Annotated in this window: 403 protein-coding genes, 18 tRNA genes, 2 other RNA genes, 4 pseudogenes and 1 riboswitch (1 of these 428 running past the window's edge); of the genes and pseudogenes, 112 read left to right on the forward strand and 315 right to left on the reverse strand. The window is 73.3% G+C overall.

The genetic code is table 11. The features are described 5' to 3' along the window. Positions 1-11: 11 nt before the first annotated feature. The 3 genes from hisG to AC0VX4_RS05675 form a co-directional block, all read right to left on the reverse strand. Positions 12-860, reverse strand: coding sequence for an ATP phosphoribosyltransferase (gene hisG, locus AC0VX4_RS05665; RefSeq protein WP_002855750.1), 849 nt, complete (start codon positions 858-860; stop codon positions 12-14). Between the two features lie 54 nt (positions 861-914). Then, complete coding sequence (locus AC0VX4_RS05670) at positions 915-1178, reverse strand: phosphoribosyl-ATP diphosphatase (RefSeq protein ID WP_002855752.1); 264 nt, start codon at positions 1176-1178, stop codon at positions 915-917. Between the two features lie 854 nt (positions 1179-2032). Further along, complete coding sequence (locus AC0VX4_RS05675) at positions 2033-2407, reverse strand: MPN domain-containing protein (RefSeq protein ID WP_036334528.1); 375 nt, start codon at positions 2405-2407, stop codon at positions 2033-2035. Positions 2408-3184: 777 nt separating this feature from the next. Between AC0VX4_RS05675 and AC0VX4_RS05680 the strand changes: the two genes are divergently transcribed. The 3 genes from AC0VX4_RS05680 (at position 3185) to AC0VX4_RS05690 (ending at position 6346) form a co-directional block, all read left to right on the forward strand. Next, positions 3185-3679, forward strand: coding sequence for a GNAT family N-acetyltransferase (locus AC0VX4_RS05680; protein ID WP_036334532.1), 495 nt, complete (start codon positions 3185-3187; stop codon positions 3677-3679). A 232-nt stretch (positions 3680-3911) separates the two neighbouring features. Then, on the forward strand, positions 3912-5333 hold the full coding sequence (locus AC0VX4_RS05685) for a hemolysin family protein (RefSeq protein WP_002855757.1): 1422 nt from the start codon (positions 3912-3914) through the stop codon (positions 5331-5333). Then, positions 5333-6346: a CNNM domain-containing protein gene (locus AC0VX4_RS05690; protein WP_475464675.1), complete on the forward strand. Its 1014-nt coding sequence runs from the start codon at positions 5333-5335 to the stop codon at positions 6344-6346. Before AC0VX4_RS05685 ends, AC0VX4_RS05690 begins: the two co-directional genes overlap by 1 nt. Before the next feature lie 24 nt (positions 6347-6370). Here AC0VX4_RS05690 and AC0VX4_RS05695 read toward each other — a convergent pair. After that, a pseudogene (locus AC0VX4_RS05695) lies at positions 6371-6700 on the reverse strand (transposase); the annotation flags it as partial. Positions 6701-6844: 144 nt separating this feature from the next. After that, complete coding sequence (locus AC0VX4_RS05700) at positions 6845-7234, reverse strand: IS5 family transposase (protein WP_002855760.1); 390 nt, start codon at positions 7232-7234, stop codon at positions 6845-6847. Positions 7235-7404: 170 nt separating this feature from the next. On the opposite strand from AC0VX4_RS05700, the gene AC0VX4_RS05705 reads away from it, so the two are divergent. Then, positions 7405-8403: an IS481 family transposase gene (locus tag AC0VX4_RS05705; RefSeq protein WP_248118222.1), complete on the forward strand. Its 999-nt coding sequence runs from the start codon at positions 7405-7407 to the stop codon at positions 8401-8403. Here the strand turns inward: AC0VX4_RS05705 and AC0VX4_RS05710 are convergent. Both AC0VX4_RS05710 and AC0VX4_RS05715 read right to left on the reverse strand, forming a co-directional pair. After that, positions 8400-8743 (reverse strand): annotated as a pseudogene (locus AC0VX4_RS05710) (arsenate reductase/protein-tyrosine-phosphatase family protein). The gene AC0VX4_RS05705 and the pseudogene AC0VX4_RS05710 sit on opposite strands and share 4 nt — an antisense overlap. A gap of 85 nt (positions 8744-8828) precedes the next feature. Beyond that, a complete protein-coding gene (locus AC0VX4_RS05715) occupies positions 8829-9194 on the reverse strand; it encodes an ArsR/SmtB family transcription factor (RefSeq protein ID WP_036334534.1) in 366 nt (121 codons plus the stop codon). A gap of 82 nt (positions 9195-9276) precedes the next feature. On the opposite strand from AC0VX4_RS05715, the gene arsB reads away from it, so the two are divergent. From arsB to AC0VX4_RS05740, 5 genes are all read left to right on the forward strand, one after another. Then, on the forward strand, positions 9277-10368 hold the full coding sequence (gene arsB / locus AC0VX4_RS05720; protein WP_002855763.1) for an ACR3 family arsenite efflux transporter: 1092 nt from the start codon (positions 9277-9279) through the stop codon (positions 10366-10368). Positions 10369-10391: 23 nt separating this feature from the next. Beyond that, positions 10392-10820 (forward strand): arsenate-mycothiol transferase ArsC, encoded by a 429-nt coding sequence (locus tag AC0VX4_RS05725; protein WP_002855764.1) that lies wholly within the window; start codon positions 10392-10394, stop codon positions 10818-10820. 28 nt (positions 10821-10848) lie between these two features. Next, the gene (locus AC0VX4_RS05730; protein ID WP_002855765.1) at positions 10849-12186 is read left to right on the forward strand and encodes an FAD-dependent oxidoreductase; all 1338 of its coding nucleotides are present in this window, start codon (positions 10849-10851) and stop codon (positions 12184-12186) included. A 98-nt stretch (positions 12187-12284) separates the two neighbouring features. Then, positions 12285-12644: a Cd(II)/Pb(II)-sensing metalloregulatory transcriptional regulator CmtR gene (gene cmtR, locus AC0VX4_RS05735; RefSeq protein ID WP_002855766.1), complete on the forward strand. Its 360-nt coding sequence runs from the start codon at positions 12285-12287 to the stop codon at positions 12642-12644. Further along, on the forward strand, positions 12641-13237 hold the full coding sequence (locus tag AC0VX4_RS05740) for a cadmium resistance transporter (RefSeq protein WP_002855767.1): 597 nt from the start codon (positions 12641-12643) through the stop codon (positions 13235-13237). The genes cmtR and AC0VX4_RS05740 overlap by 4 nt, the downstream gene beginning before the upstream one ends. A 378-nt stretch (positions 13238-13615) precedes the next feature. On the opposite strand, the gene AC0VX4_RS05745 is transcribed toward AC0VX4_RS05740, so the two are convergent. From AC0VX4_RS05745 to AC0VX4_RS05795, 11 genes are all read right to left on the reverse strand, one after another. Next, positions 13616-13744, reverse strand: a complete 129-nt coding sequence (locus tag AC0VX4_RS05745; protein ID WP_002855768.1) for a hypothetical protein — start codon at positions 13742-13744, stop codon at positions 13616-13618. Between the two features lie 465 nt (positions 13745-14209). Continuing rightward, positions 14210-14692 (reverse strand): 6,7-dimethyl-8-ribityllumazine synthase, encoded by a 483-nt coding sequence (ribH, locus tag AC0VX4_RS05750; RefSeq protein WP_002855769.1) that lies wholly within the window; start codon positions 14690-14692, stop codon positions 14210-14212. After that, positions 14689-16002 carry a bifunctional 3,4-dihydroxy-2-butanone-4-phosphate synthase/GTP cyclohydrolase II gene (locus tag AC0VX4_RS05755; RefSeq protein ID WP_002855771.1) on the reverse strand — a complete coding sequence of 438 codons (1314 nt, stop codon included), beginning with the start codon at positions 16000-16002 and terminating at the stop codon, positions 14689-14691. The genes ribH and AC0VX4_RS05755 overlap by 4 nt, the downstream gene beginning before the upstream one ends. Next, entirely contained in the window at positions 15999-16655 is a 657-nt protein-coding gene (locus AC0VX4_RS05760; RefSeq protein WP_004167567.1) for a riboflavin synthase, read from the reverse strand. Before AC0VX4_RS05760 ends, AC0VX4_RS05755 begins: the two co-directional genes overlap by 4 nt. Then, positions 16656-17789: a bifunctional diaminohydroxyphosphoribosylaminopyrimidine deaminase/5-amino-6-(5-phosphoribosylamino)uracil reductase RibD gene (gene ribD / locus AC0VX4_RS05765; RefSeq protein WP_004167569.1), complete on the reverse strand. Its 1134-nt coding sequence runs from the start codon at positions 17787-17789 to the stop codon at positions 16656-16658. Next, entirely contained in the window at positions 17786-18490 is a 705-nt protein-coding gene (pnuC, locus tag AC0VX4_RS05770; RefSeq protein ID WP_004167571.1) for a nicotinamide riboside transporter PnuC, read from the reverse strand. The genes ribD and pnuC overlap by 4 nt, the downstream gene beginning before the upstream one ends. Positions 18491-18572: 82 nt before the next feature. Beyond that, positions 18573-18717: riboswitch (FMN riboswitch) on the reverse strand. 94 nt (positions 18718-18811) lie between these two features. After that, positions 18812-19483: a ribulose-phosphate 3-epimerase gene (gene rpe, locus AC0VX4_RS05775; protein ID WP_004167572.1), complete on the reverse strand. Its 672-nt coding sequence runs from the start codon at positions 19481-19483 to the stop codon at positions 18812-18814. A gap of 16 nt (positions 19484-19499) precedes the next feature. Further along, entirely contained in the window at positions 19500-21131 is a 1632-nt protein-coding gene (locus AC0VX4_RS05780) for an RsmB/NOP family class I SAM-dependent RNA methyltransferase (RefSeq protein WP_475464117.1), read from the reverse strand. Continuing rightward, complete coding sequence (locus AC0VX4_RS05785; protein ID WP_004167574.1) at positions 21128-22228, reverse strand: methionyl-tRNA formyltransferase; 1101 nt, start codon at positions 22226-22228, stop codon at positions 21128-21130. Before AC0VX4_RS05785 ends, AC0VX4_RS05780 begins: the two co-directional genes overlap by 4 nt. Beyond that, a complete protein-coding gene (gene def, locus AC0VX4_RS05790) occupies positions 22225-22800 on the reverse strand; it encodes a peptide deformylase (RefSeq protein WP_004167575.1) in 576 nt (191 codons plus the stop codon). The genes AC0VX4_RS05785 and def (AC0VX4_RS05790) overlap by 4 nt, the downstream gene beginning before the upstream one ends. Beyond that, complete coding sequence (locus tag AC0VX4_RS05795) at positions 22797-23786, reverse strand: PD-(D/E)XK nuclease family protein (RefSeq protein ID WP_004167576.1); 990 nt, start codon at positions 23784-23786, stop codon at positions 22797-22799. Before AC0VX4_RS05795 ends, def (AC0VX4_RS05790) begins: the two co-directional genes overlap by 4 nt. Before the next feature lie 158 nt (positions 23787-23944). Here AC0VX4_RS05795 and AC0VX4_RS05800 point away from each other — a divergent pair. From AC0VX4_RS05800 to AC0VX4_RS05815, 4 genes are all read left to right on the forward strand, one after another. After that, positions 23945-24018 (forward strand) — tRNA-Gly (locus AC0VX4_RS05800). Between the two features lie 18 nt (positions 24019-24036). Then, positions 24037-24107: transfer RNA gene (locus tag AC0VX4_RS05805), tRNA-Cys, on the forward strand. 58 nt (positions 24108-24165) lie between these two features. Further along, a tRNA-Val gene (locus AC0VX4_RS05810) sits at positions 24166-24237 on the forward strand. Positions 24238-24265: 28 nt separating this feature from the next. Continuing rightward, positions 24266-24342, forward strand: a tRNA-Gly gene (locus AC0VX4_RS05815). A gap of 97 nt (positions 24343-24439) precedes the next feature. On the opposite strand, the gene AC0VX4_RS05820 is transcribed toward AC0VX4_RS05815, so the two are convergent. After that, positions 24440-25330, reverse strand: coding sequence for a siderophore-interacting protein (locus tag AC0VX4_RS05820; RefSeq protein WP_049147987.1), 891 nt, complete (start codon positions 25328-25330; stop codon positions 24440-24442). Between the two features lie 161 nt (positions 25331-25491). On the opposite strand from AC0VX4_RS05820, the gene AC0VX4_RS05825 reads away from it, so the two are divergent. Genes AC0VX4_RS05825 through AC0VX4_RS05840 form a run of 4 tightly spaced genes read left to right on the forward strand, consistent with a single transcriptional unit; the run spans position 25492 to position 30891 of the window. Further along, on the forward strand, positions 25492-27087 hold the full coding sequence (locus tag AC0VX4_RS05825) for a pyridoxal phosphate-dependent decarboxylase family protein (protein WP_004167578.1): 1596 nt from the start codon (positions 25492-25494) through the stop codon (positions 27085-27087). Continuing rightward, positions 27084-28409 (forward strand): lysine N(6)-hydroxylase/L-ornithine N(5)-oxygenase family protein, encoded by a 1326-nt coding sequence (locus AC0VX4_RS05830; protein ID WP_036334558.1) that lies wholly within the window; start codon positions 27084-27086, stop codon positions 28407-28409. The genes AC0VX4_RS05825 and AC0VX4_RS05830 overlap by 4 nt, the downstream gene beginning before the upstream one ends. Positions 28410-28414: 5 nt before the next feature. Continuing rightward, positions 28415-29059: a GNAT family N-acetyltransferase gene (locus AC0VX4_RS05835; protein WP_196488451.1), complete on the forward strand. Its 645-nt coding sequence runs from the start codon at positions 28415-28417 to the stop codon at positions 29057-29059. Then, positions 29056-30891, forward strand: a complete 1836-nt coding sequence (locus AC0VX4_RS05840; protein WP_004167581.1) for an IucA/IucC family protein — start codon at positions 29056-29058, stop codon at positions 30889-30891. The genes AC0VX4_RS05835 and AC0VX4_RS05840 overlap by 4 nt, the downstream gene beginning before the upstream one ends. 68 nt (positions 30892-30959) lie before the next feature. Here AC0VX4_RS05840 and zapE read toward each other — a convergent pair whose 3' ends face one another. Further along, complete coding sequence (gene zapE / locus AC0VX4_RS05845) at positions 30960-32015, reverse strand: cell division protein ZapE (RefSeq protein ID WP_004167583.1); 1056 nt, start codon at positions 32013-32015, stop codon at positions 30960-30962. 223 nt (positions 32016-32238) lie between these two features. On the opposite strand from zapE, the gene AC0VX4_RS05850 reads away from it, so the two are divergent. Genes AC0VX4_RS05850 through ybaK form a run of 3 tightly spaced genes read left to right on the forward strand, consistent with a single transcriptional unit; the run spans position 32239 to position 34153 of the window. Then, a complete protein-coding gene (locus AC0VX4_RS05850) occupies positions 32239-33132 on the forward strand; it encodes a sulfurtransferase (RefSeq protein WP_004167584.1) in 894 nt (297 codons plus the stop codon). A gap of 36 nt (positions 33133-33168) precedes the next feature. Then, positions 33169-33627, forward strand: coding sequence for a SufE family protein (locus AC0VX4_RS05855; protein ID WP_004167585.1), 459 nt, complete (start codon positions 33169-33171; stop codon positions 33625-33627). A 7-nt stretch (positions 33628-33634) separates the two neighbouring features. Then, positions 33635-34153, forward strand: coding sequence for a Cys-tRNA(Pro) deacylase (gene ybaK, locus AC0VX4_RS05860; RefSeq protein WP_004167586.1), 519 nt, complete (start codon positions 33635-33637; stop codon positions 34151-34153). A 24-nt stretch (positions 34154-34177) separates the two neighbouring features. Here ybaK and pgsA read toward each other — a convergent pair whose 3' ends face one another. The 5 genes from pgsA to AC0VX4_RS05885 all read right to left on the reverse strand — a co-directional run bounded on the left by pgsA (position 34178) and on the right by AC0VX4_RS05885 (position 41615). Further along, positions 34178-34789, reverse strand: coding sequence for a phosphatidylinositol phosphate synthase (gene pgsA, locus AC0VX4_RS05865; protein ID WP_004167587.1), 612 nt, complete (start codon positions 34787-34789; stop codon positions 34178-34180). Continuing rightward, positions 34789-35469: an HIT family protein gene (locus AC0VX4_RS05870; protein ID WP_004167588.1), complete on the reverse strand. Its 681-nt coding sequence runs from the start codon at positions 35467-35469 to the stop codon at positions 34789-34791. Before AC0VX4_RS05870 ends, pgsA begins: the two co-directional genes overlap by 1 nt. Further along, a complete protein-coding gene (thrS, locus tag AC0VX4_RS05875; RefSeq protein WP_004167591.1) occupies positions 35466-37484 on the reverse strand; it encodes a threonine--tRNA ligase in 2019 nt (672 codons plus the stop codon). The genes AC0VX4_RS05870 and thrS overlap by 4 nt, the downstream gene beginning before the upstream one ends. Before the next feature lie 109 nt (positions 37485-37593). Next, positions 37594-41292: a DNA polymerase III subunit alpha gene (locus tag AC0VX4_RS05880; protein ID WP_004167592.1), complete on the reverse strand. Its 3699-nt coding sequence runs from the start codon at positions 41290-41292 to the stop codon at positions 37594-37596. Further along, complete coding sequence (locus tag AC0VX4_RS05885) at positions 41289-41615, reverse strand: DUF6504 family protein (RefSeq protein WP_004167593.1); 327 nt, start codon at positions 41613-41615, stop codon at positions 41289-41291. The genes AC0VX4_RS05880 and AC0VX4_RS05885 overlap by 4 nt, the downstream gene beginning before the upstream one ends. A gap of 475 nt (positions 41616-42090) precedes the next feature. Between AC0VX4_RS05885 and AC0VX4_RS05890 the strand changes: the two genes are divergently transcribed. Continuing rightward, positions 42091-42816, forward strand: a complete 726-nt coding sequence (locus AC0VX4_RS05890; protein ID WP_004167594.1) for a DUF6318 family protein — start codon at positions 42091-42093, stop codon at positions 42814-42816. A gap of 479 nt (positions 42817-43295) precedes the next feature. Then, a complete protein-coding gene (locus tag AC0VX4_RS05895) occupies positions 43296-43766 on the forward strand; it encodes a PKD domain-containing protein (RefSeq protein WP_004167595.1) in 471 nt (156 codons plus the stop codon). A gap of 68 nt (positions 43767-43834) precedes the next feature. Here AC0VX4_RS05895 and AC0VX4_RS05900 read toward each other — a convergent pair whose 3' ends face one another. From AC0VX4_RS05900 to AC0VX4_RS05910, 3 genes are all read right to left on the reverse strand, one after another. Then, positions 43835-44551 carry a hypothetical protein gene (locus AC0VX4_RS05900; protein ID WP_232502387.1) on the reverse strand — a complete coding sequence of 239 codons (717 nt, stop codon included), beginning with the start codon at positions 44549-44551 and terminating at the stop codon, positions 43835-43837. A 92-nt stretch (positions 44552-44643) separates the two neighbouring features. Next, positions 44644-45501 (reverse strand): SOS response-associated peptidase, encoded by an 858-nt coding sequence (locus AC0VX4_RS05905; protein ID WP_004167597.1) that lies wholly within the window; start codon positions 45499-45501, stop codon positions 44644-44646. Position 45502: 1 nt separating this feature from the next. Further along, a complete protein-coding gene (locus tag AC0VX4_RS05910; RefSeq protein ID WP_004167598.1) occupies positions 45503-45739 on the reverse strand; it encodes a hypothetical protein in 237 nt (78 codons plus the stop codon). Between the two features lie 203 nt (positions 45740-45942). On the opposite strand from AC0VX4_RS05910, the gene AC0VX4_RS05915 reads away from it, so the two are divergent. The 3 genes from AC0VX4_RS05915 to AC0VX4_RS05925 are packed head-to-tail and all read left to right on the forward strand — an operon-like array spanning position 45943 to position 48346. Then, the gene (locus AC0VX4_RS05915; protein WP_004167599.1) at positions 45943-47037 is read left to right on the forward strand and encodes an S-(hydroxymethyl)mycothiol dehydrogenase; all 1095 of its coding nucleotides are present in this window, start codon (positions 45943-45945) and stop codon (positions 47035-47037) included. Further along, positions 47037-47693, forward strand: a complete 657-nt coding sequence (locus tag AC0VX4_RS05920) for an MBL fold metallo-hydrolase (RefSeq protein WP_004167600.1) — start codon at positions 47037-47039, stop codon at positions 47691-47693. The genes AC0VX4_RS05915 and AC0VX4_RS05920 overlap by 1 nt, the downstream gene beginning before the upstream one ends. A 32-nt stretch (positions 47694-47725) precedes the next feature. Beyond that, positions 47726-48346: a uridine kinase family protein gene (locus tag AC0VX4_RS05925; RefSeq protein ID WP_004167601.1), complete on the forward strand. Its 621-nt coding sequence runs from the start codon at positions 47726-47728 to the stop codon at positions 48344-48346. 27 nt (positions 48347-48373) lie between these two features. Here AC0VX4_RS05925 and AC0VX4_RS05930 read toward each other — a convergent pair whose 3' ends face one another. The 9 genes from AC0VX4_RS05930 to nrdH form a co-directional block, all read right to left on the reverse strand. Further along, entirely contained in the window at positions 48374-49144 is a 771-nt protein-coding gene (locus AC0VX4_RS05930; RefSeq protein ID WP_004167602.1) for a lipoate--protein ligase family protein, read from the reverse strand. Then, complete coding sequence (locus AC0VX4_RS05935) at positions 49141-50007, reverse strand: thioesterase family protein (RefSeq protein WP_004167604.1); 867 nt, start codon at positions 50005-50007, stop codon at positions 49141-49143. Before AC0VX4_RS05935 ends, AC0VX4_RS05930 begins: the two co-directional genes overlap by 4 nt. 88 nt (positions 50008-50095) lie before the next feature. Next, entirely contained in the window at positions 50096-50773 is a 678-nt protein-coding gene (locus tag AC0VX4_RS05940; RefSeq protein WP_004167605.1) for a methionine ABC transporter permease, read from the reverse strand. Further along, a complete protein-coding gene (locus AC0VX4_RS05945) occupies positions 50770-51864 on the reverse strand; it encodes a methionine ABC transporter ATP-binding protein (RefSeq protein WP_004167606.1) in 1095 nt (364 codons plus the stop codon). Before AC0VX4_RS05945 ends, AC0VX4_RS05940 begins: the two co-directional genes overlap by 4 nt. Before the next feature lie 3 nt (positions 51865-51867). Beyond that, entirely contained in the window at positions 51868-52773 is a 906-nt protein-coding gene (locus tag AC0VX4_RS05950) for a MetQ/NlpA family ABC transporter substrate-binding protein (RefSeq protein ID WP_080556403.1), read from the reverse strand. A gap of 510 nt (positions 52774-53283) precedes the next feature. Continuing rightward, the gene (gene nrdF / locus AC0VX4_RS05955) at positions 53284-54267 is read right to left on the reverse strand and encodes a class 1b ribonucleoside-diphosphate reductase subunit beta (protein ID WP_241179122.1); all 984 of its coding nucleotides are present in this window, start codon (positions 54265-54267) and stop codon (positions 53284-53286) included. A gap of 246 nt (positions 54268-54513) precedes the next feature. After that, positions 54514-56640, reverse strand: a complete 2127-nt coding sequence (gene nrdE / locus AC0VX4_RS05960) for a class 1b ribonucleoside-diphosphate reductase subunit alpha (protein WP_376741554.1) — start codon at positions 56638-56640, stop codon at positions 54514-54516. Between the two features lie 47 nt (positions 56641-56687). Then, complete coding sequence (gene nrdI, locus AC0VX4_RS05965) at positions 56688-57155, reverse strand: class Ib ribonucleoside-diphosphate reductase assembly flavoprotein NrdI (RefSeq protein WP_004167610.1); 468 nt, start codon at positions 57153-57155, stop codon at positions 56688-56690. Positions 57156-57166: 11 nt separating this feature from the next. After that, complete coding sequence (gene nrdH / locus AC0VX4_RS05970; protein ID WP_020625683.1) at positions 57167-57412, reverse strand: glutaredoxin-like protein NrdH; 246 nt, start codon at positions 57410-57412, stop codon at positions 57167-57169. Between the two features lie 412 nt (positions 57413-57824). On the opposite strand from nrdH, the gene AC0VX4_RS05975 reads away from it, so the two are divergent. Continuing rightward, entirely contained in the window at positions 57825-58130 is a 306-nt protein-coding gene (locus AC0VX4_RS05975; protein WP_036334543.1) for a GNAT family N-acetyltransferase, read from the forward strand. 9 nt (positions 58131-58139) lie between these two features. Here the strand turns inward: AC0VX4_RS05975 and AC0VX4_RS05980 are convergent, their stop codons facing one another. The 5 genes from AC0VX4_RS05980 to AC0VX4_RS06000 all read right to left on the reverse strand — a co-directional run bounded on the left by AC0VX4_RS05980 (position 58140) and on the right by AC0VX4_RS06000 (position 63767). Then, positions 58140-59189, reverse strand: coding sequence for a hypothetical protein (locus AC0VX4_RS05980; RefSeq protein ID WP_475464118.1), 1050 nt, complete (start codon positions 59187-59189; stop codon positions 58140-58142). A gap of 197 nt (positions 59190-59386) precedes the next feature. Further along, positions 59387-60457 carry a DUF305 domain-containing protein gene (locus AC0VX4_RS05985; RefSeq protein ID WP_004167614.1) on the reverse strand — a complete coding sequence of 357 codons (1071 nt, stop codon included), beginning with the start codon at positions 60455-60457 and terminating at the stop codon, positions 59387-59389. Between the two features lie 122 nt (positions 60458-60579). Next, entirely contained in the window at positions 60580-61476 is an 897-nt protein-coding gene (locus tag AC0VX4_RS05990) for a class F sortase (protein ID WP_004167615.1), read from the reverse strand. A 148-nt stretch (positions 61477-61624) separates the two neighbouring features. Then, positions 61625-62764 carry an Ig-like domain-containing protein gene (locus tag AC0VX4_RS05995; RefSeq protein ID WP_036334545.1) on the reverse strand — a complete coding sequence of 380 codons (1140 nt, stop codon included), beginning with the start codon at positions 62762-62764 and terminating at the stop codon, positions 61625-61627. 94 nt (positions 62765-62858) lie between these two features. Then, positions 62859-63767: a LysR family transcriptional regulator gene (locus AC0VX4_RS06000; protein ID WP_004167617.1), complete on the reverse strand. Its 909-nt coding sequence runs from the start codon at positions 63765-63767 to the stop codon at positions 62859-62861. A gap of 145 nt (positions 63768-63912) precedes the next feature. On the opposite strand from AC0VX4_RS06000, the gene gabT reads away from it, so the two are divergent. Beyond that, positions 63913-65235, forward strand: a complete 1323-nt coding sequence (gene gabT / locus AC0VX4_RS06005) for a 4-aminobutyrate--2-oxoglutarate transaminase (RefSeq protein WP_004167618.1) — start codon at positions 63913-63915, stop codon at positions 65233-65235. A gap of 81 nt (positions 65236-65316) precedes the next feature. Here gabT and AC0VX4_RS06010 read toward each other — a convergent pair whose 3' ends face one another. The 4 genes from AC0VX4_RS06010 to AC0VX4_RS06025 form a co-directional block, all read right to left on the reverse strand. Next, the gene (locus AC0VX4_RS06010; RefSeq protein WP_002853887.1) at positions 65317-65628 is read right to left on the reverse strand and encodes a hypothetical protein; all 312 of its coding nucleotides are present in this window, start codon (positions 65626-65628) and stop codon (positions 65317-65319) included. 195 nt (positions 65629-65823) lie between these two features. Beyond that, entirely contained in the window at positions 65824-67209 is a 1386-nt protein-coding gene (locus tag AC0VX4_RS06015) for an NAD-dependent succinate-semialdehyde dehydrogenase (protein ID WP_002853888.1), read from the reverse strand. Then, positions 67206-68867 (reverse strand): APC family permease, encoded by a 1662-nt coding sequence (locus AC0VX4_RS06020; protein WP_002853889.1) that lies wholly within the window; start codon positions 68865-68867, stop codon positions 67206-67208. Before AC0VX4_RS06020 ends, AC0VX4_RS06015 begins: the two co-directional genes overlap by 4 nt. Before the next feature lie 26 nt (positions 68868-68893). Next, complete coding sequence (locus tag AC0VX4_RS06025; protein WP_002853890.1) at positions 68894-70426, reverse strand: flavin monoamine oxidase family protein; 1533 nt, start codon at positions 70424-70426, stop codon at positions 68894-68896. Between the two features lie 163 nt (positions 70427-70589). On the opposite strand from AC0VX4_RS06025, the gene AC0VX4_RS06030 reads away from it, so the two are divergent. Next, on the forward strand, positions 70590-71282 hold the full coding sequence (locus tag AC0VX4_RS06030; protein WP_036334098.1) for a TetR/AcrR family transcriptional regulator: 693 nt from the start codon (positions 70590-70592) through the stop codon (positions 71280-71282). Positions 71283-71378: 96 nt separating this feature from the next. On the opposite strand, the gene AC0VX4_RS06035 is transcribed toward AC0VX4_RS06030, so the two are convergent. After that, a complete protein-coding gene (locus AC0VX4_RS06035) occupies positions 71379-72458 on the reverse strand; it encodes a hypothetical protein (protein ID WP_002853895.1) in 1080 nt (359 codons plus the stop codon). Between the two features lie 269 nt (positions 72459-72727). Then, positions 72728-72803 (reverse strand) — tRNA-Ala (locus AC0VX4_RS06040). Between the two features lie 169 nt (positions 72804-72972). Between AC0VX4_RS06040 and AC0VX4_RS06045 the strand changes: the two genes are divergently transcribed. After that, complete coding sequence (locus tag AC0VX4_RS06045; protein ID WP_002853897.1) at positions 72973-74103, forward strand: oxidoreductase; 1131 nt, start codon at positions 72973-72975, stop codon at positions 74101-74103. A gap of 86 nt (positions 74104-74189) precedes the next feature. Here AC0VX4_RS06045 and AC0VX4_RS06050 read toward each other — a convergent pair. The 11 genes from AC0VX4_RS06050 to AC0VX4_RS06100 all read right to left on the reverse strand — a co-directional run bounded on the left by AC0VX4_RS06050 (position 74190) and on the right by AC0VX4_RS06100 (position 84993). Further along, positions 74190-74265 (reverse strand) — tRNA-Ala (locus AC0VX4_RS06050). A 121-nt stretch (positions 74266-74386) separates the two neighbouring features. Then, complete coding sequence (locus tag AC0VX4_RS06055) at positions 74387-75052, reverse strand: histidine phosphatase family protein (protein WP_002853899.1); 666 nt, start codon at positions 75050-75052, stop codon at positions 74387-74389. A 13-nt stretch (positions 75053-75065) separates the two neighbouring features. Further along, the gene (gene rsfS / locus AC0VX4_RS06060; protein WP_002853902.1) at positions 75066-75491 is read right to left on the reverse strand and encodes a ribosome silencing factor; all 426 of its coding nucleotides are present in this window, start codon (positions 75489-75491) and stop codon (positions 75066-75068) included. Beyond that, entirely contained in the window at positions 75488-76135 is a 648-nt protein-coding gene (nadD, locus tag AC0VX4_RS06065) for a nicotinate-nucleotide adenylyltransferase (protein ID WP_002853904.1), read from the reverse strand. Before nadD ends, rsfS begins: the two co-directional genes overlap by 4 nt. 74 nt (positions 76136-76209) lie before the next feature. Then, a complete protein-coding gene (locus AC0VX4_RS06070) occupies positions 76210-76431 on the reverse strand; it encodes a hypothetical protein (protein ID WP_002853906.1) in 222 nt (73 codons plus the stop codon). A gap of 79 nt (positions 76432-76510) precedes the next feature. Next, a complete protein-coding gene (locus AC0VX4_RS06075; protein WP_002853908.1) occupies positions 76511-77860 on the reverse strand; it encodes a glutamate-5-semialdehyde dehydrogenase in 1350 nt (449 codons plus the stop codon). 72 nt (positions 77861-77932) lie between these two features. Next, the gene (gene proB, locus AC0VX4_RS06080; RefSeq protein ID WP_098471620.1) at positions 77933-79138 is read right to left on the reverse strand and encodes a glutamate 5-kinase; all 1206 of its coding nucleotides are present in this window, start codon (positions 79136-79138) and stop codon (positions 77933-77935) included. 3 nt (positions 79139-79141) lie between these two features. Then, the gene (gene obgE / locus AC0VX4_RS06085; protein ID WP_049160356.1) at positions 79142-80689 is read right to left on the reverse strand and encodes a GTPase ObgE; all 1548 of its coding nucleotides are present in this window, start codon (positions 80687-80689) and stop codon (positions 79142-79144) included. A gap of 169 nt (positions 80690-80858) precedes the next feature. Next, positions 80859-81116 carry a 50S ribosomal protein L27 gene (gene rpmA, locus AC0VX4_RS06090; RefSeq protein ID WP_002853915.1) on the reverse strand — a complete coding sequence of 86 codons (258 nt, stop codon included), beginning with the start codon at positions 81114-81116 and terminating at the stop codon, positions 80859-80861. A gap of 51 nt (positions 81117-81167) precedes the next feature. Continuing rightward, positions 81168-81473 carry a 50S ribosomal protein L21 gene (gene rplU / locus AC0VX4_RS06095; RefSeq protein ID WP_002853919.1) on the reverse strand — a complete coding sequence of 102 codons (306 nt, stop codon included), beginning with the start codon at positions 81471-81473 and terminating at the stop codon, positions 81168-81170. Positions 81474-81705: 232 nt separating this feature from the next. Beyond that, the gene (locus tag AC0VX4_RS06100) at positions 81706-84993 is read right to left on the reverse strand and encodes an Rne/Rng family ribonuclease (protein WP_239668489.1); all 3288 of its coding nucleotides are present in this window, start codon (positions 84991-84993) and stop codon (positions 81706-81708) included. A 397-nt stretch (positions 84994-85390) separates the two neighbouring features. On the opposite strand from AC0VX4_RS06100, the gene AC0VX4_RS06105 reads away from it, so the two are divergent. Further along, entirely contained in the window at positions 85391-86050 is a 660-nt protein-coding gene (locus AC0VX4_RS06105; RefSeq protein WP_002853923.1) for a vitamin K epoxide reductase family protein, read from the forward strand. An 86-nt stretch (positions 86051-86136) separates the two neighbouring features. Here AC0VX4_RS06105 and ndk read toward each other — a convergent pair whose 3' ends face one another. From ndk to AC0VX4_RS06180, 15 genes are all read right to left on the reverse strand, one after another. Continuing rightward, positions 86137-86559 carry a nucleoside-diphosphate kinase gene (gene ndk / locus AC0VX4_RS06110; protein WP_002853924.1) on the reverse strand — a complete coding sequence of 141 codons (423 nt, stop codon included), beginning with the start codon at positions 86557-86559 and terminating at the stop codon, positions 86137-86139. A gap of 75 nt (positions 86560-86634) precedes the next feature. Next, on the reverse strand, positions 86635-87135 hold the full coding sequence (locus tag AC0VX4_RS06115) for a DUF4233 domain-containing protein (protein WP_049161078.1): 501 nt from the start codon (positions 87133-87135) through the stop codon (positions 86635-86637). Further along, positions 87132-88685, reverse strand: a complete 1554-nt coding sequence (locus tag AC0VX4_RS06120) for a bifunctional folylpolyglutamate synthase/dihydrofolate synthase (protein ID WP_475464119.1) — start codon at positions 88683-88685, stop codon at positions 87132-87134. Before AC0VX4_RS06120 ends, AC0VX4_RS06115 begins: the two co-directional genes overlap by 4 nt. After that, positions 88685-92101, reverse strand: a complete 3417-nt coding sequence (gene ileS / locus AC0VX4_RS06125; RefSeq protein ID WP_136940653.1) for an isoleucine--tRNA ligase — start codon at positions 92099-92101, stop codon at positions 88685-88687. Before ileS ends, AC0VX4_RS06120 begins: the two co-directional genes overlap by 1 nt. A 278-nt stretch (positions 92102-92379) precedes the next feature. Then, positions 92380-93015 (reverse strand): TIGR03085 family metal-binding protein, encoded by a 636-nt coding sequence (locus AC0VX4_RS06130; protein WP_136940654.1) that lies wholly within the window; start codon positions 93013-93015, stop codon positions 92380-92382. Between the two features lie 81 nt (positions 93016-93096). After that, positions 93097-94533, reverse strand: a complete 1437-nt coding sequence (locus AC0VX4_RS06135) for an FAD-dependent oxidoreductase (protein ID WP_136940655.1) — start codon at positions 94531-94533, stop codon at positions 93097-93099. After that, complete coding sequence (gene cobA / locus AC0VX4_RS06140) at positions 94530-95798, reverse strand: uroporphyrinogen-III C-methyltransferase (protein ID WP_145031792.1); 1269 nt, start codon at positions 95796-95798, stop codon at positions 94530-94532. The genes AC0VX4_RS06135 and cobA overlap by 4 nt, the downstream gene beginning before the upstream one ends. Further along, positions 95795-96718 carry an ABC transporter permease gene (locus AC0VX4_RS06145; RefSeq protein WP_098471613.1) on the reverse strand — a complete coding sequence of 308 codons (924 nt, stop codon included), beginning with the start codon at positions 96716-96718 and terminating at the stop codon, positions 95795-95797. Before AC0VX4_RS06145 ends, cobA begins: the two co-directional genes overlap by 4 nt. Continuing rightward, the gene (locus AC0VX4_RS06150) at positions 96708-97433 is read right to left on the reverse strand and encodes an ABC transporter ATP-binding protein (protein ID WP_036334603.1); all 726 of its coding nucleotides are present in this window, start codon (positions 97431-97433) and stop codon (positions 96708-96710) included. Before AC0VX4_RS06150 ends, AC0VX4_RS06145 begins: the two co-directional genes overlap by 11 nt. A gap of 31 nt (positions 97434-97464) precedes the next feature. Then, a complete protein-coding gene (locus AC0VX4_RS06155; RefSeq protein ID WP_002855960.1) occupies positions 97465-98805 on the reverse strand; it encodes a sulfate adenylyltransferase subunit 1 in 1341 nt (446 codons plus the stop codon). Next, the gene (gene cysD / locus AC0VX4_RS06160) at positions 98805-99740 is read right to left on the reverse strand and encodes a sulfate adenylyltransferase subunit CysD (RefSeq protein ID WP_002855962.1); all 936 of its coding nucleotides are present in this window, start codon (positions 99738-99740) and stop codon (positions 98805-98807) included. The genes AC0VX4_RS06155 and cysD overlap by 1 nt, the downstream gene beginning before the upstream one ends. Before the next feature lie 32 nt (positions 99741-99772). After that, positions 99773-100498 (reverse strand): phosphoadenylyl-sulfate reductase, encoded by a 726-nt coding sequence (locus tag AC0VX4_RS06165; protein WP_002855963.1) that lies wholly within the window; start codon positions 100496-100498, stop codon positions 99773-99775. Then, positions 100495-102210, reverse strand: a complete 1716-nt coding sequence (locus AC0VX4_RS06170) for a nitrite/sulfite reductase (RefSeq protein WP_396831535.1) — start codon at positions 102208-102210, stop codon at positions 100495-100497. Before AC0VX4_RS06170 ends, AC0VX4_RS06165 begins: the two co-directional genes overlap by 4 nt. Before the next feature lie 116 nt (positions 102211-102326). Further along, the gene (locus AC0VX4_RS06175) at positions 102327-103076 is read right to left on the reverse strand and encodes a sirohydrochlorin chelatase (RefSeq protein WP_206399731.1); all 750 of its coding nucleotides are present in this window, start codon (positions 103074-103076) and stop codon (positions 102327-102329) included. A gap of 43 nt (positions 103077-103119) precedes the next feature. Further along, on the reverse strand, positions 103120-103914 hold the full coding sequence (locus AC0VX4_RS06180; protein ID WP_060775626.1) for an SDR family oxidoreductase: 795 nt from the start codon (positions 103912-103914) through the stop codon (positions 103120-103122). A gap of 139 nt (positions 103915-104053) precedes the next feature. Here AC0VX4_RS06180 and valS point away from each other — a divergent pair, with 139 nt between their 5' ends. The 3 genes from valS (at position 104054) to AC0VX4_RS06195 (ending at position 107509) form a co-directional block, all read left to right on the forward strand. Beyond that, positions 104054-106726 carry a valine--tRNA ligase gene (valS, locus tag AC0VX4_RS06185; RefSeq protein ID WP_216879375.1) on the forward strand — a complete coding sequence of 891 codons (2673 nt, stop codon included), beginning with the start codon at positions 104054-104056 and terminating at the stop codon, positions 106724-106726. A gap of 65 nt (positions 106727-106791) precedes the next feature. Beyond that, on the forward strand, positions 106792-107127 hold the full coding sequence (locus AC0VX4_RS06190) for a DoxX family protein (RefSeq protein ID WP_017488708.1): 336 nt from the start codon (positions 106792-106794) through the stop codon (positions 107125-107127). A 97-nt stretch (positions 107128-107224) separates the two neighbouring features. Then, on the forward strand, positions 107225-107509 hold the full coding sequence (locus AC0VX4_RS06195) for a hypothetical protein (protein WP_002855982.1): 285 nt from the start codon (positions 107225-107227) through the stop codon (positions 107507-107509). Between the two features lie 135 nt (positions 107510-107644). On the opposite strand, the gene AC0VX4_RS06200 is transcribed toward AC0VX4_RS06195, so the two are convergent. The 7 genes from AC0VX4_RS06200 to AC0VX4_RS06230 all read right to left on the reverse strand — a co-directional run bounded on the left by AC0VX4_RS06200 (position 107645) and on the right by AC0VX4_RS06230 (position 113828). Beyond that, complete coding sequence (locus tag AC0VX4_RS06200) at positions 107645-108259, reverse strand: mycothiol-dependent nitroreductase Rv2466c family protein (RefSeq protein WP_475464120.1); 615 nt, start codon at positions 108257-108259, stop codon at positions 107645-107647. Positions 108260-108308: 49 nt separating this feature from the next. Further along, positions 108309-109607 (reverse strand): ATP-dependent Clp protease ATP-binding subunit ClpX, encoded by a 1299-nt coding sequence (clpX, locus tag AC0VX4_RS06205; protein WP_387101028.1) that lies wholly within the window; start codon positions 109605-109607, stop codon positions 108309-108311. Between the two features lie 174 nt (positions 109608-109781). Beyond that, positions 109782-110447, reverse strand: coding sequence for an ATP-dependent Clp protease proteolytic subunit (locus AC0VX4_RS06210; RefSeq protein WP_002855988.1), 666 nt, complete (start codon positions 110445-110447; stop codon positions 109782-109784). Positions 110448-110488: 41 nt separating this feature from the next. After that, on the reverse strand, positions 110489-111103 hold the full coding sequence (locus AC0VX4_RS06215; protein ID WP_155137731.1) for a ClpP family protease: 615 nt from the start codon (positions 111101-111103) through the stop codon (positions 110489-110491). 267 nt (positions 111104-111370) lie between these two features. Beyond that, positions 111371-112735: a trigger factor gene (tig, locus tag AC0VX4_RS06220; RefSeq protein WP_475464121.1), complete on the reverse strand. Its 1365-nt coding sequence runs from the start codon at positions 112733-112735 to the stop codon at positions 111371-111373. Positions 112736-112777: 42 nt separating this feature from the next. Beyond that, positions 112778-112851, reverse strand: a tRNA-Pro gene (locus AC0VX4_RS06225). A gap of 83 nt (positions 112852-112934) precedes the next feature. Beyond that, positions 112935-113828, reverse strand: coding sequence for an SDR family oxidoreductase (locus AC0VX4_RS06230; RefSeq protein WP_475464122.1), 894 nt, complete (start codon positions 113826-113828; stop codon positions 112935-112937). Between the two features lie 76 nt (positions 113829-113904). Between AC0VX4_RS06230 and AC0VX4_RS06235 the strand changes: the two genes are divergently transcribed. Next, positions 113905-113978 (forward strand) — tRNA-Gly (locus AC0VX4_RS06235). Positions 113979-114095: 117 nt separating this feature from the next. Then, complete coding sequence (locus AC0VX4_RS06240) at positions 114096-114923, forward strand: DUF1345 domain-containing protein (RefSeq protein WP_227448530.1); 828 nt, start codon at positions 114096-114098, stop codon at positions 114921-114923. Between the two features lie 21 nt (positions 114924-114944). On the opposite strand, the gene AC0VX4_RS06245 is transcribed toward AC0VX4_RS06240, so the two are convergent. From AC0VX4_RS06245 to AC0VX4_RS06260, 4 genes are all read right to left on the reverse strand, one after another. Continuing rightward, positions 114945-115856, reverse strand: a complete 912-nt coding sequence (locus tag AC0VX4_RS06245) for an Fpg/Nei family DNA glycosylase (protein WP_475464123.1) — start codon at positions 115854-115856, stop codon at positions 114945-114947. Further along, entirely contained in the window at positions 115857-116330 is a 474-nt protein-coding gene (locus AC0VX4_RS06250) for a ribose-5-phosphate isomerase (protein ID WP_206397046.1), read from the reverse strand. It abuts the gene before it with no gap. Positions 116331-116416: 86 nt separating this feature from the next. Beyond that, entirely contained in the window at positions 116417-117979 is a 1563-nt protein-coding gene (locus AC0VX4_RS06255; protein WP_475464124.1) for a flavin-containing monooxygenase, read from the reverse strand. Between the two features lie 14 nt (positions 117980-117993). Then, positions 117994-118848, reverse strand: a complete 855-nt coding sequence (locus AC0VX4_RS06260; protein ID WP_475464125.1) for an alpha/beta fold hydrolase — start codon at positions 118846-118848, stop codon at positions 117994-117996. Positions 118849-119030: 182 nt separating this feature from the next. Here AC0VX4_RS06260 and AC0VX4_RS06265 point away from each other — a divergent pair, with 182 nt between their 5' ends. The 4 genes and pseudogenes from AC0VX4_RS06265 to AC0VX4_RS06280 all read left to right on the forward strand — a co-directional run bounded on the left by AC0VX4_RS06265 (position 119031) and on the right by AC0VX4_RS06280 (position 123788). Then, the gene (locus AC0VX4_RS06265; protein ID WP_387101916.1) at positions 119031-119801 is read left to right on the forward strand and encodes an IclR family transcriptional regulator; all 771 of its coding nucleotides are present in this window, start codon (positions 119031-119033) and stop codon (positions 119799-119801) included. A 156-nt stretch (positions 119802-119957) separates the two neighbouring features. Beyond that, positions 119958-122579 carry an aminopeptidase N gene (pepN, locus tag AC0VX4_RS06270; protein ID WP_241252935.1) on the forward strand — a complete coding sequence of 874 codons (2622 nt, stop codon included), beginning with the start codon at positions 119958-119960 and terminating at the stop codon, positions 122577-122579. 135 nt (positions 122580-122714) lie between these two features. Continuing rightward, a pseudogene (locus AC0VX4_RS06275) lies at positions 122715-123146 on the forward strand (OsmC family protein); the annotation flags it as partial. Between the two features lie 318 nt (positions 123147-123464). Continuing rightward, on the forward strand, positions 123465-123788 hold the full coding sequence (locus AC0VX4_RS06280) for a globin domain-containing protein (protein ID WP_044659113.1): 324 nt from the start codon (positions 123465-123467) through the stop codon (positions 123786-123788). 37 nt (positions 123789-123825) lie between these two features. On the opposite strand, the gene AC0VX4_RS06285 is transcribed toward AC0VX4_RS06280, so the two are convergent. Beyond that, positions 123826-124533, reverse strand: coding sequence for a DUF8185 domain-containing protein (locus tag AC0VX4_RS06285; protein WP_036316853.1), 708 nt, complete (start codon positions 124531-124533; stop codon positions 123826-123828). 77 nt (positions 124534-124610) lie between these two features. Here AC0VX4_RS06285 and AC0VX4_RS06290 point away from each other — a divergent pair, with 77 nt between their 5' ends. Further along, a complete protein-coding gene (locus tag AC0VX4_RS06290; protein WP_475464126.1) occupies positions 124611-125630 on the forward strand; it encodes an acyl-CoA thioesterase in 1020 nt (339 codons plus the stop codon). A gap of 188 nt (positions 125631-125818) precedes the next feature. On the opposite strand, the gene ettA is transcribed toward AC0VX4_RS06290, so the two are convergent. Together ettA and AC0VX4_RS06300 are read right to left on the reverse strand one after the other, a co-directional pair. Next, on the reverse strand, positions 125819-127501 hold the full coding sequence (gene ettA, locus AC0VX4_RS06295; protein WP_020624404.1) for an energy-dependent translational throttle protein EttA: 1683 nt from the start codon (positions 127499-127501) through the stop codon (positions 125819-125821). Between the two features lie 98 nt (positions 127502-127599). Continuing rightward, positions 127600-128151, reverse strand: a complete 552-nt coding sequence (locus AC0VX4_RS06300) for a single-stranded DNA-binding protein (RefSeq protein WP_060775615.1) — start codon at positions 128149-128151, stop codon at positions 127600-127602. A 199-nt stretch (positions 128152-128350) separates the two neighbouring features. Here AC0VX4_RS06300 and AC0VX4_RS06305 point away from each other — a divergent pair. Further along, positions 128351-128424, forward strand: a tRNA-Arg gene (locus AC0VX4_RS06305). Positions 128425-128539: 115 nt separating this feature from the next. After that, on the forward strand, positions 128540-129985 hold the full coding sequence (locus AC0VX4_RS06310; protein ID WP_049159255.1) for a DUF2079 domain-containing protein: 1446 nt from the start codon (positions 128540-128542) through the stop codon (positions 129983-129985). A gap of 36 nt (positions 129986-130021) precedes the next feature. On the opposite strand, the gene AC0VX4_RS06315 is transcribed toward AC0VX4_RS06310, so the two are convergent. The 3 genes from AC0VX4_RS06315 to mptB (AC0VX4_RS06325) are packed head-to-tail and all read right to left on the reverse strand — an operon-like array spanning position 130022 to position 134783. Further along, a complete protein-coding gene (locus tag AC0VX4_RS06315) occupies positions 130022-131407 on the reverse strand; it encodes a glycosyltransferase family 87 protein (protein ID WP_475464127.1) in 1386 nt (461 codons plus the stop codon). After that, positions 131404-133077, reverse strand: a complete 1674-nt coding sequence (gene mptB, locus AC0VX4_RS06320; protein WP_475464128.1) for a polyprenol phosphomannose-dependent alpha 1,6 mannosyltransferase MptB — start codon at positions 133075-133077, stop codon at positions 131404-131406. Before mptB (AC0VX4_RS06320) ends, AC0VX4_RS06315 begins: the two co-directional genes overlap by 4 nt. Before the next feature lie 50 nt (positions 133078-133127). Beyond that, positions 133128-134783 (reverse strand): polyprenol phosphomannose-dependent alpha 1,6 mannosyltransferase MptB, encoded by a 1656-nt coding sequence (mptB, locus tag AC0VX4_RS06325; protein WP_475464129.1) that lies wholly within the window; start codon positions 134781-134783, stop codon positions 133128-133130. Between the two features lie 90 nt (positions 134784-134873). On the opposite strand from mptB (AC0VX4_RS06325), the gene orn reads away from it, so the two are divergent. Both orn and AC0VX4_RS06335 read left to right on the forward strand, forming a co-directional pair. Next, the gene (gene orn / locus AC0VX4_RS06330) at positions 134874-135500 is read left to right on the forward strand and encodes an oligoribonuclease (RefSeq protein WP_002857127.1); all 627 of its coding nucleotides are present in this window, start codon (positions 134874-134876) and stop codon (positions 135498-135500) included. Between the two features lie 112 nt (positions 135501-135612). Beyond that, positions 135613-135688: transfer RNA gene (locus AC0VX4_RS06335), tRNA-His, on the forward strand. A gap of 47 nt (positions 135689-135735) precedes the next feature. Here the strand turns inward: AC0VX4_RS06335 and AC0VX4_RS06340 are convergent. Continuing rightward, positions 135736-137162: pseudogene (locus AC0VX4_RS06340) on the reverse strand (MFS transporter); the annotation flags it as partial. Positions 137163-137325: 163 nt separating this feature from the next. On the opposite strand from AC0VX4_RS06340, the gene AC0VX4_RS06345 reads away from it, so the two are divergent. Next, positions 137326-137631: an antibiotic biosynthesis monooxygenase family protein gene (locus AC0VX4_RS06345; RefSeq protein ID WP_002856818.1), complete on the forward strand. Its 306-nt coding sequence runs from the start codon at positions 137326-137328 to the stop codon at positions 137629-137631. 94 nt (positions 137632-137725) lie between these two features. Then, on the forward strand, positions 137726-138358 hold the full coding sequence (gene def, locus AC0VX4_RS06350) for a peptide deformylase (protein WP_002856819.1): 633 nt from the start codon (positions 137726-137728) through the stop codon (positions 138356-138358). An 82-nt stretch (positions 138359-138440) separates the two neighbouring features. Here the strand turns inward: def (AC0VX4_RS06350) and AC0VX4_RS06355 are convergent, their stop codons facing one another. Then, positions 138441-139886 (reverse strand): glyceraldehyde-3-phosphate dehydrogenase, encoded by a 1446-nt coding sequence (locus tag AC0VX4_RS06355; protein WP_002856821.1) that lies wholly within the window; start codon positions 139884-139886, stop codon positions 138441-138443. 144 nt (positions 139887-140030) lie between these two features. Here AC0VX4_RS06355 and rnpB point away from each other — a divergent pair. Further along, positions 140031-140409, forward strand: an RNA gene (gene rnpB / locus AC0VX4_RS06360) — RNase P RNA component class A. Positions 140410-140430: 21 nt separating this feature from the next. Here the strand turns inward: rnpB and AC0VX4_RS06365 are convergent. Then, entirely contained in the window at positions 140431-140745 is a 315-nt protein-coding gene (locus AC0VX4_RS06365; RefSeq protein WP_002856827.1) for a hypothetical protein, read from the reverse strand. A gap of 98 nt (positions 140746-140843) precedes the next feature. Between AC0VX4_RS06365 and AC0VX4_RS06370 the strand changes: the two genes are divergently transcribed. Then, positions 140844-141641 (forward strand): YaaA family protein, encoded by a 798-nt coding sequence (locus AC0VX4_RS06370; RefSeq protein ID WP_475464130.1) that lies wholly within the window; start codon positions 140844-140846, stop codon positions 141639-141641. Between the two features lie 34 nt (positions 141642-141675). Here the strand turns inward: AC0VX4_RS06370 and AC0VX4_RS06375 are convergent, their stop codons facing one another. The 3 genes from AC0VX4_RS06375 to AC0VX4_RS06385 all read right to left on the reverse strand — a co-directional run bounded on the left by AC0VX4_RS06375 (position 141676) and on the right by AC0VX4_RS06385 (position 144407). After that, the gene (locus tag AC0VX4_RS06375; RefSeq protein ID WP_475464131.1) at positions 141676-142665 is read right to left on the reverse strand and encodes a reverse transcriptase-like protein; all 990 of its coding nucleotides are present in this window, start codon (positions 142663-142665) and stop codon (positions 141676-141678) included. Between the two features lie 81 nt (positions 142666-142746). Next, complete coding sequence (locus tag AC0VX4_RS06380) at positions 142747-143481, reverse strand: zinc ribbon domain-containing protein (protein WP_475464132.1); 735 nt, start codon at positions 143479-143481, stop codon at positions 142747-142749. Beyond that, on the reverse strand, positions 143478-144407 hold the full coding sequence (locus AC0VX4_RS06385; protein WP_475464133.1) for a Nif3-like dinuclear metal center hexameric protein: 930 nt from the start codon (positions 144405-144407) through the stop codon (positions 143478-143480). Before AC0VX4_RS06385 ends, AC0VX4_RS06380 begins: the two co-directional genes overlap by 4 nt. Positions 144408-144520: 113 nt before the next feature. Between AC0VX4_RS06385 and msrA the strand changes: the two genes are divergently transcribed. The 3 genes from msrA (at position 144521) to epsC (ending at position 146754) form a co-directional block, all read left to right on the forward strand. Further along, complete coding sequence (gene msrA / locus AC0VX4_RS06390) at positions 144521-145102, forward strand: peptide-methionine (S)-S-oxide reductase MsrA (RefSeq protein WP_002856836.1); 582 nt, start codon at positions 144521-144523, stop codon at positions 145100-145102. A gap of 85 nt (positions 145103-145187) precedes the next feature. Then, positions 145188-146123, forward strand: a complete 936-nt coding sequence (cysK, locus tag AC0VX4_RS06395; RefSeq protein WP_475464134.1) for a cysteine synthase A — start codon at positions 145188-145190, stop codon at positions 146121-146123. Between the two features lie 43 nt (positions 146124-146166). Beyond that, the gene (epsC, locus tag AC0VX4_RS06400; RefSeq protein ID WP_002856840.1) at positions 146167-146754 is read left to right on the forward strand and encodes a serine O-acetyltransferase EpsC; all 588 of its coding nucleotides are present in this window, start codon (positions 146167-146169) and stop codon (positions 146752-146754) included. Between the two features lie 46 nt (positions 146755-146800). Here the strand turns inward: epsC and AC0VX4_RS06405 are convergent, their stop codons facing one another. The 4 genes from AC0VX4_RS06405 to AC0VX4_RS06420 form a co-directional block, all read right to left on the reverse strand. Then, positions 146801-147970, reverse strand: coding sequence for a M14 family zinc carboxypeptidase (locus AC0VX4_RS06405; RefSeq protein WP_136940792.1), 1170 nt, complete (start codon positions 147968-147970; stop codon positions 146801-146803). A gap of 138 nt (positions 147971-148108) precedes the next feature. Continuing rightward, a complete protein-coding gene (gndA, locus tag AC0VX4_RS06410; RefSeq protein ID WP_049159225.1) occupies positions 148109-149671 on the reverse strand; it encodes an NADP-dependent phosphogluconate dehydrogenase in 1563 nt (520 codons plus the stop codon). A 79-nt stretch (positions 149672-149750) separates the two neighbouring features. After that, the gene (gene ppk2 / locus AC0VX4_RS06415) at positions 149751-150665 is read right to left on the reverse strand and encodes a polyphosphate kinase 2 (protein ID WP_002856845.1); all 915 of its coding nucleotides are present in this window, start codon (positions 150663-150665) and stop codon (positions 149751-149753) included. Positions 150666-150869: 204 nt separating this feature from the next. Continuing rightward, positions 150870-151370, reverse strand: coding sequence for a hypothetical protein (locus tag AC0VX4_RS06420; protein WP_002856848.1), 501 nt, complete (start codon positions 151368-151370; stop codon positions 150870-150872). A 138-nt stretch (positions 151371-151508) separates the two neighbouring features. Here AC0VX4_RS06420 and AC0VX4_RS06425 point away from each other — a divergent pair, with 138 nt between their 5' ends. Beyond that, positions 151509-152093 (forward strand): hypothetical protein, encoded by a 585-nt coding sequence (locus tag AC0VX4_RS06425; RefSeq protein ID WP_475464135.1) that lies wholly within the window; start codon positions 151509-151511, stop codon positions 152091-152093. Here AC0VX4_RS06425 and AC0VX4_RS06430 read toward each other — a convergent pair. The 5 genes from AC0VX4_RS06430 to AC0VX4_RS06450 all read right to left on the reverse strand — a co-directional run bounded on the left by AC0VX4_RS06430 (position 152080) and on the right by AC0VX4_RS06450 (position 154354). Continuing rightward, the gene (locus tag AC0VX4_RS06430; protein WP_475464136.1) at positions 152080-152424 is read right to left on the reverse strand and encodes an AzlD domain-containing protein; all 345 of its coding nucleotides are present in this window, start codon (positions 152422-152424) and stop codon (positions 152080-152082) included. The genes AC0VX4_RS06425 and AC0VX4_RS06430 overlap by 14 nt on opposite strands. Continuing rightward, entirely contained in the window at positions 152421-153248 is an 828-nt protein-coding gene (locus AC0VX4_RS06435) for an AzlC family ABC transporter permease (RefSeq protein WP_232502359.1), read from the reverse strand. The genes AC0VX4_RS06430 and AC0VX4_RS06435 overlap by 4 nt, the downstream gene beginning before the upstream one ends. An 86-nt stretch (positions 153249-153334) precedes the next feature. Further along, positions 153335-153408: transfer RNA gene (locus AC0VX4_RS06440), tRNA-Val, on the reverse strand. Between the two features lie 15 nt (positions 153409-153423). Continuing rightward, on the reverse strand, positions 153424-153930 hold the full coding sequence (locus tag AC0VX4_RS06445; protein WP_475464137.1) for a redoxin domain-containing protein: 507 nt from the start codon (positions 153928-153930) through the stop codon (positions 153424-153426). Continuing rightward, on the reverse strand, positions 153923-154354 hold the full coding sequence (locus AC0VX4_RS06450) for a DUF3052 domain-containing protein (protein WP_409480652.1): 432 nt from the start codon (positions 154352-154354) through the stop codon (positions 153923-153925). The genes AC0VX4_RS06445 and AC0VX4_RS06450 overlap by 8 nt, the downstream gene beginning before the upstream one ends. Before the next feature lie 254 nt (positions 154355-154608). Here AC0VX4_RS06450 and aceE point away from each other — a divergent pair, with 254 nt between their 5' ends. The 6 genes from aceE (at position 154609) to fabF (ending at position 162530) form a co-directional block, all read left to right on the forward strand. Further along, positions 154609-157359, forward strand: coding sequence for a pyruvate dehydrogenase (acetyl-transferring), homodimeric type (gene aceE, locus AC0VX4_RS06455; protein WP_475464138.1), 2751 nt, complete (start codon positions 154609-154611; stop codon positions 157357-157359). A gap of 124 nt (positions 157360-157483) precedes the next feature. Beyond that, the gene (locus tag AC0VX4_RS06460; protein ID WP_145031810.1) at positions 157484-158686 is read left to right on the forward strand and encodes a PucR family transcriptional regulator; all 1203 of its coding nucleotides are present in this window, start codon (positions 157484-157486) and stop codon (positions 158684-158686) included. Between the two features lie 107 nt (positions 158687-158793). Next, the gene (locus AC0VX4_RS06465; protein ID WP_145031813.1) at positions 158794-159717 is read left to right on the forward strand and encodes an ACP S-malonyltransferase; all 924 of its coding nucleotides are present in this window, start codon (positions 158794-158796) and stop codon (positions 159715-159717) included. A 32-nt stretch (positions 159718-159749) separates the two neighbouring features. After that, a complete protein-coding gene (locus AC0VX4_RS06470; RefSeq protein WP_145031816.1) occupies positions 159750-160802 on the forward strand; it encodes a beta-ketoacyl-ACP synthase III in 1053 nt (350 codons plus the stop codon). 61 nt (positions 160803-160863) lie between these two features. Next, positions 160864-161109: an acyl carrier protein gene (locus tag AC0VX4_RS06475; protein ID WP_002858017.1), complete on the forward strand. Its 246-nt coding sequence runs from the start codon at positions 160864-160866 to the stop codon at positions 161107-161109. 176 nt (positions 161110-161285) lie between these two features. Beyond that, complete coding sequence (fabF, locus tag AC0VX4_RS06480; protein ID WP_036340148.1) at positions 161286-162530, forward strand: beta-ketoacyl-ACP synthase II; 1245 nt, start codon at positions 161286-161288, stop codon at positions 162528-162530. 28 nt (positions 162531-162558) lie between these two features. Here the strand turns inward: fabF and AC0VX4_RS06485 are convergent, their stop codons facing one another. The 18 genes from AC0VX4_RS06485 to AC0VX4_RS06570 form a co-directional block, all read right to left on the reverse strand. Continuing rightward, positions 162559-163062 carry a DUF3145 domain-containing protein gene (locus AC0VX4_RS06485; protein ID WP_145031819.1) on the reverse strand — a complete coding sequence of 168 codons (504 nt, stop codon included), beginning with the start codon at positions 163060-163062 and terminating at the stop codon, positions 162559-162561. A 158-nt stretch (positions 163063-163220) separates the two neighbouring features. Then, complete coding sequence (locus AC0VX4_RS06490) at positions 163221-164261, reverse strand: tyrosine recombinase XerC (RefSeq protein ID WP_145031822.1); 1041 nt, start codon at positions 164259-164261, stop codon at positions 163221-163223. A gap of 66 nt (positions 164262-164327) precedes the next feature. Further along, positions 164328-165602, reverse strand: a complete 1275-nt coding sequence (locus AC0VX4_RS06495; RefSeq protein WP_145031824.1) for a DNA-processing protein DprA — start codon at positions 165600-165602, stop codon at positions 164328-164330. Further along, positions 165599-167203, reverse strand: coding sequence for a YifB family Mg chelatase-like AAA ATPase (locus AC0VX4_RS06500; protein WP_145031827.1), 1605 nt, complete (start codon positions 167201-167203; stop codon positions 165599-165601). Before AC0VX4_RS06500 ends, AC0VX4_RS06495 begins: the two co-directional genes overlap by 4 nt. Further along, positions 167200-167619: a YraN family protein gene (locus tag AC0VX4_RS06505; protein ID WP_002853815.1), complete on the reverse strand. Its 420-nt coding sequence runs from the start codon at positions 167617-167619 to the stop codon at positions 167200-167202. Before AC0VX4_RS06505 ends, AC0VX4_RS06500 begins: the two co-directional genes overlap by 4 nt. A 134-nt stretch (positions 167620-167753) precedes the next feature. Further along, a complete protein-coding gene (locus tag AC0VX4_RS06510; RefSeq protein ID WP_002853817.1) occupies positions 167754-168077 on the reverse strand; it encodes a DUF2469 domain-containing protein in 324 nt (107 codons plus the stop codon). Positions 168078-168193: 116 nt separating this feature from the next. Continuing rightward, positions 168194-168946 (reverse strand): ribonuclease HII, encoded by a 753-nt coding sequence (locus tag AC0VX4_RS06515; RefSeq protein ID WP_222959155.1) that lies wholly within the window; start codon positions 168944-168946, stop codon positions 168194-168196. Continuing rightward, positions 168943-169542 carry a signal peptidase I gene (gene lepB / locus AC0VX4_RS06520; protein ID WP_036381251.1) on the reverse strand — a complete coding sequence of 200 codons (600 nt, stop codon included), beginning with the start codon at positions 169540-169542 and terminating at the stop codon, positions 168943-168945. Before lepB (AC0VX4_RS06520) ends, AC0VX4_RS06515 begins: the two co-directional genes overlap by 4 nt. Then, entirely contained in the window at positions 169539-170282 is a 744-nt protein-coding gene (lepB, locus tag AC0VX4_RS06525) for a signal peptidase I (protein ID WP_144824307.1), read from the reverse strand. The genes lepB (AC0VX4_RS06520) and lepB (AC0VX4_RS06525) overlap by 4 nt, the downstream gene beginning before the upstream one ends. Before the next feature lie 36 nt (positions 170283-170318). Beyond that, positions 170319-170672: a 50S ribosomal protein L19 gene (gene rplS, locus AC0VX4_RS06530; RefSeq protein ID WP_002853821.1), complete on the reverse strand. Its 354-nt coding sequence runs from the start codon at positions 170670-170672 to the stop codon at positions 170319-170321. A gap of 248 nt (positions 170673-170920) precedes the next feature. Then, positions 170921-171667 carry a tRNA (guanosine(37)-N1)-methyltransferase TrmD gene (trmD, locus tag AC0VX4_RS06535; protein WP_144824306.1) on the reverse strand — a complete coding sequence of 249 codons (747 nt, stop codon included), beginning with the start codon at positions 171665-171667 and terminating at the stop codon, positions 170921-170923. A gap of 3 nt (positions 171668-171670) precedes the next feature. After that, positions 171671-172258, reverse strand: coding sequence for a ribosome maturation factor RimM (gene rimM, locus AC0VX4_RS06540; protein WP_144824305.1), 588 nt, complete (start codon positions 172256-172258; stop codon positions 171671-171673). Positions 172259-172362: 104 nt separating this feature from the next. After that, positions 172363-172602: an RNA-binding protein gene (locus AC0VX4_RS06545; RefSeq protein ID WP_144824352.1), complete on the reverse strand. Its 240-nt coding sequence runs from the start codon at positions 172600-172602 to the stop codon at positions 172363-172365. A 2-nt stretch (positions 172603-172604) separates the two neighbouring features. After that, on the reverse strand, positions 172605-173075 hold the full coding sequence (gene rpsP / locus AC0VX4_RS06550) for a 30S ribosomal protein S16 (protein WP_144824304.1): 471 nt from the start codon (positions 173073-173075) through the stop codon (positions 172605-172607). Between the two features lie 200 nt (positions 173076-173275). After that, positions 173276-174862 carry a signal recognition particle protein gene (gene ffh, locus AC0VX4_RS06555; protein ID WP_036381237.1) on the reverse strand — a complete coding sequence of 529 codons (1587 nt, stop codon included), beginning with the start codon at positions 174860-174862 and terminating at the stop codon, positions 173276-173278. Between the two features lie 123 nt (positions 174863-174985). Continuing rightward, positions 174986-176248 carry an ammonium transporter gene (locus AC0VX4_RS06560; protein ID WP_475464139.1) on the reverse strand — a complete coding sequence of 421 codons (1263 nt, stop codon included), beginning with the start codon at positions 176246-176248 and terminating at the stop codon, positions 174986-174988. A 195-nt stretch (positions 176249-176443) separates the two neighbouring features. Continuing rightward, complete coding sequence (gene ftsY, locus AC0VX4_RS06565; RefSeq protein WP_475464140.1) at positions 176444-177652, reverse strand: signal recognition particle-docking protein FtsY; 1209 nt, start codon at positions 177650-177652, stop codon at positions 176444-176446. 47 nt (positions 177653-177699) lie between these two features. Continuing rightward, entirely contained in the window at positions 177700-179505 is a 1806-nt protein-coding gene (locus AC0VX4_RS06570; protein ID WP_475464141.1) for an alginate lyase family protein, read from the reverse strand. Positions 179506-179735: 230 nt separating this feature from the next. On the opposite strand from AC0VX4_RS06570, the gene AC0VX4_RS06575 reads away from it, so the two are divergent. Further along, a complete protein-coding gene (locus tag AC0VX4_RS06575; RefSeq protein ID WP_431794165.1) occupies positions 179736-181040 on the forward strand; it encodes an MFS transporter in 1305 nt (434 codons plus the stop codon). Positions 181041-181128: 88 nt separating this feature from the next. On the opposite strand, the gene wecB is transcribed toward AC0VX4_RS06575, so the two are convergent. Then, a complete protein-coding gene (wecB, locus tag AC0VX4_RS06580) occupies positions 181129-182274 on the reverse strand; it encodes a non-hydrolyzing UDP-N-acetylglucosamine 2-epimerase (protein ID WP_115165102.1) in 1146 nt (381 codons plus the stop codon). A 177-nt stretch (positions 182275-182451) separates the two neighbouring features. Between wecB and AC0VX4_RS06585 the strand changes: the two genes are divergently transcribed. Genes AC0VX4_RS06585 through AC0VX4_RS06600 form a run of 4 tightly spaced genes read left to right on the forward strand, consistent with a single transcriptional unit; the run spans position 182452 to position 188610 of the window. After that, entirely contained in the window at positions 182452-183339 is an 888-nt protein-coding gene (locus AC0VX4_RS06585) for an ABC transporter permease (protein WP_002856362.1), read from the forward strand. After that, positions 183336-184211 (forward strand): ABC transporter ATP-binding protein, encoded by an 876-nt coding sequence (locus tag AC0VX4_RS06590; protein WP_002856367.1) that lies wholly within the window; start codon positions 183336-183338, stop codon positions 184209-184211. The genes AC0VX4_RS06585 and AC0VX4_RS06590 overlap by 4 nt, the downstream gene beginning before the upstream one ends. Next, positions 184169-186004 carry a glycosyltransferase family protein gene (locus AC0VX4_RS06595; RefSeq protein WP_475464142.1) on the forward strand — a complete coding sequence of 612 codons (1836 nt, stop codon included), beginning with the start codon at positions 184169-184171 and terminating at the stop codon, positions 186002-186004. Before AC0VX4_RS06590 ends, AC0VX4_RS06595 begins: the two co-directional genes overlap by 43 nt. Before the next feature lie 20 nt (positions 186005-186024). Further along, positions 186025-188610, forward strand: a complete 2586-nt coding sequence (locus tag AC0VX4_RS06600; RefSeq protein ID WP_475464143.1) for a glycosyltransferase — start codon at positions 186025-186027, stop codon at positions 188608-188610. 55 nt (positions 188611-188665) lie between these two features. Here AC0VX4_RS06600 and AC0VX4_RS06605 read toward each other — a convergent pair whose 3' ends face one another. The 18 genes from AC0VX4_RS06605 to coaD form a co-directional block, all read right to left on the reverse strand. After that, the gene (locus AC0VX4_RS06605) at positions 188666-190714 is read right to left on the reverse strand and encodes a hypothetical protein (protein ID WP_241179506.1); all 2049 of its coding nucleotides are present in this window, start codon (positions 190712-190714) and stop codon (positions 188666-188668) included. 77 nt (positions 190715-190791) lie between these two features. Next, positions 190792-192267, reverse strand: a complete 1476-nt coding sequence (locus tag AC0VX4_RS06610) for a glycosyltransferase family 4 protein (RefSeq protein ID WP_475464144.1) — start codon at positions 192265-192267, stop codon at positions 190792-190794. Between the two features lie 152 nt (positions 192268-192419). Beyond that, the gene (locus AC0VX4_RS06615) at positions 192420-193406 is read right to left on the reverse strand and encodes a Gfo/Idh/MocA family protein (protein ID WP_144824296.1); all 987 of its coding nucleotides are present in this window, start codon (positions 193404-193406) and stop codon (positions 192420-192422) included. Further along, positions 193403-194506: a DegT/DnrJ/EryC1/StrS family aminotransferase gene (locus tag AC0VX4_RS06620; protein WP_144819476.1), complete on the reverse strand. Its 1104-nt coding sequence runs from the start codon at positions 194504-194506 to the stop codon at positions 193403-193405. Before AC0VX4_RS06620 ends, AC0VX4_RS06615 begins: the two co-directional genes overlap by 4 nt. Beyond that, positions 194499-195122, reverse strand: a complete 624-nt coding sequence (locus AC0VX4_RS06625) for an acyltransferase (RefSeq protein WP_144819475.1) — start codon at positions 195120-195122, stop codon at positions 194499-194501. Before AC0VX4_RS06625 ends, AC0VX4_RS06620 begins: the two co-directional genes overlap by 8 nt. Then, positions 195119-196429, reverse strand: coding sequence for a nucleotide sugar dehydrogenase (locus AC0VX4_RS06630; RefSeq protein ID WP_475464145.1), 1311 nt, complete (start codon positions 196427-196429; stop codon positions 195119-195121). The genes AC0VX4_RS06625 and AC0VX4_RS06630 overlap by 4 nt, the downstream gene beginning before the upstream one ends. Before the next feature lie 111 nt (positions 196430-196540). Continuing rightward, positions 196541-198346 (reverse strand): glycosyltransferase family 4 protein, encoded by a 1806-nt coding sequence (locus tag AC0VX4_RS06635; protein ID WP_363738007.1) that lies wholly within the window; start codon positions 198344-198346, stop codon positions 196541-196543. A gap of 87 nt (positions 198347-198433) precedes the next feature. Next, complete coding sequence (wecC, locus tag AC0VX4_RS06640; RefSeq protein WP_363738009.1) at positions 198434-199690, reverse strand: UDP-N-acetyl-D-mannosamine dehydrogenase; 1257 nt, start codon at positions 199688-199690, stop codon at positions 198434-198436. A 97-nt stretch (positions 199691-199787) separates the two neighbouring features. Next, a complete protein-coding gene (locus AC0VX4_RS06645) occupies positions 199788-201983 on the reverse strand; it encodes a glycosyltransferase (protein WP_475464146.1) in 2196 nt (731 codons plus the stop codon). Beyond that, a complete protein-coding gene (locus AC0VX4_RS06650; RefSeq protein WP_216879415.1) occupies positions 201980-202750 on the reverse strand; it encodes a hypothetical protein in 771 nt (256 codons plus the stop codon). The genes AC0VX4_RS06645 and AC0VX4_RS06650 overlap by 4 nt, the downstream gene beginning before the upstream one ends. Positions 202751-202832: 82 nt before the next feature. Beyond that, positions 202833-204005 (reverse strand): glycosyltransferase family 4 protein, encoded by a 1173-nt coding sequence (locus AC0VX4_RS06655; protein WP_363738013.1) that lies wholly within the window; start codon positions 204003-204005, stop codon positions 202833-202835. Then, entirely contained in the window at positions 203995-205140 is a 1146-nt protein-coding gene (locus AC0VX4_RS06660; RefSeq protein ID WP_065573644.1) for an LCP family protein, read from the reverse strand. The genes AC0VX4_RS06655 and AC0VX4_RS06660 overlap by 11 nt, the downstream gene beginning before the upstream one ends. 50 nt (positions 205141-205190) lie before the next feature. After that, positions 205191-206108 carry a bifunctional DNA-formamidopyrimidine glycosylase/DNA-(apurinic or apyrimidinic site) lyase gene (mutM, locus tag AC0VX4_RS06665; protein WP_363738015.1) on the reverse strand — a complete coding sequence of 306 codons (918 nt, stop codon included), beginning with the start codon at positions 206106-206108 and terminating at the stop codon, positions 205191-205193. A gap of 4 nt (positions 206109-206112) precedes the next feature. After that, complete coding sequence (gene rnc / locus AC0VX4_RS06670; protein WP_020621711.1) at positions 206113-206775, reverse strand: ribonuclease III; 663 nt, start codon at positions 206773-206775, stop codon at positions 206113-206115. Between the two features lie 73 nt (positions 206776-206848). After that, positions 206849-207052, reverse strand: coding sequence for a 50S ribosomal protein L32 (rpmF, locus tag AC0VX4_RS06675; RefSeq protein ID WP_017489305.1), 204 nt, complete (start codon positions 207050-207052; stop codon positions 206849-206851). A 2-nt stretch (positions 207053-207054) separates the two neighbouring features. Continuing rightward, a complete protein-coding gene (locus AC0VX4_RS06680; RefSeq protein WP_060775663.1) occupies positions 207055-207627 on the reverse strand; it encodes a YceD family protein in 573 nt (190 codons plus the stop codon). 173 nt (positions 207628-207800) lie between these two features. Beyond that, positions 207801-208715 (reverse strand): UTP--glucose-1-phosphate uridylyltransferase GalU, encoded by a 915-nt coding sequence (gene galU, locus AC0VX4_RS06685; RefSeq protein WP_049160607.1) that lies wholly within the window; start codon positions 208713-208715, stop codon positions 207801-207803. A 68-nt stretch (positions 208716-208783) separates the two neighbouring features. After that, positions 208784-209257 carry a pantetheine-phosphate adenylyltransferase gene (gene coaD, locus AC0VX4_RS06690; RefSeq protein WP_336264907.1) on the reverse strand — a complete coding sequence of 158 codons (474 nt, stop codon included), beginning with the start codon at positions 209255-209257 and terminating at the stop codon, positions 208784-208786. A 133-nt stretch (positions 209258-209390) separates the two neighbouring features. On the opposite strand from coaD, the gene AC0VX4_RS06695 reads away from it, so the two are divergent. After that, complete coding sequence (locus tag AC0VX4_RS06695; RefSeq protein ID WP_475464147.1) at positions 209391-210644, forward strand: aminotransferase class I/II-fold pyridoxal phosphate-dependent enzyme; 1254 nt, start codon at positions 209391-209393, stop codon at positions 210642-210644. A 237-nt stretch (positions 210645-210881) separates the two neighbouring features. Here AC0VX4_RS06695 and rsmD read toward each other — a convergent pair whose 3' ends face one another. Genes rsmD through AC0VX4_RS06715 form a run of 4 tightly spaced genes read right to left on the reverse strand, consistent with a single transcriptional unit; the run spans position 210882 to position 215789 of the window. Then, positions 210882-211445 carry a 16S rRNA (guanine(966)-N(2))-methyltransferase RsmD gene (gene rsmD, locus AC0VX4_RS06700; protein WP_144824289.1) on the reverse strand — a complete coding sequence of 188 codons (564 nt, stop codon included), beginning with the start codon at positions 211443-211445 and terminating at the stop codon, positions 210882-210884. Positions 211446-211448: 3 nt separating this feature from the next. Next, positions 211449-213641: an ATP-dependent DNA helicase RecG gene (locus AC0VX4_RS06705; protein ID WP_475464148.1), complete on the reverse strand. Its 2193-nt coding sequence runs from the start codon at positions 213639-213641 to the stop codon at positions 211449-211451. Next, on the reverse strand, positions 213631-214668 hold the full coding sequence (locus tag AC0VX4_RS06710) for a DAK2 domain-containing protein (RefSeq protein WP_475464149.1): 1038 nt from the start codon (positions 214666-214668) through the stop codon (positions 213631-213633). Before AC0VX4_RS06710 ends, AC0VX4_RS06705 begins: the two co-directional genes overlap by 11 nt. Then, positions 214665-215789 carry an LCP family protein gene (locus AC0VX4_RS06715; RefSeq protein ID WP_475464150.1) on the reverse strand — a complete coding sequence of 375 codons (1125 nt, stop codon included), beginning with the start codon at positions 215787-215789 and terminating at the stop codon, positions 214665-214667. The genes AC0VX4_RS06710 and AC0VX4_RS06715 overlap by 4 nt, the downstream gene beginning before the upstream one ends. An 89-nt stretch (positions 215790-215878) precedes the next feature. On the opposite strand from AC0VX4_RS06715, the gene AC0VX4_RS06720 reads away from it, so the two are divergent. Continuing rightward, on the forward strand, positions 215879-216358 hold the full coding sequence (locus tag AC0VX4_RS06720) for a DUF3515 family protein (protein WP_002856405.1): 480 nt from the start codon (positions 215879-215881) through the stop codon (positions 216356-216358). Between the two features lie 28 nt (positions 216359-216386). Here AC0VX4_RS06720 and AC0VX4_RS06725 read toward each other — a convergent pair whose 3' ends face one another. The 6 genes from AC0VX4_RS06725 to leuC form a co-directional block, all read right to left on the reverse strand. Next, positions 216387-217526 carry a D-alanine--D-alanine ligase family protein gene (locus tag AC0VX4_RS06725; RefSeq protein WP_002856407.1) on the reverse strand — a complete coding sequence of 380 codons (1140 nt, stop codon included), beginning with the start codon at positions 217524-217526 and terminating at the stop codon, positions 216387-216389. Continuing rightward, entirely contained in the window at positions 217523-218560 is a 1038-nt protein-coding gene (locus AC0VX4_RS06730) for an NAD(P)H-dependent glycerol-3-phosphate dehydrogenase (protein WP_002856409.1), read from the reverse strand. Before AC0VX4_RS06730 ends, AC0VX4_RS06725 begins: the two co-directional genes overlap by 4 nt. Beyond that, a complete protein-coding gene (locus AC0VX4_RS06735) occupies positions 218557-219231 on the reverse strand; it encodes a lysophospholipid acyltransferase family protein (RefSeq protein ID WP_036334718.1) in 675 nt (224 codons plus the stop codon). The genes AC0VX4_RS06730 and AC0VX4_RS06735 overlap by 4 nt, the downstream gene beginning before the upstream one ends. 80 nt (positions 219232-219311) lie before the next feature. Continuing rightward, a complete protein-coding gene (gene murA / locus AC0VX4_RS06740) occupies positions 219312-220640 on the reverse strand; it encodes a UDP-N-acetylglucosamine 1-carboxyvinyltransferase (RefSeq protein ID WP_002856412.1) in 1329 nt (442 codons plus the stop codon). 172 nt (positions 220641-220812) lie between these two features. Further along, positions 220813-221418 (reverse strand): 3-isopropylmalate dehydratase small subunit, encoded by a 606-nt coding sequence (gene leuD, locus AC0VX4_RS06745; RefSeq protein ID WP_002856414.1) that lies wholly within the window; start codon positions 221416-221418, stop codon positions 220813-220815. A 3-nt stretch (positions 221419-221421) separates the two neighbouring features. Beyond that, positions 221422-222876, reverse strand: a complete 1455-nt coding sequence (gene leuC, locus AC0VX4_RS06750; protein ID WP_060973445.1) for a 3-isopropylmalate dehydratase large subunit — start codon at positions 222874-222876, stop codon at positions 221422-221424. A gap of 228 nt (positions 222877-223104) precedes the next feature. On the opposite strand from leuC, the gene AC0VX4_RS06755 reads away from it, so the two are divergent. Both AC0VX4_RS06755 and AC0VX4_RS06760 read left to right on the forward strand, forming a co-directional pair. Beyond that, complete coding sequence (locus AC0VX4_RS06755) at positions 223105-223881, forward strand: IclR family transcriptional regulator (protein WP_002856418.1); 777 nt, start codon at positions 223105-223107, stop codon at positions 223879-223881. Positions 223882-224004: 123 nt separating this feature from the next. Beyond that, positions 224005-225471, forward strand: a complete 1467-nt coding sequence (locus AC0VX4_RS06760; RefSeq protein WP_144824285.1) for a UDP-glucose dehydrogenase family protein — start codon at positions 224005-224007, stop codon at positions 225469-225471. A 27-nt stretch (positions 225472-225498) separates the two neighbouring features. Here AC0VX4_RS06760 and AC0VX4_RS06765 read toward each other — a convergent pair whose 3' ends face one another. From AC0VX4_RS06765 to ilvD, 22 genes are all read right to left on the reverse strand, one after another. Then, the gene (locus AC0VX4_RS06765) at positions 225499-226647 is read right to left on the reverse strand and encodes a thiamine-phosphate kinase (protein ID WP_475464151.1); all 1149 of its coding nucleotides are present in this window, start codon (positions 226645-226647) and stop codon (positions 225499-225501) included. Further along, entirely contained in the window at positions 226644-228404 is a 1761-nt protein-coding gene (locus tag AC0VX4_RS06770; protein WP_475464152.1) for a GTPase, read from the reverse strand. The genes AC0VX4_RS06765 and AC0VX4_RS06770 overlap by 4 nt, the downstream gene beginning before the upstream one ends. Continuing rightward, positions 228401-230209: a dynamin family protein gene (locus AC0VX4_RS06775; protein ID WP_002854181.1), complete on the reverse strand. Its 1809-nt coding sequence runs from the start codon at positions 230207-230209 to the stop codon at positions 228401-228403. The genes AC0VX4_RS06770 and AC0VX4_RS06775 overlap by 4 nt, the downstream gene beginning before the upstream one ends. Positions 230210-230322: 113 nt before the next feature. Continuing rightward, positions 230323-230395 (reverse strand) — tRNA-Glu (locus tag AC0VX4_RS06780). A gap of 129 nt (positions 230396-230524) precedes the next feature. Further along, positions 230525-230597: transfer RNA gene (locus tag AC0VX4_RS06785), tRNA-Glu, on the reverse strand. Positions 230598-230652: 55 nt separating this feature from the next. After that, positions 230653-230724, reverse strand: a tRNA-Gln gene (locus tag AC0VX4_RS06790). Positions 230725-230843: 119 nt separating this feature from the next. After that, positions 230844-231608 (reverse strand): HAD family hydrolase, encoded by a 765-nt coding sequence (locus AC0VX4_RS06795; RefSeq protein ID WP_002854182.1) that lies wholly within the window; start codon positions 231606-231608, stop codon positions 230844-230846. Further along, positions 231605-233182, reverse strand: coding sequence for a glutamate--tRNA ligase (gltX, locus tag AC0VX4_RS06800; RefSeq protein ID WP_002854184.1), 1578 nt, complete (start codon positions 233180-233182; stop codon positions 231605-231607). The genes AC0VX4_RS06795 and gltX overlap by 4 nt, the downstream gene beginning before the upstream one ends. Positions 233183-233231: 49 nt before the next feature. Beyond that, positions 233232-234026: a fumarylacetoacetate hydrolase family protein gene (locus AC0VX4_RS06805; protein WP_002854185.1), complete on the reverse strand. Its 795-nt coding sequence runs from the start codon at positions 234024-234026 to the stop codon at positions 233232-233234. A gap of 195 nt (positions 234027-234221) precedes the next feature. Beyond that, positions 234222-234467: a YbdD/YjiX family protein gene (locus tag AC0VX4_RS06810; protein WP_036334192.1), complete on the reverse strand. Its 246-nt coding sequence runs from the start codon at positions 234465-234467 to the stop codon at positions 234222-234224. Between the two features lies 1 nt (position 234468). Then, positions 234469-236730 (reverse strand): carbon starvation CstA family protein, encoded by a 2262-nt coding sequence (locus AC0VX4_RS06815; RefSeq protein ID WP_036334194.1) that lies wholly within the window; start codon positions 236728-236730, stop codon positions 234469-234471. Positions 236731-236755: 25 nt separating this feature from the next. Beyond that, complete coding sequence (locus tag AC0VX4_RS06820) at positions 236756-237847, reverse strand: branched-chain amino acid aminotransferase (protein ID WP_002854191.1); 1092 nt, start codon at positions 237845-237847, stop codon at positions 236756-236758. A gap of 145 nt (positions 237848-237992) precedes the next feature. Next, the gene (locus AC0VX4_RS06825; RefSeq protein WP_036334196.1) at positions 237993-239069 is read right to left on the reverse strand and encodes a 3-isopropylmalate dehydrogenase; all 1077 of its coding nucleotides are present in this window, start codon (positions 239067-239069) and stop codon (positions 237993-237995) included. Between the two features lie 71 nt (positions 239070-239140). Continuing rightward, positions 239141-240766, reverse strand: a complete 1626-nt coding sequence (metG, locus tag AC0VX4_RS06830; protein WP_002854196.1) for a methionine--tRNA ligase — start codon at positions 240764-240766, stop codon at positions 239141-239143. After that, a complete protein-coding gene (locus AC0VX4_RS06835; protein ID WP_232502366.1) occupies positions 240759-241616 on the reverse strand; it encodes a hypothetical protein in 858 nt (285 codons plus the stop codon). Before AC0VX4_RS06835 ends, metG begins: the two co-directional genes overlap by 8 nt. Before the next feature lie 64 nt (positions 241617-241680). After that, positions 241681-243276 (reverse strand): phosphoglycerate dehydrogenase, encoded by a 1596-nt coding sequence (serA, locus tag AC0VX4_RS06840; RefSeq protein ID WP_002854199.1) that lies wholly within the window; start codon positions 243274-243276, stop codon positions 241681-241683. A 148-nt stretch (positions 243277-243424) separates the two neighbouring features. Next, the gene (gene ilvC, locus AC0VX4_RS06845) at positions 243425-244456 is read right to left on the reverse strand and encodes a ketol-acid reductoisomerase (protein WP_475464153.1); all 1032 of its coding nucleotides are present in this window, start codon (positions 244454-244456) and stop codon (positions 243425-243427) included. A gap of 35 nt (positions 244457-244491) precedes the next feature. Then, complete coding sequence (gene ilvN / locus AC0VX4_RS06850) at positions 244492-245001, reverse strand: acetolactate synthase small subunit (protein WP_002854209.1); 510 nt, start codon at positions 244999-245001, stop codon at positions 244492-244494. Between the two features lie 12 nt (positions 245002-245013). Beyond that, on the reverse strand, positions 245014-246915 hold the full coding sequence (locus AC0VX4_RS06855) for an acetolactate synthase large subunit (RefSeq protein ID WP_002854211.1): 1902 nt from the start codon (positions 246913-246915) through the stop codon (positions 245014-245016). 291 nt (positions 246916-247206) lie between these two features. Further along, positions 247207-248427, reverse strand: coding sequence for an N-acetylglucosamine-6-phosphate deacetylase (locus AC0VX4_RS06860; RefSeq protein ID WP_002854213.1), 1221 nt, complete (start codon positions 248425-248427; stop codon positions 247207-247209). Positions 248428-248470: 43 nt separating this feature from the next. Then, on the reverse strand, positions 248471-248656 hold the full coding sequence (locus AC0VX4_RS06865; protein ID WP_002854215.1) for a hypothetical protein: 186 nt from the start codon (positions 248654-248656) through the stop codon (positions 248471-248473). A 103-nt stretch (positions 248657-248759) separates the two neighbouring features. Next, positions 248760-250487 (reverse strand): dihydroxy-acid dehydratase, encoded by a 1728-nt coding sequence (ilvD, locus tag AC0VX4_RS06870; protein ID WP_002854217.1) that lies wholly within the window; start codon positions 250485-250487, stop codon positions 248760-248762. 104 nt (positions 250488-250591) lie between these two features. On the opposite strand from ilvD, the gene AC0VX4_RS06875 reads away from it, so the two are divergent. The 7 genes from AC0VX4_RS06875 (at position 250592) to AC0VX4_RS06905 (ending at position 258563) form a co-directional block, all read left to right on the forward strand. Next, the gene (locus tag AC0VX4_RS06875) at positions 250592-251140 is read left to right on the forward strand and encodes a hypothetical protein (RefSeq protein ID WP_002854218.1); all 549 of its coding nucleotides are present in this window, start codon (positions 250592-250594) and stop codon (positions 251138-251140) included. 67 nt (positions 251141-251207) lie between these two features. Next, positions 251208-251283 (forward strand) — tRNA-Lys (locus tag AC0VX4_RS06880). Positions 251284-251366: 83 nt separating this feature from the next. Then, on the forward strand, positions 251367-251855 hold the full coding sequence (gene bcp, locus AC0VX4_RS06885) for a thioredoxin-dependent thiol peroxidase (RefSeq protein WP_002854221.1): 489 nt from the start codon (positions 251367-251369) through the stop codon (positions 251853-251855). A gap of 65 nt (positions 251856-251920) precedes the next feature. After that, a tRNA-Leu gene (locus AC0VX4_RS06890) sits at positions 251921-252001 on the forward strand. Positions 252002-252049: 48 nt separating this feature from the next. Then, positions 252050-253714 (forward strand): ABC transporter substrate-binding protein, encoded by a 1665-nt coding sequence (locus AC0VX4_RS06895; RefSeq protein ID WP_475464154.1) that lies wholly within the window; start codon positions 252050-252052, stop codon positions 253712-253714. A gap of 99 nt (positions 253715-253813) precedes the next feature. Further along, complete coding sequence (locus AC0VX4_RS06900) at positions 253814-255304, forward strand: malate:quinone oxidoreductase (RefSeq protein ID WP_269139467.1); 1491 nt, start codon at positions 253814-253816, stop codon at positions 255302-255304. 7 nt (positions 255305-255311) lie between these two features. Further along, a complete protein-coding gene (locus AC0VX4_RS06905; RefSeq protein WP_002854226.1) occupies positions 255312-258563 on the forward strand; it encodes an efflux RND transporter permease subunit in 3252 nt (1083 codons plus the stop codon). A 46-nt stretch (positions 258564-258609) separates the two neighbouring features. On the opposite strand, the gene AC0VX4_RS06910 is transcribed toward AC0VX4_RS06905, so the two are convergent. Next, complete coding sequence (locus AC0VX4_RS06910) at positions 258610-261639, reverse strand: AAA family ATPase (RefSeq protein ID WP_216879437.1); 3030 nt, start codon at positions 261637-261639, stop codon at positions 258610-258612. A gap of 11 nt (positions 261640-261650) precedes the next feature. Continuing rightward, complete coding sequence (locus AC0VX4_RS06915; protein WP_002857222.1) at positions 261651-262874, reverse strand: exonuclease SbcCD subunit D; 1224 nt, start codon at positions 262872-262874, stop codon at positions 261651-261653. Between the two features lie 66 nt (positions 262875-262940). On the opposite strand from AC0VX4_RS06915, the gene AC0VX4_RS06920 reads away from it, so the two are divergent. Continuing rightward, positions 262941-264095 carry an ADP-ribosylglycohydrolase family protein gene (locus tag AC0VX4_RS06920; RefSeq protein ID WP_144824274.1) on the forward strand — a complete coding sequence of 385 codons (1155 nt, stop codon included), beginning with the start codon at positions 262941-262943 and terminating at the stop codon, positions 264093-264095. A gap of 5 nt (positions 264096-264100) precedes the next feature. Here the strand turns inward: AC0VX4_RS06920 and AC0VX4_RS06925 are convergent, their stop codons facing one another. Genes AC0VX4_RS06925 through clpS form a run of 7 tightly spaced genes read right to left on the reverse strand, consistent with a single transcriptional unit; the run spans position 264101 to position 269594 of the window. Continuing rightward, a complete protein-coding gene (locus AC0VX4_RS06925) occupies positions 264101-265237 on the reverse strand; it encodes a 3'-5' exonuclease (protein ID WP_049158366.1) in 1137 nt (378 codons plus the stop codon). Then, entirely contained in the window at positions 265234-265926 is a 693-nt protein-coding gene (locus tag AC0VX4_RS06930; RefSeq protein ID WP_145031898.1) for a non-canonical purine NTP pyrophosphatase, read from the reverse strand. Before AC0VX4_RS06930 ends, AC0VX4_RS06925 begins: the two co-directional genes overlap by 4 nt. Beyond that, positions 265923-266687: a ribonuclease PH gene (gene rph / locus AC0VX4_RS06935; protein WP_002857227.1), complete on the reverse strand. Its 765-nt coding sequence runs from the start codon at positions 266685-266687 to the stop codon at positions 265923-265925. The genes AC0VX4_RS06930 and rph overlap by 4 nt, the downstream gene beginning before the upstream one ends. Before the next feature lie 22 nt (positions 266688-266709). Continuing rightward, positions 266710-267525 carry an MBL fold metallo-hydrolase gene (locus AC0VX4_RS06940; RefSeq protein WP_060774583.1) on the reverse strand — a complete coding sequence of 272 codons (816 nt, stop codon included), beginning with the start codon at positions 267523-267525 and terminating at the stop codon, positions 266710-266712. Position 267526: 1 nt separating this feature from the next. Next, positions 267527-268459 carry a glutamate racemase gene (murI, locus tag AC0VX4_RS06945; RefSeq protein WP_227448593.1) on the reverse strand — a complete coding sequence of 311 codons (933 nt, stop codon included), beginning with the start codon at positions 268457-268459 and terminating at the stop codon, positions 267527-267529. Further along, positions 268456-269223, reverse strand: coding sequence for a DUF2017 family protein (locus AC0VX4_RS06950; RefSeq protein WP_216879439.1), 768 nt, complete (start codon positions 269221-269223; stop codon positions 268456-268458). The genes murI and AC0VX4_RS06950 overlap by 4 nt, the downstream gene beginning before the upstream one ends. An 8-nt stretch (positions 269224-269231) precedes the next feature. After that, positions 269232-269594, reverse strand: a complete 363-nt coding sequence (gene clpS, locus AC0VX4_RS06955; RefSeq protein WP_002857236.1) for an ATP-dependent Clp protease adapter ClpS — start codon at positions 269592-269594, stop codon at positions 269232-269234. 64 nt (positions 269595-269658) lie between these two features. On the opposite strand from clpS, the gene AC0VX4_RS06960 reads away from it, so the two are divergent. The 4 genes from AC0VX4_RS06960 to AC0VX4_RS06975 all read left to right on the forward strand — a co-directional run bounded on the left by AC0VX4_RS06960 (position 269659) and on the right by AC0VX4_RS06975 (position 273074). After that, positions 269659-271011, forward strand: coding sequence for a nicotinate phosphoribosyltransferase (locus AC0VX4_RS06960; RefSeq protein ID WP_098471464.1), 1353 nt, complete (start codon positions 269659-269661; stop codon positions 271009-271011). A gap of 3 nt (positions 271012-271014) precedes the next feature. After that, a complete protein-coding gene (locus AC0VX4_RS06965; RefSeq protein ID WP_002857239.1) occupies positions 271015-271698 on the forward strand; it encodes an isochorismatase family protein in 684 nt (227 codons plus the stop codon). A gap of 5 nt (positions 271699-271703) precedes the next feature. Then, on the forward strand, positions 271704-272483 hold the full coding sequence (locus AC0VX4_RS06970; protein ID WP_367998949.1) for an AAA family ATPase: 780 nt from the start codon (positions 271704-271706) through the stop codon (positions 272481-272483). 129 nt (positions 272484-272612) lie between these two features. Continuing rightward, the gene (locus AC0VX4_RS06975) at positions 272613-273074 is read left to right on the forward strand and encodes a GNAT family N-acetyltransferase (protein ID WP_065573686.1); all 462 of its coding nucleotides are present in this window, start codon (positions 272613-272615) and stop codon (positions 273072-273074) included. Positions 273075-273128: 54 nt separating this feature from the next. Here the strand turns inward: AC0VX4_RS06975 and AC0VX4_RS06980 are convergent, their stop codons facing one another. From AC0VX4_RS06980 to AC0VX4_RS07000, 5 genes are all read right to left on the reverse strand, one after another. Further along, positions 273129-274949, reverse strand: a complete 1821-nt coding sequence (locus AC0VX4_RS06980) for a DEAD/DEAH box helicase (protein ID WP_081097748.1) — start codon at positions 274947-274949, stop codon at positions 273129-273131. Then, positions 274942-275286: a DUF3039 domain-containing protein gene (locus AC0VX4_RS06985; protein ID WP_010079007.1), complete on the reverse strand. Its 345-nt coding sequence runs from the start codon at positions 275284-275286 to the stop codon at positions 274942-274944. The genes AC0VX4_RS06980 and AC0VX4_RS06985 overlap by 8 nt, the downstream gene beginning before the upstream one ends. A gap of 23 nt (positions 275287-275309) precedes the next feature. After that, positions 275310-276911, reverse strand: coding sequence for a Tat (twin-arginine translocation) pathway signal sequence (locus AC0VX4_RS06990; protein WP_216879441.1), 1602 nt, complete (start codon positions 276909-276911; stop codon positions 275310-275312). After that, the gene (locus tag AC0VX4_RS06995; RefSeq protein WP_475464155.1) at positions 276902-277726 is read right to left on the reverse strand and encodes an ABC transporter ATP-binding protein; all 825 of its coding nucleotides are present in this window, start codon (positions 277724-277726) and stop codon (positions 276902-276904) included. Before AC0VX4_RS06995 ends, AC0VX4_RS06990 begins: the two co-directional genes overlap by 10 nt. Positions 277727-277790: 64 nt before the next feature. After that, positions 277791-278741 carry a co-chaperone YbbN gene (locus AC0VX4_RS07000; RefSeq protein WP_260979587.1) on the reverse strand — a complete coding sequence of 317 codons (951 nt, stop codon included), beginning with the start codon at positions 278739-278741 and terminating at the stop codon, positions 277791-277793. 125 nt (positions 278742-278866) lie between these two features. Here AC0VX4_RS07000 and AC0VX4_RS07005 point away from each other — a divergent pair, with 125 nt between their 5' ends. Beyond that, positions 278867-280189: an AI-2E family transporter gene (locus tag AC0VX4_RS07005; RefSeq protein WP_145031919.1), complete on the forward strand. Its 1323-nt coding sequence runs from the start codon at positions 278867-278869 to the stop codon at positions 280187-280189. A gap of 34 nt (positions 280190-280223) precedes the next feature. On the opposite strand, the gene AC0VX4_RS07010 is transcribed toward AC0VX4_RS07005, so the two are convergent. Further along, entirely contained in the window at positions 280224-280583 is a 360-nt protein-coding gene (locus AC0VX4_RS07010) for a hypothetical protein (protein ID WP_049161478.1), read from the reverse strand. A gap of 52 nt (positions 280584-280635) precedes the next feature. Between AC0VX4_RS07010 and nucS the strand changes: the two genes are divergently transcribed. After that, positions 280636-281331 (forward strand): endonuclease NucS, encoded by a 696-nt coding sequence (gene nucS, locus AC0VX4_RS07015; protein ID WP_002857250.1) that lies wholly within the window; start codon positions 280636-280638, stop codon positions 281329-281331. A 14-nt stretch (positions 281332-281345) separates the two neighbouring features. On the opposite strand, the gene AC0VX4_RS07020 is transcribed toward nucS, so the two are convergent. The 24 genes from AC0VX4_RS07020 to thiO all read right to left on the reverse strand — a co-directional run bounded on the left by AC0VX4_RS07020 (position 281346) and on the right by thiO (position 306190). Next, on the reverse strand, positions 281346-281735 hold the full coding sequence (locus AC0VX4_RS07020; protein WP_475464156.1) for a DUF2550 domain-containing protein: 390 nt from the start codon (positions 281733-281735) through the stop codon (positions 281346-281348). A gap of 34 nt (positions 281736-281769) precedes the next feature. Beyond that, positions 281770-282045, reverse strand: coding sequence for a F0F1 ATP synthase subunit epsilon (locus AC0VX4_RS07025; protein WP_002857254.1), 276 nt, complete (start codon positions 282043-282045; stop codon positions 281770-281772). Between the two features lie 6 nt (positions 282046-282051). Beyond that, positions 282052-283509, reverse strand: coding sequence for a F0F1 ATP synthase subunit beta (atpD, locus tag AC0VX4_RS07030; RefSeq protein ID WP_002857256.1), 1458 nt, complete (start codon positions 283507-283509; stop codon positions 282052-282054). Positions 283510-283562: 53 nt separating this feature from the next. Next, positions 283563-284456, reverse strand: coding sequence for a F0F1 ATP synthase subunit gamma (locus tag AC0VX4_RS07035; RefSeq protein WP_049161482.1), 894 nt, complete (start codon positions 284454-284456; stop codon positions 283563-283565). 83 nt (positions 284457-284539) lie between these two features. Then, positions 284540-286174, reverse strand: coding sequence for a F0F1 ATP synthase subunit alpha (gene atpA, locus AC0VX4_RS07040; RefSeq protein WP_036334989.1), 1635 nt, complete (start codon positions 286172-286174; stop codon positions 284540-284542). Positions 286175-286264: 90 nt separating this feature from the next. Further along, the gene (locus AC0VX4_RS07045; protein WP_002857261.1) at positions 286265-287080 is read right to left on the reverse strand and encodes a F0F1 ATP synthase subunit delta; all 816 of its coding nucleotides are present in this window, start codon (positions 287078-287080) and stop codon (positions 286265-286267) included. Next, positions 287077-287631: a F0F1 ATP synthase subunit B gene (locus AC0VX4_RS07050; RefSeq protein ID WP_002857262.1), complete on the reverse strand. Its 555-nt coding sequence runs from the start codon at positions 287629-287631 to the stop codon at positions 287077-287079. The genes AC0VX4_RS07045 and AC0VX4_RS07050 overlap by 4 nt, the downstream gene beginning before the upstream one ends. Before the next feature lie 84 nt (positions 287632-287715). Then, a complete protein-coding gene (locus AC0VX4_RS07055; RefSeq protein WP_002857264.1) occupies positions 287716-287931 on the reverse strand; it encodes an ATP synthase subunit C in 216 nt (71 codons plus the stop codon). 150 nt (positions 287932-288081) lie between these two features. Next, positions 288082-288882, reverse strand: a complete 801-nt coding sequence (gene atpB / locus AC0VX4_RS07060; RefSeq protein ID WP_002857266.1) for a F0F1 ATP synthase subunit A — start codon at positions 288880-288882, stop codon at positions 288082-288084. A gap of 231 nt (positions 288883-289113) precedes the next feature. Beyond that, on the reverse strand, positions 289114-289548 hold the full coding sequence (locus AC0VX4_RS07065) for a hypothetical protein (RefSeq protein WP_145031927.1): 435 nt from the start codon (positions 289546-289548) through the stop codon (positions 289114-289116). Then, a complete protein-coding gene (locus AC0VX4_RS07070) occupies positions 289545-290684 on the reverse strand; it encodes an MraY family glycosyltransferase (protein WP_145031930.1) in 1140 nt (379 codons plus the stop codon). The genes AC0VX4_RS07065 and AC0VX4_RS07070 overlap by 4 nt, the downstream gene beginning before the upstream one ends. A 9-nt stretch (positions 290685-290693) precedes the next feature. Then, positions 290694-291425 carry an L-threonylcarbamoyladenylate synthase gene (locus AC0VX4_RS07075; protein WP_145031932.1) on the reverse strand — a complete coding sequence of 244 codons (732 nt, stop codon included), beginning with the start codon at positions 291423-291425 and terminating at the stop codon, positions 290694-290696. Further along, positions 291422-292324 carry a peptide chain release factor N(5)-glutamine methyltransferase gene (gene prmC, locus AC0VX4_RS07080; RefSeq protein ID WP_410992990.1) on the reverse strand — a complete coding sequence of 301 codons (903 nt, stop codon included), beginning with the start codon at positions 292322-292324 and terminating at the stop codon, positions 291422-291424. Before prmC ends, AC0VX4_RS07075 begins: the two co-directional genes overlap by 4 nt. Then, positions 292321-293430: a peptide chain release factor 1 gene (prfA, locus tag AC0VX4_RS07085; RefSeq protein ID WP_410992992.1), complete on the reverse strand. Its 1110-nt coding sequence runs from the start codon at positions 293428-293430 to the stop codon at positions 292321-292323. The genes prmC and prfA overlap by 4 nt, the downstream gene beginning before the upstream one ends. 115 nt (positions 293431-293545) lie before the next feature. Beyond that, complete coding sequence (gene rho / locus AC0VX4_RS07090) at positions 293546-295612, reverse strand: transcription termination factor Rho (RefSeq protein ID WP_464476015.1); 2067 nt, start codon at positions 295610-295612, stop codon at positions 293546-293548. 320 nt (positions 295613-295932) lie between these two features. Then, positions 295933-296886, reverse strand: a complete 954-nt coding sequence (thrB, locus tag AC0VX4_RS07095; protein ID WP_464476014.1) for a homoserine kinase — start codon at positions 296884-296886, stop codon at positions 295933-295935. A 3-nt stretch (positions 296887-296889) separates the two neighbouring features. After that, a complete protein-coding gene (gene thrC, locus AC0VX4_RS07100; RefSeq protein WP_145031942.1) occupies positions 296890-298002 on the reverse strand; it encodes a threonine synthase in 1113 nt (370 codons plus the stop codon). A gap of 3 nt (positions 298003-298005) precedes the next feature. Then, positions 298006-299328 carry a homoserine dehydrogenase gene (locus AC0VX4_RS07105; RefSeq protein WP_206396174.1) on the reverse strand — a complete coding sequence of 441 codons (1323 nt, stop codon included), beginning with the start codon at positions 299326-299328 and terminating at the stop codon, positions 298006-298008. A gap of 172 nt (positions 299329-299500) precedes the next feature. Continuing rightward, the gene (lysA, locus tag AC0VX4_RS07110; protein ID WP_145031948.1) at positions 299501-300973 is read right to left on the reverse strand and encodes a diaminopimelate decarboxylase; all 1473 of its coding nucleotides are present in this window, start codon (positions 300971-300973) and stop codon (positions 299501-299503) included. 8 nt (positions 300974-300981) lie between these two features. Beyond that, positions 300982-302652, reverse strand: coding sequence for an arginine--tRNA ligase (argS, locus tag AC0VX4_RS07115; protein WP_475464157.1), 1671 nt, complete (start codon positions 302650-302652; stop codon positions 300982-300984). Between the two features lie 114 nt (positions 302653-302766). Further along, complete coding sequence (moeB, locus tag AC0VX4_RS07120; protein ID WP_475464158.1) at positions 302767-303963, reverse strand: molybdopterin-synthase adenylyltransferase MoeB; 1197 nt, start codon at positions 303961-303963, stop codon at positions 302767-302769. Beyond that, positions 303960-304778 (reverse strand): thiazole synthase, encoded by an 819-nt coding sequence (locus tag AC0VX4_RS07125; RefSeq protein ID WP_087114105.1) that lies wholly within the window; start codon positions 304776-304778, stop codon positions 303960-303962. Before AC0VX4_RS07125 ends, moeB begins: the two co-directional genes overlap by 4 nt. A 3-nt stretch (positions 304779-304781) precedes the next feature. Further along, on the reverse strand, positions 304782-305024 hold the full coding sequence (thiS, locus tag AC0VX4_RS07130) for a sulfur carrier protein ThiS (RefSeq protein WP_475464159.1): 243 nt from the start codon (positions 305022-305024) through the stop codon (positions 304782-304784). Continuing rightward, a complete protein-coding gene (gene thiO, locus AC0VX4_RS07135) occupies positions 305021-306190 on the reverse strand; it encodes a glycine oxidase ThiO (RefSeq protein ID WP_098471844.1) in 1170 nt (389 codons plus the stop codon). The genes thiS and thiO overlap by 4 nt, the downstream gene beginning before the upstream one ends. 145 nt (positions 306191-306335) lie before the next feature. Between thiO and thiE the strand changes: the two genes are divergently transcribed. Together thiE and AC0VX4_RS07145 are read left to right on the forward strand one after the other, a co-directional pair. Further along, the gene (thiE, locus tag AC0VX4_RS07140; protein ID WP_222959115.1) at positions 306336-307073 is read left to right on the forward strand and encodes a thiamine phosphate synthase; all 738 of its coding nucleotides are present in this window, start codon (positions 306336-306338) and stop codon (positions 307071-307073) included. Between the two features lie 87 nt (positions 307074-307160). Then, positions 307161-307233: transfer RNA gene (locus AC0VX4_RS07145), tRNA-Arg, on the forward strand. A 199-nt stretch (positions 307234-307432) separates the two neighbouring features. On the opposite strand, the gene thiD is transcribed toward AC0VX4_RS07145, so the two are convergent. Further along, positions 307433-308272 carry a bifunctional hydroxymethylpyrimidine kinase/phosphomethylpyrimidine kinase gene (gene thiD / locus AC0VX4_RS07150; RefSeq protein WP_222959114.1) on the reverse strand — a complete coding sequence of 280 codons (840 nt, stop codon included), beginning with the start codon at positions 308270-308272 and terminating at the stop codon, positions 307433-307435. A gap of 72 nt (positions 308273-308344) precedes the next feature. On the opposite strand from thiD, the gene AC0VX4_RS07155 reads away from it, so the two are divergent. From AC0VX4_RS07155 to AC0VX4_RS07170, 4 genes are all read left to right on the forward strand, one after another. Beyond that, positions 308345-309502: a YkvI family membrane protein gene (locus tag AC0VX4_RS07155; RefSeq protein WP_206480796.1), complete on the forward strand. Its 1158-nt coding sequence runs from the start codon at positions 308345-308347 to the stop codon at positions 309500-309502. Positions 309503-309675: 173 nt separating this feature from the next. Beyond that, positions 309676-311499 (forward strand): phosphomethylpyrimidine synthase ThiC, encoded by a 1824-nt coding sequence (gene thiC / locus AC0VX4_RS07160; RefSeq protein ID WP_475464160.1) that lies wholly within the window; start codon positions 309676-309678, stop codon positions 311497-311499. A 202-nt stretch (positions 311500-311701) separates the two neighbouring features. Further along, positions 311702-312451: a DNA-3-methyladenine glycosylase I gene (locus tag AC0VX4_RS07165; protein WP_144824247.1), complete on the forward strand. Its 750-nt coding sequence runs from the start codon at positions 311702-311704 to the stop codon at positions 312449-312451. A 63-nt stretch (positions 312452-312514) separates the two neighbouring features. Continuing rightward, a complete protein-coding gene (locus AC0VX4_RS07170; protein WP_004167643.1) occupies positions 312515-313930 on the forward strand; it encodes an NAD-dependent succinate-semialdehyde dehydrogenase in 1416 nt (471 codons plus the stop codon). Between the two features lie 149 nt (positions 313931-314079). Here the strand turns inward: AC0VX4_RS07170 and AC0VX4_RS07175 are convergent, their stop codons facing one another. Beyond that, entirely contained in the window at positions 314080-314670 is a 591-nt protein-coding gene (locus AC0VX4_RS07175) for a 2'-5' RNA ligase family protein (protein WP_475464161.1), read from the reverse strand. Next, entirely contained in the window at positions 314670-316304 is a 1635-nt protein-coding gene (putP, locus tag AC0VX4_RS07180) for a sodium/proline symporter PutP (RefSeq protein ID WP_136940890.1), read from the reverse strand. The genes AC0VX4_RS07175 and putP overlap by 1 nt, the downstream gene beginning before the upstream one ends. Before the next feature lie 97 nt (positions 316305-316401). Between putP and hrpA the strand changes: the two genes are divergently transcribed. Beyond that, positions 316402-320505 (forward strand): ATP-dependent RNA helicase HrpA, encoded by a 4104-nt coding sequence (gene hrpA, locus AC0VX4_RS07185; RefSeq protein ID WP_145031974.1) that lies wholly within the window; start codon positions 316402-316404, stop codon positions 320503-320505. 24 nt (positions 320506-320529) lie between these two features. Here the strand turns inward: hrpA and AC0VX4_RS07190 are convergent, their stop codons facing one another. Next, entirely contained in the window at positions 320530-320958 is a 429-nt protein-coding gene (locus AC0VX4_RS07190) for an HIT family protein (RefSeq protein WP_049160060.1), read from the reverse strand. Between the two features lie 44 nt (positions 320959-321002). Continuing rightward, complete coding sequence (locus tag AC0VX4_RS07195) at positions 321003-322130, reverse strand: sulfurtransferase (protein ID WP_060774643.1); 1128 nt, start codon at positions 322128-322130, stop codon at positions 321003-321005. 110 nt (positions 322131-322240) lie between these two features. Here AC0VX4_RS07195 and AC0VX4_RS07200 point away from each other — a divergent pair, with 110 nt between their 5' ends. Next, entirely contained in the window at positions 322241-322687 is a 447-nt protein-coding gene (locus AC0VX4_RS07200; RefSeq protein ID WP_049160055.1) for a Fur family transcriptional regulator, read from the forward strand. 19 nt (positions 322688-322706) lie between these two features. On the opposite strand, the gene AC0VX4_RS07205 is transcribed toward AC0VX4_RS07200, so the two are convergent. The 6 genes from AC0VX4_RS07205 to guaB1 all read right to left on the reverse strand — a co-directional run bounded on the left by AC0VX4_RS07205 (position 322707) and on the right by guaB1 (position 329545). Then, entirely contained in the window at positions 322707-323525 is an 819-nt protein-coding gene (locus AC0VX4_RS07205; RefSeq protein WP_004167651.1) for a metal ABC transporter ATP-binding protein, read from the reverse strand. After that, entirely contained in the window at positions 323522-324421 is a 900-nt protein-coding gene (locus AC0VX4_RS07210; RefSeq protein WP_004167653.1) for a metal ABC transporter permease, read from the reverse strand. Before AC0VX4_RS07210 ends, AC0VX4_RS07205 begins: the two co-directional genes overlap by 4 nt. A gap of 2 nt (positions 324422-324423) precedes the next feature. Then, the gene (locus tag AC0VX4_RS07215; protein WP_049160051.1) at positions 324424-325431 is read right to left on the reverse strand and encodes a metal ABC transporter substrate-binding protein; all 1008 of its coding nucleotides are present in this window, start codon (positions 325429-325431) and stop codon (positions 324424-324426) included. Positions 325432-325507: 76 nt separating this feature from the next. Further along, entirely contained in the window at positions 325508-326566 is a 1059-nt protein-coding gene (locus tag AC0VX4_RS07220; RefSeq protein ID WP_004167655.1) for a hemolysin family protein, read from the reverse strand. Continuing rightward, positions 326563-327879 (reverse strand): hemolysin family protein, encoded by a 1317-nt coding sequence (locus AC0VX4_RS07225; RefSeq protein WP_004167656.1) that lies wholly within the window; start codon positions 327877-327879, stop codon positions 326563-326565. Before AC0VX4_RS07225 ends, AC0VX4_RS07220 begins: the two co-directional genes overlap by 4 nt. 184 nt (positions 327880-328063) lie before the next feature. Next, the gene (guaB1, locus tag AC0VX4_RS07230; RefSeq protein ID WP_004167657.1) at positions 328064-329545 is read right to left on the reverse strand and encodes a GMP reductase; all 1482 of its coding nucleotides are present in this window, start codon (positions 329543-329545) and stop codon (positions 328064-328066) included. A 200-nt stretch (positions 329546-329745) separates the two neighbouring features. On the opposite strand from guaB1, the gene AC0VX4_RS07235 reads away from it, so the two are divergent. From AC0VX4_RS07235 to AC0VX4_RS07245, 3 genes are all read left to right on the forward strand, one after another. After that, positions 329746-333504, forward strand: a complete 3759-nt coding sequence (locus tag AC0VX4_RS07235) for a multifunctional oxoglutarate decarboxylase/oxoglutarate dehydrogenase thiamine pyrophosphate-binding subunit/dihydrolipoyllysine-residue succinyltransferase subunit (protein ID WP_004167658.1) — start codon at positions 329746-329748, stop codon at positions 333502-333504. 76 nt (positions 333505-333580) lie between these two features. Next, positions 333581-334186, forward strand: a complete 606-nt coding sequence (locus tag AC0VX4_RS07240; RefSeq protein WP_004167659.1) for a GDSL-type esterase/lipase family protein — start codon at positions 333581-333583, stop codon at positions 334184-334186. A 44-nt stretch (positions 334187-334230) separates the two neighbouring features. Further along, positions 334231-334305 (forward strand): 50S ribosomal protein bL37, encoded by a 75-nt coding sequence (locus AC0VX4_RS07245; protein WP_100069119.1) that lies wholly within the window; start codon positions 334231-334233, stop codon positions 334303-334305. 136 nt (positions 334306-334441) lie between these two features. On the opposite strand, the gene rsrA is transcribed toward AC0VX4_RS07245, so the two are convergent. Then, on the reverse strand, positions 334442-334720 hold the full coding sequence (rsrA, locus tag AC0VX4_RS07250; protein ID WP_049160037.1) for a mycothiol system anti-sigma-R factor: 279 nt from the start codon (positions 334718-334720) through the stop codon (positions 334442-334444). Beyond that, positions 334717-335433 (reverse strand): sigma-70 family RNA polymerase sigma factor, encoded by a 717-nt coding sequence (locus tag AC0VX4_RS07255; RefSeq protein WP_036314006.1) that lies wholly within the window; start codon positions 335431-335433, stop codon positions 334717-334719. The genes rsrA and AC0VX4_RS07255 overlap by 4 nt, the downstream gene beginning before the upstream one ends. Before the next feature lie 206 nt (positions 335434-335639). Here AC0VX4_RS07255 and aroA point away from each other — a divergent pair, with 206 nt between their 5' ends. The 5 genes from aroA to AC0VX4_RS07280 are packed head-to-tail and all read left to right on the forward strand — an operon-like array spanning position 335640 to position 340045. Continuing rightward, positions 335640-337070, forward strand: coding sequence for a 3-phosphoshikimate 1-carboxyvinyltransferase (aroA, locus tag AC0VX4_RS07260; protein WP_145031977.1), 1431 nt, complete (start codon positions 335640-335642; stop codon positions 337068-337070). Further along, on the forward strand, positions 337070-338170 hold the full coding sequence (gene rsgA, locus AC0VX4_RS07265) for a ribosome small subunit-dependent GTPase A (protein WP_098471437.1): 1101 nt from the start codon (positions 337070-337072) through the stop codon (positions 338168-338170). Before aroA ends, rsgA begins: the two co-directional genes overlap by 1 nt. Positions 338171-338199: 29 nt before the next feature. After that, entirely contained in the window at positions 338200-339039 is an 840-nt protein-coding gene (gene hisN / locus AC0VX4_RS07270) for a histidinol-phosphatase (RefSeq protein ID WP_036334996.1), read from the forward strand. Further along, complete coding sequence (locus AC0VX4_RS07275) at positions 339039-339602, forward strand: FluC/FEX family fluoride channel (protein WP_227448619.1); 564 nt, start codon at positions 339039-339041, stop codon at positions 339600-339602. The genes hisN and AC0VX4_RS07275 overlap by 1 nt, the downstream gene beginning before the upstream one ends. Then, entirely contained in the window at positions 339599-340045 is a 447-nt protein-coding gene (locus AC0VX4_RS07280; protein WP_145031980.1) for a CrcB family protein, read from the forward strand. The genes AC0VX4_RS07275 and AC0VX4_RS07280 overlap by 4 nt, the downstream gene beginning before the upstream one ends. Before the next feature lie 80 nt (positions 340046-340125). Here AC0VX4_RS07280 and ssrA read toward each other — a convergent pair. The 15 genes from ssrA to AC0VX4_RS07355 all read right to left on the reverse strand — a co-directional run bounded on the left by ssrA (position 340126) and on the right by AC0VX4_RS07355 (position 351948). Beyond that, positions 340126-340497: a transfer-messenger RNA gene (gene ssrA, locus AC0VX4_RS07285) on the reverse strand. A 136-nt stretch (positions 340498-340633) separates the two neighbouring features. Then, the gene (gene smpB, locus AC0VX4_RS07290; protein WP_004167668.1) at positions 340634-341149 is read right to left on the reverse strand and encodes an SsrA-binding protein SmpB; all 516 of its coding nucleotides are present in this window, start codon (positions 341147-341149) and stop codon (positions 340634-340636) included. 129 nt (positions 341150-341278) lie between these two features. Continuing rightward, complete coding sequence (locus AC0VX4_RS07295) at positions 341279-341944, reverse strand: CoA transferase subunit B (protein ID WP_004167670.1); 666 nt, start codon at positions 341942-341944, stop codon at positions 341279-341281. Next, complete coding sequence (locus tag AC0VX4_RS07300) at positions 341941-342750, reverse strand: CoA transferase subunit A (protein ID WP_400268516.1); 810 nt, start codon at positions 342748-342750, stop codon at positions 341941-341943. The genes AC0VX4_RS07295 and AC0VX4_RS07300 overlap by 4 nt, the downstream gene beginning before the upstream one ends. A gap of 31 nt (positions 342751-342781) precedes the next feature. Next, the gene (locus tag AC0VX4_RS07305; RefSeq protein WP_004167672.1) at positions 342782-343990 is read right to left on the reverse strand and encodes an acetyl-CoA C-acetyltransferase; all 1209 of its coding nucleotides are present in this window, start codon (positions 343988-343990) and stop codon (positions 342782-342784) included. Positions 343991-344179: 189 nt separating this feature from the next. Further along, the gene (locus tag AC0VX4_RS07310) at positions 344180-345247 is read right to left on the reverse strand and encodes a 2,3-butanediol dehydrogenase (protein WP_475464676.1); all 1068 of its coding nucleotides are present in this window, start codon (positions 345245-345247) and stop codon (positions 344180-344182) included. A gap of 218 nt (positions 345248-345465) precedes the next feature. Then, positions 345466-346587, reverse strand: a complete 1122-nt coding sequence (prfB, locus tag AC0VX4_RS07315; RefSeq protein ID WP_004167676.1) for a peptide chain release factor 2 — start codon at positions 346585-346587, stop codon at positions 345466-345468. 12 nt (positions 346588-346599) lie between these two features. After that, a complete protein-coding gene (locus AC0VX4_RS07320) occupies positions 346600-347334 on the reverse strand; it encodes an alpha/beta hydrolase (RefSeq protein WP_400268515.1) in 735 nt (244 codons plus the stop codon). After that, positions 347331-347789, reverse strand: coding sequence for a pilus assembly protein TadG-related protein (locus AC0VX4_RS07325; protein ID WP_004167678.1), 459 nt, complete (start codon positions 347787-347789; stop codon positions 347331-347333). The genes AC0VX4_RS07320 and AC0VX4_RS07325 overlap by 4 nt, the downstream gene beginning before the upstream one ends. Continuing rightward, the gene (locus tag AC0VX4_RS07330; RefSeq protein ID WP_250161920.1) at positions 347789-348217 is read right to left on the reverse strand and encodes a hypothetical protein; all 429 of its coding nucleotides are present in this window, start codon (positions 348215-348217) and stop codon (positions 347789-347791) included. Before AC0VX4_RS07330 ends, AC0VX4_RS07325 begins: the two co-directional genes overlap by 1 nt. Next, complete coding sequence (locus tag AC0VX4_RS07335; RefSeq protein WP_049160008.1) at positions 348201-348629, reverse strand: TadE/TadG family type IV pilus assembly protein; 429 nt, start codon at positions 348627-348629, stop codon at positions 348201-348203. The genes AC0VX4_RS07330 and AC0VX4_RS07335 overlap by 17 nt, the downstream gene beginning before the upstream one ends. A 2-nt stretch (positions 348630-348631) precedes the next feature. Further along, positions 348632-348838: a hypothetical protein gene (locus tag AC0VX4_RS07340; RefSeq protein ID WP_004167681.1), complete on the reverse strand. Its 207-nt coding sequence runs from the start codon at positions 348836-348838 to the stop codon at positions 348632-348634. A gap of 88 nt (positions 348839-348926) precedes the next feature. Then, positions 348927-349868 carry a type II secretion system F family protein gene (locus AC0VX4_RS07345; protein WP_004167682.1) on the reverse strand — a complete coding sequence of 314 codons (942 nt, stop codon included), beginning with the start codon at positions 349866-349868 and terminating at the stop codon, positions 348927-348929. Then, positions 349865-350722, reverse strand: a complete 858-nt coding sequence (locus AC0VX4_RS07350) for a type II secretion system F family protein (protein ID WP_400268514.1) — start codon at positions 350720-350722, stop codon at positions 349865-349867. Before AC0VX4_RS07350 ends, AC0VX4_RS07345 begins: the two co-directional genes overlap by 4 nt. Next, positions 350722-351948 (reverse strand): TadA family conjugal transfer-associated ATPase, encoded by a 1227-nt coding sequence (locus AC0VX4_RS07355; RefSeq protein ID WP_004167684.1) that lies wholly within the window; start codon positions 351946-351948, stop codon positions 350722-350724. Before AC0VX4_RS07355 ends, AC0VX4_RS07350 begins: the two co-directional genes overlap by 1 nt. Before the next feature lie 237 nt (positions 351949-352185). Here AC0VX4_RS07355 and AC0VX4_RS07360 point away from each other — a divergent pair, with 237 nt between their 5' ends. After that, positions 352186-355185 (forward strand): FtsK/SpoIIIE domain-containing protein, encoded by a 3000-nt coding sequence (locus AC0VX4_RS07360; protein ID WP_222959106.1) that lies wholly within the window; start codon positions 352186-352188, stop codon positions 355183-355185. Between the two features lie 636 nt (positions 355186-355821). Continuing rightward, positions 355822-356400 carry a dienelactone hydrolase family protein gene (locus tag AC0VX4_RS07365; protein ID WP_222959105.1) on the forward strand — a complete coding sequence of 193 codons (579 nt, stop codon included), beginning with the start codon at positions 355822-355824 and terminating at the stop codon, positions 356398-356400. Between the two features lie 1156 nt (positions 356401-357556). Here AC0VX4_RS07365 and AC0VX4_RS07370 read toward each other — a convergent pair. Next, positions 357557-358957 (reverse strand): MFS transporter, encoded by a 1401-nt coding sequence (locus AC0VX4_RS07370; RefSeq protein ID WP_400268512.1) that lies wholly within the window; start codon positions 358955-358957, stop codon positions 357557-357559. A gap of 71 nt (positions 358958-359028) precedes the next feature. Beyond that, entirely contained in the window at positions 359029-359610 is a 582-nt protein-coding gene (locus AC0VX4_RS07375; RefSeq protein WP_144824218.1) for an LURP-one-related/scramblase family protein, read from the reverse strand. Between the two features lie 141 nt (positions 359611-359751). On the opposite strand from AC0VX4_RS07375, the gene AC0VX4_RS07380 reads away from it, so the two are divergent. Genes AC0VX4_RS07380 through AC0VX4_RS07390 form a run of 3 tightly spaced genes read left to right on the forward strand, consistent with a single transcriptional unit; the run spans position 359752 to position 362148 of the window. Continuing rightward, the gene (locus AC0VX4_RS07380) at positions 359752-360942 is read left to right on the forward strand and encodes an LLM class flavin-dependent oxidoreductase (RefSeq protein WP_400268511.1); all 1191 of its coding nucleotides are present in this window, start codon (positions 359752-359754) and stop codon (positions 360940-360942) included. After that, a complete protein-coding gene (locus tag AC0VX4_RS07385; protein ID WP_206396035.1) occupies positions 360939-361628 on the forward strand; it encodes an FMN reductase in 690 nt (229 codons plus the stop codon). Before AC0VX4_RS07380 ends, AC0VX4_RS07385 begins: the two co-directional genes overlap by 4 nt. Further along, on the forward strand, positions 361600-362148 hold the full coding sequence (locus tag AC0VX4_RS07390; RefSeq protein WP_260845934.1) for a MarR family winged helix-turn-helix transcriptional regulator: 549 nt from the start codon (positions 361600-361602) through the stop codon (positions 362146-362148). Before AC0VX4_RS07385 ends, AC0VX4_RS07390 begins: the two co-directional genes overlap by 29 nt. A gap of 105 nt (positions 362149-362253) precedes the next feature. Here AC0VX4_RS07390 and AC0VX4_RS07395 read toward each other — a convergent pair whose 3' ends face one another. From AC0VX4_RS07395 to AC0VX4_RS07430, 8 genes are all read right to left on the reverse strand, one after another. Further along, entirely contained in the window at positions 362254-363453 is a 1200-nt protein-coding gene (locus AC0VX4_RS07395; RefSeq protein ID WP_400268510.1) for a trypsin-like serine protease, read from the reverse strand. A gap of 123 nt (positions 363454-363576) precedes the next feature. Continuing rightward, complete coding sequence (locus AC0VX4_RS07400) at positions 363577-364578, reverse strand: SseB family protein (RefSeq protein ID WP_166437368.1); 1002 nt, start codon at positions 364576-364578, stop codon at positions 363577-363579. Next, positions 364575-365360, reverse strand: a complete 786-nt coding sequence (priA, locus tag AC0VX4_RS07405; protein WP_475464162.1) for a bifunctional 1-(5-phosphoribosyl)-5-((5-phosphoribosylamino)methylideneamino)imidazole-4-carboxamide isomerase/phosphoribosylanthranilate isomerase PriA — start codon at positions 365358-365360, stop codon at positions 364575-364577. Before priA ends, AC0VX4_RS07400 begins: the two co-directional genes overlap by 4 nt. Positions 365361-365392: 32 nt before the next feature. Continuing rightward, complete coding sequence (locus AC0VX4_RS07410; protein ID WP_004167696.1) at positions 365393-365551, reverse strand: hypothetical protein; 159 nt, start codon at positions 365549-365551, stop codon at positions 365393-365395. Next, the gene (gene hisH / locus AC0VX4_RS07415) at positions 365551-366210 is read right to left on the reverse strand and encodes an imidazole glycerol phosphate synthase subunit HisH (protein ID WP_004167703.1); all 660 of its coding nucleotides are present in this window, start codon (positions 366208-366210) and stop codon (positions 365551-365553) included. The genes AC0VX4_RS07410 and hisH overlap by 1 nt, the downstream gene beginning before the upstream one ends. After that, positions 366210-366791 carry an imidazoleglycerol-phosphate dehydratase HisB gene (gene hisB / locus AC0VX4_RS07420; RefSeq protein ID WP_169577989.1) on the reverse strand — a complete coding sequence of 194 codons (582 nt, stop codon included), beginning with the start codon at positions 366789-366791 and terminating at the stop codon, positions 366210-366212. Before hisB ends, hisH begins: the two co-directional genes overlap by 1 nt. Positions 366792-366971: 180 nt before the next feature. Continuing rightward, positions 366972-368093 (reverse strand): histidinol-phosphate transaminase, encoded by a 1122-nt coding sequence (locus tag AC0VX4_RS07425; protein ID WP_049158380.1) that lies wholly within the window; start codon positions 368091-368093, stop codon positions 366972-366974. A 43-nt stretch (positions 368094-368136) separates the two neighbouring features. Then, positions 368137-368511: a LysM peptidoglycan-binding domain-containing protein gene (locus AC0VX4_RS07430; protein WP_004167706.1), complete on the reverse strand. Its 375-nt coding sequence runs from the start codon at positions 368509-368511 to the stop codon at positions 368137-368139. 294 nt (positions 368512-368805) lie between these two features. On the opposite strand from AC0VX4_RS07430, the gene lexA reads away from it, so the two are divergent. Next, positions 368806-369522 (forward strand): transcriptional repressor LexA, encoded by a 717-nt coding sequence (lexA, locus tag AC0VX4_RS07435; protein ID WP_060774624.1) that lies wholly within the window; start codon positions 368806-368808, stop codon positions 369520-369522. Between the two features lie 48 nt (positions 369523-369570). Here lexA and AC0VX4_RS07440 read toward each other — a convergent pair whose 3' ends face one another. Together AC0VX4_RS07440 and hflX are read right to left on the reverse strand one after the other, a co-directional pair. Further along, entirely contained in the window at positions 369571-371670 is a 2100-nt protein-coding gene (locus AC0VX4_RS07440) for an ATP-dependent DNA helicase (RefSeq protein ID WP_060774623.1), read from the reverse strand. Further along, positions 371667-373307, reverse strand: a complete 1641-nt coding sequence (hflX, locus tag AC0VX4_RS07445; RefSeq protein ID WP_475464163.1) for a GTPase HflX — start codon at positions 373305-373307, stop codon at positions 371667-371669. Before hflX ends, AC0VX4_RS07440 begins: the two co-directional genes overlap by 4 nt. Before the next feature lie 443 nt (positions 373308-373750). Here hflX and AC0VX4_RS07450 point away from each other — a divergent pair, with 443 nt between their 5' ends. Then, complete coding sequence (locus tag AC0VX4_RS07450; RefSeq protein WP_336265170.1) at positions 373751-374914, forward strand: NAD(P)-binding domain-containing protein; 1164 nt, start codon at positions 373751-373753, stop codon at positions 374912-374914. 25 nt (positions 374915-374939) lie between these two features. Further along, positions 374940-375575, forward strand: coding sequence for a class I SAM-dependent methyltransferase (locus tag AC0VX4_RS07455; protein ID WP_010079101.1), 636 nt, complete (start codon positions 374940-374942; stop codon positions 375573-375575). A 57-nt stretch (positions 375576-375632) separates the two neighbouring features. Here AC0VX4_RS07455 and dapF read toward each other — a convergent pair whose 3' ends face one another. The 16 genes from dapF to dapA form a co-directional block, all read right to left on the reverse strand. After that, positions 375633-376586, reverse strand: a complete 954-nt coding sequence (gene dapF, locus AC0VX4_RS07460) for a diaminopimelate epimerase (protein ID WP_336265171.1) — start codon at positions 376584-376586, stop codon at positions 375633-375635. A gap of 9 nt (positions 376587-376595) precedes the next feature. Further along, a complete protein-coding gene (gene miaA, locus AC0VX4_RS07465) occupies positions 376596-377534 on the reverse strand; it encodes a tRNA (adenosine(37)-N6)-dimethylallyltransferase MiaA (protein ID WP_065573742.1) in 939 nt (312 codons plus the stop codon). Further along, positions 377534-379081 carry a tRNA (N6-isopentenyl adenosine(37)-C2)-methylthiotransferase MiaB gene (gene miaB, locus AC0VX4_RS07470; protein ID WP_336265172.1) on the reverse strand — a complete coding sequence of 516 codons (1548 nt, stop codon included), beginning with the start codon at positions 379079-379081 and terminating at the stop codon, positions 377534-377536. Before miaB ends, miaA begins: the two co-directional genes overlap by 1 nt. 39 nt (positions 379082-379120) lie before the next feature. After that, entirely contained in the window at positions 379121-380137 is a 1017-nt protein-coding gene (locus AC0VX4_RS07475; RefSeq protein WP_098471418.1) for a regulatory protein RecX, read from the reverse strand. Next, a complete protein-coding gene (gene recA, locus AC0VX4_RS07480; RefSeq protein WP_036315035.1) occupies positions 380134-381198 on the reverse strand; it encodes a recombinase RecA in 1065 nt (354 codons plus the stop codon). The genes AC0VX4_RS07475 and recA overlap by 4 nt, the downstream gene beginning before the upstream one ends. A 256-nt stretch (positions 381199-381454) precedes the next feature. Next, complete coding sequence (locus tag AC0VX4_RS07485) at positions 381455-383569, reverse strand: DUF6270 domain-containing protein (protein ID WP_475464164.1); 2115 nt, start codon at positions 383567-383569, stop codon at positions 381455-381457. Next, positions 383566-386892: a glycosyltransferase family protein gene (locus tag AC0VX4_RS07490; RefSeq protein ID WP_098471416.1), complete on the reverse strand. Its 3327-nt coding sequence runs from the start codon at positions 386890-386892 to the stop codon at positions 383566-383568. Before AC0VX4_RS07490 ends, AC0VX4_RS07485 begins: the two co-directional genes overlap by 4 nt. Continuing rightward, positions 386889-387989, reverse strand: a complete 1101-nt coding sequence (locus tag AC0VX4_RS07495; RefSeq protein ID WP_143741612.1) for a class I SAM-dependent methyltransferase — start codon at positions 387987-387989, stop codon at positions 386889-386891. The genes AC0VX4_RS07490 and AC0VX4_RS07495 overlap by 4 nt, the downstream gene beginning before the upstream one ends. Positions 387990-388111: 122 nt before the next feature. Continuing rightward, on the reverse strand, positions 388112-388330 hold the full coding sequence (locus AC0VX4_RS07500) for a DUF3046 domain-containing protein (RefSeq protein ID WP_002856506.1): 219 nt from the start codon (positions 388328-388330) through the stop codon (positions 388112-388114). Between the two features lie 98 nt (positions 388331-388428). Continuing rightward, a complete protein-coding gene (locus AC0VX4_RS07505; RefSeq protein WP_036334756.1) occupies positions 388429-388830 on the reverse strand; it encodes a helix-turn-helix domain-containing protein in 402 nt (133 codons plus the stop codon). 107 nt (positions 388831-388937) lie between these two features. Continuing rightward, the gene (locus tag AC0VX4_RS07510; RefSeq protein ID WP_475464165.1) at positions 388938-390215 is read right to left on the reverse strand and encodes a hypothetical protein; all 1278 of its coding nucleotides are present in this window, start codon (positions 390213-390215) and stop codon (positions 388938-388940) included. Between the two features lie 80 nt (positions 390216-390295). Further along, positions 390296-390817, reverse strand: coding sequence for a CinA family protein (locus AC0VX4_RS07515; protein WP_162838059.1), 522 nt, complete (start codon positions 390815-390817; stop codon positions 390296-390298). Between the two features lie 10 nt (positions 390818-390827). Next, positions 390828-391442, reverse strand: a complete 615-nt coding sequence (locus AC0VX4_RS07520; protein ID WP_049161745.1) for a CDP-alcohol phosphatidyltransferase family protein — start codon at positions 391440-391442, stop codon at positions 390828-390830. Then, positions 391439-394564: an FtsK/SpoIIIE family DNA translocase gene (locus AC0VX4_RS07525; RefSeq protein ID WP_475464166.1), complete on the reverse strand. Its 3126-nt coding sequence runs from the start codon at positions 394562-394564 to the stop codon at positions 391439-391441. The genes AC0VX4_RS07520 and AC0VX4_RS07525 overlap by 4 nt, the downstream gene beginning before the upstream one ends. Positions 394565-394618: 54 nt before the next feature. Next, positions 394619-396304 carry a ribonuclease J gene (locus AC0VX4_RS07530; protein ID WP_049161741.1) on the reverse strand — a complete coding sequence of 562 codons (1686 nt, stop codon included), beginning with the start codon at positions 396302-396304 and terminating at the stop codon, positions 394619-394621. A gap of 14 nt (positions 396305-396318) precedes the next feature. Further along, positions 396319-397236: a 4-hydroxy-tetrahydrodipicolinate synthase gene (gene dapA / locus AC0VX4_RS07535; RefSeq protein WP_269601220.1), complete on the reverse strand. Its 918-nt coding sequence runs from the start codon at positions 397234-397236 to the stop codon at positions 396319-396321. Between the two features lie 41 nt (positions 397237-397277). Here dapA and AC0VX4_RS07540 point away from each other — a divergent pair, with 41 nt between their 5' ends. After that, a complete protein-coding gene (locus AC0VX4_RS07540; RefSeq protein ID WP_475464167.1) occupies positions 397278-398549 on the forward strand; it encodes a heparan-alpha-glucosaminide N-acetyltransferase domain-containing protein in 1272 nt (423 codons plus the stop codon). Between the two features lie 17 nt (positions 398550-398566). Here AC0VX4_RS07540 and AC0VX4_RS07545 read toward each other — a convergent pair whose 3' ends face one another. The 5 genes from AC0VX4_RS07545 to rpsO all read right to left on the reverse strand — a co-directional run bounded on the left by AC0VX4_RS07545 (position 398567) and on the right by rpsO (position 404161). Then, the gene (locus AC0VX4_RS07545) at positions 398567-399085 is read right to left on the reverse strand and encodes a hypothetical protein (protein ID WP_041104248.1); all 519 of its coding nucleotides are present in this window, start codon (positions 399083-399085) and stop codon (positions 398567-398569) included. Then, the gene (gene dapB / locus AC0VX4_RS07550; protein WP_069941349.1) at positions 399078-399869 is read right to left on the reverse strand and encodes a 4-hydroxy-tetrahydrodipicolinate reductase; all 792 of its coding nucleotides are present in this window, start codon (positions 399867-399869) and stop codon (positions 399078-399080) included. The genes AC0VX4_RS07545 and dapB overlap by 8 nt, the downstream gene beginning before the upstream one ends. A gap of 43 nt (positions 399870-399912) precedes the next feature. Then, positions 399913-401241, reverse strand: a complete 1329-nt coding sequence (locus AC0VX4_RS07555) for a M16 family metallopeptidase (RefSeq protein ID WP_475464168.1) — start codon at positions 401239-401241, stop codon at positions 399913-399915. A gap of 93 nt (positions 401242-401334) precedes the next feature. Next, entirely contained in the window at positions 401335-403596 is a 2262-nt protein-coding gene (locus tag AC0VX4_RS07560; protein ID WP_098471411.1) for a polyribonucleotide nucleotidyltransferase, read from the reverse strand. A gap of 295 nt (positions 403597-403891) precedes the next feature. Beyond that, the gene (gene rpsO, locus AC0VX4_RS07565; protein WP_010079122.1) at positions 403892-404161 is read right to left on the reverse strand and encodes a 30S ribosomal protein S15; all 270 of its coding nucleotides are present in this window, start codon (positions 404159-404161) and stop codon (positions 403892-403894) included. 131 nt (positions 404162-404292) lie between these two features. Here rpsO and AC0VX4_RS07570 point away from each other — a divergent pair, with 131 nt between their 5' ends. Beyond that, positions 404293-405297, forward strand: coding sequence for a CPBP family glutamic-type intramembrane protease (locus AC0VX4_RS07570; protein WP_098471410.1), 1005 nt, complete (start codon positions 404293-404295; stop codon positions 405295-405297). Here AC0VX4_RS07570 and AC0VX4_RS07575 read toward each other — a convergent pair. The 23 genes from AC0VX4_RS07575 to AC0VX4_RS07685 all read right to left on the reverse strand — a co-directional run bounded on the left by AC0VX4_RS07575 (position 405275) and on the right by AC0VX4_RS07685 (position 430752). After that, positions 405275-406117, reverse strand: a complete 843-nt coding sequence (locus tag AC0VX4_RS07575) for a class I SAM-dependent methyltransferase (RefSeq protein WP_475464169.1) — start codon at positions 406115-406117, stop codon at positions 405275-405277. The two genes, AC0VX4_RS07570 and AC0VX4_RS07575, sit on opposite strands and share 23 nt — an antisense overlap. Further along, positions 406114-407091, reverse strand: coding sequence for a bifunctional riboflavin kinase/FAD synthetase (locus tag AC0VX4_RS07580; RefSeq protein ID WP_065573756.1), 978 nt, complete (start codon positions 407089-407091; stop codon positions 406114-406116). Before AC0VX4_RS07580 ends, AC0VX4_RS07575 begins: the two co-directional genes overlap by 4 nt. Then, entirely contained in the window at positions 407091-407522 is a 432-nt protein-coding gene (locus AC0VX4_RS07585; RefSeq protein ID WP_206396262.1) for a hypothetical protein, read from the reverse strand. The genes AC0VX4_RS07580 and AC0VX4_RS07585 overlap by 1 nt, the downstream gene beginning before the upstream one ends. An 11-nt stretch (positions 407523-407533) precedes the next feature. Further along, complete coding sequence (locus AC0VX4_RS07590) at positions 407534-407902, reverse strand: hypothetical protein (RefSeq protein ID WP_206396263.1); 369 nt, start codon at positions 407900-407902, stop codon at positions 407534-407536. Next, positions 407899-408864 (reverse strand): tRNA pseudouridine(55) synthase TruB, encoded by a 966-nt coding sequence (gene truB / locus AC0VX4_RS07595; protein WP_475464170.1) that lies wholly within the window; start codon positions 408862-408864, stop codon positions 407899-407901. Before truB ends, AC0VX4_RS07590 begins: the two co-directional genes overlap by 4 nt. A 13-nt stretch (positions 408865-408877) precedes the next feature. Continuing rightward, positions 408878-409330, reverse strand: coding sequence for a 30S ribosome-binding factor RbfA (gene rbfA / locus AC0VX4_RS07600; protein WP_049158269.1), 453 nt, complete (start codon positions 409328-409330; stop codon positions 408878-408880). A gap of 80 nt (positions 409331-409410) precedes the next feature. Continuing rightward, complete coding sequence (infB, locus tag AC0VX4_RS07605) at positions 409411-412233, reverse strand: translation initiation factor IF-2 (protein WP_475464171.1); 2823 nt, start codon at positions 412231-412233, stop codon at positions 409411-409413. A gap of 191 nt (positions 412234-412424) precedes the next feature. Next, the gene (locus tag AC0VX4_RS07610) at positions 412425-412766 is read right to left on the reverse strand and encodes a YlxR family protein (RefSeq protein WP_036334361.1); all 342 of its coding nucleotides are present in this window, start codon (positions 412764-412766) and stop codon (positions 412425-412427) included. Positions 412767-412808: 42 nt separating this feature from the next. Beyond that, positions 412809-413795: a transcription termination factor NusA gene (gene nusA, locus AC0VX4_RS07615; RefSeq protein ID WP_206396080.1), complete on the reverse strand. Its 987-nt coding sequence runs from the start codon at positions 413793-413795 to the stop codon at positions 412809-412811. 1 nt (position 413796) lies between these two features. Then, positions 413797-414384, reverse strand: coding sequence for a ribosome assembly cofactor RimP (locus AC0VX4_RS07620; RefSeq protein ID WP_475464172.1), 588 nt, complete (start codon positions 414382-414384; stop codon positions 413797-413799). Positions 414385-414514: 130 nt separating this feature from the next. Then, a complete protein-coding gene (locus AC0VX4_RS07625) occupies positions 414515-415264 on the reverse strand; it encodes a sulfite exporter TauE/SafE family protein (protein WP_475464173.1) in 750 nt (249 codons plus the stop codon). 43 nt (positions 415265-415307) lie between these two features. After that, complete coding sequence (locus AC0VX4_RS07630; RefSeq protein WP_475464174.1) at positions 415308-417134, reverse strand: proline--tRNA ligase; 1827 nt, start codon at positions 417132-417134, stop codon at positions 415308-415310. A 120-nt stretch (positions 417135-417254) separates the two neighbouring features. Further along, the gene (locus AC0VX4_RS07635) at positions 417255-418187 is read right to left on the reverse strand and encodes a GNAT family N-acetyltransferase (protein WP_049158152.1); all 933 of its coding nucleotides are present in this window, start codon (positions 418185-418187) and stop codon (positions 417255-417257) included. Continuing rightward, complete coding sequence (ispG, locus tag AC0VX4_RS07640) at positions 418162-419313, reverse strand: flavodoxin-dependent (E)-4-hydroxy-3-methylbut-2-enyl-diphosphate synthase (protein WP_036338390.1); 1152 nt, start codon at positions 419311-419313, stop codon at positions 418162-418164. Before ispG ends, AC0VX4_RS07635 begins: the two co-directional genes overlap by 26 nt. A gap of 138 nt (positions 419314-419451) precedes the next feature. Beyond that, positions 419452-420819, reverse strand: coding sequence for a M50 family metallopeptidase (locus AC0VX4_RS07645; RefSeq protein WP_206396201.1), 1368 nt, complete (start codon positions 420817-420819; stop codon positions 419452-419454). Further along, positions 420816-422075 carry a 1-deoxy-D-xylulose-5-phosphate reductoisomerase gene (dxr, locus tag AC0VX4_RS07650; protein WP_002855012.1) on the reverse strand — a complete coding sequence of 420 codons (1260 nt, stop codon included), beginning with the start codon at positions 422073-422075 and terminating at the stop codon, positions 420816-420818. Before dxr ends, AC0VX4_RS07645 begins: the two co-directional genes overlap by 4 nt. A gap of 109 nt (positions 422076-422184) precedes the next feature. Continuing rightward, on the reverse strand, positions 422185-423807 hold the full coding sequence (locus AC0VX4_RS07655) for a solute symporter family protein (RefSeq protein WP_049158150.1): 1623 nt from the start codon (positions 423805-423807) through the stop codon (positions 422185-422187). Beyond that, positions 423804-424178 carry a DUF485 domain-containing protein gene (locus AC0VX4_RS07660; RefSeq protein ID WP_049158151.1) on the reverse strand — a complete coding sequence of 125 codons (375 nt, stop codon included), beginning with the start codon at positions 424176-424178 and terminating at the stop codon, positions 423804-423806. The genes AC0VX4_RS07655 and AC0VX4_RS07660 overlap by 4 nt, the downstream gene beginning before the upstream one ends. Positions 424179-424379: 201 nt before the next feature. Next, on the reverse strand, positions 424380-425258 hold the full coding sequence (locus AC0VX4_RS07665; protein ID WP_049159276.1) for an HpcH/HpaI aldolase/citrate lyase family protein: 879 nt from the start codon (positions 425256-425258) through the stop codon (positions 424380-424382). Then, positions 425255-425785, reverse strand: a complete 531-nt coding sequence (locus AC0VX4_RS07670) for a MaoC family dehydratase (RefSeq protein ID WP_049159280.1) — start codon at positions 425783-425785, stop codon at positions 425255-425257. Before AC0VX4_RS07670 ends, AC0VX4_RS07665 begins: the two co-directional genes overlap by 4 nt. A 1-nt stretch (position 425786) precedes the next feature. Beyond that, positions 425787-426974: an acyl-CoA dehydrogenase family protein gene (locus tag AC0VX4_RS07675; RefSeq protein WP_049159283.1), complete on the reverse strand. Its 1188-nt coding sequence runs from the start codon at positions 426972-426974 to the stop codon at positions 425787-425789. Between the two features lie 15 nt (positions 426975-426989). Further along, positions 426990-429128 carry an acetyl/propionyl/methylcrotonyl-CoA carboxylase subunit alpha gene (locus tag AC0VX4_RS07680; protein WP_049159287.1) on the reverse strand — a complete coding sequence of 713 codons (2139 nt, stop codon included), beginning with the start codon at positions 429126-429128 and terminating at the stop codon, positions 426990-426992. A gap of 7 nt (positions 429129-429135) precedes the next feature. Further along, positions 429136-430752: a carboxyl transferase domain-containing protein gene (locus tag AC0VX4_RS07685; protein WP_475464175.1), complete on the reverse strand. Its 1617-nt coding sequence runs from the start codon at positions 430750-430752 to the stop codon at positions 429136-429138. Positions 430753-430865: 113 nt separating this feature from the next. On the opposite strand from AC0VX4_RS07685, the gene AC0VX4_RS07690 reads away from it, so the two are divergent. Together AC0VX4_RS07690 and AC0VX4_RS07695 are read left to right on the forward strand one after the other, a co-directional pair. Further along, positions 430866-431513 (forward strand): TetR/AcrR family transcriptional regulator, encoded by a 648-nt coding sequence (locus tag AC0VX4_RS07690; protein WP_049159290.1) that lies wholly within the window; start codon positions 430866-430868, stop codon positions 431511-431513. 103 nt (positions 431514-431616) lie between these two features. Next, positions 431617-432090, forward strand: a complete 474-nt coding sequence (locus tag AC0VX4_RS07695; RefSeq protein WP_475464176.1) for a GNAT family N-acetyltransferase — start codon at positions 431617-431619, stop codon at positions 432088-432090. Between the two features lie 93 nt (positions 432091-432183). On the opposite strand, the gene AC0VX4_RS07700 is transcribed toward AC0VX4_RS07695, so the two are convergent. The 9 genes from AC0VX4_RS07700 to rpsB all read right to left on the reverse strand — a co-directional run bounded on the left by AC0VX4_RS07700 (position 432184) and on the right by rpsB (position 440876). Continuing rightward, the gene (locus AC0VX4_RS07700) at positions 432184-433611 is read right to left on the reverse strand and encodes a dihydrolipoamide acetyltransferase family protein (protein WP_216879741.1); all 1428 of its coding nucleotides are present in this window, start codon (positions 433609-433611) and stop codon (positions 432184-432186) included. After that, on the reverse strand, positions 433608-434663 hold the full coding sequence (locus tag AC0VX4_RS07705; RefSeq protein ID WP_044659478.1) for an alpha-ketoacid dehydrogenase subunit beta: 1056 nt from the start codon (positions 434661-434663) through the stop codon (positions 433608-433610). The genes AC0VX4_RS07700 and AC0VX4_RS07705 overlap by 4 nt, the downstream gene beginning before the upstream one ends. An 8-nt stretch (positions 434664-434671) precedes the next feature. Then, the gene (gene pdhA / locus AC0VX4_RS07710; protein ID WP_227448638.1) at positions 434672-435826 is read right to left on the reverse strand and encodes a pyruvate dehydrogenase (acetyl-transferring) E1 component subunit alpha; all 1155 of its coding nucleotides are present in this window, start codon (positions 435824-435826) and stop codon (positions 434672-434674) included. Positions 435827-435982: 156 nt separating this feature from the next. Next, on the reverse strand, positions 435983-436582 hold the full coding sequence (locus tag AC0VX4_RS07715) for a DivIVA domain-containing protein (RefSeq protein ID WP_002857700.1): 600 nt from the start codon (positions 436580-436582) through the stop codon (positions 435983-435985). Positions 436583-436631: 49 nt separating this feature from the next. Next, positions 436632-437468 carry a phosphatidate cytidylyltransferase gene (locus AC0VX4_RS07720; protein ID WP_049159409.1) on the reverse strand — a complete coding sequence of 279 codons (837 nt, stop codon included), beginning with the start codon at positions 437466-437468 and terminating at the stop codon, positions 436632-436634. A gap of 25 nt (positions 437469-437493) precedes the next feature. After that, the gene (gene frr / locus AC0VX4_RS07725; RefSeq protein WP_002857704.1) at positions 437494-438051 is read right to left on the reverse strand and encodes a ribosome recycling factor; all 558 of its coding nucleotides are present in this window, start codon (positions 438049-438051) and stop codon (positions 437494-437496) included. A 53-nt stretch (positions 438052-438104) separates the two neighbouring features. Continuing rightward, positions 438105-438872, reverse strand: a complete 768-nt coding sequence (pyrH, locus tag AC0VX4_RS07730) for a UMP kinase (protein WP_002857706.1) — start codon at positions 438870-438872, stop codon at positions 438105-438107. A gap of 206 nt (positions 438873-439078) precedes the next feature. After that, positions 439079-439915 carry a translation elongation factor Ts gene (gene tsf, locus AC0VX4_RS07735; protein ID WP_002857708.1) on the reverse strand — a complete coding sequence of 279 codons (837 nt, stop codon included), beginning with the start codon at positions 439913-439915 and terminating at the stop codon, positions 439079-439081. Positions 439916-440018: 103 nt separating this feature from the next. Next, positions 440019-440876 carry a 30S ribosomal protein S2 gene (rpsB, locus tag AC0VX4_RS07740; protein ID WP_065573772.1) on the reverse strand — a complete coding sequence of 286 codons (858 nt, stop codon included), beginning with the start codon at positions 440874-440876 and terminating at the stop codon, positions 440019-440021. Positions 440877-441280: 404 nt separating this feature from the next. On the opposite strand from rpsB, the gene AC0VX4_RS07745 reads away from it, so the two are divergent. Continuing rightward, a complete protein-coding gene (locus tag AC0VX4_RS07745; protein ID WP_475464177.1) occupies positions 441281-441955 on the forward strand; it encodes a peptidoglycan DD-metalloendopeptidase family protein in 675 nt (224 codons plus the stop codon). Here AC0VX4_RS07745 and AC0VX4_RS07750 read toward each other — a convergent pair. After that, positions 441891-443093, reverse strand: coding sequence for a glycosyltransferase family 4 protein (locus AC0VX4_RS07750; protein ID WP_002857712.1), 1203 nt, complete (start codon positions 443091-443093; stop codon positions 441891-441893). The genes AC0VX4_RS07745 and AC0VX4_RS07750 overlap by 65 nt on opposite strands. 311 nt (positions 443094-443404) lie before the next feature. On the opposite strand from AC0VX4_RS07750, the gene AC0VX4_RS07755 reads away from it, so the two are divergent. Continuing rightward, the gene (locus tag AC0VX4_RS07755; RefSeq protein ID WP_002857714.1) at positions 443405-444283 is read left to right on the forward strand and encodes a C40 family peptidase; all 879 of its coding nucleotides are present in this window, start codon (positions 443405-443407) and stop codon (positions 444281-444283) included. A gap of 61 nt (positions 444284-444344) precedes the next feature. On the opposite strand, the gene AC0VX4_RS07760 is transcribed toward AC0VX4_RS07755, so the two are convergent. The 7 genes from AC0VX4_RS07760 to AC0VX4_RS07790 all read right to left on the reverse strand — a co-directional run bounded on the left by AC0VX4_RS07760 (position 444345) and on the right by AC0VX4_RS07790 (position 450650). Beyond that, positions 444345-444418, reverse strand: a tRNA-Ile gene (locus AC0VX4_RS07760). Positions 444419-444464: 46 nt separating this feature from the next. Beyond that, positions 444465-445685 (reverse strand): glycosyltransferase, encoded by a 1221-nt coding sequence (locus tag AC0VX4_RS07765; RefSeq protein ID WP_002857715.1) that lies wholly within the window; start codon positions 445683-445685, stop codon positions 444465-444467. Between the two features lie 124 nt (positions 445686-445809). Then, positions 445810-446451 carry a CDP-alcohol phosphatidyltransferase family protein gene (locus AC0VX4_RS07770; protein ID WP_049159423.1) on the reverse strand — a complete coding sequence of 214 codons (642 nt, stop codon included), beginning with the start codon at positions 446449-446451 and terminating at the stop codon, positions 445810-445812. 151 nt (positions 446452-446602) lie between these two features. Next, the gene (locus tag AC0VX4_RS07775; RefSeq protein ID WP_002857719.1) at positions 446603-447526 is read right to left on the reverse strand and encodes a phage holin family protein; all 924 of its coding nucleotides are present in this window, start codon (positions 447524-447526) and stop codon (positions 446603-446605) included. A 131-nt stretch (positions 447527-447657) separates the two neighbouring features. Next, positions 447658-448491, reverse strand: a complete 834-nt coding sequence (locus AC0VX4_RS07780; protein ID WP_002857721.1) for an aldo/keto reductase — start codon at positions 448489-448491, stop codon at positions 447658-447660. A gap of 80 nt (positions 448492-448571) precedes the next feature. Further along, on the reverse strand, positions 448572-449642 hold the full coding sequence (locus AC0VX4_RS07785; protein ID WP_475464178.1) for a nucleoside hydrolase: 1071 nt from the start codon (positions 449640-449642) through the stop codon (positions 448572-448574). 75 nt (positions 449643-449717) lie between these two features. After that, complete coding sequence (locus tag AC0VX4_RS07790) at positions 449718-450650, reverse strand: SDR family oxidoreductase (protein ID WP_475464179.1); 933 nt, start codon at positions 450648-450650, stop codon at positions 449718-449720. Between the two features lie 80 nt (positions 450651-450730). On the opposite strand from AC0VX4_RS07790, the gene AC0VX4_RS07795 reads away from it, so the two are divergent. Beyond that, positions 450731-450884: the beginning of a DUF72 domain-containing protein gene (locus AC0VX4_RS07795; RefSeq protein WP_081091253.1), read on the forward strand. 608 nt of this gene lie beyond the right edge of the window; 154 of the gene's 762 nt are visible here — the first part of the coding sequence; its start codon is at positions 450731-450733; its stop codon lies beyond the right edge, outside the window.

The raw sequence follows: 450884 nt of genomic DNA on the forward strand, positions 1-450884 counted from the left end.
GGCGCGGGCCGTCAGAGGCGGATCGCGTGGATCGCGGAGATGAGGATGCCGCGGGCGCCCAGGGCGTACAGCTCGTCCATGACGCGGTTGGCGTCCGGCTTGCGGACCATGGAGCGCACGGCGACCATCGTCTCGTCCCGCAGCGGGGAGACCGTCGGTGACTCCAGCCCCGGGGTGACCGCGGTGGCCGCCTCCAGCAGGTCACGACGGATGTCGTAGTCGATCATGACCCAGCGGCGGGCCACGAGCACGCCCTTGAGGCGCCGCAGCAGCACGTCGAGACCCGCGGGGCGCTCCCCCGCACGGCCGATCAGCACGGCCTCCGAGTCGAGGATGGGCTCGCCGAAGACCTCCATGCCGGCGGCGCGGAGGGTGCTGCCGGTTTCCACGACGTCGGCGATCGCGTCTGCCACGCCGAGCTTGACGGAGGACTCCACGGCGCCGTCGAGGTGGACCACCTCCGCGTCGAGGCCGGTGCGCTCCAGGTAGGCGTGCAGCAGCCCGTCGTAGCTGGTGGCGATGCGCCTGCCGGCCAGCTCGGACTCGGAGGCGAACGTGCCCACGGGCGCGGCCAGTCGGAACACGGACCGGCCGAAGCCCAGCGCCATAATCTCCTCCGCTGTGCCCTCGACCTGGGCGTCGCGGAACAGGTCCCGCCCGGTGAGGCCGACGTCGAGGGTGCCCTTGCCCACGTACACCGCGATGTCCCGGGGACGCAGGTAGAAGAACTCCACCTGGTTCTCGGGGTCCACGAGCACCAGCTCGCGGGAGTCGCGGCGCTGGCGGTAGCCGGCCTCCTGCAGGATCTCACGGGCGGCCTCGGCGAGGGCGCCCTTGTTCGGAACGGCGATGCGCAGCACGCGTCGGTCTCCTCGGGGATGCGGTGGGGCGGGCGGGGAACGGGGCCGGCGGCCTCAGAGGTGGCGGTAGACGTCCTCGAGGTTGATGCCGCGGGCGATCATCATGGTCTGCACGTGGTACAGCAGCTGAGAGATCTCCTCGGCGGCGGCCTCATCCGACTCGTACTCGGCGGCCATCCAGACCTCGGCCGCCTCCTCGACGACCTTCTTGCCGATCGCATGGACGCCGGCGTCGATCTGGGCCACGGTGCCGGAGCCCTCGGGGCGCTCCTGCACCTTGCGCGTCAGTTCCGCGTACAGCTCGTCGAAGGTCTTCACGGGACCACCCTAGCGACCCGGCCCCTCCAGCCCGGACCGCAGTCGGTCATTGTGACGGACGGGACGGCGGGGTCTTCGCCCCGCGCTGCACCTGTGAGCCCACGCGGTACGTCCAGGCCGCCCAGCATCCTCCCCCTCCCCGGCCTGCATGCTCTTCCATCCCATCGGGACACGAGCGCGAGGCATCGCGGCTCCAGGACGAATCCACGAGACTCGGTCGTCCTTCGGGCGGCCATCCGATCCACCTCCCAGCGGGCCACGCGGCAGGGGGTGAGGGGGGACGGGCTGAACGCGCCCGTGCGGTCCGAACAGACGGCCCGGGCGAGCTCCGACAGGTGGGCACGACACGCTCATTTCTGACCCCAGCGACGACACCGCTCCTTGCACACCTGTGACACCGCCCGGTGGATCACTGCCCCGAACTCCGCCCGGGCCCACCGCACTGATCTGTTGGGCGGCGCGGCCGCGCCTACGTCGCCGACGGGGAACCGGCATGATGCGGCGAGCGGTCCTGCGGAGGAATCGCCGGCGTGGCCCTCCTCCCCCTCCTAGATGAAAGCAGAGCGCCGTGCTCGGACCCTCGGATTGGACCATGACCCACCACGATGAAGGCGACCCATTCCGTCCCGCGCGCCGGCGCACCACCGTGCGAGGCGTCGGCCGACTCCCACCGGGGCTGGCCTGCAGGTCCCCGACGGTCTGTCCCACCACGGCATGGACCCTCCTCCACTTCTGTCCAACAGCCCGGGCCGGGGCTGTGACTGACGTGATGGCCTTGTGGGTGGGCGGGGTGGGTGAAGGGGTATACCCGCCTGGACGCCGCCCCCACGCCTCTATGCGTCGCTCCGACCCCGTCACCCGTACCAGGTGGCCTCGGGATACCGCTCCAGCGGCCATGCCAGCTCAGCCCCGGACGCCGCCCAGCCCGGCGCGCTCGGCTCGAACACCTGGAACTGCAATGCATCCAGGAGCACCGCGTCCAGATCCCCCTCGCACTCGGCCAGACGCACCCCCAGGTCCGTGCGGTGCCCGATCACCCCTCCCGGGTCCGCTGGGGACGGGCCGGCCTGCCAGGCCACCACCGTCAGCACACCCCCGCTCACGTCGGCGTCGAGGAGACGCGCGTGAGTCTCACGGCTGAAGTACCTCTGGACCAGCGCGGACATCACCCAGCGCACCTCAGCCGTGGACGGCAGCTCTAAGGGCGGCAGGGCATCCGGCGCAGTCATCTCCCCAGGGTAGGAACGAGTCCTCGTACCCGGATGGCCCCTCTGGGGACAGCTGCGCCCTGGCGCCGGCCCCTTGCGGTTGCAGGCTCACTCACACCAGAACGGGGCCGGGCGGACCTCACACGCCTCTCGCTCCACCAGGCCGATCCCTCCCACCAGGACAGGCCAGGCAGCCAGCACCAACAGAGCAAGCACCGCGGCCGTCCAGGCCCACCGAGAGCGAGGGGATCTGGATCGAGCGAACCGGACGCCGCAGACGGCCGAGCATGCGACGGCGAGGAGCTGCCCCACGCTGACGAGCAAGGAAGGCGCCCCCACGGGAGCGTGGCTGCCCTGGGCGAACTCCGCGACGGCGTAGGCGGCCATGAAGACGGCTATGGCCACGGGAACGATGAGCACCAGCAGCACGAGCGCCAGGACCACTTGCGGTGCGGACCGCCCCGAGGCCCGGCCAGCTGGGGTGGATTCGATCATCGGGTGATCTCCGAAGCTCAAGGGCGGATGGGTTGGGCCCGAGAGCCCAGCTACGAGGGCTCTACGAGTACGCCGAAAGAAACCTAGACCACGACCGATCCACCGGCGACCCCTGCCCATGAAGACTCAAGCAGCACCCACACCCAGCGCCCCGGCACAATCGGCCGTTTGTGGCCATCCTGGCTCGCGCCATATGCATGGACACAAGTTCGAGGCTGTCCGAGGTAGGGACCAGGTACTTCACTTCGACCGGCGCCGACGAACTGGTTGACATCTCCGGCCCGCCGGGCTCTGCTTGCCCTCATGACTGAACAGGTTCGCCTGCGGCCACTTTCCCCGGGGGATGCACCCGAGATGACCAGGGTTCTAGCCGACCCGGCCCTCTACCAGTACACCGGGGGTGAACCGCCGACCGTTGAGGGGCTCACCCGCCAGTACACCCTTCAGAGCCGGGGCCACTCGGCTGATGAGACCGAGACCTGGCTCAATCACGTGGTGGTATTCGAGACCTCCGGGGAAGCACTCGGCTACGTTCAAGCCACTATCCCGGTCTCTGGCCAGCCCGCCGAAATCGCCTGGGTCATCGGAGCACCGTGGCAACGCCAGGGCTACGCCTCAGCAGCAGCTGCTCTCCTGCTGGCCGAACTCGCGGACATGGGCGTGAAACAGGTCATCGCCCATATCCACCCCGATCATGAGGCGTCAGCCGCCGTGGCCCGTCGAATCGGAATGAGCCCGACCGGCGAGGTCGTGGACGGCGAAGTCCGATGGGAGGGCCCGGTGACCCCCAGGGGATGACCGGCCCCTCCCCCACGTCCCCCGCCTTGGGGCGTCGAGGCCACACCCCACCTTGCCCTGCGATCGGTTACCGGTGGTAATGTGCCGCCATTATTCATTCGACCCCTTATGGAGCCCCTGAATACATGAGCGACGGCCCAGCCGCCTGCCCTGGTGACAGTCCGAGCGTCACCCCCACCCCCACCCCGCAGCTGGCGGGGTCGCCTGCACCTCGTGGGGAGGTGACTCAGGCATGGATCCAGTCCTGACACTGATCCTCGGATCCCTCATCATCCTGGCGATCATCGCCGCCAACGGCTTCTTCGTGGCCCAGGAATTCGCGTACATGTCTGTAGACCGCGTCCGCCTGCAGACCGCCGCCAAGGCCGGCGACCGCGCCGCCGCCCGCGCACTGCAGGTCACTCGCCGCACCTCCTTCATGCTCTCCGGCGCGCAGCTGGGGATCACGGTCACAGGCCTCATGGTGGGCTACGTGGCAGAGCCGATGGTGGGTGCTGCCCTGACCGAGTTGCTCGGCGGCACCGCACTGCCTTCTGAAGTGGTCATCGCCATCTCCACGCTGGGCGTACTGGTGGTGGCCACCCTGGTGCAGATGATCATCGGCGAGCTGTACCCCAAGAATTTGGCCATCGCCAACCCCGAGCCCCTGGCCCGCGCTCTGGCCCGGCCCACGCAGATCTACCTCGGCCTGTTCGGCAGTCTCATCTGGGTCTTCGACAAGGCGGCCGAGGTGCTGCTCAAGTTCCTGCGCATCGAGCCAGTGCACGACGTCGACAGCACCGCCACCGCCGAGGACCTGGACCGCATTGCCCTGGACTCCAGAGCTTCCGGATCCTTGCCCGCGGAGGTCTCCGTCCTGATCGACCGGGTGCTGGACTTCCCAGACCAGGACGTGCAGCACGCGATGGTGCCCCGCTCGCGTGTGGACGAGGTTCAGCCCCAGACCTCCCTGGCTCAGGTGCGCGACCTGATGGCCACCGGCCACACTCGCTACCCGGTGATCTCGAACGAACACGAACCGCTCGGGGTAGTCCACCTCACCGACGTGCTCGGTGGGACCCGGATGGCCCCGGACACCCCCGTGTCCGCCCTGATGCGCCCTGCACTGGTGCTGCCCACGATGATGTCCCTGCCCGACGCAGCCCGGGAGCTCGACGGCTCAGGGCAGCAGATGGCGTGCATCGTGGACGAGTTCGGCGGCTTCGTCGGCGTGCTCACAGTGGAAGACCTCGCGGAGGAGCTCGTGGGCGAGCTCACGGACGAGCACGACCTGCACCCCCAGGAGGAGATCACCGCCACAGGCCTGCACTCCTGGGTCCTGAGCGCAGAGGCCCACCTGGACGAGCTCGAGCGCCTCGTCGGGCACCCCCTGCCCGTGACCGAGGCCGAGTCCGCCGCCGGTCTGACCATCGACGCTCTGGGCCGTCTGCCCCGGGAAGGCGAGGTCATCACGATCGACCTGCCCGAGGACCCACGAGACTTCGGGGCTGAGGAGGTCTACGACCGCCACCTGCAGGTCGAGGTGCTCTCCATCCGACGCAGGGTCCCGGCTCGACTGCGGATCCACCTCATCGAGGTGCCCCGCTCTGACACCGCCGGCAGCCATGCCGCCCACGAGGCCCAGCCCGACGCCACCACGGACGAGGAGCGATGATGCACGGTCCACTGATCGTCATGCTCGTGACCACAGGGCTGATCGTGCTCAGCGCGATCTTCGTCATCATGGAGTTCTCCCTGCTGGGCGCCCGCCGGCACCGACTGGAGGCCGAGGCAGGACGCAGCCGCGCCGCACGGGCCGCTCTCAAGGGAGTCGACGAGCTGACCCTCATGCTCGCCGCAGCCCAGTTGGGCATCACCTTGTGCACCTTCGCCCTGGGGGCGATCACCAAGCCGGCCGTCGACGCATGGCTCGGCCCCGTCCTGGAGGACTGGGGCATCCCCGCAGCGGCAGCCGGAACCGCCTCCTTCGTCCTGTCCTTGCTGGTCGTGACCTTCCTTCACCTGGTCATCGGGGAGATGGCCCCCAAGTCTTGGGCCATTGCCCACCCCGAGGCCGCAGCCAAAGCCGTGGCCGTGCCCGCACGCGCCTTCGTCTGGAGCGTTCGCCCCCTGCTGCTGGCCAACCGGCTGGCCAACCGCCTGGTGACCCTCAGCGGCGTCACCCCCGTGGACCAGGCCGCCGTGGGCGGCTACGACGCAGCGGCCATTCGTCAGCTGGTTGAGCACTCCGCCGCCGCCGGCACCCTGGACCGGCAGAAGCATGAAACCTTGGCCGGTGCCCTGGACCTTCAGACCCTCACTCTCGGGGACCTCCTCCCCCAGGGTCAGCACCCGGTCAAGGTCGCCCCCGACGCCGACGTCGAGGCGGTCCAGAATGCCGCTGCGCGCTCAGGGCACCTGCGTATCCTGGTCCAGCCGGACCATACCCCTGAGAGCGTTCCGGGCGTCGTCCACGTGCGGGACACCCTCACGATGGAGCCTTCTGCGCCAATCCAGCCGCTCATCCAGGAGGCTCTGACGCTGCCCTCCACCACACCGTTGCACGAAGCACTTGCCTCCATGCGCCGCAACAGCCGTCAGCTGGCCGCAGTGACCCAGGACGACCGGTTCACTGGGGTCGTCACCCTCACCGACGTCTTGCGCGGAGTGTTGCCCCGCGCGGCTTAGGGCGTGTTGCCAAAGGGTAGTAGTCAGCCAATGCAGTGTCGCGGCGAGGCAGGGCCCGGCGTGATAGCTCCGGGCGTACTTGTCCGAGCGCATCGCGATTCCTCGCCACTGTTTGAGCCGGTTGAAGCATCGCTCCACGACATTGCGGCCCCGATAGCGCTGGCGCTGGTCTCCACCGAAGTCGATCGGTCTTCCTGGGCGGCGGCGCCGGTGCGCGATCTGATCGGCCCGCTCGGGGATCGTGGCCGCGATGCTATGCCGGCGCAGCCAAGCCCGCTTCGCCTTCGAGGGGTAGCCCGTGTCCGCAATCAGGCGGTCAGGCCGCGCCCTGGGCCGCCCACGGGCGCCGGCCACGCTGATCAGCTCCAGCGGGTGGCCAACATCGAGGTGTCCGCCACCTGCCCGCCGGTCACCACGAACGCCAGCACCCTGCCCTTGCCATCACAGACCAGATGATTCTTCGTCGTCAGACCGCCACGGGAGCGTCCGATGGCATGATCAGCCGGCTCGTCCCCGGATTTCTTGTAGTTCGTCAGGGCCCCCTGTGGGGCGGGGCAGGGTCGCCCCGTGCGGATGGACGCGCACGATCGTGGAATCGATCGAGGCCACCCAATCCAGCTCGCCAGCCTGCTGTGCCATCGACTGAGTGCGCGCGAGCACGCGCTCCCACACACCCTGGGCGGCCCACCGGTTGAAGTTCTTGTAGATCGCGTTCCAGTTCCCGAACCGCTCGGGCAGATCCCGCCACGGCGCCCCCGTGCGGAAGCGCCACGCGGTGGCCTCGACCACCGCGCGCCGATCCACCGGGGGCCGACCCGTGGACTTCGGGGCAGGGAACAGCGGGCCGATCACGGCCCAGACCTCGTCCGAGATGACATCACGCGACACCCCTCAAGACTGGCGCACCCAAAGCTTGAAACCCTTTAGCAACACGCTCTAGGTGTGATGTCCAGGGACGTTGTTTCGGCGACACGGCCGTGAGGAGCTGAGAGGCGAGGGCCTCTGGTTGTGAAGTGGAGCTGTTGAGTTCAACCGCTTCACAAGACCTGGAGGCCCTCGTGTCCCACGCTAACGCTGCCCTGACCCCACGCGCACGACTCCGCCTGGCGCGCCTGATCGTCGAGGATCACTGGCCGCCATCAGTCGCGGCGAAGATGTTCATGGTCTCGCCTGTCACCGCCCGGAAATGGGCGGCGAGGTTCCGTGCCGAGGGCTCGGCAGGGATGGTCGATCGTTCGAGTCGGCCGCGGTCGATGCCGACGAAGACGCCGCTGCCGGTGGTCAAGCGGATCGTGAAGCGGCGGTGGCGGAGTCGCCTGGGACCGGTCCAGATCGCTGGCGAACTCGGCCTGCCCGCCTCGACCGTCCACGCGGTGCTGGTTCGATGCCGGATCAGCAGACTCAGCCATATCGACCGGGTCGACGGTGAGCCGATCCGCCGGTACGAACATAACTATCCCGGCTCGCTGATCCACGTCGATGTCACGAAGTTCGGCAACATCCCCGACGGCGGTGGTTGGCGCTTCGTCGGCCGCGTCCAGGGCGAACGTAACCGGGAGGCCACTGCCACCCGCCTGCGGAGCCGGAACAACCGCTACGAGCCTCGCCTGGGCACCGCGTTCGTCCACACCGTCATCGATGATCACTCCCGCGTCGCTTACGCCGAGATCTGCTCGGACGAGAAAGCCGCAACAGCGATCGAGGTCCTGCGCCGCGCCGTGACCTGGTTCGCAGCCCGCGGTGTCAGCGTCGAACGCGTCCTCTCAGACAACGGCTCGGCCTACAAGTCATACGCCTGGCGCGACGCCTGCGCAGAACTTGGGATCACGGCGAAGAAGACCCGCCCCTACCGACCACAAACGAACGGGAAGATTGAGCGCTTCCACCGCACGCTCGCCGACGGCTGGGCATACGCCCGCTTCTACGGATCCGAATCCGAACGCCGATCCGCGTTACCCGGCTGGCTCCACTTCTACAATCATCACAGGCACCACTCCGCGATCGGAGCCCCACCCATCAGCAGAATCGACAACAACCTGCCTGGACATCACATCTAGGGGCGGAGGCTGGCGATGAGCTCCTCGGCCCTGGCGCGGATCTCGTCGCGAACCGGGCGGACCTCGTCGATTCCCTTGCCGGCCGGATCGTCGAGCTGCCAATCCTCGTAAGGCTTTCCGGGGTAGAACGGGCAGGCGTCACCGCAGCCCATAGTGATCACGACGTCGGAGGCCTGGACGGATTCCGGGGTGAGAATCTTGGGCGTCTGGTGGGAGAGGTCGATCCCGACATCTCCATCGCGGCCACGGCTGCGGGGTTGATCGTGTCGGCGGGTGCGGAACCGGCGGAGCGGACCTTGATGCGGTTGCCGGCGAGTTCACGAAGCCAGCCGGCTGCCATCTGCGAACGACCGGCGTTGTGGACGCAGACGAACAGGACACTGGGCCGTGCGGTCGGGAGGATCTCCAAAGTCGGCGGCGGGGGTTCAGGCGATGTCGAGGAAGGAACGGAGCTCGGCGAAGGCCGACGGCACAACGGAGTAGTGCGCCCAGCGGCCCTTCTGCTCGCGCGTGAGCAGGCCAGCGTCGACGAGCTTCTTCATGTGGTGACTCACGGTCGGCTGGCTGATGCCCAGCGGCTCGGTGAGATCACAGGCGCAGACCGAATTGCAACCCTGAGCAGCGACATGGGATAGAAGCCGGAGACGGGTCGGATCGGAAAGCGCCTTGAGCAAGAACGCGATCCTCTCGGCCTCGACGCTGTCGACGGGCCCCGCTGAGAGCCTGCAGCACTCCTCAGGGCCGTTCATCGTCTCGAGCCCGGCAGCTGTGATCGCGGTCGTCGTGGACATGTCCCCACCTTACATTGACAGTCATCGATGTGAAGCATAGCGTTCGCATTGATATCCGTCGATGGAAGGTTCGGCCCCCCTCATGAGTACGACCACCAAGGATGTGGAGCAGCCCCGCGTGATGAAGGAGATGTCCTTCCTCGATCGCTGGCTCCCGGTGTGGATCCTGGCCGCCATGGCAGTGGGTCTCCTGCTGGGACGGTTCATCCCCGGCCTGAACACCGCGCTGGAGGCGGTGAAGATCGGATCCGTGTCCCTGCCCATTGCGATCGGACTGTTGGTGATGATGTACCCGGTCCTGGCGAAGGTCCGCTACGACGAGACCCGGCGCATCGGCGCGGACCGACGCCTGCTGGTGACCTCGCTGGTGCTGAACTGGATCGTCGGCCCGGCACTCATGTTCGCCCTGGCCTGGATCTTCCTGGCCGACCTTCCGGAGTACCGCACCGGCCTGATCATCGTCGGGCTCGCACGCTGCATCGCGATGGTCCTCATCTGGAACGACCTCGCCTGCGGTGACCGAGAAGCAGCTGCGGTGCTGGTCGCGATCAACTCCGTCTTCCAGGTGATCGCCTTCGGTGCCCTGGGCTGGTTCTACCTCCAGGCGCTGCCGTCCTGGCTGGGGCTGCCGACCACGTCGGCCGAGTTCTCGATCGGCGCGATCGTCCTCAGCGTGCTGATCTTCCTCGGGATCCCGCTGGTCGCAGGGTTCCTGACCCGCATCCTCGGTGAGCGAGCCAAGGGTCGGACCTGGTACGAGGAGCGGTTTCTCCCGAAGATCAGTCCCTGGGCGCTGTACGGGCTGCTGTTCACCATCGTGCTGCTGTTCGCCCTCCAGGGCGACGCGATCATCTCCGCACCGGGAGACGTGGCCCGCATCGCCCTGCCGCTGCTGGTCTACTTCGTCGTCATGTTCCTGGGGTCCTTCCTGCTCGGCCGCGCGATCGGCCTCGACTACGCGAAGTCCACGACCGTCGCGTTCACGGCCTCGGGTAACAACTTCGAGCTCGCCATCGCCGTCGCCATCGGCACCTTCGGAGTCACCTCCGGCCAGGCCCTCGCCGGCGTCGTCGGCCCGCTGATCGAAGTCCCCGTCCTCGTCGCCCTCGTCTACGTCGCCCTCGCTATGGGGCGGCGCCTGTTCCCCGGCGACACCACCGCCCCCACCCGATGACCCCACAGAAGGATCCCCTCGCCATGACCACGAAGCGCCCTTCAGTCCTGTTCGTCTGCGTGAAGAACGGCGGCAAGTCCCAGATGGCCGCCGCCCTCATGCGCCATCACGCCGGGGATGAGGTCGACGTGCATTCCGCCGGCACCCGCCCGGGCACCGCCATCAACGCCCAGTCCGCGGAGGCGATCGCCGAGGTCGGCGCGGACATGTCCTCCGCCGTCCCGCAGCCGGTCACCCCCGAGCTGCTGCGAAGCGTCGACCACGTGATCGTCATCGGCGACGAAGCCGTCATCAAACCCGTCGAGGGCATGACCGCGCCGGTCACGACCTGGCACACCGATGAGCCCTCTCAGCGCGGCATCGAAGGGATGGAGCGGATGCGCTTGGTCCGCGACGACATCGACACCCACGTCCGCAAGCTCCTGACCGACCTCACCGGCACCGCGAACTGACCGCCCCGCAGCAAGGAGACTCATCATCTTGACCACCGCAACGAACTCACATCCCGTGGCCATCATCGGCGCCGGCCCCATCGGATTGGCCGCCGCCGCCCACCTCTCTGAGCGCGGCCTGCCGTTCCTGATCCTCGAGGCCGGGACCGCGGCAGGAGCCGCGATCGCCGAGTGGGGGCACACGCGGCTCTTCTCGCCGTGGCAGTACAACCTCGACGCCGCCGCACAGCGTCTCCTCGAAGCTGCCGGCTGGACCGCACCCGACGCCGACGTTCTCCCGACCGGTCACGAACTGCGCGAGCATTACCTCGAACCGCTCGCGCAGCTTCCCCAGCTCGCCGAGTCGATCCGCTACGGGGCGCGGGTCAGCGCCGTCTCCCGCGCCGGCATCGACAAGACCCGCACCGCACGCCGCGAGGAGACCCCCTTCCTCGTCCGAATCGAGACCGCTGACGGGCACATCGACGATGTCCTCGCCTCGGCCGTCATCGACGCCTCCGGCACCTGGTCCACGCCCAACCCGCTCGGACAGGCCGGGCTCCTTGCTCCCGGCGAGCAGCAGGCCCGCGCCGCGGGCCACATCACCGCGCCGCTGCCTGACGTGCAGGGCCGCGACCGTGACCGCTTCGCCGGCAAGCGAGTCATGGTGACCGGTGCCGGCCACTCAGCCGCCAACACCCTGCTGGACCTCGCGGACCTGGAGGCCGACACCACCATCATGTGGGCCGCTCGCACCGCAGACCTCACCCGCGTCTACGGGGGCGGCGACCAGGACGAACTCGCAGCCCGAGGAGCGCTCGGCTCGCGACTGCGCCAGCTGGTCGACTCCGGACGCATCGCGGTCCTCACCTCCTTCACCATCACTCGCTTCAGAGCCGACGACACGCTGACCGTCCACGCTGTGACCCCGGACGGGGAGCGAGAAGTGAGCGTCGATGTGCTGGTGCCCGCCACCGGGTTCCGCCCTGATCTCGGAATGCTCTCCGAACTCCGCCTGGCCCTGGACCCGGCCGTCGAAGCACCGTCCCAGCTGGGGCCGCTGATCGATCCCGAGTTCCACGCCTGCGGATCCGTCGAGCCTCACGGTGAGCGAGTCCTCGCCCACCCGGAGACGAACTTCTACATCGTGGGGATGAAGAGCTACGGCCGCGCCCCCACCTTCCTCATGGCCACCGGCTACGAACAGGTCCGCTCCATCGCGGCAGCCCTGGCCGGCGACCGCAAAGCAGCCGACGCAGTCCACCTCGAACTACCCGAGACCGGCGTATGCACCACCGACCTCGGCGGCAGCTGCGACGCCCCAGCCCCAGCCGGCGACGCCTGCTGCAGCAGCCCGCAACTGACCGAGCTGTCCGTCGGCCGATGAGCAAACAGCGGGACGGCACGACGTTCTGTGCCGCCCCGCTGGGGCATAGCTTTACGAGGCGACACTGTAAGTTCAGCTCATACTGTATAGTTCAGTGAATGCTGACTATTGCCTCTCGTGTTGACGTGATGAACCGGTTGGGCCGGGCGATGGCCGACCCCACCCGGTCGCGGATCCTGATGACCTTGCTGGAACGGCCGGCATACCCGGCCGAACTGGCGCGGGACTTGGGGCTGACCCGGTCGAACGTGTCGAACCACCTGGCGTGCTTGCGAGACTGCGGGATCGCGGTCGCCGTTGCCGAGGGCCGCCAGACCCGGTACGAGATCGCCAATGCACACCTGGCGCGGGCGCTGACTGCTCTGGTCGAGGTCACCCTCGCGGTGGATGAGAGTGCCCCGTGCCTGGACCCGGCCTGCTCCGTGCCCGGCTGCTGCGAGAAGGGGGTGGGCGCGTGATCCTGTCCTCAGCCCTCCAGGCGATCGGTCTGTTCCTGGTTACCAACATCGACGACCTCATCGTGCTATCCCTGTTCTTCGGCCGTGGTGCGGGCCAGCGTGGGACCACCGTCCGAATCCTGGTCGGCCAGTACCTCGGCTTCGCCGGCATCCTGGGTGCGGCAGTGCTCGTGTCCTTGGGCGCGGGCGCGTTCTTGCCTCCGGGGGTCATCCCCTACTTCGGGCTCATCCCGCTGGGCCTGGGAGTGTGGGCGGCCTGGCAGGGGTGGCGCAGAGGCGAAGACGATGATGACGCCAAGATCGAGGGCAAGAATGTCGCCGTCTGGACCGTGGCCGGGGTGACCTTCGCCAACGGCGGGGACAACATCGGCGTCTACGCCCCGGTCTTCCTCAGCGTCGGCCCGGGGGCTGTGGCTGCCTACTGCATCGTGTTCCTGGCCCTGGTCGCGGTGCTGGTGGGCCTGGCCAAGTTCGTCGCCACCCGCAGACCGATCGCTGAGGTCCTGGAGCGCTGGGAACACATCCTGTTCCCCATCGTGCTGATCGGCCTGGGTTTCTTCATCCTGGTCAGCGGCGGGGCCTTCGGTTTCTAACCACGCTTCCTGATCGGCGGCCACCACCACAAAGAGATCTCCGGGCATTGTCGATGCCGACGTCCTGGCGATCGTTGCTGGCCCCAGCTTGCGAACAGTGTCGTTCCTGGATGGACGGTCCTTGCCGCCACGTATCTCAGCAAGAATGCCGCCACATACCTGCAACAGTCACAGCCAGACGGCCGAAGACTGACGTCAATCAGTGCGCCACAACACCGGCCCCAGCAGGGTTTGTAGCAGACGCCTTTCAGCCTGCCCACGTTGCGCAGGGAACACGGGGCCAGCACCCAGGACGCACAGGGGTCCTCAGCCCTGGAAGGGATAGGCGTCGCCGATGGCCTGGAGGATCAGCTCAGACCCCTCGACCTGTCGCACCGGTCAGTGCATCAGGTGCGGGCGGACCAAGGCCTCGATGACTGCTGCTTGGCCGGGCGTTGCCGGGTTCGTTGCGGCCTTTCGACGCACCACGTCGCGGATCGCTTCGGGCACCCGCACGTTCAGCGCCACGGTCGGCGCCCCACGCCGGGCCAGGGGCGCGTACCCGCTGGTCGGGTCCGAGGCTGTTGCCGGTTCTGCGGGGATCACCGCTCCGGGGGCCGGGACTTGGGGGCTCGCCCTTCTCGTAGCGGCCTAGCCAGTCGCAGGCCAGACGCGCCTTGGGGACGATGGAGCGGGCCGGCACCAGGGGGGTGAGCAACAGCCCGGTCTCGCGCCGCTCCTCGACTGCGACGGTCTGATCCTTGGGAGCGATGTGATCTCGATAGTCCGAGCCGATGGGCGGGGGCTTCGCTCTCCGCCTCGACCGTCGGGTCCCCCGGCTGGGAGGCCCTGATGAGCCCATCCATGACGGCGAGCGGCTGCCGGCGTTCCGGACGGGCACGGCTGACCGGCCTGCGCTCACCCCCACCGGCCCCTGGGACAGGGTCCCCGTCAAGAGCAGCCGGCTCACCAGGCAGCCCCGCCCGGCCACCCTCAGTCCCGCGGCGTGACCGAGCGCAGGGCGAGCTCGGTGAGCACCGCCGCCTCGAGGGCCTCGCGGCCCTTGTCTTCGCGGGATCCGGGCAGGCCCGCCCGGTCGCGGGCCTGCTGCTCGGTGTCCACGGTGAGCACGCCGAAGCCCACGGGAACGCCTGTGCGCACCGAGACCTCCGTCACGCCCTGGGTCACGGACTGGCACACGTAGTCGAAGTGCGGGGTGTCCCCGCGCACCACGACGCCGAGGACCACGACGACGTCGAAGCGCTCCGCCAGCCGCGCCGCAGCGACGGTGAGCTCGACGGTGCCGGACACGCGCACGAGCGCGGGGTTCAGGCCCAGGTCGGCCGCGGCGGCCTGCGCCCCGGCGATCAGCCCGTCCATGATCTCCGTGTGCCACTGGGCGGCGACGATCGCCACGTCCAGGCCGCTCGCAGCGGCGGGGTCGGGGGTGAAGGTCGGGGCTCCGGCGCCGCTCATGGGGTGTCCTCCTGGTGGGTGGGGTGGGTCGGGTCGGTGGTCGGGTCATCGACCGGCGTGGCGGGGCCACCGGTGGCCGTCGGCGGTGCGAGCACGCGATCCGCCAGGGCGTGGGCCATCCGGTCCCGCTTGGTGCGCAGGTAGACGACGTTGTGCTCGGTGACGGGCGTGGGGGCCGGGACACGCTCGACGACGTCGATGCCGGCCGCCCGCAGCCCCGCGACCTTCGCGGGGTTGTTGGTGACGAGGCGGATGCGCCGATGGCCGGCGGCCGTGAGGACGGCGGCGGCCCCGGCCCAGTCGCGCGCCTCGGCGGGCAGACCGAGGGCGAGGTTGGCCTCGACGGTGTCCATCCCCTCCTCCTGGAGCCGGTAGGCACGGATCTTGTTGGCCAGGCCGATGCCGCGTCCTTCGTGGCCCCGAAGGTAGAGGACGGCGCCGCCCTCGGTCGCCGCGCGGGCCAGGGCGTCCTCGAGCTGGGGGCCGCAGTCACAGCGCAGGGAGCCGAGGACGTCGCCGGTGAGGCACTCCGAGTGCACGCGGACGGTGAGGGGACGCTCCGGGTCGGTCTCGCCCGCCACGAGCAGCAGGTGCTCGGCCCCGGTCTCGGCGTCCACGTGCACGCTCACGCGGAACAGGCCGTGCCGGGTCGGCAGGGTGGCCTCGGCGGGGACGGCGGTCAGGGCCGGCGTCGTCTCCTCCAGGTGGGCCACGAGGTCCTCGATGGAGATCAGCGCGAGGCCGTGCTCGTCGGAGAACTCCCGCAGGGCGGGCAGGCGCATCATGGTGCCGTCGTCGTGGACGAGCTCGGCGATGGCGGCCACGGGCGCGACGCCGGCCAGGCGGCACAGCTCGACGCCGGCCTCGGTGTGGCCGCGGCGGGCCCGGACGCCGCCGGGGACGGCGCGCAGGGGGAACACGTGACCGGGCCGGGTCAGGTCACCGGGGGTCGACTCCTCCCCCGCAAGCACGCGCAGGGTCTGCGTGCGGTCGGCGGCGGAGATGCCGGTGGTGACGCCGGCGGCGGCATCCACGGACACGGTGTAGGCGGTGCCCTTGGGGTCCTCGTTGACGGTGGTCATGGGCGGCAGCTCCAGCCGGTCCGCCCACGGCGCGGGCATGGGGGCGCAGATGACGCCGGAGGTGTGGCGCACCGTGAAGGCGGTGACCTCGTCGGCGGCCAGGGCGGCCGCGTAGATCAGGTCTCCCTCGTTCTCGCGGTCGGCGTCGTCCACGACGACGACGGGCCGGCCGGCGGCGATCGCGGCGATCGCCGCGGGGACGGGGTCCAGGCGGATGTGCTCACTCACGGGCGGGCCTCCTCGGTGGGTGCGGCGGGGGCGGAGGGGATGAGCGCGAGACGCTCGGCGTACCGGGCGAGCACGTCGGTCTCGAGGTTGACGCGGTCGCCCGGCCGCAGGACGCCCAAGGTGGTGGCCTCGAGCGTGGCCGGGATGATGCCGACCTCGAACCAGTGCGCGGCCGCGCCCGGGTCGGAGACGGCGGTGACGGTGAGGGAGACGCCCTGCAGGGCGATGGCCCCCTGCGCGGGGACGTAGCGGGCCAGGCGGGCGGGCAGGCCGATGCGCAGGGTGGTCCAGGCCCCGTGCGGGGTGACCGCGAGGACCTCGCCGGTACCGTCCACGTGGCCCTGGACCACGTGCCCGTCCAGGTGGTCGGTGGGGCGCAGGCAGCGCTCGAGGTTGACCCGGTCCCCCGGGGCGCGGTCGCCGAGGCTGGTCATCCGCAGCGTCTGGCCCATGAGGTCGGCGCGGAACACGCCGGGGCGCTCCGCAGGCCCGTCGAGGGCCGTGAGGCACACGCCGTCGACGGCGAGCGAGCCGCCGGCGGGCAGCCCGTCGAGGGCGCCGCCGGCGTCGAGGGTCAGCAGGGCGGTGTCGGCGGCCGCGTCGTGCTCGAGGGAGACGACGGTGCCGAGGTGGGTGACGATGCCGGTGAACACTCAGTCCTCCTGGAAACGGGTGGGGGCGGGGGCGGTGGGCAGGTGAGGGGCCGGCACCGGGCTCAGGTGGGTCCAGACGTCGTCCCCGAGGACACGGACGGGGCCGCCCTCCGCGGGGTCGGAGTGCCAGCGCAGTCCCTCGGACAGCGTGGCGACCCCCAGGCCGGCGACGGCGGCGCGGCCCGGGCCGAGCAGCAGGGGCGCGGTGTAGACCATGAGCTCGTCCACGAGGCCGGCGCGCAGCCACGCGCCGAGCACGCGGGGCCCGCCCTCGATGAGCACGTGCTCGGCGCGGCGGCCGTGGGGCCAGGGCCCGGGATGGGCGGCGAGCGCGGCGAGGACGGCGTGCGGATCGTGGTCGGGGACCTCCAGCACCACCGGGTGGCGGCGAAGCGCGACGCCGTCGGGCACGGGCCGGTGACCCTGGACGACGGGCACGGGCTGGTGTGCGAGTTCGGCGCCGGCGGCGTCACGGGCGGTGAGGCGGGGGTCGTCGGCCAGAACGGTCCCCGTGCCGACGACGATGGCGTCGACGCGGGAGCGCACCTCGTGGGCGTGGAGGCGGGAGTCCGGGCCGGTGATCCACCGGCTCGTGCCGTCGGCGGCCGCGGCGTGGCCGTCGAGGGACTGGGCGAGGTGCCCGGTCACCCACGGGCGGCCCGCGTCGCGGACCTCGCGCCAGCGGGCGGAGAGCGCGAGGGCGGCCGCCTCGCCGGTGGGGCCGGTCACGCGCACCCCGTGCGCGGCGAGGCGGGCCGCGCCGCCGCCGTCGTGACCGGTGGGGTCCGCGACGGCGTAGCGCAGTGCGCCGATCCCCGCGTCCAGGACGGCCTGCGAGCAGGGGCCGGTGCTGCCGGTGTGGTCGCAGGGCTCGAGGGTGACGTGCAGCGTCAGGCCGGCGGGGTCGAGGGCGGCCAGGGCCGGATCCGCGGCACGGGCGGCCCGCCAGCGGGTCAGGGCGTCGACCTCGGCGTGGGCGGTCCCCCGTCCGCGGTGGTGGCCGACGGCCAGGACGCGGCCGGCCTCGTCGGTCAGGACGGCCCCGACGAGGGGGTTGGCGCCGCGCACGCCGCGCAGCGCGGCGCGGACGGCGAGGTCCATGGGGTCGGCGGACGGGGTCTCGGCGGTGCTCATCGGGCGACGTCCCCCTCGGGGCCGTCGGGCAGCAGCGTCTCCACGGCGGGCTTGTCCCGGTCCGTGGCGCGCAGCCACACGAAGAAGCCGATCAGGGTGAAGGCGCCGTAGAAGGCGTACATCACGGCCGAGGCGTAGTAGCCGGTGCTCCACAGCAGGGGCACGCCGACGACGTCCACGGCCACCCAGATCAGCCAGAACTCCACCCAGCCGCGCGCCATGCCATAGGTCGCCAGCAGCGATCCCACGAACGTCCAGGCGTCCGCCCACACCGGCTCCCACGAACCCAGCGCGCGAAACACGGGGGTGAGGGCGACGGTGCCGACCGCCATGGCCGTCACGAGGAACACGCGCCCGCGCCAGCCGGCCCACTCCGGGGTGATGGCGGGGGCGTCCTCGGCGTGGCCCCGGCGGGCCTGACGCCAGCGCGCCCAGCCGTAGACGGAGACGGCGATGAACATGACCTGTCGGCCGGCCTGGCCGAGCAGGGTGGCGTGGTCGGCCCCCGTGAACAGGGAGGCGAGGAAGACCGTCAGCAGGATGAGGTTGCCGAGGATGCCCACGGGCCAGGCCCAGACCCTGCGCGCCATGCCGCCCAGGGCGGAGGCGAGGCCGAAGACGTTGCCCAGCACCTCGCGCATGAGCAGGCCGCCGCCGGCGACCGGGATGGTCCAGTTGAACGCGTCCACCAGCCAGTCCATGACCGTGACGCCACCTCCTCGGATCGGGACTCCGAGGGGTGCGCTCCGCAGCCCTCCCGCGCAGGGCGCGGAACGGCTCCGCCGCGTGCCTCTCCCATCCCGACTGTACGGTCGGCACCGGAATTCCACCGGTCAGGCCGCTCGGCACCGCCTCGGATGAGGACGGGCCGCGCGGTTAGCGGGCTGTCACCGCCGGTGCGGACTTCCACCGCATCTCGGAGCACGTTGCTGTCCAGCAGTATCGCACGCCCGGCCGGCCGGGGACGACGGACGACGCCGGGCGACGTCCGGCGCGGCGGCCGGGCGACCGCGTCTCCGGGCTCAGTGGCAGGCGCGGGCGGCGGCGGTGCGCAGGCCGACGAGGGCGGCGTCGGGGTCCTCGGCGCCGAACACCGCGGAGCCGGCCACGAACACGTCGGCCCCGGCCTCGGCCGCGCGTTCGATGGTCTCCCGGTTCACGCCGCCGTCGACCTGGAGGGCCAGCGGGACGGGCCCGCCGTCGAGGGCGCGGCGGGCCCGGCGGATCTTCGGCAGCACGACGTCGAGGAACGCCTGCCCCCCGAAGCCGGGCTCCACGGTCATCAGCAGGAGCATGTCCAGCTCCGGGAGCATGTCCAGGTAGGGCTCGACCGCGGTCGCCGGCCGCAGCGCCATGCCGGCCTTCGCTCCGGCCGCGCGCAGCTCGCGGGCCAGCCGGACGGGCGCCGCCGAGGCCTCGGCGTGGAAGGTGACGGACTCGGCCCCCGCCTCCGCGTAGCCCGGCGCCCAGCGGTCGGCATCCTCGATCATCAGGTGGAGGTCCAGCGGCAGGTCCGTGGCGCGTCGGATCGCCTCGACCACGGGCAGGCCGAGGGTGAGGTTCGGGACGAAGTGGTTGTCCATGACGTCCACGTGCACCGCGTCCGCGCTGGGGATGCGGGCCAGCTCGTCGGCGAGGCGGGCGAAGTCCGCGGACAGGATCGAGGGGTGCAGGCGCGGGGCGTGGGCGGTCATGGTCGGGTCCTCTCGGTCAGGCGCCGGGGGCGCGCAGCAGGGCCAGGAACATGGCGTCGGTGCCGTGCCGGTGCGGCCAGAGCTGGGCCGTGTGGGCGACCACGTCGCCCGGCTCCGGCCCGCCGGCGGGTTCGGCCTCGTCCAGGCGCAGATCGTCGAGCGCGACGGCGTCGAGGGCGGTGCCGGCGTCGAGCAGCTCCAGCTCGGGGTGGCGGCGCACGAGGTCCTGGACCTGGACGACGGTCTCCGCGACGTGCGGGGAGCAGGTCACGTAGGCGAGCACCCCGCCGGGGGCCAGGACGGTGACCGCCGCGTCGAGCAGCTCGGCCTGCAGGCCGGTGAGCTCGGCGAGGTCGGCCGGGGTGCGGCGCCAGCGCGACTCGGGGCGACGGCGCAGCGCACCGAGGCCGGTGCAGGGGGCGTCCACGAGGACGCGGTCGAACGCCGAGGCCGCCTCGGGGGCGTCGGCGATCGTGCGGCCGTCCCCGACCCGGACGGTCCAGGCGTCGGCGGGCACGGCGGCAAGTGCCTGCCGGACGAGGTCGGCGCGGTGCGGGGCGACCTCGTTGGCCACGAGCGTCGCACCCCGCTCGGCGGCGAGGGCGGCCAGCAGGGCCGCCTTGCCGCCGGGGCCGGCGCATAGGTCGAGCCAGCGCTCGGCCCGCCCCGCGGCCGCGGGGACGGGTGCCTGGGCCAGCGCCCGGGCGGTGAGCTGGGAGCCGGCGTCCTGGACGCGGAGCACGCCCTCGCGCACCCCAGCCAGGCGGCCGGCGTCGCCGCCGGAGTGCAGGGCGGAGTCCGGGGCCAGCCGCCCGGGTTCGGCACCGTCGTCGAGGGCCGCGGCGAGCGCCTCGGCCCCACCGGCCACGGGCAGGGCGACGAGGTTGACCACGGGCGGGGCGTTGTCCGCCTCGAGCAGGGCGGCCAGCTCGGCGTCGCGGTCGGCGATGTGGCGAGTGCCGCGGTGGGCAGCCAAGGCCTGGCGCAGCGCGCGGGCGATCCACACCGGGTGCGAGGCGCGGACGGCCAGGGCGGCGTCGCCGCCGTCGGCGGGGGCGACGTCGGCCAGCCACTCCTCGAGGGGCCGTTCGGCGACCCGACGCAGCACCGCGTTCACGAACCCGGAGGCGCCGGCCCCGATCTCGGCCCGCACGAGGGAGACGGTGGCGTCGAGGGCGGCGTGGGCGGGCACGCGCATGCCCAGCAGCTGGTGGGCGCCGAGCCGCAGGGCATCGAGCACGGGTGGGTCGATCTTCTCGAGCGGGCGGTCCACGCAGCGGGTCAGGATCGCGTCGTACAGGCCGAGGCCGCGCAGGGTGCCGTAGGCGAGTTCGGTGGCGAAGCCGGCGTCGCGCCGGTCGAGGCGGGCCTGGCGGATGCGCGCCGGGAGGACCAGGTTCGCGTACGCGTCCTCGGCGTGGACGGCGCGGACCACCCCGAACGCGACGCGGCGCGCCGGGTCGGAGGTGCGGGAGCGCTGCGACGGCGCCTGCGCCGAGTACTTCCGCCCGGCGCCGGAGCGACCCCGGTTGCGGGTGCGCCCCTGCGCGTCGCGGCGGTCCTGGGCGTCCGACCGGGGTGCGCGGCCGCGTTCCCCGCGGGCGCCTCGCTCGCCCCGGCCCCGTCCTGGCTGTCCTTCGCGGCTCATGCGCGTGCCTCCTCGTCCTGTGCCGCGGTGTTCCGCGCGGCCTCGCGTGCCGCCGCCCGGGCGGCGGCCTCCTGACGGACCTGCGCCTCGTGGTCGGCGAGCTCCTCCCCGGCCAGCAGCGCGGCCCCGGCGGCGGCGCCGCGCGCCCAGTCGGCGGCCGGCATCAGCTTCCTGCCCGCCGGCTGGACGCGGGAGAGCCGGACGGCCCCCCCGGCGGTGCGCAGCCAGGCGGCCTTCGCGGCCACCAGGATCTGCCCGGGAACCGCGGCGTCGAGGGCGGGGGGCCAGCCGTCGTCGCCGGCGCGGACCGGGGCGACGCCGTCGAGCTTGAAGCGGGCCGGGGCGGCGCCGTCGCCCGCGGTCAGCCAGCCCCAGGCGCCGGGCTCGGGGGTGACGCCGTTGATCCGGGCGGCCACCTCGGCCGCCGGGCGGGCGGGGTCCACCAGGCCGTCTGCGGCCGTGAGCTTCGGCGCGTGGGTGGGTGCGCCGCGCTGGGGCGTGGCCGTCGCGGTGCCGTCCGCCAGGCGGTCGAGCACGTCGATCACGAGCGGGCCGCCGCGCTCGGCGAGGTCGGTGAGCACGGCCCCGGCGGTCTCGTCGGCCGCGACGGGGCGGGTGAGGCGGGCGAAGACGGGTCCGGTGTCCAGGCCCTCTTCGAGCTGGAACACGTCGGCGGCGATCTCGGTCTCCCCGGCCATCACGGCGCGCTGGACGGGGGCGGCACCGCGGTAGGCCGGCAGCGCGGAGAAGTGCAGGTTGAGCCAGCCGTGGCGCGGGATCTGCAGGGCCTCGGCGGGCACGAGGGCCCCGTAGGCGACGACGACGGCCACGTCCGCCTCCAGCGCGCGCATCGCCTGGAGGGCATCGGCGCCCTCGGGTCCGCGGAGTCGGTCGGCCTTGAGCACGGGCAGGCCCGCCTCCTCGGCCACGACCGCGACCGGCGACGGGGTCAGCACCCGCCGGCGCCCGACCGGGGCGTCCGGCCGGGTGAGCACGCCGACGACCTCGTGGGGTGAGTCGAGCAGGGCGCGAAGCACGGGCACGGCGGTCTCGGGCGTGCCGGCGTAGAGCACGCGCAGGGGTGTCGGGGCGGTCATCGGGCGGCTCCTGTTCCGGCGGCGGGGGCGCCGAAGGCCGAGCTGACGGCGGCCGCGCGCGCGGCCCCGATGCGGCGAGCGGCGCGGTCCACCTCGCCGGCGCGCATGCGGCGGCGGGCCTCACGGCGTTCCTCGCCGTCGAGACGGTCGACGTAGAGGATCCCGTCGAGGTGGTCGGTCTCGTGCTGGAGGCAGCGGGCGAGCAGGCCGGTCCCCCGGTGCTCCACCGGGTTCCCGTCCACGTCGGTGCCGCGGACGACGGCCTCGGCGGCGCGCGCCGGGTGGTAGCGCAGCCCCGGCACGGACAGACACCCCTCGCCCGGCTCCCGCAGCGCCTGCCCGGCGGTCTCGAGCACGGGATTGACCACATGCCCGGCGACGCCGGCGACGTCGAACACGAAGACGCGCAGACCCACGCCCACCTGGGGCGCGGCCAGGCCCACGCCCCCGACGGCGTGCATCGTCGCGATCATGTCCGTCACGAGGGCGCGCACGTCCGCCCCCGCGGGGACGGGCGACGCGGCGGTGCGCAGGACGGGGTCGGGGACGGTGCGGACGGGCAGGACGGTCACGCCGTCACCCTATCGCCGCCCTCGGCGGCGGACGCCGGGCGCGACGACGACCCGTCGGGCGCCACGTCCGGGGCGGCGTGGGAGCCGCCGCCGAACGCCGCGGCGCGCACGGCCTGCAGGCCGGTGGCCGCCGACGCCGGGACCGACGGCGGAGGCGGGCCGATGACGCGGAGCGCAGGTCCGGCGTCGTCCACGGCCTGCGCGTGCCTCCAGACCTGGCGCAGGGCCCAGAACTTGTGCCAGTGGCGGGGCAGCACGCCCGGGTTCGCCTGATGCACGGCGACCTCGGTCTCCCCCAGGGCGACGCCGAGCAGCATCTCGGCCTGACCGTGCCGCCACTCCTCCCAGGTGCCGGCCTCGGGGTCCACCAGGGACTCCTCCGCCTTCAGGCCGGCAGTCAGCTGCATGACCACCTTGGGGTCGAGCGCCTTGACCCGTCCGTCCCGCCCCGTGCCCTTCGTCTTGTAGTCGATCAGGCACAGCCGGCCACCGATCCGGGCGACGAGGTCCAGCGTGCCCGCGTAGCCCACCGTGTGGTTCCAGACGGTGATCTCGGCCGCGATCGGCCGGACGTCGTAGAGGTCCCACCACTCGTCGAAGCGGTCCGCGTAGGCGCCCTCGCCATGCTCGATCAGTCGGGCCCGGGCCTCCGCCATGGTGTGGGGGCGGCCGAGGGCACGCTGGGCGACCTGCTCGGCGTAGTCGTGCACGCGGTCCCCGCGCTCGGCCGCGGCGTCCCGGTAGCGAGCGGCGGCGTCGGCGGACTGCCGGGCCACCTGCTTCAGGCGCGCCGCGGAGCCCACGGATTCCGCCAGGCGCGGATCCTGGGTCACGGACTGGGCCGCCATCCACCCGACCCAGCCGTCCAGGTCCGTCTTCTCCATGCCGATCACGGTGGTGATGGACGGGACCTCGGGCAGGCCCGAGAGGGAGCGCGCGTACATGCGTCCGTGGGGGGTCTGATGCGCGAGGCGTGGCTGGGTCATGGTCAGCCATTCTGGCAGGGTCCACGGACCCCCGACGGAGTGGCCCGACACGCCTGCCGACGCCGATTTTGCATCCGGGCGGAGATGGCCTAGAGTTCTTTCTCGTTGGAAAACGCAGGTGAGCGGCTCGGACGAGCCGATCCCGGCGGCACCGACACGCGGATGTAGCTCAGTTGGCTAGAGCGCCACCTTGCCAAGGTGGAGGTCGCGAGTTCGAATCTCGTCATCCGCTCGCTCAACCTTCACCCCTGGTCGGGTGGCCGAGAGGCGAGGCAGCGGCCTGCAAAGCCGTATACGCGGGTTCGAATCCCGTCCCGACCTCGCAGGCTTCTCCGACCGGGAGTGGCGGCATGTTCATCACCTCCTCGGAGGTGGACGAGCGCGATTGGCGCAGCGGTAGCGCGCTTCCCTGACACGGAAGAGGTCACTGGTTCGAACCCAGTATCGCGCACGGAGACGATCCGTGAGGATCGACTCAGGCGGATGTAGCTCAGTTGGCTAGAGCGCCACCTTGCCAAGGTGGAGGTCGCGAGTTCGAATCTCGTCATCCGCTCCACACACGAAGGGCCCCTCCTGACGGAGGGGCCCTTCGTCGTTCCGGGGCGTGCGGTCGGCCTCGTGCTCGGAGCACGGACGCCGACCGTCGGACGGGATCAGAGCCGCGGGCCGTCCACCCGCCAGTAGCCGCTGAACATGATCGCGCGCTTCGGTGCGATGCCGCGGCGGACGATCACCCGCCGCGCCGCCGTCGCGAGCGACTGCTCGCCGCACGCCCACACGTGGTCGCGGGGCGCGGCGGGGAGGTCCTCGAGGTGCGGCGTGAGCAGGGCGCCCGGCACGGCGTCTCCGCGGTGCAGGACCGTGAGCGTGGCGCCCTCCGGGACCTCGAGGGCGGGGACGTGGTCACGGCCGGGCACCTCCAGGACGACGTCCATCCGGCCCCCGCGCGGCGTGCGACGCTGCGCGGCGAGGGCGGCGGCGATGCTCGGGACTGCGGTCTCGTCCCCCACCACGAGGTGCGACTCCCCCGCCGCCGGCAGACGATAGGCGCCCGTCCCGGTGCGGAAGCCGGCGACGTCGCCCGGACGTGCGGTGCGCGCCCACGTGCCGGCGGGGCCCGCATGGTCGTGCACGACGACGTCGACGTCGATCTCACCGACGGAGGGCCGGTGCTCGGCGACCGTGTACCACCGCAGATCCGGCCGCACGTCCTCGGGGATCCGCCCGACCGCTCGCCGCGCATTGAGCGCCGCGGGATCGGGCATCACGAGCGCCCGCCCCGGGGGCGGGGTGAGCAGCCCGAAGTACTCGTCGCAGCCCTGCGGGGTGAACGTGCGGAACTCCTCCGCGGCGAACGTGAGACGACGCAGCCGGGGGGCGAGCAGCCACGTGGCGCGGACCGTCATGGTCCACTGCGGATACTCGTCGCGGTCAACGGGCATCGCCTGGCCGAGGGCCGCGAGCCCGCGGTAGGCCTTCATCTGCAGGGCCTCGACACGCGAGGGACGGGCGGCAGGCGGGGGGAGGACGGAGGAGCTCGTCATCCGGTCAGCATAGGTGAGCCTCACCTTTGCTGGAGTCCTCCCTTTGAATACGTCACGTCATTGTTGCGTATTTGCTTTCTTAGGTAAGGCTTCCCTACTGTGCGGGACGTCCGTGGCGCACGCCGCCCGGAGCCGACGACCCCCTCACGGAAGGCCCTCCCATGCTCCCTCGCCTGTTCGGACTCGGCGATCCCGCCGCCTACCTCGACGCCACCGGCAGGGCGGCCCGGGTGGCCGTCGACACCGCCTACGACCGCGCGGGGGTCCACCCGGACACCCCGTCGACGCACCTGGCCGACGCCGTCGGCGCCGTCAACTTCTCGCAGCCGACGGGCAGCCTCGACGACGCCCTCGCCGAGGTCGCGGAGCTCTACGCCCACCAGACCACCGCCTACCACCACCCGCGCTATGCCGCTCACCTCAACTGCCCGGTCCTGCTCTCCAGCACCGCAGCGGACACCGTGCTCGGGGCGCTCAACACGGCGGTCGAGTCCTGGGACCAGGCCCGCTCCGCGGCGCTCATGGAGCAGCGGCTCCTGGCCGAGGTCGGACGCTGGTGCGGGTTCGCCGCGGGCGACGGCGTCTTCACCTCCGGAGGGTCGGCCTCCAACCTGCAGGCCATGACGCTGGCCCGCGGCCGCGCCGTGCAGCGCCTCACCGGCCACGCCGGGCTCGCCGACCTGCCCGCCGAGGTGCTCGGCTCGCTGCGCGTCTTCGTCAGCGCCGCCACGCACTACAGCATCGCCAAGGCAGCCGGCCTGCTCGGGCTGGGTCGCCACGCCGTGGTCGTCGTCCCCACCGACGCCGCCGGGCGTCTGGACCCCGGGGCCCTGGCCGAGGCGGTCGAACGTGAGGTGGCCGCCGGTGCCGTGCCGATGGCCGTCGTCGCGACGCTGGGGACCACCGACCGCGGCGCCATCGACCCGCTGCCGGCCATCGCCGACGTCGCCGAACGCCACGGGATGTGGGTCCATGCGGACGCGGCCGTGGGCGGGATCCTCGCCGCGAGCGCGGCGACGCGCCACGAGCTGCCGGGGCTGCACCGTGCGGACTCGGTGACGATGGACTTCCACAAGACGTTCTACGTGGGGCTGGCCTGCAGCGCGCTGGTGGTGCGGGACGCCGAGAGCCTGCGCCATGTGACGGTGCATGCGGACTACCTGAACCCGGAGGACAGCGTCCATCCGAACCTGGCGGATCGGTCCTTGCAGACGAGCCGCCGGTTCGACTCGCTCAAGCTGTGGCTGACGCTGCGTGAGCATGGGGCCGAGGCGGTGGTGTCCCTGTTCGCGGGGGCGCGCGAACGCACGCGGCAGGCGTGCGGGATCCTGCGGGCCCGGCCGACGTTCGCGGTGCTGGAGGATCCGACGCTGGTGACAGTGCTGTTCCGGGTGCGGGCCGAGGGACTGTCGGAGGAGGAGTGCACGGCGGTGCAGGCGGCGACGCACCGGGAGCTCGTGGCCGGCGGGCGCGCGCTGATCGCGACGACGGTGGTGGACGGGGTGCCCCATCTGAAGTTCACGATCCTGAACCCCGCGGTCACCTCGGGCGAGCTGGAGGAGCTGGTCGACGTCGTGGAGGAGGCGGCGCTGCGGCACGTCGACGCGGTGCGGGCGAGCCGTCATCGGTGGCGCGGGGTGGCGCGGACCCGTCCGCATGGCCCGTCGGTCGCCGTGTCCTGCACGCTCCCCGCTTCGGCGGGGCCACGTCCGTCCGCGGCGCGCGTGGACGAGCACGGAGAGCGGGTGTGCGCATGAGCCCGGCGTCCACGTCCCCCCGCCGCGTGCTCGCGATCGGGCTGGGCCCGTTCAACCTGAGCCTGGCCGCGCTGGCCCACCCGCTGCCCGACGTCGAGGTGGAGGTGGTGGAGAGCCGCGACGCGTTCGTGTGGCACCCGGGCATGATGCTGCCGGGCGCGCAGATCCAGGTGCCGTTCCTCGCGGACCTGGTGACGTTCGCGGACCCGACCTCCCCGTACTCGTTCCTGGCGTATCTCAAGGCGATGGGCCGGCTGCACCGCTTCTACATCCGGGGTTCCTGGTACCCGCTGCGGCGGGAGTTCTCAGACTACTGCGCGTGGGTGGCAGCCCAGCTGCCCGGCATCGCCTACGCGACCACGGTGACGGCGGTGCGGTGGGACGATCAGGCGGACGAGTTCGTGGTGGAGGCGGCCTCCGCGGCCGGGACCAGCACGCACCGGGCCGACCACGTGGTGGTGGGCACGGGCACGGTGCCGTCCCTGCCCGCGCCGCTCGCGCGCGTCGCGGAGGAGTCGGCCCGGGTCGGCGCGTCCCCCGTGGTGCACACGGGTGAGTACATGGGCCGTCGCGAGGACATCGCCGGGGCCGGGTCGGTCCTGGTGGTGGGCAGCGGCCAGTCGGCGGCGGAGTGCGCCCTGGACCTGCTGAACGCGGGCCACCCGGACCTCACGTGGGTCACGCGCTCACCCCGGTTCTTCGGCATGGAGGTCGGCCAGCTCACGCTCGAGCTGACCTCGCTGGACTATGAGCGGCACTTCGCCACTCTGCCCCGGGCGCGGCGGGATGAGATCAACGCGTCCCACCGGTCCCTGTACAAGGGGATCAGCGAGTACACGATCGAGGACGTCTACCACGCGCTGTACGAGCGCCAGGTGGGTCCGCTGGACCCGGCCCGGCTGTGGCCGGGCACGTCGGTGACGGACGCCCGCCTGGTCGCGGGCCCGGGTGCGCCCCGGGTGGAGGTCACCCTGCGCGACGAGGAGACCGGGGTGACCGGGCGGCACGTGGTGGACCGTGTCGTCGCGGGCACGGGCTACCGCCACCCGGACCATCCGTTCCTGGAGCCGGTGCGGCACCTGCTGCGCGCGGAGGACGGTCGGACGACGGCGAACGCGGACCACGCGATCGACGTGAGCGGCCGCCGGATCTTCGTGCACAACACCGCCGAACAGCCCCTGGGGCTCACCGGCCCGGACCTGGGCATGGCGGCGGAGCACAGCGGCCGCATCCTCAGCACGATCGCCGGCCGCGAGGTCTACGCGCAGGCCGAGTCGATCGCGTTCCAGGACTTCGGCGCCGTCGCGGCGGGCGTCCGGTGAGCGCCGTGACGCCGCCGCAGACCACCGTGGACGGTGCGGCCGCGAGCGCGGCCCGTCGTGTGGAGCTCCGTCCCGTGGGCGCGCAGGACCATCCGCTGCTGCACCGGTGGGTGACGTCCCCGCACGCCGTGTACTGGGAGATGACGGAGGCGGGCCTGGCCGACGTCGTGGCCGAGTACGAGGCGATCGCCGCGCACCCGCACCACCACGCGCACGTGGGGCTCGTGGACGGGACCGCGACCTTCCTGGTGGAGGTCTACGACCCGGCCCACTCGGAGCTGGCCGGACGGTATGCGGGCGCGCCCGGCGACGTCGGCCTGCACGTGCTCGTCGCCCCGACGGACACCCCGGTGCCCGGGACCACGGACCTGGTGATGGCCGCGGTGGTGCGCTGGTGCCTGGCCCAGCCGGGGGCGCGGCGTGTCGTCGTCGAGCCGGACGAGCGCAACGCCGCCATCCGGGCGAAGAACCTGGCCGCCGGGTTCACCGAGCTCGGGCCCGTGGCGCTGGGATCCAAGACGGCGATGCTCTCGATCGCCACGCCCGAGTCCTTCGCCGTCAGCCGGATCGGCGTCCTCGCCGCCGGGCTGGACCTCACCCTCCCCGAGCCCCCGCTCCTCCTCACCCCCGACAGGCATGTGTCCGCATGACCACCGTCCCTCCGTCCTCCCCGTCCCGCCTGGACGCGCTGACGGCGCCGACCGCCCGGCGCGCCCACCGGCTGCTCGTCGCCAAGGCGATCCGCGAGTTCACCCATGAGCGGCTGTTCGCGCCGGTGCGCGGCGCGCGGGTCGACGACGCCGGCCGCCACGCCTACACGCTCACCCTGGGCGGGGTGCGGTGGACGTTCACCGCGCGTGCCCTCCCGCTCGAGCACCTCGGCGTGGATCCGGACTCGGTGTGCCGTGCCGGGGATCCGGACGCGGTGGCCGTCGACCGCTTCGTCCTCGACGCGGCCGAGGTGCTCGGGCTGGCCGGCGAGGCGCTGGACGTCTATCTCGAGGAGCTCGCCTCCACCTTCGCCGCCCGGTGCCACACCCTGGCCGGCGAGCGCCCGTCCGCCGCCGACCTGGTGGACGCGGACTACACGACGGTGGAGGCCGCCATGAGCGAGGGGCACCCGGGCTTCGTGGCCACCAACGGGCGCATCGGCTGGGGGGCCGCGGAATACGCGATGTTCGCTCCCGAGGGCGGGCAGGCGCTGCACCCGGTGTGGCTCGCGTTCCCCTCCGAGCTCGGGGGACGGTGGACCTGGCCCGAGACCGCGAGCGCGGGCGCCGCCGTGCCGGCGCTGCCCGCGCCGATCACCGAGGCGGTGGCGGGTCTGTGGGCGAAGCGGGCGGCGGCGCTCGACGTCGATCCGGAGGCGTACACGCTGATCCCGGTGCACCCGTGGCAGTGGGAGCACCGGATCCAGGTGGCGTTCGCCCCCGACCTCGCCGCGGGGCGGCTGGTGCATGTGGGCGAGGACCCGGACGCGTTCACGGCCATGCAGGCGGTGCGCACCCTGTTCAACGCGAGCGACCCGCACGCCCCGCAGCTGAAGACGGCGTTGTCCGTGCAGAACATGGGGTTCGTGCGCGGCCTCTCCCCCGCCTACATGTCCGTCACCCCGGCGATCAACGCGGTGGTGGCCGACCTCGTGGACTCCGACCCCCTGCTCGCGGGGTGGGGCTTCGGGGTGCTGCGGGAGTACGCCTCGGCCGGGTACACCGGGGATGCCTTCCATGCCGTGGGCTCGAAGGGTCCTCGCACGAAGATGCTCGCCGCCCTGTGGCGGGAGAGTCCGCTGCCGCGCCTGGCGGAGGGCGAGCGGGTCATGACCATGGCGGCGCTGCTGCACCGGGACGGCGAGGGCCGCTCCGTGGCGGGGGCGCTCGTCGAGCGCTCGGGGCTGACAGCGGCGCAGTGGCTGCACGGGGTGCTCACGGCCTACGTGACCCCGCTGGTGCATCTGGCCGCCGCCCACTCGACCGTGTTCATGCCCCACGGGGAGAACATCGTGCTCCGCCTGCGTGAGGGACGGGTCACCGGCGCCTTCCTCAAGGACATCGGGGAGGAGGTGGTGGTCGGCGCGGACGGCGTCCCGCTCACGGAGCAGACCCGGCGCATCCGCATCGACCTGACCGACGAGGACCTCTCCCTCTCCTTCTTCACGGACATGCTGGACGGCGTGCTGCGCCATCTGGCCGACGTGATGGACGCGGACGCCCTGCTGCCGGCGGAGGAGTTCTACGCCGTGGTGGGGCGGGTCCTCGCCGAGTACACGGCCCTGGGGGTCGCGGATGTGGGGCGCCTCGGCCTGGACGCGGAGGACTTCGCGCACTCGTGCCTGAACCGGCTGCAGCTGCGGAACGCCACGCAGATGGTGGACCTGACGGACCCGTCGGGCTCGCTGCTCTACGCCGGTCGCCTGGCCAACCCGGTGGCCGCACCGCTGCGCCGCGCGCTGGCGGAGCTTCGGCAGGACGCCGCGGCATGAGCGTAGGCCGGCGACGGCGCGCACCCGCCTCGGTGCGCGCCGTCGTCGTGCCGGTCAGGGGCGGTGGCTCACTTGTGCTCGGCCACGCCCGTCTGGCCCTCCCGGACCAGGGCGGTCATGCGGGAGACCGTGCGGAAGTACTTCTTCATGTACCCGCCGTGCATCATCTCCTGCGTGAACAGGGCGTCGAAGGGCACGCCGGAGGCGAGGACGGGCACGTCCTTGTCGTACAGGCGGTCCGCGAACACCACGAAGCGCAGGGCCGTGGCCTGCTCCGTGATGGTGTGCACGTCGTGGAGGGCGAGCACGTCCACGTCCTTGACGAGCTCGCGGTAGCGGGAGGGGTGCACGCGGGAGAGCATCGCGGTGAGGTCCGCGAAGTCGTCCACGGCGAGCACGCCCGCGTCGGGGAAGTTCTCCTGGGCGGTGGCCTCGACGGCGGCGTCGTCCAGCGGCGACGGAGCGGCAGAGAGGCCGCGGTGGCGATAGTCCTCGCCGTCCACGCGGATGACCTCGAACTGGTCGGCCAGGACCTGGATCTCGCGCTTGAAGTCCTGCGCCGCGAAGCGCCCCTCGCCGAGCGAGCCCGGCAGGGTGTTGGATGTCGCCACCAGGCGCACGCCGGCGTCGGCCAGCTCGCGCATGAGCCGGGACATCAGCACGGTGTCCCCCGGGTCGTCGAGCTCGAACTCGTCGATGCACACGAGGGTGTACTCCTTGAGCTGGTCCACCGCCTTGCGGAAGGACAGGGCGCCCACGAGGTTGGTGTACTCCACGAACGTGCCGAACGCCTTGGGCCCGGGGGCCGCGTGCCACGTCGAGGCCAGCAGGTGGGTCTTGCCGACGCCGAAGCCGCCGTCGAGGTAGATGCCGGCCGGCCCCGCCGCCCGCTTCTTCCCGCCGAACAGGCCGCCGAGGAACCCGCCGCCCGAGCCGCCCCGGCCGAGGTCTGCCGCGAACCGGCGCAGCCGCTCCACGGCCTGTGCCTGCGAGGGGTGCGCGGGGTCCGGGATGTAGGTGTCGAAGGACACCGTCCCGAAGCGGTACGACGGGTGGAAGCCGGCCAGCAGCTGGTCCGGGGTGACCTGCGGCGAACGGTCGGCGAGGTGGACGATCTGAGCCACGGGACACTCCCAGGGTCGACGACGGGGATTCCGGGCCATGCTATCGGGCCGTGGACCCGACCCATGTGACCTCGCGTGTCCCGGACTGAGGGGCCCCTACCCTCTTACGTGACACCGACGTGCCGTAATCTGGCGCGCAGGGCACGGACACGGAACCCGCCGTCGTCGTGCCGCCCGCCCCGGGCCCGTGCGGGCCCGCCCCGACGCGAAGGAAGGCAGTGCCATGACCGATACCGCCGCGAAGTTCTCCGAGTACGCCCACCCCGAGAAGCTGGTGTCCACGCAGTGGGTCGCCGACCATGTCGGCGACGAGGACGTCGTGGTCCTCGAGTCCAACGAGGACGCTCTCCTCTACTCCACCGGCCACATCCCCGGCGCCCAGCGCGTCGACTGGCACACCGAGCTCAACGACCCCGTCAGCCGCGACTTCGTCGGCCCCGAGGCCTTCGCCGAGCTCGCCGCCTCCAAGGGGATCTCCCGGGACACCACGGTGGTGTTCTACGGCGACAAGTCCAACTGGTGGGCCGCCTACGCCCTGTGGGTGTTCACCCTCTACGGCCATGAGGACCTGCGCCTGATGGACGGCGGCCGTGACAAGTGGATCGCGGAGGGACGCGAGACCACCCGCGAGGTCCCGACCGTGGCCCGGGCCGAGTACCCGGTGATCGAGCGTGACGACCACACCGAGCGCGCCGCCCGCGAGGACGTCCTCAAGGCCATCGGGACCACCCCGCTGATCGACGTCCGCTCCCGTCCCGAGTACACGGGCGAGACCACGCACATGGCCGGCTACCCGCAGGAGGGCACCCTGCGCGGCGGCCACATCCCCACGGCGGCGTCCGTGCCGTGGGCGTCCGCGGCCAACGAGGACGGCACCTTCAAGTCCCGCGCCGAGCTGGAGCAGGTCTACCGCACCGGTGCCGGGCTGCAGGAGGGCGACGACGTGATCGCCTACTGCCGCATCGGCGAGCGGTCCTCCCACACCTGGTTCGTGCTCAAGTACCTGCTCGGCCACGAGGACGTCCGCAACTACGACGGCTCCTGGACCGAGTGGGGCAACGCCGTGCGCCTGCCGATCGCCGTCGGCGAAGAGCCGGGCGAGGCCCCCGCGCGCTGAGCCCCGGCACGGCGTGGATCACTAGACTGGGACACCATGACCGAGAACCACGCCGTGCCCGCCGCCCTGGCCGAGATCATCGACGACTTCGCCGGGGTGCCCGATCCCGAGAAGCTCGAGCTGCTGCTGGAGTTCTCGGACGAGCTGCCGGCGCTGCCGGAGCGCTACGACGGCCACGAGGCCGAGATGGAGCAGGTCGTGGAGTGTCAGACCCCGCTGTTCCTGGCTGTCGAGCTCGAGGGGGAGCCCGGCCCGCAGGCCCCGGTCCGCCTCTTCATCACCGCTCCCCCGGAGGCGCCCACCACGCGCGGCTTCGCCTCCGTGCTCACCCAGGGCCTGGACGGGCTGAGCGCCCTCGAGGTCCTCGACGTGCCCGAGGACATCCCCACCCGCCTCGGTCTGGCCAAGGCCCTCACCCCCCTGCGGCTGCGCGGCATGTCCGCCATGCTCGGCCGCATCAAGCGCAACGTGCGCGAGCAGGCCGGGATCGCCTGAGTCCGCCGTGGGCCAGCGCAAGAAGGATCGCGGCGCCCGGCACGGGGCGGCCACGCCGGCCGTCGCCGCCCTCGAGGCCGCCGGGGTCCCGTACCGGCTGCACACCTTCGACGTGGCCCTCGACGCCGGCGGCGAGCGGTTCGGCGTCCAGGTCGCCCGGGCCTTGAGCGTGCCCGCCGAGCGCCTGTTCAAGACGCTGATGGTGGCGGACCCCGACGGCGCGCTCGCCGCATGCGTGGTGCCCGTGTCCGGCCAACTGGACCTGCGGGCCGCCGCCGCGGTGCTGGGCGTCAAGCGGCTCGCCCTGGCCGATCTGGCCGTCGTCGAACGCCGGACCGGCTACGTGCGGGGCGGCGTCTCGCCCCTGGGCCAGCGCCGGCCCCACCCCGTCGTCCTGGACTCCTCCGCTCTCGACGCGGAGCTCATGTACGTCTCCGGCGGGCAACGCGGCCTGGATGTGGAGATCGCGCCCGCCGACCTCGTGCAGGTGACGGGCGCCGTCGTCGCGGAGATCGCGGCGGGCTGACGGGCGGGTTCGGCGGCGGGCCGGTCAGGAGTCGTCGCGTGCCTGGCGGCGTACCACGGCCATGCGCTGGCCGACGGTGACCAAGGAGGCGGCGGCGAGCAGCCCCAAGGTGACGGCCAGGACGACCGGGGGCAGACCGAGGCCGGTGAGACCGGCGACCACGAGGGTGGCCACGAGCCGTTCGGCGCGCTCGGCGATGCCCACGTGCGCGTTCCAGCCGAGGGCCTCCGCCTTGGCACGCACGTAGGAGACGAGCATGCCCAGGGCGAGGCAGGCGCCGGAGAGCGCGCCGACCGCGGGTGCGGCGCCGACGCCGAAGCCCCACAGGCACAGCCCGAGGAACACGGCCGCGTCCTGCACGCGGTCCAGGGTGGAGTCGAGGAACGCGCCCCAGCGGCCGGTGGACCCGGCCTCACGCGCCATGATCCCGTCCACCAGGTCCGAGAACACGAACGCGGTGATGAAGAGCGTGCCCCAGAACAGGTGCCCCAGGGGGAAGAGCACGAGCGCGCCCAGGCTCACGCCGAGCGTGCCCACGACCGTCACGGTGTCCGGACTGACCCCGGCCCGCAGGAGCGTACGGGCCACCGGGGTGAACAGGCGGGTGGTGAGGTCGCGCGCGTGACGGTCCAGCATCAGGCGGGGTCTCCGGCCCCTGGGCGAGGATGCTCGGCCGCGGCACGGGCGTTGGCCGCCTGGCGCGCGGCGTGGTCCTGGGCGGCCCGGTCCCAGACGTCCGCGAGGATCTGCCGGGTCTCCCCCAGGGTCTGCGACATGTTCTTGGTCCGGGCGATGATCGGCAGGAAGTTGCCGTCGCCGGTCCACCGCGGCACCACGTGCTGGTGCAGATGGGCCGCGATCCCGGCGCCGGCCACCGCCCCCTGGTTCATGCCGAGGTTGTAGCCGGACGCGTCGGCGGCCTGGCCGAGGGCGAGCATCGCCGTCTGGGTCAGCTCCGCCATCTCGGCGGCCTCCTCCGTGGTGGTGTCCGTGTACAGGGGCACGTGGCGGTAGGGGCAGACGAGCAGGTGACCGGGGTTGTACGGGTACAGGTTCAGCACCACGTAGGCGGTGCGGCCGCGGTGGACGATGAGGGAGTCCTCATCGTCGCGCTGCGGGGCCGCGCAGAACGGGCAGGTGTGCTCGTCCTTGACCTGGCCCGTCCCCTTGGAGACGTACGCCATGCGGTGGGCGTTCCAGAACCGCTCGAAGGCGTCCGGGGCGCCGGGCAGCTCGAAGCCGTCCATGGCGGCGGCGTCCGCCGACGCGCGGGCCTGCGCCCGCGCGTCGGATCCGCCGGTGCCGGGGCTGGTCATGGGGTGACCTCGCGCTCGCGCACCGCCTTCACGATGCGTTCGATCGCCTCCTCCACCGGCACGCCGTTGTCCTGGGTGCCGTCGCGGAAGCGGAAGGACACGGCGTTCGCCTCCCTGTCCTCGCCGCCGGCGATCAGCACGAACGGCGCCTTCTCCTTGGCCGCCGTGCGGATCTTCTTCGGGAAGCGGTCCGAGGAGTCGTCCAGGCGCGCCCGGATCCCCTCGGCGCGCAGCTTCGCGACGACGTCGTCCAGGTAGTCGTTGAATGCCTCGGCCACGGGGATGGCCACGACCTGCTCCGGGGCGAGCCAGGCCGGGAACGCGCCGGCGTAGTGCTCGGTGAGGACGCCCAGGAAGCGCTCGATGGAGCCGAAGAGGGCGCGGTGGATCATCACGGGGCGCTGACGGGTCCCGTCGGCGGCCTGGTACTCGAGGTCGAAGCGCTCGGGCAGGTTGAAGTCCAGCTGGATGGTGGACATCTGCCACGTGCGGCCGATGGCGTCCCGGGCCTGGACCGAGATCTTCGGGCCGTAGAACGCGGCGCCGCCCGGGTCCGGGACGAGCTGCAGACCGGAGGCCTCCGCGACCTCGGCGAGGGTGCGGGTGGCCTCCTCCCAGATCTCGTCGGAGCCGACGAACTTCTCCGGGTCCTTGGTGGAGAGCTCGAGGTAGAAGTCGTTGAGGCCGTAGTCCTTGAGCAGGTCGAGGACGAAGTTGAGCGTGGTGGTCAGCTCCTCCTTCATCTGCTCGCGGGTGCAGTAGATGTGGGCATCGTCCTGGGTCATGCCGCGCACGCGCGTGAGCCCGTGGACCACGCCGGACTTCTCGTACCGGTACACGGAGCCGAACTCGAACAGCCGCAGCGGCAGCTCACGGTAGGACCGGCCCCGGGAGCGGTAGATCAGGTTGTGCATGGGGCAGTTCATCGGCTTGAGGTAGTAGTTCTGCCCCTGGCGCGTGATCTCGCCGGTCTCGGGATCACGGACCTCGTCGATGTGCATGGGCGGGAACATGCCGTCCGCGTACCAGTCGAGGTGGCCGGACACCTCGTAGAGGTGCTGCTTGGTGATGTGCGGGGTGTAGACGAACTCGTAGCCGGCCTCGGTGTGGCGCCGACGGGAGTAGTCCTCCATCTCCTTGCGGATGATGCCGCCGCGCGGGTGGAACACGGGCAGGCCGGAGCCGAGCTCGTCCGGGAAGGAGAAGAGATCCAGCTCGGCGCCGAGCTTGCGGTGGTCGCGGCGCTCGGCCTCGGCGAGGCGCTCCTGGTAGGCCTTGAGGTCGTCCTTGCTGGCCCAGGCGGTGCCGTAGATGCGCTGCAGCTGCTTGTTCTTCTCGTTGCCGAGCCAGTAGGCGGCGGCGGAGCGGGTGAGCGCGAAGCCGTTGCCGATGAGCTTGGTGGAGGGCAGGTGCGGGCCGCGGCAGAGGTCGCACCACACGGCGTCGCCGGTCTTGCGGTCCACGTTGTCGTAGACGGTGATCTCCCCGGCCCCGACCTCCACGGAGGCGCCCTCGCCGGCGGTGTCCGCGGCGTCCTTCTTGCCGAGCAGCTCGAGCTTGTAGGGCTCGTCCGCCATCTCGGCGCGGGCGGTCTCCTCGTCCACGACGCGGCGGCGGAAGGTCTGGCCGGACTTCACGATCTTCTGCATGAGCGAGGAGATCTGCTTGAGGTCCTCGGGGGTGAAGGGCTCGTCGACGTCGAAGTCAAAGTAGAAGCCGTCCGTGATGTACGGGCCGACGCCGAGCTTGGCGCCCGGGCGCAGCTGCTGCACGGCCTGGGCCATCACGTGGGCGGTGGAGTGCCGCAGCACCTCGAGGCCCTCGGGCTCCGTGATGTCCACCGACTCGACGGACGCGCCGGCGGGGATCTCGCGGGCCAGGTCCCAGAGCAGGCCGTCCACCCGCATGACGGCGGTGGTCGGCTTCTCGCGGAAGAGGTCGAGGCCGGTGGTGCCGTGCGTCACCTCCCGCAGCTCTCCGTCCACGGTCAGCAGGATGTTCTTCGGCTCCGACACGGTGCTCCTTCGAGGTCTGGCTTCGGGATCGGTGGCGTACGGGGGCCACCGTCGGCCGCGTCCCATTCTAGGGGCGCGGTCGGACGGCGGGGCACGGAGGCGGACGGTCTCATCTGTCCGGGGTGGGCAGCAGCTCCCACGTCTCCGGGTGGGGCACCGGGATCGGGGTGTGCTCCGGCGCGGGCCGATCGGGTGCCGTGCGGCCGGGGCGGGCCCCGCCGGCCGGCCCGACGTCGGTGCGCACCTTCACGGGCCAGCCGCCCGTGCCGTGGTGCGGGATGTCCGGCAGGGACTGCGCCCCGGTGCCCGCCCGGCCGCTGCGGCGCGCGGCGGCGGCACGGCGGTCTGCCGCGAGCCAGTCCCGCCACTGCTGCCGAGTGGCGTCCAGGTAGTCGGGGTCCGGGAGCGTCTCGGGTCGGTGCAGGTCCCAGGCGCGCACGGCCTGGACGGACACGGCCCGGTCGCCGGTGCGCCGGACGGTGCCCTCGATCAGCAGGAGGCGGGCGGAGAAGAGCATCTCCCCGGAGGCGTGCTGGGCCTCGGTGAAGAAGGAGGCGTCCACGCAGCCGGTGCCGTCGTCCACGGAGAGGAACACCACCCGCTTGCCGCTGCGCATGGGCGGGGTCTGGGTGGCCACGCGCACCCCGGCCACGAGCACCCGGGACTGCGTGCGCAGCCCGAGCAGGTCCTTCGCCCGGGTGACGCCGAGCGCGTCCAGGTACGGGGCGTGGGAGTCCATGAGGTGGGCGGTGACGTCCAGGGCGGTGAGCTCCAGCTCGGTGCGGACCCGGGCGGCCGGGCCCGGTTCCGGGAAGAGCGGGGCGAGGGCGGTGAGCTCGGTGTCCGGCAGGTCCAGGGCCAGCTGGCCCTCCACCTGCCGCGGACGGGCGGACCGCGAGCGCGGGGCGGTGCGGCCGGGGGCGGTGCCGCGGGTGGTGGAGTGCTGGAGTTCGAGGTGGTGGACGAGGTCGGTGCGGGAGGCGCCGCCGGGTGGGAGGAGGCAGTCGAGGGCGCCGAGCTGGGCGAGGCGTTCGAGGTTGCGGGCGGTGGGGCGGGCGCGGTCGCGGACGTCGGCGAGGGAGCGATAGGGGCGGCCGGCGTCGAGGCGGTCGGTCTCGGCTTCGCTGAGTCCGGAGAGGCTGGTGAGGGGCAGGCGGATGCCCCAGCGGCCGGGGGCGCCGTCGTCGACCTCGGGGTGGGCGGGGACCCATTCGACGTGGACGTGGCGGGAGGAGGCGTTGACGTCCACGGGGAGGACGGGGATGCCCATGCGGCGGGCCTCGGCGACCATGAGGCGGGCGGGGTACATGCCGGGGTCGTGTTCGAGGATGGCGGCCATGAAGGCGGCGGGGTGGTGGGTCTTGAGCCAGGCGGAGTGGTAGGTGGGGACGGCGAAGGCGGCGCCGTGGGCCTTGCAGAAGCCGAAGGAGCCGAAGGCGGAGAGGGTGGCCCAGACCTCGTCGATGACGTCGAGGGAGTAGCCGCGGGCGAGGGCGCCGGTGCGGAAGGCCTCTTCGACGAGGTGTTCCTGCGGGCCGCCGAGGAGGCGGCGGTGCTCGTCGGCGCGGGCCAGTCCGCAGCCGGTCATGACGTCCATGGTGCGCAGGACCTGTTCGTGGAAGACGGTGACCCCGTGGGTCTCGGCGAGGACGGGCCGCAGGTCGGGGTGCGGGTAGTGGGCGGGTGCCCAGCCGTGCCGCTGTTCGAGGAAGGGTCGGACCATGTCGGACTGCATGGGGCCGGGGCGGAAGAGGGAGATGTCCACGGTGAGGTCGTTGAACTCGCGGGGGGCGAGCTTGCCGACGAGTTCGCGCTGGCCCGGGGACTCGATCTGGAAGCAGCCGAGGGTGTGGGTGGTGCGGATCATCGCGTAGGTGGCGGGGTCGTCGAGGGGCACCTGTTCGAGGTCGATGCGCTCGCCCGTGGTGCGTTCGACCTCGGCGATCGTGTAGGCGATGGCGGACTGCATGCGCACGCCGAGGATGTCGAGTTTGAGGAAGCCCATGGGGTCCATGTCGTGCTTGTCGAACTGGCTCATGGGCAGGCCCATGCCGGAGGGCTGGACGGGGGTGCGGTGCAGCAAGGTGGCGTCGCCGAGGATGACGCCGCAGGGGTGCATGGAGATGTGGCGGGGCAGGCGGTCGAGGCGTTCGGTGAGGTCGACGAGCAGGTCCAGCTGGCGGTCGCCCTCGGCGCGGCCGGACTCGATGCGGCGGGAGAGGCCGCCGAGTTCGGGCATGCGCTGGAGGGCTTCGCGGAAGTTCGAGGCGGAGAAGCGCCAGAGCTGCTTGGCGATGGCGTCCACCTCGGGTTCGGGCATGCCGAGGGCGAGGCCGGCGTCGCGGACGGCGCCGCGGGCCCGGTAGGCGTTCTGCATGCTCATGAGGGTGGTGCGCTCGGCGCCGAAGCGTTCGACGACGGCGTGGTAGATCTCATGGCGGCGGGCGGACTCCACGTCGATGTCGATGTCCGGGAGGGTGGAGCGGTCGGTGGAGAGGAAGCGCTCCATGATCAGGCCGTTGGCCATGGGGTCGACATGGGAGATGCGCAGGGCGTGGTTGACGAGGGAGGAGGCGCCGGAGCCGCGGGCGGCCACGCGGATGCCCATGCCCTCGATGAGGTCGACGACGGCGGCCACGGTGAGGAAGTAGGAGGAGAAGCCGAGTCGGGTGATGATGCCGAGCTCGTGCTCGGCGCGGTCCTGCAGGTCCCGGGCCGCCTGGCTGGTGCCGGGGAGGCCTCCCCCGGTGTGGAGGTGGGGGTAGCGGGCGAGGAGGCCGGTGCGGGTGCGCTCGCGCAGCACGTGCTCCGGGGGGCCGTCGATGCCGATGACGGCGGCCTCCGGGACGCGGGGCACGCCCCAGCCGAGGTCGGTCTCGGGGTCGAGCGCGCAGGCCTCGGCGAGGCGGCGGGTGGCCTCGAGCAGGGGGGCGGGGCGGTCGTCGGCGGCGAAGGCGATCTCGTGGGCGATGCGGTGCATGGCGGCGGTGGACTTGAGCCAGCCCTGCCCGTTGGGCTGCAGGTCGTGGAGGGCGTCGAGGGAGCTGAGGGCACGGACGGCGTCGAGGACGTCCGCGGTGGCGGCACCGTCCGGGGCCGCGTAGCGCACGGCGTTGGTCAGGACGGCGGGGATGCGGGCCTGGCGGGCGGCGCGGAGGGTCTTCACGGCGTGCCCGGTGTCGAGGCGTCGGCCGGGGGCGGAGAGGTGGGTGACGACATCGGCGTGGGGGCTGCCTGCGGGCAGGGCCGCCTTCCAGCGGCGCAGGGCGGTGAGGCCGGCCGCGTACCGGCGGCGGGCCAGGTGGCGGCCGACGTCCGAATCCGGACCGAGGAGGACGAACAGCTCGGGGGTGGGCGGGTTGTCCCGGTTGGCGGCGGTGGGGACACGGCCGGCCGCCGCGGCGGCGAGCTCGGCGACGCTGGCCCAGGGGCTGCCGCCCGCCGCTCCCCCGGTGGTGCGGGCGTGGGCGGCGGAGACGAGCTCGCACAGGGAGCGGTAGCCCGAGCCATGACAGCCTCCTCGGGCGAGCACGACCACGCGGCCGGCCTCCTCGTCCTCGCTCCACCGGACGGCCAGGTCCACGCCCACGATCGGGGTGATGCCGTGGCGCAGGCAGGCGCCCACGTGCTTGGCCATGCCGTAGAGCCCGTCGCGGTCGGTGCAGGCCAGCAGGTCCATGTCCGCGGCCGCGGCGGCGGCCACGAGGTCCTCGGGCCAGCTGACTCCGTAGTGGGCGCTGAACGCGGAGGCGACGTGCAGGTGGGCGAAGGGGGCGGCGTCGCGTCCGGCCGCAGCGGCCCGGCTCATGCCGACCGCCTCAGGTCCTGGGCGTGCTCGTGGACGCGCACGAGCCGCCACCGGCCGGAGTCCAGGTGGTGGGCGACGTCGAGGGTCTGCAGGGGCGCGGCGCCGACCCGGGCCAGGCGGACCTGCAGCCGCCACATCTCGTGGTCCACGAGACCGGCGCCGCGGCCCTTCTCCGCGCGGACCTCCTCCGCCCACCAGCGGCGCCGCTCGAACCAGCGCACGGGGCGCTCTGCGAGGACGTAGTCCCGCCCGTTCCAGCGCAGCCCCTGCGGGGTGCCGTCTGCCCCGCACTCCACCGCCACCGACTGTGTGAGGACTCCCATTCTGCTTCTCTCCCTGTGCACTGCTGACCGGATCGACGACGGGGTGCCGTCGGGCGATGGGAGCGCGGCCCGTCCGGCGGACCGGACGCGGGGAAGAAGTGGGAAGGTGGGGCCGCACCCCCGATCGTACTCGAACATGTGTTCGAATGCGATGGGTGCGAACGTAGGGTAGCCGCCGGACACGTTAAGGACGCATGGCCCCGAGACGGGCGAGGCCGGGAACGCCCCTTTCGTGAGGCCGGCTGGCCGAGTCCTGGCCGTGGGCCTCGAACCCGACCCTGGGGCGCACATGCACGAGAAAATCGTCTCTTGGGCCGGAAGAAGTGCGCCGGCACGGTCCTGTGGACAATGCGAGCAGGACCACAATCCGTCTGCGTATACTCCGAACCAACCGGGCCTCGCATGCCACGAGCACCGCGCTGCGGGATCAGCGCGGGAGGCACGGACACACGACGGACGTCCAGTTGGAGGGGAAATGTCTCTCACCGCACCCGGGCGCGCCCTGCGCCGCCACCGATTCGCCCAGGCCGGCACGCTCAGCGTGGCCTTGGCGCTCGCACTGACCGCCTGCGGCGGGCAGTCCGAGCCCGCCGAGTCGTCGACGACGTCGCCCTCGTCCGCCAAGCCCGCCGTCGAGACGTCCGCGCCAGCGAGCACGAGCGAGACCGCGGGCGTCAGCTCATCCCCCACGGCCACGACGAGCGAGTCCGGCGAATACGTTCCCGCGTCTGCTGACGGTCCCGCGCGGAACGTGCCCAAGCCGGAGATGCCCGCCGCCATGAAGGAAGAGACCAAGGAGGGCGCCGAGGCGGCGATTCGCTATTTCTGGGACGCGCACTACTACGCCGAGCAGACCGGAGACACGGAACTCCTCGACTCTCTCTACAGCGAGTATTGCGAGTTCTGCCAGTTCAGCTCGCACGACCTGCAAATGATCTACAAAGACGGGGGGTGGTATACCGGTACTGAGGTACAGATCGATTCGATTCTGACTCATCGATCCGAAACCGGGTATGTTTCGACACTCCTTGTCACCACGGGCACAGGAACGGGGTACGCCAAGGGCGGGGTTGTTCCCGAGAACGGGGATGTGGAAGCGGCCTCCGAGCAGCCTTGGATCGCGGAGGTCTCGTTCAACCCCGAATCTTCACACTGGATTGTTGACGAGATGTCATATGAAGGTTCGATCGGATCTAACTGATGGGGCGCATCTGGATTGCATTAGTGGCATTATCAATCAGCCTCATGTTCGTGCCTGCCACTGCCGCCGCCACACCTTCACACGCACAAGACATCGAGTCGTGCACTTCTTCGAAGAGCCACTACTCAATAAATAAAAAGGGCATTGCGGCGAATAAGAGATGCTCAGATAGACACTCATCAATCTCGAGTTCAGTTGTTGCAACTGATGGCTCAGCGACCGCCGACCGCCCGGACCCACGCCTAGAGCACAAGACGGTCAGTGCATGCTTCTCAGGGCAGCTGGGCAATCCGGATTTCGAGAGCTGCCGAGAGCAAGAGGCGAACTTCTGCCCCGAAGGCTCATGGATCCGCGCACAGACGACAGACACTCGTCAACCTGATGCGAATCCCGTCTATGGCGCCCCCAAATGTTGGACGGCCAAGGCCTCCAGCAACGGCGCCCCGCCCGTCTCCATCGACGAGGTCCGCACGCTCCTCGTGCTGGAACCTGAGATCCGGTCGGACAACGGCGGACGCGGGATCCGCAATGCGGAGACGAACTTCTACGCAGATGCCGAGACGCGCACGCTCGTCACCACCCTCAACGGGGTCGAGGTCGAACTCCGCGCCACGCCGGTGAGCTTCCACTGGGATTACGGGGACGGCTCCCCCACCAAGACCACCTCAGTCGCAGGCCAGAGCCAGCCGGAGTTCAACGTCCCCACCCCCACGAGCCACGTGTACGAGGACACCGGGCAGTACACGGTCCGCCTCACCACCGTCTACATCGGCGAATACCGGGAGGCCGGGGGCGAGTGGGTGCTCATCCCGGGCACTATCAGCCTCGACTCGGCCCCCGTCACCGCGAACATCTGGCGCACCATCACCCGCAATGTCGCCGATGACTGCAGCGTCGACTCCTCAGCCTGGGGCTGCACCGGCCCCATCGAATCCGCTCCGGCCGGCTGAGCACAGACCGCGGGGCGGCCGACGGTCTCCCGTCCACCGCCCCGCGGCCCCCTCGTCGGGCGGGTGCGTCAGACCCGGCGCGCCCGCCCCCGGGTCAGGAGCACGAGTCCCGCGCCGAGGGCCGCGAGCGCTCCGAGCGCGCCCGCCGGAACGTCACGCCCGGTCTCGACCGTGTCCGGGGTCGTGTGGGTCTCCTCCCCGCCCGTTCCCTCACCCGGCTCCTCCCCGGCCACGGGGGCCGGAGTGTCGACGGGCTCCTGCTCGGCGGGCGGCACCGGGTCCGCCTCGCCGGGAGACGGGGCGTCCTCCCCCGCCGGCATGTTCAGGGCCCGGGGCTTCTGTCCGTCCGCGAGCGACTCAACGCGTGCATAGAGGTCGGACCGCTCCGCGTCCTGGGTGATGATGACGTCCTCACTCTTGGTCACACCGTCCAGCGACCAGTCGAGGACGAGGCGGTCGTCGGTCGGGTATGTCGCGTCGGCGAGGTAGTGAAACCCGGTGAAGAAGTCCAACGTGGTGTCGCGCCAGAGGGCACCCCAGCGCGGACCCCACGAGAGTTCCGCGACCGCCGCGTCGTCGCCCAGGCCTTCGGACCGGAACGGCAGCAGCACGCCCGGCTCGGCGTGCTCCAGCGTGGGGAACCGCTCGGGGTAGTCCCCGAACACGGGGTCGGCCAGGCTGTGCTCGCCCCACGCGTAGACGAGCCCGGCAGAGGGGCCTATGTCGCCCTCCGGAGTGCCGGCGGCCTCGTCGTAGAGGGCGGCGGCCACCGGGGTGCCGTCCACGGACAGGGTGAACAGGAGATGACCGTCTCCAGCCTCACCGCGGCACCGCGTTCCCGCGCGTCACGGGAAGGTCATCCTCGTCGCCCCGTCCCTCAGAGCAGCGTGCCCTGCTGCTCTCCCATCTCCTGGGTGAGCTCCGGCCCATTGTTCCGGACATTCCCCACGGCGCTCCCCACGGGCCGCAGCGACCAGCCCGCCGCGACGTCGTACGCGCCGGCGCACACCTGGCCCACGAGGGCGTCGGCTTCTTCGGCGGACCCGAGCGTGTCCGGGGTGAGCCACCGGTCCATCGTCTCGGCGTCCATGGGCACGGGCATCCGGTCGTGCAGCTGGCCGAGTGCGGCGAGCACCGGATCGTCGTCGTCCGCGTCGGGTGCGGCCATGGTGAGGATCGTCGTCGAGAGGACCCAGGCGTCCTCCCCCGCGGCCTGAGCCTCGGGGTCCTGCCACCACTCGTACAGGCCGGCGAACCAGATGACCGGCCCCTCGCCGTCCCCGGCCCCGGCCGGGTGCACGTAGTAGGGCTGCTTCTTCGCGGCCCGCCCGTCGGGACCCTTGGCGCCAGGCTCCGGCGTCTTCCACTCGTAGTAACCCTCCACCGGCACGGCGCAGCGGCGGGCGCGGACGGCGGCCCGGAACGTCGGCTTGGAGGCCACGGTCTCGGAGCGTGCGTTGAACGCACGGGACCCCACGGACAGCTCCTTCGCCCACGGCGGAACCAGGCCCCATCGGGCCACGTGGATCCGCCGGGTCACCCCGGCACCGGCACCGCGGTCGCCCCCACGGGAGCCTCCTGCGCCGACGTCGTCCACGTGCGCCACGAGGATCGGCACCTCGGCTGTCGGCGCCACGTTCCAGCTCTGGCGCAGCACCAGATCCTCATTCGTCTCGGCGTCACCCAGGGCCACCAGATCGCTCGTAGCGCGGGCCATCACGTAGCGGCCGCACATGTCAGCGGTCCCTCCCGTCCCGGCCGCGCTCGACATACATCCACGCGATGCCGAGGGCGAAGCCCATCGACGCCCAGCCGGTCACGCTGCCCCAGGGCCTCTCGGTGCCCAGTCCGAACACCACGCCCAGGCCGACGCCGATCAGCAGCCCCACCAGCGGGATGCGCCACTGCGTGAGCGTGTCGGCACCGGCCGGAGCCGCGTTCGCCTCGTCCTCGTCTATGCCATCTCGTGCCACGGTTCGCCCCTCCGTTCGCATCGGTGTTGCGGGTCAGGTTGCAGTCTCCCCTGGCCGCCGCGGTGACGCCACACATCAGGACCCCGGCTGCTCACCGATGCGTCGCACAGGGTCCTGTGATGGGATGGGCAGAACGAGCCCGCACGCCGCGCCGCCCCACGCATGCGCGGCATCGGGCAGACCCCACCACCAGGAGGAACAGCGTGTCCCAGAAGGTCCGCGGCGTCGTCGCCATGGCGAAGGACGCCCCCGTCACCATCGAGACCATCGTCATCCCCGATCCGGGACCCGGCGAGGCCGTCGTCGACATCAAGACCTGCGGCGTCTGCCACACGGATCTGCACTACCAGCAGGGCGGGATCGGGGACGAGTACCCGTATCTGCTCGGCCACGAGGCCGCGGGTGTGGTCTCCGCGATCGGCGAGGGCGTCGACCACGTCAAGGTCGGCGACACCGTGATCCTCAACTGGCGCGCCGTGTGCGGCGAGTGCCGCGCGTGCCGGAAGGGTGAGCCGAAGTACTGCTTCAACACCCACAACGCGACCCAGAAGATGACCCTCGAGGACGGCACGGAGCTGTCCCCGGCCCTGGGCATCGGGGCGTTCGCGGACAAGACGCTCGTCCACGCCAAGCAGTGCACCCAGGTCGACGGCGTCGACACGCCCGAGGAACAGGCCGCGGTCGGCCTGCTCGGCTGCGGGATCATGGCCGGCATCGGCGCGGCCATCAACACCGGCGAGGTCAAGCGCGGCGAGTCCGTGGCCGTGATCGGCTGCGGCGGCGTCGGCGTGGCCGCGATCGCCGGGGCGAAGCTCGCCGGCGCCACCACGATCATCGCGGTGGACATCGACGCCAAGAAGCTCGCCAAGGCTGAGGAACTCGGCGCCACCCACACCGTGAACTCGAAGGACGAGGACCCCGTGGAGGCCATCCGCGCGGCGACCGGCGGCTTCGGCGCCGACGTGGTCATCGAGGCGGTCGGCCGCCCGGAGACCTACGAGCAGGCGTTCTACGCCCGGGACCTGGCCGGCCGCGTCGTCCTGGTGGGCGTGCCCACCCCCGGCATGGAGCTGAAGCTGCCCCTGCCGGAGGTGTTCGGCCGCGGCGGCGCACTGAAGTCCTCGTGGTACGGCGACTGCCTGCCGGAGCGCGACTTCCCGATGCTCGTGGACCAGTACCGCCTGGGCCGCCTGCCGCTGGACGAGTTCGTCACGGAGACCATCGCCCTGGATGAGGTGAACGAGGCCTTCGAGACGATGAAGTCCGGCGACGTCCTGCGCTCGGTGGTGGTGCTCTGATGGCACGCATCGATCACCTGGTCACCTCCGGCACGTTCTCCCTGGACGGGGAGACGTTCGACGTGGACAACAACGTGTGGATCGTCGGCGGCGCGGAGCAGTGCGTCGTCATCGACCCGGCCCACGACGCCTCGGCCGTCTGGAAGAAGGTGAACGGCCGCCAGGTGCTGGCCATCGTCCTCACCCACGGCCACGATGACCACATCCGCCAGGTCCAGGAGTTCCGCCAGATGGTGGACGCCCCCGTGCTGCTCCACCCCGCGGACCGCATGCTCTGGGACGACGTCTTCCCCGACGAGGAGCCCGACGGCGCGCTCGCCGAGGGCGACGTCCTGCGCGTGGCCGGCGTCGAGCTGCGGGTGCTGCACACCCCCGGTCACTCCCCCGGCTCGGTCTGCCTGTACGCACCCGCCCTGGGCGAGGCCGGCGACGACGGCGCCCCGACCGGCGTCGTGTTCTCCGGCGACACCCTGTTCCAGGGCGGGCCCGGCGCCACCGGCCGCTCGTACTCGGACTTCGACACGATCATCGAGTCCATCCGCGAGCGTCTGTTCCCGCTGCCGGAGGCCACCGTGGTCCACACCGGCCACGGCGACTCCACCACGATCGGCACGGAGAAGCCGCACCTGCAGGAGTGGATCGACCGCGGCCACTGAGGACGCCCCGAGGTGGGGGAGAATGGTCCCCCGTGACCATCCTCCCCGCCTCGCCCCCTCCCTCTGTGATCCTGCTCGGCGGCGCGTCGGGCTCCGGCAAGTCCTACCTGGCCCGGCGGCACGGCCGGCCCCACCTCTCGCTCGATGCGTTCTACCGTCCGCAGTCGGACGACGGCGCCGCGGGCGGGCCCGGCCCCGTGTTCCCGCGCACCCCGTACGGCGAGATCGACTGGGACCACCCCGGAACGTGGGATGAGCAGGCGGCCGTGGACGCCGTCGTCGAGCTGCTCGAGGAGGGTGCCACGCGCGTGCCCGACTACGACATCTCCACGTCTTCCGTCCGCGGGCACAGCACCGTCGCGCTCGAGCCGGGCGGGGTGATCGTGGCGGAGGGCATCTTCGCCGAGCGCATGCCCGCCGCCCTGGACCGGGCCGGGGTCCACTACGCGGCCTGGTACATCGACCAGGCGCGGACCACGACGGCGGCCCGCCGGTTCGTGCGCGATGTCGCCGAACGCCGCAAGCCGGTGCCGTTCCTCGTGCAGCGGGGCTGGTCCCTGTATCGGACGGACGCGGCCCGCCGGGCGGCGGCCGTGGCGGCCCGCTTCACCCCGCGGCGCAAGCGGGAGATCATCGCGGATCTCACGGCCTGACGGCCCGCCCGCAGCCAGTCCGTGCCCTCAGCCGGAGGTGCCCGCGGCGAGGACGGCGAGCTGCTCGTCCACGACCTCGAGACCGGCGGCGGCTGCCCACGCCGTGTACTCCTCCCGCAGGGCGGCGGCGAACGCGGGAACGCTCACCCCGGGGCGCACGTCCTCGGCCGCGCCCGCCGTGCGCGGGTCCATGTCCAGGCCGAGCTCCCGGTAGACGTCGACGAGCACGGCCCGCAGCGGGGCGGGGTCGGACACCACCACGTGGGTGGAGAACAGGAACGCCCCCTTCACCACGCGCTGCGCGGAGCCGGCCAGCTTCACCGGGTATGTCGGCGCAGGCCCCTGCACGGAGAACTCGCCCGGGCAGTACTCCCCCGGGATCTCGCCCACGGAGGCGGGCACGTCCATGCGCGCGAACGCCCGCACGAACAGGTCGGCGAACTCGGCGAACCGAGCCTGCTGCGTGAGCGCCGCGTCCTCCTGCTGGCTCAGGTGGTCCACCACCAGGCAGCCGTGGTGGTAGGCCGCCGCCCGCCCGCCGGCCCGGCGCACCACCGGCTCGAAGCCGTGAGCGCGGGCCGCCGCGGCCGCGGCCGCGAAGCCGGGCAGCCGCGCGTCGCGCTGGCCGAACGCGACCGTCGGTTCGGGCACGTAGACGCGGATCAGGTCGTCGAGGGCCCTTCCCTCTGCCGCGGCGGCGCGGAAGACGGCCAGCTCGTCCATGGCCCAGTCGAGGTCTTCGACAGCCCCGAGGGTCCGCTCCTGCACGGCCCAGCGCAGCCGGGGGGCTGCGCTCACAGGCCGCCCTCGACCGGCCAGGAGCGCAGGGTGAGGGTCTGCTCGACGTGGGCGAAGGGGCCGTCGTCGTCGTGGAGGACGGTGCTGGTCAGGCCCACGCCGTCCGGGCCCACCGTGACCTGCCCCGCGAGGCCGAGCCAGGGGCCGGTGGGCTCGCGGTACAGGTGGATCTGCAGGTCCACGTTGGGGAAGAACCACCCGCCCGGCTTCGCCGGCAGGGCCGGGGCGATCCCGTTGGCCGCATCGGTGAGGCTGATCAGGCGCACCAGGTCGCTCGTGCTCTCCCCCGCCACCATCTCGCGGTCCGTGGTGAGCCACACCCGGCCGTGGCCCGGCCCGTGGCCGGGCAGGATGACGCCGTCGAGGGAGGCGATGTACCCGCCTCCCCATCCGTGGAGCGCGTTGTGCGCCTGCGCCTGCGAGCGCGGCGGGAGGGGCTCGTCCGGCAGCTGGGCGACGGCGGCGGTGTCCGAGGTGGACAGCAGCCAGGCGCGCAGGGTCAGCACGGTGCGGCCCCGGGCGTGGAGCACGGACTCCACGAGCTCGATGGTCCGGCCCGGACGCAGGGTGCGCGTGACCACCTCGAGCTCGCCCGACCAGAGCGTGCCCAGGATGTCGTAGGAGAGCCGTCCCACCCGCAGCCCGGGGGTGGTCTCGTGCGCCGCCACCTCGTGCAGCAGCAGGCCCGAGACGGCGGCCATGTGCATCTCCTCTTCCCGCCATGCGCCCTGGGCGTGCACGGTGGAGCGCACGCGGGAGGTGCGGACGCCGTCGGCGTCCACGGCGGGCTCGCCGAGACGGACGTAGAAGGCCAGGGGATCGTCGGCGACGGAGGTCGCGGAGGTGGAGGTGATGTCGGTCATGGGCCGAAGTCTGCCAGAACGACGACGACGGCCGGTGACGTCCCCGCGGGGATGTCACCGGCCGTCGTGGCGTGGGCCGCGCCGGGGTTCAGCGGCGCATGACCTTGCGGGCGACGCCGTTGCCGATCAGCTGCAGCGCCTGGACGAACACGATCACCACGATCACGGCCAGCCAGGTGACCTCCGGACGGAACCGGTTGTAGCCCTCCACGATGGCGAAGTTGCCGACGCCGCCGCCGCCGATGATGCCCGCCATCGCGGACATGTCCACGAGCGAGATGATCACGAACGTGAAGCCGAGGATCAGCGGGCCGAGGGCCTCGGGCAGCACCACGGTGCGCACGATCCGCATGCGGGAGGCGCCCATCGCGCGGGCGGCCTCGATCACGCCGGGGTCCAGCGAGACGAGGTTCTGCTCCACGATGCGGGCGATCCCGAACGTCGACGCCCAGATCATGCAGAACACCACGGCGGTGTTGCCGATGCCGATGCCGAGCACCGCGATGGTCAGCGGCTGCAGGGCGGCGATGAGGATGACGAACGGGATGGGCCGGATCAGGTTCACCACGAAGTTCGTGACCACGTAGACGGCACGGTTGGCGAAGATGCCGCCCGGGCGCGTGGTGTAGAGGACGAGCCCGATCAGCAGGCCGAGGATGCCGCCGAGGACGAAGGCCCAGCCGACCATGTAGAGGGTGTCCCCCACGGCGGTCAGCAGCTCGGGGCCGTAGTACCCCCAGTCGAGGTTCTGGAATCGTTCGATCACTGGTGCACCTCCTGCACGTCCCCGGCGCCGGCCAGCTCCGCGACGAACGCGTCCACCGCGGCGGCCTCGCCCGTGAGCGCCACGGTGAGCAGGCCGTACGCGGAGTCTTTGGTGGCGGACATGCCGCCGTGGACGATCTCGAAGCCCACGCCGCGCGTCGATGCGGTGCCGAGCACGGCCGAGACCGCGGCGGAGTCCTTGAGCGAGACCATGATCAGCCGACCCTCGGTGCGCGCCCGGATGCGGGCCACCTCGTCGGCATTCGGCCGGTCCTTGAGCGCCGTGGCCACGAAGGACGCGGCGTCGGCGGAGTGGGCGGGCCGGGAGAAGAGGTCGTAGACCTTGCCGGTCTCCACCACACGGCCGGTGTCCATCACGGCGACACGGTCGGCGATCGAGCGGATGACCTCCATCTCGTGGGTGATGGCCACGATCGTGACCCCGAGCTCCTCGTTGACGCGGCGCAGCACAGAGAGCACCTCGTGCGTCGTCGAGGGATCCAGGGCGCTGGTGGCCTCGTCCGCGAGCAGGATCTCCGGCTCGGCGGCCAGGGCGCGGGCGATGCCGACGCGCTGCTTCTGGCCGCCCGAGAGCTGCTCCGGGTAGTGCTTGGCCTTGTCCGCCAGGCCGACGAACTCGAGCAGCTCCGCCACGCGAGCGCGGCGCGTGGAGCGCGGCCAGCCGGCCGTGTCCAGGGCGAACTCGATGTTCCCGGCCACCGTGCGAGAGGTCAGCAGGTTGAACTGCTGGAACACCATGCCGATGCGGGTGCGCAGCGGACGCAGCTTGGCCTCGGAGAGGTGGGACACCTGCTGGCCCAGCACCGTGACGGTGCCCGAGGTCGGCTTCTCCAGCCCGTTGATCATGCGGATCAGGGTGGACTTGCCGGCGCCGGAGAAGCCGATGACGCCGAAGACCTCGCCGCGGTTCACGGTGAGCGAGACGTCGTCCACGGCCTTCACCCCGGCACCCTTCTTGGCCCCGAAGACGCGGCTGACGTGGTCGAAGACGATGACCGGCTCCCCCGGGGCGCCCTCAGCAGGGCGCCCCGGGGTGACCGCGTCACGGTCGGACGTATGGGAACCTGCCATGGATCAGGCGCCCTGCTTCGCGATCGCGTCCTGGTACTGCTTCAGGGTCTCGTCGATCTGGGCGGCGTCGAGCTGCACCGGCACGCTGGTGCCGGAGGAGAGCTTCGCGGACTCGTCCAGCACGGCCTGCTCGTGGTACAGGGCCGCGATCTTCTTGTAGGTCTCGTTGTCGCGGTCCTCGCGACGCACGGCGAAGCCGTTGACGAACGGCTTGGCGGAGTCGGCCTTGGGGTCGTCCTTGAACAGGGCGGTGTTCGTGTCGATGCCGGCGTCGGCCGAGAACGTGTTGTTGATGACCGAGCCCTGGACGGACTCGAGCGCGTTCACGGTCTGCTGGGCGGCCACGGTCTGGACCTTCACGGTGGAGGCGGCCTCGTCGATGTCCTTGGGCTCCGGGCGGATGGTCTCGTTGGACAGCTTCAGCAGGCCGGCGGCGACGAGCACGTTGATGGCGCGGGCCTGGTTCACGGTGTCGTTCGGGATGGCGACGGTGTCGCCCTTCTTGAACTCGGAGACGTCCTTGTACTTCTTGGAGTACAGGGGCAGCGGGATGATCTCGGTGGTCCCGATCAGCGTCAGGTCCTTGCCGGAGGCCTGGTTGTAGTCGGCCAGGTAGGCGATGTGCTGGAACCAGTTCATGTCGATGTCGCCGTTGTCCAGCGCCGGGTTCGGCTGCGTGTACTCGGTGAAGTTGCGGATCTCGACGTCGATGCCGTGCTTCTCCTTGGCGAGCTTCACCAGGGCGCGGTGCGTCTCGTTCTCGGACACGACGCCGATGCGCACGGTCTGGGCGCCGTCGTCGCCCTTCTTCTCGGCCTGCGAGTTGCAGGCGGTCAGGGCGAGCGCGCCGACGGCGGCCAGGGACAGGCCGGCGAAGGAGCGGCGGGAGATGTTCGAGGGGGTCGTCATGGGGTTCTCCTTGGAGGACGGTGCGACGTCGCCGACGCGGGTGGGCACGGCGGGTGCGGAACGGTGCGGGGTAGGCCGTGCGGTGGGTGGTTCCCCGCGGGGCACAGCACGGCGGGCGGGGGGGCGGGAGACGCCCCGAGCCGGAGGCCGGGATCCTTTCGAACGCTGCTCTTGCCCGTCCCCCAGTCACCGCGGGCTCCCCTCGAGGGGTCTGCACGCAGCGGAGGCGGGCCGCTTCTCGGTCCGTTGCCACCCGTGAACATGGGGTTGGCGAGCGGCTCGTCGTGGGACCACGTGGACCCGCCGAGGCGGGATCCACAGCCGCTTCTCCTGAAGCTGGGCCCAAGCCTATCGCAGCGTGTGCGCTCCAGCCGGCGTGATGGTGACGCGCAGCGTCATACTGCGGGGACCGGGCACCGGAGTGTGGTGCATCTCGCGAGACGACGACGGCCGGTCGCCTCCGTGGGGAGGCGACCGGCCGTCGTCGGGACGGGGCTCAGGCGAGCGGGATCAGAAGTCCCAGTCCTCGTCCTCGGTGTTCTCGGCCTTGCCGATCACGTAGGAGGAGCCGGAGCCGGAGAAGAAGTCGTGGTTCTCGTCCGAGTTCGGGGAGAGCGCGGAGAGGATGGCGGGGTTCACGTTCGTGGTCTCGGCCGGGAACATGGGCTCGTAGCCCAGGTTCATCAGCGCCTTGTTCGCGTTGTAGTGCAGGAACTTCTTCACGTCCTCGGCCAGGCCGACGGCGTCGTAGAGGTCATGGGTGTACTCGACTTCGTTCTCGTACAGCTCGAATAGCAGCTCGAAGGTGAAGGCCTTGAGCTCCTCCCGCTTCTCCTCCGGCAGGGTCTCGATGCTCCGCTGGTACTTGTAGCCGATGTAGTACCCGTGCACGGCCTCGTCGCGGATGATCAGGCGGATCAGGTCGGCGGTGTTGGTGAGGCGGGCGTGCGCGGAGAGGTACATGGGCCAGTAGAAGCCCGAGTAGAAGAGGAAGGACTCGAGCAGGGTGGAGGCGATCTTCTTCTTGTACGGGTCCTGGCCGTCATAGCGCTCCACGATCAGGCCGGCCTTGGCCTGCAGGTTCCGGTTCTCACGGGACCAGCGGAACGCCTCGTCGATCTCCGGGGTGGAGGCCAGCGTGGAGAAGATCGAGGAGTACGACTTCGCGTGCACCGACTCCATGAACGCGATGTTCGTGAGGACGGCCTCCTCGTGCGGGGTCATGGCGTCCGGGATGAGGGAGACGGCGCCCACGGTGCCCTGGATCGTGTCCAGCAGCGTCAGGCCCGTGAACACGCGCATGGAGAGCAGCCGCTCCTCATCCGTGAGGTGGGACCAGGACTGGACGTCGTTGGACAGCGGCACCTTCTCCGGCAGCCAGAAGTTGTTGACGAGGCGGTTCCACACCTCCACGTCCTTCTCGTCCTGAATGCGGTTCCAGTTGACCGCCTCGACGAGGTGGGACTGCTGGGTCTCGGTCACGGCAGGGCACATCCTTCAGAAGAATTCGTTGGGAATCCGCGGATTCCGGGGGCTCTCGAGAGCACGGTCATCGGGGCGCGGGTCCGGGACAGTCTAGGCCCGCAGGGGCAGCGGCAGCCACTCGGACGGGTCCGGGCTCACGACCTCGTCGGCCCTCCCCGTCCGGGTGCGCCGGCTCCACTTCGAGGCGGGAAATCGAGCGCACCCGCGCTCGGAAGCGCGGAATACGCCGGATTTCCCGCCTCGAAGGGCCGGCTGTCAGAGCATGCAGCTCACGCAGCCCTCGACCTCGGTGCCCTCCAGCGCGAGCTGGCGCAGGCGGATGTAGTAGATCGTCTTGATGCCCTTCGTCCACGCGTAGATCTGCGCGCGGTTCAGGTCACGGGTGGTGGCCGTGTCCTTGAAGAACAGCGTCAGGGACAGGCCCTGGTCCACGTGCTGCGTCGCCGCGGCGTACGTGTCGATGATCTTCTCGTAGCCGATCTCGTACGCGTCCTCGTAGTACTCGAGGTTCTCGTTGGTGAGGTACGGCGCCGGGTAGTACACGCGGCCGAGCTTGCCCTCCTTGCGGATCTCGATCTTCGAGGCCACCGGGTGGATCGAGGAGGTCGAGTTGTTGATGTAGGAGATCGAGCCCGTCGGCGGGACGGCCTGCAGGTTGCGGTTGAAGATGCCGTGCTCCATGACGGAGGCCTTCAGCTCACGCCAGTCGTCCTGCGTGGGCAGGGCGATGCCGGCCCCGGCGAACAGCCCGGCGACGCGCTCGGTGGCGGGCGCCCACTCCTGGTCCGTGTACTTGTCGAAGAACTCCCCCGAGGCGTACTTCGAGTCCTCGAACCCGCCGAACCGCTGGCCGGTCTCGATGGCGATCCGGTTCGAGGCCCGCAGCGCGTGGAACAGCACCGCGTAGAAGTACATGTTCGTGAAGTCGATGCCCTCCTCCGAGCCGTAGTGGACGCGCTCGCGCGCCAGGTACCCGTGGAGGTTCATCTGCCCCAGGCCGATGGCGTGGGAGGCCGCGTTGCCCTTGGCGATGGACGGCACCGACTGGATGTCGGACATGACCGACACGGCCGTCAGCGCACGGATCGCGGTCTCCACGGACCGGCCGAAGTCCGGCGAGTCCATGGTCTTGGCGATGTTCATCGAGCCGAGGTTGCAGGAGATGTCCTGGCCCACGTGGGCGTAGCTCAGATCCTCGTTGTACTCGGAGGCCTCGGAGACCTGCAGGATCTCGGAGCACAGGTTGGACATGGTGATGCGGCCCTTGATGGGGTTCGCGGCGTTCACGGTGTCCTCGAACACGACGTACGGGTAGCCGGACTCGAACTGGATCTCGGCGATGGTCTGGAAGAACTCGCGCGCGTTGATCTTGGTCTTCTTGATCCGCGCGTCGTCGACCATCTCGTAGTACTTCTCAGTCACGGAGATCTCGGAGAACGGCACCCCGTAGACGCGCTCGACGTCGTACGGCGAGAACAGGTACATGTCCTCGTTCTTCTTCGCCAGCTGGAACGTGATGTCCGGGATCACGACGCCGAGGGAGAGGGTCTTGATGCGGATCTTCTCGTCCGCGTTCTCGCGCTTGGTGTCGAGGAAGCGGTGGATGTCCGGGTGGTGCGCGTTGAGGTACACCGCGCCGGCGCCCTGGCGCGCGCCGAGCTGGTTGGCATAGGAGAAGGAGTCCTCGAGGAGCTTCATCACGGGGATGACGCCGGAGGACTGGTTCTCGATCTGCTTGATGGGCGCGCCGTGCTCGCGGATGTTGGTCAGCGAGAGGGCCACCCCGCCGCCGCGCTTGGACAGCTGCAGGGCGGAGTTGATGCCGCGGGCGATCGACTCCATGTTGTCCTCGATGCGCAGCAGGAAGCAGGAGACGAGCTCGCCGCGCTGCTTCTTGCCCGAGTTGAGGAACGTGGGAGTGGCCGGCTGGAAGCGGCCGGCGATCATCTCGTCCACCAGATGGGTGGCCAGCTCCTGGTCGCCCCGGGCCAGGTGGAGGGCGACGACGGCGACGCGGTCCTCGTAGCGCTCGAGGTAGCGCTTGCCGTCGAAGGTCTTCAGGGCGTACGAGGTGTAGAACTTGAACGCGCCGAGGAAGGTCGGGAAGCGGAACTTGGCCTTGTAGGCACGGTCGAACAGGCCTCGGATGAACTCGAACGGGTACTGCTCGAACGTCTCGGTCTCGTAGTAGTCGTTCTTCTGCAGGTAGTCGAGCTTCTCCTCCAGGTCGTGGAAGAACACCGTGTTGGTGTTGACATGCTGCAGGAAGTACTGGCGCGCGGCCGCGTGGTCGGCCTCGAACTGGATGCGACCGTCGGCGCCGTAGAGGTTCAGCATGGCGTTGAGCTCGTGGTAGCCGAGGTTCTGCCACTCGGCGGGCATGTTCTTCGCCTGGCGGATGAGGTCCGCCTCGGTGGGTGCGGTGATGGTCATGTCCACAGTCCTTCCAGGCCGCCGCGGACGCGTTCGACGTCGTCGGGCGTGCCCATCAGCTCGAATTTGTACATGAGGGGGACCTGGCACTTGCGGGAGATGATGTAGCCGGCCAGGCAGTAGCCCTCATGGAAGTTGGTGTTCCCGGACGCGATCACGCCCCGAATCCAGTGACGGTTCTCCGGGACGTTGAGGAACTTGATCACCTGCTTCGGGACCGCGCCCGGCCCGCTGCCCCCGCCATAGGTGGGGGTCATCAGGACGTACGGGGCGGTGGCCCCGAGGGTGGGCTCCCGGGTGATCAACGGCAGTCGAGCCACCCGGTCCTCGGGCAACTCGAGCTTCTCGACGAAGCGGTGCGTGTAGTTGGAGGCGGAGGAGAAGTAGATCAGTCCCGCGTCGGTGGGGACGAGCCCCTGCGCCTCGGCCGAGCGGATGTGGCTCGGGTCCGCGGCGACTGTCATGTCGACCCCGGTCAGGCCACCGATGCCGCAACGGACTCGGCGAGCTCGGCGATCTTGTCCGGGCGGAAGCCGGACCAGGAGTCGGTCTCGGTGACGACGACGGGGGCCTGCATGAAGCCGAGGGCACGGACGCGCTCGAGGGCGGCGGGGTCCTGGGACATGTCCACGACCTCGTAGGCGATGCCCTTCTTGTCCAGTGCACGGTAGGTGGCGTTGCACTGCACGCAGGCCGGCTTGGTGTACACGGTGACGGTCATGGCGATCCCTGTTCCTTCGTGGTCTCTGGTGGTCTGCGGGTGTCGGCGCGGCTCCCACGAGAGTGAATCGCGGGGCGTGCCGAACATCTGCGTCGATACTACATCTAGTGATCTCGGCCGGGAACCATCCCTACATGTAGTAGTCACACCACTGTAGTTACGTATCCCCACCCTCTGCCCATCCTGTCCACACCCTGCTGTGCGAGACGATCCGCGCGGACATGCGGGACACGCCGGGACCGAGGTCGACTGTCCACAGCCGGTGGAGATCTCGGGGCCGGGTTCCCACAGCCGGAAAGTCGAGTTCGCCACGTCCGCGGGCGGCGTGTCCGACCCCCGCGGACCACTACATGTAGAAGCCCGCCACCGTCCGGCGTCGGAATACCCCGTCACCACCGGGGGTTGCCCCGGCATGAGCACCTCCCCCACGGTCACCCGCAATGACGCCGAGTCCCGGTACGAGCTCCACGACGGCGGCACCCTGCTCGCCGTCCTCGACTTCCGGGACAACGGCGCGGCCGTCTCCCTGAACCGGGCGTTCACCATCCCCGTGCACCGCGGCCAGGGCCACGCCGCCACGCTGACCGCCGGCGCAGTCGAGGACATCGAGACGAACGGCGGCCCTGCAGGGGGCCGCCGCATCGTGCCGATGTGCTGGTACGTCGCCCAGTGGTTCGACGAGCACCCGGAGAAGAGCGCGCTGCTCGCCCCCCGCTGACCGGAGCGGTCAGGCCGCGACGCGGTGCCGGCGCACCACGGCCAGGACGCCCGCGGCCAGCACCGCGACGGCGACGGGCCACGCCGCCGGACCGCGCCCGGTCTCGACCGCGTCCGGCACCGTGTGCTCGCCCTCGGCCGGCGCCGCGGGGGTCTCGGGCTCTGCCGGCGTGGTGGGGGTGTCGGGATCGGTCGGCTGGCCCGGAGCCGAAGCGTCGTCGAACAGGCCGGCCACGGGGAAGTTCACGAACCCCGGGATCCGCCCGTTCTCCCAGTCGTAGAGGTCCACGCGGGGGTCGCCGAACCGCACGGTCACCGTGCGCGTCGTCGTGACGCCGTCCCTCGTGGCCCGCAGGGTGACGGTGTCGGATCCGGTGAAGCCCTCGGGCGCCTGGTAGACGTAGCCGCGCGGCCCGCCGGTCTCCTCCTCCGTCACCTCGACGACCCGGCCCTCGGCCGGGCCCGCGACGAGCGTCAGCGGCGCCGCCTCATCGCCCGTGTACGAGGAGATGAACACGTCTCGCTCCCCCGGCGCCGCGAGCAGGGTGGTGTCCCAGACGGTGGGGGGCATGTGGAAGCCGAGCTCATGACGCTGGTCGGCGCGCAGCGGCTCGCCCGGGTCAGCGTCGGTGAGGTCGGCGTCCGGACCGTAGGTGAGGGCGGCCACCTCGCCGCCCAGGACAGAGAGGGTGTAGACGACGGGACCGGTCCCCGACTCGCCCAGGCTCCGCCGGGCCGCGGCGACGTCGAAGTCACCGCGCTCCAACTCGTCGTCGTACGTGAATGGGACCTCGGTCTCGGCGCCGCGGGCATCCCCCTCCAGCACCGGAGCCACCGTCAGGCGGACGTCGGACTCGTCCACCTCGAACTCGGTGCCGAAGGAGGCACCGGCCTCACCCTCCGCGCTGGCCACGAGGAAGGATCCGCCGGGCAGGCCGTGCTCGGCGGTCCATCCAGCGGGGTGGGCGGGTGCGGCGAGGGCAGGGGTCGCCCCCACGCCGGTGAGAAGGACGCCGGCCCCCAGGGCGGCGGCAAGGCGGGTCGGTCGGGCGGTGCGCATCGTGCTCCTCCAGGGGTGCGGTGCTGCGACGGGCCGAGGGGTTCTCCGGCTCGGACGCCCGAGGTCGACCGGATGCCGCACTCGCTGCGTCGGCACGAATCTACGCCGCACGGACGTGATACGGGTCACTGTCCGGTGACGAAGCGCTATCGACTCGGTCACGGCGACGCCCGATGCGGATCGGGACGGCCGGCGCGTCAGCGGGATGCGCTGGGCGAGGGGCTTGCCCCGGAAGAGGGGCGCGGGGTGGCCTGCGCCGTGTCGGCCGGGCTGGGCGACGGGCTCGCCGATGCGGCGTCCCGCCCCCGCTGGTCCTCGGCGTCCCGGCCCGACGCGCTGGAGGAGCCCGACGCGCTGGAGGAACTGGGCGAGCTCGACGACGGCAGCACCGGCTTCTGGGTGGCGCGGAAGCTGTGCACCCGCTGCACCGGCTCCGGGACGAAGTCCGAGGGGACGGAGCCGCCGTTCGCGCCGGTGCCCTCGATCTTGATGGGGCCGGTGAACCCGGACGGGTCCGCCGTGCGCGCCCCGCTCGACCCGATCACGCCCATCTCCGCGAGCGTCTCGGCCAAGCTCTCCAGCTCCTTGCGGTGGCCCTCGACCACGCTGGAGGCCAGCTCCTTGGCCGCGTCGTCCGAGCCGTCCTCCGCCTCCGTGGCGGAGATCGTCAGCGCGCCCTGATAGAGGCGGTGCATCTGGAGCAGGTAGATCCGTCCCGCCTCCTCCGGCTCGGCGGCGGCCAGCACGTTCTTCTCCCGGTCGGACAGGAGCCCGGCGCGCAGCTCGTCGCCCACGATCTGGGTCGGCTCCGCGTCCTCCGTGGACTCGGGCTGCGCAGACGGAGTCGACTCGGCACCCGCACCGCGCACGTCATCCGAGGGGACGCCCCAGCCCTCGAGCATCGACTCGAGCCGGCCCGCCCGCTCCTCGTGCTCGGACTTCATCCGTTCGGCGGTGGCCCGGATCTCCCGGTCCACGCCGTCCTTGCCCAGCACCTCGTCGGACTGCTGGATCGCGTCGCGGTGATTGCGCAGCAGCAGACCCGCGAACTGGATGTCCGCGGCGAGCGGGTCGGCGGACGTCTGGCTGGGGCTGGCCAGCACGCCCTCCAGGTAGGTGTTCCCCGCCTCCGTGCCACCGGTCTGTCCGGGCTCCTCGGCGACGCTGCAGCCGCCGGTGGCCAGGGTGACGCTCAGGAGCGCCCCTCCGACGGCCACGCTCCAGCGGCGGGGGCGCACGCGGGCGGGGGCGATGTCGGCTCGGCTCATGGGCGCAGGTCCTCTCGGCGGTCGTCACCCGGTCACGGGGTCAAGGGCGGTCCGACGCGGTCGGCCGCCCCGGCCTCCCCAGGGTACCCCTCCGACCACCCGGCCCCGGGGTCGCCGCGGCCTCAGGCGACGCGGGTGGCCTGCACCACCCAGTTGTTGAAGGCGTTCCCGGCCATCCCCGTGCCCGGCACGAGGTCGCACGTGATCAGCGTGACCTTCGCATCGTCGCCCCCCGGCTCCCACGCCCAGCGGTGCACCGGATCCTGGGTGAGCGCCTCCTTCTCCACCGAGACCGCGTCCGCATCCGCCTCGAAGGCGGCCTGCGTGCCGTCGTCGTACGTCACCACGACGACGGCGCCCGCCCGCACGTCGCCCAGGTTCCAGAACACGTCCCGCACGCCGTAGTAGACGACGTGCCCGGCCAGGACCCCCGCGTACGGGGAGCGCTCCCCCGGCGTGGTGCCCCACTGCGGCGGACCGTACCAGCCGACCGTCTGCGGCTCCGGGTCCAGGTCGCCGCCCTCGTCCAACTGCGTCAGGTCGATCCCCGCTCCGACGATCTGCTCGCCGTCCTGGTGGACGTCCACGTGCACGGGCGTCGCCGTGATCTCGTCCCACGGGGCGGCGGGGCCGGAGAGGTGGGCGGCCGCGGCGGGGGCCGGCTCCTCGGTGGGGGTCGGCTCCTCGGTGGGGGTCGGCTCCTCGGTGGGGGTCGGCTCCTCGGACGGCGTGGGTGTGCCGGCGGGCTCCTGGGTCTCGACGGGAACCGCCGCCTCCCGCGTGGGTGCCGCCGAGGACGGGCTCGGCGTCGGGGTCGGTGTGGCCGTCGGTGCGGGGCTGGGCGTGAAGCGTGCAGAGGACGACGACGACGGGATCGCGGACGCCGTGGCGCCGAGGGTGGGGGCAGCGCTGATCGGCACGGCGCCGACCGCCAGCACCCCGCGCACCGCGAGGAACACGAGTCCCAGGCACAGCAGCACCAGGACCACCCACAGGGCGCGTCGGACGGTGGTGTTCATCCAGGTTCTCCCCTCGTGTGCATCGGCCCGGCCCGCCCGGGGCCGCGTCCGACGACGGCATGGTCTCACGCGCTCCGGCCTCAGCCCGGCGCGTCGTCCGTTCGGGACGGCCGGGACGCAGGTGCGCCCCGGCCGCCTCGGCGCGGGCTCAGGCCAGGCCGAAGGTACGGCGCAGGCGCACCAGAACGCCGGCGGCCAGGGCGCCGATGGCGGCCAGGCCCCACGCGGAGCCGTTGCCGGTCTCGACCGTGTCCGGGACGGTGTGGCCGTCCTCGTCCGGCTGCTCGGGGGCCGGGGCGGCGGGCTCGTCCTCGTCGACCACCGGCTCGGCCGGCTCGGCGGGCTCCTCAGGTGCCGGGGTGGGCTCCTCGGGGGCCGGGGTGGGCTCCTCGGGGGCGGGGGCCGGATCGACCGGCTCCTCCGGGGCGGGCTCCTCGGGGGCGGGGGCGGGATCGACCGGCTCCTCCGGGGCGGGCTCGGGTTCCGGCGCCGGCTCGGGCTCGGGCTGCGGATCGGGGGCGGGCGCCGGGTCGATCGGGGTGGGCGTGGAGTCGCCCGGCAGGTCGAGCACCTCCACGGTGAACTCGACCGTGCGGGTGACGCCGTTCGCGGTCATCACCACGGTGAAGGTGTCGGTCCCGAGGAAGTCCTTCTCCGGGGTGTAGCCGAAGGAGGTCCCGCCGATCTCGACCGTGCCGTGCTTCGGCGCCACGGTGAGCTCGGCGTCGATCGGGCTCGGCACGCCGCCGTCCTCGGTCACGAGGGACTCGACGACGGTCGCGTTCTGGTCCGTGTAGACGCGCCACGTGGCGACCTCGGCCCAGTCCTCGAACGGGATGAACTCCTCGGCCTCGACCGGGGTCATGGTGCCGTCGGCGGCGAAGGCCGCGCCGAAGGCGAGCTGGCCGGCGCCGTAGACGTGCACCTCGTAGGGCTGCGCCAGGTCGCCGCCGAGGGCCTGCTCGATGTCGTGCATGAACACGGCGCCCATGTCGTCCTCGGTGATGAAGTCGACCTGGATCTCGGTCTCCTCCCCGGACGCGGTGACGACGACGGCGCGGATGTCCTCGGTCGCGAAGTTGTCGTAGAGGACGAACTCCATCAGGTTGTCGTCCGAGCTGACGAACGTGCCGGACGGGGTGCCGTGCTCGGGCGTCCAGGTGGCGGCGTGGGCCGGGGCGGCGGCGACGCCGACGAGGACGGCGGCACCGAGGGCGGCGGCGGACAGGCGGGCGGGGAACTGCAGGGACATGGGGTCCTCCGGTTCGGCGGTGCGGGCGTGGGTCACCTGGAGTGGGTGCAGGTGATGTGGGTCACGGACACCTCGACCCTATCTGCCACATGTGCATCTGTTGAGCGCTGCCTGGCCACAGCCGCCGAATTCACGCACTCTTCCTGTGAGACGCCACATCCCCGGGCTCGGCATAGCGGTCCCAGACGAAGGCCTGCAGCCGACGGGCGATCGCCTCCAGCGTCTCGGCGGCGAAGTGGTCCTCCCGCCATGCCGCATGCAGTCGCACCGTGAGCGTCCGCCCCTGCGCGATGACCCGCACCGGCATCAACCCGAAGGCCGGGTCCTCGGTGACGACGGCGACGCCCGCCCCCGTCGCGACCAGGGCCTGGGCCACCCGCCCGGAGTTCGCCTCGACGAGGGCCGGCGGCGTGAGGCCCGCCACGGCCACGGCGCCGTCGAGGACGCGTCGCGCCATGAAGGTGCGCGCGGGCGCGACGACGGGCTGGGCGACGAGGTCGTCGAGGGACACCCGCGTCCGGCCCGCCCAGGGGTGGCCCGGGGCGACGTACGCCCAGACGGGCAGGTCCATCAGCGGCAGCGACGCGACGGAGGGCGGCGGCACCGTCGGCATCACCACCAGGTCGTGCCGCGCGACGGCGTCGAGCAGCGAGTCGTCCAGCTGGGTCTCCGCGACGCGCGGGCGCGGGTCCTCCTCGCCGAAGGTGGCCACAAACGGCAGCACGACGTCGATGAGGGTGGTGCCGGGCGCGGCCACGGCCACGTCCGTGAGCCGACCGGAGGCGAGCGCGCGGGCCGCCTGCTCCGCCCGTCGATGGGCGACGAGGACCTCGCGCGCCACCGGGAGGAACGCCTCGCCGGCCGTCGTCAGCTCGAGCCGGCCGGCGACCCGGGCGAACAGGGGGAGGCGCAGCTCACGCTGAAGCCGCTGCAGCTGCCGACTGAGCGCGGACTGCACGAGATCCAGGCGGATCGCGGCCCCCGAGACCGTGCCGACCTCGGCCACCGTGACGAAGGCCCTGAGCAGTTTCTCCTCCATGCCGGATGAGCATAGCCTCCATGCCAGATCATCACTGGACGGCATGGACTCGACGCCCCACCATGGGAGGACGCGGCCCGACGCGTCGTCGTCGTGCCCACCCGTCGTCCCCGCTCCCCGTGAGCCGTCCCCAGGAGGCATCTCCATGACCGCCACCCCCGACCTCGAGCAGACCCGCCACCTGGCCACCGAGCTGCCCGGCCCCCGCTCCCGTGAGCTCGCCGAGCGCCAGCAGCGCGCCGTCCCGGCCGGCGTGGCCACCACCATGCCGGTGTACGCGGCCCGCGCCGCGGGCGGCATCCTCGAGGACGTGGACGGCAACCGCCTGATCGACCTGGCCTCCGGCATCGCCGTCACCTCCGTGGGCGCCTCCCACCCGCGCGTCGTGGCCGCCGTCCAGGAGCAGGTCGCGCAGTTCACCCACACCTCGTTCATGATCACGCCCTACGAGGGCTACGTGGCCGTGGCCGAGCAGCTGGACCGCACCAGCCCGATCCCCGGCGAGACCCGCACCGCCCTGTTCAACTCCGGCGCCGAGGCCGTGGAGAACGCCGTCAAGGTGGCCCGCGCCTTCACCGGCAAGCAGGCCGTGGCCGCGTTCGACCACGCCTATCACGGCCGCACCACCCTGACGATGGCGCTGACCGCCAAGTCCATGCCCTACAAGCACGGCTTCGGACCGTTCGCCCCCGAGATCTACCGCGTGCCCGGCTCCTACCCGCTGCGGGACGGCCTGTCCGGCGCCGAGGCCGCGCAGCGCGCCATCTCCGCGCTGGAGAAGCAGATCGGTGCCGACAACCTGGCCGCCGTGATCATGGAGCCGATCCAGGGCGAGGGCGGCTTCATCGTCCCGGCCGAGGGCTTCCTGCCGGCCGTGGTCGAGTGGTGCAAGGCCAACGACGTCCTGTTCATCGCGGACGAGGTCCAGTCCGGCATCGCCCGCACCGGCGCCTGGTTCGCCTCCGAGACCGAGGGCATCGAGCCGGACCTGATGGCGACCGCCAAGGGCATCGCCGGCGGCATGCCTCTCTCCGGCGTCACCGGCCGCGCCGAGGTGATGGACTCCGTGCACCCGGGCGGCCTCGGGGGCACCTACGGCGGCAACCCCGTCGCCACGGCGGCGGCGCTCGCCGTGTTCGAGGCCGTCGAGGAGGACGGCCTCCTCGAGAAGGCCCGCCGGATCGAGCAGGTCATCCGCGAGCACTTCGAGCAGAACACCGACGACCGCATCGCCGAGGTCCGCGGTCGCGGCGCGATGATGGCGATCGAGTTCGTGGACCCCGCCACCGGCGAGCCGGACGCGACGCTGACCGCCACCGTGGCCGCGGCCGTGCGCGCCACCGGCGTCATCCTGCTCACGTGCGGCACCTACGGCAACGTCGTCCGCTTCCTGCCGCCGCTGACCATCGGTGAGGACCTCCTCAAGGAGGGCCTGAGCGAGGTCACGAAGGCGCTGCAGTCCGCCTGAGACGCCGCCCCCGGCGGACCGACGACGACGGCCCCGCATCCCTGCCCGGGATGCGGGGCCGGCCGCCTGTCGGCACAGGACTCAGATGTCGTCCTCGTATGCCGGGCCGCCTTCGTTCTCCATGGCCTTGATGCGCCGGGACTTCTCGGCGGAGAAGATCCGGCGGACCCCCGTGCCGCCGAACTCGTCCTCCGGGACCAGCCCGACGCCGTACTTCAGCAGGGCCTTCTCCAGACGCAGACGCTCGTCCACCCGCAGGTCGGCCAGCCCCTTCTCGAAGCGGCGCAGCTGCTCCTTCTCGAGGCCGGCCGCGGTGGCCAGGGTGCGGACACCGACCTGGGCGAGAGCGCGACCGGCGCGCGCCACGTCGAAGGTCATCGGGGTGGGGTACATCAGACATCTCGATTCTGCAGTTCTCGACGGGGATCCGATCCATGATGGCCACGCCCCGGATGAGGGGACAAGGGCGCGCCAGCCTAGAACCCGCTGTGCGGCAGGCGCGTCACTGACCCATGACGCCCGCCACGCCGGTGGGACGCGGACGGGCCCGCCTCCGGTCACCGGAGGCGGGCCCGTCGTCGTGGGGTGTCAGTCCTGGACGAAGTACATCTGCTTGTTGACGAACTCGTCCATGCCGAGCGGGCCGAGCTCGCGGCCGAAGCCGGAGCGCTTGACGCCGCCGAACGGGATCTCCGCCCCCTCGCCCGCCGGTGTGTTGACGTTGGCCATGCCGACCTCGAGCTGCCGGGCGACCCGCTCGGCCTGGGCCTCGTCCTGGGAGAACACGGCGCCGCCCAGGCCGTACTGGGAGTCGTTGGCGAGGGCGAGAGCCTCGTCCGCGGACTCCACCTTGTAGACGACGGCGACGGGGCCGAAGAGCTCCTCGCGGTAGGCGTCCATCTCGGAGGTGACGCCCGTGATCACGGCCGGGGCGAAGCGGGCGCCCGCCTCGTCCGTGACGGTCCCGCCGACGTGGACGGTCGCGCCCTGCTGACGGGCCCGCTCCACCTGCTCGGCCAGGCCCTCGGCGGCACCGCGCGAGGACAGCGGGGTGAAGACCGTCGGGTCCTCGTCGGCGGCCTCCCCGGGCTTCATGGCCTCGGCCAGGGACACCAGCTCGGCCACGAAGGCGTCGTGGATGTCCGCCGAGACGATCATGCGCTTGTTGGAGTTGCAGGCCTGGCCCATGTTGTACATGCGGGTCGCCCACGCGGTGCGGGCGGCCTCGGCCGGATCCTCGGCGTCGAGCACGATGTACGGGTCCGAGCCGCCGAGCTCGAGGACGGCCTTCTTGAGGTGCTGGCCCGCGAGCGCGCCGATCACGGAGCCGGCCCGCTCGGAGCCGGTCAGGGAGACGCCGGCCACGCGCGGGTCGGCGATGAACTCGGCGATCTGGTCGTGCGTGGCGAACACGTTGGTGTACACGCCGGCCGGCACGCCGGCGTCGTCCATGATCTGCTGCACGGCCAGGGCCGAGCGCGGGCAGATCTCGGCGTGCTTGAGCACGATCGCGTTGCCGAGCATCAGGTTCGGCGCGGCGAAACGGGCGATCTGGTAGTACGGGAAGTTCCACGGCATGACGCCCAGCAGCACACCCAGGGGCAGGTGGCGGATCATGGCGCGGCCGCCCTCGAAGGTCTCGATGGGGCGGTCCGCGGCGAGAGTGGGGCCCTTGTCCGCGAAGTAGCCGAAGATGGCCGAGCTGAACTCCGCCTCCTCGACGCCCTCGGTCACGCGCTTGCCCATCTCGGTGGCGATGATCTGCGCGAGCTCGTCCTTGCGCTCCTCGAAGAGGTCCGCGACCTTCTGCACGATGGTGGCGCGCTCCTCGATGGGGCGGGCGGCCCACGCACGCTGGGCGGTCTCGGCGGCGGCCAGCACCTGGTCGACCTCACCGTCGGCGAGAGCGGGGAAGGTCTCCACGACCTGGTCGGTGCTGGGGTCCTGGACGCGATAGCCGGTCGGGGTGCTCATGAGTGGGTCCTCTCGTTGGGGTCCCGGACCACGGCAGTGCCGTCGTCGTCCGGACGGATGATCGGGATGGGTCGGGTCGAGTCCGTCTGCGGCAGGGTCTCGCCACGGAAGTAGGCCGGGTGGCGCAGCCGCGTCCACATCATCAGTACCACGCCGATGGCCAGCACGCCCATGCCCAGGATGAACACCGTGCCCACGCCGAACACGGACGAGCCGGAGCCGTAGTCGGGGTCGGTGGAGTCCAGCGCGGTCACGCAGAACATCACCAGCAGCACGAGGCCGCCGATCAGCGGGAACAGGAAGGTGGTGAGGGCGTTGCCCACCGAGGCGAACCACTCGCGGCGGAAGTACCAGACGCAGGCCAGGGCGGTGATGCCGTAGTAGAAGCAGATCATCAGGCCCAGGGCGGTGATGGTGTCCCACAGGGCGTTCTCGGAGAGCAGCCGCGTGACGACGTAGAAGAGGCCGGCGAAGCCCGCGCACACCCAGGTCGCGAAGGCCGGGCTGTTGAACCGGGGGCTCAGCTCGGCGAAGCGCGCGGGCACGGCCCGGTAGAAGCCCATCGCCAGCAGGGTGCGGGCCGGGGAGACCATGGTGGACTGCAGGGAGGCCAGGGAGCTGACGAGGATCGCGCTGGACATGATCACGGCGAAGGGGCCCAGGATCGGGCCGGCGAGGACCGCGAAGATCGACTCCTGGTTGTCCGGATTGCCCGCGCCCAGGCCCTCGGAGCCGATGCCCGCCCAGGAGATCACGGCCAGGGCGGACAGGATGTAGACGGCGATGATGACGAACACGGTGACGGCGGCGGCCCGGCCGGGGGTGCGCTCGGGGTCCTTGGTCTCCTCGTTCATCGTGAGGGTCACGTCCCAGCCCCAGAACAGGAAGATGGACAGGGAGACGCCGGCCGCGACCACACTGAAGTCGCCGGCGGTGAACGGGTTGAACCAGTCCAGCTGCACCGGGGTGGGGTCGAAGCCCGCGCCACGGGAGGACTGCGTCAGGGCGGCGACCGCGAACGCGCCGAGGGCCAGGATCTGGAAGGCCACCAGGATGTACTGCAGGTGCTTGGTGGTCTCCATGCCGCGGTGCGAGATCCATCCGGCCAGGGCCAGGTACACCAGGGTCAGGGGGATGTTGACCCACAGGTTGCCGGCCATATCCGCGATGGCCTGGCTCCCGGTGATCTGGGCGAGCAGCAGGAACGTGAAGTCGACGGCGACGGCCGCCAGGTTGGACAGCACGATCACGGAGGCGGCGATGAGACCCCAGCCGCCCATCCACCCGACATACGGCCCGAAGGCGTGCGTGGCCCAGGTGAACGACGTGCCGGAGTCCGGCACCCGCGTGTTCAGCGCCCGGTAGCCGAGAGCCACCAGGAGCATCGGGATGAAGCCGAGCAGCAGGATCGCGGGCACGTGGGTGCCGACGGTGCTGATGGTCGGCCCGAGGCCCGAGGTCAACGTGTAGGCGGGGGCGACGACGGAGACGCCGATCACCACGGCCCCGAGCAGGCCGACCTTGCCGGCCTGGAGCCCCTTGTTGCTCACCGCGCCCGGGTTGAGCAGGTTGACCTGCTCGATGGCGGAGGTGGTCGGGTACACGTGCTCGTGTCCCTCATCGTCGACGACGCGGCGTCGTGGGGTGGATGCGCTCATGAGGATGTCCTTGTCCGTCGGGCCGGTCAGCCGGTGGGCTGCCCCGCGTCGGTGGCTTCCCGCTCGGCGATGGCCAGGGCGGCGGCCTCGCCCATACGGATCGCGCCGTCCACGTGCTGGTAGCCCTCGGCGGCGATGTCCGAGCACGCGTAGTGGATGGGGCCGGTCGGGCGGTTCTGGAGGTGGCCCCAGCGGGAGAGCCCGCCGAGGTCGTAGCTGGTGGCGTAGGCGCCTCGGGTCCACTCCTCGGCGGCCATGTCCGAGAGGAAGAACGCGATCGGCTCGAGGGTCCGGGGGCCGAGGTACTCGGCCATGGCGCCGAGGATCGCGGCCTTGCGCTCCTCCTCCGGCAGGGCCCACATCTGCTCCGCGTACACGTCGGACACGAAGCCGACGAGGGTGCCGTGCGGGTCCTCCTCGCCCGGGGCGCCACCGGCCAGGTTCTCGCCGCGGTTGGTGTTGTCGTAGATCTCCTGGACGAGACGGCCCCCGCCGAAGCACGTGCCGGACAGGCCCTCCTCGCGCCAGAACGGGGTCTCGTACACGGCGTGCACCTTGATGACCAGGCCCATGGAGATGTGCTGGTGCGCGATCTGCTGCTCGCGCGGCATCGGCGGCTCGAAGGAGATGCGGCTGTAGAGGTTCGGCGGGATGGCCAGGACCGCGTAGCGGGCGTGCACCTCGTAGTCGTCGGTGAGCGCCACGACGTCGCCGGCGGCGCCGTCGTGCGCCACGCCGTTGCGCACGTCCGCAGCCACACCGTTCTTCTCGTCCGCGGTGGACGGGTCCGGCTCGGCCCAGCGCAGGGTGCGCACCGGCTGGCCGAGGACGACGTCGTCGCCCAGCTCGGCGGCCATGGCCAGGGACACGCACTGCATGCCGCCCTCGACGCGCTGGTCCAGGATGAAGTCCTCGTCCACCAGGTTGCGGAACGACCCGGCCGAGGCGGCCATGAGCAGCGCCTGGAGCAGGGAGAAGGTATGGGAGGGCTTGGTCAGCATGCCGGAGGCGATGTAGATGGAGACGTTGTCGATGGCCTCCGGGTCGTCGGACTGCTGCTCCAGCCAGTGGCGGAAGGAGATCTTGTCCAGCTCCGCGGCCCGCGGGTGCTCCCACGGGGCGGCGGCGTCGATCTCGGCGGTCAGTTCGTCGATCTTGGCGATCAGGCGATCCATCTCCCGGTCCGTCTTCTCGGCCACCGGGAAGTCGAGGCCGTCGTAGACGTGGCGTTCTCCGCGCGGGTCCACGTAGACGTTGCGACCGTCGCGGAAGCGGGAGAACGTCGGCAGGCCGAGCTCCTCCACCAGGGAGATGAGGCGGGTCTGGTCCGGGGAGATCCACTGGCCGCCGATCTCGATGAAGTGGTCCTTGCCGTCGGCGCCCTCGACCAGGCCGTTCCAGGTGCGGCCGCCGACGCGCCGGCGCGCCTCCAGGACGGTGACGGTCAGGCCCTGGGCCTTCGCGGTGCGGGCGGCCATGAGGCCGGCCGGGCCGGCGCCGATCACGACGACGTCGCTCGTCCGGCGCTCGCGGCCGACGGTGGCGGGGGCGGTGGTCATGGGGGTGCTCCTCTGGCGGGGACGGGGGCATCGGGCAGAGCCCAGGTGAATGCCGTTCATTTAGAGTGTCGGCGCTCACTGTACGGGCCGCGCGCCGGGAAGGGAAGGCCGGTCCGTGGCCGACATGACACCTTCCGCCCGTCCGACGGGTCAGAATGGCCGGATGGACGAGACCCCTGAACCGCCCCGGACGCGTCGCCGCCGCGGACGACCTCTCTCCCCCGCTCTGAGCCGCGCAGCGATCGCGGACGCGGCGCTCGCGGTCGCCCGCACCGAGGGATACGAAGGGCTCACCATGGCGGCGGTCGGCCGTCGCCTGGGCGTGGCGCCGAGCGCGCTCTACAACCACATCAGCGGCAAGCATGAGCTGCTCGTCCTGCTGCAGGACGCCGTGATGGGCGAGGTCTCGCTCGTCGAGCTGGAGGCCGCGATCCGGGGCGAGGCGCCCGTCGTCGCCGCCCTGCGGGCGTGGGCACGCTCCTACCGGGACGTCTTCGCGGCCCATCCGCCGCTGATCCCGCTCATCGCCACCATGCCGATCGAGGGAGCCCCGTCGACGCAGCGGGTCTACGAGACGGTGTGCGCGGTGCTGGCCCGGACCGGCCTGGCGCCGGAGCAGGTGCTGGCCCGGGTGATCGCGCTCGAGTCGTTCATCTACGGTTCCGCGTACGACGTCGACGCTCCGGCCGACATCTTCGAGGTGGCGGGGGCGAAGGAGCGGCTGCCCGCGCTTGGCGCGGCCGCCGAGGCCTTCCGGGCGGGCGGGAGCACGCGCGCGACGGGGGCGCGGAACCCCTACGCGGACGCACCCTTCGAGGAGGGACTGGACCTGCTGCTGGCGGGCCTCGGCGACTGACCCGCGGACTGCCGGCCACGTGTCAGGCCGGCACGGACGCGCCGCCCCTCTGTGCGAGAGGGGCGGCGCGTCGAAGGATCTGTGCGCGGCGGGCTGTCAGTCGGTCAGGCCCAGACGACGGCGGGCCGCGACCAGCACCCCCGCGACGGCGGCGCCGAGGCCGGCCAGCCACCAGCCGGTGGACTGCCCCGTCTCAACCGTGTCCGGGGTCGTGTGCTGCTCGTCGGCGTCGCCCTCGACCGGAGCGGTCTGCTCCTCCTCATCCTCCGGAGCCGGGGCGGCCTCGTCGCCCCGGAACGCGGCGAGCGCCGCAGCGGTGTCCGGGTCGGTCAGGTCGAGCGGCTTCCCATTGAGGACGCCGTCCTCGGCATCGAGGAAGCCGTCGTACGCGGCGGGGATCTCCTCGCCGACATGCACGGTGACGGTCTGGACGTGGGCGACGTGGTCGCTGTGGAAGTCGACGGTGAAGGTGTCCGTGCCGACGAACCCCTCCTCCGGGATGTACCAGGCACGGAGCTCGGAGTGCTCCGAGTCACGGAACGCGAAGACCTCACCGTGGGCCGGCTCGGTCACGACCTCCGCGTAGGTGCCCTCCATCGTCGGCGCCGCGACCAGGTGGACGATCTCGGCGCCCACCACCCCGGGTGCCAGCTGCATGGCCGAGTCCCAGACCAGGGGCCGGTCCCCGAGGTGGCCCGTCTGCGGGCCGTCGACGGAGTGCACGGCCGCCCCCTGATCGTCGGCGAGGTCGGCGTCCGCCTGGAGGGTGATGCCCATGTTCAGCATCCGCCCGTCGGCCACGACGTCGTACCGCACGAGGCCTTCCCCGGCCGCGCCGAGCGCGCGGCGGGTCTCCAGGACGTCCACCGCGCCGCCGTCGATGACGTCCAGGGCGGTGAACTCGACCTCCTGGCCGCCCTCCAGGCGGGTGCCGTCCTCGGCCACCGGCGTGATCATGAGCGTGAGGTCCCCCGGATCGTAGCCGTCGTAGGTCTGGAAGAAGGCCGCGGTGACGTTCTCGTGGTCGACGGCCTGGAAGTAGCCGGCCTGGGGGCCATGGGCGTCGTCCCAGGCGGCGGCGGGGCCGGCGAGCGCGACGGTGGTCATGAGGCCGGCGGCGGCGAGGGCGGCGGGCAGGTGACGGAGAGAGGGACGACGGGTACGGATAACGGACATGGCAGCTCCTCACTGAGTCGGCCGAACAGGGCCGGCGGCCCCCGCCTCTGCAGCACCGGTGTTCCGGGCTCGATGGGCGGGGTCGCCTCGAGTCTGTCCGCCCAGAGCCTGCCGTGAAAGGGCTGTGCGACGTCGATGCGTGATCGACGCGGGACCGCAACCCGGCCGTGACCGGCGGGGGTGCTGTGCGGGGGCGCGGAGCACAGAGTGGTCACGACGGGGCCGGTACGACGACGAAGGCCCGGTCCGCATGGACCGGGCCTTCTGACTGGTGGAGGTAAGGGGATTCGAACCCCTGACCTTCTGCATGCCATGCAGACGCGCTACCAACTGCGCCATACCCCCAGGTGGGTGGTGACTCCGTTCCCGGCGGACCGGCTGGAGCACCTGGATAGGATACCCAGCCCGTGGCAACCGCGCAAACTGGCTGGGCGGCGTCGATGGACCGCCGCGGCCCCACGGCCTAGCGTGCAGGAGACGCACCCGTGCCCGCCGCCAGCCCAGGAGGTCCCGCATGTCCCCCACCGACGCACCGATCCGCACCGCGCTCATCGGCTACGGCTTCGCCGGGACGACGTTCCACGTCCCGCTCCTCCGCGCCACGGCGGGAGTCGCGCTCACCCATGTCGTCTCGAGCCGCCCGGAGGCGGTGCACGCGGACCTGCCGGACGTCGTCGTGGTGCCCGACATGGACGCGCTCCTGGCGCGCCATGACGTGGACCTCGTGGTGATCGCCGCCCCGAACGACCAGCACGCCCCGCTGGCGCGCGCCGCCCTGAGGGCGGGCAGGCACGTGGTGGTGGACAAGCCCTTCACGCTGAGTCTCGCGGAGGCGCGGGAGCTGCGCGACCTCGCGGCCGCGACGGGGCGGGTGCTGCGGGTGTTCCAGAACCGTCGCTTCGACAGCGACTTCCTGGGCATCGCCGAGCTGGTCCGCTCCGGCCTGCTCGGGGACGTCGTCCACCTCGAGTCCCGGATCGACCGCTTCCGCCCGACCGTCCGGAACCGCTGGCGGGAAGCCGCGGTGCCCGGGGGCGGCATCTGGTTCGACCTCGGCCCGCACCTGGTCGACCAGGCGCTCCTGCTCTTCGGCGTCCCCGATCTCGTGGACGCCGACCTCGCGGCCCTGCGCCGGGGCGCCCCGGTGGAGGACTGGGCGCACTGCGTGCTGCACTACCCGGGCCGGCGCGTGGTCCTGCAGGCGTCGATGCTCGTGGCCGGCGGCAGCCCGCGCTTCGCGGTCCACGGCACGCGCGGCTCCGCGGTGAAGGAACTGCCGGATCAGCAGGAGGCGCAGCTGCGCGCGGGCCTGTTCCCCGGCGCCGAGGGCTGGGGCGTCGACCCCGACCCGATCCTCCTGCACGACGGGGAGGGGAACACCGAGCGCGTCCCCGCGCCGATCGGAGCCCAGCAGCGGTCCTACGCGGGCGTGCGCGACGCGATCCTCGGCCGCTCGAACGACGACGCGGCCACCCCCGACCAGGCCCTCGCCGTGATGGCGGTGTTGGAGGCCGCCGTCGCCTCCGCACGGGAGGGTCGTGCGGTGGAACCCGCACTCACGGCGGTGGAGCGCGCCGCGTTCCCGGGGGTGTCCCCGGCACCGACCGCGGCGGAGCGACATCACCGCGGTTCTGCACTGCGGTGATGTCGCAGGGCGGCGGTCGAGTCCCGAGCCCGCGCAGGAGCCCGACGACGACGAAGGCCCGGTCCGTATGGACCGGGCCTTCTGACTGGTGGAGGTAAGGGGATTCGAACCCCTGACCTTCTGCATGCCATGCAGACGCGCTACCAACTGCGCCATACCCCCAGATGTGGGCGTCACCCGCGATGTTCACGCGCCGTTTCCGGCCCGTTTGCCTCGCTGGCAACTCGACCAGCGTACATGGTCCCCGCGCGGGCGCCAAATCGGCGTCCGGGCCGGGGTGCCCTCAGATGCCGTAGCCCTCGAGGGCCCAGTCGCCCCAGCCCTCGGCCCCGGTGTCCGGAGTGAACGCGCCCTGCAGCACGGCGGCGCGGGCGTTGCCGATCCGCTCCATCGCCGCGAAGGCCTCGCCCTCGTGACGCAGGAGCAGCCCCGCGGCCGCGCGGATCAGCGCACCGTGGGCCACGGCGAGCAGGGTCTGGGCGCCCCCGTCGCGCGGGGTGTCGCCCCAGTGCGGGGGCACGTGGCCGCGCAGCGCGCGCAGGGCCCGCTCGCCGCCCCCGCGCAGGGTCTCCCCGCCGACGGGGCCGGCGTCGAGCGCCGGCACGGCCCGCCAGAGGCGGTGCTCGTCCGGCCAGCGTTCCGCGATGGCACTGAGCTCGAGGCCTTCCCACTCTCCCCCGGCCAGCTCCATCAGCTCCGGGTCGACGGCCACGGACGCCGCGCCCACCCGGGCCTGGAGGACGATCTCGGCCGTGCGCCGCGCCCGGGCCAGCGGGGAGCACACGGCCACGAGCTCCTCCGCGTCCTCGAGCAGATCGCCCACGGGCCCGCCGGCGGCGCGGCGCGCCTGCCGCTCCCCCTCGGCGTTCAGCTCGATGTCCGTGTGCCCCTGGTACCGGTCCAGGGCGTTCCAGTCGGTCTCGCCGTGACGCAGCAGGATCAGGCGCATCTCGCGGACGCGCTCAGGAGGCGTGCGAGGCGGAGGCGCCGTCGTCCTGGGCGGCCGCGTCCGGGCGGGTGCTCTCCTCCGGCAGGCCGAGGTCGATCGCCGGGGTGTCCTTCCACAGGCGGTCCAGCGCATAGAACTCGCGGTCCTCGCGATGCTGGACGTGCACCACGAAGTGCCCGTAGTCGAGCAGCACCCAGTGGCCGTCGGACCGGCCCTCGCGACGCAGCGGCTTGAGCTGCTCGTCCTTCAGCAGCGCCTCCTCGACGCCGTCGACGATCGCGTTGACCTGACGCTCCGAGGCGCCGGAGGCGATCAGGAAGGCGTCGGTCAGGCCGAGCCGCTCGGCCACGTCGAACGCGACGATGTGCGTGCCGAGCTTGTCCGCGGCGGCGGCTGCGGCGGTGGTGAGGGCGTCCAGGGTGGTCTGGGGAACGGTCACGAGGTCTCCTCTTCCGAGACGTAGAGGTGGTGCTTGGCGATGTATTGGACGACGCCGTCCGGGACGAGATACCAGACGGGCCGGCCCCGGCGGACGCGCTCCCGGCAGTCCGTGGAGGAGATCGCCATGGCGGGGATCTCCATCAGGGACACGTCATCGCCCAGACCCATGTCCGAGAGGTCGTGGCCGGGACGGGTGACACCGACGAAGTGCGCCAGGTCCCAGAGCTCGTCCACGTCCTTCCACGTGAGGATCTGGCCCATGGCGTCCGCGCCGGTGATGAAGAACAGCTCGGCGTCCGGGTGCAGGCGGCGCAGGTCCCGCAGCGTGTCCACGGTGTAGGTCACGCCGGGACGGTCGATGTCCACGCGGGAGACGGTGAACCGGGGGTTGGAGGCGGTGGCCACCACGGTCATGAGGTAGCGGTCCTCGGCCGGGGAGACCTGCCGGTCCGACTTCTGCCACGGCTGACCCGTGGGGACGAAGACGACCTCGTCCAGCTCGAACTCGGCGGCCACCTCGGAGGCGGCCACGAGGTGCCCGTGGTGGATCGGGTCGAAGGTGCCGCCCATGATGCCGAGGCGACGACGGCGCACGCCCCCGGCAGTGGGCTCGGGGACGGGGGTGCGGGAGGCGACGGTCATGCGCTCAGGAGACGAACGGACGGCCCGCCGCGTCGCCCCCGGCGGAGGCGGCGACGCGGCGGGCCGGTGAGACGTCAGTGACCGGAGGTGTGCGAGCCGCGGCCGGTGCCGTGGTGCTGGACCGCGGTGGTGGGCTCGGGCAGGCGCAGCGCGCGGGAGCGCATGGACATGGTGGCGGCCAGGGCGGCCATCAGCAGCGCGAAGACGAGCACGCCGTACCAGATGGGGTCCATCGGCAGCTCGTTGACGACGTGGTGGCCCTCGGCGGCGGCCAGGATCAGGGAGGTGTTCAGCATGGATGCTCCTCAGTGCAGCGGGTCAGACGGCCTGGCCGGGGCCGGGCCGAAGGGGTCCTGGTGTCCATCGTAGCCCGGCTCAGCGGCGGATCTGCCCGTCGCCGCGCAGGATCCACTTGGTGGTCGTGAGCTCCTCCAGGCCCATGGGCCCGCGTGCGTGCATCTTCTGGGTGGAGATGCCCACTTCGGCACCGAGGCCGAGCTCGCCGCCGTCGGTGAAGCGCGTGGACGCGTTCACGATGACGGCCGCGGCGTCCACCTCGGTGATGAACCGCTCGGCCGCGGCCAGGTCGTTCGTGACGATGGCCTCGGTGTGGCCCGTGGACCACCGGCCGATGTGCTCCATCGCCTGGTCGAGGGAGTCCACGACGCGCACGGCCATCTCCATGTCCAGGTACTCGGTGCCCCAGTCCTCCTCCGTGGCGTCCACGGCGTCCCGGGCGTGGTCGCCGCGGTCGGCCAGCGTGGGCAGCCAGGCCCGCGCGGCCTCGTCCACGTGCAGCAGCACGCCGGCGCGGGTGAGGGCGCGCAGCACTTCGCGGCCCGTCTCCTCCGCGTCCCGGTGGAGCAGCAGGGTCTCGGCCGCATTGCACACGGAGGTGCGGTGGGTCTTCGAGTTGAGTGCGATGTCCACCGCCATCTGCTTGGGTGCGGCGGCGTCCACGTACAGATGCACGTTGCCCTCACCCGTCTCGATCACGGGCACCCGGGCCTCGCGGACCACGCGCTGGATCAGCTCACGGCCGCCGCGCGGGACGAGGACGTCCACCGCGCCACGAGCGGCCATCAGCGCGGCGACGCCGGGACGTCCGAGATCGTCGATGCCCTGGATGATGTTGGGGTCGAAGCCCTGATCCACGAGCGCCTCCCGCAACACCTGGATCAGGACCGCGTTGGTGGACTCCGCGGCCGAGCCGCCGCGCAGGATCACGCCGTTGCCCGACTTCAGGGCGATGCCGGCGATGTCCACCGTGACGTTCGGACGGGCCTCGTACACGGCGCCCACGACGCCCAGGGGCACCCGCACCTGGCTCATCCGCACGCCGTTGGGCAGCGGACCGCCGCGGACCACGGTGCCCACGGGGTCCGGCAGGCCGGCCAGGGTCTCCAGGGCGAGGGCCAGCGCCTCGACGCGCGCCTCGTCCAGCTTGAGCCGGTCCAGCATGGCCGCCGAGGTGCCGGCCTCGCGGCCGCGGTTGCGGTCCTCGCGGTTGGCCGTGATGATCGCGGCCGCGTTGGCTCGCAGGGCCTCAGCCATGTGGCGCAGGACGGCGTCCTTGCGGACGCGGCCGGCGGTGGCCAGCTCGGGCACGGCCTGACGCGCCCACTCGGCCCGTTGGCGGATGGCCTCCTCGACCTCGGGCGTCGGCGCCTCGGCGTCCTGGCGGCCGGACTGATCCTGGGGTGCGGTGCTCTCGGTGGTCTGCATGCCTCCAGCCTATCGAGCGCCCCGGACGAGGCACGAGGCCCGGTCCGTCGACTCGGCCGGAGCCCGTGCTGGTCAGCGCTGCGGCGGAGCCAGGCGCACCCAGTCGTCCGCGTGCACGACGACGCCGTCGTAACCCGCGCCGAGGTCCTCGCGGAGGTCGGCGGTCGTCCGTCCGAGCATGGCGGGCAGCTGCGACGAGGAGTACTGCACGAGGCCGCGCGCCCGCACCCGGCCGTGTGCGTCCACGATCTCGACGACGTCGCCCGGCGTGAAGTCACCCGTGCAGCCGGTGATGCCCGCGGCCAGCAGGGAGCGGCCGCGGTCGATCGCCCCGGCCACCGCGCCGTCGTCGATGACGAGCCGGCCCCGGACCTCCGCCGTGAGGCCGAGCCACGCCGCGCGTGCGGACCGGCGGCGGCCGGTGGCGGAGAACCACGTGCCCACGTCCTGCCCCGCGAACGCGGCGCCCGCGTTCGCGGCCGAGGTGAGCAGGGTCGGGATGCCGGTGGTGGCCGCGATGCCGGCCGCGTCCACCTTGGTCACCATGCCGCCCGTGCCCACGCCCGCGGAACCGGGCACGCGCACGTCGACGCCGGCCAGGTCGTCGTCCGAGGTGACCTCCGGGATGCGCCGCGCGTCCGGGTGCGAGGGGTGGCCCGTGTAGAGGGCGTCCACGTCCGAGAGCAGGACCAGCAGGTCCGCCTTGCAGAGGTTGGCGGTGAGGGCCGCGAGGCGGTCGTTGTCGCCGAAGCGGATCTCGCGCGTGGCCACGGCGTCGTTCTCGTTCACGATCGGCATCACGTCGAGCGTGAGCAGCCGCGACAGGGCGCGGTGCGCGTTCGTGTACTGGGTGCGCCGCATGAGCTCCTCGGCGGTCAGGAGCACCTGGGCCACCTCGGTGTCGTGCCGGCCGAAGCTCGTGGTGTAGTGCGCCATGAGCTTGCTCTGGCCGACCGCCGCCGAGGCCTGCTGGGTGGCGGTGTCCTTGGGGCGTCGGCCCAGCCCGAGGTGGGGGAAGCCGGCCGCGACGGCGCCGGAGGACACGAGCACCACCTGGGTGCCCTTCTGCCGCTCGGCGGCGAGGACGTCCACGAGCCGATCGATGGCCTCCACGTCCAGGCCGTCCGGGGTGGTCAACGAGGACGAGCCGATCTTCACGACCACTCGGCGCGCGGCCTGCATCGTCTCCCGCGAGGTCACGGGGTTGGCCCGCGGGTCATCGGAGCCGCGCGTGGCGGGGGTCGGATAGCGGGTGACGACGGTGCGCCGCACGGACATGGATCATCCCTCTCGATCGTCGGTGTCGTTCCACAGGCCGGAGCGTCGCTCGGCCTCCATCTCGGCCCGGGTCGCCGCACGGGCGGCCCGGCGGGCATCCTGCTCGGCGCGCTTCTCCGCACGGGTCGCGCGGGTGCGCTCGTCGAGCCGCAGGTCGGTGCCACGCGGCCCGGCGAGCAGCTCGGCTCCCGCGGACAGCGTGGGCTCCCAGTCGAAGACCACGCCCGTGACGTCGTCGCCGATCACCACGGCGTCGCCCGGCCTCGCACCGGCCTTGAACAGGCCGTCCTCGACGCCGGCCCGCTGAAGCCGGTCCGCAAGGTAGCCGATCGCCTCGTCGTTCTGGAAGTCCGTCTGGGCCACCCACCGCTCGGGCTTCTCGCCGCGCACGCGGAACAGCGGCTCGAGGTTGCGCTCCTCGCGGCGGATCGTGAACTCGGCCCGCTCGCCACGGCGGCAATGCCGGCGCGGCACCTCGACAGGCGCGGCCGGCACGGGCTCGACCACCCGGGAACGGGCCTCCGCCACGAGCTCGGCCATGGCGTACTTGAGGGCGTCCAGGCCCTCGCGGGCCAGCGCCGAGATGTCGAAGACCCGCAGGCCACGGCCCTCGAGCTCGTCGCGGACCATGTCCGCCATCGCGGCGCCGTCGGGCAGGTCGGTCTTGTTCAGGGCGATAAGGCGGGGCCGCTCATTCAGCGGCACGACGCCCTCCCCTCCCTGGGAGAAGACGGGCTCCACCGCGTAGGCCTCGAGCTCGGCCTCGATGGCCTCGAAGTCGGCGATCGGGTCGCGGTCGGACTCGAGGCTGCCGCAGTCGAGGACGTGCACGAGCGCGGCGCAGCGCTCGACGTGGCGCAGGAACTCCAGGCCGAGGCCGCGGCCCTCCGAGGCACCGGGTATCAGGCCCGGGACGTCGGCCACGGTGAAGCGCACGTCGCCGGCCTGCACGACCCCGAGGTTGGGCACGAGCGTGGTGAACGGGTAGTCCGCGATCTTGGGGCGGGCCGCAGACAGGGCCGCGATGAGGGAGGACTTGCCGGCCGAGGGGAAGCCCACGAGCGCGACGTCCGCCACGGTCTTGATCTCGAGCGTCAGGTCCCGGCTCTCCCCCGGCAGGCCGAGCAGCGCGAAGCCGGGCGCCTTGCGCTTCACCGAGGCCAGCGCCGCGTTGCCGAGGCCGCCCTGACCGCCGGCGGCGGCGACGTAGGTCGCACCCTCCCCCACGAGATCGGCCACGATGTTGCCCTGCTCGTCCTTGACCACCGTGCCGTCCGGCACGGGGAGCACGAGCGACTGGCCGTTCTTGCCCTCGCGGTGGTCGCCCATGCCCGGCTGGCCGTTCTCGGCGGACCGATGCGGGGCGTGGTGGTAGTCCAGCAGCGTGGTGGTCTGCGAGTCCACCACGAGGGTGATGTCGCCGCCGTCGCCGCCGTCGCCGCCGTCGGGGCCACCCAGGGGCTTGAACTTCTCGCGATGCACGGAGACGCACCCGTGCCCGCCGTTGCCGGCGGTGAGGTGGAGGACCACGCGGTCCACGAAGGCTGCCATGGGAGTGCTCCTAGGGGCTGGAGGGATCGGACTCAGACGGCCCAGGGGCCGGAGACGCCGACGGCGGGGGCGGGTCCGGTGGATGCCGGGCCCGCCCCCGCCGGGGCGTCAGGGGGTGCGGGTGTCCTCGCCGGGCGAGGGTCCGCACGCAGACCGCACGAGTGTCAGATCACTCCGCGGCGGGGACGATGTCCACGACCTTGCGGCCGCGGCGCTGGCCGAAGGCCACGGAGCCCGCGGACAGCGCGAAGAGGGTGTCGTCCTTGCCGCGGCCGACGTTGCGGCCCGGGTGGAACTTGGTGCCACGCTGGCGGACGATGATCTCGCCGGCGTTGACGTCCTCGCCGCCGTAGCGCTTGACGCCGAGGTACTGCGGGTTCGAATCGCGGCCGTTCTTCGAGGAACTGCCGGCCTTCTTATGTGCCATTGCTGTTGCCTAACCTCTCGGATGCTCGGTTTCGCCGGTGCCGGTGACGGCTCAGGCGATCCCGGTGATCTTGACCGTGGACAGCTCAGAGCGGTGGCCCTGGCGCTTCTTGTAGCCGGTCTTGTTCTTGTACTTCATGATGACGACCTTCTTGCCACGGGAGTGGGAGACGACCTCGGCGGTCACCTTCACACCGGCGGCATCGGCGCCAGCCTTGACCTCGTCCCCGTCCACCAGCATCAGAGCGGGCAGCTCGACGGAGCCACCGGTCTCAGCGGGAACGCGGTCGAGGGTAACGAGGTCTCCGACAGAAACCTTCTCCTGGCGGCCGCCAGCGCGGACAATCGCGTACACCACTTGGGACTCACTTCTCTCGACGTTTCAATGGATCAGATCGGGTTCTGCTCGCCCGCACCTCGACCGCGGCTGCGTCCGGGTCCGGCGGTCCCTCACCGGGACATGCGGGAGCGTGCGGGCGGTGAACACCGATGGTCCAGCATACTCGCTGCCGGGCGTCCGGACCAAACAGAGGCGTGTCGGCGCGTCGCCGCCGCCCGGGGCGGGCCCGGGGCGGCGGCACCGACGACGGTCAGCGGCCGCGGCGGGCCAGGTCGGCGGCCTTCACCCCGACACCGAGCATCACCGGGGCGGCACCCTGCGGCTCGGCGGGGGTGGACGCCTCGGCCACGGCCGCGGTGAAACGGCCGCCCCGGGCGCCGCCGGGCGCGGCCTGGACCTGGACGTGGACGCCGTCGGAGGACACGGCGCGACGCGAGCGCCGGCGCGGCGATCCGGGCGCCGGGGCCACCTGGGCCTCGGCCGGGGCGTCCGCGGCGGGCGTCTGCTCCACGTCCGCCGCGGGCTCCGCCGTCGGCTCGGTCGCCGCAGGCTCCACCATCACGGCCTCCTCGACGGCGGCCGGGGCGGCGGGCTGCTCGTGGACCTCGGTGGCGTCCGTGGACTCCTCGGGCGAGGGCTCGGTGGCCTCCACCGGAGCCGCGTCCGGGCGGTCGGCCGCCCGCTCGGTGGACGCGTCCGCACCGGCGGCCGGACGGACGATGCCGTCGCTCGAGGCCCGGCGGGACCGGCGGCGCCGGGGCGCCGGGGCATCCTCGGCAGGCACAGGCTCCGATGCGACCTCGGAGGTCGCGGCCGCCGAGGACTCGGCGTCCGCGGCGTCGTGCCGCGACGGCGTCGCGCGCTCCGCACCCTGGTCCTCGGCGTCGGCCTCGGTCGAGGCCGCCTCGCCACCTCGGCGGGACCGCCCACGGCCACCCCGGCGACGCCGGGACCGGCGCGGGCGGTCGCCCTGCTCGGCCGCGTCCTCCGTGGGCTCGGCCTCGGCGTCGGCCTCCGCCTCCGCGACGGCGGCCACGGCCTCCTCGGCCTGCACGACCGGGTCCTGGTGCTCGGGGGCCCCAGGGGCCTCGGAGGCCGCCTCCTCCTCGGTCTGACGGGTCTGATCGGCGGACTCGGCGGGGCCGTCGTCGTGCGACCGCGCGGCATCCTCGGCGGCGGTGTCCCCCGACTCCTCGGCGCGGCCCCGGCTGCGGCGGCGGCCCCGACGGCGCCGGCGACGCGGCGTCTCCTCCTCGTCCGCCCCGGCCGGCTGCCCGGCCTCCGCGGGCCCGGCCGACGCGGCCTCGACGGCCCCGGCCGCGGAGTCCTCGGCGGCGTCCGCCGCCTGCTCGGCGGGGGCGGACTCCTGGGCGGCGGTCTCCTCCTCGGCCACCTTGCCGGAGGCCTTCGCGATCGAGTGCAGGGCGACACGGGCGGCCTCGGCCCGCTCACGGCGCTGCCGCTCGTCCTCGGAGTCGGTGGGCTCGTCGCTCGTCGTCGTGGCCGCGGCGGCGTGGGCGTGCTCGCCCTCGCCGTCGCCCCGACGCCGGCGACGACGGCGGCCCTCCGCCTCGCCGCGCTGCTCACCGCCGGAGCGGCCCCGCTCGACGGGCGTGTCCTGGATGAGGATGCCGCGGCCGCCGCAGTGCTCGCAGGTCTCCGAGAACACCTCCACGAGCCCGGTCCCCATGCGCTTGCGCGTCATCTGGACCAGGCCGAGCGAGGTCACCTCGGCGACCTGGTGCTTCGTGCGGTCCCGGCCCAGGCACTCCACGAGACGGCGCAGCACGAGGTCACGGTTGGCCTCGAGCACCATGTCGATGAAGTCGATGACGATGATGCCGCCGATGTCCCGCAGGCGCAGCTGCCGGACGATTTCCTCGGCGGCCTCGAGGTTGTTCTTGGTGACGGTCTCCTCGAGGTTGCCGCCGGAGCCCGTGAACTTGCCGGTGTTCACGTCCACCACGGTCATGGCCTCGGTGCGGTCGATCACGAGGGAGCCGCCGGAGGGCAGGTACACCTTGCGCTCGAGCGCCTTGTGGAGCTGCTCGTCCACGCGGTGGGTGGCATACAGGTCCTCGCCGTCGTGGTCCTCCGGCACCCAGTGGTGCAGACGGCCCAGCAGGTGCGGGGCCACGTAGGTCACGTAGGCCTCGATGTTGTCCCACGTGGCCTCGCCCTGGACGAGCATGGCGGAGAAGTCCTCGTTGAAGACGTCGCGGACCGTCTTGATGGTCAGGTCCGGCTCGGCGTAGAGCAGCTCGGGGGCGAGCACCTTGGTGCCGGACGCCTTCTCCTGGATGCCTTCCCACTGGGCGCGCAGACGGTTGATGTCGTTCTGCAGCTCCTGCTCGGAGGTGCCCTCGGCCGCGGTGCGCACGATCACGCCGGCGTCCTGCGGCAGGTGGTCCTTGAGGATCTTCTTCAGACGCGAGCGCTCCACGTCCGGCAGCTTGCGGGAGATGCCGGTCATCGAGCCTCCGGGCACGTACACGAGGTAGCGGCCGGGCAGGGAGACCTGGCTGGTCAGGCGGGCGCCCTTGTGGCCCACCGGGTCCTTGGTGACCTGGACGAGCACGGTGTCGCCGGACTTGAGCGCGTTCTCGATCTTCCTGGGCTTGCCGTCCAGCTGGGCGGCGTCCCAGTTGACCTCGCCCGCGTAGAGCACGGCGTTGCGTCCGCGGCCGATGTCCACGAACGCGGCCTCCATGGACGGCAGCACGTTCTGGACCTTGCCCAGGTACACGTTGCCGATCATCGAGTCCTGCGTGGTGTGTGAGACGAAGTGCTCGGCCAGCACGCCGTCCTCGAGCACGGCGATCTGGATGCGCTGGTCGCGCTGGCGCACGAGCATCTTGCGGTCCACGGCCTCGCGGCGGGCCAGGAACTCGGCCTCGGTGATCACGGTGCGGCGACGCCCGCCCGAGCGGGAGTCGCGGCGGCGCTGGCGCTTCGCCTCGAGCCGGGTGGAGCCCTTGACGCTCTGGACGGTGTCCGGGGCGGTGCCGACGGCCTGGCGCGGTGCGCGCACGCGGGTGACGGTGTGCTCGGGATCGCCGGCCTCGCCGCCGTCGAGCTCCATGTCCACCTCGCCGCGGCGGCGCCGGCGACGCCGACGGGAGACCACGGCGCCCTCGGCACGGTCCTCGGACTCTCCGGCGTCCTCCCGGTCCTCGGCGTCCGCCGACGCGTCTGCGGCACTCTCCTCCGCGTGGCCGCCCTCGCGGGAGGGGCGACGACGGCGCGAACGCCCGGAGGTCGCCGGGTCGCCCTCGTCCTCGGAGCGCTGCCGCGAGGTGGTCTCGGTGCGCAGGACCTCGATCAGGTTCGCCGGCACGGCGAACGGGTCGGTCGGGTCGAACTGCAGCGTCGGCGCGCTCGGCTCGTCGGGCGCGTCCGCGGCGTCATCGGACGCGGGGGTCCGCTCCGGCTGAACCGCCCCGGCGGCGGTGTCCGCCGCGGTCTGCGTCACGGCCTGTGCGGCCGTCTCCTCCGCACGTTCGTCTGCGCGGGTCGTGTCCTCGTTGTTGGCCGCCATGGCAGCACCTCCCGCCGACCGACGACGCCACACTCGCCGCCGCCCGGCGTGTCCGCGTCCGCCGCCGGCCGCGTTGCCCCGGGCGCCGTGCGCCACGGGTGCGCCGGGAGGCGGACTCCGAGAAGTCATCGGGTGGACCGCGCCGACCGTCAGGGCCCGGCGCGGAACCGCTGCGCCCTCGAGATCGGGGCCTGGGCGTCACGTGCCGTCCGCCGGCCGGCGCACGGACGCACACGGGCGGGGCCCGGCGTCCACCTCCCGCACGATGCTCGACGCGGGGGCGCCTCGGCGGCGGCCCGACGTCGGGCGCGCAGCGGGCTGCCCCGCGGTGTGGCCACGGGACGGCCAGGGCCGATTCTCTCACATCCGCCCCGGGCACGCCCCTAGAATCGTGTCCATGCCTGCGACACCGCTGACGGACGACGTCCGCCTCTCCCCTGCCGACGACGTCCCCGCCGAGGAGGCCCGGCTCACCTGGTACGCCCGGCCCGCGGGCACCGCGGCGCTGCTCCTGATCACCTCGCTCGTGGCGCTGACGGCGACGATCATCATCATCGTCGAGCGCGCCCTCCTCACCGCGGACCCGACACACCGCACGTCCTGCGACCTCAACCCGTGGGTGTCCTGCGGCCAGGTGATGCAGTCGTGGCAGGCCCACACCTTCGGCTTCCCGAACACGTACATCGGCGTGGTCGCGTTCTCCGTGCTCATCACCGTGGCGGTGTCCCTGCTCGCCGGCGCCCGCTTCGCCCGCTGGTACTGGCTGCTGATGAACGCGGGGATCCTGGCGGGCTTCGCGTTCTGCGTGTGGCTCTGGTACTCCGCCGTCTACAGCATCGGCACGCTGTGCCTCTACTGCATGATCGTGTGGGCCATGGTCATCGCCCAGCTCGTGCTCGTGACGTCCCGGAACCTGCAGACCGGCACGCTGCCGGCCCCGGCCGGCCTCGTCCGACTCGCCCGGGAGCTGGCCTGGCCCGTGATCGTGCTCCTCTACGTCCTGGTGTTCGCCTCGATCCTGCTGGAACTGGGCCTCGGGGTCATCGGGATCGACTGAGCCCGCGCTCCCCCACCGGACACGACGACGGCGGCCGGTCACCCCACCCGGGTGACCGGCCGCCGTCGTGCGGGCCCGAACCGGGCTCAGCCGAACCAGATCGCGAGCTCGCGCTCGGCCGAGAGGGTCGAGTCCGAACCGTGGACGAGGTTCTTCTGGACGGCCTCGCCCCAGTCCCGGCCCAGGTCGCCGCGGATGGTGCCCGGGGCGGCCACGGTGGGATCGGTCTTGCCGGCCAGCGAGCGGAAGCCCTCGATCACCGAATCGCCCGTGACGCGCGCGGCCACCACGGGGCCGGAGGCCATGAACGCGACCAGCGGCTCGAAGAACGGCTTGCCCTGGTGCTCCTCGTAGTGGCGCTCCAGCATGGCGCGGGTGGGCGTGAGCATCTTCAGATCGGCGATCACATAGCCCTTGCGCTCGATGCGCGCGAGGATCTCGCCGACCAGGTTGCGGGCCACCCCGTCCGGCTTGACGAGGACGAGGGTCTCTTCGATGTGGTGCGTCATGGGGTGTGCTCCTAGCGTCGTCGGACGGCCGCGAGCGCGGTCCGGTTCCCGCCCCACCCTAGTGGGGCCCGGGTCTCAGCGTCCGTGCTCGGCCTCCCAGGCGGCCTCAAGGCGGTCGCGCTGGGCGTTCTCGACGTCCATGGCACCCCCCTTGATCACGGCGTACGCCCACGTCAGCGCGAAGAGGGCCCCCACCACGAACATCGAGTACTCCCAGAAGCCGGAGGCCAGCAGGACGGCCTGGATCGCCCAGCCGATCGCGATGCCGACGGGCTTGCGCACCAGGGCGCAGGTCAGCACCGCGACGACGGCCAGCGCGGAGTAGCCCGCCACGAACCACCAGGCGCCCGGCTCGTCCCGGTGCATGCCGAACAGCATGAGCCCGAGGAAGAAGATGAGCACCGCCTCGAGCATGAGGACCGTGGAGGTGAACAGGGCGCGCACGGAGCGGCGACGCCGACGAGTGCCGGGGCGCCACTGCCGCTGGGACCGCGTCTCACGCGCGGGGCGCCAGGACTCGTCGCCGAAGCGCCCCTGCTCCGTGGCGTCTCCGGTCTGCGGCTGGTCGGGGGTCATCGGTCCTCCTCCGGCCGGCGGCGGGCGCCGGCGTCGTCGCGGTCCTCGAGCAGCTCGAGGATCTCCGGGTCCAGGTCGTCCTCGTCGGCGTCCGCCAGCCCGACGGCGTCGAGCAGGTCGGCGGGGTCGAGGCCGCGGGCGGCCACGGTGACGGGGCCGGCATGGCGGGGCTCGCCCACGAGGGTGCGGACCTCGGCGGCCAGGGTGATCGAGCCGAGCACGAGCACCCCGCCGCCGGTGCCGGAGGCCAGTTCGTCCGCGCTCGTCTCCAGGGCCTCCGCGCGGCCGACCGCCCGCTCGAGGGCGTCCGGCACGGACTCGGTGGCGTACACGTCGTCCTCGGGCCAGCCGGCGTCGACGGCCATGCGGGCCAGCTCCCCGGCCGGGATGGCACGGGCCGAGGAGGACTGCGTCACCGCGAGGTCCTCCACGTCGTCGCCGAACGCCCGGTAGAGCGCCGCGAGCATGCCCGGCGCGTCCTTCTCCTGGAGGATCCCGACGACCAGCGAGAGGCGGGTGAAGCCGAACGCCTCCTGCACCGCGCGGGCCGTGGCCCGCACGCCGTCCGGGTTGTGGGCGGCGTCCACGATGAGCGTGGGGGCGGTGCGCAGCACCTCGAGCCGGCCGGGCGAGGTGACCTGGGACAGCCCCTCGCGCAGCAGCTCCTCGTCCAGCGGTCGCTCGCCGCCGCCCAGGAACATCTCCAGGGCCGCCACGGCCACCGCGAGGTTCTGCGCCTGGTGCTCCCCGAGCAGCGGCAGGAACAGGTCCCGGTACTCGGCCGCGAGGCCACGCACGGACACCTGCTGGCCGCCCACGGCCAGGGAGCGCTCGAGCACGCCGAACTCGACGCCCTCGAAGCGGAACGGCACGTCGGCCGCCCGGGCCGCCTCGAGCAGCACCTGGGCGGCGTCGCGCTCCTGGGCGGCGGAGACGAGGGCGCCGCCGGGCTTGATGATGCCGGCCTTCTCCTCGGCGATCTCGGCCTCGGTCTCCCCCAGCAGGTCCGTGTGGTCCAGGGAGATGGGGGTGACCACGGAGACGACGGCGTCCGCGACGTTGGTCGCGTCCGTCACGCCCCCGAGGCCCACCTCGAGGACGACGACCTCCACGGGCTCGTCCGCGAACACCGCGAAGCCCAGCGTGGTGACCGCCTCGAAGTACGTCAGCGGGACCTCGCCCGCGGCCTCGAGCTCCGCGTCCACGGTCTGCACGATCGGGAGGATCTCCCCCCACACGCGCACGAAGGTCTCGTCGGCCACCGGGGCGCCGTCGATGCTGATCCGCTCCGTGACGCGCTGCAGATGCGGCGAGGTGTAGCGCCCGGTCCGCAGCCCGTAGGCGCGCAGGACGGCCTCGACCATCCGCGCCGTGGAGGTCTTGCCGTTGGTGCCGGTCAGGTGGATCACCGGGGCCGCGTGCTGCGGGTCGCCGAGCAGCGCGAGCACGCGCCGCATCGGCTCGAGCCGCGGCTGCATCGTGTTCTCCGGGGCGCGGGCGAGCAGGTCCCGGTAGACCTCCTCGACCGTGCCCGGGACGTCCCCGCGCATCACGCGTCCGCCTTCGCGACGGTGACGGCCACGGTCTTCATGGCGTCGTCGGCCGGGTCCTTGCGCGGGTCGGCCGCGCCGGAGTCCACGAGCTCCAGGTCCACCGTGAGGGTCTCCTCCGCGACGAGGCCGCGGTGGGCCTCGAGCGCCGCCACGACGGCGGTGGGGCCCTCGATCCGCGTGCGCACACGGTCGGAGACGTCCAGGCCGGCGTCCTTGCGGGCCGCCTGGACGGCGCGGACCACGTCCCGGGCGGTGCCCTCGGCGGCCAGCTCCGCGGAGACCTCGGTGTCCAGCACGAGGAAGCCGGCGGTGCCGGGCAGCACGCCCACCGCGGTCCCCTCGGGGGCACCGGTGGAGACGGTGCGCAGCTCGTAGAGCGCGGGGGCCAGGGTCACGGTCTCGCCGTCGGCGAGCGTGACCGCCAGGCCCTCGGCCGTCTCCTCGTACGCGCCGGCGTCGACCGCCTGCTTCACGAGCGGCACCTGCCTGCCGAACGCCTTGCCGAGCTCGCGGAAGTTCAGCTTCAGCTCCGTGCCGATGCCGTAGCGGGCGATCGCCTCCTCCGAGAGCTCGGTGAGCTCGACGTCCTTGAGGTTCAGCTCGTCCGCCACGATGCGGGCGTAGGTGCCCTCGAGGCCCGCCGCGTCCGGGACGACGACGGACAGGCGGGGCAGTGGCAGGCGCACCCGGCGCCCGGCCCCCTTGCGCAGGGCCGAGCCGGCCGAGCTGATGCGGCGCACGGCATCCATGCGGGCCACGAGGGAGTCCGCCTCGGGCCCGTGGGGGAACAGGTCGGCGTCCGGGTAGTCGGTCAGGTGGACCGAGCGGCCGCCGGTGAGGCCGCGCCAGATCTCCTCGGCGATCAGCGGCATCAGCGGTGCGGCGGCCCGGGTGAAGGCCTCCAGGACGGTGTAGAGGACGTCGAAGGCGACGGTGTCCTCGTCGAAGAACCGCTCACGGGACCGGCGGATGTACCAGTTGGTCAGGGTGTCCATGAAGCCGCGCAGCGCGTCCGTGGCGTCCGAGACCTCGTAGGCGTCCAGGCCGGTCTTGACCTCCCGCAGCATGCGGCCCGTGGCGGCCAGGATGTACTGGTCCAGGGGGTCCTCGGCGGTGTGCCGCTCCTGCGCGCGGTACCCCTCGGGGCGGGCGCCGCCGTCGTGCGCGGTGTTCGCGTACAGGGTGAAGAAGTGGTAGGCGTTCCACGCCGGCAGCAGCACCTGGCGGACGCCCTCGCGGATGCCCTCCTCCGTGACGATCAGGTTGCCGCCGCGCAGGATGGGGCTGGCCATGAGGAACCAGCGCATGGCGTCCGCGCCGTCGCGGTCCAGGACCTCCGTGACGTCCGGGTAGTTGCGCAGCGACTTGGACATCTTCTGCCCGTCCGAGCCGAGCACGATGCCGTGCGCGATCACGTGGGAGAACGCCGGCCGGTCGAACAGGGCGGTCGCCAGGATGTGCATGGTGTAGAACCAGCCGCGCGTCTGGCCGATGTACTCCACGATGAAGTCCGCCGGGTTGTGCGTGGGGAACCAGTCCGCGCGCTCGAACGGGTAGTGCACCTGGGCGTACGGCATGGAGCCGGAGTCGAACCAGACGTCCAGCACGTCCTCGACCCGGCGCATGACCGCGCCGGCCGCGGCGGCCTCGGGGTCCGGGTGGGGGCGGGTGAGGTCGTCCACCCACGGGCGGTGCAGGTCCACCTCGCCCTGGGCGTTGCGCGGCAGGCGGCCGAAGGCCTCCTCGATCTCCGCGAGCGAGCCGTAGACCTCCTGGCGGGGGAAGTCCGGGTGGTCGGACTCCCACACCGGGATGGGCGAGCCCCAGTACCGGTTGCGGGAGATGGACCAGTCGCGCGCGTTGGCGACCCACGTGCCGAACTGCCCGTGCTTCACGTTGCCGGGGATCCAGGTGATCTCCTCGTTCAGCTCGAGCATGCGCTCCTTGATCTGGGTGACCTTGACGTACCAGGACGTCACCGCGCGGTAGATCAGCGGCGTGCGGCAGCGCCAGCAGTGCGGGTAGGAGTGCTCGTAGGAGGCCTCCCGCGCGAGCCGGCCCAGCGAGCGCAGGGCGCGGATGATCGTGCGGTTGGCCTCGAAGACCTGGACGCCGGCGATCTCGCGCAGGTCGCCGCGCCCGACGTCCTCGCGGGCGAACAGCGGCAGGAACCGGGCACCGGAGTCCACGGAGAGCAGCACGGGGATGCCGTTGGCCTCGCACACGCGCTGATCGTCCTCACCGTAGGCCGGCGCCTGGTGGACCACGCCGGTGCCGTCCTCGGTGGAGACGTAGTCGTCCACGAGGATGCGGTGGGCGCCCTCGACGCCGAGGTCACGGCCGTTGACGGTGAAGGTCTCCCCGCGGTGGGCGTCGAACACGTCCGTGAACAGCGGCGCGTAGGCCAGGCCGCCGAGGCGGGCGCCGGGGATCGTCTCGGTGACCGCGGCGCGGGCGGCGTCGGCATCGGCGTAGCCGAGCTCCTTGGCGTGGGCGCCCACGAGGTCCACGGCCAGGAGGAAGCGGTCCCCGTCCGCGGTCGCGCCCTCGGGGCCGGCCGGCACCACGGCGTACTGGATCTGGGGGCCGACGGCGAGGGCCGCGTTGGTCGGCAGCGTCCAGGGCGTGGTGGTCCAGGCCAGGACGTGGACGCCGGCCAGGTGCGCGGCGAGCGCCGCGTCGGCGCCGCCGTCGGGCACGAGGGCGGGGTCCGCCGGGAGGCCGGTGATCGGGAACGTGACGGTGACCGAGGGGTCCTGGCGCATCTTGTAGACGTCGTCGTCCATGCGCAGCTCGTGGTTGGACAGCGGGGTCTCGTCGTTCCAGCAGTAGGGCAGGACGCGGAAGCCGCGGTAGGTCAGGCCCTTGCGGTGCAGCTCGGAGAAGGCCCAGATCACGGACTCCATGAAGTCCGGGGTGAGGGTCTTGTAGTCGTTCTCGAAGTCGACCCAGCGGGCCTGGCGGGTCACGTAGTCCTGCCACTGGTCCGTGTACTTCAGGACCGAGGAGCGGCAGGCCTCGTTGAACGTGTCGATGCCCATGGCCTCGATCTCGGACTTGTCCGTCATGCCCAGCTGCTTCATCGCCTCGAGCTCGGCGGGCAGGCCGTGGGTGTCCCAGCCGAAGCGGCGCTCCACGCGGCGGCCCTGCTGCGTCTGGTAGCGGGCCACGAGGTCCTTGACGTACCCGGTGAGCAGGTGGCCGTAGTGCGGCAGGCCGTTGGCGAAGGGCGGGCCGTCGTAGAAGACGAACTCGTTCTGCGAGCCGTCCTCGTTGAAGGCGGGACGCTGGTCGATCGAGGCCTGGAAGGTGCCGTCCTCGTCCCAGTACGCCAGGATGCGGCGCTCGATCTCCGGGAAGCGCGGGGAGGCGGGGGTGCGGCCGTCAGGGGCGGAGGAGGCGAGGGGGTACACGGGGGTCCTTTGCGTCCGGGGCGTCGGTTCCGTGCAAGGACGCCCGAGGGCCCGACCCTCCGGCCGGCCGCGGACGCGGTACCACCTTGCTTGCCGGCGTCGGGAGGTCCCCGGGGTGCTGGCCGCTTGATGACTGCTGTGACGGGCTTACCCGTCCGGTTCTACTGGGGCCGTGCGGCCCGTTCTTCCGGAGGCTCGCCGGTGATGGCCGGGTCGACGCCTGTGCCCGCCAGTGTAGTGGACGCTGCGCCGGCCCGTGGCCGCGGGGCCGGAGCGCGTCAGAGGGCGGTGCGCACGGCCGCCGACGCGTCGCCGTCGATCTCCACGTGCACGGCGTCCCGGCCCGAGGCCCAGAGGAGGAGCTCCCCGACCTCGCCGGTCACCGTGACGGGTGCCCGCAGCGCCACGGCCCCACGGGTGACGGTGACCGGGGCGCGACCCGGGCCCTGGAGGACCACCGGCGCCGCGGACTTACACAGGAACAGCGGGGCCATGCGGCGCAGCGAGCGGTAGAGGGCGTCCTCCTCGTCCGGGGAGAACGAGCGCGGGGCGGGCAGCGAGCCGCCGGCCGACGACTCGCCGCGCCGGACGTCCTCGAGGTGGATGAAGTGCTCGGCCGCGTTCACGTGCCTATCCGCCGCCCGCATGGGGTTCAGCGCCGACGGGCCCGCGGCCCACTCCCGCACGACCTCGGCGTAGTCGCGGCGCGTGGTCTCCGCGGTCAGGCGGTCGAGGTGGCGGGACAGCGGCGGGATGAACAGGGCGGCGAAGGCGTCGGGCCGGCGCTCCCGCAGCCAGAGGTGGGCGGCGAGGTCGCGGGTGCTCCAGCCGCCGCACAGGGTGGGCGCGTCGGGGCCCTTCTCGAGCAGGAGGTCAGCGAGGCGGGCACGTTCGGCTGCGGCGAAGGTGGTCATGGGCACCACGGTAGGGAGCGGGCCGCGGCGCGGGCGAGGGGTGGGCCGCGCCGCGGCCGCGAATCCACCCGACGGGAGGGCTCAGCCTTCGGCGCCGAGGAGGACGCTCTCCCGGGAGATGCGGGTCATCTCCTCCCGGTCCACGACCTTCACCCGCTCCCGCGCCACCGGCCCGGCCTCCGTGGCCTGCGCACCCAAGGACTTCTCATGCTCATCCAGAGCATGCCAACCAGCCCACGTCGTGTACGGCACCTCACGGGACTCCAGCAGCTCGATCACCGACTCCTCCGACGGCTCCTGAGCCCTCCACAGCCCCGGCTCGTCCTCGATCAGATGCGTGATCGTCTCCAGAGAGTCACCCTTGGTGTGACCGATCAACCCCACCGGACCCCGCTTGATCCACCCCGAGGCATACAGCCCCGGCACCGGGGCGCCGTCCGCGTCCAGCACCCGGCCCTGCGCATTCGGGATCACCCCGCGCACCTCATCGAACTCCACCCCCTCCACCGGGGACCCGAAGTACCCCACCGCCCGGTACACCGCCTGCACCGGATAGTCCACCGTCTCCCCCGTCGGGCGGACCCCACCGGAGCCGTCCAGCTCCATCCGCCGCATCCGCAGACCGTCCACCCGGCCGTCGCCGTCCTCGTCCAGGAACTCCTCCGGAGCCTGCAGGAAATGCAGATGCAGCCGACGCGAGGCGCTCTGCTGACGGTCCTCCTGCTCCATCAGCCAGTTCGTCAGCGTGCCCACCATGGTGCGGACCTGGTTGTTCTCCTCGATCGCCTGCTCCGAGGCCGCATCGAAGTCGAAATCCTCCTCGTACAACACGATGTCCACATCCCGGGAATGCGCCAGCTCCCGCAGCTCCAACGGGGTGAACTTCACCTGCGCCGGCCCGCGCCGACCGAACACGTGCACGTCCGTGACCGGGGAGGCGGCCAGGTCCCGGTACACGTTGTCCGGGATCTCCGTGGGCAGCAGGTCCTCGGCATGCTTGGACAGGATCCGGGCCACATCCAGGGCCACGTTCCCGTTGCCGATCACCGCGACCTGCGTGGCCTCCAACGGCCAGTGCCGCGGCACATCCGGGTGCCCGTCGTACCAGGCGGCGAAGTCCGCGCCACCGAACGAGCCGGCCAACTCCACCCCGGGCACATCCAGGGCCGCGTCCCGCACGGCACCGGTGGAGAACACGATCGCGTCATAGTGCCGACGCAGATCCGCCAGGCTCAGGTCCGTGCCGTAGTCCACATTCCCCAGGAAACGGATGTCCCCGCGGTCCATGACCTTGTGCAGGGCGTTCACGATGCCCTTGATACGCGGATGGTCCGGGGCCACCCCGTAGCGGATCAGGCCGAACGGGGCCGGGTACCGGTCGAACAGGTCGATGCTGACGCGGAAGTCCCGCTCCTCCTTGGTCAGGATGTCCGCCGTGTACACCCCGGCGGGTCCGGCACCGATGATGGCGATGCGCAACGGGCGGTCAGGCCTCGAGGACGAGGGGGTCGGGGTCATGCTCGTGCTCCTTCGGAGGTCGGGTTCAGGGTCAAGATCGGGGCAGGGATGCCGGCCGCAGGCGCGCCGGTGGCGTAGGGGCTCAGGCGCACGACGTCGCCTACGACGATCACGGCGGGGTTCTCCACACCGACGGCGGCCGCCTGCGCGGCGATGGTCTCCACCGTGCCCACGGTGACCCGCTGGTCCGGCATCCAGCCGCGCTCGATGATCGCCACGGGCGTCGCGCCGTCGAGGCCGCGCTCCGTCAGTCGGCGCGCGGTGTCCGCGAGCCGGCGCACGCCCATCAGCAGGACGAGCGTGTGGTCGGCCCGGGTGGGCACTTCGGACAGCTCTTCGTGGCCGGTCACCAGCGTGAAGCCGGTGGCGACGCCGCGATGGGTGACCGGGATCCCCGCGGCGGCGGGCACCGAGACGGCGCTCGTGACACCGGGGACCACCTCGACGTCGACGCCGTGGGCGCGGCAGTGCGCGGCCTCCTCGCCGCCGCGGCCGAGCACGTACGGGTCGCCGCCCTTGAGCCGGACGACGAGGCGGCCGGCCCGGGCCTCCCGTACCAGGACGGCGTTGATCTCGTCCTGCGTGGCCAGGTGGTTCCCGGGGGCCTTGCCGACCTCGATCACGGGCACCGCCGGGTCCAGCTCGGCCAGGAGGGCGCGCGGGCCCAGCCGGTCGGCGACCACCACGTCGGCCTCCGCGAGCAGCTGTCGGCCGCGCACGGTGATGAGCCCGGAGTCGCCGGGGCCGCCGCCGACGAGGGCCACGCGGCCGGGCTCGGCGGACGCGCGCCGCCGACGCAGGGGCAGCCGCCCCGTGGACAGGGCGAGGGTGATCGCGTTTTTCAGGGCGCGGGCGCGGCGAGGGTCTCCCCCGGCGTTGACGGCCACGGTCACGTCCCCGGCCCGGACGACGGCGGGCGTCCAGGCGGCGGAGGACTCGGCGTCGGAGGCGTCGACGCACCAGACGCGGCGGGCCTCGGCGTCGGAGGCCACGGCCCCGTCCACGGCCCGGTCGCCGGTGGCGGTCTGGGCGAACCAGACCCCGTCGAGGTCGGACGGGCGGTAGGGGCGGCGGTGCAGAGTGAGCAGGCCGGCCGCCGCGAGCCGCTCCACCTCCTCCCCCGGCTCCGGGGCCACCACGGTGACGAGCGCGCCGGCGTCGAGGAGGGCGCCCATGCGGCGGCCGGCCACGCGCCCGCCGCCCACCATCAGGACGGGCCGGCCGAGCAGACGCAGGGAGGTGGGGTACAGATCGGACGCGGTCATCGCGTGCTCCCTTCCAGCAGCCCCCGGCGGCGCAGCATGCGCCGCTCGACGGGGCCGAATACGGTCAGTTCGACGAGGACGCCGACAGCCAGGATGGCCAGGACGGCGCAGAGGACGACGGCAAGGTCGGACTCGGCCCGTCCCTGGTGGAGCAGGGTCCCGAGTCCGACGCCCATGGGCCCGCCGACGGCGATGATCTCGGCGGCCATGAGGCCTCGCCACGCGAAGGCCCAGCCCTGGCGCAGGCCGGAGACGAAGGCGGGCAGCGCGGCCGGGAGGACCACCAGCAGGGCGGTCTCGAGGCGCGAGGCGCCCAGCACGCGGGCCGCACGACGCAGCTGCGGCGGCACCTGGTCCGTGCCGGTGGTGAGGCCGGCGACCACGGCGGGGACGGCGCCGGTGAGCATCACGAAGTACGCGGTGGCGTCGCTGAGGCCGAACCACAGCACCGCGAGCGGCACCCAGGCCACGTTGGGCAGCACCATCAGGGCCGTGAGCAGCGGGCCGAACGCCCGTCGCAGGACGCCGACCTGTCCGAGCAGCAGGCCCAGCCCGACGCCGACGACCACGGCGAGTGCGAAGCCCACGACGGCGCGGCCCACCGACGTCGCCACTGCCTGCTGGACGAGGCCCTGGGCCCACAGCGTCCCGAAGGCCCCGAGGACGTCGCCGGGACCGGTGATCGGCTCGCCGCGCGCACCGGCCAGCCACGCGGCGACCTGCCAGATCGCCACGAGCAGGACGACGGCGGCCACCGGGAGCAGGACCCGGCTCCAGTCCCACCCGGCCAGACCCGTCCGACGGGTCGAGTCGACGGCCTGGAGCGCGTCGAGGCCGCTGTCGAGCTCGCGCAGCTCGTCGTCGGCGGCGGCCCCCGGCGCGCGGCCGGGGGCGTCGAGGGTGGGGGTGTCAGTGCGCATGGCGACGGATCTCCTGACCGAGTCGGGCGGTGATGGCGGCCGTGAGGGCGGCCGCGGCGGGCGGGTCCTGGCGGGCGGCTGCGGGCACGTCCCATTCGGCGACGACGCGACCCGGCCGTGAGGACAGCAGCAGCACCCGCTGGCCGAGGCGGACGGCCTCGGCCACGTTGTGGGTGACGAACACGACCGTCCGACCGGTCTGCCGCCACACGCGCTCGAGCTCCACATGCAGCAGGTCGCGGGTGATCGCGTCCAGGGCCGCGAACGGTTCGTCCATGAGCAGCAGGGGGCGGTCCTGGGCGAGGGCCCGGGCCAGGGCGACGCGCTGGCGCATGCCGCCGGAGAGCTGGTGGGGTCGCAGGTCGGCGGCGTCGCCCAGGTGGACGAGGCGCAGCAGCTCCCCGGCACGCTCCCGACGCTCCCCCGCGGGCACACCGGCGAACCGGAGGGCGAGCTCGATGTTGCCGCGGGCGGTGAGCCACGGGAAGAGGGCGGCGTCCTGGAACATGAACGCGGCCCCCTCCCGGGGGGTCTTGACGACGCCCGCGGTGGGCGCCTCAAGCCGGGCGATGAGGTTCAGCAGGGTGGACTTGCCGCATCCGGACGCGCCGAGCAGGCAGACGAACTCGCCCGGCTCGATCCGCACGGAGACGTCCTCCAGCACGGGCGTGGGCCCGCCGAAGCTCTTGCCCACGTCCTCCATCACCACTGTCATGACCGCTCCCGTCGCCCCGTCGTCATCCGGATCAGGCCTCGTCGCCGCCGCGCACCATGCCGGCGGCGAGCGTGGCCCCGTCGTGGGGGTCGATCACGAGGAACGCCCCGGTGCGCCGATGCACGGCGTAGGGCTCCACGGGCAGCGGCGCGGCCAGGTGCAGGCGCACCTGTCCGATGTCGTTGAGCCCGAGGGTCTCGGCCGGGTCGAGCCGCAGGGTGTCGAGGTCGAGTCGGCCGGCCACCTCCTGGACGAGCGCCCGGACGACGGCGGTGCCGTGCTTGACGAGGACCTGCTGCCCGACGCGCAGCGGCGCGGCGGAGAGCCAGCACAGGGCGGCGGACACCTCCGCGGTGGGGCGCGGGGCGGTGTCCGCGGCGGCGATCGTGTCCCCGCGGGCCACGTCCACCTCGTCGGCCAGGCGCAGGACGACCGACTGCGGGGCGGAGGCCTCCTCGAGGGACTCGCCGGCGGCGTCGACGCCCACCACGGTGGTGGTGCGCGCCGGCTGCCCCGGGGTGAGGACGGCGACCGCGTCCCCGGGCCGGACGGTGCCCGCCACGACCTGCCCGGCATAGCCGCGGTAGTCGCGGAAGACCTCGGGGTCGAGACCGGGGGCCAGGGCGCCCTGGGGGCGCACCACGAGCTGCACCGGGAAGCGGAAGGAGGCCGCGGCGTCGTCCTCGGCGTCCGCCCCGGGCAGCGACTCGAGCAGCTCCATGAGCGTGGGGCCGGTGTACCAGTCCGTCCGCGCGGAGCGGGTGACCACGTTGTCGCCCTGGAGGGCGGACACCGGGACGCTCACCGCGTCGGAGAGGCCGAGCTCCCGGGCCACGCGCCGGACATCCTCGGCGATCGCGGTGAAGACCTCCTCCGAGTAGTCCACGAGATCGATCTTGTTGACGGCGACGATCACGTGCGGCACCCGCAGCAGGGCCACCACGCTGAGGTGGCGCCGGGTCTGCTCCACCACGCCCTTGCGGGCGTCCACGAGCAGCACGACGGCGTCGGCCGTCGAGGCGCCCGTGACGGTGTTCCGGGTGTACTGCACGTGCCCGGGGCAGTCGGCCAGCACGAAGGTGCGCCGGTCCGTGGCGAAGTACCGGTACGCGACGTCGATCGTGATCCCCTGCTCCCGCTCGGCGCGCAGGCCGTCGGTCAGCAGCGCCAGGTCCAGCCCGCCCTCGGCGCCGCCGAAGCCGCGCTCGGCGGAGGTGCGGGCCACGGCCTCGAGCTGGTCGGCCAGGACGGCCTTGGAGTCGTGCAGGAGGCGGCCCACGAGGGTGGACTTGCCGTCGTCGACCGAGCCGGCCGTGGCCAGGCGGAACAGGGTCCCGGCGGGGGCGCGCCGGTCCAGCAGTGCGGTGCTCATCAGAAGTACCCGTCCTTCTTGCGATCTTCCATGGCCGCCTCGGAGATGCGGTCGTCGGCGCGGGTGGCCCCGCGTTCGGTCAGGGTGGAGGCGGCGACCTCGAGCACGACGTCCTCGACGGTCGCGGCCTCCGAGAGGACGGCGCCGGTGCAGGACATGTCGCCCACCGTGCGGTAGCGCACGGTCCGCGTGGTGACCTCCTCGCCCTCGGCCGGGCGGGAGTGCTCCCCCACGGCGCGCCACATGCCGTCGCGGCGGAAGACCTCCCGCTCGTGCGCGTAGTAGATGGAGGGCAGCTCGATGCCCTCGCGGGCGATGTACCGCCACACGTCCAGTTCGGTCCAGTTGCTGATGGGGAACGCGCGGACGTGCTGGCCGGGGGTGTGACGGCCGTTGTAGAGGTTCCACAGCTCGGGGCGCTGGTTGCGCGGGTCCCACTGGCCGAACGCGTCCCGCAGGCTGATGATCCGCTCCTTGGCCCGCGCCTTGTCCTCGTCACGGCGGCCTCCCCCGAAGACGGCGTCGAACCGGTTGGTCCGGATCGTGTCCAGCAGGGGGGTGGTCTGCAGGGTGTTGCGGGTGCCGTCGGCGCGCTCACGCAGCTCGCCGCGGTCGATGTACTCCTGCACGGAGCCCACCACGAGCCGCAGGCCGAGCCGCTCCACCGTGCGGTCGCGGAACTCGAGGACCTCGGGGAAGTTGTGGCCGGTGTCCACGTGGACCACCGGGAAGGGGATCCTCCCCGGCCAGAAGGCCTTCGCGGCCAGGTGGAGCATCACCACGGAGTCCTTGCCGCCCGAGAAGAGCATGGCGGGGCGCTCGAACTCGGCCACCACCTCGCGGATGATGTGGATCGCCTCGGCCTCCAGGGCGTCCTGGACGTCGGGCCCGGCGGGGCTCACGGTCCCCGGGTCGGGGGCATGGGTGAGGGTCATCGTGTCTCCTTGGTCTGTCTCGGGAGCGGCGCTCAGACGTGGATGCCGCACTCGGTCTTCGCGGTCCCGGCCCAGCGCCCGGCACGGGGGTCCTCCCCGGGGGCGACGGGGCGGGTGCAGGGGCGGCAGCCGATCGAGGGGTAGCCGTTCTGCAGGAGCAGGTTCACGGGCACGTCGTGGTCCGTGGCGTAGCCGACCAGGTCGTCGAAGCTCCACGGGGCGACGGGGTTGACCTTGACCATGCCGTGGGCCTCGTCCCAGCCCACCAGCGGGGTGTTCGTGCGCGTCGGCGCCTCGTCCCGGCGGACGCCGGTGAACCACAGGTCGTATCCGGCCAGCGCCCGGTTGAGGGGCTCGACCTTGCGCATCGCGCAGCACAGCCCCGGGTCGCGGGCGAACAGGTCCTTGCCGTGGCGCTCGTCCTGATCGGCCACGGTCAGCTCCGGCAGCACGTCCACCACGGTGACGTCGAGGCGGCGGGCCACCTCGTCGCGCGTCGCGAGGGTCTCGGTGAAGTGATAGCCGGTCTCCAGGAAGAGGACGTCCACGCCGGGCATCCGCTGCGCCACCAGGTGCGGCAGGACGGCGTCGGCCATGGAGCAGGCCACGGCGGCCCGGCGGAGGTCCACATGGCGGGCGGCCCAGTCGACCACCGCCTCGGCGGGGGCGTCCCAGCCGAGCTCGGCGGCGCCGGACTCCGCGAGCGCCTGCAGGCGCTCGAGGTCCTCGGTCGGACGGGTGGGGGGAACGGTGCTCATCGGAGGGCCTCCTCGTCGACTCGGTGCGCCCACCGGGCGAAGGTCTCGCCCGGCTCGCGCTGCTCGTCGTACCGGCGGACGAGGCGCTCGACGTAGTCGACCAGCCCGTCCGCGCGGACCTTCAGGCCGCGGACGCTGCGTCCGAGGCCGGCCTCGGCGCGGTCCACGGAGGCCAGCCCACCGCCCAGGTGCACCTGGAAGCCGGGCGTCTGGCCGCCGTCGTCGTCCGGGAGCAGCTGGCCCTTCAGGCCGATGTCCGCAGTCTGAATGCGGGCGCAGGAGTTGGGGCAGCCGTTCACATGCAGGCTCAGCCGCTCGGGGAGGCGGTCGGCGAGGTCGGCCAGGCGCTCCTCGAGCTGGGCGATCGCGGCGGTGGCGGTGTCCTTCGTGTCCACGATGGCGAGCTTGCAGAACTCCAGGCCCGTGCAGGCGATGGTGGAGCGGCGGAACACCGACGGCTCCGGGTCCAGCCCCAGCTCCTTCAAGCCGGCCACGACGGCGTCCACCCGGTCCCGCTCCACGTCCAGCACCACGATCTTCTGGTGGGGGGTGGTGCGCAGCCGCGTGGAGCCGTGGGCCTCGAGCAGGTCCGCGAGGGCGGTGAGGGTGGTGCCGCTGGAGCGGCCGACGACGGGGGCGGCGCCGATGTAGAAGCGGCCGTCCTTCTGCTCGTGGACCCCCACGTGGTCGCCGGGGCGCGTGGGCGGGGCCGGGGCGGGCCCGTCGGGCAGGGCGTAACCGAGGTACTCCTCCTCCAGCACGGTGCGGAACCTCTCCGGCCCCCAGTCCTCGAGCAGGTACTTCATGCGGGCCTTGTTGCGCAGGCGTCGGTAGCCGTAGTCACGGAAGATGCTCACGACGGCGTGCCACACCTCGGGGGCGCGCTCGGCCGAGACGAAGGCGCCGATCCGGTCGGCCAGGCGGGCCTTCGTGGACAGGCCGCCGCCGACCCACAGGTCGTAGCCGGGGCCCAGCTCGGGGTGCACCACGCCGATCAGGGAGACGTCGTTGATCTCGTGGACCACGTCCTGGGAGGGGTGACCGGTGATGGCGGTCTTGAACTTGCGGGGCAGGTTGGAGATCTCGAGGTCGCCGATCCAGCGGTCCGCGATCTCCCGGATCACGGGCGTGGGGTCGATGATCTCGTCCGCGGCGATCCCGGCCACCGGTGAGCCGAGGATCACGCGCGGCACGTCGCCGCAGGCCTCGGTGGTGGACAGGCCCACGGACTCCAGGCGCCGCCAGATCTCGGGGACGTCCTCGACGCGGATCCAGTGCAGCTGGACGTTCTGCCGGTCGGTGATGTCCGCGGTGTCACGGCCGAAGTCGGTGGAGATCCCGCCGATCACGCGCAGCTGCTCGGTGGTGAGGTCGCCGCCGTCGATGCGCACGCGCAGCATGAAGTAGCGGTCCTCGAGTTCGTGGGGCTCCAGGGTGGCGGTCTTGCCGCCGTCGATCCCCTGCCGGCGCTGGGTGTACAGGCCCCACCAGCGGAAGCGGCCGTGCAGGTCGTCCGAGGGGATCGAGTCGAAGCCCTCGTGGGCGTAGACCTGCTCGATGCGCTCGCGGACGTTCAGGCCGTCGTCCTGCTGCTTGAACTCCTCGTTGTGGTTCAGAGGGGTGGTCCCGTCCACCTTCCACTGGCCGTGCGGCTTGGCGGAGGGACGGCGCGGGGTGCGCGCCGGCCTCGACGTCTCGTTCACCTGGGTCATGGCCGCCACGCTAGGAACCCGGCAGGCCGGCCCCAAGATCGTCGACGCGGTTCGTCACGTTCCCGGGGCCGGGCCGCGGCCGGGGCCCGGCCCGGCCCGGCCGTGTGACGAGCGGCTCAGCGGCCTCCGGCGGCTCCCCTCGGGGCCTCGGCGAGGGCGGACCGCAGCCGGTCCAGGGCGATCCGCGCCACCAGCGGATGCGGCAGCAGGGGGTCGGTGACCGCGTCCGCGCCGCTCTCGCCGAGTCGGTCGTGGAAGTACCCGGGGGCCAGCAGGTGGGCGGCCACCACGGCGCGACGGCCTGCGGCGCGCACCCGGGAGACGGCGTCGGGCACACGGGGGGTGGCCGCCGCCCCGAACGCCGCGGTCACGGGCAGTCCCGTGGCCCGGGCCAGGGCCCCGGCCAGGGCGTGCACCTGGGCCTGGCCGTCCGCGGCGCGGGTGCCGGCCGCCGCCAGGATGATGTCCGATGTCGCGGCCTCACCGGCCGGCACCGCCCGGGCCACCCGCTCGGCCAGAACGGTCACCAGGCGCGGCTCGACGTCGTCCCCGGCCCCGGCCAGCGGTGCGGCGGCGATCGTGTCGGGCCGGGCGGCCGCGGCGTGGTGGATGTCGTGGTGGACGTGATGGCCCAGGGACAGCAGCAGCGGCACGATCACGGCCGGCTCCCCCGGGGGCAGGGCCGCCACGACCTCGTCGAGGGAGGGGCTCTGCACGTCCACGTAGGCCTCGTGGACCTGGGCGCCCGGCCCCTCGGCGTCCAGGAGGGCCGCCAGGTCGGCACGGAGGCCGTCGATCACCACGCGGCCGGCCGCGTCGTGCGTACCGTGGGCGCAGGCGATCACGTGCAGCACGGGCGCGCTCATGCCGAGCCCACCGCGTCGGCCCACACGTTCTGCGGCCCGCCGCTCACCGGCGGATCACCTTGTGCTGGGCGGCCTGGGCGACCGGCCGCATCACGATCTGATCCAGGTTCACGTGGTGGTGCAGCTCGACGGCATGGACGCACACCTCGGCGACGTCCTCGGCGGTGAGCGGCTTCTCCACGCCCGCATACACGGCGTCCGCGGCGGACTGGTCGCCGCCCAGGCGGTTGCGGGAGAACTCCTCGGTGTGGACCATGCCCGGGAGCACCTCGATCACCCGCACGTTGTGCTCGGCCTCCTCCAGGCGCAGCGCGCCGGTGAGCCCGTGCTGGCCCATCTTCGCCGCGTTGTAGCCGGCGCCGCCCTCGTAGGCGGTGACGGCGGCGGTCGAGGTCAGGTTGAGCACGGTGCCCTCGCCGTGGGCGCGGAGCATGGGCAGGAACGCCTGGCACATCGTCAGGGTGCCGAGCACGTTGACGCGGTACATCCACTCCCAGTCGGCGCGGTCGCCCACGCCCACCGCGTCCGTGCCGAGCGCGCCGCCGGCGATGTTGACGAGGGTGTCAGCGCCGCCGTCGGCCTCGACGCGCGAGGCCAGCGCGGCGACGGCGGCCTCGTCCGTGACGTCCAGGGCGGCGGGGACGACGTCGCCGCTCACGCCCTCGGCCCGGGCGTCGGCAGCGAGGGTCTCGAGGCGCTCGGCCCGGCGGCCGACGGCGTACACGCGCCAGCCGCGGCGGGCGAGCTCGAGGGCCGTGGCGCGGCCGATGCCGCTCGTGGCCCCCGTCACGACGGCGGCGCGGGCGGGGTTCTTCGCAGGTTCATGGGTGTGGCTCACGCCTCCGACCGTAGCCGAGCCGTGCCGTTCGGAGCACCGCCCGGGTCGCCTCCGCCAGGCCGACCGACTGAAAGGGCGGGATGTCCCGGGCGTCGTCGCGGGCCCAGCCCGCCGCCCCGGTCATGGGAGGATGGCGGGCATGGCTGAGAACACGCAGGGCACAGACACGCCCATCGACGCATCGACCCCGTCCACCCCCGCCGCCGGCGCCGTGGCCGTGCCGGACAAGCCGGCCCTCGAGGGCCTCGAGGAGAAGCTGACCGCCCGCTGGGCCGACGAGCGCACGTACGCGTTCGACACGCAGACCACCCGCGAGCAGGTCTACTCGATCGACACTCCCCCGCCGACCGCCTCCGGCTCCCTGCACGTGGGCCACGTCTTCTCCTACACGCAGACCGACGTGCTCGCCCGGTACCAGCGCATGAACGGCAAGAACGTGTTCTACCCGATGGGCTGGGACGACAACGGCCTGCCCACCGAGCGCCGTGTGCAGAACTACTACGGCGTCCGCTGCGACCCCGCCACGCCGTACGTGGAGGGCTACCGCCCGCCGGAGAAGCCGGCGAAGAACCAGCGCGACTGGGACGTGATCTCCCGCAAGAACTTCATCGAGCTCTGCGAGGAGCTCGCCGTCGAGGACGAGAAGGTCTTCGAGGACCTCTTCACCCGTCTCGGCCTGTCCGTCGACTGGGACATGACCTACCGGACCATCGACGACGTCTCCCGCGCCGTCTCCCAGCGCGCCTTCCTGACCGGCATCGCCTCGGGTGACGCCTACCTGGCCGAGGCCCCCACCATGTGGGACGTGACCTTCCGCACCGCCGTGGCCCAGGCCGAGCTCGAGGACCGCGAGGTCCCCGGCGCCTACCACCGCTACGCCTTCACCGCTGCGGACGGCGAGCAGGTCTTCATCGAGACCACCCGCCCCGAGCTGCTGGCCTCCTGCTCCGGCCTGGTCGCCCACCCGGACGACGAGCGCTACCAGCACCTGTTCGGCACGACCGTCACCTCCCCGCTGTACGGCGTGGAGGTCGAGGTCTTCCCGCACCCGCTGGCCAAGCCGGACAAGGGCTCCGGCATCGCCATGGTCTGCACCTTCGGCGATCTCAACGACGTCACCTGGTGGCGCGAGCTGCAGCTGCCGACCCGCACCCTGATCGGCCGTGACGGCCGCTTCGCCGCCGACACCCCCGAGTGGATCACCACGGACGCCGGCCGACAGGCCTATGCGGACACCGTGGCCGGCAAGACCGTGTTCTCCGCCAAGCAGGGTGTGGTGGACGCCCTCACCGCGGCCGGCCTGCTGGACGGAGAGCCGAAGAAGATCATGCACGCCGTGAACTTCTACGAGAAGGGCGACAAGCCGCTCGAGGTCGTCACCTCCCGCCAGTGGTACATCCGCAACGGCGGCCGCGACGCCGACCGCCGCGCGGAGCTGATCGAGCGCGGCCGCGAGCTCTCCTGGCACCCGGAGCACATGCGCCACCGCTACGAGAACTGGGTCGAGGGCCTCAACGGTGACTGGCTCGTCTCCCGCCAGCGCTTCTTCGGGGTGCCGATCCCGGTCTGGTACCCGCTGGACGCGGAGGGTGAGCCCGACTATGAGAACCCGATCCTCCCGGCCGACGAGCAGCTCCCCGTGGACCCGGCCGCCGAGGCCGCCCCGGGCTACTCCGAGGACCAGCGCGACGTCCCCGGCGGCTTCACCGGCGACCCGGACGTCCTGGACACCTGGGCCACCTCCTCGCTGACCCCGCAGATCGTGGGCCGCTGGTCCCGTGACGAGGCGTTCTTCAACAACGTCTTCCCGTTCGATCTGCGCCCGCAGGGCCACGACATCATCCGCACCTGGCTGTTCTCCACCGTGGTGCGCGCCCACGCCCTCAACGGCTCCGTGCCGTGGACGGACACCGCGCTCTCCGGCTGGATCCTCGACCCGGACCGCAAGAAGATGTCCAAGTCCAAGGGCAACGTGGTGGTCCCGACCGACATCCTGGACCAGTTCGGCTCGGACGCCGTCCGCTACTGGGCCGCCTCGGCCCGCCTCGGCGCGGACACCGCCTACGAGGTGGCGCAGATGAAGATCGGCCGCCGCCTGGCCATCAAGCTGCTCAACGCCGCCAAGTTCGTGCTGAACCTGGGCGCCACGCAGGACGCCGTCATCCGCACGGCCGACGACGCCGCGGCCGTCACCAACCCGCTGGACGCCTCCCTGCTGGCGCGCCTCGCGGCCACCGTGGAGCAGGCGACCCGCGCGTTCGAGGCCTACGACTACGCGCGTGCCCTCAACGTGACCGAGCAGTTCTTCTGGGCCTTCACGGACGACTACGTGGAGCTCATCAAGGACCGCGCCTACGGCGGCCACGGCGAGGCCGAGCAGGCCTCCGTGGTGGCCGCCCTGGCCACCACCCTCGACTCGCTGCTGCGGCTGCTGGCCCCGTTCCAGCCCTTCGCCACGGAGGAGGTGTGGAGCTGGTGGCGCACCGGCTCCGTGCACCGCGCGCCGTGGCCGGGCCTGGAGTCCGAGGCCGCCGGCCTGCGCGCCGCCGCCGAGGGCGGGGACCCGCAGGTGCTGGCCGTCGTCGCGCAGGTGCTGGGCCGGGTCCGCAAGGCCAAGTCCGAGGCCAAGGTCAAGCAGCGCACGCAGGTGCGCACCGCCACCGTCCGCGCCGCCGCGGCGCAGCTCGACGCGCTGCGCGGCGGCCTGGCGGACCTCAAGGGCGCCGGCAACGTCGCGGACGTGACGCTGACCGAGGCCGACGGCGAGCTCGAGGTCACGGACATCGAGCTGGCCCCCGCCGAGGAGGCCTGAGCGTGCGGCGCGCGTCGGCTCCCCGGACCGGCACGGCCGGGGCCACGGGGACCGGTGCACGCCGCATGGCCGCGGCGCTGGCCGGGATGGGCGTGCTGCACTTCGCCCGTCCGAAGCCCTTCGACGGGCTCATCCCGCCGGCGCTGCCCGGCCCCGCCCGCGCCTGGACAGTGGGGTCCGGGGTGGCCGAGCTGGCCGTCGCCGGCATGCTGGCGGCGCCCCGAACCCGCCGGGCCGGCGGCCGAGCGGCCCAGGCGCTGTTCCTGGGCGTGTGGCCGGGCAACGCGTGGATGGCCTGGCGCTGGCGTGGCCGCTCCTGGCCGTGGCGCGCCCTCGCGCTCGGCCGGCTCCCCCTGCAGGTGCCGATGATCCGCGCCGCTGGTCGCATCGCGCGGGGCTGAGGAGCAGACGTTCCGCTGACTCCGTGGACGGCAGGTGTGGCCACCTTCAACCGACGGTGCTTGTATGACACGCATCACCGAGGGGAAGGAAAGCACCATGACCACCACACCGACGGCACACCGCCCTCTTCGAGCCCGCATGGGCGCCGTCTTCGCCGCTGCGATGCTCGCCGTGGGCGGAACGGCTCTCGCGACACCTCCGCCTGCCGAGGCCGTCACCACGGTCGTCATCACGAACGGCAACTTCCACAACTGCACCAGCAGGATGAATTCCGAGATGAAGCTCTACCGCATGGAGGGCTACACCGTGCGAATCGCCTACAAGTGCAAGTGGTTCGCCGACGCTCGCCGCTGGGAGGGCACGTTCTACGCCTCTCGGTGAGCCGATGGACCACGACCGGTGCTGACGGGACGCCGAGGACCGGACCCCGGCAGGCCCGGACACGACGACGGCCGCGCACCCCACGGGGGGTGTGCGGCCGTCGTCGTGTGCGGGCCCCGCGAGCGGGGCGGAGGCTCAGTCGAACTGCGGGCCCGTGGTGCGGGCGCGCTTGATCTCGTAGAAGTACGGGTACTCGGCCAGGGCCACGGCGCCGTCGAAGATGCGCCCGGCCTCCTCGCCGCGCGGGATGCGGGTGAGCACCGGGCCGAAGAACGCGGTGCCGTTGAAGGACACCACCGGGGTGCCGACGTCGTTGCCCACGAGCTCCTCGGCGGCCCGCTGCTTCTCGCGCAGGCGCTCGTCCTCGGCGTCCGTCTCGGTGGCCGCGAGGATGGGGGCCGGGTCCAGGCCGAGGTCCACGGCGGCGCCGGTGAGGGCCGCCTCGTAGTCCTTCTGGCCCTCGTTGTGGATGCGGGTGCCCAGGGCGGTGTACCACTCGGCCAGGCGCTCGGGGTGCTCGGCGCCCACGTGCTGGGTGCCGCGGCCGGGGATCAGGCCGCGGTCGGTGGAGCGGCGGTAGTCCTCGGGCAGGTCACGGCCCTCGTTGAGCATGTACAGGGACATCTGGTGGAACTTCACCTGGATGTCCCGGACCTTCTCCACCTCCAGGATCCACCGGGAGGTGATCCAGGCGAAGGGGCAGGTGGGGTCGAAGTAGAAGTCGACGACGGGCTGGGTGTTCTCGCTCATGCCTGGGCCAACCGGGCCGGCGGCCCGGGCATTCCCGGCGGGCGGCCCGTCAGGCGCTGCGGCCGCGGCGGCGGCGCTCGACCTCGGCGGGGATCAGCACGGGCTCGGCCTCGCCACGCACCGCCTCGCCGGAGATGACGACCGTGCCCACGTCCGAACGGGAGGGCAGCTCGAACATCACGGGCTTGAGGACGTTCTCCATGATGGAGCGCAGCCCGCGGGCGCCGGTGCCGCGGGCCTCGGCCTGGGCGACGACGGCGTCCAGGGCGTCCTGCTCGAACTCGAGCTCCACGCCGTCCATGAGGAACATCTTCTGGTACTGCTTGAGCAGGGCGTTCTTCGGTTCGGTCAGCACCCGCACGAGCTGTTCGTGCGTGAGGTCCTCGACGGTGGTGATCACGGGCAGGCGGCCGATGAACTCGGGGATGAGGCCGAACTTCAGCAGGTCCTCCGGCCGCACGTCCGCGTAGGTGACGTCCCCCGCACCCAGGTGGTTCAGGGGCGCGCCGAACCCGATGCCCTTGCGTCCGGCGCGGGAACCGATGATCTCGTCCAGGCCCGCGAACGCGCCCGCCACGATGAACAGCACGTTGGACGTGTCGATCTGCAGGAACTCCTGGTGGGGGTGCTTGCGCCCACCCTGCGGCGGCACCGACGCCACCGTGCCTTCGAGGATCTTCAGCAGGGCCTGCTGCACGCCCTCGCCGGAGACGTCCCGGGTGATGGAGGGGTTCTCGGACTTCCGCGAGATCTTGTCGATCTCGTCGATGTAGATGATGCCCTGCTCGGCCTTCTTCACGTCGTAGTCCGCGGCCTGGATGAGCTTGAGGAGGATGTTCTCCACGTCCTCGCCCACATAGCCGGCCTCGGTGAGGCTGGTGGCGTCCGCGACCGCGAACGGGACGTTGAGCCGCCGGGCGAGGGTCTGTGCGAGATACGTCTTGCCGGAGCCGGTGGGGCCGACCATGAGGATGTTCGACTTGCCGACCTCGACGTCCGCGAGGTCGTCCCGCTCGGTGAGGCGGTCGGCCAGGTCACCGCTCCGCGCCTGCGGCCCACGCACGCGCTTGTAGTGGTTGTACACGGCGACGGCGAGGGAACGCTTGGCCGCCTCCTGACCGATCACGAAGCTCTCGAGGTGGTCGAAGATCTCCTGCGGGGTGGGCAGGACGGTCTCGTCCGCCTCCGCCGCCTCGCCGAGCTCCTCCTCGATGATCTCGTTGCACAGCTCGATGCACTCGTCGCAGATGTAGACACCCGGGCCGGCGATGAGCTTGCGCACCTGCTTCTGGCTCTTCCCGCAGAACGAGCATTTCAGCAGGTCAGCGCTCTCTCCGATACGCGCCATGGTGGTACTCCTCGAGGGCCGGGCGGAGACGTCCGCCCCGCGCGGGCGGCGTCGCTGTCAGATTCCGTCCAGCATACGACCGCGGACGGACACGTTAAGGGACCGGGTCCCTGGTCGGCGCCGAGGGGCCCGGCCGCGCGGCGCGCGGCCGGGCCCCAAGACGGGCGCCGTCGGTCAGGCGGACGGGCGGGTGATCTTGCGGGAGGCGAGGACCTCGTCCACGAGGCCGTACTCGAGGGCCTGCTCGGCCGAGAGGAACTTGTCCCGGTCGATGTCCTGCGAGACCTCCTCGGGCGTGCGGTTGGTGAGGGAGGCCAGCGTCTCCTCCATCCACACGCGCATCCGGTTGATCTCCTGGGCGTGGATCTCCAGGTCGGTGGCGGTGCCGCGGTCGCCCTGCATCGCCGGCTGGTGGATCAGCACGCGCGCATTGGGCAGCGCCAGGCGCTTGCCGGGGGCGCCCGCGGCCAGCAGCACGGCCGCGGCGGAGGCGGCCTGGCCCAGGCACACGGTCTGCACCTCGGGGCGGATGAACTGCATGGTGTCGTAGATCGCCGTCATGGCCGTGAACGAGCCGCCCGGCGAGTTGATGTACAGGGTGATGTCACGCTCGGAGTCCATCGCCTCGAGCACGAGCAGCTGGGCCATCACGTCGTCGGCCGACGCGTCGTCCACCTGCGCGCCGAGGAAGACGATGCGGTCCTCGAAGAGCTTGGCGTAGGGGTCCTGGCGCTTGAAGCCGTAGGGCGTGCGCTCCTCGAACTGCGGGAGGATGTAGCGCGCGTCCGGCGTGGGCAGGGAGGGCATCCCGGTGGGGAGCCCGGCGGGGAACTGGGTCATTCTTGGTCTCCTGGAGAGGGTCGGGACGGTCCGGGCCGGGCTCAGCCCCGGACGCCGCCGCCGCCGGTCACGGACGCGGCACGGTCGGCGATGTGGTCGATGAAGCCGTACTCGAGGGCCTCCTGCGCGGTGAACCACTTGTCACGCGCGTTGTCTTCGAGGATGGTCTCCACGGACTGGCCGGTCTGCTCGGCGGTCAGCTCCGCCATCACCTGCTTCATGTGCAGGATCAGCTGGGCCTGGATGCGGATGTCCGACTCGGTGCCGCCGATGCCACCGGAGGGCTGGTGCATCAGCACGCGGGCGTGGGGGGTGGCGTAGCGCTTGCCCTTGGCGCCGGAGGCGAGCAGGAACTGGCCCATGGACGCGGCGAGGCCGGTGGCCACCGTCACGACGTCGTTGGGGATGTACTGCATGGTGTCGTAGATCGCCATGCCCGCGGTGACGGAGCCGCCCGGGGAGTTGATGTACAGGTAGATGTCCTTCTCCGGGTCCTCGGCCGAGAGCAGGAGCAGCTGGGAGCAGATCGCGTTGGCGTTGTCGTCACGGACGTCCTCGCCCAGCCAGACGATGCGCGACTTCAGCAGCTGGGTGTAGAGGAAATCCTCGCGCTGCGCCGGGTCCACCGAACGCATGCTGGGGGTGATGTCGGTCATCACTTCCGCCTTCCTGTCGAGATGTCCACGGGCCTCCCGAACGGCGGCCGCTCGCGCGGACGGACGGGTCCCTGATCGAGTCCGACACTAGCCGGGCGTCCGGGCCGGCGCGCGGGACGCCGTCGGCGTTTCGCTGTTGGCGCAGGTTGTCGCGGGCCCTGCCCGGGGCCGCCCACCGTGACCTCGGGACGACGACGGCGCCCCCGCCGGCGTGGGCGGGGGCGCCGTCGTCGTGGCCCGGCGGGGGTGTGCCCCCACCGGCCGGGATCAGGCCTGCTCGGCCGCCTCGGCGTCGTCGGCCTCGGTCGCCTCGGCCTCAGCGTCAAGGGCCTCCTGGCCGCCCGGGGTCACGAACGCCGTGAGGTCCACGGCGTTGCCGTCGGTGTCGGTGACCTCGGCGTACTCGAGGACCTTGGCCAGGGCCTTGCGGCGGCGGACCTCGCCCATGATCATCGGGATCTGACCGCCCTGGTCGAGCATCATGGCGAACTGGTTCGGGTCCATGCCGTACTCGGAGGAGGTGGCGATGATGTACTCGATCAGCTCGCCCTGGTCGACCGTGACCTCCTCGGCCTCGGCGACCTCGTCCAGGATGACCTCGTTGGCGAACGCCTCGCGGGTGTTCTGCTCGAGCTCGGCACGGTGCTCGGCGGTGTCGTGGTCGTCGCCCGCGGTGTGGCCGCCGGCCGAGAAGTGCTGCTCGACCTGCTCGGCGATGACGCCGTCCGGCACCGGGACCTCGACGAGCTTGGCCAGCTCCTCGAGGACCTTGTCGCGGGCCTCGACGCCCTGGCGGTTCACGGCCTCCTCGGCGGCCTGCTTCTTCAGGTCCTCCTTGAGCTCGGCGATGGTGTCGAACTCGGAGGCCAGCTGGGCGAACTCGTCGTCGGCCTCGGGCAGCTCGCGCTCCTTGACGGCCGTCAGCTCCAGCTTGACCACGGCGGTCTCGCCGTCGTGCTCGCCGCCGTTGAGCGTGGTCTCGAAGGTGGCGTCCTCGCCGGCGGACAGGCCGTCGAGGGCCTCATCGATGCCCTCGAGCATGGTGCCGGCGCCCACCTGGTAGGACAGGCCCTCGGCCTGGTCGACCTGCTCGCCGTCGACCGTGGCGGTCAGGTTCATCGTGACGAAGTCGTCCTGGGCGGCCGGGCGGTCCACGTCCTTGAGGGAGCCGAAGCGCGAGCGCAGGGAGTCGAGGGCCTTCTGCTCGTCCTCCTCGGTGGCCTGGGCGGGCTCCACCGTCACCTTGAGGCCCTTGTAGTCGGGCAGCTCGATGGTCGGGCGCACGTCGAACTCGGCGGTGAAGGCCACCGGGCCCTCGGCGTTCTCCGCGTCCGGGGTGGCGGTCACGTCGACCTCGGGGCGGGAGATCGGGGTGAGCTCGGCCTCGGCGATGGCGGCGGAGAACCAGGTGTTCAGGCCCTCGTTGACGGCCTGGTCCACGACGATCTCGCGGCCGAAGCGCTGCTCGATCAGACGCGCCGGGATCTTGCCCTTGCGGAAGCCCGGGATCTGCACCTGGTTGGCGATGTCCTTGAACGCCTTGTCCAGGGCGGGCTTCACCTCCTCGAACGGCACCTCGACGGTCAGCTTGACGCGGGTCGGGCTGAGGTTCTCTGCGGTGGACTTGACCACGGATGACTCCTGTTGGTGGTGGTGGATGGTCTTGACGTCGAGTCGGGGTGACAGGATTTGAACCTGCGGCCTCACGCTCCCAAAGCGCGCGCTCTACCAAGCTGAGCTACACCCCGCCGTCGTCCCCGACGCCGGCGGGCTCACGCGGTGGAGGCTCGCCGGGCACCCGAGGGACTGCCCGAGGGCAGACTGTGGAATCCTAGCGCGCCGTCTCGCGACCCGCGAAAAGCCGCGACCGCCGGCCCGTGAAGCCGTCCATCGTGGCGTTGACCCCGAGGAGGTCCATCGCGCGGTCGAAGACGGGCGCCGGCAGGGCGCGCAGGGGCGCGATCAGGCCGACGGCGCGCGGCAGCAGCAGGCGGGTGCGGCCGGCCTCGACGGCGTCCAGCACCTCCTGCGCCACGTGGTGCGGATCCAGCACGGGCAGCAGCCAGGGCACCCGGCTGCGCACGCCCGCGAACATCCCGGTGTCGATGTAGAAGGGGCAGACGGCCAGGGAGGTGACGCGGCTGCCGTCCTTGCGCAGCTCCGCGGCGAGGGACTCGGCGAAGCCGACCGCGGCGTGCTTGGTGGCGGAATAGTCCGTCTGGCGTGCGACGCCGACCAACCCCGCGGCCGAGGCCACCGTGACCACGGCCCCGCGGTCCCGAGCCCGCATTCCGGGCAGGACCGCCCGGGTCAGCCAGTACGGTGCGAGCGCGTTCACCTCGAAGGTGCGGCGGATGCCCTCCTCCGTGGCGTCCTCGAGGCGCGCGCCCGTCACCACGCCCGCATTGTTCACGGCGACGTCCACCTCTCCGGCGCGGGCGGCGGCGGCCTCGATGGCGGCCGCGTCCGTCACGTCCACGCGCTCGGCCCGGGCGTCCGTGCCCTGAGACCGGATCTCGGCGGCGACGGCGTCAGCCCCCTGCAGGTCGAGGTCCCAGACGTCGACGCGGCCCGCGCCGCGGCGCGCGGCCCCCAGGGCGATCAGTCGTCCGATGCCGGACGCGCCGCCTGTCACGAGGACGGTCGCGCCCCGCAGGGACAGGGGATGACGGCCGGCGAGGGCGGCCGCGGTTCTGCGGAGGGCGGGACGGGAGCCGTGCATCATGCCTCTTCCCCCACGGCCGACGCGGGCCCGCCGTGATACGGTGTCAGCCGCTGGTCCGCGCCGAGCGCGGCCCCGCGGGGATGTAGCTCAATGGTAGAGCCCCAGTCTTCCAAACTGGCTACGCGGGTTCGATTCCCGTCATCCCCTCCAGATTCCCTGAGCCGGGTCGTCGTGTGCGCACGATGGCCCGGCTCATGACTTTCTCGGGTGCGTCGTCGTCCGCACCGGTTCCTTTACCGCTGTGCCGGCCATCTGCAGGATGGACCCATGCAGAACACCGCGCAGACGCATCGAGGGGCGTCCACCGAGGTCCGTGGGAGGCCCTGGCGGCACCGCATCGTCGAGAACGACACACTGCGCATGACCGTCCTGTCCATGCTGGCGGCCGCCGTCGCAATCGGCTTGAGCACCCTGGTGATCACCACTCCCCTCGGCGACGCGCTGGGCGTCGGCACAGCCCGACGCGCCTCCTGGATGACCGCACTGATGACGCTGTGCCTGATGTGGTCGATCTACTCCGCCCTGGACACGGTGGTGCTGCACCGGTGGCTCGGCCGCCACGACTCAACAGACCTGCACGCGCTGCTGCGCACGCGCTCCCGCGGCCCGAAGGAGTCCGTCAATCCGGTCGGCTGGAGGGCCCTGATGCTGGGAGCGTCGAGCACGCTGGGCAACACCGTCACCTTCTCGGTGATGGCGATGCTCGTGGTGGTCATCGCGATGTGGATGCCCGAGGCCCGGTCCGCGCCCACCCTGCGCTTGCTGGCCGTGGCCACGGTCCTCGCGTCCTGGGCGAGCATCGTCCTGGCCCAGGCGTTGCGCTACGCCCGGCTGGCGGCACAGCACGATCCGGAGAGGTCTCGGTCGGAGGGCGAGTCCCCCGCTCCCCCGATCTGCTTCCGCGGCTCCAACGCTCCGATCTTCTCGGACTACGTGGCGCTGTCCCTGACGCTGTCCACCATGATGGGCGCCCAGGACGTCGAGTTCTCCGGTCGCGCCGCCCGCACGGCGGTCCGTGAGCACGCGCTGGTCGGATTCCTGTTCAACTCGATGATCATCGCGGCCCTGGCCTCGCTGCTGCTCACCGTCGCCTGATCGGGGCCTGCCACAGGCCCCTCAGCTCTGACAGGTGAGGCATCGGTAGAGCTTCCGGGCCGCCATCTCCTCCACCACGATCGTCTCGCGCCCGCACACGAGGCAGACCAGGCCCTGCCGCTGGTACACGTAGTTCGCGTGCTCGGGCCAGGCCGCTTCAGCAGGGATCCCCGGCCGGTGCTCGGGCCGCGTGGTGACGATCCGCCCGAGCCGCACGCCCTCCCGCATGAGCGCGGCGTTGTCCGCCCAGAGGAATGCCAGGTCCGGTGCAGCGACCTCCCGGGCCGGCCGCCACGGGTCGATGCCGGCGCGGAACAGCGCCTCGGCCCGGAAGATGTTGCCGATCCCGCTGACGGCCGCCTGGTCCATCAGCACGACGCCGATCGGCCGCCGTGTCCGCCGGGCGAGGTCGTAGAACGGCGCGGGATCGTCGTCGTTGAGCGGATCCGGGCCGAGACCGGCGACGACGTCGGCGGCCTCGGCCGGGGTGAGTGTGCGGCACCGGCTCGCGCCGATCAGGTCGGCCCAGCCGTGCTCGGCGCGCAGTCGCAGCCGGACCGTGCCGGCCGGCGGCGGGGGTTGGACCCAGCCGTCGGCGTCGCGGGCGGGCTCGGCGGCCGGGGCGCCGTCGTCGTGGACCTCCCGCTCGCCGATCCGGCGCGGTGCGCCGATCGCCGACGCGGCCGCGAAGTCCTGATCCCCGCCGAAGGTCCACGCCCCGTACATGCCCAGGTGGACGTGGAGCACGTGGCCGCCGGAGACGTCGGCGAAGAAGTGCTTGCCGTGGGCCCGGGCGCGCGCGAGGACCTGGCCGTCGAGCAGGGCGGCACCCTCAGCGAAGCGGCCCTGTGGACTCGTGGCGCGGATCCGGCGGCCGCCGAAGACGTCGGTGAACTGGCGCGCGAGACGGTGGACGGAGTGGCCCTCAGGCACTCACATCAGCACCTCTCCGGTGGTCTCGTAGTGCGTGATCTTCCCGATGCGGCGCACGTGGCGCTCGTCCTGGGAGAACGGTTCGGCCAGGAACGCCTCGATGAGCTCGGTGGCCTCCTCGAGCGAGTGCTGCCGACCGCCGACGGCCACGACGTTCGCGTCGTTGTGCTGGCGGGCCAGCCGCGCCGTGTCCAGGTTCCAGGCCAGGGCGGCGCGGACGCCGGCCACCTTGTTGGCGGCGATCTGCTCGCCGTTGCCGGAGCCGCCCAGCACGATGCCCAGCGAGTCCAGCCCCTGCTCCCGGTCGGCGACGACGGCGCGGGCGGCGTTGATGCAGAAGCCCGGGTAGTCGTCCTGCGCGTCGTACTCGGCGGGTCCGTGGTCCACCATCTCGTAGCCGGCGGCGGTGAGGTGCTCCACCAGGTGGGCGGACAGCTCCATGCCGGCGTGGTCGGTGGCGATGTGGACGCGCATGCGCAGACTCCTCCAGAAGGACGACGGTCGGGTGGGGTCAGTCTACTGACGGCCCCACCCGACCCCCTGCCCCGGGGCGGGCCGGCTCAGATCAGCGCGACCGATCGCTCGGGCTCGCGCACCGACATGGGCTCGGGCACCCCGCTCACCGAGGAGAGGAAGCCCTCCCCGGTGAAGTGGCCGTTGCGGGCGCGGAAGTCGTAGGCGTAATCGGGCCAGATCAGCGTCAACTTGCCCGAGCGGGGGTCGACGTACCAGGAGTGGCAGCCGCCGTCCACGAGCCACACCGAGGTGGCGGCCCGCTCCTGGAGACGGTCCACGTACTCCTCCTGGGCGAGTGTCTCGGGGACCATCGTCCGGATTCCCTCGTGTTCCGCCCGGTCCAGGGCCTCCAGGATGTACGCGATCTGCGACTCGATGATGTAGACGATCGAGTTGTGCCCCAGCGAGGTGTTCGGCCCGTTGATGGCGAACAGATTCGGGAATCCCGCCACGGCCGTGGAGTCGAACGCCGCCATGCCGCTGCTCCAGTGATCGGCCAGGGAGCGGCCCTCACCGTCGTGGACGCGGTCGGCGAACGGCGGCTGGGCCGCCTCGAAGCCGGTGCAGAGGACGACGGCGTCGACCTCGTACCCGTGACCGCTCACGCCGAACAGCCGGCTCCCCTCGACGCGGTCCAGCGCGCTGTCCTCCAGGGTGACGTTGTCCCGGGCCATGGCCGGGTAGTAGTCGTTGGAGACGAGCACCCGCTTGCAGCCCGGCAGGTACTGCGGCGTGAGGCGCTCGCGGAGCTCGGGGTCCGAGACCGCGGCGGCCAGGTGCCCGAGGGCCTGCGCCCGGACCTGGTCCAGCGCGGCCGGCACACCGCGGCGCTGGGCATAGCTCGACTCGGCGAACCAGAAGATGTCGTCGCGCTCGCGCTGCATGGTGTGCGGGGCGCGCTCGAACATGCGCCGCACGGCCGCGGAGTACGGCTTGACCACGCGCGGGGTGACCCACGCGGGGGTGCGCTGGAAGACGACGAGCTCGGCCGCCGTCGCCGCCAGCTCGGGGATGACCTGGATCGCGGAGGCGCCGGTGCCGACGACGGCCACACGCTTGCCCTTCAGGTCCACCGTGTGGTCCCAGCGGGCGGAATGGATGACCTCGCCCTCGAAGGCGTCGAGACCCGGGACGTCCGGCAGGCGAGGGTCGGCGAGGTGCCCGGTGCCCGTGATCAGCCAGCGTCCCGTGTAGGCCCCGCGCGGAGTCCGCACCGTCCACCGCTCGGTCTCGGGGTCCCAGTGCGCTTCGAGCATGTCCGCCCCGAGACGCAGGTGCGGGGTGAGGCCCTCGTCCTCGGAGAAGCGCACGAGGTAGTCCTGGATCTCCGGGCCCGGTGTGTAGAAGCCCGACCACTGCGGGTTCGGCGCGAACGAGAAGCTGTAGAGGTGGCTCGGGACGTCGCACGCGGCGCCCGGGTAGGTGTTGTCCCTCCAGGTCCCGCCGACCTGCTGGGCACGGTCCAGGATGAGGAAGTCCTCGCGGCCGTGACGCCGCAGCTGGGCGCCCATGCCTAGGCCGGCGAATCCGGAGCCGATGATGAGGATCTCGGCGGACTCGTCGCGCAGTGCGGGGCGCACGTCGGTGGTGGTCGTGGTGGTGGTCATGGCTGGCCCCTCTCTCAGGCGTGGGTCTCGGGGATGATCGCGCCAGCCGGGTGGCGGTCGGGCTCGCGCAGGTACAGGTCGACGATCTGCATGAGTTCGGCCGGGCGCTCGAGGAAGAAGGCGTGGCCGCTCGTCATGGTCGTCAGCCGCGCGTCGTCGATGATGCCGAGCAGCTCGTACTGGTGATGGGGCGGGACCATGACGTCCTCGGCACAGGAGACGAGCAGTGTCCGCGCGGTGACGGCGGAGAGGCGGTCGGCGACGTCCACGCGGGCATTCAGGTCCATCTGCCGGGCGGTGAACTCGTCCGCGGTCAGGGAGGCGAGCGCTCCGTCGAGCATGGCCGGGGTCAGGGAGCGCAGGGCCAGCGGGGACAGGCCGCAGAAGGCCGTGTAACGCGCCAGGGCATCAGGACTCGTGGCGTACAGGTGCCGCCAGACCTCGTTGCGCAGGCGCTGGTGGACATCCGTCGTCGCCCAGCCGGCCACGAGCACGAGGTTCTCCACGCGGCGACCGAGATCGGCGGCCAGCTGCCCGGCGACGACGGCGCCGAGCGAGTAGCCCAGCAGGTCGAAGGCGGCGTCGGGGCCGAGGAGCTCGTCGACGGCGGCCCGCACCTGGCCGACCAGCAGGTCGACGGTCAGGTCTGCGGCGGGGTCGGCCGTCGGCGCCCAGTCGACGGCGATGACGCGCGTCCGCGTGGCCATCATCGGGAACAGGTGGCCGAAGTGCGAGGCGGTCGTCCCGCCCGTGCCGTGGACCAGCACGAGAGGCCGGTCGAGCTCCCCGGGCGTCACCGAGTCGTGGCAGGTGACGGAAGCACCGTCCACGCCGACGGTGCGCGTGACGGTCGATGCGGTCAGTGGCATGGGGCTCCTCCTGGAAACCGATATGCGGACTATGGGCTCGACGCCCGCGATGTGACGCGCCCTACATTTCCCAGCATGGCGCGTTCATTTCTCAAAATGCAAGCAGGGGCGGCAGTCATTGAGTCCATCAGATGGAAAGGGCTCCGATGCCGGAGCTGCGGCACGATGGACCGGTGACCCCTATGACCCCGCCCACCGGCGTCCTGCCCCGCGCCGCCCTCGTGATGCGCCTGCTGCACGAGGTCGGACCCGCCGGCCTGCGGCTGAGCCAGCTCGTCCAGCGGACGGGCCTGCCCCAGCCCACCGCCCATCGACTGCTTGCCGACCTGGCGGAGGAGGGTGCCGTGACCCGGCGCGGGGCCGCCTATGCACTCGGTGATCGGTGGGGCCCGGTCGGATTCGAACCGGTGACGCCGCGGTGCCTGATCGAACGCGAGGCCAGCCGGGCCGTGGTCCAGGCCGCCGCGGACGAGCTGGGGGACACGGTCTACCTGGCGGCACGGGCTGCGGGCGGAGTGGCCTACCTCCTGCGATGCGACGGCGACTCCCCCGTGCGCGTCTTCACCGTGGAGGTCGGCGAGGTCAAACGGCTTGCCGCCGGGTACGCCGGCATCGCGCTCCTGGCCTCCCTGCCGCCGGAGCGCCGACGAGCGGAGGTGGACGCGGTCGTCGCCCGGCCTCCCCGCCGCTGGAACCTGACGGATGACGGGGCCCTGCACGACCTGCTGGACACCCTGCTGCGTCAGATGGACGAGCAGGGGTGGTGCGGGGGTGTGCCGGTCGTGCCCGGGGTGGCCGGAGTCGCCTGTGGCGTCCCGGCGCGGACGGGAAGCATCCCCCAGGTGTCCCTCACGGCCTCGGCGGCCGAGCAGCGGATGCCACCGGCACGCGTGCCCGAGGTGGCTGAGGTGCTGCGTGCGGCGGCGACCCGACTGGCCGAGATCGGGGGCTGAGCAGGTCGACCGGCCCGCCCCGAGGCGCGCCGCTCACGACGCCCGGGCCAGGTGGCACACTGGGGAGCACCGTGCCGTGGCCCCCATCACAGGCGCCCGGCCGTGCCGCATCCGCCCGACCCCAGGAGGAGTCCGACCGTGACCACCGCCGCCGCCATGAACATCACCCGCGAAGAGGCCGCCGCGCGGGCGGCCGCCCTCACCGTGGACGCATACGAGGTGAGCCTGGACCTCACCCGTGGAGCGGAGCACTTCCGCACGACCACCACCGTCACGTTCGCGGCCGCGGAGGACGCGGTGGGCACCCACACGTGGATCGACTACGTGGCCGGGCAGGCTCCCGCGGTGACCCTCAACGGCGAGGCGCTGGACGTGGCGGACTTCGACGGCGCCCGACTGCGGATCGGCCCGCTGGCGGCGCAGAACACCCTCGTGGTCGACGGTCTCGGGGACTACAGCAACACCGGCGAGGGCCTGCACCGGTTCGTGGACCCCGTGGACCAGGAGGTCTACCTCTACACCCAGTTCGAGGTGCCCGATTCCCGCCGCATGTTCGCGGTGTTCGAGCAGCCCGACCTCAAGGCCGCGTTCCGGTTCACGGTGACCGCGCCGGCACACTGGGCCGTGGTGTCCAACCAGCCGGAGGACTCCCGCCGCACCCTCGGCGTCGTGGCGAACGAGGACAACCCGCAGGGCGTGGACACCGCAGTCTGGGAGTTCACCCCCACCCCGCGCATCTCCTCCTACATCACCGCGCTCGTCGCCGGCCCGTACGCCTCCGTGCACTCGGAGCTGACCAGCGCCGACGGCCGCACGATCCCCCTCGGCGTCTACTGCCGCGCGTCGCTGGTGGAGCACCTGGACGCGGAGAACGTCTTCGAGCTCACCCGCCAGGGCTTCGAGTTCTTCGAGGCCCAGTACGGCCACGCCTACCCGTTCGAGAAGTACGACCAGCTGTTCGTGCCCGAGTTCAACGCCGGCGCGATGGAGAACGCCGGCTGTGTGACCTTCCTCGAGTCGTACGTCTTCCGCGGGACCGTGCCGGAGGCGCTGATCGAGCGCCGCGCCATCACGATCCTCCACGAGCTCGCCCACATGTGGTTCGGCGACCTGGTGACGATGCGCTGGTGGAACGACCTGTGGCTCAACGAGTCCTTCGCCGAGTTCATGTCCACGCTCGCCGCCGCCGAGAACACGCAGTACACCGGCGCCTGGACCACCTTCTCCTCCATGGAGAAGAACTGGGCCTACCGCCAGGACCAGCTCTCCTCCACGCACCCCATCAAGGCCCGGATCCGCGACCTCGACGACGTGCTCGTCAACTTCGACGGCATCACCTACGCCAAGGGCGCCTCCGTGCTCCGCCAGCTCGTGGCCTGGGTTGGCCAGGAGAACTTCATGGCCGGCGTCCGCGCGTACATCGCCCAGCACGCGTGGGGCAACACCGAGCTGCCGGACCTCATGTCCGAGCTCGAGGCCGCGTCCGGCCGTGACCTGTCCGAGTGGACCCGCGTGTGGCTCGAGACCTCGGGCGTGAACACGCTGCGCACCGAGGTGGAGACGGATGAGGCCGGCACCATCACCGCGCTGCGCCTGCGCCAGAGCGCCCCGGACGGCTCGCCGTCGGCGCCCGGCGACGACGTGCTCCGCCCCCACCGCCTGGCCGTGGGCTTCTACGACGTGGACGGGGCCACCGGCCGCCTGACCCGCACCGAGCGCTTCGAGCTCGACGTGGCCGGTGAGGTGACCGAGGTCGCCGAGGCCGCCGGCCGCCGTCGTCCCGCCGTGATCCTGCCCAACGACGACGACCTGGCCTACGCCAAGCTGCGCCTCGACGACGCCTCGTGGGAGGCCGCGTCCACCCGTCTGAAGGATGTGGACGGCTCGCTGGCGCGCACGCTGCTGTGGGGGGCGGCCTGGGACACCGTGCGCGACGGCGAGGCCTCCGCCGCCTGGTTCGTCGACCTCGTCCTGGCCAACGTCGGCCACGAGCGGGACTCGTCCGTGGTGCAGACGCTGCTGCGCCAGCTCGCGACGGCGATCGGCCTGTACCTGCCCGAGGACCAGGCCGAGGCCGTGCGGGTCGCGGCGGCCGACCGGCTGTGGGGCCTCATCACGGAGGCCGAGGACGGCTCGGACAACCAGCTGCAGTTCGTCAAGGCGTTCGCCCTGCACGCGCGCACCACGGCGCAGCTGGACCGCCTGGCCGCCCTCGTGGACGGCACCCGCACCGTGCCCGGGCTGGACCTCACCACGGACCTGCGCTGGGAGCTGCTCACCGCGCTGGTGGCGGCCGGCCGCGCCGGGGAGGCCGAGATCGCCGAGGCCGAGCGCTCCGACGCGACCGCCACGGGCGCGCTCGCCGCGATCCAGGCCCGGGCCGCCGTGCCGACGGCCGAGGCCAAGCGCGCGGTCTGGGACCGGGTGATGGCCGGCGAGCTGTCCAACACGGAGCAGCGCCAGGCCCTGATCGGGTTCGCCCGGGTCCACGACGCCGCGCTGATCGCGCCCTTCGCGGACGCCTACTTCGAGGGCGTCGAGGCGATGTGGGACTCCCGTTCTCACGAGATGGCCGAGACCGCCGCGACGCTGGGCTACCCGACCGCCCAGGTCACCCCGGAGATCGCCGACCGCGCCACCGCCCTGTCCGAGCGGCTGGCCGGCACCCGCGCGGGGCTGTCCCGCGTCCTCGCCGAGGGCCGGGACGAGACGGTCCGCGCCCTGGCCGCGCGCGGGCACGCGACGGCGCACGTGCATCAGGTCCACGCCGGGGCCTGAGCCGGGCGGCGGCGGCAGCCGCGGCCGACGCCTCTGCCGGCGCCTGCGGGGCGGTGCTGGTGGGCATTCCACGGAAGATGCCCTCCAGCATCGCCCCGGCCGCTGTCGAGGCGCGGGCTGGCTAGGCTGGAACCCATGAAGCACACCTTCTCCCTGCGCACCGAGTGGACGGGCGACCGCGGCTCGGGCACCTCCGGCGTCCGCGACTACGACCGCTCCGTGGTGATCCAGGACGCCTCCGTCGGCGAGATCCAGGCCTCGGCCGCCCGCCCCTTCCGCGGCGACGACTCGAAGTGGAACCCGGAGACCCTCCTGCTCGGCGCGCTCGCCGAGTGCCACGTGCTCTCCTACCTGCACGTCGCGGCGACCTCCGGGGTCGTGGTCACGGGGATGACGTGCGGGGTCGAGGGCGAGCTCGAGGTGGACAGCGACGGCGCCGGGCGGTTCACCGCGATCACGCTGCGGCCCGAGGTCACGCTGCAGGACGAGGCCGACCGGGAGCGGGCCGAGGCCCTCCACGCCGAGGCGCACCGGCTGTGCTTCATCGCGAACTCGCTCTCGGCCCCGGTCGCCGTCGAGCCGGTCCGCCCCGAGGCCTCGACCACCGGGACGACGACGCTCCCGGACCACTCCGCGCGCCTGGGCGCCCCCCTGGCGGTGCTGCGGCCGCGCGTCGCCAAGGGCCCGTCCCGGGTGACGGGCCTGGCGGAGCGGCCCACCGAGGTCGAGCCGGTGACGCAGGAGGGCACCCCCGCCCCGGTGGACCAGGTGCGCGCCCGCGACGCCGCGGCGGGCCCCGCCGGTGCGACCCCGGGGACCCCGGCCGCGCCCGGTCAGGCCACCAGCTTCTACGACGCCGTCGGCGGCCGCCCGACCTTCGACCGGCTGACCGCCGAGTTCTACGCCCGCGTGCGCGAAGACGAGATCCTCGCCCCGATGTATCCGCAGGACGACTTCGAGGGCGCCCAGCGCCGGCTGCTGATGTTCCTGGAGCAGTACTGGGGCGGACCGCGGACGTACTCCGAGGAGCGCGGCCACCCCCGCCTGCGCATGCGCCACGCCTCGTATCGGATCGACCCGGCCGCGCGCGACGCGTGGCTGCGCCACATGCGCGCCGCCGTGGACACGCTGGAGCTGTCACCGCTGCACGAGGCCGAACTCTGGGACTACCTGGAGCGGGCCGCCCACTCCCTGCAGAACTCGGCCTGACCGGCCCGCGGTCCGCGCCCCGACATGGGGCGCGGGCTCACACCGCCATGGCGGGGCGGCCCAGTACGAAGCCGCCGGGGGCGTCCAGGCGCGTCCATGGCCCCGCCGTGCTGAGCCGGGCGCGGCCGCCGGGCCGCAGGAAGCCCAGCGCGTGCGCGCCGAAGGCCATGCCGGCCGGGAACTGGAGCGCCTCGCCCCCGAGCAGGGGTCCCCACATCTGCGCCCGGACCCTGCGGACCAGCGCCTCCCCCGGGTTCTCGGGCAAGGCGTCCCGCACGGCGTCGGCGCCGCGTGTGGCCACCTCGGTCAACTCCTCGTCGGCGACCTCGGCCACGGGCGTCCAGCCGCCGCGGGGCGGGGTCAGCGCGGTCCAGGTGACGTGCTCGCGGCCCGGCGGCACGGCGAAAGCCAGGTCGACGGGGTCCTGGCCGCGCATCCGGGCGGTGCGCTCGGTGACGGAGCCCAGGGCGACGACGGCGTCCAGGTCCGCCACGCCGTCGGCGGTCGCCAGGGGCACGGTGCGCAGCCCCAGGACGACAGGCACCCCGTCTCCCAGCCCGGCCGGCTGCAGCACGGAGACCCACTGGGCGAGCATCGGGGTGCGAGAGCGCCCCGCCTCGGGCACGACGTGCAGGCGCATCCCCGTATCGGCGACGCGACGCGCGCGGGTGGCCAGCTGCTCGAGATCCCGCACAGCGCGGTCGTCGACGAAGCGGAGGACGGGGGCGGCGGAGTGCTCGGTCATGCAAGCATTGTCCCAGGTCCGCCGCGTCCCGGGCCGCCCCGCCGTCGCGGGGTCCATCCACGTCGAAGGAGCCGTTCGTGCCGCAACGCCATCCCCGTCCCCGCCCCAGTCGCGCACCGGGCCGTCCGGCCTCGGCCCCGAAGGACCCCACCGACGTGCTGCGCGGGATCCTGGAGCTGACGCCGGCCGCGCCGGACCCGGTGACGGGTCAGGTCCGCTTCACGGGCACGACTCCCCGGCAGACGCGCGGCCGGGTGTTCGGCGGCCAGGTGCTCGCCCAGTCGCTGGCGGCCGCCTCCCGCACGGTGCCGGCCGCCCGCCCCGCCCACTCGCTCCACGGCTACTTCATCCGCCCCGGGGACGCGCTGCAGCCCATCACGTTCACCGTCGAGACGCTGCGGGACGGCCGCTCCTTCTCCGTCCGCCGGGTGCTGGCCTCCCAGAACGAGAAGGCCATCCTCGCCCTGACCTGCTCCTTCCAGGAGCCCGCCGGCAGCGCGCTGGACCACCAGGTGGCCATGCCGGAGGGAGTGCCCCGGCCCGAGGACCTGCCCACGACGGCGGACGTGCTGGGCGGCATCAACCACCCCGTGGCCCAGGAGTGGGCCTGGTCCCGGCCGTTCGACATCCGCCACGTCACCCCGGCCATCTATGTGGACCCGGCCGCGGAGACCGAGAACCGCAACATGGTGTGGATGAAGACCTTCACGCCCCTGGCGGACGACCCCGCGCTGCACCTGGCGGCGCTCACCTACGCCTCGGACTACACGCTCCTCGAGCCGATCCTGCGGCAGCACGGCGTGGCCTGGATCCAGCCCGGCATGTCCGCGGCCTCCCTCGACCACGCGATGTGGTTCCACCGGCCCGCCCGCGTCGACCAGTGGCTGCTCTACGTCCAAGACTCCCCCAGCGCCCAGGGCGCGCGCGGCCTCGGCACGGGCGCCGTGTTCACCGAGGACGGGACGCTCGTGGCCACGGTCGCCCAGGAGGGCATGGTCCGCCTGCCCGAGGGGGCCGCCGCCCGGCGGGCGCGGGTTCGTGGCGCGGCCCAGCGCATGGCCATGCGGACGGTGCTGCGCCGCAGCTGGCGGCGCTGACCCGGCGGTTCCACGGGGGGTGAGGCTGCCGATCGGGCCCTGCCACGGGTGAGGCGGCTCGACGTCCGCGCCGCGCTCGGACCGTTCATCGTGGTCGACGTGGACCCCGCCCCGGCACGACGACGGCCCGTCGCGATCGCGTGATCGCGGCGGGCCGTCGTCGGCGCGGCGCCCGGGGGCGCGTCGGTTCAGTCGCGCGTGAGCTTGCGATGCGTCACGCGGTGCGGGCGGGCGGCCTCGGGGCCGAGCCGATCGACCTTGTTGGCCTCGTAGGACTCGAAGTTGCCCTCGTACCAGTACCAGTTGGCCGGGTCCTCCGCGGTGCCCTCGTAGGCCAGCATGTGGGTGGCCACGCGGTCCAGGAACCAGCGGTCGTGGGAGACGACCACCGCGCAGCCCGGGAACTCGAGCAGCGCGTTCTCGAGGGAGGTCAGGGTCTCCACGTCGAGGTCGTTGGTGGGCTCGTCGAGGAGCAGCAGGTTGCCGCCCTCCTTGAGGGTCAGGGCCAGGTTCAGGCGGTTGCGCTCACCGCCGGAGAGCACGCCGGCCTTCTTCTGCTGGTCCGGGCCCTTGAATCCGAACGCGGACACGTAGGCGCGCGAGGGCATCTCGACGTTGCCGACCTTGATGTAGTCCAGGCCGTCCGAGACGACCTCCCACAGCGACTTCTCGGGGTCGATGTTGGAGCGGGACTGGTCCACGTACGAGATCTTCACGGTCTCGCCGATCTTCAGCTCGCCGCCGTCCAGGGGCTCGAGGCCGACGATGGTCTTGAACAGGGTGGTCTTGCCGACGCCGTTCGGGCCGATCACGCCGACGATGCCGTTGCGGGGCAGGGAGAAGGACAGGCCGTCGATGAGGACGCGGTCCCCGAAGCCCTTCTTCAGATCCTTGGCCTCGATCACGACGGTGCCCAGGCGCGGGCCCGGCGGGATCTGGATCTCCTCGAAGTCCAGCTTGCGGGTCTTCTCGGCCTCGGCCGCCATCTCCTCGTAGCGGGCCAGGCGGGCCTTGGACTTCGCCTGACGGCCCTTCGTGTTGGAGCGGACCCAGTCGAGCTCCTCGGCCAGGCGCTTGGCGAGCTTGGCGTCCTTCTTGCCCTGCACCTCGAGGCGGGCGCGCTTGGTCTCCAGGTAGGTGGAGTAGTTGCCCTCGTACGGGTAGAGGCGGCCGCGGTCGACCTCCGCGATCCACTCCGCGACGTGGTCGAGGAAGTACCGGTCGTGGGTGACAGCGATGACGGCGCCCGGGTAGGAGGCCAGGTGCTGCTCGAGCCACAGCACGGACTCGGCGTCCAGGTGGTTGGTGGGCTCGTCGAGCAGGAGCAGGTCGGGCTTCTCCAGCAGCAGCTTGCACAGCGCGACGCGGCGCTTCTCGCCACCGGAGAGGTTCGTGACCGGCTCGTCGGCCGGGGGCGTGCGCAGGGCGTCCATCGCCTGCTCGAGCTGGGAGTCGATGTCCCACGCGTCCGCGGCGTCGATGGCGGACTGCAGCTCGCCCATCTCCTCCATGAGGGCGTCGAAGTCCGCGTCCGGGTTCGCCATCTCCTCGGAGATCTGGTTGTAGCGCTGGATCTTGCCGTAGATCTCGCCGACGCCCTCCTGGACGTTCTCCAGCACGGTCTTGGACTCGTCCAGCTTGGGCTCCTGCATCAGGATGCCCACCGAGTAGCCGGGAGAGAGCCGCGCCTCGCCGTTCGAGGGCTCGTCCAGCCCGGCCATGATCTTCAGGATCGTCGATTTGCCGGCGCCGTTGGGGCCGACCATGCCGATCTTCGCCCCGGGGTAGAACGACATGGTGACGTCGTCCAGGATCAGTTTGTCGCCCACCTTCTTGCGGGCCTTGACCATCGTGTAGATGAATTCCGCCATGCGGCCCAGGCTAGTCGGTGGCCGCGGGATTCCACTCATCGTGCCGATCCCGCGACCACCGAGCCCGCTCCCCCTCCGTGCTCCGTGCCAGCCCGTGGTCAGGCGACGCCGGCCGCCGCCGGCTCGCGCTCGGGGGCGCCCGCGTCCGACTCGTCCAGGCCGGGCGAGGCCGGGGCGTCGCCACCCTGGAACCCGTCCGGCAGGCCCGCGCTGAACCCGTCGCCGACCGCGCCGGCCCGCCCACCCGACGCGTCCTCGTCGCGCGGGGCCGACTCGGGTCGCGGCACGCCCGCGCGCTGGCTGCGCTGGAATGCCGCCGAGCCGAAGCCCAAATCCAGCCCGACGGCGTCCGCCACCACGTCCACGGACGTGCCGGAGCGCTCGCCCGTGGACCAGTCGCGGACCCGGAGTCGACCGGTGACGATCACGGGGTTGCCCTTCTTCACGGACTGGGCGGTGTTCGAGCCGAGCTGGCCGAACGCCGAGATGCTGTACCAGTTGGTGTGCGCGTCCACCCACTCGGCGGTCTCGCGGTCGAAGCGCCGCTCGGTGGTGGCCAGGCGGAAGCCGGTCACGGCGGCCCCCGATGCGGTGTGGCGGGTGGCGGGGTCCGTGGCCACGAAGCCGCGCACGGTGATGAGGTCCTGCATGGTGTGCCTCCTGGGCTGGGCCCCGGTGGGCGCCGGGGCGGGTCGTCGGCGCATCGGCTGATCCGCCACCGCCAGACAACCCCGCCGCGGGGCACCCCGGCAGGATCGGGGGCCGACCTGGGGACACGTGGAGGTCCCCGGGCGACTGTGCAGGAGCCGACGGCGCCCCAGCCGGGGGCCGTTAGACTGACACGGCCCAGCCCCAGTAGCTCAGCTGGACAGAGCAGCGGCCTTCTAATCCGCCGGTCGGGGGTTCGAATCCCTCCTGGGGCACCCAGACCAGGGGCGGAGCCGTCCGAGCACGCCCGACGCCCGCCCGAAGGAGACCGTCCTGGACCGTCTGCGCTCCTGGCTCCGTGCCCCGCGACCCGTCGTCCCCGCGGTCCGTGTGACCCGTCGCGAGGGCGTCCAGCTGGCCGCCCTGCTCGTCGCAGCCGCGGTCCTGTACGTGACGCACTCCTTCCTGCGGTATGCCACCTACGAGGCCAAGGGCTACGACCTGGGCATCTTCGACCAGGTGGTGCGGCAGTACGCGCTGTTCAACGCCCCCCTCAGCTCCGTCAAGGGCGTGGACTTCCACATCCTCGGCGACCACTTCCACCCGATCCTCGCGCTGCTGGCCCCCTTCTACTGGGTGTGGCCGGACCCCCGCATGCTCGGCGTGGTCATGGCGCTGGCCCTCACCGCGTCCGCCGTGCCGGTGTACCTGTTCGCCCGTCGTCGCGTCGGCCATGGGGTGGCCCTGGCCGCCGTCGCCGCCCTGCTGCTCTCCTGGCCCTTCCAGGCGATGGTGAACTGGGACTTCCACGAGGTCACCCTCGGCGTGCCGATCCTCGCCTGGCTCGTGTGGGCCCTGGACGGGCAGCGGGCGTGGCTCGCCACCGGCCTGGCGGCGCTGCTGCTCACGGTCCGAGAGGACATGGGCGTGACCCTGCTGGCCGTGGCCCTGGTGATGGCGATCCGGCGCTTCTGGCCGCAGGCCGCGGTCACCGCCGTGCTGGGTGTGCTCGGCTACTGGTTCGCCACGTCCGTGGTGATCCCCCACTACTCCCCCACCGGCGCGTTCGGCTACTGGCAGTTCACGGCCCTGGGCCCGGACATGCGCAGTTCGGTCCTGTTCCTGCTGACCCAGCCGTGGAACGCCGTCGCGGTGCTGTTCGACCACCCGCTGAAGGTGGCCCTCTGGCTCCTGCACTTCGTCCCGCTGCTGTTCCTGCCGGTCCTGAGCCCGCTCACGCTGATGGCCCTGCCGATCCTGCTCTCGCGGCTGTTCAACGACCGGCTCAACGTGTGGGCCCCCGTCTACCAGTACGACGCGATCCTCGCCCCGCTGCTGCTCATGGCCGCGCTCGAGGCGGCCCATCGGCTGGCCGGACGCCGGAACGCGCTGCGCCGGCTGCCCGCCCTCCTCGTCTCAGCGGCACTGGCCGCCGGCCTGATCGGCACCGCGTTCTTCCCGCAGGTGTACCCGCTGCACCGCACGATCGCCGGCGACATGACGACGACGCAGCATGCCCGCGACCTCGACTACGCGGTCGCGCTCATCCCGGACGGGGTCTGCGTGGAGGCCGCCGACAACGCCGTACCGCACCTGACGGCCCGCACCCACGTCGGGCTGCACGGGGACATCGGCGACGACCTGGCCACGTGGATGATCGTGGACACCTCGGTGCCCGAGCTCGGCGGCTGGGACCCCCTCACCCCGGAGCAGGCGCTGGCCCGCGCCGAGCGGCTCGGCTTCGAGCGGGTCTGGTCCGCGCGCGACGTCGTCGTCCTGCACCACCCGGACCGCGCGGTCTCGCCCACCTGCACGACGTACCTCGAGCACCGCTGAGCGGCGCCCCACGGCGCCGGCGGACCCGCTCCGCCGTCAGCGGCCGGCGGACTCGCCGAGTGGCTGCAGGCCGCGTCCGGCCGGGGGAAGGAGCAGTCGGTCACGCGCACCGGTGAAGACGCCGGCGTGCGGGTCCTCCGCCACCCCCGGGGCGATCTCGGGGGCCCCCTGGTCGAGGGCGGTGCGGCGCACCGGGTCGCGGACGGGGTCCAGGATGTCCTTGACCACCGTGGTCATGAGCCACACGAGGGCGACGATGTGCGCCACGATGCCCGAGGCGTACCACGCGGTGATCCACCAGGCGCCGCCGGCGAACGCCCCGTCCGAGGTGATGCGGGCCGACTCCATCCACACCCCGCCCCAGTGGTAGACCTCCACGGCCTGCCAGATCCAGAACGCCCGCCACCGCGGGGTCGCGAGGACCACGAGCGGGATCAGCCACATCACGAACTGCGGCGAGTACACCTTCCCCCACAGGATGAAGGACGCCACGATCAGGAAGCACAGCTGGGCCATGCGCGGACGGTGCCGCGCCGCGAGGGCGAGGTAGGCGATCCCCGCGCAGCACACCAGGAACAGGCCGTTCTGGAGCGTCGTGAACGTCTCCCCGGACCATCCTGTCCAGGCCAGCGCCAGCCAGGTCGAGGAGAAGGAGACCGCGCGGTCCCCCGAGAACGTGTAGAAGCGGGACCACTGGTCGAACGCCGTCAGCATGAACGGGAGGTTCACGGCGAGCCAGGCCGCCGCCCCGGCCACGGCCGCCTTCACGAACCCGGCCCAGCGGCCCGTGCGCAGCGCCAGCACGAAGATCGCGCCGAAGAAGAACAGCGGGTACAGCTTCGTGGCGGTGCCGAGTCCGATGAGCAGGCCGGCGAGGGTCGGACGGCCCGCCGTCCACGCCCACAGGGCCAGGGCGGCCAGCATCACGGCCCACAGGTCCCAGTTGAGCATCGAGGTGAGGATGATCCCCGGGGCCAGCGCCACGAGGAGGGCGTCCCGGGAGCGACCGCGGGCGGTGTACGCGGTCGCGACGACCAGCACGATCCAGCAGAGCACCACGCCGGTCGCGTTCACGTCGAAGTAGGTCACGGTGCGCTCGTGCAGGTCGCCGGAGGCGGGCACGAGCCACATGGTCACTCCCGCGACCACGGCCAGCAATGCCGGGTACTCCATCCACTGCTCGGGCGGCAGCGGCGTGTAGAAGGGGAAGTGGCCGTCCGAGAGGCCGCGCGTGGGGAACAGCTGGGCGAAGTCCGAATAGCACATGTGCGCGTGCACGCCGGGGGCCGCCCAGCCGTTCACGCGGCACCACTGCTTGGTCAGCACGCCGACGGCGGCAGCCACCACGGTCAGGCCGACGAGCAGGCCGACCCAGCGGGCGCTCGGGCGGGTCGGGGCAGGACTGCGGGGGTGGGAGGTCACGGTCTCTCCTGGGGGATGCGGGTGGACGAGGAGGCGGGGTGCGCGGCGGTCGACGGCGGCCCGTCGGGCGGTGCGTCCGGCGGCACGCCCGCCTCCGGAGGCGTCGGCGACGCCGCCGCGGGCCGCGGCTCGACCACCTCCAGGGGAGGACGCCGCCGCCCGGGGAACAGGGGCGCGGTGACGGGATCGCGGTGGATGATCCATCCGATCCCCGCGAGCATCAGGACGAGGGTGAACACGCGGACGGCCAGGACCGGCAACCACTGCGCCACGGAGAGCTGGTCCACCACGCCGACGCCGGTGAGCAGCAGCACCGCGAGCGCGGTGACCCACCCGAGCCAGCGGGGATGGTCGGCGCCCCACGGCAGCGGGCGGAGGGCGCACGCCAGCAGCGGCAGGACCCAGAGCAGGTACCACGGCTGGATGATCGGGGCGGTGGCGACGGCCACCACGAGCACGGCCGCCGCGCTGAACACCGGGTCCAGGGGGCGGCGGCGCAGGGCCAGCCACGCCGTGAAGCCGAGGGCCGCCACCGTCATCACGGTGTAGAAGGCCGCGGCCACGTCGCGCGCCCCCAGGGGCGTCACGGCCTCGACGAACGCGCCGAGCAGCAGGCCGAGCAGGCCCACGGGGGCATACGGGAACGCCGCGTCCCCGCTCGTGAGCATGGCCGGCACCCAGCCGAACCAGAGGCCGGAGCCGGCGCCGAGGATCGTGAGGACGGCCAGGGAGATCACCACCGTCGTGAACCACGGGCCGAGCCGGTCCCGCCGGCGCAGGCGCGGATCGGCCGCGCGGAACCGGGCCCAGCCGGTGGGCAGGAGCAGGGCCACGAAGGGCAGCACCAGGGCCGTCAGAGGCTTGATCGCGACGGACAGGGCGATCAGCACGATCCCCCACAGCGCATGCACGCGGCGGCGGGGCGGGCGGACCATGAGCAGGATGCCCGCGAGCATCAGCCCCGACATCAGCGCGTCATTGTGCGCGCCGGCGATCATGTAGAGCAGGAACAACGGGTTCGCCACGGCCACCCACGTGGCCCACGGCCCGCAGCGGCCCGCGACGGCGGCCAGCCGCGGCACCGCCCACAGGCACAGTGCCAGGCCCGCCAGGGCGAGGAGGCGGAACGCCGTGACGGACAGTTCGATGGTGCCGCCCGTGGCCCGCCACGTCGTCTCGGCGAACAGCAGGAACAGCGGCCCGTAGGGGGACGGGGACTCGGCCCAGATGGAGTCCGCTCCCTGCATGAACCAGCCGGGCAGTGCGGACACGCCCTGGGAGTACGGGTCGAGACCCGACGCAAGGAGCCGGCCCTGCTGGAGGTAGGAGAACACATCGCGGGAGAAGATCGGCAGCGCGAGCATCAGCGGGGCGGACCACCACCAGGCGGCCCGGGCCACCAGCCGGCCGTGCTCCTCCCAGCGGCCCCGCAGCGCGCGGCCCAGCTCGAGCCAGGATCGGACGAGGAGCAGCGAGCCGGCGGCCAGCAGCACAGTGCTGAGCAGCACGCCGGGCAGGTAGACCCGCAGCGGGTTGAGCAGGGTGGTGCCGGAGAACACCGAGTCGGGCGTCATCGGCAGCCATCCCACGCCCCAGGAGCCCGCCGTGATGAGCACGGACGCCCAGGTGCCCCGGCGGACGGCCGCCTCCGGCTCGGGCGGCGCCGCCACGCGGCTCGGACGGGGCCGTCGGGCGCCGGTCGTCGCGGGGGCGGCGGGCCTCACTCCCCCGGCTCCACGGGTCGAGGGGCTCCCCGGAGCCGGGCCAGGCCGGCGCGCACGGCGGGGCGCACGTGCCAGTGGTCCTTCACGAACCGGCTGGTGCGGCGGTCCACGACGAGGATCCACAGCAGACACACGGCCGAGACGATCAGGGACACGGCCTTGACCTGGTCCGCGATGTCCAGGAACTGCCAGGTGAAGAGCTGGTCCGACGCGCCGAACGCCAGGAAGTAGCCGACCGTGAACACGACCCACTTGATCTGCCAGTTGTCCCGGATGCCGAGCACGGCGAAGAACGGCAGCAGCCACAGCAGGTACCAGGGCTGGATGATGGGCGAGAGGATCACCAGCGCGGTGAACGCCCAGGTCATGCGCGCCATCACGCGGTCCTGGCGGCCGAGGAACATCAGGGCCAGCACGATGAGCACCGAGAGCGCGCGTCCGGCGGTCTTGTACACGCCCTCGACGGCCTGCACGTCCGCCCCCTGTCCGAGGAGCTCGCTCGCCCCCACCGTGATGAGGGACAACATGCCGATCGGCCCCCACGGCACGGTGCCCGTGCCCGTGCCGACCATGACGGCCACCCAGCCGAAGCCGAAGCCGTTGAGCACGCCCACCAGGGCCATGAGGCCGAAGGAGATCCCGGCGGTGAGGGCCCAGAAGGCGAACCGGCGCAGCCATCGGGCCGTCGGGCCGGCCCACAGCAGGCCGATGAACGGGAGCAGCACGAGGGTGATGGGCTTGATGCCCAGGGAGAGGGTGACCAGCACGACGCCGGCCACCCCCCACACGACGGACTGCCCCGGCCGCTGGGGGCGGAGCGGATGCCCGGCGCGCAGCGCGCACCACGTGCCGGCCAGGGCGAGGCCGACCATGAGGGCGTCGTTGTGCCCGGACGCAACGAAGCTGATGGTGAAGAGCGGGTTGGCGGCGCTGATCCACTGCGCCCACGCTTCGTTGACGCCCAGCCGGCGGGCGAGCAGCGGCACGAAGACCATGATCAGCGCGACGCCGGCCAGCGCCACCAGGCGGAACAGGAAGATCGCCAGGTCCGGGTTCATGTCCCCCGAGATCGCGACGACGGCCTGCTCGATCCAGAGGAAGATCGGACCGTACGGGGTCTCGGAGTCCGCCCAGGTGGCGTCCGCTCCGAGCTGGAACCAGTTGGACAGCGAGGAGATCGTGTCCACGTAGGGGTCCTGCCCCGCCTCCATGAGACGGCCCTGTCCCACGTAGGCGAAGATGTCTCGGCTGAAGATCGGCAGGGCGACGACCTGGGGCAGGCACCACAGGACGGTGGCGAGGTTGACCGTGCGCAGGGCGCCGCGGCCGAAGGGGCGGATCGTCTGGCCCAGGCGCAGCCAGGCCCAGAACATCACCCAGCAGCCGAGGGTGAGGAGCGCCGTGCCGGCGAGCACGCCGGTCTCCTGGGTGCGCCACGGGATCAGCCACTGCCAGCGGTTGATCGGGGAGGACGAGGCCAGCCAGCCGACGGAGTAGGAGCCCACCACGAGGAGCAGGGAGCCGAGGGTCCCCACCAGGATGGGCCACCAGTCCGCGCCGGCGACCTGGGGGTCCGCGCGGAGGCCGCCGACTCCGACGTACTCCGGCCGGTGGGCCGTGGACCCGGACGGACGCGGGGTCGACACGCTCATGCGACGGGTCCTTCCGTGCGGTCCTGCGAGGGCGCGCGAGGGCGCGGCTCGCTCGAATCTACCATCGAGACACGCGAGTAGCCTGGGGGCATGAGCGAGACGAGCACCCCCGCGCCGGAGAGCGCCCCCCTGGTCTGGATCGACTGCGAGATGACCGGCCTGCACCCCCAGGTCGACGAGCTCGTCGAGGTGGCGGTGCTCATCACGGACGCCGAGCTGAACATCCTGGACGAAGGCATCGACCTGGTGATCCGTCCCTCCGCGGCGGCCCTCGAGCAGATGGACCCGTTCGTCCGGGACATGCACACCACCTCCGGCCTGCTGCCGGAGCTGGCGGAGGGCCTCGAGCTCGACGACGCCGCCGCGCGCGTCCTCGAGTACATCGCCGCCCGCGTGCCCGCCGGCAAGGGCCTGCTGGCCGGCAACACGGTGGGCCAGGACAAGCTGTTCCTCGCCCGCTACATGCCCGCCGTCGTCGACCACCTGCACTACCGGATCGTGGACGTGTCCACCGTGAAGGAGCTGGCCCGGCGCTGGTACCCGCGCGCCTACTACCAGGCCCCCGCCAAGACCGGCGGCCATCGCGCCCTCGGGGACATCAAGGACTCCATCACCGAGCTGCGCTACTACCGGGCGGCCGTCATGGCCCCCGCCCCCGGCCCCACCACGGAGGAGGCCCGCGCCATCGCGGAGGTGGTGTCCGGGGCGCAGGCCTGAGCCTGCGGGCCGGTCCCCCGTCACCCCCGCTCCCCGATTCGGCGCTGCGCGGGATCTGGTGTACTGTAGAGCCCGCTGCGCCGCGCGGATCCGTCCGTGTGAGGCAGGCATGGTGGGCGTAGCTCAGTCGGCAGAGCGTCTGGTTGTGGTCCAGAAGGTCGCGGGTTCAATCCCCGTCGCTCACCCCACCCGAAGCCCCCGGAATCCTGCGGATTCCGGGGGCTTCTTCGTGTGCTCAGCGACGCCCGGACGCCCGGCGCGCCGCGTCGGCGAAGCCCGCCGTCAGCGCATCCACGACGGCCCCCGTGTGCTCCGCGAGCGGGCCGAGCTCCCCCTGCGCCCGCAGCTGCGGGATCGTGGTGCCGGCCGAGTCCCGCGTGGCCGAGGCGAGCGAGTCGACCGCCGGGCCGGTGAGGCCGGCGCCGTCCAGGGCCGCGGGCAGCGTGGCGGCCAGGGCGATGGACAGGGTGGCCCCGGCGACCGCGGTGTCCAGGGCCGAGCCGATCTGCCGGACCGTGCTCTGCGTCGCGAAGCCCTGACCCGAGATCTCCACGGGGATGTCCTGGAGGACGGTGCCCGTCAGCTGCGCCGAGGCCAGCCCGAGCCCGAGGCCGTACACGACGAGGGGCACGGCGACGAGCCAGCCCGAGGTGTCCGGGCCCAGGAGCAGGGCGTGCACCACGACGCCGGCCACCTCCAGTCCCAGTCCGATCAGCACGGTGCCCGGGGCGCCGAACCGGGCCGCCAGGTGACGGGCCGCGGCGCCCGAGAGGAACGCGCCCGCGGCCATCGCGGCCAGGACCAGGCCCGCCCCCATCACGTCCAGGCCGAGCGCGTTGATGAGGTAGAGCGGCAGCACGAAGATGATGGCGAACTCGCCGACGGCGACCATGGCCGCGGTGACGTTGCCCCACGAGAACGTGGAGAACGAGAACAGGCCGAGATCGAGCAGGGCCGAGCGGCGCACCGTCTCGCGGTGCCGCTCCCACGCGACGAACAGTCCCAGGGCGACCACCGCGACCGCGAGCGCGAGGGGGACGATCGAGATCGGCGCGTCCGTGGACCAGCCCCAGCCGAAGACCGTCAGCTCCTCCTTCGGGGTCCACCAGCCGAGGTCCGGGCCCTCGATGACGGCGAACACGAGCGCGCCGAACGCGATGGCGCTGAGCAGGGCGCCGTCGACGTCGACGCCGGGCCGCCTCTTCTCGCCGCGGGTCTCCGGGACGGTCAGCAGCGCCGCCACGAAGACGATCGCGCCGAGCGGCAGGTTCACGAGGAAGATCCAGTGCCAGGAGGTCCACTGGGTGAGCGCGCCGCCGGCGAGCGGGCCGATGGCCGCCGCGCCCGAGATCACGGCACCCCACACGCCGAACGCCGCCGCCAGCGGAACACGGCGTTCACGGTGGAGAGCGTGGAGGGCATGATGAACGCCGCGCCCACGGCCTGGACGGCCCGTGCCCCGATCAGCATGCCTCCGCTGGAGGCGGCCGCCGCGAGCAGGCTGCCACCGACGAACACCACGAGCCCGGCGAGGAAGAGCCGATTGCGACCCCATCGGTCCGCGAGATTGCCGGTGGAGAGCAGCAGCGCGGCCAGCAGCACGGCGTAGAGGCTGTTCACCCACTGCGCGTCGGTGAGGTCCAGGTGCAGGTCGGCGATGATGGCGAGCGGGGCCGCCCGGCGGCCGATTCCATCGCTCAGCTTCGCAGGGACGACGCCGCCGGGCATCAACCGATCGACGGACTCCCGGTCCGCTGCCGGGCGTAGAGTCGGCCGGTGAGGGCGTCGACCCGGCGCCGCACCCCCGCCGACGAGGAGGCCAGCCATGTCCGTCGTGAAGATCAACGCCATCAGCGTCCCCGAGGGCGCCGGACCGGAACTCGAGAAGCGGTTCGCCGCCCGCAAGCACGCGGTGGACCAGGAGCCGGGCTTCGAGGGCTTCCAGCTGCTCCGGCCCACCGCGGGCGAGGACCGCTACTTCGTGGTCACGACGTGGGCGTCGGAGCAGGACTTCCAGCGCTGGCGGGACGGGCGCATGCCCGCCGCGCACGCCGCCGAGCAGGGCGGCCGCCCGGCGCCGGTCGCCACGGGCGCCGACCTGCTCGAGTTCGAGGTCGTGGACCTGGGCTGAGCGCCGACGTCGTGATGTCCCCAGCGGTAGGCTGGGGGCTCCCCCGTCCCCCTACCCACGCAGGCCCGCAGCCCGGGCCGGGAAGCGCAGCGCCATGGCCTCCATCCGTCCCATCACCGTCTACGGCGAGCCCGTGCTGCACCGGCGCGCGGCCGAGGTGGAGGTGATCGACGACGAGATCCGCGAGCTGATCGAGGACATGTACGTCACGCAGGACGCCGCGCACGGCGTGGGCCTGGCCGCCCCGCAGGTCGGGGTCGGGCTGCGGATCTTCACGTGGACGTTCCCGGACTCCGGCGACGCGCCGAACGTGGGCCACGTGATCAACCCCGTGCTGACCCACCTGGACAAGGCCCCGCGGGAGGACCCGCACCCGGACGAGCACACCGAGGGCTGCCTCTCGGTGCCCGGACTCGGCTTCCCCCTGCAGCGCCCGACCCGCGTGCGCCTGTCCGGCCAGCGCGTGGACGGCGAGATGTTCGAGTTCGAGGCCGAGGGCTGGTTCGCGCGCATCATGCAGCACGAGTACGACCACCTCAACGGCACCCTCTACGTCAACCGGCTCGAGGGCAAGTGGCAGCGGCGCTGGAAGCGCGCGCAGCGGGCCGAGCGTCTGAACGTGCCCGGCGTGACGTGGCTGCCCGGTACCGACGAGGACCCCTTCGGCCATGACGCCGACGACCACGCGGACCACGAGCACGGCCCCGACGGCGACGACGAGGCCTGAGCCTCGGCTCGACGTCCGGCCCGGTCGGCACACGACGACGGCCCGTCCCCTCTGCGGGGACGGGCCGTCGGTCATCGGCGGGTCAGGCCTGCGGGAAGGCGGGGACCTGCTGGCCCGCCATCTTCTCCACCACGCGGATCACCTGATGCGAGTAGCCGTACTCGTTGTCGTACCAGACGTAGAGGATGGCGTTCTTGCCGTCGTTGTTCACGAGGGTCGCCAGTCCGTCCACGACGCCGGCGCGGTCCGAGCCGACGAAGTCGGTGGACACGACCTCCGGGGAGTCCACGTAGCCGACCTGGCCGCGCAGGGGGCCGGTGAGGGACTCCTGCTTCAGGCGGGCGTTGAGCTCCTCCACCGAGGTGGGCTTGGTCAGCTCCAGGTTCAGGATGGCCATGGACACGTCCGGAGTGGGGACGCGGATGGCGTTGCCGGAGAGCTTGCCCTTGAGCTCGGGCAGGGCCTTGGCCACGGCCTTGGCGGCGCCGGTCTCGGTGAGGACCATGTTCATGCCGGCGGCACGGCCACGACGGGCGCCCTTGTGGAAGTTGTCCACGAGGTTCTGGTCGTTGGTGTAGGCGTGCACGGTCTCCACGTGGCCGTGGTCGATGCCGTAGTCGTCCTGGATGACCTTGAGCACCGGGGTGATGCCGTTGGTGGTGCAGGAGGCCGCCGAGACGATCGTGTCCTGGGGCGTGATGTCGTCCGAGTTCACGCCGAACACGATGTTCTTCATCTCGCCCTTGCCCGGGGCGGTCAGCAGGACCTTCGCGGCGCCCTTGGCCTGCAGGTGCTGGGACAGGCCCTCGTCGTCGCGCCAGCGTCCGGTGTTGTCGACGACCAGCGCGTCCTTGATGCCGTAGGAGGCGTAGTCCACCGTGGTCGGGTCGTTCGAGTAGATGACCTGGATCTCGGTGCCGTTGGCGGTGATCACGTCGCGGTCCTCGTCCACCACGATCGTCCCGTCGAACGGGCCGTGGATCGAGTCGCGGCGCAGCAGGGAGGCGCGCTTGATCAGGTCGTCCTCCGAGTTCTTGCGCACGACGACGGCACGCAGGCGCAGCTTGGAGCCACCGCCGGCGTGGTCGAGGAGGATGCGGGCCAGCAGGCGGCCGATGCGACCGAAGCCGTAGAGCACGACGTCCTGGGTCTCGCCCAGGCCCTCACCGGCCTTGCCCTTGACCTCGGCGAGCTCGGCGTCCAGGAAGGCCTGGACGTCCTGGCCCGAGGCCTTCTGCTTGGCGGCCAGCTCGGCCAGGTCGACGGTGGCGGCGCCCAGGTCCATCGCAGCCATGGCCTCGACCAGGGGGTAGGTGGACTCGACGCTCAGCGGGGCCTCCTGCACGCGGCGGGCGTAGCGGTGGGCCTTGATGATGTCGATCACGCCGCGGTTCACGAGGGAGCGCCCGTAGATCGAGGTGACCACGTTGTGCTCGCGGTACAGGGTGCCCAGCAGGGGGACCATCTTCTCCGCGAGCTTCTGCTGCGTGTTCCACTCGGGGGTCTGGGTCGAGGCGGTGTCTGCCACGGGAGTCCTTCCTTGAAACCTGGCGGGGCCGTCCTGGGCAGGCCCCATCCCCCGACCTCGTTGTCGGCGGACTCCTCCATTCTAGGTGAGGACGCGTCCGCAGCGGCCCAGCGGTCTCGACGGGGCGTAGACTGGTCGGTCGGGACGGATCGGCGGACGGCCGCGTGCCCCTGCGGGGGTGCGAGGAAAGTCCGGGCACCGCAGAGCAGGATGGTGGACAACATCCACCCGGGGAGACCCGCGGGCCAGTGCCACAGAGAGAAGACCGCCTCCGCGCCGTGTGCGCGGCGGTAAGGGTGAAAGGGTGGTGTAAGAGACCACCAGCGGCCCCGGTGACGGGGCCGGCTCGGTAAACCCCATCCGGTGCAAGGCCGAACAGGACGCGTCACGAGGGCTGCTCGCCCCAGCGTCCGGGTTGGCCGCTCGAGCCCGTCAGCGATGGCGGGCCCAGATGGATGGCCGTCACCTCGCGCGGGGCAACGCGCGCGAGGCACAGAACCCGGCTTACAGCCGGTCCGTCCCGCCTCACGGCCCCCGGCTGGGGTCAGAACCCCTCGTCGTCGAGGATCCGTTCGAACTCGAGCTCCACCACGTGCTCGCGCTCCCGCTTGTCCAGCAGGCGGTACCCGTACGACTCGCCGATCGAGACGACCTTCGCCAGGCTCGGGCGTCGCCGGTCCCGCGGCCATTCGAGCGTCACGCGGTCCTGCCCCGTGAAGGTGCGCTCCCGCAGGCGCTGCTCCACGGCCGAGGCGTGCGTGCGCTCCCGCCCGCTGGAGCGGATCCCGAGCCATACGGCGGCCGCGATCACGAGCAGGACGAACGGGTACACCACGCCGAACACGTTCATGGCGGTCATCGGGCGACTCCTGGGATGCGGGGCGGCTGTGCGGACCCCACCACTGTGCCAGGTCCGGACGACGACGCCGGCCCGGGGCGCCTGGCTAGGCTGGCCCGGTGCTGATCCTGCTGCCGCCCTCCGAGGGCAAGACCGCACCCCGCTCCGGGGCCCCGCTCGACCTCGACGCCCTCGCCCTGGCCGATGACGCCGCGGTGACGGACGCCCGCGCGGACCTGCTCACGCGGCTCGCCGCAGTCTCGGCCGCCCCGGATGCCCTGACGGCCCTCGGCGTCGGGGCATCGCTCGCCGGCGAGGTCGAGGCGAACACGCGCCTGGCCTCGGCCCCTGCCGCGCCCGGTCACCGGGTGTTCACGGGGGTGCTCTTCGATGCTCTCGACCACGTCTCCCTGTCCGCGGCGGCGAAGCGCCGCGCCCGCACGTCCGTGCTGGTCTTCTCCGCGCTGTTCGGCGCCACCGCGCTGGCGGACCGGATCCCCGCCTTCCGGCTGCCCGTCGGCGCGAAGCTGCCGGGGCTGCCCGGGCTGGCCGCGCACTGGCGCCCCGTGATGACCCCCGCCCTCGACGCGCTCGCCGCGCGGGACGGCGGGCCCGTCGTCGACTGCCGCTCCGGCGGCTATGCGGCCCAGTGGCGGGCACCGGCGGAGCGGACGCTCGCGGTCGACGTGTTCCAGCTGCGCGACGGCGAGCGGACCGTCGTCTCGCACTTCGCCAAGCACACCCGCGGCCTCGTGGCCCGCGCGCTCCTGGAGGCGGGGGCGCGGGAGACCTCGACGCTGGACCGCGTGGCGGACGTGGTCGCACGGGCCGGGGACGGCCCCGGCTGGGAGGTCGAGCTGGCCCGGCCGTCCGGCGCGAAGCCCGGCACGCTGCGGGTGATCCTGCCCGAGGGGTGATCCCGGAGGAGGCGCGGTCTGCCCGGACGCAGCCTCAGTCCTCGACGGCCACCAGCTCCACCTCGAAGCCGTCCGCGGTCTCGAGGTAGGCGGCGTAGTGGTCCGCTCCCCCGGCGTGCGGGTGGCGGTCCTCGAAGAGCAGGCGGAACCCCCGGCCGCGCGCGGCGGCGGTGAGCTCGTCCACGCGGGAGCGCGATCCGGCCCGGAAGGCCAGGTGGTTCAGGCCCGGGCGGGTGCGCTCGTGGGCGCCCGCGGCGACGTCGGGCCCGGCCTCGAGCACGAGGTACTCCCCCGCGCCCTGGTACGTCCGGCCCTCGGCCCACCCCTCGCCGGGCATGTAGCCGAGCTCACCGAACAGCCAGCCGAGGCTCGCCTCGGCCGCTGCCAGATCCGCGACCCAGATCTCCACGTGGTGCAGCCGACCCGTGGGCGCGGGCGCCGGGGTCGCATCCTCCGGCGACGCGACGGCGTCGGGCCCGTCCGCCTCCACGGCCCGGACGTCCGCGTCGGCGTCGAGGCCGGACTCGGCCACCGCCGACGCGGAGGTCGCGGACGCCTCCGCGGGGGCCGCAACGGGCACCTCGGAGGCGCCGGCGTCCCACTGCCCGCCCCGCGCGCCGGCGTCCATGGCCTCGTTGGAGAGGCGGTCGGCGTCCTTGTTCCGGTTGCGCGGGATCCACTCGTAGCTGACGCGCTCGGGGGGCAGCACGGCCCGGGCCTCGGCCGCGAGGCGCCGCATGTCGTCGTGCTTGATCTTCCACCGCCCAGACATCTGCTCCACCACGAGCTTGGAGTCCATCAGCACGTGCACCCGGGCCTCCGGGTCGAGGTCCCGGGCCATCCGCAGCCCGGCCACGAGCCCGGAGTACTCGGCCACGTTGTTGGACGCCTTCCCCAGCGGAGCGGCGTCGGTCCGGAGGATCTCGCCTGTGGCCGGATCGCGCACCAGGGCGCCGTAGCCGGCGACGCCGGGGTTGCCCCGCGACCCGCCGTCGGCCTCCACCTGCAGGACTCGTCCGCTCACCGTGCGCCTCCTCGTGTCCGTGGTCGCGCCGTCCGACGCGGCCCCCCACTCTACTGACCGCGCCGGGGGCGGGGCCCGGGGTCAGTCCCGGACGAGGATGGCGCCGGACTCGGGGCAGCGGGCGACGGCGGCCGGCGGGAGGGCCCGGATGCGCGCGACCTCCGCGGGCGACAGCTCCGTGCCCGCGGCCGCGGACCGGTTCCCGACGAGCCGGGCCGCGCCGATGCCGCCGTTGCGCTCCCGCGCCTGCTCGTACAGGGCCAGCAACGACGCGGGAAACACCGCGGCCAACGCCGCCCGGCGCCGGGTGAGGTCCCGGCCACGCTGGGTCACGGCCTGCCCCTCGCGGCGCACCTCCGCCGCGCGGGCCTCGACCTCGGCCCGTGCCTGCTCCAGAGCGGCCTGGCCCTTCGCGAGCCGGGACTCGGCGGCGTCGGCGGCCTCCATGGCCTCGAGCGCCGCGGCCTCGTGGTCATCGAGCAGTGCGGTGAGCGTGTCGTCCTCGTGCTGCATGGCCTGCAGCTCCTTGGACCCGCCCTGGCCCGCTTCGAGCCGCTCCCGGGTCCGGTCCCGACGGGCGCGGGTGGCGGCGGCCTTCTCGGTGGCCTCGGCCCCCGCCCGGTCGGCGGTGCGGGCGGCATCCTCGAGGCCGGGCAACGCCTCCTCGAGCTCCTGCGCGCGGGCGCGCAGCCGGGCGTGCTCCGGGTCCGCCTTGAGCCGACGGACGGCGGCGCGGGCCTGGTCCAGGGCCGTGTCGAGCTCCTGCAGCTCCAGCAGCTGGGCCTGGACGGCCGGCGGTGCGGTGACCTCACTCATGCGTGACTCCCCTCGTCGGCCCGCTCTCCCCCGACCAGGAAGTCCCAGGGGTCGCTGCGGTGATCTGAGAACAGGGTGGTGACGCCCAGCCCCCGCTCCGCCAGGGCGGCCTCCAGGGCGCGGGCGCCGTGCTCGAGCCACAGGGACTCGCTCGCCCAGTGCGAGACGTCCACGAGCGCGGGACGTCCATCCCCCGACACCGCCGTCTCCCGGGCCTCCGAGGCCGGGTGGTGGCGCAGATCGGCGGTCACGTAGACGTCCGCGCCGGACGCGCGGACCGCGTCGAAGAGGCTGTCTCCGGCGCCGCCGCACACGGCGACGCGGCGGATGCGCTGGGCGGGGTCGCCCGCCACGCGCACGCCGCCGGCCGTGGCGGGCAGCGCCGCGTGCACGGCGCGGGCGAAGGCGGCCAGGTCGGTCTCCTCGGGCAGGTCGCCCACCCGGCCGATGCCTTCGGACCCGGTGCCGGCGGCGGAGGTCGTCAGGGGCGAGAGCGCTCCGGTGACGCCGACGGCACGGGCCAGCACGTCCGAGACACCGCCCACGACGGCGTCGGCGTTGGTGTGCGCCGCGAGCAGGGCGATGCGGTGCTCGATCAGGGTGTGCAGCAGGCGTCCCTTGGCGGCGGCGGCATGCCCGACGGCGGCGACGGACGAGGTCCCGCGCAGCAGGAGCGGGTGGTGGGTGACCACGAGGTCGGCCCCGCGGGCGACGGCCTCGTCGGCCACGGCCTGCACGGGGTCCAGCGCCCACAGGACGGTCCGCACCGGCGCCTCCGGGCGCCCGGCCACCGGCCCGACGGCGTCCCACGGCTCCGCCAGTTCCCGCGGCCACAGCCCCTGGACGACCTCGAGGACGTGCCCGAGCGTCGGCGGGTGCAGGGCGTGCTCCGGCGAGGCGGGGACGGCGGGACGGGACACGGTCATACCGGCCATGATGGCCCACCCGGCCCGGGCACGCACGACCCGGCGGCCCTGGGTGACGGAACGGGGCGGCGTCGTCGGGAATGAAAAGCGCGGGCCGCGTTGCTGTGCCTGCCATGACCGACTCCCCCCGTACCGAGCCCCTCGGCGCCTCCGGCGCGCCCGCCGACATCCGCGAGCTGACGCTCGCGGGCGGCTGCTTCTGGTGCCTCGACGCCGTCTACCGTCGCGTGCGGGGCGTGCTCGCCGTCGAGTCCGGCTACACCGGAGGCGACGACCCCGCCCCGAGCTACGAGTCCGTGTGCACCGGGACCACCGGCCATGCCGAAGCGGTCCGCGTGCGCTTCGACGCCGCCGTCGTGCCGCCCGAGGTGATCATGGACCTGTTCTTCACCGGCCACGACCCCACGTCGTTGAACCGCCAGGGGGCCGACGTCGGCACCCAGTACCGCTCCGCCGTCTTCGCCCACGACGAGGCCGAGGCCCGGTTCTTCGCGGACGAGATCGCCCGGGCCCAGGCCAACTATGACAGCCCCATCGTCACACGCGTCGAGCCGGCGTCCGCGTGGCACCCGGCCGAGGACATCCACCAGGACTTCTATGCGCGGCGCCGTTCCAACGGATACTGCCGTGTGGTCATCGATCCGAAGCTCGCGAAGGTGCGCCGGAACTACTCCGCGTGGCTCGTGGATGCCTGAGCGCCGCCGCGGCTCGATAGCCTGACGCAGGAACACCCACTAGATCGCCCGCGCCCCGAGGCGCACCACCACCGGAGGTATCACCATGGCCCGCATCCTTGACGACATCACCCAGGCGGTCGGCAACACGCCCCTGGTCCGGCTGAACCGCCTCGCGAAGGACCTGCCCGGCGACGTCGCCGTGAAGGTCGAGTTCTACAACCCGGCCAACTCGGTGAAGGACCGCATCGGCACCGCCATCGTCGACGCCGCGGAGGCGGCCGGCGAGCTGAGCCCCGGCGGCACCATCGTGGAGGGCACCTCCGGCAACACCGGCATCGCCCTGGCCATGGTCGGCGCGGCGCGCGGCTACCGCGTGATCCTGACCATGCCTGAGACCATGTCCACCGAGCGCCGCGTGATGCTCAAGGCATTCGGCGCCGAGATCGTGCTGACCCCCGGCGCAGACGGCATGCGCGGCGCCCTCGAGCGCGCCCAGGAGATCGTCCGCAGCACCCCGAACTCCATCTGGGCCCAGCAGTTCGCGAACCAGGCCAACATCCAGGCCCACTACACCGGCACCGGCCCGGAGATCTGGGACGCGTCCGAGGGCGCCGTGGACATGTTCATCGCCGGCGTCGGCACCGGCGGCACCATCACGGGCGCGGGCCGGTACCTGCGCGAGCAGAAGCCGGACGTGAAGCTCATCGCCGTCGAGCCGGCCGACTCCCCCATCCTCTCCGGCGGCCAGGCCGGCCCGCACAAGATCCAGGGCATCGGCGCGAACTTCGTGCCGGAGATCCTGGACACCGACCTCTACGACGAGGTCTACCCGGCCACCTTCGAGGAGTCCATCGAGACCGCCCGTCGGCTCGGGACCGAGGAGGGCATCCTCGGCGGCATCTCCACCGGCGCGATCATCTCGGCCGCCCTCAAGGAGGCCGCCAAGCCCGAGTCCGAGGGCAAGCTGATCGTCGCCATCGTGTGTGACTTCGGCGAGCGCTACATCTCCACCGCCCTCTTCGAGGACATCCGCGGCTGACCGCCGCCCGCTCACCGACCGCACCGACCCGAAGGGGCCGCCCGTGGGACTGTTCTCCCGCATCAAGGAAGACATCGCGACCGTCCGCACCCATGACCCGGCGGCGCGCGGTGACCTCGAGGTGGCCCTCGTCTACTCGGGTCTGCACGCCGTGTGGGCGCACCGCGTCGCGCACCGGATGTGGCGGCACGACCGGTTGAAGATGCCCGCCCGCGTGCTCTCGCAGGTCACGCGCGCGGCCACGGGCATCGAGATCCACCCCGGCGCGTCGATCGGTCGTCGGTTCTTCATCGACCACGGCATGGGCGTCGTGATCGGCGAGACCGCGGAGATCGGCGACGACGTGATGCTGTACCACGGGGTCACCCTCGGCGGCCGCTCCCTGGCCAAGGTGAAGCGGCACCCCACGCTGCGCGACGGCGTCGTGGTGGGGGCCGGCGCCAAGATCCTCGGACCCGTCGAGATCGGGGAGGGAACGGCGGTGGGCGCCAACGCCGTCGTCGTGAAGGACACCCCCGCCGACGCGATCGCCACCGGCGTGCCGGCCACCGTCCGCCCGCGCAAGGGCCCGGCCGAGGGCAAGCCGCTCGTGGACCCCGCGGAGTACGTGGACCCGGCCCTCTGGATCTGAGGGCCGGGTCCCGCCGGGTCGCCGCCGGAGCAGACGTGCGGGCCGCTCAGGCGGGGATGATGCCTGCGTAGTCTGTGAAGTAGTACTGCACCGGGGTGTGCGGGATCTGCTCCCAGACCTCGGGGTCCGTGGCTCGGACCGCGCCCGTGGCCATGCCGTCCAGGGCGGCGGTGACGGCCAGGATGTTCTGCTGGACGAGCTTGCCCCGCGCCTTCTGGCCGATGCTGCCGTCCCGCGTGTTCCCGGAGGTCTCGAAGAAGATCGCCACGTTCGAGTGCCCGGTGGGGTTCAGGCCGTTCCAGTCCAGGCCCAGCATCATGGCCGAGACCACGCCGCCGCGGATGTCGATCACCGTGTTCTCGCCGACGTCGTAGCGGTCGGTGGCGATGTGTCCGCGGTGCCGCGTGGCGAGCCAGACGTGACCGGCCATCTGGCGGGCCAGGCGGTCGTACTCGCCCCCGCGGACGTTCGGCAGGGTGGGGCCGCCGGGGGCGAGCGAGACGCCAAGCGAGAGCGTGACATCCTTGCCGGTCTCCCAGTCCTGCTTGAGCCCCTGGTGGTGGATGTCCAGCGCGAACTCGGGCTTGACCATCGTCCAGTACTCGTACCAGGCGCGGGACTCGCGGGCCTCGAACCGCCCCACGCCCCAGTCGCGGTTCAGGTCCACGGTGCGCGGACGCCCGCGCTCGTCGAGCAGCGGGGAGTCGGCGGTGCGGTCCCAGAGCGTGGTCGTCCGGCTGTTCGCCTCGGAGCCGTCCGGATTGTACATCGGGATCACGTGGACCGTGAACTCCTCACGCATCCGACGGTAGGCGGCTGAGCCATTGCCGCCGAGTGTCGCCAGGACATCCAGCGTGGCGTCGAGGCCGTAGGGCTCGTTGCCGTGGATCCGACCCTGCAGCCACACATGGCGCGGGCCGTGGCCCACGACGGCGACGTACAGTTCGCGTCCCTGCTCGGAGCGCGACTCGGCGGTGCCGATCTCGGCCAGCGTGGTCACCCGGACCTCGCCGCGCGTCGTGCGCTCAAGCTTGTGGAGTTCGCGGATCATGTCCGCCATGTTCCGGATCGCACCCATCGGCGGGGTGTCGGACGGGGTGGGCAGGGAACCGGCCGCGGAAGCGGCGGGTGCGACGACGAGCGGCAGGCCCGCGGCGGAGGCGAGCACGCTCAGGGCGGAGCGACGCGACAACGAGGAGGTGAGGGGCGAGGTCATGCCGGGAGGCTACCACGCCTGTGAGATTCATCACTCTTGTCTGGGGTCTCATCGCCCCACGACACAGCCCCACCACCCGGAGGCCCGGGCGGCGGGGCGCGGGATCGGCATCGGCGCCGAATCGGCCGTCCCGCCGGGTCAGTCCTGCGTGGGGTCGCCCTCGGTCGGCTGCGGCATGACCACGGGCACGCCCTCGCCGTCGACCTCGGTGCGGTCGCCGGACCACAGCGTGTGGAACGAGCCCTCGCGGTCGACGCGCAGGTAGGTGTGGGCGCCGAAGAAATCGCGCTGGCCCTGCACGAGGGCGGCCGGCAGGCGGTCGGCCCGCAGGCCGTCGTAGTACGCCAGGGCCGAGGAGAACACCGGCACCGGCACGCCCGCAGCGACGGCGGTGCCCACGACGCGGCGCCAGGCCGGCAGGGCCTCGGCGATCGCCTGGGCGAACTCGGGGGCGAAGAGCAGGTTGAGCGGCTGGCCGGGGGCGCGGGTGCCCGGCGCCGGGTGGCGGGAGGTGTCGCGGCCGCCGAAGGCCTGCATGATCACGTCGAGCAGGTCGGCACGGATGATGCAGCCGTCCCGCCACAGCGAGGCGATGGTGCCCAGGTCCAGCGACCAGCCGTACTCCTCGGCCGCGGCGGCGAGCATGTCCATGCCCTGCGCGTAGGCCACGAGCTTGGAGGCGAACAGCGCCTGGCGCACGTCCTCCACGAACGTGTCCGTGTCCTGCGGGGCGCGCTGCGCCTCCTCGTCGACGCCGGCCGCGAGGGTCTCACGGGCGACCTCGCGCACCGCGCGCTGAGAGGACAGCGAGCGGGCGAAGACGGACTCGGCGATCGCGGCCACCGGGGAGCCGACGTCGAGACCCGAGATCGCGGTCCAGCGGCCGGTGCCCTTCTGCCCGGCCTCGTCCACGATCACGTCCACGAGCGGGCGGCCCGTGGCCGCGTCCACCTGGGCGAGCACCTCGGCCGTGATCTCGATGAGGTAGGAGGCCAGGTCGGTCTGGTTCCACGCCGTGAACACCTCGGCCTGCTCGGCGGGCTCGAGGCCGCCCACGCGGCGCAGCAGGTCGTAGGCCTCGCCGATGACCTGCATGTCCGCGTACTCGATGCCGTTGTGGACCATCTTCACGTAGTGGCCGGCGCCGTCCGTGCCGACCCAGGCGCAGCACGGCTCCCCCTCGAACTGCGCGGCGATCTTCTCGAGCATCGGGCCGAGGGCCTCGTAGGACTTCTCCGGACCGCCGGGCATGATCGCCGGACCGTGCAGGGCACCCTCCTCGCCGCCGGAGACGCCGACGCCTACGAAGTGCAGGCCCTTCTCGGTGAGGGCCGCCTCGCGGCGGCGGGTGTCCTCGTAATGGGAGTTGCCGGCGTCGATGACGATGTCGCCCTCGTCCAGCAGGGGGACGAGCTGGTCGATGACGGCGTCCACGGGGGCGCCCGCCTTGACCATGATGAGCACCCGGCGCGGCACGGCGAGGGACTGCACGAGCTCGGCGAGCGTCTCCGTCGCCACGAACGCGCCCTCGTCGCCGTGCTCGGCCACGAGCTGGTCCGTGCGGGCCCGGCTGCGGTTGTGCAGGGCCACCGTGTAGCCGTGGCGGGCGAAGTTGCGCGCGAGGTTCGCGCCCATCACCGCCAGGCCCGTGACGCCGATGTCGGCGGCGCCGACGGGGACGGTGGTGGTCTGCTCGGTCATCGCGGGGGCCTCCTGTGGCTCGGACGGTGGGACGGGCCGTGCCGGACACGGACCCGCCCCCAGCCTACGTCGACCGCGGTCAGTCCCCCACGGCGTCGCGGCCGCGGCGCACGATCAGCGGGTCCGGGGTGCCGACGACCTCGTGGTCCTTGCCCTCGTACTCGAACTGGGACAGGAAGTAGCGCATCGCGTTGAGGCGGGCCCGCTTCTTGTCGTTGGAGCGGATGGAGATCCACGGGGCGTGGTCCGTGTCCGTGTGGAGGAACATGGCCTCCTTGGCCTCCGTGTAGGCCTCCCAGCGGTCCAGGGACTCGAGGTCCATGGGCGAGAGCTTCCACTGGCGGACCGGGTCGATCTGGCGGATCGCGAAGCGCGTGCGCTGCTCGGTCTGCGTGACGGAGAACCAGAACTTGGTGAGGTGGATGCCGTCGTCCACGAGCATCTTCTCGAACAGCGGTACCTGGTTCATGAAGCGGCGGTACTGCTCGTCCGTGGCGAAGCCCATCACGCGCTCGACGCCGGCGCGGTTGTACCACGAGCGGTCGAACAGCACGATCTCGCCCGCCGTGGGGAAGTGCTGGATGTAGCGCTGGAAGTACCACTGGCCGAGCTCGCGGTCCGAGGGCTTGTTGAGGGCCACGACGCGGGCGGTGCGGGGGTTCAGGTGCTCGGTGAAGCGCTTGATGGTGCCGCCCTTGCCGGCGGCGTCGCGGCCCTCGAAGACGATGATGTGGCGCTGGCCGGTGTCCTCGCCCCAGTACTGCAGCTTGAGCAGTTCGATCTGCAGGCGGTACTTCTCCAGCTCGTACTCCTCGCGCGTCATGCGCGTCTCGTACGGGTAGTCCTCCTTCCACGTCTCCACGGCACGGCCCTGCGGATCGATCAGGTCGGGATCGTTGGTGTGACCGTCCGAGACGGTGTAGCCGCCGTCGCGCAGCTTGTCGATGAACTCGCGCAGGTTCTCGCGGGGGGCGTCGGGCTGCAGCAGCTCCATGGACCGTCTCCTTCACTGGGTGCGTCACCGTGCCCGCCCGTCCCCTCCTCGGTACGACGGAGGCGGGCCGCGGCCTGTGCTCTTCCCACCATTATGGGCGGGCGGCGGACGAGGAAGCCGGGCCCGGCAGCGCAGCCGGGTGAACAGCAGGTGAACCCTGGGAGGCGAACGCTCGCGGCCCCGGGCCGGCGAGGGCCGGCCGACTCAGCCGCGCGGGCCGACACCCAGGAGCTCGTCGATCGCCGCGGCGGCGGCACGCGCCGCGTCGACGTCGGCGAACTGGGCGACGGCGTCGTCGTACCGGCGGTGCCCGGGAAGCTTGAGGCCGACGGATGCGCCGTCCGTGGCCGGGAGGATCCAGATCCGGCCGCGTGGCTCGACGTCGCGCTGCTCGGCCACGTCGGTCTCCTCGAACTCGCGGTCGTAGCCGGCCCACTCGATACCGGGCCTCGGGGTGTCGGCACCGTCGAGGACGTCACGGCCGCCCATGCGCAGACAGGTGACGGACTGCAGGAGCGCGTCCAGGGTGCGGGCGGCGGCCTTGCCGGCCAGCTCGTCCTGGAAGAGGGCGAGGATGGACCATTGCCCGTCCTGGAGGAAGAGCATGGTCTGCTGCGCCTCGCCCCCGGTGATGACGGCGAGGTGACGGGCGGCGCCGTCGGGACGTGCGGGCAGCTTCCAGAAGCCGAGGGGGGTCGCGGACATGCGCTCCACCCTAGTGCGCCCCGGACGCCGACGACGCGCCGCCGCCCGGCCCCTGCCCCGCATCCCGGGTTGAGTTGTCGCGGGTGCGCGGGCCCGTCACCCGCGACAACTCAACCCGGGATGCGGGAGGGTGGGCCGATGGGCCTGCTCCGCGACCTCCTCACCCGCCGCTCCGCCCGCGACCGCCCGTCCGACCCGACGGCGACGCTCGGCCGACACCTCGACCACGCCGCGGCGATCGTGGCCGCCGCACGCCGAGCGGACGTTCCCCTCGCGGTGGCGGCGGCCCTGGCCGAGCTCGAGTCCGGTGGCCGGAACGTCTTCGGCCACGACGCCGGCGGTGTGCACAGCGCCCCGCGCGGGACGGACATCCCCGTGACCCGGGAGCGCTACGAGGAGCTCGTGGCCCGGGTGGCGCAGGGTGAGAAGTCCAACGGCGTGGGGCCCGCGCAGATCACGTGGCCGCCGTACTTCGCGCAGGCGGCGGAGCGCGGCCTCCGCCTGTGGGAGCCGGAGGACAACCTGGTCTTCGGATTGGAGGTCCTGCGCGGGCACCTGGGCGGCGACCTCTCCGCGGAGGGGATCGCCCGGGCGGGGACGCTCTACAACGCCGGGACGCTGGCCGACGGGGTCACCGCCTACGGCCGGCGCCTCGCCGCGGCGACCCGCGCGTGGGCCGAACGCCTGGGCGAACCCGCCCCGCCGCCGGTCAGGCCAGGTTGACCAACAGCACGTACGCCAGCGTGCCGGCGGCGATCGAGACCAGGGTCCGCCGCCCGGCCAGCAGATGCACGACGACGGTCACCGCCGCCGCGATCAGCGCGTGGGCCACCCGCGTCCCGTCCACGGGCTCTCCGGGGGCCAACGCCGCGGCGTCGAGCAGCATCACCAGGGCCAGGATGGTCAGCACGCCAGCGGGCATCCACACCGCCAGCCGCGCCGCGAGCACGGATTCCCGCAGCGGCTGCAGCAGGGCGAACGGCAACGCGCGCAGGCAGAAGGCCACGAGGCCCGCGACGACGGCCACGGCCACCAGGTACGCGGCGCCGGTCATCGGGGGTCCTCCTCGGCGTCGGGCGCGGCATCCGTGACGGCCCGCTCCCCCGCCACGGCGACGACGGGCACCGGTCCGGTGACGGGCATGGGCTCGGGCAGCGGCAGGGCGGTTCCGCGCGCGGCGAGCACGTGGAACGCGATCAGCACCGCGGCGTAGAGGGCGAAGGCGACGACGAGCACCTGTGCCGGTGCCACCAGCAGGGCCACCCCGACGGCGACCGCGGCCGCCAGCACGAGGGGCAGCTGGGCGCGTGTGCGGGCGGCGTCCATGGCGAGCACGATGAAGAGGGCGACCAGCGCGAACTCCAGGCCCTCCACCGGCCCGGGCAGCAGCCAGGCCACGGCCACCCCGGCGAGGCCCCCGAGCACCCAGTACGCCTGCAGCGCGACCTGCATCGCCACCAGTCGGGGGCCGGTCCAGCCGCGGGGCTGGGCCGCGGCGATGGCGTAGGCCTCGTCGATCAGGGCACCCATCGAATAGATTCGCGCGAGGCGCCCCCGGACCACGCGCAGCGGGAAGCTGAACGCATAGAACACGTGGCGGAAGTTCACCAGGAACACCGTCACGGCGATCGTGAGCAGCGGCGTGCCCGCCACCACCAGCGAGACGAGCAGCAGCTCGACGGACCCGGCGAACACGACCACGGAGAACAGGGGTGCGACCCACGCGGGCAGCCCGGCCTGGACCACGAGCATCCCGAAGGCCATCCCCAGCGGGAACAGGCCGAGGCCGGCGCCCAGCGTCACGGCGACGCCGGAGCGCACCTCGGCCCACCGCGAGGGCGGAACGGGGACGCGCGAGGACTCTGGCGAGGAGCTCATGATGGTGAGCATGGTCTCACACGCGCTCGGCGGGCCGGCGACATGACAGGTCAGGGCGTCACGCCATGTCATGGCCCCACGATCGGTGCACCCGGAGGGACTCGAACCCCCGACCCTCTCGGTGTAAACGAGATGCTCTGACCAACTGAGCTACAGGTGCCGGTGTCCGTCCAGGCTACCGGTGAGCGAGCAGGTCGCGCGTCGCCGCCTCGTGCTCGCCCCGGGCGCGTGCCCGACCCGGGGCGGCGACCACGCGTGCGGCCTCGACCCCGTCCGCGTCGAGCAGCACGGAGACGCGGCGGGGCCGCCCGGTCTCCGCATCGAAGACGTCGAGGGCACGGCAGGCCGCGCCGTGGGGCCAGAAATCGGAGAGCAGGGTGAGCGGCTCCGGCAGCGCCAGCTCCTCGCGGACGCGGCGCAGCACGGGGGCGGCGTCACAGGAGACCACGCGGACAGTCACCTCGTCGACCGCCACGTCCTCGGCGAGCGCCCCGATCCAGGCGAGCTCGTCCGTGCACACCGGCGTGAACGCCCCGGGCAGGAAGACGAGCCACGTGCCCCGCGGCGCGGCGGCGTCCTCGGGCCCGCGCGTCGGCGGCCACGGCCACCTCTGGCCGTGGTCGTCGCGCAGCGCGGGGACGACGTCGGCGCCCCGCGTCCCGCCGGACGGGGGCTCAGCCACCGCGCTTCTGGACGAGCTTCTGAGCGGCCCAGTCCTCGGAGGCGCCGGCCCCGGTGGTGGCGTGCAGGCCCGCGGTGGAGGCGGCCTCGGCGACGTCCGCCGGGCTGACGTGGCCGGCGCGACCCGTGCGGGGGGTCATGATCCAGACGGGGCCGGCATCGAGGGACCGCTGGGCGTCCACGAGGGCGTCCGCGAGATCGGTGACGTCGCCGTCGTCCGCGCGCCACCAGAAGAGGACCGCGTCCACCGGCTCCTGATCGTCCTCGGTCAGCAGCTCCTCGCCGAGCGCGTCCTCGAGCGCGTCACGGAAGGTGAAGTCGACGTCGTCGTCGTACCCCCACTCCTGCACCAGGTCGCCCCTCGAGAGGGCGAGCTCCGCCAGCAGGGCGCTGTCCGTCGAGGTCGGCGTCGACCCAGCCTGCATAGTGTCCGGTCCTCCTTGATGGTGGCGGGCACTGCGGCCCGCGCCGTCGAGCGGGTGATGATGACCACCATACGCCGTGGACGCCGCCGTTCCGGGGCCTCCGGCCGGGCGGACGCGGCGGCTCCGGTCTACTCTGGGGAGGAACAGACGCACTCTCCGGGCGACGCGCCCGGCTCGGCGTCGCGGGCCCGGACCGGATCGTCTGCCCGCAGCCCACCGCGGAGCACCCCTCCGCACGAGAACCAGGAGGCACCGTGAGCGCAGCCGAAGAGAGCTCGCAGATCCGCAGCGGTCTGACCGACCAGCTCCCGGACAAGGATCCGCAGGAGACGTCGGAGTGGATCGAGTCCCTCGACGGACTCATCGAGGAGCGCGGCACGGAGCGGGCGCAGTACATCATGCGCTCCCTCATGCAGCGCGCGAGCGCCCAGTCCGTCGCCCTGCCCTACGTGACCACCACGGACTACGTGAACACGATCCCGGCGGACCAGGAGCCGGAGTACCCGGGTGACGAGGAGCTCGAGCGCCGCTACCGCAACTACCTGCGGTGGAACGCCATGGCCCTCGTGCAGCGCGCCCAGCGTGACGCTGTCGGCGTCGGCGGCCACATCTCCTCCTACGCGGGCCAGGCGACCCTCTACGAGGTGGGCCTGAACCACTTCTTCCGCGGCCAGGACCACCCGGGCGGCGGCGACCACATCTTCTTCCAGGGCCACTCCTCGCCGGGCAACTACGCCCGAGCCTTCCTCGAGGGCCGCCTGACCGAGCAGGACCTCGACGGCTTCCGCCAGGAGAAGTCCCGCCAGGGCCACGCCCTGCCCTCCTACCCGCACCCGCGGATGATGCCGCACTTCTGGCAGTACCCCACCGTGTCCATGGGCCTGGGGCCGATGAACGCCATCTTCCAGGCGCAGACCAACCGGTACCTGCACAACAACGGCATCAAGGACACCTCCGACCAGCACGTGTGGGCCTTCCTCGGCGACGGCGAGATGGACGAGCCCGAGTCGCGCGGTCAGCTGCACGTCGCGGCCAACGACAAGCTCGACAACCTCACCTTCGTCATCAACTGCAACCTGCAGCGTCTCGACGGGCCGGTGCGCGGCAACGGCAAGATCGTCCAGGAGCTGGAGTCCTACTTCCGGGGCGCCGGCTGGAACGTCATCAAGGTCCTGTGGGGCCGCGAGTGGGATCCGCTGCTCGAGGTCGACGACGAGGGCGAGCTCGTGCGCATCATGAACGAGACGCTCGACGGCGACTACCAGACCTACAAGGCCGAGTCCGGCGGCTTCGTGCGCGACCACTTCTTCGGCCGGTCCTCCGTCACCAAGGAGATGGTGGCGGACATGACCGACGACGAGATCTGGGGCCTCAAGCGCGGCGGCCACGACTACAAGAAGGTCTACGCCGCCTACAAGGCCGCCATGGAGCACAAGGGCCAGCCCACCGTGATCCTGGCCCACACCATCAAGGGCTACGGCCTGGGCAAGTCCTTCGAGGGCCGCAACGCCACCCACCAGATGAAGAAGCTGACGGTGGACGACCTCAAGGTGTTCCGGGACCGCCACCGCATCCCGATCTCGGACGAGCAGATCGAGAAGGACCCGTACAACATCCCGTACTACCACCCGGGTGCCGACGCACCGGAGATCACGTACATGATGGAGCGGCGCAAGGAGCTGGGCGGCTTCGTGCCGGAGCGGCGCAGCGAGTACCACGCGATCCCGCTGCCCCCGGAGTCCGCGTACAAGCAGGCACGCAAGGGATCGGGCAAGCAGCAGGCCGCCACGACCATGGCGTTCGTGCGCCTGCTCAAGGACCTGATGCGGGACAAGAACATGGGACCGCGCTTCGTGCCGATCATCCCGGACGAGGCCCGCACCTTCGGCATGGACTCGTTCTTCCCGACCGCGAAGATCTACAACCCCAAGGGCCAGAACTACCTGTCCGTGGACCGGGACCTGTTCCTGTCCTACAAGGAGTCCCCGCAGGGGAAGATCTACCACGTCGGCATCAACGAGGACGGCGCCACCGCGGCGTTCAACGCAATTGGCACGTCGTACTCCACGCATGGCGAGCCGATGATCCCGGTTTACATCTTCTACTCGATGTTCGGCTTCCAGCGGACCGCGGACAACATCTGGGCCGCAGGCGACCAGCTCGCGCGCGGCTTCATGATCGGTGCCACCGCCGGGCGCACCACCCTCGCCGGCGAGGGCACCCAGCACATGGACGGTCACTCCCCCGTCCTGGCGTCCACGAACCCGGCCGTGAAGCACTACGACCCGGCGTACTCGTACGAGATCGCCCACATCGTGCGCCAGGGCCTGGAGGACATGTACGGCGACCACGACCGCGGGGACGACGTCCGCAACGTCATCTACTACCTCACGGTGTACAACGAGCCGATCACCCACATCGAGGAGCCCGAGGGCCTCGACGTGGAGGGCCTGCTCAAGGGCATCTACCGCCTCTCCGAGGGCCAGGGCGACGGCCCGAAGGTCCAGCTCCTGGGCTCCGGCGTCTCCGTGCCGTGGGCGCTCGACGCCCAGCGGATCCTCTCCGAGGAGTGGGGCGTGAACGCCTCCGTGTGGTCGGTGACCTCCTACAACGAGCTGTACCGCGACGCCGTCGCGGCGGAGAAGGACGCCCTGAAGGACCCGTCCGCCACCCCGCGCGTGCCCTACGTGACGCAGGCGCTGCAGGGGGCCGAGGGCCCGATCGTGGCCACCTCGGACTACTCCACCTCGTGGACGAACCAGATCCGCCCGTTCGTGCCGAACCGCTTCTCGGCGCTCGGCGCCGACGAGTTCGGCTTCGCGGACACCCGCGCCGCCGCCCGTCGGTACTTCCTCATCGACACCCACTCGATGGTGGTCCGCGCGCTGCAGCTCCTCGAGGAGGAGGGCGAGGTCGAGCGGGGCACGGCCGCGAAGGCGCACGAGAAGTACCGCCTGGACGACGTCAACGCCGGCACCACCGGCAGCGCGGGCGGCGACGCCTGACCCGTACGCCGCGGGGAGGCTGACGCCCTCCCGTCCCGACGCCGGCCGCCCGCCTCCGCCACGGAGGCGGGCGGCCGGCGTCGTCGCTGTAGGAACCCCACAACACGCGCCTAGGATGGAGCGCATGCCCGAGCCCCGCCCCGCCGCCCCACGCCCCGTGAGCACCGACGGGCTGGCCCGCCTCAGGAGCCACCTGGGGGCACTGAACACGGCGGTGCTGCAGCGGCTGGACGCCACCCTGCCCTGGTACCGCCGACTCACCCCGGACGAGCGCAGCGCCCTCGGGCTCGTGGCCCAACGCGCCCTGCAGGGCTTCCTCTCGTGGTTCGAGCGGCCCACCTCCACAGGCCACGTCCTGCAGGACGTCTTCGGGCCCGCGCCCACCGATCTCACCCGGGCGATCTCGCTGCAGCGGGCCCTCCAGCTCATCCGGACGATGGTGGACGTCGTCGAGACGCGGGTGCCGGAGCTGCTGGCCGAGCGCGACCAGGCGCCCGTCCGGGAGCACATCCTCCACTACTCGCGCGAGGTCGCGTTCGCACTCGCGGACGTCTACGCCCGGGCCGCGGAGATGCGCGGTGCGATGGACTCGCGGCTCGAGTCGGTCCTGCTGGACGCGGTGCTGCGCGGGCAGGACCCGGACGAGATCCGGCATCGGGCCACGGCGCTGGGCTGGCGTGGGGACCACGACGTGATGGTCATGGCCGGTCTCGCCCCGGGGCAGGACAAGCCCGCGTTCATCCCGGACCTGCGGCGGGCCGCGGCGAGGCTCGACTGTGACCTGCTCGTGGGCGTGCAGTCCGAACGGCTCGTCCTCGTGGTCGGCTCGGTGCGGGACGCGCGGGCGGTGGGCGAGGCGCTCGCGCCCTGGTTCGCGCCGGGACCGGTGATCGTGGGACCCGTCGTGGACTCGCTGGTCTCGGCGCACGTCTCGGCCCGGCACACCCTGGCCGGGCTCAGCGCGGCGGCCGCCCACCCCCGGGCGAGCCGGCCCACCCCGGCGGAGGACCTGCTGCCCGAGCGGGCGCTGCTGGGCGACCCCACGGCCCGGGAGGCCCTCGTGGACGGGGTGTTCACACCCCTGGCCGACGCCGGCACCTCCCTGCTGGAGACCGTGGACGCGTACGGTGCGCTGGGCCACTCGCTCGAGGGCACGGCCCGCGAGCTGTTCGTCCACGCGAACACCGTGCGGTACCGCCTCAAGCGGGTGGCCGAGGTGACCGGCTGGGACCCGCTGGTCCCCCGCGACGCGTACGTCCTGCAGACCGCGATCACCCTGGGCCGGCTCGCGGGGGCGCGGCCGACGAACGGGGCCGGGTCGGACTGAGCCGACTCGGCACACCCCCCCCCCTTGTAGAAACCCTCCAAACCGACTCGCCGTGCTTCGTGGCGCGATCTGCCCGGGATGGCGGCCGATCCTGACACGATGGAGGAATGCTTGCCATCGTGTGCCCCGGTCAGGGGTCCCAGACGCCCGGCTTCCTCGCCCCCTGGCTCGAGCTGGACGGGACCCGCGACCTGCTCGCATCCCTCTCCGACGCCGCGGGCGTGGACCTGATCCGCCACGGCACCGAGTCGGACGAGGAGACCATCAAGGACACCGCCGTCGCCCAGCCGCTGATCGTGGCGGCCGGCCTGGTGGCCGCCGCGGCCCTCGAGGCGGACGCCGCCGCACCGGAGTCGACCGTCGTGGCCGGCCACTCCGTGGGCGAGATCACCGCGGCCGCCGTCACCGGCGTGCTGTCCCCCGCCGAGGCCCTCTCCCTGGTGCGCGTGCGCGCCACCGGCATGGCCCGGGCCGCCGCGGCCACGCCCACGGGCATGGCCGCCGTCGTGGGCGGGGACCAGGACGAGGTCCTCGCGGCCATCGAGGCGGCGGGCCTGACGCCGGCCAATGTCAACGGCGCCGGCCAGATCGTCGCCGCCGGCACCGCGGAGGCCCTCGGCGCGCTCGCCGAGTCCGCCCCCGCCCGCACCCGCGTGATCCCGCTCAAGGTGGCCGGTGCGTTCCACACGGAGCACATGCGCCCCGCCGTGGACGACCTCGCGGCCCACGTCGCGGACCTCTCCCCCTCGGACCCGCGCCTGCCCCTGCTGTCCAACCGGGACGGCGAGGCCGTCGAGTCCGGCACGGACGTGCTCGCCCGGATCGTGGACCAGGTCACCCGACCGGTCCGCTGGGACCTGTGCATGGCGACCATGGCCGCGCGGCAGGTCACGGGGGTCCTGGAGCTGCTGCCCGGTGGCACACTGACCGGACTGGCCAAGCGCGGCCTCAAGGGCACAGCGCAGCTCGCCCTGAAGACCCCCGAGGACCTGGACGCCGCGCGGGCGTTCCTGGCCGAGCACTCGGCCTGAACCCCGCGCACCGCCCGGCAGAGAGAGGCACCATGACCGTCACCCTGAAGCAGCACGAGCGCCCCGCGGCCAGCCGCATCGTGGCCGTGGGCGCCTACCGCCCGGCGAACCTGGTCCCGAACGAGGACCTCATCGGCCCCATCGACTCGTCGGACGAGTGGATCCGCCAGCGCACCGGCATCGTCACCCGCCAGCGCGCCACAGCGGAGGAGACCGTGCCCGTCATGGCCGTGGGCGCCGCCCGGGAGGCCCTCGAGCGGGCCGGCCTGCAGGCCTCGGACCTGGACGCCGTGATCGTCTCGACCGTCACCTTCCCGCACGCCACCCCCTCGGCCGCGGCCCTCGTGGCGCACGAGATCGGCGCCACCCCGGCGCCCGCCTACGACGTCTCCGCCGCGTGCGCCGGCTACTGCTACGGCGTGGCCCAGGCCGACGCCCTCGTGCGCTCCGGCACCGCGCGGCACGTGCTCGTGGTCGGCGTCGAGCGCCTCTCCGACGTCGTGGATCCCACGGACCGCTCCATCTCCTTCCTGCTGGGCGACGGCGCGGGCGCCGTGATCGTCTCGGCCTCGGACGAGCCGGGCATCTCCCCCTCGGTGTGGGGCTCGGACGGGGAGCGCTGGTCCACGATCTCCATGACGCACTCGCAGCTGGAGCTGCGCGATGCCGTGGAGCACGCCCGCACCACGGGCGACGCCTCGGCGATCACCGGCGCGGAGGGGATGCTCTGGCCCACGCTGCGCCAGGACGGGCCCTCCGTCTTCCGCTGGGCCGTGTGGTCGATGGCGAAGGTGGCCCGCGAGGCCCTCGACGCCGCGGGCGTGGAGCCCGAGGACCTCGCCGCGTTCATCCCGCACCAGGCCAACATGCGGATCATCGACGAGTTCGCCAAGCAGCTGAAGCTGTCGGAGTCCGTCGTCGTGGCCCGGGACATCGCGGACGCCGGCAACACGTCGGCCGCGTCCATCCCGCTGGCCATGCACCGGCTGCTGGAGGAGAACCCCGAGCTCTCCGGCGGCCTGGCCCTGCAGATCGGCTTCGGCGCCGGGCTGGTCTACGGCGCCCAGGTGGTCCGCCTCCCCTGAGGCGGCGCCGTCTGATTCACTGTCCACGTACACCCCACACCCCTACCGAAGGAGACGCCCCATGGCTTCCAAGGAAGAGATCCTCGCCGGCCTCGCCGAGATCGTGAACGAGGAGACCGGCCTCGACGCCGCCGAGGTGCAGCCGGAGAAGTCCTTCACGGACGATCTGGACATCGACTCGATCTCGATGATGACCATCGTGGTCAACGCCGAGGACAAGTTCGGCGTGAAGATCCCGGACGAGGAGGTCAAGAACCTCAAGACCGTCCAGGACGCCGTCGACTTCATCGACGGCGCCCAGGCCTGATCGGCCCACGACGGCGGCGGGCCCGGCCCGTCCCGTCCCCTCGGTGAGCGCCGGGGGCGCGTGAGCGCCCCCGGCCCCCGACACCCCCGACTTCCGGCACCCCGGCGAGCGCCGCGCGTCGTGCCGACGACACCCCTCCGCCCGATCCCCACTCGAGACCCAGAGGCAGCAGACCCATGACCCGCACCGCAGTGATCACCGGCCTCGGCGCCACCACGCCCATCGGCGGCGACGTGCCCACCTTCTGGTCCCACGCCCTGCAGGGCGTCTCCGGTGCGCGCACCATGGAGCACGACTGGGTGGAGAAGTACGAGCTGCCCGTCACCTTCGCGGCCGAGCTGGCCGTGCCCACCTCCGAGGTCCTCTCCAAGGTGGAGCAGAAGCGCCAGGACCCGGCCACCCAGATGGCGACCGTCGCCGCGCGCGAGGCCTGGAAGGACGCCGGCCTCGAGGGCGCGGAGGTCGACGGCGACCGGCTCGCCGTGGCCTTCGGCACCGGCATCGGCGGCGTGTGGACCCTCCTGGACGGCTGGGACACCCTGCGCGAGCGCGGCCCGCGCCGCGTGCTGCCCATGACCGTCCCGATGCTCATGCCCAACGGCGCCGCCGGGGCGCTCTCCCTCGAGTTCGGCGCCCGCGCCGGCGCCCGCACCGTGGTGTCCGCGTGCGCCGCCGGCACCGAGGCGCTCGAGACCGCGCTGCTGCTCATCCGCTCCGGCCAGGCCGACGTCGTGATCTGCGGCGCCGCCGAGGCCGCCGTGCACCCGCTGCCGATGGCCGCGTTCGCCGCGATGCAGGCGCTGTCCAAGCGCAACGACGACCCGCAGGCCGCGTCCCGCCCCTACGACGTGGACCGCGACGGCTTCGTCCTCGGCGAGGGCGCCGGCGTCATGGTGATCGAGTCGGAGGAGCACGCGAAGGCTCGCGGCGCCCGCGTGTACGCCGAGCTGGCCGGCGCGGGCGTCAGCTCCGACTCCCACCACATCACCGCGCCCGAGCCCGAGGGCCTGGGCGCGACCCGTGCGATGCGCGCCGCACTGAGGTCGGCCGACATCACCCCCGAGGACGTGTGCCACGTGAACGCCCACGCGACGTCCACACCGAAGGGCGACGCCCCGGAGTACCTGGCCATGCGGGCCGTGTTCGGCGACCACCTGGACCAGGTGCAGGTCTCGGCCACGAAGTCCCAGACCGGCCACCTGCTGGGCGCCTCGGGTGCGATCGAGTCGATCCTGTCCGTGCTCGCCGTCCACCACGGCCAGGCGCCCGTGACCATCAACCTGGACCACCAGGACCCGGAGATCCCGCTGAACGTGGTCACCGGCTCCCCCGCCCGCCTGCCCGAGGGGCCGCGGGTGGCCGTGAAGAACTCGTTCGGCTTCGGCGGCCACAACGCGGTGGCCGTGTTCCGCAGCGTCTGAGCCGGAGCGTCGCCGGCCGGGCGAGGGGTCAGACGGCGCGGTGCAGCCAGCGCACGTTGGCGTGGGCGGCGGCCAGCCGGAACGGCTCGAGCTCATCGTCCCAGGCCTCGCCGAGCGCGAGGGAGAGTTCGTGCATCAGCACGCTGGGGTCGCCCGCGCCGGCCTCATAGGCGTACCGGATGCGGTCCTCGGAGACCATGATGTTGCCGGAGACGTCCGTGGTGGCGTGGAAGATGCCGAGGTCCGGGGTGTGGGACCAGCGCGAGCCGTCGACACCGGCGGACGGCTCCTCGGTGATCTCGAAGCGCAGGTGCGGCCAGCCGCGCAGGGCCGAGGCCAGGCGCGCACCGGTGCCGGCGGGCGCCGTCCAGCGCACCTCGGCGCGGTGCTGGCCGGGCGCGACCGACTGACCCTCCCACTCCACCGAGGTCGCGGGGCCGAGCACGGAGCTCAGCGCCCACTCCACGTGGGGGCAGAGGGCGGTGGGGGCGGAGAGGATGTGGACCACGCCGCGGGTCTGGGTGCTGGTCATGGATGCCTCCGAGGGTGCGATGCGGTGCGTCTTCCCCTACGACCACGTCGCGGCTCCGGTGGATCCTGGGGCCATTGTGCACCAGGGACGCTGGGCCGGCAACGGGGCGGTGCGGCGCCCTGCGTGTCGCGGCGGGGCCGTGGAGGGGCTGGGCGGCGTCAGGCGCGAGGGTGGGCCTGCCGATAGCCCTCGCGGAGGCGATCGATCGAGACGTGCGTGTAGACCTGTGTGGTGCGCAGGGACGCATGTCCCAGCAGTTCCTGCACGCTGCGCAGGTCGGCGCCGCCGTCGAGGAGGTGGGTCGCGGCCGTGTGGCGCAGTGCGTGCGGCCCGCGGGCCGCGGTGTCCCCCAGGCCCTCGAGCGCCCGGTCGACGACGGTGCGCGCCTGGCGCACCCCCAGCCGGCCACCGCGCGCGCCGAGGAAGAGGGCGGGGCCGGAGTCCGGCCGGGCCAGGCGGGGGCGACCGAGCCGCTGCCACACCTGGAGGGCGCGGCCCGCGGGTGCGCCGTAGGGGACGGTGCGCTGCCGGTCGCCCTTGCCGGTCAGTCGGACGACGCCGCGGCCGGCCTCGAGGTCATCCACGTCCAGGGCGGAGAGTTCGGCCACCCGGGCGCCGGTGGCGTAGAGCAGCTCGAGCAGGGCGGCGTCCCGCAGGGCCAGGGCGTGGGCGGCGGGATCGTCGCCCGCGGCGGCGGCGTCCACATGCTCCTGGGCGGCCGCGAGGAGCCGCCTCGCCTGCTGCTCCTGGAGCACGTGGGGCAGCGTCCCCTCGGGTCGGGGCGAGCGCAGCCGCAGGGCGGGGTCGTCCGCGCGCAGGCCCTCCCGGCGCAGCCAGGCCGTGAAGGTGCGGACGGCGGCCACGCGGCGGGCCAGGGTCGCGCGGGCGAGGCCGGCCCCGCTCATGGCCGCCAGCCAGCCGCGCAGGTCCTCGATGTCCAGCTCGGCCAGGACGTCCGGTGCGCTGGGCGTGCGGCGGACAGGGGCGTCGTCGTCCGCGGCGGGCGACCCCGAGGTGCCCGCTGTGCCGGCGACGTGGTCGATGAGGGCGCGCAGATCGGCGAGGTACGCGCGCGCGGTCTGGGGGCTGCGGTTCCGCTCGTGACGCAGGTGCTCCTCGAACGCCTCGAGCCAGGCCGTGTCCCGGGGCGAGGGGGCGCGGGGGGCCGGGGCGGGACGGGCGGAGGACGACGGGGCCATCCCCCCACTCTGCCATCCGCGCCCACGGACATCGCGGCGCGCGGTCCGAGAGCACGGGGCCGGAGGTCATCCCCGCCGCCACCGGTCCTCGACCCGCTCGGCCAGACCCGCCCGCTGCAGCCGGGACAGGCAGGCCAGGACGGTGGGCAGCGCGAGCCCGGCGCTGACGGTGATCCGGTCGACGGGCACTGCCTGGCGCAGGGGCAGCGCCTCGTGGACGAGGGCCTCCTCCATCGTGAGCCCGTCCGTGGGCCGCACGGCGGACTCGGGAGCCTCCCGGGCGGAGGTCCTCCCGCCCGTGCCGCCGCTCCGGGCGGGCCCCTGACCGAGCAGCGCGAGGGCCTCCTGCTCGGTGGTCACGAGACGGGCGGGGCTCTCCTGCAGCAGACGGTGGCAGCCGGCCGAGCTGGGCGAGGTCACGGGGCCGGGGACCACGCCCACCTCGCGGCCGAGGCCGAACGCGTGGCCCGCCGTGTTCTGCGCTCCCGAACGCCAGCGCGCCTCGACCACCAGCACGGCCCCCGCGAGCGCGGCGATGACCCGGTTGCGCTGCAGGAACCGGTAGCGCGTGGGGCTCGCACCGGGCGGCATCTCGGACACGAGCAGCCCGGCGGCCATCACCTCGCGGAGCAGGTCCTCGTGGCCGGCCGGGTAGAACCGGTCGAGGCCGCCGGCCAGCACCGCCACCGTGGGCGGGACGCCGCCACGATCCGCCGCGTCTTCCGGTGCGGCGGGCGCCTGCAGAGCGGCCCGGTGGGCGGCGCCGTCGATGCCGTAGGCGCCACCGGAGATCACGCACGCGCCCTGCTGGACGGCGTGGGCGGCACAGCGGGCCGTCACGGTCCGCCCGTACGCGGTCGCCTCCCGGCTGCCGACGACGGCGAGCGTCCGGCCCGCGGGAGGCAGCGTTCCGGCGCCGCGGAACCACAGACCCAGGGGTGCCTCCTCGCCCAGGTCCGCCAGGGCGGCGGGCCAGGCGTCGTCCTCGGGGATCAGCAGGCCTCCCCCGAGCCGGTGCAGAGTCACGAGGTCGCGCTCCGGCTCCAGCCGGGCGGCCCGGGGCGCCCAGCGGGCCAACCCCGCGGCCCAGCGCCGGGGCAGCGTGTCGGGCGTGCCGGCGAGATCGGCGAGCAGATCGCGTTCGGCGGGCTGGATCGTCTCCCGGCCCGTGAGCAGGGCGAGCGCCCGCTCCGGCCCCAGCGCCGTGACGGTCTGCACCGCGAGCGCGTCCCCGGGCTCGACCAGCCGGGTCAGGGCGGCGCGGGCGAGCCGGGCGGCGTCCGGCCGGCGCGGCCCGGCGACGGGGACGTGGTCTGCCGCCGGGGTGACGTGGGTGGTCATGCGTCCTCCTCGTTCTGGTGGCGCAGCGTGAGTGCCACGTCGGTGTCCTCGGGTGCGGGCCGTTCGGCGCCACGCAGGTCTGCCAGGGTCCAGGCGAGGCGCAGGACGCGGGCGTGGCCGCGCGCGCTCAGCAGGCCCTGGTCGACGGCGTCGTCCGCGGGCCGGCGGGCCGCCCGGGGCACGGCGTACGGGCCGTGCCGCAGCACCCCGGCGGGGACGTGCGCGTTGCGGCGCAGCCCGGACGGGACGAGCCCGCGCTCGGCGGCGGCGGCCCAGCGCCGGGCCTGGCGGTCGGCGGCCGCGGCGACCCGGGCGGCCACCTGCGACGTGGTCTCGGAGGCGGGCGCCCCCGTGAGCTGCCGCGCTTCGACGGGCCGCACGGTGACCTGCAGGTCGACGCGGTCCAGCAGCGGCCCGGAGAGCCGCTGGGCGTAGCGGCGGCGTTCGGGCACGCTGCACCGGCACTCGACGCCCGTGCCGCCGCCCTTGCCGCACGGGCAGGGGTTGGCGGCCAGCACGAGCTGGAACCGGGCCGGGTAGACGACGGCGCCGAGGGCCCGGTGCAGCAGCACCTCCCCGGACTCGAGGGGCTGGCGCAGCGCCTCGAGGGTGCGTCGTTCGAACTCGGGGGCCTCGTCCAGGAACAGCACGCCGCCGTGGGCGAGGGAGGCCGCTCCCGGCCGGGCGAGGCCGCTGCCGCCGCCCACGAGGGCCGAGCGGGACGCCGAGTGGTGGGGCGCCTCGAACGGCGGGGTCCTGTCGATGTCGCCGTCGAACCCCTCGGACGTCCCGCCCCTGCGCCGGACATGCGCGTCGCCGCCGCGGAGGGAGCGCAGGGCGGCGCACTCGAGCGCGGTGCGCCGGTCCAGGGGCGGCAGGATTCCGGGCAGGCGCTCGGCGAGCATGGTCTTGCCCGCCCCCGGGGCGCCCATGAGCAGCAGGTGGTGGGCGCCGGCGGCGGCGACCTCGAGCGCGAACCGGGCCTCGGCCTGCCCGGCGACCTCGGCGAGGTCGGGCACCGCACGGGCCGGCTCCGGTTCCGGGGCTGTCACCTGCCGTCGGGCCGGGCGGCGGGGCACCTCTCCGTCCGGTTCCCCGCCGAAGGCGCGGATGACGTCGTGCAGATGGGCGAAGCCGCGGACCTCGGCGCCGGGGACCAGTCGGGCCTCGGCCTCCGCATCCTCGGCGACGACCACCTCGGAGCACCCCGCGTCGACGGCGGCCATCACCATGGCCACGGTCTCCGGCGAGCGGTGCAGGGCGCCGTCGAGGCCGAGCTCGGCCAGGAACACGGGCCCCTCGACGTTCCGCACCCGCCCGTCCGCGGCGTAGGCCGCCAGGACGATCGCCAGGTCGTGGCAGGCGCCTCGCTTGTGCACCCCCGCCGGCAGCAGGTTCACGGTCAGGTGCCGCCGGGTCAGGGGCAGTCCGGCGTTGCGCGCGGCGGAGCGGATGCGGTCCCGGCTCTCCTGCAGCGCCTGGTCCGGCAGGCCGAGGAGGGTGAACCCGGGCAGGGACTGGGCGATGTCCGCCTCGACGTGCACGACCTCCCCGCGCAGACCCGCCAGCGTGATGGAGCGGGTGCGTCCGATGCCGCTCACGGCCGCACGTCCTGCAGCAGGTCGAAGCGGATCCCTCCCGTGCGCGGCACCAGCACGGCGACGGCGTCGACGCGCCAGGGCGTCCCCCGGCGGTCCGCGGCGTGGGCCCGCACCCACGCCGCGGTGAGGCGGTGCAGCCGGGTGAGCTTGCGCCGGTCGATCGACTCGAACGGGTCGCCGAAGGCCAGGCCCGAGCGGGTCTTCACCTCGACGCCCACCCACCAGCCGGCGTGGTGGGCCACGATGTCCAGCTCTCCGGCCTCGCCCCGCCAGTTGCGGTCGGCGATCACGTAGCCGCGCTCGGCGAGCCAGCGCGCGGCGGCGTCCTCGCCGAACCGGCCCAATGCCGTGTGCGCGCGGCTGGCGCGCCTGTCTCCGGGCGGCTGCGCCCCGATCCGTTCCGCGGTCCCCGTCATCCCGACCACCTCCTGGGCACCAGGGTGGTCCCGAGCAGGGTCGCCGGGTGGGTGGCGGCGGGGATTGTGCGGGGCCGGACGCCTGTGCAGGAGTGGACGTCGGCGTCCCGCCCTCGGGGCCGATCAGGGGTGGGTCAGCTCGGCAGCTGGCCGTCCGGCGGGACCGTCAGGTCCTCGGTGGGAAGCTCCTCGATGTTCACGTCCTTGAAGGTCAGCACCTTCACGCGCTTGATGAACCGCTGCGTGCGGTACACGTCCCACACCCAGGCGTCCTCGAGCAGGATCTCGAAGAACACGTCCCCGTCCGCCTGGCGGGGCGTCAGCCGCACGTCGTTGGCGAGGTAGAAGCGCCGCTCGGTCTCCACGACGTAGCGGAACAGGCCCACCACGTCCCGGTACTCGCGGTAGAGCAGCAGCTCGGCCTCGGCCTCGAAGTCCTCGACGTCGTCTGCGCTCATGACATGCCTCCTCAGTGTTCGCCGCGCACCCGCGACAGTCCGGGCACGCACGGCCTCCATCCTCCCCCGTCCGGGGGTCGCACGTCGAACGGGCAGCCACGCCCAGCCCCAGGGACTCAGTCGAACAGGGTGGGCGGCCCCTCCGCGGGCGCGCCCGGCAGCCCGAGGTTCCAGCTGCGCCGGTGCTGCTCGCTCGCCCCGCGCTCGGCCAGGGCGGCCCGGTGCGCGGCCGAGCCGTACCCCTTGTTCCCGGCCCACCCGTACCCGGGGTGCTCCGTGTCGAGGGCGATCATGACGTCGTCGCGGGCCACCTTCGCGGCGATCGACGCGGCCGCCACCGTCGCGCACCGATCCTCGGCCCGCACCAGCATCGTGGGCACGGGCGGCAGCGGACGCGGCGCGGGCGCGGGGCCGGCGTCGGGATCGGAGCGGCTCAGCCAGTCGTCCCGGCCGTCGAGCACGAGGGCGACCGGCTCCTGCCCCACCGCGGCGCACAGCGCCGCCCACGCCCGTCGCCCGGCGAGGCCGAGGGCCGCCGAGATCCCGAGCGCGTCGATCTCCGCGGGGCTGGCCTCGCCCAGCGCCACCCCGGCCGCCCAGTCCTCGATCTGCGGGATCAGGACGCGCCGGCGTCGGTCCGTGAGCGCCTTCGAGTCGCGCACCGGAGGGATCTGCCCCGCGGCGGGCAGCCAGACGGCGCATACCCCGACGACGACAGGCCCGGCCAGTGCGCCCCGGCCCACCTCGTCCATGCCCGCCACGAGCACCCGGTCCACTCCCCGCGCGGCGAGGACCGGCGCGGCCAGCCCCGCCTCAACGTCCAGGCCGGCGCGCACCGTCGGCCGGCCACCGCCCCGGCGGGCGGTCACGTGCGGGCCTCCGGCGCGGGCGCGTCCGGCACGGCGGCGAACGCGTCGGGGTCGGCGCCGGCGCCACCGATCCGGTCCAGCGGCCAGACCACGAACCGGGCGCGGCCCACCACGTCGTCGAGGGCCACGAACCCGCCCCCGGGCCCGGCGCGGTGCGCGCGGGAGTCCGCCGACGCCGAGCGATGGTCGCCGAGCACCCACAGCCGCCCCGCGGGGACGGTCACCTCGAACGCCTCCTGCGCGGGCGTCTCCCCCGGCGCGAGGTACGGCTCCTCCACGGGCACCCCGTTCACGCGCAGCGTCTCCTCGCCGGGTGTCCAGGAGACGATGTCCCCCGGCAGCCCGACGGCCCGCTTGATCACGTGGCCGCCCCCGGGCAGCCAGCCCTTCGTGTCCTCGAACACCACCACGTCACCGCGGCGCACCGGGAACGGATCCGGGGTGAGCAGCGTGGCGACCACGCGGTCGCCGGCCCGCAGCCCGGGCTCCATGGACGAGGACGGGATGGCGTACATGCGCGCCAGGAAGGCCCACGCCAGCACGCAGGCGAGTACGGTCACGGCGGCCGCGATCAGCGCGGTGCGGCGCCCCGTCACGGCGTGTCCCCGGAGGGGGCGTCCACGGTCCCGCGGCGGGACAGGGGCCACACGATCTCCGCGGCCCGGCCCTCGACCCGCTCGAGCGGGATCAGCCCGCCGCCGGGGGCGCCCAGCAGTGCGCGGGAGTCCCGGGAGGCGGCGCGGTGGTCGCCCAGGACGACCATGCGCCCGTCGGGCACCTCGAAGGACCAGGTCCCCGCCGCGGCCGGCTCGTCTGCGGTCACGGGCCTGCCGAGATAGGGCTCGTCCAGCGGCTCACCGTTGCGCAGCAGCCGGCCGTCCGGGGCACAGCACTCGAGGCGGTCCCCCGGCAGGGCCAGCACGCGTTTGACGAACACGTCCTCGGCCGCGCCGACGCCCCACCACCGGGCGACGTCCTCGAGGCCGCGCTCGAGCGATCCGGCCGAACGGTACGGCGCCAGGCTGCCGGCGCCGTCGAACACCACCACGTCGCCGTGGTGCAGGCCCTGCCCGCCGGCCGCGGCGGCGTCCACCCGCACGCGGTCGCCGGGCTGCAGGGCCGGCTCCATCGACCCGGAGGGGATGAGGTAGACGGGGCCGGTGAGGGCCCGCAGCACCGCGGCCACCACGACGGCGGCCACCACGGTCAGGCCGAGCCTCGCCCACCAGCGGCTCGCGCCGGAGGCGGGGGCCGCCGTCGTGCTCGAGGAGGAGCCGGCCCCGGACGCGACGGAGCCCCGTGACCGGCGGGGGTCACGGGGCTCCGAGGTGCGCATGGGTCGATCACCGGTCGGCGGGGCCGACCGGGATGATCACTTGGCGTCGGCGCGCTTCTCGCGGATGCGGGCGGCCTTGCCGTGGCGGTCGCGCATATAGTACAGCTTCGCGCGGCGCACGTCGCCCTTGGTGACGACCTCGATCTTGTCGATGACCGGGGAGTGCACCGGGAACACGCGCTCCACGCCGATGCCGAAGGACACCTTGCGGACGCGGAAGGTCTCGCGCACGCCGTAGCCCTGACGGCCCATGACGTAGCCCTGGAACACCTGGACACGGGCGGTCTTGCCCTCGATGATGTTCACGTGCACCTTGACGGTGTCGCCGGGGGCGAACTCCGGGATGTCGTCGCGCAGCGTCTTCTTGTCGAACGAGTCGAGAATGTGCATGTCGTCTCTCCTGGCGGATGCCACAGGTCAACCGCGTGGTATGCGGGCGCACGGTCCGTCCACGTCCGCATGACGAGGGGGCCGGGTCCCGAGCCGAGGGCCGGGCTCCGCACGTGGGGTGCGGTCCCGGGGTCCGATCCGTTGACGCGCGCCCCCTGTGGCAGGTCGGGCGTCCGGCGGACACGAGGATCCATTATGCCACAGCCGATGACGCCGCGACGCCCCTCCGGCCCGTCGGGCGCGGCGGGTCAGTCCTCGGAGTCGTACGCCGCCCACAGGTCCGGTCGCCGCTCGCGCGTGCGCTCCTCCTGCTGGGCCCGACGCCAGGCCGCGACCTTGCCGTGGTCGCCCGAGAGCAGCACGGGCGGCACCGCACGGCCCCGCCAGTCCGCGGGCTTGGTGTAGACCGGGTACTCCAGCAGGCCGTCCTCGTGGGACTCCTCGACGAGCGAGGCCGGGTTGCCCACGACGCCCGGCACGAGGCGGCCGACGGCCTCGATCATCGCCAGCGCCGCGACCTCGCCGCCGTTGAGCACGTAGTCGCCCAGCGAGACCAGCCGCACCTCGAAGAGCTCCTCGGCCCAGCCGAAGACGCGCTCGTCGATCCCCTCGTAGCGGCCGCACGCGATCGCCACGTGCTCCCGGCCCGCCAGTTCCCGGGCGAACCGCTGGGTGAAGCGCTCCCCCGAGGGCGTCGGCACGAGCAGCACGGGGCGGTCCCCCGGCTCCGCCGACGACGACTCGGCGGGGGCCGGTGACACGGGCCCCTCGGCCGCCACGTGCTCGAGCGCGAGCGCCCACGGCTCCGGTTTCATCACCATGCCGGCGCCGCCGCCGTAGGGCGTGTCGTCCACGGTGCGGTGCCGGTCGAAGGTGAAGTCGCGCAGGTCGTGGACGTGCACGTCCACGAGGCCCTCGCGGCGGGCACGGCCCAGCAGCGAGACGTCGAGCACCGCGAGGTACTCGGGGAAGATCGTGACGACGTCGAAGCGCACCGCTCAGTCCTCCGCATCCGCATCGGCGGGCCCGTCTGCGGCGTCCTCGTCCTCGCCGGTGGCGAGCTCGAGCAGCCCCGGCGGCGGGGTCAGCACGAGCACGCCGGCCTCGGAGTCGATCTCCGGGACGATCTCCTCGACGAAGGGCACCAGGGCCTCCTCCTCGACGCCGTCCAACGCGACGTGCAGCAGATCCTGGACCGCCCCGGTGGTCAGGGCCGTGACGACGCCGACGCGCTCGCCCTCGACCCGCACCTCGAGGTCCACGAGGTCCTCCTCGTACCACTCGTCGGACTCCTCGGGCGCGGCGGGAACGGCGAACAGCTGGGCGCCGCGCAGGGTCTCGGCGACGTTGCGGTCCGGCGACTCGGCGAAGCCGACCACGAGGATCTGCTTGTTCCACCGGGCGCGGGTGACGGTGAGCTCCGCCGGCAGGCCCGGGGCGCCGTCGCGCACCACGAGGCGCTCGCCGGGGGCGAAGCGGGCGTCCGGGTCGTCGGTGAAGACCTGCACGGTCACCTCGCCGCGGATGCCGTGCGGCTTGCCGATGCGGGCGACGCGGACGAGGTCGTCCTGGGCTGCGGGACTCATGGGCTCTCCTGGGTGGGACGGTCGGTGGCGGGAGGGGGCGGGACCGCAGACGACGACGGCCCGCCGGCCCGGTGAGGGGCGGGCGGGCCGTGCGTCACGGGCCGTCAGGAGCGGCGGTCGGTCTCCACCACGTCCACGCGGACGGGGTGGTCGGCCAGGCCGTCCAGCACGGTGCGCAGCGCGGTGGCGGTGCGACCCTGGCGGCCGATCACGCGACCCAGGTCCTCGGGGGCCACGCGGACCTCCAGCATGTCGCCGCGCCGCTGGGAGCGGGCGTCCACGCGGACCGCCTCGGGCGTGTCCACGATGCCGCGCACCAGGTGCTCGAGGGCCTCGGTCAGCATGGTCACTCGGACTTCTCGGCGTCCTCGGCCGGAGCCTCAGCGGCCTCCTCGGCCGGAGCCTCAGCGGCCTCCTCGGCCGGAGCCTCGGCGGCCTGCTCGGACTCGGCCGGGGCCTCCTCCTGCTTCGGCTCCTCCGGCAGGATGACCGAGCCCTTCTCGGGGGCCACGAAGGCCTCCTTCTCGGACTTGGACTTCAGGGTGCCCTCGGCGCCCGACTCGCCCTTGAACTTCTGCCAGTCACCGGTGACCTTCAGCAGCGCGGCGACCTGCTCGGTCGGCTGGGCGCCGACGGAGAGCCAGTACTGGGCGCGCTCCGAGTCGATCTCGATGAACGAGGGCTCCTCGGTGGGGTGGTACTTGCCGATCTCCTCGATGGCACGGCCATCGCGGCGGGTGCGCGAGTCCATGACGACGACGCGGTAGAACGGGGCGCGGATCTTGCCGAACCGCTTCAGACGAATCTTGACAGCCACGAGTGTGGTTCTCCTTCAGTGGATCTGGGGGGCCGGGGCACGACGCCGCGTGGGGGCAGCGGGCGTCGACGACCTAGCACACGGAACGGAGCGCAGCGGAGGATAGAGGGTCGTCCGGGCTCACGCTCAGTACCGTGCCATTCTGCCAGATCGGGCGGGCCGGTGCACACCCGGCGCGCCGCGACCGGGCAGCGGGCGGCTCAGCGGTCCTTGAGGTACTTCTCGAAGCCCGCCGGCAGGTTGAGGGTGGACGGGTCGAAGCCGTCCATCCCCGCACCGTCGCGGCCGAACACGGCCCCGGCCTGTGCCTGGGCGGCGCGGGCGCGCCGCTCCTCGATCGCCTTGCGCTCGGCCGCGGCCTTGGCGGGGTTGCCGGACTTCACGCGATCGCGCTTGGCGTTCTTGCCCTTGCCCTTCGCCTTGCGGGAGGCGCCGCCCGGCATGCCGGGCATGCCGGGGATGCCACCGCCGGCGGCCATGCGCTTCATCATCTTCTGCGCCTCGGCGAAGCGCTCGAGCAGGCCGTTGACCTCGGACACGCTCACACCCGAGCCGCGGGCGATGCGGGCACGGCGCGAGCCGTTGATGATCTTGGGGGCCACGCGCTCGTGCGGGGTCATCGAGTGGATGATCGCCTCGACGCGGCCGATCGACGACTCGTCGAACTGCTCGAGCTGCTGCCGCATGCCCTGGGCGCCCGGCATCATCATGAGCATCTTCTTCAGCGAGCCCATCTTCTTGAGCTGCTGCATCTGGGCGAGGAAGTCGTCGAGGGTGAAGTCCTCCTGGTCCGCGAACTTGCGGGCCATCTTCTCGGCCTCGGTGCGGTCCCAGTTCTGCTCGGCCTGCTCGATCAGGGAGAGCACGTCGCCCATGTCGAGGATGCGCGAGGCCATGCGGTCCGGGTGGAAGACCTCGAAGTCCTTCAGGCCCTCGCCCGTGGAGGCGAACATGATCGGCTTGCCGGTCACGTGGCGGACGGACAGCGCGGCGCCGCCGCGCGCGTCGCCGTCGAGCTTGGTGAGCACGACGCCGGTGAAGCCGACGCCCTCGTTGAACGCCTGGGCCGTGGCCACGGCGTCCTGGCCGATCATCGCGTCGATGACGAAGAGCACCTCGTCCGGGTCCACGGCGGCGCGGATGTCCGCGGCCTGCTGCATGAGCTCGGCGTCCACGCCGAGGCGGCCGGCGGTGTCGATGATGACCACGTCGTGGTACTTCGTGTTGGCCTCGGCGACGCCGTCGCGGGCCACCTGCACCGGGTCGCCGGTGGCGGCCTCGAACTCGGAGGAGACGCCGGGGTGCGGCGCGTAGACCGGGACGCCGGCGCGCTCGCCGCCGACCTGCAGCTGCTTCACGGCGTTCGGGCGCTGGAGGTCGCAGGCCACGAGCAGCGGGGTGTGGCCCTGGGACTTGAGCAGGTGGGCGAGCTTGCCGGCGAGGGTCGTCTTGCCGGCGCCCTGCAGGCCCACGAGCATGATGACGGTGGTGCCCGTCTTGGCGTGCTGGATGCGCCGGGTCTCGCCGCCGAGGATGCCCACGAGCTCCTCGTTGACGATCTTCACGACCTGCTGGCCCGGGTTCAGGGCCTGGGCCACCTCGGCGCCGAGGGCGCGCTCCTTGATCTGCGCGATGAACTGGCGAACCACGGGCACGGCGACATCGGCGTCCAGGAGGGCGCGGCGGATCTCGCGTGCGGTGGCGTCGATGTCCGCCTCGCTCAGCCGCCCCTTGCCCTTGAGGCTGCGGAAGGTGGCTGTGAGGCGGTCGGACAGGGAGTTGAACACGGCGGGTGTGATCCTTCGAAGCGGGGTCGACTGAGCCGGACGCGGTCGGTCGCGGGCGCCGCGGCATCCACCGCGGCGCCCGCCAAGCCTAGCAACCGACCGGCCTCACCCGTCCGCGGCGGCTCACCGCGCCTCGGCGGGGACGGGCACCCCGCCGAAGCCGACGTCGTAGGCCGACTCGTCGTGCAGGGTCAGATCGACGCCCCGCTCCTCGTCCTCCTTGCTCACCCGCAGGCCCATGGTCCCGCGCAGGACCAGGGCGATGGCCGTGGTCACCACGGCGGTGAAGACCACGGCGACGAGCACGGCCACCGTCTGGGCCACCAGGAGACCGGCGTCTCCGCCGTAGAACAGGCCCGCCCGGCCCTCGTCCGGCAGGGCGAAGAAGCCGATCAGCACGGTGCCCAGGATGCCGGAGGTGAGGTGCACGCCGACGACGTCGAGCGAATCATCGAAGCCGAGGCGGTACTTGAGGTTGACCGCGAGCGCGCTGGCCGCACCGGAGACGAGGCCGATCACCACGGCCCCCAGGGGGCTCACGAAGGCGCACGCGGGCGTGATGGCGACCAGGCCCGAGACGATCCCGGACGCGGTGCCGATCGAGGTCGGCCGGCCGCGGCGCAGCCACTCCACGAACACCCAGCCGAGCATGCCGGCGGCGCCGGCGGCGAGGGTGTCCACCAAGATCAGTCCGAGCTCGTCGACACCGCCCGCCGCGCCCCCGTTGAACCCGAACCAGCCGAACCACAGCAGGGCCGCGCCGAGCATGGTGAACGGGACGTTGTGCGGCCGGTGGCCGGGGTCCACGCCGAAGCCGTGGCGCTTGCCCAGCATCAGCGCGAGCACGAGGGCGGCCACGCCGGCGCTGATGTGCACCACGAGGCCACCGGCGAAGTCGAGGGCCTCCCCCAGGCGGGCGCCGATGGCGCCGTCCGCGGAGAGGAGACCGCCGCCCCACACCATGTAGGCCAGCGGGGCGTAGACGACGGTGGTCCAGACGGGCACGAAGACGCACCACGTGACGAACTTGAAGCGGTCGGCCACCGCGCCGGAGATGAGGGCGACCGCGATGATCGCAAAGGTGGCGCCGTAGGCCGCCGCGACGAGCCCGCCCTCGGCCATCGTGCCGGTCAGCCCGAGGTCACCGGCCGGGTTCCCCACCACCCCGGCCCACCCGTCGCCACCGGTCATCCCGTGGACCCACAGGACCCAGACGACGCCGACGAGGCCCATCGAGACGAAGGACATCATGATCATGTTGAGCGAGGACTTCGCGCGGGTCATGCCGCCGTAGAAGATGGCCAGTCCGGGTGTCATGAGCAGGACCATCGCCGCGCTCGTCACCATCCACACTGTCCCTGCGTCCAGGACGTTCGACTCCTCCATGGGGGTCTCCTTCGGTCCGGGCCGCGAGCCGGGGGCGAACGCCCGTCCCGCGGCGTCGCTGCCCGGCCCCGATCGGGGCCGATGGAGGGACAATACCGGAGGGGTGGGCCACGCCACATGTTGATGACGTCTCCGTGACAGAACAGGGCCCCTCCCGACGACGTCGGGAGGGGCCCTGGACCGGGGTGCGGGACGTCAGTCGACCAGCAGCGCGTCCACGAAGCCCTCCGCGGTGAACGGTGCGAGGTCGTCGGGGCCCTCGCCGAGGCCGATCAGCTTGACGGGCACGCCGAGCTGGCGCTGGATGGCGATCACGATGCCGCCCTTGGCGGTGCCGTCCAGCTTGGTCAGCACGATGCCGGTGACGTCCACGACCTCGGCGAACACCTTCGCCTGGGTCAGGCCGTTCTGGCCGGTGGTGGCGTCGAGGACGAGCAGGACCTCGTCCACCTCGGCCTGCTTCTCGATGACGCGCTTGATCTTGCCGAGCTCGTCCATGAGGTTGGCCTTGTTCTGCAGGCGGCCCGCGGTGTCCACCAGCACGACGTCGACGCCCTCGGCGATGCCGTGCTCCACGGCCTCGAAGGCGACGGACGCCGGGTCGGCGCCCTCCTTCTCGGAGCGGACGGTCTCGACGCCCACGCGGGCACCCCATGTGGCGAGCTGCTCGGCGGCGGCGGCGCGGAAGGTGTCCGCGGCGCCGAGCATGACGGTGCGGTCCTCCGCCACGAGCACACGGGCGAGCTTGCCCACGGTGGTGGTCTTGCCGACACCGTTGACGCCCACGACCATGGTCACGGCGGGGCGGTCGCCCCTGCGGGTCGCGGCGAGACGGCGATCCATCGAGGGGTCCACCATCGCCACGAGTTCCTCGCGCAGCAGGGTGCGCACCTGCTCGGGGTCACGCGTGCCCTCGACCGTGACGCGGGCCTTGAGACGGTCGACGAGCTCCAGGGTGGGCTCGGTGCCGAGGTCCGCCATCAGCAGCGTCTCCTCGATCTCGTCCCACACGTCGTCGTCGATGCGGTCCTGGGACAGCAGCGCCAGCAGGCCCTTGCCGAAGACGTTGTTGGACTTGAGTAGGCGAGCCCGCAGGCGGGCCAGGCGCGAGCCGGCGGCCTCGGGCCGCTCGTACTCGGGCTTCGCCGGGGCGGTCTCCACCTCCTCGACGACGGCGGGCTCCGGCTCGGCGACGACGGCCGGCGCCTCGTCGACCTCGGGGCGTTCCAGGACGGCGGTGGAGCCCGACGGGGCCGCGTGCCGCGGGCTCGGGCGCGGGTCGTCCGCGTCCCGCACTCCCTGGTACGAGCCCTTCGGCGGGGCGGGGCGGCGGTCCAGCAGGCCGACGAGCACGCCGCCCAGCAGCAGGGCGGCCACGACTGAGACTATGAGCACGATTTCCACGGGCCCAGTCTGTCACACGGGCCGTCGCCCGCCCCGGGCCGCACGGTTCACGTCAGGCGGGAGAGGGTGCCGTCCTGCTGCACCGCGACGCGGGCATGCCCATCCTCGCTCCGGATCGTGAGGATGACGGAGCCGTCGGGGGCGTTCTCACTGTCCACCCTCACGGCGTCGCCCGCGGCGGCCGGGACAAGCACACTCACGATCGCGGACTCGGCTCCGGTCGAACGGAACGCGACCTGCGTCGCTTCCTCCCGCTCCTGCTCTGCGGGGTAGTGCCATCCGTGGTGGGCGTGGCCGCCCTCGACGTCGGTCTCACCCCGTCGCAGGTGCACACCGCCACGCGACACCGGCTCACCGTCCAGGCGCACCTGCACCAGGGTCGTCGATTCGCCGGAGTCTGCGTCCACCGCCCGGACGGTGTCCTCGGAGACCCTCTCTGCCGAGAACTCCGCCGGAAGATTCCACAGCGTCTCGACCACATGGTCCGTCCGGCCGTCGAGTATGCGGGTGCGATCCACGATGACGGCGGCGTCCGGGTCGGTGAGCACGAGAACAGAACGGGCCCGCTCCCCGCCGACTTCCAGCTTCTGGCGCGCCGTCGCACCGTCGGCAGAGCCATCCGACGACACCCACACATCACCCCGCTCGGCGGGACCCGCGCCCGGGTACTCGTCGAGCGTCGGAATGTGGATCACGTTGTGCGCAGTCGGCCCCAGACCCCACGGTCGCCAGCTGTCCTCGACGATGCCGGGATGTCCCCCGTCTTCGACGATCTGGCGACCGCGAGCCGTGTACAGGAACTGCATCAGATCACCGCGGTGGGACTTCGTCTCCCGCCCCGTGCCCGTGCGGAGCATCCATGCGGCGGCGTCCGCGAAGCCGTCGTCGGGAGTTCCCCAGGATGACCGGCCGAATACGGGACCGGAGTCAAAAGCACGGACACGGTCGGCAGACGCGACGCCCTCCGCCCCGTTGGTGGCCGCGTAGCGCAACTCATCGCTCATGCCGTCGAATGGTTTGACAGGGAACTCTGCACTGTCCCCGTATTGCCAGTAGGAGCCCGTCGAATCAACCATGTGAGGAAGGGCTTGGCCCATTTTTCTCACCGCATCCTCGAAAGCGCCGGATTCGACCCCGCAGCCGGCTGCCGTCTCATCAATGGCTTGGAAGAGAACATAGTTGAACTGCGCGTAATGCGGCGCTGCTTCATTACTGAGGCCCTGGTCGTCCACCTGGAAGGGGATATCACCTTCGGCGCGCTCCATGGCATGCTCCATCCAGTCCGGTCGGCCCAGAACGCACCCGGCACCCAGAAGCGCCAGGTTCTCCATCGACCCGTGATTGTGCCGCCGTGAGTAGCGCGCCATGTTCTGCGCCGCGTGCTGGCCGATCAGATCATCCAGCCAGGCATACTCCTCCGGCAGACTGCCGTCCTCGGCGAGTTCAGCAGAACGTGCTGCGCGGTCGGCGACCACTTCCCGGAAGCAGAGGAGGACGCCCATGCGATGATGGTTGGCTTCCGCATCATCGTGGTCGCCGCCCCATCCGCCTTCGTGGTCAGCCCGCCAATCGCGTATGACGCGCTCAGCGACACCGAGGGCTTCCTCGTCGCCTTCACGCCCGGCTTCGATACTGGGCCCGATCCACTTGAGAGAAGACAGCCACAGACGCCAGCCTTCGTCCTGGTAAGGATCTCTATCCCAGTCGATGTCACCCGATCCGTCACCCACCGCGACGGGATCGAACTGGCGCCACCCGTAGACGTCCCGCGCATTGGTCTCCACCGTGTTGAATCTCTGGAGCTGCCCATAGGCTCGACACGGATAGAGGCTTGCGCGTTCGACGGCGGTCATGGGGTGGCCAGCTGTCTGGGGAGGATCTCCGGGCTCGTCGCCGGGCGCCGCGGCAGGTTGCGGTGCACAGCCCGCCAACCCGACAGCAGCGGCCAGCACGCCAGCGCAGGCGCGGAATATCTGGCGACGACGGCCGGAGGAAGACCGGTGGTCCATCTCACCAGTGTCCCACGAGGCGTGGCGGACGTCGCCCCGGGCCGCACGCCCGGCGCCGTGCGAAGATGGCGGTCATGCCGTCGTCGTCCGCCCGCCCCACGCGGGTCCCCCTGCCCCGTGAGATCAAGGTCCTCGTCGCCGCCGCGTTCATCATCGCGATCGGCTTCGGCATCATCGCCCCGCTGCTGCCGCAGTACGCGGCGACGTTCGACGCGTCCGCCGTCGGGGTGGCCGCCGTCGTGTCCGTGTTCGGGCTGACCCGCCTCCTGTTCGCCCCGGTCTCCGGCAAGCTGACGAACCGGCTCGGCGAGACGCCCGTGTACATGACGGGCGTGCTGATCGTGGCCGCGTCCATGTTCCTGGTGGCCTTCGCGCAGACCTTCCCGCAGCTGCTCCTCTTCCGGGCGCTCGGCGGCGTCGGCTCCACCCTCTTCACCGTGTCCGCCATGGCGTTCCTGGCCCGCAAGTCCCCGCCCACGATGCGCGGCCGGATCTCGGGCGCCTACGCGTCCGCGTTCCTGATCGGCAACATCGTGGGTCCGATCGTGGGCTCCGCCCTGTCCGTGTTCGGGTACCGGGCCCCGTTCCTCATCTACGGCAGCTCCCTGGTGGTGGCGGCGGCCCTCGTGTTCTTCCTGCTCAAGGACACCCGGCTCGCGGACCGCGCCGTCCGCGACGTCCGCCCCGCCATGCCGGTCCGGGAGGCCCTGTCCAACCCGTCCTACCGGGCCGCGCTGGTCTCCTTCTTCGCCAACGGCTGGGCGACGTTCGGGGTGCGCAACTCGGTGATGCCCCTGTTCGCGGCCACCGCGTTCGCCGGCACGGGGCTGCTGGGCTGGCAGGTGGACGGCGCGCTCATGGCGGGCCTGGCCCTGTCCGTGTTCGCCCTCGGCAACGTCACCGCTGTGACGTTCAGCTCGCGGCTGTCTGACCGCCATGGACGCCGTCCGCTGATCCTGGCGGGCCTGCTCGTCATGGCTGTCACCACCGGGGTGATCGGCTGGATGACCTCACCGCTGTCCTTCTTGCTCGCGTGCCTGCTGGCCGGCGCCGGCACGGGCACCCTCAACGCCCCGCAGCAGGCGGCCATCGCCGACGTCGTGGGCCAGGGGCGGCGCTCCGGCGCTGTGATGTCCACCGCCCAGATGTCCGCGGACCTGGGCGCCATCTCCGGCCCGCTGCTGGCCGGCCTCGTGGTGGACACGGCCGGCTATGGGTGGGCGTTCGCGCTCACCGCCGGCGTCATCCTGCTCGGTGCCCTCGCGTGGTGGCGCGCCCCGGAGACCAACGTGCCGATCGTGCCCGGCGGTCCCCGCACCGGGTCCCTGCCGCTGGTCCGCCCGGAGGACGCCCGGGTGACCCCGCGCGAGGACGGGTGAAGTCGGGGCACGCACGAGGCCGCCGTCCCCGCGGGGACGGCGGCCTCGTGGCCTCGACGGGGTGTCCCCGTCCGAGGTGCGGTGCGGCTCAGGCGCCGTCGAAGGCCGGCAGCCGCTCGCCCACGCCGAGCAGCTCGGCGATCGCCGAGACCGTGCGCTCGGCCGCGCGGCCGTCGCCGTAGGGGTTCACCGCCTGGGACATCGCGGTGTACGCGGCCTCATCCGTCAGCAGGCGGGTGACCTCGGTGACCACGACCTCCTCGTCCGTGCCGATCAGACGCACGGTGCCGGCGGTCACGGCCTCGGGACGCTCGGTGTTCTCGCGCATCACGAGGACGGGCTTGCCCAGGGACGGGGCCTCCTCCTGGACGCCGCCGGAGTCCGTCAGCACGACGGTGGCCACGGACAGCAGGTGGGTGAACTCGCCGTAGGCCAGGGGCTCGGTCACGAGCACGTTCTCGCGGCCCTCGATCTCCGGCAGGATCGCCTCGCGCACCACCGGGTTGCGATGCGCCGGCAGGACGAAGGTGACCTCCGGGTGGTCCGCGGCCAGGCGGGCCAGGGCGCGCCCGACGCCGCGCATCGCGTCGCCCTGGTTCTCGCGCCGGTGGGTGGTCACCAGGACGACGCGACGGCCGGACGCCTCCAGCTCGGCCAGACGCTCGTCCTCGAACGGCACCTGGTGGCCGACGGCCTCCAGCAGCGCGTCGATCACGGTGTTGCCCGTGACGTACACGTCCTCCGCGGCCACGGCCTCACGCAGCAGGTTGTCCCGGCTCACGGTGGTCGGGGGCAGGTGCAGCGCCGAGATCTGGCTGGTGATCTTGCGGTTGGCCTCCTCCGGGAACGGGGAGAGGATGTCGAAGCTGCGCAGGCCCGCCTCGGCGTGCACCACGGGGATGCCGCGGTTGAAGGCGGCGACGGCGCCCGCCGTCGAGGTCGTCGTGTCGCCCTGGACGACGACGGCGTCCGGCCGCTCCTGCTCGAGGACGGCGTCGAGCCCGTCGAGGGTGCGGGCGAACACGCCGTTGAGGGTCTGGCGGGGCTGGATGATGTTCAGGTCATGGTCCGGGACGATGCCGAACAGCTCATTGACCTGGTCCAGCATCTCGCGGTGCTGCCCCGTGACGGTCACCACGCACTCGAACCGCTCGTCAGCCTGCAGCGCCTTGACGATGGGGGCCACCTTGATGGCCTCCGGGCGGGTTCCGTAGATGGGCATGACCTTGGGCACAGTTGCTCCTCTTGACTGGACGACGGACCGCGGCCGCGGCTCGATCAGGCTCGACGCGGGCGCGAGCTGGCGCCAGTCTACTGACGGCGCCGCCGCACCGCCGGTTGCTAGAGTGACGACTCGCGGCGGGCCGCCCCGGCCCGCCTTCCCGCCTGCATGAAGAGAGGCCGCGACGGCATGTCAGACACCGGCGACCCCCGCGTCCCGAGCGGCACCGCGGTCCTGACCGTGGACGGAGCCAGCCTGCGCCGAGTGGGCGCCCGCCCGGGCCTGGCGCGCTACCTGGCTTCCCTCTGGGAGTACCGCTCGTTCATCCTGTTCGACTCCCGCTCCCGGATCGCCGGGGCGAACTCCGTCAACGCGCTCGGCCGCGTCTGGATGGTCCTCAACCCGATCCTCGACGGTGCGGCGTACTTCCTCGTGTTCGGGCTGCTGCTCGGCACGGGCCGCGGCGTGCCGAACTTCCTCGGCTACCTGATCATCGGCGTGTTCCTGTTCCGCTACACCTCGAGTGCGATCACGGCGGGGTCGCGGTCGATCTCGACCAACCTCTCCATCGTCCGCGCCTTCCGCTTCCCGCGGGCCACCCTGCCGATCGCGACGAACATCCGAGAGCTGATGCTCTTCGGCCCGACGCTGGTGGTGATGCTGCTGCTGGTCCTCGCCATCCCGCCGATGGAGCAGATCACGTGGCGCTGGCTGCTGCTGATCCCCCTCCTGGCGCTGCAGACGCTGTTCAACGTCGGCGCCTCCCTCCTGCTGGCCCGCTACGTGGCCCGCTGGTCCGACCTGTCCAACCTCATCGCGTTCGGCACCCGGATCTGGCTCTACATCTCCGCCGTGTTCTTCAGCGCCGACCGCTTCGCGAACATCCCGCCGCTGATGACCGCCATGCATCTGAACCCCCTGTACTGCGTCCTGGACATCGCGCGTCAGTCCCTGCTGTACGCCTCCGACGCCGACCCGATGCGGTGGATCGTCCTCGCAGCGTGGGCGGCGGCCCTGCTCCTGGTGGGGACCGTGGTGTTCTGGCGTGCCGAGGAGACCTACGGGGAGGAACGATGAGCGCGGAGCCGCTGACCCCCTCCGTCGTCGTCGACGAGGCGTCCATGACCTACCGCGTCCTCTCGGCCGAAGCGGTCCAGCCCCGCCGGGGCCTGCGGGGCCGGGTCCGCGCCGCCCGGGGCGTGCGCACCACGGAGGTCCAGGCGCTGCAGCCGCTGTCTTTCGTGGTGGGACGCGGCGAGTCCGTGGGCGTGATCGGCACGAACGGGTCCGGCAAGTCCACCCTGATGAAGCTCATCACGGGCCAGATGCGCCCGACCACCGGCCACATCTACGCGACCTCCACGCCCGTGATGCTGGGCGTCAACGCCGCACTCGTCCGCCAGGTCTCCGGTGAGGACAACATCCGTCTGGGCTGTCTGGCGATGGGGATGTCCCGCGCGGAGGCGGAGGCCAAGCGGGACGCCGTCGTCGCCCTGTCCGGCCTCGACGACCACGCGCTCCAGCTGCCGCTCAAGGCGTATTCCTCGGGCATGGCCGCGCGCCTGCAGTTCGCGATCGCCACCTCGGTGGACCCGGATATCCTCGTGATCGACGAGGCGCTCAACACGGGCGACGCCCAGTTCCGCGAGCGCACGCGCCAGCGGCTCGACGAGCTGCGCGAGCAGGCCGGCTGCGTGTTCCTGGTCAGCCACTCCCTCAGCACCATCCAGGAGATGTGCCAGCGCGTGATCTGGATCGAGCGGGGCGTCCTGACGATGGACGGCAGCCCTCGCGCGGTGACGCGCGGCTACAACCTCTACGCCCGGGCCATGGCCCAGGGGCGCACCGAGGAGGCCCAGGAGATCCTCGAGCGCAAGCGGTCGGAGCTCGTGCGGGAGCGCATCGCGTGGACCGGCGGCGAGCGGCCCACCGGGATCACCGCGCTGTGAACGTGGCCGGGGCGCGGCTGCGTCGCTGGGCGGGCCGGGCCCGCGTCGTGGGCGAGCGGGCGGTCGTCACGGCCGGCGACGCCGGCACCTCGGCCCTCCGTGCGGCGCGCGGCGCTCGGGGCGCGGCCACCCTCCCGGAGCGCACCTGGCGTGCGGCGGACGTGCACGTGCCGGACGCGGCGGCCGCGCTCCCGCTCCCGGCGGCGGCGGCGCTGCGCCGCGCCCTGACGGGTGGGCGCGTCCCCTCCCTCGACGCGTTCTCCCCCCTCGGCCCCCGGCCGGCCGATGCGCCGGCTGTCCTGCTCCTGCCGGTGGCCGGGCCGGCGGCAGGCGGGTGGTCCGTCGAGGCGGCCGCCGAGCTGGCCGCCCGGCGCTGCACGGACCTGGAGACGCCCCCCGGCACGCCCGGCCTGCACACGGTGCTGGTGACTGACCCTGCCTCCCGCGGGGCCCTGATCGCCGCCCTGCGCACCGCCGAAGCCCGCCTCCCCGGGGTGGTCCTCGTCGTGTGCCCGGACCCGGCGACGGCAGCCGGCCGGGCGCGGTTCCTGGCCGCGCTGGGGCTCGTCGACGCTGTCCTCGCCCCGGAGGGGACCCGGCTGGACCCCGTGCCCGCCAGCGTGGCCGCACGCGCGGGCCGCGCCGTGATCGGACCGGACCGGGCAGGCGAGACGTGGGAGCGCCTGGCCACCGCCGGCCGGGCGGCGCGCCTGGACTCGCTCACGCCCGCCGAGGCCGCCGGCCCGCCCGCCGCATCGGCACCCCGGGTGCGGGTGACCGCGGAGCCGCGCCGCGTCGTCGTCGCGGGCCACGACCTGAAGTTCGCGGGCGCGCTGATGGACCGGCTGCGGGCGGACGGGCACGAGGTGCGCGTGGACGCCTGGCGCGGCCACGCCCGCCACGACGTCGAGCGCAGCCGCGCCCTGGCCGCGTGGGCGGACGTGGTGCACTGCGAATGGAGCCTCGGCAATCTCGCCTGGTACTCCCGGCACCTGGACTCCCCGCACCGCACCACGCGGTTGACCAGCAGGCTCCATCTGCAGGAGGCGGGCACGGCGTTCCCGTCCCGGGTGCGGCAGGACGCCCTGGACGCGTGGGTGTTCGTGGCCGAGCACGTGCGCGCCCAGGTGCTGCGGGACACCCGCTTCCCGGCCGCGCGGACCTCGGTGGTGCCGAACGCCGTGGCCGTGCCGCCCACGCTCCCGGACGGCGACGACGACCGGCGCTTCGTGCTCGGCCTGGTCGGCGTGCTGCCCGAGCGGAAGGGGCTGCACCGCGCCCTCGACCTGCTGGCGGCGCTCCGCCGGGCCGAGCCCCGCCACACGCTCCGGATCCGTGGCCACCACCCGGAGGAGGTCGGCTGGATGGCGCAGCGCCCCGCCGCGGCGGCCTACTACCGGACGCAGCTGCGCCGCATCGAGACCGACCCGATGCTCGCGGGAGCCGTGGCCTGGGACCCCCACGGGCCGGACATGCCCGCGTGGTACGCCCGGGTGGGCGTCGCGCTCTCCGTCTCGGACTTCGAGTCGTTCCACTTCACGCTGCCCGACGGCGCCGCGCACGGCTGTCTGCCGGCCGCGCTCGCGTGGGCGGGCGCCGACCTGCTCTACCCCGCCGCGTGGCTGAGCCCGGACGTGGCCGCCATGGCCGATACCCTTCGCCGTGCCACGGCCGACGCGCGGGCCTGGCGGTCCGCCGTGGCCCAGGCCCGGCGAGACGTGGCGCACACCTATGCTGAGGAGGACGTCGTGCCTGCCCTGGTCCGCCGGATCCTGGGAGGCGCCGCCACCTGACCTCGCCGAGAAGGAGTCCCATGCCCGTCACCACGCCCGCCCCCCGCCGACCCCGGATGGCGATGCTGGTGGGGAACCAGGTCATCGGAGACTCGCGCGTGGAGAAGGCCGCGGTCTCTGCGGTGCGCGCCGGCTACGAGGTCGTCGTGGTGGGCGTCTCCCACCGCACCACGTTCAACCTCGGCCGGTACGGGTCCGTGCCCATCCTGCGTGTGCCCGTGACGTTCCGGCGGCACCTGGCGTGGCAGACCCTGCACGGGACCGCCCGGCCGGACGTGACGGACTGGTCCGCCGTGCTGGACCCCGAGGAGGCCGCGGCGATGACCGCCTGGGACCTCGCCCACGAGACCGGGGCGGGCCTGCCCCAGTCCGTGGTGCGCGGGCTCTCGCCCCACGCCCTGCCCGACGGGGCCCGCGGCCGACTCGGCCGGGCCGCCCGTCGCCTGGACCGCCTCGGCCCGGCACGGGGCCGCCGGGGCCCGGCAGCAACGCGGGGCCAGCGCGCGCTGAAGAACTTCGCCGCCGGACGGACCGGCGCCTGGCGCGAAGTCTGGCCCCTGATCGCGGACTACGAGGACGGCTTCCTGCGTGCCCTGATCGACCTCGCGCCCGACATCATCCACGTGCACGACCGCCATCCCCTGCCCGCCGCGGCCGCCTACGACCGCTACCGCGCCGCGCGCGGCCTGCCGCCGGTCCCGTGGGTCTACGACGCCCACGAGTGGCTGCCCGGCCAGATGATGCCCGGGCCCGTGGATCAGCGCATCGCGTGGAAGGCGGCCGAAGCCGAGCTGATCCACGAGGCCGACGCCGTCGTCGCCGTCACGGACGGACTGGCCGAGCGGATGCGCGAGTACCACGCCCTGCCGGAACGCCCCGTGACGGTGATCAACGGGCCGTGGGGCACGCAGGTCCCGATGGACCCGGCCGAGCGCCTGCCCCTGCGCACCGAGCTGGGCCTGTCCGACGACGTCCCCCTGCTCGTCTACGTCGGCAAGCTGGCCGAGGTCCGCGGCGTGGGCACGCTGGTGGACGCCCTGCCGCTGCTGCCCGGCGTCCACGTCGCGTATGTGGGCTCCCCCGACCCGGACGCCCGGCAGGGCCTGCGCGACCGGGCGGCCCAGCTCGACGTCGCCGACCGGATGCACATCGTCGACTACGTGCCCTCGGCCTCTGTGACGTGGTACGTCTCCTCCGCCACCGCGGGCGTGAGCCCTCTGCTCCCCACCCCGGCCCACGAGAGCGCCGTCCCCACCAAGCTGCGTGAATGCCTGCTGGCGGGTCTGCCGCTGATCGTGTCCGACCTTCGCGAGCAGGCCCGGTTCGTCCGGGAGCAGGGGGTGGGGACCGTGTTCACCCCCGGGGACGCGGCGGACCTCGCCCGGGCGGTGCGCGACCTCCTGGCGCGACAAGCCGAGCTGACCGCCGCCGCACGCACCCCGAAGATCACCGCCCGTCACGGGTGGGAGGCCGCCGAGCGGGCGCTGCACGGCCTCTGGCGACGTCTCGTGCCCACGCCCGCCGCGCCGCCGCCCGTGGAGATCGCCCCGGACCCCGCGCGCGATCCCCAGCCCCGCGGGCTCCTGGTCGTGGGCGACCCGCCCACGGTCCGGCCCCTCGTGGACGCCTGGCCCGCCGACGCCGGCCCCGTGACGCTGCGGCCGCCACGGGAGGTCCCCGAGGGCCGCGGCCTCGCCGTGGGCGGCCCCGAGGCGGTCTGGGGCGTCCTGCAGGACTGGGTCACGGACGACCGTGCCCACGGCACGGTCCTCAGCGGGGGCGAGGGGCCGCTGTGGGGCCGGGCCGAGCAGTCCCCCGTCCATGAACTGCTCTCCCTCCGGGCTCGCGGACGCCAGGTCGCGCTCGTGGCCGGCGAGCGGAACCTCGCCGGCGTCGACCGGCGGCTGACGGCCGTCCCCGGTCACCCCTGGGGAGGGCTGGCCCCGGACGCGCGGGCGGCGCTGGACCGCCGCATCCGGCGTCAGGGCCGCCCGTTCCAGGCCGCCCTGGCCGCCGGAGTCCCCGTGCTCTCCCACCGGCGCGTGGAGGCGCTGCTGACGCCGGGCGTGCTGTGGCTGCCCGCACCGATCCCGACGCCGACGGACCGGGGACCCGGTCACGACGGCGCGTCCGCACCCCGCAGCGTGCTCATCCTGCCCGGGGACCGCACCTTGGCCGAGTCGGCGGCCGTGGACGAGCTGGTCGCGGAACTCACCGCACGCGGGATCCCGGTCGAGGCCCCGTCGGGTCCCCGGTTCCGCCGTCGACCCGACGCGTTCCACGGCGATGTCGTCGTGGCCCCGCTGCACACGGGAGAACTGGAGATCGCGGCCCTGCAGGCCCTGGCCGCGGGCAACGCTGTGGTCGCCGGGCCGCCGGTGACTCCCGCGCCGGACGAGTGCGCCCCGCCGGTGACCGAGACCGACGACGCCACGCTCCTCGCCACGGTGCTGGGCCTGCTGGAGGAGACGTCGGCGGCCGCACGGGAACGGCGGGAGCGGGCGCGCGAGCACCACGCACGGCTGCACGCGCCCGAAGCCGTGCTGGTGCGCCTGCAGGCCCTGCTCAACCCCGCGGAGACGAGGGACGAGCCCGCCGCGGTGTGATCCGTGGCGGGCCCCTCCCGGGTCCCCGGATGGGCGCCCCCGGTGGGGCCGGGACTCAGTCCTCGGCCGATGCCCGGGCGGTGGCCACCCGGACGGCCCAGGACTGCGAGCGCTGGGCCTCGGCCATGCCGGGCGCCCCGTCCCGCACGAGCGCGACGATGCCGGCGCGGATCGCCTCCGAGGAGCGCGCGACGCCGAGCCCCACGCGGTTGCGCTCGAGGAAGTCCGCGATCCCCATGTCCGCGAAGCAGAGCACGGGGTAGCCGCGCTCGATCAGGGACATGGTCTTGTAGGGGAAGCTGAAGCGGGCGTACTCGCCGCCCAGCAGCACCACGCCCACCACGGTCCTCGTCGCGGGGACGTACCACTCGAGCGGGACCGTGGTGATCCGCAGCCCGGGCCGGTCCGCCAGGCCGTGCTCGGCCAGCATGTCCTCCAGCACGGAACGCTCCCCCGTGCGGACCACGAAGTCGAGTCGCACCTGCGGGTCGAGCGTCCCGACGGCGGTGAGGTACTGGCCCAGGCCGTAGATCCCGCCCACGCCTCCGGCGTACAGCAGGGTGACGTCCTCCTCGCCGATCGCCGGGGCGTCGGCGGGGACGGTGTTCGCCGGAGACACGGCAGGCGGCAGCGGCAGCCAGTCCACGGGCCCGCGGCCGTGACGGGCCAGCAGGGCGTCGAAGCCCGCCCCGGACTCCGCGGACGGAGCCGCCAGCCGGTCCGCGGCCGCCGCCATCGCGTCGAACTCGGCGAGCCCACGCTCCTGGACGTCGCGCCGCGCGTCGGCGTCCTCGAGGTACCCGTCGATCTCGTCCAGCCAGTGCAGGTCACGCACGAACCAGACGCTCGTGCCGCCGCCGGCCGAGAAGCGGGCCATGACGTCCGCGAGGGCGGCGGTCACCCGGACGACCGGGATCGGCGACGTCGAGTTCTCGCCGTAGAGGAGTCCGAGGGGACGGCCGGCGGCGAGCGCCTCGTCCAGGACCCGGAGCCGCCGGTCGAAGACGCCCGGGACGGAGGAGAGCCGCAGCGCCGCGGCAGGCTCGGAGAGGGCGTCGTTCATGTTGCGCACCCGCTGGGGACGGGCCCCGTCGGTGCGGTCCTCCAGCGGCGAGGTGGAGAAGAACACGTCCAACGGGCCGTCGTGCCGCAGCACCGCGAGATCCTCGAACGTCCTGTCCACGCGACCGGTCATCGCCGCGCGGTAGGCGGCGAGCAGGTCGGTGGTGCCGGCGTCGACGGTGTCGACGGCGGAGTGAGGCTCGGGCCCCCCGCGCAGGGCCGCGGCGAGCTCCGTGACGAGGCGCAGCCCCCGCCCCGTCCGCACGCCCGGATGGCCCGCGGCCCACGCGCCCGAGCCGATGGTGTCCTCCACCACCAGCCGTTCCGCGAAGCCGGTGCCGACCAGGAGTTCGCCGACGGCCGTGTGGTCGCGCGACGAGCCCACGAGGACCACGTGCGTGGCGCCGCCGAGCCGGGTCGCCGCGACCGCGTCGAACGCGCGTCCTGCGACGAGGTCGCGGGTGCGGTAGAGGGCGGAGGCCGAGAGGCTGCGGAGCGAGGCGCCCGGCACCGTGTCCACCGCGGTCTGGAGCGCCTCCATCTGCGCCGCGAGGCGATCGGCGTCGACGTGTTCGGGATGGAGGACGACGACGCTCGGCGTCTCGAATTCCTCGGCCAGCGGAGGCAACAACTCGGGCGGCAGGGCTCGACGTGGATGGCGGAGGTGGGCGCTCCACGACCCCTTCGACAGGGCCTTGTCGAACTCCCATTCGTCCTCGAGGAACAGACGGTCCACGGCCCTCGTGACGGCTGCGAAATCCTCTTCCGAGTGCCGGCGGACCGCCGAGAAGTCCAGGTCGCCCCGCCAGAGCAGGGGGACGAACTCGGCTTCGAGGTATCGTCCTGCAAACCCGCACGCCCGCAGGCCGGACGCGAGGATCAGGTCATATGCACCGCGCTCAAGGACCTGACGCATCACCCGCGCGACCTGGTTGCTGGAGTCCCGCAGGGGCCACTGGGCGATCCAGCGGAACAGGGGCACGGGCCTCCCGGAGCCGGTGAATCGGAGCCAGGAGGGCCCTTGAACGTCGATGACGTCCATGGTGGACCCGTTCCGCCGTGCGTCATCGACGAGCCGCGCTTCGGCAACCCCGAAACCGGCCGTGATCATCAGATACCTCATGACGAAGCCTCGCTCCCCCCGGACTCGGGCAGGAGTCCCATCAGCGCCATTTCACGCATCACGGTGTGCGTGGGTGACGTGGAGGCTGCGACCCTCTGTGCGCCCGCACGTGCCAGGCGGAGGAAGAGTTCGGGCGACTCGAACACCCGGATCATCCCGGCCACCAGGCCTTCAACGTCCTCCGGACGAGCTACAACGGCGCAACTGGAGTCGACGAATTCGGGGACAGCACACGCCGCGTTGGTCACGGCGACCAGGCCAGACGACATCGCTTCATCTCGGGACACGCCCTGCGAGTCCCATCGTGTGGGCACGAGGAACATGCCGTATTCCCGGTGAAGTCGAGCAATCTCTGCTTGAGAGGCAAAGCGTCGCTCAACAACCACGTTCTCATCGTCGGCGAAGGTCTCCTCGAATGCACCGAAGTACTTCCCGTCGCCGATGATCCGGATGTCCAGCTGCGGCCACCATTCGGTCTCCCTCAAGCGCACCAATGCTGCGACGGCGAGATCCGAGGCGTAGTTCAGGTTCGCAGCAGACCGGACCCACAGCAACCGGAATCGCTGTGCGGGGTCTTTCTCATGGAAGCGGAAGAGCTCGGTGTCGATGACATTGTGCACCACCGCAACTCGCTGCTCTGGGAATACCATTTCCAGGTCATCCTGGGCTCCCCGACGCCACCAGCGGGAGACGAACACGAACTTCTCGGGTCCCGCCGGGTCATTCAGAACCTCGCGCCAGAATCGCTGTCGAGTGAGGCTGTCCTTAATGCCATTCACCAACGGCTCAGGTGACCGGTAGTTCCGAATTGTTCGGATCCATCGACGTGATTCGAAGCCATGCATGAAGGAGAAGAGTCTGTGCCCTCGCATCGCCTCACGCACTTGACGCCAGATATACGGCTGAAGAAAGTGTGTCGAGACCGATGTGTACGCGGTTGTCTCGAGGAGACGACGGGCCTCGGCGCCCCTGCCCACGAGAACCGGCACGCCGTCATACACATACGAGCTGGGTTCCTCCGACGCGTTGACCACTGCCACATGCACTCGGACACCGGCCTCGATGTAGTACTTGACCCGGCGGTGAACGAATCCGTTCCCATACTCCGCCCCCACCTTCGGGTATTGATTCAGAATGACGAGGTGGCTCACATCACCTTCGGCCACTGAGGAATCCTCGACGAGATCCACGTACTCGGCGATGCGGTCTTCGGTGTTGCTCGCGTCCTCTTCCTCATACCCCGTCGGTTCAAGGGGCGGGAGCGGCTCGGCGTAGAGAGCCTGCTTGAGGTGGGCGAGCTCCAGCTGAAGGAAGGTGGCGATCTCACGTTCGGAGTATGTCGATCCCGCGTCTGACCAATGCAGGTATCCACCGTAGCCTCCCGGAGGTCGACGACGCGGTGTCGCCTTCTGAGGCGGCGACTCGTCGCCATCACGTCGGCGGGACCGAGTCTGCCCAGCTATCCGACGCATGCTGTCCTTCCCCGGCGTCCACTCGGGCAGCGCCGTGAACCCGTCACGGAGCAACCGACGGCCAGGCCCCGGCAGTCCTTCGGCACGCCGGATGAGAGAGCGGACGGCGTGTCCACGTGCCTGGCGCCACCACCGGCTTCCGCTCGGGGGCATCACAGGGCCACCCTCTCGCCCGTGCGGGCCGACGCGATCATCGCCTCGGCCACGCGCAGCGTGTCGAGCCCCTCCGCCATGGACACGTGCTCCTGCCGGACGCCGAGGATCGCGTCGCGGAACGCCTCGTGCTCGGTGTGCAGCGGCTCGGGCTTCTCGATCGCCAGCCGGGTGACGTCCCCCTCGGAGACGCCACGGAACGCGGACACCGCGTCCCAGCGGGTGCGGACCGATCCGTTGGCCTGGAAGGTCAGGTCCGCGTGCACGGTGTCCGCCACGAACGCGCCGAGCTCACCGGTGACGACCGTCTGGCGGATCTTCACCGGCGAGAGCCAGTTCACCACGTGGCTCGTGATGACCCCGCACTCGAGGCGGCCGCTGGCGACCACCATGTCCTCGTGCTCACGGCCGGAGTTGGTCATGGTCTCCGCGGCCACGCGCGTGAACGGGCTGTCCGCCAGCCACGCGGTCAGGTCGATGTCGTGCGTGCCGAGGTCCTTGACGACCCCGACGTCGGCGATGCGGGCGGGGAAGCCGCCCTGGCGAACGGTCGTGATCTGCAGGACCCGGCCCAGCTCGCCGGCCTGGATCCGGCGGCGCATCTCCTGGAGGGCGGGGTTGAAGCGCTCGATGTGGCCCACCGCGCCGACGAGGCCGGCCTCGTCGAAGGCGCGGACCAGGCGGGTGCCGGCCTCGGTGCTGTGCGCGATGGGCTTCTCGACCATCACGTGCACCCCGGCCTCGGCCAGGGCCATGCCGACCTCCTCGTGCAGGCCGGTCGGGACCGCGCACATGACGGCGTCCACGCCGTGGTCGATGAGCCCCTGGACCGAGTCGTAGAGGGGCAGGTCCCTCGCCACGCCGTGCGGGTCACCCATGGCGTCGGCCACGGCGACCAGCTCGGTGCCCTCGATGGAGCGCATCACACGGGCGTGGTGGCGTCCCATCATGCCCAGGCCGATCAGTCCGGTGCGCAGCACGCTCATGCGGCGGCCTCCGCCACCACGGTGTTGACGGCCTCGACGACGCGCGTGACGTCCGCGTCCGTGAGGGACGGGTGGACCGGGATGGAGAAGACGGTGGACGCGGCCACGCGGGTGTTCGGCAGGTCCGCCTCGACGCTGAAGGAGGGCAGCTCATTGGTGGGCACCGGGTAGTAGACACCCGTGCCGACCCCGAACTCGTCCTTCAGGCGGGCGAGCACGTCCGCCCGCTTCCCGGCCAGCTCCTCGGGCAGGCGGACCGTGTACTGGTGGTACACGTGCTCGGCGCCCTCGAGCACCGTCGGCACGGTGACCCCGCGCAGCTCGGCGTCGAAGCGGGCGGCGATCTCCTGCCGGCGCCGGGTCCACGCGCCGACCTTGGTCAGCTGCACCCGGCCGATGGCCGCGTGGATGTCCGTCATGCGGTTGTTGAAGCCCACGAGCTCATTGCGGTACTGGACCTCCATGCCCTGGTTGCGCAGCAGACGCAGGCGACGGGCGACGTCCTCCTCCGCCACGGAGACCATGCCGCCCTCACCCGAGGTCATGTTCTTGGTCGGGTAGAGGCTGAACATGCCCCACGCCCCGAAGGTGCCCACGGGGCGTCCCCTCCAGCGGGCGCCGTGCGCCTGCGCCGCATCCTCGAACAGCTGGAGGCCGTGCTCGCGGCAGATCGCCTCGAGCTCGTCCATGCGGGCCGGGTGGCCGTACAGGTGCACCGGCATGACGGCGGCGGTCCGCTCCGTCACCTTGGCGCGCACGTCCGCCGGGTCGAGGGTGTACGTCTGCAGGTCCACGTCCGCGAACACCGGGGTCGCGCCCGTGAGGGCGACGGCGTTGCCGGTCGCCGCGAAGGTGAAGGCGGGCACGATGACCTCGTCGCCGGGGCCGATGCCCGCGGCCAGCAGGCCCAGGTGCAGGCCGGAGGTGCCGGAGTTGACGGCCACGCAGGCCCGGCCGTCCACCATCGCGGCACCGAACTCCTCCTCGAAGGCCGCGACCTCGGGGCCCTGCGCCACCATGCCGGAGCGCAGGACGCGGTCCACCGCCTCGCGCTCCTCATCACCGATGAGCGGCTTCGCCGCCGGGATGAACTCAGCCATGGTTCTCCTCCTCCTGCGCGGGTCCGGCCGGGCGCAGCGCCCCGTCCCGCTCGATGAACGTCTCCCCGGTGTCCGGGCACACCCAGACGCCGTCCTTCTCCTCCAGCCGGCGGCCTGTCCGGCCGACCCAGCCGATGCGCTTCGCGGGCACCCCGGCCACGAGGCCGAAGTCCGGCACGTCGCGGGTGACCACCGAGCCGGCCGCCACCAGGGCCCACGCGCCGATGCGCACCGGCGCGACGCACACCGACCGCGCGCCGATCGCGGCGCCGTCGCCGATGTCCACGCCCACGGCGTCCCAGTCGTCCCCGGACTTCTGGGACAGGTCCGGGTTGACCGCGCGGGGGTAGGTGTCGTTGGTCAGGACGACGCCGGGTCCGATGAACACGCCGCGGCCCAGACGGGCCGGCTCGTAGACGAGGGCGAGGTTCTGGACCTTGCAGTCGTCGCCGAGCTCCACCCCGGTGCCGATGTAGGCCGCGCGACCGACGATGCAGCGCTCGCCGAGGCGGGCCTGCTCACGGACCTGCGCGAGGTGCCAGACCTTGGTCCCGGCGCCGAGGATGGCGTCCTCGGCCACGTCGGCCGAAGCGGCGGTGAAGACGTTCCCGCTCATCGGGCGGCCTCGGCGTCCTGCGGCAGGCCGATGACCCGACGGGTCACGCCCGCCCAGGCGTCGGCGTCGGTGACGTTGCGGCCGTCCACGAAGGTGCGCACGCCCGGCAGGTCGGCCGGGATGAGGGCGCGGTACTCGGCGTGGTCCGTCTGCAGGATCGCGGCGTCGACCTCGGCGCCTGCGGAGTGCGGGGTGAAGCCCAGCGCGGTGAGCTCCTCGTCCGTGTACATCGGGTCGTCCACGGTGACCTCGGCGCCGCGGGTGCGCAGGGCGCCCACGGTGGCGAACACACCGGAGAACGCGGTCTCCTTCACGCCGCCGCGGTAGGCGGCACCCAGCACGACGACGCGCTGACCGGCGAGGTCGCCGTGCGCCTGGGCGAGCAGGTCCACGGCGAAGTCCGGCATCGAGGCGTTCACGGCGCGCGCGGTGCGGACGATGTCCGCGGCCGGGTCGTTCCACAGGTACAGGCGCGGGTAGACCGGGATGCAGTGGCCGCCCACGGCGATGCCCGGACGGTGGATGTGGCTGTACGGCTGCGAGTTGGAAGCCTCGATCACCCGGTAGATGTCGATGCCGTTCGCGCCGGCGTAGCGGGAGAACTCGTTCGCCAGGCCGATGTTGACGTCGCGGTAGGTGGTCTCCGCGAGCTTGGCCATCTCGGAGGCCTCCGCGGAGCCGAGGTCCCACACGCCGTTGGGACGGGACAGGTCAGGACGCTCGTCGAAGTCCAGCACGGCCTCGTAGAACTCGCGGGCGCGCTCGGCGCCGGCCGGGGTCAGGCCGCCGATCAGCTTGGGGTAGCGGCGCAGATCCTCGAACACGCGGCCGGTGAGCACGCGCTCCGGCGAGAACACGAGGTGGAAGTCCTCCCCCTCGGTCAGGCCCGAGCCCTCCTCCAGCATCGGCTTCCACCGGGTGCGGGTGGTGCCCACGGGCAGCGTGGTCTCGTAGGAGACGAGGGTGCCCGGGGTCAGGTGCTTCGCCAGCTCGGTGGTGGCGCCGTCCATCCAGCCGAAGTCGGGGCGGGCCTCGTCGTCCACGAAGAGCGGCACGACGAGCACGACGGCGTCGGCCCCCGGGACGGCGTCGCCGTAGTCGGTGGTGGCGCGCAGGCGGCCGTCGGCCACCGTGGAGGAGAGCTTCTCCTGCAGGTGGGCCTCGCCCGGGAAGGGCTCGGTCCCCGCGTTGACGAGGTCCACGACGGTGGCGTTGACGTCCACGCCGACCACCTCGTGTCCCTTGCTCGCGAACTGCACGGCCAGCGGCAGGCCGATCTTGCCCAGGGCGACGACGGCGATCTTCATTCGGGTCCAGTCTTCCTTCCGTGCACGGGCCCCACGCGGCGAGCGTCGGGCGGGCGTCGAGGAGGCCCCCGGAACACGGGAGTGCGGGGGCCCGGCGCCAGCGTCACTGTATCAGCGCGGGTAGACGCCGAGCCGGTCGTACAGCGCCCGATAGCGGCGCGCGTTGGCCTCCCAGGTGCGCGTCTGCAGGGCCCATTCTCGGCCGGCCGCGCCGAGGCGCACCCGCTCGGCCGGGTTCTCCGCGAGCCGGTCGAGGGCAGCGGCCAGCGCGGCGGGATCCTCCGCGGGGACGAGCAGGCCGGTCCGCTCGTCCTCGACGAGCTCGGCCAGGGCCGGCAGGTCCGAGGCGACGACGGGTCGACCGGTGGCCGAGGCCTCGACGGTCTTCATCGGCGTCACCGCGCGGGTGACGGGCAGATCCCGGCGCGGGACCGTGAACACGTCCAGGGCGGCGTGGTGCAGGCGCGCGTCCTCGCGGTCGACCCGGCCGGGGAAGGCGCACAGCTCCGCGATGCCGAGCTCCGCGGCCAGGGCCTGCAGCCCGGGCCGGGCGACGCCGTCGCCGGCGATGTGCACGCGCAGCCGGGGACGGTGCGGGGCCAGCCGTGCGGCGGCGCGCAGCAGGGTGTCCAGGCCCTCGTAGTCCACGAGGCTCGAGACGGTGCCCACCACGAAGGCGTCGGGCGGCAGGTCCCAGCCCAGCCGGGCGCGTGCCTCGTCCCGGTCTGCCGGCTCGGCGATGAAGGCCGGGCCCACGGCGTTGGGGCAGAGCACGACGGCGTCCTCGGCCACCCCGGCCGCGACCAGGCGGTCGCGCATGCCCGCCCCGAGCGTCACGACCCCGTCGGCGCGGCGGGCGGCCTCGGTCTCCCGCTCCTGGAAGAGCCGGTACCGTTCCGAGGCCAGGGCCTCGGGACCGCGCACCGCCGCCCACGTGTCCGCGAGCTGCCCGCGGACCTCGTACACCCACGGGATCCCGAAGGCCCGCGCCACGGCCTCGACCGCGAGCGCGTTCACGAAGTGCGTGGTGGTGTGCAGCAGGGCGGGACGGTGTCGTCGCACGTACGCGGCCAGCAGCTCGGCGTGCTGCTGGATGCGGGCGGCCTGGCCCTGGGCGAGCCGGGCCGGCAGCAGCCGGGCATAGCCGATCCCGTCCACGACATCCCGCTGTGCCGCCCAGGGCACGCCGATCTGCACGGGGTAGCCCGGCCGCGTCACGGCAGCGACATCGAAGCCCTCGTCCCGCAGGGAGGTGAGGATCGCGTGGCTGCGCTGGGCGTACCCCGAGCCGGTGTGGGGCAGGGAGTTGGTCAGCACGTGCAGCACCCGGCCCGGGACCGGGCGGTAGCCGGGCTCGGTCGGCACGGTCGGGGCGACGCCGCGGAACGCGTCCCGCTCCCCCGCCATGCGGCGGGCGAGATGACGGTTGCGGGGATGCCGCGCGGCGAGCACGGCCGCGCCGCCCAGGTCGCCGCGGTGGGCCGCCAGGCGTGCGGCGGCGGCCGTCCACGCCGCGCCGCGCTGCTTCTCCGGCACGCCGCCGAGCAGCGTCTCGGCGACGTCGGGCCGGCCCATGCCGAGGGCCGCGTCGGCCCGGTGGACCAGCCCGCGGCGGCTCCCGGCCCCCGGACGGGACGCGCGGACGGGACGACCGGCCTCATCCACGCCGAGGGCGGCCAGGGCCGCCGCGCGCTCGCCCCGCATCTCGTGGCCGAGCGCGGGCACGACACCGTTCCGGCCCAGGCGGGTGAGGACGCCGGCCGCCCCGCCCGCCGCCGCGGGCGGCAGCCGACGGGAGACCTGCAGGGCCAGCAGCACCGGGTCGTCCGTCACGTGCTCGCGGACGGTCTGGGCGGTCAGGGCCAGGGACCGCAGCAGCGGGCGGCGGGACGACGCGGGGCGCTCGCGTGCGGTCATCGGTGCGGGCTCCTGTCGGCGGGGCGGGCGGGGCGCGGGCCGCGTCGGGTCAGAGGGACGGGCCGGTGCGCCACTGGCCGCGTCGGGTCAGAGGGACGGGCCGGTGCGCCACTGGCCGCGCGTGTCGATCACGCGCTTGTCGGCCACGCGGTTGCCGAGGTCGGCGAAGGCGGAGTGGTCCACCAGCAGCACCACGATGTCGGCGGCATCCAGGGCCTCGTCGGCCGCGACCAGGCGCACGTTGTCCTTGCCCTGCAGCGCGGCCGGAAGCTCCGTCACGTGCGGCTCGACCACGAGCACGTCGGACCCGGAGAACTGGCCCGCCAGCTCGGCCGCGATGTTCAGGGCCGGGGACTCACGCAGGTCGTCGATGTTCGGCTTGAAGGCCAGGCCGAGGGCGGCGACGACCGGCGCGCGGCCGGTGGCCTGCTGGACGTCGAAGGCCGCAGCCTTGACCCGGTCGATGACCCACTGGGGCTTGCCGTCGTTGATCTCCCGGGCCGCGCGGATCAGCCGGGCGGTCTGCGGGGCGGCGTCCACGATGAACCACGGGTCCACGGCGATGCAGTGGCCGCCCACCCCGGGGCCCGGCTGCAGGATGTTCACGCGGGGATGGTGGTTGGCGAGCTCGATGAGCTCCCACACGTCGATGCCCTGCTCGGCGCAGATCACGGACAGCTCGTTGGCGAAGGCGATGTTGACGTCGCGGAAGGAGTTCTCCACGAGCTTGGCCATCTCCGCGGTGCGGGTGTCCGTCAGCAGGATCTCGCCCTCGCAGAACGTGCGGTAGAGGTCGCGGGCCCGCTCGGCCGCGCGCCGGGTCGAGCCGCCGACGATCCGGTCGTTGGTCACGAGCTCGACCATCACGCGGCCCGGGAGTACCCGCTCGGGGCAGTGGGCGAAGTCCAGCTCGGACTCGCGCAGCTCAGGACGCTCGGCGAAGATCACCTCGGCCATGTGCTCGGTGGCGCCGGGGGGCGAGGTGGACTCGAGGATGACGAGCTCGTCGCCGGTCAGCTGCGGGGCCAGGCCGCGGGCGGCGGCCTCGATGTAGCCCAGGTCCGGGGAGTGTCCGTCCTTGAACGGGGTCGGCACGGCGACGATGTAGGCGTCCGCGGCCGGCGTCGTCTTCGAGGCGCTGAGCAGGCCCTTCTCGACGCCGCGCGTAACGAACCCGGCCAGGTCCGGCTCCACGAAGGGCACCGTGCCCGCATTCACGGCGTCCACCGTGCGGTCCGAGACGTCCACGCCGAGCACCCTCACGCCGTTCTCGGCGAGGATGGCGGCGGTGGGCAGGCCGATGTAGCCCAGGCCGATGACGGCGACGGTCTCGATCTTCTTCACGGGGTCTCCTCAATGGGGAATGGTTCACGGCGGCTGCCCCAGGCACCGGCGGGCGGGGGCGGACGCGTCCCACCCTACCGCCGTCGCCCGGCCTGCCTCAGTCCAGCCCCAGCGCCTCGCGCCACAGGCCGGCCACGACGCGCTCGTCGTACGCGCGCACCCGGTCCCGGGCCAGGGTCGAGAGCTCGTCCCACCGCGCGTCGTCGGCGACCGTCTCGAGCACCCGCCGCGCCGCGGCGTCCGTGTCGTCGAGCACGAACTCGTCGCCGAACACGCCCCTCGCGCCGGGCCGGTCCCAGACGAGCGGGACCGCGCCCGAGACCATGCCCTCGGCGGGCGCGAGGTGGAAGCTCTCGGTGGTGGACGGCGAGAGCACCCAGCCGATCTTCGTCAGCCACGAGCCCATGTCCGCCCCGAAGGGCTCGAAGGCGACGGCCCCGCGCAGCGGACCGGCGCCGAGGCGGGCGAACAGGTCGAGGTAGCCCTCGCGCTGGAGGGGCTTGCGCCACTCGTGCGGGTACTCCCACGGCATGCGGCCGCGCACGTGCAGGGTGAACCGTTCGTCATGGGCGCGCAGGATCTCCAACAGGTCCACGGCCCGGTCCAGGCGCTTGCGCAACGGCACCACGCCGACGAGGCCGAGCCGGAACCGGCGACCCGGCAGGCCGGGACGGTCCAGGTCCGCCACAGACACGGCGTTGGGGATCACCGTGACCCGCGTGGGCTCGATGGGCAGGTGCTCGCGCACCAGGTCCCGGTAGAGATCGGAGACGGTCACGAGGCGGTCCACGGCGTCGGTCTCGAGCGCGGAGAGCCAGCCACCGCGCAGCTCGAACATGTGCAGGCGGACCACGAGCCGCTGGCCGGGCCGCTTGTGGCGGGCGTACCAGACGGCGTTGGGGCCCGCCCACTCGCACACCACGACGTCGGCCCACTCGACGAGGCGGCGTGAGGCGGCCTCGTCGTGGCGGTGCAGGCCCTGCCAGTGGTCGATGCGCAGCTCGACGCCCGGGTCGTCCCGCAGCAGGTCGACGAGCTCGCCCGCGAACTTCAGGTCGTGGCCGGCCAGGACCACGCGGGTGCGTGACCCGCCGCGGGCGGGCCGTCGGTCGAGCAGACCGAGCCGGTCCATGACGCCTGTCAGGGCGCGTGCGCGCGCGGCCATGCGGTAGGGGGCGGCGGCCTCGACGACGCGCCGCGAGAGGGCCGGCAGGTCGTGGCGGGCGGCCGCGATGCGGGCGGCCACGTCCCGGGCCGAGTCCCTCACCCCGTCCACGAACAGGGGGTAGTCGGCCCCCAGCAGCTCCTCGTGCGCCACGGTCCGGTTCAGGAGCGGCGGCACTCCGACCGCGCAGCTCTCGAGCACCTTCGTGGAGATCTCGAGCGAGAGGTCCAGGGCGGGGGCGCGCCAGCCCAGAGAGACGTCCGCGGCCGCGGTGCGGGCCATGGACTCCTCGCGGGAGAGCGCTCCGGTCCACTCGAAGTCGGGCCGGTCGGCCTCGAGGCGGGAGCGCATCCCCGCGGCCCAGCCGGGCCGGTCACGCTCGGGGTGGACCTTGTCCCCCACCATCGTGAGCGTGGCCGGGACGCCGGCCTCGTGGAGGGCGGTCAGCACGTCCGGCATGAGGTCGGTGCGCCAGTCGTGGGCGAACTTGCCCGTGTACACGAGACGCACCGGGCCGTCGGCGGGCGCCTCGGCGCGTTCGGCCGGAACGAGCCCGTCCGGCACCATCGGCGAGAGCAGCTCGGTGCGCCCGGCGGCGGCCGGGACCATCGCCTCGAGCACGGCGCGAGCCTGGGGCGTCTGGGCCAGCATCAGACGGCTCGCCGCGGCGACGCGGCCGAGCTCCTCGACGCGCCCGGCCGGGAAGCCGTCCTCCACGTAGCCGTACTCGGTCACGTAGGACCACAGCCGCCCCGGGAAGGCGCCGCGGTCGGCGAGCTCGAGGCAGGCGTGGATGCCGCGCACGAGCACCACGTCGTACCGGGACTCCTCGTCCCGGCGGGCCAGCACGTCCGCGGCGCGGGAGGGGGTCATTCCCCCCTGCCCGGCCTCCGGCTCGGCGGCGAGCACGCGCACCCCCGTCAGGGCGCGCAGCGGAGCGGTGAGCAGGTCCCGGCGTTCGACGGCCTTGAGCTGGACGTCGACGCTCGCACCCGTGCGGGCGAGGGTCTCGGCCAGGGAGGGCAGCCACGTGGCGGAGCCGTCGATGACGTTCAGGTCGACGTCGCCGTAGAGCAGGACGCGCACGTCGGCGGCGTCGGTCAGGCGGTCGGGGTGGTGCGTGTTCATGCGCTCTCCTCCGGGCAGGCGGCGAGGACGTCGGCGATCCCCTGGGGCGCGTCGCCCGGGTCCTCGGTGAAGTGCAACGGCGTCCGGCCCGCGCCGGCCTCGACGACGATGACGTCCTCGGCGTGCAGCAGGGCGAGGGCCCCGAGCCGGTGCCGGTGACGGCCCCGGGAGAGCACCCAGACGGTGACCCCGCGCGCGGCGGCCGCGCTCACGGCACCCCGCAGCTCGAGGTAGAGGGCCGCGCCGGCGGCGTCGAGGGCCCCGGCCCACGGCCCGTCCACGCCGTCCACATCCACGACGACGGCCTCCACGCGTTCGGCCACCGCGCCCGCGGTGCCCGGCACGAGCGGCACGACGCGGTGCCCGGCGGCCGCGAGGGCCGCGCGCACGTCTGGGGCGGCGACGACGCCGACGGCCCGCCCGCCCCGCTCGGTGCGGGACGTGTCGGCCAGGCCCAGGGCCCGCTCGAGACGGGCCGCGGCCTCCGGATCGGCGCCGACGGCGGCCGCACCGCGGCCGGTGAGGGAGGCGCTGCCGGGGCGGGTGCGGGCCGGCCCGCCCGCCAGGCCCAGGGCGTCGGCCGGCCGGGCGTGCGCCGGACGGTCGCCCCAGCGGATGCCGAACACGCCGCGGACCTCCTCGGCCACCTGCGGCGGCAGCCTGCGCAGCAGCGCGCCGCCGGTGCGGCGCACCCGACGGCGCTGTTCGGGCGGCAGCAGGCGAGCGCCCGCGCGCGCGACCCGACGGATGGACTTCCCAGCTGGCATCAGAACTGTTCCTCGGTGTCCCGGTGGAGTGCACCCGGCCGGGTGCGGCGGCGTCAACCCTAGCAAGGGGCCGACGTCGGGCTCAGCGACCGGCGACGCGGCGCAGCAGTCGCTCGTAGCGGCGGGCCACGGCCGGCAGGTCGGCGTGGCGGCGCACCCAGTCGCGTCCGCCCGCGCCGACGTCGGTGCGGTGCGGATCGTCCGCGAGCGCCGCCAGGTGCCGCACCAGGTCGTCCACGTCCGGGCCGATGACCTCGGCGCCGCCGGCCGCCTCGAGGGTGCGGGCGGCCTCCCCCGTCACCAGGCCCGTGACGTGCCGGCCGACGGCGAGCACCTCGTAGGTCTTGGAGGGCACGGTGTGCCGGAAGCTCGGCCAGTCGGGACGCAGGGCCACCACCAGCGTGTCCGCCCACGCGTACTGCTCGGCCACGGCCGCGCCGTGGACGGGTCCGAGGATCTCGGCCGGCGAGCCGAGCTCGGCGTTGCGGGCCTCCAGCGCCGGGCGTCGGGTCCCCTCCCCGACCAGCCGGACGCGCACCCCCGGCCGGGTGCGACGCAGCGTCGCCGCGGCGTCGATGAGCCGCTCGAGCCCCTGGCTCTCGCCCATGTTGCCCAGGTACAGCACGTGGAGCTCACCGGCGGCCCGCTCCCGCCGGGGCGCCACGGCCAGGCGGGCCAGGTCCACGCCGTTGCCCAGGGTGCGGACCACCCGCACGCCGCGCCCGCGCAGCGTCTCCGCGAAGCCGTCCGTGACGGTCACCACGAGCCGGGCCGCGCGCTGGCCGCCGGTCACGACACGCTCCATCGCGACGCCCAGCAGGCCCTGGTGGACCCCGGCCTCGTGGGCGAGATCCGGCCAGGCGTCGCGCATCTCCAGCACGAGGGGACGGCGCCAGAGGCGGGAGAGCACGACGCCGGGCACCACCACGGGCAGGGCGGGCACGGTGGCCACCACCACGTCCGGGCGTCGGGTGGCCATCCCGCGGGGGATGGCGAGCAGGGCGTGCACCACCGCCTCGGCGAAGCGGCCGTTGCGGCCGGCCTCCCCCAGGGGCAGGCGAGGCGTGGGCAGGACGCGTTCGCCGTCGGGCCCGGCGAAGGGGCGCACACCCCCGGGCGCGACGACGTCGACGTCCCAGCCCGCCGACCGCAGCGCCGCCACGACCGCGCCCCAGCGACGCGCGGGCGGAGTGCGCTCGGGCCGGTAGGAGTGGGAGACCAGCAGGAGGCGGGGGCGGCGCGGCTCAGTCGTCACAGGGGTCCTCCCCGAGGGCGGGTGCGGGCGTGGTGCCGGTCAGCAGGGTCAGCACGGGGGCGGGCCCGCCGGCGGCCTGGGCCTTCTTCTCCTTCTTGGGCTCGTGCTCGTCGACATAGCGCTGGACGTCGTCGTCAGCGAGGGCGGAGCGCAGGTCCGCCAGCTTGTCCTCGTCGAGCTCGACGATGGCGTCGCCGTTCGGCCCCTCCGCGAAGCCCTTGCGAGGCACCGTGAACATCTCGACGTCCTCGCCGCGGACGTCGCGCAGCTGCCACGCGAGCGAGGCGATCACGCCGGACGTGAGCCCCTCGTCCACACCGAGGTGGTCGGAGAACGTGGCGACGACCTCGGTGGTGCGGGCGGGATTGCCCAGGATCTGCGGGCTGAGGAAGCGGTCCATCGCACCGGCCAGGTAGCGCTGCTGGTTCTTCACGCGGGTGACGTCGCCGTCGTCGAAGGCGTGCCGTTCGCGCACGTAGCGCAGGGCAGCGGTGTCCTGCAGCAGGATGTGTCCGCGCGGGTAGTACGAGGGGTTGGCCTGACCGGAGGAGAAGGCCTGCGGGTTGCAGACCTCGACGCCGCCCAGCGCGTTCGTCACGCCCCGGAAACCCTGGAAGTCGACCTCCAGGACGTGGTGGATGGGCACTCCCAGCAGCAGCTCCACCGTGTCCACGGCGAGCGCGTAGCCGCCCGTGTCGAAGGCCGAGTTGATCTTCGCCTCGCCGTGGCCGGGCACGGTGACCCACGAATCCCGCAGCACGGACATGACGTAGACCTGGCGTCGGTCCGCGGGGATGTGCACGAGCATCATGGTGTCCGAGCGCTGGCCCATGTCCTGCTCGCCCTCGCCCTCGCGGGAGTCGGAGCCCAGGACGAGCACGTTCAGCGGGCCGTCCCCGGCCGCCTGCTCGAGCGCCCCCACGTCCACCGTCTGCCGGTGGTCGTCGAAGGTGCGCCCGAGCGAGCCCGCGTACCAGGCGCCCAGGCCGAGCAGCGCCGCCAGCAGGACGGCGAGCACGCCGACCACCCACGGCCAGCGACGGCGGCGCCGCGCGACCGGCGGGGCGTCGTCGCGCGGGGACTCGGGACGCGGCAGGGGCTCGGGCGTCCAGGACGCGGCCGGGGGATGGCTCACTCGGGTCTCCTGCTCGAGGTCGGGGGTCAGCCCAGTCTACGGACGCCTCGTCAGGCGTCGGCCGCCACGGCCCGGCGACGGCGCGGTCTGGGCTGGCAGCGCGGGCACAGGTGGCTCGCACGGTTCATGAACGGCTCGCGGACGATGCGGGAGTCGACCCCCTCGGCGGCGCAGCGGCGACACGGCTGTCCGGTGCGCCCGTAGGCCGCCAGGGAGCGGGCGAAGTAGCCCGATCGCCCGTCCACGTTGACGTAGAGCGCGTCGAAGCTCGTGCCCCCCACCTCCAGGGCCCGGCGCATCACGTCCTGGACGGCCGCCATGAGGCGCAGCGTGTCGGCCCGTCGCATGCGCTCGGTCGGGCGCTCGGGGTGCAGGCGGGCGCCCCAGAGGGCCTCGTCCGCGTAGATGTTGCCGATCCCGGAGACCAGCGACTGGTCCAGCAGCGCGCGCTTGAGGGTGGAGCGGCGCCGTGCCAGGCGCGCGTGCACGGCCACGGGGTCGAACAGCGGGTGCAGCGGGTCCAGGGCGATGTGGGCGGCCGTGGTGGGGATCCGCTCACCACCGGCGGCGTCGTCGGGCCGCAGGGCGTCGAGCCACCAGCCGCCGAAGATCCGCTGGTCCACGAACCGCAGCTCGCGGGCGGAACCGTCCGCCGCGGTGACGGGCAGGCGCAGGCGCAGGTGTCGCTGGTCGGTGGCCCCCGGTTCGTCCACGAGGATCTGCCCGCTCATCCCCAGGTGCACGACGACCGCGTCGTCGCCCTCGGCCAGGGGCAGCCAGAGGAACTTGCCGCGGCGAGCCGGCTCGGCCAGCCGGGCGCCGCGCAGCCGCTCCCGGAGGGCGTCCGCACCGCCGGGGCTGCGACGCAGCGAGCGGGGGTCGAGGACCTCGAGCTCCGCGGCGACGGCGTCCGTGGCCCACCGGGCCAGGCCGCGCCGGACGACCTCGGCCTCGGGCAGCTCCGGCACGGGCTCAGCGCCCCGCGGCCGGCAGGCCCGCCTCGAGGGCGGGCCACGAGGCGGCCGCGGCGTCCCGCTCGGCCTGCTTCTTGGAGCTGGCGACGGCGGAGCCGTACTCGCGCTCGCCGACGACGAGGGTGGCCCGGTAGCGGGGGTCGTGCGCGGGGCCCTGCCCCTCGATCGCGTAGCGGACGGCGCCGAGGCCGTGGCGGCTGGCGGCCTCGGCCACGACCGTCTTCCAGTCGGTGCTCTCGCGCAGCAGGTCCGGCTCGTCCAGCAGCGGCACCACGTGGCGGTGCACGAGTGCGGCCGCGGCCACGGCCCCGTGGTCCACGTAGACGGCGCCGATGAGCGCCTCGAGGGTGTCGGCGAGGATCGAGTCCTTGTCCGCCCCGCCGGTGCGGCGCTCTCCCGTGCCCAGGCGCACGAACGGGCCGATGCCGATCCGGCGCGCCACCTTCGCCAGGGCACGCGTGGACACGACGGCGGCCCGGCGGCGCGCGAGGTCGCCCTCGGCCAGGTCCGGGTACACCGTGAAGATGTGGTCGGTGACCACGTAGCCCAGCACCGAGTCCCCGAGGAACTCGAGGCGCTCGTTGGTGGGCAGCCCGCCCTGCTCATAGGCGAACGAGCGGTGCGTCAGAGCACGTTCGAGCGTCCCGGCGGTGATGTGCACGCCGAGACGCTCGAACAGCTCTTCTGGCTCGGGCGCGGGCTCAGGCCCGCGGCGAGCCGAGGGGGACGCCATCTCAGGCGTCGGCGACCTTGCGGCCCTTGTACTCGAAGAACAGGGGGGTGCCGGCGGCGTCGGTCTTCAGCTCGGCCTGATGGGGCAGGCGGTACGAGACGCGACCGTTCTCGACGGACTTCACCAGGGTGGGCGCGGTGGCCTTCCACTGCGACCGGCGGGCACGGGTGTTGGCACGGGACATCTTCCGCTTCGGGACTGCCACGACTATCTCTCTTCTGTCTCGGTGATGGAGGTCTCTGAGGTGCCCGCGAGGTGGGCCAGGGCGGCCCAGCGCGGGTCCACGCGCTCGTGGGCGTGCCCCTCGGGCGCGTCCTCGAGGCGGATGCCGCAGTCGGCGCACAGGCCCTCGCAGTCCGGCCGGCACAGCGGCTGGAACGGAAGGGCGATGACCACGGCGTCCCGGAACACGGGTTCCAGGTCCACGGTCTCGCGCACCACGAGCGGCTGCTCGCCGGCGTCGTCCTCGGACGCGCCGGTGAGGTACAGCTCCTGCAGGTCCACGGTGATCCCCTCGTGCAGCGGGCGCAGGCAACGGCCGCACTCGCCCTTCAGGGTCGCGTCCGCGGTGCCGGTGACGAGGACACCCTCGTGCACCGACTCCAGACGCAGGTCCAGCTCGACGGGGTCCCCCTCGGGGATCCCCAGCAGCGGCGTGGAGACGCCCGCGGGGGCGGGCCACTCGGCCGTCAGCTCGCGCTGGACTCCGGCCCCGCGCGTCAGATCGCGCACGGGGATCACCCACGGCGAGTCGGCGCCGTGGTGCTGGATGCTGTCCATGGTCGCTCCTCTCGGCGGGTGGGACGGCGGGGTACACGGCCCGTCCGCACGCCCTCTGCGGGGGTGCGATGCGGCCTGGACACGGGTCCAGCCACGACGGGCCGACAGCCCATCCTACCGGGTGGGTCCGCGTCGGCCAAAGCCGACGGCGGCCCGCGCGTCGCCGGCCCGGTTCAGAGCCCGGCGGTGAACTCCCGGAGCCAGGCCCGCAGGTCGGCCCCGAGGTCCTCGTGCCGCGTCCCGAACTCGATGACCGCCTGCAGGTAGCCGAGCTTGTCCCCCGTGTCGTAGCGGCGGCCGTCGAAGACGACGGCGTGCACACCGCGACCCTCACCGTCCTCCGTGGCCAGCCTCTGCAGCGCGTCGGTGAGCTGGATCTCCCCGCCGCGGCCGGGCGGGGTCTCGTCCAGCACGTCGAACACCTGCGGGGCCAGCACGTAGCGGCCGATGATCGCGAGGGTGGAGGGGGCGTCCTCGCGGGCCGGCTTCTCCACGAGGTCGGTGACGCGGACGACGTCGTCGCCCTCCCCCGGCACGGCCTGCACCGCGGCCACGCCGTAGGCCGAGACGGCCTCCTCCGGGACCTCCATGAGGGCGATCACGGAGCCGCCGAGGCGCTGCTGCACGTCGATCATGCGCTCGAGCAGCGCCTCGCCGTCGCCGATGATGTCATCGCCCAGCAGGACCGCGAACGGCTCCTCGCCGACGTGGCGGCGTGCACAGTTCACCGCGTGGCCGAGCCCGAGGGCCTCGCCCTGACGGACGTAGTGGATGTCCCCCACCAGGTCCGACTCGTGGATCTGCGCGAGCCGCTTGGCGTCGCCCTTGTGCTCCAGCGCGGCCTCCAGCGCGGGATGGCGGTCGAAGTGGTCCTCGAGGGCCCGCTTGTTCCGGCCCGTGATCATCAGCACGTCCGCCAGGCCCGCACGCCGGGCCTCCGTCACCACGTATTCGATGGCCGGCCGGTCCACCACCGGCAGCATCTCCTTCGGCATGGCCTTGGTGGCCGGCAGGAAGCGGGTGCCCAGGCCGGCGGCCGGGATGACGGCCTTGCGGGTGCGGGGGCGGGAGGGGGGCGGGACGGTCATCGGCGGTTCTCCTGCAGTCGGTGGGAAGGGACGAGCAGAGGGGTGGCCCGCGGGTGGGCCGGGCGGGGTCAGACCCCGCCGTCGAGGCCGCGCAGGACCGCGGCCGGGACGAACTCGGCGACGTCGCCGCCGAGTCCGTGGACCTCCTTGATGAGCGAGGAGGACACGTGGGTGTACCGGGCGTCGGCCGGGAGGTAGACCGTCTCGACCCCGGTGAGGTGGCGGTTCATCGCGGCCATCGGGGCCTCGAACTCGAGGTCGGCGCCGCCGCGCAGCCCCTTGACGATCGCGTCCGCGCCGATCTGCCGGCAGAACTCGGCCAGCAGGCCCGGGCCCATGGGTCGGACCGCGACACCGGCGAGGGAGGACACCGTCGCCTCGATCATGGCGATGCGCTCGTCCACGCTGAAACGGTACGTCTTGGCCGGGTTGGAGGACACGGCGACCACCACCTCCTCGAAGAGGTTCGCGGCTCGCGCGATCACCTCGACGTGCCCCTTGTGGAGGGGATCGAACGAACCAGGGCAGACGGCACGACGCATGGGTGCCAGCCTAGCGGGGGGCCGCGCCGAGCGGCGACGGACGCCCGTCCGGTCCGGCTCCGGCGCGTCGCGGTCGTGACGGACGCGGCATGCGCCGCCGGGTGCGGTCCGCGGCACTGGGTACAGTGCGGCCATGGACGGAACCCAGCCCACCCCCGGATCGGCACGGCACGACGTCGACGTGGACGCGCCGTGGCGTCGCACGGCGGCGGCCGCGGGCCTGCTCGGCGACGCCGGCCCCGTGCCCACCGTGTTCGAGACGATGACGGGCCTCGCCGTCGAGCACGGGGCCGTGAACCTCGGCCAGGGCTTCCCCGACGCCGACGGCCCCGACACGCTGCTGCGGCTGGCGGCCGACGCCGTGCTGGCGGGCCCCAACCAGTACGCCCCCGGCACGGGCGACCCCGCGCTGCGGCAGGCCGTCGCAAAGCACCGCCGGCGCCACTGGGGCGTGACGGAGGACCCCGCCACGCAGGTCATGATCACCACGGGTGCCACCGAGGGCATCGCCGCGACGGTCCTGGCGTTCGTGCGCCCGGGCGACGAGGTCGTCACGGTCGAGCCGTTCTACGACTCGCACGCCGCCACGATCGCCCTGGCCGGCGCCCGGCACGTGAGCGTGCCGGTGGAGGCGCCGGACTTCCTTCCGGATCCGGCGCGGGTGGCGGACGCGATCACCGACCGCACGCGCCTGCTCATCGTGAACACGCCGCACAACCCCACGGGCGCGGTCTATCCGCGGGAGCTGCTCGAGGAGCTCGTGGCCCTGTGCCGGTCCCGGGGCGTGCTGATGCTCTCGGACGAGGTCTACGACCACCTCGTCTACGAGGGCGAGCACGTCAGCCTCCGCTCGGTCGCGGGCGCCGAGGACATCGCCCTGACGGTCTCCAGCGCAGGCAAGGCGTTCGCGGTCACCGGGTGGAAGGTCGGCTGGCTCAACGGCCCGGCCGAGCTCGTCGGGGCTGCGCGCGCCGTCAAGCAGTTCCTCACCTACTCCTCCGGCCCCGCCTTCCAGCGCGCGCTGGGTGCCTACCTGCCCACCGACGACGCCGAGCGGCACCTCGCCGGCCAGCGCGAGCGGTACCGCGACGCCCGGGATCGGCTCGTGGCGGGCCTGCGGGAGGCGGGCCTGGACCCGGTCGTCCCGGCGGCGGGCTACTTCGTCGTCGTGGACCTGGCCCCGTGGGGTGTGACGGACGCGGCCGAGGCCGCGGTGCGGTGGACGCGTGAGGCCGGCGTCACGGGCATCCCCGTGGGCGCGCTCTGCCGCCCGGACGGGGGCCACCTGCGGTCGTGGCTGCGGCTGGCGTTCTGCAAGTCCCCGGATGCGATCGACGAGGCGATGCGCCGCCTGGCCGAGGCGGCCCCGCGGCTGCGCGCGGCCTGACCCCCGACGCTTTCGTTGACGAAACGGCGGTCCCCGGAGCACTTTCGTTCGGGAAACGGCGGTCCCCAGAGCATTTTCGTTCGGGAAACGGCGGCCGGCGTGCTCGCGGTTCGGTGCTGAGCACAGTCCGTTCCGCCCTCCCGTCTCCCCCGTGAGAACGGGCCACGACGCCGCCGTTTCCCGAACGAAAACGGGCCGACACGCCGCCGTTTCCCGAACGAAAGCGGGTGGGTGGGGTCAGCGCTCGTCCTGCCAGAGGTACAGGGCGGTCTCGCCGTAAGCGCGCACCTCGACCTCCTCGAGGCCGCGCGGCCGGCGCGGCGCCGCGTCCCGGGCCGCCCGCTCGAGCACGAGCAGCCCGCCCGGGGCGAGCCGCCCGGCCGCCGCCTCCAGCACGGCCTCGAGCGGCGGGCCGGCCAGCGGGTACGGCGGGTCGGCCAGGATCAGGTCCACGGGCGCGGCCTCCGCCGCGAGTGCCTGCTCCACGCTCCCGGCGCGCACGCGCACGACGTCGGCCCCGCGCGCCCGGTTGACCAGCGCGGCGTTCGCGCGGCACGCGGCCACGGCCTTCCGATCCCGCTCGACCAGCAGCACCGATGCCGCTCCGCGGCTGGCGGCCTCGCACCCCAGGGCGCCGGAGCCGGCGTAGAGGTCGAGCACGGCCGTCCCGTCCAGCCAGTCGCGGGCCTCGAGCCAGGAGAACAGGGCCTCCTTGGTGCGGTCCGTGGTGGGGCGCGTGCCGGTGCCGGGGACGGCGCTCAGGGGCCGCCCGGCGGCCGCGCCGGCGATGATGCGGGACATGGCTCAGCCCTTCTCGAGGTAGTCGGCGGCGGTGAGGTGCTCGGCCTCCCAGCGGGCCACCTCGGCGGCGAGCGCCGGGTGGGCGGAGAGCCCCGGGCCGGCCGCCATGACCTGCGCGACGGCGTCGGCGGCCACGGCGATCAGTGGGGCGTCGGCGATGACGTCCACGTGGTGCAGCCCCGAGGCCAGCCCGGACTGGGCGGCGCCGAGCACGTCGCCGACACCGCGCTGGGCGAGGTCCTCCTGCGCGATGCGCATGCCGTCCTGCTCCTGAGCCAGGACCTCGAGCCGGCGCAGCGACGGGTGCCCGTCCGGCAGGCGCGTGGCCAGCAGGCAGACCGCCGCCCCGGGCCCGCGGCCCACGCGGCCGCGCAGCTGGTGCAGGGTGGACAGGCCGAAGTCGTCGGCGTCGAGGACCGCCATGACCGTCGCGTTGGGCACGTCCACGCCCACCTCCACGACGGTGGTCGCCACGAGCACGTCCGTCTCCCCGCGCGCGAAGGCCTGCATCGCCGCGTCCTGCTCGGCCTGGTCCATGCGCCCGTGCACGGCGTCGATCCGCAGCCCCGCCAGCGCCGGGAGACCCCGCAGCCGGGGTGTCATCTCCTCCACGTTGGCGTGACCCGGGTCGGCGTCGTCGGGGTCGATGCGCGGGCACACCACGAACGCCTGGTGGCCGGCCGCCACGTGCTCGGCGATCAGCTCCCACACCCGGCCGATCACGCGCGGGCCGTGGGCCATCCGCGCCACGTGCGTGGTGACCGGCTGTCGCCCCGAGGGCAGCCCCTCGAGCACCGACAGGTCCAGGTCACCGAACACCGTCATCGCCACGGAGCGCGGGATGGGCGTGGCGGACATGACGAGCAGGTGCGTGCCGGGGTTGGCCCGCCGGAGGGCCTCGCGCTGATCCACGCCGAAGCGGTGCTGCTCGTCGACGACGGCCAGGGCCAGCTCCGCGAAGCCCACCTTCTCGGAGAGCAGCGCATGCGTCCCCACGGCGATCCCGGCCTCGCCGGAGGCCAGGGCCAGCAGCGCCTCCCGGCGTGCGGCGGTCTTGAGCGAGCCGGTGACCAGCACGACCCTCGTGGCCGGGCCGTCGCCGGCACCGAGGGTGCCGGCCTCGGCGAGGGGGCCCATCAGGCGCAGCAGGGCGCGGTGGTGCTGCGCGGCGAGCACCTCGGTGGGCGCCACCAGGGCGGCCTGGCCGCCGGCGTCCACGACCTGCAGCATCGCCCGCAGGGCCACGAGCGTCTTGCCCGCGCCCACGTCCCCCTGCAGCAGCCGGCTCATCGGGGCGTCCCGGGCCAGCTCGGCGGACAGCTGCTCCCCCACCGCCACCTGGCCGGGCGTCAGCGCGAACGGCAGACGGGCGTCGAGAGCCTCGAGCAGGCCCCCGGGCCGCGGCGGGCGGGGCACGGCGGGCACCGCCCGCTCCCGGTCCCGGCGCCAGGCGAGCGCGGCCTGGACGAGCAGCGCCTCACGCAGGGCCAGCGCGGTCCGCGCCGGCCCGGTGGCGGCGACGTCGTGCGGGGCGTGCAGGTCCCGGTACGCCTGGGCGGTGCCCGGCAGTGGCGCGTCCAGGTCGAGCGCCGCGGCGGCCTCCGCGCGGATCCGCTCGGTGAGCAGCTCGGGGATCCGCCCCAGGTCGACGGTCTCGAGCACCCGGACGACGGCGGAGCGGACCGTCCACGACGGCAGCTTCCCCGTGGCCCGGTAGAGCGGGACCGGTCGCACGTCCACCTCCCCCGGGGCGACGTCGTCGTCCAGGAGGGCGAAGTCCGGGTTGTTCAGCGTGATCCGGCCGCGGTACTCGGTGGTGCGGCCCTGGAACATGGCGGTCATCCCGGGGGCGAGGCGGCGGCGGGCGTCGTGGCCGTTGAAGAAGGCCATGGACAGGCTCGCCCCCGGCACGCCGACCACGGACGGGTCCGCGACGGTGACGTCCACGATGAACCCGGGCCGGCTGTGCATGCGCCGTGTGGTCACCGACTCCACGACGGCGACGACGGTCACCTCGGCGTCGTAGGGCAGCGCGGCGATGGGGGTGAGCTCGCCGCGCTCGATCCAGCGGCGCGGCACGTGGTCCAGCAGGTCCCCGACCGTGGTCAGCCCGAGCTCCTTCTCGAGGCGGGCGGGCAGCGTCCCACCCAGCACCTCGGACAGGGGCAGGTCGGTGACGGTGGCCTCAGCGGCCATGGCACCCGTCCGGTGCGGCGTCTCCGTGCGACGGCCCGGCCAGGTCGGTGACGGCCAGGCCCTCGACGTCGCCGGCGGCCCGCAGGGGGCCGATCGCGTCCTCGGCGCGGGGCACGTGCACGTGGACCCGCCACGCGACCCGGCCCTGCCCGTCACGGGCGGTCCCGACGGGGGCGAGGATCACGGCGTCCCCCACGTCGGCCAGCCGTCGGCGCAGCTCGGCCGCGGCGAGCGGGGTGAGCGTCAGGGTGCCCATCACCTCGACGGCCCCCTCGATCGGCGCCTCCGCCTCGGCGGCGGGCTCGCCCTCCGCGGCGTGGGCGCCCTCGCCGTAGCCGTGGAGCGCGGTGGCCAGCTCCTCGTCCACGGGCGTGCCCGTCACGACGGCGCGCAGCGCCTCGAACACCCAGAGCAGCCCGACGGCGCCGGCGTCCACGACGTGCGCCCGGGTCAGCGGGGCGAGCAACGACTCGGTCTCCTCCACGGCCTGCACGCAGTCGGCCAGCATGAGGGTCACGGCCGGACCGAGCCGCACGGCCGGGTCCGCGTCCCCGGCCACCGCGGGCGTGTCGGGGGCCTGCGTGGACGAGCGCGCGAGGCTGCGGGCGGCCGCGGAGAGCACCGTGAGGATCGTCCCCTCGCGCGGATCCGACAGAGCCTGCCGGGCGGCCCGGTCGGCGGCTCCGAACGCCGCCGCCAGGGCGAACGCGTCGACGCGCTCCCGGCCGCGCAGAGGCTCGGCCATCCCCGCCAGGCTGACCGCGAGCAGCATGCCCGAGTTGCCCCGGGCTGAGTCCAGCGCGGCCGCGCCCGCGTGCGCGAGCACGGCGCCGGCGTCGTCCTGTGCGGGGCAGGCGTCGGCCGCGGTGCGGGCCGCCGTCAGCGTGGCCAGCATGTTCGTGCCCGTGTCCGCGTCCGGGACCGGGAAGAGGTTCAGGGCGTCGAGCCGCGGCGCGGCCCGGCCCACGAGCTCCTCCGCGAGCGCGAGCCAGTGCGGCACCAGCGACGGCCGGGGCGGCGTGCTCACGGCGCCACGGCCTCCCCCACGGTGCCGGTGCGGATGCCCTCACCCAGGCGGGCGATCGCCGCCCAGTCCGGCCACACGACGTCCTCACCGGTGTCCGTGTAGCCCACGCCCACGGACGGCACCGTGCTGGTCACGATCGGGGCGTCGCGCGCGTCGCGCAGGGACCACGCCAGGTTCGCGAGGGTGCTGGAGTCGAGCTCGTCGTCGAGGGTCAGGAAGGGGGCGAACTCCTCGACGGCGGCCTGCACGCGGCTCGGGTCCGAGAGGGTGTCGCGGGAGAGGAACGCGGCCACGATGGCCTTGACCAGGCGCTGCTGGTTCTCCACGCGGTCGAAGTCGCTGCGCGGCAGGTTGTACCGCTCCCGCGCGTAGGCCAGGGCCTTGTCCCCGTCCATCTGCACGGTGCCCGCGGGGAAGTCGACGCCGCCGGTCGAGACGAAGGCGCTGGGGTTGTCCACGCTGACGCCGCCCAGGGCGTCCACGAGGCCCTTGAAGCCGGCGAGGTCCACGGCGATCACGTGGTCCACGCGCGCCTGGAACATGTTCTCCGCGGTGGCCACCGTCAGCGGGATGCCGCCGTACTGGTAGGCGGCGTTGACCTTGTGGTCCCCGTGCCCCGGGATCGGCACCCACATGTCACGCATGATGGACATCACCTGGATCTCGCTGCGGTCCCCGGGCACGTGGACCCACATGAGGGTGTCCGATCGGCCGGCGGAGTCACGGCCCTCCGCACCCGCGTCCTCGCCGACGAGCAGCACGTCGAGGGCCTGCTCGTCCGCCTGCTCGTCCGCGCCCGGGGCGACGGGGCCCTGGGCGCCCTCGGCGGCCTGGTCCGCGTCCATGCCGGGCGGCGGCGCGGTGGGCTGCTGGGCGGACGCCCCCGCGGCGCCCGGGCGGCCCGACTCGGCGGGGAACGCGCCGCCGTCGAAGCGCTGGGTGTCCTGGTCGATGATCCGGGCGATCCCGCCGACGTACACCGCCGCCGCGATGCCCACGGCCAGCAGCGCCACGAGCACCACCGCCAGGGCGATCAGCCACGGGCGGCGACGACGACGGCGCCGCCCGGCGGCGACGTCCTCCTGCGGGGGGCGGGGGCGGGGGTCCGCGGTGCTGCTCACGTGGGCTCCTGGGGCGGGGACGGGAACGGTCCCGCCCATGCTAGGGCACGGGCCCCCGCGGGTCCCGGCGCCGCACGTATCCTGGGCGGATGGAACCCCGCCGCCTGCGTCGTCTCGTGCCCCTCCTGACCGCGATCGCCCTCGGCGCCACGGCCTGCGCCGGACGGGTGGCCACGGTGGAGGCCGCGCCCCACGCCGCGGACCCGGCATGCGCCCCGACCATGGTGGCCATGCCCGACGTCCTGGGCGACCTCGACCTGCGCCCCACCGACAGCCAGGCGACGGCCGTGTGGGGTGACCCGGCCGCCGTCGTCCTGCGCTGCGGCGCCGAGGTCCCCGGCCCCACCACGGACCGCTGCATCTCCGTGGACGGGATCGACTGGGTCATCCGGGACGAGGACGAGAACTGGCGGATCACCACCTACGGCCGCGACCCGGCCGTGGAGGTGCTGTTCGGCAAGGACCAGGCCAGCTCGGACACCGTGATGGTGGGCCTGTCCTCGGCGGTCGCGCAGATCGAGTCCAGCGGCGGCTGCGTCAGCCTGCAGGACGCCACACCCGTCGGCTGAGACCGGCGCGGGCCGGCCGCGAGCCGCGTCAGTGCAGGCCGACACCCCGCTCGAGGGCGAGGTCCAGCAGCTCCGAGATCAGATCGTCGTAGGACAGGCCCGTCCGCTCCCACATGGCCGGGTACATGCTGATGGGCGTGAAGCCCGGCATGGTGTTGATCTCGTTGACCACCCAGCGCCCGTCCGGGGTGAAGAAGAAGTCGCAGCGGCCCAGGCCGGATCCGTCCACGGCCTCGAAGGCGCGGATCGCCAGGGCGCGCAGCCGCTCGATCTCCTCCTCCGGCAGCTCGGCCGGGCAGGACAGCTGGGTGGTGCCGGTGTCCTGGTACTTCGACTCGAAGTCGTAGAACTGCGTCTCACCCTCGTCGTGGGCCACGACGATCTCCCCCGGCAGCGAGGCGCGCGGGGCGGCGGAGCCGTGGCCGTCGAGGACGGCGCACTCGATCTCGCGGCCGACGATGCCCGCCTCCACCACGACCTTGGGGTCGAAGCGCCGGGCCTCCTCGACGGCGGCGCGCAGGCCCGCGGGCTCGGTGACGCGGGTGATGCCGAAGGACGAGCCGGCGCGGGCGGGCTTGACGAACAGCGGGTAGGCGAGCGCCCCGGCCCGGGCGAGAGCCGCCTCCGGATCGCGCGCCCAGTCGCGGGCGGTGATGGTCTCCCACGCGCCGACCTCGAGGCCGGCGGCCTGGAAGGAGACCTTCATGAAGTGCTTGTCCATGCCGACCGCGGAGGCGAGCACGCCGCAGCCCACGTAGGGCAGACCCAGCGACTCGAACATGCCCTGGAGAGTGCCGTCCTCACCCCAGGGGCCGTGCAGCAGCGGGAACACGACGTCCACGGGGCCCAGCGAGGAGCCGTCGGCCGCGGTCAGCTCGACGGTGCCGTCCGGCAGGGCGCGCAGGCTCACCGGGGCCTCGGGCTCCGGCACCTCCGGCAGGACGTCGCCGTCCAGGCGGAACGAGGCCACGTCCAGCTCGTCGTGCGACCACAGGCCGGAGCGGGCCACACCCACCGGCACGACGTCCCAGCGCTGACGGTCGGCCGCGTGCAGCACGCCCGCCGCGGTCACGCAGCTGATGGGGTGCTCGCTCGAGCGGCCGCCGAAGAGCAGGAGCACGCGGGGACGCGCGCCGGCGGCGGCCTCCGGGGCGGGGGTGGCGGTCATGCGGTGCGTCCTTCCGACTTCAGGTCACGGGCGAGCAGCAGCTCGGCGAGGCGGTCCACGGCCACGTCCCCGGCGACCACCCGGTCCATCAGCTCGCTGATGGGCATCTCCACACCGTGGGCGCGGGCGGCGTGCACGATGGCGGAGACGGACTTGATGCCCTCGGCCGTCTGGCTCATGGCGGCCACCGCCTCCTCCGCGCTGAGGCCGGTGCCGATGTGGCGGCCGGCCGTGCGGTTGCGGGAGAGGGGCGAGGCGCACGTGGCCACGAGGTCGCCCAGGCCGGCGAGCCCGGCCATGGTGGCCGGGTCGCCGCCGAGCGCGACGGCCAGCCGGGTGGTCTCGGCCAGGCCCCGGGTGATGACGGAGGCCTTGGAGTTGTCCCCCAGCCCCTGCCCGTCGCAGATGCCCACGGCGAGCGCGATGACGTTCTTCACCACGCCGCCGATCTCCACGCCCACGACGTCCGTGTTCGTGTAGGGCCGGAAGGTCCGGCCGGCCGTGAGGGCGGCGATGCGCTCCGCCGTCGCGCGCGAGGCCGAGGCGACCACCGTGGCGGTGGGCTCGCCGCGCGCGATCTCGAGGGCGAGGTTGGGTCCGGAGACCACCGCGAACCGGTCCGGGCTGAGGCCCAGCTCCTCCGCACACACCTGCGACATCCGCGCGTCGGTGCCGCGCTCGAGGCCCTTGACGAGGGAGACCACGACGGCGTCCGGAGCCAGGTCGGCGCGCACGGCGTGCAGGGTCTCGCGCACGTGCTGCGCGGGCACGGCCACCACCACGACGCCGGCGTCCCGGACCGCCTCGGCGGCGTCGGTGACGGCACGCACGCAGGTGGGCAGGGTGATGCCGGGCAGGTACTCGGGGTTCTCGTGTCGCTCGGTGATGGCCTCAGCGACCTCGGCCCGCCGGGACCACATCACGATCTCGGACGCGCGGGCGGGCTCGGGGCTGGTGCTCAGGCCCAGGACGCGGGCGAAGGCCGACCCCCAGCTGCCGGCCCCGAGGACGGCGACGGTGCGCGGATCGCTCATGCCCCGGTCACCCGCGCTCCGGTCGTGGGGTCCCAGCGGCCCTCCGGGGCCGGTTCTCCGCGCAGCTCGGCGACCAGGTCGGTGATCGCGGCCATCATGCGGCCGGTGCCCTCACGCAGGGTCGCCGCCGTCACGGGGCGGTCCCGCAGGTCCGCGAGGTCGACGGGCGCGCCGACCCGGATCCGGGCGGTCTTGCGCGGGAGGACGCGGAGGGAGCGGCCGCCGTACGGCAGCAGCTCCTGGATGCCCCACTGACCGACAGGGATGAGCGGGGCGCCGGTCTGCAGGGCGAGGCGCACGGCCCCGTTGCGCCCGGCCATGGGCCAGCCGTCGGGATCGCGGGTGACGGTGCCCTCCGGGTAGACGATGATCGCCCGGCCCGTGGCGACGGCCTCGCGAGCGGCGGCGAGCGAGCGGCCGCCGTCGCGGGTGCGCTCGACCGGGATCATGCGGGTGGCCTCGAGGACCTGCTTGAGCACGGGCACCTTCCAGAGCTCGGCCTTGGCGAGGAAGGTCGGCAACAGGCCCTGGTTGTAGACCATGTGGGCCACGGAGAGCGGGTCCACCTCCGAGATGTGGTTGACGGCGAGGATCGCGCCGGTCTCGGGCAGGTGCTCGGTCCCCTCCCACACCTGGCGGACGAGGGCCCGCATCGCCGGTCGCACGATCACCCCCGGGATCACGTAGGGGGCCCGCGCGGCACGCGTCGGACGACCCCCCGCGGCGGCAGGGCTCTGCGCGTCCACGCCGCTCACCGGTCGCGTTCGGTCAGCTCGACGTCGGCGCCGAGGCCCTCGAGCTTCGCCATGAAGTGCTCGTAGCCGCGGTTGATGATCTCCAGGCCCGTCGCCGTGGAGGTGCCCTCGGCGGTGAGGGCGGCGATCAGGTGGGAGAAACCGCCACGCAGGTCCGGGATGTCGAACTCGACGCCGTGCAGCGGCGTCGGGCCGGAGATCACGGCCGAGTGCAGGAAGTTGCGCTGACCGAAGCGGCACGGCACGGAGCCGAGGCACTCGCGGTGCAGCTGGATGGAGGCACCCATCCGCACGAGGGCGTCGGTGAAGCCGAAGCGGTTCTCGTACACGGTCTCGTGCACGATGGAGACCCCCTTGGCCTGGGTCAGCGCCACCACGAGGGGCTGCTGCCAGTCGGTCATGAAGCCGGGGTGCACGTCCGTCTCGAGCACGAGCGGGTTGAGATCGCCGCCGGCGTGCCAGAACCGGATGCCGTCGTCGACGACGTCGAACTCGCCGCCGATCTTGCGGTAGGTGTTCAGGAACGCCGTCAGGTCGCGCTGCTCGGCGCCGCGGACGTAGATGTCTCCGCGGGTGGCCAGGGCGGCGGAGGCCCACGAGGCGGACTCGTTGCGGTCGGGCAGCGCGATGTGGTTGTAGCCGCGCATCTCGCTCACGCCCTCGATGCGGATGGTGCGGTCCGTCTGCACGGTGATGATCGCGCCCATCTTCTGCAGGACGGCGATGAGGTCGTGGATCTCCGGCTCGACGGCGGCGCCCTTGAGCTCGGTGATGCCCTCGGCCTTCACGGCGGTCAGCAGCACCTGCTCGGTGGCTCCGACGGAGGGGTACGGCAGCTCGAGCTTGGCGCCGTGCAGGCCCTTGGGGGCGGAGATGGAGATGCCGCCCGGGCGCTTGTCCACGACGGCGCCGAAGTTGCGCAGCACGGCCAGGTGGTAGTCGATCGGGCGGTCGCCGATCTTGCAGCCGCCGAGGTCGGGGATGAAGGCCTCCCCGATCGCGTGCATGAGCGGGCCGCAGAAGAGGATCGGGATGCGCGAGTCGCCGGCGTGGGCGTCGATCTCGGCGGTCAGCGCCGACTTCACCCCGGCCGGGTCCATCGTGATCCGCCCGGTCTCCTTGTCCCACTCCACGGACACGCCGTGGATCTCGAGGAGGGAGCTGACGACGTCCACGTCCTTGATCTCCGGGATGTTCCGGAGCACGGACGGCGAGTTGCCGAGCAGGGCGGCCACCATGGCCTTGGGCACCAGGTTCTTGGCACCGCGCACGGTCACCTCACCGGTCAGCGGCTTGCCGCCATGGATGGTCAAGAGCTTCGCCATGCGCGTCCTTCCTCAGCGCGGCCGCGGGGCCACGGTCTCGGCCACTCCGCCGGAGCGGGGAGGTCTCTGAACGGGACCGCCCGCCGTGTGCGGCGGGCGGTCCCGGAATCGCCTCCCAGCATAGGGCGTCGCCGGGCACGCGCGGCAATGGTGCGCTCCCGGCGGCGGCCGGTCAGCCGGCCGTGCGGGCCGGCAGGGTGGTGGGCTTGTACGCGGGGCGGTTCGCCTCGTAGGCGTCGATCTCGTCCTGGTGCCCCAGGGTGACGGCGATGTCGTCCAGGCCCTCGAGCAGCCGGTGACGGGTGTCGTCGTCGATCTGGAAGGGGGCGGTCACATCCCCGCACTCGACGGTGCGTGTGACGAGGTCCACGGTGACCGGGGTCCCAGGACGGTTCTCCAGCTCCTTCCAGATGCGCTCGACGTCCTCCTGCTCCACCTGGGCCGCGACGAGCCCCTGTTTGGCGGAGTTGCCGCGGAAGATGTCCGCGAAGCGCGGGGAGATCACGGCGCGGAAGCCGTAGTCCTTGAGCGCCCACACGGCGTGTTCGCGCGAGGAGCCGGTGCCGAAGTCCGAGCCCGCCACGAGCACGGTGCCCCCGCTGAACGGCTCGGTGTTCAGGATGAAGTCGGGGTCCTGGCGCCAGCCGGCGAACAGGGCGTCCTCGAAGCCCGTGCGGGAGATCCGCTTGAGGTACACGGCCGGGATGATCTGGTCCGTGTCCACGTTCGAGGCGCGCAGCGGCACGCCGACGCCGGTGTGGGTGGTGAACTTGTCCATGGCTCAGGCCTCCTGGGGGGTGAGGGCGGGCAGGTCGGACGGGCTGGCGAGGCGGCCCAGCACGGCGGTGGCCGCGGCGACCACCGGGGACACCAGGTGGGTGCGCCCGCCCTTGCCCTGCCGGCCCTCGAAGTTGCGGTTGGAGGTGGACGCGCAGCGCTCCCCCGGGGAGAGCTGGTCCGGGTTCATGCCCAGGCACATGGAGCAGCCGGCGAACCGCCACTCAGCCCCGAAGTCCTCGAACACCCTGTCCAGGCCCTCGTCCATGGCCTGCAGCCGCACGCGCGCCGAGCCCGGCACGACCATGACGCGCAGCCCCTCGGCCTTGCGCCGGCCCCGGACGACCTCGGCGAACGCCCGCAGGTCCTCGATGCGGGAGTTGGTGCACGAGCCCATGAACACGGTGTCGACCTCGACCTGCTTCATCGGGGTGCCGGGGGCCAGGTCCATGTAGGACAGCGCCTTGCGGGCCGCCTCCTGGGCCACCGGGTCGGCGAAGTCCTCGGGCGCGGGGACGGTGTCGTTCAGGCTCACGCCCTGACCCGGGTTGGTGCCCCACGTGACGAACGGCTCCAACGTGTCCGCGTCGATGACCACCTCGGCGTCGAACTCCGCACCCTCGTCCGTGGCGAGGGTGCGCCAGTGCTCGACGGCGGCGTCCCAGTCGGCGCCCTCGGGGGCATGGGGCCGTCCCTTCAGGTAGGCGAAGGTGGTCTCGTCCGGGGCGACCATGCCGGCGCGGGCGCCGGCCTCGATGGACATGTTGCAGATGGTCATCCGGCCCTCCATGGAGAGGTTCCGGATGGCCTCACCGCGGTACTCGAGCACGAAGCCCTGGCCCCCGCCCGTGCCGATCTTCGCGATGACCGCGAGGATGATGTCCTTGGCCGTCACGCCCGGGCGCAGCGTGCCGTCCACGGTGACCGCCATGGTCTTGAAGGGCTTGAGCGGCAGGGTCTGGGTGGCCAGGACGTGCTCGACCTCGGAGGTGCCGATGCCGAACGCCAGGGCGCCGAACGCGCCGTGGGTGGAGGTGTGGGAGTCGCCGCAGACCACGGTGAGGCCGGGCTGGGTCAGACCCAGCTGGGGGCCGACGACGTGGACGATGCCCTGCTCGGCGTCGCCCAACGGGTGCAGGCGGACGCCGAACTCGGCGCAGTTGGCCCGCAGGGTCTCGATCTGGGTGCGCGAGGTGGGATCCGCGATCGGCTGGTCGATGTCCAGCGTCGGGGTGTTGTGGTCCTCCGTGGCGATGGTCAGGTCGGGCCGACGCACCGGACGCCCGGCCAGACGCAGCCCCTCGAAGGCCTGCGGGCTCGTCACCTCGTGCACGAGGTGCAGGTCGATGTAGAGCAGGTCGGGGGTGCGGGAGGCGCCCTCGCCCTCGCCGCGCACCACCACGTGTTCGTCCCAGACCTTCTCGGCCAGCGTCCTGGGTCGCGTCGTCGCCGTCGTCATCTGCCGCACCTTCCTGCTCACGCACCTGTCGGTCGTCGCCCGGCGCGGGGCGCCGGTGCTCACGGACCACTGTGGGGCGCGGCGGGGTCGTTCTCGACCACGGGGCGCGATATTCCATATCGTGAGATTTCGTCTCACATTCCGGAAGCAGCGGCGGCCGGCCCGGTCGCACATGACGCGCGCCGACACCCAAGGCCGTCCGCGCAGTGAGACGACTACGATCACCCCATGACCACCGAGCCCGTGCGCCCGCCCACCGAGGACGACCTCATCGGCCCCTCGCTCCACCGGCATCCCAGCGGTGTCGGCGTGGTGGACAAGTCGGTGGCGATCCTCGACGCGCTCGAGTCCGGCCCGGCCACGCTCGCCCAGCTCGTCACCGCCACCGGGATCGCGCGGCCCACGCTGCACCGGCTCGCGGCCGCCCTCACGCACCACCGCATGGTGGGCAAGGACCTGCAGGGCCGCTACGTGCTGGGCACCCGCCTGGCCGAACTCGCCTCCGCCGCCGGCGAGGACCGGCTCACGACGGCCTCCGGCCCGGTGCTGCTGTGGCTGCGTGATGCCACGGGAGAGAGTGCCCAGGTGTTCCGTCGGCAGGCGGACTCCCGCGTGTGCGTGGCCAGCGCGGAACGGCCCTGGGGCCTGCGCGACACCATCCCCGTGGGCGCCCGCATGTCCATGAAGGCCGGCTCCGCCGCGCAGGTGCTCCTGGCCTGGGAGGACCACGAGCGGCTCGTCGAGGGGCTGGCCGGCGCCGTCTTCACACCCACCGTCCTCGCGGCGGTGCGGCGGCGCGGCTGGGCCCAGTCCCTGGCCGAGCGTGAGCCCGGGGTCGCCTCGGTGTCGGCGCCGGTGCGCGGCCCCAGCGGCCGCGTCATCGCGGCGGTCTCGATCTCCGGCCCCCTCGAGCGGCTCTCCCGTCAGCCGGGCCGACTGCACGCGGACGCCGTCGTCTCCGCCGCGACGCGGCTCACCGAGCTCATCCGCGCCGGCGAGGCCTGAGGACCGCCCGCGCCACCGACGGGACGCGCCGCGGAGACACCCCGTTCTTCCCGCGTTCACCCGCGGGGCCTAGCGTCGGCCAGGTCCCCGACCGCCGTCCCCCGCACCACCGAGGAGTCCGCCGTGACCGAGACGACCGTGCCCGCCGCCCCCGCCGAGCAGGAGGCCGCGCCGCGGCTGTCCGTGATCGGCACGGGCTATCTGGGCGCCACGCACGCCGCCTGCATGGCCGAGCTGGGCTTCGAGGTGCTCGGCGTGGACGTGGACCCGGCCAAGATCGAGCGCCTGGCCCGCGGCGAGGTGCCCTTCCACGAACCCGGCCTGCCCGAGCTGCTGCGCACCCACGTCGCCTCCGGGCGGCTGCGCTTCACCACCGACGTCGCGGAGGCGGCCCGCTGGGCGGACGTCCACTTCATCGGCGTCGGCACCCCGCAGAAGGTGGGCGAGACCGCGGCGGACCTGAGCTATGTGGACGCCGCCGTCGCCTCCCTCGCCGGGGCGATCGACCGCGACGCGCTGATCGTCGGCAAGTCGACCGTGCCCGTGGGCACCGCGCGCCGCCTGGCCGAGCTCGTGCGCACCGTGCGCGCGGAGGCCGGACTGCCGGGCGAGGTCGAGCTGGCCTGGAACCCCGAGTTCCTGCGGGAGGGCTTCGCGGTGAGGGACACGCTCACCCCGGACCGCCTCGTCATCGGCACGCACGGGCCCCGCGCCGAGGGCGTCCTGCGCCGCGTCTACGCGCGGCAGCTCGCGGCCGACACCCCGTGGATCAGCACGGACCTCGAGACGGCCGAGCTGGTGAAGGTGGCCGCCAACGCCTTCCTGGCCACGAAGATCTCGTTCATCAACGCGTTCTCGGAGATCACCGAGAACGTGGGCGGGGACATCGGCACCCTCGCGGACGCGATCGGCCACGACGCGCGGATCGGACGCCGCTTCCTCAACGCGGGCGTGGGCTTCGGGGGCGGCTGCCTGCCCAAGGACATCCGCGCGCTCCAGGCCCGGGTCTCCGAGCTGGGCCTGGACCGGACCATGCGGTTCCTGGCGGAGGTGGACGACATCAACCTGCGCCGCCGCGACCGCGTGGTGGACCTGGCCGTGCAGGTGCTCTCCGCGGCGCGCGACGGCCGCGTCCGCCGGGCCGAGGCCTCCGGGACCGCCCCCACCCCCGCGAGCGTCCAGGTGCTCAACGGCACGCGGATCGCCGTGCTGGGCGTCACGTTCAAGCCGGACTCCGACGACGTCCGGGACTCCCCCGCCCTCGACGTCGCCAACCGCCTCTACACGGCCGGCGCCGACGTCCGCGTGTACGACCCCGAGGGCAACGCCAACGCGGCCGCCCGTTTCCCGCGGCTCGACTACGTGGACTCGCTCGACGCGGCCGTGGACGGCGCCGAGCTGACCCTGCTGCTGACCGAGTGGCGCCAGTTCCGGGAGATGGATCCGGACGCCGTGGGCGCACGCGTGGCCTCCCGCCTGCTGATCGACGGGCGCAACGTCCTGGACGTCGCATCGTGGCGCGAGCACGGGTGGGACGTCATCGGCCTCGGGCACCGCTTCGACCCGGAGCGACTCCTCCACTCGGCCTGACCCGCCCGCGGACCCCGGCCCGGACGCTCAGCCGCCGAACGGGTCCCAGCCGGACTCGGGCAGGGGCCGGTGCCCGGCCGGCGCCCGGGCCCCGGCCGGCACGAGCCGGCCGATCCGCGTGAACCCCCGGGGCAGCTCGGTCTCGGGCCACGCCAGCCCCAGGAGGCCGTAGTCCTCGCCCCCGCCGGTCACGAGCGCCTCCGGGCTGGTCCCGGCCAGGGCGGCCACGCGGCGCAGGGGTGCGGCGGCCTCCGCCAGCCAGGCCTCGTCCAGCCACGGTGCCGGCGCGGGGCCGGTCCCGCCGGTGGCGGCCGCCATGCGGTGCGCGTCCTTGCCCAGGCCGTCGGAGACGTCCATGAGGGTGAGCAGGCCGGCCGCCACCGCGGCGGGCCCGAGGGCCAGCGGCGGGCGGGGTCGCAGCTGGGCGCGGACGGCGCGGGCGAGCTCCTGCAGTGACGGCCGGTCGGCGGCGGGGAGGGCGTCCGCCCGTCGCTCCAGCTCCGTGCGGTCGGTGAGCAGCAGGGCGAGCCCACCCGCGGCCCACCCCGGCCCCGGGGGCGCGGCGGCCCGGGGACCCCCCGGCAGCGCCTGGGCATGGACGAGGTCGGCGCCCTCGGCGAGCACGCGGTCCCGGTCCGCCGCGGCCGGCGTGCGGCACAGCACGCCGCTGGGGTGCGGGTCCCCGAGCACCGTCACCGCGGCGTGGACCCGTCCGCCGGTGCCCAGGTCGCCCCCGGCCACCCGGCAGTCCGGCGCGCCGAGGTGACGCACCGCGCCCACGATGCCCGCGGCGAACGACCGCACCCAGGCGACCGGCGTCGTCGGCGGCAGGGTGAGGGCGGTGACGAGGGCGGAGGCGGTCCCGCCCATCGCGTTGACGTCCGAGAGGTTCTGGGCGACGGCCTTCCAGCCGGCGTCGTAGCCGCGGGTGCGGGGGCCGGCGGGCCAGCGGTGCAGGAAGTCCGTGCCCTCCCCCATCGCGTCCGTGGAGATGAGCGTCCCGCCGCGGGGCGCGGGCACGAGGGCGGCGTCGTCGCCCGGGGCGACGGTGCCGGCGGGCCAGTGGCCGTCCCGGACGGCGGGGGCGAGCCCGGTCAGGACGACCTCCAGCAGCTCGGACTCCGTGAGGTCGCCGACGGTCGCCCCCGCCGCAGCCGCGGGGTCGCGCACCGTCACCGGCGGCCCCGCCGGACCGGGAGGCCGGAGGCCCGGGCGAGGGCGTCGCGGAAGGCGTGGAAGCGGTCCACCTCGGCGCGCACCGGGTCGACGACGAGCCGCCGGCCGACGTCGGTGGTCGCCTCCTCGAGGCGGCGGCGCGCGCGGCGTCCCCGCGCGGCGGCGGTCCACCGGGTCAGGGGGATCGCCAGCAGGGCCAGCAGCACGCCGAGCGCGAGGCCGCCGACGAGCAGCAGCGTCGGGAGGGGGAAGCCCTCGACCGTGGGCGCGGGCGGCAGGGGGAACTGCAGGTACCCCGCCAGCGCGAGGACGCCCAGCCAGCCGGCGCCGACGACGGCGGTGAGGAGGGCGAGCCACTGCAGCACGTCCAGCACGGGGTGCCACCAGCTGCCCCGACCGGCCCCGAGGTCGGTGGCGGCGATCGCCTGGTCCACGGCGCCGGGGAGCTCCTCGGCGTGCTCCCGGCCCGCGCGGCGGATGGCGGCGGCCCACGGCTCGGAGGCTCCCGCGCCGGCCGCGGCGGCCAGCGTGCGGACCGCGCCGTCGACGACGGCCCGCTGGGTGCCCGAGCGCTCGGGCAGGGAGGTGCGGTGCAGCGCGGGGTCGCGGGCGACCTCGTCCCGGTCGCGGCGGGGGGCGGTGCGCTCGGGCATCAGGTGCAGGCGCCGCAGGGGGTCCGCGCGGAAGGAGTGCATCCAGCGCAGCACGGGCCAGCTGGTGCGCTTGGCCGAGCGCAGCCGGTACGAGCCCTCGACCGCCCGGACGACGGCCGGCACGCCGCCGGCCACGGCCAGCTCGCGCCCGAGCCGCTGCTCGTCCCCGGGCCCGACGCCGGCCGGCTCGCCCTCGCCCGAGGCGGCGGCGAGGTCCGCGGCACGGGCCGCGACGTCCGCGCCCAGGCGCTCGGCGGCCGCGCCGCGCTGGGCGACGATCGCCGCAACCTGCCGGCCGACCTCCTCGAGGCCCTCCCCCGTGCGCGCGGACACGGGCAGCACCCGGACGTCGCCGAGGCCGTGCCCCGAGAGCATCCGGCGCAGCGAGGCCAGCACGACGTCCCGGTCCCGCACCGAGAGCCGGTCCACCTGGTTGAGCAGCACGAGGGTGACGGCCGCGTGCGAGCCCATGGTGGCCAGGAACTCGCGGTGCAGCACGGCGTCCGCGTACTTCTCCGGGTCCACGACCCACACCAGCACGTCCACGTGGCCGGCCAGCCGGGAGGTGATCTCGCGGTTGCCCCGCTCGACCGAGTCGATGTCCGGCAGGTCCAGCAGGATCAGGCCGGTGGCGTCGGCGCCGTCACGGCGGCCGAGGCCGAGGAAGCCGGGGCGGCCGTCGTCGAGCACGGGCGCCTCGTCCAGCAGGTGGCGGCGGCGCACGCCGAGCCAGTCGAGCAGGGCGGCCGCGCCGCCGCCCTCGCCGGTGCCGTCGCCGTGCTCCGCGTCCGAGTCCAGGCCCTGTCCCCGGCCCACGCCCCAGACCGCGGCGAGTGGCTCGGACGTGGTGGGCCGGGTGGCGGCCACGCGGGCCAGGTCGCGGCCGGTGAGCGCGTTGAACAGGGAGGACTTGCCGGAGCCCGTCGCCCCGAAGAACCCGACCACGGTGTGCTCCGCGGAGAGTGCCTGGCGCTCCCCGGCCGCGCGCACAACCGCGTCGGCCCCGGCCACGACGTCCTCGGGCAGGCGGCCCGCGGCCAGCTCGGCGGCCTCGCCGAGGGCGTCCAGGCGGGGGGCCAGGGCGGGGGTGTCGCGGCGGCTCATCGGGGCTCCTCCCCCGCCTCGGCGGCGGACGGGGCGTGCTCGGGCCCGGTCGGGCCGTCGACGCCGGCGGCCACCCCGCGGCGCAGCACCGGCACGAGGGCGCGCAGCTCCTCGGTGGCCTGCGGCTCGCGCTCGAGGTGGAGCAGCGGCAGGAAGCGGTCCGCGAGCACGGTCTCGAGGAAGGCCCGCACGCGGCGCTCGAGCAGCTCATCGGCCCGCCGGGCCATGCGGCGCACGGCGTCCTCGCCGAAGATCGACTCGAGCAGCTTCTGCCCGACGACGGCGGCGCCGCCGGCGATGCCGACCTCGATGCCCGCGAGTCCGCCGGTGGAGGCGAACGAGATGATCATGAGGGCCACGGCCGCGCCGTTCACGCCGGTGGCCGCCAGGCGGGCGCGCGTGCGCTTGCCCGCGCCCTCCTCCTGGATCAGCGCCAGCACGTCCGACTGCCAGTCCCGCACGACGTCGGCCGCCCGCGCCGACGCGTCCGGCGTCAGGGCACCCAGGTCGCGCCCGGCCACGAGGGCCCGGCCCGCCGGCTCGGACGCCCAGCGCCGCTCGATCTGCTCGGCGGCCGCGGCGGCCGCCTCGACCATCACGGCGTGCAGGCCGGTCTCCAGTGCGGTCTCGACCTCCTCGGGCGGTGCCGGGCGCCCGCGCACCAGGGCGCCGAGGCGGTCCCGCAGCCGGCCGATCGTGGTCTCGACGCCGCGGAAGAACTCCCCCGTGCCGACGAAGTCCTGCCAGCGGGAGAGCACCTCGCCGCGCAGCAGCGTGCCGTCCGAGGTGGCCTCGCGGACCCGGCCGACGGCCTGGTCCGTGGAGTCCCCCACGATCCGGGCGAGCAGGTCCGCGGCATGCCGCTGCTCCTCCTCGGCCCGGGCCAGGTCGGCGACGCGGGCGGCCAGCTGGCCCAGCACGCCGTCCACGGTCCGGCGGGCGACGGCGCCGCGCGCCTGGGCGTCGGCGGCGAGGGTCTCGAGCCAGGCGCGCAGGCCCGCGACGTGCTCCTGCGGGAGCAGGCCGCGCTCGTCGAAGCGGGTCTCGGGGATCACGTGGATCCGGGCGTCGGCGAGGCCGCGCTCGGTGAGCATGCGCCGCAGGTCCGGGGTGATGTCCTCCGCCGCACCCTCGGGCACGCGACCGAGCACGACGGCCACGGTGATGTCGCGGGCGGCGGCCTCGTCCAGCAGCTGCCAGGGCACGGCGTCGGCGTAGCGGTGCGCCGTCGTCGTGAAGATCCACAGGTCGGCGGCTTCGAGGAGCTGCCGGGCCAGCGCGCGGTTCTGGTCCGCCACGGAGTCGATGTCCGGGGCGTCCACGAGGGCGATGCCCGAGGGCAGTGCGGGCTCGGCCACGAGCGCGACCGTGTCCATCGCGGACTGGTCGGGTTCGACGGGGCCGGCGGCCGCGTCGCGGTGCACGCTGACGCGGGCGAGGTCGGGCAGCACCCGCGGGCCCGTGAACCAGTGGGCGTCGGCGGGGTTGTGCAGCAGCAGAGGCTGCCGCGTGGTGGGCCGCAGGGCGGAGGAGCGGGAGACCTCGTGGCCGACGAGCGCGTTCACCAGCGTGGACTTGCCCGCACCCGTGGAGCCGCCGACGACGGCCAGCAGCGGCGCGTCGAGCGAGTCGAGGCGGGGCATCACGTAGTCGTCGATCTGGTGCAGGGTGCGCTCGCGCTCGGCGCGGTCCTGCCCCGCGGTAACGGTCTCGAAGGGCAGCTCGAGCGCGGCGAGGTGCTCGCGCACGCGACGGACGGCCGTGTCGACACCGAGGTCTGGGGCGTTCTGATCCGTGTGTGGCACGTGGGCCATCGTCTCACGGGCGCGCGCCGGCCAACCATCCCGCCGGCCCGGCGGACGGAGCCCGGAGACGACGGAAGCCCGGTCCGCAGGGACCGGGCTTCCTGTCACTCGGGTGACCCCAGCGGGATTTGAACCCGCGTTACCGCCGTGAGAGGGCGGCGTACTAGGCCGCTATACGATGGGGCCGAGCGCGCTGTCCGCGTGTGCGGAAGCGATGCCGTGGAGACCTTCTTCTGCGCCTGCGTCTCCTGTTCAGGCGGCGGATGCGTTCATCCGCCCGTGCCGTTCCGGTCGGAGGACCGGGCGGCGACTGCGTGACCCCAGCGGGATTTGAACCCGCGTTACCGCCGTGAGAGGGCGGCGTACTAGGCCGCTATACGATGGGGCCGTGCGCCACGTCCGAGCGTCTCCGCCCGTGCGCGTTCACTGAGTCCGAAGACTCGCTGGGGTACCAGGACTCGAACCTAGAATGACGGTACCAGAAACCGTTGTGTTGCCAATTACACCATACCCCACTGTCGGTCAAGCATGCCTGACCGATGTGCATCATATTCATGAGCTCGGTGTTCCCGGATCTCTCCGGCAACGAGTAAGAACTCTACACCCTCCGGGCGGCGTGTGCAAAACCGACGGGTCAGGCCTCCAGCCAGGTCCGCAGCCCGCCGATCGCCCGCATCCGCCAGCACGCGTGCTCCTCGTCCCAGAGCGGCTCCTCCGCCCCGCCGTGGGCGGGGGCGTCGGGGCTCATCCACACCGGAACGAGCCCCGCCGACCGGGCCCCCTCGACGTCGTGACGCAGGCTGTCCCCCACCATGAGGGTGCGCCCCGGGTCCGCGCCCAGACGGGAGCAGCCGGCCAGGAAGGGGGCCGGGTCCGGCTTCGGGGCCCCGGCCGTATCCGAGCCGATCAGCACCTCGACCCACTCCAGACCGAGGGCGTCGGCCTTGCCGCGCTGGTAGGTCTCCACGTTGTTCGTGACGATCCCCACGCCACGGCCTGTTCCCCGCACCTCGGCGAGCACGTCGGCGGTCGCGGGGAACAGTGCCCAGTGCCCGCGCACGACCTCCTCGTAGTCGGTGGTCCACAGGCCGTCGAGCGGGGTCGCCGCGTCCTCGGGCACACCGAGTGCGCGCAGGGCGTCGGCCACGCGGGCCAGCCGCTGCTCCTCGAACGTCAGCTCCCCGGCCACGTAGCGCCCGTAGTGGCCGCCGGCGTCGGACGCGAAGGCCTCGGTGGCCTCGGCCAGCACCGCCGGGTCGACGTCGGCGGCCCCGGCCCACTGCCGACGCACCGTCGCGTCGAACGCGGCGTGCTGGGCGGAGCGCAGATCCAGCAGGGTGTCGTCCAGGTCGAAGAGGACGGCGTCCCAGGCCGGCGGCGCGGGCGCGCCCCGGCTCATGCGTCGGCGGGCGGGTCCTGGTCCCGGCCCTGCTCCGCGGCGAAGCGGTCCAGACGGGCGAGCGCGGAGTCCCGGCCCAGGATCTCGAGCGACTCGAAGAGCGGCGGGGACACCTTGCGGCCGGTCACCGCGACGCGCACCGGGCCGAACGCCTGGCGCGGCTTGAGGCCCAGGCCGTCGATGAGGGCCGCCCGCAGCGCCGCCTCGATGCGCTCGGTGGTGAACTCGTCCTCGGGCAGGGCGGCCAGCGCCTCCCGAGCTGCGGCGACGGCGGCGCCCAGGTCCGCCGGCATGCCCTTGAGGGCGCCCTCGGCGGTCCGGACGTCCCGATCCGCCGTGAAGAGGAAGGCGAGCATCTCGACGGCCTCGCCGAGCAGCTGCACGCGCTCCTGCACGAGCGGAGCCGCGGCGGTGAGGACCTCCATCTCCCGCTCCGTCAGGTGCTCGCCCACGAGGCCGGCCGCGTGCAGGTAGGGCACGAGACGGTCACGGAAGTCGGCCACGTCGAGCATGCGCACGTGCGTGCCGTTGATCGCGATCGCCTTCTTCTCGTCGAAGCGGGCGGGGTTGGCCAGCACCTTGTGCACGTCGAAGTGCTCCACGAACTGCTGCGGGGTGAAGATGTCCTCGTCCGCGGAGAGGGACCAGCCCAGCAGGCCGAGGTAGTTCAGCAGGCCCTCCGGGATGAAGCCGTTGTCCCGGTGCAGGAACAGGTTGGCCTGCGGATCGCGCTTGGACAGCTTCTTGTTGCCCTCGCCCATCACGTAGGGCAGGTGGCCGAACACCGGCATGTACCGGGCGACGCCGATCGCGTGCAGGGCGCGGTAGAGCGCGATCTGGCGCGGAGTGGACGAGAGCAGGTCCTCGCCGCGCAGCACGTGGGTGATGCCCATGAGCGCGTCGTCCACCGGGTTCACGAGGGTGTACAGCGGCGAGCCGTCCGCGCGGACCACCACGAAGTCCGGCACGGAGCCGGCCTTGAAGGTGATCTCCCCGCGCACCAGGTCGGTGAAGGTGATGTCCTCGTCCGGCATGCGCAGCCGCCAGACCGGCGCGCGGCCCTCGGCCTCGAAGGCGGCGATCTGCTCGTCCGTGAGGTCACGGTCGTGACCGTCGTAGCCGAGCTTGGGGTCGCGGCCGGCGGCCCGGTGACGGGCCTCCGTCTCCTCGGGGCTCGAGTAGGACGGGTAGATGTGCCCGCCGGCCTTGAGCTTCTCGATCACGTCCGCGTAGATCTGCCCGCGCTGGGACTGACGGTACGGCTCGTGCGGGCCGCCGACCTCGACGCCCTCGTCCCAGTCGATCCCGAGCCAGCGCATCGCCTCGAGCAGCTGCTGGTAGGACTCCTCCGAGTCGCGCTTGGCGTCCGTGTCCTCGATGCGGAACACGAGGGTGCCGCCGGTGTGCCGCGCCCAGCCCCAGTTGAACAGGACCGTGCGGATCAACCCCACGTGGGGGGTGCCGGTGGGCGAGGGGGCGAAGCGCACGCGCACGGGGGTCTCGGCGTCCACCTGGGGGACGTCGGCGAAGGGGGCGGGGGCGTTCTCGGACACGGGAGCGGTGGCGTCAGTCATGATGCCCCGAGTCTACGCGGGGCCCGGACGCCGCCGTCGAGCGCCTGCGTCAGCGGCGGAAGACGGTGGCGAGGACGCCGATGCCCTCGACCTCGGCCTCGACGCGCTGGCCCTCCTGGACCGTCCCGACCCCGCCCGGGGTGCCGGTCAGGATCACGTCGCCGGGCAGGAGGGTGAACATCTCCGAGGCCGCGGCCACGAGCTCGCGGACGCCGAAGACCATGTCCGCGGTCATGCCGTCCTGGCGGGTCTCACCGTCGAGGCGGGACGTGATGCGCAGGCCGCCGGCCGGCTCCACGTCCAGCTCGGTCTCGATCCACGGGCCCAGCGGACAGGCACCGTCGAAGCCCTTGGCGCGGGCCCACTGCAGGTCGGTGCGCTGGGCGTCGCGGGCGGTGAGGTCGTTGCCCACGGTGTAGCCGAACACGACGTCGTCCACGCGGCTCACCGGCACGTCCTTGCAGATGGTGCCGATGACGACGGCGAGCTCGGCCTCGTAGGAGACCTCGTCCGACCAGCTGGGCAGGGTCACGGGCTCGTTCGGCCCCACGACGGCGGTGTTCGGCTTGAGGAAGAACTGCGGCGAGGCGGGGACCTCGTTGCCGAGCTCCTTCGCGTGGTCGGCCCAGTTGCGGCCGACGCCCACGATCTTCGAGCGCGGGATGATCGGGGCCACGAGACGCACATCCTCGAGGCGGTGCGTGGTGCCGGTGGGCTGGATCCCGTGGAAGAACGGGTCGCCCTGCAGGGCGGTGATGCTCAGCTCGGAGGGGTCGGCGTCGGCCGGGCCCTCCACGATGCCGTAGGTCGGTTCGGCCTGGTCCACGAAACGGGCGATGCGCATGGCCGCCAGCCTAGTGGGTGAGCGGCGGGCGCCGTCGCCGGGCACCCCAACCCGATGCCGACCCCGCTGACGCCGCGAGCCAGACGATTCGGCCTCGCCCGACGGTCCGGGGCGACCGATTCGTCTGGCTCGCGGGCGGATTCGTCTGGCTCAGCGGGGTGCGGTGCGGTGCGGCGCGGTGCGGGTCGAGACCCCTCAGCAGCAGCGGCTGCCCGGATTGGCCTCCTGGCGCGCGTACTCGGCCCGCCAGAACTCCCGCTCGGTCATCGGCGCGCGCTCCGGATGGTGGGCCCGGTGGTGGGCCACGTACGCGTCGTACTTCCCCTCTCCGGAGAGCTGGCGGACCCACCAGCGCGCCCGGGCCCACACCCCGGGCCGAGACGGGCCGGCCGGGCCCTCCGCGGTGGAGGGCCCGGCCGGCGTCGCGCGTGGATCGGCCACGTCAGTGACCCCGCACCGGCTGCTTCTCCGCCGGCAGGGCGTCCCACTGCCGCTGCAGCTCCTTCTCCTCGGCCGTGGCGAACAGCCCGGCCGGGGCGAAGCGCTGCGAGGGCATGTACGGGTCCTGGTGGTCGATGACCTCGGTGCCGCGGAAGGCGCGCACCGTGGCGAGCACCGACGTCGTGATGACGATCAGCGCCAACACCAGGAAGACGATCGAGAGCGTGCCCTGGATGGCCGTGTTCCGGACCACAGCCTCCATGGCCGGCACGGACTTCGCGGCGCCGAAGCTCGTCTTCCCCGCCGCCAGCGCGTCCTGGAACGCGCGATGCTGCGCCCAGTAGCCCACCGCCGGGATGGAGGAGAAGATCTTCTGGAACGACGCCACGGTGGTGACCACGGTGATGAACGCCAGCGGCAGCGCCACGATCCACAGGCCCCGGAAGTCCCGGCGGCGCGCGACGATCGTCAGGACGACGGCGAGCGCGATCGCCGCGAGCAGCTGGTTGGCGATGCCGAACAGCGGGAACAGCGTGTTGATGCCGCCCAGCGGATCGGTGACGCCCATGATCAGCACAGCGCCCCACGCGGCCACCATGATGGCCGTGCAGACCCACGCGCCCACGCGCCACGAGGTGTCCTTGAAGCGCGGGACCACGTTGCCCAGGGAGTCCTGCAGCATGAACCGGGCCACGCGGGTGCCGGCGTCGACGGCGGTGAGGATGAACAGCGCCTCGAACATGATCGCGAAGTGGTACCAGAAGCCCATGAGCGCGTCGCCGCCCACGAGCTGGCCCATGATGTGCGCCAGGCCGACCGCGAGGGTGGGGGCGCCGCCGGTGCGGGAGACCACGGTCTCCTCGCCCACGAGGTCGGCCAGGTGGGTCAGGTCCCCGGGGGCGAGGTTCACCCCGGCCAGGCCGAGGCCCATGACGAAGTCGGCGGCGGTCTCCGGGGTGCCGCCGGTGAGGGCGGCCGGGGAGTTCATGGCGAAGTAGATGCCGCGGTCGAGCGAGACGGCGGCCACGAGCGCCATGATGGCCACGAAGGCCTCCATGAGCATGCCGCCGTAGCCGATGAAGCGGGTCTGGCGCTCCTTCTCCACCATCTTGGGCGTCGTGCCCGAGGCGATCAGCGCGTGGAAGCCGGACAGCGCACCGCACGCGATGGTGACGAACAGGAACGGGAACAGCGAACCGGGCCACACCGGGCCGGTCTGGCCCGAGGCGAACTCGGAGAACGCGGGGGTGCCGATGCGCGGCTGCACGACGACGATGGCCAGCGCGAGACCGGCGATCACGCCGATCTTCATGAAGGTGGACAGGTAGTCGCGCGGCGCGAGCAGCAGCCACACGGGCAGCACGGCCGCGACGAACCCGTAGATGATCACGGCCCAGGCGATGGTGGTGCGGTCCAGGGTGAACAGGGCCGCGCCCCACTCGGTCCCGGCCACCCAGCCGCCGCCGATGATGGCCGCCAGGAGCAGGACGAACCCGATCACGGAGATCTCGGTGATGCGGCCCGGGCGGATCCAGCGCAGGTACACGCCCATGAAGAGCGCGATCGGGATGGTCATGGCCACGGAGAACACGCCCCACGGGGACTCGCCCAGGGCGTTGACCACCACGAGGGCCAGGATGGCCGTGATGATCACCATGATCAGCAGGGTCGCGACGATCGCGGCGGTGCCCCCGACGCGGCCCAGCTCGTCCCGGGCCATCTGACCGAGCGAGCGGCCGCCGCGGCGCATCGAGAAGAACAGGACGAGGTAGTCCTGGACCGCGCCGGCCAGGATCACGCCGACGATGATCCAGATGGTGCCGGGCAGATAGCCCATCTGCGCGGCGAGCACGGGGCCCACGAGCGGACCGGCGCCGGCGATGGCCGCGAAGTGGTGGCCGTAGAGCACGCGGCGGTCGGTGGCCACGTAGTCCCGGCCGTCGGCCCGGTACTCGGCCGGGGTGGCGCGGGTGTCGTCCGGGTGGACGATCATGCGCTCGACGTACTTCGAGTAGAAGCGGTAGCCGATCGCGAACGTCGCCACGGCGGCGAACACGAACCAGATCGCGTTGATCGTCTCACCGCGGTGCAGGGCGAGCATGGTCCAGGCGACGCCGCCGAGCAGGGCGACGGCCACCCAGACGGCGATCTTCACGGGCGTCCAGCGGGGCCGGTCGGCGGCCTCGGTGGGCGGGAGGTCATCCGGCGTCGGAGCCGGATGTGGGGCGCCCTCGGCGGGCGCGGAGGAGCGGTGCGAGCTCACGGGGGTCTCCGTCCGTGGGGTGGGGTCAGACGAGGCGGTGCAGCCAGCCGTGGCGGTCCTCGACGCGCCCGGTCTGGATGCCCTCGAGCTCGGCGCGGATCTTCAGGGTCACGTCGGTCCCGCCGGCGGACTCGATCACGTCGTCGCCGTCGAGCAGACGGCCGATCGGGGTCACGACGGCGGCGGTGCCGCACGCGAAGACCTCGGTGATCTCGCCCGAGCGGACGCCCTCGGCCCACTCGGCGAGGGTGACGCGACGCTCCTCGACGGTCAGGCCCATGTCCCGGCCGAGCTGGAGGATCGAGGAGCGGGTGACGCCCTCGAGGATCGTGCCGGTGAGCGCCGGGGTGACGAGCCGGCCGTCGGCGTGCACGAAGAACACGTTCATGCCGCCGAGCTCCTCGATCGCGTCGTCGTTGTACTGGTCGAGGAACACGACCTGGTCGGCGCCCTTGGCCGCGGCCTGCAGCTGGGGCAGCAGCGAGGCGGCGTAGTTGCCGCCGGTCTTGGCCGCGCCCATGCCGCCCTTGCCGGCGCGGGTGTAGTCGCGCGAGACCCAGATGGTCACCGGCTTGAGCTCGCCGCCGAAGTAGTTGCCGGCCGGGGAGGCGATCACCATGTACCGCACCTGCCGGGCCGGGCGGACGCCGAGGAACGCCTCGGAGGCGAACATGAAGGGGCGCAGGTAGAGGGACTGGCCCGGGCCGGTGGGCACCCAGGCCCGGTCCGCCTCGAGCTGGGCCCGCAGCGAGCCGAGGAACAGCTCCTCGGGCAGCTCCGGCAGGGCCAGGCGGCGGGCGGAGCGGTTCAGGCGGGCCGCGTTGGCCTCGGGGCGGAACGTCCACACCGAGCCGTCCTCGTGCCGGTAGGCCTTCAGGCCCTCGAAGATCTCCTGGCCGTAGTGCAGCACCGCGGCCGAGGGCTCCAGGGACAGCGGTCCGTAGGGCTCCACGCGGGCGTCATGCCACGCGCCGCCGTCCTCGTCCCAGGTCCAGTCGATCGAGACCATGTGGTCCGTGAAGACGTTGCCGAAACCGGGGTCCTGGAGGATCTCGACGCGCTGCTGATCGGACATCGGGGACAGATGCGGTTGCCGCGTGAACACGGTCTCGGACACGGTGGGATCACTCCTCGTGACGGGTGGCGGATGGGGACGGCTCCGGTGCCGGGCACGGCGCGTGGGGGCCACAACGCCGGGCGTGGCACACGCCACAGGCCGTCGCCCCATCCTAGACCCGGCGCCGACGCGCCGGGCCCGCGCGTCAGACCCGCGCGACGACGTCGGCGCCCACCTCGGCGGTGGTGCCCCGCGCGCCGTCCACCCGGTCCTTCAGGTGCGCCCACACGGCGGTGCGCACGCGCGACGCCGCGCCGGCCTCGCCCACGTGCTCGAGCAGCAGGGCGGCGGAGAGGATGGCGGCCACGGGGTCGGCGACCCCCTGGCCCGCGATGTCCGGGGCGGAGCCGTGGACCGGCTCGAACATCGACGGCGCCGTGCCCTCGACGTTGATGTTGCCGGAGGCGGCGAGCCCGATGCCGCCGGTCACGGCGGCGGCGAGGTCCGTGATGATGTCCCCGAACAGGTTGTCCGTCACGATCACGTCGAAGCGGGCCGGGTCCGTCGCCAGGAAGATCATGGCGGCGTCGACATGCATGTAGTCCCAGGTGACCGCGGGGAAGTCGGCCGCCACGGACTCCACGGTGCGGCGCCACAGGTGGCCGGCGTGGACCAGCACGTTGTGCTTGTGCACGAGCGTGAGGCGCTTGCGCTCGCCCGCGTCGGCGCGACGGAAGGCGTCCTCGACGACGCGGCGCACGCCGAACGCCGTGTTCACGGAGACCTCCGTGGCGATCTCGTGCGGGGTGTCCACGCGGATCGCACCGCCGTTGCCCACGTACGGCCCCTCCGTGCCCTCGCGCACCACGGTGAAGTCGATCTCGCCGGGCGCGGCCAGGGGGCTGACGGCGCCGGGCAGCAGGGTGGCCGGGCGCAGGTTCACGCCGTGGTCCAGCGCGAAGCGCAGCTTGAGCAGCATGCCGCGCTCGATCAGCCCGGACGGGATGCGCTCGTCCCCGGGCGCGGCACCCACGGCCCCGAACAGGATCGCGTCGTGGCTGCGCAGGGACTGAAGGACCTCGTCCGTGAGCGCCTCGCCGGTCTCGAGCCAGTGCTCCGCACCCAGCGGATACGGGGTGAGCCGGGCCTCCGGACGCCCCTCGGCACGCAGCGCCGCCTGCAGGACGGCGGCGGCCTGGTCGGTGACCTCGGGGCCGATGCCGTCGCCGCCGATGACGGCGATGTCCAAAGGGTCTGCGGAGCTGCGTGTGGTCTCGGTCATGGCCCTCAGGCTACGCGCGGCCCGCGTGAGGACCACATCGTGTGACACCCGGTCTCACCCTCCGGACGGGCTCAGTCCTCGGCGGGCTCCTCGTGCCGCGGGAAGACCGGCTGCGGGGCGGGCAGCGGGGTGCCGGGGACCAGGTCTTCGTGGAACGCGGCGAAGGACCGCGGGCCGGTGCCGGACGCGCCGGTGCGGCCGGCGTCGCCCTCGGCGGGGACGCCAAGCAGGTCCAGCAGCCGCGATGCCGAGTCGGGCATCACCGGCTGCGCGAGCAGGGCCACCCGGCGCACGGCCTGCAGCGTCACGTACAGCACCGTGCGCATGCGCGGCTCGTCCGTCTTGCGCAGCACCCACGGGGCCTGGTCCGCGAAGTAGGCGTTGACCTCGCCGAGCACGCGCCAGGTCTCCTCGAGCGCGTCGTGGAAGTCCTGCACCGCGTACGCGGACCGGGAGCGCTCCAGCAGGGCGTCGACCTGGGCCAGGACGGCGCGGTCCGCGTCGGTGAGCTCGCCCGGCTCGGGCACGGCGGCACCGCAGTTCTTGGCCACCATGGACAGCGAGCGCTGGGCGAGGTTGCCGAGGTTGTTGGCCAGGTCCGCGTTCTTGCGGCTCACCACGGCCTCGTGGCTGTAGGAGCCGTCCGCGCCGAACGGGAACTCGCGCAGCAGGAAGAAGCGGATGGCGTCCAGGCCGTACCGGGCCACCCATTCCCGCGGGTGCACCACGTTGCCCAGGGACTTGGACATCTTGGCCCCGTTGTTGTTCAGGAAGCCGTGGATCATGACGCGGCGCGGCAGCTCGAGGCCGGCCGACATGAGGAACGCGGGCCAGAAGATGCAGTGGAACCGGGAGATGTCCTTGCCGATCACGTGCAGGTCCGCCGGCCAGTAGCGCGCGAACGCCTCCGGGTCCTCGGCGGGCCAGCCCGCGCCGGTGAGGTAGTTCGTCAACGCGTCGACCCAGACGTAGGTGACGTGGTCGGCGCGCCGGTCGGCGTCGGCGGCGTCGGGGTCCGCGGGCGCCGGCAGGTCGATGCCCCACTGGAAGGAGGTCCGGGAGATGGACAGGTCCTCGAGCCCGGCCTCCACGAAGCGGATGACCTCGTTGAAGCGGTACCGGGGGGCGGCGAAGTCCGGGTGCTCGCGGTAGTGGTCCAGCAGCGGCTGCTGGTACTTGGACAGGCGGAAGAAGTAGGACTCCTCCTCCGTCCACGTCACCTCGGTGCCGGTCTCGACGGCGCGGCGCACCCCGTCCTGACCCACCTCGGTCTCGTCCTCGCCGAAGTAGCGTTCGTCCCGCACGGAGTACCAGCCGGCGTAGGAGCCGAGGTAGATGTCCCCGTTGGCCTCCATCCGCCGCCAGATCTCGCGGACGGCCTCGGCGTGGTCCGTGTCCGTGGTGCGGATGAAGCGGTCGTAGGAGATGTCCAGGACGTCGTCGTCCATCTCCCTGAAGACGGCGGCGTTGCGCGTGGCCAGCTCGAGGGCGCTCACGCCCTGCTGCTGCGCCGTCTGCTCCATCTTCTGGCCGTGCTCGTCCGTGCCGGTCAAAAAGCGCACGTCCCGCCCGTCGAGCCGCTGGAAGCGGGCCATCGCGTCCGAGGCGATGTACTCGTAGGCGTGGCCGATGTGCGGCTCGCCGTTCGGGTAGGAGATGGCCGTGGTCAGGTAGTACGGGGCGCGGGCGTCAGTCACAGTCGTCGAGTCTACCGGCGGGGCCGGGGCCCGCGCCGAGGACGACGTCGTCCGCGCCGACGTCCGGGACGCCGTCGGCGGTCACCTGCAGATGGCCCGGCGCAGGCCGCAGGTGGAGGTGGGCCCACGGGGCCACCACGAGCACGGACGCCCCGATCATCTCGGTCAGCTCCTCCGCGTGCGTCGCCACGTGGTAGGCCAGGGTGCTGCGCCCGATCCCGAAGACGAGCGGCACCGCCTCGAGGACGATCGCGCCGAAGAAGAACACCGCGCCGCCCGCCACCGTCAGCGCTCGGGTCCGGCGGGGCAGGGCGACGGTGCACAGCGCGAGCAGCCCGAGGACGACGATCGCGGCCGGCGCGCCGAGGATCAGCCACTGGAACGCGGGCAGCGGGTTCTCCCCCGCGAACGGCAGGGCCTCCCACAGCTGGCCGGCCTGCTCGTGGATCTGCGTCGATTCGTCCAGGCTCATGGCCGCCAGCAGGGCCGCGGGGGTCAGCCACGCGAGCAGGCTCCGCCGCCGATCCGCCCCCAGCGCGCGACGCACGAGACCCACCGTGGTGAAGCCCGCGGCCCCCAGCAGGAGCAGGCCCGAGCTCCACCACGCCGTGAGGTTGGCCTCGTGGTTCACGTCGAAGACCTCGCGCCACCACGGCACCTGCCGCGGGCCCAGCCCGAACACGAAGGGGAGGGCGAACGACCAGGCGGCGAGCAGGACGCTGACGCCGATCAGCCCGCCCGCCGCGCGCCGGGCCCAGCGGCCCTGCACGCCCGGAGGCGTGGCGGGGCGGGCCGCTGCGGCGCGCGCGGTCGGGGCGGGTGCGGGGCGGGGCTCGGGTGGACGCGACATGGACACCATCTCAACACAGGGCGACGCGCGCCGGCCCCGCGTTGCCCGCCCGGGCGTCGACGGGTCAGACGGAGAGGTCCACCTCGGCCGCACGGGCGGCGCCGATGGCCGCGGCCAGCGTGGCCGCGGTGTCCCCGGACAGCGCCCCGTCCAGGGTCAGCACGGCCAGGGCGGCGCCCTCGTCGTCGCGCGAGACGTCCATGCCGGCGATGTTCACGCCCTGCACCCCGAGGGCCTGGCCCAGGACGCCGATGACGCCCGGGCGGTCCTGGTAGGCGAACACGAGCAGGTGGTCGGCCAGCGGCACCTCGAGCTCGTGCCGGTCCACGCCCACGAGCTTCTGCACCTGGCGCGGGCCGGTGAGCGTGCCGGTGACGGCCGTCTGGGAGCCCTGCGCGGTCGCGGCGCGCACCGTGACGGTGTTGCGGTAGGACTCGGACACCGCGGTGGTGGTGAGGCGGCACTCGACGCCGCGCTGCTCGGCCAGCACGGGGGCGTTCACGTAGGAGACCTGGTCCGAGACGATGTCCGTGAACACGCCCTTCAGGGCGGCCAGGCGCATCGCGGAGACGTCGTGCTCGGCGATCTCACCGGCGATCTCCACCTCGACAGCCGTGATGGACTGCTCGCCCACCAGCGCGGTGAGCACGCGGCCCAGCTTCTCGGCCAGCGGCAGGCCGGGGCGCACGTCCTCGTGGATCGCGCCGCCGGCCACGTTCACGGCGTCCGGCACCAGCTCGCCAGAGAGGGCCAGGCGCACGGAGCCGGCGACGGCGACGCCCGCCTTCTCCTGGGCCTCGGCGGTCGAGGCGCCCAGGTGGGGGGTGACGACGGCGGAGTCGTGGGCGAAGAACGCCAGGTCCGTGGCCGGCTCGGAGCTGAAGACGTCGATGCCGGCACCCCCGATGGTCCCGGCCTCGAGCGCGCGGGCGAGGGCGTCCTCGTCCACGAGGCCGCCGCGGGCCACGTTCACGATGATCGCGGTGTCCTTCATGCGGGCGAACTGCTCATCGCCGATCATGCCGACCGTCTCGGGGGTCTTGGGCATGTGGATCGTGACCACGTCGGCGCGCTCGAGCAGCTCGTCCAGCTCGACGAGGCTCGCGCCGAGCTGCTGCGCGCGGGCGGTGGTCACGTAGGGGTCGTAGGCGAGGATCTCCATGCCGAACGCCTTCATGCGCTCGGCCACGAGCGCGCCGATGCGGCCCAGGCCGATCACGCCCAGCCGCTTGCCGTACAGCTCGACGCCCGTGTACTTCGAACGCTTCCACTCCCCCGCCTTCAGCGAGCCGTGGGCGGCCGCGATGTTGCGGGCGGCGGCCAGGATGTGGCCGCAGGTGAGCTCGGCGGCGGAGATGATGTTCGACGTCGGCGCGTTGACGACCATGACGCCGGCCTCGGTGGCGGCGGGCACGTCCACGTTGTCCAGTCCGACGCCGGCGCGCGCGATGACCTTCAGCTGCGGCGCGGCGGCGATCGCCTCGGCGTCCATCTGAGTGGCCGAGCGGATCAGCACCGCGTCGACGTCGCGCAGGTCCTCGAGGAGGCGGGCGCGGTCGGCGCCGTCCGTGCGGCGGATCTCGAAGTCGGGGCCGAGGGCCTCGACGGTGGCGGGCGAGAGTTCCTCGGCGATCAGGACGACGGGCTGGGCTGCGCTCACGGGTGCTCCTGGAGGTGTGGTGCGGTGGGATGGAAGGCGGGCCAGCCCGCGCTCCGGTCCGAGCCTAGACGCGTGACCGGGCCGTGGCCGGAATGCGACGCCGGCCCCGGAGCGCGATGCCCGGGGCCGGCGTCGGGGCTCGGGCGGCTCAGCGGGCCGCAGTGCCCTCGGTGTAGTCGTCGTCCGCGTCCTTGAGCCAGGAGAACATCTGGCGCAGCCCGCGGCCGGTCTTCTCGATCGGGTGGGCCTCGCCCCGGGCGCGGAGCTCCTTGAACTCGGGCGCACCGGCCTTCTGGTCGTCCATGAAGCGCTGCGCGAAGGCGCCGGACTGGATGTCGGCGAGAACCGCCTTCATGTTCTCCTTCACGTCGGGGGTGATGACGCGGGGGCCGGAGACGTAGTCGCCGTACTCCGCGGTGTCGGAGATGGACCAGCGCTGCTTGGCGATGCCGCCCTCGACCATGAGGTCGACGATGAGCTTCAGCTCGTGCAGCACCTCGAAGTAGGCGATCTCGGGCTGGTAGCCGGCCTCGGTGAGGGTCTCGAAGCCGTACTGCACGAGCTGGGAGGCGCCGCCGCAGAGCACGGCCTGCTCGCCGAACAGGTCGGTCTCGGTCTCCTCGGTGAAGGTCGTCTCGATGACGCCGGCGCGGGTGCCGCCCACGGCCTTGGCGTAGGACAGGGCGAGGGCGTGGGCCTGGCCGGAGGCGTCCTTCTCGACGGCGATCAGCGCGGGCACGCCGCGGCCGGCCTCGAACTCGCGGCGCACCACGTGGCCCGGGCCCTTGGGGGCGACCAGGGCGACGTCGACGCCCTCGGGGGCCTGGATGTAGCCGAAGCGCACGTTGAAGCCGTGCGCGAAGAACAGGGCGTCACCCTCCTGCAGGTTGCCGGCGATGTGCTGGTCGTACACGTCGGCCTGGACCTGGTCCGGGGTGAGGATCATGATCAGGTCGGCCTCGGCGGCGGCGGTGGCGACGTCGACGACGCGCAGGCCCTCGGCCTCGGCCTTGGCGCGGGACCTGGAGCCCTCGGCGAGGCCGATGCGCACGTCCACGCCGGAGTCGCGCAGGGACAGGGCGTGGGCGTGGCCCTGGGAGCCGTAGCCGATGACGGCCACGGTGCGGCCCTGGATGATCGACAGGTCGGCGTCGTCGTCGTAGAACTTCTTCACGGTCATGCTGTTCTCCTCACGGGATGGGTGGATCGGGACGGTCAGCGGGCCAGGGCGCGGTCGGTCATGGACCGCGGCCCCCGGGCGAGGGCGAGGGTGCCCGAGCGGACGAGCTCACGCACGCCGTAGGGCTCCATCATCTCGAGGAAGGCCTCGAGCTTGTCACGGGTGCCGGTGGCCTCGAGGGTCAGGGACTCCGGGGCCACGTCGACGACGTGGGCGCGGAACAGGTCGGCCGCCTGGACGACCTGGCCGCGGGTGGCGGCATCGGCGCGCACCTTCACGAGCAGGTGGTCGCGCTGAACGGAGGAGTCGGGCGTGAGCTCGACGACCTTGATCACGTTGATCAGCTTGTTCAGCTGCTTGGTGACCTGCTCGAGCAGGTCCGTGTCGGCGTCGACGACCACGGTGATCCGGGACAGGCCCTCGACCTCCGTGACGCCCACGGCCAGCGAGTGGATGTTGAACGCGCGCCGGGCGAAGAGGCCGGCCACGCGGGTCAGGGTGCCGGGCACGTCCTCGACGAGCACGGACAGGGTGTGGCGTTCCATCGGTTGCCCTCCTCAGTCTTCCTGGTCCCAGTCGGGCGTCATGCCCCGGGCCACCTGGATCGCGTCGTTGCTGACCCCCGCGGGGACCATCGGCCAGACCATGGCGTCGCGGGAGACCACGAAGTCCACGATCACGGGCCGGTCGTCGATGGCGAGGGCCTGGCGGATGGTGTCGTCCAGGTCCTCCCGGCGGTCGCAGCGCAGGCCCGCGGCGCCGTAGGCGTCGGCGAGCTTGACGAAGTCCGGCACCCGGGCGGTGTCGTGGCCCGTGTTCAGGTCCGTGTTCGAGTAGCGCCCGTCGTAGAAGAGGGTCTGCCACTGGCGCACCATGCCCAGCGAGGAGTTGTTGATCACCGCGATCTTGATGGGGATGCGGTTGATCACGCACGTGGCGAGCTCCTGGTTGGTCATCTGGAAGCAGCCGTCGCCGTCGATGGCCCAGACCACGCGGTCGGGTTCGCCCACCTGCGCCCCCATCGCGGCGGGGACGGCGAAGCCCATCGTCCCGAGGCCGGCCGAGTTGAGCCACTGGCGCGGCCGCTCGTAGGCGACGAACTGGCTGGCCCACATCTGGTGCTGGCCGACGCCGGCCACGTAGGTGGCCTCGGGGCCGGACAGGGCCGACAGGCGCGAGATCACCTCCTGGGGCGCGAGGAGGCCGTCCTCGGTCTCGGTCCAGCCCATCGGGTAGGTGTCCTGCAGGCGCCGCAGCACCGCCCACCAGTCGGCGAGGTCGGGCAGCGCCTCGGTGTCCGTCGCGAGCTCGGCCACCAGGTCCGGGATGATCTCCTTGACGTGGCCGACGATCGGCACGTCCGCGGTGCGGTTCTTGGAGATCTCGGCCGGGTCGATGTCCGCGTGGATCACGCGGGCGCCGGGGGCGAACGAGGGCAGGTGACCGGTCACGCGGTCGTCGAAGCGGGCGCCGAGCGTGATCAGCAGGTCGGCCTGCTGGAGCGCGGCCACGGCGGGGACGCCGCCGTGCATGCCCGGCATGCCCAGGTGCTGGGGGTGCGAGTCGGGGAAGACGCCGCGGGCGGTGAGGGTGGTGACCACCGGGGCGCCCGTGAGCTCGGCGAGGGCGCGCAGCTCCTCGTGGGCCTCGCCGCGGGCCACGCCGCCGCCCACGTACAGCACGGGGCGCCGGGCCTCGCGGATCAGCCGGGCGGCCTCGCGGATCTGCCGGGGGTGGCCGCGCAGGACGGGGCGGTAGCCGGGCAGGTCGATCCGGGGCGGCCACGCGAACTCGAACTCGCCCTGCTGGGCGTCCTTGGTGACGTCCACGAGCACGGGCCCGGGCCGGCCCGTGGCGGCGATGTGGAACGCCTCGGCGAGGGCCTGGGGGACGTCCTCGGGCCGGGTCACGAGCCGGGAGTGCTTGGTGATGGGCATCGTGATGCCCACGATGTCCGCCTCCTGGAAGGCGTCCGTGCCGATCGCGGCGGAGGAGACCTGGCCGGTGATGAACACGACCGCCTGGGAGTCCATGTGGGCGTCCGCGATGGCGGTCACCAGGTTGGTGGCGCCGGGACCGGAGGTGGCGATGGCCACGCCGACCTTGCCGGTGGCCAGGTGGTAGCCCTGCGCCGCGTGACCGGCACCCTGCTCGTGGCGCACCAGGATGTGGCGGATCCGATCGGAGTCCATGAGCGGGTCGTAGGTCGGCAGGATGGCGCCGCCGGGCAGCCCGAACACGTCCGTGACCCCCAGCTCCTCCAGGGAGCGGATGATGCCCTCGGAACCGGTCATCCGGGTCGGCTCGACGCGGGAGCCCTCGCCGGGCACCCGCGGCTCGACGATCTCGGGCCGGAGGGCCGGACGGCGCTCCTGGACCCGGGCGGTCTCCGTCGGGCGGGAGGCCGGCGTCGGGACCTGCGGGACCGCCGCGCGGGCGTCGCGGGGGGTCGTGCTCATGGGGTCACCTCACTGCGTTCGTCGCTGCGTGTCCGTCGCGGGGGCGTCGGACGGTCGTCGTTCGGATCCGTCGGGCGTCGGGGACCGTGGCCGCGTCGATGACGGATCGGGCCGGCGTGGCGGAGTCTGAGGTGGGGACACGGGCCGCCGGGTCCTTCGGGGGTGGTCTCAGTATCGACAGCCGTGCGCCCCGTCCGCCATCGACCACCCGCCTGTCTCGCAGTGTGAGATAAAGCGTCACATCGTGAGACGACCGGGCGGTCGGGGTCGGATCCCGGGCCTGAGCCCACCCTAGTCAGCCGCCGCGGGGGCGGCCGCCTTCACCCACGTTCCGTGACGGAGCACCCCGCGCACCTCGAGCTCCGGGCCGAAGACGACGGCGTCCGCTCGGCTCCCGACTCGGAGCCGGCCGACGTCGGGGAGCCCCAGGGCGTCCGCGGGCGCGGCCGTCGCCGCCCGCAGCGCGGCGTCGAGGTCGACCCCGGCGGCGACGGCGGAGCGCACCGAGCCGGCGACCGTGGCCGTGGACCCGGCGATGGCCCCGGCTGCGCCATCCGCGCCGACCACCCGCGCGACGCCGTCGTGGACCCGGACCCGCAGGGGTCCGAGGGAGAAGTCGCCGTCGCCGCAGCCGGCGGCGGCCATCGCGTCCGAGACGAGGATCCACCGCTCCCCGGCCTCCCGGGCGACCCGCCGCACCGTGGCCGGATGCAGGTGGACGCCGTCCACGATGGTCTCGATCCCCACGCGGGGGTCCTCCAGCAGGGCGACGGCCGGCCCGGGCTCGCGGTGGTGGGCGGGCCGGCACGCGTTGTGCAGGTGGGTGGCCATCCGCGCGCCCGCCTCGATCGCCGCGCGCGTGACCTCGTAGGACGCGTCGGTGTGGCCGATCGCGACGAGGACGCCCGCCGCCCGCAGCGTCCGCACCGCGTCGAGGGCGCCCGGCAGCTCGGGGGCCAGCGTCACCATCGCCAGGTGACCCGCGCCGACCTCGACGAGGCGCGCGACGTCGTCGGGGGCCGGGGCGCGCAGGGACGCGGCCCGGTGCGCGCCGCGGTGCCGGGGCGAGAGCCAAGGGCCCTCGAGGTGCACGCCGGCCAGCACCCCCTCCGCGCACAGGGGCGTCAGGGCCGTCAGCTGCGCCGCGAGCGCGTCGACGTGGTCCGTGACGAGGGAGGCCACCACCGTGGTCGTGCCCGCACGGGCGTGGGCCGCGGCCGCCGCGCGTGCCGCGGCCGCGCCGGACTCGAAGGCGTGTCCGCCGCCGCCGTGGCAGTGCACGTCCACGCAGCCGGGAGCGAGGAGGCCGTCGCCGAGGTCGTGGACGGGGCCGCGGGTGCGCGGCGGGTCGCCGGTCCCGACAGCCACCACGCGGCCCTCGGCCAGGGCGATCCAGCCGGGGCCGCCGAGGCGCTCGCCGTCATGGACGCGGTCCGCGCGCAGCACCGACGGGGATGCGACGGCCGACGACGCCTGCTCGGCGCGCGGCCCGTGAGGGACCGAGGCGGGCACGGATGCACCTTCCGGGGTGGACGGGTCGATGGACGAGGGGCGCTCAGAGGCCCTGCCAGGACGGCTTGGCCTCCCCCATGTGGCGGTACTCCCCCGCGAGTTCGAGTCGCCCGGCGGCGGCCTCGTCCACGAGGACGGTCACAGGCGGGTGCAGCTGCACGTCCACGCCGCCGGCCTCGCGCAGCGCCTCCTCGTCGGCGGCGGCGTCGGGCGGGATGACGACCTCCATCAGCGCGCCTCCCGCCCGGGACGGGGCGCGGGTCCCCCGGCCCGGGCGGCGAGCTCATGCATGCTCATCCCCTGCTGGACGCGGCGTGCGGGCCGACCAGGCCTCAGCCCAGGTAGGCGCCCTCGGCGGCGGAGTGCACCAGCTTGGCGTACTTGCCCAGCACGCCCGTGGTGAACTTCGGCGCCACCGGCTTCCAGGACTCGCGGCGGGCGGCGAGCTCGGCCTCGTCCACGAGCAGGTCCATGGTGCGTCCGGCGATGTCCACGCGGATGCGGTCGCCGTCCTGCACCAGGCCGATCGGCCCTCCCTCGGCGGCCTCGGGGGCGATGTGGCCGATGCATAGGCCGGTGGTGCCGCCGGAGAAGCGCCCGTCGGTGATCAGCAGGACGTCCTTGCCCAGACCCGCGCCCTTGATGGCGCCGGTGATCGCGAGCATCTCGCGCATGCCCGGGCCGCCCTTCGGGCCCTCATAGCGGATGACCACGACGTCGCCGGCGGCGATGGTCCCGTCCTCGAGGGCGTCCATGGCGGCGCGCTCACGGTCGAAGACGCGCGCGGTGCCCTCGAAGACGTCCGCATCGAAGCCGGCGGACTTCACGACGGCGCCCTCCGGGGCCAGCGAGCCGTGGAGGATCGCGATGCCGCCGTTGGGGTGCAGCGCGTCGTCCATGGTGCGGATGACCCTGCCGTCCACCGGGTCCGGATCGAGCGCGGCCAGGTTCTCGGCGAGGGTCTTGCCGGTGACGGTGAGGGTGTCACCGTGCAGCAGGCCCTCGTCCAGCAGGGCCTTCATGACCACGGGGACGCCGCCGATGCGGTCCACGTCCGTCATGACGTACTGGCCGAACGGCTTGAGGTCGGCGATGTGCGGGGTGCGGTCGGCGACGCGGTTGAAGTCGGACAGCTGCAGGTCGACGCCCGCCTCCCGGGCGATGGCGAGCAGGTGCAGCACGGCGTTGGTGGAGCCGCCGAAGGCCATGGTCACGGCGATCGCGTTCTCGAACGCGGGCTTGGTCATGATGTCCCGGGCCGTGATGCCCTGGCGGAGCATGTTCACCACGGCCTCGCCGGAGCGGCGCGCGAAGGCGTCACGGCGACGGTCCGCGGAGGGGGCGGCGGCGGAACCGGGCAGGGACATGCCGAGGGCCTCGCCGATGGAGGCCATGGTGTTGGCGGTGTACATGCCGCCGCAGGCGCCCTCGCCCGGGGCGATGGACTTCTCGATGCGGAGCAGGTCCTCCTCGGACATGAGGCCGCGGGCACAGGCGCCGACCGCCTCGAAGGCGTCGATGATGGTCACCTGCCTCTCGGTGCCGTCGGTCAGGCGGGCGACGCCCGGCATGATCGAGCCGGCGTAGACGAACACGGAGGCCAGGTCCAGGCGGGCGGCGGCCATGAGCATGCCCGGCAGCGACTTGTCGCAGCCGGCGAGCAGGACGGAGCCGTCCAGGCGCTCGGCCATCATCACGGTCTCCACCGAGTCGGCGATCACCTCGCGGGAGACGAGGGAGAAGTGCATGCCCTCGTGGCCCATGGAGATGCCGTCCGAGACGGAGACCGTGCCGAACTCCAGCGGATATCCGCCGGCGGCGTGGACGCCGTCCTTCGAGGCCTGGGCGAGGCGGTCCAGGGAGAGGTTGCAGGGCGTGATCTCGTTCCAGGACGAGGCGATGCCGATCTGCGGCTTGCCGAAGTCCTCGTCCCCCATGCCGACCGCGCGGAGCATGCCGCGGGCGGCGGTGCGCTCCATGCCGTCGGTGACGTCGCGCGAGCGCGGCTTCATGTCGGGGGCGGCGGACGGGGTGCTGGGAGTCGACGCGGCGGAGTCCATGCCGCGGAGTCTAGTGAGCACGGCGCGAGAGGGCCGGAGCGACGTCCCCGTGTGACGGGCGCGGCGGCATGACACGTGCGGACGGGTCCGCGTACGTTGGGGTCATGGACACGCCCACCCTGCACAGACGGCTGCGCCGCGTCTTCGATGCGCGCGTGTTCAACCATGGCGACTACAACGTCGTCTACGGCCAGCCCTCGGGCTCCTCCTCCCCCCTCGTCATCGGGTACCGCCACCAGCCGCTCGAGATGCTGCTGTGCCCGTTCGACCCCACCTCCACCCCGGACGACCACGACCGCCGCACCCCGGGCGTGGCCGAGGACGACCCGCACGGCCCGGTGACCGAGGCCTCCGCAGACCGCGCCGACGTCGTCGGGGTGGGCCTGGCCAACGTGGCCACCGTGGCGGACACGGGCAGCGGCTATCAGGTGGAGACCGTCACGGGCTTCCGCACGTGGTTCGACGTCCCGGAGCACACGCGCGTCCCGGTGGGTGACCTCACGGAGGACGGCACCGCGGAGCTCGACCAGGCCGAGGACGCCACCGACTTCCACGCCTTCATGACCGCCTTCATGGACGAACTGGACCGCCTCTACGCGGCCCCGGAGCCGGACACGACGGACGTCACGCCCCCCGATTTGCACGGCATCTGAAACCCCTGGTAGGGTTTCACCTCGTTGCACGGCGCACCGGAGAGATCCGAGAGGCGGTGCGGCACCTGCACCTCTAGCTCAACCGGTAGAGCATCTGACTCTTAATCAGCAGGTTCCGGGTTCGAGTCCCGGGGGGTGCACCACACGAAGCGAAGGCCCCGTCTCCACGGAGACGGGGCCTTCGTCGTCCCCGCTCCCCGGCAGGCCCCACCGTAGGCTTGGGCCCATGACCGACACGACCCAGCACCGCCTCCAGCCCGGCGACACGGCACCTGCGTTCACCCTCCAGGACCAGGAGGGCCGGCCCGTCTCGCTGCGCGACAGCGCGGGCAAGCACACGATCGTCTACTTCTACCCGGCCGCGTCCACGCCCGGCTGCACCACGGAGGCCTGCGACTTCCGGGACAGCCTCGCCTCCCTCACCGCGGCCGGCTACGTCGTCCTGGGGATCTCCCCCGACCCGATCGGCAAGATCATCCGGTTCGCCGAGCAGGAGGGCCTGACGTTCCCCCTGCTCTCGGATGAGGACCACGCGGTGGCCGAGGCCTACGGCGCCTGGGGCGAGAAGAAGAACTACGGGCGGACCTCCGAGGGCCTGATCCGCTCCACGATCGTCGTCGGCCCGGACGGGAAGGTCACCCACGCGCAGTACAACGTGAAGGCGACCGGCCACGTGGCCCGACTGCGCCGCACCCTCGGCCTCGACGAGGCCTGATCCGCGCCCGCAGCGCCCGGGCACCACACGGTAGGATCGGGCCTCGCCCCGTGCGCGGGGTGTGCGCGGGCGTGGCGGAACTGGTAGACGCGCTGGATTTAGGTTCCAGTGTCCTGGACGTGGGGGTTCGAGTCCCCCCGCCCGCACTCCCCGGGCCCGCCCGATCCCGACGTCACCTGCCAGAGGAGGCCGCCATGCAGCCCACTCGCCGCGCCTTCCTCGGCGGGGGCCTGGGCCTGCTCGGCCTGGGCGCGGTCGGCTGCACGACGTCGCCCGCGGCGCCGTCCACCGCCGCCCCGACCTCCTCGGGACCGGGTCGGCTGCTCGTGGTCGGCGCCCCGGCGCGGGCGCTGACGCGGGATCCGGCCCGCGCACTGGACGTCGAGTCCTTCCGTCTGATCCGCCAGGTCTTCGAGACGCTGCTCGGCGTGGACCCGGACACCGGCGCCCCCACGCCCCGCCTCGCCGAGCGGCACGAGGAGTCCGACGGCGGCCGCCTCCACACGTTCCACCTGGTCTCCGGGGTGGTGTTCGACGACGGCGAGCCGTGCGACGCCGCCGCCGTGGTCGCGAACATCGAGCGGTGGGCCGCCGCCCCTGCGCCCGTGGACGGGACCGTCACCCCGCCCTCCTCGTTCGTCTCGGCCTTCGGCGGATACGCCGGGGACGCGGACTCCGCCTTCGCCGGCGTCGAGGCGCACGGAGAGCTCGAGGTGCGGCTGCGCCTGCACTCCCCCCGCCGTCACCTCGCGGCCGCGCTGGCCTCGCCGGCCTTCGCGATCTCCTCGCCGGCCTCGTGGGACCGCACGGTCGACGTGGACGGCTCCGAGGTCACCACCCCCGCCGGCACCGGCCCCTACCGCTGGGCCGACGCCGCGGAGACCGCCGAGCTCACACGCGCCCACCCGGGTGCCTCGGGCGCGACGTTCCTGGTCCCCAGCGACCGCCATCGCGGTTCCGACCCGGCGGCGTACCCGGTGGCCGTGCAGGCGTGGGGTCGGGCCTCCGTGCGCCTGCGGGAGCTGCGGCGCGGCACGGCGGACGTGATCGACGTCGTCGCCCCCGGCCAGCTGCGCCCCCTCGTCGAGGCCGGCACCCAGGTGCTGCCCCGGGACCCCCTGGGCGTGCTCTACGTGGGCATGAACCTGGACCATCCGCTCGTGCGCGCGCAGTACCTGCGCCAGGCGATCGCGTACGCGGTGGACCGCCCGCGCATCGCCGGCAGCGACGTCTTCCTCGAGGGCACCCGCCTGGCCCACGACCTCGTCCCCCCGTCCCTCGGCGTCGGCGACGAGGAGGCGCGGCGCTACGACGTCAACCCGGGCCGGGCCCGCGAGTTCCTCGGCCTGGCGGGATACGACGGGGAGCCGTTGGAGTTCCTCTACCCGGTCGGCACGGCCCGCCCCGCCCTGCCCGAGCCGGAGCGGGTCTACGCGATGGTCGCGCACGACCTCGGCGCGGTGGGGATGCACATCGTGCCCGTGCCCGTGCCGGAGGACCAGGACTACCTGCACGCCGTCGTCTCCCGGCCCACCCGAGCCCTGCACCTGATGGGCCGCACCGGCGACTACCGCGACCCGCACGCGTTCCTCGAGCCCTTCGCGCGCTCGGGCCGCGCCGAGACCGGCTACCGCAACCCGCGCGTGGTCGAGGACGTGGACGCGGCGGCGGCCGAGACCGACGACGACGCGCGCTGCGGCCTGTTCCGCCGTGTCGTCCGGGCCATGGCCCTCGACCTGCCGGCGCTGCCGCTGGTCTACCCGATCTCCGCCCTGGCCACCGGCCCGCGCGTGGCCTCCTACCCGACGTCGCCGCAGCTGGACGAGCCCTTCTCGCGCGTCAGGCTGACCGAAGGCTGAACGCACCGGTAGTACAGTGGGAGATCACGGCGCCCGGCCCGACCGCCACTGCTCGGCCTGGTCGCACTGCGCCCACCCGCCGTCGTTCTGCTTCAGGAGTTGACCGTGCCCACCACCTCGTCCACCGCCACCCACGACGTCGTCCTGATCGGCGGCGGCATCATGAGCGCCACCCTGGGCGTGCTGCTGCAGAAGCTCGAGCCCACCTGGTCCATCGCCCTGTACGAGAGCCTCGACCAGGCCGGCCTGGAGTCCTCCGACCCGTGGAACAACGCGGGCACCGGCCACGCCGCCCTGTGCGAGCTGAACTACTCGCCCATGGACAAGAACGGCCGGGTGGACGTCACCAAGGCGCTGGGCATCAACGAGCAGTTCTGGACCACCCGCCAGTTCTGGTCCTCCCTGGTGGCGGACGGCACGCTCAAGGACCCCAAGTCCTTCATCAACCCGCTGCCGCACATGTCCTTCGTGTGGGGCGACGACCACGCCGACTACCTCCGCACCCGCTACGAGGCCATGTCCGCCCAGCCGCTGTTCGCCGGCATGGAGCACAGCGAGGACCCGGAGCAGATCCGCGCCTGGGCCCCGCTGCTGATCGAGGGCCGTGAGTCGGGCCAGCGCCTGGCGGCGTCCCGCAACACCGGCGGCACCGACGTCGACTTCGGCTCCCTCACCCGCCAGCTCATCACGGCCATGGCCGGCGCCGGCGCCGAGGTGCGCTTCGGTCACAAGGTCACCGGCCTCACCCGCGGCACGGACGGCCGCTGGGAGGTCAAGGTCAAGAACAAGGCCGCCGGCTCCGAGCTCGTGGACCGCGCCCGCTTCGTCTTCGTCGGTGCCGGCGGCGGCGCCCTGCCCCTGCTGCAGAAGTCCGGCATCCCCGAGGTCAAGGGCTTCGGCGGCTTCCCGGTCTCCGGCCAGTTCCTGCGCTGCACGGACGAGTCCGTGGTCAACCAGCACATGGCCAAGGTGTACGGCCAGGCCGCCGTCGGCGCCCCGCCGATGTCCGTGCCCCACCTGGACACCCGCTTCGTCAACGGCAAGCGGTCCCTGCTGTTCGGCCCCTACGCCGGGTTCTCCACGAACTTCCTCAAGACCGGCTCCTACCTGGACCTGCCGCTGTCCGTGCGCCCGCACAACCTCAGCACGATGCTGGACGTGGCCAAGGACAACATGGACCTGACCAAGTACCTCGTGACCGAGGTGCTGAAGTCCCGGGACAAGAAGATCGACGCGCTGCACGAGTTCTACCCGGAGGCCGACGGCGGCGAGTGGGAGCTGATCACCGCGGGCCAGCGCGTGCAGGTGATGAAGCGCAAGGGCCGCTTCGGCGGCGTCCTGCAGTTCGGCACCGAGGTCGTCACCCACGCGGACGGCTCGCTCGGCGGCCTGCTCGGCGCCTCGCCGGGCGCCTCCACCGCGGCCCCCATCATGGTGAAGCTGCTCGAGCGCTGCTTCCCCGCGAAGATGGCCGGCTGGGACGGCACGCTCAAGGAGCTCATCCCGTCGCTGGGCCACACGCTCAACGACGACCCGGCGCTGCTGGACGAGGTCCGCACCGTCACGGACGCCGCACTGAAGCTGGCCTGACGCCGCGATGGGAGCGCTCGCACGGTTCTCACTCGGCCGACGGGCGCTCGTGGCGCTCGTCACCGTGTTCATCGCGGTGTTCGGCGTCCTCTCCGCCGGGCAGCTCAAGCGGGAGCTGATCCCCCCGCTCGAGCTGCCCGTCATCTCCGTGTCGACGCTCTACCCGGGGGCGTCCCCCGAGGTCGTGGACGCGCAGGTGGGTGAGCCCCTCGAGACGGCCCTGCAGGCCGTGGAGGGCCTCGAATCCTCGCGGTCCACGTCGCAGTCCGGCTTCAACGCGGTCCAGCTGGAGTTCGCCTACGGCACGGACCTGAACCGGGCCCGGTCCCAGGTGGACCGGGTGGTCGCCAACCTGGGGCCCCAGCTGCCTGAGGAGGCGGAGACCTCGTCCTTCGCGGGCTCCGTCTCCGACTTCCCGGTGGTCTTCCTCGCCCTGTCCGGGGACGAGGACCTCAACACCCTGCGCCGCCGCGCCGAGGACGTCCTGGCCCCGCGGCTGCAGAAGATCGACGGCGTCCGTGGCGCCGACGTCCTGGGCGGCACGGACGAGAACGTCTCCGTGGTCCCGGACCCGGCCGCGCTCACCGCCGCCGGGCTGACCACCTCCGACATCACCGACGCGCTCGAGGAGAACGCCGGCCTCTTCCCCGTCGGCCAGGTCACCGAGGGCGCGACCACCTATCCCGTCCAGGCGGGCGCCGCCGTCGAGGACCTCGAGGGCCTGCGCGGGATCGTCGTCGCCCCCTCCGGCGACGGCGAACCGCGCACCCTGGACGAGGTCGCCGACGTCACCCTCGTGGCCGCGGCCCCCACGTCCCTGACCCGCACCGACGGGGTGCCGACGCTGTCCGTCTCCGTGACCGCGACCCCGGACGCCGACCTCGTGGCGGTCTCCGAGGCCGTGCGCGACGCCCTGCCGGAGCTGGCGTCGGTGGTGGGCGGCGGCGCGGACCTGACCGTGGTGTTCGACCAGGCCCCGTTCATCCAGCAGTCCATCGACACGCTGTTCCAGGAGGGCCTGCTGGGCCTGGCGTTCGCCGTGCTGGTGATCGCCGTGTTCCTGCTCTCGGTGCGCTCCACCCTCGTCACCGCCGTGTCCATTCCGCTGTCCCTGCTGGCCGCCCTCATCGGGGTGGCGGCCTTCGGCTACTCCCTCAACACGCTGACGCTCGGGGCGCTGACGATCTCGATCGGCCGGGTCGTGGACGACGCGATCGTGGTGGTGGAGAACATCCGTCGGCACCTCGGCCTGGGCGCCGACCGGCGCACCGCGATCCTGGACGGCACGCGCGAGGTCGCCACCGCGATCACCGCCTCCACCCTCGTCTCCGTGGCCGTGTTCCTGCCCATCGCCTTCGTGGGCGGCCTGGCCGGCGAGCTGTTCCGGCCCTTCGCCGTGACCGCCACGGTCGCCCTGCTGGCCTCCCTCGTGGTCGCCCTGACGATCGTGCCGGTGCTGTGCTGGTGGTTCCTGCGCGCCCCACGGCGTGGGGCCGAGACCGCGGCCGCGCCCGCCGTCCCCGGCGACCGGCCCGTGGCGGCCGGCGGGTGGCTCACGCGGGTCTACCGACCGGTGCTGCGCTGGACGCAGCGGCACACCGTGGTCACCCTCGCCGCCGCCCTGGCGCTGCTGGCCGGCACGGCCGCGCTGGTCCCGCTGATCCCCACGAACCTCCTGGGCGACTCGGGACAGAACTCGTTCGTCGTCACGGCGGAGCAGGAGCCGGGGGCGTCGCTGGAGACGACGGCCGCCGCCGCCGAGCGCATCGAGCGGGTGCTGCTGGACACCGACGGCGTCGAGACGGTCCAGTGGACGGCCGGCACCGCCGCCGGTCCGATGGGGGCCTTCGGCGGCTCCTCGGCGGACCGGGCGCGGTTCACGGTGGTGACCGACCCGGATGCCGACCAAGGGGCCCTTCAGGACGGGGTGCGCGCCGAGCTCACCGGTCTCGACGGCGTGGGCGACGTGTCCGTCTCCACACAGCAGGGGCCGAGCGGCGGCCAGGACATCGAGGTGTCCGTCTCCGCCCCCGACCCGCAGGCCCTCACCGCGGCCGCCGATCAGGTCGCCCAGGCGCTGCGGCCCGTCGAGGGTGCCCGCGAGGTGACGACGCCGGCCTCGGACCTGCGCCCGACGTTCCAGGTGGACGTGGACACCGTCGCCGCCGCCCGGCTCGGCCTGACCGAGGAGGCGGTGGCCGGCCAGGCCGCCGCCGCCCTGCAGGCCGTGCCCGTGGGCGAGGTCCGCTTCGGGTTCGAGAGCTTCGCGGTGCAGCTGGGTGACCCGGAGCCGGTCGAGTCCCTCGACGCCCTGCGCCAGGTGCCCGTGGAGACGGCCGAGGGGCCCGTGCCCCTGGGGGACCTCGCCGAGGTCTCGCGGGTGTCCGTGCCCGCCCGGGTGACGTCCTCGAACGGCGAGCGGACCGCCGTCGTCACGGTGACCCCGGACGACGAGGACCTCGGGGCCGTCTCACGCCGGGTGACGCAGGCCGTGGCGGAGCTGGACCTGCCCGAGGGCGTCACCGCGGCCGTGGGCGGCGCGGCGGAGCAGCAGGCGCAGACGTTCCGGGACCTCGGACTGGCGTTGCTGGCCGCCGTGGCGACCGTGTACGTCGTGATGGTGGCGACGTTCAACTCGCTGCGCCAGCCGCTCGTGCTGCTCGTGTCGATCCCCTTCGCCGCCACGGGCGTGTTCCTGGCGCTGCTGGCCACCGGCACGCCGCTGGGACTGTCCACGATGATCGGGCTGCTCATGCTGGTGGGCATCGTGGTGACGAACGCGATCGTGCTGATCGACCTGATCAACCAGTACCGCCGCGACCGCGGAATGACCTTGGACGAGGCCATCGAGGTGGGCGCGCTCAACCGCGTGCGCCCGGTGGTGATGACGGCCCTGGCCACCGTCCTGGCCATGACCCCGATGGCCCTGGGCATCACGGGGCACGCGGGGTTCATCTCCCAGCCCCTCGCGGTGGCCGTGGTGGGCGGCCTGGTGTCCTCCACCCTGCTCACCCTCGTGCTCGTGCCCGTGCTGTACCGGCTCACCGAGGTCCGCGGGGAGCGCCGCCTGCAGGAGGAGCGCCGTGTCGCGGCCGAGCGGGAGGCGCAGCGCGTCGCGGCCGAGCGCGCGGCCGAGCAGGCGCGCCGGGCTGAGGAGGCGAGCCGGGCTGAGGAGCGATGGGCGGCCCTGTCCGAGCTCGACGCCGGGCGCCTCGGCCGACTCCGGCAGCGCCTCCGCCGGCGGTGGCGCCGGGCCTGACCGCCCGCCCGGCGTGGGCCGGGGCGGCGGGGCGCACCCCCGCCGCTCAGGCGCCGTCGTGCACCGCGAGGCTCGAGCCGCGCCGGTCCTTGCGCACCTCGAGGCGCACGCCGATCTCCTGCCTCATCCGTTCGACGTGGGAGACGAGGCCCACGGTCCGGCCACCGGTCCGCAGGGTGTCCACGACGTCCAGGACGTCGTCGAGGGTGTCCGCGTCGAGCGAGCCGAAGCCCTCGTCCACGAAGAGCGTGTCCAGTTCGATGCCGCCGGCTTCGGCCTGCACGGTGTCCGCGAGCCCCAGGGCGAGGGCGAGGGAGGCCATGAAGGTCTCGCCGCCCGAGAGCGTGGCCGGGTGGCGTGTCTCGTCCACGTAGTGGTCCCGGATGACGAGTTCGAGGCCCTTGTTCCCGCGCCCGCCCACGGCGTCGGAGTACTCGATCGAATACCGCTGGTCCGTCATGGCGAGCAGACGCTCGGTGGCCGCGGCGGCGACCTCCTCGAGCCGCCCGGCGAGGACGTAGCTCGTCAGGGGCATCTTGAGCAGGTTCTCCCCGCCGCCGCGGACGAGGTCGAGCAGCCCCCGCACCCGCGTGTGTTCGGCGATGAGCCCGGCGGACCGCTCCAGGACCTCGGTCAGGGCGGCCGACTGCCGGCGCACCGTGGCGACGAGCGAATCGAGTCGCCCCACCGCCGTCGCCCGGGACGAGCTCGCGGCCTCGGCCGCGGCGAGCGCCTCGGCGGCGGCGCGGGTCTGCTCCTCGGTCGGCGGCTCGACGCCCGCCTCGGCGAGGGCGCGGCCCCGGCGGACGGGCTCGCTCGCCTCGAGCTCGGCGAGGCGGGCCCGTTCGGCGTCCCACTCCTGCACGGCGGCCGTGCGGGCGGCGGCCTCCGTCTCCTCGAGGCGGGCCGCGCGCGCCGCGTCGACGTCGTCGAAGCGCTGTTCGGCCAGCGCGGCGGTGAGCGCCTGGCCGGTCTCGTCGGCGACCGCCCGGGCGCGCGCGTCCTCGTCCTGCGCCGCCGCGAGGGCGGCCAGGACCCGGCGTGCGGCGGTGACCTGGTCGCCGCGGGCGTCGAGGGTCTCGACGTCGCCGCGGGCGGCCTCGACGGCGTCCCGCAGCTCGGTCAGCCGGGCGGCGCGGTGGGCGGCGGCCTCGGCGAGCCGGCCGTCCTCGGCCGCGAGCGCGGCGGCGGTCTCGTCGGCCCCGGCGAGCGTCTTCTCGGCGGCGGTCAGCCGGCGGCGGTCCGCGGCGAGGTCCTTCGCCGCCTGGTCCAGCACGGCCCGTTCGGCCTCGGCGCGCTCGAGCGCCTCTCGCGCGGCCTCGGGTGCGAGCCCGGCGGCGGCCTCGCGCGCCGTGCGGAGGGTCTGCTCGGCGGCGCGCAGGGCGGTCTCGGCGTCGGCCGCGGCACGGTCGGCCGCGGTCCGGGCCTGCTCGGCGTCCCGCACGTCCGCCTCGGTCACCGTGGTGTCCGCGGTGGCGGCCGGGGCCGGGTGCTCGGGCGAGCCGCACACGGTGCACGGCTCGCCGGGCACGAGCCGCTCCGCCAGCTCGGAGGCGGCCTGCTCGTACCGGGCACGCAGCAGACCGACGTGCCGTTCGGCGGCCTCGCTCCGCCGCTCCTGTGCCTCCCGATGGGCCCGGGCCGCGGTCTCGACCTCGACGGCGCGGGCGGCCGCGGCCTCGGCGGACGTGCGGCGCGCGGCGGCCTCGTCCACGGCGCGGTCCACGGCCTCCCGGGCACCGAGACGCTCGGTGCCGCGTTCGACGGCCGAGCGGAGTGCCGCCACGGCCGCCTCACGCTCGGGGCGGGACTCGACCAGGGCGGCGCGGTCGCGGTCGATCTCGGCCCGCCGCTCCGCCGCGGCGGCCGCCTCCTGCTCCAGCTCGCGCATCCGGTCACGGTCCCGGACGGCGCGCGCCACCGCCTCCGCGGCGCGCTCGGCCTCCCCCAGCGCCTGGCGGGAGGCGGGCGCGTCGGTGGCCCCGTCCGCCCGGGCGGCGGCGAGCCACGACGCCGCGGTCGGCTCGTCCTCGACGTGCGCCAGGGCCTCCGTCACCGCCTCCGACGCGGTGCCGGCGGCGTCCGCCGCCGCGGTGGCCCGCTGGGCGGCCGCGAGCACCCGCCCGGCCCGCTCATGGGCGTCGACGGCGCGGCGCCGCGCCGCGGCGGTCTCGGCCTCGGCATCGTGGTCGCGTCGACGACTCGCCCACGCCTCGGCCGCGGCCAGGTCCCGCCCGCGCGTCTCCAGCTCACGCACCGTCACCCGGGCCCGCTGCTCCGCGGCGCGGGCCGCGGCGAGGTCGGCCCGCGCGTCCTCGTGGGCGCGACCCGCGCGCTCGGCGGCGAGGGTGAGCAGCCGGTCGTCCGTGTCCGGTGACGGCTCCGGCGCATGCCAGTCCGGGCCGAGCGCCTCGTGGAGCGCCTCGGCCAGCTGCGCCCGCGCGGTCCGGGCCACGTCCGCGTCCACGGCCACCGCGGTGTCCAGCCGGGCCGTCTCGACGCGCAGGTGCTCCTCGACGCCGTCGAAGCGCTGCGTGCCGAAGAGCCGCCGCAGCAGGGCGCGGCGCTCATCCGACTTCGCGGTGAGGAACTGAGCGAACTGTCCCTGGGGCAGCAGGACCACCTGCATGAACTGCTCGGCGTCCAGGTGCAGGACGGCCGCGATCTGCTGGCCCACCTCGTCCGCCCGGGTGAGCGGCGCCGTCCATTCCCCGGCCACGCGTTCCCGGAGGGAGACCGTGGCCTGCGTGGTGACGGTGGCGCCTCCCGCCGCGCTGCGTCGGCGGCGGGGCCGCTCGTGCTTGGGCGAGCGGACCACCTCGAAGCGCCGGCTCTGCACGGTGAACTCGACCTGCACCTCGGGGATCACCGCGCCGGGTTCGCGCAGCGTGGTCACGAGCGACTCGGCCGACCGTCCGCCCGGCACGGTCCCGTAGAGGGCGAAGCACAGCGCGGCCAGCACCGTCGACTTGCCCGCGCCGGTGGGCCCGTCCAGCAGGAACAGGCCGGCCGCGTTGAGCCGGTCGAAGTCGACGTCCTGCGCCTGGGCGTAGGGCCCGAGCCCCTCCAGGCGCATCCGATGGATCCTCATGCGCGCACCTCCGCCGCGCGGGCGGCCTCGAGGGCGTCCCGCAGCAGGTCCTGCTCGGCCTCGCTGACCGGCCGCTGCCGGACGTGGTCCACGAAGCCGACCGCGAGCGCGTGGTCCGAGGGCGCCTGCCGCAGGGCCTGGGCGTAGGTCCGCTCCCGGGCCCGCCTCCCGCCGGCCGGTTCGTGGCGGAAGACGAGCACGGAGGGGAACCGGGTCTTCAGGCGTTCCAGGGCCCGCTCGGGGCGTTCGTCGTCGGTGACGGTGACCTGCACCCAGCACTGCTCCGCCCACGCGAACTCCGGGGACTCCAGCAGGTCCTCGATCGGCCCGGACAGCACCGCCAGGCGCCGCCCGGCGTCCCAGTCCACGGCCTCGACGTCGGTGACGGCCCCGCCCGTGACGTGGACGAGCCAGCCGCCCTTGCGGTGGCTCGCCTCGGAGAAGGAGTACGGCAGCGGAGAGCCGGAGTACCGCACGTGCTCGGCCAGCCGCTGCCGGCCGTGCAGGTGGCCCAGGGCCGCGTAGTCAAGCCCGTCGAACACGGAGACCGGCACCTGCCCCAGCGTGCCCACCAGCATCTCGGGCGGGGCGCCCGGCTCGACGTGCTCGCCCTCGCCGATGTCCCGTTCGGACTCGGAGCCGTGGCCCCCGGCCGCGAACAGGTGGGCCAGCACGACGCCGGCCACCGGCTCCGGCGCCTCGGCGCGGCGGGCGGCCAGATCGGCGTGGACGCGGCGGACCGCCTCCGTCAGCACGGCCGTGTGGTGGGGCGCCACGCCCCAGGCCGGTCCCTGGTGACGCGGTTCGAGGTAGGGGATGCCGTAGACGGCCACGGTCTGGCCTGCGCCGCCGTCGACCCCGGGCTCGGTGAGCAGCACCGGGCGGTCCAGCTCCGCGGCGTCCGCGCGCACGTGCACGCCCGCGGCCGCCAGGAGTCCGCCGCCGAAGCCGAGGCGCACCGCCGAGTCGTGGTTGCCGCTCGTGAGCACCACCTGGGCGCCGGCCGCGTGCAGCCGGGTGAGCGTCCGGTCCAGCAGCCGGACGGCGTCCGACGGCGGCAGCGCGCGGTCGTACACGTCCCCGGCCAGCAGGACGGCGTCCACGCCGCGCTCCGTCACGGTCGCGACCAGGGCGTCCAGGACCTCCTCCTGGGCCTCGAGCAGCCCGGTGCCGTGGAACGACCGGCCCAGATGCCAGTCCGAGGTGTGCAGCAGGATCATGCGGCCCACTCTAGGGAGGGTGCGGACGGGATAAGCACGACGCCGCACGGCTCGTACGATGGCGACATGTCCGCCACCGCGCCCGATCCCACCGCCTCCTCGTCCACGCCCCTGCCCGGCCCCGAGCACGCCGACCGGGTCCTGGCCCTCCTCGCGGCCGGTGCCGCCGGGGACGCGCTGGGCGGCGTCGTCGAGTTCACCCCCGCGTCGGGGATCGCGGCGGTGCACGGCCCCGCCGGCGTCACCGACGCCGCGGACCTGCTCGCCCAGGAGGGCGCCCACGCCCTGCCGATCACCGACGACACGCAGCTGACGCTGTACGTGCTCGACGGCCTGCTCGAGTGGATCGAGTGGCAGAACGACGGCGTCCCGGCCGATCCCGCCGCGTGCGTGTGGCTCGCGTGCCTGCGCTGGTTCGCCACGCAGGACGGCGCGCTGCCCGAGGGCGCTCCCCCGGCCCCGCCCCGCTGGATCGACGCGCACGCGGAGCTGAAGGTGCGCCGCGCGCCGGGCACCGCGTGCCTGAGCGGGCTCGCCGAACCGGGGATGGGCCTGCCGGGCGACCCGCACAACCCGGGCTCGAAGGGCTGCGGGACGGTCATGCGCTCGGCCCCGTACGGGATGGTGCCGGGTCTCGAGGACCCGCACGTCGTGTCCCTCGCCCGCCAGGGGGCCGTCCTCACGCACGGCCACCCCACCGCGTGGGTCGCGGCGGCCGCGTACGCCCTCGTCATCGCGACCCTGCTGCGCGGCCTGGACCTGGCCGCCGCGGTCGCGCACGCCCGCGCGTGGCTCGACAGCCTGGGCGAGGAGGCCGAGGAGACCCGCGCCGCCGTCGCCGCGGCGGTCGACCTGGCCGGCACCGTCGACGCCGACCCCGGCGCCCCCGGCGCCCTCCCCACCGCGCTGGGCGAGGGCTGGGTCGCGGAGGAGGCCCTGGCCATCGCGCTGTATGCCGCGCTCACCGCGGAGGCGGCGCACCCGGCCGATCCGGCGGCGGCGCTCGCCCTGGCGCTGCGGATCGGCGTGAACCACGACGGCGACTCCGACTCCACGGCCTCACTGGCCGGGCAGGTGCTCGGCGCGGCGCACGGCACCGCCGTGTTCGGCGCGCACGACCCCGCGGACCGCGCCGCGGCCGAGGCCTCCGTCCCGGGGTGGATCGCCGAGCGCGAGGTCGTCCTGGAGGCCGCCCGGCGCTGGAGCGCCGCGACCACCTGAGCGGTTCAGCGCGCGGCGTCCGGCCAGTTCCCGTCGAGCATCTGCAGGAACTCCCCCTCGGAGACCAGGGCGATGGCCTGCCCCCGCTCCCGCCGGCGCAGGGCGTCCCGCGTCTTGCGGTGCGCCAGCGCCGTGGTCACGGCCTGCGGCGCCCCGTCCTCGGCGCGCGGGCGGTGCAGGTCCGCGGCCTCGAAGCCGTCCCCCACGACGAGCATCGTGGTGGCCGCGCCCACCCGGTTCGCGGTCTGCGCACCCTGCGCGGCCGCGCGCGTCTTGGCACTCTGACGCGACATGCCGATGCCGCCCGTGAACACCACCGTCTGGCCGAACAGGGGGTGGCCCGGGTCGGCGGCCGGGTTCGGGAGCGGATTGACGCCCTCGTCCGGCCAGCGCATGAAGTCCGGCATGGCGCGTTCGTCCCGCAGCGGGACCCGCGCGTCGAAGACGCCCTCGGTGCGCCGGGCCTGGCGGGTGGCCTTCGACTCGGCGCCCGATCCCGCCGCCCGGGGGGCGAGGACGCTGACGCTCAGCCCCTGGGCCCGCATCAGGCGGTCGACGCCGCGGCCGGCCGGCAGCCCCGGCAGCACGTCCGCGTCGGCCGGCTGCTCCCCCAGCACACGCCGGCCGATGTCCACGAGGATGGCCGCGCAGGCCTCGGCGTCGGCCAGTGCGTCGTGGTGGCGTCCCGGGGTGAAGCCGGCCTCGCGCGCCGCGGAGGGCAGGGCGTACGAGGGCAGGTCGTAGACGCGGCGCGCCAGCACCAGGGTGCACACGAACTCCAGGCCCGGCACGTCCCGCCCGGAGACCTCGAGGCCGGACTCGATGACGCCGACGTCGAAGCCCGCGTTGTGCGCCGCGAGCACGTCCGTCCCCACGAAGTCCGCGAGCTCGTCGTACACCTGCGCGAACCGGGGGGCGTCCAGGACGCGGTCCTCGGTGATGCCGTGGATGCGCACGTTGCGGGGATCGAACCGGTCGAAGCCCACGGGCGGACGGATCAGCCACTCGGCACGGTCCACCATGACCCCGTCCCGCACCCGAACGGCGCCCACGGCACACGGGGAGCCGCGGAAGCCGTTGGCGGTCTCGAAGTCGATCGCGGTGAAGTCCAGCCCCGGCACGGGGGCGCGCCCGCCGCTCACGGGCGCGCGTCGAGCGCGTCCACCAGGTAGGGCAGCAGGGCGCGGAAGGCGTGCCCCCGGTGGCTGATCGCGTTCTTGTCCTCGGGGCGCAGCTGCGCGGTGGACACGTCCCGGCCCTCGGGGCGCAGGATCGGGTCGTAGCCGAAGCCGCCGTCCCCCACGGGCTCGCGCAGCAGCGTGCCGGGCAGGCGGCCGTGCTCGACGTGCTCGACGTGGATGGCCCGGGCGCCCGCGGTGTCCGGGCCGCTGGGGACCGCGAGCGCGGCGGCGCACACGAACTGGGCACCCCGATGCTCGTCCGGCACGTCGGCCAGCTGGGCCAGCAGCAGCTCGAGGTTGGCACGGTCGTCCCCGTGACGCCCGGCCCAGCGGGCCGAGAAGATCCCGGGGGCGCCGTGCAGCACGTCCACGGCCAGACCGGAGTCGTCCGCGACGGCGATCAGCCCGGTGTGCGCGGCCACGGCGCGGGCCTTCTTCAGCGCGTTCTGGGCGAACGTGACGCCGTCCTCGACGACGTCCGGGGCGCCCACGGCGCCCGCGTCCACCACCGCGGTCTCCACGTCGAGGCCGGGCACAGCGCCGGCGAGCAGCTGCCGCAGCTCGCGCACCTTGCCCGCGTTGTGCGTGGCGAGCACGATGCGGGCGCCCTCCGACGCACCCGACGACGAGGAGGCGGCCGGCCCGCTCACGCCCGGTCCTCCGTGGCGGCGGCCAGGGTCTCGGCCTGGATGCGGGCCAGCTCGCCCGTGCCGATCAGGGCCAGGTCCAGCAGGGTGTCCAGCTCGGCGCGGGTGAACGGCGCGCCCTCGGCGGTGCCCTGCACCTCCACGAACTCCCCGGCGCCGGTGACGACCACGTTCATGTCCGTCTCCGCCTTCACGTCCTCCACGTATGGCAGGTCGAGGACGGGCACCCCGTCCACGATGCCCACGGACACCGCGGCGACGGAGTCCTTGAGGACGGCGGCGCCCTTGGCGAGGATCCCCTCGCGCCGCGCCCAGGCCACCGCCTCGGCGAGGGCGACGTAGGCGCCCGTGATGGCGGCGGTGCGGGTGCCGCCGTCGGCGTCGAGGACGTCGCAGTCCAGGACGATGGTGTTCTCCCCCAGGGCGGACAGGTCGATGACGGCGCGCAGGGACCGGCCGATCAGACGGGAGATCTCGTGGGTGCGCCCGCCGATCCGGCCCTTGACGGACTCACGCTGGTTGCGCTCGTTGGTGGCCCGCGGGAGCATCGCGTACTCGGCGGTGACCCAGCCGGTCCCCTCGCCCTTGAGCCAGCGCGGCACGCCCTCGGTGAAGGAGGCGGTGCACAGCACGCGGGTGTTCCCGAACTCGATCAGGGCCGAGCCCTCCGCCTGCCGGGACCAGCCCCGGGTGATGGTGATGGGGCGCAGCTCGTCGACGGCGCGGCCGTCCGGGCGGGGGGCGGTGGTGGCGGGAGAGCTCATGGTCTCCAGTCTAGGCACGCCCTCAGACGCCGTAGCTCAGCCCCGAGACGGCGACGGCCAGCGGGCCGTCGTACACCGCGCGGGCCTCCTGGACGGCGCGCTGCGGATCGTTCCACACCGGCAGGTGCGTGAGCAGCAGCTTCCGGGCCCCGGCCTGCGCCGCCGTCTCGCCGGCCCGTCGGCCGGTCAGGTGGACGCCGTCGATGCCGTCGTCCCGGCCCTCGTGGAAGGCGGCCTCGCACAGGAACATGTCCGCGTCCCGCGCGGCCTCGACGAGCCCCTCGCACGCGTCGGTGTCCCCGGAGTAGGTGAGCACGCGGGTGGTGAGGCCGCCGTCGTCGTCGACGCGGTCCACCTCGACCCGGATCGCGTAGGCCTCGTCGATGGGGTGGCGCACGGGGACCGGGGTGAACCGGAACGGACCCAGCCGCTCGGTGCGGCCGGCAGTCCAGCACCGGAACTCGAAGTCCTGGTGCATCCCCGGCTCGGGGTCCATCCCGTACGCCTCGGCGATGCGGTCGGCGGTGCCGGCGGGTCCGTAGACGGGCATCCGGCCGCGGCCCCAGCCGGCCGGGTTCCAGCGGATGGCCACGTGCATCCCGCACAGGTCCATGAAGTGGTCCGGGTGCAGGTGGGAGAGCAGGATGCCGTCCAGGTCCTCGAGATCGACGTAGCGCTGCAGCACGCCGAGGGCGCCGTTGCCGAGGTCCAGCAGGATCCGCCACGTGCGCGGGGTGACGCCGTCCTCGGCCACGCCCTCGGCGGTCAGGAGGTAGCACGAGGCGGGCGAGCCCGGGCCGGGGAAGGACCCGGAGGCCCCGATGATGGTCAGCTTCACGTCACACCCTCCTGCTCGGCGCCCAGCCGGACGGAGGCCGTCGAGCGCGTCGGGACCGGCGCGGCCGCGGGGCGGGGCGGGGCGCGCCGATCGTCTCCAGGCGTCGCACGGACTCGACCTCGGGTCCGAGGAAGCGGCGCGCGAGGGCCTGGAAGTGGTCGGGGTCGCCGGTGGCGGCGAAGCGGTGGCGGGTGGCCTGGCCGGAGCCCGCCGCCGAGTGGGGGTGCTCGAGGCCGAGGCGGACCAGCTCCCGGTAGAGGTCCTTGGCGGTCTCCTCCGCGGAGGAGACGAGCGTGACGTCCTCCCCCATCACGAGCGAGAGCGCGCCGGTCAGCAGCGGGTAGTGGGTGCATCCCAGCACGAGGGTGTCCACGCCCGCCGCACGCAGCGGGGCCGTGTACTCCCGGGCGGTCTCCAGCAGTTCGGGGCCGGTGGTGATGCCGGCCTCCACGAACTCCACGAACCGCGGGCACGCGACCGAGGTGATCTCGAGGTGCGGGGCGGCCGAGAACGAGTCCTCGTAGGCGCGGGACCCGACGGTCGCCTCGGTGCCGATCACGCCGATCCGGCCCGTGCGCGTGGCGGCCACGGCGCGGCGCACGGCGGGCTGGATCACCTCGATCACGGGGATGCCGTGGCCTCCCGTGTAGCGCTCGCGAGCGTCGCGCAGCACGGCGGCCGACGCGGAGTTGCACGCGATCACGAGCGCCTTCACGCCGCGCGCGACGAGCTCGTCCATGATCGCCAGGGCCAGGGCCCGCACCTCGGCGATGGGCCGCGGGCCGTACGGCGAGTGCTCCGTGTCGCCCACGTAGAGGATGGACTCGTGGGGCAGCTGGTCCATGATCGCCCGGGCCACGGTCAGCCCGCCCACGCCCGAGTCGAACACGCCGATCGGCGCGGCGGCGTCCACGACGGTGCGCCGGCCGGTCACTGCTCGCCCTCCGCGTCCCCGGCGCCCGGCGCAGACTCGTCCGAACCCTCGGGCAGCTCGCTGAGCATCTCCGTCATGAGCGTCTCCAGCAGCCACGAGGTGAAGTTGTAGAGCAGGGCCATGGTGGACTCGACGTCCTCCGCGCTGCGCCAGTCGTCCACGGCGTGCACGCGAGCGGCGTCCTCCTCGGTCTCGACGCCCAGGCGGGCGGCCAGGACGAGGCGCACGTCGTTGAGCGCGCGGCCGAAGGCCGGCGCCTGGTCGTGCGGCACCTCCACGCGCGTCGAGCGCAGCAGCTCGAGGGCCAGGCGCGCGTCCGCGAGCTTCCCCTCGGACAGGGCGTCCTCGGTCAGGGCCCGGTGGGCGCCCTGCTCGGCGGCGCCGGCCTGGGGCATCGCATCCGGCAGCAGGCGTGCGACGGCCGGGTCGGCGGGGGCCGAGCGCTGCGCCTCCGGGTCCTGGCTCAGGTGCAGGCCGGAGACCAGCCCCCAGAACGCGGCGTCGGACGCGTCCAGTCCGGCCACGGGGCCCGCGTCCTCCGCGGCGGACGCGGACGGCGGCGCCGCCGGGATGTCCTCGGGCGCGTCGACGCCGTCCTCGGCGGCCACGGCCCCGGCGGGGTCCGCCTCGGCGGGGCGCACGTCCGCGCGTCGGCCCTCGAGCAGGGCGACGACGTCTCTGACCAGCCCGCGCAGCAGGCGCACCTCCGGCAGCTCCAGCTGCGCCGTGTACCCCCGCCGCGTCCAGCGGAACCGCTCTGCCATGCCCCTCCTCAGTCCTCCGCCTGCTCCAGCGTGGCCCACAGCCCGTAGCCGTGCATCGCGCCCACGTGCAGCTCGGCCTTCTCCTTGGTGCCCGTCGCCACGACGGACCGGCCCCGCTCGTGGACCTCGAGCATGAGCCGCTGCGCCTTGGCCGCGGAGTAGCCGAAGTGGGTGCGGAACACGTAGGCGACGTAGCTCATCAGGTTCACCGGGTCGTTCCACACCACGACGTTCCACGGCCGGTCCCGGGCCGTGTCCTCGTGCGGCCGCTCCAGCAGGGCGGTGTCGGTGGCGCCGGCGGGGACGGACTCGCCCGGTGCCGGACGCACGGCGCGCGGCGCGGACGGATCGTGGCGGGTCAGCACGGACATGCGCCCCAGTGTACGAGGCGGGCGGGCCAGGACCGGCCCCGCGACGGTCCACTAGGGTGGGCGCGTGAGCCAGAACCCCGTGCCCAGCGCCCCGCGGACCGCCGACGACTGGCAGATCCCCACGGCGCTGATGACCGACCACTACGAGCTGACCATGCTCCAGGCCGCGCTGAAGGCCGGCACCGCGCACCGCCGCTCCCGCTTCGAGCTGTTCACCCGACGCCTGCCCAGCGGCCGCCGCTACGGCGTGGTGGCCGGCGTGGGCCGCGCGCTGGAGGGCCTGTCCCGCTTCCGGTTCGACACGCCCGAGCTCGACTTCCTCGCGGACACCACCGCCCTCGACGACGCCACGCTGGCCTGGCTCGCCGACTTCGAGTTCACGGGCGACATCGTGGGCTACGCCGAGGGTGAGGCCTACTTCCCGCACTCCCCCCTCCTGCAGGTGGAGTCGACCTTCGCCGAGGCGTGCATCCTGGAGACCTACCTGCTCTCCATCTACAACTACGACTCCGCCGTGGCCTCCGCCGCCTCCCGCATGACGGCGGTCGCGGACGGCCGCCCGTGCGCCGAGATGGGCTCGCGCCGCACGCACGAGGAGTCCGCCGTGGCCGCGGCCCGCGCCGCGGCCATCGCGGGCTTCACCGCGACCTCGAACCTCGAGGCGGGCCGCCGGTACGGCATCCCGACCGTCGGCACCGCCGCCCACTCCTTCACCCTGCTGCACGACACGGAGCGCGCCGCCTTCGAGGCCCAGGTCGCCGCGCTCGGAGCGGACACCACCCTCCTCGTGGACACCTATGACGTGGAACAGGGCGTGCGTACCGCGGTCGAGGTGGCCGGCCCGGCCCTGCGCAACGTCCGGGTCGACTCCGGCGACCTCGTGATCCAGGCCCACCGGGTGCGCGAGCTGCTCGACGAGCTGGGCAACACCGAGACCGGGATCATGGTCACCTCGGACCTGGACGAGTACGCGATCGCCGCCCTGCGCTCCGCCCCCGTCAGCTCGTACGGCGTGGGCACGCGCCTGGTCACCGGATCCGGCGCGCCCACCGCCTCCATGGTCTACAAGCTCGTGGCCCGCCAGGACGACGACGGCACGTGGGTGGACGTGGCCAAGGCCAGTTCCGGCAAGGCCAGCCGGGGCGGCCGCAAAGAGGCCGCGCGCCGCCGCGACCCGCGGGGCCGGGCCACCGCCGAGGTGATCGGCGTCAACCGCGGCGCCGCGCCCGACGCCGACGACCGTCCCCTGCTGCACCGTTTCGTGCACGCCGGCGAGCTGGCCGAGGGCTGGACCGGCCCCGAGGCCGTCACCCGTGCCGCCGAGCGGCACGCCGCCTCCCTGCGCGAGCTGCCCGCCTCCGTGGGCCGCCTGCAGCCGGGCGACCCCGCCATCCCGACCATCTTCCTGGAGGACTGACCCGTGGAGAACCTGAACCGCGCCCTGGTGATCGTGGACGTGCAGAACGACTTCTGCGAGGGCGGCGCCCTCGGCGTGACCGGCGGCGCCGCCGTCGCGGCCGGGGTCAGCGAGCACCTGGCCGAGCACGCGGACGCCTACACGGCCGTGGCCGCCACGCGCGACTGGCACGTCGACCCGGGCACGCACTTCGCGGCGGCCACCGGTGCCGAGCCGGACTTCCGCACCACCTGGCCGGTGCACTGCGTGGCCGGCACCACCGGCGCCGAGCTGCACCCCGACCTGGACATCGAGCACCTCGACGCCGAGTTCCTCAAGGGCCTGCACACGGACGCCTACTCCGGCTTCGACGGGGCCCTCGGCGAGCCCGACGCCGTCCCGACCGGGGCCGCGGGCGAGCGCCCCTCCGGGACCGTCGGCCCGTACGGGGCCACCGCCGTGGCCGCGGCCGCCGTCGAGTCCGGCGCCCCCGGCCTCGACGAGTGGCTCCGCGAGCAGGGTGTGGACGCGATCACCGTGGTGGGCATCGCCACGGATCACTGCGTGCGCGCCACCGTGCTCGACGCCCTCGACGCCGGCTACGAGGTCACCGTGCTGACCGACCTGGTGGCCGGCGTCGACGAGGCGGCCGCCCAGGCCGCGCTCCACGAGATGGAGGCCGCCGGGGCCATCCTGGCGACCTCCTGAGCCCCGTGGACGACTCGCGGCCCGGTCGCGGCCGGTGCCCCGGCCGGCCCCACGACGGCGGCGACGGCGATACCGGCCTGGGCCCCGCCCTGCCCGTCCGCAGGGTGACGGAGCACGCGCTCGGCGAGCGCCTGGACCGCTCCGGCTGGCCGGCCACGGTCCCCGCGGTCCGGCAGCTGCTGGACGACAGACTGGACCTCGGACCGGCCACCGTCCTGGTCGGCGCGAACGGTGCGGGCAAGTCCACGCTCGTGGAGGCGATCGCGGAGGCCGCCGGGCTGAACCCGGAGGGCGGCACCCACCACGTCCGCCATTCGACGCGCGTCACCGAGTCCGCGCTGGCCGAGCACCTGCAGCTGACCCGCGGCGCCGGCGCGCCGCGCGGCGGCGTGTTCCTGCGGGCCGAGGCCATGCACGGGCTGTTCACCTACCTGGAGGGCGTGTCCAGGGGACCGAGCCTGCACCGCATGAGCCACGGGGAGTCCTTCCTCGCGTTCTGCCGCGAGCGGGCCTCGGTGCGCGGGCTATGGGTCCTGGACGAGCCCGAGTCCGCCCTTTCCTTCGAGAACTGCCTCGCCCTCACCGCCTTCCTGCTGGAACGGCTCGAGGCCGGCTGTCAGGTCCTGCTCTCCACGCACTCCCCGGTCCTCGCGGCCCTGCCGGGGGCGCGGATTCTCGAGGCCGGCGAGCACGGCCTGCGCGAGGCCCGCTGGGAGGACCTGGAGACCGTGGACCACTGGCGCCGTTTCCTCGCGGGCCCGGAGCGGTATCTGCGGCATCTGTGAGGCGGAGGGCGCAGAGACCCGTGCCGCCGGCCCTCCTCCACGCGTCGGCCGACACCGTGGCGGATATCACGTCACGGGGCAGAATGGCGGGACACCCGGTGCTGCCGCCGGAGACGAGGAGTGAACGCCATGACCGACTCCCCCATCGCCGCCGACCGGGACGGCATCCGCTACCTCTCCGGGGCGATCCCGGCCGCCGACGACGTCCGCGCCCTCTACGACGCCGTGGGCTGGTCCGCCTACACGGCGGACATGGACACGCTCATGGGCGGGCTGCAGGGCTCGGCCACGGTGGTGACCGCCTTCGACGGCGGCCGTCTCGTCGGTCTGGCCCGCGTGGTCTCCGACGGCCACACCATCGCCTACCTGCAGGACATCCTCGTGGATCCGGGGCACCAGCGCCGCGGCATCGCCTCCGAGCTGCTGCGCCGCGTCTTCGCCCGGTTCGGCCACGTGCGTCAGCACGTGCTGCTCACGGACACCGAGGAGCGCCAGCGCGCCTTCTACGAGGCCCATGGATTCCGCGAGTCCCGTGACGTGGAGGGCGACGAGCTGCGCGCCTTCGTGCGCTTCCAGTCCCGGGACGGCTGAATCCGGCGCTCAGGCCGCCACGGCCCGCCGCTGCCCCCGCGTTGCCGACGGACCTCAGGTCCGGCCGACGAACCACCCGCGCAGGGTGCTCAGCCGCTTCTCCAGCTGCTCGCGGGAGGCCTGGGCCACGGCGGGGCCGCCGGAGATCTCCCGCAGGCGGTTGTGGATCACCCCGTGCGGCTGGCCGGAACGGGCAGCCCAGGCGGACACCGTCTTGGACAGCTCGGAGCGCAGCTCCTTCATCCGCCGGTGGTCCACGACGTCGGCGGGCTCGGCCGCCTGCGCACGCGGCCGGCGCTGGATCTGCTCGGCCTGCCGCTGCCGCAGCAGGGCGGAGACCTGCTCGGCGTCCAGCAGGCCCGGGATGCCGAGGAAGTCCTGCTCCTCCTCCGAGCCGACGGCGCCGCCGAGGCCGAACTCGCCGCCGTCGAAGAGCACCTTGTCGAAGCTGGCCCGGGACTCGAGGGCCTCGAACTTCTCCCGCGTCAGCGCGTCCGAGCCGCTCTCGGCCCGGTTGGCCTCCGCGATCAGGTCCTCCTCGGGGGCGTCCTCGAGGTCCTCGACCTCGACGGCGCCCTCCTTGCGGTCCAACGCGTGGTCCCGTTCGAGCTCCATCTCGTTGGCCAGCAGCATGAGCGCGGGCACGGACGGCAGGAACACCGAGGCGGTCTCCCCACGCCGGCGGGAGCGCACGAAGCGGCCCACGGCCTGGGCGAAGAACAGGGGCGTGGACGTGGACGTGGCGTACACGCCCACGCACAGGCGGGGCACGTCCACGCCCTCGGACACCATGCGCACCGCCACCATCCACCGCTCGTCCGACGCGGCGAACTCCTCGATGCGATCCGAGGCGCCCTTGTCGTCCGAGAGGATCACGGCCGGCCGCTGGCCGGTCAGCGCCTCGAGCTGCGCGGCGTACGCGCGCGCGTCCTGGTGGTCCGTGGCGATCACGAGGCCGCCGGCGTCGGGCACGTTGCGGCGCACCTCGCTGAGCCGCCGGTCGGCCGCGCGCAGCACGGACGGGATCCACTCGCCCGCCGGGTCCAGCGCGGTGCGCCAGGCGGAGGCGGTGATGTCCTTCGTGGCCGCCTCGCCGAGCTGGGCCTCCATGACCTCGCCGGTGGAGGTCTTCCAGCGCATCTGCCCGGAGTAGGCCATGAAGATCACCGGGCGCACCACGTGGTCCCGCAGCGCCGGGCCGTAGCCGTACGTGTAGTCCGCCTTCGACCGCTCGATGCCGTCCGCGCCGAGTTCGTAGCGGACGAAGGGGATGGAGGCGGTGTCCGAGCGGAACGGGGTGCCGGTCAGGGACAGACGCCGCGTGGCCGGCTCGAACGCCTCACGGATGCCCTCGCCCCAGCTCAGGGCGTCGCCGCCGTGGTGGATCTCGTCCAGGATCACCAGCGTCTTGGCGGCCTCGGTGCGGTTGCGATGCAGGACGGGCTTGTTCGCCACCTGGGCATACGTCAGCGCCACCCCGCGGTACTCGGCGCCGTGCCGCCCGTCCGCGTTCTTGAAGTTCGGGTCGATCGCGATGCCCACGCGCGCGGCGTTGTCCGCCCACTGGCGCTTGAGGTGGTCCGTGGGCGCGACGACGGTCAGCCGCTGCACCACGCCGGAGTCCATCAGGATCTTGGCCACGCGCAGCGCGAACGTGGTCTTGCCCGCGCCGGGGGTCGCGACCGTCAGGAAGTCCTGCGGGGCGGTCTGGAGGTAGCGCTCCAGCGCCTCCTGCTGCCACTGGCGCAGCTTGGGGGCCGTCCCCCACGCCGCGCGCTCGGGCATGGCGGGGGGAAGGTCCTCGCCGATGTGGAACAGGTCGTGCTGGACGCTGCCGTCCGGGGTGCCGCTCGTCAGGGAGCGGCCGTCAGCCACGGCCGCGGCCTCCGAACCAGCCACCGCGCTTGCCGCCGCCGTCGCCGTCGCCGCCGTCCTGCGGCTCGCGCAGGCCCTCGTAGATCTCCTTGCACGTGGGGCACACGGGGAACTTGTTCGGGTCCCGGCCCGGCACCCACACCTTGCCGCACAGGGCGATCACGGGGGCGCCGGTGACGGCGGACTCCGTGATCTTCTCCTTGCGGACGTAGTGGGCGAAGCGCTCGTGGTCGCCCGGCTCGATCTCCTGCCGCAGCTCCTCACGCTCGAGGACGGACGTGCCGCCGCCGGCGGGCGCGAAGGGGTCGTTCAGGTCGGGTTCGCCGGTCACACTCATGCAGGCCAGTCTAGCCGCGCCCCTCAGAAGGCGGCCACGGCCTGGTAGGTCTCGGCCTGCGCGCGGTCGTACCAGCGCGCCCCCAGGCGCACGCCCAGCCACAGCGCGACGGCGCCCCACACAAGCCCGAGGGCCACCGTCACCCAGCCCCACACGGCGGCCCCGGTGACGAGCCGGACGACGAAGGGCACCAGGAACGGCACCGCGAGCGCCAGGCTGACCAGCATCGCGGCGCCCTGGACGAGCATCGTGCGCATGGCCGCGCCCTGCGGTGTCTTGAACGGGCTGTCCCCCGGCTTCGGAACCGGGTAGACGAAGCGGGCGGAGATGAAGGCGGACAGCCCGGCGGTCGTCCCGAACAGGCCGAGGGCCAGGCCCAGCATCGGCGCCAGCAGGGACCAGTCCCCCGCCGCCGCCACCGTCGCCGTCGTCACGAGGAGGATCATCGGCACGCCCCAGCCCGCCAGGCCCAGGACCCGGCCCCAGCGGTCGTCCACGCCCCGCACGCCCGAGACGACGTGCAGGTGGAACGCCGTGTGGTCGTAGGCGATGTCCGCGGAGATCGAGTAGGCCAGGGACCAGGCGGTGATCGGCCCGAGGACCAGCAGCAGGCCCAGTCCGGGACCCCCCTCCGCGGCCATGCCCCCGGTGAACCACAGCAGGACGGCCATGAGGGGGATGATGATGAGCCCGGCCGCGTACCGCGGGTCGGCCAGCCAGTAGCGCTGGGCGCGGGCCGCGATCGCGGTGCGCGGGCCCGTGGCCGGTCGGCCCAGCCAGCGCAGCGGCGTCGGGTCCGCTCCCGCGGCGACGCGACGGGACCGACCGCCGCCCACGGCCACCGGCTCCACGGTGCGGCGCACGGCCAGGTGCCACAGGGCCAGGGCGGCCAGGCACCAGGCGGCCGCCACCGCGAGGTGGAGCGCGACGGCGGCGCCGCGGCCCTCGGCGGCCGCCCACGCCGCGGCGGGGCCCGCCCCGAACGGGGTCCACGCCGCGCCGCGGGCGATCTGGGGCGCGATCGCCAGGAAGTCCTCGAACGACGCGATGGCCCGCGAGAGGGCGAGGCCGCCGAGCATGAGCGGGATGAACAGCAGGACGGAGACGACGTCCCGCACCCGACGCCGGCTCGCGTAGGCGGCCAGGAGGCCGGCGAGGCCGGAGCCGATCGCCACCGCGGTCACCGCGGCGAGCGCGCCCCCGACCAGGCCCGCCGCCAGCGCGGCCGGCCGGTCCCACCAGCTGGCCCCCAGGCCCACCAGCACGGCCAGTGTGGCGAGCCCGACCGGCGTCGTGAAGGCGCTCAGGACCAGCCCGGCGATGAGGGTGCGGGCCGGGACGGGGAAGAGCACGAAGCTGTGCGGGTCGAGCGTGGCATCCACGCCCGTGACGAACGGCGGGATGACGAGCCAGGCGAGCACCACGACGGCGGCGACCAGCACGGTCGTGGCGCCGCGGGCCTCGTCCGGCAGGGCGGGCAGCCCCGTGACGAACAGCGTCACGGCCACGGCGGCCATGCCGAGCACATACAGCGCGCCGAGCACGCTCACCACCAGGGTGAACGGGGACCGGCGCCACTGGTTCAGGGTCAGCGTCCAGCGCAGTCGGACGAGCGTCAGAGCCACGCCAGCCCCTCCGAGCCGTGGCGCCCGCCGACGAGGTCCACGAAGCGGTCCTCGAGGTCGCGCCCGTCCCGGACCTCCTCGAGCGTGCCGGCGGCCCGCAGCGTTCCGGCCGCGATCACGGCGACGTGGGTGCACATGCGCTGGACGAGGTCCATCACGTGGCTCGAGACGATCACGGTGCCGCCCCGCTCCACGTACGAGTGCAGGATGTCCCGGATGTTCGCGGCGGAGACCGGGTCCACGGCCTCGAACGGCTCGTCCAGGACGAGCAGGTCCGGGGCGTGGACCATGGCGGCCGCCAGGGACACCTTCTTGGTCATGCCGGCGGAGTAGTCGGCCACGAGCTTGCGGCCGGCGTCCTCCAGGTCCATCACCCGCAGCAGGTCCGCGGTCCGCTCGGCCACGGTGTCCGCGTCGAGGCCATGCAGCAGCCCGGCGTAGGTCACGAGCTGCGCGCCCGTGAGGCGGTCGAAGGTCCGCACGCCATCGGCGAGCACGCCGACCCGTCGCTTGGCCTCGAGGGGCTGCTCCCACATGTCGACACCGTGGATCCAGGCGCGGCCGTGGTCCGGGCGCAGCAGCCCGGTGGCCATCGACAGGGCGGTGGTCTTGCCCGCCCCGTTGGGCCCGACCACCCCGAAGAACGACCCGGCCGGGACGTCCAGGTCCAGCGCGTCCAGCGCCAGCTTGTCCCCGAACCGCTGGGTCAGCCCGCGCGTGACGAGGGCGAGGTCCGGATCGGGGGCGTCCACCGCGCGCCGACGGGCGGCGGCCGTGAGGTGGGCAGGGACAGGCTCGGGCGCATGCGGAGTCATGCCTGGGACGTTACCCACCGTCAGGCGGTCACGGCGTCCTCCTCAGGGATGAATCGTGGATCCCTCAGAACAGCGCTGCGGCCAGCCGGCGCCGCGAGGCCTGCACACGGGGGTCGTCCGTGCCGACCACGGTGTAGAGGTCCACGAGGTGGGCGCGCGCCGTCTCCCGGTCGTCGCCGGGGTGGAGGGCGATGAACCGCACGAGCCGGGCGAAGGCGTCCTCCACGTGGCCGCCGAGCACGTCCAGGTCGGCGACGGCGAGCTGGGCGGCGACGTCGTCCGGGCCGTCGGCGGCGGCCGCGCGCACCGCCGCGGCGTCGGCGTCGCGGGTGCGCAGCATGAGGCGGGCCGCGGACAGGCCCTGCTGGGCCACGGCGTCTGCGGGGCTGTCGGCCAGCGCCGCCTCCCACGCCGAGACGGCCCCGGGCAGGTCGTCGGCGGCGAGGGCCTCGTGGGCGGCCCGGTGCAGCGGCGGCACGGGCGGAGCCTCCGCGGCCGTGGCGCCGGCGTCCTGGCGCGCCGGGGCGACCGCGGGCACGGTGCCGGCGACGCCGTTCTGACGGGCCACCTCGAGGATCTCCCCCATGAGCTGGCGCAGCGTTTCCTCCGGCACCTCCTGATTGACCAGCGGCACCGGCTGCCCCGCCACCACGGCCATGACCGCGGGGCCGGCCCCCAGGCCGAGCGCCTGCAGCACGGCGGGCTCCTTCGCCACGTCCAGACGCGCGAGCACGAGCCGTCCCGCCTGGGCGTCGACCGCGTCCGCGAACTGGCGGTAGAGCGCCTCGCTCGCCGCGTCCCCGGGCACGTGCAGGTGCAGCAGCACCGGCACCTGGGCGGAGAGCTGGACCAGCTGCTGCAGCAGACCCTGGTCGGCGTCCGCGATCACCCACGAGCCGCCGCCGGCGCCGGCCCCCGGCGCGGTGCGCCCGGCCGGGGCCGGGGTGCCGAGCGAGGACAGGTCGACGGCGCCGCGCAGGTGGGACGGGGCGTCGGAGGGGGGCTGGGCGGTCACGTCGGTCACGATCCTTCCGGTCCGGGGCCGCCCCGTCGCCGGGGCGAGGGGCGTTGTCACTGGGCCCCACGGTAGCCTCCCGCGCGCGGCGCGGTCAGGCCGGGGCCCTGACGTACGCTGAGCGCGTGGAGGAGAAGGAGACCGCATCCGGCCCGGATGCCACCGGCGTCGCCGACGTCCGTGCCCCGGCCGAGCCCGAGGGCGCCGAGCAGCCGTCCCTGGCCGGCATCCCCGCGCAGCCGGTCGGGGTGGCCGCCGCGCCGCCGTCGCACGGGCCGGCGCCCGCCGGGCGTCGTCGACTGCTCCGCCTGGGCTCCGTCCTGCGGCGGCGCCGTCCCTTCCTCGAGGAGGACCGGGTGGACCCCGAGTCCGCCCCCGCCGACGGCGCTGCGGATCCGGCGGTCGCGACCGTGGCCCTCGAGTCCCCCGTGCTGACCGGCTTCCTGCTCGCGGTGGGCGTGGCCCTGGCCATCGGCGTCGTCTCGGTGCTGCGCACGAACGGGCAGCTGATCGTGTGGATCGCCGCGGCCCTGTTCATCGCCCTGGGCCTGGACCCGCTGGTACGCCGGGTCGAGTCCTGGGGCGCGCCCCGCTGGGTCGGCGTGCTCACGGCCGCGCTCGGCCTGGCCGCCGCGGCCGGGGCGTTCGTCGCCCTCCTGGTCCCCACGGTGATCGAGCAGTCCACCCAGCTGGTCCAGGACCTGCCGGCCATCATCGACGGGGTGATGCGGGCCGAGTGGTTCGTGCAGCTCGACGAGGAGTTCCACCTCCAGGAGGCCGTCCGCGCCCAGACCGAGCGCCTCGCCGCCGACGGCGCCGCCGTCACCGACCTGTTCGGCGGGCTCCTCGGCTTCGGCCAGACCGTGCTGAACGCCGTCTTCTCGGTGCTCGTGGTGGTCGTGCTGACGCTGTACTTCCTCTCCTCCCTGCCGCACATGAAGTACTGGGCCTACCGGCTCGCACCGCGCTCGCGCCGGCCCCGGATCGAGGCGCTGTCCGAACAGATCACCTCCTCGGTCGGCCACTACGTGATGGGCCAGTCCTTCGTGGCCGCCCTCAACGGCGCGGTGGCGTTCACGGCGCTGGCCATCGCCGGCGCCCCCTTCGCCGTCCTGCTCGCCGCGATCGCCGCCTTCATGGCTTTCATCCCGCTGGTGGGCGCCGCGATCGGCGGCACGCTGCTGACCCTCGTGAGCCTGCTGACCTCGTGGCAGACCGCCGCCGTGTTCGCGGCCATCTACTTCGTCTACCTCCAGATCGAGGCCTACGTCATCTCGCCGCGCGTCATGGCGCGCGCGGTGTCCGTGCCGGCGGCCGTGGCCGTGATCGCGGTGATCGCCGGAGGCGCGCTGCTGGGCGTCCTCGGCGCCCTCATGGCGATCCCGCTCGCCGCCGCGCTGGCGCTGCTGGTCCAGGAGGTCTTCATCCCCCGCCAGGACGCCCGGTAGGCCCACGACGGCGGCGCGGCCCGGACCGTCGCGGTCAGCGGCCCGGTCGGGTGCGCCAGCACACCGGGTGCCAGTGCCGCCGGTCCGCCCCCGCGTCCTCGTCCCCCATGATCCAGTCGGCGCGCCAGGCCACGAGGTGCGCCTGGCCCTGCCGGATCACCCGGCCGCAGCCGGGGCACGTGTAGTCCTTGACCGCGCGCCACGCGGGGATCTGCCGGACGTGCCATCCGCCGTCGGACCCGGACTGGCGCGAGTAGCCCGCGTCCAGGCCGAGGAGCTCCTCGAGCGGGTCGGCGCGCCCCGGCGACGGCCGGGACCGCCGGGAGGCGCCGGAGGCCCCGCGCTCGCTCCGCCGAGGCGCGGACGAGCGGCGGGGGCGGTTCGAACGGGGCATGCCTCCATGCTGGCACACGAGCCGGTGGGCGCGGTCCGCCTAGGATGGACCGGTGCGACTCGTCATTGCCCGCTGCTCCGTGACCTATGAGGGCCGCCTCAACGCCCACCTGCCCACCGCCACCCGTCTGCTCATGGTGAAGGCGGACGGCTCAGTGCTGGTGCACTCCGACGGCGGCTCCTACAAGCCCCTCAACTGGATGTCGCCGCCCGCGACCCTGCACGTGGAGGAGCCCTCCCCCGACCAGGCCGACCAGGGAGTGACGCAGGTCTGGCGCGTGCAGGCCAAGAAGTCCGACGACCGGCTCATCGTGCTCATCGAGGAGGTCCTGGCGGACGACTCCCACGAGCTCGGCGTGGATCCCGGCCTCGTCAAGGACGGCGTGGAGGCGGATCTGCAGCGTCTGCTGGCCGAGCAGATCAGCCTGCTCGGCGACGGCCACACCCTCGTGCGCCGCGAGTACATGACGGCGATCGGCCCCGTGGACATCCTGGCCCGCGACGCCGACGGCGGCACCGTGGCGGTCGAGCTCAAGCGCCGCGGGGACATCGACGGGGTCGAGCAGCTCACCCGCTACCTCGAGCTGATGAACCGGGACCCGCTCCTGGCGCCCGTGCGCGGCGTGTTCGCGGCCCAGCAGATCAAGCCCCAGGCCCGCACCCTCGCCGAGGACCGCGGCATCCGCTGCGTCACCCTCGACTACGACGCGATGCGCGGCGTCGACGACGCCGAGTCCCGCCTGTTCTGAGGCGCCGGGCGGGCTCAGCGGCGCCAGAAGGACGACGCCGCGGACGGCCCCGCCTCGCTCCAGGCGCGCAGGGCACCGGCGTCGTCGGGGTCGACGACGACGCGCACCGGACGTGCGCCGGCGCTCAGCTCCAGGACGGTCCGGCCGGCCTCGTCCGCCGGGAGGCGGTCGATCTGCAGGCGGCTCCGGTCCCCGCTCCAGCGCTCCCGGGAGAGGCGCCAGCGCCCGGTGAGGCGCAGACGGGACTCGTCGTACAGGCCGATCACACGCTCACGCCCCGGGCCCTCCCACTCCAGGACCGCCGGGAAGGCGGCCGTGACACGGGCGAGGGCCCGGCGCCGCATCACCAGGGCGAGTGTCGACAGCACGATGACTGCCACCACGGTCGCCGAGGCGATGAGCACCGGGCCCTCCACCGTCAGGTCCTGCCGCGCCGCGTCAGGCCGCCGCGGCGTCGCCCAGCCGGGCGGACGTCGCGGCGATCACGACACGGTCGTGGTCCACGGAGAAGAAGCCGCCGTGGGCCTGCGCGGTGACGGTGCCGCCGTCCGTGGTGCGCACCACGACCTCGCCGTCGCCGAGGACGGCGAGCATCGGGGTGTGGCCCGGGAGGATGCCGATCTCACCGTTGACGGTGCGCGCCGACACGGCCGACGCGGCGCCCGACCAGATGGACCGCTCCTCGGAGACGATCTCGACGTTGAGCTCAGCCATGATCGATCAGCCCTCGGCCTGGATCTTGGCCCACTCGCGCTCGACGTCGTCCAGGCCGCCCACGTTGTAGAAGGCCTGCTCCGCGACGTGGTCCAGGTCGCCGTCGGCGATGGCCTTGAAGCCCTCGACGGTGTCCTTGACCGGCACGGTGGAGCCCTCGACGCCGGTGAACTGCTTGGCGGTGTAGGTGTTCTGCGAGAGGAACTGCTCGATCTTGCGGGCGCGGCCCACGGTGATCTTGTCCTCCTCGGAGAGCTCGTCCACGCCGAGGATCGCGATGATGTCCTGCAGCTCCTTGTTCTTCTGCAGGATCTGCTTCACGCGGATGGCCACGTCGTAGTGGTCCTGGCCCACGTACTGCGGGTCGAGGATGCGCGAGGTCGAGGCCAGCGGGTCCACGGCCGGGTACAGGCCACGGGACGCGAGGTCACGGGTCAGGTTGGTGGTCGCGTCCAGGTGCGCGAACACGTTGGCCGGGGCCGGGTCGGTGTAGTCGTCCGCGGGGACGTACACGGCCTGCATCGAGGTGATGGAGTGGCCGCGGGTCGAGGTGATGCGCTCCTGGAGCACGCCCATCTCGTCCGCCAGGTTCGGCTGGTAGCCCACGGCGGAGGGCATGCGGCCCAGCAGCGTGGAGACCTCGGAACCGGCCTGCGAGAAGCGGAAGATGTTGTCGATGAACAGCAGCACGTCCTGGTTCTGCACATCGCGGAAGTACTCCGCCATGGTCAGCGCGGACAGGGCCACGCGCAGACGCGTGCCCGGCGGCTCGTCCATCTGGCCGAACACGAGGGCGGTGTCCTTCAGGACGTCCGCCTCGTCCATCTCGACCCAGAGGTCGTTGCCCTCACGGGTACGCTCGCCGACGCCGGCGAACACGGAGGTGCCGCCGAAGTTGCGGGCCACACGGGTGATCATCTCCTGGATGAGCACGGTCTTGCCCACGCCGGCGCCGCCGAACAGGCCGATCTTGCCGCCCTTGATGTAGGGGGTCAGCAGGTCGATGACCTTGATGCCGGTCTCCAGCATCTCGGTGGAGCCCTCGAGGGAGGCGAAGTTCGGCGCCGGGCGGTGGATCGGCCAGCGGTCCTCGGCCTGCAGCTGCGAGGACGGCATGTCCAGGGTCTCGCCGAGCACGTTGAAGATGTGGCCCTTCACGGCGTCGCCGACCGGCACCGAGATGGGGGCGCCGGTGTCCACGACGTCGGTGCCGCGCACCAGGCCGTCGGTGGACTGCAGGGAGATGGCACGGACCATGTTGTCGCCGAGGTGCTGGGCGACCTCGAAGGTGACCGTGCGGCGCTGGCCGTTGAGGTCGATCTCAGTGGTCAGCGCGTTGTAGATCTCCGGCATCGCGTTGGCCGGGAACTCGGCGTCGATCACGGGGCCGATGACGCGGGACACGCGTCCGGTGGCACCGCCGGTGGGGGTCCCGGTGCCCTGGTCAGTGATGGTGGCAGTCATCTCTCTCACTTCTATCGTGTGTGGATGGCGAGTCTGGTGAGTCCCGAACGGGCTCAGGAGTTGTTGAGCGCGTCCGCGCCCGCGATGAGCTCGGTGAGCTCCTGGGTGATCTCGGCCTGACGGGCGTTGTTCATCAGGAGCGTGTAGTCCTTGATGAGGCTCGTGGCGTTGTCGCCCGCCGACTTCATGGCGCGCTGACGGTTGGCGAGCTCCGAGGCCGCCGACTGCAGCATCGCGTTGAAGATGCGCGACTCGATGTACTTGGGCAGCAGCGCGTCGAGGACCTCCTCCGCGTCCGGCTCGTACTCGTAGAGCGGCAGCACCTCCTCGGCGGTGGCGGCCTCCTCCTCGACGACCTCGAGGGGCAGCAGGCGCACCACGTGGGGGTTCTGCTTCACGAGCGAGACGAACTCGGTGAACACGACGTGGATCTCGTCCACGCCGCCGTCTGCCGTGTCCGTGAGGAACGCGTCCACGAGCACCTCGCCGATCTCGGAGGCGCGCTCGGCGACGGGGGCGTCCGTCTGGCCGGTCCACAGCTGCTTGTAGTCGCGGCCGCGGAAGTCGAAGTACGTCTGCGCCTTGCGGCCGACGACGTACACGTCCACGTCCTTGCCCTCCTCGCCGAGGCGGGTGAGGAGCTGCTCGGCCTTGCGCAGCACGTTCGCGGAGTACGCGCCGGCGAGGCCGCGATCCGAGGACATGATGAGCACGGCCGCCCGGGTCGGGTTCTCGGGCTCCGTGGTGAGGACATGATCGATGTCGTGCTGGCTCGACACGGCCGAGACGGCGCGGGTGATCGCGTTCGCGTAGGGCAGCGACGCGCTGACGCGCTCACGTGCCTTGGTGATGCGGGACGTGGCGATCAGCTCCATCGCCTTGAAGATCTTCTTCATCGACGACGTCGACGCGATCTTCTGACGGTAGACCCGGATCTGGGCTCCCATGGTGGTCCTTTCCCTGGCGGGAGGGCGGCCCGGCGTCGTCCCCGTGGGGTCCGACGCCGGACCGCTCCCTCACCGACCGGCGGTCAGCGCTTCTGCTTGGTGATCTGCTCCTGCGCGACCTGGTCCTGCTCGATCGCGCGGTGCTCCTCGTGGCCGGCCTGCACGCCGCCGTCCTCGGAGGACTGGAAGCCCTTGGAGAACTCGGCGACGGCCGACTCGAGCGCGGACACGGTGCCGTCCTCGAGCTTGCCGGTGGAGGCGATGTCGGTCAGGACGGAGGTGTGGCGACGCAGGTGGTCGATGAACTCGCGCTCGAAGCGCAGCACGTCCTGCACCGGCACCTCGTCGAGGTGGCCCTTGGAGCCGGCCCAGATGGACACGACCTGCTCCTCGACCGGGTAGGGCGAGTACTGCGGCTGCTTGAGCAGCTCCATGAGGCGCTCACCGCGGGCGAGCTGGCGGCGGGTGGCCGGGTCCAGGTCCGAGGCGAACATGGAGAACGCCTGCTGGTCGCGGTACTGCGCCAGGTCCAGCTTCAGCGTGCCGGAGACCTTCTTCATGGCCTTGACCTGGGCGGCGCCGCCCACGCGGGACACCGAGATGCCCACGTCCACGGCGGGACGCTGGTTGGCGTTGAACAGGTCCGACTGCAGGAAGATCTGGCCGTCGGTGATGGAAATGACGTTGGTCGGGATGTAGGCCGACACGTCGTTCGCCTTGGTCTCGATGATCGGCAGGCCGGTCATGGAGCCCGCGCCCATCTCGTCCGAGAGCTTGGCGCAGCGCTCGAGGAGCCGGGAGTGCAGGTAGAAGACGTCGCCCGGGTAGGCCTCGCGGCCCGGCGGGCGGCGCAGCAGCAGGGAGACGGCACGGTAGGCCTCGGCCTGCTTCGACAGGTCGTCGAAGATGATCAGCACGTGCTTGCCGCCGTACATCCAGTGCTGGCCGATGGCCGAGCCGGCGTAGGGGGCGAGGTACTTGAAGCCGGCCGGGTCGGACGCCGGGGAGGCCACGATGGTGGTGTACTCCAGGGCGCCGTGCTCCTCCAGCGTGGCGCGGACGCCGGCGATGGTGGAGGCCTTCTGGCCCACGGCCACGTAGACGCAGCGGACCTGCTTCTCGACGTCGCCCGACTCCCAGTTGGCCTTCTGGTTGAGGATCGTGTCGACGGCGATCGCGGTCTTGCCGGTCTGGCGGTCACCGATGATCAGCTGACGCTGGCCACGGCCGATCGGGATCATGGCGTCGATGGCCTTCATGCCGGTCTGCAGCGGCTCGTGGACCGACTTGCGCTCGGTCACGGTCGGCGCCTGCAGCTCGAGGGCACGGCGGCCCTCGGCCTCGATCGGGCCCAGGTCGTCGATGGGCTGGCCCAGCGGGTCCACCACGCGGCCCAGGAAGGCGTCGCCCACCGGGACGGAGAGGATCTCGCCGGTGCGCTGCACCTCCATGCCCTCGCGGATCTCCTGGAACTCGCCGAGGACGACGACACCGATCTCGCGGGTGTCGAGGTTCTGGGCCAGGCCCTGGATGCCGTTCTCGAAGCGCAGCAGCTCGTTCGCCATGACGGAGGGCAGACCCTCCACACGAGCGATGCCGTCCGCCGCGGAGATGACACGGCCGACCTCGGTGCGATCGGTGCCCGACGGTTCGTACGATGCCGCGAAATCGTTCAAGGCATTGCGGACATCGTCAGCGTTGATGGTCAATTCGGCCATCTGCAGTCCCTGCTCTCTGTGCTTGGTGATCATCGACGTGACGATGATGCTTACGTTCGTGGGTGTTCCGGATGCGGGCGGGAGCCGGCCTCAGCCGGCCATCCGCCGCTGGAGGTCGTGGAGGCGCGAGGCCATGGACCCGTCGACGACGTCGTCGCCGACCTGGACGCGGATGCCACCCACCACGTGGGGGTCCACCGTCACGTCCATGACGAGATCGCGGCCGAAGGCGCGGCGCAGGCCCAGGGCCAGCCGCTCCTGCTGCTCGGCCTCGAGCGGCCGGGCCACGGTCACCTCGGCGATCCACTGGCGCTGCCGCTCGGCGACGACGTCCGCGGCCTTGCGGATGGCGGCGGACGGCTTCAGGCCGCGCGGAGCCGCGACGGCGCGCTCGACCAGCAGTCGGCCGGCCGGGCTGGCCGACTCGCCCAGGAGACGACCGGCCAGAGCGGCCCGCGCCTCGAGGGGTGCGTGCTGATCGGTGAGCGCCCGCTGCACCTCGTGCGAGTCCTCCACCGTGCGGTTGAAGGCCAGCAGCTCGCCCGAGAGGGCGGCCAGGCCCGCGTGTCCGCCGCGTGCGGCCTCCGCGGCGGCCGCGTGCGCGGCCACCGTCTCGAGGGCGTCCCCGAGATCGCGCTCCGCCGACCAGCGGCGGCCGGCCAGGTCCTTGAGGACCTGCAGTGCACCGGGGGTCACCCGGGCGCCGAACAGCGAGTCGACGAGGCCGTGACGGCGCTCGGTGGTCCAGGCGGGGTCGGTCAGGGCGCGGCGCAGGGCGCCGTGCTCGTCCACCACGTCCAGCGCGCCGAACAGCTCGCGTGCCAGGGCCACGCCGCCCTCGTCCAGCACCGGACCGACGGCCTCCAGGGAGGCGGCCAGGGAGTCCCTCGATGCGCCCGTCATCATTCGGCGACACCTGCGCTCTGGTGACGGTCCAGGTCAGCCAGGAAGCGGTCGACCACGCGCTGCGAGCGGGCGTCGTCCTCGAGGGACTCGCCCACGATCTTGCCGGCCAGGGTCGTGGCCAGCGAGCCGACCTCGCCCTTGAGCTGCGCGGCGGCCTGCTGACGCTCGGCGGCGATCTGCGCCTGCGCCTGCTCGGAGATGCGCGTCGCCTCGGCGGTCGCGCGCTCGCGCGCCTCGGCCACGATCTCGGCGGCCTCGGTGCGGGCATCCTCGCGGATGCGGTTCGCCTCGGTGCGGGCGTCCGCCAGCTGCGACTCGTAGTCCGCCATCATCGCGTTCGCCTCGGCCTGGGCCTTCTCAGCCTTGGCCAGACCGCCCTCGATCGCCTCGACACGGTCCTGGTAGGACTTCTCGAGGGTCGGGACGATGAACTTGATGACGATGAACATGAGCAGGGCGAAGCCCACCACGACGACGAGGATCTCCCACGGGTTGGGGATCAGGGGGTTGGCCCCCTCAGCCGCCGCGAGGATCAGTCCGTTGCTGATCATGTTTCAACCATCCTTCGGTCAAGAGTCCTGTGGAGAGGGAGCACCGACGGTCTCACCGTGCGGGCGCTCCGTGGACGCGGCGCGTCAGGCGCCGATGACGAAGGCGAAGACGAGGCCCAGGATGGCGAGGGCCTCGGCGAGCGCGAAGCCCAGGAGGGCGATCGGCTGCAGGATGCGCTGGGCCTCCGGCTGACGGGCGACGCCGTTGATGTAGGCGGCGAAGATCAGGCCCACGCCGATAGCGGAGCCGATGGCGGCGAGGCCGTAGCCGATCATGTTGAGCGAACCGTGCAGTTCCATGGTGTTCCTTTCACGAGGCCGAGGTGTCCGGCCGGGTTGTGGAGGGTCGGCCTCCCGGGTGGTCCTCCTGCGGAGGGCCGGGAAGACTGGTGGCGGGCTCTCCCGCCGTACCGCGGCCGCCTGGGTCGTGCCCGAGGCGGCCCCGGAAGATCAGTGGTCGTTCGCGTCGATCGCGCCCTGGATGTAGATCGCGGTCAGCAGCGTGAAGACGAAGGCCTGCAGGTACATGATCAGCAGCTCGAGGAAGTACAGGGCCACCGAGCCGAGGATGACCAGGATGCCGGTGCCCTGCAGGGCCAGGCTGCCGGTCTGCGTGATCAGGTAGGCGGCGCCGGCGCCGGCGAGCATCACGATCATGTGGCCGGAGAGCATGGTGGCCATCAGACGCAGGGAGTGGGTCAGGGGGCGCACGATGAAGTTGGAGATGATCTCCAGCGGCACGAGCAGCGGCAGGATCCAGCCGGGCACACCGGAGGGCACGACGGCCAGCTTCAGGTAGCGCACGCCGTGGCGCTTGATGCCGACGCCGATCCAGATCGCGTAGACGATGAGGGCCAGGCCGTAGGCGGCGCCCGCGTGGGAGAAGGTCGGCAGCTGCAGCACCGGGATGGCGCCGAACAGGTTGTTCAGCAGCACGAAGAAGAAGATGGCGAAGAGCAGCGGGACCCACTGCTTGAAGTTCTTCTCGCCCAGGATGTCCTTCGCGATGTCGTTCCGGACGAAGGAGTAGCCGGACTCGGCGAGCCACTGGGCCTTGCCGGGCACGAGCCGGGGACGGCGCATGGCCCACGCGAAGAAGGCGGTGATGAGCACCACGGAGAGCAGGACGAGCAGCATCTGCTTGCCGAAGCCGGTGCCGTACTCCGCACCCCAGGGGAAGATCTCCGGGAGGTGACCATCAGAGATGGTGGGGGGCACGAATGATGCGTTGGCCAGCACGAGGGTCAGCACGCGGTTCCTCTCCGAAGTGATGCAGTCGACGGGACCGCAGCCTCGTCCCCGGACCACAGGCGGGCGCCGCGACATTGCGGGGGTACCGGTGCGATGCGAGACACGGATGGCGGCAGATGGGCGCCGTCGAAGTGTTCGCCTCCAACGATACCAAACGGTGACCCGTGCTCCGTACCGCAGAAGGGGCCCACGGCATGGCCCGCGGCTCCGTGTCTTCGCCCCTCGGACGGGTCAATCGGCGTAGATCCCGCGGCGGGTCCGGGCGAAGACGAGGACCTCCGCGGCCTGCCAGACGAGGATCGTCACGAGGGCGGAGATCGCCGCCGCGTCCGGCCGGACCCAGTCGGGGCGGGGCAGGACCCCCAGCAGCACCGCGAACACCGCGATCTTGAGCACGAACAGCCCCACGCTGACCGGCAGCGCCGCCTCGCGCGCCCGGTCCCAGACGAGTGCCGTCGTCACCCCGGTGAGCGCCGAGAGCGCGAGCACCGCGCCGCCGCCCAGCAGGGCGCTCCCGGCCGCCTCCCCGCCGGCGGAGAGCAGCCACGCGGCGCACGTGATCGCCAGGGCAGCCCCCGCCGCGGCCAGGGACCACCCGAGGATCCCCCACCAGCCACGGCGGTTCTCCCAGCGGCGCCGGCGTCGGCGACCTCCCGCCCCGGTCACGCGTCCCCCCGCTCGTCCGGGTGGGCCGCGGCGTCGTTCCGGACCGCGCGACGGCGCTCCACGATCGGATGCAGGGTGAGGTAGCCGGCTCCGGCCAGGGCCACGGCGAGCACGGGCAGGACGATCCTGTGGTCCACGAAGTTCAGGGACACCGCGCCCCAGGCCACGAGGAACGCCCAGAGCCAGAGCAGCGCGACGGCCTGCGCCTGGGTGTAGCCGCCGTCCACGAGCTTGTGGTGCAGGTGCCCGCGGTCTGCCGAGAAGGGGCTGGTGCCCTTGGCCGTCCGCCGCAGCACGGCCAGGGCGAGGTCCGCGAGCGGCAGTGCGAGGACGGCGACGGGCAGCAGGATCGGCATGTAGGCGGGGACGTTGCGGAAGCGCATCCCGTCCAGGGCGTTCACGTCCGCGGTCACGGCGACCGCGGCCGCGGCCATCAGCAGGCCGATGATCATGGCCCCCACCTCGCCCATGAAGATGCGGGCCGGGGCCAGGTTCCACGGCAGGAAGCCCACGCACGCGCCGACGAGCAGGGCCATGAGCAGGGTGGCGAGGTTGGCGTAGTCGAACTGGTTGATGGTCCGCGTCAGCAGATACGAGTAGACGAAGAAGGCCGAGCCGCCGATCAGCGCGACGCCCGCCGCCAGGCCGTCCAGACCGTCCACGAAGTTGATCGCGTTCATCGTCAGCACCACGGCGAACACCGTGAGGATGACCTGCGTGGTCTCGTTCCCCACCGGGATCCAGCCCACCGGCATCGCCTCGATGCGGATCCCGCCCAGGGCCACCGCGAGTCCGGCCAGCACCTGGCCGGCCATCTTCACCCACCAGCGCAGGTCCCACATGTCGTCGGCGATGCCCACGACGAGCACGACGGCGACGGCGACCAAGAGCCCGCGCACCGCGGCGTCGTCCGCGTAGATCCCCTGGAGGAACGGCACGACTCCCCCGACGGCGAATCCCACCAGCACGGCCGCGGCCATGGCCACGCCGCCCAGCTTCGGCACGGGGTGCCGGTGCACGTCCCGCTGGCGCAGCGGGGTGAACACGCGCGCGCGCAGCCCCAGCCGGCGCATGAGGGGCGTCAGGGCCCCGCAGGCGACGGCCGTGACCACGACCAGGACGAGATACGCGCGCATGGGGGCCGGTCAGGCCTCCCGGTCGGCGGGACGCGCCGCGGCGTCGTCGTCGGCCGCGATCCGCTCGGCGGCGACCGGCGGCTCCTCGCCCTCGGCGAGCAGGTCCGGCACCACCGCGCGCAGCTCCTCCAGGGGCACGGAGCCCTGCCGGGCCACGCGGAACGGGGTGACGGTGCAGTCCACGATCGTCGAGGGATCCCGGCTCTCGCGGGGGCCGGCGTCGAGGTAGAGGGCCACGGACTCCCCCAGCATCGAGCGGGCGGCGTCGGCGGTGGTGGCGGCGTCCATGCCGGTGCGGTTCGCGCTGGAGACGGCCATGGGGCCGACGGCGTAGAGCAGCTCGCGGGCCACCGCGTCGTCCGGCACGCGCAGGGCGACGGTGCCGCGGGTCTCGCCGAGGTCCCAGGTCAGCGTGGGCTGGGACTTGAGGATGAGCGTGAGGGCGCCGGGCCAGAAGCGCTCGGCGAGGGCCTCGGCCTCCTCCGGCACGTCGTACGCGAGGCCCGCCATGACGCGGCGGTCCGCGATGAGCACGGGCGGCGGCATGGTGCGGCTGCGGCCCTTGGCGGCCAGCAGCACGGCCACGGCCAGCGGGGAGAACGCGTCCGCTCCGATGCCGTAGACGGTGTCCGTGGGCAGGACCACGCAGCCGCGGTCCGCGAGGACCTCGCGGGCGCGGGCCACGGCATTCTCGAGGGCGGCCGGATCCGAGACGTCGATGAAGTCACTCACGTCGGTCATTCTTCCACCTCCGCGCCCGCCGCGGCGTCGCAGGACCGGCGCGCCGTCAGGAACCGGTCTCGTCCGGTGAGGTCCTGGTGCACGCGGACGCCCGTGAACCGGGGGTCCGCGCCGAGGGCGGCCAGGAGCGCCGGGCCCTGCGTCTCGTGGTGCTCCATGGCGAAGAGGCCGCCCGGGGCGAGCAGGTCCGCCGCCCGGTGCGCGATGGCCCGCGGGACCCGCAGCCCGGGCGCGTCCCCGCCGTAGAGCGCCCGCGCCGGGTCCAGTCGGGCCTCGGGCTGGGCGGGCACCTCGGCCTCGGGCACATAGGGCGGGTTGCTCACGACGACGTCCACGCGGCCCTCGAGGTCCGGGCATGCGACAAGGGCGTCGCCTTGTCGCAGGTCGACCCCGCGCGGGGCGAGGTTCCGCCGGGCCCAGTCGGCCGCCGTCGGGTCGAGCTCGACGGCGGTGACGGCGAGCGGGCGGCCCCGTGCCTCGCCCCACGCCGCGACGGCCGCGGCGATCGCGCCGGAGCCGGTGCACAGGTCCACCACCACGTCCGCCGTGGGCCGCGCAGCCAGGTCGGCCACGACGGTCTCCACGAGCAGCTCGGTCTCCGGTCGCGGGATGAAGACCCCCGGGCCGACCGCGAGGTCGAGCCCGTGGAAGTGCGCGACGCCGGTCAGGTGCTGGACGGGCTCGCGGGCGGCGCGGCGCCCGACGAGCGCCTCGAACGCCGCTTCCTGCGTGGGCTCGGCCACGGCCCCGGCGAACACCCGGGCCAGCAGCGCGCCGCGGTCGAGGCCGAGCACGTGGGCCAGCAGCAGCTCAGCGTCCACGCGCGGCGAGTCGATGCCCGCCGCGGTCAGGCGGGCGGCGGCGTCGCGCAGCAGCGCGGACCAGGCCGGTGCGCTCACGCGTCCGCGCCCAGCGCGGCGAGCCGGCGCTCCTCGTCGAGGGCGAGGCAGGAGGCGATCACGGCCTCGAGGTCGCCGTCGAGGACCGCGTCGAGGTTGTGCGCCTTGTAGCCGGTGCGGTGGTCCGCGATCCGATTCTCCGGGAAGTTGTAGGTGCGGATGCGTTCCGAGCGGTCCATGGTGCGCACCTGCGCGGCGCGCGCCGCGGAGTCCTCGGCGTCCTGCTCCGCCCGCTGCCGCTCGAGCAGCCGCGACCGCAGCACGCGCAGCGCGGCCTCGCGGTTCTGGATCTGGGACTTCTCGTTCTGCATGGAGACGACGATCCCCGTGGGCAGGTGCGTCAGACGCACCGCGGAGTCGGTCGTGTTGACGGACTGGCCGCCCGGCCCGGAGGAGCGGAAGACGTCCACCTTGAGGTCGTTCGGATCGAGGTGGACCTCGTCCGGGGCGTCCACCTCGGGCAGCACGAGCACGCCGGCGGCGGAGGTGTGGATGCGCCCCTGGGACTCGGTGACGGGCACGCGCTGCACGCGGTGCACGCCGCCCTCGAACTTGAGCCGGGCGTAGACGCCGTCGGCCGGGTCGGCCGCGCTCCCCCGCACCGCCACGTGGACGTCCTTGTAGCCGCCCAGGTCGGAGTGCGTGGCGGAGAGGACCTCCGTCTTCCAGCCCCGGGATTCGGCGTAGCGCAGGTACATGCGCAGCAGGTCGCCGGCGAACAGGGCCGCCTCCTCGCCGCCCTCGCCGCCCTTGATCTCGAGGATCACGTCGCGCGCGTCGTCGGGGTCACGCGGGATCAGCAGCCGGCGCAGCCGTTCGGCGGCCTCGGCCTCGGCCGCCTCCAGACCGGGCACCTCGGCCGCGAAGGCCGCCGCGTCGTCGTCGCCGGCCGCGGCCAGCTCCCGCGCATCGGCCAGCTCCTCCGCGGCCGCCGACCAGGCGCGGTGGGCCGTCACCACGGCGCCGAGCTCGGCGAACCGCCGGTTCAGCCGCCGGGCGAGCGCCGGGTCCTGGTGCACCGCCGGGTCGGACAGGCGCGCCGTCAGCTCGCGATGCTCCGCCAGGAGCCGATCCACGGCCTCGCGCCGCTGGTCCGAATCGAACACGTGCGTGCCTCTCCTCCTCCGGCCGCAGCGGGCCGGGCTGTCCGACGCGGACGGCCCCGCCCCGTCCGGCGGAGACGAGCTCCCCCGGGCGGGACGGGGCCGTGCGACGGGACGGTCAGTCGTCGCCCTTGGACCCCAGCGTGGTCTTGGAGACCAGCATGAGGAACTCGGCGTTGGACGCGGTGTCCTTGATCTTGTTGGTGAGCAGGTCGAGGGCCTGCTGCTGCTCGAGGCCGGAGAGCACCCGGCGCAGCTTCCACATGATCTTGACCTCCTCCTGCGAGAGCAGGGCCTCCTCGCGGCGGGTGCCGGACGCGTTGACGTCCACCGCCGGGAAGATGCGGCGCTCCGCGAGGTGGCGGGACAGGCGCAGCTCCATATTGCCGGTGCCCTTGAACTCCTCGAAGATCACCTCGTCCATACGCGAGCCGGTCTCGACCAGCGCGGTGGCCAGGATGGTCAGCGAGCCGCCGTTCTCGATGTTGCGGGCGGCGCCGAAGAACTTCTTCGGCGGGTACAGCGCCGAGGAGTCCACACCGCCGGAGAGGATGCGGCCCGAGGCCGGGGCGGCCAGGTTGTAGGCGCGGCCCAGGCGGGTCATGGAGTCGAGCAGCACGACGACGTCGCGGCCCATCTCCACGAGGCGCTTGGCGCGCTCGATGGCCAGCTCGGCGAGGGTGGTGTGGTCGTCCGCCGGGCGGTCGAACGTGGAGGCGATGACCTCGCCGTCCACCGACCGCTGCATGTCGGTGACCTCCTCGGGGCGCTCGTCCACGAGCACCATCATGAGGTGGACCTCGGGGTTGTTCGTCTTGATCGCGTTGGCGATCGACTGCAGGATCATCGTCTTGCCGGCCTTGGGCGGGGAGACGATGAGGCCGCGCTGGCCCTTGCCGATGGGGCTGACCAGATCGATCACGCGGGGGCCGATCAGCTTGGGATCGGTCTCCAGGCGCAGGCGCTCCTGCGGGTACAGCGGCACGAGCTTGCCGAACTCCACGCGCTGCGGGTGCTCGACGGCGGGCTGGCCGTTGACCGAGGAGATCTTCACCAGGGCGTTGAACTTCTGACGGTTGGAGCCGCCGCCGTGGTGCTGCTGCTTCTCTCCGTCGCGCGGGGCGCGGATCGCGCCGACGACGGCGTCGCCCTTGCGCAGACCGTACTTCTTCACCATGGCCAGGGAGACGTAGACGTCGTTCGGGCCCGGCAGGTAGCCGGAGGTGCGGACGAACGCGTAGTTGTCCAGCACGTCGAGGATGCCGGCCACGGGCTGCAGGACGTCATCCTCGGTCAGCTCGGTCTCGTCGACCTCGGGGCCGCCGCGGCCACGGCGGTTGCGGCCGCGCTCGTTGCGGTTGCGGCGGTTGCGACGGTTGCGGCCGCCCTCGTCGTCGCGGTCGTCGCGGCGGCTGCGGTCCCCGCGTCCGCCGTCGCCCCGGCCGCCGTCCTCGGACTTGTCGCCGCGCTGCTCGCGCGAGCCGTCACGGCCGTTCTCACGGTCCCGATTGTTCTCGCGGCCGTTCTCACGGTCACGGCCGTTGTCGCGGTCCCGCCCGTTGCGGCCGTTGCGGCCGCGGCCGTTCTCGCGCCCGTTGTCGTCACGGTCCTCCCGGTCGCCGCGGCGGTCCGCGCCGTCGTCGCCCTGGGCGCCGTCGGAGCGACGGTCCTGACCCTGCTGGGCGTCGTCGTCGCCGGCGCGGCGACGACCGCGGGAACGGCGCTCGGACTGCGGGCGGTCCTCGCCCTCGTCGCGGGCCTCGGACCCCCCGGACCGATCCTGGTCCGAGGCGGTCTCACGGGGGGCCTGCTCCGTCTGGTCCTCGCGGGCCTCGGCCTGGGGCTGCCCGTCCTGGGCGGCGGCGGCCGGAGCGGAGGTGTCGGCGTCGGCGCGGCGCGAGCGGCGGCGGGCCGGGCGCTCGGCGGCCGGGGCCGCGTCCTGAGAGGACGCGGCGGCCGGGGCGGCCTCGGCGGCGGGGGCCTGGGCCGCGCGCTCGGCGGCGTCGCGGTCCGCCACGGAGCCGCCGCGCTGGTGGTCGGAGATCGCGGTCACCAGGTCGGCCTTGCGCATGCGCGAGCCGCCGGCGATGCCGAGCTGAGAGGCCAGGGCCTGGAGCTGGGCGAGCTTGAGCGAGGCCAGGCCACCGCCGTTCGTCGGCGTGGTCTGTTCCGTGGATTCGGTCACGAAGGTTCCTTCTCCCTCGAATGCGGCCCGGCGGCGCGTGGCGCGTCGGGCTGCGGTGTGCATCCGGTCGGGCCGCGCAACGGCGCCCCAGAAAACCGGGTTTCATGGTGTGAACTCAGCAGTGGCGCCTCCCCTGATCGTGCGCAGTCGCTGCGTGACGGGGCGGAGGCGTCCGGACTCGACCGAGCCGGAGGGGGTCCCGCACGCCGGCCGTGCGCAGCACGGGATGGATCGCGGCGGGGTTCCGGCCGACGGCGCACGGTGCGTCCGGCCGTCACTGGCCCGGGCACCGGAGACCCGGGCCGCGCGAGGCGGTGGGGTCAGCCGTGGTGGAGTGATTCCACCCTAACACCGTCCACGGCCACGCACGGCACCAGCACGCGCCAGGAGGCCGCCCCGGCCGCCGTCAGAGCACGCGCCGCCTCCGCGGCGTGCTCGGCCGCCTGGACGCCGTCGCACAGCGCGAGCACCGTGGGACCTGCGCCGGAGACGACGGCGGCATGGCCGCGCCCGCGCAGCCCCGCGACCAGTGCGGCGCTGGCCGGCATGGCCACGGCGCGCGGCTCCTGGTGCAGCCAGTCCCGCGTGGCGGCCAGCAGCAGCGCGGGGTCCTCCGCCAGCGCGTGGACGAGCAGCGCGGCACGGCCGGCCTGGGCCGCCGCCACCGCGTGGGGCACCTCGGCGGGCAGCACGCCCCGGGCGACGTGGGTGGACAGCTCGGTGTCCGGGATCGCGACCACCGGCACCACGCGCTCGTGCAGCCGCAGCGGCGCCGTGGCCGGGCCGGGCACGTCGTCGCGGGTCCAGGAGACGGTGGCCCCGCCCACGAGCGCGGGGGCGACGTTGTCCGGGTGCCCCTCGAAGCGGGTGGCCGCCTCGAGCAGGTCCGCGGGCGCCCGGCGCAGCGCGGCCGGCAGCAGGGCCTCGGCCGCGGCGTAGGCCGCGACGACGGCGGCCGCGGACGAGCCGAGCCCGCGGGCGTGCGGGATCCGGTTCACGGCGCGCAGGTGCAGCCCCGGCGCGGTGAACCCGCGGTCCCGCAGGTGCTCGTGCGCCAGGCGCAGGATCAGGTGCGCGCCGTCCCGCGGCAGGGTGGCCGCGCCCTCCCCCTCGACCTCCGCGACGTCGGGGCCCGCCACGACCGTGAGCGTCACCTCGTCGCGCAGCTCCAGGGCCAGGCCCATCGAGTCGAAGCCGGGGCCGAGGTTGGCGGAGGTGGCGGGGACGGAGACGGACGCGGCGGTCCCGGGCGCCAGCGGCTGCGGTGCGGCCATGGCTCAGCTCAGGCCGAGCGCCTGGGCGACGGTGACCACGTCGAACGGCACCGAGCGCGGGGTCACGTCGGCGCCGTCGGCGCCGCGCAGGGCCCACTGCGGGTCCTTGAGGCCGTGGCCGGTGACGGTGATGACCCAGCTCTTGCCGGTCGGCACGTTCCCGGCGGCGTGGTGCTTGAGCAGCCCGGCGACGCCGGCGGCGGAGGCGGGCTCGACGAACACGCCCTCCTTCGCGGAGAGCCAGCGGTGGGCCTCGAGGATCTCCTCGTCCGTGACGGAGTCGATCATGCCGCCGGACTCGTCGCGGGCGGCCTCGGCCTGCTCCCACGAGGCCGGGTTGCCGATCCGGATGGCGGTGGCGATCGTGTCCGGGTCGGTCACGGGGTGGCCCTGGACGATCGGGGCGGCGCCCGCGGCCTGGAAGCCCCACATCACGGGGGTCTTCGTGGCCACCGCGGGCAGCTCGGCGTCCGAGGCGCCCTCGTGCGGGTTCACGTAGGGGGCGGCGTACTCGCGGTAGCCCTTCCAGTACGCGGTGATGTTGCCGGCGTTGCCCACGGGCAGCAGGTGGTAGTCCGGGGCGTCGCCGAGGGTGTCCACGACCTCGAATGCGCCGGTCTTCTGCCCCTCGATGCGGGCCGGGTTGACGGAGTTCACGAGGAACACGGGGTAGTTCTCGGCGAGCTTGCGGGCCACCTCGAGGCAGTCGTCGAAGTTGCCCTGCACCTGGAGGATCTCCGCGCCGTGGGCCACGGCCTGGGACATCTTGCCCATCGAGATCTTCCCCTCGGGCACGAGCACGGCGCACGTGATCCCGGCCTGCGCGGCGTAGGCCGCCGCCGAGGCGGACGTGTTGCCGGTGGATGCGCAGACGACGGCCTCCGCGCCGTCCGCGACGGCGGCGGTGATCGCCATGGTCATGCCGCGGTCCTTGAAGGAGCCGGTCGGGTTCATGCCCTCAAACTTCACGTGCACGGTGCCCTGCACCAGCTCGGAGAGGTGGGGGGCGTGGATGAGCGGGGTGCCGCCCTCGCCGAGGGTGATCACGCGCGTGTCCTCGGTGACGGGCAGGCGGTCGGCGTACTCGCGGACGACGCCGCGCCACTGGTGGGCCATGGGTCAGTTCCCTTCGACTCGGAGGACGGACGCGACCTCGTGGACGACGTCCAGGGCGGCGAGCGCCTCGACGGTGGCGTCGAGGTCGCGCTGCCGCGCACGGTGGGTGATCAGCCGCAGGGACGCGCCGGGTGCGTCCTCGCGCTCGGACGGGACCTGGCGCAGCGTCTCGATGGAGACGCCGTGCTCCTCGAACACCCCGGCGACGCGGCGCAGCACGCCGGGCTGGTCCGCCGCGCGCAGCACGACCATGAAGGAGGTGTGGGCCTCGGCCGGGTCCAGGGCGGGCAGGGCGGTGACGGGGGTGCGCAGGCGTGCCGGGCCGCCGCGCACGATGCGCTGGGCGATCGAGACGACGTCGCCCATCACCGCGGAGGCGGTGGGGGCGCCGCCGGCGCCGGGACCGTAGAACATGAGCTCGCCGGCGTTCTCGGCCTCCACGAAGACGGCGTTGAACGCTCCGCGCACGGAGGCCAGCGGGTGCTCCCGCGGCAGCAGGGTGGGGTGCACGCGCAGGACCGCGCCCTGGGCACCGTCGGCGGCGCGGCCGCGCTCGGCGATCGCCAGCAGCTTGATGACGTAGCCCGCCTCCGCGGCGGCGGCGTTGTCCTCGGCCGTGATCGCGGTGATGCCCGCGACGGCCACCTGGTCCAGGGTGTACGGCGCGCCGAACGCGATGGTCGCCAGGATCGCGGCCTTCGCGGCGGCGTCGTGGCCCTCGACGTCGGCGGTCGGGTCGGCCTCGGCGTAGCCGAGCCACTGGGCCTCGGCGAGGGCGTCGTCGAAGTCCGCCCCTTCGGAGTCCATCCGGTCGAGGATGAAGTTGGTGGTGCCGTTGGCGATGCCCATCACGCGGGTGACGCGGTCGCCGCCCAGGGAGTCGCGCAGCGGGCGCAGGATCGGGATGGCGCCGGCGACGGCGGCCTCGAAGCTGAGCTGCGCGCCGGTGGCGGCGGCCGCGGCGTACAGTTCCTCGCCGTGCTGGGCCAGCAGCGCCTTGTTGCCGGTCACCACGGACGTGCCGGCGGCGAGGGCGCGCAGGATCAGGGTGCGGGCCGGCTCGATGCCGCCCATCAGCTCGATGACGACGTCCGCGCCGTCCACCAGCGCCTCGGCGTCGGTGGTGTAGAGCGCCGGGTCCGCCTGCCAGTCGCGCGTGGCACCCGTGTCCCGCACCGCGATGCCCGTGAGCTCGAGGTCGGCGCCCACGCGGACCCGCAGGATGTCGGCGTCCTCGGTGAGGATCCGGGCGGTCTGGGACCCCACGGTCCCGCCGCCCAGCAGGGCGACCTTGAGGGCGGTGGGGGCGTCGGTGTGCTGGGGCATGGTCCTCCGGGGTCAAGCATCGGGGTCGGTGCCGCGCGATCACGCGGTTCGGCTGGCCTCGAATCTAGCGCGGCGCCCCGGCTCGTCCCGCCGCGCGACACTCGGTGTCCGCAGAGCGGGACGGACCCACCCGGGCCCGCGGCCGGCTTCCGGGCGCGCCTCGCCCGCTGCCTCAGCGACCGAGGCGCGGATCGGCCTCGCGGGCGAACAGGTCCTCCTGCGTCTCGCGGCGGATGATCACCCGCGCCTGCCCGGCGGAGACCGCGACGACGGCCGGGCGGGCCAGCGCGTTGTAGTTCGAGGACATCACGTGCGTGTACGCGCCCGTGGCCGGCACGGCCAGCAGGTCGCCGCGGCCCAGGTCGGCCGGCAGGTACACGTCGCGGACCAGGATGTCGCCGGACTCGCAGTGCTTGCCCACCACGCGGGAGAGCACCGGCTCGGCCCCCGAGGTGCGGCGCGCGGAGACGGCGGTGTAGTCGGCGTCGTAGAGCACGGGACGCGGGTTGTCGGACATGCCGCCGTCCACGGCGACGTAGCGGCGGGCCGCGGTGCCGCCGTCGGGGGCGTCCACGTCCACGGTCTTGGTCACCCCGACCGTGTAGAGGGTCAAACCCGCGGGGCCCGAGATGGCCCGCCCCGGCTCGAGGGAGATGCGCGGGCACGTCAGGCCGAGGCGCTCGACGGTCTTCTGGACGTCGTCGGCGAGGGCGTCGGCGATCTCCGCGGCCGGACGCGGCTCGTCCACGGCCGTGTAGGCGATGCCGTGGCCGCCGCCGAGGTCGAGCTCGGCCAGCTCCACCCCGTGCTCGGCCTTGACCTCGGCGAGGAACTCGAGCACGCGTCCGGCCGCCAGCCCGAAGCCCTCGGCCTCGAAGATCTGGGATCCGATGTGGCAGTGCACGCCCAGCAGGTCGATCGACTCGGCCGCCAGGGCCGCGGCCACGGCGACGGCGGCCGGCGAGCGGCCGGCCACGTTGCCGTCCCGGTCGGTCGAGGCCGGGGCCAGGGAGAGCCCGAACTTCTGGTCCTCGTGCGCGGTGGCGATGAAGTCGTGGGTGTGCGCGTGCACGCCCGGGGTCAGCCGGAGCATCACGGGGGCGCGGCGGCCGGCCTCGGCCGCGAGCGCGGCCAGGTGGGTGAGCTCGTCGAGCGAGTCCACGATGATCCGACCCACGCCCGCCTCGAGGGCGGTGCGCAGCTCGGCGTCCGCCTTGTTGTTGCCGTGCAGGCCGATGTGGGCCGGGTCGACGCCGGCGGCCAGCGCGATCGCCAGCTCGCCGCCGGAGGCGGTGTCCACGCGCAGGCCCTCCTCGGCCGCCCAGCGGGCGGTGGAGAGGGTGAGCATGGACTTGCCGGCGTAGTAGACGTCCGCTCCCCCGCACAGGTCGGCGAACGCGGCGTCGAAGCCCTCGCGGAACGCGCGGGCGCGGGCGCGGAAGTCGTCCTCGTCCACCACGAGCAGCGGCGTGCCGAACTCCGCGGCGAGCGCGCTCGCGCGCAGGCCCTGGACGGTGAGCTCGCCGTCGGCGGCGCGGTCCACGCCGGCGGCCCACAGGCCGGGCACGAGCGCGTCCGGGTCCCCCGGCGCGGGAAGCCAGGCGGGCGCGAGCGGGGAGGCGGGGGCGGGCTGCGGCGTCGTCATCCGGGCGCTCACATCTTCTCCGGGGCGGTCACGCCGAGCAGGCCGAGGCCGTTGGCCAGCACCTGGGCGGTGGCGTCGTTGAGCCACAGGCGGGTGCGGTTGAGGGTCTCCACGGGACGCGGCGTGCCGTCGTCGGTGTGCATGGGCACGATCCGGCAGGCGGCGTACCACGAGTGGTAGGCCCCGGCGATCACCTCGAGGTGGCGGGCCACGCGGTGAGGCTCGCGCAGGCGCGCCGCCGCGGCGACGACGGCCGGGAACTCCGCCAGCTGGGCCAGCAGCTCGGACTCGGTGGCGTGGGTGAGCAGGGCGGCGTCGAACTCGGAGCGGTCCACGCCGTGGGCCTGCGCGGTGCGCGCCGCGCCCGAGGCACGGGCGTGGGCGTACTGCACGTAGTAGACGGGGTTGTCGTTCGTGGTGGAGCGCAGCAGCTCGGGGTCGATCGTCAGGGGCGAGTCCGCGGGGTAGCGGGCCAGGTCGTAGCGCAGGGCGTCGCGGCCGAGCCACTCGACGAGGTCCTTGAGCTCGATGATGTTGCCGGCGCGCTTGGAGAGCTTCGCGCCGTTGACCGAGATGAGCTGGCCGATGAGGATCTCGATGTTCGTCGCCGGGTCGTCGCCGGCGGCGGCGGCGATCGCCTTGAGGCGGTTCACGTAGCCGTGGTGGTCGGCACCGAGCAGGTACACCTTCTCCTCGAAGCCGCGGTCGCGCTTGTGGAGGTAGTAGGCGGCGTCGGCGGCGAAGTAGGTGGGCTCGCCGTTGGCGCGGATGAGCACGCGGTCCTTGTCGTCGCCGAAGTCGGTGGTCTTGAGCCACACGGCGCCCTCGCGGTCCTCGATGTGGCCCTGCTCGCGCAGCCGCTGCACGGCCTGCTCGATCGCGCCGGAGTCGTGGAGCGTCTGCTCCGAGGTGAACACGTCGAAGTGCACGTCGAAGGCGGCGAGCGTGTCCTTGATGTCCTGCATCTGGAGCCGGTACGCGGCCTCGCGGACCACCGGGCGGGCGGCCTCGTCCGTCAGCTCGCGCACGTCCGGGTGCTCGAGGGCGACGGCGTCGGCCAGCTCCTGCACGTACGCGCCGGGGTAGCCGCCCGCGGGGACGTCGCGGCCGTGCAGGCGGGCGAGGACCGAGTCGGCGAACACGTTCATCTGGTTGCCGGCGTCGTTGACGTAGTACTCGGCGGTGACGTCCGCGCCCGAGGCGCGCAGCAGGCGGGCGATAGCATCGCCCAGCGCGGCCCAGCGGGTGTGGCCGATGTGCAGCGGGCCGGTGGGGTTGGCGGAGACGAACTCCATGTTCACGGTGTGCCCGGCCAGGGCGTCGTTGCGGCCGTACTCCGGGCCGGCCTCGACGATCTCGCGGGCCAGGGCGCCGGCCGAGGCCGCGTCCAGGGTGACGTTGAGGAAGCCGGGGCCGGCGACGTCGACGGCGGCGATGCCCGGCTTCCCGGTCAGGCGCTCGGCCACGAGCCCGGCGAGGTCGCGCGGGGCCATCCCGGCCTTCTTGCCCAGCTGGAGGGCGACGTTGGTGGCCCAGTCGCCGTGCTCGCGGCTGCGGGGTCGCTCCACCTTCACGCGCGCGGGGGTGATCTCCTCCCGCAGCGCGGCGGGGAGGTCACCGGCATCGACGGCGTCGGTGAGGACAGCGGACAGCAGGGCGGAGAGGTCTTCGGGCTTCACCCGCGCAAGTCTACGGAAGGGCCGCCGCGCCCGTGTGCGTGCGAACGAACCCTGCGAGATGGCCCCCTCCGGCCCGCGGTGGGGGCCGTCTCGCAGGGTTCGTCGGGGTGGGGGTCAGGCGGGCCAGGCGGCGAGGCCGCCGGCGAGGGACAGGACGCGCCCGCCGGCGCCCGGGTCGGCCCCGACGACGGCGTCCCGCGCCCGGGCCGAGCGGGCTCCGGCGGCGCAGTAGACCACCAGGACGCGGTCCTGCCCGGGCGCGAGGGCCGCCGGCTCCGCGAGGACGGCCTCGAGCGGGACGTGCCGATCGGCCACCGCCGCGGGGGCCTCGACCCGGCGCAGGCGGCGCTCCCAGTCCTCGCGGACGTCGAGCAGGGTCAGGGACGCGGCCCGGGCGGGGTCGGCGAGCAGGGCGGTTAGCTCGGTGGGGGCGATCTCCCCGCCCGCGGCGCCGCACGCCTCCGCCGAGCCGGGGGCGCCGGCGTCGTCCGGGCGGGGGGCCCGGGCCGCATGGGCGGACAGGTCCGTCACGGGGAGCCGCTCGGGGTCGGCCACGAGCCGCAGCTCACGGAAGCGCATCGTCAGGGCGTCCACGGAGAGCAGCCGCCCGGCCAGGGGCTCACCCACCCCGGAGAGCAGCTTGATCCCCTCGGCCGCCATGAGGGAGCCGATGATCCCGGGCAGCACCCCGAGCACCCCGGCCTGCGCGCATGAGGGCACCTCACCGGGTTCGGGCCGCTCCGGGAACACGTCCCGGTACAGCGGCCCGCCCGGGGCGAACACGCTCACCTGCCCCGCGAACCGCAGGATCGCGCCCCACACCACGGGCACGCCGGCGATCTCGCACGCGTCGGCCACGAGGTAGCGGGTCGCGTAGTTGTCCGTGCCGTCGAGCACGAGGTCCACGGCGCCGACCCGCTCGAGCGCGTTGGCGGCGGTCAGGCGTTCGCGATGCTCGACCACGCGCACCTCGGGGTGCAGGCCGCGCATCGTCGCGGCGGCGGAGGCGGTCTTGGGGCGGCCGAGGTCCGCCTCGGCGTGGATCACCTGGCGGTGCAGGTTGGAGCGGTCCACCACGTCGTCGTCGATCACGTGGACCTCCCCCACGCCCGCGGCGGCGAGGTAGGTCAGCACGGGCGCCCCGAGACCCCCGGCGCCGACCACGAGGACGCGGGAGCGCAGCAGCGCCAGCTGGGCCTCGGGGCCGAAGCCGTCCAGGCTCAGGTGGCGGGCGAAGCGCTCGAGCTGGGTGTCGGACAGTGCGGTGAGGTCGCGGGGCTCGCGGGCGGCGGGGTCCAGGGCGGCGGTCACCGCTCGTCCTCCTCGGCCGTGACCCGCCCGGCCATCGGCGAAGAGGCCAGGGCGTGCTCGCGGCGCGGGATGCGCCCGGCACGGCGGGCATGGAAGCCCGCCTCGAGGGCGAGCCGGCACGCGTGGGCCATGCGGGCGGGCTCGGCGGCGCGGGTGATGGCGGAGGCGGCGAGCACGGCGTCGCAGCCGGCCTCCATCGCCAGGGCGACGTCCGAGGCGGTGCCCACGCCGGCGTCGAGCACGATCGGCACGGAGGCGCGCGAGACGATCAGCTCCAGGTGTGCGCGGTTGAGGATGCCCAGCCCCGAGCCGATCGGCGATCCCAGCGGCATGACGGCGGCGGCGCCGGCCTGCTCGAGGCGCAGCGCCATGGCGGGGTCGTCCGAGGTGTAGGCCAGGACGGTGAAGCCGTCGGCGGCGAGCAGCTCGGTGGCCTCGAGGGTCTCGACGACGTCGGGCAGCAGGGTGCGCTCGTCGGCGATGACCTCGACCTTCACGAGGTCGGTCTCGAGCGCCTCGCGGCCGAGCCGGGCGGTGAGCACGGCGTCCCGGGCGGTGTAGCAGCCGGCGGTGTTGGGCAGCACGTCGATGCCGAGGCGGTCCAGCAGCGCGACCAGGCCGTCACGGGTGTCCGCGGACCAGCGGCGCAGCGCCACGGTGGTGAGCGTGGTGCCGGAGGCGACGAGGGCGCCCTCGAGGGCGGTGAGGTCGGTGATGCCGCCCGTGCCCATGATGAGCCGGGAGGCCAGATCGTAGCCGCCGATCCGCAGCGGCGGGATCGCGGGGGCGGCGGGCGGGGTGCGGTGCTCGGCCATCGCTCAGCCCCCCTGCACCGCGGTGACGACGTCGACCTCGTCCCCGGCGGCCAGCTCCCGGGTGGCCCAGGCCGACCGGGGCACGACCTCGCCGCCGACCGCCACGGCCACGCCGAGCCGCCGCCCGTCCGCGGCGGCGCCGTCGTCGCCGACCGCGCGCCCGGTGACGTGCGCGACGACGTCGCGGACGGTGGCCACGGCCAGCTCGGCGGGCTCTCCGTTGAGGGTCAGGGTGAGGGTGCTCATGCGATCTCCTTCAGGCGGGCGTGCAGCAGCTCGAGGATCCGCCCGGCCGCCCAGGGGGCGAGCAGGATCCCGTGACGGTGGAAGCCGGTGGCGACGACGGCGCCCGGGGCCTCGGGCACGGCGAGCACGCGCGGGGCGTCGTCGGGGGTGCCGGGGCGGGCGGCGGTGGTGATCTCGACGAGCTCGCACTCGCGGACGGCGGGCAGGATCGCGGCGGCGTCGGCGAGCAGGTCCAGCACCGCCCCGGCGGAGGTGCCGGCCAGGCCGTCCTCGCGGGCCGAGGCGCCGACCACGAGGGTGCCGTCCGCGCGGGGCACGAGGTAGACCTGGCGCCCGTGGACGAGGCCGCGGACGGTGCGGGTGATCAGGTGCGACTCCCCCGGCAGCAGCTGCTCGGGGCGCACCCGCAGGCGCAGCACGTCGCCGTGGACGGGGCGCAGCGGGACCTCGACGGCGGTGGCCGCGCCGCCGATCCCACGGTGGCCCAGGCCCGCGGCGAGGACCGCGCCGTCGGCGGTGAGGACGCCCCCGTCGGCCAGCGTGAGGCGCACCCCCTCGCCCTCCGGGTCGGCGGCGGTGACGCGTCCGGCCACGAATCGGGCGGCGGGTCCGGCGCCGACCGGGAGCGGGCCGCCGTCGGGTCCGGTCTGGGCGCGCAGGGCGGCGACGCAGGCGGCGGCGAGCCGGCGTGGGTCCACCTGATGGTCGTCCGGGGCGTCGAAGCCGGCGGCCAGGCCCGGGGCCAGGGCGGGCTCGGCGCGGCGCAGCGCGCGGACGGAGACGGGCTCGACCCGGCGGCCGAGGACCGAGGCGTGCTCGAGCACGTGGTCCCACGCGCGGGCGTCCGAGGGGTCCGCGGCCACGATCCAGGCGCCCTGTGCGAGGAAGCCCGTCTCCACATCGGTGAAGGCGGCGAGCAGGTCCACGAGGGCCGGGTAGGCCTCCCAGCCGGCCTGCAGCAGCGGGGCGAGGTCGTCCTGGCTGAACTGGGTCTCGGCGAGCGGCGCGAGCATCCCCGCCGCGGCGTGGGTGGCCCCGGCCACGGCGTGTGGGCGCCCGGCGGCGTCCAGCTCGGGGGCGATCAGGGTGACGGCGTGGCCTGCGGCGCGCAGACGCACGGCGGCGGTGAGGCCGATGATCCCGGCCCCGACGACGGCCACGTGCACGGACCGGTCCTCCTCACGGCGGCATGACCCGCATCGAGTGGTGATGGTCGGCCGCGCCGGCGCGATGCGCCCCTGCGGCCCTCTCAGCCCGGCGTGTGCGGCCCGGGCTCCCATGGAACAGCGGCCAGTCTGCCACAGTGGGCGCATGCACTCCCCCGATCCGCTCCTGATGACCGCGGCCGACCACGACGACGGCGACACCGGCGCGGGCCGCCGCGCCCGACTCGCCGCCTCCCGGCTGTACGTCTGCACCGACCTACAGCGGTTCCTGCGCCCGGACGGCACGCTCGACTCGGCCGCGTTCGCTCACTTCTGCGCGGCGGCGTTCCGCGGCGGGGTGGACGTGATCCAGGTGCGGGACAAGGCCGTGGACGTGGCGGTCGAGCTGGCCGCGTTCGCCGTGCTCGTCCCGCTGGCCCGGGAGCACGGGGCGCTCTCGGCCGCCAACGATCGCGCCGACGTCGCCGCCCTGGCCGGGGTGGACGTGTTCCACACGGGTCAGACCGACCTGACCACCGCACAGTGCCGCGCCCTGCTGGGCCCGGACGTGGTGCTCGGCCGCTCGTGCCACACCGAGGCGCAGGTGCGCGCCGCCCGCGCGGAGGACGGCCTGGACTACTTCTGCACGGGGCCGGTGTGGGCGACGCCCACGAAGCCGGGCCGGGCCGCCGTCGGGCTGGAGCTGCCCTCCCTCGCCGCGCGCCTGGACGCCGAGGACCCGGCGGGGGCGCGGCCGTGGTTCGCCATCGGCGGCGTCGACGCGGACCGGCTGCCCGAGGTCCGCGCGGCCGGGGCGGAACGGATCGTGGTGGTCCGCGCCGTGACGCAGGCCGAGGACCCCGAGGCCGCGGCCCGGACCCTGCGCGCGGGCCTGCCCGGCTGACGCGCCCCGCGGGGAGGTCACGGACGGGCCGTCCTGATGGTGTAGAGTCGACGAGTCCGCAACGCGCTCGACGCGTCGCGAACCCCCGCCTCCGTAGCTCAGGGGATAGAGCGTCTGCCTCCGGAGCAGAAGGCCGCAGGTTCGAATCCTGCCGGGGGCACGAGCGAACAGAGCCGGACCCCCGTGGCGACACGGGGGTCCGGCTCTTCCGCGTTCTGCGGCCCCGGGCGCTTGAGCGGAGCGGGAGGTCCGGGTCACCGGCATTCGAGGCGGGAAATCGACCTCATGGAACGTCCCGCGGTGCGCATTCGCCGGATTTCCCGCCTCGATCGTGTCGAAGCCCGGAGGTCCGGCGCACATCAGCCCCGGTTCGCGTGACCGTGGTCCACGGGCCCGTGCCACGTCGGTCGCGACGCGTCCCCGACCGCGAGCGCCTCCCCCGCCCGCATCGCGTCGGCCAGCCACGGCTTGGCCTGCTGGAGTGCGTCCTCCCAGCTCAGGCCCGCACCGGCCAGCGTGGCCAGGGCCGAGGAGAGGGTGCAGCCGGTGCCGTGCGAGGCGCGGGTCGCCACGCGCGGGCCGCGCACCTCGTGCACGACCCCGGCCACGCGCACGACGGCGTCCGGCACCTCCGCCGCCTCGGCCTCGTCCAGGTGCCCGCCCTTGAGCAGCACCGTCACGTCGTGCTCGGCGGCCAGGCCCCGCGCCGCGTCGAGGGCGGCGTCCCAGTCCGTCGCGTCCCGCCCGGTCAGCCGGGCCAGCTCGGGCAGATTGGGGGTCACCAGGTGCGCCGCCCGCAGCAGCCGGGACCACGCGGCGCGCCCGTCGTCGTCGCCCACCGCGGTGAGGGCGTCCCCGCTCGAGGCCACCATGACCGGGTCCAGCACGACGACGGCGGGCCGGGTCTCCTCGAGCCAGCCGGCGACGGCCCCCATGAGCTCCGCCGTGCCGAGCATGCCGATCTTCACGGCGTCCACGGCGATGTCGGCGGCGATGGAGTCGAGCTGGGCGCGCACCACGTCCACCGGCATCGGGTGGACGGCCTGCACGCCCTGCGTGTTCTGGGCGGTGATCGCGGTGATCGCGGTCATCCCGTAGCCGCCCCATGCGGCGATGGTCTTCAGGTCGGCCTGGACACCGGCGCCGCCGCCCGAGTCGGAGCCGGCGATGCTGAGCACGCGGGGGACGGCGGGGGTCATGCGGGGCTCCTTCGGGTCGGGGCGGATCGGCCGCCCGGGCCGGGCCGATCCCGCCCATGAGAATGTAGTCGCATGTCCCCCGTCACAGAGAGCTCCCCCGCGCACCCCGGCCGAGCCGAGGAGTCGGCGCCGCTGCGGCCGACCTCCCCGCTCGGGATCGCCGCCACGTTCATCGGCACCACCATCGGCGCGGGCTACGCCTCGGGCAACGAGATCCTGCAGTACTTCGTGAGCTTCGGCCTCTGGGGCGGCACGGGGGCGCTCGTGATCGCCGGCGCGCTGTTCTTCCTGCTCGCGGTGATCGTGCTGCGGCTGGCGCAGAAGCTGCGGACCACGGACATCCACCGGATCGTGAACCCCACGACCTCGCGCGTGCCCACCTGGTTCGCGGACCTGTGCATCACCACGTCCCTGCTGGGGACGCTGGTGATCATGCTGGCCGGGGCCGGGGCGGCGGTGCACACCGCGTTCGGGCTGCCCTCGCTCGTGGGCTCGCTGGTGATGGCGGCCGTCTGCGTGGTCTCGGTGCTGGCCGGCATCACGGGCCTCGTGCGCGTCCAGGCCGTGGTGGTCCCCCTGATCATCGTGGTCGCCGTCGGCGTCGCGGTGTGGGGGTTGGTGAACCCGGGGGCCGCGGTGGACGACGTCGCCGCGCTCGTGACCTCGTCCCCGCTGATCAACCAGTGGTGGCTCTCGGGTGTGCTGTACGTGGCGTTCAACATCCAGCTGGCCTACGCGGTGCTCGCCCCGATCGGGCAGGAGAGCTCCTCGTCGGGGCGCTCCCTCGTCGCCGGGGCCGGGCTCGGGGCCCTGGGCCTCGTGGTGATGGCCGGCGCGGTGATGGCCGCGATGACCGCCCACGCCCAGCTGATCGGCCGCGCCGAGCTGCCCATGGTCGAGCTGGCCGCCATGATCGGCGGCTGGGCCGCCCTGCTGTACACGGTCGTCCTGCTGCTGGCGCAGTTCACGACGGCGGTCTCGTGCCTGTACGGCGGGGTGGAGCGCATCGCCCTGCTGTCCTCGATGCGACGCGTGCCGGGCTGGGTCATCGCCGTCGTCACGGCCCTGGCCGCCACCCTGCTCTCGAGCGTCGGCTTCTCCGACCTCGTGGGCACCGTCTACCCCGTCCTCGGCTACGCCGGCATCGTCATCATCGTGATGCTCGTCGTGACGTGGATCGTCGAGCGCACCACGGTGCGCCGGCGGGCGGCCCGCGCGGCGCGCGCCTGAGCGGCCCGCCGCATGGCCGCTGCCGGCGGCGGTGAGGCCTCGCAGGGGACGTGCTAGGGTCGCTCGCATCCCACGGGAGCCCCACGGCACGGGGCTGAGACCGGGCTGACGCCGCCCGGAGACCGTCTGAACCTGTCCGGGTCATTCCGGCGAAGGAAGAAGGAGCCGCGGCCATGTCCGTTTCCGAGCGCACCCCCCTGCCCGCAGCCGAGTCGACGGCCGAGGTCGTCGCCGAGGAGAACTACCCCACGCACCGTCTGGGCTGGCTCGAGGATGCCGAGCACGGCATCCGCGTGCCCGTCACCGAGGTCCACCAGGACGACTCCCCCGACGGCACGCCCAACGCGCCCCTGACCGTCTACCGCACCACGGGCCCGGGCTCCGTGCCCGAGCGCGGCCTGCCCGCCCAGCGCGCCGAGTGGATCCGCGCCCGCGGCGACGTCGAGGAGTACGAGGGCCGCGAGCGCGACCTGCTCGACGACGGCCGCTCGGCCGTGCGCCGCGGCGCCGCCTCGCAGGAGTGGGCCGGCGAGCGCCGCGCCCCGCTGCGCGCCCAGGAGGGCGCGCGCGTCACCCAGATGCACTACGCCCGGCGCGGCGAGATCACCCCGGAGATGCGCTACGTCGCCCTGCGCGAGGGCGTGGACGTGGAACTGGTGCGCTCCGAGGTCGCTGCCGGCCGCGCCATCATCCCGGCGAACGTGAACCACCCCGAGTCGGAGCCGATGATCATCGGCAAGGCGTTCGCCGTGAAGGTCAACGCGAACATCGGCAACTCGGCGGTGACATCGTCGATCGCCGAGGAGGTCTCGAAGCTGCAGTGGGCCACCCGCTGGGGCGCGGACACCGTGATGGACCTGTCCACGGGCGACGACATCCACACCACCCGCGAGTGGATCCTGCGCAACTCCCCCGTGCCGATCGGCACCGTGCCGATCTACCAGGCCCTCGAGAAGGTCGGCGGCGACCACCAGGCCCTGACCTGGGAGATCTTCCGCGACACCGTGATCGAGCAGTGCGAGCAGGGCGTGGACTACATGACCGTGCACGCCGGCGTGCTGCTGCGCCACGTGCCGCTGTCCGCGGACCGCGTCACCGGCATCGTCTCCCGCGGCGGCTCGATCATGGCCGGCTGGTGCCTGGGCCACCACAAGGAGAACTTCCTCTACGAGAACTACGACGAGCTCTGCGAGATCTTCGCGCGCTACGACGTCGCGTTCTCCCTGGGCGACGGCCTGCGGCCGGGCTCCGTGGCCGACGCCAACGACGCCGCCCAGTTCGCCGAGCTCGACACGCTGGCCGAGCTGACGGAGCGGGCGTGGGCGTACGACGTCCAGGTCATGGTGGAGGGCCCCGGCCACATCCCGCTGCACCTGGTGCGGGAGAACGTGGAGCGCCAGCAGGAGCTGTGCAAGGGCGCCCCGTTCTACACGCTCGGCCCCCTCGTCACGGACATCGCCCCGGCGTACGACCACATCACCTCGGCCATCGGCGCCACCGAGATCGCCCGCTACGGCACCGCGATGCTCTGCTACGTCACGCCCAAGGAGCACCTGGGCCTGCCGAACCGGGACGACGTGAAGACGGGTGTGATCACCTACAAGATCGCCGCGCACGCCGCCGACGTCGCCAAGGGCCACCCCGGCGCCCGCGACCGCGACGACGCGCTGTCCAAGGCGCGCTTCGAGTTCCGCTGGCGCGACCAGTTCGGCCTCGGCCTGGACCCCCAGCTCGCCGAGGAGTACCACGACGAGACGCTGCCGGCCGAGCCCGCCAAGACCGCCCACTTCTGCTCGATGTGCGGGCCGAAGTTCTGCTCCATGCGCATCAGCCAGGACATCCGCAGCGAGTTCGGCGGCGCGTCCGAGCAGGCGGGAATCGCCGAGGCCGGCATGGCCGCGAAGTCCGCGGAGTTCCGGGCCGCCGGTGGGTCCGTGTACCTGCCGGAGCCGAGCCTGCGCCGGCCCGAGGGGGACGCGGTGCTCGCGAGGGACTGAGCGGTCCGTGCCGCGGCGCGAAGGCCAGGACTCCGGCTCCGCGACCACGTCCACGAGCCCCCACGTGACTGCCCTCCCTGGCAGGGCGGCTCGAGTGACGAGGTCCGGCGGTGCCTCCTGCACAGGCGTCCGTTGCCGGCGTTGCGTCCCCGGGCGTCGCGTTCCGGCTCCGGATGTCCGGGGCCGCTCCTAGGCTCGGGGCATGAGCGCGCACCACGCCGACGACGGCCTCCCCGCCCCCGTCCCCACCCCCGCCGAGGATCCACCGGCGAGCGGGCGACAGGCGCCGCCGAGTGGCGTCGTCGTGGGTGAGGACGGGCGAGCCCGCCCGCCGTGGGCGGCACGGGATCCGCTGCTGCGGGAGTACTACGACACGGAGTGGGGCCTGCCCGTCACGGACGAGCCGGGCCTGTTCGAGCGCCTCGTGCTCGAGGCGTTCCAGTCGGGCCTGAGCTGGCGGACCGTCCTGGCCAAGCGGCCGCGGTTCCGGGAGGTGTTCGCGGACTTCGACCCGGACGCCGTCGCGGCGTTCGGGGACGCGGGGGTCGAGGCGCTGCTGGCGGACCCCGGCATCATCCGGAACCGGCGCAAGATCGAGGCCGCGGTCGCGAACGCGCGGGCCGTCGTGGGGATGCGCGGCGAGCGGTTCGCCCCGCTGCACCCGGGCTCCCCCGGCGCGGGCCCCGCCTGGCACGGCGACGGCGACCGGCCGGCCCGCGGTCTGCCGGGGCTGGTCTGGGCTCACCAGCCTGCCGCGACCCCACGGCCGGAGACGGTGGCGCAGGTGCCCTCGACCTCGGACGAGTCGCGCGCGCTCGCGAGGGCGCTGAAGGCGCACGGCTGCCGCTTCGTGGGGCCGACCACGTGCTTCGCCCTGATGGAGGCCGCCGGGGTCGTGGACACCCACCTTCTCGGCTCGTGGCGAAGAGGGGCGTCCGGGGTCTGGGAGTGAGTGGGGGCCTCCGGCAGGATGGGGAGCTCAACGCAGGACGTCCATACGAAAGGGTGACGACTGATGACCACCACCTCCGCCTCTCAGGGCTACCGCACGATCAACCCGGCCACCGGGGAGCTGCTGAAGTCCTTCGACAACGCCACGGATCAGCAGATCGCCGACGCCCTCGACGCCTCGCAGGCCGCCTACGAGCAGTGGTCCCAGAAGTCGGTGGCCGAGCGCGCCGCCATCGTGAAGCGGATCTCCGAGCTGCTGGCCGAGCGCTCCAAGGACATCGCCGCGCTGATCACCACGGAGATGGGCAAGTCCCTCGGCGCTGCAGTCGGCGAGGTGCGCTACGGCGCCCAGATCTTCGGGTACTACGCGGACGAGGCCGAGGAGCTGCTCGCGGACCAGCCGATCAAGCAGTTCTCCGGGCAGGAGGCGTTCGTCCAGCGGCTGCCGCTCGGCCCGCTGCTGGGGATCATGCCGTGGAACTTCCCGGTGTACCAGGTGGCCCGTTTCGTGGCGCCGAACCTCGTGCTCGGCAACACCATCCTGCTCAAGCACGCCGAGATCAACCCGCAGGTGGCACAGCTGCTGGAAGAGCTCTTCACCGAGGCCGGACTGCCGGAGGGCGTGTACCAGAACGTGTTCGCCACCCACGACCAGATCTCCACGATCATCGCCGATCCGCGCGTGCAGGGCGTATCCCTCACCGGTTCGGAGCGGGCCGGCGCCGCCGTCGCCGAGCAGGCCGGCCGGCATCTCAAGAAGGTCGTCCTCGAGCTCGGCGGCTCCGATCCGTACATCGTGCTCTCCGCGCCGGACGCCCGCGCGGCCGCCCGCGACGCACTGGCCACCCGGATGGGCAACTGGGGCCAGGCCTGCAACTCGAACAAGCGCATGATCGTCATGGAGGACCTCTACGACGACTTCGTGGACGAGCTGGTCCAGCGCTCCTCGGCGATGCAGCCCGGCGACCCGACCTCGCGCGACGCCGACGTCTACGGCCCGCTGTCCTCGGAGTCCGCGGCCGACGGGCTCGCCGAGCAGATCGCCGCGGCCAAGGAGGCCGGCGCCACCGTCCACGTGGGCGGCGAGCGCGTCTCGGGCCCCGAGGGCGAGGGTTTCTACGTCTCCCCGGCCGTGATCACGGACGTGGACCAGGAGAACCCCGCCTACACGCAGGAGCTGTTCGGAATGGCCTCCGTCGTCTACAAGGTGTCCTCGGCCGAGGAGGCCGTGGCCCTGGCCAACGACTCGCAGTACGGTCTCGGCGGCGCCGTCTTCTCCACGGACCTGGACGAGGCCAAGCGCGTGGCCGACCAGCTCGAGGTGGGCATGGCGAACGTGAACCTCGCCTCCGCCGCCGGGGCGAACCTGCCCTTCGGCGGCGTGAAGCGCTCGGGCTTCGGCCGCGAGCTCGGCCCCCTGGCCCTGGACGAGTTCGCCAACAAGCGCCTGTACGCGGTGCAGGGCCCGCTGGAGGGCTGACCCCGGGCCGGGTCGGCCGGGCGGGTCTCCCGCTCCGGCCGGCCCGTCGGCCGCCTGACGCACACAGAGTGGTCACGACATGCCGTCACCGGAATCCGGTGACGGCATGTCGTGACCACTCTGTTCGTTCGGGCCTGCTCGTCGGCCCCTCAGCCGCGCAGCGGGACGGTCGCCAGCACCTCGTGCAGCGGGCCGCCGGAGCGGCCCTCGCCGAGCCGGGACGCCACGACCTCGACCTCGTCCGCCGTCCGCTGCGGGCCGCGGTACACGGCGAGCGCGTGCACGGCCTCGGCCAGCAGCACGGTGCTGGGCGCCGACGGTCGAGGCTCGCCCCGCCTCCGACACCTGGGCCGCGGTGCGGCCGCCGAGACCCGCGCCACGGTGAGGTGGGCGCGCCGGCGGTCCCGGCCGTCGTCGTCGGCGAGCCACGGTTCCGCCAGGAGCGCGCCGAGCTCCCGGACCTGCCCGCCCACCCCCATCCAGAGCGTGCGGTGGGAGAACTCCCCCGCCCCGGCTAGGTGCAGGTCCAGCGGCGCGTGTCCCGCCGCGATGCGGCCGGCGTCGGCGACGACGTCGTCCACGGCCCCGGCGGGCACCTCCGAGTGGAACGCCAGCGTCAGGTGCCGCTGCTCCCGCTCGGTCCAGCGCAGCGCGCGTCCCGCCCGGTCCCGGACGCCGTCGAGGGCCGGCTCGACGTGGTCGAGCACGGCCCTCGGCGGACGGATCGCGAGGAAGAGCATCACGCCTGCGCGCGCGGATCCGCGGCGGCTGCGGTCGAGCCCCCGGCGGCGTCCCGCGCCATGGTGGCCGGGGCCACGTCCGGGTGCGGCTCGCGGCCGGCCACGATGTCGATCGCGCCGGTGAACTCGGCGTCGATCCGCCGCTGCACGCGGCGCGAGCGCTGGGTCACGAGGGACACCACCACACCCACCACGAGGGCGGCGACGAAGCCCGGCAGCAGCTCGTACAGGCCGAACCACTCCCACGTCTCGGCGCTGGCCTCGGACCACACCCAGGCGACGGCGGCACCGGTGACCATGGCGGCCATCGCCCCCCACGAGGTGAACCGCGGCCAGTACAGGGCGAGCAGGATCACGGGGCCGAAGGCGGCGCCGAAGCCGGCCCACGCGAAGGAGACGAGCTCGAGCACGGAGGAGTCCGGGTTGAGGGCGAGCAGACCCGCCACGAGCGCCACCACCAGCACGCCGATGCGGCCGAGCCACAGGGTGAACGTCGGGGAACCGGTGCGCCCGCGCAGCATGTAGAGGTCCTCCACCAGGGCGGAGGAGCACACGATCAGCTGCGAGGAGAGCGTGGACATGATCGCGGCGAGGACGGCGGCCAGCACCAGGCCGGCCACGAACGGGTGGAACATGATCGAGGCCAGCACGAGGAACACGGTCTCCGGGTCCTCGAGCGTGGTGCCGGGGTTGGCCTGGAAGTAGGCGATGCCCACGAGGGCCACCATCACGGCGCCGAACACGGACAGCGCCATCCAGCCGATGCCCACGCGCCGGGCGACGGCCGCGTCGTGCGGGGTGCGCAGGGCCATGAAGCGGACGATGATGTGCGGCTGGCCGAAGTAGCCCAGGCCCCAGGCGAGGGAGGACAGGACGCCGATCAGCGTCGCGTTCTCGAACATCGAGAAGTGGTTCACTCCGCCGCCGGCGGCGTCGGCGGCGCGGATGCCCTCGACGACGGCGTCCCAGCCGCCCATGGTCAGGATCACGACGATGGGCACGGCCAGCAGGGAGAGGAACATGAGGACGCCCTGGGCCACGTCCGTCAGCGAGGCGCCGAGGAACCCGCCGAACAGGGTGTAGAGCACCGTGATGCCCGCGACCACGAGCATGCCGGTGAGGTAGTTGATGTTGATGCCCTGGGCGTAGAAGGAGTCGGGGCCGAAGGTGGACTCGACGAACTTGCCGCCGGCCACCATGCCCGAGGAGACGTAGAAGGTGAAGAACACGAGGATGATCAGGCCGGCCACGATCCGCAGGATGTGCGTGCGGTCCTTGAACCGGTTCTCGAGGAAGGACGGGATGGTGATCGAGTTCCCGGCCACCTCGGTGTAGGAGCGCAGGCGGGGGGCGACCACGCGCCAGTTCACCCACGCGCCCACGGTCAGGCCGACCGCCATCCAGCCCTCGACCAGGCCCGCGGCGTAGATTGCGCCGGGCAGGCCCATCAGGAGCCACCCGGACATGTCGGACGCGCCCGCGGAGAGCGCCGCGACGGACGGCTTCATGTCGCGTCCGGCGAGCATGTAGTCGTCGAGGTCGGTGTTCTTGCGGGAGGCGTACAGGCCGATCGCGATCATCGCGAGGAAATAGAGGCCGATCGCCGCTAACAGGAAGACGGTGTTCGTGTCCATGGGCTCCAGAGAATCACATCCGGACTCTCAGCCCCAGTCCCGGATCCGTCCCGGCCGGGTCGGCCCGGGCCCCCGCGCGCCTAGGATGGAGGCCGTCATGACGCAGACTCCCCCGCCCTCCACGCCCGCCGCGCAGCCGTCGGCGACGCCCCACGACGCCGCCGCGATCACGTTCCCCGAACACCTGCCGGTGGCGGAGCGCCGTGAGGAGATCATGGCCGCGATCCGCGACCACCAGGTGGTGATCGTCGCGGGCGAGACCGGTTCGGGCAAGACCACGCAGCTGCCGAAGATGTGCCTGGCCCTCGGACTCGGGGAGGCCGGCTCGATCGGCCACACGCAGCCCCGGCGCATCGCCGCCCGCTCCGTGGCCGAACGCATCGCGCACGAGCTGGGCGAGGAGATCGGACAGACGGTCGGCTACCAGGTCCGCTTCACGGCGCAGACCTCGAAGGCCACCCGGGTCAAGGTCATGACGGACGGCATCCTGCTGGCCGAGATCCCCCACGACCCGCAGCTGCGCCGCTACTCCGTGATCATCGTGGACGAGGCCCACGAGCGCAGCCTCAACATCGACTTCCTCCTGGGCTACCTGCGCAACCTGCTGCCCCAGCGCCCGGACCTGAAGGTGATCATCACCTCGGCCACCATCGACCCTGAGCGCTTCGCCCGGCACTTCGGCCGCCCCCTGGCCGAGGGCGAGGACCATGCGGATGCGGTGGAGGCCGACGACGGCGGCCGCGTGGTCCCGGCGCCGATCATCGAGGTCTCGGGCCGCACCTACCCCGTCGAGATCCGCTATCGGCCGCTGACCGACGAGCCCTCCCCCGACGACCCCGAGGACGACGCGGACGACGCCGCCGAGACGCGCGACCCCCTCGACGCGATCGGCGACGCCGTCCTCGAGCTGGCCGCCGAGCCGCCGGGCGACATCCTCGTGTTCCTGCCGGGCGAGCGGGAGATCCGCGAGGCCGCGGACCACCTGACCGGCGTCGTCGCCGGCACCACGCGCCTGGCCGGCACGGAGATCCTGCCGCTGTTCGGTCGCCTGTCCATGGCGGAGCAGCACCGCGTGTTCGGCCGCGCCGGGGCCGGGGTGCGCCGGCGGATCGTGCTGGCCACGAACGTCGCCGAGACCTCCCTGACCGTGCCGGGCATCAAGTACGTGATCGACACGGGCACCGCGCGCATCTCGCGGTACTCCCACCGCACCAAGGTCCAGCGCCTGCCGATCGAGCGCGTCTCCCAGGCCAGCGCGAACCAGCGCGCGGGCCGGTCCGGCCGCACCTCGGACGGCATCGCGATCCGCCTGTACTCGGAGGAGGACTACCTCTCCCGCCCCGAGTTCACGGACCCGGAGATCCTGCGCACCTCCCTGGCCTCGGTGATCCTGCAGATGCTCTCCCTCGGCGTGGCCCGCACCCCGGGCGACGTCAAGGAGTTCCCCTTCGTCCAGCCGCCGGACGGCCGTCAGGTCACCGACGGCGCCACCACGCTCACCGAACTCGGCGCGCTCGAGGCCGGCGGTGCCCGCGCGGGCACCATCACCCGGGTCGGACGCCGCCTGGCCCGTCTACCGGTGGACCCGCGGCTGGGTCGCATGATCCTCGAGGCCGGTGAGCGCGGCTGCGTCCGGGAGGTCATGGTGATCGCCGCGGCCCTGACCATCCAGGACCCCCGCGAGCGCCCCACGGAGCAGCGTGAGGCCGCGGACGAGCTGCACCGCCGGTTCGCGGACGAGAACTCGGACTTCTCCGCGATCCTGAACCTGTGGGCGTACCTGCGCGAGCGGCAGCAGGAGCTCTCCGGCTCCCAGTTCCGCAAGCTGTGCCGCCGTGAGCACATCAACTGGCTGCGCGTGCAGGAGTGGCAGGACCTGGTGCGCCAGCTGCGCCAGCTCGCCAAGGACGTGGGCCTCACCGTCGAGGCCGGACCCGTGGACCCGGTGGGCCGGCACGAGGCCGTGCACAAGTCCCTGCTCACGGGCCTGCTCTCGCAGATCGGCGCCTACGACGAGCGCCGTCGCGAGTACGCGGGCGCCCGCGGCACCCGCTTCGCCGTGTTCCCCGGCTCCGCCCTGTTCAAGAAGCGCCACCCGTTCGTCATGGCCGCCGAGCTCGTGGAGACCTCCCGGCTGTGGGCGCGCACGGTGGCCCGGATCGAGCCGGAGTGGGCCGAGGAGGTCGCCGGCCACCTTGTCAAGCGGACCTACAACGAGCCGCACTGGTCGCGGCGGGCGGGTTCCGTCGTCGCGCGCGAGAAGGTGACGCTGTTCGGCGTCACCCTGATCCCGGACCGCTCGGTCCGGTACGGCCGGATCGACCCGGAGCTCTCCCGCGAGCTGTTCATCCGGCACGCCCTCGTGGAGGGCGACTGGCGCACGCGCCACCGGTTCTTCGCCCGCAACCGGGCCGCGCTCGAGGAGGTCGACGCCCTCGAGACGCGCCTGCGCCGCCGCGACCTGCGAATCGGGGACGAGGACCTGTTCGCCTTCTACGACGCGCGGATCCCGGGAAACGTCGTCTCCGAGCGGCACTTCGACGCGTGGTGGAAGAAGGCGCGCCAGGATCAGCCGGACCTGCTGGACCTCGACGTCGCCGCCCTGCTCACCCAGGACGCCGAGGACCTGGACACCGACGCGTTCCCCACCACGTTCACGTATCCGATGCCCGGCGGCGACGTGGAGCTCGACCTCGAGTACACGTTCGACCCGACCGGCGCGGCCGGCACCGACGGCGTGACCGTGGCCGTGCCGATCCTGCTGCTCAACCAGGTCTCCCCCGGCCCCTTCGCGTGGCTGGTCCCCGGCCTGCGGGTCGAGCTCGTCACCGCCCTCATCAAGGCGTTGCCCAAGGCCGTGCGCAAGAACCTCGTGCCCGCCCCGGACGTGGCCCAGCAGCTCGTCGCGGACCTCGAGGCCCACGCCGACCCGCTGCGGGACGAGCTGCCGGACGCGCTGTCCGCGGCCGTGCGCCGGGTGCGCGGCGTGGTGGTGGAGCCCGGACTGTGGGCCCCGGACGCGGTGCCCCTGCACCTGCGGATGGACTACCGCGTCGTGGACGCCCGCGGCGCCGTGATGGGCGCCGGCCAGGACCTGCCCGCGCTGCAGGCCCGGCTCGCGCAGGCCAACCGCTCCGCGATCGCCGCCCGGCTCGCCGGCACCGACGACCCCGCCTCGGCCCGGCCGGGGCCGCGCCGCACGGGCCGCGGCGGCCGGGCCCAGGCCGACGGGCGGGCCGGGGCCGAGGGACGCCGTCGCCCGGAGGGCCCCGGGCGGTCCGGCGCGACGCCGGCCTTCGAGGAGCGGCACGGGCTGACCTCATGGAGCATCGGCACGGTGCCGCGGACCGTCTCCACCGCGGCCGGGGCGCGTGGCCCCGCCATCACGGGCTACCCGAGCCTGGTGCCGGAGACCACGCCCGACGGCGGCCCCGCGGCCGGCCTGACCGTGGCCCGGTCCGCGGATGACCAGGCGGCCTGGCACCGGGCCGGGGTGATCCGGCTGCTGCTGGCCACCCTGCCCAGCCCCCAGCGCTACGTGCTGGACCACCTGGACAACCGGGAGAAGCTCACCTTCACCCAGAACCCGCACGGCTCGGTGGACTCCCTCGTCGCGGACTGCACGCAGGCCGCCGTCGACCGTCTCGTCGGGGACGAGCTGCCGTTCGACGAGGCCGCGTTCCGTGCCCTGTTCGACCGGGTGCGGGCCGACCTGATCGACACGGTCTTCGCCGTCACGTCCCTGGTGGAGCAGGTGCTCTCCCGGGCCGCGCAGGTGCGCCGCCGGCTCAAGGGCTCGGTCTCGCTCGCCCTCGCGCCGGCGCTGTCGGACGTGAAGGCGCACCTCGAGCAGCTCGTGTTCCCCGGCTTCGTGGCCGCCACGGGATGGGAGCGGCTGCAGCACCTGCCGCGCTACCTGCAGGGCATCCTGACGCGCCTGGACCGGTTGGACGCCGGCGGCCACCTGCAGCGCGACGGGCAGCACATGGCGGTGGTGCAGGGGCTCGAGGACGAGTTCGACGCCGCCGTCGCGGCCCACCGCGCCCGGTTCGCGGGCACGCCCGTGCCCGCGGAGCTGGAGCGGGTGCGCTGGCTCATCGAGGAGCTGCGCGTCTCGTTCTTCGCCCAGGAGCTGGGCACGGCCGTCTCGGTCTCCGAGAAGCGGGTGCGTCAGGCGCTCGCCCGGGCCACGCGCGCCTGAATCGGGTCCGGGCGGCGCGGCCCGTCAGTCCTGCGGGACGACCTCGCCGTGGCCCAGGTCCCGCAGGGCCGCGCGCAGGCGGGCGGCGGCGTCGTCCAGGTCCGCCGGATCGGGGGCGTTGTCCACGCGGGCCAGGTCGAAGTCGGCGAGCGAGGTGGAGGGCCACACATGCACATGCAGGTGCGGGATCTCGTAGCCGGCGATCATGAGCCCGGCCCGGCGCGCGGAGAACGCCGCCACCTGCGCCTTGCCGATCTGCTGGGCGACCGTCGTCAGGTGCGTGACCAGCGCCGGGTCGACCTCCACCCATTCGTCCACCTCCGCACGGGGCACCACGAGCGTGTGCCCCGGCTGGAGCGGCGCGGCGGACAGGAACGCGACGCATGTCTGGTCCTGCCACACGAAGCGGGCGGGCAGCTCGCCGGCGACGATCCTGCTGAAGACGGTGGCCATGGGGATCCTCCTGAGGGGTCGGCGGGGCGGGGCCCCGGGGGTCGTCAGTCCCGGCCGGACGCGCCGTCGGGCTCGGGGCCGACCGCGACGGCGTTGGACGGGTCCTGGACCCATGCTGACCACGAACCCGGGTAGAGCGCCACTCCGGGTCGCCCCGCGACGGCCAGGGTGAGCACGGCGTGCGCCGCGGTGATGCCCGAACCGCAGTACACGGCCACGGGAGTGGCGTCGTCCACGCCGACGGCGTCGAACCGCTCCGCCAGCTCCGCGGCGGGCCGCAGGCGACCGTCCTCGGCGATGCTCTCCGCCGTGGGCACGTTCCGCGCCCCGGGGATGTGACCGGCCACGGGGTCGAGGGGCTCGACCTCCCCGCGGTAGCGCTCGGCCGCCCGCGCGTCGAGGAGCAGACCGCCGGAGGCCATCGCCTCGGCGCCGGCCGTGTCCACGACGGGCATGCGGCCCCACGACGGCCGGGCGGTGCCGGGCACCGGGATGACCTCGCCGGGCTGCAGGGGCAGGCCCGCGGCGCGCCACGCCTCGAGGCCGCCGTCCAGGAGCACGGAGTCCCGCAGCCCCGCGTGGCGCAGCAGCCACCAGGCGCGCGCGGCGGACAGGCCGTGGTCGTCGTCGTAGACCACGATGGTGTCGCCCTCGTCGATCCCCCACATCCGCACGGTCTCCGCGAACTGGCGCGCGTCCGGCAGGGGGTGGCGCCCCGCCGCCGGACCGGCGTGGCCGGCGAGCTGGCTGGGCAGGGAGACGTAGACGGCGCCGGGCAGATGGCCCTGGAGATAGGCGGCGTGGTCCGGCCCGCCCCCCGTGGCCCGGAACCGGACGTCGAGCAGGATCACCCGGTTCGGGCGGCATCGGCCCGGCTGGGCGTAGGCAGGGCCCCCGGGCACCGGCGGCAGGTCCTCGACGGGGGCCAGGCCGAGCCAGCCGGCCAGCACGTCCACCGTCACCAGGGTGGGCGGCTCGGCGGCCTCGGGATCGACGCCGTCGGTGTCCGCGTCCGGGTCGCCGCCGGCGTCATGGGCCGAGGGCGGGGCCGCCGTGGGCGCCGGGACCACGCGGCCCTGCCTCTCGTCGACGACGATCAGCGGGTCGGGTCGATCGGGGGCGGCGCCGTCGCGGTCCGGGACAGGGGATGGGTCCGGGCTCTCGCTGTGCACCCGGACACCCTACTCCACGCCCCCTTCGGCGCCGCTGATAACCTGGAGGATGGCCCGCGCGGACCCGTTCCGGACCGCGCAAGGAGGCGGCAGCCGCCGCAGAAGGAGTCGTGAGCACCGTGAGCGCCCCCCAGCCCGGCCCCCGCGTCGCCCGTCCCCGGGCGACCCGGCAGAAGGCCGCCGTCGACCGAGCCCTGGACCGCATCCCGGACTTCGTGAGCGCGCAGGAGCTCCATGCCCGCCTCCAGGACCAGGGCGAACGCGTCTCGCTGGCCACGGTGTACCGGACCCTGCAGCAGCAGCTCGACGACGGCCTCGTGGACATGCTCCGCCGCGACGACGGCGAGACCGTGTACCGCCGGTGCGAGGACGAGGGCCACCATCACCACCTGGTGTGCCGGATCTGCTGGACCACCGTCGAGGTCACCGCCCCCCACGTCGAGGCGTGGGCCACCGCCGTCGCCGCGGAGCACGGCTTCACGGACGCGGACCACACGGTGGAGATCACCGGCGTCTGTGCCCGCTGCCGGGCCGAGGGGCGCACCCGCGCGGCCTGACCCCGGGGCCGGGCCCCGGTCAGTGGCGGATGCCGCCCGCGGGGTCGTCCAGGAAGTCCGCCGCGTCCTCGACCGCCTTGGAGGGCCCGTGCAGGGCGCCCCGGCCGTACGCGATGTCCAGGTTCTCGACCGTGAGCACGTCCCGCGGCGGGCCCGAGGCCACGACACGCCCGCCCATCAGGACCACATGGTCCGCCTCCGCGGCCTCGTCGAGATCGTGGGTCGTGTAGACCACGGACACCCCGCGCGTCGGCTCCTCGTGGAGGAGGTCGTCGATCGTGCGGGCGGAGACGATGTCGAGGCCCGTCATCGGCTCGTCGAGCAGCAGCACGTCGTGGTCCTGGGCGAGGCCCTGGGCCACGTAGGCGCGCTGGCGCTGGCCGCCGGAGAGCTGGTCGAGGTGCCGCCGCGCCAGGTCCGCGACCTGCATGCGCTCCATGGCGGCCCGCACGATGTCCCGGTCCCGCTTCCGGAACCGGCGGAACCACCCGAGCGTGGGGTACCGGCCCATCCCGACGACGTCGCGCACCGTCACCGGCACGCCCTGGGGCACGCCGATGGACTGCATTACGAAGGAGGTGCGCTGCGTGCGCCGCCGCGGGTTCTCGCCGAGCACCTCCAGCGCACCGGAGGCCGGGTCGCTCAGGCCCGCCAGGGCGGTCAGCAGCGTGGACTTGCCGGAGCCGTTGGGCCCGATCACCGCGATCAGCCGCCGGGCCGGCAGGGTGAAGTCGGAGTGCCGGACGGCCACGTGCGAGCCGTGGCGCAGTTCGAGCGCCCGGGCGACCGCGAGGGGAGGCGTGGCCGCCGCGGCGCCCGCGGGGAAGGACGCGTTCATCGGGCGACCTCCGCTCCGGGCAGGGCCACGACCGGCGCCTCCTGCTCACGCTGCGCGCGCGAGCGCACGTGCCGGCCCAGGAGCGCCAGCACGGCGGCGCGGACGGCGAGCACGACGAAGAACAGCAGGATCGGCATGAGCGCCATGGTGGCCGAACCCGCCGTGCCCAGCCGGTAGCTGAGGGTGAGCCCGGTGACGACGCACGCCGCGCCGATCACGACGGAGACGAGCATCATCTGGGGGACGCTGCGCGTCAGCAGCGCCGCCGTCGCGGGCGGTCCCACGAGGAGGCCGAACACGAGCACCGTGCCCACCGCCTGGAACGAGCCGATCACGGCCGCGCCGATCATCACCAGCAGCAGCGTGTGCGTCAGCCCCGGCCGCATGCCCAGGGAGCGCGCCTTGACCTCGGAGAAGCTCAGCGCCAGCAGGGGCCGGTAGAGCAGCAGGGCCAGGGCGATCACCACGACGGCGATGACCGCCTGGGTCACGATGCCGTCCACGCTGACACCCAGCACATCGCCGAACAGGATCGACGTGAGCGAACCCGTGTAGGAGTCCGACTTGGAGATGATGACCACGCCCAGGGCCATCATCCCCACGAAGAGCAGGCCGATGGCCGTGTCCTCCTTGAGGGTGGTGGCCCGGTGCACCAGCGAGATGCCCGCCATCATGACGACGGCGGCCACCGCCGCACCGAGGTGGGGGCTGCCGCCGGTGACGACCGCCAGGGCGATGCCCGGCAGGACACCGTGCACGAACGCGTCCCCGAAGAAGCTCATCCCGCGCAGCACCAGCCACGTGCCCACGACCGAGCACATCACCACCGCGATGAGTCCGCCGACGAGGGCGCGCTGTTGGAAGCCCATCTGGAAGGGTTCGAGCAGCCAGTCCATCCTCAGCCCTCCAGCGCGTCGGCGAGGGTGCGGGCGTTGGCGAGCATGGCCTCGGCGTAGTCCGCCTCCGGGGTGTCCTTCGGGCCGACGCCGCCCTCGTAGACCTCGATGACCGGCAGGTCGCCGGCCTCCTCGGCCACGGTGTCCACGAGGCTGTTGCGCGCGCCCACGGACGTGATCACGGCGTCCGCGCCGCCGTCACGGATGGACCGGGCGAGCTCGGCGATCTCCTGGGAGGAGGGCTCGCCGTCGGTGGAGCCGCCCGGGACGACGACGCCGGACACGGTGAAGTCGTAGGCCTCGCCGAAGTACCCGTAGGCGTCGTGGTCCGTGACCAGCGTGCGGCGGTCCTCCGGGACCCCGGCGAGGATCTCCCGGACCTGCGTGTCCGTCTGCTCGAGCTCCCCGCGCACGGTCGTGCCGCACTCGGCGAACTTCTCGTCGCCCCGCTCCTGGGCGAGCGTGTCGCCCATCAGCTCGGCGGCCCTCGCCATGCGGGCGACGTCCATCCAGACGTGCGGATCCTCGGACCCGTGGTCGTGGCCCTCGTGGCCTGCCCCCTCCTCGGCGTGGTCATGGCCGCCGAAGGGCAGCGGATCCAGCTGGGGCGCCACCTCGACGACGGTCGCACCGTCCGCCTCCGCGTTCGCGAGGGCGGACTCCATGCCGCCCTCGAGGCCGAGGCCGTTGGAGAACACGAGGCCGGAGGAGACCATGTCCTTCACCTGCGCGGACGAGGCGGAGAAGTCGTGCGGGTCGTCGCCGGGGCCCATCACCGTGGCGCTGCGGGCGTCGGCGCACGCGACGACGCGGTCGAGCACGGAGCCGAGCTGCGTCGTCGTGGCGACGGCCACGGGCGCGCCCGCGGCCGAGCCGGACCCGGCGGCCGCAGAGGAGCCCGCGGCCTGCGCACCCGAGGAGCCGCCGTCGGTCCCGCCGCATGCGGCGAGGCTCAGGGTGAGCGCGGCGAGGGCCCCGGTCAGGGCGGGCAGGCGACGGCGGCGGAGCATGGGGCGACCTCGTTCGTGTCGGGGACGGTGCATGAAATCGGTTCTCAACAGTAGCACCGCGCCGCCCGCGCGTCGCTCACGCGGGCCGGAACCGACGCGGCGACTGGGTCACGTCGTTGATCTCCCCGACGAGCTCCTCGAGCACGTCCTCGAGGAAGAGGATGCCCGCGGTCTCGCCCTCGGGCGTGATGACCCGGGCGAGGTGGGAGCCCGTGCGCTGCATGAGCGCCAGGGCGTCCTCGACCTCGTCCTCGAGCCGCACGTTGGCCAGCGACCGCACGCGCGTGAGCGGGATCGGCTCGTCGTACCCCGACGGCCCCACGGTGAGGACGTCCTTCAGGTGCAGGTAGCCGGTGTAGCCGCCGTCGGGGTCCTCGACCACGAACCGGGAGAAGCCCACGCGGCCCACGGTCCACTCGAAGTCGTGCGGCGTGATCCCCTCCGGGACGGTGACGACCCGCTCGAGCGGCACCATCACGTCCCCGGCCCGGTGGTCCGAGAACTCGAGGGCCGAGTGCAGCACGCCGGACTCGTCGTCCAGGGTGCCCGAGCGGGTGGACTCGGCCACGATCGACTGCACCTCCTCGAGCGTGTAGGAGGAGGCCACCTCGTCCTTCGGCTCGATGTGCAGGGCGTGCAGCACGAGGTTGGCCGTCCAGTTCAGCGCGGCCACGACCGGATGCAGCAGCTTCGAGAGCCACACGAGCGGCTGGGCCAGCAGCATCACGGCGCGGTCCGCGAACGAGACGGCGGCGTTCTTGGGCACCATCTCGCCCAGGGTCACGTGCAGGAAGGTGACCACCAGCAGCGCGAGCACGAAGGCGGTGACGTCCGCCGCCGCGGCCGGCACCCCGAGGGCGCCCATCGGGACGACGAGCAGGTGGTGCAGCGCCGGCTCGGACACGTTGAGGATCAGCAGGGAGCACACCGTGATGCCGAGCTGGCAGACGGCCAGCATCTGGGAGACGTGCTCCATCGCGTAGAGCGCCACCTGGGCCTGGCGGGAGCCGGCCTCGGCCCGCGGCTCGATCTGCGCCCGGCGGGCGCCCATGACGGCGAACTCGCCCGCCACGAAGAAGGCGTTGGCGGCCAACAGGACCACCAGCCACAGCAGTCCGACGACGTCCCCGTTCATGCGCGCGTCTCCTCGTCCTCAGCGGCCGGGTCGAAGCGCACGCGCTCGATGCGGCGGCCGTCCAGCCGCTCGACCGTCAGGGTGCCGCCGTCCACGTCCACCACGTCCCCGACCTCCGCCAGGCGCCCCAGGCGGGCCAGGATGTACCCGCCGACGGTCTCGTAGGCCCCGTCCTCCGGCACCACGAGGGCCGGGATCTGGGTGCGCACCTCGTCGGGCCGCAGCTCCGCCGGGAAGTACCAGCGGCCGGAGGCCGTCTGGAGGACCCCCGGGGTGACGCGGTCGTGCTCGTCCGCGACCTCGCCGACGATCTCCTCCACCACGTCCTCGAGCGTGACCACCCCGGCGGTGCCCCCGTACTCGTCCACGACGACGGCCATCTGCAGGTTCGCGTCGCGCAGCTCGGCCAGCAGCTGGTCCAGGTGCACGGTCTCCGGCACGCGGATGACCTCCGTCATCAGCGCACCGGCCTCGAGGTCGGCGCGACGCTCCCGCGGCACGGCCACGACCTTCTTCACGTGCACGACGCCGCGGATGTCGTCCGAGGAGTCGCCGATCACGGGGAACCGGGAGTAGCCGGTGCTGCGGGCCAGGTCCAGGACCTCGGGCAGCGCCTGGTCCTCCCCCACGGTCTCCACGCGGATGCGCGGGGTCATCACGTCCGCGGCGGTGCGGTCCGCGAAGCGCAGCGTCCGGTCCAGGAACGAGGCGGTCTGCGCGTCGAGCGTGCCCAGCTGCGCCGAGCGGCGGACCAGCGAGGAGAGCTCCTCGGGGCTGCGGGCGCCGGAGATCTCCTCCTTGGCCTCGATGCCCACGCGGGCCAGCACGCCGTTGGAGAACCCGTTCAGGACGAGGATCGCCGGCTTGAACACGGTGCTGAACACGAGCTGGGGTCGGGCGAGCGCACGGCCGATCACCATGGGCTCGGCGATGGACATGTTCTTGGGGATCAGCTCGCCGAGGAGCATCGAGAGCAGGGTCGCCACGATCATCGCGACGACGAGCGAGACGGTGCCCACCACGCCGGCCGGCAGCCCCACCTGGAGCAGCAGCGGGTCGATGAGCCGGCTGATCGCCGGGTCCATCACGTAGCCGGTGAGCAGTGTGGTCAGGGTGATGCCCAGCTGGCACGCGGAGAGCTGGGTCGAGAGTGATTTGAGGCAGCGCAGCAGGGGCTCGGCGCCGCGGTCACCCGCGTCCACCATGCGCTGCACGGTCGGCACGTCGATCGCGATCATGGCGAACTCGACGGCCACGAAGAAGCCGGTGCCCGCGATCAGGACCAGGCCGAGGATCAGCAGGAGCCACTCCACTCGACCTCACCCCCTCGACGGCGGGCCGGGCGGCGGTGCGGGGCACCGGGACTGGAAGGCTCCGATCCGGCCGCGTCCGCGTGGGCGGACGGGCGGTCTGGCACACAGGTGTCAGGGTGATCCATAGTCCGCCCAGTATAGGGGCGTCAGGCCCCGACGGAACGAGCCGGGGAAAGCGGCCGCCTCACCACGACGAGCCGACCGGCCGGCCCTCCTCGTAGCCCGCCGCGGACTGCAGGCCGACGACGGCGCGCTCACGGAACTGCGCCAGGTCGTGGGCGCCGGCGTAGGTCAGCGACGAGCGCACGCCGGACGTGATGGTGTCCAGGAGGTCCTCCACCGAGGGGCGGCGCGGGTCCACGTACATGCGTGAGGACGAGATGCCCTCCTCGAACATCGCCTTGCGGGCCTTGGTGAAGGCGTCCTCGTGGCGGGTGCGGTGCTGGACCGCGCGAGCCGAGGCCATGCCGAAGCTCTCCTTGTACCGCCGACCGTCCGGGCCGTGCACGAGGTCGCCCGGAGACTCGAGCGTCCCCGCGAACCACGAGCCGATCATCACCGAGCTGGCTCCGGCGGCCAGCGCGAGCGCCACGTCCCGCGGGTGCTTCACCCCGCCGTCCGCCCACACGCGTGCCCCCAGCTCGCGGGCCGCGACGGCGCACTCCAGGACCGCCGAGAACTGCGGCCGGCCCACCGCGGTCTGCATGCGCGTGGTGCACATCGCACCCGGGCCCACGCCCACCTTCACGATGTCCGCGCCGGCCGCGACCAGGTCCCGGACGCCGTCGCCGGAGACGACGTTGCCGGCCACCACGGGCACGCCGGGGTCGAGGGCCCGCACGGCGGCGAGCGCGTCCAGCATGGTCTTCTGATGACCGTGCGCGGTGTCCACGACGAGCACGTCGACGCCGGCCTCGACCAGGGCGGCCGCCTTCTCCCCCACCGCCCCGTTGATGCCGACGGCGGCGCCGACGCGGAGCCGTCCGTCGTCGTCCAGACCGGGCGTGAACACAGACGAGCGCAGCAGGCCCGCCGCGGTGACGACCCCGCGCAGCATGGGTGCGGCGGTGCCCTCCGCCGGGTCCACGACGGGGGCCATCTCCTGGCGCGCGGCGTGCAGGCGCTCGAAGGCCGCCCGCAGCGCGTCCTTGTCCGGGGCCCCGTCCGCGCCGCCGAGCTCGGCGAGCGTGAGGGTCACCGCCGGTGGGTGCATGACGGAGGCGGCCGAGGCGAAGCGGTCCACGCCCTCGCAGTCCTGGGGGCGGACCACGCCGAGCAGCTCGCCGTGCGCGTCCACCACGCAGACGGCCCCGTGGTTGCGGCGGTCCACGAGGTGGAGCAGGTCCAGCACCGTGTCCTGCGGCCCGACGGTCAGGGCGGTGTCCGCCACGGGGTGGGCTGCCTTCACCCGACGCACGACGTCCCGGATGACGTCCGCCGGGATGTCCTGCGGCAGGATCCCGAGACCGCCGCGCCGGGCCATGGTCTCGACCATCCGGCGCCCGGTGACGGCGGTCATGTTGGCGGAGACCAGGGGGATGGTGGCGCCCGTGCCGTCATCCGGGGCGATGTCCACGTCCATGCGACTGGCGACGTCCGAGTGCGAGGGCACGAGGAAGACGTCGTTGTACGTGAGGTCGACGGCCGGGTCGGTGAGGAAGCGCATGGCGTCAGTCTCCCAGACGCGGTGGACGCCGAGAGCCCCCCGCGCGTCCGCCGGGAGCGGAGTCGAGCCGAGGCCGCGGCATTCCAGCCGGGGGCGTCGAAGAACTATGATGTCTCGAGGCGTTCCCGGCCCCACGCGCGCCGCGCGGGTGGCCCGGCGCAGCACATCGCATCCCAAGGCTCAGGAAGAGGCGTTACACAGTGCCAGAACTCACGTCGGACCGGCTCGCACAGGAGTTCCCGGGGAACGAACGGCTCGTGGCCGAGATCTACCGGAAGTACCGCGAGGACTCCGGTTCCGTGGACCGGCAGTGGGCACAGATCTTCGCCCGTCTTGAGGCCAGCGCGCCCGCCGAGGCCGAGCCGAAGGCCTCCGCCCAGACCGAGCCGAAGGCCTCCGCCAAGGTGACCGAGCCGAAGGCCTCCACCAAGGTGACCGAGCCGAAGGCCTCCACCAAGGTGACCGAGCCGAAGGCGGCGACCGCCCCGGCCCGGGGCGCGCAGCCCAAGGAGACCTCGGTCAGCACCGGCCCCAAGCCCAAGAAGACCCCGGCGGCCCAGGCCGTGCCCTCCGAGCCTGCCGACACCACCGCCACCACCGCGGACGAGAAGCAGGAGAAGGCCACCGTCCTCAAGGGCATGGCCAAGGCCGTGGCCACGAACATGGACGCCTCCCTGTCCATGCCCACCGCCACCACCGTGCGCGACCTGCCGGCCAAGGTGCTGATCGACAACCGCGTGGTCATCAACAGCCACCTGGCCCGCACCCGCGGCGGCAAGGTCTCCTTCACCCACCTCATCGGCTACGCCGTGGTCCGCGCGCTCGCGGCCATGCCCTCGATGAACGTGACCTACGAGGAGCGCGACGGCAAGCCCACCATGGTGGAGCCGGCCCACGTGAACTTCGGCCTCGCCATCGACCTGCCCCGCCCGGACGGCACCCGCGCGCTCGTGGTCCCCAACGTCAAGGCCGCCGAGACCCTCGACTTCCGCGGCTTCTGGAAGGCGTACGACGACCTCGTCCAGCGCGCCCGCAAGAACAAGCTGACGATGGACGACTACGCCGGCACCACGGTCTCCCTGACCAACCCGGGCGGCATCGGCACCGTGCACTCGGTGCCCCGCCTGTCCCAGGGCCAGGCCGCCATCATCGGCGTCGGCGCGCTGACCTATCCGGCCGCCTTCCAGGGCGCCGCCGAGTCCACGCTGCACGACCTGGCGATCTCCAAGACGATCACGCTGACCTCCACGTACGACCACCGCGTGATCCAGGGCGCCGGCTCCGGCGAGTTCCTGAAGATCGTGCACGGCCTCCTGCTGGGCGAGGACGGCTTCTACGACGAGGTCTTCCACTCCCTGCGCATCCCCTACGAGCCCGTCCGCTGGGCCCAGGACGTGCAGGTGAACCCGGAGGAGCAGATCGGCAAGGTCGCCCGCATCCAGCAGCTCATCCACGCGTACCGGGACCGCGGCCACCTGCTGGCCAACGTGGACCCGCTCGAGTACTCGATGGCCTACCACCCGGACCTCGACATCCGCGAGCACGGGCTGACCCTGTGGGACCTGGACCGCAAGTGGCCCACCGGCGGCTTCGGCGGGGCGAGCAGCCTGACGCTGCGCAAGATCCTCGGCGTGCTGCGTGACGCGTACTGCCGCACCATCGGCGTCGAGTACATGCACATCCAGGACCCGGCCGAGCGCGCCTGGTTCCAGGAGAAGCTCGAGCAGCCGTACGCCAAGCCCACCCGCGAGGAGCAGCTGCGCATCCTGGGCCGCCTCAACGCAGCGGAGGCGTTCGAGACGTTCCTGCAGACCAAGTACATCGGCCAGAAGCGCTTCTCCCTGGAGGGCGGCGAGTCCCTCATCCCGCTGCTGGACGGCATCCTCGGCGACGCCGCCGACGCCGGGCTGGACGAGGTCGCCATCGGCATGGCGCACCGCGGTCGCCTGAACGTGCTGACCAACATCGCCGGCAAGACCTACAGCCAGGTCTTCCGCGAGTTCGAGGGGGCCACCCCGGGCGGCGCCTCGGGCTCGGGCGACGTGAAGTACCACATGGGCACCGAGGGCACCTTCGTGTCCGACGCCGGCAACAGCACCCGCGTGTACCTCGCCGCCAACCCCTCGCACCTGGAGGCCGTGGACCCGGTCCTCGAGGGCGTCGTGCGTGCCAAGCAGGACCGCCTCGACCTGGGCGGTCAGCGCCCCGACTCCTTCTCCGTGCTGCCGATCCTGGTGCACGGCGACGCGGCCTTCGCCGGCCAGGGGGTCGTGACCGAGGTGCTGCAGCTCTCGCAGCTGCCCGGCTACCGCACCGGCGGCACGATCCACGTGATCGTGAACAACCAGGTGGGCTTCACCACGCCGCCGACCCAGGCACGCTCCGCGGTGTACTCCACCGACGTGGCCAAGACCATCCAGGCCCCGATCTTCCACGTCAACGGCGATGAGCCGGAGTCCGTGATGCACGTGGCCCAGCTCGCCTTCGAGTACCGCCAGCGGTTCAACAAGGACGTCGTCATCGACCTCGTCTGCTACCGCCGCCGCGGCCACAACGAGGGCGACGACCCGTCGATGACGCAGCCGCGCATGTACAACCTCATCGAGCAGAAGCGCTCCACCCGCAAGCTGTACGTCGAGTCCCTCGTGGGCCGCGGCGACATCACGCAGGAGGAGGCGGACACCGCCCTGAAGGACTACCAGCAGCAGCTCGAGCGGGTCTTCGCGGAGACCCACGAAGACGCGCCCACCTCCGGCGGCGAGGGCATCCGCCCGGCCGAGGACCGGGACGCGGTCCCGGAGGCGCCGGCATCCACGGCCATCTCGGCCGAGACGCTGCGGGCCATCGGGCAGGCGCACATCGACGTGCCCGAGGGCTTCACGGTCCACCCGAAGCTCGCGGCCCTGCTCGAGCGCCGCGCCAAGATGGCCGTCGACGGTGGCATCGACTGGGGCTTCGCCGAGCTGGCGGCCTTCGGCTCGCTGCTCGTGGAGGGCGTGCCGGTCCGCCTGGCGGGCCAGGACTCCCAGCGCGGCACCTTCACGCAGCGCCACTCGGTGTTCCACGACCGGATCACCGGCGAGACGTGGGCGCCGCTGAAGCACCTCTCCGAGGACCAGGCGAAGTTCTGGGTCTACAACTCGCTGCTGTCCGAGTACGCCGCCCTCGGCTTCGAGTACGGCTACTCCGTGGAGCGCTCCGACGCCCTCGTGCTGTGGGAGGCCCAGTTCGGCGACTTCGTGAACGGCGCGCAGACGATTATCGACGAGTTCATCTCCTCGGCCGATCAGAAGTGGTCGCAGACCTCGTCCGTGGTCCTGCTCCTCCCCCACGGCTACGAGGGACAGGGGCCGGACCACTCCTCCGCCCGCATCGAGCGCTTCCTGCAGATGTGCGCCGAGGACAACATGCGCGTGGTCAACCCCTCCACGGGCGCGAACCACTTCCACCTGCTGCGCGAGCATGCCTACGCCCGCCCGCGTCGGCCCCTCATCGTGTTCACCCCGAAGCAGCTGCTGCGCCTCAAGGCCGCCGCGAACTCGGTGGAGGACTTCACCGAGGGCCGCTTCCAGCCGGTCATCCCGGACGCCGGGGTGGACGCCAAGGACGTCACGCGCGTGCTGCTGGTCTCCGGCCGGCTGTACTACGACCTGCTCGCCCGCCGCGAGAAGTCCGGCGACACCTCCACCGCGATCGTGCGGGTGGAGCAGCTCTACCCGCTGCCGCTCGACGAGATCCGCACGGCGCTCCGCGCCTACCCGGACGCCGACGTCGCGTGGGTGCAGGACGAGCCCGCGAACCAGGGCCCGTGGCCGTTCATGGCACTGAACCTCGTGCCGCAGCTCGACCGCCCCGTGACCCTCGTGTCCCGCCCGGCCTCGGCCGCGACCTCCGCGGGCACCAAGGGCCGCCACGACCAGGAGCTCGGCACGCTGCTGGACGCCGCCTTCGGCCGCTGACCCGGACCGAGCCTGCGCCGCCGCCGCACCCTCCGGTGCGGCGGCGGCGCCGGATCGGCCGACGAAAGGACACACTGTGCACAACCGCCGGATCCGGATCGCCGCCGTCGGCGACCAGCTGCTGGCCGGTGCGGGCGACGCCCGCGCCATCGGCTGGTGGGGCCGCGTGCTCGCCCGCACCCAGGCCCCCGACGTGGAGCTGGAGAACTACGTGCTGGCCGTGCCGCACGAGACCACCGAGGACCTCAACGAGCGCTGGTGGGGCGAGGCCTCGCGGCGCTTCTCCGAGGAGACGGAGAACCGCCTCGTCGTGGCCCTGTCCGACGCGGACCTGGACCTGGAGGCCACCTCGACCGCCCGTTCGCGGCTGAACCTGGCCAACGTCCTGGACACCGCCTCGCAGCGGAACATCCCGGTGCTCGTGGTGGGCCCCACGCCCACCCTGGACGAGCAGCGCAATGCCCGGCTCGCCGAGCTCAACGCCGCCTACCTGGATGTGGCCGACCGGCGCAACCACGTGTACGTGGACACGTTCACCCCGCTGGTGGGCCACGAGCAGTGGCGCTCGGACCTCGCCTCCGGCCAGGGCCGCCCGGGGCAGGCGGGCCACGGGCTCATCGCGTGGCTCGTGCTGCACCGGGGCTGGTACCAGTGGCTCGGTCTGCCTGAGCCCACGGCCTGATGTGACAGAATGGACCACCGACCGACTCGTTGAAGGGAGACGTCATGAGCAAGCGTGCACGCAAGCGTCGCGACCGCCGCAGGAGCGGCGCCAACCACGGCAAGCGTCCCAACGCCTGATCCGCTGATCGGCGTCGCGGACCGGCCGGGTGCCACCCGGCGACCGCAGACCACGAAGGGCCGTCCCCTGAGGGGACGGCCCTTCGTCATCGTCGGGGCGCCCGATCGGGTGCCCACGGGTCCGCATGTCGCGGTGTCAGCCCCAGGTGACGGTCGTCGTCGAGATCTGGGTGATGCGGGTCATGATGGTGGCCCGCAGCTGCGCGGGCGCCTTCTCCTGGCAGCACCGACGCACCGCCGAGCGGATGAGCTCCTCGAGCTCCTTCTGGTGCCGGCAGTCCGGACAGTCCGCCACGTGGGCGCGCACCTGCTCGATGTCCTCGGGCGTCAGGGCACCGTCCAGGTACTGGTACAGCCGCTCCAGGGAGGCGTCCTGGGCGTCGCGGCACTCATTGCCGTGCTGGTCCGCGGTCATCGCGTGGCCTCCTTCGTGCTCGTCTCGGTCTGCTTCGTGCCGCCGCGCCCGGTCTTCTTCTTCGGCTGGGCCTTGATGCCGCGCGCGGCCGCGTAGTCCGCGAGACGCTCGCGCAGCTGCTTGCGGCCCCGGTGCAGCCGCGACATGACGGTGCCGATCGGCACGTCGAGGATCTCGGCGATCTCCTTGTAGGCGAAGCCCTCCACGTCCGCGAAGTACACGGCGAGCCGGAACTCCTCCGGGATCGCCTGCAGGGCGTCCTTCACCTGGGAGTCGGGGAGCCGGTCGAGGGCCTCCGTCTCGGCGGAGCGCAGGCCACCGGAGGTGTGCTCGGCGGCCCGGGCCATCTGCCAGTCCTCCACCTCGGGGTTGTCCGCCTCGAGGGGCTGGCGCTGCCGCTTGCGGTAGAGGTTGATGTACGTGTTCGTGAGGATCCGGTAGAGCCAGGCCTTGAGGTTGGTGCCGGGCCGGTACTGGTGGAACGAGGAGTAGGCCTTCGTGTACGCCTCCTGGACCAGGTCCTCGGCGTCCTGCGGGTTGCGCGTCATGCGCAGCGCAGCGGAGTACAACTGGTCCACGAACTCGAGGGCGTCACGCTCGAACCGGGCACGGCGCTGCTGTTCGGACTCGGCGGCGACGTCGATGTCGGCGCGGTCGTGCTCGGGGGCGTCCTCGGGCCGGGCGAATTCCGGCCGGCTGTTGTCAGTGCTCATCGCGGGCCAGTCTACGGTTTGGGTTTGGGAGGGATGCGTCAGCAGGGCGGCGCTCATGCGGGGCTCCTCTCCGGCTGCGGTCCTCGGCGAGCGGGACCGGTGCGCCGTCACGGGTGCAGGGTCGCCCAGTGGAGCGCCAGCAGCGTTCCAGGTATTCCCCCGAGACAGGCCGACCCCGGCCGACCGACGCCCGATAGGCTGGTCCGGTGACCCGCCCCACGCGTGCCGCCGCGCACTCTCCCGCCCCCCGTCCCGACGCCGCCGAGACCTGGCCCGCGCCCGTGGCCCGCGGCCCGGTGCGCGGAGACGTGCGGCTGCCGGGATCGAAGTCGCTGACGAACCGGCACCTCGTGCTCGCCGCCCTCGCCGACGGCCCCTGCATCCTGCACGGCGTCCTCGAGTCACGGGACACGGCACTGATGCGCACGGCGCTCACCGCGCTCGGGGCCCGGTTCGAGCCCCTGTCCGACGGCGGCCTGCGCGTGCATCCGATGCCGGTCGGCGAGCCGCTGGCCGGGGATGTCGCCGTGGACTGCGGACTGGCGGGGACGGTCATGCGCTTCGTCCCGTTCGTCGCCGCGCTGCGGCCCGGCCGCGTCCGCTTCGATGGCGACGCCGGCGCGCGCCTGCGCCCGATGGCCCCGGTCCTGGACGCGCTGCGCCAGCTCGGGGTGGCCGTCGTCGAGGAGGGCGGGCCCGGGCGCCTGCCCTTCACGATGACGACCCGCGCGGACGCGGCCACGGTGGCCCCCGACGGCGACGTGCCGGAGGTCGCGGTCGACGCCTCCGGCTCCTCCCAGTTCCTGTCCGCCGCACTGTTGGCGGCCGCGGGGATGCCGCGCGGTCTCCGGCTGCGGCACACCGGGGAGACCGTGCCGAGTCCGGAGCACGTCGCGATGACCGCCGGGGTGCTGCGCGCGCTCGAGGTGGACGTCGCGGAGACGGGTCCCGGGGCGTGGACCGTGGCCCCGGGGCGCATCCCGGGGCACGAGGCGGCCGTCGAGCCGGACCTGTCCAACGCGGGCCCCTTCCTGGCCGCCGCCGTGGCCACGGGCGGCTCCGTGACGGTGCCGGACTGGCCGACCCGCACGACGCAGATCGGCGACCGCTGGCGACGGATCCTGCCGCAGTTCGGGGCGAGCGTGGCGCTCACGGTCGACCGCACGGACCGCTCCCGCGGCCGGCTCACGGTGACCGGGGCGGTCCACGACGACGGCGCGCCCCGCATCACCGGCGCCGGTGAGATTGCGGACACGGCCGAGCTCGCCCCCACCGCGGCCGCGCTCGCCCTGCTGGCCTCCGGGCCCACCCGCCTGACGGGGATCGGCCATCTGCGGGGTCATGAGACGGACCGGCTCGCCGCGCTGACCGCCGAGGCCGCCCGCCTGGGGATCACCGTGGACGAGGGAGAGACGTCGCTCGGCTTCCCGGGCACGGACGCGTCGGGGCCGCTGTCGCCGGCCGCCCTCGAGACCTACCACGACCACCGGATGGCGACCTTCGCCGCCGTCGTTGGCCTGCGCGTGCCGGGGACCGGCGTCGTGGACGTGGCGACCACCGCGAAGACGATGCCGGACTTCCCCGCACTGTGGACCGCGCTCGTGGCACCCGGCGATGCGGCCGAGGAGGCCCGCTGATGGCCCGGCGCCTCGATCCCTCGGCGTGGGACGAGTCCGATGTCCGGGTGCGCCCGTCCAAGCGCGGCACCCGCCCGCGCACCAAGGAGCGGCCCAAGCACGAGGACGCGCAGGTCGGCATGGTCACCACGGTGGACCGCGGTCGGTACGCCGTGGTGCTGCCCGAGCGCCTGGACGAGCGGATCACGGCGATGCGCGCCCGCGAGCTGCGCCGCACGCCGATCGCCACGGGCGACCGGGTGGCCGTCGTCGGGGACCTCTCCGGGGACGAGGGCACGCTCGCGCGCATCATCCGTGTCGAGGAGCGCAGCACGGTCCTGCGCCGGTCGGCGGACGACTCGGACGAGGTCGAGCGGGTGGTGGTGGCCAACGCCGACCTGCTGGTGATCATGGTGGCCGCGGCCAATCCGGAGCCCCGGACCGGCTTCATCGACCGCGCCCTCGTCGCTTGCTACGACGCCGGCATCCACCCGGTGCTCCTCATCACGAAGACCGACCTGCGTGATCCGGACGCGCTGGTGGCGCACTACGAGGCGCTGGACCTGGAGGTGATGACCTCCGGTGCGGCGACTTTCGAGGCCGAGACCGGGGACACCGCCCTGGACACCTCGCTCGTGGCCCGGGTGGCCGAGCGGCTGATCGGGCACACCAGCGCGTTCGTGGGGCCCTCCGGTGTCGGCAAGTCCACGCTGCTGAACGCGCTCACCGGCGCGGAACGGGCCACCGGCCACGTCAACGCCGTCACCGGCCGGGGCCGGCACACCTCCTCGTCCGCGCTCGCACTGCCGCTGACGGGCGACGACGGCGCCCCCCTGCCGGACACCTGGGTGGTGGACACCCCCGGCATCCGGTCCTTCGGGCTGGGCTGGGTCGAGCCGGACCGCGTGGTGGAGGCGTTCGACGACCTCGCCGGCGGACTGGCGGACTGCCCGCGCGGCTGCACCCACACCGCCGACTCCCCCGGCTGCGGCCTGGATGCATGGGTGGCCGCGGGCCACGCCGGCCCCTCGGGAGCGGCGCGCCTGGCCTCGCTGCGGCGTCTGCTCGGCAACCGGCTGGCCCCCTCGGGGGCGGAGGACGCGGCGTCGTCCGAGGACTGAGGCGGCCCGCGCGGTATAGCGTGGGCGGCATGGAGCGACCTGAGAACCCTGCGACCCGCGGCCGCGACCTCACGGAGGACCTGCGGCTGGCCCACATGCTGGCGGACAACGTGGACTCGATCACGATGTCCCGGTTCAAGGCCCAGGACCTCGAGGTCAGCACCAAGCCGGATCTCACCCCTGTCACGGATGCGGACCGCGCCGCCGAGGAGTCCATCCGCTCGACCCTGTCCCGTGCCCGGGCGCGCGACGGCATCGTGGGTGAGGAGTTCGGCGGGTCTCTGAGCCGCTCCGGCCGGCAGTGGGTGGTCGACCCCATCGACGGCACCAAGAACTTCGTGCGCGGCGTGCCCGTGTGGGCCACCCTCATCGCGCTGCTGATCGACGGCGAGCCCGTCGTCGGCGTCGTCTCCGCCCCCGCCCTGCACCGTCGCTGGTGGGCCGCGGCCGGCCAGGGCGCCTTCGCGGGCACCTCGCTCACGCGTGCTCAGCGGATCACCGTGTCCGGCGTGGATCGGGTCGAGGACGCGTCGCTGTCCTTCTCCTCGATCGAGGGCTGGCGCGAACGCGGCTCGATCCGCGCGTTCCTTCAGCTCACCTCGGACGTGTGGCGCGTGCGCGGCTTCGGCGACTTCTGGTCCTACATGCTCGTCGCCGAGGGCGCCGTGGACATCGCGGCCGAGCCCGAGCTCGAGCTGCATGACATGGCCGCTCTGGTGCCGATCGTGCGCGAGGCCGGCGGCCGCTTCACCTCACTGGACGGCGAGGACGGCCCGTTCGGCGGGCACGCGCTGGCCACAAACGGCCTGCTCCACGACGACGTCCTCGCCCGCCTGCGCACGGGTGACGAGACCGAGGACGGCGCCTGATGGCCGCGCGGGGGGAGCCGACGGCCGACCGGAGGGGCGGGCTCGGGACAGATCGCCGGCCCGGCACTGCGGGTGCGGTGGCCCTCGGCGGTGCCGCGGGCGTGCTGTGCGGTGCGGGGGTGATGAACGCGGTGACCGCGCTGGCCGGGGCGCCCAACTTCCGCGGCACGTTCGGCGCCGCGTTCGGGGCGGTCGACGTGCTCGTCCAGGCCCTGCCGCTGTTCGTGGTGAACGTGCTCGGCTCGTTCCTGCTCGGCCTGCTGTGGGCGGCCTCGCGACGCCGCGGGCCGGACTGGCGTCCCCGCCTGGTGGCGGGGCTGGGAACCGGCTTCCTCGGTGCGGTCACCACCATCTCCAGCGCCGTCGCCCTGGTGCTGTGGCCGGTGCGGCTGGGCGCCGCGGCGTCCGGGGCGGGTGGCATCCTCACCGCGGCGGCATCGGTGTTGCTGGTGCTCGCGCTGATGGCTGCGCTCTCGACGGCGGCGGCCGTGCTCGGCCTGCGCGCCGGGGGCGCCCCGGGGTCGCGTGTGGTCGGGACGGATCGTTCGGAGGAGGACGCATGAGCGGCGCGGGATACGAGGTCTTCGCTCTCTTCCAGGTGGCCCTCCTGGCCTGCCTCGCCGCGGGCGGGGCGCTCGGCGCCCTGGCGCGCGGGCGCCTGACCGACCGGCTCGGCCCCCGGGGTCTGCTCACCGCCAACACGACGGCAGCCCTGCTCCTCGGCGCCACCGTCGGCCTGGCCGTGCCGGAGCTGGTGGACGCGTCCGGGGGCTGGGGCGACGGGCAGGGGCTCATGCTCGTCGCGGCGGTGTCCGCCGTGGTGTCCGGGTTCTGCCTCGCCCTGGGGACGTGGTCCACCGTGGCCGCGGAGGCCGCCGACGCCGTGCTCGCCCGTCGATGGGGCGCGGCCGCCCGCCTGTGGGCCGCGCATCTGGGGCTGGGGCTGGTGGCCGTCGTCGTCGGCTGGGGCGCCGGCCTGGGCCTGCACGCGGTCCTGGCCGGCTGAGGGGCGGGCCGCCGCACACTGGGCGCAGACACGACGAAGGCCCCGGAATCGTGACGATTCCGGGGCCTTCCCGTTGTGGTGAGTGGAGCCGGCGGGAATTGAACCCGCGTCCGATGAGGTGTTGCCGGGTCTTCTCCGGGCGCAGTCTGCTGTGGGTGTTGCTCGGTCCTGGCCGTCCCGCAGACGGGCGGCCAACCCGGACCCAGCCGGATTGATGTCGGCGTCACGACCCCCGGCGAGGGTGACGCCCAGTGGCTATCTAGCTGACGCCACGATCCGAGGCGACAGCGACCTCGGGGTGACGGACTCGATCACTGATCAGGCAGCGAGAGCGAAGTCAGTGCGCTTGGATTCGGCACTTATTGGTTTGCAGAGAGCGTTTGACGAGATGACTCTGCATCCTCGGCCCGCTTCTCCCGACGCGACACACACCGTCGAAACCGATCGGCCCCAGGGGGGGCGACTCCTCTATGAGGTTGTCAATCACCACTGCAGACGGAGGGCACGGAGCCCGCCGGTCCTGAAACCGGGCCTGCGAGAGATACAACGTAGCACGCCCCCCGAGCATTCCCAAGGGGCCCGCCGCGCTCAGGCCACGCCGGCGCGCCGGTTGCGCATCCGCATGGCCCGCTGGGCCTCGCGGTTGTCCTGCTGCTCGCGCAGCTTGTGCCGCTTGTCGTACTCGCGGTTGCCGCGCGCGACGCCGATCTCCACCTTCACGCGCCCGTTCAGGAAGTACAGGGACAGCGGCACGATGGTCAGGCCCGGGTCCTGGATCTGCCGGGAGATCTTCGTCAGCTCGGCGCGGTGCAGCAGCAGCTTGCGGCGCCGGCGGGCGGCGTGGTTGGTCCACGAGCCGTTGAGGTACTCCGGGATGTAGACCTGCTCGAGCCACAGCTCGTCCCGGTAGAAGACCGCGAAGCCATCCACGAGCGAGGCCTTGCCCTCGCGCAGCGACTTCACCTCGGTGCCGGTGAGCACCATGCCGGCCTCGTACGTGTCGAGGATGGTGTAGTCGTGGCGCGCCTTCTTGTTGTTGGCGATCACCTGGCGCTCGCCGGGGGCCGGCTGCTTGGTGGCCTTGCCCTTGCTGTTCTTGCCCATGGCCTCACGTCCTTCCAGCGTCCACGGCGACGGCCGCGCCCCGATCAGGGCGCGGCCGTCCAGTCTATCCCGTGCCGGTCCGATGCCCGCCGAGGCGGTGCGCCGGGGCCGCGGGGCGGCGTCGTCGGCTCAGTCCAGCGGCGCGCCGGTGAGCGCGCGGACCTGCTCCTCGGTGACGCCGGGCGCGGTCTCCACGAGCGCCAGGCGGGGCTGTTCCGGGGTGCCGACGACGTCGATCACGGCCAGGTCCGTGATGATGCGGTCGACGACGGCGCAGCCGGTCAGCGGCAGGGTGCACTGGTCGACGATCTTGGGGGTCCCGTCCTTGGACACGTGGTCCATCATGACGATCACGCGGCCGGCGCCGTGGACGAGGTCCATCGCACCGCCCATGCCCTTGACCATCTTGCCGGGCACCATCCAGTTGGCCAGGTCGCCCGCGGCGGAGACCTCCATGCCGCCCAGGACGGCGACGTCGATCTTGCCGCCGCGGATCATGCCGAAGCTCAGCGCGGAGTCGAAGAAGGACGCCCCCGGGTTCACGGTGACGGTCTCCTTGCCCGCGTTGATCAGGTCGGGGTCCACGGCGTCCTCCGTGGGGTACGGGCCCGTGCCGAGGATGCCGTTCTCGGACTGCAGCACCACGGACCGCCCGGCGGGGATGTGGTTGGGGATCAGCGTGGGCATGCCGATGCCGAGGTTGACGTAGGCGCCGTCCGGCAGCTCCTGGGCGGCGCGGGCGGCCATCTGGTCACGACTCAGGCCTTGGGGACGCTCAGTGGTCTGCTCGCTCATGCCTGCTCCTCCCCCGATGCGCGCACGGTGCGCTTCTCGATCCGCTTCTCGATGTCCGTGCCGACCTCCACGATCCGGTGCACGAAGATGCCGGGCAGGTGCACGTCATCCGGGTCGATCTCGCCGGGCTCGACGAGCTCCTCCACCTGGGCGATGCACACCCGGCCGGCCATGGCCGCGGGCGGGCCGAACTGGCGGGTGGCCTTGCGGAACACGAGGTTGCCGTGGCGGTCGCCCTTCCAGGCGTGCACGAGGGAGAAGTCGGTGACGATGGAGCGTTCGAGCACATAGGTCTCGGGCTCGTCCGGGGTCTGGCTCAGGTAGCCCTCGCCGAGCACGAACGTGTCCGTGGGCTTGGCCCGCGAGGACTTCACCACGGTGCCGTCCGCGTCGTAGCGCATGGGCAGGCCGCCCTCGGCCACCTGGGTGCCGACGCCGGAGCGGGTGTAGAACGCCGGGATGCCGGCGCCTCCGGCGCGGAGCTTCTCCGCGAGGGTGCCCTGCGGGACGAGCTCCACCTCGAGCTCGCCCTCGAGGTACTGGCGGGCGAACTCCTTGTTCTCCCCCACGTAGGAGGAGGTCATCTTCCGCAGCCGGCGCGCGCCGAGCAGGATGCCCAGGCCCCAGCCGTCCACGCCGCAGTTGTTGGAGACGACGGACAGGTCCGTGGCGCCCTGCTCGAGCAGGGCCTCGATGAGCTGCACGGGATTGCCGACGAGTCCGAACCCGCCGACGGCCAGGGACGCGCCGTCCGACACGTCCGCCACCGCCTCGGCGGGCGTGGCCACGGTCTTGTCGAGAGCCATGTCCAGGGTCCTTTCTGTCAGGGGCGGTCCGTCAGCGGAAGAGGATCAGGGCCTCGCCCTGGCCGCCGCCGCCGCAGAGCGAGACGGCCGCGCGGCCGCCGTCGCGCCGGTCGAGCTCGAGGGCGGCGTGCAGGGCCAGCCGGGCGCCGGAGGCGCCGATCGGGTGGCCCAGGGCGATGGCGCCGCCGTGGATGTTGGTCTTCTCGTGCGGGTAGTCGAGGTCGCGCAGAGACTGCACGGCCACCGCGCCGAACGCCTCGTTGATCTCGATGAAGTCGAGGTCGGCCACGTCCCAGCCCTGCTTCCGCACGGCGGCGTTGATCGCGTCGGAGGGCTGCGAGTGCAGCTGCGAGCTGTCCGGGCCGGCGGTCTGGCCGGGTGCGCCCACCGTGGCGAGGATCGTCAGGCCCTTCTCCTCGGCGAAGGCACGCGAGGTCACCACGAGGGCGGCGGCGCCGTCGGACAGGGGCGAGGAGTTGCCGGCCGTGATCGTGCCGTCCTTCGCGAACGCCGGGCGCAGGGCGCCCAGCGCCTCGGCGGTCGTGTCCGGTCGGACCCCTTCGTCCTGGGAGACGACCAGCGGGTCGCCCTTGCGCTGCGGGACCTCCACCGGGGCGATCTCGCCCTCGAAGACGCCCTCGGACTGGGCCCGGGCGGCCCGCTGGTGCGAGGCCGCGGCGACCTCGTCCTGCTCGGCACGGGCGATGTTCCGCTCGCCGTTGCCGGACTCGGTCAGCTCGCCCATGGCCTCGTGGCTCAGGGAGTCGGTGAGGCCGTCCCACGCGACGGCGTCGAGCATGGTGGCCGGGCCGTACTTGAAGCCCTTGCGCGCGCCGGGCAGCAGGTGCGGGGCGTTGGTCATGGACTCCTGACCGCCGGCCACCACCACGTCCGCCTCGCCGAGGCGGACGAGACGGGCGGCGTCGATCACGGCGGTGAGGCCGGACAGGCACACCTTGTTGATCGTCATGGCCGGGACGTTCCACGGGATGCCCGCGGCGAGCGCGGACTGGCGGGCCGGGTTCTGCCCCGCGCCGGCCTGCACGACCTGACCCATGTAGACCATGTCCACGTCCTCGGGGGCCACGCCGGCGCGCTCGAGCGCGTGCGTGATCGCGTGGGCGCCCAGATCCACGGCGCGCAGGTCGGCCTGCTGCGAGAGCAGTCGGGTGAAGGGCGTGCGGGCACCGCCCACGATCACGGCGTCGGTGGGCTGAGGCTGGGGCAGCTCGGCGGTCATGCGGTCCTCCTGGAACGTTCAACTCGGTTCATCACGATTCACTCAAATGCAGTCTATGACCCCGGTCACAGGCGCGCCAGGCGACGACGCATCCGTGACGACGCGCCGCAGTGCAGGGACCCGACGGCCCGCACCCGCCGGCTGCGGGCGCGGGCCGTCGTCGGGACGTCCGGGGGTCGGGCCGGAGCCTCAGAGGCCCTGGCCGGTCGGCGAGACGAGGATCTTCACGGCCGTCTCGTTGTGGTGGATGAGGGTCTCGAAGCCCTGGTCGACCAGGTCGTCGAGGCCGATCTTGCCGGTGATGAACGGCGCGAGGTCCACGGCGCCGTCCTCGACCATGCGGATGGTGTCCGCGTGGTCGTTCGCGTACGCGATCGTGCCGCGCAGGTCGATCTCCTTGAGCACCAGCTTGTGCAGGGCCACGGCGGGCTCGTGACCCCAGATGGACTCGTTGACGATCACGCCGCCGGGACGCACCGCGTCCAGCAGCATGTCCAGCACCACGTCCACCGAGGTGCACTCGAAGCCCACGTCCGCGCCCTGGCCGTCGTGCAGTTCGCGGATCTTGGCGGGCACGTCCACCTCGCGCGGGTCGAAGGCCTCGTCCACCACGCCGGCCTCGAGCACCTTCTGCCGCCGCAGCTCCGAGAGCTCGGAGACGTACACCGTCAGGCCCTTGCCCTTGAGCACGGCCGCAGTGAGCGCGCCGATGGGGCCGGCGCCGCCGATCAGCGCCACGCCCGACGTCGGAGAGCCGGCTCGCACCCACGCGTGGTGGGCCACGGAGAGCGGCTCGATGAGGGCGGCCTGGTCGAGAGGCACGGAGTCGGCCACCGGGTGGACCCAGCGGCGCCGCACCGCGATCTGCTCGGCCAGGCCGCCGCCGTCGCCGCCCAGGCCGATGAAGTTCATGTCCGGCGCGAGGTTGTAGTCCGGTCGGTCCTGGTCCTCCTCGCGCACGATGTACGGCTCCACGACGACCTTCTGGCCGACCTCGAGGCCCGTGACGCCCTCGCCCAGGGCGGCGACGGTGCCGGACATCTCGTGGCCGAGCGTGACGGGGGCGGCGTCACCGGAGATCGGGTGCGGGTGTCCGGCCGGCGGGATGAAGATCGGACCCTCGAGGTACTCGTGCAGGTCCGTGCCGCAGATGCCGCACCACGCGACGTCCACGAGGACCTGCCCCGGACCGGCCGTGGGCGAGGCGATCTCCTCGATGCGGATGTCCTTCTTGCCGTGCCAACGTGCGGCGCGCATGGTCATGCTGGTCGACCTCCTGAGTGGGGATGGAGTCGGATGCCGGGCCGACGCGCGGGGGCGCCCGCCCCGGTGCCTCGAGCATCCCACCGCGCCGGTCTCCCAGGCCAGGCCCGAGGCCCCTGCGGGGGCCTGAACGACGACGCCGACCCGCGCCTCGCTGCGGAGGTGCGGGCCGGCGTCGTGGTGGCCCAGGCGATGGGGCCGCGCCGCGGGGCTCAGTCCTCCTGGGCGGCCTTGACCTGCTCGGCGCGCCAGCGGATCCCGGCGTCCACGAAATCGTCGATGTGGCCGTCGAACACGGAGGAGGGGTTGCCCTCCTCGTGGCCCGTGCGCAGGTCCTTGACCATCTGGTACGGGTTCAGCACGTAGGAGCGCATCTGGTCGCCCCAGGACGCCTTGACGTCGCCGGCCATCTCCTTCTTCTTCGCGTCCTCCTCGGCCTTGCGCAGCAGCAGCAGGCGGGACTGGAGCACGCGCAGGGCGGCGGCACGGTTCTGGATCTGCGACTTCTCGTTCTGCATGGACACGACGATGCCGGTGGGCAGGTGCGTCATGCGGACGGCGGAGTCCGTGGTGTTCACGGACTGGCCGCCGGGGCCCGAGGAGCGGAACACGTCCACCTTGATCTCGGACTCGGGGATCTCGATGGAGTCGTCCGACTCGATCAGCGGCACCACCTCGACCGCCGCGAAGGACGTCTGGCGGCGGCCCTGGTTGTCGAAGGGGCTGATGCGCACGAGGCGGTGCGTGCCGGCCTCCACGGAGAGGGTGCCGAACGCGAAGGGCGCGTTGACCTCGAAGGTGACGGACTTCAGGCCGGCCTCCTCCGCGTAGGAGGTGTCCATGACCTTGGTGGACCAGCCGCGCTGCTCGGCCCAGCGCAGGTACATGCGCATGAGGGTCTCGGCGAAGTCGGCCGCGTCCACGCCGCCGGCGCCCGCGCGGATGGTCACGACGGCGTCGCGCTGGTCGTACTCGCCGCTGAGCAGCGTGACGACCTCGAGTTCCTCCAGGGCCTTGCGGATGGAGGTCAGCTCCTGGTTCGCGTCCTCCAGGAGGGAGGGCTCGTCCTCCTCCGCGGCGAGCTCGACCATGGTCTCCAGATCCTCGATGCGGCTCTCCAGGGAGGTGATGCGCTTGAGGTCCGTCTGACGGTGGGAGAGCTTGGAGGTGACCTTCTGGGCCTCCTCCGGGTCGTCCCAGAGGTCCGGTGCGGAGGCCTGCTGCTCCAGTTCGGCGATGTCCGCCTTGATGCGATCGAGGTCCGAGACCTGCTCGATGGAGGCCAGGGTGTGGCGCAGGGAGTCGATCTCCGCGGAGAAGTCAGTGTCAGCCATGATTCGGCCAGCCTACCGCGTGGGGTGGACGCCGGTCGTGTGCCAGCGGCGGATGGCCGCCGCGACGGCCTCGGGCTCCGTGACGTGCGGCCAGTGGCCCGGGCCGACGTCGACGACGGTGGTGTGCGCGGTGACCGCGTCCAGGTCCCGCTGGTGGACGTCCCGGGTGCTGCGCACGTACAGCGTCGGGACGGTGATGCCGGCCCAGAGGGCACGGGTGTCCGCGGCGAGGACGGCGGCCCAGAGCTCGCGCATCGGATGGTCCGGCGTGGCGTCCACGTCAGCCAGGATCCGCTCGTGCCACGACTCCGGGACGAGGAGGTCCCGCGCAAGCGAGGCGCGGAACACGCCCCGCCAGTCCGGGCGGGCGGCGAGGCGGGCCTTCGCCGCCCGGGCGGCCAGGGCGGTGTCCGTCACCGGGACGTTCGAGTCGATGACCACGAGGGCGCGGGGTCGCACCAGCCCGTCGGCGACGGCGCGCAGCGCGATGACTCCGCCCGTGCTGTGGCCGATCAGCAGCCCCGGCACGGGGCCGGCCTGCGCCGCCCAGGTGTGGGCGGCGTCGCGGACGGGGTCCGCGTCGGTCGCCGGCCGTGCGGCCCGGGGGCGGTCCTGGCCGCCTGCATCCGGGCCCGGGTGGCCGGGCAGGGCGGGCGAGGCGGCGAGGTCGGCCGCGGCGCCGAGGGCGTCGGCAAGGGGCTCGAAGTGGGCGGGTCGGCCACCGATGCCGTGGAGGAAGCGGATCACCGGGCCAGGCTAGTGCGACTGCTGCCCGTCGCCTCCAGGGGGACCGACAGGGGGAGTGTTCCCGCGAACGGGCCGGTCATGGCGAACAGATCGGCCCGGGCGTCGAGGGTGACGACGACGGTGGTGCCGTCCTCAGCCACGCGGGCGCTCATCCCACCGAGCCCGGGCACGGCCTCTCGGGCGCCGACGGCTGCGAGGTGTGCGCTGGCGGAGGCGGCGACGTCGCCGTCGGAGAGCACGACTCCCGGGTCCTCCCCCAGCCGGAAGCCGAGCTCCTCTGCCCCGGCGACGGCGGCCGAGTCCGCGAGCGACTGCAGGCGACGGTGCTGCAGCTGCACGGTGGTGACCGCGAGCATGACCAGCATGAGGGCCACGAGCACGGCGCACAGGCCGACGGTGAGGACGGTGGTCTGCCCGTCGTCGCGACCCAGGCGAGCGGTGAGGGGGCGGCGCATCAGAACCTCGGCACCGTCTGTCGGGCGTCGGAGCCCACGGTCACGGGGGTCAGCGACCACGCTGCCGGCGTGAGAGGCACGGGGACCGCCACGTCCACCCGCACCGCGACGACCTCGCCCGGTTCGAGCGTGCCACAGCCGCCCTGGTCGCAGCCGACGGTCAGGTCGTACTGGCCGGCACCCACGCCGTAGTCGGCGAGCGTGAGCTCGACGGTGGCGTGGGCGGCGCCTGCGCTGGGGTGATCGGCGTCGGAGACCACGGCCTTGACGGCCTGGTCCGCGGCGGCGACCGAGGCGAACGCCGCGGCCTGGACCTGGGAGACGTAGATCATCAGGTACACCACGGGGATCAGCACCACGAGCGTGAGGCCCAGGAATTCGACCGTGGCCGCTCCCCGCTCGTCGCGGACGTCATTGACGGAACGCATGACCGCTCACCTCCACGGGGATCGGGCCCGGCAGGAACCCCAAGCCGGGCAGCGAGCTCGAGACCGTGACGCGCAGGACAGGGACCCCGTCCTGGCTGGTGAGCTCGGCAGCGACGTCGGCCCCGGACTGGCCGGGCACACCGGTGGAGAGCAGCTCCCGGGCCCGTTGGACGCCGTCCTCGGGGTTCCGGTCCGCGAGCGCCCCGTACCGGGCACCGGCGGAGGCGGCGTCGATCATCACGTTGCGTGTGTGGATCACGACGCCGGCCTGGAGGAGCGCGGCGAAGAGCAGGACGACCAGGGTCATCACCATGGTGGACTCGGCCACCGCGGCGCCCCGGTCGTCCCGCCAGGGGACGCCCGCGTGGCCGCCGCGGGGCGCCGGCGCGCCGTGGGCAGCACCCCGGGGCATGCTCAGCCGCCCTGGGACACCTGGGAGATGGCCTGGTTGAACAGTCCCTCGAGCGCCGGCAGGGCGAGGGCCAGCAGGCCGGCCACGAGCACGGCGGACATGAGGGTGATCATCACCCAGCCGGGGACGTCGCCGCGCTCGTCGCGGACGTCGTCGTGGATGAGGGCGCGCAGGGCGGCCAGGACGGTGATGGCGTGGTGGTGGAGCATGGTCCCCTCCTCGGGTGGGCCGGCCGCCCGTGCGGCCGGAGTGGATGGTGATGGTGGGTGGACGGATGGACTATTCAGTTGTGGGTCTTCAGAACCCCAGGCGCATCAGGGAGATGCCGGGGAAGACGGCGAAGATCACCGTGAGCGGGAGGATGCCGAACACGAGGGGCACCATCATCTGGATCTCCTTCCGGCCGGCGGCCTCCATGAGCTCGCGGCGACCCATCTCACGCACGTCCTGGGCCTGCGCGCGCAGGACGTCGGCGAGGGGTGTGCCGCGGTCCAGCGCGATGAGCACGCCCCCGATGAACCGTTCGACGGGGGCCAGCTGCACGCGCCGTCCCATGGCCTTGAGCGCCGCGGACAGCGACGCCCCGGCACGCATGTCGGCGAGCGTGACGCGGAACTCGCCGGCCAGCTCCCCGCGCGCCGTCCCCGCGATGCGCTCGAGCGCTCCAGCGGCGCTCTCCCCCGCTCCCACCGAGAGGGCGAACAGCTCGGCCACGGACGGGAACTCGGAGAGGATGGCCTCGCGCCGCCGTCGCGCCCGCAGGGAGAGCAGCTGGTCTCGGAGCAGGAACCCGGCCATGCCGCCGGCGATCACCAGGGCGACCCCCGTGATCACCGGCACGCGGCCCGTGACGGTGAGGCTGAGCGCGAGGACGGCCGCCACGGCGGCCCCCGCGGCCGCGCTCAGGACCTGCTGGGCGCGGAAGTCCGTCGACGTGACCGCGAGCCCCGCGGCGGCCAGCTTGCGGTCGAGCGCCACCCCGCCCGGGGAGATGCGCTGGACCCAGCCGACCCCGGCCTGCACCACGGGATCGAGGATGCGTCCCCACGCTCCCCAGGGCGAGGCGCCCGCACGTTCCTCCTCGAGCAGGCGGGAGGCCGGGATGTGGTGGCGCAGCTGCGGTTCGACCCGTTGCTCGAGGCTGGGGCGCCAGCCCACCGGCTGGGTGACCAGGATGAGGAGCAGTCCCGCCCCGAGGGTGAGGCCCAAGAGCGCGGCCCAGATCAGCGCGGACGTCATGCGAACACCCGCTTCTCCCGGGGCAGCGCGCCGATGCGGAGCATGACGCGGTAGCAGACGACGGAGGCCACCATGCCCGCGAGGAGCACGGCCCCGCCGGCGGCGGACCGGTAGGCCGCGACCGCGGCGGGCTGGGTCCCCAGCAGCAGGAGCACGAGCCACGGAGCGCACACCGCCAACCGGGCCGCGTTCACGGTCCACGACTGCCGGGCCTCGAGCTCGGCACGGATGCGGGCGTCCTGCCGGAGGAACTCGGAGAGGGTCTGCAGCAGACGGCCGATGTCGGCGCCGCCGACCTCGCGGGTCAGGCGCAAAGAGACCACCAGGCGGTCCGCGACGGGGTCGGCCATCCGGGCCTTGAGCCGGTCCAGAGCGTCCACGAAGCGGGCTCCGGCCCGGTAATCCCGGGCGAAGTGCTGGAACGGCTCGCGCAGCCCCTCCGGCCCGGTCTCCCCGAGCTGGATGAGCGCCTCCGGGAGAGTCAGGCCCGCGCGGATGGCCGACCGGGCGTGGTCGATCGCGTCCGGCCACAGCTCGCGCAGTGCCGTGGACCGTCGACGGACCTGCCAGGACAGCAGCAGCCAGGGCACGGCCGCCCCGAAGACGGCGAAGCACGCGGCGATGGTCCACGTTCCGGTCAGCGAGAGGACGATCAGCCCGACCACGAGACCGCCGACGGCCATGGCGGACACGACGCCGGCCGGGCTGAGGCGCTGGATGCCGGACTGGGCGATCAGCACACGCAGGCGCGAGTCGGTGCGGGCGGCCTCGGGTCTCTCCGTGGGAGGGGACCAGAGGGACCACCACAGCAGGAACAGGCCGCAGCCGAGCGCGAGCCCCAGCAGCGCGGCCATCAGCGCAGCCCCACCAGCTCGTGGACGTCCACGCCGCGACGGGCGAGCGCCTCGAACTCCAGGTTCGCACCCTCGTTGAGGCGCAGGTCGCCCTCGGTGTCGCGCTGGAAGAGCGCCGACGTCTCGATGACCCCGCCCTCCACCCGTGAGCCGACGGTGAGGATCTCCCGCACCCGCCGGCGACCCTGACGGTCGCGCTCGCAGTGCACGACGACGTCGATGCACGTGGCGACCGTCGGGACGACGAAGTCCCGGGAGATGTTCTCCCCTGCCAGCAGCGGCAGCGTGCAGAGCTTCGTGAGCGCGTCCGCAGCCGAGTTCGCGTGGATCGTGCACATGCCGGCCAGGCCGGAGTTCAGCGCGACGAGCATGTCCAGTGCCTCGGCCTCGCGCACCTCGCCGACGATCAGGCGGTCCGGGCGCATCCGCAGCGCCTCCTTGACGAGGCGGCGCAGCGGGATCTCGCCGTGGCCCTCCAGGTTCGGCTGGCGGCACTGCAGCCCGACGACGTCGCGCACCGGGATCTGCAGCTCGAAGATCTCCTCCACGGTGATCACCCGCTCCCGCGGGCCGATGGCCGAGGCCAGGCAGTTGAGCAGGGTGGTCTTGCCCGCCTGGGTGGCCCCGCTGACGAGGATGTTCATGCCCGCGTCCACGGCCGCGTCCAGGAAGCGGGCCGCCGTCGGCGTGAGGGAACCGCCCCGGACGAGGTCGTCCAGCCGGCGCGCCCGGGCGATGAACTTCCGGATGTTCACGGCCCAGTGCCGCCGCGTGATGTCGGGGATGGCCACGTGCAGGCGCGAGCCGTCCGGCAGGGCCGCGTCGACGAACGGCATCGACAGGTCCAGCCGCCGGCCCGAGGACTTCAACATGACTTCGACGAGGTCCTGCACCTCCTCCTCGGTCAGGACGATGCCCGTCAGCTCGGAGCGGCCGGACCGCGCGCAGTAGACGGCGTCCGGCGCATTCAGCCAGATCTCCTCCACGGAGGGATCGTCCATGAGCCGCTGGAGCGGCCCGAGGCCCGCAATGCGGTCGAACAGGTCCTGCCGCGCCGCCACGGGATCCTCCAGGTCCGGCAGCGAGCTGACCATCGCGCGGGACTCGTAGTCCGCGGCCGCGTCCTGGATGAGCGTCAGGACCCGGGCGTGCTCACGCTGCGGGTCGATGCCCTGCCGCCGGACGATCTCCCGGATCTCGTCCTCGAGAATGCGCACCGCATCCATGTGTCCCTCCTGTGCCCGATTCGGCGCCATCCCCAGCGCCGCACACGTCTCGATCAGGAAGATACCCCGTTCCGTCGTCGCGTGTGGTCCAGGACACCATGACTGTGGACAACGTGGCGGCGGACCCGTTCGACGGGGAGTTGTCCACAGGCCGCCCGAACCGCCATCAGGCCGTGGCAGGGTCGTCCCCAGGCGGCCGGACGGGCCGGTCGCCGGTCTCAGGAGGGAGGGGCGGGGATGGCCTGGAGCGTACGGATCCTGGGCGGAGCCGCTCCCGAGACATGGCGGGTGGAGCACTTCCCCGCCGACGCGGACGAGCAGGACCGGGCGGTGCGGGAACATTTTCCCGCCCGGTCGCTGCGCCGGTGCGCTGCCGGGCCGCGCAGCGTGACGTACGCGGAACGGGTCGGGAGTGCACCGGCCCGGGGGCCGGAGCTCGCGGTGGTCACCGAGCACGGACCCGACGCCGGCCGCCTCGTCCCTCTCGGGGAGGACGGGTTGAGCGTGGGACGCGGTGGGGCGCGGCTGCTGCTGGACGACCCCTCTGCCCCGTCGCGTCCGATGCGTCTGCGGCTCGCGCCCACCGGGCTGCACATCCACGACGGCCCTCGGGGCACCGGACGCCTGTGGGGCGGCCGGAGCCCGCTCCCGGTGGGCCGGACCGCCCTGGGTCTGGTCCGCGGGCCCGGGGCCGCCCTGCCACGGCCGATCACGCCGGAGCCGCCCACCGTCGACCTCGGATCCCCACCGGCCCGGCAGTCCGTCGTGATCCCGCTGGTGGCGGCCCTGGGCCCGCTGGTGCTCGGGGTCGCCCTGGTCCTGATGATGGGCAACCCGATGTTCCTGCTGTTCGGCGTGCTGTCCGTGACGGTGGCGCTGGTCATGCTGGCGATGCAGCGCCGCACCCGGCTGCGGCATGCGCGGCTGCTCGCCGCCCGCGCGGACGCGGTCGTGCGTCGGCGGGCTCGGGCGGCACTGAGCCCCGGTGCGGTGGCCCGCGCCGTCCGCTCCCGCGCGACGGACCGCTTCGGGTTGACAGCGGGCGCCGACGAGGCCGTGGCGGTCTCGTGGGGTTCCGGCGTCGGGGCGCTGTCCCTGTCGCGGGACGACCCGGACGAGGCATGGGTGGAGGCCGTCACGTCGCGGCGCACCGTGATGACGACGTCACCGCCGGAGTCGCGCGCCGTCGTGGCCGGGCCACCGCGCGATGTGGCCGGGGCCTGCCGGTGGGCGGTGTTCCAGCTCCTGCGGCACGCGGTGGCGGCCGATGGCGCGTTCGTCGTCGAGGCCGGTGGCGTCCGCCGCACCTGGTGGTCGGGCGCCTCCGGCCCGCAGCTGCTGGTGACGGCCCCTGAGGACGGGGCACTGGATCCGGCGTGGCGAGCGTGGCGGGCCGCCATCGGCGACGACGCGGGGACGATGGCCACGGCCCGGACGGATCTGCCCTGGACGCGGTACGACTTCACCGGGCCGCCGCCTGCGCCGGGGGACACCGTCGTCGATCTGCGCGGGTGCACCGTCGTGGTCCCGGCCGAACAGCAGCGCTTCGAGGACGTGGCCGCCGACGGCCTCGCCGACGGCACCCTGCTCGCCTGGCTGACCGAGCTGGCCGACGACGTCGTGGACCTCGGCCTGCTGCCCACCGACGACGGGGACGGCACGCTCACACCGCCAGGGCAGGTGGGCGACCGCGACGCCGTCGACGGGCTCACCGTGACCCTCGCCCGGAGCGGCGACGAGACGGGCGTCGTCGAGATGGACCTGGCCGCCGACGGTCCGCACCTGCTCATCGCGGGCACCACGGGATCCGGGAAGTCGGATCTCCTGCTGTCCCTCCTGCTGGGGGCCGCAGCGCACCACCCACCGGCCGAGGTCGCGTTCCTGCTGCTGGACTTCAAGGGCGGCGCGTCGTTCGGTCCGCTGGGCGCGCTCCCCCACACGATGAGCCTGGAGACCAACCACGTGGGAGCGGCCTCGTTGCGGGCGCTGAGCGCCATCCGGGCGGAATTGCACCGCCGCGAGGCCCTCTTCGCGGAGGCCGGGGTCAGCGATTACCCCAGCTTCCGCCGTCGCCATCCGGACGCGGCGCTGCCTCGGCTCGTCGTGGCGATCGACGAACTGCGCGTGCTCGTGGACGACCACCCGGACGCGGCCGTCGTCCTGCAACGTCTGGCCGCCACGGGCCGTTCCCTCGGCTTCCACCTCATCCTGGCCACGCAGCGGGCCACGGGTGCGGTGGGCTCGGACCTGCGCTCGAACCTGGGCAGCACGATCGCCCTGCGCACCGCGACGGAGCAGGAGTCGTGGGACCTGGTGGGCACGGCCGCCGCGGCCCGACTCGACCCGCGTCGCCCCGGCTCCGCGATCCTCTCGACGGCGGGGCGCCCGCCGGTCTCGTTCCGCGCGTCCCAATGGACGGTCGACGGCGGCACGCCCGTGTGGCGACGGCTGGGCGAGGCCGCGGCCACCCCGGTCGTCGCCCCCTGGGAGGCCGTCGTCTCGGTCCTGGTGGAGAAGTACGCGGCGGGTGACTGGCCGACACCTCCGCCCGTGGTCACCCCCGCCCTGCCGGAACGCTGGGTGCCGGACCGCGCTCGCCGGGCGGAGGCCACGGCCCTGGCCCTGCTCGACGATGCGGCCCACGGCCGGCACCGTCCGTGGCGGTGGCCGACCGGCGCGGAGGGACGCACCGCGTGGATCGTCGAGTCCGCGGGAGGTCGCGCGGAGACGCTGGCCGCCGTCGTCGAGGTGGCGATGCGCAGCGGCCGGCCGGTGGCTGTGCTGGACGGCACCGGAGAGGCCGCGTCGGCCACGCGGTCCGGGCTGCCGGTGCTGACCCCGGACGTCGAGGGGGCCGGGGAGGTCGTCCTGGACCGCCTGCACGAGCTCGCGGCCGCCGGCGGCACAGCGGTGATCACGGGCTGGAACGCGTGGTCCGGCCTGCGCGTCGGGGACACCTACCGCACGGTCGAGGAGGACGTGCACGACTGGCTCGGCCGTCCGGCCGCCGCCGGGCTGCGGTTGGCGGTGTTCGGCGGCCGCGAGCTGGCGACGGGCCGGCTGCTGCTGCACCTGCCCCATCGATTCTTCGTTCCGGCCGGGACGAACGCCGAGCACCGGCTCGTCTGGCCCCGGCTGACCGAGGTCGAGCCCCTGCCGGGTCGGGCCGTGCACATCAGTCCCGACGTCCCCGAGCCCGGGATGCCCTGCCAGCTCGCGTCTCCCGCCCCGGCGTGACCGCACCGTCGGCGATGCCCGTGTCACCCCAGCGGACGGGCCCGCCGGGAGCAGCCAGACGTGGCGCCCCTTCGTCGCCGGACGTCGTCAGAGGACGGCGACCTCTCGGCCGCGGCGTCGTCCGGCGATGTTGTCCTGAAAGTCGCAGGACGGAGGGAGCCAGGAGACCGCTGCCCGCTCATGCCTCGCGCGCGGCCCTGTCCCCACCCATCACAGCACGCGCCGGAAGGAGTGCTGCAATGAGAACCCAGGGCACCGAACCCGGCGCCTGCGTCACGAGAGACCCCGCCAGGGCCGCCGCCGAGAAGACCAGGGCGACCATCGCAGCCGACACCGATCGGGCAAGAACTGCGCTCGCGATGCACGCGATCAGCGCCCCCGCGACCAGCAGGGTCGACACAGCACTCCCCCACGGCCCACGCCCCGAAGGGCCCGGCCAGTTGATCCAACAGGCCAGCAGAGCAAAACCCACCAGGGCCAGCGGGACCCAGCGTCTCAGCCGCATGGCTCTCTCCGATCTGCCGCGATGCGCGCCAACCTACGTGTGGCGAGACACGCGAGCCACCTCTCTTCTTCGCCCCCGAACACCCACCCGCACTCTGGGCCGGCCGCTCACCGCGGTCTACGCTCTGACCCATGGCGCAGATCATCCTCTTCCACCACGCCCTCGGTCTCACGGACGGCGTGCGCGCGCTCGCCGACCAGATCGCCAGCGGCGGTCACACGGTCCACACCCCTGACCTCTACGACGGCCGCACCTTCGCCACCGTGGACGAGGGTGTCTCCCACGCCGAGCAGATCGGCTTCGAGGAGATCGGCCGTCGCGGCATGCGGGCGTGTGCCGAGCACCAGGAGGCCTCCGTCGTCGCGGGCATCAGCATGGGCGTGATGCCCGCCTGGCGCGCCGCCCAGGTGGTCCCCGGCTTCCGCGCGTGCATCGCCATGGCCGGCGCCCTGCCCCTCGACGCCTTCGCCCCGCTCTGGCAGCCCCACACCGCCCTGCAGATCCACCTCGGCACCCGCGACCCCTGGGCCCTCGAGGGCGACCTCGAGACCGCCCGCTCCTACGCGGCCACCGCCGAGCACCCGGACCGCCCCGCCGACCTCTTCGAGTACGACACGGACCGGCACCTGTTCATGGACTCCTCCACCGCGGACTTCGACGCGGACCTCACCGCCGTGCTGATGCGCCGCATCCACGAGCTCCTGGCCTGAGCCCCGCCCCCTGTCGAGGCCCCCCGCCGCTCTTTCCCGTGATTCCGTCAGATTCGCGTTGCCAACAATGGGTCTACGGGGCTCAGGGCGGCCTCGCCAACCGGCACGTTGTTGGAAGACTCAGCCACTAGGCGAGAAACGGGCGAGCATACTCGCGGCGCGTCCTAGCTCGTCCCCGCGGACATGCGTCTAGCCGATTTCGCGCGCCAGCATCAGGCCGACAGGTTCGTGAGCGATGTCAGCCACAACTCTAAGTCCTGGTCCCCAAAACCCAAGGCACATCTTCCCTCGGGTCCCACTGGTCTTGGTCCCGTATGTAACGGTCCACCTCAGGATCCCAAAAGAAAGAAAAGGGCTCGTCCCCATTCACTCTTCCGTCATAACTCACGACGCACTTATATTGAGATCCTTTAATTTCAAGCGTCACAATTGGGCGCCAGAAATACCAGCCCGGCTCTGTTGCCTGTACAGACAAATGAAGGTCGAGGCGGCTCCCATGCGACGTTCCAACTGCAGGATGGATCACTCGGTCACCACTACGGGCCCCCTCCGAGGCCGGCCTCAGATCCCGCGCGCGAGCAACGGAGGCCTTTCCGTTCGCCGGCACCCGGCCCAAGATGGCTTCTTGAACCGCGGTCGGAATTTCTGAGCCACCACCACGCCCGTTTGGCTGCCCACTTTCGTAAACCGATCCACTAATCACACCCATTCGATAGTATTCGACTTCTACTGCTTTTAATGCAAAAGATGCGGGCGACTTTAGATGAAACTGGAGGTGACACCCATCCCGCCCATCCTCGGCGTATGGTGCCCCATTATTCTCTGCTGACCACTCGGCCAAGTCATTGATCCAGTCCGACGGGGGCGTCCGCGAATCCCGGGAGAAAGGAGTCCAGCACGCATACGGGCTACTTTCGTATCTATCAAAGTTGAAATACAGCGGGCTCTCGCCCATATAACCCAAGCGACGTCGCTTCTGACTGAGAGCAAATCCCCATGATGATCTCCAAAGCCAGTCAGGTACCCCAGGGATGGACAGCGACATTTTTCACCCTCCTTAAGCACCCTTGACTATACCTTAGGGAAAGCTGTGGCATAAGAAGTCCTGCGATTCTGTCAACGAATCGTGCTGAGCAGGTGAGGGCCGTTGCGCGTCCTAGGCGCCGCGCCGCCCGCGCATCACCGTCGCCAGGACGGCCAGCAGCACGAGCACGAAGCCCGCGGCCGCCGCGAACACGTAGCCGGCGGGCGGGGCGACGCCGTCGATGAACACGCCGGCCAGCGGGGCGCCCATCGCGGCGCCCGCGGTCATGGCCGAGCCGTAGAAGCCCATCGCCTCGCCGCGCCGCTCCTCCACCACGAGGTGGGAGAGCCGGGACGAGGCCGATGCCAGGGTCGGCGCCGTCAGCAGGCCCGAGGGGATCGAGGCCAGCGCGAGTGCCCACACCCCGTCCACGAGCGCGAGCGGCACCGTCGCCACGGCGAACAGCGCCATCAGCAGGTACGGGTGCACCTGGCGGCCCCACGCCCCGTAGAACAGCCCGCCCACGGCGGAGGCGCCGCACCAGAACGCGTACACCAGACCCACCGACGCCGCAGCGCCCTGGGACTCCAGCTCGGCCACCATCGAGACCTCGGTGCCGACCATGACGATCCCGGCCGCCATCGACACCACGAGCACGCCGAGCACCTCCGACCCGACCCAGGAGAAGTGGGTCCGCCGCCACTGCCGCAGCCGCTCGGCCCGGCGCGGCGCCGTCGTCGTCGGCCCGGAGCCGTCCGCCGCGATCACCGGCAGCGCCCCGGTGACGATCGGAATGGCCTCGGTGATCGCCGGCAGCGCGCCGGTGGCCAGACTGGGGGCGGCCATCTCCACGTGCATGGGCGCGGCGGTCACCGCCTGGGCGACCGCCTCCTGACGGTCCTGCTCCTCGGTGTACGGGTCCTCGGTCGCCGGCCCGACGACGGCCAGCTGGCTCGACCGCGTGGGCGGGTTGAACCACATCAGCAGGATGCCGCCCAGCGCGCTGGACAGGCCCACGATGGTCAGGCCGAGGGCACTCGACCACGTGGCCGCGACGACGGCGCCCAGCGCCGGGCCCATCATGAAGATCGTCTCCGTGACGATGGAGTCCAGGGCGAAGGCCGTCTGCCGGTCCTTGCCGTGGGTGAGCACGCCGAGTCCCTGCCGGACCACGGAGAAGATCGGCAGCGAGAACACGCCGCCCAGGAACACGGCCAGGAGCATCGGCCAGAACGGCAGCCACGGGACGATCGGCCAGATCACCGCCTCCGCGATCACGGAGGGCAGCAGTGCACGGCGCAGCCCCTTCGCGTCCACCACGCGGCCCCGCCACGGCGAGCCCACCGCGATGCCCAGCGTCATCGCCGCCCCGGCCAGGCCGGCCTGGCCGTAGCCCAGGCCCAGCGTGAGCGCCACGTGGAGGGTGAGGATCACCCCGGCCGCGGTGTGCGGGAAGCGGGCGATGAACCCCACCGCCAGCAGATGGCGGATCCGAGGGTCCTGCAACAGCCGTCCGTACGCTCCGAAGTCCACCGTCGAATCCTATGGGAGACGTCAAGGCACGCCCCGGAGGCGCCGCCGAGACAGCCGCGCGCTCGGCGGACTCAGCTGTTGCTGCGCCGGTCCTTGGCCCGGATCAGGTCGAGTGCGATGGCCGTGCCGAGCACGGCGCAGCGCACCACGGGCGGCATGCCGGGGTCCAGGCGCATCTCGTACCGCGAGCGCCCGGCCAGGGCGTTCATGACCCCTCCGAACCGCGCGGTCACGCGGGCGATCGGCTGCTGGCCCACGGTCATGGCGTAGTCGTGGTCCCACAGGTCGCCGGTCACCGCGAAGCACGTGCCGTCCACGACCTCGACGTTCACGGACGTCCGCAGGAACGCGAACTGGCGGACGAGGTGGGCCAGGGGCAGCCCGTCGGCGTCCAGGATCGCGAAGCGGTCGCGGCCGAACGTGGCCGGGTCGGCGAGGCGGAAGAGCACGCGGCCGTCGTCACCGTCGACCACGTCGAAGCTGCGGTTCCCCATCAGCATTCGGCCCAGCCCTCCGCCCGTGGTGACCACCGAGACGACGGTGCGCCCGTCCGGGTCCGTCACCTGGATGTCGTTGGACAGGAAGCTCGTCACCTGCTGCAGGGTGAGGACGTCCGTGTGGGCGAGGCGACCGGCGTCGAAGGCGGGGCTCATGGGACCAGTCTGCCGTGTCGGACCCGGCGGAATACCCAGGACCGGACGGCTCGTTGTGGGGTATAGTTCATTTTTGAATAACACGGCGACGGCGCGGCCGGCACCGTGAGACCCGCCCCCGGGCACACTGAGGAGCACACCATGCAGTTCGGCGTCTTCACGATCGGCGACATCACCGCCGATCCGACGAACGGGACCGCCCCCACCGAGCATCAGCGGATCAAGGACACCGTCAAGATCGCCCGCCACGCCGAGCAGGCGGGCTTCGAGGTGTTCGCGACCGGCCAGCACCACAACCCGCCCTTCGTGGCCCCGGGCAACCCGCCCACGCTGCTGGCCTACCTGGCCGCGCAGACCGAGACCCTCCAGCTCTCCACGGCGACGACCCTGATCACCACCATGGACCCGGTGCGTCTGGCCGAGGACTACGCGTACCTGCAGCACCTCGCCGACGGCCGTGTGGACCTGACGATGGGCCGCGGCAACACCGGCCCCGTGTACCCGTGGTTCGGCAAGGACATCCGCCAGGGCATCCAGCTCGCCGTGGAGAACTACAACCTCCTCTACCGCCTGTGGCACGAGGAGACCGTGGACTGGAGCGGCAATCACCGCACCCCGCTGCAGGACTTCACCCTCACCCCGCAGCCCCTGGACGGCGTCGCCCCCTTCGTGTGGCACGGCTCCATCCGCTCCCCCGAGATCGCCGAGCAGGCCGCCTACTACGGCGACGGCTACTTCCACAACAACATCTTCTGGAACAAGGAGCACGTCATCCAGATGGTGCGCCTGTACCGCCAGCGCTACGAGTACTACGGCCACGGCAAGGCCCATCAGGCGTACGTGGCCCTGGGTGGCCAGGCCTACATGGCGAAGAACTCGCAGGACGCCGTGGCGGAGTTCCGCCCCTACTTCGACAACGCGCCGGTCTACGGCCACGGCCCCTCCCTCGAGGACTTCTCGAGGATGACGCCTCTGACCGTCGGCTCGCCGCAGCAGGTCATCGAGCGCACGCTCACGTTCCGCGACTGGGTGGGCGACTACCAGCGCCAGATGTTCCTCATCGACCACGCCGGCCTGCCCACGGACACCGTCCTGCGGCAGATCGACCTCTTCGGCGAGGAGGTCCTGCCCGTGCTGCGCAAGGAGTTCGACGCTCTCCGGCCGGACGACGTCCCGGCGGCCCCGACCCACGAGTTCCTCGTGGCACGCGCCCGCCGCGGCGAGGCCCCCGTGCCCGGCGGCAAGGAGGGATCGCAGGCCCAGCTCGACCGCGCGGCGGGCGCCGAGCAGCGCGCCACCGCCGACGTCGCGAAGGGCGGTGCCGCGCAGTGACCACCCCCAGCACCCTCGATGCCTCCGACCCGTTCACGCCGCAGGCCCGACACCTCGCCGTGGTCTCCGGCGGGTCCGGGGACCCGTCCCAGACCCGCATGCTCGCCGAACGCCTGGCCGAGTCCGCCTCGGCGGCGCTCTCCGAGCACGGCGTGGTCCCGCAGATCCACCTGATCACGTTGCGGGAGCTCGCCACGGACATCGCGCAGGCCCTGGTGACCTTCGCGATCTCCCCGGCCCTACGCGCGGCCCTGGACGAGGTCGCCCAGGCCGACGCCGTCATCGCGGTCTCGCCCACGTACAAGGCCTCCTACTCGGGCCTGTTCAAGTCCTTCTGGGACCTCGCGGAGCCCACGTCCGTCGTCGGGGTGCCCGTGCTCCTCGGCGCCACCGGCGGCACCGCCCGCCACTCGCTCATGATCGACACCGCCATGCGGCCGCTGTTCGCCTACCTCAAGGCCCGCATCGTGCCGACCGCGGTCTTCGCAGCCTCGGACGACTGGGGCGAGGCGGCCGGCGTGCAGGAATCGATGCGGACCGACCCGCTGCAGTCCCGCATCCGGGCCGCCGGACGCGACCTGGCCGAGATCACCCTGAACCGCCCCCCGCGGGCACGCGCCGCCGCGCCCGCGGACCTCGACCTGGAGGTGACCCCCTTTGAGCAGCTCCTCAACCCCGGCCCCTGAGCCCGCCACTCCGGACGCGGCGGCGCCGACGGAGCCCGACGGCGGCTGGTTCGGCTCCGCCTCGGAGGCGCACCGCCCGGTGGACCTGCCCAAGCGCGCCTGGCGCGCCTACTTCGAGGCCACCCAGATGCTCACGGAGGTACTGGAGCGCCGACTCAAACAGGACTGCGGCATGTCGCTGGCCGACTACAACCTGCTGCTGCTCCTCTACGAGTCCCCCGAGGGCCGGCTCCGGCTGGGAGAGCTGGCGTCCCGGATGGTCTTCTCCCCGTCGCGCATCACCTACCAGGTGAAGACGCTCGTGGCCCGCGGCCTGATCGACCGCCGCCCGGTGGCCTGTGACCGGCGGGGCTTCGAGGCCGTGCTCACCGACGAGGGCCGGTCTGCCTTCCGGCGCGCCGCGATCGTGCACGCCCGGCAGGCGGACGAGCTCTTCCTCGGCGACCTGGCCCCGGGCGAGGCGGAGTCCCTCACCCGGATCTTCTCCCGCCTGGGGCGCCGGCTCGAGGGGATGTGCTGACCACGTCCCCACCTGGCCGGGGTCGCCCCGGCCCCGGGACGTGACGAGGCCCGGTGATCCGTGCGGGATCACCGGGCCTCGTCGTGCCGTTCGGGGCGGAATCGATCAGCCGACCAGCTGACCGTCCAGGGTCACGGTGGCGTCCGTGGCGGCACCGGCGGCGTCGACCACGGTGACCACCACGGAGCCGCCCGCAGGCACCTCGGCCGGCACGGGCAGCCAGGCGCGGTACTCGCCGGTGAGGTCCAGGCCGTCCTGGCCCAGGACGGTGCCGTCCGCGTCGTAGGCCGTGACGGTGACGGAGGCGAAGCCGCCCTGATCCGTCTGCGCGACCACCCGGGTGCCGTAGGCGACACCCTCGGCGGGCGCGGCCACGACGTCGGTCACGCCCGGCGCGGCGGCCTCGGCGGCCGGGGCCTCAGCAGCGGGGGCCGCCTCGGCGGCCTCCTCCTCCGCGGCGGCCTCGGCGCGGGCCTTGAGCTCGGCCGCGATGGCCTCCTCCTCGGCCGGCGTGAACTCGGTCAGTTCCGACTCGTCCACGGCAGGCTCGCCGCCGGTGGGCAGGTCCTCGTCGGACACGGGGCCGGCGACGTCGGCGATCGCCGGGGCGGTCTCGGCGGTCTCGGCGGCGGGCGCCGCGGAGGCGTCCAGCGCGTCGAGGGACTCGACCGGGACCATGATCGAGGTCATCGCCTGGGCGTCGCAGCCCACCACGTTGCCCTCGGCGTCGAAGGTCACCGGGGCGATGCCCGAGATGACACCGACCACCCGCTGCTGGGCGTCATAGACGGCGCCGCCCGAGTCGCCGGCGTGGGTCGAGGCGGTGTCCAGGGCGACCTGATCCGCGTACGCGTCGTCGCAGACCGTGGCGGCCTCGAACGTCTGCGTGTGGGACACGGTGTTCGGCGCGCCCAGCGGCACGGACGAGCCATGGGTGTAGACGGTCTCGCCCACACCGACGGATGAGGCCGGCCGCGTGGACCAGTCGCCCACGACGTCGACGTCGTCGGCCAGGGCCACGCGGACCGCGTCCACGCCCGAATCGCCGGGCAGTGCCGAGACGGTGCCGATCGCTGCACCGTCGACGTCGCGGACGGTCGATCCGATCTGCCACTGGCCCGCGCCGCAGTGGGCCGCGGTGTAGGCGGTGGCCTCGTCGACGATGGTCAGGCTGCACGCCCCGGCCGGCGCGGTGATCGCCGAGCCCTGGGTGAGCGTGGTCTGCGCGAGGGCGGGGCCGGCACCGGCCACCACCACCGCGCCCAGCGCCGCGGTGGCGACGCCGGTCAAGGTTCTGGTTTTCATGGGTACTCCTCGGAGGATGGGAGGCATGGGGCCGGCGCGCGGCGCACGGCCTCCAAGGATGGGGTGGGGCCACCACGGGCCCTCCCCTCCCCCTCAACGGTACCGGACGCGCCGGGCGACCGATCAGGGTCGGCGGACCGTGATCTCCACGGAGTCGGCCCGCTCGGCCAGCAGCGGCAGGTCTGCCAGGAGGGTCCTGAGCGTGGCCGTCATCAGGCGCACCCCGGCCGCGTCGGCGTCCCGGGTGGGCATCGCGACGATCTGCAGCTCGGGCCCGGCCCCGCCTCCGTTCATCACCGCGCCGGAGCCCGTGTGCGTGGCCACCCCCGACCCGGGGGCGAGGCCCAGGTTCAGCAGGTTCGGGACCAGGTCGGCGACCTGGGCGATCTCGTCCGCGATCTCCTGGTCCCGGTAGGCGGGGGTCCACTCCTTCTGCTGGGCGAGCGACCACACGGCCGGGCGTCGCACCACGTACGTGTGCTCGGCGCCGGCGTCGATGACGACGAGCTCACAGCCCTCGTCCACGGCGGACAGGCAGGCACGCGGCAGCCAGACGGCCACGGGCCGGGCGACCGGGTTCCACGCCGTCAGCGCGGGCACGTTCGTGAACACCGGCAGCGCCTGCCGGCCGTCCGGCGCGCGCATGGTCACGAGGGCCACGTCCGCGGCCTTGTCCCCGTGCGCCGCGACGTCGTGCTCGTGGCCGGTGTGGTCGCCGTGGTCGTGGACGTCGTCCTCGTCCACGGCGAGGGTGGGCACGACGGCGGCGAACACGCGGATGCGCGTGAGCACCTCCGTCACCTCCCGCTCACCGGCGGAGCCGTCCGTCAGGGCCGCCATGACGGCGGTCCACTCGGCCGGGCTGGTGCCGTCGTCCTCGTCGAACACGTGCAACGGGTTCGCGGAGCCGTCCACGCCGGGGCCGGAGAGGTCACGGCCCTGCCACGGGACGCCCGCGGTGTCCGCGGTGTTCTCGCCCGCGGTCTTCTCCCGCATGCGGTCGAGCGCGGCCCGGATGTGCCCCGGCAGCTCCCGGGCCGCCGGGTGCGGCACCGCGACCGTCTCGTCGATCGGGCCGAGCCCGTCGCCGCGGGCCAGGCCGCCGTCGTCGTGCGAGCCCGTCACGGGGCGACCGGGCCGGGCTGCTCGGAGCGCGCCTGCTCCACCGTGGCGCCGCCGGCGACGGCCAGCGCCTGCTCCAGGCTGAAGCGGCCGGCGTACAGCGCCTTGCCCATGATCGCGCCCTCGACGCCCTGGCCGGTCATGGCCGCGAGCGCGGCGACGTCCTCGAGGGAGGAGATGCCGCCCGAGGCGACGACCGGCTTCGCGGTCTTCGCGCAGACCTGGGCCAGCAGCTCCGTGTTCGGCCCCTTGAGCGTGCCGTCCTTCGTGACGTCGGTGACCACGTAGCGGGCGCAGCCGGCGTCCTCGAGGCGGTCCAGCACCTCCCAGAGGTCGCCGCCCTCCTTCGTCCAGCCGCGGGCGGCGAGCGTGGTACCGCGCACGTCGAGGCCCACGGCCACCCGGTCGCCGAAGCGCTCGGTGACGCGCGCGGTCCACTCCGGGTCCTCGAGGGCGGCGGTGCCCAGGTTCACCCGCGCCGCACCCATCTCGAGGGCGTTCTCGAGCGAGGCGTCGTCGCGGATGCCGCCGGACAGCTCGATCTTCACGCCGATCTCCTCCACCACACGGCGCATGACCTCGCGGTTGTCACCGCGGCCGAAGGCGGCGTCCAGGTCCACGAGGTGGATCCACTCCGCGCCGGCGCGCTGCCAGTCCAGGGCGGCGGTCACCGGGTCGCCGTACGAGGTGGCGCTGCCGGCCTCGCCCTGGACGAGGCGGACGGCCTGACCGTCCTGGACGTCGACGGCGGGCAGCAGCTCGAGGGCGGGGGCGTTCGGGGTCATGGGGTTCCTCTCGGGTGGGGCGGCCGGCGCGATCAGGCGCCGACGGTCAGGAAGGAGGCGGCGATGGCCATGCCGGCCAGCACGAGGACGATCACGATGGCCCACAGCGGCGCCTTCTGTGTGCGCATGGACCAGGCGGCGCCGAGCAGCAGCCCGCCGAGGGCGAGGTACAGGACGGACCAGTAGGGCATCAGAGGGTCTCCAGCCAGTTGCGCAGCAGCTGCAGCCCGGCGTCCCCGGACTTCTCGGGGTGGAACTGCGTGGCGGACAGGGGGCCGTTCTCCACGGCGGCGATGAAGTCCGCGCCGTGGTGCGCCCAGGTGACCTGGGGCGGACGCATGGCGGAGATCGTCTGGTCGAACTCCCACTCGAGCACGCCGTAGGAGTGGACGAAGTAGAACCGCTCGTCCTCGATGCCGGCGAAGAGGGCGCTGCCTTCGGGCGGCCGGACGGTGTTCCAGCCCATGTGGGGCAGGACCTCGGCGGGCAGCTCGGCGACGACACCCGGCCACTCCCCCATGCCCGCGGTGCGCTCGCCGTGCTCGACGCCGGCGTCGAAGAGGATCTGGTGGCCCACGCAGATGCCGAGGACGGGTCGGCCCCCGGCCACGCGGCGGCCGATCCAGCGGGTGCCGCCGACCTCGGTCAGTGCCCGCATCACGGACGCGTACGCCCCGACGCCGGGCACGAGCAGCCCGTCGGCCTCCTGCACGGCCTGCGGATCGCGCGTGAGCTCGACCTCCGCGCCGGCCCGCTCCACGGCACGCAGCGCCGAGTGCACGTTGCCCGAGCCGTAGTCCAGGACGGCGACGCGCGGCCGCACACCGGGGACGGTGGTGGGGCGGGCCATCAGAGGGCGCCCTTGGTGGAGGGCACGCCGGTCATGCGGGGGTCGTCCTCGACGGCGGCGCGCAGGGCGCGGGCGAAGGCCTTGAACTGCGCCTCGACGATGTGGTGCGGATCCCGGCCCCGCACGACGTCCATGTGGAGGCAGATCGCCGCGTGGTACGTGATCGACTCGAACACGTGGCGCGTCATGGAACCGGTGAAGTGCCCGCCGATGCGGTGGTACTGCTGCCCCTCGGGCTCGCCCTCGTGCACGAGGTAGGGCCGGCCGGAGACGTCGACGACGGCGCGCGCCAGCGCCTCGTCCAGCGGCACGGACGCCTCGCCGAAGCGGCGGATGCCGGACTTGTCCCCGAGCGCGGTCTTGAGCACCTCGCCCAGGGTGATGGCGACGTCCTCGACCGTGTGGTGCACGTCGATGTGCGTGTCACCGGTGGCGCGGACCGTCAGATCGATCTGGGAGTGCCGGGACAGCGCGGTGAGCATGTGGTCGTAGAACGGCACGGTGGTGGAGATCTCAGCACGGCCGGTGCCGTCCAGATCCATCTCGACGTACACGTCCGACTCGCTCGTGGTGCGCGTCATGCGCGCACGGCGTCCGGAGATCAGCTCGGCTGCCACGGGTCCTCCTCGGGCTGGGGCCGCACCGGTCCGGGACGGGTGCGGGGGATGCGGGTGCGCGCGGCCGGTGCCGGCGGGCCGGGGCGCCGCGCGCGCTGTCCCCATCCTAGGGAGCCGGGCGGACGCCGCGACTCCGGTGACGCCTCAGGACCGGTGCCCGGTCTCGCCGAGGACCTCCGCGAGAGCAGTGAGGAACGCCGTCGTCTCCGCCTCGGTGCCGGCGGTGACGCGCAGGTGGTGCGGGATGCCGACGTCCCGCACGAGCACGCCTCGGTCGAGCAGGCGGCGCCACACGTCGGAGGCGTCCTCGAGGTGACCGAAGAAGACGAAGTTCGAGTCGGACACCGAGGGCCTCAGTCCCAGGCCGCGCAGGGTGGAGACGATGCGGTCGCGCTGGGCCTTGATGTCCTCCACGGTGCGCAGCAGCGCGTCCACGTGGTCGAGAGCGGCCTCCGCCGTGGCCTGCGTGACCGCGGAGAGGTGGTACGGCAGGCGCACCAGGCGCAGGGCGTCGGTGACGGCGGGGTCCGCGGCCAGGTAGCCCAGGCGCGCGCCAGCCAGGGCGAACGCCTTGGACATGGTGCGCGTGACGATCAGCCGCTCACGGCCGGGCAGGAGCGTGAGGGCGGAGCGGGTGCCGGCGAGGGCGAACTCCGCGTAGGCCTCGTCCACGACGACCATCGCGCCGGGCCCGCCGGCAGCCTCGTTCTCCGCCTGCGCGGCGTACACGGCCTCGATGGTCGCCAGGTCCAGGGCGGTGCCCGTCGGGTTGTTGGGGGAGGCCAGGAAGACGACGTGCGGACGGTGCTCCCGCACCATGGCCGCCGCGTGCTCGGCGCTGAGGCTGTGGTCGTCGGCGCGGCCGCCGTCCACGAACACGGTGTCCGTGCCGCCGGCCAGCAGCGGGTACATGGAGTACGAGGGCAGGAAGCTCAGCAGGGTCCGCCCCGGGCCGCCGAAGGCCTGGAGGATCTGCTGCAGGATCTCGTTGGAGCCGTTGCCGGCCCACACGTGGTCCGCCGTGAGGCCGTGGCCGAGGTAGCCGGCGAGCGCATGTCGCAGCCCCGTGAACTCGCGGTCCGGGTAGCGGTTCAGCCCCCCGGCGACGGCCGCGACCCGCTCGGCGATCGCGGCGGCGACCTCCTCCGGCACCGGGTGCGTGTTCTCGTTGGTGTTGAGCATGTACGGCACGTCCAGCTGGGGGGCGCCGTAGGGGCTCAGGCCGCGGAGGTTCTCGCGCAGGGGCAGAGTGCTGAGGTCGGTCATGGCCGCCAGTCTAGGAACCGTGGAGGGCGAGGCCCGCCGTGCGTCACCGCATGGCCGGGACGAACAGCTCCTCACCCGGGGCGGGGGCCCGGCCCTCGAGCCCGTTGAGCTCGTCGATCGTGGCGATCACCTCGTAGACGTCCGCCTCCGGCGCCACCGTGGTGGCGATGGTCCACAGGCTGTCCCCGGGCATGACCGTGACGGACTGGGTGGCCGGTCCTGCGGTGTCCGCGGACACCGCGGCGGGCGACAGCAGCACACCCAGGAAGAAGGCGGCCGCCAGCGTGGCGGCCACGGCCGCGGCGATCACGGGGATCCCCCGCAGCACGAGGCGGCCGCGGCGGGTCAGACGGATGGTGGCCGGACGCGGCCGCGCGGTCGCGGGCGAGCCGGCGAACTGGGCGGTGGTGAGCGTCATGGTGTCCTCCTCCGGGGCGAGTGCCCTCCAGGCGATCGAACATCTGTTCGAATCCGTTCGAGTACTTTTCTAGCACAGGTGTTCGAGACACGCCACGACGAGATCGAACATATCTTTGAATGAGAGGCGGCTCTCCTCTAGGCTCGAGGCGATGCACGGACGCCCCGGAACGCCCCCGGGGACCGCCAGGACACAGGCAACCAGCGGGGGCGGACACGGTAAGCGTCCGGACGGCAGCCGGACGCCGGAACACGAGGCCGGCCACCATCACCCCCGGGAGAACGGACGGCAGCCATGAGCACCACCGACGATCAGCCGGCGGCGCGCGCGCCGCTCACCGACCGCCAGCGGCGGATCGTGCAGACCATCCGGGACGCGATCGCCGACAACGGCTACCCGCCCTCCATGCGCGAGATCGGCGACGCCGCGGGCCTGGCCTCGCTCTCCTCCGTCACGCACCAGCTCGGCCGTCTCGAGCGACACGGCTACATTCGGCGCGACCCGGGCCGCCCGCGTGCCCTCGAGGTGCTGCGCGACGTGGACGGCACCCCGCTGGGTGAGGCCGCCTCCCCCGCCGCTGCGCCGTCGTCGCAGGTCTCCGCGATCCCCGCGTGGCACACCGGCGCGGACGGGGCGGACAGCGTACCGGTCCCCTGGGTCGGCCGCATCGCGGCGGGCGGCCCCGTCCTGGCCGAGCAGCAGGTCGAGGACGTCATGGCGATCCCGCGCCGCCTCACGGGCGAGGGCGAGCTGTTCATGCTGCGCGTCACGGGCGACTCGATGGTGGACGCCGCGATCTGCGACGGCGACTGGGTGGTGGTGCGCCGGCAGGAGACGGCGGAGAACGGCGACATCGTCGCGGCCCTGCTCGACGACGAGGCCACGGTGAAGACCTTCCGCCGCCGTGACGGGCACACGTGGCTCCTGCCCCAGAACACGGCCTACGAGCCCATCCTCGGCGATCACGCCACCGTGATGGGGCGCGTCGTCACGGTCCTGCGCTCGCTCTGACCCGCTCCCTCCGACCGGGCCGGGCCGACGGTCCGAGGCCGAGCGAGGTCAATCGCCCGAGGCGAGCCGTGCCAGCACCCCGCGGACGACGTCGCCGTCCGTGGTGCGCCAGAAGTCCGGCAGGGCGCTCGTGATGTAGCCGCCGTACCGCTCGGTGGCCAGGCGGGGGTCCAGCACGGCCACGACGCCGCGGTCCGTCACGGAGCGCACGAGGCGCCCGGCGCCCTGGGCCATGCGCACGGCCGCGTGCGTGGCGGAGATCCGCATGAACCCGTTGCCGCCGTGCCGGGCGACGTCCCGGGTGCGGGCCTGGGAGAGCGGGTCGTCCGGCCGCGGGAACGGGATGCGGTCGATCACCACGAGCCGCAGCGAGTTCCCCGGCACGTCCACGCCCTGCCACAGGCTCATGGTGCCGAACAGGGACGTGTCCGGCTCTTCGGCGAACTGGCGTACGAGGGCGGAGAGGGTCGCGTCCCCCTGGCACAGGATCGTGGTCTTCGGCCCGAGCCGACGGCGCATCTCGGCGGCGGCGTCCTCGGCCGCCCGGCGCGAGGAGAACAGGCCGAGGGCCCCGCCCTGCGACGCCCTCAGGAGCGCCTCGAGCTCATCGAGGGACTCGGGCGAGGCCGTCCGGCCGGGCCGGGGCAGGTGCCGGGCCACGTAGAGCACGCCCTGACGCGGGTAGTCGAAGGGGCTGCCGACGTCGAGGGCCTCGAACTTCGGGGCGTCCGGGCCGGCCAGGCCCACGTCGCCGGCCACCGAGTCGAACCGGCGCTCCCCCGAGCCCACGGTGAGCGTGGCGGAGGTGAGCACCGTCGTCGCCTTGCCGAACAGGCCCTCCCGCAGCTTGCCTGCCACCGAGAGCGGGGCCACGTAGAGCTGGGGCGGGTCTGTCTCGTCCCCCGGCTGCCAGCCCACGCCGGGCTCGAAGTGGCCGGGGCGGGTGGCCCACAGCACCTCGGGGAAGTCGGCCTCGGGCCGGGCCGCGAGCATGCGCTCCACCACCTCGAGGACCTCGAGGATCCGCGAGCGCGCCATCTGCCGTCCGCCGTCGGCGTCGGCCTCCTTGTCCTTGTCCTGGCCGAGGTCGGACAGGCACTGGCGCGCGGCCGTGAGGACGCCGGTGAGGGCCTGCTCCTGCACCTCGTCCGGGCCTGCGGCGATCAGGCCGGACGGGGTGTCCGTGAACGCGCGGTCCAGGGCCGCCCCGGCCTCGATCAGGTCCTCCACGGCCACGGTGGTGTGGCGGCGCAGCGAGGTGGCGGCGCCGTGCACGATCGACCCGGACAGCTGCCCGGTGACCGCACCGGTCACCCGGTCCTGGAGCTCGTGGGCCTCGTCCACCACGACGGCCGAGTACGCCGGCAGCACCGCGAGCCCCTCGAAGGCGCTGATGGCGAGCATCGCGTGGTTGGTGACCACGACGTCCGCGTCCGCCGCGTCCGCGCGGGCACGCTCAGAGAAGCACTCCTCGGCCTGGGGGCAGCGGGACGCGCCGAGGCAGTCGACCGCGGACACGGAGACCTGCCGCCACGCGCGGTCGGTGACGGGGACCTCGAGGTCGTCGCGGTCCCCGGTCTCGGTCTGGTCCGCCCACGCCCGCAGGTACATGACCTCCTTGCCCAACAGCGAGGAGGGCCCGGCGGCGCCGTCCGTGGCGGAGCCGATCATCCCGCCGTCGTCGGCGACCGTGAAGAGGGCCTCCTCGCCCTCGTCCCCGGGGTAGCCGCCGTCCACCTTGTGGCGACACAGGTAGTTGGAGCGGCCCTTGACCAGGGCGACGACGGGCTCGCGGGGCAGCTCGTCCTTGAGCGCCTCGACCAGCCGTGGGGCATCCCGCTTCATGATCTGGGCCTGCAGCGCGAGCGTGGCCGTGGCGACGACGACGGGGTCCTCCTGCGTCATCGCGTGCTGGAGGGCGGGGATCAGGTAGGCCAGGGACTTGCCGGTGCCGGTGCCGGCCTGTACGAGCAGGTGACGGCGCGACTCGAGGGCGCGCGCCACTTGCAGCACCATCTCCCGCTGGCCCGCGCGGTGCTGGCCGCCGGTGGCCTGCACCGCGACATCCAGCAGGCGCAGCGCCTCGCGCTCGTGCTCCGTGCGCGGCTGCGCGCCGACCGCCCCGGCTTCCTTCACCCCGTCGCTCACGACGCGTCCGCCTCCACGACGAACTCGGCGAAGTCCGGCGCGATGTCCTCACGGACCAGCACGGACAGGCGGGTGCCGCCCTCCTCGTAGCCCTCGGCGAGGATCTCCGCGTCCGCCGAGTGCAGGCGGGAGACCAGCTCACCCCGGGTGAACGGGACCAGCAGTTCGAGCCGCACGTCCGGCCGCGGGATGGTGGCCGCGATGGCGCGCTCGAGCTCGTCGATGCCCTCGCCGGTGCGCGCGGAGACCACCACGGCGTGGGGCTCCTTGGACCGGATCCGGGCGACGACGGCCGGGTCCGCTGCGTCTGCCTTGTTCAGCACGATGATCTCGGGGATCCGGTGCGCGTCCACCTCCGCGAACACGGAGCGCACCGCGGCGATCTGGCCCTCCGGGTCCGGGTGCGAGCCGTCCACGACGTGCAGGATGACGTCCGCGTCCGCGACCTCCTCGAGAGTGGAGCGGAACGCCTCGACCAGCTGCGTGGGCAGGTTCCGCACGAAGCCGACCGTGTCCGAGAGGGTGTAGCCGATGCCGTCCGGCGTCATGGCCTTGCGCACGGTGGGGTCCAGCGTGGCGAACAGGGCGTTCTCCACGAGCACCCCGGCGTGGGTGAGGCGGTTGAGCAGGGACGACTTGCCGGCGTTGGTGTAGCCGGCGATCGCCACGGACGGCACCCGGTTGCGACGACGGTTGGCGCGCTTGGCCTCGCGTGCCGGCTTCATCCCGGCGATGTCCCGGCGCAGCTTCGCCATGCGGGTGCGGATGCGGCGGCGGTCCAGCTCGATCTTGGTCTCGCCGGGGCCGCGAGAGCCGATGCCCTCGCCGGCGGCGGCACGGCCGCCGGCCTGCCGGGACATGGACTCGCCCCAGCCGCGCAGGCGCGGCAGCAGGTACTCGAGCTGCGCGAGCTCGACCTGGGCGCGGCCCTCACGCGAGCTCGCGTGCTGGGCGAAGATGTCCAGGATCAGCGCGGTCCGGTCGATGACCTTCACCCGCACCACGTCCTCCAGCGCGCGGCGCTGGGACGGGGCGAGCTCGGAGTCCACCACCACGGTGTCCGCGCCGGAGAGCGCCACGATCTCGGCGAGCTCCTGCGCCTTGCCCTTGCCGAGGAACGTGGCCGGGTCCGGGGTGGCGCGACGCTGGATGACGCCGTCGAGCACCTCCGAGCCCGCGGTCTCGGCGAGCGCGGCGAGCTCCCGCAGGGAGTTCTCCGCGTCCTCCGCGGAGCCCTCGGTCCAGACCCCCGCCAGCACCACGCGCTCCAGGCGCAGCTGGCGGTACTCGACCTCGCTCATGTCCTCGAGCTCGGTGGACAGGCCCTGCACGCGCTTGAGGGAGTGGCGCGCGGCGAGCTCGTCCTGGTCGCCGTCGGCGTCCGTGTGCCCGTCCTCGCCCTCGTCCAGGGCGAGTGCGCGGCCCGCGAGCGCGGCGGAGCGATCCGGGGTGCCGGTGTCGAGGGCGCCCTCGTGGTCCGCGGCCACGCTGTCCGCGGAGCCGCGCCCGGTCGCCTCGCGGTCGGAGGCGCGGCGAGCGTCATCGGCGGCCAGGATGCGGTCGATCACGGCCTGGATCTCGTCCTCGGAGCCGTGGGCGCCCTGGGGGCCGGGGGTGTGCTGGTTCTTCTCAGTCATGGTCTCCTCTGGGCCGCCGCGGTCGGGCGGCCCGATGGTCTCAGGGTAGAGGGGTTGGCGGACGCGTTAGGCGGCTGTCCGCAGGGGGCGGACGTGGTGGGTGACGCGCACGGCCGTGTGGGCGAGGGTCGGCGGCGCGTGGCGACAACCTCTGGGCGGCTCCGTCGGCGTGAGGCAGGCGAGCACGCGGCACCGCAGCCACGAGGTCTCGTCGGTGGGCGTGCAGGGGCGGACCAGGTGGTCCATGGTGGGATCTCCCTCAGGTGCCGGGGCGCGCTCGACGGCCTCATCCGAGGCGGGCGCGCGAGGGGCGGGGGCGGGCAGTGACGCGGGGGCGTCAGCGCAGGAAGATCCACATGAGCGTCGAGTATACCGGGCGGCGCGCGTGGGCGACAGGGGCCCCGACGCCCGGTCCGCCGACGACGCCCACGTATCCTGCGGGCATGACCGCGTCCCCCTCCCCCGCCCCGCCGCAGCCCGGCCGGACGGGCCGGGCGACCGTCGTCGTGATCGGCGCGGGCCAGGCGGGGCTGTCCGCCGCCTACCACCTGCGCCGCCGCGGTTTCGTGGGGCTGGGTCCGAACGACGACGGCGCCGCCGGCGTCCCCGACGACGCCCCCGGCACGTTCGTGGTGCTCGACGCGGAGACCGCCCCGGGCGGCGCGTGGCAGCACCGCTGGGACTCGCTCACGATGGCCACCGTCAACCACATCCACGAGCTGCCCGGCGACCCGGTGCCGCCGGCCGACCCGGCCGCGCACGCCAACACCCTGCTGCCGGCCTACTTCGCCGATTACGAGGCACGGTTCGCCCTGCCGATCCGGCGGCCCGTGCGTGTGAGGCGCGTCGAGCGGATCGGCGAGCCGGGACGTGCGCGCGGGTTCTTCGTCCGCACGGACGGGGCGCCGGGCACGTGGCGGGCGGACTTCGTGGTCAACGCGACCGGCACCTGGACGTCCCCACGGTGGCCCTCGGTGCCCGGGATGCGCTCGTTCCGCGGCCGGCAGCTGCACACCCGTGACTACGTGTCCAAGGACGAGTTCGCCGGGCAGCGGGTGGTGATCGTGGGCATGGGCGTCTCGGCGACGCAGCTGCTGGCCGAGATCTCCACGGTCGCGGACACCCTGTGGGTGACCCGCCGCGAACCGCGGTGGCAGGACTCGGCCGCACCCGGCGCCCTGGCCGAGTCGGTGCGCGGGGTGGACGAACGGACCCGTGCGGGCCTGCCGCCGGGCTCCGTGGTCGGGGCGACCGGGATGCACCGCTCGTCCTGGGTGCGCGAGGCCGAGTCACGAGGCGTGCTGGTGCGCCACCCCATGTTCACGGCCGTCGAGCCGGACGGGGTGCGGATGCCCGACGGCTCGTTCGAACCGGCGGACGTGATCCTCTGGGCCACCGGCTTCCGGCCGGCGATCCGGCACCTCGCTCCCCTGCGGCTGCGCACGCCCGCCGGCGGCCTCCGCGTGGCGGGCGGGCGCGCCCTGGACGAGCCGCGCCTGTTCCTCCTCGGCTACGGGCCCTCCCAGTCCACGGTCGGGGCCAACCGCGCCGGGCGCGACGCCGTGCGCGCGATCCTCGCGGACCTGGCCGGGCCGGCGTCGGGCTGAGGGCCGCGACGACCCGCTGGCTACCATGGTCGCCGTGAGCTCCGCATCCCACTACTTCGACGCCGACCCCTCCGCGCCCGAGCGGCGCCGCACCCTGCGGACACGCCTGGCCGGCCGCGACGTCGAGGTCCAGACGGCCAACGGGATCTTCTCCCCGGACGGTCTGGACAAGGGCACCGCGGCCCTGTTCTCGGCCGTGCCCGCGCCGCCGGCGACGGGCCGGTTCCTCGACGTCGGCGCGGGCTGGGGACCGATCGCCCTCACGCTGGCGCTGCGGTCGCCCGAGGCGGAGGTGACCGCCGTCGAGGTCAACGACCGCTCCCTGCAGCTGACCCGCGACAACGCCGCGGCGCTGGGCCTCGGCAACGTCGTGGCACTGCGGCCGGAGGACGTCCCCGAGGGCGCGGAGTTCGACCTCATCTGGTCCAACCCGCCCATCCGGATCGGCAAGCCGGCACTGCACGCCCTGCTGGAGCGGTGGCTGCCACGCCTGGCCCCCGGCGGCGAGGCCTGGCTGGTGGTGCAGAAGAACCTCGGCGCGGACTCGCTGCTGCCGTGGATCGGCCGGATGCTCGAGGAGCGCGCGCCCGGCCGGTTCACCGCGGAGCGGGCGGACAGCGTCAAGGGCTTCCGGATCCTGCGGGTGGCGCGGGCGCGCTGAGGCGCCGTTTCCCGAACGACAGCGGTTCGTGGCCCGCCGTTTCCCGAACGAAAGCGGTCAGGCGGTGAGTTCGCCGTCGAAGACGAGCTCGGCCGGCCCCGAGAGGACCACGTGCTCGGCCCCCTCCGGGCCCGGCACGACATCCACGGCCAGCACGCCGCCGGGCACCTCGACGAGCCACGAGTCCGAGCCCTGGTCGCCCGACCACGCGCGCATCGCCACCGCCGCCGCGCACGCGCCCGTCCCGCAGGACTGGGTCTCGCCCACCCCGCGCTCGTGCACGCGCATCCGCACGCGGCCCACGCCCTCGCGCACGAGCGGCTCGTGCGCGGCCACGAACTCGACGTTCGTGCCGTGCGGCGGGGCGGGGTCCACCTCGGGGGCGCGGCCCAGGTCCAGGCCCTCCAGGTCGGCGAAGGAGGCCAGCGGGACCACGGTGTGGGGGTTGCCCATCGACACGCTCAGCGCCGGCCGCGGATCGGTGAGGCCGTGGGCGAGGACCATCGAGTCCGACGCCGCCTCCTCCGCCAGCTCGGGGTCGAGGTAGGACCAGGGGCCCATGTCGATCGCGTAGCCGTGCTCGAGTCGGGTCACGGCCTTCACGCCGGCGCGCGTGCCGATGGTGATCGCTTGGCCGGGGGCCAGGTCCACGAGGCCCTTCTCGACCAGGAAGTGCACGAAGACGCGCACCCCGTTGCCGCACATCTCGGCGATCGAGCCGTCGCCGTTGCGGTAGTCCATGAACCACTCGGCCTCGGGGTGCTCGGCGAGCAGCGCCTCACCCTCCGGCAGGCGCGCGGACCGCACGGCGCGGATGACCCCGTCGGCGCCGATCCCCCGGTGCCGGTCGGCCAGCCGTGCGACGCGTTCGGCGTCGAGCTGCGCGTTGCCGTCCGGATCGGCGATCAGCACGAAGTCGTTGCCCGTGCCGTGGCCCTTCGTGAACGGCACGCGCGGCGCGTTCGCGTGGAGGGGGTCCTGGGCGGCGGGCGCCGCGGGCTGCTCGGTCATGGGCCCAGTCTAGGGGGCGCCCCCGGCGACGACGGCGAGCGCCGCCGCCACGACGTCCTCGCCCTGCGCGTCGAGCCAGACGACGCGCGGGTCGGCCCGGAACCAGGTCTCCTGGCGTCGGGCGAAGCGTCGCGTGGCCACGACGGTCTGCTCGGCCGCCTCCGCCTCGGTGAGCTCGCCGTCGAGGACGGCGAGCATCTGGGCGTAGCCGATCGCGCGGGACGCGGTCGGTCCCTGCCGCAGCCCGTCCGGCCCGGGGACGTCGAGGTGGCGGACCTCGTCCAGCAGGCCCTCGGCCAGCATGCGCTCCACCCGGGCCGCGATCCGCCGGTGCAGCTCGGCCCGGTCCAGGCGCAGGCCGAGCTGCACCACGGGGGCGACCTCCGGGGCGTACGTGCGCTCCGGCATGAACGCGGAGAACGGGCGGCCCGTCAGCCGGCACACCTCCAGCGCGCGCACGATGCGGCGGGCGTCCTGCAGCCGCTCCGCCGAGACCGGGTCCAGGGCGGCCAGCTCGGCCCTCAGCCCGGCCAGACCCTCCCGCTGCGCGCGCGCCTCCAGCTCGGCGCGCAGCGCCGGGTCCGTGGGCGGGAACTCGAGCACGTCCAGCGCCGCCCGCACGTACAGCCCGGAACCGCCCACGAGGATCGGGGTCCGGCCCCGCGCGCGGATCTGGTCGAACAGGTCGCGGGCCGCGGACTGGAAGGCCGCCACCGAGGCCTCCTGGCCGACGTCGAGCACGTCCAGCAGATGGTGCGGGACGCCCTCGCGTTCCGCCTGGGTGACCTTCGCCGTGCCCACGTCCATCCCCCGGTAGAACTGCAGGGCGTCCCCGTTGACCACCTCGCCGTCCAGCGCGTGCGCCAGGGCGACGGCGAGGGCGGACTTGCCCGTCGCCGTCGCCCCGACCACGGCGACGACGGGCGGGCGGGCCGCGGCGGCGGACATCAGGACCGCGGGCGCAGGGTCGGCATGCCGAGGCTCGTGGCCCCGGAGCCACCCGCCATGCCGGGGGCGGGCGCGCCGCACGACTCGGCCTGGGCACGGTCCCACGCGTCACCGGCGCGGGAGCGGCGCAGGACGTAGTCCTGTGCGGTCGGGTCGGCGACGGCGAAGAAGGGGTGGGCCTCGGTGACCGTCACGGTGACGAAGTCGCCGGGGCGGGGGGTCTCGGCGCCGGCGGGCACGGAGAAGTGCACGAGCCGGTTGTCGGGTGCGCGCCCGGACAGGCGGCCGCGCTCCGCGGCCTTGGAGCCGGAGTCGGCGGTGACGAGCAGCTCCTGGCGGGTGCCGACGAGCGTGGCCATCTCCTCGGCCGAGATCCGGTCCTGCAGTGCCACGAGGCGCTCGAAGCGCTCCTGGACGACGGCCTTGGGCACCTGGTGGTCCATCTCCCCGGCCGGGGTCCCCGGGCGGATGGAGTACTGGAAGGTGAACGCGGAGGAGAAGCGGGAGGCCTCGACCACCCGCATCGTCTCGGCGAAGTCCTCCTCGGTCTCCCCGGGGAAGCCGACGATGATGTCCGTGGTGATGGCGGCGTGCGGGATGCGCTCGCGCACCTTCTCCAGGATCCGCAGGAACTTCGCGGACCGGTAGGAGCGGCGCATGTCCTTGAGCACCTTGTCCGAGCCCGACTGCAGGGGCATGTGCAGCTGCGGCATGACGTTGGGGGTCTCGGCCATCGCGTCGATGACGTCGTCCGTGAACGCGGCCGGGTGGGGGCTGGTGAAGCGGACGCGTTCGAGGCCCTCGATCTCCCCGCATGCGCGCAGCAGCTTGGCGAACGCGCCGCGGTCGCCGAACTCGACGCCGTAGGTGTTCACGTTCTGGCCCAGCAGCGTCACCTCGACGGCGCCGGCGTCGACGAGTGCCTGCACCTCGGCGAGGATCTCCCCGGGGCGGCGGTCCTTCTCCTTGCCGCGCAGCGACGGGACGATGCAGAACGTGCACGTGTTGTTGCAGCCCACGGAGATGGACACCCAGCCGGAGTGCGTGGAGTCGCGCTTGGTGGGCAGGGTGGAGGGGAACACCTCGAGCGACTCGAGGATCTCGATCTCGGCCTCGGCGTTGTGGCGGGAGCGCTCCAGCAGCACGGGCAGGGAGCCGATGTTGTGGGTGCCGAAGACGACGTCCACCCACGGGGCCCTGCGCTGGATGGCGGCCTGGTCCTTCTGGGCGAGGCACCCGCCGACGGCGATCTGCATGCCCGGGTGCGCGTCCTTCACCGCGCGCAGGTTGCCGAGGTTGCCGTACAGGCGGTTGTCCGCGTTCTCGCGGACCGCGCACGTGTTGAAGACCACGAGGTCGGCCTGGGCGTCCTCGGCGGCCGGGGCGTAGCCGGTGGACTCGAGCAGGCCGGAGATGCGCTCGGAGTCGTGCACGTTCATCTGGCAGCCGAAGGTGCGGACCTCATAGGTCAGACCCTCGTGCGGGCGCGCGGTGGCGCCGTCCTGCGCGAGCGGGGTGGTGCGGGGGGTGGGGTCCGTCAGAGTCACCGCACCATTCTAGGAACTCCGGGCGCGGCCCGGGGCCGCTCACTCCTCGTGCTCGGCGAGGACCTCCTTCACGACGGCGAACGCGAGGCCGCCGCCGTAGCCCTTGCGTCCCAGCATGCCGACGAGGCGGCGGGTCACCTTGTCCCGCTCGGCCCGGGCCTCCGGCGAGGCACCGCCGGGGACGGTGCGGCCCCGCAGCCGTCGGCGCACGAGGTCCAGGGCGGCGGTCCGTTCGTCCTCGCCGTCGATGGCCTCGAGCGCCTCGGCGGCGATCTCCCGGTCCACGCCCTTCTGCTGGAGCTCGTGCCCGATGGCGCGGCGCGCCAGGCCCTTGCTTCGGTGACGGCTGCGGACCCAGACCTCGGCGAAGGCGGCGTCGTCCACGAGCCGCACCTCCTCGAAGCGGTCGAGGACGCGCTCGATCAGCTCGGGCTCGGCCTGGCGCTCGGCGAGCTTGCGTTCGAGCTGGCCGCGGGAGCGGGGGCCCAGGGCGAGCTGGCGCAGGACGACCTCGCGTGCGGCCTCCTCGCGCTCACGCGGTGCGGTGGGCAGGGGCGCCGGGCCGGGGCGACGTCGGGGGCGATCGGCCTCGACGGCGGGGCGGGGATCCACGGCCGGGCGACCCTCGTCGCGAGGACGGCCACGCCGCGGGGGCGTGGTGGACCGCTGTCGGCCCCGGCGCTCGGTGTCCGCCCGGGTGTCCTGGCGCTCGGACCAGGGCAGCGATCGGGGCCCGGCGCCGGGCGCGGGGCTGGGCAGGTCGCTCGCGCGGGTCAGCAGGGCCCCGAGATCCGGTGCCGCGCCGGGGGCGTGGTCCGGGACGTCCCCTGCGGGGGCTCCGGCGTCGTGCGCGGGCACGGCGTCCTGCTCGGCGTCCGTGGCGTCCGCGTCGGACGACGTCGGCTCCGGTGCGCCGGCCAGGTCGAGCCACATCCGGCCCACGTCCGAGTCCCGGGCGTCGTCGAACGCGGACGCACCGGAGGCGGAGCCGCTCCGGCCGGTCGTCTCCGACCGGTGGGCGGCCCCGCCTCCGACGCTCCTGCGCGATCGGGTCATCCGGCCGCAGTGTCCCCCGGAACCGCGGTCAGGGCCGGGGCCTCGTCATCCTCGGCCTCCGGGGCCACGCCGATGCCGAGCTTCGTGAGGATGCGCTGCTCGATCTCGTTGGCAAGGTCCGGGTTGTCCCGGAGGAACCGACGGGCGTTCTCCTTGCCCTGCCCGAGCTGGTCCCCGTCATAGGTGAACCACGCGCCGGACTTCTTGACGATGCCCTCCTCGACACCCATGTCGATCAGGCCACCCTCGCGGGAGATGCCGACCCCGTAGAGGATGTCGAACTCGGCCTGCTTGAAGGGCGGGGCCATCTTGTTCTTGACGATCTTCACGCGGGTGCGGTTGCCGACGGGGTTGCCGGCCTCCTTGAGGGTCTCGATGCGGCGGACGTCGATGCGCACGGACGCATAGAACTTGAGCGCCTTGCCGCCCGTGGTGGTCTCCGGGGAGCCGAAGAACACGCCGATCTTCTCGCGCAGCTGGTTGATGAAGATGGCCGTGGTCTTGGTCTGGTGGAGGCGGCCGGTCACCTTGCGCAGCGCCTGGGACATGAGGCGGGCCTGCAGGCCGACGTGGGAGTCGCCCATCTCGCCCTCGATCTCGGCGCGCGGGGTCAACGCGGCCACGGAGTCGATGACGACGATGTCCAGGGTGCCCGAGGAGACGAGCATGTCCATGATCTCCAGGGCCTGCTCGCCCGTGTCCGGCTGGCTGACCAGCAGGGCGTCCGTATCCACCCCGAGCTTGCGGGCGTAGACCGGGTCCAGGGCGTGCTCCGCGTCGATGAAGGCCGCGATGCCGCCGTTGCGCTGCGCGTTGGCCACCGCGTGCAGGGCCAGGGTGGTCTTGCCCGAGGACTCCGGGCCGTAGATCTCCACCACGCGGCCGCGCGGCAGGCCGCCGATGCCCAGTGCCACGTCCATGGCCACCGAGCCCGTGGGGATGACCTCGACGGGTGCCTGGGTCTGGTCTCCCAGCCGCATGACGGAACCCTTGCCGAACTGCTTGTCGATCTGGGCGAGAGCGGCCTCGAGGGCCTTCTCGCGATCCGTCACCTTGCTCATCCTTCACCCCTAGCTCTGGTGGTGCTGCCGCGGACGCTGGAGCGCCCGCCTCGGTCATGTCCGTGAATCTACGGGGGGCGGCGGACACGATAAGCGTGGCCCGCCCCGCCTGTGCACGAGATCACCCCGTCGCACTGCTGTGCAGGACTCTACCGCATTCTTCGAACACGTGTTCGAAGACCGGCGTGGGCCCCAGACGGTCCCGGGGCCGCAGACCGTGCCGCGGCCGGACCGCCGGCACCCGGACGCGCCGGCGTCACTGCCGGGCGCGACGGGGCCGGGCGGAGCCGCCCATACCGCCGGACGGCACCGGGTCCCCCCGACCGTCGACGTGGATCTCGTGGACCCGCCGACCGCGCGCGTCGAACGCCTCCAGCCGCCAGTGCTCCCCCTCGTCCAGCCGGGACAGCACCGCGGGCGGACCGATGTGCTCCACCTGGTCCACGACGTCCTCGCCGAGCATCCGGGACAGGGTGCAGGCGTGCCCGTCGTCGGCCTCTCCCGGGAAGGCGGCCCAGTCCACCCGTGAGAGCCCGCCGGGCTCGGCGGTGACCAGGACGTCCGGCCCGTCCGAGTCGTCGCCCCGTTCATGCGCCAGCAGCGCGTCGATGTCCGTCGCCACGGTCGAGGCCGAGTGGCCCCGACGCATCGCGTCCACGGCCCGCGCCGTCACGTGGGCGGGCAGCGCGGCGTGCCCGGCCCCCCAAGTGGCGATCCGCACCTGGTGCTCGGCGTCCGTGGCGAACCGGCGAGGGCCGCCCGTCATGCCCGGGGTGCGGTGGACGAGGGGCAGCAGGTGCCCCTCCACGTGGTGATCGCCCGCGTTCTGGAACACCACCACGCGACGGCCCGCGTCGAGCGTGCCCACCCGGTGCCCGATCCCCTCCTCGGCCAGCCGCGCCTCCACGGCCTCGCGCTCCGAGCCGGGGTCGAGGTCCTCGCCCGGGAAGAGGGTCCGCAGGTAGTCCCGCACCGTGGGCGGATGGTAATCGAGGAGATCCGTCTGGGGGTTCCAGGCGAAGACGCTGCTGCGCCCCTCGAGCTCCTCGTTCAGCCGCAGCGCCGCGAAGCCGCCCCCGGACCCGCCCACCAGGAGCAGGTCACGGTCCAGCCCGTCCGCCAGCGCCCGCAGAGCGGCGAGCAGCGTGGCGTGGGCCTGAGAGCCGGGCGAGCCCGTGTACCACCCGAGGAGGAGGTCGTCGGCGAGCTGCATCGAGGGGTCGCTGACGGCGACCCACGGGATCCCCAGCTCGTAGGTGAGCCGACGCCCGGCGAAGAACGGCGGGGCCACGCTGTTCCGCTGACTCATCGCACCCGTGAGGAAGACGACGACGGACTCGCGCTCGCCCACACCCCCGAGGTCACCGCGGATGATGAGGTCCAGGTGGTTGCCGTCCGGCAGCGGCAGGATGTGCAGTCCCGGGCCGAAGCCGGAGGCCGCGAACTCCTCGGCCGACTCCCAGCGGACCGGGTCGACCCCGTAGTTCGCATAGTCGCTCTCCACGACGTCCCGGTGCGGTGCGGACGGCTCGGGCGCAGCGGACTCGGCGGGGGCCTGTGGCGCGGCGGGCTCTGCGTGGGCCTGCGGCGCGGCGCACTCGGCGGGCTCCGCGTCCGGGCTGACGTCGACGAGCCCGTCGACCTCCCATGGATCGCGCCCGTCCAGCACGGCGACCACCCCGGCGGCCAGCGCGGCGGCGGCCGCCGGGGCGAGGGCCAGCGGGTCGGCGGTGCCGTCGTCGGCCGGCGCGGCGTGCCTGATCGCGTCGTCCACGCGCACCACCCGGGCCGGGTCGAGGTCCTGGGCCGCCCGGTCGGCGAGCCGGTCCGCGTAGCGCGCGGCGGCGAGGATCGCGGCTTCGTGCCGGGCGGGGGTCCCGTCCGCGGTGCGGACCGCCATCCCGCCGTGATGCAGGATCAGCCGCTCTCTCAGACCCACGGCGTCCAGGGTGGAGAGGAAGGTCCGCCACCCGGCCACCCACAGCGCGAGGTGCTCCTCGTCGCCGCTGGGCACCCGGCGCCGGCCGTCCTGCGGCGGCGCCGACTCGAGGTACTCCGGCGAGACGGTCACGACGGCCCCGGACGGGAGCACGTCCAGGGCGAATCGCTCGTCGGCGACGTCGACGACGATCGCGTCGGGATCGAGCCGGACCAGGTCCGCCACGAGCATGCGGTCGACGTCGCGACGGACCAGCTCGCGCCGGAAGTCCGAGGCGACCCCGGTCAGGTCGGCGTCCTCGACGGGCGGGGTGCCCAGCCCAGCCATGGAGACCCGGGCGAGGAAGTGCCCGGCGGGCACGGAGAGCCGGGGGTCCGCGACCAGGGCGGAGCGGGTGAGGGCGCTCCCGACGACGGCGATGCGTGCGGTCATGGCCTGTGGGCCTCTCTCTCGGGATGGGGACGGACCGACGGAGCGGAGTGGTCCCCGTCGGTGCGGAACGCCAGGCGGAGTTCGGCGTCCAGCACGTGGTCCGCGCCGGACTGTCTGCGGACCCGGCGTGCCGCGGCCGCGGACATCCGCAGATACCGCGCGGGCTCTGCGCGCAGCGTCCGGACGGCGTCCGCGAGCGCGCGGTGGTCTTCGGGCGGCGCCAGGAAGGCGACCTCCTCGTCGACGAATTCGGGGATCGCGGCCACCGCCGACGTGATGGGCACCAGACCCGAGGACATCGCCTCGTCGCGGCTGACGCCCTGGGTGTCGCTGCGGCTCGGGACCAGCAGGACCCCGTGGCGCGCGTGCTCGGCCGCGATCTGCGCGTGGGTCAGGAAGCCGCGGCGCACCGTGACGTTGGGCAGATCGCGCAGCGGTGCGATCGTCTCCTCGAAGAGCGGCCCGTCCCCGAGGAAGGTGAACTCGAGCTCGTCGAACCACGGCTCGGCCGCGAGGTCGAGGACGGCCGCCACGGCCAGGTCGTTCGCGTACACCCGGGAATGGTACGGCCGGATCGAGAGGATGCGCAGACGGTCCTCGGCCGTCTTCTCCCGGTAGCGGAAGACGGTGCCGTCGACCGGGTTGTGGATGACGGAGTACCGGTGTTCGGGCAGGCGGACGCCGACGTCGTCGAAGACGGTCTCCGCGAACCAGCGGGAGACGAAGACGAAGTGGACGTCGTCGCCGGTCGTCTGGAACACCTCCCGCCACATCGCCAAGCGCGCCTCGGAGGCCGCCTGGGCCGCCTCCAGCTCCGCCGCCGTCGTGTAGTTGAAGCGCCGGCGCCACCAGGGCTGGATCTCGAACCCGTGCGTCCACACCGTGGTGGGCGGCAGCGCGGGGGCGGTCTTGAGCACCTCCCACGTCTCGGGCAGGAGGCAGTGCACCATCAGCGTGCGCACCTCCCCCGAGGCCAGCGTCGCCGCCAGGTCGGCGGGGCGGAGCATCGCCACGTCCACGTCCTCGAACTCCCGGAACCGTGGCTGGTCCCCGGCCCCGAGCACGACGACCTCGATCCGGTGGCCCCGCTGGAGGTAGCTGCGGCGCCGAGCGTGCACGAAGCCGTTGCGGTACAGGTTCCCGTACGACGGGTAGATGTTCGTGACCAGCAGGTCCGGGCTGCCGGTCAGCATGGGCACGGGCGGGGCGACGTACGGACCCCGCACGACCCGGTGGATCACGGCGCTGCCGGTCCCGCTGACGCGCAGCCCCCACCGTAGGCCCGTGGCCTCGGCCGGGACGCGCACCCGGGTGTACTGGCGCGCCGGGATCATCGCATGGCCGATGCGCTCCCCTGCGTCGTTCAGCCAGAACGCCACGAGCATCACGTCGAGCCCCACCCCGACGTCGAGGTGGAGCTGCTCCTCGGTTCCGCGCACCGCCTCGGCCACGGGTCGGATCAGGGGGTTGATCCAGTACTGGTGCCGGCCCGTCTCCATGGTCGAGCTCACCCGTGCGCCGCCCTCCTCCCAGAGGACGCTCAGCTGGTCGAACGTCGCCATGCCCTCGAGGATGCGGCCGAGGTCCAGCACGTCCGGCTCCTCGTCCGGCTCGTCGATCTCGAGGGCGTCCGCATGGGCGCGGATCGCCGCGAGCGACAGCCCCGGGTCGAGCTCGAGCGTCGCCGCCTGCTCCCGCAACAGCGTCGGTGAGTCGGCCCCGCCTGCCACGTACTCGACGGGCCCGACGGCCAGGCCCGGCACGACGTCCTGGGCCAGCAGACGGGTGACATCGCCGGGGGCCGCCGTGACGTCGCCGCTGAGCCGCACCAGCGAACGCGCGGGCCGGAGATCCTCGCTCAGGGTCCAGGCAGTGCCGGCCCGTCGGCGCTGCACGACGCCGTCGACGACGGCGATGTGCTCGTCGTGCCCGGCCGCCTCGACATCGGCCCACCGGAGGGCGAGGACCAGGTCCTCCAGGTAGTGCGGTCCGTACCAGTCGCCTGGGTCGAGCGTGCCCACGCTGGTGCAGCCCCTCGCCCGCGCGAGGGCGTCGAGGGCGTCCGGGCCGTCCACCGTCACGACGCGCGGGTCGGCGACGGACTCCCCCAGGTCGGCCTCGTCCGCGGCCACCACGGCCAGGACCCAGTCCGTCCACGACTGCGCCCGCCAGTCCGTCACGAGCGCGCGGACCGCGGACGGGTCGTGTCCGGCCGACGCGGGCAGGACCAGCAGGGGGCGCTCGACCGCCGCGGCCGGCATCGCGACCCCGGACCGGGAGGCCACGAACTCGAGCCGCTCGGCGTAGGTGTGCTCGCGCAGGACCTTGCGCAGGGCCATGGCACGCAGCCGCTCGACGCCGTTCGGCTCGGCCTCCAGGGCCTCGACACGGCGGCGCAGCTCCGGACCGGAGTCCGTGGAGATCACGAGGTCCCCGAACATCAGTCGGAGTCCGCGCGAGAAGTTGCTGACGACCAGCGTGTTCGACGCCAGCAGCTCGAACACCCGCCGAGCGAACATCGACTGGGACTGCTTCACCGAGTTGAGGTTGAGGTTGACGGTGTAGCCCTTGTAGGGCACGTCCAACAGGTCCGGGGTGAGCGCGCCGCCCACGATGAACCGGTCGTACTCCTCGGGGAACGTGTAGCCCGACGGGGGACGGCCGAGGTTGCGGTCGTAGACGTCGAACCGGCGACCCTCGGACGACAGCTCCGCGGAGAGCTCCCGCAGGTCGGCCAGCCGCTCCGGATAGCGCGCATAGTAGGCCCCGGCGAAGGCACAGCCGTCGACCCGATCGAAGACCTCGGCCGGATTCGACTCGGCGGGCTGCGCCGCGAAGGGCAGGAAGTGGACGTTGTCGTGGCCCAGTTCCCGCTTGTAGCGGGGCACACAGTCCAGGTCCGTCGTGAACACCGCGTCGAACTGGCCCGCCGTCGTCAGGAACGTGTTGAAGTGGACCGGGTCCTCCTTGTTCCAGAAGGCCGTGGGCACGCCGCGATCGCGGCACCATTCCAGGATCCCGCGCAGCTCCGGTCCGAGTCGGTGCACGGTGTTCCACCAGGCCTGCCGGTGACCCCGCCACGCGGACTCCACGAACAGCAGGTCCGGGCGGGCCGCGGTGAGCTCCGCACGCCAGAACTCCATGGACAGTGGGACGAGGTCGGCCTCGCTCTCGAAGGCGGTGTGCGAGAACTCGTCCAGGATGCACGCGACCACCAGACGGCCCGCGCGCCCGGCTCGACGCCGGACCGGCACGGAGGGGCCGGGGCGCCGGCGCGCCGTCATCTCCTCGGGCACGACGGGCTCGGGGGCGGAGCGGCTCATGCGTCGTCCTTCCGGTTCTCACGGATGATCGAGACCAGACGCGGAAGGGCGCGCCGAGCCCCCTGCAGGGTTCGGGCCTCGCCGAGGACGCGGCCGACGCGGTAGGTGCGGGAGGCGCGCACCCGGCGCAGCGCCGACCGGGCCTCCCGGGCCGTGGCGGCCACCCGTTCCTTCTCCTCGGCCACGCGGCCGAGCGCCTCTTCCACCTCGCGCAGCCGCTCACCGGCGGCCTCGCGTGCGGCCCTGGCCTGCCTCTCCTCCCAGAGCCGCTGCTGGACGTCTTCGACGAAGCCGCGCAGCACCCGGAAGTCCTCCCGGTCCCGCCGGGCCCGCGCTTCGAGTTCCTCGACGCGACGCCGGGCGGCGGCCAGCTCGGCGCGCATCACCACGACGTCATCCCGTGCCCCGGCTTCGATCTCCGAGATCCCGGTGCCGTGGAGCCCGACGACGCCGGCGGTGTCGGCGCCCTCGCCCTCGCACCGGAGCCGCCCACGCAGGGCCTCGACGGTCCGGCGCTCGGCATACAGCCGCCGCAATGCCGCGTCGACGCCCGGATCGTCGACCGGGCCGACGCCCGGGGCGGCCGGGGCGAACAGCAGCGTCGGGGAGCAGTCCTGCATGTCCTGCACCCGATAGCCGAGCGGCCAGAGCACGGCGGCGACGGCCCGGTACGCCCGCTCGTCGGGGCAGTCGATCCACACGAGCGGCCTGCCGCGGCGCAGCGTGTCCCTCGCGCCCTCGAGCACTTCGGGCCCGAGCCCGTCGACGTCGATCGCGAGCATGCGCACCACACGTCGGCCGACGAGACCGTCCACGGTACGCCCCGGCACGTCGCGCGCCGACTGATCCGGGAGCGCGCCGAGCGCGCAGGTGTGCACCTCGACTCGGTCGTGGAGGTCGCGTCGGCGCGCGGACTGCTCGACGTCGGCGGCCCGTCGCGGATCCGGCGTCACGGCCAGGACGTGCGCCCCGGCGGCGCAGGCCAGATGGAGTGCATGGTCGCTCAGGTCGGCGCCCACCGCCACGACGAGGTCCCCAGGGGCGAGGGCCGCGGCCATCCGTGCCGTACGCTCCGGGGGGTCCTGCGCTGACGTCACCACGGCTCCTGTCTGCTGCCTCGGGGTACGGGGGAACGGACCGGAATGGGGCGGGGGCACCCGTCACGACCGCTCGACCACCCTAACCGAGGGAGGTCTCGGGCGCCGGGGACGTCGCGGCGTCAGCGTTTCGGCGGCACGTCCCGACCGAGACGCCGCTCCTGCGGGATCTCATGCAGGTCGCAGACCGCCAGCCACACCCGCCGCGGGTCCACACCGGCGGCGAGCGCCGCCGTCGCGGTGGTGTCCAGACCGGGCAGGTGCAGGGAGTCGGCCACGAGGCCGGCCCGGGCGGGGCCGAACTCCTCGTCCATCAGCCGGCGGAACTCGCTCTCGCGCACGGACGGTCCTCTCTGTGGTCGGTCACGGGGTCAGGGACGGGGACGCAGACGGCGCGGGCGCCCCGAGACGGGGCGCCCGCGCCGTGGGAGTGGCGGAGTCAGCGGCCGGCCAGCGAGCCCAGGCTCGGGTCCGTCAGGTCGTCCGGCAAGGTGTCCGGGACGACCATGCCCTCCTGCTCCACCAGCCGGTCCGAGACCTCCCGCAGGAGGTAGGACAGCGGGATGTCCAGCGCCTGGCAGATCGAGGCCAGCAGTTCGGAGGAGGCCTCCTTCTGGCCGCGCTCCACCTCCGACAGGTAGCCGAGCGAGACACGGGCATCGTGCGAGACCTCGCGCAGGGTGCGGCCCTGGAGCTGCCGGACGTCGCGCAGGACGTCGCCGATCTCGTGGCGGAGGAGGGGCATGCTGCGCTCCTTGATGTCGGGGGTGGCCGCGCGGGGACGGGGCTGGTCATCGACCCAGCGCGTGATTCCGTGGGAATGGACGGGATGTCGCATCATGTCTATCGCCTACTCCTGGACTTTTCCTGAAGGGCGCCGGGCCGCGGGCCTGATCCCGCGAGGCACTCTTCTTGACTCGTTACATTCAACGTCGGGCGGGGTCGCGTTCATTCCCGAGACATGGTCTCCCCCGCCGTCGGGCCCTCCCCGGCCCCGGCGTGCCGCTCCGAGCGCCGATGCCGTTCCCGCAGGGAGTACGTGGCGTTCCGGATGCGGTGGGAGTCGTCCAGGCTCGAGCCGACGGCCCCGGCCATCGTGCCCATGGACGCCGCCAGCCACACGAGCCGGACGTAGTCGACCACACCGCTGGGCTGGTCGAGCTCCTCCTCCAGGTACTCCACGGGGATGATCATGAGCGCGACCAGCAGCAGCGTCACGAAGAGCAGCACGTAGACCACGGTGCAGGCCAGGCCCACGGTGAGCACGGTGGAGAGGTTGTCCAGCCGCGAGCTGTGCCGGTGGGCCGCACCGTGCGTCCACAGACCGTTCGTGGTGACCAGCCACGCCACCAGCAGCACCACGGACAGCACGCTGACCGCCGCGAGCCGCCCCGGGGACATCACGCTGGAGAGCACCCAGATGGAGCCGAAGAACACGCCGTAGGCACCGGCCGCGCTGGCCGACGCGATCGTGAACGTCATGTCCCGCGGCATGAGCAGCGGCCGGTTGGCCATCACCATCCCGGCCAGCAGACGCAGCGTGCCCGTCCAGCCCTTCACGTACACCGTGGACGTGCGCCGGGACCCGCCGCCCATCCGGGTGGTCGTGGTCACGTCCGCGTCGACGTCGACCAGCGGGGCGATGCCCCGCAGTGCGTCCGTGTCGGGCTCGGGGAGCCCGTCCACCGGGGACCGGCCGCCGTCCTCCTCCACCTCGCCGGACTCGTCGGAGGACTGCACGTCCAGCTCCCCGTCCGGCGGGTCCACGTGGGGGGCGGTGTCGATGTGCTCGACGATCCGCAGCACCGTCTCCCGCAGCCGGCGGGCCGGGGTGATGACCCCCAGCGCCGGCACGCACACGACGCCGACCCGCAGCTGCGGCACGACGTCCGCCACCACGCCGCGCCGGTCGTCGAACCGGGGCAGGTCGACGACGGCGACCACCGTGTCCCATCCCTGCCGGTCCGCGAGGGAGCGGACCGGCTCCTCCAGGACCATGCCCCCGGTCGCACCGACCGGCAGCGACTCCTGCCGCGTCTCGACCCGCCAACCGCCGGGCTGCGGCAGGCGTTCGTCGAGCCGGTCCTGGACGTCCCCGGCGATGCGGCGCACGAGCGCCCCCGGGGTGCCCGGGTCGGCCACGAGTCCGATCACGCGGGGACCCGGGGCGTCGGCGCCGTCCTGCGGTGCACGCTCGGGCGGGGTGGGAGGCGATGCGGTCTCCATCGCGCCGAACCTACGCGGCGGGGCGGGCCGCCACCAGGGACGGGGCGCCAAGGCGGGTCAGTCGGCGCCCCCGTGCCGCCTCAGTGGCCGCGGCCGGCGAGCAGGCGCGTCAGGGCCCGCAGCGCCGCGGCGACGGTGGCCTCCCGGATCGCGGCCCGGTCGCCGTCGAGCCGGAGGAGGATCGCGGTGGCCGCGCCGTCGCGCCCGCCGCCGAGCACGTCCAGCGCGTTCGCGTCCGCGTCGGGCACGGCCAGGCCGAGCCACACGGTGCCCACCGGCCGGCCCTGGTGGGGCTCGGGCCCGGCGACGCCCGTGGTGGCCACGCCGACGTCGGCGCCCAGGGCCGCGCGGGCGCCGAGGGCCATCCGTCGGGCCACGTCCGCGTCCACCGCCCCGACCCGCGTGAGCAGGTCCTCGGGCACACCCAGCAGGCCGGTCTTCACGGCGTTCTGGTAGGCCACCACGCCGCCGTGCAGCACGGCCGACGCCCCGGGGACGTCGGCCAGGCGCGCGGCCAGCAGGCCGGCGGTGAGGGACTCCCCCGTCGCCACCGTGAGGCCCGCGTGCGCGAGCGCGTGCACCACGTCCCGGGCGGCCGCCATGGTCATCGCCTCAGGCCCCCCGCTGGGCGGCGAGGGCGTCCCGGCGCAGGACCCACGCGTCCTTGACGTACTCCAGGCCGGTCAGCACCGTCAGCACGGTGGCGGCCCCGATGACCACCCAGCCGGCCCAGGGCCACCAGCCGCCCACGAGCGGAGCCAGGGGCAGGAGCAGCAGGCCGATGCCCACGGTCTGCAGCACGGTCTTGAGCTTGCCGCCGCGGCCGGCCGGCATCACGCCGTAGCGGATCACCACGAAGCGCATCAGGGTGATGCCCCATTCACGCACCAGGATCACGATGGTCACCCACCACCACAGCTCGCCCAGCAGGGAGAACAGCACGAGGGCCGTGCCCGTGAGCAGCTTGTCCGCGATGGGGTCCGCGATCTTGCCGAAGTCGGTGATCAACCCGCGGGCGCGGGCGATGTCCCCGTCGAGCTTGTCGGTGTACATGGCCGCCGCGAACAGCGCCAGCGCGAGCCAGCGGGCGAGGAGAGAGTCGCCGCCCCACGGCCCGCCGGCCCACAGCGCCCAGGCGAAGAAGGGCACCATCAGGATGCGCACCGAGGTCAGGATGTTCGGCAGGTTCCAGGCGGACACGTGCTGCGCCCCGCCCGCCGTGCTCATCTGCCCGTCAGCTGCCACGCGTCCTCCGATCCCTCGTCGTCGTCCTCATCGTTCCAGTCCACGGCGGCCGGGCGCGAGTCCAGGTCCTCCTGCACCAGGTCGCGCGGACCGGCCGACGCCGAGGCGTCGCCGGATGCGGCCGAGGGCGGGGTGTCTCCGGAGATGGTGGCGAGCACGTCCGCGAGGTCGTCGGGCTTGACCAGCACGTCGCGGGCCTTGGAGCCCTCGGAGGGGCCCACGACGCCGCGGGACTCCATGAGGTCCATGAGGCGGCCGGCCTTCGCGAAGCCCACCCGCAGCTTGCGCTGCAGCATGGACGTGGAGCCGAACTGCGTGGTGACCACGAGTTCGACGGCCTGCAGGAGCAGGTCCAGATCGTCGCCGATGTCCTCGTCGATGACCTTCTCGGTCTTCTCGGGGATCACGTCCTCGCGGTACTGGACCTGCATCTGCGACTTCACGTGCTCCACGACGGCGTGGATCTCGGACTCGTTGACCCACGCCCCCTGCACGCGCATGGGCTTGGACTTGCCCATCGGCAGGAACAGGGCGTCGCCCTGGCCGAGCAGCTTCTCCGCGCCGGGCTGGTCCAGGACCACGCGCGAGTCCGTGACCGACGACGTCGCGAACGCCATGCGCGAGGGCACGTTGGCCTTGATCAGGCCCGTGACCACGTCCACGGACGGCCGCTGCGTGGCGAGCACGAGGTGGATGCCGGCCGCACGGGCCAGCTGGGTGATGCGCACGATCGCGTCCTCGACGTCGCGCGGGGCGACCATCATCAGGTCCGCGAGCTCATCCACGATGACCAGCAGGTACGGGTACGGGCGCAGCACGCGCTTGGAGTCCGGCGGCAGCTTCACCTGGCCGGCCCGGACGGCCTTGTTGAAGTCGTCCACGTGCTTGTAGCCGAACGCCGCGAGGTCGTCGTAGCGGGTGTCCATCTCCTTGACGACCCACTGCAGCGCCTCGGCCGCCTTCTTCGGGCTCGTGATGATCGGGGTGACCAGGTGAGGCACGCCCTCGTACGCGGTGAGCTCGACGCGCTTGGGGTCCACCATCACCATGCGCACCTCGTCCGGGGTGGAGCGCATGAGGATCGAGGTGATCATCGAGTTCACGAACGAGGACTTGCCGGCGCCGGTGGCGCCCGCCACGAGCATGTGGGGCATCTTCGCGAGGTTGGCCACCACGTAGCCGCCCTCCACGTCCTTGCCGACGCCCATCACCATCGGGTGGTCGGTGCGCTGGGCGGCCTGCGAGCGCAGGACGTCGCCGAGGGCCACGACCTCCTTGTCCGTGTTGGGGATCTCGATGCCGATCGCGCGCTTGCCCGGGATGGGGCTGAGGATCCGCACGTCCGAGGAGGCCACCGCGTACGCGATGTTCTTCTCCAGCGCCGTCACCTTCTCCACCTTGGTGCCGGGGGCGACCTCGACCTCGTACCGCGTCACCGTCGGCCCGCGGGAGAACCCGGTGACCTGGGCGTCCACCTTGAACTCGGTGAACGTGGTGGTCAGCGCGGCGACGACCCGGTCGTTGGCCTCGGAGCGCTCCTTCGGCTGGGGCCCGGCGGGGAGCAGGGCAGACTGCGGCAGCGTGTAGGACACGTCCCCGCCCAGCTCGGACTGGGTGCCGCGGGCCGGCTCGGCGGTCACCGGCGGCACCGGTGCGGGGGTGCTGGCGGGCACGGCGGAGGACGACGACGGCGCGGCGGCCCCGGAGCCCTGACGTGGGGCGTCGTCCATGGCGAACGGGGTGTCCTCCCCCGCGTCCTCCTCCGGGGCTGCGGCAGCCGGGGCGGCGGCCTCGCGCTGGGCGCGGGCGTGCTCGCGGACCTGCTCGAGGGCACGGTCCGCGGCCGTGGGCCGGCGCACTCCGGCGGGCGGCTGCGGCTCGGCGTCCGCGTCCTCGGGCGCGTCGTCCTCGTCCACCCACGGGTCGAAGTCGTCCGAGGCGTCCCGGCCCGCGTCCCGCGCGTCCGCGGCGGCCTGCTCGGCGTCGAACACGCCCTGCTCCCCGCGAGCGGCCCGCCGGGGCAGGACCTGGGTGGTCTCCGCCTCGGGGGCGGCGTGGGAACCGGCCTCGGCCTCGTGGATCACCGGGGAGTCGTAGGCGGTGCTGGCGGTGTGCTCCGGGGCGGCGTCGGCGGCCTGCTCCTCGCGTGCCCGGCGCCCGCCGAACAGGCGCGCGAACAGGCCGGGGCGGGAGGCCCCGGCGGCGTGGGCGCCGGCGGCCGGGCCGTCCAGGTAGGACTGGTCGTGGTCCGGGTGGGTGCGCCCGGTCTCCGCGTCCACGGAGAGCGGGGCGGCGAGGTCCTCGGCCTCGCGGCGCTCCTCCCGGGCCCGGCGCCGCTCGGCACGGCGGGCGGCCCGCTGCTCGGAGGCACCCTCGGGGTCCTGGCCCGTGAGCCAGTCGTAGCCGCCCGCGATCCGCTGCGGGATCGAGCCGACGGGCGTCGCGGTGAGCACGAGCACCGAGAAGAAAGCCAGCAGGATCATGAGGACCCAGACGGGCACGGGTGTCAGCAGGGAGGCCAACGGCGCCGTCGCGAGGTAGCCGACCATGCCCCCGGCGCCGAGCATGTCCTCGAAGGCGTCGGCGGCCGAGGGCACGCCGCCCACGAGGTGGGCGATGCCGGAGCCCGCGACGGTGGCCATGAGCAGGCCGATGATGATGCGTCCGTTGGCGCGATGGTCCGTGGCGTGGCGGAAGCAGCGCACGGCCACGACGAGCAGGGCGATCGGCACCAGGAGGGCGAACCACCCGACGGTGCCGCCCACCACCCCGTGCACCACGCGGCCGACGGCGGTGCCGCGCAGGCCCCACCACTCCACGGCCGCGATCAGCGCGGCGAGCAGCAGCAGGAGCAGGCCGGTGCCGTCACGGCGTTCCTCGCGGTCGATGCGCACGTCCGGGCCGAGCTTGCGGAAGCCGGCGCCGACCGGCGTGGCCAGCCCCATCCACAGGGTGTGCAGGGCGCGCAGGGGCGCGGCGGGCCGGTCGGCCTCGGGGACGGTCGCGGTCGACCCCTTCCGTCCGGAGCCTCGGCGTCCGGCGGAGCCGGAGCGGGACGTGGCGGAGGAGGAGGACGAACGCGTGGGGGAAGTACGGGTCGCCATGCCCACCAAACTACCGCGAACCGCGGACACGGCAGGCATGGCGACCCGGAGGGGTCAGGCCTCCAGGACCACCGGGATGATCATCGGGCGACGGCGCAGCTTGCGGTTGACCCACGTGCCGACGGTCCGGCGAACCACCTGCTGGAGCTGGTGGGCGGTGTGGTCCTTGCTGGACTGCACGGCCTCCTCGAGCGCCCGGACGATCTTCGGCTTGATCTCCTCGAACACCTTCTCGTCCTCGGCGACGCCGCGGGCGTGGACGTCCGGGCCGGACACGATCACGCCGGTCTGCCGGTTGACCACGGTGATGATCGAGATGAAGCCCTCCTCGCCCAGGACACGGCGGTCCTTGAGGTCCGAGTCGGAGATCTCGCCCACGGAGGAGCCGTCCACGTACACGTAGCCGCACTCCACCTCGCCGACGACCTTCACGAGGCCGTCGGTCATGTCCACCACGGTGCCGTTGCCGGCCAGGATGACGTTCTCGGCCGGCACGCCGGTCTTCTCCGCGATCCGGCCGTTGGCGATCAGGTGGCGGGTCTCGCCGTGCACCGGCATCACGAACTCGGGCTCGACGATGTTGTAGCAGTACAGCAGCTCGCCCTCGGAGGCGTGGCCGGAGACGTGCACCTTGGCCATGCCCTTGTGCACCACGGTCGCGCCGAGCTTCATGAGCCCGTTGATCACGCGGAACACGGAGTTCTCGTTGCCCGGGATCAGGGAGGAGGCCAGCACGACGAGGTCGCCCTCCTCCAGCTGCACCTGGTGGTCCCCATTGGCCATGCGGGACAGGGCCGCCATCGGCTCGCCCTGGGAGCCGGTGACCATCAGCACGATCTCGTCGTCGCGGTACTTGTCCACCTTGCGGATGTCCACGAGGATCCCGTTCGGCACGTTGAGGTAGCCGAGCTTCGCCGCGATGGTCATGTTGCGGATCATGGAGCGCCCGCCGAAGGCCACCTTGCGACCGTGCTTGTGGGCGGCGTCGAGGACCTGCTGCACGCGGTGCACGTGAGAGGAGAACGAGGCCACCACGATGCGGCGCTTCGCCGTGGCGAAGTAGCGCTCGAGGGTGGGGCCGATCTCCGCCTCCGTGGTGGTGAACCCCGGGACCTCGGCGTTCGTGGAGTCGGTCATGAACAGGTCCACGCCCTCCTCGCCGAGACGGGCGAAGGCGCGCAGGTCCGTGATGCGGCCGTCGAGCGGCAGCTGGTCCATCTTGAAGTCGCCGGTGTGCAGGATGGTGCCGGCGTCCGTGTGGATGGCGACGGCGAGCGCGTCCGGGATCGAGTGGTTCACGGCCACGAACTCGCACTCGAACGGGCCGAACTCGACGATGTCGTCTTCCTTGACCACGCGGGTGCGCGGCTTGATCCGGTGCTCCTCGAGCTTGGCCTCGATCAGGGCGAGGGTCAGCTTGGAGCCGATCACGGGGATGTCGTCGCGCAGGCGCAGCAGGTACGGGACGGCGCCGATGTGGTCCTCGTGGCCGTGGGTCAGGACGATGCCGACGACGTCGTCCACCCGGTCCCGGATGTAGTCGAAGTCCGGCAGGATCAGGTCGACGCCGGGCTGGTGCTCCTCGGGGAAGAGGACGCCGCAGTCGACGATGAGGATCTTGCCGTCGATCTCGAAGGTGACCATGTTGCGGCCGACCTCCTCGAGGCCGCCCAGCTGGACGATGCGGCAGGTGCCCCGCTTGAGCTTGGGCGGGGTGGACAGGCGGGTGCCTGCGGTCATGGAACGGGTCCCTTCTAGAAGGTGATGCCGGCCTCCGCGAGGTCGGCTCGGATGACGGAGAGCTCGTCCGGCGTGGCCGGGACGAGGGGCAGCCGCACGGCTGCGGACGGGATGACGCCCTGGGCGGCGAGGACGGCCTTCGCGGCCACCGCGCCCTGGACATGGGTCATGATGCCGCGCTGGACGGGGTCCAGCGCGAAGTGGTGATCACGGGCACCGGCCAGGTCGCCGGCGTGGACGGCGTCCACGAGCCGGCGGTACAGCTCGGGGGCCGCGTGCGCGGCCACCGAGACGACCCCCACGGCGCCGAGCGCCATGAGCGGCAGGGTCGCGCCGTCGTCGCCGGAGTAGAGGTCGAGGTCCGTGTGCGCCAGGACGGTGGTGGTGGCCTGCAGGTCCCCCTTGGCGTCCTTGAGCGCACGGATGTTGGGGTGCTGCGCGAGCGCGATGATCGTCTCAGGCTCGATCGGCATCACGGAGCGGCCCGGGATGTCGTAGAGCATGATCGGCAGGTCCACGCCGTCGGCCACGGCCTCGAAGTGCGCGCGGATGCCGGCCTGGTTGGGCTTGTTGTAGTACGGGGTGACGAGCAGCAGCCCGTCCACGCCCGTCTCGGCCGCGCGGCGGGACAGCTCGAGGGTGTGCGCCGTGTCGTTGGTGCCGGTGCCGGCCACGACCCTGGCGCGGTCCCCCACGGCCTCGACGACGGTGCGGAACATCGCCACGTTCTCGTCGTCCGTGAGCGTGGAGGTCTCGCCGGTGGTGCCGGTGACCACGAGGCCGTCGGCCCCGCGGTCCACCAGGTGCTCGGCCAGCGCGGCGGCCGCCTCGAGGTCCACGGCGCCCTCGTCCGTCATGGGGGTGACCATGGCGGGCACGACCGTGCCGAAGAGCAGCTCGGAGGGGATGACGGCGGAACGGACGGCACTCATGGGCCCCACCCTACCTGCGAGACTGGGGGCCCGCGCCGTCCGTGGCCCCTCCGCGACGCGCGGCGACCCGAGAGGAGCCCGCCCTGCGTCCCGCCCCGCCCCCCGCCGCCGTCCGCCCGGACCGGCCCGCGCGTCGTCGGCTGCCCGGCGTCGACGCGGCCCGCGGGATCGCCCTGCTCGGCATGATCACCGTCCACGTCCTCGACCCGGTGACGGCGGACGGGGCGCCCCACCCGGCGTTCCTGTGGTTCGCCGGCCGCGCCTCGGTGCTGTTCGTCCTGCTGGCCGGGGTCGGGCTGGCCCTGTCCACGGGGGGCGCGACGCCGGCCACGGGGGTCCGGCTCGCGGCGCTGCGCCGCCGGATCGCCCGCCGCGCGGGTCTGCTGTTCGTGCTCGGGCTCGCGTGCGGGACGCTCGGGGTCCCCGTGGCGGTGATCCTGTGCCACTACGCCCTGCTCTTCCTGCTCGCGCTGCCCCTGCTGGGCCTGCGCGCCCGCACCCTGGGGGTGATCGCGGGGGCGTGGCTCGTGCTCGGGCCGGTGCTGGTGTTCGCGGTGGTCGCGGCCGCGCAGGCCGCCCTGGGCCGTCAGGAGTTCTTCGTGGGCGGGCGGCTCTGGCTCTCCCCCGGCCCCGCGGACCTGCTGCGTCCCGGGCTGCTGCTGGCCGATCTGACGGTCACGGGCTACTACCCCGTCCTGTCCTGGGGCGCGTTCCTCGTGCTGGGGCTGGCCCTGGGGCGGCTGCCGCTGGACCGGCCCCGCGTGGCCGCCGGGATCCTCGGCGGCGGGGCCGCGGCGTGGGCGGCGGCCGTCGTCGTCGGCGCAGCGGTGCGGCGGGCCCCGGGCACGGTCGGGCGGGTCGCCGCGGCGATCGACACGGACCCGGCCGAGACGGCGCTCACGCTGCGCACGGGCGAGCCGCGGCTCGCGCTGCTGATCCCGGATCCGCTGTGGCTCGCCCTGCCCACCCCGCACTCCGGGTCCGTGGTGGCCGCCGTGCTCGCGGCGGGCTGGGCGTGCGCCGTGCTGGGCGCCTGCCTGCTGGCCCGGCCGCTGGTCGGGCACGCCGCGCTGCGCCCGCTCGTGGGTGCGGGGCGCATCCCGCTCACGCTCTACGTGGGGCACCTCGTGGTGCTCGCGCTCGTGGACGCGACCGGACTCGATCCGGCCGACGGGGCGCTGCTCGCCGCCCTCGTCGTGCTGAGCCTCGCGGCCGGGCTGGCCGCCGAGCTCAGCGGCCGACGGGGTCCGCTCGAGGCCGTGATGGCCCGGCTCTCCCGGGCGGGTGGGGAACGGGCCGTCGGGGGGCGCTGAGCGAGGCGTGGGCCGCGTCAGCCGGCGCGGTGCAGGCGGACGGCCTCCCGGGCCGCCTCGCGGGCGCGGCGGCGGTCGCCCGAGGCGTCGTAGGCCAGGGCGAGGCGGTAGCGGGCGCGCCAGTCGCGTGGTGCGGCCTCGGCCTCCACGCGGTACAGCTCGAACTGGGCGTCGGCGGCCTCCCGGTCGATCCGGCCGCCCGGCGAGCGCGGCAGGTCGTCCTCCGGCAGTCCGCCCTCGGCCTCGAGCTGGTCGGCCAGGCGTTCGGTCTGGCGGCCGAACCACACTTCGCGGGCCAGGACGGCCACGGTCACCAGCACCACGAGGATGACGCCCACGCCGATCGCCTTGGCCAGCGGCTGCGGGGCGCGCACCAGCGCGACGGACGCGTTGAGGGCGAACCCGGCGAACAGCAGCACGAGCAGGCAGACGAAGCCGACCCACACCTTGCTCATCACGGTCGAGCGGCGGGCACGGGCGGCGTGCGCGGTCGGGCCCACGGCGCCGTCGTCGGGGGTGCGGGAGGGCTCAGCCAAGGTCCAGGTATCCGTCCAGTCCGTAGGTCAGACCCGGGCGGGAGGCCACGGTCCGCAGGCCGAGGACGACGCCGGGCATGTAGGCGCCGCGGTCGAATGCGTCGTGCCGGACCACGAGCTGCTCGCCCGGCCCGCCCAGCAGCACCTCCTGGTGCGCCTCCAGGCCACGCAGGCGCACCGCGTGCACGTGCACGCCGTGGACGACGGCGCCGCGCGCGCCGTCCGGGTCGTGCTCGGTGGCGTCCGGGGAGACGGGCACGCCGGCCGCGTCCCGGGCCGCGCCGATGAGCTCGGCGGTCCGCACGGCCGTGCCCGACGGGGCGTCCACCTTGTCCGGGTGGTGCAGCTCGACGAGCTCGACGGACTCGAAGTACCGCGCCGCCTGCGCGGCGAACGCCGAGGCCAGCACCGAGCCGACCGAGAAGTTCGGGGCGATCAGCACGCCCACCCCCGGGTGCTCAGCCAGCTGCGCCTCCAGGCGCGCGCGGCGCTCGGGCACCCAGCCCGACGTGCCGACCACGGTGTGCAGCCCGTGCTCCACGGCGAAGGCCACGTTCTCGGGCGAGGCGTCCGGGACCGTGAGGTCCAGGACGTGGGTGGCGCCGGCGTCGAGCACCGCGTCCAGGCGGTCCTGCGAGCCGAGCTCGGCCACGAGCTCCAGCCCCTCGGCCGCTCGCACCGCGGGCACCGCGTGGCGGCCCATGCGGCCACGGGCGCCCAGGATCGCGACGCGCGGGACGTCGTCGGGAGCGGACACGGCGGAGGGGGTGCGGGTCTCGGTCATGGCCTCCAGCCTACGCGGCCCGCCCCGGCGGCCGTGGCCGAGGTCAGGCCGGGGCGACGACGACGCGCGCCCGGTCCCCCGCGGCCAGGCGCGCGGCCACGGCCCGGACCTGGCCGGCGTCGACCTCGCGGACCCGGGCGAGGGAGGCCGCCAGGTCCACGTACTCCCCCGTGACCAGCTCGGCCCGTCCCAGCCGGGACATGCGGGCGCCCGTGGACTCCATGCCCAGCACGGTGCCGCCGCAAATCTGCCCGTGGGCGCGCGCGAGCTCCTCCCCGGTGACGTCGGCCTCGGCCATCCGGTCCAGCTCGGCCTCCATCAGCGCGGCCACCTCGTCCACCCGGTCCGGCTGGCAGCCCGCGTACAGGCCCCAGTAGCCGGCGTCGGAGTACCCGGCGGAGAACGAGTAGGTGTTGTAGGCCAGGCCGCGGCGCTCGCGGATCTCCTGGAACAGCCGCGAGGACATGCCCCCGCCGAGGACGGACTGCATGACGCCCAGGGCGAAGCGGTCCGGGTCCGTGGTGGACAGCGAGCGGCCGCCGACGAGGACGTTGGCCTGCTCGACCGCCTTGGTGACGGTGTGCGTGCCGGTCCGCACCCGCGAGGCCGCGGCCCCGGCGGTGTCCACGGCACGACGCGGGGCGGGCAGGGCCCCCGGGGTGAGCTCCCAGCCCGAGGCGCGCAGGGCGGCGAGGACGAGGCGGCAGACCTCGTCGTGGTCGAGGTGGCCGGCGGCGGTGACGACGAGCTCGTCCGGGCGGTACCAGTGCGTGTAGTGCCCGACCACATGGTCGCGGGTGACGGCCCGGATCGTCTCGGGCGTGCCGCCGATCGGCCGGCCGAGGGGGTGGCCGTCCAGCATGACCTCGGCGAGCTTCTCGTGGGCCACGTCCACGGGGTCGTCCGCGTCCATGGCGAGCTCCTCGAGGATCACGCCGCGCTCGGTCTCGAGCTCGTCCGGGTCGATCAGGGAGGAGGTGAGCATGTCCGTGAGGACCTCCACGGCCATCGGCAGGTCCTCGTCCAGCACGCGGGCGTGGTAGACGGTGGACTCCTTGGCCGTGCCGGCGTTGGACTCCCCGCCCACGCGGTCGAAGGCGGCCGCGATGTCCATCGCGGTGCGCGTGGGCGTGCCCTTGAAGAGCAGGTGCTCGAGGAAGTGCGTGGCGCCGTAGCCCTCGGGCGACTCGTCACGGGACCCGACGGCCACCCAGTAGCCGATGGTCACCGAGCGCTGGTCCGGCACGGCCTCGGTGAGCACGCGGACGCCGCCGGGCAGCACGGAGCGGCGCACCACGGAACCGTTGCCCTCGTCCGCCAGCACGCCGTCGAAGTCCAGGGGGATCTCACGGTGAACACTCATGACGGACATTCTCGCCCATGCGCGACGACGGCGCCGCACCACTCGCGGGGAGGGTGCGGCGCCGTCGTGGTCACCGGGGCGGGCATGCCCGGCCGGGGCGGATCAGGCCTCGGTCTGCGAGGACTCGATCGCGTCAGCGGTCTCGGCCACGGCGTCGGACTCCGCCACCACCGGGGAGAGGGAGAGCTTGCCGCGGTCGTCGGTCTTGGTGATCTCCACCTGGACCTTCTGGCCCACGCCGAGCACGTCCTCGACGTCGTCCACGCGCTTGCCCTCGTTGAGCTTGCGCAGCTCGGAGATGTGCAGCAGGCCGTCCTTGCCCGGGGTGAGCGAGACGAACGCGCCGAACGTGGTCAGCTTCACGACGGTGCCGAGGTAGCGCTCGCCGACCTCGGGGACCTGCGGGTTGGCGATCGCGTTCACCGCGGAGCGCGCGGCCTCGGCCGAGGCGCCGTCGGTGGCGCCGATCAGCACGGTGCCGTCGTCCTCGATGGTGATGTCCGCGCCCGTGTCGTCCTGGATCTGGTTGATCATGGCGCCCTTGGGGCCGATGACCGCGCCGATCTTGTCCACCGGGATGCGCACGGAGATGATCCGCGGGGCGGTGGGGGCCATCTCGTCCGGGGCGTCGATGGCGGCGTTCAGCACGGACAGGATGTGCAGGCGCGCCTCGCGGGCCTGCGTCAGGGCGGCGGCCAGCACGGAGGCCGGGATGCCGTCCAGCTTGGTGTCCAGCTGGATCGCGGTGACGAACTCGGCGGTGCCGGCCACCTTGAAGTCCATGTCGCCGAACGCGTCCTCGGCGCCGAGGATGTCGGTCAGGGCCGCGTACTGGGTCTGGCCGTCCACCTCGGCGGAGACCAGGCCCATGGCGATGCCGGCCACGGGCGAGCGCAGCGGCACGCCCGCGTTCAGCAGGGACAGGGTGGAGGCGCAGACGGAGCCCATCGACGTCGAGCCGTTGGAGCCGAGGGCCTCGGAGACCTGGCGGATGGCGTAGGGGAACTCCTCGCGGGCCGGCAGCACGGGCACCAGGGCGCGCTCGGCGAGGGCGCCGTGGCCGATCTCGCGGCGCTTCGGGGAGCCCACGCGGCCGGTCTCGCCGGTCGAGTACGGCGGGAAGTTGTAATGGTGCATGTACCGCTTGGCCGTCTCCGGCGCCAGCGAGTCGATCTGCTGCTCCATCTTGAGCATGTTCAGCGTGGTGACGCCCATGATCTGGGTCTCGCCGCGCTCGAAGATGGCGGAGCCGTGCACGCGGGGCAGGACCTCCACCTCCGCGGTCAGCTTGCGGATGTCCGTCAGGCCGCGGCCGTCGATGCGCACCTGGTCGGTGAGGATGCGGCGCCGCACGATCTGCTTGGTGAGGGAGCCGTAGGCCTTGGCGATCTCGCCCTTGCGCTCGGCGAAGTCCTTGCCCTCGCCGGCGAGCTCCTCGAGCACCTCGAGCAGGTAGGCGTCCGAGGCCGACTCGCGCTCCTGCTTGTCGCCGATGGAGAAGATCTCGGTCAGGCGGCCCGTGGCGAGCTTCTCGACGGCGGCGTAGGCGTCGTCCTGGTAGTCCTGGAACACGGGGACGTCCACCGGGTCCTTGCCGGCGCGCTTGACCAGGTCGGCCTGGGCCTCGCACAGGGCGCGGATGAAGGGCTTGGCGGCCTCGAGGCCCTCGGCCACGATCTCCTCGGTGGGCGCCTGCGCGCCGCGCTCCTTGACCAGGGTCCAGGAGTCCGGGGTCGCCTCGGCCTCGACCATCATGATGGCGACGTCGTCGCCCACCACGCGGCCGGCCACGGCCATGTTGAACACGGCGCCCTCGAGCTGGGAGTGCTTCGGGAACGCGACCCACTGGCGCGTGCCGGAGCCGTCGTCCATGAGGGCCATGCGCACGCCGCCGATGGGACCGGAGAACGGCAGGCCGGACAGCTGCGTGGACAGGGAGGCGGCGTTGATGGCCACCGTGTCGTAGATCTCGTCCGGGGCGATCGAGGTGACGGTCACGACGACCTGGACCTCGTTGCGGATGCCCTTGACGAACGCCGGGCGCAGCGGGCGGTCGATCAGGCGGCAGGTGAGGATCGCGTCCGTGGACGGGCGGCCCTCGCGGCGGAAGAACGAGCCGGGGATGCGGCCCGCGGCGTACATGCGCTCCTCGACGTCCACGGTCAGCGGGAAGAAGTCGAAGCCCTCGCGGGGGGACTTGCCCACGGTCGTGGCGGACAGCATCGACGTCTCCTCGTCGATGTAGACCATGGCGGCGCCGGCGGCCTGCTGGGCGAGGCGCCCGGTCTCGAAGCGGACGGTGCGCTTGCCGTACGAGCCGTTGTCGATGACGGCCTCGGCGAAGGTGATCTCAGGACCCTCCATGAGGGCCTCCTTTCAGGTGGACGGCGCCGCACGCGTCCCTGTCCCCCTGGTCTTCGATCGAGGCCCTCGGCATCCCGCCGTGCGGCGGGGTCCGGAAGCCACTGTCGAGGACCGCGGGCGATGGGCGCGGAGCCGTCGGGTGTTTCGACGATGCAGGGAGGCGCGCCGTGGCGCGCCGGGGTGCCGCAGGCTGCGGCGGTCTCCCCTCGGGACACACTACGTGCGTCCGGGGGCAGACGAAAGGCGGCGCCGGCGCTCGCGGGTCTCCCGCGGGCTCCGGCGCCGCCTCCTCAGGTCACTTGCGCAGGCCGAGGCGCTCGATCAGCGCACGGTAGCGCTCGATGTCGACGTTCTGCAGGTAGCCCAGCATGCGACGACGGCGACCGACCAGGCCCATGAGGCCGCGGCGGGTGTGGTGGTCGTGCTTGTGCTCCTTGAGGTGCTCGGTCAGGTCCTTGATGCGGCGGGACAGGACCGCGATCTGCACCTCGGGGGAGCCGGTGTCGCCCTCGTGGGTGGCGTACTCCTTGATGATCTGCTGCTTGACAGCGGGATCCAGGGCCATGGTGGGCCTCCTTCACTTCGGTACCGCGAACACGGGCCGCGCCCCGCCGGGGCGGACGACGCGGGGCCCACCCCACCGCGGACTGCAGGGAGGCCGAGGGTCGACTCTACCGCATCGCCTACCCTGGCCCGGTGAGCACCCCACCGGTACCCCACTCCCCGGCCCCGCCGTCGTTCCCCGTCCGGCCGCCCGCGCCGCCCCTGGATCTGCCGCTGATCGGCCACGGCTACCCCGCGCTGCTGCGCACGCCGCGGGCCCGATGGTGGAACCCGCTCGCGTCCTTCGGCCTCGTGCTGGCCGGCCTGGTGGGCCTTCTCGTGCTCGGGGGCGTGCTGGGCGCTCTCGCCCTGATCGCCACGTCCGGGCCCGGACTGCTCGACGCGGCCGACCCGACGGACGTGACCGACCTCGACCTGTACTCCGCGCCCATGGTGCTGCTGAACAACCTCCTGCTCGCCGCACTGATCGGGGTCGCGCTGCTGGCCGTGGCCCTGGGCCACCCCGTCGCCGCCCGCTTCGTCCACTCGGTCGAGGGCCGCGTGCGCTGGCGCTGGCTCGCGCGCTGCGTCGTCGTGCTGACGCCGCTGTTCCTCGCCTACGTGCTGGGCACGTGGGCCCTCGACGGCGCCCCCACGGCCCCGCGCGCGCAGGACTGGGTCTGGCTGCTCGTCATGGCGTTCGTGCTCACCCCGTTCCAGGCCGCGGGTGAGGAGTACCTGTTCCGCGGGTGGCTGCTGCTGGCCGTCGGCACGTGGATCCGCCGGCCGGTCGTGGCCGTCGCCGTCACCGCGGCGCTCTCGGCGGCGGCCTTCTCCCTCGCCCACGGCTCGCTCGACCCGTGGATCCTGCTGGACCTCGCCGCGTTCGCCGTCGCGGCCGTCCTGCTCACGTGGCGCACGGGCGGGCTCGAGGCCGCCGTCGCGCTGCACGTGGTCAACAACGTGGTGATCATCGCCGTCGGCACGCTCGTGGGCACCGTCGAGGACAGCTACGTGGGCGCCGAGACCGCCGGCTCCCCGGCGGCCACGCTGCTCTCGGTGGCGGTGGTCGCGGTGGCCACGGCGCTGCTGCTCTGGCAGGCGCGGCGGGCCGGGATCGCCCGGACGGTCCCGGTCACCGTGGGCGCCCGCCCCTGACCGGCGCCGCCCACCAGGCCACCGTCACGTAGGGCACCTGCAGGACCGCCTCCGCCGCATGGCCCAGGTGCTCGTGCAGGTACCAGTCGAGGTTGGCCGTCATCCGGGACCGGATCCGCTCGTCCGCGCGCAGCCAGTACGAGCGCGAGGCCATGAGCCCGTGCAGCCCGGCCGCGGTCATCGGCTGCGTCCACGCCCAGCGCGCGTGCTCCTCCGCCCCGAACGGGGCGGCGAACCGGCGCTGCTCCGGCCGGGCGGCGTGCACGTCCCCGGCGTGCATGATCCGGGTGAGACGGTGCACCCACGGCACCGCCGTGTCGAGCTGGTTCCACACCGCGGCCAGGCGCCCGCCCGGGCGCAGCACCCGTGCGGCCTCCGCGCTCGCCGCGGCCGGGTCCATCCAGTGCCACGCCTGGGCCGCCACCACGACGTCGGCGCTCGCCGCCGGCAGGCCCGTGGACTCGCCCGTGCCCGGCACGGCGCGCACCCGCCCGCCCGTGCCGGCCGCGACCTCGCGTTCCAGGACGGCGCGCATCGAGGCCGACGGCTCGAGGGCCGTCACCGTCCGCACCCGGTCCGCCGGGCGGGCCGCGAGCAGCCGGGTGAACAGTCCCGTGCCGGCCCCGAGCTCCACCACGTCCGCGCCCTCGGCGGTGTCCGCCAGGACGCGGTCCACCGCGGCGGACGGGTAGGAGGGGCGGACGGCGTCGTAGTGCTCACCGCCGGCCTCGAAGGGGTTGGGCCCGGCCCGACGGGCCCGGGCCGGGCGCCCCGGCAGGTTCGGCACGGCGGGGGGAGCGCCCGGCTCCGGGGCGCTCACCGATCGGAGGGGGTCGTGGCCAGGATCGCCCGGGCCTCGTCCACGTCCTGCGTGATCTGCGCCACGAGCTTCTCGACGCCCTCGTAGGCGACCATCCCACGCAGCCGGGCCACGAACTCGACCTCGATGTGCTGGCCGTACAGGTCGAAGTCCTCCACGCGCTCGTCGTGGCGGTCGATCACGTGCGCCTCCACCACGCGGGAGACGTCCTCGAAGGTGGGGTTCGAGCCGATGGAGATCGCGGCCGGCCACACCCCGCCGTGCGCGTCGTGCACCCAGCCGGCGTAGACGCCGTCGGCCGGGATCATGCCCTGCACATCCGTCTCGAGGTTCGCCGTGGGGAAGCCGAGCTCGCGGCCGCGCGCGAACCCGTGCACCACCTCGCCGGCGAGCACGTGGTGCCGGCCGAGCACGGCCGCGGCCTGCGCGACGTCGCCCGCGGCCAGCGCCTCGCGCACCCACGTCGAGGAGCAGCGGCGCTCCGGCTCGGCACCGTGCTCGGCGGGGAACTCCTCGACGGCCTCGACCTCGAAGCCGTAGCGGGCCCCCAGGCGCACCATCTCCGCGACGTCGCCGGTGTTGCCCCGGCCGAAGCGCACGTCGTGCCCCACGACCACGACGGCGGCGTGCAGCCCGTGCACGAGCATGCCGCGGACGAACTCCTCCGGGGACTGGTCCGCGAACTCGAGGGTGTAGCGCTGCAGGAGCACCGCGTCCAGACCCGCCTCGTCCAGGAGGACGACCCGCTGCTCGGGGCTGATGATGTCCACGTGGGGCACCTCGGGATGGTGCACGGCGCGCGGGTGCGGGGTGAAGGTCACGGCCACGGCCAGGGCGCCGCGGGCCCGCGCCAGCTCGACGACCCGGCGCAGCACCTCGCGGTGGCCGCGGTGCACGCCGTCGAAGTTGCCCAGGGTGACCACGGTGCGAGGCAGGTCCGTGGGGACCTCGTCCAGGCTGTTCCAGACCCGCATCAGAGCGCCCCCGCCTCGGCCGGGCGGGCGGGGCGGTGCGTCAGCAGCCAGATCAGGCCGACCACCGGCAGCACGAGCGGCACGTAGCCGTAGCCCGCGCCGAACCGGGACCACACGGTGTCATGGGCGAACATCCCCGGATCCAGGACGGTCCACAGACCCACGCCGACCACGCCGGCCAGCTCCACGAGCACGGCGCCGAGCGCCACGGCCCAGGCGCGGGGGCCGGAGCGGGCGAGCGCGAGCGTCGCCACGATGTACACGACCGCCGCGACCGCGGAGAGCGTGTACGCCACGGGGGCGGCGTCGAACTGCGTGAGGATCTGGAAGAGGCTGCGCGCGCTCGCCGAGAGGGCGAACACCGCGTAGACCATGACGATGATCCGGCCGAGACCCTGGTTGCGCGCGGGGGCGCCGTCGCTGGGTGCCATGTCCGTCCTCCTCACCACTGCCCGAACCAGATGACCTGCATGCGGTGCAGCATCACGGCGATCGTGGGCCCGACCACGGCCAGCACGAGGTTGGACCACCGGGTCTTGTCCGTGGCGGCCCAGCCCACGGCGATCACCGGCACGATCAGGGCGGTGAGGATGTAGCCCCAGAACTCCCAGCCGGGGCCGTTCAGGGTGTCCCCGCCGAGCTGGCGGACGGCGGCGGCCGCCGCGTAGACGAGCGTGAACAGCTCGACGGCGGCCACCGAGAGGATCGAGGCGTCCGCGGGGTGGCGGCGGATCGCCGTCATCACCACGCAGACCACGAACGAGACGGCACCGATCACCAGTCCCGTCCAGAACCAGGCGTCGAGGATCATGCGGTCCTTCCCTGTCCCGGCCCCTCGGCCGGGGCGAACACGAGCTGGGGCTTGGCGACGTCGGCGCCGCGGCGGCGCACGTCGGAGACGAGGGCGATGACGCGGCCGTCCGGCGCGCGTCCGGCGACGAGCGTCTCACCCGTGCCGGTGGGCGCCACGACCCGCCCGAAGGCGAGCTCGTGGGCCTCGTCCTCCGTCAGCTCGCGCACCGGGAAGAGCCCGGCGGCGGCCGCGGAGAGCTCGGTCATCGCGAAGCGCTCCGCGAGGGCCTCGAGCGTGAGCGCGTCGGCCACGTCGAACGGGCCGACGGCGGTGCGGCGCAGCGCCGTCAGATGCCCGCCGGTCTCGAGGGCCTCGCCCAGGTCGCGGGCGAGCGCCCGGATGTAGGTCCCGGAGGAGCAGCGCACGGTGACGTCGAGGTCGACCAGCCGGCCGCCGTCGAGCCGGCGCAGCTCGTGCACCGTGAACTCGTGCACGGTGACGGGGCGGGCGTCGAGGGTGACGTCCTCTCCCGCGCGGACGCGATCGTAGGCGCGCCGGCCCGCCACCTTGACGGCGGAGACGGCCGAGGGCACCTGCAGGATCTCGCCCGTCAGGGCGGCGACCTGCTCGGCGACGCGCTCGGGCGTGACGGCGTTGGCCAGCCGGGTCTGCACGACCTCGCCCTCCGCGTCGTCCGTGACGGTCGACTGCCCGAGCCGGATCGTGGCCGTGTACGTCTTGTCCGTGCCCGTGATGGCGGTCAGCAGGCGCGTGGCCTTGTTGACGCCGACCACGAGCAGGCCCGTGGCCATGGGGTCCAGGGTGCCGGCGTGGCCCACCTTGCGGGTGCCCGCCAGCCGGCGGACCCGCCCGACGACGTCGTGCGAGGTCCACCCCTGCGGCTTGTCCACGAGGACGACCCCCGACGCCTCCGTTCCCGGCGCGTCGGGGGCCTGTCCCCCGGTGCTGCGTGCGCTCACCGTGCCGCGGGCCTCAGGCGCGCGGGGCGTCGTCGGCGTCGGCGTCCGGCTCCGCGGCGCGGTACGGGTCCGCGTCACCGGCGTACGACGCGCCCTCGCGCGCCTTCGCCAGCTCGGCGTCCCGCTCCTTGGCCACGCGGAGGACGTCCTCCAGGTGTGCGGCCGCCTCGGGGACGGTGTCCGCCACGAACTCGAGCGTGGGCACCAGGCGGATGGTGAGCCCGCGGCCCACCTCGCGGCGCAGGATGCCGCGGTTGTCCTGGATTCCCTCGTGGGCGGCGGCCACCGTGGCCTCGTCGCCCAGGACGGTGTAGTAGACGGTGGCGTGCTGCAGGTCGTTGGTCACGCGGACCTCCGTCACGGTGACGGGCTCCACGCGGTCGTCCTTGACGCCGCGGCGCAGCGCCTCGGCCACGAGGACCTTGATGCGCTGGGCCAGGCGGCCGGCGCGTGCCGGATCGGCCATGGTGCGGTTCCTTCCGGTGGTGATGGTTCAGAGGGTGGGACGCGGAAGGCGGGGGCCCGTGCGGGCCCCCGCCCCGGCCGTCAGACGCGCGGCTTCTCCTGCATCTCGAAGGTCTCGATCACGTCGCCCTCCTTGATGTCGTTGAAGTTGCCCAGGCCGATGCCGCACTCGTAGCCCTCGCGGACCTCCGTGGCGTCGTCCTTGAAGCGGCGCAGCGACTCGATCCTGAGGTGATCGGAGACCACCACGCCGTCGCGCACCAGGCGAGCCTGGGCGTTGCGGCGGATGAGGCCCGAGCGCACGAGCGAACCGGCGATGTTGCCCCACTTGGAGGAGCGGAACACCTCGCGGACCTCGGCCGAGCCGAGCTCGACCTCCTCGTACTCCGGCTTCAGCATGCCCTTGAGCGCGTTCTCGATGTCGTCGATCGCGTCGTAGATCACGTTGTAGAAGCGCATGTCCACGCCCTCGCGGTCGGCCAGTTCGGCGACCCGCTCGGCGGGGCGCACGTTGAAGCCGATGATGATGGCGTTGTCCACGGTCGCCAGGTTCACGTCGTTCTGCGTGATGGCGCCGACGCCGCGGTGGATGACGCGCAGCTGCACCTCGTCCTCGCCGACCTCGATCTTGAGCAGCGAGTCCTCCAGCGCCTCGACGGCACCGGACGCGTCGCCCTTGATGATGAGGTTGAGCGTGTCCAGCTTGCCCTCGGCCACAGCCTGGTCGAAGTCCTCCAGGGTGATGCGCTTGCGGCGCTTGGCCAGCTGGGCGTTGCGGTCCGCCGCCTCGCGCCGCTCCGCGATCTGGCGGGCGGTGCGCTCGTCGTCGGTGACGAGGAACGAGTCGCCGGCGCGCGGCACCGAGGACAGGCCGAGCACCTGGACGGGACGCGACGGATCGGCCGCCTCCACGGCCTTGCCGTTCTCGTCGAACATGGCGCGCACACGCCCGTGGGCGGAGCCCACCACCATGGTGTCGCCCACGCGCAGCGTGCCGGTCTGCACCAGCACGGTGACGACGGCGCCGCGGCCCTTGTCGAGGTTGGCCTCGATGGCCACGCCGCGGGCGGCCTTGTGCGGGTTCGCCGTGAGCTCGAGGGCGGCGTCCGCAGTGAGCAGGATCGCCTCGAGCAGCTGGTCGATGTTGATGTTGTTGCGCGCGGAGACGTCCACGAACATCGTGTCGCCGCCGTACTCCTCGGGCACGAGGCCGTACTCGGTGAGCTGACCGCGGATCTTGTCCGGGGCGGCGGTGTCCTTGTCGATCTTGTTGACCGCCACCACGATCGGCACGCCGGCCGACTGGGCGTGGTTGAGCGCCTCGACGGTCTGCGGCATGACGCCGTCGTCGGCCGCCACCACCAGCACGGCGATGTCGGTGACCTTCGCACCGCGGGCACGCATGGCGGTGAACGCCTCGTGACCCGGGGTGTCGATGAAGGTGAGGCGACGCTGCTCGCCCTCGTGCTCCACGGGCACCTGGTAGGCGCCGATGTGCTGGGTGATGCCGCCGGCCTCGCCCTCGATGACGTTCGAGGAGCGGATGGCGTCCAGCAGACGCGTCTTGCCGTGGTCCACGTGGCCCATGACGGTGACGACCGCGGGGCGCGGCTCGAGGTCGGCCTCGTCCTCGTTGGCCTCCTCGGCCTCGAGGTCGATGTCGAAGGCCTCCAGCAGCTCCTTGTCCTCGTCCTCCGGGGACACGATCTGGACCTTGTAGCCCAGCTCGTCGCCGAGCAGCTGGAAGGTCTCCTCGTCGAGGGACTGGTTGGCCGAGGCCATCTCGCCGAGGGTGAAGAGCACCTTCACCAGGTCGGCGACGTCGGCGCGGATCTTCTCGGCGAAGTCGGCCAGGGACGCACCGCGGCGCAGGCGCAGGACGGTGGTGCCGTCGCCCTTGGGGACCTTGACGCCGCCGATCTCACGCGTGTGCTGCTGCTCGAACTCCTGGCGCTTCGCGCGCTTCGACTTGCGTCCCTTGCGCGGGCCGCCGCCGCGCCCGAAGGCGCCCTGGGCGTTGCCTCGACCGCCACGGCCGCCCGGGCCGCCGGGACGACCCGGACCGCCGCCGGGGCCGCCGCCCGGACGGCCACGGCCGCGGGCCGGCTGCGGGGCCGGGGTGATCTGCTTGGGCATCATGCCCGGGTTCGGACGCGGCCCACCGGGGCGGGGACCGCCGGCGCCCGCGGCCGGGCGCGGACCGCCCGGACGGGGGCCACCGGCGCCGGCCTGCGGACGGGGGCCGCCCGGACGAGGCGCGCGGTCCTCGCGACCGGAGCGCATGCCCTGCGAGGGGGCGAACGGGTTGTTGCCCGGGCGCGGAGCACCGCCACGGCCGCCCGGGCGGGCGCCCGGACGAGACCCGGCGGAACCGCCCTTGGGGCTGAACGGGTTGTTGCCGGGACGCGGGGCGCCCGGCTTGGGCGCGGAGGCACCCGGCTTGGGCGCAGCGGCGCCCGGCTTCGGCGCGGCCGACCCCGGCGTGGCCGACGGCTGCGGGGCCTTCGGCTCGGCCGGGGCGGCCGGGACCTGGGCGGCCGGCGTCGGTGCGGCGGGGCCGGGGGTCGGGGCGACGCCCGGCTTGGGCGCGGCGGTGCGGCCCGCGGCGGGACCGGGCGCCGGGGCGCCGGCGTTCGACGTGGGGGCCGCGGTGCGCGGCGACGGGGCGGCCGCCGGCTTCGGCGCGGCGGAACGGCCCGCGGCCGGGGCGGCGGGCGTGGAACCGGGCTTGGCGGCGGACTTGCCGGCACCCGGGTAGGCGTTGCGCAGCTTCTTGACCACCGGGGGCTCGATGGTGGACGAAGCCGAGCTGACGAACTCGCCGAGGTCCTTGAGCGTGCTCAAGGCCTCCTTCGAGGTGATGCCGAGCTCCTTGGCGAGCTCATGGACGCGGACCTTGGCCACGGTTCTCCTGTTCTGGCCCCACGGGCCGGAACGGAGCCGCTCGGGCTGTCCGTCTCAGCGCGTCCTGGGACCGTTGACGTTGCTCCAGGCCGTCGCGCGCGCCACCAGGGCACGCGCACCACGGCCTGCCTGATAGCAGGGGGTGAAGTTCATCGCTGGGCACTCATGCTTCAGTGCTCATCGGGTACGCATCAGATCTCTGACCCGCCTTCATCTGTCGGTCTGTCAGCCGGTGCCTCCGCGGTGCGGACCAGCGCGTCGGCGTCGACGGCGGACCGGAAGGCCCGCCCGAACGCGCGGCGGCGCAGGGCGAGGTGGAGGCAGTCCTCGCCGGGGTGCAGCCACGCACCCCGGCCGGGACGGCGTCGTTCCGGGTCCCAGACGACGGATGGGGGTTCCGTCGAGGAGTCCAGGGCGACGCGCACCAGCTCTTGCTGGTCCGCCCTCGATCGGCATCCGATGCAGGTGCGCACGACCGTCCGAGACGTCATGCGTTCACCCCTCACGGGCGTCGGATCGAGAAAGGACCTCATCCATCCTAGCGCGTTTGGGCCCGGATCTGTTCCCGGGGACGGTCAGCGGCCCGGGGCGGAGGTGGTGACCCCGTCGCCGACGATGTCGATCCGCCAGCCCGTGAGCTTGGCCGCGAGGCGGGCGTTCTGGCCCTCCTTGCCGATGGCCAGGGACAGCTGGTACTGCGGCACCACGGCGCGGGCCGAGTGCTGGTCCGCGTCGAGGATCTCCACCGAGACGGTCGTGGCGGGCGAGAGGGCGTTGGCGATCATCGCGGCGGGGTCGTCCACGTGGTCGATGATGTCGATCTTCTCGTCGTTGAGCTCCGTCATGACGGCGCGCACGCGGCTGCCCATCTCGCCGATGGAGGCGCCCTTGGCGTTCACCCCGGGGCGGGTCGCGCGCACGGCCATCTTGGTGCGGTGGCCGGCCTCGCGGGCCAGCGCCGTGATCTCGACCGAGCCGTCCGCGATCTCCGGGACCTCGAGCTCGAAGAGCTTGCGCACGAGGCCGGGGTGCGAGCGGGACACCGTGACGGACGGTCCCTTGGCGCCGCGCGTCGCGGAGACCACGTAGGCGCGGATCCGGCGGCCGTGGGCGTAGTCCTCGCCGGGCACCTGCTCGGGCGGCGGGAGGACGGCCTCGAGGGTGCCGAGGTTCACCTGGACCATGTGGCGGTTCAGGCCCTGCTGGATGACGCCGGAGACGAGCTCGCCCTCCTTGTCCTTGAACTCGCCGAGGACCTTGTCGTCGTCCTCCTCGCGCATGCGCTGGATCATCACCTGGCGCGCCGTGGAGGCGGCCACCCGGCCGAAGCCGTTCGGAGTGTCGTCGAACTCGCCGATGGGCGTGTCGTCCTCGTCCAGCTCCGTGGCCCACACGGTGACGTGGCCGCTCGCGCGGTCGATCTCCACGCGGGCGCGCTTCAGGGCCCCCGGGGTGCGGTGGTACGCCATGAGCAGGGCCTGCTCGATGGTGGGGATGAGGCGGTCCATCGGGATCTCCCGCTCCGCCTCCAGCATGCGCAGCGCGCTCATGTCGATGTCCAACTCATGCCTCCGTGTGCTCGGCCGTGTCCTCGCCCGCGGCGGCGTCGGCGTCGCCGGCCTGCTGAGCGGGGCTCCACTCTACCTGCACGATCGCCGGACCGAGGCGGTCGAGGGCGACCCGCTCGGCGGGCAGCTCCTTGGCCCTCATGCCCTTCTTCGCGGGCGGGCGCACCACGGCCAGCTCGACGTCGTCGGCCGTCACGTCCTTCAGGCGGGCGGTCACGGGCGCGGCGCCGTCGACCGAGACCTCGACGAGACGGCCGACGTTGCGGGCGAAGTGGCGGGGCTCGGTGAGCGGGCGGTCCACGCCCGCGGTGGTGACCTCGAGCAGGTACTCCCCCGCGCCGACGCCGGGCACGTGGTCGCCCAGGGCGTCGAGGACGGCGGAGACCCGGCCGGAGAGGCGGGCGACGTCGTCCAGGCTCAGGCCCTGGGTGCCCGAGGCGCGGTCGAGGACCACCTCGACGGTGCGGTGCTCGGCGGTGCCCGTGGCGCGCACCTGCTCCACCACCACGTCGTCGGCCGCCAGGGCCTCCTCGACGCGGGTGCGCAGCTCGGCGAGGTCGTCGCGGCGGTCGGTGCTGTCCATGGGGTGCCTCACTCGTCGGGTCGGGGCCGCCGCGTCACGCGGGCGGGGGCCGGGGTCGGGATCCGGGGCCGAGCCTACCGGCGGCCCACGGCGGGGCCGAGTGCTCCCGACCGGGTCGGACGGGGCGCGGTCAGCGCAGCAGCGGGGCGAGGGTGTCCGCGCCGACCTTGACGATGAGCGCGGTCACCACCATGAGGTACACCACGCGGATGAAGCCGGTGCCGCGGGCGATCGCCATGCGGGCCCCCACGTAGCCGCCCACGAGGTTGGCCGCGCCGAGCAGCAGCCCCAGGCCCAGCATCGCGTGCCCCGCGGGCACGAAGTACGCGAGCGCGCCGAGGTTGGTCGCGAGGTTGACCACCTTCGCCTGTGCCGAGGCGTGCAGGAAGTCGAACTTGAGCAGCAGGACCAGCCCCAGGATGAGGAACGTGCCCGTGCCGGGGCCGAGGACGCCGTCGTAGAAGCCCACCGCCGCGCCGAGCGCCACGGCCCGGACCAGCGCGGCGCTCCGCCGCGGCCCCACGCCGGCGACCTGCCCGAGGCCCGGGCGCACGGCCGTGAACACGGCGACGGCGATCAACGCCACCAGGATCACGGGCCGGATCACGCCGGCCGGCAGATGCGCGGCGACCACGGCCCCGCCCAGGGCCGCCGCGAAGGCGACGGCGGCCATCGGCAGTGCAGTGGACAGGTCCTGCCGCAGGCGCCGCCGGTAGGTGAGCGCCGACGTCGCCGTGCCGAACACCGAGCCGAGCTTGTTGGTGGCCAGGGCCTGGATCGGGCTCAGCCCGGGCACGAGCAGCAGGGCCGGCAGCTGCAGCAGGCCGCCCCCGCCCACGACGGCGTCGATCCAGCCCGCCGCGAAGCCCGCGACGAGCACGAGGACGAGCAGTCCGGCGGTCAGCTCGACGGCGCCGAACCACTCAGCGCCCGTCGCGCACCTCCGCGAGCACGGCCGCGACGGCCCCGTCCACGGGCACGGGGCGGGCCTCGCCGGTGGCACGGTCCTTGAGCTCGAGCTCGCCGTCGGCCAGGCCGCGGCCGATCACCACGGCGGTGGGCACGCCGATGAGCTCGGCGTCCTTGAACTTCACGCCCGGGCTGACCTTCGGACGGTCGTCCACGAGCACGGTCAGGCCCTCGGCCTCGAGGCCCGCGGCGAGCGTCTCGGCGGCGGCGAGGCCGTCCTCGCCCTTCGTGGCGACGACGACGTGCACGTCCGCCGGAGCCACGGCGCGCGGCCATGCCAGGCCCTTGTCGTCGTGGTAGCGCTCGGCGATCGCGGCGACGGCGCGCGTGATGCCGATGCCGTAGGAGCCCATGGTCACCACGACCTGCTTGCCGTGGACGTCGAGGACCTTCAGGTCGAGGGCCTCGGCGTACTTGCGGCCGAGCTGGAAGATGTGGCCCATCTCCATGCCGCGGCGGGTGTGCAGCGGGCCGGAGCCGTCGGGGGCCTCGTCGCCCTCACGCACCGCGGTGGCCTCCAGCACGCCGTCCCACGTGAAGTCGCGGCCGGCCACGAGGCCGAACACGTGGCGCTGGTCCGCGTTCGCGCCGGTGATCCACGCCGTGCCGGGGGCGATGCGCGGGTCCACGAAGAAGGGCAGGCCCGAGACGGAGTCCTCCGCGCCGAGCACCGGGGTGCCCTCGACCGCGTCGGCGGCCGCGGGGCCGATGTAGCCCTTGACCAGGGCGGGGTGCGCGGCCAGGTCCGCGGCGGTCGCGGCCTCGAGCGTGGGCTCGCCGACCACGCCGAGCGCCGGGCCCACGGAGGCCTCGAGACGCTTGAGGTCCACCTCACGGTCGCCGGGCACGCCCACGACGAACGGGCGGCGCTCACCGCCGTCCACCACCGCGGTGACCACGACGCACTTGAGCGTGTCCGCGGCGGTCCACGGCTCGCCCTCGCGCGGGGCCACCTGGTTGGCGACGTCCACGAGCGCGGCGATGGTGGTGGAGACCGGGGTGTCCCTGACCTCGGCGGCGGGCAGGGCCGCCATGGCGGCCTCGTCCAGCGGGGCGGGGGCCACCGTGGTGACGGCCTCGACGTTGGCCCGGTAGCCGCCGTCGGACTCGACGAAGGTGTCCTCGCCCACCTCGGTGGGGTGCAGGAACTCCTCGGAGCGGGAGCCGCCCATCGCACCGGAGGTGGCCCGCACCGGCACGACCTCGAGGCCGAGGCGGTCGAAGATCCGCAGGTAGGCGGCCCGGTGGGCCTCGTACGCGGCGTCCAGGCCGGCGTCGTCCACCGTGAAGGAGTAGGAGTCCTTCATGATGAACTCGCGCCCGCGGAGCAGGCCGGCGCGCGGGCGGGCCTCGTCCCGGTACTTGGTCTGGATCTGGTACAGGTACGCGGGCAGGTCCTTGTACGAGGAGTACAGGTCCTTCACCAGGAGCGTGAACATCTCCTCGTGCGTGGGGGCCAGGAGGTAGTCGTTGCCCCTGCGGTCCTGCAGGCGGAACAGCCCGTCGCCGTACTCGTCCCAGCGCCCCGTGGCCTCGTAGGGCTCCCGCGGCAGCAGCGCCGGGAAGTGCACCTCCTGGGCGCCGATCGCGTCCATCTCCTCGCGCACGATCCGCTCCACCTGGGCCAGCACCTTCAGGCCCAGCGGCAGCCACGAGTAGATGCCCGGGGCCGCGCGACGGATGTACCCGGCACGGACGAGGAGCCTGTGGCTCGCCACCTCGGCCTCCGCCGGGTCGTCGCGCAGGGTGCGCAGGAACAGGGTGGACATGCGCAGGGGCATGACGGGGCCTCCTCGGACGGGCTCGCGCGGTCGGGGGCGGCGCGCGGGACGGGACGACGCCGGCACGGGGTGCCCGGCGTCCTGACCGCCGATCCTATCGCCCGCGCAGGGTCCGCCGGGTCAGTACAGGACGGTCGCGAACGTGCCGCGCCGCTCGAACCCCACGCGCTCGTACGTGCGCAGCGCGGGGGTGTTGTACGCGTTGACATAGAGGCTGACCACGGGCGCCTGGAGGCGCACGTAGTCCACGACGGCGGCCATCGCCGACGCCGCCAGCCCTCGGCCCCGCGCGGCGGGGGCCATCCACACGCCCTGGATCTGGGCGCACCGGGAGGAAAGCAGCCCGATGTCTGCCTTGAAGCGCAGCGGGCCGCCCGCGTCGCGCGGGCCCGGGTCGATGAAGACGCGCCCGGCGTGGATCAGCCGCTCAACGCGGTCCCGGTACTGGGCCGCGCCGCCGGCGAACGGGGAGAAGCCGAGCTCCTCCTCGAACATCGCCGCGCTGGCCGGCAGGACGCGCGCGAAGTCGCGTGGCTGCGCCTGCACCACGTACGGGTTCGGGTCGATCCCCCCGGCCGCGCCCAGCACGAGCAGCGGCTGGTCGGCGCGCACGGACCGGGACCGGTGGCCCGCGGCGGCGAGGGCCTCGCCGGCGGCCAGCACGGGACCGGCCGGGCCGTAGATCGACCCATACCGGCGGCGCAGCGCGGCGGTCGCCGCGCCGAGCGCCTCCGCGTCGCCCGGCGCCCAGCCCGCGTCCGGGGCCTCGGACGCGGCGACCGGCACCACGTTCGAGCCGATCCAGACGGCCGCGCGCAGCCCCCCGGCGCCCGGGGCGTCGTCGTCGATCCCGAGGAACAGGGTGCCCGCCGCTCCCCCGCGCGGGCCGGCCAGGCGGCCCGCCTCGAGCAGGGAGTCCACGAACACGTTGGACACGGGGGCGCGGGCGGACAGGGCCGCGAGCGCGGCGGTGTCCGCGTCGGTCAGCAGGCGGACGCGGTCTCCCGTGGCGGCCCGGACCTCCCGGTCAGTGGACGGAGACCACCGGGGCACCGGCGGCAGCCTGGTCACCGCCGTCCTCCCCCAGGTCCATCTCACCGGCGATCCGGTTGGCCTCCTCGATGAGGGTCTCCACGATCTGATCCTCGGGCACGGTGCGGATGACCTCGCCCTTGACGAAGATCTGGCCCTTGCCGTTGCCGGAGGCGACGCCGAGGTCGGCCTCGCGGGCCTCGCCCGGCCCGTTGACGACGCAGCCCATGACGGCCACCCGCAGCGGGACCTCGAGGTCCTGGAGGCCCTCGGTGACCTGCTCGGCCAGCGTGTACACGTCCACCTGGGCGCGGCCGCACGAGGGGCAGGAGACGATCTCGAGCTTGCGCTCGCGCAGGTTCAGGGACTGCAGGATCTGCAGGCCCACCTTGACCTCCTCGACGGGCGGCGCGGAGAGGGAGACGCGGATGGTGTCGCCGATGCCCTGGCCGAGCAGGTAGCCGAAGGCGGTGGCGGACTTGATGGTGCCCTGGAAGGCCGGGCCGGCCTCGGTGACCCCGAGGTGCAGCGGCCAGTCACCCTGCTCGGCGAGCAGCTCGTAGGCGCGGGCCATGATCACCGGGTCGTTGTGCTTGACGGAGATCTTGAAGTCCTTGAAGCCGTGCTCCTCGAAGAGGGAGGCCTCCCAGACGGCGGACTCGACGAGGGCCTCCGGGGTGGCCTTGCCGTACTTCTTCAGCAGGCGCGGATCCAGGGAGCCGGCGTTGACGCCGATGCGGATGGAGGTGCCGTGGTCCGAGGCGGCCTGCGCGATCTCCTTGACCTTGTCGTCGAACTTCTTGATGTTGCCCGGGTTCACGCGCACGGCGCCGCAGCCGGCCTCGATCGCCGCGAACACGTATTTCGGCTGGAAGTGGATGTCCGCGATCACGGGGATGGTGGACTGCTGGGCGATGACCTTGAGGGCCTCGGCGTCCTTGTCCGTGGGGCAGGCCACGCGGACGATGTCGCAGCCGGCGGCCGTGAGCTCGGCGATCTGCTGCAGGGTCGCGCCGATGTCGTGCGTCTTGGTGGTGGTCATCGACTGCACCGAGACGGGGTGCTGCGAGCCGACGCCCACCGAGCCCACCTGGATCTGCCGGGTGGTGCGGCGCGGGGCCAGCACGGGCGGCGGGGCGGACGGCATTCCAAGGCTGACGGGCACGGGGGCGCTCCTCATGGGTTCTCGGGGTCGACGGCGCGGGGCCGCCGGGTTCTCCGGTCCATCCTAGGCGCGCGGGCGCCCCGGGGCGCGGGGCGACCGCCCACGGCGAACGGGCCGGGCTCAGAACAGCCGGACCGGCTCCACGATGTCCGCCACGATCAGGAGGACGCCCATGAGCAGCATCGCCCCGCCCACCGCGTAGGTCAGCGGCAGCATGCGGGCCAGGTCGAACGGCCCCGGGTCGGGGCGGCCCGTGGTCCGGGCCCAGCCGCGGCGCACCGCCTCCCACAGGGCGCCGGCCACGTGGCCGCCGTCGAGCGGGAGCAGCGGGATGAGGTTGAACACCATGAGCGCCACGTTCACGCCCGCGAGCAGGGACAGCAGCAGGGCGGCCTTGTCCGTCAGCGTGGCCTGCTCGAGCGCCGCCGCCTCCCCGGCGATCCGCCCGACGCCCACCACGGACATCGGGCCGTCCGGGTCGCGCTCGGCCGGGGTCACCACGGCGACGGCGGTGTCCCACAGCCGCTGCGGCAGCACGAGGACGACGTCGACGACGCCCCGCACCTGCTGGGCCACGAGCGGGCCGGCGTCGAGCGGGGTGCCGCGGACGGTCTGGACCTGGGAGCCCATGCCGATGAACCCGACCTCGTGGGTCGCGACGGTCCCGTCCGGGGCCCGCTCGGGCCGGCCCAGCGCGTCCGTCACGGGCCGTTCCGTCAGGCGCGGGGTCAGGGTGGCGCTCATCCGCTCGCCGTCGCGTTCCCACTCGATCCGGGTGGGCTGTCCGGCGCGGTCCCGGATCGCGGCGGAGAGGGCATCCCAGTCGGAGACCGGCCGCCCGTCGAAGGCGAGCACGGTGTCCCCGGGGCGCAGTCCCGCCTCGTGGGCGGGCCCGGCGGGATCGCCCGGGCGGCAGTCCTCCGTCCCGCCGGAGGCGGCGCGGGCCTGCTGCTCCTGCGTCGTGACCACACACCGGTAGACCTCGGCGACGGTGGTGCTCGGCTGCGAGGTGCCCACCGTGGTGACCAGCAGGGCGGTCACGCCGAGGGCGATGAGCAGGTTCATGAACGGCCCGCCGAGCATGATCACCACCCGCTTCCACACCGGCAGGGCCAGGAAGCGGCGGTGCTCGTCGCCGGGGCGGACCTCCTCGGCGGCCTGGGCCCGCGCGTCGTCGGCCAGGCGGCCCAGCTGCTGGACGAAGCCCGTGGACGCCGTGCGGGGCGTCTGCCCGGGCCGCGGCGGGGGCAGCATCCCGATCATCGCGACGTAGCCGCCCAGCGGCACGGCCTTGAACCCGTACTCCGTCTCACCGCGACGCCACGAGACGAGCGTCGGACCGAAGCCGATCATGTACTGCGTGACGCGCACGCCGAAGAGCTTGGCCGGGACGAGGTGGCCGACCTCGTGCAGGGCGATCGAGACCGCCAGGCCCAACGCGACCGCGAGGACACCTGCGACGTACCAGAGGATCTCCACGACGGTCACCAGCGGGCCCGCGCCGCACGGCGCGCCCAGGCCTCGGCGGCGAGCACGGCGTCCACGGTGAGCGCCGCGGGGTCGTGGCCGGCCGCGGCGAGCACGTCCTCGGGGGCGTAGTCGGCGACGACGGCGCGGACCGTGTCCACGATCCCGTCGAAGGGCAGGGCGCCGGCGTGGAAGGCGTCCACCGCCTCCTCGTTGGCGGCGTTGAACACGGCCATGTGGGTGGGCGAGGCGGCCGCCGCCTCCTTCGCGGCCCGCACGGCGGGGAAGGCCTCCTCATCGAGGGGCTCGAAGGTCCAGGTGGCCGCCCGCGTCCAGTCGCAGGCCGGGGCCGCGCCCGGGACCCGGCGCGGCCAGCACAGCCCGAGGGCGATGGGCAGGCGCATGTCCGGCGGGGAGGCCTGGGCGAGCGTGGACCCGTCGACGAACTCGACCATCGAGTGCACCACGGACTGCGGGTGGACCACGACGTCGATCCGGTCCAGGGGCACGTCGAACAGCAGGTGGGCCTCGATCACCTCGAGGGCCTTGTTCACGAGGGAGGCGGAGTTGGTGGTGACGACGCGGCCCATGTCCCACGTGGGGTGGGCGAGGGCCTGGGCGGGCGTGACGGCGTGCAGGGCGGCGCGGTCCAGGCCCCGGAACGGCCCGCCCGAGGCCGTGAGCACGAGGCGGCGGACCTCGTCCGCCGTGCCGCCGCGCAGCGCCTGCGCGAGCGCGGAGTGCTCGGAGTCCACCGGCACGAGCTGCCCTGGTGCCGCGGCGGCCTTCACGAGGGCCCCGCCGACGATGAGCGACTCCTTGTTGGCCAGGGCCAGGCGGTGACCGGCGTGCAGCGCGGCGAGGGTGGGCCGCAGGCCGATCGAGCCCGTGATCCCGTTCAGCACGGTGTCGGCGCCGGGCCACGCGGCGATCTGCTCGGCGGCGCACGGACCGGTGAACAGCACGGGCCGGGGGGCCGGGCGCCCGAGGCGGGCGGCGGCGTCGGCGAGGGCGGCCCGCAGCTCCTCCTCCCCCGCCGCGGCGGAGCCCACCGCCTCGACCTCGAAGCGCACGGCCTGCTCGGCCAGCAGGGTCGTGTTCGCCCCGCCCGCGAGCGCGACGGCCCGGAGCCGGGCGGGGTCCTGGGCGATCACGTCGAGGCCCTGGGTGCCGATCGAGCCCGTGGAGCCGATCAGGGCGACGGCGCGCGGGGCGCCGCCGTCGTCCGCCGGGTCGGGGGCGGGCAGCGTGTAGTCGGTGAGGGATCCGTGCGTCACCCCGCCATGATGCCAGCCGGGCCTGGACACGGACGGGGGGCCGGCCGGACGGACGCCGCACCGCGACGTCCCGCCCCGCCGACCCCCGTGGGACCGGGTCAGCCGCGGATCAGTGCTGCACCGGCTTCTCGGCGCCGATGCCCGTGAGGGAGCGGACCTCCATCTCGGCCTGCTTGTCCGGGTCCTCGGCGCGCGACGAGGTCACCGAGCCGAGCCAGCCGAGGAAGAAGGCCAGCGGGATGGAGACGATGCCCGGGTTCTTCAGCGGGAACACCGCGAAGTCCGCGCCCGGGATCATCGAGGTCGGCGTCCCGGACATCACCGGGGACAGGACGATCAGGATGATCGCGGAGAGCAGTCCGCCGTACATCGACCACACCGCGCCGCGGGTGGTGAAGCGCCGCCAGAACAGGGAGTAGAGGATGGTCGGCAGGTTCGCCGAGGCCGCCACCGCGAAGGCGAGCGCCACGAGGAACGCCACGTTCTGACCCTGGGCGGCGATGCCGCCGACGATCGCCAGGACGCCGATCACCACCACGGTGATCTTGCCGATCCGCACCTCCTCCTGCGGGGTGAGCGGGTGCTTGGCGATCACGGAGCCGTACACGTCGTGGGCGAAGGACGCCGCCGCCGTGATGGCCAGGCCCGCGACCACCGCGAGGATGGTGGCGAACGCGACCGCCGAGATCAGGCCCAGCAGGATGGAGCCGCCGAGCTCGAACGCCAGCAGCGGGGCCGCGGAGTTCTGCCCGCCGGGCGCGGCCAGGATGCGCTCGGGACCGATCAGTGCGCCGGCGCCGTAGCCCAGCACGAGGGTGAACAGGTAGAACGCGCCGATGAGGACGATGGCCCACACCACGGACTTGCGCGCCTCCTTGGCGGTGGGCACCGTGTAGAACCGCATGAGCACGTGCGGCAGGCCAGCCGTGCCGAGCACGAGCGCGATGCCCAGGGACACGAAGTCGAGGCGGGTCAGCGCGCTGGCGCCGTACTGCAGGCCCGGCTCGAGGATCGCCTCGCCCTTCGGGTTCAACTCGACGGCGGCCCCCAGCAAGGCGTTGAAGTCGAAGCCGAACAGGGCCAGCGACCACACGGTCATGATCCCCGCGCCGGCGATCAGCAGGATCGCCTTGATGATCTGCACGTAGGTGGTGCCCTTCATGCCGCCGATCAGCACGTAGACGATCATGAGCACGCCGACGACGATGATCACCAGGGCCTGCCCCGCCTGGTCCGTGATGTTCAGCAGCAGGGCCACGAGGGCGCCCGCGCCGGCCATCTGAGCCAGGAGGTAGAAGAGGCAGACGGCCATCGTGGCGATGGCGGCCGCGATGCGCACGGGACGCTGCTGCAGGCGGAAGGACAGCACGTCCGCCATGGTGAACCGGCCCGTGTTGCGCAGCAGCTCGGCCACGAGCAGCAGGGCGACGAGCCAGGCGACGAGGAAGCCGATCGAGTAGAGGAAGCCGTCGTAGCCGTAGAGGGCGATCGCGCCCACGATGCCGAGGAACGAGGCCGCAGAGAGGTAGTCACCCGCGATGGCCGTGCCGTTCTGGGTGCCGGAGAAGCCGCGGCCACCGGCGTAGTAGTCCGCCGACGACGCGTTCGTCTTGGACGCGCGGATCACGATCACGAGGGTGACCACGACGAACGCCGCGAAGATGCCGATGTTCACGGCGGGGTTGCCGACCGTCTGCGCGGCGGCCTGGAGCAGGGGGGTCGAAGCGCTCATCGCGTGGCCTCCGGGTTCTCGTGGGCGCCGGCGGACTCGCGCTCGAGGCGCTCGCGCAGCGCAGTGGCGCGGGGGTCCAGGGTCCGGTTCGAGTAGCGGACGTAGGCGAAGGTGATCAGGAACGTGGTGACGAACTGGAGCAGACCGAGGATCAGGCCGAGGGTGATGTTGCCGCCGAGGCGGATCGCCATGAACTCGGGGAAGAACGCGCCGGCGATCACGAACACCAGGTACCAGACGAAGAACGCCACGGTCATGGGGAAGGCGAAGGATCGGTGGGTGCGCCGGAGCTCGATGAACTCCTCGGACTGCTGCGCGGCGCGGAACTGCGCGGCCGTGGGGACCGGCGCCGTGGGCTCGCTGGATGACATGGGCCCTCCGGGGTGCGTGGGACGGATCAGTGTGAGACAGATCACTGTGATGACAACCACACTGTGACGGGCGGAGGGGTGCGCCGTCAAGCGCGCCCCTGGGCCGTGTGCCGATGTGACAGCCCCGGTGCGCAGCCGTGCGGACACGGTCGCGCCCCGACGGCACGGGGCCGCCGGGGCGCGGAGCTGCCGAGGAGCCGGTCAGGCGCTCGCCGGCCGGGCCGCGTCCGCGCGGCGCAGGACCGCGCGGGCCTGGGCGAGGACCACCTCGTCGACCATCGCCCCGTCCAGCGCGAAGGCCCCGTACCGGCCCTCGGCCGCGGCGAGGACGCGCCGGGCGCGCTCGAGGGCCTCCGGCGCGGGCGTATAGGCGGAACGCACGATGGGCACCTGGCGCGGGTGCAGGCACACGGTCGCGGTGCAGCCCAGGGCGACGGCGTCCTCGGCCTCGGCGGCCAGCCCGGCCTCGTCGCCGAGGTCCAGGTGGACGGCGTCCCATGCGGCCGCGCCGTGGGCGGCCGCCGCCAGCAGCACCGTCGCGCGGGCGTGCTGGACCACGGAGCGGTAGGCGCCCTCGGGGGTGCGGGAGGAGCTGCCGCCCATCGACGCCACGAGGTCCTCGGCGCCCCACATGAGCGCACCCACGTGCGGGTGGGCGGCCAGTTCGGCGGCGGCGAGGATCCCGGCCGCGGTCTCGCACAGGGCGACGACGCGGGTCTGCGGTCCGAGGGCGGCGACGACCCCGTCCACCTGCGCGGCGGACTCGGCCTTGGCGAGCATGAGCGTGCGCCAGCCCGTCCCGGCGAGCATGGCCAGGTCGGCGTCGTGGTCCGCGGTGCCCGCGGGGTTCACGCGCACCACCACGCGGTCCTCGTCCAGCGGGCCGCCGTCGACCCCGCCCGTCGCCCGCCCTGCCCAGGCCGCCGCAACGGCGTCCCGCGCGGCGGGCCGGGCCTCCGGGGTGACGGCGTCCTCGAGGTCGAGGATCACCGCGTCCGCGCGTTCGAGCGCCGTGGCGTACCGCTCGGGGCGGTCCGCCGGGGTGAACATGACGGCCGGTCCGAGGGTCAGCGCACTCATGCCGGCTCCCCCGTCCCTGCGGCGTCGGCGGCCTTCGCCTTGGCCTCCGCGTGCGCCGGCGCGGTCCACATCAGGCACGTGCGCTGGGCGCGGACGACGACGTCGCCGTGCTGGTTCTCCCCCGTCATCGCGAACGTGACGATCCGCTGCCCCGGCCGCGAGGAGGACTCGCGGATCGCGGTGACCTCGGAGCGCCCGTAGAGCGTGTCCCCGTGGAAGACCGGCTTCGGGAACGCGATCTCCCCCAGGCCGAGCTGGGCCACGAGCGTGCCCTGCGTGGTCTGACCGACGGCGAGGCCCACCAGGGTGGACAGCGTCAGCATCGAGTTGACCAGCGGTCGGCCGAACGGCTGGGCCGCCGCGTACGCGTGGTCCAGGTGCAGGGCCTGCGGGTTCATGGTGAGGGTGGTGAACAGGACGTTGTCCGCCTCGGTGAGCGTGCGGCCGGGCCGGTGCAGGTAGACCTGACCGACCGCCAGCTCGTCCGCGTAGCGGCCCCGCTGCTCGATCTCGACGCGCTCCGTCACGTCAGAGGCCCAGCTCGCGGGCGATCAGCATGAGCTGCACCTCGGTGGTGCCCTCGCCGACCTCGAGGATCTTGGAGTCGCGGTAGTGACGAGCCACGAGGGTCTCGTTCATGAAGCCGTAGCCGCCGAACACCTGGGTGGCGTCCCGGGCGTTGTCCATGGCGGCCTCGCCGGCGATCAGCTTGGCCATGGCGGCCTCGGTCTTGAACGGCTTGCCGGCCAGCATCTTCTGGGCGGCCTCGTAGTAGGCCAGGCGGGCGGCGTGCGCGCGGGCCTGCATGCGGGCGATCTTGAAGGACACGGCCTGGAACTGCCCGATCTTCTGGCCGAACGAGGTCCGCTGCTTGGCGTAGGCGACCGACTCGTCCACGCAGCCCTGGGCCGCGCCGGTGGCCAGGGCCGCGATGGCGATGCGGCCCTCGTCCAGGATCTCGAGGAAGTTGGCGAAGCCGCGGCCGCGCGCGCCCAGCAGGTTCTCCTCCGGCACGCGCGCGTCCGTGAAGTGCAGGGCGTGGGTGTCCGAGGAGTTCCAGCCGACCTTGTCGTAGGCCTTGGCCACGGAGAAGCCCTCGGTGCCGGCGGGCACGAGGATCGTGGAGATCTCCTTGGCGGGGCGGCCGTCGTGGCCGGTCCTGCCCTCCACCGTGCCGGTCACGGCGGTGACGGTGACGAGCGAGGTGATGTCCGTGCCGGAGTTGGTGATGAACTCCTTGGCGCCGTTGATGCGCCACTGGCCGTCCTCGAGCGCGGCGGTGGTCTGGGTGCCGCCGGCGTCGGAGCCCGCGCCCGGCTCGGTGAGGCCGAAGCCGGCCAGGTGCGTGCCGGCCACGAGGTCCGGCAGCCAGCGCTGCTTCTGCTCCTCGGTGCCGAACTTCAGCAGCGGCATGGCGCCCAGGGAGACGCCGGCCTCGAGGGTGATGGCCACGGACTGGTTGACACGGCCGAGCTGCTCGAGGGCCAGGGCCAGGGCGAAGTAGTCGCCGCCCATGCCCCCGTACTCCTCGGGGAACGGCAGGCCGAACAGGCCCATCTCGCCCATCTGGGCCACGATCTCGTACGGGAACTCGTGCTGGGCGTCCAGCTCGGCGGAGACCGGGGCCACGACCTCGTCGGCGAACTCGCGGACGGTGTCGGAGAGGACCTGGTAGTCCTCCTCGAGGGCGGGCAGGGTGCGGTGCTTGGTGCTCATGGTCCTCTCCTGTTCTCAGGCGTTCTCTTCGGGTGCTGCGTGCTCGGCGGGCTCGACGACGGCGATCAACGCCTGCGCGGCCACGGAGTCGCCCTCGGCGACGTGGACGGTCACGACGCCGGCGACGGCGGCCGTGACGGGGTGCTCCATCTTCATGGCCTCGACCACCGCCAGCTCCTGGCCCGCGGCCACGGTGTCCCCGGTGGCCACGGACACGGCGACGACGGTGCCCGGCATGGGTGTGCGGGCCTCGGGGGACGCTGCGCCGGCCGGGGCACGGCGCGCGGCCGCGGCCGCGCGGGCGGCCTCGACCACCTCGGCCCGGGTGAGGCGGCGGACCTGCCACGCGGCGCCGTCGCGGTGCAGCCACGCCGAGCGCGGGTCCCGCGGGTCACCGGCCAGGAGGTTGACGCCCGCCAGGGCTCCGGCGTCCTCGTCCACCTCGGCGTCGGCGGCGGGGGCGGTGAGGATCCGGTCCTCGTCCCCGACCCGGACGCGCATCCCGGGCTGCGGGGCGCCTGCGCCGCGCCAGCCGTCCGCCCGGGCCCACGCGGTGCCGGCCGCGCGGCGTTCGGCAGCGGCCGCGTCCTCGGACACGTCGGCCAGGGCCTCGGCCGCGAGGGCGGCGAGATCCTCGGGCAGCGCGGGGGCGGTCCACGCCTCGAGGCCGTCGATCAGCTCGGTGGTGAGTCGGCCGGCCCGCACGTCCTCACGAGCGGCGAGCTCGCGCAGCCAGCCCAGGTTGGAGCGGACGCCGAACAGCACGGTGTCCGCGAGCGCGGCGTCGAGCCGGTCCAGGGCCTCGGCGCGGTCGGCGCCGCGGGCGATGAGCTTGGCGATCATCGGGTCGTAGAAGCCGGTGATCTCGGGCTGCCCACCGTCCGGGGCCGCGAGCCCCTCCCACAGCGCACCGTCGTCGTCGCGGATCGTCAGGACAGAGCCGAACGCACGCTCCTCGCCCTGCGAGGGCAGCAGGAGCGTGTCGACGCGGACGCCCTCGCCGGCGGGCTCGCGCCAGCGCAGCACCGGCCCGGTGGAGGGCAGGAAGCCGTTCGCGGGGTCCTCCGCGTAGACGCGGGCCTCGACGGCGGCGCCGTCGAGGCTCACGTCCTCCTGGGCGAAGCCGAGCGGCTCCCCCGCGGCGATGCGCAGCTGCAGCTCCACGAAGTCCAGGCGCTGTCCGCGCACCCGGACGACCTCCTCGGAGACCGGGTGCTCCACCTGCAGGCGGGTGTTCATCTCCATGAAGAAGAACTCGTCCGGGTTCTCGTCCGAGACGAGGAACTCGACAGTGCCGGCACCGCGGTAGCCCACGGACACGGCCGCGTCCACGGCGGCCCGGCCCAGGCGCTCGCGGAGCTCGGCCCCGTGCGCCAGCCCGGTCAGCAGGGGCGCGGGGGCCTCCTCGATCACCTTCTGGTGGCGGCGCTGCAGGGAGCACTCGCGCTCACCCAGGTGCACGGTGGCGCCGTGGGCGTCCGCGAACACCTGCACCTCGATGTGCCGGGGCGCGGTGATGAGCCGCTCGAGCAGCAGCGTGTCGTCGCCGAACGCCGAGCGCGCGGTGCGCCGGGCGGAGGCGAGGGCGCCGGGCAGCTCCTCGGCGGCGCGCACGGCCACCATGCCCTTGCCGCCGCCGCCCGCGGAGGGCTTGATCAGCAGCGGGAAGCCGACGCGCTCGGCCTCGGCGGTGATCTGCTCGTCGGTGAGCGTGGGGTCCTGGATGCCGGGGACCACCGGCACGTCGTACGCGGCCACGGTCTCCTTCGCGCGGATCTTGTCCGCCATCGCGTCGAGCGAGCCCACGGGAGGGCCCACGAACACGATGCCTGCCGCGTCCAGTGCGCGGGCGAAGTCGGCGTTCTCGGACAGGAAGCCGTAGCCGGGGTGCACGGCCTGCGCGCCGGTGCGGCGCGCAGCGTCGACGACGGCGTCGATGTCCAGGTACGACTCGCGGGCCGGGGCCGGGCCGAGGCGGACTGCCGTGTCCGCCTCGCGGACGTGCCGCGCGTCGGCGTCGGCGTCGGAGTACACGGCCACCGAGCGGATGCCGAGGCGGCGCAGGGTGCGGATGACGCGCACGGCGATCTCGCCGCGGTTGGCCACCAGCACGGTGTCGAACAGGGGCGTCCCCTGGGCGTGGTTCTCGATCACGGGTGCCTCACATGCGGAACAGGCCGAACCGGGAGTCCGGCAGCGGGGAACGGGAGATGACGTCGAGGGCCAGGGAGAGCACCCGGCGGGTCTGGCCGGGGGTGATCACACCGTCGTCCCAGAGGCGGGCGGTGGAGTACAGGGGGCTGCCCTGGTCCTCGTACTGCCGGCGGACCGGCGCCTGGAAGGCCTCGACCTCCTCGGGGGACATCGGCTCCTCCCCCGCGGCGGCCCGCTGGTCCTGCTTGATCTGCGTGAGCACGGAGGAGGCCTGCGGACCGCCCATCACGGAGATGCGCGCATTCGGCCACATCCACAGGAAGCGGGGTGAGTAGGCGCGGCCGCACATCGCGTAGTTGCCGGCGCCGAACGAGCCGCCGATCACCACGGTCAGCTTGGGCACGCGGGCGGTGGCGACGGCGGTGACCATCTTGGCGCCGTCGCGCGCGATGCCGCCGGCCTCCGCGTCCCGGCCCACCATGAAGCCGGAGATGTTCTGCAGGAACAGCAGCGGGATGCCGCGCTGGTCGCACAGTTCGATGAAGTGCGCGCCCTTGCGGGCGGAGTCTCCGAACAGGATGCCGTTGTTGGCGAGGACGCCCACGGGGTGGCCGTCGATCCGCGCGAACGCGGTGACCAGGGTGGTGCCGTAGAGGGGCTTGAACTCGTGGACGGAGCCGCCGTCCACGAGGCGGTCGATCACCTCGTGCACGTCGTAGGGGGTGTTCACATCCACGGGCACGACGCTGGTCAGTTCGGCCGGGTACTTGGCGGGCTCCGCGGCGGGGACGACCTCCCAGGCCGGCGCCTCGGCCGGAGGCAGGGTGGCCACGATGTCCCGGAGGATCTGCATGGCGTGCAGGTCGTCGTCCGCCAGGTGGTCCGCGACGCCGGAGCGCTCGGCGTGCAGCCGGCCGCCGCCGAGGTCCTCGGGCGAGACGTCCTCCCCGATCGCGGCCTTCACGAGCGGGGGGCCGCCGAGGAAGATGGTGCCCTGCTCGCGCACGATCACGGTCTCGTCCGACATGGCCGGCACGTACGCGCCGCCCGCCGTGGAGGAGCCGCACACCGCGGCCAGCTGCGGGATGCGCTGCGAGGAGAGCAGCGCCTGGTTCCGGAAGATGCGGCCGAAGTGCTCGCGGTCCGGGAAGACCTCGTCCTGGCGGGGCAGGAACGCGCCGCCGGAGTCCACGAGGTAGATGCACGGCAGGCGGTTCTCCAGGGCGATCTCCTGGGCCCGCAGGTGCTTCTTCACCGTCATGGGGTAGTAGGTGCCGCCCTTCACGGTGGCGTCGTTGCCGACGACCATCACGAGGCGGCCGTGGACCAGGCCGATGCCCGCCACGACGCCGGCGGCGGGGCTGTCCCCGTCGTACAGGCCGTGCGCGGCCAGCGCGCCGACCTCGAGGAAGGGCGAGCCCTCGTCGAGCAGCGCGTCGATGCGGTCCCGCACCAGCAGCTTGCCGCGGCCGGTGTGGCGCTCACGCGAGCGCTCGGGCCCGCCGAGCGACGTGCGGGCGACGAGGTCGGCGAGCTCCTGCTCGAGCCGGGCATGGCCGGCCGCGTTGCGCTCGGCCACGGTGGGCGCGGCCTGCGCGGCCGGGGCCGGGGTGCTGGCGGTCATGAGACCCCCTTCAGTGAATGACGACTAACTGAACTGGGCCTCAGTGTAGTGACGATCGTCACCGACGTCGACCGCGTGCCCGGCGCGCCTCGTCCCGTCCTACAGTGGATCCCATGCCCGCCGCCGATCCCGCGTCCCCCGCCGCCCCGGCGACCCCGCCGACCGCCCGGGAGGCCGCCAAGGCCCGACGTCGGGTGGACCTGCTCGCGGCCGCGGCGCGACTGTTCGCGGCCCGGGGCTTCGACGCGGTCCGCCTCGAGGACATCGGCGCCGCCGTCGGGATCAGCGGACCCGCCATCTACCGCCACTTCGCCGGCAAGGCGGCCGTGCTCACGGCCATCCTCGACACGGCCTCACAGGACCTGCTCGACGGCGGGCTGGCCGCCGAGGCGCAGCACGCGCCGGGGCCGGAGACCCTGCGGGCCCTCATCGGTTTCCAGGCGGACTTCGCCCTCGCCCAGCGCGACGTGATCCGCGTGCAGGACCGCGACATGTCCGCCCTGCCCGACGGGGCGCGCACGGCCATCACGCGCACCCAGCGCGCCTACATCGACGTGTGGGCGCGCCAGCTGCAGGTCGTCCACCCCCACGAGGACCGGGCCACCGCCGTGTTCCGCGCCCAGGCCGTGCTGGGCCTGCTCAACTCCACCCCCCGCTCCGTGCGGCGCACCGCGGCCGATCGCGCGGCCCGCCGCGCGACCCTCGCGGCCATGGCCTGGGCCGCGGCCACGGCCCCCGGACCGCTGCCCGGCGAGGACTGAGCGGGCGGCACCGGCCCGGCGGGCCGGCGTCGTGCCCGGTGATACGGTGGCCGGTACCGTGACGGCGGACGCCGTCGAACCCCGCCCCGAGAGGTCCACCGCCGTGCTTCTTCGTGACGTCCGACCCGAGGATCTGGACGAGTTCTTCCTCCACCAGCAGGACGAGCAGGCCAACCTGATGTCCGCCTTCGCCCCCCGCAACCCCCGGGACCGCGGCGTCTTCGACTACCACTGGGCCCACCTGCTCGGGGACGAGGACACCATCGTGCGGACCATCGAGCACGAGGGCCGCGCCGTGGGCGCCCTCGTGTGCACCCAGCAGGACGGCGTGGGCGAGCTGTCCTTCTGGACCGCACAGGACTACTGGGGCCTGGGCCTGACGACCGCGGCCGTGGACCGGTTCCTCGAGGAGCACCCCGCCCGCCCGCTGCGGGCGCACGTCCCCGAGGACAACGTGGGCTCCGTGAAAGTGCTCTCCCGTCGCGGCTTCGAGACCGTCGGCGAGGAGAAGGTCTTCTCCAACGCCCGTGCCGAGGTCATCACCGAGCTCGTGATGGAGCTGCCCGCCGCCGACTGAGCGCGCTTCGCAGCCCCCGCCGCGCCGGCCTCCCACGACGACGGCCCCGCCTCCCGGTGCCCGGGTGGCGGGGCCGCGGCGCGTCCGGGACCGTCAGACCATGGTCAGGGTCAGGCCCGGGCGGCGCAGGATCGCGCCGACGTCCGCGAGGAAGCGCGAGCCCTGCTCGCCGTCCACGAAGCGGTGGTCGAACGAGAGGGACAGCGTCATGACGTCCCGCAGGGCGATTTCGCCGCGGTGCTCCCACGGCATCCTCCGGACCTGGCCGATCGCGATGATCGCCCCCTCGCCCGGGTTGATGATCGGGGTGCCCGCGTCCACGCCGAACACCCCGACGTTCGTGAGCGTGAAGGTGCCGCCGGCCAGGTCCGCCGGGGACAGCCGCCCGTCGCGGGCCAGGCCCGTGAGATCGCGGATGGCGTCGGCCAGTTCCCTCAGGCTCATCGCCTGGGCGTCCTTGACGTTCGGCACCATCAGGCCGCGGGGGGTGGCGGCGGCGAAGCCGAGGTTGACGAAGTTCTGCCGCACGATCGTGCCGGCGGCCTCGTCCCACCGGGCGTTGACGTCCGGGGTGCGCTCCATCGCCACGAGGCACGCCTTGGCGGCGAGCGTCATGGGCGTGAGCTTGACGTCCCGGAACTCGCGGGAGGCCTTGAGCTCGGCGAGCAGCTCCATGGTCTCGGTGACGTCCACCTGCAGGAACTCGGTCACGTGCGGGGCGGTGAACGCGGACTGCACCATGGCCGCCGCGGTCGCCTTGCGCACGCCCTTGACCGGCACGGCCTCCGTGCGCGGGCGGCCGCCCAGGGTGCGGACGCCCCCGGTCGCAGCCGGCTCTGCGCCGGACTGGGGCGGCGTCGCCGCGGCCGCGGGCTGCCCGCCCCCGGCCAGGAACGCCTCGACGTCCGCGCGGGTGATGACCCCGCCCGCACCGGTGCCGGTGACCTGCTCCAGATCCACGCCCGCGCGGCGCGCGTACAGGCGCACGGGCGGAGTGCACCGGGGTCGCTCGCCCGGCGCCGCCTCGGGGGCCGCGTCCGCGCGCTCCGGCTCGGCGGCCTCGGGCTGCGGGCGCCCGGCGCCGGCCGGGGCCGCCTCCGACGTGGACGGCGCCTGTCCGCGGGCGGGCTCACCCGCCGGGGCGGCCGACGTCGCCGGGGCCGCGGAGCCGCGCCGAGCACGGCGGCCGGGCTTGCCGGTGTCCGGCGCGGCGCCGTAGCCCACGAGGGTGGGCACGCGGCCGTTACCCTCGGCGGGCCCGCCGACGTCGGGCTCGGCGCCCTCGAGGGTGAAGGTCACCAGGGGCGCGCCGACCTCGAGGGTCTCGCCCTCGGCGCCGTGCAGGGCCGCGACGACGCCCGCGAACGGGCTCGAGACCTCGACCACGGCCTTGGCCGTCTCGACGTCGGCGAGCACCTGGTTCACGGTCACCGCGTCGCCCTCGGCCACGCGCCACGTCACGATCTCGGACTCGGTCAGGCCCTCGCCGAGGTCGGGCAGGCGGAAGGTCTTCTGGCTCATCGGGTCTCCTCCCCGGCGTTCTGGGCGGCGAGGAACTGCTCGGCGGTCTCGGGGGCGGCGAACGCGTCCACGGAGTCCAGCGAATTCGGCCGGCCCAGAGCACGGTCCAGGCCATCGAGGATGCGGTCGAGGTCCGGCAGGTGCAGGTGCTCGAGCTTGGACGGCGGGTAGGGCACGTCCATGCCGGTGACGCGCACCGGCGGGGCCTCGAGCCAGTGGAACGCGCGCTCGGCCACCGTGGCCACGAGCTCGGCGCCGAGGCCGCCGGTGCGGGACGCCTCGTGCGCCACGACGAGCCGGCCGGTGCGCCGCACCGAGGACTCGACCAGGCCGGTGTCCAGCGGGGACAGGCTGCGCAGGTCGACCACCTCGACCTCGACGCCCTCCTCGGCCGCCACCTCGGCCGCCTGCAGGGCGGTCTTCACGAGCGGACCATAGGCCACGAGCGTGGCGTCACGGCCCTCGCGCAGGATGCGGGCGGGGCTCATCGGCGGGATCGCGACGTCCAGGTCCACGTCGCCCTTGTCGTGGTAGCGACGCTTGGGCTCGAGGTAGACCACCGGGTCCTCCGAGGCGATCGCGGCGCGGATGAGGTCGTACCCCTCCTGCGGGGAGGACGGGGAGACCACGCGCAGGCCCGCGGTGTGCAGGAAGTAGGCCTCGGGCGACTCGGAGTGGTGCTCCGGGGAGCCGATGCCGCCCCCAAAGGGGATACGGATGGTCACCGGCATCGGCACGGCGCCGCGGGTGCGGGCGCGCAGCTTGGCCAGGTTCGCCACGATCTGGTCGAACGCCGGGTACACGAAGCCATCGAACTGGATCTCGACGACGGGCCGGTAGCCGCGCATCGCCAGGCCGATGGCCGTGCCCACGATGCCGGACTCGGCCAGCGGGGTGTCGAGCACCCGGTCCTCGCCGAACTCGGCCTGCAGGCCGTCGGTGATGCGGAACACGCCGCCGAGGGCGCCGATGTCCTCGCCCATGAGCAGGACCTTGGGGTCGTCGGCCAGGGCACGGTGCAGGCCGCGGTTGATCGCACGGCCGAAGGTCATGCGCTCGCTCACGCGCCCGCCTCCTCGTCGTCGAACTGCTGCAGGTAGAGGGCGTGCTCGCGGCGCTGCCGCTCGAGCTCCTGGTGGGGCTCCGCGTAGATCTCGTCGAAGAGCTTGTCCGCGCCGTCCTCCTCGAGCGCCTCGAGGGCGCGGCGGACCTCGGCCGCCAGCTCGTCGGCCTCGGCCTGGGCCTGTGCGAGCACGGCGTCCACGTCCACGTCGAGGGTGCGCAGGTGCGCCTCCACGCGGGTCAGCGGGTCACGGGCCTTCCAGGCCTCGAGCTCGGCGTCGTCCCGGTAGCGGGTGGGGTCGTCCGCGGTGGTGTGCGGACCCATGCGGTAGGTGACGGCCTCGATGAAGGTGGGCCCTCCCCCGTCGGCCGCGCGCTCGACGGCGGCGCGGGTCGCGGCGAGCACGGCCAGGACGTCGTTGCCGTCCACGCGCATCGACGGGATGCCGAAGCCCCACGGGCGGTCCGCGATGCTGCGGCGGGTCTGCAGGCGCACGGGCTCGGAGATGGCCCAGTGGTTGTTCTGGCAGAAGAACACCACGGGCGCCTGGTAGGAGGCGCTGAAGATCATGGCCTCGTTGACGTCGCCCTGGCTCGTGGCGCCGTCGCCGAAGTAGACGATCGTGGCGACGTCCGCCTGGTCCCGCTGGACGCCCATCGCGTAGCCGACGGCGTGCAGGGCCTGCGCGCCAATGATGATCTGCTGGGTGGCCACCCGCGTCTCGTTCGGGTCCCAGCTCGAGAACGTGGAGCCGCGCCACACCCGCAGCAGGTCCAGCGCGGGGACGCCGCGGAGCAGGGCCACGCCGTTCTCGCGGTAGGACGGGAAGACGAAGTCGTCCGGGCGCAGCGCGACGGCGGAGCCCACCTGGGCGGCCTCCTGGCCCAGCAGCGGGGGCCACAGGGCCAGCTCGCCCTGACGCTGCAGGTGCGTGGCCTCGACGTCGAGGCGCCGGACGACGGCCATCTGGCGGTACAGCGCGGCGAGGGCGTCGGCGTCGACGTCCTCGATCCACGGGTCGAGCTCCGGCTGCGGACAGCGGCGGCCCTCCGCGTCGAGCACCTGGAGCGCCACGGCTTCGGCCGGGCCCGCCGGGGGCGGGGAGCCGGCAGACTGTCCGCCGGTGGGACGGGTGTGGTCCACGAGGGTCACTGCACTGCCTTCCGATCGACGCCCACGGTGCGGGGCGAGGGAGTTGTACGCATGCGCGAGCAGGGGTGGAGCGCGCGGCGTCTCGGTGGTGTGATTGTAATCACTTTCGTGTGATCTGCGCCACTCTGCCCGGGGCCGCCGCGCGAGGGCCGGGTGTCAGGCGCGGCGCAGCAGCACGTCGACGGCGGCGTCGAGGTAGGCGTCGACCTGGCCCTCCTCGTAGCCGGCGGCACCCTCGGCCTCGCCGAACGACGCGCGGCGCACGTCGTCCGCGGTCAGCCCGCCCTCGGCGTCGGGATCCGTCGAGCCCTCCCCACCGGCCAGGGTGACGCGCAGGCGGTCCACGAGCGCGTCCACCTGGTCCACGTCGTAGCTCACGGCGTCCGCGCGGGAGGGGCGGCGGAAGCGCTCCGCCGGGGCCCGGTCGGCGCGGGCCACGAGCTCGGCCACGCGTTCCTCGAGGTCCGCGGCCCAGTCCTCGTCCCCGCGCTCGGTGACGAAGGCCTGACGCTCGGCGGCGGCCAGCTCCTCCTCCAGACGGTCCAGCTCGTCGTCCACCTCGTCCGTGGCGTAGCCGCCGTTGACGGTCGCGAAGCGGGCCTGGCGCACCTCCTCCGCCGTCAGCGGGGCACCGCCGTCGCGCGCCTCACGGGCACGCGCCATGAAGGCGTCCACGTGGGTGGTCTCGTAGCCGATCTCGTCCTGCTCGACGAGCTGGAAGACCGGCTCGGCGTCCGGGGTGGTGCGGGGGGTCATGGGCGTCTCCTGCGGTGCGGGTCCCGGCCGTGCCGGGTCGAGGGGTGGATCAGGTCAGAGGCAGCGCCAGCACGGTGTAGGCCACCGGCGAGGCGAACACGAGGGAGTCCAGGCGGTCCATCACGCCGCCGTGGCCGGGCAGGGCGGAGGACATGTCCTTGATGCCGAGCTCACGCTTGACCATGGACTCGGAGAAGTCCCCCGAGGTGGCGGCGGCGACGGTGGTCACGCCGAGGACGGCGCCGATCCACCACGGCTGGCCGACCAGCAGGGGGACGGCGACGACGCCCACCAGCACCGAGCCCGCCAGGGAGCCGGCCAGGCCCTCCCAGGACTTCTTGGGGCTGATGCGCGGGGCGATCGGGGTGCGGCCGAGGCGGTAGCCAACGATGTAGCCGAACGTGTCGTTGGAGACCACCATCAGCAGCAGGATCGCCACCATGAGGTGCCCCAGCGGCTCGTCCAGGAGCGCCACGGCGAAGGAGAGCAGGAACGGCGCCCACAGCACGATGAACACGCCCGCGAGCATGAACTGGCCCGCCGGGCGCCGGCGCGTCAGCGCCGTCCACACGGCCACCAGGGCCAGGCACGCCACGAGCGCGACGAACAGCGCGGGCACCCCCCACCGCCACGCCGTGAGCGGCAGGACCGCCGCGGCCACCCAGAGCGGGGGCCGCGGCACGTCCAGGCCGATGCCGCGCACCGCCGTCGCGATCTCGGACACCGCACCGACCAGCAGGGCGACCACGAGCACGACCAGCAGCCAGTCGAGCCAGAGGAGGCCGACCAGCGCCGTCGCCAGCAGCCCCACCCCCACGAGGACGGCGGACTTGAGGTCGCGGCCGCCGCGCGGGGGTGCGGGCGAGGTGGACACGGCGGAGGGCATGGGGCGAGCGCGGACGGCGGGAGGATCAGACCTCCAGCAGCTCCTGCTCCTTGTTCTTGGCCATCTCGTCGATGAGCTCGACGTGGCGCTTGGTGAGCGCGTCCAGCTCCTTCTCGCCGCGGGCGCCCTCGTCCTCGCCGACCTCGCCGTCCTTGACGGCCTTGTCCATGGCCTCCTTGGCCTTGCGGCGGGCGTTGCGCACGGAGATCTTGTGCTCCTCGGCCTTGGACTTGACCAGCTTCACGTACTCCTTGCGGCGCTCCGCGGTCAGCTCCGGCATCACGATGCGGATGACCTTGCCGTCGTTGGACGGGTTCGCGCCGACCTCGGACTCGGACAGCGCCTTCTCGATGTTGCGCAGGGCCGACTGGTCGAACGGCGTGATGAGCAGCGTGCGGGCGTCCGTGGTGGTGAAGGACGCCAGCTGCTGCAGCGGGGTGAACGAGCCGTAGTAGTCGACCATCACCTTGGAGTAGAGGCCCGGGTTGGCGCGGCCGGTGCGCACGGAGGCGAAGTCCTCACGCGTGGCCTCGATGGTGCGGTCCATCTGCTCTTCGGCGGACTGCAGGGTCTCCTGGATCACGGTGTCTCCTCGATGTGGTGGATCAGGTCTGCCGCCATCCTACGCGGCGGGCCTCAGACGGTGACGGTGGTGCCGATCGGCTCGCCGAGCAGGGCGCGGGTCACGTTGCCCGGGCCCTCCATGCCGAACACGCGCATGTCCAGGTCGTTGTCCTTGCACATGGTCATGGCGGTCAGGTCCATCACGCGGATGTTCCGCAGCAGCGCCTCGTCGTAGGTCAGGTGCGTGAGGCGCTCGGCGGTGGGGTCCTTCTTGGGGTCCGCGGTGTAGACGCCGTCCACGCCGGACTTGGCCATCAGGACCTCGTCCGCCCCGACCTCGAGGGCGCGCTGGGCCGCCACGGTGTCCGTGGAGAAGTAGGGCAGGCCGGTGCCGGCGCCGAAGATCACGACGCGACCCTTCTGCATGTGGCGGATGGCGCGCAGAGGGATGTAGGACTCGGCCACCTGCTCCATGTGGATGGCGGACTGCACGCGCGTGGTGACCCCGGCCTGGATGAGGAAGTCCTGCAGGGCCAGGCAGTTCATCACGGTGCCGAGCATGCCCATGTAGTCGGCCCGGCGGCGGTCCATCCCGTTCTCGGACAGCTCCGCGCCACGGAAGAAGTTGCCGCCGCCGACGACGATCGCGATCTCCACCTGGTCCGCCGCGGCGGCGATCTGCTCGGCGATGCCGCGGACGGTCTCCGGGTCCACGCCGATCTTGCCGCCGCCGAACACCTCGCCCGAGAGCTTCAGGAGCACGCGACGGCGGCCGGTGTCGTCCGAGGTCTGCGGGGCGTGGGCGGTGGTCGGGTCCTCGGGGGCGCGGTTCGTCTCCATGGGAAGCATCTCCTGGTCGGTGGGGGTCGGGCCGGGGACGGCCGTCCGGGGGCGGACACGCGGACGGGGTGGCCGCCCGGTCGGGGCGGCCACCCCGTCATGCGGTGGTCGTCGGCGCCGTCCGGCGCCGGAGTGGACCTCGGGTCGCTCCCGATCCTACGCCCCCGCGGGGCGTGGACCGGGAGCGGCCGGTCCGGGTGCGGCGGTCAGTTGCCGACGCGGAAGCGGGCGAACCCGGTGACGTTGGTGCCGGCGTCGGAGGCGACCTTGCCGACGGTCTGCTTCGGGTCCTTCGCGAACGGCTGGTCCACGAGCACGATCTCCTTGAAGAAGCCGGTCAGGCGGCCCTCCACGATCTTCGGCAGGGCCTGCTCCGGCTTGCCCTCGGCACGGGCGGTCTCATCGGCGATGCGACGCTCGTTCTCGACGGTCTCGGCCGGCACGTCCTCACGGGTGAGGTACGTGGGCGAATAGGCCGCGGTGTGCACGGCGATGTCGTGCGCGGCAGCCTTGGCCTCGGCGGAGTCGGCGTCCACGGCGAGGAGCACGCCCACCTGGGCCGGCAGGTCCTTGGAGGTCTTGTGCAGGTAGGCGTCCACGAAGGCGCCCTCCACGCGGGCCAGGCGGCGCACGGCCACCTTCTCGCCCAGCAGGGCGCCCTCCTCGGTCACGTAGTCGCCCAGGGTGCGGCCCTCGTGGTCGGAGGCCAGCAGGCCGTCGACGTCGGTGGCGCCGGAGGCGACGGCGGCGCGCAGCACCACGTCGCCCAGGGCGATGAACTTGTCGGCCTTGGCCACGAAGTCGGTCTCGCAGTTGAGCTCGATCATGACGCCGACGCCGTTCTCGACGGTCGCGGCCACGAGGCCCTCGGCGGCGGAGCGGCCCTCGCGCTTGGTGGCGCCCTTGAGGCCCTTCACGCGGATGATCTCGATGGCCTTCTCGGCGTCGCCGTCGGCCTCGTCCAGAGCCTTCTTCACGTCCATCATGCCGGCGCCGGTGCGCTCGCGCAGGGCCTTGATGTCAGCAGCGGTGTAGTTCGCCATGCTCGTTCGGTCCTTCCCGTGGTGTGGGTTGTGCGGGATGTTCGGGGTCTGAACCGGTCCGTCGGCCCGGCCGGGTGGGGCCGGGCCGACGGGCCGGCCGGGATCACTCGCCCTGCGGGGCGGCCTCGGCGGCGGGGGCCTCGGCCTGCTCGGCCGGCGCCTCGGCGGCGGGGCCCTCGGCCTGCTCAGCCTGCTGGGCGTTGTGCTGCTCGAGCAGCTCGCGCTCCCACTCGGCCATCGGCTCGGCGGCCGCCTGGCCGGACTTGCCGCCCTGGCGGGCGATCAGGCCCTCGGCGACGGCGTCCGCGACCACGCGGGTCAGCAGGTTCACGGAGCGGATGGCGTCGTCGTTGCCCGGGATCGGGTAGGCGACCTCGTCCGGATCGCAGTTGGTGTCCAGGATGGCGACGACCGGGATGCCGAGCTTCTGGGCCTCGTCGACGGCCAGGTGCTCCTTCTTGGTGTCCACGACCCACACGGCGGAGGGGGTCTTGGCCATGTTGCGGATGCCGCCGAGGTTGGCCTGCAGCTTCTCGAGCTCACGGTTGAGCAGCAGCAGCTCCTTCTTGGTGAACTGCGAGCCGGCCACGTCCTCGAAGTCGATCTCCTCGAGCTCCTTCATGCGCTGCACGCGCTTGGAGACGGTGGAGAAGTTGGTCAGCATGCCGCCGAGCCAGCGGTGGTTCACGTAGGGCATGCCCACGCGGCCGGCCTGCTCCGCGATGGCCTCCTGGGCCTGCTTCTTGGTGCCGACGAACAGGATGGTGCCGCCGTGGGCGACGGTCTCCTTGACGAACTCGTAGGCGCGGTCGATGTAGGACAGCGACTGCTGGAGGTCGATGATGTAGATGCCGTTGCGCTCGGTGAAGATGAAGCGCTTCATCTTGGGGTTCCAGCGGCGGGTCTGGTGGCCGAAGTGGACACCGGAGTCGAGGAGCTGGCGCATGGTCACGACGGGCATGACGTTCCCTTCTGTGGCAGCCGTGGCACCCCGCACTTCACGCGCGGGCGGTCTGCCGGTCGATTTCTTGACGGTTGGCGGCCGGCCCGGTCGGGCGGCCCCTGGCATCACGACGGCGGGCTGCCGGGCCCCACGAGCACCCGCGCCGACGTCCTCTCCAGGAGGACGGCGGGGGCGGGACCGAGCGTGGGGGCTGGGCCGCTGGAGCGACCCACCGCGATGCGCGGAGTCGGCGTCCGGGGCACAGCACAGGGCCGGTCACAGGACACCGCTGAGGTGAATCCTACCCCAGGTGGGCGACCGCTCCCATCGCCGACTCCTGCACAGGGGCCGGTGCGGCGGGCGCTCTCCACGATCGGACTGCGGGCCCGCCGCGCGGCCGCCCGGGACGTCAGGCTGACGCCATGACCCCTCGCACCCGCCTCCCCCGTCAGCTCCCGCGCCCGCACATCGCGGGGTGCGTCGCGGCGGCCCTGCTCGCCTGGCTCCTCCTCGCCCTGGGGGTGGGCGGCCTCGACCCCGTGCCGCGGGCCTCGTCCGCACCGTCGGGGCGCGACGCGCGGCTGCTTGTCGCGGCGTCCCCGGCAGGTCCGGGATCGACGGCCGCGCCGGTCGCGTGGCACGCGCCCGTGGCCGGCGCCGCACCGGGTGATGTGCTCCGCGCGTTCGTCGCGCCGGAGCGACCGTGGGGTCGGGGGCACCGGGGCGTGGACCTCGCCGTGCCGTCCGGCGCAGCGATCCGAGCACCGGCGGCGGGCCGGGTCGTGTTCGCCGGGGTCGTGGTCGACCGCCCCGTGCTGACCCTCGAGCACGAGGACGGGACCCGCAGCTCGCTCGAGCCGGTGGAGTCGGATGTCGTCGTGGGGGCCGTCGTCGCCGCGGGCGACCCGGTGGGGCGACTGGCCGGGGCGCCACCCCACTGCACGCGCGCGTGCGTGCACTGGGGCGTGCGGGAGCCCGACGGCTGGCGGGTGGGGGACGCGGCCTTCGATCGCTACCTCGACCCGCTGGTGCTCATCGGCTGGAGCGGTCCGTCCGTGCTCTGGCCGCACGCCGCGCCGTACCCAGCGCGGCCGTGAGGTCCAGGAGTCGGCGAGCGGACTCGTCCCAGCTGAACCGGGCCGCCTGGGCGACGCTCGCCCGGGAGGCCGCGGCGAACTCGGCGGGGTCCTCGAGCTCCCGCACACGGGCCGCGAGCGCGGCCGCCCGGTCCCCCTCGAGCGGGACACCCCGGAAGGACGGGGTGCCCGCGCCGGCGATCTCGCGGAAGATCGGCAGGTCCGAGCACACCACCGGCGTGCCATGGGCCATCGCCTCGGCCACGGGCAGGCCGAAGCCCTCGGCGCGGGAGAGGGTGACGGCCGCGGTGGCCCGGCGGAGCAGGCGCACGTACTCGGCCTCGTCGGTGCCGTCGTGGAACACCACGTCCGCGCCGGCGGCCCCCGCGGCGGAGCGGCGCGCGGCCAGCCGGGCCTCGAGCTGCCCGCGGCGCTCCGGGCTGATGCGGGAGAGCAGGTGCAGCGCGTAGCCCGGCAGCAGGGGCGCGGCGGCCACGAGGGACTCGACGTCCTTGTAGTCCATGAACGAGCCCATGTAGAGCAGCGTGCGGTCCGGGGTCTCGTCCGGGTCCCGCGGCTCCGGGACCGCCTGCGCCGCGTTCGCGATGACGTGGACCGGACGCCGGGTGAGGCGGTGCCGGGCGATGAGCTCCGCCGTCGTCCGGGAGACCGTGGCGACCGCGTCCGCGCGGTCGAGCAGGAGCCGCTGCGGGGTCTTGGTCAGGTGGTAGGCCCGCCAGAGCCAGCGGATCGGTTCGGGCAGGTTCCGTGGCGGGGTGCGGTGCTCGTAGTAGATGAGGTCGTGGAGCGTGAGGATCAGGGCGTAGTCCCGCCCCCACGAACCCATGGTCTGCATGGGCGAGAAGACGACGTCCGGTCGCAGACGCGCGACCTGACGGGCCACGAACGGCTCGCGTGGGGAGGTGGGGCCGGAGACGAGGTGCCACGGCACGCCGTCCGGGAGCAGGGCCAGCTGCCGTTCGTCCGAGATCAGCATCGCGACCTCGACCTCGACGTCGGCCCCCTCCGGGCCCGGCGCGTCGGTCCGGCGGGCGACCGCCTCGATGAGGCTCGCGCCGTAGCGGGAGATTCCGTCGTGGAAGTCGGTGCGGGTGTAGCGGGCGTCCATCAGCAGGCGCAGGGGGCGGGAGGGGCTCACCCGGACCACGCTAGCGCCGCGCCGGAGAGGGGCGGGGACAGCCGCGCGCGGAGGGTGCCGGGCGGGGCGCGTCGCGCGCCGATCGGCCACCTGGGCGTCATCCGAATTTCTGATTGCGTTTCGATAACGATCGTGTATCTTGATCACGGATCGGTTACAGCCGGTCCGCCACACCGGGGCTTCCTCCGCATCCTCGCGTACCCGGTCATCCGCACTGCTCGTCAACTCGCACCCGCGGCCCGGCCTCGTTCCGGGCATCGCCCCGAGGCACCACCCTCATGGCCGCAGGTCCTGTCCGGGAAGAAGATCCGATGTCCGTGACCTCCTCGCGCGCCGCTGTGCGTCGCGCCCCCCGCACCGCCGCCGCCTCCGTGGCCCTCGCCCTGGGCGCCGCCGCCCTGACCGGCGTCGGCACCGTGTCCGTCGCCGAGACCGCCCAGGCCGCCGAGACCACCTACACCGTCCGCTCCGGCGACGGCTGGTGGATCATCGCCCAGCGCACCGGCGTCTCCATGTCCACGCTGCAGTCGCTCAACGGCATGACCGCCGCGACCGTGCTGCACCCCGGCATGGTCCTCAAGACCTCCGGCACCGCCACCCCGGCCCCGGCCCCGGCGCCGTCCACCTCGGGCTCGACCTACACCGTGCTGGCCGGCGACGGCTGGTGGATCATCTCCTACCGCACGGGGGTGTCCGCCTCGGTCCTGCAGTCCATCAACGGCATGAGCTCCTCGACCATGCTCCACCCGGGGATGGTCCTGAAGACCACCTCGGTCTCCACCTCCAGCGCCCCCGCCCCTGCGCCGGCGCCCGCGTCCAAGCAGGCTGCCGTCGACTACGTGCGCGCCGCCGTCCGGAACCCGTCCTCCTATTACGTGTGGGGCGGCAACGGCCCCTCCGGCTTCGACTGCTCCGGCCTCACCCAGCAGGCCATGGCCCAGGCCGGCATCTCCATCCCGCGCCGCGCCGGCGACCAGTACCTCGCCGCGAAGTCCTACGTGCCGATCTCCCAGGCCCAGCCCGGCGACCTCGTGTTCTACGCGAACCAGTCCACCGGCCGCATCTACCATGCGGCCATGTACATGGGCGGCGGCCAGCTCGCCCACGCCCTCAACGAGGACGCGGGCCTGGTGTTCACCTCCACGACGATCATGAAGTCCGACATGCTCGCGGTGGCCGCCCGCTACTGAGCACCGGCACGACGACGGCCCCCGGCCCGCGCCATACCGCGCGGCCGGGGGCCGTTCCTCGTAGGGCGTGCGGGACTTGAACCCGCGACCCAGGGATTATGAGTCCCCTGCTCTGACCGACTGAGCTAACGCCCCTCCCCCCGCGGCACCGCGCGGGACCCGCCCATCCTACCGACGGGGCTCAGAGCAGCGCGCGGACCTCGGCGGCCGTCGCGCCGCGGTAGAGGCGCTCGAAGATGTCCACCGTCTTCTGGGCGGAATGGTGCAGGGCCTTCGCGTGGGATGCCTCGCCCATGGCGGCGCGGTCCGCGTCCGAGAGGTCGAGGATCCGGGCGATCCGATCGGCCAGGGCCACGTGGTCCCCGGGCGGGAAGAGGTGGCCGTTGACGCCCTCGTCCACGAGGTGGGGCAACGCGAGGGCGTCCGCGAGGACCACCGGGGTGGACGCGCTGAGCGCCTCGAGGGTCACGAGGGACTGCAGCTCCGCCGTGCCCGGCTGGCAGAACACGTCGGCGCGCAGGTAGGCCGCCCGCAGCTCCTCCTCGGAGACGTGGCCGCGCAGCAGGACGCGGTCGGCCGCCCCCTCCTCGTCCACCGTGGCACGGATGCGGTCGCGCTGCTCGCCGTCGCCGACGATCTCGGCGTGCACGTCCAGGTCGGGGCGGGCGCGGGCCAGGTGCGCGATCGCACGGATCAGCACCTCCACGTTCTTCTCCACGGCCAGCCGCCCCACGAAGAGCACGACCGGATGGCCGGGATGGTCGACCTTCTCCCCCGGCTGCAGCTCGTAGGCGCTCGCGTCGATGCCGTTGGAGACCGGGAGGACGTTGTCCAGGCCGGCGTGCTCGGCCATGGCCTGCGCGGCGAGGGCCGTGGGGGTGGTGACCACCGCGCCCTTGCCCATGAGTCGACCCATGTCCTTCCACGACACCCGGGAGACGATGTCCAGGAACCACTGCGGGAACGGCAGGAACGGCTCGAGGTTCTCCGGCATGAAGTGGTTCGTGGAGACGATCCGGATGCGGCGCCGCTCGGCCTCGTTGATGGCGGCCTCGCCGATCATGTAGTGGCACTGGGCGTGCACGACGTCCGGCTGGACCTCGCGGTAGATGCGGCGGAAGGAGGTCTTGGCGTGCCGCGGGAGCACCACGCGGTAGTACTCGTGCGTCGGCGCCGGCAGGGAGCGCAGCAGGTGCACGGTGGCCTCCGGCCGGTGCTCCACGGTGTCGGGGCCGGCCTCGGTGCGCGGCATCACCACGTGGACCTCGTGGCCACGCGCGTGCAGCGCCGTGGCGAGGCGGTGGCTGAAGGTGGCAGCCCCGTTGACGTGGGGCGGATAGGTGTCTGCGGCGATCAGCACCTTCAGGGGGCGGTCGGCGGCGGTCCCGGGACGGTCGGACACGGCGGTCCCTCTCTGTGGTGGCGATGGCACGACGACGCCCGGCCCGTGCCGTGAGGGTCGGCCGCGGGCACGGCGCGCGTCCCACGGTAGCAACCGTCGGCGCCGGCACGACCATGCGCCAGGGTCAGCCCCGGCGGGACGGTTCTTCGCGCGGGTCCTGACCGTCCGCCCGCAGGTCCCGGGCCTTGCCCACGGCGCGCACGAGGTAGTCCCCCGCGGCGAGGATGTGCAGCAGGCAGCCGGCGCCGACCAGCGCCAGGGCCACGCCGCTCCACGGGCCGCCGTCGACCCCCGGCACACGGGCGAGCAGGAGCAGGGGCGTGCCCACCAGCAGCAGCGCGGTGCGCACCTTGCCCAGGACCGTGACCGGCAGGTCCGGGCTGCCGCCGAACAGCCACAGGCACACGGCGGCGAGCACGACGTCCGGGATCGCGATGGCCAGGGCGAGCCAGAGCGGGGCGATGCCGGTGGCCACGAACGTCACGGCCACCACCAGCAGGGAGAGGCGGTCCGCCACCGGGTCGAGCCACCGCCCGACCGTGGAGATCATGTCGAACCGGCGCGCCACGTAGCCGTCCACCCAGTCCGTGCCGGAGAGCACCGCCAGGATCACGAACGCGTCCAGGTGCCGGCCGTCGACGGTGAGCCACACGAACACCGGGACCAGGGCGAAGCGGGCCAGGGTGATGAGGTTCGGCACGGTCAGCCAGGTGTCGCGGACGCGGTACTCGTGGCCCTCGCGCAGGCCGACGTCGATCACACGCATGGGTCGCTCCTCCAGGGTCCGCGGGCGGACGCCCCCGCCGGGCGCCCCACACGCCCAGCCTACCGACGCCGTCGCCCCTCCCCGCAGACGACGAGGCCCCGATCCGTGGGGATCGGGGCCTCGGGAGCTGGCGAGGGCGGGCGCCCCCGGGTCAGCGGCGGCGCAGGCGGCCGGCGAGCGCCAGGAACGCGGCGGAAGAGGCGCCGAGCAGCGCGAGCGGCTGCCAGTTGTCCTTCACGTAGTCCTCGGCTTCGGCGGTCCGCTCCCCCGCGCGGGCGGCACCGGTGAACGGCGCGGTCTGCTCGGTGGCGTGCGCGGTCTCGGGGGTGACGCCGCGACCCTTGCGTTGCGCGGCGAAGGCCGCGAGCTGGCCCTTCACGCTGGTCTTCTCGTCCAGGCCGGAGCGGATGTCGCCCAGGTGGCGGCGGCGCAGGTCGGCACGGCGACGGATCTCCGCCTCGCTGGCGTCGTCGCGGTCCGGGTGGGGAGCGGCCTCGCCGTTCTTGCGGGCCTTCTTGTTCTCCTCCTTCTCCACCTTCTTCCGCTCGGCCTCGCGGGCGGCCTCGACACGCTTGGCCTCGGCGCGCTCCGCCTTGAGGCGGTCGTACTCGGCCGGGTCGAAGGCGTTGCCCTCCTTGAGGTAGCCGAGGTCGTACTCGAGGTTGCGCACGGTCTCCTGCGGCACGAGCGGCATGGCGCCCTTGACCATCACGAGGCCGACGCCGGCGAAGATCAGGCCGAGCACGAGGAACGCGAGCGCCACCATGAGCGCCGGGAACCAGAAGGTCGGGTCGGCGAAGGCGCCGATCAGCGTCACCACGAGGGCGACCACCATGAGCGCGAGGAAGAACAGGCCCACCACCGCGACGCCGGCGCCGATGCCGGCCTTCTTGCCCTTCGCGGCCACGTGTCCCTTGGCGAGCGCGAGCTCGTCCTTCATCTGCAGGGGCAACAGGCGCACGGCGGCGCCGAGCAGGTCGGTCAGCGAGCTCGCGCGGGTCTGCGGGGTCACCGGGACGGCGGTCCGCGGCGCGCGGGCCTTCGACGCATCGGCGGGGGGAGCCTGGTGGGACATGGTGCATGCCTTCCGTGGGGTGCCTGGACAGATGCGCCCGGGCGGCGCGGCGGCCGCCGGGCATTCTCGAGCAAAACTATCACCGGCCCGCCCCCAGGGGGACGGGCCGGGTGCGCGCGGTGGCGGCTGGATCAGAAGTCGATGACCGCCGGGTCGGGGCCGAGGCGGCCGTCCTCGCGGTCGAGGGCGTCGATCCGGGCGACGTCGTCGGCGGTCAGCTCCACCCCCGCGGCCTCGAGGTTCGAGACGATGCGCTCGGGCGTCACGGACTTGGGGATGACCACGAAGCCCTTCGCGAGGTGCCACGCGATGACCACCTGGGCCGGCGTCGCGCCGCGGGCCTCGGCGATCTCCGTGACCACGGGGTCGGCGAGGAGGTCGCCGCCCTGACCGAGCGGGGACCAGGACTCGTGGACGATGCCGTGGCGGCCCTCGACCTCGCGCAGCTCGCGCTGCTGCCAGTACGGGTGGGTCTCGACCTGGTGGATCACGGGCACCACGCCGGTGGCCTCGATGATCTCCTCGAGCTGGGCGGCCGGGAAGTTGGAGACGCCGATCGAGCGCACCTTGCCCTGCTTCTGCGCCTCGATCAGGGCCTTCCACGTGTCCAGGTACTTCCCCTGCGCCGGCTTGGCCCAGTGGATGAGGTAGAGGTCGACGTAGTCGGTGCCGAGCTTGCCGAGCGAGGCGTCGAGGGCGGCGAGCGCCTCCTCGTAGCCCTGGTCCGAGTTCCACACCTTGGTGGTGAGGAACAGCTCCTCGCGGGCGACGCCGGACGCGGCGATGCCGCGGCCCACGCCCTCCTCGTTCCCGTAGATCGCGGCGGTGTCGATGTGGCGGTAGCCGGCGCGGATCGCCTGCTCGACGACGTCGGCGGCGACGTCGTCCTCGACCTGCCACACGCCGAGCCCGAGCTGCGGGATCTGCTGGCCGTCGTGGAAGGGGACGGTGGGCACACTGGTCATGAGGGAGCTCCTGGAAGGTCGGGGTCGGGCGGATGTGTCGGGTGCAACCGCGCGCGGGCGGCCGGCATTCCCGACGGCGGTCACCGGCCCGGGGCGCCGCCGTCGGACGTCCGCTCCCCCGCGACGACGGCGCCCACCGCGCGGGCGAAGGCCGCGAACACCTGAGCGGGGTCGTTGGCCGTGACGAGCCGGGCGTTGGGGCGCCTGCCCCAGATGTCCCGCGTGTCGTGGACGGTGGTGCCGCGCAGCAGCTCCGAGTCCGCCTCGACGTCGACGACGGTGGCCCGCGTGGCGATCCGGGCCTGGCCCGCGGCCACCTGGGCGGCGAAGAGGTCGTGCAGGTGGGCGATATAGCCCTGGTCGTAGTCGTGGTGGAACTCGAAGTAGAAGCGCAGCGCGTCGGTGAGCACGTCCAGGACGGGGCTGCCGGTCGCGGCGTCCGGTCCGGCGACCCGCGGCCGGTCCGCGGACCAGCCGACGGGACGGGCCCCGGCGTCAGCCAGGAGTCCGTCCAGCAGGGCCGGCGTGTACTCGATCCGCTCCGTGGTCTCGAGCGCGCAGACGATCGGCAGGCGGTCCTCGGGCAGTCCCTCGAAGGCCGCGAACACCTCCTTCGCGGCGTCCGGGTCCACCCAGGTGTTCCACTCGGCGGTGGGCGTGGTGTTGCCCGGATGATAGAAGGAGCCGCCCATGATCACGATGCCACGGGCGAGGAACGGCAGGCGCGGCTCGGCGCGCAGGGCGAGGGCCAGGTTCGTCAGTGGCGCGGTGCAGAGGATCGTCGTCTCCCCGGGGTGGGCCCGCAGCTCGTCCAGCCACACGTCCACGGCGGGCCGGGGCGAGAGCCGCTCGGGGCGGCGATCGATCCGGGCATGGCCGAGACCGCCGTCGCCGTGGGTCTCCGGGGTGGTGACCGCGGGGCGGCGCAGCGGGGTCTGGGCACCGACGGCCACCTCGACGTCGGCCCGGCCGACCAGGTCGAGCACCGCGGCCGTGTTCAGGGCGCAGTCCCGGGCGGTCGCGTTGCCGCCCGTGGTGGTGACGGCCGCGAGCTCGGGACCGGCGCCGAGACGGTGGGCGCCCACGAGGTGGAGCAGGGCGCAGGCGTCGTCGATGCCGGTGTCGACGTCGGCGAGGAGGCGGGCGGTCACGGCGGCCACTGTAGTGCCGTCGCGACCGCCCGACCGATCAGACGTGGTCCTGCCCGGGTCCGTGACCGCCGGGCGTCATGGGGTGGGCGTGCCGCCGTTGGCGTTGAGGGTCTCGCCGTTGACGTAGCTGGACTCGCCCGAGGCCAGGAACACGTAGGCGGGCGCCATCTCCACGGGCTGGCCGGCACGGCCGAGCGGGGTGTTGTGGCCGAACTCGGGCAGCTTCTCCTCGGGCTCGCCATAGGACACGTGCTGCACCGTCCAGATGGGCCCGGGCGCCACCGCGTTGACGCGGATGCCCTTCGGGCCGAGCTGCTCGGCCAGACCCTTGGTGAAGTTGTTGATGGCGCCCTTGGTGGCCGCGTAGTCGAGAAGCCTCGGGTTGGGGTTGTAGGCCTGCACCGAGGTGGTGTTCACGATCGTGCTGCCCGGGCCCATGTGCTTCAGCGCGGCGCGGCTGAGCGTGAACATGGACATGATGTTGATCTGGAATGTCTCGTGGACCTGCTCGTCGGTGAGATCGGTCAGGTCATCGGAGATGAACTGCTTGCCCGCGTTGTTCACGAGGATGTCCAGGCCGCCGAGGCGCTTCGCCGCCTCGTCCACGAGGGCGGCGCGGTAGTCGGCGTCCATCAGGTCCCCCGGCAGCGCGACGGCGGTGCGCCCGGCCGCCTCGATCGCCGCCAGGACGCGGTCGGCGTCGGGCTGCTCCTGAGGCAGGTAGGCGATGGCGACGTCCGCGCCCTCACGGGCGTAGGCGATGGCGACCGCGGCACCGATGCCGGAGTCACCGCCGGTGATCAGGGCCTTGCGGCCGGTCAGCCGGCCCGTCCCCCGGTACGAGTCCAGACCGATGTCCGGGACGGGATCCGTCTTCACGTCCAGGCCGGGCTCGGGCTGGCGCTGCTTGGTGATGTGGAGCTTCGGGTGGCGGGTGCGCGGGTCGTCGTGGGCCAGCTGGGAGTCCTCGACGGCGGGGGTGGTGGGGGTCGACTCGGAAGTGCTCATGGTTCGGGACGCTACGCCTGCCGCGGCGGGTCAAGGCAAGAGCCGGGGACCCGGGCCGGGGCTATCGTCGGGGGATGGACGTGCGGATCGGGACCTCCGGCTGGACCTACAAGCACTGGCGCGGGACCTTCTACCCGCAGGGGCTGCGGATCGCCGATCAGCTCGACCACTACACGGAGCGCTTCCGGACGGTCGAGCTCAACGGCTCCCACTACCGCTGGCCGGCGGACAGCA

This window comes from Micrococcus sp. 63XJN7_8_ISO-PGPR-S23-253 (assembly GCF_056173425.1).

Bases quoted from the DNA above. Each gene is read 5' to 3' on its own strand.
- AC0VX4_RS05675 (WP_036334528.1), bottom strand. From the start codon at position 2,407: ATGACTGCGCCGGATGCCCTGCCGCCCTTAGAGCTGCCGTCCACGGCT.
- AC0VX4_RS05680 (WP_036334532.1), top strand. From the start codon at position 3,185: ATGACTGAACAGGTTCGCCTGCGGCCACTTTCCCCGGGGGATGCACCC.
- AC0VX4_RS05685 (WP_002855757.1), top strand. From the start codon at position 3,912: ATGGATCCAGTCCTGACACTGATCCTCGGATCCCTCATCATCCTGGCG.
- AC0VX4_RS05690 (WP_475464675.1), top strand. From the start codon at position 5,333: ATGCACGGTCCACTGATCGTCATGCTCGTGACCACAGGGCTGATCGTG.
- AC0VX4_RS05715 (WP_036334534.1), bottom strand. From the start codon at position 9,194: ATGTCCACGACGACCGCGATCACAGCTGCCGGGCTCGAGACGATGAAC.
- arsB (WP_002855763.1), top strand. From the start codon at position 9,277: ATGAGTACGACCACCAAGGATGTGGAGCAGCCCCGCGTGATGAAGGAG.
- AC0VX4_RS05725 (WP_002855764.1), top strand. From the start codon at position 10,392: ATGACCACGAAGCGCCCTTCAGTCCTGTTCGTCTGCGTGAAGAACGGC.
- cmtR (WP_002855766.1), top strand. From the start codon at position 12,285: ATGCTGACTATTGCCTCTCGTGTTGACGTGATGAACCGGTTGGGCCGG.
- ribH (WP_002855769.1), bottom strand. From the start codon at position 14,692: ATGAGCGGCGCCGGAGCCCCGACCTTCACCCCCGACCCCGCCGCTGCG.
- ribD (WP_004167569.1), bottom strand. From the start codon at position 17,789: ATGAGCACCGCCGAGACCCCGTCCGCCGACCCCATGGACCTCGCCGTC.
- pnuC (WP_004167571.1), bottom strand. From the start codon at position 18,490: ATGGACTGGCTGGTGGACGCGTTCAACTGGACCATCCCGGTCGCCGGC.
- rpe (WP_004167572.1), bottom strand. From the start codon at position 19,483: ATGACCGCCCACGCCCCGCGCCTGCACCCCTCGATCCTGTCCGCGGAC.
- AC0VX4_RS05780 (WP_475464117.1), bottom strand. From the start codon at position 21,131: ATGAGCCGCGAAGGACAGCCAGGACGGGGCCGGGGCGAGCGAGGCGCC.
- AC0VX4_RS05785 (WP_004167574.1), bottom strand. From the start codon at position 22,228: ATGACCGCCCCGACACCCCTGCGCGTGCTCTACGCCGGCACGCCCGAG.
- AC0VX4_RS05795 (WP_004167576.1), bottom strand. From the start codon at position 23,786: ATGACCCAGCCACGCCTCGCGCATCAGACCCCCCACGGACGCATGTAC.
- AC0VX4_RS05820 (WP_049147987.1), bottom strand. From the start codon at position 25,330: ATGACGAGCTCCTCCGTCCTCCCCCCGCCTGCCGCCCGTCCCTCGCGT.
- AC0VX4_RS05825 (WP_004167578.1), top strand. From the start codon at position 25,492: ATGCTCCCTCGCCTGTTCGGACTCGGCGATCCCGCCGCCTACCTCGAC.
- AC0VX4_RS05830 (WP_036334558.1), top strand. From the start codon at position 27,084: ATGAGCCCGGCGTCCACGTCCCCCCGCCGCGTGCTCGCGATCGGGCTG.
- AC0VX4_RS05840 (WP_004167581.1), top strand. From the start codon at position 29,056: ATGACCACCGTCCCTCCGTCCTCCCCGTCCCGCCTGGACGCGCTGACG.
- AC0VX4_RS05850 (WP_004167584.1), top strand. From the start codon at position 32,239: ATGACCGATACCGCCGCGAAGTTCTCCGAGTACGCCCACCCCGAGAAG.
- AC0VX4_RS05855 (WP_004167585.1), top strand. From the start codon at position 33,169: ATGACCGAGAACCACGCCGTGCCCGCCGCCCTGGCCGAGATCATCGAC.
- pgsA (WP_004167587.1), bottom strand. From the start codon at position 34,789: ATGCTGGACCGTCACGCGCGCGACCTCACCACCCGCCTGTTCACCCCG.
- AC0VX4_RS05870 (WP_004167588.1), bottom strand. From the start codon at position 35,469: ATGACCAGCCCCGGCACCGGCGGATCCGACGCGCGGGCGCAGGCCCGC.
- AC0VX4_RS05880 (WP_004167592.1), bottom strand. From the start codon at position 41,292: ATGAGCCGGGCCGCTGCGGCCGGACGCGACGCCGCCCCCTTCGCCCAC.
- AC0VX4_RS05885 (WP_004167593.1), bottom strand. From the start codon at position 41,615: ATGGGAGTCCTCACACAGTCGGTGGCGGTGGAGTGCGGGGCAGACGGC.
- AC0VX4_RS05890 (WP_004167594.1), top strand. From the start codon at position 42,091: ATGTCTCTCACCGCACCCGGGCGCGCCCTGCGCCGCCACCGATTCGCC.
- AC0VX4_RS05905 (WP_004167597.1), bottom strand. From the start codon at position 45,501: ATGTGCGGCCGCTACGTGATGGCCCGCGCTACGAGCGATCTGGTGGCC.
- AC0VX4_RS05920 (WP_004167600.1), top strand. From the start codon at position 47,037: ATGGCACGCATCGATCACCTGGTCACCTCCGGCACGTTCTCCCTGGAC.
- AC0VX4_RS05935 (WP_004167604.1), bottom strand. From the start codon at position 50,007: ATGACCGACATCACCTCCACCTCCGCGACCTCCGTCGCCGACGATCCC.
- AC0VX4_RS05945 (WP_004167606.1), bottom strand. From the start codon at position 51,864: ATGGCAGGTTCCCATACGTCCGACCGTGACGCGGTCACCCCGGGGCGC.
- AC0VX4_RS05950 (WP_080556403.1), bottom strand. From the start codon at position 52,773: ATGACGACCCCCTCGAACATCTCCCGCCGCTCCTTCGCCGGCCTGTCC.
- nrdF (WP_241179122.1), bottom strand. From the start codon at position 54,267: ATGTGCCCTGCCGTGACCGAGACCCAGCAGTCCCACCTCGTCGAGGCG.
- nrdE (WP_376741554.1), bottom strand. From the start codon at position 56,640: ATGCCCGCCGAGTGGCAGAACCTCGGCTACCACGAGCTCAACGCCATG.
- nrdI (WP_004167610.1), bottom strand. From the start codon at position 57,155: ATGACAGTCGCCGCGGACCCGAGCCACATCCGCTCGGCCGAGGCGCAG.
- nrdH (WP_020625683.1), bottom strand. From the start codon at position 57,412: ATGACCGTCACCGTGTACACCAAGCCGGCCTGCGTGCAGTGCAACGCC.
- AC0VX4_RS05975 (WP_036334543.1), top strand. From the start codon at position 57,825: ATGAGCACCTCCCCCACGGTCACCCGCAATGACGCCGAGTCCCGGTAC.
- AC0VX4_RS05980 (WP_475464118.1), bottom strand. From the start codon at position 59,189: ATGCGCACCGCCCGACCGACCCGCCTTGCCGCCGCCCTGGGGGCCGGC.
- AC0VX4_RS05985 (WP_004167614.1), bottom strand. From the start codon at position 60,457: ATGAGCCGAGCCGACATCGCCCCCGCCCGCGTGCGCCCCCGCCGCTGG.
- AC0VX4_RS05990 (WP_004167615.1), bottom strand. From the start codon at position 61,476: ATGAACACCACCGTCCGACGCGCCCTGTGGGTGGTCCTGGTGCTGCTG.
- AC0VX4_RS06000 (WP_004167617.1), bottom strand. From the start codon at position 63,767: ATGGAGGAGAAACTGCTCAGGGCCTTCGTCACGGTGGCCGAGGTCGGC.
- gabT (WP_004167618.1), top strand. From the start codon at position 63,913: ATGACCGCCACCCCCGACCTCGAGCAGACCCGCCACCTGGCCACCGAG.
- AC0VX4_RS06010 (WP_002853887.1), bottom strand. From the start codon at position 65,628: ATGTACCCCACCCCGATGACCTTCGACGTGGCGCGCGCCGGTCGCGCT.
- AC0VX4_RS06015 (WP_002853888.1), bottom strand. From the start codon at position 67,209: ATGAGCACCCCGACCGGCTATCGCGTCCAGGACCCCAGCACCGACCAG.
- AC0VX4_RS06020 (WP_002853889.1), bottom strand. From the start codon at position 68,867: ATGAGCGCATCCACCCCACGACGCCGCGTCGTCGACGATGAGGGACAC.
- AC0VX4_RS06025 (WP_002853890.1), bottom strand. From the start codon at position 70,426: ATGACCACCGCCCCCGCCACCGTCGGCCGCGAGCGCCGGACGAGCGAC.
- AC0VX4_RS06030 (WP_036334098.1), top strand. From the start codon at position 70,590: ATGGACGAGACCCCTGAACCGCCCCGGACGCGTCGCCGCCGCGGACGA.
- AC0VX4_RS06035 (WP_002853895.1), bottom strand. From the start codon at position 72,458: ATGTCCGTTATCCGTACCCGTCGTCCCTCTCTCCGTCACCTGCCCGCC.
- AC0VX4_RS06045 (WP_002853897.1), top strand. From the start codon at position 72,973: ATGTCCCCCACCGACGCACCGATCCGCACCGCGCTCATCGGCTACGGC.
- AC0VX4_RS06055 (WP_002853899.1), bottom strand. From the start codon at position 75,052: ATGCGCCTGATCCTGCTGCGTCACGGCGAGACCGACTGGAACGCCCTG.
- nadD (WP_002853904.1), bottom strand. From the start codon at position 76,135: ATGACCGTCGCCTCCCGCACCCCCGTCCCCGAGCCCACTGCCGGGGGC.
- AC0VX4_RS06070 (WP_002853906.1), bottom strand. From the start codon at position 76,431: ATGCTGAACACCTCCCTGATCCTGGCCGCCGCCGAGGGCCACCACGTC.
- AC0VX4_RS06075 (WP_002853908.1), bottom strand. From the start codon at position 77,860: ATGCAGACCACCGAGAGCACCGCACCCCAGGATCAGTCCGGCCGCCAG.
- proB (WP_098471620.1), bottom strand. From the start codon at position 79,138: ATGTCCGTGCGGCGCACCGTCGTCACCCGCTATCCGACCCCCGCCACG.
- obgE (WP_049160356.1), bottom strand. From the start codon at position 80,689: ATGGCAGCCTTCGTGGACCGCGTGGTCCTCCACCTCACCGCCGGCAAC.
- rpmA (WP_002853915.1), bottom strand. From the start codon at position 81,116: ATGGCACATAAGAAGGCCGGCAGTTCCTCGAAGAACGGCCGCGATTCG.
- AC0VX4_RS06100 (WP_239668489.1), bottom strand. From the start codon at position 84,993: ATGGCGGCCAACAACGAGGACACGACCCGCGCAGACGAACGTGCGGAG.
- AC0VX4_RS06105 (WP_002853923.1), top strand. From the start codon at position 85,391: ATGCCTGCGACACCGCTGACGGACGACGTCCGCCTCTCCCCTGCCGAC.
- ndk (WP_002853924.1), bottom strand. From the start codon at position 86,559: ATGACGCACCACATCGAAGAGACCCTCGTCCTCGTCAAGCCGGACGGG.
- AC0VX4_RS06115 (WP_049161078.1), bottom strand. From the start codon at position 87,135: ATGACCCCCGACCAGCCGCAGACCGGAGACGCCACGGAGCAGGGGCGC.
- AC0VX4_RS06120 (WP_475464119.1), bottom strand. From the start codon at position 88,685: ATGCGCGGGGACGTCCCGGGCACGGTCGAGGAGGTCTACCGGGACCTG.
- AC0VX4_RS06130 (WP_136940654.1), bottom strand. From the start codon at position 93,015: ATGACCACCTTCGCCGCAGCCGAACGTGCCCGCCTCGCTGACCTCCTG.
- AC0VX4_RS06135 (WP_136940655.1), bottom strand. From the start codon at position 94,533: ATGACCCCGACCCCCTCGTCCTCGAGGCCTGACCGCCCGTTGCGCATC.
- cobA (WP_145031792.1), bottom strand. From the start codon at position 95,798: ATGACCGCGTCCGATCTGTACCCCACCTCCCTGCGTCTGCTCGGCCGG.
- AC0VX4_RS06145 (WP_098471613.1), bottom strand. From the start codon at position 96,718: ATGCGCACTGACACCCCCACCCTCGACGCCCCCGGCCGCGCGCCGGGG.
- AC0VX4_RS06150 (WP_036334603.1), bottom strand. From the start codon at position 97,433: ATGACAGTGGTGATGGAGGACGTGGGCAAGAGCTTCGGCGGGCCCACG.
- AC0VX4_RS06155 (WP_002855960.1), bottom strand. From the start codon at position 98,805: ATGAGCACCGCACTGCTGGACCGGCGCGCCCCCGCCGGGACCCTGTTC.
- cysD (WP_002855962.1), bottom strand. From the start codon at position 99,740: ATGACCCTCACCCATGCCCCCGACCCGGGGACCGTGAGCCCCGCCGGG.
- AC0VX4_RS06165 (WP_002855963.1), bottom strand. From the start codon at position 100,498: ATGAGCACCGTTCCCCCCACCCGTCCGACCGAGGACCTCGAGCGCCTG.
- AC0VX4_RS06170 (WP_396831535.1), bottom strand. From the start codon at position 102,210: ATGACCCAGGTGAACGAGACGTCGAGGCCGGCGCGCACCCCGCGCCGT.
- AC0VX4_RS06175 (WP_206399731.1), bottom strand. From the start codon at position 103,076: ATGAGCGCGCCCGTGCTGCACGTGATCGCCTGCGCCCACGGTACGCAC.
- valS (WP_216879375.1), top strand. From the start codon at position 104,054: ATGGCTGAGAACACGCAGGGCACAGACACGCCCATCGACGCATCGACC.
- AC0VX4_RS06190 (WP_017488708.1), top strand. From the start codon at position 106,792: ATGGCCGCGGCGCTGGCCGGGATGGGCGTGCTGCACTTCGCCCGTCCG.
- AC0VX4_RS06195 (WP_002855982.1), top strand. From the start codon at position 107,225: ATGACCACCACACCGACGGCACACCGCCCTCTTCGAGCCCGCATGGGC.
- AC0VX4_RS06200 (WP_475464120.1), bottom strand. From the start codon at position 108,259: ATGAGCGAGAACACCCAGCCCGTCGTCGACTTCTACTTCGACCCCACC.
- clpX (WP_387101028.1), bottom strand. From the start codon at position 109,607: ATGGCGCGTATCGGAGAGAGCGCTGACCTGCTGAAATGCTCGTTCTGC.
- AC0VX4_RS06210 (WP_002855988.1), bottom strand. From the start codon at position 110,447: ATGACCCAGTTCCCCGCCGGGCTCCCCACCGGGATGCCCTCCCTGCCC.
- AC0VX4_RS06215 (WP_155137731.1), bottom strand. From the start codon at position 111,103: ATGACCGACATCACCCCCAGCATGCGTTCGGTGGACCCGGCGCAGCGC.
- AC0VX4_RS06230 (WP_475464122.1), bottom strand. From the start codon at position 113,828: ATGATGCACGGCTCCCGTCCCGCCCTCCGCAGAACCGCGGCCGCCCTC.
- AC0VX4_RS06240 (WP_227448530.1), top strand. From the start codon at position 114,096: ATGCAGAACACCGCGCAGACGCATCGAGGGGCGTCCACCGAGGTCCGT.
- AC0VX4_RS06250 (WP_206397046.1), bottom strand. From the start codon at position 116,330: ATGCGCGTCCACATCGCCACCGACCACGCCGGCATGGAGCTGTCCGCC.
- AC0VX4_RS06255 (WP_475464124.1), bottom strand. From the start codon at position 117,979: ATGACCACCACCACGACCACCACCGACGTGCGCCCCGCACTGCGCGAC.
- AC0VX4_RS06260 (WP_475464125.1), bottom strand. From the start codon at position 118,848: ATGCCACTGACCGCATCGACCGTCACGCGCACCGTCGGCGTGGACGGT.
- AC0VX4_RS06265 (WP_387101916.1), top strand. From the start codon at position 119,031: ATGACCCCGCCCACCGGCGTCCTGCCCCGCGCCGCCCTCGTGATGCGC.
- pepN (WP_241252935.1), top strand. From the start codon at position 119,958: ATGAACATCACCCGCGAAGAGGCCGCCGCGCGGGCGGCCGCCCTCACC.
- AC0VX4_RS06285 (WP_036316853.1), bottom strand. From the start codon at position 124,533: ATGACCGAGCACTCCGCCGCCCCCGTCCTCCGCTTCGTCGACGACCGC.
- ettA (WP_020624404.1), bottom strand. From the start codon at position 127,501: ATGGCGGAATTCATCTACACGATGGTCAAGGCCCGCAAGAAGGTGGGC.
- AC0VX4_RS06300 (WP_060775615.1), bottom strand. From the start codon at position 128,151: ATGCAGGACCTCATCACCGTGCGCGGCTTCGTGGCCACGGACCCCGCC.
- mptB (WP_475464129.1), bottom strand. From the start codon at position 134,783: ATGAGCGTGTCGACCCCGCGTCCGTCCGGGTCCACGGCCCACCGGCCG.
- orn (WP_002857127.1), top strand. From the start codon at position 134,874: ATGAGCGAGACGAGCACCCCCGCGCCGGAGAGCGCCCCCCTGGTCTGG.
- AC0VX4_RS06345 (WP_002856818.1), top strand. From the start codon at position 137,326: ATGTCCGTCGTGAAGATCAACGCCATCAGCGTCCCCGAGGGCGCCGGA.
- def (WP_002856819.1), top strand. From the start codon at position 137,726: ATGGCCTCCATCCGTCCCATCACCGTCTACGGCGAGCCCGTGCTGCAC.
- AC0VX4_RS06365 (WP_002856827.1), bottom strand. From the start codon at position 140,745: ATGACCGCCATGAACGTGTTCGGCGTGGTGTACCCGTTCGTCCTGCTC.
- AC0VX4_RS06380 (WP_475464132.1), bottom strand. From the start codon at position 143,481: ATGAGTGAGGTCACCGCACCGCCGGCCGTCCAGGCCCAGCTGCTGGAG.
- AC0VX4_RS06385 (WP_475464133.1), bottom strand. From the start codon at position 144,407: ATGACCGTGTCCCGTCCCGCCGTCCCCGCCTCGCCGGAGCACGCCCTG.
- msrA (WP_002856836.1), top strand. From the start codon at position 144,521: ATGACCGACTCCCCCCGTACCGAGCCCCTCGGCGCCTCCGGCGCGCCC.
- cysK (WP_475464134.1), top strand. From the start codon at position 145,188: ATGGCCCGCATCCTTGACGACATCACCCAGGCGGTCGGCAACACGCCC.
- AC0VX4_RS06405 (WP_136940792.1), bottom strand. From the start codon at position 147,970: ATGACCTCGCCCCTCACCTCCTCGTTGTCGCGTCGCTCCGCCCTGAGC.
- gndA (WP_049159225.1), bottom strand. From the start codon at position 149,671: ATGACCGAGCAGACCACCACCGTCCCCGTCGGCGCCGCCGACATCGGC.
- ppk2 (WP_002856845.1), bottom strand. From the start codon at position 150,665: ATGGAGCTGCTGCAGCCCGACGCCCCCCGCGAGAACCTGCGCGAGTTC.
- AC0VX4_RS06420 (WP_002856848.1), bottom strand. From the start codon at position 151,370: ATGTCCGCGACCCCCCTCGGCTTCTGGAAGCTGCCCGCACGTCCCGAC.
- AC0VX4_RS06425 (WP_475464135.1), top strand. From the start codon at position 151,509: ATGGGCCTGCTCCGCGACCTCCTCACCCGCCGCTCCGCCCGCGACCGC.
- AC0VX4_RS06430 (WP_475464136.1), bottom strand. From the start codon at position 152,424: ATGACCGGCGCCGCGTACCTGGTGGCCGTGGCCGTCGTCGCGGGCCTC.
- AC0VX4_RS06435 (WP_232502359.1), bottom strand. From the start codon at position 153,248: ATGAGCTCCTCGCCAGAGTCCTCGCGCGTCCCCGTTCCGCCCTCGCGG.
- AC0VX4_RS06450 (WP_409480652.1), bottom strand. From the start codon at position 154,354: ATGCAGGCTGGGTCGACGCCGACCTCGACGGACAGCGCCCTGCTGGCG.
- AC0VX4_RS06460 (WP_145031810.1), top strand. From the start codon at position 157,484: ATGCCCGAGCCCCGCCCCGCCGCCCCACGCCCCGTGAGCACCGACGGG.
- AC0VX4_RS06465 (WP_145031813.1), top strand. From the start codon at position 158,794: ATGCTTGCCATCGTGTGCCCCGGTCAGGGGTCCCAGACGCCCGGCTTC.
- AC0VX4_RS06470 (WP_145031816.1), top strand. From the start codon at position 159,750: ATGACCGTCACCCTGAAGCAGCACGAGCGCCCCGCGGCCAGCCGCATC.
- AC0VX4_RS06475 (WP_002858017.1), top strand. From the start codon at position 160,864: ATGGCTTCCAAGGAAGAGATCCTCGCCGGCCTCGCCGAGATCGTGAAC.
- fabF (WP_036340148.1), top strand. From the start codon at position 161,286: ATGACCCGCACCGCAGTGATCACCGGCCTCGGCGCCACCACGCCCATC.
- AC0VX4_RS06485 (WP_145031819.1), bottom strand. From the start codon at position 163,062: ATGACCAGCACCCAGACCCGCGGCGTGGTCCACATCCTCTCCGCCCCC.
- AC0VX4_RS06490 (WP_145031822.1), bottom strand. From the start codon at position 164,261: ATGGCCCCGTCGTCCTCCGCCCGTCCCGCCCCGGCCCCCCGCGCCCCC.
- AC0VX4_RS06495 (WP_145031824.1), bottom strand. From the start codon at position 165,602: ATGACCACCCACGTCACCCCGGCGGCAGACCACGTCCCCGTCGCCGGG.
- AC0VX4_RS06505 (WP_002853815.1), bottom strand. From the start codon at position 167,619: ATGACGGGGACCGCGGAACGGATCGGGGCGCAGCCGCCCGGAGACAGG.
- AC0VX4_RS06510 (WP_002853817.1), bottom strand. From the start codon at position 168,077: ATGAGCGCAGACGACGTCGAGGACTTCGAGGCCGAGGCCGAGCTGCTG.
- lepB (WP_144824307.1), bottom strand. From the start codon at position 170,282: ATGCGCACCTCGGAGCCCCGTGACCCCCGCCGGTCACGGGGCTCCGTC.
- rplS (WP_002853821.1), bottom strand. From the start codon at position 170,672: ATGCACATTCTCGACTCGTTCGACAAGAAGACGCTGCGCGACGACATC.
- rimM (WP_144824305.1), bottom strand. From the start codon at position 172,258: ATGAGTCCCGCAGCCCAGGACGACCTCGTCCGCGTCGCCCGCATCGGC.
- AC0VX4_RS06545 (WP_144824352.1), bottom strand. From the start codon at position 172,602: ATGCTGACCGAGGCCCTCGAGCACCTGGTGCGCGGCATCGTGGACACG.
- AC0VX4_RS06560 (WP_475464139.1), bottom strand. From the start codon at position 176,248: ATGGAGGAGTCGAACGTCCTGGACGCAGGGACAGTGTGGATGGTGACG.
- AC0VX4_RS06570 (WP_475464141.1), bottom strand. From the start codon at position 179,505: ATGACCGCCGTCGAACGCGCAAGCCTCTATCCGTGTCGAGCCTATGGG.
- AC0VX4_RS06575 (WP_431794165.1), top strand. From the start codon at position 179,736: ATGCCGTCGTCGTCCGCCCGCCCCACGCGGGTCCCCCTGCCCCGTGAG.
- AC0VX4_RS06585 (WP_002856362.1), top strand. From the start codon at position 182,452: ATGTCAGACACCGGCGACCCCCGCGTCCCGAGCGGCACCGCGGTCCTG.
- AC0VX4_RS06590 (WP_002856367.1), top strand. From the start codon at position 183,336: ATGAGCGCGGAGCCGCTGACCCCCTCCGTCGTCGTCGACGAGGCGTCC.
- AC0VX4_RS06600 (WP_475464143.1), top strand. From the start codon at position 186,025: ATGCCCGTCACCACGCCCGCCCCCCGCCGACCCCGGATGGCGATGCTG.
- AC0VX4_RS06605 (WP_241179506.1), bottom strand. From the start codon at position 190,714: ATGGACGTCATCGACGTTCAAGGGCCCTCCTGGCTCCGATTCACCGGC.
- AC0VX4_RS06610 (WP_475464144.1), bottom strand. From the start codon at position 192,267: ATGCGTCGGATAGCTGGGCAGACTCGGTCCCGCCGACGTGATGGCGAC.
- AC0VX4_RS06615 (WP_144824296.1), bottom strand. From the start codon at position 193,406: ATGAGCGTGCTGCGCACCGGACTGATCGGCCTGGGCATGATGGGACGC.
- AC0VX4_RS06620 (WP_144819476.1), bottom strand. From the start codon at position 194,506: ATGGCTGAGTTCATCCCGGCGGCGAAGCCGCTCATCGGTGATGAGGAG.
- AC0VX4_RS06625 (WP_144819475.1), bottom strand. From the start codon at position 195,122: ATGAGCGGGAACGTCTTCACCGCCGCTTCGGCCGACGTGGCCGAGGAC.
- AC0VX4_RS06630 (WP_475464145.1), bottom strand. From the start codon at position 196,429: ATGAAGATCGCCGTCGTCGCCCTGGGCAAGATCGGCCTGCCGCTGGCC.
- AC0VX4_RS06635 (WP_363738007.1), bottom strand. From the start codon at position 198,346: ATGACCGCACGCGAGCGCCCCGCGTCGTCCCGCCGCCCGCTGCTGCGG.
- AC0VX4_RS06645 (WP_475464146.1), bottom strand. From the start codon at position 201,983: ATGAACACGCACCACCCCGACCGCCTGACCGACGCCGCCGACGTGCGC.
- AC0VX4_RS06650 (WP_216879415.1), bottom strand. From the start codon at position 202,750: ATGCCAGCTGGGAAGTCCATCCGTCGGGTCGCGCGCGCGGGCGCTCGC.
- AC0VX4_RS06680 (WP_060775663.1), bottom strand. From the start codon at position 207,627: ATGGACAGCATCCAGCACCACGGCGCCGACTCGCCGTGGGTGATCCCC.
- galU (WP_049160607.1), bottom strand. From the start codon at position 208,715: ATGACCGTCCCGCCCCCCTCCCGCCCCCGCACCCGCAAGGCCGTCATC.
- coaD (WP_336264907.1), bottom strand. From the start codon at position 209,257: ATGCGTCGTGCCGTCTGCCCTGGTTCGTTCGATCCCCTCCACAAGGGG.
- AC0VX4_RS06695 (WP_475464147.1), top strand. From the start codon at position 209,391: ATGGACGGAACCCAGCCCACCCCCGGATCGGCACGGCACGACGTCGAC.
- rsmD (WP_144824289.1), bottom strand. From the start codon at position 211,445: ATGTCCCGCATCATCGCCGGCGCGGCCGCCGGGCGGCCCCTGAGCGCC.
- AC0VX4_RS06705 (WP_475464148.1), bottom strand. From the start codon at position 213,641: ATGGCCGCTGAGGCCACCGTCACCGACCTGCCCCTGTCCGAGGTGCTG.
- AC0VX4_RS06720 (WP_002856405.1), top strand. From the start codon at position 215,879: ATGGAACCCCGCCGCCTGCGTCGTCTCGTGCCCCTCCTGACCGCGATC.
- AC0VX4_RS06725 (WP_002856407.1), bottom strand. From the start codon at position 217,526: ATGACCGCCACCCCCGCCCCGGAGGCCGCCGCCGGCGCGCGTCCCCGC.
- AC0VX4_RS06730 (WP_002856409.1), bottom strand. From the start codon at position 218,560: ATGAGCGATCCGCGCACCGTCGCCGTCCTCGGGGCCGGCAGCTGGGGG.
- murA (WP_002856412.1), bottom strand. From the start codon at position 220,640: ATGGCGAAGCTCTTGACCATCCATGGCGGCAAGCCGCTGACCGGTGAG.
- leuD (WP_002856414.1), bottom strand. From the start codon at position 221,418: ATGGACAAGTTCACCACCCACACCGGCGTCGGCGTGCCGCTGCGCGCC.
- leuC (WP_060973445.1), bottom strand. From the start codon at position 222,876: ATGACGACGGCGACGACGCGACCCAGGACGCTGGCCGAGAAGGTCTGG.
- AC0VX4_RS06755 (WP_002856418.1), top strand. From the start codon at position 223,105: ATGACCACCGAGCCCGTGCGCCCGCCCACCGAGGACGACCTCATCGGC.
- AC0VX4_RS06770 (WP_475464152.1), bottom strand. From the start codon at position 228,404: ATGAGCCGCCGCGACACCCCCGCCCTGGCCCCCCGCCTGGACGCCCTC.
- AC0VX4_RS06795 (WP_002854182.1), bottom strand. From the start codon at position 231,608: ATGAGCCGGGGCGCGCCCGCGCCGCCGGCCTGGGACGCCGTCCTCTTC.
- gltX (WP_002854184.1), bottom strand. From the start codon at position 233,182: ATGACTGACGCCACCGCTCCCGTGTCCGAGAACGCCCCCGCCCCCTTC.
- AC0VX4_RS06805 (WP_002854185.1), bottom strand. From the start codon at position 234,026: ATGCGCATCGCCCGTTTCGTGGACCAGGCCGAACCGACCTACGGCATC.
- AC0VX4_RS06825 (WP_036334196.1), bottom strand. From the start codon at position 239,069: ATGACCGAGACCACACGCAGCTCCGCAGACCCTTTGGACATCGCCGTC.
- AC0VX4_RS06835 (WP_232502366.1), bottom strand. From the start codon at position 241,616: ATGTCGCGTCCACCCGAGCCCCGCCCCGCACCCGCCCCGACCGCGCGC.
- ilvC (WP_475464153.1), bottom strand. From the start codon at position 244,456: ATGACCGTGAAGAAGTTCTACGACGACGACGCCGACCTGTCGATCATC.
- ilvN (WP_002854209.1), bottom strand. From the start codon at position 245,001: ATGGAACGCCACACCCTGTCCGTGCTCGTCGAGGACGTGCCCGGCACC.
- AC0VX4_RS06855 (WP_002854211.1), bottom strand. From the start codon at position 246,915: ATGAGCACGACCCCCCGCGACGCCCGCGCGGCGGTCCCGCAGGTCCCG.
- AC0VX4_RS06865 (WP_002854215.1), bottom strand. From the start codon at position 248,656: ATGGAGGTCGTCATCCCGCCCGACGCCGCCGCCGACGAGGAGGCGCTG.
- ilvD (WP_002854217.1), bottom strand. From the start codon at position 250,487: ATGGACTCCGCCGCGTCGACTCCCAGCACCCCGTCCGCCGCCCCCGAC.
- AC0VX4_RS06875 (WP_002854218.1), top strand. From the start codon at position 250,592: ATGGACACGCCCACCCTGCACAGACGGCTGCGCCGCGTCTTCGATGCG.
- bcp (WP_002854221.1), top strand. From the start codon at position 251,367: ATGACCGACACGACCCAGCACCGCCTCCAGCCCGGCGACACGGCACCT.
- AC0VX4_RS06895 (WP_475464154.1), top strand. From the start codon at position 252,050: ATGCAGCCCACTCGCCGCGCCTTCCTCGGCGGGGGCCTGGGCCTGCTC.
- AC0VX4_RS06905 (WP_002854226.1), top strand. From the start codon at position 255,312: ATGGGAGCGCTCGCACGGTTCTCACTCGGCCGACGGGCGCTCGTGGCG.
- AC0VX4_RS06910 (WP_216879437.1), bottom strand. From the start codon at position 261,639: ATGCGCCTGGAGGGGCTCGGGCCCTACGCCCAGGCGCAGGACGTCGAC.
- AC0VX4_RS06915 (WP_002857222.1), bottom strand. From the start codon at position 262,874: ATGATCCTGCTGCACACCTCGGACTGGCATCTGGGCCGGTCGTTCCAC.
- AC0VX4_RS06920 (WP_144824274.1), top strand. From the start codon at position 262,941: ATGTCCGCCACCGCGCCCGATCCCACCGCCTCCTCGTCCACGCCCCTG.
- rph (WP_002857227.1), bottom strand. From the start codon at position 266,687: ATGAGCTCTCCCGCCACCACCGCCCCCCGCCCGGACGGCCGCGCCGTC.
- AC0VX4_RS06950 (WP_216879439.1), bottom strand. From the start codon at position 269,223: ATGGCAGAGCGGTTCCGCTGGACGCGGCGGGGGTACACGGCGCAGCTG.
- clpS (WP_002857236.1), bottom strand. From the start codon at position 269,594: ATGTCCGTGCTGACCCGCCACGATCCGTCCGCGCCGCGCGCCGTGCGT.
- AC0VX4_RS06975 (WP_065573686.1), top strand. From the start codon at position 272,613: ATGACCGACTCCCCCATCGCCGCCGACCGGGACGGCATCCGCTACCTC.
- AC0VX4_RS06985 (WP_010079007.1), bottom strand. From the start codon at position 275,286: ATGAGTGTGACCGGCGAACCCGACCTGAACGACCCCTTCGCGCCCGCC.
- AC0VX4_RS06995 (WP_475464155.1), bottom strand. From the start codon at position 277,726: ATGACTCCGCATGCGCCCGAGCCTGTCCCTGCCCACCTCACGGCCGCC.
- AC0VX4_RS07010 (WP_049161478.1), bottom strand. From the start codon at position 280,583: ATGCCCCGTTCGAACCGCCCCCGCCGCTCGTCCGCGCCTCGGCGGAGC.
- AC0VX4_RS07025 (WP_002857254.1), bottom strand. From the start codon at position 282,045: ATGGCTGAGCTCAACGTCGAGATCGTCTCCGAGGAGCGGTCCATCTGG.
- atpD (WP_002857256.1), bottom strand. From the start codon at position 283,509: ATGACTGCCACCATCACTGACCAGGGCACCGGGACCCCCACCGGCGGT.
- AC0VX4_RS07035 (WP_049161482.1), bottom strand. From the start codon at position 284,456: ATGGGAGCCCAGATCCGGGTCTACCGTCAGAAGATCGCGTCGACGTCG.
- atpA (WP_036334989.1), bottom strand. From the start codon at position 286,174: ATGGCCGAATTGACCATCAACGCTGACGATGTCCGCAATGCCTTGAAC.
- AC0VX4_RS07045 (WP_002857261.1), bottom strand. From the start codon at position 287,080: ATGATGACGGGCGCATCGAGGGACTCCCTGGCCGCCTCCCTGGAGGCC.
- AC0VX4_RS07050 (WP_002857262.1), bottom strand. From the start codon at position 287,631: ATGATCAGCAACGGACTGATCCTCGCGGCGGCTGAGGGGGCCAACCCC.
- AC0VX4_RS07055 (WP_002857264.1), bottom strand. From the start codon at position 287,931: ATGGAACTGCACGGTTCGCTCAACATGATCGGCTACGGCCTCGCCGCC.
- AC0VX4_RS07070 (WP_145031930.1), bottom strand. From the start codon at position 290,684: ATGCGCGCGTATCTCGTCCTGGTCGTGGTCACGGCCGTCGCCTGCGGG.
- AC0VX4_RS07075 (WP_145031932.1), bottom strand. From the start codon at position 291,425: ATGACCGACGTGAGTGACTTCATCGACGTCTCGGATCCGGCCGCCCTC.
- thrB (WP_464476014.1), bottom strand. From the start codon at position 296,886: ATGGCCGCACCGCAGCCGCTGGCGCCCGGGACCGCCGCGTCCGTCTCC.
- thrC (WP_145031942.1), bottom strand. From the start codon at position 298,002: ATGGCCCACCAGTGGCGCGGCGTCGTCCGCGAGTACGCCGACCGCCTG.
- AC0VX4_RS07105 (WP_206396174.1), bottom strand. From the start codon at position 299,328: ATGCCCCAGCACACCGACGCCCCCACCGCCCTCAAGGTCGCCCTGCTG.
- lysA (WP_145031948.1), bottom strand. From the start codon at position 300,973: ATGACGACGCCGCAGCCCGCCCCCGCCTCCCCGCTCGCGCCCGCCTGG.
- AC0VX4_RS07125 (WP_087114105.1), bottom strand. From the start codon at position 304,778: ATGGCCGAGCACCGCACCCCGCCCGCCGCCCCCGCGATCCCGCCGCTG.
- thiS (WP_475464159.1), bottom strand. From the start codon at position 305,024: ATGAGCACCCTCACCCTGACCCTCAACGGAGAGCCCGCCGAGCTGGCC.
- thiE (WP_222959115.1), top strand. From the start codon at position 306,336: ATGCACTCCCCCGATCCGCTCCTGATGACCGCGGCCGACCACGACGAC.
- thiD (WP_222959114.1), bottom strand. From the start codon at position 308,272: ATGACCCCCGCCGTCCCCCGCGTGCTCAGCATCGCCGGCTCCGACTCG.
- AC0VX4_RS07155 (WP_206480796.1), top strand. From the start codon at position 308,345: ATGTCCCCCGTCACAGAGAGCTCCCCCGCGCACCCCGGCCGAGCCGAG.
- thiC (WP_475464160.1), top strand. From the start codon at position 309,676: ATGTCCGTTTCCGAGCGCACCCCCCTGCCCGCAGCCGAGTCGACGGCC.
- AC0VX4_RS07165 (WP_144824247.1), top strand. From the start codon at position 311,702: ATGAGCGCGCACCACGCCGACGACGGCCTCCCCGCCCCCGTCCCCACC.
- AC0VX4_RS07170 (WP_004167643.1), top strand. From the start codon at position 312,515: ATGACCACCACCTCCGCCTCTCAGGGCTACCGCACGATCAACCCGGCC.
- AC0VX4_RS07175 (WP_475464161.1), bottom strand. From the start codon at position 314,670: ATGCTCTTCCTCGCGATCCGTCCGCCGAGGGCCGTGCTCGACCACGTC.
- putP (WP_136940890.1), bottom strand. From the start codon at position 316,304: ATGGACACGAACACCGTCTTCCTGTTAGCGGCGATCGGCCTCTATTTC.
- hrpA (WP_145031974.1), top strand. From the start codon at position 316,402: ATGACGCAGACTCCCCCGCCCTCCACGCCCGCCGCGCAGCCGTCGGCG.
- AC0VX4_RS07190 (WP_049160060.1), bottom strand. From the start codon at position 320,958: ATGGCCACCGTCTTCAGCAGGATCGTCGCCGGCGAGCTGCCCGCCCGC.
- AC0VX4_RS07205 (WP_004167651.1), bottom strand. From the start codon at position 323,525: ATGAACGCGTCCTTCCCCGCGGGCGCCGCGGCGGCCACGCCTCCCCTC.
- AC0VX4_RS07210 (WP_004167653.1), bottom strand. From the start codon at position 324,421: ATGGACTGGCTGCTCGAACCCTTCCAGATGGGCTTCCAACAGCGCGCC.
- AC0VX4_RS07215 (WP_049160051.1), bottom strand. From the start codon at position 325,431: ATGCTCCGCCGCCGTCGCCTGCCCGCCCTGACCGGGGCCCTCGCCGCG.
- AC0VX4_RS07220 (WP_004167655.1), bottom strand. From the start codon at position 326,566: ATGAACGGGGACGTCGTCGGACTGCTGTGGCTGGTGGTCCTGTTGGCC.
- guaB1 (WP_004167657.1), bottom strand. From the start codon at position 329,545: ATGCGCTTCCTCACCGACCCGGCCGTCGACCTCACGTACAACGACGTC.
- rsrA (WP_049160037.1), bottom strand. From the start codon at position 334,720: ATGACCGCGGACCAGCACGGCAATGAGTGCCGCGACGCCCAGGACGCC.
- AC0VX4_RS07255 (WP_036314006.1), bottom strand. From the start codon at position 335,433: ATGAGCACTGACAACAGCCGGCCGGAATTCGCCCGGCCCGAGGACGCC.
- rsgA (WP_098471437.1), top strand. From the start codon at position 337,070: ATGGCCCGGCGCCTCGATCCCTCGGCGTGGGACGAGTCCGATGTCCGG.
- hisN (WP_036334996.1), top strand. From the start codon at position 338,200: ATGGAGCGACCTGAGAACCCTGCGACCCGCGGCCGCGACCTCACGGAG.
- AC0VX4_RS07275 (WP_227448619.1), top strand. From the start codon at position 339,039: ATGGCCGCGCGGGGGGAGCCGACGGCCGACCGGAGGGGCGGGCTCGGG.
- AC0VX4_RS07280 (WP_145031980.1), top strand. From the start codon at position 339,599: ATGAGCGGCGCGGGATACGAGGTCTTCGCTCTCTTCCAGGTGGCCCTC.
- smpB (WP_004167668.1), bottom strand. From the start codon at position 341,149: ATGGGCAAGAACAGCAAGGGCAAGGCCACCAAGCAGCCGGCCCCCGGC.
- AC0VX4_RS07295 (WP_004167670.1), bottom strand. From the start codon at position 341,944: ATGAGCGAGCAGACCACTGAGCGTCCCCAAGGCCTGAGTCGTGACCAG.
- AC0VX4_RS07300 (WP_400268516.1), bottom strand. From the start codon at position 342,750: ATGGCTCTCGACAAGACCGTGGCCACGCCCGCCGAGGCGGTGGCGGAC.
- AC0VX4_RS07305 (WP_004167672.1), bottom strand. From the start codon at position 343,990: ATGACCGCCGAGCTGCCCCAGCCTCAGCCCACCGACGCCGTGATCGTG.
- AC0VX4_RS07310 (WP_475464676.1), bottom strand. From the start codon at position 345,247: ATGCGCGCCGCACGTTGGCACGGCAAGAAGGACATCCGCATCGAGGAG.
- prfB (WP_004167676.1), bottom strand. From the start codon at position 346,587: ATGGCTGACACTGACTTCTCCGCGGAGATCGACTCCCTGCGCCACACC.
- AC0VX4_RS07325 (WP_004167678.1), bottom strand. From the start codon at position 347,789: ATGCGCCGCCCCCTCACCGCTCGCCTGGGTCGCGACGACGGGCAGACC.
- AC0VX4_RS07330 (WP_250161920.1), bottom strand. From the start codon at position 348,217: ATGCGTTCCGTCAATGACGTCCGCGACGAGCGGGGAGCGGCCACGGTC.
- AC0VX4_RS07335 (WP_049160008.1), bottom strand. From the start codon at position 348,629: ATGCCCCGGGGTGCTGCCCACGGCGCGCCGGCGCCCCGCGGCGGCCAC.
- AC0VX4_RS07340 (WP_004167681.1), bottom strand. From the start codon at position 348,838: ATGCTCCACCACCACGCCATCACCGTCCTGGCCGCCCTGCGCGCCCTC.
- AC0VX4_RS07345 (WP_004167682.1), bottom strand. From the start codon at position 349,868: ATGACGTCCGCGCTGATCTGGGCCGCGCTCTTGGGCCTCACCCTCGGG.
- AC0VX4_RS07350 (WP_400268514.1), bottom strand. From the start codon at position 350,722: ATGGCCGCGCTGCTGGGGCTCGCGCTCGGCTGCGGCCTGTTCCTGCTG.
- AC0VX4_RS07355 (WP_004167684.1), bottom strand. From the start codon at position 351,948: ATGGATGCGGTGCGCATTCTCGAGGACGAGATCCGGGAGATCGTCCGG.
- AC0VX4_RS07360 (WP_222959106.1), top strand. From the start codon at position 352,186: ATGGCCTGGAGCGTACGGATCCTGGGCGGAGCCGCTCCCGAGACATGG.
- AC0VX4_RS07365 (WP_222959105.1), top strand. From the start codon at position 355,822: ATGGCGCAGATCATCCTCTTCCACCACGCCCTCGGTCTCACGGACGGC.
- AC0VX4_RS07375 (WP_144824218.1), bottom strand. From the start codon at position 359,610: ATGAGCCCCGCCTTCGACGCCGGTCGCCTCGCCCACACGGACGTCCTC.
- AC0VX4_RS07380 (WP_400268511.1), top strand. From the start codon at position 359,752: ATGCAGTTCGGCGTCTTCACGATCGGCGACATCACCGCCGATCCGACG.
- AC0VX4_RS07395 (WP_400268510.1), bottom strand. From the start codon at position 363,453: ATGAAAACCAGAACCTTGACCGGCGTCGCCACCGCGGCGCTGGGCGCG.
- priA (WP_475464162.1), bottom strand. From the start codon at position 365,360: ATGACCCCGAACGCCCCCGCCCTCGAGCTGCTGCCCGCCGTCGACGTC.
- AC0VX4_RS07410 (WP_004167696.1), bottom strand. From the start codon at position 365,551: ATGCCCTACTGGTCCGTCCTGTACCTCGCCCTCGGCGGGCTGCTGCTC.
- hisH (WP_004167703.1), bottom strand. From the start codon at position 366,210: ATGGCCCGCCCCACCACCGTCCCCGGTGTGCGGCCGCGCGTCGCCGTC.
- hisB (WP_169577989.1), bottom strand. From the start codon at position 366,791: ATGACGCGCACCACGAGCGAGTCGGACGTGTACGTCGAGATGGATCTG.
- AC0VX4_RS07425 (WP_049158380.1), bottom strand. From the start codon at position 368,093: ATGACCGACCTCAGCACTCTGCCCCTGCGCGAGAACCTCCGCGGCCTG.
- AC0VX4_RS07430 (WP_004167706.1), bottom strand. From the start codon at position 368,511: ATGACGCTCACCACCGCCCAGTTCGCCGGCTCGCCCGCGACCGCGCGG.
- lexA (WP_060774624.1), top strand. From the start codon at position 368,806: ATGAGCACCACCGACGATCAGCCGGCGGCGCGCGCGCCGCTCACCGAC.
- hflX (WP_475464163.1), bottom strand. From the start codon at position 373,307: ATGACTGAGAAGAACCAGCACACCCCCGGCCCCCAGGGCGCCCACGGC.
- AC0VX4_RS07450 (WP_336265170.1), top strand. From the start codon at position 373,751: ATGACCGCGTCCCCCTCCCCCGCCCCGCCGCAGCCCGGCCGGACGGGC.
- AC0VX4_RS07455 (WP_010079101.1), top strand. From the start codon at position 374,940: ATGGTCGCCGTGAGCTCCGCATCCCACTACTTCGACGCCGACCCCTCC.
- dapF (WP_336265171.1), bottom strand. From the start codon at position 376,586: ATGACCGAGCAGCCCGCGGCGCCCGCCGCCCAGGACCCCCTCCACGCG.
- miaA (WP_065573742.1), bottom strand. From the start codon at position 377,534: ATGTCCGCCGCCGCGGCCCGCCCGCCCGTCGTCGCCGTGGTCGGGGCG.
- AC0VX4_RS07475 (WP_098471418.1), bottom strand. From the start codon at position 380,137: ATGACCCGATCGCGCAGGAGCGTCGGAGGCGGGGCCGCCCACCGGTCG.
- recA (WP_036315035.1), bottom strand. From the start codon at position 381,198: ATGAGCAAGGTGACGGATCGCGAGAAGGCCCTCGAGGCCGCTCTCGCC.
- AC0VX4_RS07485 (WP_475464164.1), bottom strand. From the start codon at position 383,569: ATGACCGCACGCATCGCCGTCGTCGGGAGCGCCCTCACCCGCTCCGCC.
- AC0VX4_RS07490 (WP_098471416.1), bottom strand. From the start codon at position 386,892: ATGAGCCGCTCCGCCCCCGAGCCCGTCGTGCCCGAGGAGATGACGGCG.
- AC0VX4_RS07505 (WP_036334756.1), bottom strand. From the start codon at position 388,830: ATGATGCGACATCCCGTCCATTCCCACGGAATCACGCGCTGGGTCGAT.
- AC0VX4_RS07510 (WP_475464165.1), bottom strand. From the start codon at position 390,215: ATGGAGACCGCATCGCCTCCCACCCCGCCCGAGCGTGCACCGCAGGAC.
- AC0VX4_RS07515 (WP_162838059.1), bottom strand. From the start codon at position 390,817: ATGGCGGCCGCCCGGGACGTGGTGCACGCGCTCGCGCACGCGGGCCTC.
- AC0VX4_RS07520 (WP_049161745.1), bottom strand. From the start codon at position 391,442: ATGAGCACGGCGGGCGGGGCGCAGCACGTGTCCGCCTGGAACCTGCCG.
- AC0VX4_RS07525 (WP_475464166.1), bottom strand. From the start codon at position 394,564: ATGGCGACCCGTACTTCCCCCACGCGTTCGTCCTCCTCCTCCGCCACG.
- AC0VX4_RS07530 (WP_049161741.1), bottom strand. From the start codon at position 396,304: ATGACCGCAGGCACCCGCCTGTCCACCCCGCCCAAGCTCAAGCGGGGC.
- dapA (WP_269601220.1), bottom strand. From the start codon at position 397,236: ATGAGTGCCGTCCGTTCCGCCGTCATCCCCTCCGAGCTGCTCTTCGGC.
- dapB (WP_069941349.1), bottom strand. From the start codon at position 399,869: ATGACCGAGACCCGCACCCCCTCCGCCGTGTCCGCTCCCGACGACGTC.
- AC0VX4_RS07555 (WP_475464168.1), bottom strand. From the start codon at position 401,241: ATGTCCGTCATGAGTGTTCACCGTGAGATCCCCCTGGACTTCGACGGC.
- AC0VX4_RS07560 (WP_098471411.1), bottom strand. From the start codon at position 403,596: ATGGAGGGTCCTGAGATCACCTTCGCCGAGGCCGTCATCGACAACGGC.
- rpsO (WP_010079122.1), bottom strand. From the start codon at position 404,161: ATGGCCCTGGATCCCGCTGTCAAGCAGCAGATCATCAAGGAGTACGCC.
- AC0VX4_RS07580 (WP_065573756.1), bottom strand. From the start codon at position 407,091: ATGCGGGTCTGGAACAGCCTGGACGAGGTCCCCACGGACCTGCCTCGC.
- AC0VX4_RS07585 (WP_206396262.1), bottom strand. From the start codon at position 407,522: ATGGCACCCAGCGACGGCGCCCCCGCGCGCAACCAGGGTCTCGGCCGG.
- AC0VX4_RS07590 (WP_206396263.1), bottom strand. From the start codon at position 407,902: ATGATCCTCGACGCCTGGTTCTGGACGGGACTGGTGATCGGTGCCGTC.
- rbfA (WP_049158269.1), bottom strand. From the start codon at position 409,330: ATGGCCGATCCGGCACGCGCCGGCCGCCTGGCCCAGCGCATCAAGGTC.
- AC0VX4_RS07610 (WP_036334361.1), bottom strand. From the start codon at position 412,766: ATGAGGTCCTTTCTCGATCCGACGCCCGTGAGGGGTGAACGCATGACG.
- AC0VX4_RS07620 (WP_475464172.1), bottom strand. From the start codon at position 414,384: ATGGACAGCACCGACCGCCGCGACGACCTCGCCGAGCTGCGCACCCGC.
- AC0VX4_RS07630 (WP_475464174.1), bottom strand. From the start codon at position 417,134: ATGCCCCTGCGCATGTCCACCCTGTTCCTGCGCACCCTGCGCGACGAC.
- ispG (WP_036338390.1), bottom strand. From the start codon at position 419,313: ATGCCGTCCGCCCCGCCGCCCGTGCTGGCCCCGCGCCGCACCACCCGG.
- AC0VX4_RS07655 (WP_049158150.1), bottom strand. From the start codon at position 423,807: ATGAGCGCTTCGACCCCCCTGCTCCAGGCCGCCGCGCAGACGGTCGGC.
- AC0VX4_RS07660 (WP_049158151.1), bottom strand. From the start codon at position 424,178: ATGTCATCCAGCGAGCCCACGGCGCCGGTCCCCACGGCCGCGCAGTTC.
- AC0VX4_RS07665 (WP_049159276.1), bottom strand. From the start codon at position 425,258: ATGAGTGCGCTGACCCTCGGACCGGCCGTCATGTTCACCCCGGCGGAC.
- AC0VX4_RS07675 (WP_049159283.1), bottom strand. From the start codon at position 426,974: ATGAGCACCAAGCACCGCACCCTGCCCGCCCTCGAGGAGGACTACCAG.
- AC0VX4_RS07685 (WP_475464175.1), bottom strand. From the start codon at position 430,752: ATGACCGCCAGCACCCCGGCCCCGGCCGCGCAGGCCGCGCCCACCGTG.
- AC0VX4_RS07690 (WP_049159290.1), top strand. From the start codon at position 430,866: ATGCCCGCCGCCGATCCCGCGTCCCCCGCCGCCCCGGCGACCCCGCCG.
- AC0VX4_RS07700 (WP_216879741.1), bottom strand. From the start codon at position 433,611: ATGAGCCAGAAGACCTTCCGCCTGCCCGACCTCGGCGAGGGCCTGACC.
- AC0VX4_RS07705 (WP_044659478.1), bottom strand. From the start codon at position 434,663: ATGACCTTCGGCCGTGCGATCAACCGCGGCCTGCACCGTGCCCTGGCC.
- AC0VX4_RS07715 (WP_002857700.1), bottom strand. From the start codon at position 436,582: ATGACCCCCCGCACCACCCCGGACGCCGAGCCGGTCTTCCAGCTCGTC.
- AC0VX4_RS07720 (WP_049159409.1), bottom strand. From the start codon at position 437,468: ATGCCCTCCGCCGTGTCCACCTCGCCCGCACCCCCGCGCGGCGGCCGC.
- pyrH (WP_002857706.1), bottom strand. From the start codon at position 438,872: ATGGAGACGAACCGCGCCCCCGAGGACCCGACCACCGCCCACGCCCCG.
- tsf (WP_002857708.1), bottom strand. From the start codon at position 439,915: ATGGCGAACTACACCGCTGCTGACATCAAGGCCCTGCGCGAGCGCACC.
- rpsB (WP_065573772.1), bottom strand. From the start codon at position 440,876: ATGCCCGTCGTGACCATGCGCCAGCTCCTCGACTCCGGTGTCCACTTC.
- AC0VX4_RS07745 (WP_475464177.1), top strand. From the start codon at position 441,281: ATGACCCCTCGCACCCGCCTCCCCCGTCAGCTCCCGCGCCCGCACATC.
- AC0VX4_RS07755 (WP_002857714.1), top strand. From the start codon at position 443,405: ATGTCCGTGACCTCCTCGCGCGCCGCTGTGCGTCGCGCCCCCCGCACC.
- AC0VX4_RS07770 (WP_049159423.1), bottom strand. From the start codon at position 446,451: ATGCGTGTGATCGACGTCGGCCTGCGCGAGGGCCACGAGTACCGCGTC.
- AC0VX4_RS07775 (WP_002857719.1), bottom strand. From the start codon at position 447,526: ATGTCCCACCAGGCTCCCCCCGCCGATGCGTCGAAGGCCCGCGCGCCG.
- AC0VX4_RS07780 (WP_002857721.1), bottom strand. From the start codon at position 448,491: ATGACCAGTGTGCCCACCGTCCCCTTCCACGACGGCCAGCAGATCCCG.
- AC0VX4_RS07790 (WP_475464179.1), bottom strand. From the start codon at position 450,650: ATGAGCACTTCCGAGTCGACCCCCACCACCCCCGCCGTCGAGGACTCC.